Source organism: Pseudarthrobacter sp. GA104 (assembly GCF_009741265.1).
GTDB lineage: Bacteria > Actinomycetota > Actinomycetes > Actinomycetales > Micrococcaceae > Arthrobacter.
In genome coordinates, this window is sequence record NZ_WOWL01000001.1 from 1,492,584 (window position 1) to 1,942,525 (window position 449,942).

At 66.5% G+C, this 449,942-nt stretch carries 435 protein-coding genes, 5 tRNA genes, 1 other RNA gene and 5 pseudogenes (2 of these 446 cut by a window edge); 172 read left to right on the forward strand and 274 right to left on the reverse strand.

What is annotated here, in order from left to right; genetic code table 11:
• The 5 genes in view from GK109_RS06640 to GK109_RS06660 are tightly spaced (at most 6 nt apart) and all read right to left on the reverse strand, a layout consistent with a single transcriptional unit that may run on beyond the window.
• A protein-coding gene (locus GK109_RS06640; protein WP_157239205.1) for a Gfo/Idh/MocA family protein crosses the window boundary here: on the reverse strand, positions 1–394 show its 5' end (the start). 773 nt of this gene lie to the left of the window's left edge; the window shows 394 of its 1,167 coding nt (coding positions 1–394); it begins with the start codon at positions 392–394; its stop codon lies beyond the left edge, outside the window.
• Positions 391–1,239 carry a sugar phosphate isomerase/epimerase gene (locus tag GK109_RS06645; protein ID WP_157239207.1) on the reverse strand — a complete coding sequence of 283 codons (849 nt, stop codon included), beginning with the start codon at positions 1,237–1,239 and terminating at the stop codon, positions 391–393. Before GK109_RS06645 ends, GK109_RS06640 begins: the two co-directional genes overlap by 4 nt.
• A gap of 2 nt (positions 1,240–1,241) precedes the next feature.
• Positions 1,242–2,165, reverse strand: a complete 924-nt coding sequence (locus GK109_RS06650; RefSeq protein ID WP_157239209.1) for a carbohydrate ABC transporter permease — start codon at positions 2,163–2,165, stop codon at positions 1,242–1,244.
• The gene (locus tag GK109_RS06655; RefSeq protein ID WP_157239211.1) at positions 2,162–3,175 is read right to left on the reverse strand and encodes a carbohydrate ABC transporter permease; all 1,014 of its coding nucleotides are present in this window, start codon (positions 3,173–3,175) and stop codon (positions 2,162–2,164) included. The genes GK109_RS06650 and GK109_RS06655 overlap by 4 nt, the downstream gene beginning before the upstream one ends.
• Before the next feature lie 6 nt (positions 3,176–3,181).
• On the reverse strand, positions 3,182–4,540 hold the full coding sequence (locus tag GK109_RS06660) for an ABC transporter substrate-binding protein (RefSeq protein ID WP_197432423.1): 1,359 nt from the start codon (positions 4,538–4,540) through the stop codon (positions 3,182–3,184).
• Positions 4,541–4,742: 202 nt separating this feature from the next.
• On the opposite strand from GK109_RS06660, the gene GK109_RS06665 reads away from it, so the two are divergent.
• On the forward strand, positions 4,743–5,795 hold the full coding sequence (locus tag GK109_RS06665; RefSeq protein WP_157239213.1) for a LacI family DNA-binding transcriptional regulator: 1,053 nt from the start codon (positions 4,743–4,745) through the stop codon (positions 5,793–5,795).
• A 13-nt stretch (positions 5,796–5,808) separates the two neighbouring features.
• Here the strand turns inward: GK109_RS06665 and GK109_RS06670 are convergent, their stop codons facing one another.
• Positions 5,809–6,153, reverse strand: coding sequence for a hypothetical protein (locus tag GK109_RS06670; protein WP_157239215.1), 345 nt, complete (start codon positions 6,151–6,153; stop codon positions 5,809–5,811).
• 165 nt (positions 6,154–6,318) lie between these two features.
• Between GK109_RS06670 and GK109_RS06675 the strand changes: the two genes are divergently transcribed.
• Positions 6,319–6,939 (forward strand): hypothetical protein, encoded by a 621-nt coding sequence (locus tag GK109_RS06675; RefSeq protein ID WP_370460443.1) that lies wholly within the window; start codon positions 6,319–6,321, stop codon positions 6,937–6,939.
• Positions 6,940–7,017: 78 nt separating this feature from the next.
• Positions 7,018–7,737, forward strand: a complete 720-nt coding sequence (locus GK109_RS06680; protein WP_157239217.1) for a YcnI family protein — start codon at positions 7,018–7,020, stop codon at positions 7,735–7,737.
• 107 nt (positions 7,738–7,844) lie between these two features.
• On the opposite strand, the gene GK109_RS22340 is transcribed toward GK109_RS06680, so the two are convergent.
• Complete coding sequence (locus tag GK109_RS22340; protein WP_370460799.1) at positions 7,845–8,075, reverse strand: hypothetical protein; 231 nt, start codon at positions 8,073–8,075, stop codon at positions 7,845–7,847.
• A gap of 55 nt (positions 8,076–8,130) precedes the next feature.
• Here GK109_RS22340 and GK109_RS22345 point away from each other — a divergent pair.
• Positions 8,131–8,481: pseudogene (locus GK109_RS22345) on the forward strand (DUF4232 domain-containing protein); the annotation flags it as partial.
• A 130-nt stretch (positions 8,482–8,611) separates the two neighbouring features.
• On the opposite strand, the gene GK109_RS06690 reads toward GK109_RS22345, so the two are convergent.
• On the reverse strand, positions 8,612–9,085 hold the full coding sequence (locus tag GK109_RS06690) for a DUF4383 domain-containing protein (protein WP_197432425.1): 474 nt from the start codon (positions 9,083–9,085) through the stop codon (positions 8,612–8,614).
• Positions 9,086–9,245: 160 nt separating this feature from the next.
• On the opposite strand from GK109_RS06690, the gene GK109_RS06695 reads away from it, so the two are divergent.
• The 3 genes from GK109_RS06695 to GK109_RS06705 all read left to right on the forward strand — a co-directional run bounded on the left by GK109_RS06695 (position 9,246) and on the right by GK109_RS06705 (position 16,809).
• On the forward strand, positions 9,246–10,769 hold the full coding sequence (locus tag GK109_RS06695; protein ID WP_157239221.1) for an FAD-dependent oxidoreductase: 1,524 nt from the start codon (positions 9,246–9,248) through the stop codon (positions 10,767–10,769).
• Between the two features lie 156 nt (positions 10,770–10,925).
• Positions 10,926–15,986, forward strand: a complete 5,061-nt coding sequence (locus tag GK109_RS06700) for a DEAD/DEAH box helicase (RefSeq protein ID WP_157242716.1) — start codon at positions 10,926–10,928, stop codon at positions 15,984–15,986.
• Entirely contained in the window at positions 15,979–16,809 is an 831-nt protein-coding gene (locus tag GK109_RS06705) for a DNA-formamidopyrimidine glycosylase family protein (RefSeq protein WP_321215305.1), read from the forward strand. The genes GK109_RS06700 and GK109_RS06705 overlap by 8 nt, the downstream gene beginning before the upstream one ends.
• A gap of 24 nt (positions 16,810–16,833) precedes the next feature.
• Here the strand turns inward: GK109_RS06705 and GK109_RS06710 are convergent, their stop codons facing one another.
• On the reverse strand, positions 16,834–17,481 hold the full coding sequence (locus tag GK109_RS06710; RefSeq protein ID WP_157239223.1) for a YitT family protein: 648 nt from the start codon (positions 17,479–17,481) through the stop codon (positions 16,834–16,836).
• A gap of 61 nt (positions 17,482–17,542) precedes the next feature.
• On the opposite strand from GK109_RS06710, the gene GK109_RS06715 reads away from it, so the two are divergent.
• Positions 17,543–19,027: a PLP-dependent aminotransferase family protein gene (locus GK109_RS06715; RefSeq protein WP_157239225.1), complete on the forward strand. Its 1,485-nt coding sequence runs from the start codon at positions 17,543–17,545 to the stop codon at positions 19,025–19,027.
• Positions 19,028–19,067: 40 nt separating this feature from the next.
• Here GK109_RS06715 and GK109_RS06720 read toward each other — a convergent pair whose 3' ends face one another.
• Entirely contained in the window at positions 19,068–19,760 is a 693-nt protein-coding gene (locus GK109_RS06720) for an SRPBCC domain-containing protein (protein WP_157239227.1), read from the reverse strand.
• On the reverse strand, positions 19,753–20,382 hold the full coding sequence (locus GK109_RS06725; RefSeq protein WP_157239229.1) for a helix-turn-helix domain-containing protein: 630 nt from the start codon (positions 20,380–20,382) through the stop codon (positions 19,753–19,755). The genes GK109_RS06720 and GK109_RS06725 overlap by 8 nt, the downstream gene beginning before the upstream one ends.
• A gap of 104 nt (positions 20,383–20,486) precedes the next feature.
• On the opposite strand from GK109_RS06725, the gene GK109_RS06730 reads away from it, so the two are divergent.
• From GK109_RS06730 to GK109_RS06740, 3 genes are all read left to right on the forward strand, one after another.
• Entirely contained in the window at positions 20,487–21,470 is a 984-nt protein-coding gene (locus tag GK109_RS06730) for an RluA family pseudouridine synthase (protein ID WP_157242718.1), read from the forward strand.
• A gap of 88 nt (positions 21,471–21,558) precedes the next feature.
• On the forward strand, positions 21,559–22,188 hold the full coding sequence (locus GK109_RS06735; protein WP_157239231.1) for a hypothetical protein: 630 nt from the start codon (positions 21,559–21,561) through the stop codon (positions 22,186–22,188).
• A complete protein-coding gene (locus tag GK109_RS06740; RefSeq protein ID WP_157239233.1) occupies positions 22,169–22,786 on the forward strand; it encodes a DedA family protein in 618 nt (205 codons plus the stop codon). The genes GK109_RS06735 and GK109_RS06740 overlap by 20 nt, the downstream gene beginning before the upstream one ends.
• Positions 22,787–22,821: 35 nt before the next feature.
• Here GK109_RS06740 and GK109_RS06745 read toward each other — a convergent pair whose 3' ends face one another.
• Positions 22,822–23,127 (reverse strand): hypothetical protein, encoded by a 306-nt coding sequence (locus GK109_RS06745; RefSeq protein WP_157239235.1) that lies wholly within the window; start codon positions 23,125–23,127, stop codon positions 22,822–22,824.
• Between the two features lie 141 nt (positions 23,128–23,268).
• On the opposite strand from GK109_RS06745, the gene GK109_RS06750 reads away from it, so the two are divergent.
• Complete coding sequence (locus tag GK109_RS06750) at positions 23,269–23,772, forward strand: hypothetical protein (protein WP_157239237.1); 504 nt, start codon at positions 23,269–23,271, stop codon at positions 23,770–23,772.
• 91 nt (positions 23,773–23,863) lie between these two features.
• Here GK109_RS06750 and ppc read toward each other — a convergent pair whose 3' ends face one another.
• Both ppc and GK109_RS06760 read right to left on the reverse strand, forming a co-directional pair.
• Positions 23,864–26,686, reverse strand: coding sequence for a phosphoenolpyruvate carboxylase (gene ppc, locus GK109_RS06755; protein WP_157239239.1), 2,823 nt, complete (start codon positions 26,684–26,686; stop codon positions 23,864–23,866).
• A 112-nt stretch (positions 26,687–26,798) separates the two neighbouring features.
• A complete protein-coding gene (locus tag GK109_RS06760) occupies positions 26,799–27,344 on the reverse strand; it encodes a hypothetical protein (protein WP_321215298.1) in 546 nt (181 codons plus the stop codon).
• Between the two features lie 95 nt (positions 27,345–27,439).
• Here GK109_RS06760 and GK109_RS06765 point away from each other — a divergent pair, with 95 nt between their 5' ends.
• Positions 27,440–28,291, forward strand: coding sequence for a DUF1684 domain-containing protein (locus GK109_RS06765; RefSeq protein ID WP_157239241.1), 852 nt, complete (start codon positions 27,440–27,442; stop codon positions 28,289–28,291).
• Here GK109_RS06765 and GK109_RS06770 read toward each other — a convergent pair.
• Entirely contained in the window at positions 28,288–29,487 is a 1,200-nt protein-coding gene (locus GK109_RS06770; RefSeq protein ID WP_157239243.1) for an acyl-CoA dehydrogenase family protein, read from the reverse strand. The genes GK109_RS06765 and GK109_RS06770 overlap by 4 nt on opposite strands.
• A gap of 2 nt (positions 29,488–29,489) precedes the next feature.
• On the reverse strand, positions 29,490–30,284 hold the full coding sequence (locus GK109_RS06775) for an SDR family NAD(P)-dependent oxidoreductase (protein ID WP_157239245.1): 795 nt from the start codon (positions 30,282–30,284) through the stop codon (positions 29,490–29,492).
• 136 nt (positions 30,285–30,420) lie between these two features.
• Between GK109_RS06775 and GK109_RS06780 the strand changes: the two genes are divergently transcribed.
• From GK109_RS06780 to GK109_RS06795, 4 genes are all read left to right on the forward strand, one after another.
• Positions 30,421–31,644 carry a glycoside hydrolase family 76 protein gene (locus tag GK109_RS06780; RefSeq protein ID WP_157239247.1) on the forward strand — a complete coding sequence of 408 codons (1,224 nt, stop codon included), beginning with the start codon at positions 30,421–30,423 and terminating at the stop codon, positions 31,642–31,644.
• 164 nt (positions 31,645–31,808) lie between these two features.
• Complete coding sequence (locus GK109_RS06785) at positions 31,809–32,861, forward strand: iron ABC transporter substrate-binding protein (protein WP_157239249.1); 1,053 nt, start codon at positions 31,809–31,811, stop codon at positions 32,859–32,861.
• A gap of 4 nt (positions 32,862–32,865) precedes the next feature.
• A complete protein-coding gene (locus GK109_RS06790; protein WP_370460444.1) occupies positions 32,866–34,455 on the forward strand; it encodes an ABC transporter permease in 1,590 nt (529 codons plus the stop codon).
• Positions 34,452–35,609 (forward strand): ABC transporter ATP-binding protein, encoded by a 1,158-nt coding sequence (locus GK109_RS06795; protein ID WP_370460445.1) that lies wholly within the window; start codon positions 34,452–34,454, stop codon positions 35,607–35,609. Before GK109_RS06790 ends, GK109_RS06795 begins: the two co-directional genes overlap by 4 nt.
• 58 nt (positions 35,610–35,667) lie before the next feature.
• Here GK109_RS06795 and GK109_RS06800 read toward each other — a convergent pair whose 3' ends face one another.
• On the reverse strand, positions 35,668–36,285 hold the full coding sequence (locus GK109_RS06800) for a YdeI family protein (RefSeq protein WP_157239251.1): 618 nt from the start codon (positions 36,283–36,285) through the stop codon (positions 35,668–35,670).
• 107 nt (positions 36,286–36,392) lie between these two features.
• On the opposite strand from GK109_RS06800, the gene GK109_RS06805 reads away from it, so the two are divergent.
• From GK109_RS06805 to GK109_RS06830, 6 genes are all read left to right on the forward strand, one after another.
• Positions 36,393–37,124 (forward strand): VOC family protein, encoded by a 732-nt coding sequence (locus tag GK109_RS06805; protein WP_157239253.1) that lies wholly within the window; start codon positions 36,393–36,395, stop codon positions 37,122–37,124.
• Between the two features lie 93 nt (positions 37,125–37,217).
• The gene (locus GK109_RS06810) at positions 37,218–37,757 is read left to right on the forward strand and encodes an NUDIX hydrolase family protein (RefSeq protein WP_157239255.1); all 540 of its coding nucleotides are present in this window, start codon (positions 37,218–37,220) and stop codon (positions 37,755–37,757) included.
• An 88-nt stretch (positions 37,758–37,845) separates the two neighbouring features.
• Complete coding sequence (locus GK109_RS06815) at positions 37,846–38,820, forward strand: DUF6707 family protein (RefSeq protein ID WP_157239257.1); 975 nt, start codon at positions 37,846–37,848, stop codon at positions 38,818–38,820.
• A gap of 83 nt (positions 38,821–38,903) precedes the next feature.
• A complete protein-coding gene (locus GK109_RS06820; protein WP_157239259.1) occupies positions 38,904–39,632 on the forward strand; it encodes an SRPBCC domain-containing protein in 729 nt (242 codons plus the stop codon).
• A gap of 46 nt (positions 39,633–39,678) precedes the next feature.
• Positions 39,679–41,028 (forward strand): tRNA guanosine(34) transglycosylase Tgt, encoded by a 1,350-nt coding sequence (gene tgt / locus GK109_RS06825; RefSeq protein ID WP_370460446.1) that lies wholly within the window; start codon positions 39,679–39,681, stop codon positions 41,026–41,028.
• 42 nt (positions 41,029–41,070) lie between these two features.
• A complete protein-coding gene (locus GK109_RS06830) occupies positions 41,071–41,820 on the forward strand; it encodes a dienelactone hydrolase family protein (protein WP_157239260.1) in 750 nt (249 codons plus the stop codon).
• 175 nt (positions 41,821–41,995) lie between these two features.
• On the opposite strand, the gene GK109_RS06835 is transcribed toward GK109_RS06830, so the two are convergent.
• The 5 genes from GK109_RS06835 to GK109_RS06855 all read right to left on the reverse strand — a co-directional run bounded on the left by GK109_RS06835 (position 41,996) and on the right by GK109_RS06855 (position 47,999).
• Positions 41,996–43,303 carry a nitrate/nitrite transporter gene (locus GK109_RS06835; RefSeq protein ID WP_157239261.1) on the reverse strand — a complete coding sequence of 436 codons (1,308 nt, stop codon included), beginning with the start codon at positions 43,301–43,303 and terminating at the stop codon, positions 41,996–41,998.
• The gene (locus tag GK109_RS06840) at positions 43,296–44,753 is read right to left on the reverse strand and encodes an FGGY-family carbohydrate kinase (protein WP_157239263.1); all 1,458 of its coding nucleotides are present in this window, start codon (positions 44,751–44,753) and stop codon (positions 43,296–43,298) included. Before GK109_RS06840 ends, GK109_RS06835 begins: the two co-directional genes overlap by 8 nt.
• 27 nt (positions 44,754–44,780) lie before the next feature.
• Positions 44,781–45,569: an SDR family NAD(P)-dependent oxidoreductase gene (locus tag GK109_RS06845; protein ID WP_370460447.1), complete on the reverse strand. Its 789-nt coding sequence runs from the start codon at positions 45,567–45,569 to the stop codon at positions 44,781–44,783.
• Between the two features lie 99 nt (positions 45,570–45,668).
• Complete coding sequence (locus GK109_RS06850) at positions 45,669–47,111, reverse strand: FAD-binding oxidoreductase (RefSeq protein WP_231754812.1); 1,443 nt, start codon at positions 47,109–47,111, stop codon at positions 45,669–45,671.
• 282 nt (positions 47,112–47,393) lie between these two features.
• Positions 47,394–47,999 carry a glycerol-3-phosphate responsive antiterminator gene (locus GK109_RS06855; protein ID WP_197432426.1) on the reverse strand — a complete coding sequence of 202 codons (606 nt, stop codon included), beginning with the start codon at positions 47,997–47,999 and terminating at the stop codon, positions 47,394–47,396.
• 233 nt (positions 48,000–48,232) lie between these two features.
• On the opposite strand from GK109_RS06855, the gene GK109_RS06860 reads away from it, so the two are divergent.
• Positions 48,233–49,105 (forward strand): hydroxymethylpyrimidine/phosphomethylpyrimidine kinase, encoded by an 873-nt coding sequence (locus tag GK109_RS06860; RefSeq protein WP_157239269.1) that lies wholly within the window; start codon positions 48,233–48,235, stop codon positions 49,103–49,105.
• Positions 49,106–49,256: 151 nt separating this feature from the next.
• On the opposite strand, the gene GK109_RS06865 is transcribed toward GK109_RS06860, so the two are convergent.
• Positions 49,257–50,531, reverse strand: coding sequence for a serpin family protein (locus tag GK109_RS06865; RefSeq protein ID WP_157242724.1), 1,275 nt, complete (start codon positions 50,529–50,531; stop codon positions 49,257–49,259).
• Positions 50,532–50,888: 357 nt separating this feature from the next.
• Positions 50,889–52,283, reverse strand: coding sequence for an MFS transporter (locus tag GK109_RS06870; protein WP_157239271.1), 1,395 nt, complete (start codon positions 52,281–52,283; stop codon positions 50,889–50,891).
• Between the two features lie 345 nt (positions 52,284–52,628).
• Here GK109_RS06870 and GK109_RS06875 point away from each other — a divergent pair, with 345 nt between their 5' ends.
• From GK109_RS06875 to GK109_RS06885, 3 genes are read left to right on the forward strand one after another with little or no spacing between them, the layout of a single operon-like run.
• Positions 52,629–53,297 carry a response regulator transcription factor gene (locus tag GK109_RS06875; RefSeq protein ID WP_157239273.1) on the forward strand — a complete coding sequence of 223 codons (669 nt, stop codon included), beginning with the start codon at positions 52,629–52,631 and terminating at the stop codon, positions 53,295–53,297.
• Positions 53,294–54,745 carry a HAMP domain-containing sensor histidine kinase gene (locus tag GK109_RS06880; RefSeq protein ID WP_323057702.1) on the forward strand — a complete coding sequence of 484 codons (1,452 nt, stop codon included), beginning with the start codon at positions 53,294–53,296 and terminating at the stop codon, positions 54,743–54,745. The genes GK109_RS06875 and GK109_RS06880 overlap by 4 nt, the downstream gene beginning before the upstream one ends.
• Positions 54,738–55,748 (forward strand): TAXI family TRAP transporter solute-binding subunit, encoded by a 1,011-nt coding sequence (locus GK109_RS06885; RefSeq protein WP_157239275.1) that lies wholly within the window; start codon positions 54,738–54,740, stop codon positions 55,746–55,748. The genes GK109_RS06880 and GK109_RS06885 overlap by 8 nt, the downstream gene beginning before the upstream one ends.
• A gap of 110 nt (positions 55,749–55,858) precedes the next feature.
• Here the strand turns inward: GK109_RS06885 and GK109_RS06890 are convergent, their stop codons facing one another.
• A complete protein-coding gene (locus tag GK109_RS06890; RefSeq protein WP_157239277.1) occupies positions 55,859–57,373 on the reverse strand; it encodes an XRE family transcriptional regulator in 1,515 nt (504 codons plus the stop codon).
• Positions 57,374–57,522: 149 nt separating this feature from the next.
• Here GK109_RS06890 and aceA point away from each other — a divergent pair, with 149 nt between their 5' ends.
• Entirely contained in the window at positions 57,523–58,866 is a 1,344-nt protein-coding gene (gene aceA / locus GK109_RS06895) for an isocitrate lyase (protein ID WP_157239279.1), read from the forward strand.
• A gap of 92 nt (positions 58,867–58,958) precedes the next feature.
• Positions 58,959–60,611, forward strand: coding sequence for a malate synthase A (gene aceB, locus GK109_RS06900; protein WP_157239281.1), 1,653 nt, complete (start codon positions 58,959–58,961; stop codon positions 60,609–60,611).
• A 248-nt stretch (positions 60,612–60,859) separates the two neighbouring features.
• On the opposite strand, the gene GK109_RS06905 is transcribed toward aceB, so the two are convergent.
• Positions 60,860–62,053, reverse strand: coding sequence for an MFS transporter (locus GK109_RS06905; protein ID WP_323057705.1), 1,194 nt, complete (start codon positions 62,051–62,053; stop codon positions 60,860–60,862).
• Positions 62,054–62,194: 141 nt separating this feature from the next.
• On the opposite strand from GK109_RS06905, the gene GK109_RS06910 reads away from it, so the two are divergent.
• A complete protein-coding gene (locus GK109_RS06910; protein ID WP_157239283.1) occupies positions 62,195–63,154 on the forward strand; it encodes a D-2-hydroxyacid dehydrogenase family protein in 960 nt (319 codons plus the stop codon).
• A gap of 86 nt (positions 63,155–63,240) precedes the next feature.
• Here the strand turns inward: GK109_RS06910 and GK109_RS06915 are convergent, their stop codons facing one another.
• The 6 genes from GK109_RS06915 to GK109_RS06940 form a co-directional block, all read right to left on the reverse strand.
• A complete protein-coding gene (locus tag GK109_RS06915) occupies positions 63,241–63,990 on the reverse strand; it encodes a ThuA domain-containing protein (protein ID WP_157239285.1) in 750 nt (249 codons plus the stop codon).
• A gap of 1 nt (position 63,991) precedes the next feature.
• Positions 63,992–65,086 carry a Gfo/Idh/MocA family oxidoreductase gene (locus tag GK109_RS06920; protein WP_321215276.1) on the reverse strand — a complete coding sequence of 365 codons (1,095 nt, stop codon included), beginning with the start codon at positions 65,084–65,086 and terminating at the stop codon, positions 63,992–63,994.
• A 46-nt stretch (positions 65,087–65,132) separates the two neighbouring features.
• Positions 65,133–66,029 (reverse strand): carbohydrate ABC transporter permease, encoded by an 897-nt coding sequence (locus GK109_RS06925; protein ID WP_157239287.1) that lies wholly within the window; start codon positions 66,027–66,029, stop codon positions 65,133–65,135.
• On the reverse strand, positions 66,029–66,961 hold the full coding sequence (locus GK109_RS06930; protein ID WP_157239289.1) for a carbohydrate ABC transporter permease: 933 nt from the start codon (positions 66,959–66,961) through the stop codon (positions 66,029–66,031). The genes GK109_RS06925 and GK109_RS06930 overlap by 1 nt, the downstream gene beginning before the upstream one ends.
• A 2-nt stretch (positions 66,962–66,963) precedes the next feature.
• Positions 66,964–68,259 (reverse strand): ABC transporter substrate-binding protein, encoded by a 1,296-nt coding sequence (locus tag GK109_RS06935; protein ID WP_157239291.1) that lies wholly within the window; start codon positions 68,257–68,259, stop codon positions 66,964–66,966.
• Between the two features lie 347 nt (positions 68,260–68,606).
• Complete coding sequence (locus GK109_RS06940; protein ID WP_157239293.1) at positions 68,607–69,827, reverse strand: ROK family protein; 1,221 nt, start codon at positions 69,825–69,827, stop codon at positions 68,607–68,609.
• Positions 69,828–69,975: 148 nt separating this feature from the next.
• Between GK109_RS06940 and GK109_RS06945 the strand changes: the two genes are divergently transcribed.
• Genes GK109_RS06945 through GK109_RS06965 form a run of 5 tightly spaced genes read left to right on the forward strand, consistent with a single transcriptional unit; the run spans position 69,976 to position 74,603 of the window.
• Positions 69,976–70,716: a sugar phosphate isomerase/epimerase gene (locus tag GK109_RS06945; RefSeq protein ID WP_157239295.1), complete on the forward strand. Its 741-nt coding sequence runs from the start codon at positions 69,976–69,978 to the stop codon at positions 70,714–70,716.
• Positions 70,713–71,843 carry a Gfo/Idh/MocA family protein gene (locus tag GK109_RS06950; RefSeq protein ID WP_157239297.1) on the forward strand — a complete coding sequence of 377 codons (1,131 nt, stop codon included), beginning with the start codon at positions 70,713–70,715 and terminating at the stop codon, positions 71,841–71,843. The genes GK109_RS06945 and GK109_RS06950 overlap by 4 nt, the downstream gene beginning before the upstream one ends.
• Entirely contained in the window at positions 71,840–73,042 is a 1,203-nt protein-coding gene (locus GK109_RS06955) for a Gfo/Idh/MocA family protein (protein ID WP_157239299.1), read from the forward strand. The genes GK109_RS06950 and GK109_RS06955 overlap by 4 nt, the downstream gene beginning before the upstream one ends.
• Before the next feature lies 1 nt (position 73,043).
• Entirely contained in the window at positions 73,044–74,039 is a 996-nt protein-coding gene (locus tag GK109_RS06960; RefSeq protein WP_157239301.1) for a sugar phosphate isomerase/epimerase, read from the forward strand.
• A gap of 30 nt (positions 74,040–74,069) precedes the next feature.
• Positions 74,070–74,603 carry an N-acetyltransferase gene (locus GK109_RS06965; RefSeq protein WP_157239303.1) on the forward strand — a complete coding sequence of 178 codons (534 nt, stop codon included), beginning with the start codon at positions 74,070–74,072 and terminating at the stop codon, positions 74,601–74,603.
• Positions 74,604–74,621: 18 nt separating this feature from the next.
• Here GK109_RS06965 and GK109_RS06970 read toward each other — a convergent pair whose 3' ends face one another.
• A complete protein-coding gene (locus GK109_RS06970) occupies positions 74,622–76,760 on the reverse strand; it encodes a glycogen debranching N-terminal domain-containing protein (protein ID WP_157239305.1) in 2,139 nt (712 codons plus the stop codon).
• A gap of 55 nt (positions 76,761–76,815) precedes the next feature.
• Positions 76,816–77,877 carry a glycosyltransferase family 4 protein gene (locus GK109_RS06975; protein WP_157239307.1) on the reverse strand — a complete coding sequence of 354 codons (1,062 nt, stop codon included), beginning with the start codon at positions 77,875–77,877 and terminating at the stop codon, positions 76,816–76,818.
• 220 nt (positions 77,878–78,097) lie between these two features.
• Between GK109_RS06975 and GK109_RS06980 the strand changes: the two genes are divergently transcribed.
• Together GK109_RS06980 and GK109_RS06985 are read left to right on the forward strand one after the other, a co-directional pair.
• On the forward strand, positions 78,098–78,796 hold the full coding sequence (locus GK109_RS06980; protein WP_157239309.1) for a DsbA family oxidoreductase: 699 nt from the start codon (positions 78,098–78,100) through the stop codon (positions 78,794–78,796).
• Positions 78,797–78,853: 57 nt separating this feature from the next.
• Complete coding sequence (locus GK109_RS06985; RefSeq protein ID WP_157239310.1) at positions 78,854–79,504, forward strand: TetR/AcrR family transcriptional regulator; 651 nt, start codon at positions 78,854–78,856, stop codon at positions 79,502–79,504.
• A 34-nt stretch (positions 79,505–79,538) separates the two neighbouring features.
• Here the strand turns inward: GK109_RS06985 and GK109_RS06990 are convergent, their stop codons facing one another.
• Both GK109_RS06990 and GK109_RS06995 read right to left on the reverse strand, forming a co-directional pair.
• A complete protein-coding gene (locus GK109_RS06990) occupies positions 79,539–80,213 on the reverse strand; it encodes a LytR C-terminal domain-containing protein (protein WP_157239312.1) in 675 nt (224 codons plus the stop codon).
• Positions 80,206–80,505, reverse strand: coding sequence for a type II toxin-antitoxin system VapB family antitoxin (locus GK109_RS06995; RefSeq protein WP_199775313.1), 300 nt, complete (start codon positions 80,503–80,505; stop codon positions 80,206–80,208). The genes GK109_RS06990 and GK109_RS06995 overlap by 8 nt, the downstream gene beginning before the upstream one ends.
• Positions 80,506–80,653: 148 nt before the next feature.
• Between GK109_RS06995 and GK109_RS07000 the strand changes: the two genes are divergently transcribed.
• Positions 80,654–81,583, forward strand: coding sequence for a hypothetical protein (locus tag GK109_RS07000; protein WP_157239314.1), 930 nt, complete (start codon positions 80,654–80,656; stop codon positions 81,581–81,583).
• Between the two features lie 278 nt (positions 81,584–81,861).
• Positions 81,862–83,277 (forward strand): stealth family protein, encoded by a 1,416-nt coding sequence (locus GK109_RS07005; protein ID WP_157239316.1) that lies wholly within the window; start codon positions 81,862–81,864, stop codon positions 83,275–83,277.
• A gap of 9 nt (positions 83,278–83,286) precedes the next feature.
• Here GK109_RS07005 and GK109_RS07010 read toward each other — a convergent pair whose 3' ends face one another.
• From GK109_RS07010 to GK109_RS07020, 3 genes are all read right to left on the reverse strand, one after another.
• Positions 83,287–84,240: a phosphodiesterase gene (locus tag GK109_RS07010; RefSeq protein WP_157239318.1), complete on the reverse strand. Its 954-nt coding sequence runs from the start codon at positions 84,238–84,240 to the stop codon at positions 83,287–83,289.
• 164 nt (positions 84,241–84,404) lie between these two features.
• Positions 84,405–84,917 (reverse strand): glutathione peroxidase, encoded by a 513-nt coding sequence (locus GK109_RS07015; protein WP_157239319.1) that lies wholly within the window; start codon positions 84,915–84,917, stop codon positions 84,405–84,407.
• Positions 84,918–85,039: 122 nt separating this feature from the next.
• Positions 85,040–86,509: a peptidoglycan DD-metalloendopeptidase family protein gene (locus GK109_RS07020; RefSeq protein WP_370460448.1), complete on the reverse strand. Its 1,470-nt coding sequence runs from the start codon at positions 86,507–86,509 to the stop codon at positions 85,040–85,042.
• 258 nt (positions 86,510–86,767) lie between these two features.
• On the opposite strand from GK109_RS07020, the gene GK109_RS07025 reads away from it, so the two are divergent.
• Together GK109_RS07025 and GK109_RS07030 are read left to right on the forward strand one after the other, a co-directional pair.
• Positions 86,768–87,658 carry an oxygenase MpaB family protein gene (locus GK109_RS07025; protein ID WP_231754999.1) on the forward strand — a complete coding sequence of 297 codons (891 nt, stop codon included), beginning with the start codon at positions 86,768–86,770 and terminating at the stop codon, positions 87,656–87,658.
• 180 nt (positions 87,659–87,838) lie between these two features.
• Positions 87,839–89,020, forward strand: a complete 1,182-nt coding sequence (locus GK109_RS07030; protein WP_157239323.1) for an IS481 family transposase — start codon at positions 87,839–87,841, stop codon at positions 89,018–89,020.
• 61 nt (positions 89,021–89,081) lie between these two features.
• Here GK109_RS07030 and GK109_RS07035 read toward each other — a convergent pair.
• Positions 89,082–89,166, reverse strand: a tRNA-Ser gene (locus tag GK109_RS07035).
• 311 nt (positions 89,167–89,477) lie between these two features.
• On the opposite strand from GK109_RS07035, the gene GK109_RS07040 reads away from it, so the two are divergent.
• The 4 genes from GK109_RS07040 (at position 89,478) to recR (ending at position 94,004) form a co-directional block, all read left to right on the forward strand.
• Positions 89,478–89,801: a hypothetical protein gene (locus tag GK109_RS07040; protein WP_157239325.1), complete on the forward strand. Its 324-nt coding sequence runs from the start codon at positions 89,478–89,480 to the stop codon at positions 89,799–89,801.
• Positions 89,802–89,846: 45 nt separating this feature from the next.
• Positions 89,847–89,943: signal recognition particle sRNA small type (gene ffs, locus GK109_RS07045), an RNA gene on the forward strand.
• A 21-nt stretch (positions 89,944–89,964) separates the two neighbouring features.
• Positions 89,965–93,330 (forward strand): DNA polymerase III subunit gamma and tau, encoded by a 3,366-nt coding sequence (locus GK109_RS07050; protein WP_157239327.1) that lies wholly within the window; start codon positions 89,965–89,967, stop codon positions 93,328–93,330.
• 74 nt (positions 93,331–93,404) lie between these two features.
• Positions 93,405–94,004 carry a recombination mediator RecR gene (gene recR / locus GK109_RS07055; RefSeq protein WP_050056466.1) on the forward strand — a complete coding sequence of 200 codons (600 nt, stop codon included), beginning with the start codon at positions 93,405–93,407 and terminating at the stop codon, positions 94,002–94,004.
• A gap of 56 nt (positions 94,005–94,060) precedes the next feature.
• Here the strand turns inward: recR and GK109_RS07060 are convergent, their stop codons facing one another.
• The 3 genes from GK109_RS07060 to GK109_RS07070 form a co-directional block, all read right to left on the reverse strand.
• Positions 94,061–95,164 (reverse strand): hypothetical protein, encoded by a 1,104-nt coding sequence (locus GK109_RS07060; protein ID WP_231754813.1) that lies wholly within the window; start codon positions 95,162–95,164, stop codon positions 94,061–94,063.
• A gap of 108 nt (positions 95,165–95,272) precedes the next feature.
• Positions 95,273–96,406: an ABC transporter permease subunit gene (locus GK109_RS07065; protein WP_323057718.1), complete on the reverse strand. Its 1,134-nt coding sequence runs from the start codon at positions 96,404–96,406 to the stop codon at positions 95,273–95,275.
• Positions 96,403–97,368, reverse strand: a complete 966-nt coding sequence (locus GK109_RS07070; protein ID WP_231754814.1) for an ABC transporter ATP-binding protein — start codon at positions 97,366–97,368, stop codon at positions 96,403–96,405. Before GK109_RS07070 ends, GK109_RS07065 begins: the two co-directional genes overlap by 4 nt.
• 206 nt (positions 97,369–97,574) lie before the next feature.
• Between GK109_RS07070 and GK109_RS07075 the strand changes: the two genes are divergently transcribed.
• Entirely contained in the window at positions 97,575–98,933 is a 1,359-nt protein-coding gene (locus tag GK109_RS07075; RefSeq protein ID WP_157239329.1) for an aspartate kinase, read from the forward strand.
• 123 nt (positions 98,934–99,056) lie between these two features.
• On the opposite strand, the gene GK109_RS07080 is transcribed toward GK109_RS07075, so the two are convergent.
• The gene (locus tag GK109_RS07080) at positions 99,057–99,272 is read right to left on the reverse strand and encodes a hypothetical protein (protein WP_104999594.1); all 216 of its coding nucleotides are present in this window, start codon (positions 99,270–99,272) and stop codon (positions 99,057–99,059) included.
• A gap of 115 nt (positions 99,273–99,387) precedes the next feature.
• Positions 99,388–99,630 (reverse strand): hypothetical protein, encoded by a 243-nt coding sequence (locus GK109_RS07085; RefSeq protein WP_157239332.1) that lies wholly within the window; start codon positions 99,628–99,630, stop codon positions 99,388–99,390.
• A gap of 77 nt (positions 99,631–99,707) precedes the next feature.
• Here GK109_RS07085 and GK109_RS07090 point away from each other — a divergent pair, with 77 nt between their 5' ends.
• The 4 genes from GK109_RS07090 (at position 99,708) to GK109_RS07105 (ending at position 102,122) form a co-directional block, all read left to right on the forward strand.
• On the forward strand, positions 99,708–100,190 hold the full coding sequence (locus tag GK109_RS07090; RefSeq protein WP_157239334.1) for a MarR family winged helix-turn-helix transcriptional regulator: 483 nt from the start codon (positions 99,708–99,710) through the stop codon (positions 100,188–100,190).
• Between the two features lie 93 nt (positions 100,191–100,283).
• Positions 100,284–100,859 (forward strand): SSI family serine proteinase inhibitor, encoded by a 576-nt coding sequence (locus GK109_RS07095; protein ID WP_157242732.1) that lies wholly within the window; start codon positions 100,284–100,286, stop codon positions 100,857–100,859.
• A complete protein-coding gene (locus GK109_RS07100; RefSeq protein WP_157239336.1) occupies positions 100,831–101,778 on the forward strand; it encodes a 3-methyladenine DNA glycosylase in 948 nt (315 codons plus the stop codon). Before GK109_RS07095 ends, GK109_RS07100 begins: the two co-directional genes overlap by 29 nt.
• Positions 101,775–102,122 (forward strand): serine protease inhibitor, encoded by a 348-nt coding sequence (locus tag GK109_RS07105; RefSeq protein WP_157239338.1) that lies wholly within the window; start codon positions 101,775–101,777, stop codon positions 102,120–102,122. The genes GK109_RS07100 and GK109_RS07105 overlap by 4 nt, the downstream gene beginning before the upstream one ends.
• 95 nt (positions 102,123–102,217) lie before the next feature.
• Here the strand turns inward: GK109_RS07105 and GK109_RS07110 are convergent, their stop codons facing one another.
• Both GK109_RS07110 and GK109_RS07115 read right to left on the reverse strand, forming a co-directional pair.
• The gene (locus tag GK109_RS07110; RefSeq protein ID WP_370460771.1) at positions 102,218–105,322 is read right to left on the reverse strand and encodes a S8 family serine peptidase; all 3,105 of its coding nucleotides are present in this window, start codon (positions 105,320–105,322) and stop codon (positions 102,218–102,220) included.
• A gap of 279 nt (positions 105,323–105,601) precedes the next feature.
• Positions 105,602–105,787 (reverse strand): hypothetical protein, encoded by a 186-nt coding sequence (locus GK109_RS07115; RefSeq protein WP_157239342.1) that lies wholly within the window; start codon positions 105,785–105,787, stop codon positions 105,602–105,604.
• A 270-nt stretch (positions 105,788–106,057) separates the two neighbouring features.
• On the opposite strand from GK109_RS07115, the gene purS reads away from it, so the two are divergent.
• The 3 genes from purS to purL are packed head-to-tail and all read left to right on the forward strand — an operon-like array spanning position 106,058 to position 109,402.
• Positions 106,058–106,309, forward strand: coding sequence for a phosphoribosylformylglycinamidine synthase subunit PurS (gene purS, locus GK109_RS07120; RefSeq protein ID WP_157239345.1), 252 nt, complete (start codon positions 106,058–106,060; stop codon positions 106,307–106,309).
• Between the two features lies 1 nt (position 106,310).
• On the forward strand, positions 106,311–107,096 hold the full coding sequence (gene purQ, locus GK109_RS07125; protein WP_157239348.1) for a phosphoribosylformylglycinamidine synthase subunit PurQ: 786 nt from the start codon (positions 106,311–106,313) through the stop codon (positions 107,094–107,096).
• Positions 107,093–109,402, forward strand: a complete 2,310-nt coding sequence (gene purL / locus GK109_RS07130; RefSeq protein ID WP_370460449.1) for a phosphoribosylformylglycinamidine synthase subunit PurL — start codon at positions 107,093–107,095, stop codon at positions 109,400–109,402. Before purQ ends, purL begins: the two co-directional genes overlap by 4 nt.
• 73 nt (positions 109,403–109,475) lie before the next feature.
• Here the strand turns inward: purL and GK109_RS07135 are convergent, their stop codons facing one another.
• From GK109_RS07135 to GK109_RS07155, 5 genes are all read right to left on the reverse strand, one after another.
• The gene (locus tag GK109_RS07135) at positions 109,476–110,417 is read right to left on the reverse strand and encodes a hypothetical protein (protein ID WP_231754817.1); all 942 of its coding nucleotides are present in this window, start codon (positions 110,415–110,417) and stop codon (positions 109,476–109,478) included.
• Positions 110,418–110,534: 117 nt separating this feature from the next.
• Positions 110,535–110,828 carry a DUF503 domain-containing protein gene (locus GK109_RS07140; RefSeq protein WP_157239350.1) on the reverse strand — a complete coding sequence of 98 codons (294 nt, stop codon included), beginning with the start codon at positions 110,826–110,828 and terminating at the stop codon, positions 110,535–110,537.
• Between the two features lie 75 nt (positions 110,829–110,903).
• Positions 110,904–111,221, reverse strand: coding sequence for a putative quinol monooxygenase (locus GK109_RS07145; RefSeq protein ID WP_370460450.1), 318 nt, complete (start codon positions 111,219–111,221; stop codon positions 110,904–110,906).
• Positions 111,218–111,772 carry a DUF1990 family protein gene (locus GK109_RS07150; protein ID WP_157239352.1) on the reverse strand — a complete coding sequence of 185 codons (555 nt, stop codon included), beginning with the start codon at positions 111,770–111,772 and terminating at the stop codon, positions 111,218–111,220. The genes GK109_RS07145 and GK109_RS07150 overlap by 4 nt, the downstream gene beginning before the upstream one ends.
• A complete protein-coding gene (locus tag GK109_RS07155; protein WP_157239354.1) occupies positions 111,762–112,172 on the reverse strand; it encodes an MmcQ/YjbR family DNA-binding protein in 411 nt (136 codons plus the stop codon). Before GK109_RS07155 ends, GK109_RS07150 begins: the two co-directional genes overlap by 11 nt.
• A gap of 45 nt (positions 112,173–112,217) precedes the next feature.
• Between GK109_RS07155 and GK109_RS07160 the strand changes: the two genes are divergently transcribed.
• Positions 112,218–113,246 (forward strand): isopenicillin N synthase family oxygenase, encoded by a 1,029-nt coding sequence (locus GK109_RS07160; RefSeq protein WP_157239355.1) that lies wholly within the window; start codon positions 112,218–112,220, stop codon positions 113,244–113,246.
• Positions 113,247–113,258: 12 nt separating this feature from the next.
• On the opposite strand, the gene GK109_RS07165 is transcribed toward GK109_RS07160, so the two are convergent.
• The 6 genes from GK109_RS07165 to GK109_RS07190 form a co-directional block, all read right to left on the reverse strand.
• Positions 113,259–113,684, reverse strand: coding sequence for a CoA-binding protein (locus GK109_RS07165; RefSeq protein WP_157239357.1), 426 nt, complete (start codon positions 113,682–113,684; stop codon positions 113,259–113,261).
• A gap of 60 nt (positions 113,685–113,744) precedes the next feature.
• Complete coding sequence (locus GK109_RS07170; protein WP_157239359.1) at positions 113,745–114,647, reverse strand: hypothetical protein; 903 nt, start codon at positions 114,645–114,647, stop codon at positions 113,745–113,747.
• Positions 114,644–115,195: an RNA polymerase sigma factor gene (locus GK109_RS07175; protein WP_370460451.1), complete on the reverse strand. Its 552-nt coding sequence runs from the start codon at positions 115,193–115,195 to the stop codon at positions 114,644–114,646. The genes GK109_RS07170 and GK109_RS07175 overlap by 4 nt, the downstream gene beginning before the upstream one ends.
• A 305-nt stretch (positions 115,196–115,500) precedes the next feature.
• Positions 115,501–115,854: a YegP family protein gene (locus GK109_RS07180; RefSeq protein WP_157239376.1), complete on the reverse strand. Its 354-nt coding sequence runs from the start codon at positions 115,852–115,854 to the stop codon at positions 115,501–115,503.
• 261 nt (positions 115,855–116,115) lie between these two features.
• Positions 116,116–117,405 carry an adenylosuccinate synthase gene (locus GK109_RS07185; RefSeq protein WP_157239378.1) on the reverse strand — a complete coding sequence of 430 codons (1,290 nt, stop codon included), beginning with the start codon at positions 117,403–117,405 and terminating at the stop codon, positions 116,116–116,118.
• A 256-nt stretch (positions 117,406–117,661) separates the two neighbouring features.
• On the reverse strand, positions 117,662–118,723 hold the full coding sequence (locus GK109_RS07190) for a M14 family zinc carboxypeptidase (RefSeq protein ID WP_370460452.1): 1,062 nt from the start codon (positions 118,721–118,723) through the stop codon (positions 117,662–117,664).
• 360 nt (positions 118,724–119,083) lie between these two features.
• Here GK109_RS07190 and GK109_RS07195 point away from each other — a divergent pair, with 360 nt between their 5' ends.
• Positions 119,084–119,716, forward strand: coding sequence for a uracil-DNA glycosylase (locus GK109_RS07195; RefSeq protein ID WP_157239380.1), 633 nt, complete (start codon positions 119,084–119,086; stop codon positions 119,714–119,716).
• Positions 119,717–119,867: 151 nt separating this feature from the next.
• Here GK109_RS07195 and GK109_RS07200 read toward each other — a convergent pair whose 3' ends face one another.
• The 3 genes from GK109_RS07200 to GK109_RS07210 form a co-directional block, all read right to left on the reverse strand.
• Positions 119,868–120,290: a DUF3151 domain-containing protein gene (locus GK109_RS07200; protein ID WP_157239381.1), complete on the reverse strand. Its 423-nt coding sequence runs from the start codon at positions 120,288–120,290 to the stop codon at positions 119,868–119,870.
• Between the two features lie 2 nt (positions 120,291–120,292).
• On the reverse strand, positions 120,293–121,312 hold the full coding sequence (gene fbaA / locus GK109_RS07205) for a class II fructose-bisphosphate aldolase (protein WP_157239383.1): 1,020 nt from the start codon (positions 121,310–121,312) through the stop codon (positions 120,293–120,295).
• Positions 121,313–121,449: 137 nt separating this feature from the next.
• Entirely contained in the window at positions 121,450–122,109 is a 660-nt protein-coding gene (locus GK109_RS07210) for a TrmH family RNA methyltransferase (RefSeq protein WP_157242735.1), read from the reverse strand.
• A gap of 79 nt (positions 122,110–122,188) precedes the next feature.
• On the opposite strand from GK109_RS07210, the gene GK109_RS07215 reads away from it, so the two are divergent.
• Positions 122,189–123,019 (forward strand): HAD-IIA family hydrolase, encoded by an 831-nt coding sequence (locus GK109_RS07215; protein ID WP_157239385.1) that lies wholly within the window; start codon positions 122,189–122,191, stop codon positions 123,017–123,019.
• On the opposite strand, the gene GK109_RS07220 is transcribed toward GK109_RS07215, so the two are convergent.
• The 4 genes from GK109_RS07220 to pyrE all read right to left on the reverse strand — a co-directional run bounded on the left by GK109_RS07220 (position 123,016) and on the right by pyrE (position 126,334).
• Entirely contained in the window at positions 123,016–124,056 is a 1,041-nt protein-coding gene (locus tag GK109_RS07220; RefSeq protein WP_321215236.1) for an alpha/beta fold hydrolase, read from the reverse strand. The two genes, GK109_RS07215 and GK109_RS07220, sit on opposite strands and share 4 nt — an antisense overlap.
• 82 nt (positions 124,057–124,138) lie before the next feature.
• On the reverse strand, positions 124,139–124,762 hold the full coding sequence (locus GK109_RS07225; RefSeq protein ID WP_157239387.1) for a hypothetical protein: 624 nt from the start codon (positions 124,760–124,762) through the stop codon (positions 124,139–124,141).
• Positions 124,763–124,864: 102 nt separating this feature from the next.
• Positions 124,865–125,632, reverse strand: coding sequence for a GAF and ANTAR domain-containing protein (locus GK109_RS07230; RefSeq protein ID WP_157239389.1), 768 nt, complete (start codon positions 125,630–125,632; stop codon positions 124,865–124,867).
• 117 nt (positions 125,633–125,749) lie between these two features.
• Entirely contained in the window at positions 125,750–126,334 is a 585-nt protein-coding gene (gene pyrE, locus GK109_RS07235; RefSeq protein WP_157239391.1) for an orotate phosphoribosyltransferase, read from the reverse strand.
• 74 nt (positions 126,335–126,408) lie between these two features.
• Here pyrE and nadE point away from each other — a divergent pair, with 74 nt between their 5' ends.
• The gene (nadE, locus tag GK109_RS07240; protein WP_157239392.1) at positions 126,409–127,263 is read left to right on the forward strand and encodes an ammonia-dependent NAD(+) synthetase; all 855 of its coding nucleotides are present in this window, start codon (positions 126,409–126,411) and stop codon (positions 127,261–127,263) included.
• Between the two features lie 99 nt (positions 127,264–127,362).
• Here nadE and GK109_RS07245 read toward each other — a convergent pair whose 3' ends face one another.
• On the reverse strand, positions 127,363–128,154 hold the full coding sequence (locus GK109_RS07245; RefSeq protein WP_157239394.1) for an IclR family transcriptional regulator: 792 nt from the start codon (positions 128,152–128,154) through the stop codon (positions 127,363–127,365).
• 178 nt (positions 128,155–128,332) lie between these two features.
• On the opposite strand from GK109_RS07245, the gene GK109_RS07250 reads away from it, so the two are divergent.
• From GK109_RS07250 to GK109_RS07260, 3 genes are read left to right on the forward strand one after another with little or no spacing between them, the layout of a single operon-like run.
• Positions 128,333–129,064: a CoA transferase subunit A gene (locus GK109_RS07250; RefSeq protein ID WP_157239396.1), complete on the forward strand. Its 732-nt coding sequence runs from the start codon at positions 128,333–128,335 to the stop codon at positions 129,062–129,064.
• Positions 129,065–129,093: 29 nt separating this feature from the next.
• Complete coding sequence (locus tag GK109_RS07255) at positions 129,094–129,783, forward strand: CoA transferase subunit B (protein WP_157239398.1); 690 nt, start codon at positions 129,094–129,096, stop codon at positions 129,781–129,783.
• The gene (locus GK109_RS07260; protein WP_157239400.1) at positions 129,780–130,970 is read left to right on the forward strand and encodes an acetyl-CoA acetyltransferase; all 1,191 of its coding nucleotides are present in this window, start codon (positions 129,780–129,782) and stop codon (positions 130,968–130,970) included. The genes GK109_RS07255 and GK109_RS07260 overlap by 4 nt, the downstream gene beginning before the upstream one ends.
• 4 nt (positions 130,971–130,974) lie before the next feature.
• Here GK109_RS07260 and GK109_RS07265 read toward each other — a convergent pair whose 3' ends face one another.
• Positions 130,975–131,664, reverse strand: coding sequence for an ankyrin repeat domain-containing protein (locus GK109_RS07265; RefSeq protein ID WP_231754818.1), 690 nt, complete (start codon positions 131,662–131,664; stop codon positions 130,975–130,977).
• A 15-nt stretch (positions 131,665–131,679) separates the two neighbouring features.
• Positions 131,680–132,246, reverse strand: coding sequence for a heme-binding protein (locus GK109_RS07270; RefSeq protein ID WP_157239402.1), 567 nt, complete (start codon positions 132,244–132,246; stop codon positions 131,680–131,682).
• A gap of 201 nt (positions 132,247–132,447) precedes the next feature.
• Here GK109_RS07270 and GK109_RS07275 point away from each other — a divergent pair, with 201 nt between their 5' ends.
• From GK109_RS07275 to GK109_RS07295, 5 genes are all read left to right on the forward strand, one after another.
• Positions 132,448–133,734 (forward strand): sensor histidine kinase, encoded by a 1,287-nt coding sequence (locus GK109_RS07275; RefSeq protein ID WP_157239404.1) that lies wholly within the window; start codon positions 132,448–132,450, stop codon positions 133,732–133,734.
• The gene (locus GK109_RS07280; protein ID WP_157239406.1) at positions 133,731–134,357 is read left to right on the forward strand and encodes a response regulator transcription factor; all 627 of its coding nucleotides are present in this window, start codon (positions 133,731–133,733) and stop codon (positions 134,355–134,357) included. Before GK109_RS07275 ends, GK109_RS07280 begins: the two co-directional genes overlap by 4 nt.
• Before the next feature lie 133 nt (positions 134,358–134,490).
• On the forward strand, positions 134,491–134,694 hold the full coding sequence (locus GK109_RS07285) for a cold-shock protein (protein WP_013599688.1): 204 nt from the start codon (positions 134,491–134,493) through the stop codon (positions 134,692–134,694).
• Between the two features lie 149 nt (positions 134,695–134,843).
• A complete protein-coding gene (locus GK109_RS07290) occupies positions 134,844–135,203 on the forward strand; it encodes a hypothetical protein (RefSeq protein ID WP_323057744.1) in 360 nt (119 codons plus the stop codon).
• Positions 135,204–135,236: 33 nt separating this feature from the next.
• Positions 135,237–136,055: a TipAS antibiotic-recognition domain-containing protein gene (locus GK109_RS07295; protein ID WP_157239407.1), complete on the forward strand. Its 819-nt coding sequence runs from the start codon at positions 135,237–135,239 to the stop codon at positions 136,053–136,055.
• Here the strand turns inward: GK109_RS07295 and GK109_RS07300 are convergent.
• A complete protein-coding gene (locus GK109_RS07300; protein ID WP_157239409.1) occupies positions 136,052–137,242 on the reverse strand; it encodes an acyl-CoA dehydrogenase family protein in 1,191 nt (396 codons plus the stop codon). The genes GK109_RS07295 and GK109_RS07300 overlap by 4 nt on opposite strands.
• Before the next feature lie 91 nt (positions 137,243–137,333).
• Here GK109_RS07300 and GK109_RS07305 point away from each other — a divergent pair, with 91 nt between their 5' ends.
• The gene (locus tag GK109_RS07305; RefSeq protein ID WP_157239411.1) at positions 137,334–137,840 is read left to right on the forward strand and encodes a MarR family winged helix-turn-helix transcriptional regulator; all 507 of its coding nucleotides are present in this window, start codon (positions 137,334–137,336) and stop codon (positions 137,838–137,840) included.
• A 29-nt stretch (positions 137,841–137,869) separates the two neighbouring features.
• Here GK109_RS07305 and GK109_RS07310 read toward each other — a convergent pair whose 3' ends face one another.
• The 5 genes from GK109_RS07310 to GK109_RS07330 form a co-directional block, all read right to left on the reverse strand.
• Positions 137,870–138,523, reverse strand: a complete 654-nt coding sequence (locus GK109_RS07310) for a DedA family protein (protein ID WP_157239413.1) — start codon at positions 138,521–138,523, stop codon at positions 137,870–137,872.
• 75 nt (positions 138,524–138,598) lie between these two features.
• Entirely contained in the window at positions 138,599–139,375 is a 777-nt protein-coding gene (locus GK109_RS07315; protein ID WP_321215221.1) for an enoyl-CoA hydratase, read from the reverse strand.
• A complete protein-coding gene (gene mmsB, locus GK109_RS07320) occupies positions 139,372–140,397 on the reverse strand; it encodes a 3-hydroxyisobutyrate dehydrogenase (RefSeq protein ID WP_157239414.1) in 1,026 nt (341 codons plus the stop codon). Before mmsB ends, GK109_RS07315 begins: the two co-directional genes overlap by 4 nt.
• Positions 140,390–141,517, reverse strand: coding sequence for an enoyl-CoA hydratase/isomerase family protein (locus tag GK109_RS07325; RefSeq protein WP_157239416.1), 1,128 nt, complete (start codon positions 141,515–141,517; stop codon positions 140,390–140,392). The genes mmsB and GK109_RS07325 overlap by 8 nt, the downstream gene beginning before the upstream one ends.
• An 11-nt stretch (positions 141,518–141,528) precedes the next feature.
• Complete coding sequence (locus GK109_RS07330) at positions 141,529–143,028, reverse strand: CoA-acylating methylmalonate-semialdehyde dehydrogenase (RefSeq protein WP_157239418.1); 1,500 nt, start codon at positions 143,026–143,028, stop codon at positions 141,529–141,531.
• Between the two features lie 245 nt (positions 143,029–143,273).
• Between GK109_RS07330 and GK109_RS07335 the strand changes: the two genes are divergently transcribed.
• Both GK109_RS07335 and GK109_RS07340 read left to right on the forward strand, forming a co-directional pair.
• The gene (locus GK109_RS07335) at positions 143,274–144,080 is read left to right on the forward strand and encodes an exodeoxyribonuclease III (RefSeq protein WP_321215217.1); all 807 of its coding nucleotides are present in this window, start codon (positions 143,274–143,276) and stop codon (positions 144,078–144,080) included.
• A gap of 34 nt (positions 144,081–144,114) precedes the next feature.
• A pseudogene (locus GK109_RS07340) lies at positions 144,115–145,013 on the forward strand (hypothetical protein).
• A 23-nt stretch (positions 145,014–145,036) separates the two neighbouring features.
• Here the strand turns inward: GK109_RS07340 and GK109_RS07345 are convergent.
• The 5 genes from GK109_RS07345 to GK109_RS07365 all read right to left on the reverse strand — a co-directional run bounded on the left by GK109_RS07345 (position 145,037) and on the right by GK109_RS07365 (position 149,693).
• Positions 145,037–146,089: a LacI family DNA-binding transcriptional regulator gene (locus GK109_RS07345; protein ID WP_370460453.1), complete on the reverse strand. Its 1,053-nt coding sequence runs from the start codon at positions 146,087–146,089 to the stop codon at positions 145,037–145,039.
• Positions 146,090–146,223: 134 nt separating this feature from the next.
• Positions 146,224–146,472, reverse strand: a complete 249-nt coding sequence (locus GK109_RS07350; protein WP_321215214.1) for a hypothetical protein — start codon at positions 146,470–146,472, stop codon at positions 146,224–146,226.
• Positions 146,469–147,365, reverse strand: a complete 897-nt coding sequence (locus tag GK109_RS07355; protein ID WP_157239419.1) for a carbohydrate ABC transporter permease — start codon at positions 147,363–147,365, stop codon at positions 146,469–146,471. The genes GK109_RS07350 and GK109_RS07355 overlap by 4 nt, the downstream gene beginning before the upstream one ends.
• Positions 147,362–148,396: a carbohydrate ABC transporter permease gene (locus GK109_RS07360; RefSeq protein WP_157239420.1), complete on the reverse strand. Its 1,035-nt coding sequence runs from the start codon at positions 148,394–148,396 to the stop codon at positions 147,362–147,364. Before GK109_RS07360 ends, GK109_RS07355 begins: the two co-directional genes overlap by 4 nt.
• 7 nt (positions 148,397–148,403) lie before the next feature.
• Positions 148,404–149,693 carry an ABC transporter substrate-binding protein gene (locus GK109_RS07365; RefSeq protein WP_157239421.1) on the reverse strand — a complete coding sequence of 430 codons (1,290 nt, stop codon included), beginning with the start codon at positions 149,691–149,693 and terminating at the stop codon, positions 148,404–148,406.
• 140 nt (positions 149,694–149,833) lie between these two features.
• On the opposite strand from GK109_RS07365, the gene GK109_RS07370 reads away from it, so the two are divergent.
• Entirely contained in the window at positions 149,834–151,651 is a 1,818-nt protein-coding gene (locus GK109_RS07370; RefSeq protein ID WP_157239422.1) for a glycoside hydrolase family 13 protein, read from the forward strand.
• 4 nt (positions 151,652–151,655) lie between these two features.
• On the opposite strand, the gene GK109_RS07375 is transcribed toward GK109_RS07370, so the two are convergent.
• From GK109_RS07375 to GK109_RS07410, 8 genes are all read right to left on the reverse strand, one after another.
• A complete protein-coding gene (locus tag GK109_RS07375) occupies positions 151,656–152,267 on the reverse strand; it encodes a hypothetical protein (protein ID WP_157239423.1) in 612 nt (203 codons plus the stop codon).
• The gene (locus GK109_RS07380; protein WP_157242741.1) at positions 152,264–152,842 is read right to left on the reverse strand and encodes a hypothetical protein; all 579 of its coding nucleotides are present in this window, start codon (positions 152,840–152,842) and stop codon (positions 152,264–152,266) included. The genes GK109_RS07375 and GK109_RS07380 overlap by 4 nt, the downstream gene beginning before the upstream one ends.
• Before the next feature lie 74 nt (positions 152,843–152,916).
• On the reverse strand, positions 152,917–153,297 hold the full coding sequence (locus GK109_RS07385) for a hypothetical protein (RefSeq protein ID WP_157239424.1): 381 nt from the start codon (positions 153,295–153,297) through the stop codon (positions 152,917–152,919).
• Positions 153,294–153,485, reverse strand: a complete 192-nt coding sequence (locus GK109_RS07390; protein ID WP_104996645.1) for a hypothetical protein — start codon at positions 153,483–153,485, stop codon at positions 153,294–153,296. The genes GK109_RS07385 and GK109_RS07390 overlap by 4 nt, the downstream gene beginning before the upstream one ends.
• Entirely contained in the window at positions 153,482–153,937 is a 456-nt protein-coding gene (locus GK109_RS07395; protein ID WP_157239425.1) for an Asp23/Gls24 family envelope stress response protein, read from the reverse strand. The genes GK109_RS07390 and GK109_RS07395 overlap by 4 nt, the downstream gene beginning before the upstream one ends.
• Positions 153,938–154,123: 186 nt before the next feature.
• Positions 154,124–154,199: transfer RNA gene (locus tag GK109_RS07400), tRNA-Phe, on the reverse strand.
• Positions 154,200–154,247: 48 nt separating this feature from the next.
• A tRNA-Asp gene (locus GK109_RS07405) sits at positions 154,248–154,321 on the reverse strand.
• 91 nt (positions 154,322–154,412) lie between these two features.
• Positions 154,413–154,485: transfer RNA gene (locus GK109_RS07410), tRNA-Glu, on the reverse strand.
• A gap of 164 nt (positions 154,486–154,649) precedes the next feature.
• On the opposite strand from GK109_RS07410, the gene GK109_RS07415 reads away from it, so the two are divergent.
• Complete coding sequence (locus GK109_RS07415) at positions 154,650–155,696, forward strand: PHP domain-containing protein (protein WP_157239427.1); 1,047 nt, start codon at positions 154,650–154,652, stop codon at positions 155,694–155,696.
• Between the two features lie 17 nt (positions 155,697–155,713).
• Here the strand turns inward: GK109_RS07415 and GK109_RS07420 are convergent, their stop codons facing one another.
• The gene (locus GK109_RS07420) at positions 155,714–156,397 is read right to left on the reverse strand and encodes a thioredoxin domain-containing protein (RefSeq protein ID WP_157239429.1); all 684 of its coding nucleotides are present in this window, start codon (positions 156,395–156,397) and stop codon (positions 155,714–155,716) included.
• A gap of 127 nt (positions 156,398–156,524) precedes the next feature.
• On the opposite strand from GK109_RS07420, the gene GK109_RS07425 reads away from it, so the two are divergent.
• The 4 genes from GK109_RS07425 to GK109_RS07440 all read left to right on the forward strand — a co-directional run bounded on the left by GK109_RS07425 (position 156,525) and on the right by GK109_RS07440 (position 160,545).
• Positions 156,525–157,505, forward strand: coding sequence for a DMT family transporter (locus GK109_RS07425; protein WP_157239431.1), 981 nt, complete (start codon positions 156,525–156,527; stop codon positions 157,503–157,505).
• Positions 157,506–157,514: 9 nt separating this feature from the next.
• Positions 157,515–157,943 carry a metallopeptidase family protein gene (locus GK109_RS07430; RefSeq protein WP_157239432.1) on the forward strand — a complete coding sequence of 143 codons (429 nt, stop codon included), beginning with the start codon at positions 157,515–157,517 and terminating at the stop codon, positions 157,941–157,943.
• A 10-nt stretch (positions 157,944–157,953) separates the two neighbouring features.
• Positions 157,954–158,874, forward strand: a complete 921-nt coding sequence (locus GK109_RS07435; RefSeq protein WP_157239434.1) for a cation diffusion facilitator family transporter — start codon at positions 157,954–157,956, stop codon at positions 158,872–158,874.
• A 213-nt stretch (positions 158,875–159,087) separates the two neighbouring features.
• Positions 159,088–160,545, forward strand: a complete 1,458-nt coding sequence (locus tag GK109_RS07440) for a C40 family peptidase (RefSeq protein ID WP_231754819.1) — start codon at positions 159,088–159,090, stop codon at positions 160,543–160,545.
• Between the two features lie 26 nt (positions 160,546–160,571).
• Here the strand turns inward: GK109_RS07440 and GK109_RS07445 are convergent, their stop codons facing one another.
• From GK109_RS07445 to GK109_RS07465, 5 genes are all read right to left on the reverse strand, one after another.
• A complete protein-coding gene (locus GK109_RS07445; RefSeq protein ID WP_157242743.1) occupies positions 160,572–161,423 on the reverse strand; it encodes an ABC transporter permease in 852 nt (283 codons plus the stop codon).
• 31 nt (positions 161,424–161,454) lie between these two features.
• Positions 161,455–162,390 carry an ABC transporter ATP-binding protein gene (locus GK109_RS07450; protein ID WP_370460454.1) on the reverse strand — a complete coding sequence of 312 codons (936 nt, stop codon included), beginning with the start codon at positions 162,388–162,390 and terminating at the stop codon, positions 161,455–161,457.
• A 59-nt stretch (positions 162,391–162,449) separates the two neighbouring features.
• Positions 162,450–163,640, reverse strand: coding sequence for a hypothetical protein (locus tag GK109_RS07455; protein WP_157239436.1), 1,191 nt, complete (start codon positions 163,638–163,640; stop codon positions 162,450–162,452).
• Between the two features lie 138 nt (positions 163,641–163,778).
• Positions 163,779–166,565, reverse strand: a complete 2,787-nt coding sequence (locus GK109_RS07460) for a PEP/pyruvate-binding domain-containing protein (protein WP_157239438.1) — start codon at positions 166,563–166,565, stop codon at positions 163,779–163,781.
• Between the two features lie 27 nt (positions 166,566–166,592).
• Complete coding sequence (locus tag GK109_RS07465; RefSeq protein WP_157239440.1) at positions 166,593–167,624, reverse strand: universal stress protein; 1,032 nt, start codon at positions 167,622–167,624, stop codon at positions 166,593–166,595.
• 424 nt (positions 167,625–168,048) lie between these two features.
• Between GK109_RS07465 and GK109_RS07470 the strand changes: the two genes are divergently transcribed.
• Positions 168,049–168,675 carry an NAD(P)-binding protein gene (locus GK109_RS07470; protein ID WP_157242745.1) on the forward strand — a complete coding sequence of 209 codons (627 nt, stop codon included), beginning with the start codon at positions 168,049–168,051 and terminating at the stop codon, positions 168,673–168,675.
• A 28-nt stretch (positions 168,676–168,703) separates the two neighbouring features.
• Here GK109_RS07470 and GK109_RS07475 read toward each other — a convergent pair whose 3' ends face one another.
• The gene (locus GK109_RS07475) at positions 168,704–169,342 is read right to left on the reverse strand and encodes a copper resistance CopC family protein (protein ID WP_157239442.1); all 639 of its coding nucleotides are present in this window, start codon (positions 169,340–169,342) and stop codon (positions 168,704–168,706) included.
• A gap of 110 nt (positions 169,343–169,452) precedes the next feature.
• Here GK109_RS07475 and GK109_RS07480 point away from each other — a divergent pair, with 110 nt between their 5' ends.
• Entirely contained in the window at positions 169,453–170,892 is a 1,440-nt protein-coding gene (locus tag GK109_RS07480) for an NCS2 family permease (protein ID WP_157239444.1), read from the forward strand.
• 49 nt (positions 170,893–170,941) lie between these two features.
• Here GK109_RS07480 and GK109_RS07485 read toward each other — a convergent pair whose 3' ends face one another.
• Positions 170,942–172,246, reverse strand: coding sequence for a sodium:proton antiporter (locus GK109_RS07485; RefSeq protein ID WP_157239446.1), 1,305 nt, complete (start codon positions 172,244–172,246; stop codon positions 170,942–170,944).
• Between the two features lie 179 nt (positions 172,247–172,425).
• On the opposite strand from GK109_RS07485, the gene hutG reads away from it, so the two are divergent.
• Positions 172,426–173,400, forward strand: coding sequence for a formimidoylglutamase (gene hutG / locus GK109_RS07490; protein WP_157239448.1), 975 nt, complete (start codon positions 172,426–172,428; stop codon positions 173,398–173,400).
• Positions 173,401–173,424: 24 nt separating this feature from the next.
• Here the strand turns inward: hutG and GK109_RS07495 are convergent, their stop codons facing one another.
• Complete coding sequence (locus tag GK109_RS07495; protein WP_104996630.1) at positions 173,425–174,093, reverse strand: response regulator; 669 nt, start codon at positions 174,091–174,093, stop codon at positions 173,425–173,427.
• Positions 174,090–175,667: a sensor histidine kinase gene (locus tag GK109_RS07500; RefSeq protein WP_157242746.1), complete on the reverse strand. Its 1,578-nt coding sequence runs from the start codon at positions 175,665–175,667 to the stop codon at positions 174,090–174,092. The genes GK109_RS07495 and GK109_RS07500 overlap by 4 nt, the downstream gene beginning before the upstream one ends.
• Before the next feature lie 348 nt (positions 175,668–176,015).
• On the opposite strand from GK109_RS07500, the gene GK109_RS07505 reads away from it, so the two are divergent.
• The 5 genes from GK109_RS07505 (at position 176,016) to GK109_RS07525 (ending at position 179,903) form a co-directional block, all read left to right on the forward strand.
• Positions 176,016–177,026, forward strand: coding sequence for a tripartite tricarboxylate transporter substrate binding protein (locus tag GK109_RS07505; RefSeq protein WP_157239450.1), 1,011 nt, complete (start codon positions 176,016–176,018; stop codon positions 177,024–177,026).
• Entirely contained in the window at positions 177,023–177,526 is a 504-nt protein-coding gene (locus GK109_RS07510) for a tripartite tricarboxylate transporter TctB family protein (protein ID WP_321215197.1), read from the forward strand. Before GK109_RS07505 ends, GK109_RS07510 begins: the two co-directional genes overlap by 4 nt.
• Complete coding sequence (locus tag GK109_RS07515) at positions 177,526–179,064, forward strand: tripartite tricarboxylate transporter permease (RefSeq protein WP_157239452.1); 1,539 nt, start codon at positions 177,526–177,528, stop codon at positions 179,062–179,064. The genes GK109_RS07510 and GK109_RS07515 overlap by 1 nt, the downstream gene beginning before the upstream one ends.
• Positions 179,065–179,112: 48 nt before the next feature.
• Positions 179,113–179,505, forward strand: a complete 393-nt coding sequence (locus GK109_RS07520) for a universal stress protein (RefSeq protein WP_157239454.1) — start codon at positions 179,113–179,115, stop codon at positions 179,503–179,505.
• A gap of 137 nt (positions 179,506–179,642) precedes the next feature.
• The gene (locus GK109_RS07525) at positions 179,643–179,903 is read left to right on the forward strand and encodes a hypothetical protein (RefSeq protein WP_157239456.1); all 261 of its coding nucleotides are present in this window, start codon (positions 179,643–179,645) and stop codon (positions 179,901–179,903) included.
• Between the two features lie 96 nt (positions 179,904–179,999).
• Here the strand turns inward: GK109_RS07525 and GK109_RS07530 are convergent, their stop codons facing one another.
• From GK109_RS07530 to GK109_RS07545, 4 genes are all read right to left on the reverse strand, one after another.
• Positions 180,000–180,236, reverse strand: a complete 237-nt coding sequence (locus GK109_RS07530; RefSeq protein ID WP_157239457.1) for a hypothetical protein — start codon at positions 180,234–180,236, stop codon at positions 180,000–180,002.
• Positions 180,237–180,398: 162 nt separating this feature from the next.
• Positions 180,399–181,991 (reverse strand): histidine ammonia-lyase, encoded by a 1,593-nt coding sequence (gene hutH, locus GK109_RS07535; RefSeq protein WP_157239459.1) that lies wholly within the window; start codon positions 181,989–181,991, stop codon positions 180,399–180,401.
• An 87-nt stretch (positions 181,992–182,078) separates the two neighbouring features.
• Positions 182,079–183,776, reverse strand: coding sequence for a urocanate hydratase (locus GK109_RS07540; RefSeq protein WP_157239461.1), 1,698 nt, complete (start codon positions 183,774–183,776; stop codon positions 182,079–182,081).
• Positions 183,777–183,925: 149 nt separating this feature from the next.
• Positions 183,926–184,732, reverse strand: coding sequence for an IclR family transcriptional regulator (locus GK109_RS07545; RefSeq protein WP_157242748.1), 807 nt, complete (start codon positions 184,730–184,732; stop codon positions 183,926–183,928).
• Positions 184,733–184,996: 264 nt separating this feature from the next.
• Here GK109_RS07545 and GK109_RS07550 point away from each other — a divergent pair, with 264 nt between their 5' ends.
• From GK109_RS07550 to GK109_RS07560, 3 genes are all read left to right on the forward strand, one after another.
• On the forward strand, positions 184,997–185,569 hold the full coding sequence (locus GK109_RS07550) for a DinB family protein (RefSeq protein WP_157239463.1): 573 nt from the start codon (positions 184,997–184,999) through the stop codon (positions 185,567–185,569).
• Positions 185,566–185,778, forward strand: a complete 213-nt coding sequence (locus GK109_RS07555) for a hypothetical protein (protein WP_157239465.1) — start codon at positions 185,566–185,568, stop codon at positions 185,776–185,778. Before GK109_RS07550 ends, GK109_RS07555 begins: the two co-directional genes overlap by 4 nt.
• A 504-nt stretch (positions 185,779–186,282) precedes the next feature.
• Positions 186,283–187,764 carry an amino acid permease gene (locus GK109_RS07560; RefSeq protein WP_157239467.1) on the forward strand — a complete coding sequence of 494 codons (1,482 nt, stop codon included), beginning with the start codon at positions 186,283–186,285 and terminating at the stop codon, positions 187,762–187,764.
• Between the two features lie 187 nt (positions 187,765–187,951).
• On the opposite strand, the gene GK109_RS07565 is transcribed toward GK109_RS07560, so the two are convergent.
• Positions 187,952–188,815 (reverse strand): SDR family oxidoreductase, encoded by an 864-nt coding sequence (locus GK109_RS07565; RefSeq protein WP_157239468.1) that lies wholly within the window; start codon positions 188,813–188,815, stop codon positions 187,952–187,954.
• A 99-nt stretch (positions 188,816–188,914) separates the two neighbouring features.
• Here GK109_RS07565 and GK109_RS07570 point away from each other — a divergent pair, with 99 nt between their 5' ends.
• Both GK109_RS07570 and GK109_RS07575 read left to right on the forward strand, forming a co-directional pair.
• Positions 188,915–189,307, forward strand: coding sequence for a helix-turn-helix domain-containing protein (locus GK109_RS07570; protein WP_157239470.1), 393 nt, complete (start codon positions 188,915–188,917; stop codon positions 189,305–189,307).
• Between the two features lie 192 nt (positions 189,308–189,499).
• The gene (locus tag GK109_RS07575; RefSeq protein ID WP_157239472.1) at positions 189,500–189,763 is read left to right on the forward strand and encodes a hypothetical protein; all 264 of its coding nucleotides are present in this window, start codon (positions 189,500–189,502) and stop codon (positions 189,761–189,763) included.
• 44 nt (positions 189,764–189,807) lie between these two features.
• Here GK109_RS07575 and GK109_RS07580 read toward each other — a convergent pair whose 3' ends face one another.
• Together GK109_RS07580 and GK109_RS07585 are read right to left on the reverse strand one after the other, a co-directional pair.
• Entirely contained in the window at positions 189,808–190,557 is a 750-nt protein-coding gene (locus GK109_RS07580) for a 3-hydroxybutyrate dehydrogenase (protein WP_157239474.1), read from the reverse strand.
• 79 nt (positions 190,558–190,636) lie between these two features.
• A complete protein-coding gene (locus tag GK109_RS07585) occupies positions 190,637–192,019 on the reverse strand; it encodes an MFS transporter (RefSeq protein WP_157239476.1) in 1,383 nt (460 codons plus the stop codon).
• 132 nt (positions 192,020–192,151) lie between these two features.
• Between GK109_RS07585 and GK109_RS07590 the strand changes: the two genes are divergently transcribed.
• Positions 192,152–193,069 (forward strand): LysR family transcriptional regulator, encoded by a 918-nt coding sequence (locus GK109_RS07590; RefSeq protein ID WP_157239478.1) that lies wholly within the window; start codon positions 192,152–192,154, stop codon positions 193,067–193,069.
• Positions 193,070–193,097: 28 nt separating this feature from the next.
• Here the strand turns inward: GK109_RS07590 and GK109_RS07595 are convergent, their stop codons facing one another.
• The 11 genes from GK109_RS07595 to GK109_RS07645 all read right to left on the reverse strand — a co-directional run bounded on the left by GK109_RS07595 (position 193,098) and on the right by GK109_RS07645 (position 205,130).
• Entirely contained in the window at positions 193,098–194,033 is a 936-nt protein-coding gene (locus GK109_RS07595; RefSeq protein ID WP_157239480.1) for a spermidine synthase, read from the reverse strand.
• Positions 194,034–194,080: 47 nt separating this feature from the next.
• Positions 194,081–195,619: a D-glycero-beta-D-manno-heptose 1-phosphate adenylyltransferase gene (gene rfaE2, locus GK109_RS07600; RefSeq protein ID WP_370460455.1), complete on the reverse strand. Its 1,539-nt coding sequence runs from the start codon at positions 195,617–195,619 to the stop codon at positions 194,081–194,083.
• The gene (locus GK109_RS07605) at positions 195,616–197,043 is read right to left on the reverse strand and encodes an aldehyde dehydrogenase (protein WP_157239481.1); all 1,428 of its coding nucleotides are present in this window, start codon (positions 197,041–197,043) and stop codon (positions 195,616–195,618) included. The genes rfaE2 and GK109_RS07605 overlap by 4 nt, the downstream gene beginning before the upstream one ends.
• A 41-nt stretch (positions 197,044–197,084) precedes the next feature.
• On the reverse strand, positions 197,085–197,801 hold the full coding sequence (locus GK109_RS07610) for an SDR family oxidoreductase (protein ID WP_157239483.1): 717 nt from the start codon (positions 197,799–197,801) through the stop codon (positions 197,085–197,087).
• Between the two features lie 57 nt (positions 197,802–197,858).
• The gene (locus GK109_RS07615; RefSeq protein WP_157239485.1) at positions 197,859–199,373 is read right to left on the reverse strand and encodes a PfkB family carbohydrate kinase; all 1,515 of its coding nucleotides are present in this window, start codon (positions 199,371–199,373) and stop codon (positions 197,859–197,861) included.
• Positions 199,370–200,080, reverse strand: a complete 711-nt coding sequence (locus GK109_RS07620) for an SIS domain-containing protein (protein ID WP_370460456.1) — start codon at positions 200,078–200,080, stop codon at positions 199,370–199,372. The genes GK109_RS07615 and GK109_RS07620 overlap by 4 nt, the downstream gene beginning before the upstream one ends.
• The gene (locus GK109_RS07625; RefSeq protein WP_157239487.1) at positions 200,077–201,330 is read right to left on the reverse strand and encodes a glycosyltransferase; all 1,254 of its coding nucleotides are present in this window, start codon (positions 201,328–201,330) and stop codon (positions 200,077–200,079) included. The genes GK109_RS07620 and GK109_RS07625 overlap by 4 nt, the downstream gene beginning before the upstream one ends.
• Entirely contained in the window at positions 201,327–202,364 is a 1,038-nt protein-coding gene (locus tag GK109_RS07630) for a glycosyltransferase (RefSeq protein WP_157239488.1), read from the reverse strand. The genes GK109_RS07625 and GK109_RS07630 overlap by 4 nt, the downstream gene beginning before the upstream one ends.
• Positions 202,361–203,449 (reverse strand): glycosyltransferase family 9 protein, encoded by a 1,089-nt coding sequence (locus GK109_RS07635; RefSeq protein WP_157239490.1) that lies wholly within the window; start codon positions 203,447–203,449, stop codon positions 202,361–202,363. Before GK109_RS07635 ends, GK109_RS07630 begins: the two co-directional genes overlap by 4 nt.
• A complete protein-coding gene (locus GK109_RS07640) occupies positions 203,449–203,985 on the reverse strand; it encodes an HAD-IIIA family hydrolase (RefSeq protein WP_157239492.1) in 537 nt (178 codons plus the stop codon). Before GK109_RS07640 ends, GK109_RS07635 begins: the two co-directional genes overlap by 1 nt.
• A 179-nt stretch (positions 203,986–204,164) precedes the next feature.
• Positions 204,165–205,130 carry a sigma-70 family RNA polymerase sigma factor gene (locus GK109_RS07645; RefSeq protein WP_231754820.1) on the reverse strand — a complete coding sequence of 322 codons (966 nt, stop codon included), beginning with the start codon at positions 205,128–205,130 and terminating at the stop codon, positions 204,165–204,167.
• A gap of 149 nt (positions 205,131–205,279) precedes the next feature.
• Here GK109_RS07645 and GK109_RS07650 point away from each other — a divergent pair, with 149 nt between their 5' ends.
• Complete coding sequence (locus GK109_RS07650) at positions 205,280–206,335, forward strand: NAD-dependent epimerase/dehydratase family protein (RefSeq protein ID WP_157239494.1); 1,056 nt, start codon at positions 205,280–205,282, stop codon at positions 206,333–206,335.
• Here GK109_RS07650 and GK109_RS07655 read toward each other — a convergent pair.
• Positions 206,332–207,006, reverse strand: a complete 675-nt coding sequence (locus GK109_RS07655; protein ID WP_157239496.1) for a hypothetical protein — start codon at positions 207,004–207,006, stop codon at positions 206,332–206,334. The two genes, GK109_RS07650 and GK109_RS07655, sit on opposite strands and share 4 nt — an antisense overlap.
• A 214-nt stretch (positions 207,007–207,220) precedes the next feature.
• On the opposite strand from GK109_RS07655, the gene GK109_RS07660 reads away from it, so the two are divergent.
• The 6 genes and pseudogenes from GK109_RS07660 (at position 207,221) to GK109_RS07685 (ending at position 211,562) form a co-directional block, all read left to right on the forward strand.
• Positions 207,221–208,207, forward strand: coding sequence for a hypothetical protein (locus GK109_RS07660; RefSeq protein WP_157239498.1), 987 nt, complete (start codon positions 207,221–207,223; stop codon positions 208,205–208,207).
• Entirely contained in the window at positions 208,207–208,638 is a 432-nt protein-coding gene (locus GK109_RS07665) for a phage holin family protein (protein WP_197432427.1), read from the forward strand. Before GK109_RS07660 ends, GK109_RS07665 begins: the two co-directional genes overlap by 1 nt.
• A pseudogene (locus GK109_RS07670) lies at positions 208,635–209,296 on the forward strand (DUF3618 domain-containing protein). Before GK109_RS07665 ends, GK109_RS07670 begins: the two are co-directional and overlap by 4 nt.
• Positions 209,297–209,436: 140 nt before the next feature.
• Positions 209,437–210,636, forward strand: coding sequence for a YihY/virulence factor BrkB family protein (locus tag GK109_RS07675; RefSeq protein WP_157239500.1), 1,200 nt, complete (start codon positions 209,437–209,439; stop codon positions 210,634–210,636).
• A gap of 357 nt (positions 210,637–210,993) precedes the next feature.
• Complete coding sequence (locus tag GK109_RS07680) at positions 210,994–211,251, forward strand: hypothetical protein (protein WP_157239502.1); 258 nt, start codon at positions 210,994–210,996, stop codon at positions 211,249–211,251.
• 134 nt (positions 211,252–211,385) lie between these two features.
• The gene (locus tag GK109_RS07685) at positions 211,386–211,562 is read left to right on the forward strand and encodes a CsbD family protein (protein ID WP_157239504.1); all 177 of its coding nucleotides are present in this window, start codon (positions 211,386–211,388) and stop codon (positions 211,560–211,562) included.
• Positions 211,563–211,637: 75 nt separating this feature from the next.
• On the opposite strand, the gene GK109_RS07690 is transcribed toward GK109_RS07685, so the two are convergent.
• The 6 genes from GK109_RS07690 to GK109_RS07715 form a co-directional block, all read right to left on the reverse strand.
• On the reverse strand, positions 211,638–212,357 hold the full coding sequence (locus GK109_RS07690; protein ID WP_370460457.1) for a glycosyltransferase family 2 protein: 720 nt from the start codon (positions 212,355–212,357) through the stop codon (positions 211,638–211,640).
• A gap of 20 nt (positions 212,358–212,377) precedes the next feature.
• Entirely contained in the window at positions 212,378–213,784 is a 1,407-nt protein-coding gene (locus GK109_RS07695) for a PIG-L family deacetylase (protein ID WP_370460772.1), read from the reverse strand.
• On the reverse strand, positions 213,778–214,920 hold the full coding sequence (locus tag GK109_RS07700) for an acyl-CoA dehydrogenase family protein (protein ID WP_231754821.1): 1,143 nt from the start codon (positions 214,918–214,920) through the stop codon (positions 213,778–213,780). The genes GK109_RS07695 and GK109_RS07700 overlap by 7 nt, the downstream gene beginning before the upstream one ends.
• Before the next feature lie 14 nt (positions 214,921–214,934).
• Positions 214,935–215,414: a Dps family protein gene (locus tag GK109_RS07705; protein WP_157239507.1), complete on the reverse strand. Its 480-nt coding sequence runs from the start codon at positions 215,412–215,414 to the stop codon at positions 214,935–214,937.
• 105 nt (positions 215,415–215,519) lie between these two features.
• Positions 215,520–216,197, reverse strand: coding sequence for an O-methyltransferase (locus GK109_RS07710; RefSeq protein ID WP_157239509.1), 678 nt, complete (start codon positions 216,195–216,197; stop codon positions 215,520–215,522).
• A 71-nt stretch (positions 216,198–216,268) separates the two neighbouring features.
• Positions 216,269–216,592, reverse strand: a complete 324-nt coding sequence (locus GK109_RS07715) for a thiamine-binding protein (RefSeq protein WP_157239511.1) — start codon at positions 216,590–216,592, stop codon at positions 216,269–216,271.
• A 121-nt stretch (positions 216,593–216,713) separates the two neighbouring features.
• Here GK109_RS07715 and GK109_RS07720 point away from each other — a divergent pair, with 121 nt between their 5' ends.
• Both GK109_RS07720 and GK109_RS07725 read left to right on the forward strand, forming a co-directional pair.
• Positions 216,714–217,349 carry a TetR/AcrR family transcriptional regulator gene (locus GK109_RS07720; protein WP_157239512.1) on the forward strand — a complete coding sequence of 212 codons (636 nt, stop codon included), beginning with the start codon at positions 216,714–216,716 and terminating at the stop codon, positions 217,347–217,349.
• A gap of 148 nt (positions 217,350–217,497) precedes the next feature.
• The gene (locus GK109_RS07725; protein WP_104996592.1) at positions 217,498–217,722 is read left to right on the forward strand and encodes a hypothetical protein; all 225 of its coding nucleotides are present in this window, start codon (positions 217,498–217,500) and stop codon (positions 217,720–217,722) included.
• A gap of 9 nt (positions 217,723–217,731) precedes the next feature.
• On the opposite strand, the gene GK109_RS07730 is transcribed toward GK109_RS07725, so the two are convergent.
• The 5 genes from GK109_RS07730 to GK109_RS07750 all read right to left on the reverse strand — a co-directional run bounded on the left by GK109_RS07730 (position 217,732) and on the right by GK109_RS07750 (position 221,031).
• Positions 217,732–218,058, reverse strand: a complete 327-nt coding sequence (locus tag GK109_RS07730; protein WP_231754822.1) for a hypothetical protein — start codon at positions 218,056–218,058, stop codon at positions 217,732–217,734.
• A gap of 461 nt (positions 218,059–218,519) precedes the next feature.
• Entirely contained in the window at positions 218,520–218,831 is a 312-nt protein-coding gene (locus tag GK109_RS07735; protein WP_157239514.1) for an AzlD domain-containing protein, read from the reverse strand.
• Complete coding sequence (locus GK109_RS07740; protein ID WP_370460458.1) at positions 218,828–219,628, reverse strand: AzlC family ABC transporter permease; 801 nt, start codon at positions 219,626–219,628, stop codon at positions 218,828–218,830. Before GK109_RS07740 ends, GK109_RS07735 begins: the two co-directional genes overlap by 4 nt.
• Positions 219,625–220,074 carry a hypothetical protein gene (locus GK109_RS07745; RefSeq protein WP_157239516.1) on the reverse strand — a complete coding sequence of 150 codons (450 nt, stop codon included), beginning with the start codon at positions 220,072–220,074 and terminating at the stop codon, positions 219,625–219,627. The genes GK109_RS07740 and GK109_RS07745 overlap by 4 nt, the downstream gene beginning before the upstream one ends.
• A 57-nt stretch (positions 220,075–220,131) precedes the next feature.
• Positions 220,132–221,031: a glycerophosphodiester phosphodiesterase family protein gene (locus GK109_RS07750; protein ID WP_157239518.1), complete on the reverse strand. Its 900-nt coding sequence runs from the start codon at positions 221,029–221,031 to the stop codon at positions 220,132–220,134.
• Between the two features lie 49 nt (positions 221,032–221,080).
• Here GK109_RS07750 and GK109_RS07755 point away from each other — a divergent pair, with 49 nt between their 5' ends.
• Entirely contained in the window at positions 221,081–222,439 is a 1,359-nt protein-coding gene (locus tag GK109_RS07755) for a DUF445 domain-containing protein (RefSeq protein ID WP_157239520.1), read from the forward strand.
• Between the two features lie 97 nt (positions 222,440–222,536).
• Here the strand turns inward: GK109_RS07755 and GK109_RS07760 are convergent, their stop codons facing one another.
• A complete protein-coding gene (locus GK109_RS07760) occupies positions 222,537–223,286 on the reverse strand; it encodes a LamB/YcsF family protein (RefSeq protein WP_157239522.1) in 750 nt (249 codons plus the stop codon).
• Positions 223,270–224,082, reverse strand: coding sequence for a hypothetical protein (locus GK109_RS07765; RefSeq protein WP_157239524.1), 813 nt, complete (start codon positions 224,080–224,082; stop codon positions 223,270–223,272). Before GK109_RS07765 ends, GK109_RS07760 begins: the two co-directional genes overlap by 17 nt.
• A gap of 158 nt (positions 224,083–224,240) precedes the next feature.
• Between GK109_RS07765 and GK109_RS07770 the strand changes: the two genes are divergently transcribed.
• On the forward strand, positions 224,241–225,569 hold the full coding sequence (locus GK109_RS07770; RefSeq protein ID WP_157239526.1) for an MFS transporter: 1,329 nt from the start codon (positions 224,241–224,243) through the stop codon (positions 225,567–225,569).
• Positions 225,570–225,590: 21 nt separating this feature from the next.
• Here GK109_RS07770 and GK109_RS07775 read toward each other — a convergent pair whose 3' ends face one another.
• From GK109_RS07775 to GK109_RS07785, 3 genes are all read right to left on the reverse strand, one after another.
• Complete coding sequence (locus tag GK109_RS07775; RefSeq protein WP_157239527.1) at positions 225,591–227,933, reverse strand: glycoside hydrolase family 65 protein; 2,343 nt, start codon at positions 227,931–227,933, stop codon at positions 225,591–225,593.
• Between the two features lie 147 nt (positions 227,934–228,080).
• A complete protein-coding gene (locus tag GK109_RS07780; RefSeq protein WP_157239529.1) occupies positions 228,081–228,833 on the reverse strand; it encodes an HAD family phosphatase in 753 nt (250 codons plus the stop codon).
• Between the two features lie 394 nt (positions 228,834–229,227).
• Positions 229,228–229,872: an alpha/beta hydrolase gene (locus tag GK109_RS07785; protein ID WP_157239531.1), complete on the reverse strand. Its 645-nt coding sequence runs from the start codon at positions 229,870–229,872 to the stop codon at positions 229,228–229,230.
• A 241-nt stretch (positions 229,873–230,113) separates the two neighbouring features.
• Here GK109_RS07785 and GK109_RS07790 point away from each other — a divergent pair, with 241 nt between their 5' ends.
• From GK109_RS07790 to GK109_RS07810, 5 genes are all read left to right on the forward strand, one after another.
• Entirely contained in the window at positions 230,114–230,371 is a 258-nt protein-coding gene (locus GK109_RS07790) for a DUF6458 family protein (RefSeq protein WP_157239533.1), read from the forward strand.
• A gap of 251 nt (positions 230,372–230,622) precedes the next feature.
• Entirely contained in the window at positions 230,623–231,429 is an 807-nt protein-coding gene (locus tag GK109_RS07795; protein WP_321215166.1) for a DeoR/GlpR family DNA-binding transcription regulator, read from the forward strand.
• Positions 231,426–232,433 carry a 1-phosphofructokinase family hexose kinase gene (locus GK109_RS07800; protein WP_157239534.1) on the forward strand — a complete coding sequence of 336 codons (1,008 nt, stop codon included), beginning with the start codon at positions 231,426–231,428 and terminating at the stop codon, positions 232,431–232,433. Before GK109_RS07795 ends, GK109_RS07800 begins: the two co-directional genes overlap by 4 nt.
• Positions 232,434–232,435: 2 nt before the next feature.
• Positions 232,436–234,532 (forward strand): fructose-specific PTS transporter subunit EIIC, encoded by a 2,097-nt coding sequence (locus tag GK109_RS07805; protein WP_370460459.1) that lies wholly within the window; start codon positions 232,436–232,438, stop codon positions 234,530–234,532.
• 66 nt (positions 234,533–234,598) lie between these two features.
• Positions 234,599–234,874 carry an HPr family phosphocarrier protein gene (locus tag GK109_RS07810; RefSeq protein ID WP_157239538.1) on the forward strand — a complete coding sequence of 92 codons (276 nt, stop codon included), beginning with the start codon at positions 234,599–234,601 and terminating at the stop codon, positions 234,872–234,874.
• A gap of 129 nt (positions 234,875–235,003) precedes the next feature.
• Here GK109_RS07810 and GK109_RS07815 read toward each other — a convergent pair whose 3' ends face one another.
• The 3 genes from GK109_RS07815 to GK109_RS07825 all read right to left on the reverse strand — a co-directional run bounded on the left by GK109_RS07815 (position 235,004) and on the right by GK109_RS07825 (position 237,611).
• On the reverse strand, positions 235,004–235,432 hold the full coding sequence (locus tag GK109_RS07815) for an SRPBCC family protein (RefSeq protein WP_321215163.1): 429 nt from the start codon (positions 235,430–235,432) through the stop codon (positions 235,004–235,006).
• Positions 235,425–236,279 (reverse strand): class I SAM-dependent methyltransferase, encoded by an 855-nt coding sequence (locus GK109_RS07820; RefSeq protein ID WP_157239542.1) that lies wholly within the window; start codon positions 236,277–236,279, stop codon positions 235,425–235,427. Before GK109_RS07820 ends, GK109_RS07815 begins: the two co-directional genes overlap by 8 nt.
• Positions 236,280–236,480: 201 nt before the next feature.
• Positions 236,481–237,611, reverse strand: a complete 1,131-nt coding sequence (locus tag GK109_RS07825) for a Ku protein (protein WP_157239543.1) — start codon at positions 237,609–237,611, stop codon at positions 236,481–236,483.
• 40 nt (positions 237,612–237,651) lie between these two features.
• Between GK109_RS07825 and GK109_RS07830 the strand changes: the two genes are divergently transcribed.
• Positions 237,652–240,060: an ATP-dependent DNA ligase gene (locus tag GK109_RS07830; RefSeq protein ID WP_370460460.1), complete on the forward strand. Its 2,409-nt coding sequence runs from the start codon at positions 237,652–237,654 to the stop codon at positions 240,058–240,060.
• A gap of 130 nt (positions 240,061–240,190) precedes the next feature.
• Here GK109_RS07830 and GK109_RS07835 read toward each other — a convergent pair whose 3' ends face one another.
• Positions 240,191–240,451, reverse strand: coding sequence for a hypothetical protein (locus GK109_RS07835; RefSeq protein ID WP_157239545.1), 261 nt, complete (start codon positions 240,449–240,451; stop codon positions 240,191–240,193).
• A 519-nt stretch (positions 240,452–240,970) separates the two neighbouring features.
• On the opposite strand from GK109_RS07835, the gene GK109_RS07840 reads away from it, so the two are divergent.
• A complete protein-coding gene (locus tag GK109_RS07840) occupies positions 240,971–242,602 on the forward strand; it encodes an MFS transporter (protein WP_157239547.1) in 1,632 nt (543 codons plus the stop codon).
• 226 nt (positions 242,603–242,828) lie between these two features.
• Positions 242,829–243,938 carry an FUSC family protein gene (locus tag GK109_RS07845; RefSeq protein ID WP_157239549.1) on the forward strand — a complete coding sequence of 370 codons (1,110 nt, stop codon included), beginning with the start codon at positions 242,829–242,831 and terminating at the stop codon, positions 243,936–243,938.
• On the opposite strand, the gene GK109_RS07850 is transcribed toward GK109_RS07845, so the two are convergent.
• The 5 genes from GK109_RS07850 to GK109_RS07870 all read right to left on the reverse strand — a co-directional run bounded on the left by GK109_RS07850 (position 243,888) and on the right by GK109_RS07870 (position 250,237).
• Complete coding sequence (locus tag GK109_RS07850) at positions 243,888–244,694, reverse strand: SDR family oxidoreductase (RefSeq protein WP_157239551.1); 807 nt, start codon at positions 244,692–244,694, stop codon at positions 243,888–243,890. The two genes, GK109_RS07845 and GK109_RS07850, sit on opposite strands and share 51 nt — an antisense overlap.
• 68 nt (positions 244,695–244,762) lie before the next feature.
• Positions 244,763–246,652: an IucA/IucC family siderophore biosynthesis protein gene (locus GK109_RS07855; protein WP_157239552.1), complete on the reverse strand. Its 1,890-nt coding sequence runs from the start codon at positions 246,650–246,652 to the stop codon at positions 244,763–244,765.
• Positions 246,649–247,218, reverse strand: coding sequence for a GNAT family N-acetyltransferase (locus GK109_RS07860; RefSeq protein ID WP_157239554.1), 570 nt, complete (start codon positions 247,216–247,218; stop codon positions 246,649–246,651). The genes GK109_RS07855 and GK109_RS07860 overlap by 4 nt, the downstream gene beginning before the upstream one ends.
• Positions 247,215–248,585: a lysine N(6)-hydroxylase/L-ornithine N(5)-oxygenase family protein gene (locus GK109_RS07865; RefSeq protein ID WP_157239556.1), complete on the reverse strand. Its 1,371-nt coding sequence runs from the start codon at positions 248,583–248,585 to the stop codon at positions 247,215–247,217. Before GK109_RS07865 ends, GK109_RS07860 begins: the two co-directional genes overlap by 4 nt.
• On the reverse strand, positions 248,582–250,237 hold the full coding sequence (locus tag GK109_RS07870) for an aspartate aminotransferase family protein (protein ID WP_370460461.1): 1,656 nt from the start codon (positions 250,235–250,237) through the stop codon (positions 248,582–248,584). The genes GK109_RS07865 and GK109_RS07870 overlap by 4 nt, the downstream gene beginning before the upstream one ends.
• Positions 250,238–250,568: 331 nt before the next feature.
• Here GK109_RS07870 and GK109_RS07875 point away from each other — a divergent pair, with 331 nt between their 5' ends.
• The gene (locus GK109_RS07875) at positions 250,569–250,886 is read left to right on the forward strand and encodes a hypothetical protein (RefSeq protein ID WP_157239558.1); all 318 of its coding nucleotides are present in this window, start codon (positions 250,569–250,571) and stop codon (positions 250,884–250,886) included.
• Between the two features lie 89 nt (positions 250,887–250,975).
• Here the strand turns inward: GK109_RS07875 and GK109_RS07880 are convergent, their stop codons facing one another.
• From GK109_RS07880 to GK109_RS07905, 6 genes are all read right to left on the reverse strand, one after another.
• Entirely contained in the window at positions 250,976–251,305 is a 330-nt protein-coding gene (locus GK109_RS07880; RefSeq protein WP_157239560.1) for a GNAT family N-acetyltransferase, read from the reverse strand.
• 236 nt (positions 251,306–251,541) lie between these two features.
• Complete coding sequence (locus GK109_RS07885) at positions 251,542–252,855, reverse strand: acyltransferase (RefSeq protein WP_157239562.1); 1,314 nt, start codon at positions 252,853–252,855, stop codon at positions 251,542–251,544.
• Positions 252,856–253,008: 153 nt separating this feature from the next.
• Positions 253,009–253,860, reverse strand: a complete 852-nt coding sequence (locus GK109_RS07890; protein ID WP_157239563.1) for a class II fructose-bisphosphate aldolase — start codon at positions 253,858–253,860, stop codon at positions 253,009–253,011.
• Complete coding sequence (locus tag GK109_RS07895; protein ID WP_157239565.1) at positions 253,860–255,326, reverse strand: GntP family transporter; 1,467 nt, start codon at positions 255,324–255,326, stop codon at positions 253,860–253,862. Before GK109_RS07895 ends, GK109_RS07890 begins: the two co-directional genes overlap by 1 nt.
• A gap of 70 nt (positions 255,327–255,396) precedes the next feature.
• Entirely contained in the window at positions 255,397–256,296 is a 900-nt protein-coding gene (locus GK109_RS07900) for an NAD(P)-dependent oxidoreductase (RefSeq protein ID WP_157239567.1), read from the reverse strand.
• A gap of 44 nt (positions 256,297–256,340) precedes the next feature.
• Positions 256,341–257,819 (reverse strand): four-carbon acid sugar kinase family protein, encoded by a 1,479-nt coding sequence (locus tag GK109_RS07905; RefSeq protein WP_370460462.1) that lies wholly within the window; start codon positions 257,817–257,819, stop codon positions 256,341–256,343.
• A gap of 159 nt (positions 257,820–257,978) precedes the next feature.
• On the opposite strand from GK109_RS07905, the gene GK109_RS07910 reads away from it, so the two are divergent.
• Entirely contained in the window at positions 257,979–258,701 is a 723-nt protein-coding gene (locus GK109_RS07910) for a FadR/GntR family transcriptional regulator (RefSeq protein ID WP_157239569.1), read from the forward strand.
• A 105-nt stretch (positions 258,702–258,806) separates the two neighbouring features.
• Positions 258,807–259,019 carry a dodecin gene (locus tag GK109_RS07915; protein WP_157239570.1) on the forward strand — a complete coding sequence of 71 codons (213 nt, stop codon included), beginning with the start codon at positions 258,807–258,809 and terminating at the stop codon, positions 259,017–259,019.
• Positions 259,020–259,103: 84 nt separating this feature from the next.
• Here the strand turns inward: GK109_RS07915 and GK109_RS07920 are convergent, their stop codons facing one another.
• Together GK109_RS07920 and GK109_RS07925 are read right to left on the reverse strand one after the other, a co-directional pair.
• Positions 259,104–259,319 carry a hypothetical protein gene (locus GK109_RS07920; protein ID WP_157239572.1) on the reverse strand — a complete coding sequence of 72 codons (216 nt, stop codon included), beginning with the start codon at positions 259,317–259,319 and terminating at the stop codon, positions 259,104–259,106.
• Between the two features lie 128 nt (positions 259,320–259,447).
• Entirely contained in the window at positions 259,448–260,350 is a 903-nt protein-coding gene (locus GK109_RS07925; protein WP_157242758.1) for a helix-turn-helix transcriptional regulator, read from the reverse strand.
• 193 nt (positions 260,351–260,543) lie between these two features.
• Here GK109_RS07925 and GK109_RS07930 point away from each other — a divergent pair, with 193 nt between their 5' ends.
• The 6 genes from GK109_RS07930 to GK109_RS07955 all read left to right on the forward strand — a co-directional run bounded on the left by GK109_RS07930 (position 260,544) and on the right by GK109_RS07955 (position 265,276).
• Entirely contained in the window at positions 260,544–261,365 is an 822-nt protein-coding gene (locus GK109_RS07930) for an aldo/keto reductase (RefSeq protein WP_157239574.1), read from the forward strand.
• Positions 261,366–261,391: 26 nt separating this feature from the next.
• Entirely contained in the window at positions 261,392–262,363 is a 972-nt protein-coding gene (locus GK109_RS07935; RefSeq protein ID WP_157239576.1) for an aldo/keto reductase, read from the forward strand.
• Positions 262,357–263,385, forward strand: a complete 1,029-nt coding sequence (locus GK109_RS07940) for an NAD-dependent epimerase/dehydratase family protein (protein WP_370460463.1) — start codon at positions 262,357–262,359, stop codon at positions 263,383–263,385. Before GK109_RS07935 ends, GK109_RS07940 begins: the two co-directional genes overlap by 7 nt.
• A gap of 81 nt (positions 263,386–263,466) precedes the next feature.
• Positions 263,467–264,300 carry an aldo/keto reductase gene (locus GK109_RS07945; protein ID WP_157239577.1) on the forward strand — a complete coding sequence of 278 codons (834 nt, stop codon included), beginning with the start codon at positions 263,467–263,469 and terminating at the stop codon, positions 264,298–264,300.
• 133 nt (positions 264,301–264,433) lie between these two features.
• Positions 264,434–264,700 (forward strand): GlsB/YeaQ/YmgE family stress response membrane protein, encoded by a 267-nt coding sequence (locus tag GK109_RS07950; RefSeq protein ID WP_104996554.1) that lies wholly within the window; start codon positions 264,434–264,436, stop codon positions 264,698–264,700.
• 111 nt (positions 264,701–264,811) lie between these two features.
• Complete coding sequence (locus GK109_RS07955) at positions 264,812–265,276, forward strand: YtxH domain-containing protein (protein WP_157239580.1); 465 nt, start codon at positions 264,812–264,814, stop codon at positions 265,274–265,276.
• A 209-nt stretch (positions 265,277–265,485) separates the two neighbouring features.
• Here GK109_RS07955 and GK109_RS07960 read toward each other — a convergent pair whose 3' ends face one another.
• Complete coding sequence (locus tag GK109_RS07960) at positions 265,486–266,328, reverse strand: putative protein N(5)-glutamine methyltransferase (protein WP_231754823.1); 843 nt, start codon at positions 266,326–266,328, stop codon at positions 265,486–265,488.
• A gap of 117 nt (positions 266,329–266,445) precedes the next feature.
• On the opposite strand from GK109_RS07960, the pseudogene GK109_RS07965 reads away from it, so the two are divergent.
• Positions 266,446–267,363, forward strand: a pseudogene (locus GK109_RS07965) (lactonase family protein).
• A gap of 177 nt (positions 267,364–267,540) precedes the next feature.
• Positions 267,541–270,636, forward strand: coding sequence for an alpha-amylase family glycosyl hydrolase (locus GK109_RS07970; protein ID WP_157239582.1), 3,096 nt, complete (start codon positions 267,541–267,543; stop codon positions 270,634–270,636).
• 143 nt (positions 270,637–270,779) lie between these two features.
• Here the strand turns inward: GK109_RS07970 and malQ are convergent, their stop codons facing one another.
• On the reverse strand, positions 270,780–272,975 hold the full coding sequence (gene malQ, locus GK109_RS07975) for a 4-alpha-glucanotransferase (protein ID WP_231754824.1): 2,196 nt from the start codon (positions 272,973–272,975) through the stop codon (positions 270,780–270,782).
• A gap of 334 nt (positions 272,976–273,309) precedes the next feature.
• The gene (locus tag GK109_RS07980; RefSeq protein WP_157239586.1) at positions 273,310–274,044 is read right to left on the reverse strand and encodes a GAF and ANTAR domain-containing protein; all 735 of its coding nucleotides are present in this window, start codon (positions 274,042–274,044) and stop codon (positions 273,310–273,312) included.
• A 182-nt stretch (positions 274,045–274,226) separates the two neighbouring features.
• Between GK109_RS07980 and GK109_RS07985 the strand changes: the two genes are divergently transcribed.
• Entirely contained in the window at positions 274,227–275,273 is a 1,047-nt protein-coding gene (locus GK109_RS07985; RefSeq protein ID WP_157239588.1) for an aldo/keto reductase, read from the forward strand.
• Here GK109_RS07985 and GK109_RS07990 read toward each other — a convergent pair.
• Positions 275,259–276,212, reverse strand: coding sequence for a DMT family transporter (locus GK109_RS07990; RefSeq protein ID WP_370460464.1), 954 nt, complete (start codon positions 276,210–276,212; stop codon positions 275,259–275,261). The genes GK109_RS07985 and GK109_RS07990 overlap by 15 nt on opposite strands.
• Positions 276,209–276,757: a TetR/AcrR family transcriptional regulator gene (locus GK109_RS07995; RefSeq protein WP_370460773.1), complete on the reverse strand. Its 549-nt coding sequence runs from the start codon at positions 276,755–276,757 to the stop codon at positions 276,209–276,211. Before GK109_RS07995 ends, GK109_RS07990 begins: the two co-directional genes overlap by 4 nt.
• Positions 276,758–276,986: 229 nt before the next feature.
• Here GK109_RS07995 and GK109_RS08000 point away from each other — a divergent pair, with 229 nt between their 5' ends.
• On the forward strand, positions 276,987–277,286 hold the full coding sequence (locus GK109_RS08000) for a DUF4193 domain-containing protein (RefSeq protein ID WP_157239592.1): 300 nt from the start codon (positions 276,987–276,989) through the stop codon (positions 277,284–277,286).
• A 263-nt stretch (positions 277,287–277,549) separates the two neighbouring features.
• Here the strand turns inward: GK109_RS08000 and manD are convergent, their stop codons facing one another.
• The 7 genes from manD to GK109_RS08035 all read right to left on the reverse strand — a co-directional run bounded on the left by manD (position 277,550) and on the right by GK109_RS08035 (position 284,951).
• Positions 277,550–278,779 carry a D-mannonate dehydratase ManD gene (gene manD, locus GK109_RS08005; protein WP_370460465.1) on the reverse strand — a complete coding sequence of 410 codons (1,230 nt, stop codon included), beginning with the start codon at positions 278,777–278,779 and terminating at the stop codon, positions 277,550–277,552.
• Positions 278,780–278,846: 67 nt separating this feature from the next.
• Positions 278,847–279,836, reverse strand: a complete 990-nt coding sequence (locus tag GK109_RS08010; RefSeq protein ID WP_370460466.1) for a sugar kinase — start codon at positions 279,834–279,836, stop codon at positions 278,847–278,849.
• Positions 279,833–280,504 carry a bifunctional 4-hydroxy-2-oxoglutarate aldolase/2-dehydro-3-deoxy-phosphogluconate aldolase gene (locus tag GK109_RS08015; protein WP_157239593.1) on the reverse strand — a complete coding sequence of 224 codons (672 nt, stop codon included), beginning with the start codon at positions 280,502–280,504 and terminating at the stop codon, positions 279,833–279,835. The genes GK109_RS08010 and GK109_RS08015 overlap by 4 nt, the downstream gene beginning before the upstream one ends.
• A 53-nt stretch (positions 280,505–280,557) precedes the next feature.
• Positions 280,558–281,706 (reverse strand): galactonate dehydratase, encoded by a 1,149-nt coding sequence (gene dgoD, locus GK109_RS08020; protein WP_157239595.1) that lies wholly within the window; start codon positions 281,704–281,706, stop codon positions 280,558–280,560.
• 7 nt (positions 281,707–281,713) lie between these two features.
• The gene (locus tag GK109_RS08025; RefSeq protein ID WP_157239597.1) at positions 281,714–282,592 is read right to left on the reverse strand and encodes a carbohydrate ABC transporter permease; all 879 of its coding nucleotides are present in this window, start codon (positions 282,590–282,592) and stop codon (positions 281,714–281,716) included.
• A complete protein-coding gene (locus GK109_RS08030) occupies positions 282,589–283,542 on the reverse strand; it encodes a carbohydrate ABC transporter permease (RefSeq protein ID WP_157239599.1) in 954 nt (317 codons plus the stop codon). Before GK109_RS08030 ends, GK109_RS08025 begins: the two co-directional genes overlap by 4 nt.
• 113 nt (positions 283,543–283,655) lie before the next feature.
• On the reverse strand, positions 283,656–284,951 hold the full coding sequence (locus GK109_RS08035) for an ABC transporter substrate-binding protein (protein ID WP_157239601.1): 1,296 nt from the start codon (positions 284,949–284,951) through the stop codon (positions 283,656–283,658).
• Positions 284,952–285,092: 141 nt separating this feature from the next.
• Here GK109_RS08035 and GK109_RS08040 point away from each other — a divergent pair, with 141 nt between their 5' ends.
• Entirely contained in the window at positions 285,093–285,866 is a 774-nt protein-coding gene (locus GK109_RS08040; RefSeq protein WP_157239603.1) for a FadR/GntR family transcriptional regulator, read from the forward strand.
• 177 nt (positions 285,867–286,043) lie between these two features.
• On the opposite strand, the gene GK109_RS08045 is transcribed toward GK109_RS08040, so the two are convergent.
• Positions 286,044–286,262 (reverse strand): hypothetical protein, encoded by a 219-nt coding sequence (locus GK109_RS08045; RefSeq protein WP_157239605.1) that lies wholly within the window; start codon positions 286,260–286,262, stop codon positions 286,044–286,046.
• A gap of 62 nt (positions 286,263–286,324) precedes the next feature.
• Positions 286,325–286,789 (reverse strand): phage tail protein, encoded by a 465-nt coding sequence (locus tag GK109_RS08050; protein WP_157239607.1) that lies wholly within the window; start codon positions 286,787–286,789, stop codon positions 286,325–286,327.
• A 100-nt stretch (positions 286,790–286,889) separates the two neighbouring features.
• Between GK109_RS08050 and GK109_RS08055 the strand changes: the two genes are divergently transcribed.
• Positions 286,890–287,294 carry a hypothetical protein gene (locus GK109_RS08055; protein ID WP_157239609.1) on the forward strand — a complete coding sequence of 135 codons (405 nt, stop codon included), beginning with the start codon at positions 286,890–286,892 and terminating at the stop codon, positions 287,292–287,294.
• 25 nt (positions 287,295–287,319) lie between these two features.
• Here GK109_RS08055 and ilvD read toward each other — a convergent pair whose 3' ends face one another.
• On the reverse strand, positions 287,320–289,185 hold the full coding sequence (gene ilvD / locus GK109_RS08060) for a dihydroxy-acid dehydratase (protein WP_157239611.1): 1,866 nt from the start codon (positions 289,183–289,185) through the stop codon (positions 287,320–287,322).
• 75 nt (positions 289,186–289,260) lie between these two features.
• Here ilvD and GK109_RS08065 point away from each other — a divergent pair, with 75 nt between their 5' ends.
• Positions 289,261–290,112 (forward strand): helix-turn-helix transcriptional regulator, encoded by an 852-nt coding sequence (locus tag GK109_RS08065; RefSeq protein ID WP_370460467.1) that lies wholly within the window; start codon positions 289,261–289,263, stop codon positions 290,110–290,112.
• A 203-nt stretch (positions 290,113–290,315) separates the two neighbouring features.
• Complete coding sequence (locus tag GK109_RS08070; RefSeq protein WP_321215125.1) at positions 290,316–290,606, forward strand: hypothetical protein; 291 nt, start codon at positions 290,316–290,318, stop codon at positions 290,604–290,606.
• On the opposite strand, the gene GK109_RS08075 is transcribed toward GK109_RS08070, so the two are convergent.
• The 9 genes from GK109_RS08075 to GK109_RS08115 form a co-directional block, all read right to left on the reverse strand.
• Positions 290,591–291,343 carry a GAF and ANTAR domain-containing protein gene (locus GK109_RS08075; RefSeq protein WP_157239614.1) on the reverse strand — a complete coding sequence of 251 codons (753 nt, stop codon included), beginning with the start codon at positions 291,341–291,343 and terminating at the stop codon, positions 290,591–290,593. The two genes, GK109_RS08070 and GK109_RS08075, sit on opposite strands and share 16 nt — an antisense overlap.
• A gap of 178 nt (positions 291,344–291,521) precedes the next feature.
• Positions 291,522–291,962, reverse strand: a complete 441-nt coding sequence (locus tag GK109_RS08080) for an SRPBCC family protein (protein ID WP_157239616.1) — start codon at positions 291,960–291,962, stop codon at positions 291,522–291,524.
• 190 nt (positions 291,963–292,152) lie between these two features.
• Complete coding sequence (locus tag GK109_RS08085) at positions 292,153–292,926, reverse strand: SDR family NAD(P)-dependent oxidoreductase (protein ID WP_321215122.1); 774 nt, start codon at positions 292,924–292,926, stop codon at positions 292,153–292,155.
• Positions 292,927–292,953: 27 nt separating this feature from the next.
• Complete coding sequence (locus GK109_RS08090; RefSeq protein ID WP_157239620.1) at positions 292,954–294,324, reverse strand: MFS transporter; 1,371 nt, start codon at positions 294,322–294,324, stop codon at positions 292,954–292,956.
• A gap of 217 nt (positions 294,325–294,541) precedes the next feature.
• Positions 294,542–295,255 (reverse strand): FadR/GntR family transcriptional regulator, encoded by a 714-nt coding sequence (locus tag GK109_RS08095; RefSeq protein WP_157239622.1) that lies wholly within the window; start codon positions 295,253–295,255, stop codon positions 294,542–294,544.
• Positions 295,256–295,362: 107 nt separating this feature from the next.
• Positions 295,363–295,854, reverse strand: a complete 492-nt coding sequence (locus GK109_RS08100; protein WP_305071775.1) for an RpiB/LacA/LacB family sugar-phosphate isomerase — start codon at positions 295,852–295,854, stop codon at positions 295,363–295,365.
• Positions 295,851–297,599: a dihydroxyacetone kinase family protein gene (locus GK109_RS08105; RefSeq protein WP_157239625.1), complete on the reverse strand. Its 1,749-nt coding sequence runs from the start codon at positions 297,597–297,599 to the stop codon at positions 295,851–295,853. Before GK109_RS08105 ends, GK109_RS08100 begins: the two co-directional genes overlap by 4 nt.
• 61 nt (positions 297,600–297,660) lie before the next feature.
• Positions 297,661–298,434: an SDR family NAD(P)-dependent oxidoreductase gene (locus GK109_RS08110; protein WP_157239627.1), complete on the reverse strand. Its 774-nt coding sequence runs from the start codon at positions 298,432–298,434 to the stop codon at positions 297,661–297,663.
• Between the two features lie 45 nt (positions 298,435–298,479).
• The gene (locus GK109_RS08115) at positions 298,480–299,304 is read right to left on the reverse strand and encodes a sugar phosphate isomerase/epimerase (RefSeq protein ID WP_157239628.1); all 825 of its coding nucleotides are present in this window, start codon (positions 299,302–299,304) and stop codon (positions 298,480–298,482) included.
• A 184-nt stretch (positions 299,305–299,488) separates the two neighbouring features.
• Between GK109_RS08115 and GK109_RS08120 the strand changes: the two genes are divergently transcribed.
• The 6 genes from GK109_RS08120 to GK109_RS08145 all read left to right on the forward strand — a co-directional run bounded on the left by GK109_RS08120 (position 299,489) and on the right by GK109_RS08145 (position 306,514).
• Positions 299,489–300,826 (forward strand): MFS transporter, encoded by a 1,338-nt coding sequence (locus GK109_RS08120; protein WP_157239630.1) that lies wholly within the window; start codon positions 299,489–299,491, stop codon positions 300,824–300,826.
• Positions 300,827–300,861: 35 nt separating this feature from the next.
• A complete protein-coding gene (locus GK109_RS08125) occupies positions 300,862–301,728 on the forward strand; it encodes a transketolase (protein WP_370460468.1) in 867 nt (288 codons plus the stop codon).
• Positions 301,725–302,750 (forward strand): transketolase family protein, encoded by a 1,026-nt coding sequence (locus GK109_RS08130; RefSeq protein ID WP_157239634.1) that lies wholly within the window; start codon positions 301,725–301,727, stop codon positions 302,748–302,750. Before GK109_RS08125 ends, GK109_RS08130 begins: the two co-directional genes overlap by 4 nt.
• Before the next feature lie 120 nt (positions 302,751–302,870).
• Entirely contained in the window at positions 302,871–303,530 is a 660-nt protein-coding gene (locus GK109_RS08135) for a GntR family transcriptional regulator (RefSeq protein ID WP_157239636.1), read from the forward strand.
• Between the two features lie 124 nt (positions 303,531–303,654).
• Positions 303,655–305,964 (forward strand): maltose alpha-D-glucosyltransferase, encoded by a 2,310-nt coding sequence (gene treS, locus GK109_RS08140; protein WP_157239638.1) that lies wholly within the window; start codon positions 303,655–303,657, stop codon positions 305,962–305,964.
• 91 nt (positions 305,965–306,055) lie between these two features.
• A complete protein-coding gene (locus GK109_RS08145) occupies positions 306,056–306,514 on the forward strand; it encodes a DapH/DapD/GlmU-related protein (RefSeq protein ID WP_157239640.1) in 459 nt (152 codons plus the stop codon).
• Positions 306,515–306,551: 37 nt separating this feature from the next.
• Here GK109_RS08145 and GK109_RS08150 read toward each other — a convergent pair whose 3' ends face one another.
• The 12 genes from GK109_RS08150 to GK109_RS08205 all read right to left on the reverse strand — a co-directional run bounded on the left by GK109_RS08150 (position 306,552) and on the right by GK109_RS08205 (position 316,913).
• Positions 306,552–307,637 (reverse strand): HoxN/HupN/NixA family nickel/cobalt transporter, encoded by a 1,086-nt coding sequence (locus tag GK109_RS08150; protein WP_157239642.1) that lies wholly within the window; start codon positions 307,635–307,637, stop codon positions 306,552–306,554.
• A complete protein-coding gene (locus GK109_RS08155; RefSeq protein WP_157239644.1) occupies positions 307,637–308,494 on the reverse strand; it encodes an urease accessory protein UreD in 858 nt (285 codons plus the stop codon). Before GK109_RS08155 ends, GK109_RS08150 begins: the two co-directional genes overlap by 1 nt.
• A complete protein-coding gene (ureG, locus tag GK109_RS08160; protein ID WP_157239646.1) occupies positions 308,491–309,108 on the reverse strand; it encodes an urease accessory protein UreG in 618 nt (205 codons plus the stop codon). Before ureG ends, GK109_RS08155 begins: the two co-directional genes overlap by 4 nt.
• Before the next feature lie 41 nt (positions 309,109–309,149).
• Entirely contained in the window at positions 309,150–309,797 is a 648-nt protein-coding gene (locus tag GK109_RS08165; protein ID WP_231754825.1) for an urease accessory protein UreF, read from the reverse strand.
• Between the two features lie 175 nt (positions 309,798–309,972).
• Complete coding sequence (ureE, locus tag GK109_RS08170) at positions 309,973–310,452, reverse strand: urease accessory protein UreE (protein ID WP_370460469.1); 480 nt, start codon at positions 310,450–310,452, stop codon at positions 309,973–309,975.
• A gap of 25 nt (positions 310,453–310,477) precedes the next feature.
• Positions 310,478–312,220, reverse strand: coding sequence for an urease subunit alpha (gene ureC, locus GK109_RS08175; RefSeq protein ID WP_370460470.1), 1,743 nt, complete (start codon positions 312,218–312,220; stop codon positions 310,478–310,480).
• Positions 312,217–312,555: an urease subunit beta gene (locus tag GK109_RS08180; protein WP_157239650.1), complete on the reverse strand. Its 339-nt coding sequence runs from the start codon at positions 312,553–312,555 to the stop codon at positions 312,217–312,219. The genes ureC and GK109_RS08180 overlap by 4 nt, the downstream gene beginning before the upstream one ends.
• A gap of 11 nt (positions 312,556–312,566) precedes the next feature.
• On the reverse strand, positions 312,567–312,869 hold the full coding sequence (locus GK109_RS08185) for an urease subunit gamma (RefSeq protein WP_157239652.1): 303 nt from the start codon (positions 312,867–312,869) through the stop codon (positions 312,567–312,569).
• Positions 312,870–312,992: 123 nt separating this feature from the next.
• Positions 312,993–313,544 (reverse strand): cysteine hydrolase family protein, encoded by a 552-nt coding sequence (locus tag GK109_RS08190; RefSeq protein WP_157239654.1) that lies wholly within the window; start codon positions 313,542–313,544, stop codon positions 312,993–312,995.
• 53 nt (positions 313,545–313,597) lie between these two features.
• Entirely contained in the window at positions 313,598–314,602 is a 1,005-nt protein-coding gene (locus tag GK109_RS08195) for a LacI family DNA-binding transcriptional regulator (protein ID WP_157242766.1), read from the reverse strand.
• Between the two features lie 123 nt (positions 314,603–314,725).
• Positions 314,726–315,310, reverse strand: a complete 585-nt coding sequence (locus GK109_RS08200; RefSeq protein ID WP_157239656.1) for an HhH-GPD-type base excision DNA repair protein — start codon at positions 315,308–315,310, stop codon at positions 314,726–314,728.
• Between the two features lie 76 nt (positions 315,311–315,386).
• Positions 315,387–316,913 (reverse strand): alpha-N-arabinofuranosidase, encoded by a 1,527-nt coding sequence (locus tag GK109_RS08205; RefSeq protein WP_370460471.1) that lies wholly within the window; start codon positions 316,911–316,913, stop codon positions 315,387–315,389.
• Between the two features lie 232 nt (positions 316,914–317,145).
• On the opposite strand from GK109_RS08205, the gene GK109_RS08210 reads away from it, so the two are divergent.
• Positions 317,146–318,093 (forward strand): ANTAR domain-containing protein, encoded by a 948-nt coding sequence (locus tag GK109_RS08210; RefSeq protein ID WP_157239658.1) that lies wholly within the window; start codon positions 317,146–317,148, stop codon positions 318,091–318,093.
• Positions 318,094–318,111: 18 nt separating this feature from the next.
• On the opposite strand, the gene GK109_RS08215 is transcribed toward GK109_RS08210, so the two are convergent.
• The 5 genes and pseudogenes from GK109_RS08215 to GK109_RS08235 form a co-directional block, all read right to left on the reverse strand.
• Complete coding sequence (locus tag GK109_RS08215) at positions 318,112–318,855, reverse strand: anti-sigma factor (RefSeq protein WP_157239660.1); 744 nt, start codon at positions 318,853–318,855, stop codon at positions 318,112–318,114.
• Positions 318,842–319,420, reverse strand: a complete 579-nt coding sequence (locus GK109_RS08220; protein WP_157239661.1) for an RNA polymerase sigma factor — start codon at positions 319,418–319,420, stop codon at positions 318,842–318,844. Before GK109_RS08220 ends, GK109_RS08215 begins: the two co-directional genes overlap by 14 nt.
• Positions 319,421–319,470: 50 nt before the next feature.
• Complete coding sequence (locus tag GK109_RS08225) at positions 319,471–320,226, reverse strand: class F sortase (RefSeq protein WP_231754826.1); 756 nt, start codon at positions 320,224–320,226, stop codon at positions 319,471–319,473.
• A 98-nt stretch (positions 320,227–320,324) separates the two neighbouring features.
• Positions 320,325–321,158 (reverse strand): DUF4397 domain-containing protein, encoded by an 834-nt coding sequence (locus GK109_RS08230; RefSeq protein WP_157239663.1) that lies wholly within the window; start codon positions 321,156–321,158, stop codon positions 320,325–320,327.
• 97 nt (positions 321,159–321,255) lie between these two features.
• Positions 321,256–322,283 (reverse strand): annotated as a pseudogene (locus tag GK109_RS08235) (LacI family DNA-binding transcriptional regulator).
• A 152-nt stretch (positions 322,284–322,435) separates the two neighbouring features.
• Here GK109_RS08235 and GK109_RS08240 point away from each other — a divergent pair.
• The gene (locus GK109_RS08240; protein WP_157239665.1) at positions 322,436–322,864 is read left to right on the forward strand and encodes a DUF302 domain-containing protein; all 429 of its coding nucleotides are present in this window, start codon (positions 322,436–322,438) and stop codon (positions 322,862–322,864) included.
• 87 nt (positions 322,865–322,951) lie between these two features.
• Here GK109_RS08240 and GK109_RS08245 read toward each other — a convergent pair.
• Positions 322,952–323,024, reverse strand: a tRNA-Lys gene (locus GK109_RS08245).
• Between the two features lie 188 nt (positions 323,025–323,212).
• Here GK109_RS08245 and GK109_RS08250 point away from each other — a divergent pair.
• The 4 genes from GK109_RS08250 to GK109_RS08265 all read left to right on the forward strand — a co-directional run bounded on the left by GK109_RS08250 (position 323,213) and on the right by GK109_RS08265 (position 326,433).
• Positions 323,213–323,872 carry a hypothetical protein gene (locus GK109_RS08250; RefSeq protein ID WP_157239667.1) on the forward strand — a complete coding sequence of 220 codons (660 nt, stop codon included), beginning with the start codon at positions 323,213–323,215 and terminating at the stop codon, positions 323,870–323,872.
• A 318-nt stretch (positions 323,873–324,190) separates the two neighbouring features.
• A complete protein-coding gene (locus tag GK109_RS08255; protein ID WP_370460472.1) occupies positions 324,191–324,808 on the forward strand; it encodes a DUF47 domain-containing protein in 618 nt (205 codons plus the stop codon).
• Position 324,809: 1 nt separating this feature from the next.
• Positions 324,810–325,823 carry an inorganic phosphate transporter gene (locus GK109_RS08260; protein WP_321215096.1) on the forward strand — a complete coding sequence of 338 codons (1,014 nt, stop codon included), beginning with the start codon at positions 324,810–324,812 and terminating at the stop codon, positions 325,821–325,823.
• A 202-nt stretch (positions 325,824–326,025) separates the two neighbouring features.
• Positions 326,026–326,433, forward strand: a complete 408-nt coding sequence (locus GK109_RS08265) for a hypothetical protein (protein ID WP_157239668.1) — start codon at positions 326,026–326,028, stop codon at positions 326,431–326,433.
• A gap of 1 nt (position 326,434) precedes the next feature.
• Here the strand turns inward: GK109_RS08265 and GK109_RS08270 are convergent, their stop codons facing one another.
• The 5 genes from GK109_RS08270 to pstS form a co-directional block, all read right to left on the reverse strand.
• Positions 326,435–326,713: a hypothetical protein gene (locus tag GK109_RS08270; protein WP_157239670.1), complete on the reverse strand. Its 279-nt coding sequence runs from the start codon at positions 326,711–326,713 to the stop codon at positions 326,435–326,437.
• Positions 326,714–326,882: 169 nt separating this feature from the next.
• The gene (gene pstB / locus GK109_RS08275) at positions 326,883–327,662 is read right to left on the reverse strand and encodes a phosphate ABC transporter ATP-binding protein PstB (protein ID WP_009357830.1); all 780 of its coding nucleotides are present in this window, start codon (positions 327,660–327,662) and stop codon (positions 326,883–326,885) included.
• A 79-nt stretch (positions 327,663–327,741) separates the two neighbouring features.
• Positions 327,742–328,854 (reverse strand): phosphate ABC transporter permease PstA, encoded by a 1,113-nt coding sequence (pstA, locus tag GK109_RS08280; protein ID WP_157239672.1) that lies wholly within the window; start codon positions 328,852–328,854, stop codon positions 327,742–327,744.
• Complete coding sequence (gene pstC / locus GK109_RS08285; protein WP_157239674.1) at positions 328,855–329,787, reverse strand: phosphate ABC transporter permease subunit PstC; 933 nt, start codon at positions 329,785–329,787, stop codon at positions 328,855–328,857.
• A 106-nt stretch (positions 329,788–329,893) separates the two neighbouring features.
• A complete protein-coding gene (gene pstS / locus GK109_RS08290) occupies positions 329,894–331,015 on the reverse strand; it encodes a phosphate ABC transporter substrate-binding protein PstS (RefSeq protein WP_370460473.1) in 1,122 nt (373 codons plus the stop codon).
• 257 nt (positions 331,016–331,272) lie between these two features.
• Between pstS and GK109_RS08295 the strand changes: the two genes are divergently transcribed.
• Positions 331,273–332,400 carry an aromatic acid exporter family protein gene (locus tag GK109_RS08295; protein ID WP_157239678.1) on the forward strand — a complete coding sequence of 376 codons (1,128 nt, stop codon included), beginning with the start codon at positions 331,273–331,275 and terminating at the stop codon, positions 332,398–332,400.
• A gap of 12 nt (positions 332,401–332,412) precedes the next feature.
• On the opposite strand, the gene GK109_RS08300 is transcribed toward GK109_RS08295, so the two are convergent.
• From GK109_RS08300 to GK109_RS08310, 3 genes are read right to left on the reverse strand one after another with little or no spacing between them, the layout of a single operon-like run.
• Positions 332,413–333,291, reverse strand: coding sequence for a PRD domain-containing protein (locus GK109_RS08300; protein ID WP_370460474.1), 879 nt, complete (start codon positions 333,289–333,291; stop codon positions 332,413–332,415).
• A gap of 26 nt (positions 333,292–333,317) precedes the next feature.
• Complete coding sequence (locus GK109_RS08305) at positions 333,318–334,730, reverse strand: glycoside hydrolase family 1 protein (protein ID WP_370460475.1); 1,413 nt, start codon at positions 334,728–334,730, stop codon at positions 333,318–333,320.
• Positions 334,731–334,783: 53 nt separating this feature from the next.
• Positions 334,784–336,682: a beta-glucoside-specific PTS transporter subunit IIABC gene (locus tag GK109_RS08310; RefSeq protein WP_157239681.1), complete on the reverse strand. Its 1,899-nt coding sequence runs from the start codon at positions 336,680–336,682 to the stop codon at positions 334,784–334,786.
• A 195-nt stretch (positions 336,683–336,877) separates the two neighbouring features.
• Here GK109_RS08310 and radA point away from each other — a divergent pair, with 195 nt between their 5' ends.
• Positions 336,878–338,251: a DNA repair protein RadA gene (gene radA / locus GK109_RS08315; RefSeq protein WP_157239683.1), complete on the forward strand. Its 1,374-nt coding sequence runs from the start codon at positions 336,878–336,880 to the stop codon at positions 338,249–338,251.
• On the opposite strand, the gene GK109_RS08320 is transcribed toward radA, so the two are convergent.
• Entirely contained in the window at positions 338,252–338,521 is a 270-nt protein-coding gene (locus GK109_RS08320) for a hypothetical protein (protein WP_157239685.1), read from the reverse strand. It lies immediately after the preceding gene.
• 118 nt (positions 338,522–338,639) lie between these two features.
• Between GK109_RS08320 and GK109_RS08325 the strand changes: the two genes are divergently transcribed.
• Entirely contained in the window at positions 338,640–339,113 is a 474-nt protein-coding gene (locus GK109_RS08325; RefSeq protein WP_157239687.1) for an NUDIX domain-containing protein, read from the forward strand.
• A gap of 135 nt (positions 339,114–339,248) precedes the next feature.
• Here the strand turns inward: GK109_RS08325 and GK109_RS08330 are convergent, their stop codons facing one another.
• Both GK109_RS08330 and GK109_RS08335 read right to left on the reverse strand, forming a co-directional pair.
• Positions 339,249–340,493 (reverse strand): beta-ketoacyl synthase, encoded by a 1,245-nt coding sequence (locus GK109_RS08330; RefSeq protein ID WP_157239689.1) that lies wholly within the window; start codon positions 340,491–340,493, stop codon positions 339,249–339,251.
• Between the two features lie 6 nt (positions 340,494–340,499).
• Positions 340,500–342,113, reverse strand: coding sequence for a peptide chain release factor 3 (locus GK109_RS08335; RefSeq protein ID WP_370460476.1), 1,614 nt, complete (start codon positions 342,111–342,113; stop codon positions 340,500–340,502).
• A 262-nt stretch (positions 342,114–342,375) separates the two neighbouring features.
• Between GK109_RS08335 and GK109_RS08340 the strand changes: the two genes are divergently transcribed.
• The 3 genes from GK109_RS08340 (at position 342,376) to disA (ending at position 344,413) form a co-directional block, all read left to right on the forward strand.
• Positions 342,376–342,588: a hypothetical protein gene (locus tag GK109_RS08340; protein ID WP_231755145.1), complete on the forward strand. Its 213-nt coding sequence runs from the start codon at positions 342,376–342,378 to the stop codon at positions 342,586–342,588.
• A 305-nt stretch (positions 342,589–342,893) separates the two neighbouring features.
• The gene (locus GK109_RS08345) at positions 342,894–343,085 is read left to right on the forward strand and encodes a hypothetical protein (protein ID WP_157239691.1); all 192 of its coding nucleotides are present in this window, start codon (positions 342,894–342,896) and stop codon (positions 343,083–343,085) included.
• Between the two features lie 251 nt (positions 343,086–343,336).
• Positions 343,337–344,413 (forward strand): DNA integrity scanning diadenylate cyclase DisA, encoded by a 1,077-nt coding sequence (disA, locus tag GK109_RS08350; protein WP_157239692.1) that lies wholly within the window; start codon positions 343,337–343,339, stop codon positions 344,411–344,413.
• Between the two features lie 69 nt (positions 344,414–344,482).
• Here the strand turns inward: disA and GK109_RS08355 are convergent, their stop codons facing one another.
• Positions 344,483–345,163, reverse strand: a complete 681-nt coding sequence (locus GK109_RS08355) for a hypothetical protein (RefSeq protein ID WP_157239694.1) — start codon at positions 345,161–345,163, stop codon at positions 344,483–344,485.
• A 192-nt stretch (positions 345,164–345,355) separates the two neighbouring features.
• Here GK109_RS08355 and GK109_RS08360 point away from each other — a divergent pair, with 192 nt between their 5' ends.
• A complete protein-coding gene (locus GK109_RS08360) occupies positions 345,356–346,273 on the forward strand; it encodes an A/G-specific adenine glycosylase (protein WP_157242773.1) in 918 nt (305 codons plus the stop codon).
• Positions 346,274–346,431: 158 nt separating this feature from the next.
• Complete coding sequence (locus tag GK109_RS08365; RefSeq protein WP_157239696.1) at positions 346,432–346,920, forward strand: hypothetical protein; 489 nt, start codon at positions 346,432–346,434, stop codon at positions 346,918–346,920.
• 44 nt (positions 346,921–346,964) lie between these two features.
• Here the strand turns inward: GK109_RS08365 and GK109_RS21900 are convergent, their stop codons facing one another.
• From GK109_RS21900 to GK109_RS08395, 7 genes are all read right to left on the reverse strand, one after another.
• The gene (locus GK109_RS21900; RefSeq protein WP_197432428.1) at positions 346,965–347,141 is read right to left on the reverse strand and encodes a hypothetical protein; all 177 of its coding nucleotides are present in this window, start codon (positions 347,139–347,141) and stop codon (positions 346,965–346,967) included.
• A 94-nt stretch (positions 347,142–347,235) separates the two neighbouring features.
• Positions 347,236–347,928 (reverse strand): dihydroxyacetone kinase phosphoryl donor subunit DhaM, encoded by a 693-nt coding sequence (gene dhaM, locus GK109_RS08370; RefSeq protein ID WP_157239698.1) that lies wholly within the window; start codon positions 347,926–347,928, stop codon positions 347,236–347,238.
• Positions 347,925–348,557 (reverse strand): dihydroxyacetone kinase subunit DhaL, encoded by a 633-nt coding sequence (gene dhaL / locus GK109_RS08375; RefSeq protein ID WP_323057852.1) that lies wholly within the window; start codon positions 348,555–348,557, stop codon positions 347,925–347,927. The genes dhaM and dhaL overlap by 4 nt, the downstream gene beginning before the upstream one ends.
• Positions 348,558–348,559: 2 nt before the next feature.
• Entirely contained in the window at positions 348,560–349,561 is a 1,002-nt protein-coding gene (gene dhaK / locus GK109_RS08380; RefSeq protein ID WP_157239700.1) for a dihydroxyacetone kinase subunit DhaK, read from the reverse strand.
• Between the two features lie 221 nt (positions 349,562–349,782).
• A complete protein-coding gene (locus GK109_RS08385; protein WP_104996474.1) occupies positions 349,783–350,292 on the reverse strand; it encodes an amino-acid N-acetyltransferase in 510 nt (169 codons plus the stop codon).
• Positions 350,293–350,764: 472 nt separating this feature from the next.
• Entirely contained in the window at positions 350,765–352,888 is a 2,124-nt protein-coding gene (locus GK109_RS08390) for a prolyl oligopeptidase family serine peptidase (RefSeq protein ID WP_157239701.1), read from the reverse strand.
• 400 nt (positions 352,889–353,288) lie between these two features.
• Positions 353,289–355,781 carry an ATP-dependent Clp protease ATP-binding subunit gene (locus GK109_RS08395; RefSeq protein ID WP_157239703.1) on the reverse strand — a complete coding sequence of 831 codons (2,493 nt, stop codon included), beginning with the start codon at positions 355,779–355,781 and terminating at the stop codon, positions 353,289–353,291.
• Positions 355,782–355,911: 130 nt separating this feature from the next.
• Here GK109_RS08395 and GK109_RS08400 point away from each other — a divergent pair, with 130 nt between their 5' ends.
• Positions 355,912–356,529 (forward strand): hypothetical protein, encoded by a 618-nt coding sequence (locus GK109_RS08400; protein WP_157239704.1) that lies wholly within the window; start codon positions 355,912–355,914, stop codon positions 356,527–356,529.
• 100 nt (positions 356,530–356,629) lie between these two features.
• Here the strand turns inward: GK109_RS08400 and GK109_RS08405 are convergent, their stop codons facing one another.
• From GK109_RS08405 to lysS, 3 genes are all read right to left on the reverse strand, one after another.
• Complete coding sequence (locus GK109_RS08405; protein WP_157239706.1) at positions 356,630–356,959, reverse strand: Lsr2 family protein; 330 nt, start codon at positions 356,957–356,959, stop codon at positions 356,630–356,632.
• Between the two features lie 135 nt (positions 356,960–357,094).
• Positions 357,095–357,271, reverse strand: coding sequence for a hypothetical protein (locus GK109_RS08410; RefSeq protein WP_370460477.1), 177 nt, complete (start codon positions 357,269–357,271; stop codon positions 357,095–357,097).
• 2 nt (positions 357,272–357,273) lie between these two features.
• Positions 357,274–358,806, reverse strand: coding sequence for a lysine--tRNA ligase (gene lysS / locus GK109_RS08415; RefSeq protein ID WP_321215080.1), 1,533 nt, complete (start codon positions 358,804–358,806; stop codon positions 357,274–357,276).
• Between the two features lie 74 nt (positions 358,807–358,880).
• Between lysS and GK109_RS08420 the strand changes: the two genes are divergently transcribed.
• On the forward strand, positions 358,881–359,735 hold the full coding sequence (locus GK109_RS08420) for an alpha/beta fold hydrolase (RefSeq protein ID WP_370460478.1): 855 nt from the start codon (positions 358,881–358,883) through the stop codon (positions 359,733–359,735).
• Here the strand turns inward: GK109_RS08420 and atzF are convergent.
• The 5 genes from atzF to GK109_RS08445 form a co-directional block, all read right to left on the reverse strand.
• Positions 359,732–361,591: an allophanate hydrolase gene (gene atzF / locus GK109_RS08425; RefSeq protein ID WP_157239711.1), complete on the reverse strand. Its 1,860-nt coding sequence runs from the start codon at positions 361,589–361,591 to the stop codon at positions 359,732–359,734. The genes GK109_RS08420 and atzF overlap by 4 nt on opposite strands.
• A complete protein-coding gene (uca, locus tag GK109_RS08430) occupies positions 361,588–365,343 on the reverse strand; it encodes an urea carboxylase (RefSeq protein WP_370460479.1) in 3,756 nt (1,251 codons plus the stop codon). Before uca ends, atzF begins: the two co-directional genes overlap by 4 nt.
• Entirely contained in the window at positions 365,340–366,017 is a 678-nt protein-coding gene (locus tag GK109_RS08435; RefSeq protein ID WP_157239713.1) for an urea amidolyase associated protein UAAP2, read from the reverse strand. The genes uca and GK109_RS08435 overlap by 4 nt, the downstream gene beginning before the upstream one ends.
• Complete coding sequence (locus tag GK109_RS08440; RefSeq protein WP_157239715.1) at positions 366,014–366,898, reverse strand: urea amidolyase associated protein UAAP1; 885 nt, start codon at positions 366,896–366,898, stop codon at positions 366,014–366,016. The genes GK109_RS08435 and GK109_RS08440 overlap by 4 nt, the downstream gene beginning before the upstream one ends.
• Before the next feature lie 90 nt (positions 366,899–366,988).
• Positions 366,989–368,491 carry an amino acid permease gene (locus GK109_RS08445; protein ID WP_157239717.1) on the reverse strand — a complete coding sequence of 501 codons (1,503 nt, stop codon included), beginning with the start codon at positions 368,489–368,491 and terminating at the stop codon, positions 366,989–366,991.
• A 219-nt stretch (positions 368,492–368,710) separates the two neighbouring features.
• Between GK109_RS08445 and GK109_RS08450 the strand changes: the two genes are divergently transcribed.
• On the forward strand, positions 368,711–369,379 hold the full coding sequence (locus GK109_RS08450) for a TetR/AcrR family transcriptional regulator (RefSeq protein ID WP_370460480.1): 669 nt from the start codon (positions 368,711–368,713) through the stop codon (positions 369,377–369,379).
• Positions 369,380–369,467: 88 nt separating this feature from the next.
• Positions 369,468–370,304: an alpha/beta fold hydrolase gene (locus GK109_RS08455; RefSeq protein WP_157239720.1), complete on the forward strand. Its 837-nt coding sequence runs from the start codon at positions 369,468–369,470 to the stop codon at positions 370,302–370,304.
• Between the two features lie 81 nt (positions 370,305–370,385).
• Here the strand turns inward: GK109_RS08455 and GK109_RS08460 are convergent, their stop codons facing one another.
• The 6 genes from GK109_RS08460 to GK109_RS08485 form a co-directional block, all read right to left on the reverse strand.
• A complete protein-coding gene (locus tag GK109_RS08460) occupies positions 370,386–371,861 on the reverse strand; it encodes a DHA2 family efflux MFS transporter permease subunit (RefSeq protein ID WP_157239722.1) in 1,476 nt (491 codons plus the stop codon).
• 137 nt (positions 371,862–371,998) lie between these two features.
• Positions 371,999–372,565, reverse strand: a complete 567-nt coding sequence (locus GK109_RS08465; RefSeq protein WP_157239724.1) for a type 1 glutamine amidotransferase domain-containing protein — start codon at positions 372,563–372,565, stop codon at positions 371,999–372,001.
• Between the two features lie 141 nt (positions 372,566–372,706).
• Positions 372,707–374,536, reverse strand: a complete 1,830-nt coding sequence (locus GK109_RS08470) for a glycoside hydrolase family 13 protein (RefSeq protein ID WP_197432429.1) — start codon at positions 374,534–374,536, stop codon at positions 372,707–372,709.
• Entirely contained in the window at positions 374,533–375,342 is an 810-nt protein-coding gene (locus tag GK109_RS08475) for an ABC transporter permease subunit (protein WP_323057839.1), read from the reverse strand. The genes GK109_RS08470 and GK109_RS08475 overlap by 4 nt, the downstream gene beginning before the upstream one ends.
• Before the next feature lie 119 nt (positions 375,343–375,461).
• Positions 375,462–377,078 (reverse strand): ABC transporter permease subunit, encoded by a 1,617-nt coding sequence (locus tag GK109_RS08480; protein ID WP_157239728.1) that lies wholly within the window; start codon positions 377,076–377,078, stop codon positions 375,462–375,464.
• 82 nt (positions 377,079–377,160) lie between these two features.
• Entirely contained in the window at positions 377,161–378,441 is a 1,281-nt protein-coding gene (locus tag GK109_RS08485; protein ID WP_157239730.1) for an extracellular solute-binding protein, read from the reverse strand.
• Positions 378,442–378,675: 234 nt separating this feature from the next.
• On the opposite strand from GK109_RS08485, the gene GK109_RS08490 reads away from it, so the two are divergent.
• Together GK109_RS08490 and GK109_RS08495 are read left to right on the forward strand one after the other, a co-directional pair.
• Complete coding sequence (locus GK109_RS08490) at positions 378,676–380,436, forward strand: glycoside hydrolase family 13 protein (RefSeq protein WP_157239732.1); 1,761 nt, start codon at positions 378,676–378,678, stop codon at positions 380,434–380,436.
• A complete protein-coding gene (locus GK109_RS08495; RefSeq protein ID WP_321215065.1) occupies positions 380,415–381,443 on the forward strand; it encodes a LacI family DNA-binding transcriptional regulator in 1,029 nt (342 codons plus the stop codon). Before GK109_RS08490 ends, GK109_RS08495 begins: the two co-directional genes overlap by 22 nt.
• On the opposite strand, the gene GK109_RS08500 is transcribed toward GK109_RS08495, so the two are convergent.
• On the reverse strand, positions 381,440–382,060 hold the full coding sequence (locus tag GK109_RS08500; protein ID WP_157239734.1) for a TetR/AcrR family transcriptional regulator: 621 nt from the start codon (positions 382,058–382,060) through the stop codon (positions 381,440–381,442). The two genes, GK109_RS08495 and GK109_RS08500, sit on opposite strands and share 4 nt — an antisense overlap.
• A gap of 124 nt (positions 382,061–382,184) precedes the next feature.
• Between GK109_RS08500 and GK109_RS08505 the strand changes: the two genes are divergently transcribed.
• A complete protein-coding gene (locus tag GK109_RS08505; RefSeq protein ID WP_157239737.1) occupies positions 382,185–382,448 on the forward strand; it encodes a hypothetical protein in 264 nt (87 codons plus the stop codon).
• A 50-nt stretch (positions 382,449–382,498) separates the two neighbouring features.
• On the opposite strand, the gene GK109_RS08510 is transcribed toward GK109_RS08505, so the two are convergent.
• The 17 genes from GK109_RS08510 to dacB all read right to left on the reverse strand — a co-directional run bounded on the left by GK109_RS08510 (position 382,499) and on the right by dacB (position 398,326).
• Positions 382,499–383,209 (reverse strand): GAF and ANTAR domain-containing protein, encoded by a 711-nt coding sequence (locus tag GK109_RS08510; RefSeq protein WP_157239739.1) that lies wholly within the window; start codon positions 383,207–383,209, stop codon positions 382,499–382,501.
• 9 nt (positions 383,210–383,218) lie between these two features.
• A complete protein-coding gene (locus GK109_RS08515; protein ID WP_157239741.1) occupies positions 383,219–383,914 on the reverse strand; it encodes a GAF and ANTAR domain-containing protein in 696 nt (231 codons plus the stop codon).
• A gap of 117 nt (positions 383,915–384,031) precedes the next feature.
• On the reverse strand, positions 384,032–384,295 hold the full coding sequence (locus GK109_RS08520) for a hypothetical protein (RefSeq protein WP_157239743.1): 264 nt from the start codon (positions 384,293–384,295) through the stop codon (positions 384,032–384,034).
• Positions 384,296–384,466: 171 nt separating this feature from the next.
• Positions 384,467–385,384, reverse strand: a complete 918-nt coding sequence (gene panC / locus GK109_RS08525) for a pantoate--beta-alanine ligase (RefSeq protein WP_157239744.1) — start codon at positions 385,382–385,384, stop codon at positions 384,467–384,469.
• A gap of 2 nt (positions 385,385–385,386) precedes the next feature.
• Positions 385,387–386,280, reverse strand: coding sequence for a Rossmann-like and DUF2520 domain-containing protein (locus GK109_RS08530; protein WP_157239746.1), 894 nt, complete (start codon positions 386,278–386,280; stop codon positions 385,387–385,389).
• Entirely contained in the window at positions 386,273–387,853 is a 1,581-nt protein-coding gene (locus tag GK109_RS08535; protein WP_370460481.1) for a PH domain-containing protein, read from the reverse strand. Before GK109_RS08535 ends, GK109_RS08530 begins: the two co-directional genes overlap by 8 nt.
• Positions 387,850–388,362 (reverse strand): PH domain-containing protein, encoded by a 513-nt coding sequence (locus tag GK109_RS08540; RefSeq protein WP_157239748.1) that lies wholly within the window; start codon positions 388,360–388,362, stop codon positions 387,850–387,852. Before GK109_RS08540 ends, GK109_RS08535 begins: the two co-directional genes overlap by 4 nt.
• Complete coding sequence (locus GK109_RS08545) at positions 388,343–388,915, reverse strand: DUF3180 domain-containing protein (protein ID WP_157239750.1); 573 nt, start codon at positions 388,913–388,915, stop codon at positions 388,343–388,345. Before GK109_RS08545 ends, GK109_RS08540 begins: the two co-directional genes overlap by 20 nt.
• Positions 388,912–389,457, reverse strand: coding sequence for a 2-amino-4-hydroxy-6-hydroxymethyldihydropteridine diphosphokinase (folK, locus tag GK109_RS08550; RefSeq protein ID WP_157239752.1), 546 nt, complete (start codon positions 389,455–389,457; stop codon positions 388,912–388,914). Before folK ends, GK109_RS08545 begins: the two co-directional genes overlap by 4 nt.
• Positions 389,387–389,845, reverse strand: coding sequence for a dihydroneopterin aldolase (gene folB, locus GK109_RS08555; RefSeq protein WP_231754827.1), 459 nt, complete (start codon positions 389,843–389,845; stop codon positions 389,387–389,389). The genes folK and folB overlap by 71 nt, the downstream gene beginning before the upstream one ends.
• Positions 389,846–389,853: 8 nt before the next feature.
• Positions 389,854–390,774, reverse strand: coding sequence for a dihydropteroate synthase (gene folP, locus GK109_RS08560; RefSeq protein ID WP_157239753.1), 921 nt, complete (start codon positions 390,772–390,774; stop codon positions 389,854–389,856).
• A 10-nt stretch (positions 390,775–390,784) separates the two neighbouring features.
• Positions 390,785–391,429, reverse strand: coding sequence for a GTP cyclohydrolase I FolE (gene folE / locus GK109_RS08565; RefSeq protein ID WP_321215057.1), 645 nt, complete (start codon positions 391,427–391,429; stop codon positions 390,785–390,787).
• A gap of 10 nt (positions 391,430–391,439) precedes the next feature.
• The gene (gene ftsH, locus GK109_RS08570) at positions 391,440–393,503 is read right to left on the reverse strand and encodes an ATP-dependent zinc metalloprotease FtsH (RefSeq protein ID WP_157239757.1); all 2,064 of its coding nucleotides are present in this window, start codon (positions 393,501–393,503) and stop codon (positions 391,440–391,442) included.
• Between the two features lie 222 nt (positions 393,504–393,725).
• Complete coding sequence (gene hpt, locus GK109_RS08575) at positions 393,726–394,277, reverse strand: hypoxanthine phosphoribosyltransferase (protein ID WP_104996440.1); 552 nt, start codon at positions 394,275–394,277, stop codon at positions 393,726–393,728.
• A 30-nt stretch (positions 394,278–394,307) separates the two neighbouring features.
• Positions 394,308–395,396 carry a tRNA lysidine(34) synthetase TilS gene (gene tilS / locus GK109_RS08580; RefSeq protein WP_157242780.1) on the reverse strand — a complete coding sequence of 363 codons (1,089 nt, stop codon included), beginning with the start codon at positions 395,394–395,396 and terminating at the stop codon, positions 394,308–394,310.
• 102 nt (positions 395,397–395,498) lie between these two features.
• Complete coding sequence (locus tag GK109_RS08585) at positions 395,499–396,632, reverse strand: zinc-dependent metalloprotease (protein WP_157239761.1); 1,134 nt, start codon at positions 396,630–396,632, stop codon at positions 395,499–395,501.
• Between the two features lie 143 nt (positions 396,633–396,775).
• Positions 396,776–398,326: a D-alanyl-D-alanine carboxypeptidase/D-alanyl-D-alanine-endopeptidase gene (gene dacB, locus GK109_RS08590; RefSeq protein WP_157239763.1), complete on the reverse strand. Its 1,551-nt coding sequence runs from the start codon at positions 398,324–398,326 to the stop codon at positions 396,776–396,778.
• Positions 398,327–398,480: 154 nt separating this feature from the next.
• Here dacB and GK109_RS08595 point away from each other — a divergent pair, with 154 nt between their 5' ends.
• The 3 genes from GK109_RS08595 (at position 398,481) to GK109_RS08605 (ending at position 401,146) form a co-directional block, all read left to right on the forward strand.
• Entirely contained in the window at positions 398,481–398,969 is a 489-nt protein-coding gene (locus tag GK109_RS08595; protein WP_157239765.1) for an inorganic diphosphatase, read from the forward strand.
• An 87-nt stretch (positions 398,970–399,056) separates the two neighbouring features.
• The gene (locus GK109_RS08600) at positions 399,057–400,385 is read left to right on the forward strand and encodes a carboxylesterase family protein (protein WP_157239767.1); all 1,329 of its coding nucleotides are present in this window, start codon (positions 399,057–399,059) and stop codon (positions 400,383–400,385) included.
• 8 nt (positions 400,386–400,393) lie between these two features.
• Complete coding sequence (locus GK109_RS08605) at positions 400,394–401,146, forward strand: DUF429 domain-containing protein (RefSeq protein ID WP_157239769.1); 753 nt, start codon at positions 400,394–400,396, stop codon at positions 401,144–401,146.
• Here GK109_RS08605 and GK109_RS08610 read toward each other — a convergent pair.
• The gene (locus GK109_RS08610; protein WP_157239771.1) at positions 401,139–403,535 is read right to left on the reverse strand and encodes a phosphoketolase; all 2,397 of its coding nucleotides are present in this window, start codon (positions 403,533–403,535) and stop codon (positions 401,139–401,141) included. The two genes, GK109_RS08605 and GK109_RS08610, sit on opposite strands and share 8 nt — an antisense overlap.
• Before the next feature lie 134 nt (positions 403,536–403,669).
• On the opposite strand from GK109_RS08610, the gene GK109_RS08615 reads away from it, so the two are divergent.
• Positions 403,670–404,269, forward strand: a complete 600-nt coding sequence (locus GK109_RS08615; RefSeq protein WP_157239772.1) for a hypothetical protein — start codon at positions 403,670–403,672, stop codon at positions 404,267–404,269.
• Between the two features lie 15 nt (positions 404,270–404,284).
• Here the strand turns inward: GK109_RS08615 and GK109_RS08620 are convergent, their stop codons facing one another.
• Both GK109_RS08620 and GK109_RS08625 read right to left on the reverse strand, forming a co-directional pair.
• The gene (locus tag GK109_RS08620) at positions 404,285–404,869 is read right to left on the reverse strand and encodes a histidine phosphatase family protein (RefSeq protein ID WP_157239774.1); all 585 of its coding nucleotides are present in this window, start codon (positions 404,867–404,869) and stop codon (positions 404,285–404,287) included.
• A 147-nt stretch (positions 404,870–405,016) separates the two neighbouring features.
• Positions 405,017–405,871, reverse strand: a complete 855-nt coding sequence (locus GK109_RS08625) for an HAD family hydrolase (protein WP_157239776.1) — start codon at positions 405,869–405,871, stop codon at positions 405,017–405,019.
• Between the two features lie 258 nt (positions 405,872–406,129).
• Here GK109_RS08625 and GK109_RS08630 point away from each other — a divergent pair, with 258 nt between their 5' ends.
• Positions 406,130–407,125 (forward strand): hypothetical protein, encoded by a 996-nt coding sequence (locus GK109_RS08630; RefSeq protein ID WP_157239777.1) that lies wholly within the window; start codon positions 406,130–406,132, stop codon positions 407,123–407,125.
• Positions 407,126–407,197: 72 nt separating this feature from the next.
• On the opposite strand, the gene serS is transcribed toward GK109_RS08630, so the two are convergent.
• Complete coding sequence (gene serS / locus GK109_RS08635; RefSeq protein ID WP_323057824.1) at positions 407,198–408,478, reverse strand: serine--tRNA ligase; 1,281 nt, start codon at positions 408,476–408,478, stop codon at positions 407,198–407,200.
• Positions 408,479–408,567: 89 nt separating this feature from the next.
• On the opposite strand from serS, the gene GK109_RS08640 reads away from it, so the two are divergent.
• The gene (locus GK109_RS08640) at positions 408,568–409,623 is read left to right on the forward strand and encodes a diacylglycerol kinase family protein (RefSeq protein WP_157239779.1); all 1,056 of its coding nucleotides are present in this window, start codon (positions 408,568–408,570) and stop codon (positions 409,621–409,623) included.
• A gap of 3 nt (positions 409,624–409,626) precedes the next feature.
• Here the strand turns inward: GK109_RS08640 and GK109_RS08645 are convergent, their stop codons facing one another.
• From GK109_RS08645 to GK109_RS08655, 3 genes are all read right to left on the reverse strand, one after another.
• The gene (locus GK109_RS08645) at positions 409,627–409,830 is read right to left on the reverse strand and encodes a hypothetical protein (RefSeq protein ID WP_157239781.1); all 204 of its coding nucleotides are present in this window, start codon (positions 409,828–409,830) and stop codon (positions 409,627–409,629) included.
• Positions 409,831–409,967: 137 nt separating this feature from the next.
• Positions 409,968–410,906, reverse strand: coding sequence for a prephenate dehydratase (gene pheA, locus GK109_RS08650; protein ID WP_157239782.1), 939 nt, complete (start codon positions 410,904–410,906; stop codon positions 409,968–409,970).
• 13 nt (positions 410,907–410,919) lie between these two features.
• On the reverse strand, positions 410,920–411,246 hold the full coding sequence (locus tag GK109_RS08655) for a rhodanese-like domain-containing protein (RefSeq protein WP_157239784.1): 327 nt from the start codon (positions 411,244–411,246) through the stop codon (positions 410,920–410,922).
• Between the two features lie 195 nt (positions 411,247–411,441).
• Between GK109_RS08655 and GK109_RS08660 the strand changes: the two genes are divergently transcribed.
• The 4 genes from GK109_RS08660 (at position 411,442) to GK109_RS22350 (ending at position 414,406) form a co-directional block, all read left to right on the forward strand.
• Entirely contained in the window at positions 411,442–412,917 is a 1,476-nt protein-coding gene (locus GK109_RS08660; RefSeq protein WP_323057822.1) for an amidase, read from the forward strand.
• Between the two features lie 136 nt (positions 412,918–413,053).
• A complete protein-coding gene (locus GK109_RS08665) occupies positions 413,054–413,266 on the forward strand; it encodes a hypothetical protein (protein WP_231754828.1) in 213 nt (70 codons plus the stop codon).
• A gap of 127 nt (positions 413,267–413,393) precedes the next feature.
• Positions 413,394–413,606, forward strand: a complete 213-nt coding sequence (locus GK109_RS08670) for a hypothetical protein (RefSeq protein WP_157239786.1) — start codon at positions 413,394–413,396, stop codon at positions 413,604–413,606.
• Between the two features lie 545 nt (positions 413,607–414,151).
• Complete coding sequence (locus GK109_RS22350) at positions 414,152–414,406, forward strand: lipopolysaccharide assembly protein LapA domain-containing protein (protein WP_321215043.1); 255 nt, start codon at positions 414,152–414,154, stop codon at positions 414,404–414,406.
• Positions 414,407–414,423: 17 nt separating this feature from the next.
• On the opposite strand, the gene GK109_RS08680 is transcribed toward GK109_RS22350, so the two are convergent.
• From GK109_RS08680 to GK109_RS08690, 3 genes are read right to left on the reverse strand one after another with little or no spacing between them, the layout of a single operon-like run.
• Positions 414,424–415,932 carry a carboxyl transferase domain-containing protein gene (locus tag GK109_RS08680; RefSeq protein ID WP_157239790.1) on the reverse strand — a complete coding sequence of 503 codons (1,509 nt, stop codon included), beginning with the start codon at positions 415,930–415,932 and terminating at the stop codon, positions 414,424–414,426.
• 1 nt (position 415,933) lies between these two features.
• Positions 415,934–417,145: a CaiB/BaiF CoA-transferase family protein gene (locus GK109_RS08685; RefSeq protein ID WP_157239792.1), complete on the reverse strand. Its 1,212-nt coding sequence runs from the start codon at positions 417,143–417,145 to the stop codon at positions 415,934–415,936.
• Between the two features lie 53 nt (positions 417,146–417,198).
• Complete coding sequence (locus tag GK109_RS08690; RefSeq protein ID WP_157239794.1) at positions 417,199–418,563, reverse strand: SLC13 family permease; 1,365 nt, start codon at positions 418,561–418,563, stop codon at positions 417,199–417,201.
• A gap of 131 nt (positions 418,564–418,694) precedes the next feature.
• On the opposite strand from GK109_RS08690, the gene GK109_RS08695 reads away from it, so the two are divergent.
• Both GK109_RS08695 and GK109_RS08700 read left to right on the forward strand, forming a co-directional pair.
• Positions 418,695–419,393, forward strand: coding sequence for a FadR/GntR family transcriptional regulator (locus tag GK109_RS08695; protein WP_323057818.1), 699 nt, complete (start codon positions 418,695–418,697; stop codon positions 419,391–419,393).
• Between the two features lie 171 nt (positions 419,394–419,564).
• A complete protein-coding gene (locus GK109_RS08700) occupies positions 419,565–420,995 on the forward strand; it encodes an FAD-binding oxidoreductase (protein WP_157239798.1) in 1,431 nt (476 codons plus the stop codon).
• A 125-nt stretch (positions 420,996–421,120) separates the two neighbouring features.
• Here the strand turns inward: GK109_RS08700 and GK109_RS08705 are convergent, their stop codons facing one another.
• Entirely contained in the window at positions 421,121–421,690 is a 570-nt protein-coding gene (locus GK109_RS08705; protein ID WP_157239800.1) for a DUF4190 domain-containing protein, read from the reverse strand.
• Between the two features lie 51 nt (positions 421,691–421,741).
• Entirely contained in the window at positions 421,742–422,728 is a 987-nt protein-coding gene (locus GK109_RS08710) for an NERD domain-containing protein (RefSeq protein ID WP_231754829.1), read from the reverse strand.
• A gap of 181 nt (positions 422,729–422,909) precedes the next feature.
• Between GK109_RS08710 and pgm the strand changes: the two genes are divergently transcribed.
• Complete coding sequence (gene pgm / locus GK109_RS08715) at positions 422,910–424,562, forward strand: phosphoglucomutase (alpha-D-glucose-1,6-bisphosphate-dependent) (RefSeq protein WP_157239802.1); 1,653 nt, start codon at positions 422,910–422,912, stop codon at positions 424,560–424,562.
• Here the strand turns inward: pgm and GK109_RS08720 are convergent.
• Together GK109_RS08720 and GK109_RS08725 are read right to left on the reverse strand one after the other, a co-directional pair.
• Positions 424,552–425,064 carry a 2'-5' RNA ligase family protein gene (locus GK109_RS08720; RefSeq protein WP_197432558.1) on the reverse strand — a complete coding sequence of 171 codons (513 nt, stop codon included), beginning with the start codon at positions 425,062–425,064 and terminating at the stop codon, positions 424,552–424,554. The two genes, pgm and GK109_RS08720, sit on opposite strands and share 11 nt — an antisense overlap.
• A 40-nt stretch (positions 425,065–425,104) precedes the next feature.
• A complete protein-coding gene (locus tag GK109_RS08725) occupies positions 425,105–425,710 on the reverse strand; it encodes a malonic semialdehyde reductase (RefSeq protein ID WP_157239805.1) in 606 nt (201 codons plus the stop codon).
• A 204-nt stretch (positions 425,711–425,914) separates the two neighbouring features.
• Here GK109_RS08725 and GK109_RS08730 point away from each other — a divergent pair, with 204 nt between their 5' ends.
• Positions 425,915–427,267, forward strand: a complete 1,353-nt coding sequence (locus tag GK109_RS08730; protein ID WP_157239807.1) for a uracil-xanthine permease family protein — start codon at positions 425,915–425,917, stop codon at positions 427,265–427,267.
• Here GK109_RS08730 and GK109_RS08735 read toward each other — a convergent pair.
• From GK109_RS08735 to GK109_RS08755, 4 genes are all read right to left on the reverse strand, one after another.
• A complete protein-coding gene (locus tag GK109_RS08735; RefSeq protein WP_157239809.1) occupies positions 427,264–428,136 on the reverse strand; it encodes an SGNH/GDSL hydrolase family protein in 873 nt (290 codons plus the stop codon). The genes GK109_RS08730 and GK109_RS08735 overlap by 4 nt on opposite strands.
• Positions 428,133–429,035 (reverse strand): GAF domain-containing protein, encoded by a 903-nt coding sequence (locus tag GK109_RS08740; protein ID WP_157239810.1) that lies wholly within the window; start codon positions 429,033–429,035, stop codon positions 428,133–428,135. The genes GK109_RS08735 and GK109_RS08740 overlap by 4 nt, the downstream gene beginning before the upstream one ends.
• Before the next feature lie 410 nt (positions 429,036–429,445).
• Positions 429,446–429,784, reverse strand: coding sequence for a hypothetical protein (locus tag GK109_RS08750; protein WP_157239812.1), 339 nt, complete (start codon positions 429,782–429,784; stop codon positions 429,446–429,448).
• Positions 429,785–429,851: 67 nt separating this feature from the next.
• Positions 429,852–430,751, reverse strand: coding sequence for an SDR family oxidoreductase (locus GK109_RS08755; protein WP_157239814.1), 900 nt, complete (start codon positions 430,749–430,751; stop codon positions 429,852–429,854).
• A gap of 209 nt (positions 430,752–430,960) precedes the next feature.
• On the opposite strand from GK109_RS08755, the gene GK109_RS08760 reads away from it, so the two are divergent.
• Both GK109_RS08760 and GK109_RS08765 read left to right on the forward strand, forming a co-directional pair.
• On the forward strand, positions 430,961–431,482 hold the full coding sequence (locus GK109_RS08760; protein ID WP_321215032.1) for a DUF6328 family protein: 522 nt from the start codon (positions 430,961–430,963) through the stop codon (positions 431,480–431,482).
• Between the two features lie 2 nt (positions 431,483–431,484).
• Positions 431,485–432,150 carry a DUF6766 family protein gene (locus tag GK109_RS08765; RefSeq protein WP_157239816.1) on the forward strand — a complete coding sequence of 222 codons (666 nt, stop codon included), beginning with the start codon at positions 431,485–431,487 and terminating at the stop codon, positions 432,148–432,150.
• A gap of 91 nt (positions 432,151–432,241) precedes the next feature.
• On the opposite strand, the gene GK109_RS08770 is transcribed toward GK109_RS08765, so the two are convergent.
• The 5 genes from GK109_RS08770 to GK109_RS08790 form a co-directional block, all read right to left on the reverse strand.
• On the reverse strand, positions 432,242–433,366 hold the full coding sequence (locus GK109_RS08770) for a glycerate kinase (RefSeq protein WP_157239817.1): 1,125 nt from the start codon (positions 433,364–433,366) through the stop codon (positions 432,242–432,244).
• Positions 433,367–433,442: 76 nt separating this feature from the next.
• The gene (locus GK109_RS08775; protein ID WP_370460482.1) at positions 433,443–434,252 is read right to left on the reverse strand and encodes an SDR family oxidoreductase; all 810 of its coding nucleotides are present in this window, start codon (positions 434,250–434,252) and stop codon (positions 433,443–433,445) included.
• A 20-nt stretch (positions 434,253–434,272) separates the two neighbouring features.
• Positions 434,273–434,692, reverse strand: a complete 420-nt coding sequence (locus tag GK109_RS08780; protein ID WP_157239821.1) for a hypothetical protein — start codon at positions 434,690–434,692, stop codon at positions 434,273–434,275.
• A 91-nt stretch (positions 434,693–434,783) separates the two neighbouring features.
• Positions 434,784–435,083: a hypothetical protein gene (locus GK109_RS08785; RefSeq protein ID WP_197432430.1), complete on the reverse strand. Its 300-nt coding sequence runs from the start codon at positions 435,081–435,083 to the stop codon at positions 434,784–434,786.
• A 91-nt stretch (positions 435,084–435,174) separates the two neighbouring features.
• Entirely contained in the window at positions 435,175–435,945 is a 771-nt protein-coding gene (locus GK109_RS08790) for a class I SAM-dependent methyltransferase (RefSeq protein ID WP_197432559.1), read from the reverse strand.
• Positions 435,946–436,151: 206 nt separating this feature from the next.
• Here GK109_RS08790 and GK109_RS08795 point away from each other — a divergent pair, with 206 nt between their 5' ends.
• The 3 genes from GK109_RS08795 to GK109_RS08805 all read left to right on the forward strand — a co-directional run bounded on the left by GK109_RS08795 (position 436,152) and on the right by GK109_RS08805 (position 440,603).
• Complete coding sequence (locus tag GK109_RS08795; RefSeq protein WP_157239822.1) at positions 436,152–437,825, forward strand: ATP-binding protein; 1,674 nt, start codon at positions 436,152–436,154, stop codon at positions 437,823–437,825.
• A gap of 18 nt (positions 437,826–437,843) precedes the next feature.
• A complete protein-coding gene (locus tag GK109_RS08800) occupies positions 437,844–439,385 on the forward strand; it encodes a bifunctional diguanylate cyclase/phosphodiesterase (protein ID WP_157239824.1) in 1,542 nt (513 codons plus the stop codon).
• A 165-nt stretch (positions 439,386–439,550) separates the two neighbouring features.
• A complete protein-coding gene (locus GK109_RS08805; RefSeq protein WP_157239826.1) occupies positions 439,551–440,603 on the forward strand; it encodes an EAL domain-containing protein in 1,053 nt (350 codons plus the stop codon).
• Positions 440,604–440,690: 87 nt separating this feature from the next.
• On the opposite strand, the gene GK109_RS22210 is transcribed toward GK109_RS08805, so the two are convergent.
• A complete protein-coding gene (locus GK109_RS22210; RefSeq protein WP_321215024.1) occupies positions 440,691–440,891 on the reverse strand; it encodes a DUF6480 family protein in 201 nt (66 codons plus the stop codon).
• A 140-nt stretch (positions 440,892–441,031) separates the two neighbouring features.
• On the opposite strand from GK109_RS22210, the gene GK109_RS08815 reads away from it, so the two are divergent.
• Positions 441,032–441,337, forward strand: coding sequence for a hypothetical protein (locus tag GK109_RS08815; RefSeq protein ID WP_157239827.1), 306 nt, complete (start codon positions 441,032–441,034; stop codon positions 441,335–441,337).
• Positions 441,338–441,356: 19 nt separating this feature from the next.
• Here GK109_RS08815 and GK109_RS08820 read toward each other — a convergent pair whose 3' ends face one another.
• The 8 genes from GK109_RS08820 to GK109_RS08855 form a co-directional block, all read right to left on the reverse strand.
• The gene (locus GK109_RS08820; protein ID WP_370460483.1) at positions 441,357–442,160 is read right to left on the reverse strand and encodes a glycerophosphodiester phosphodiesterase; all 804 of its coding nucleotides are present in this window, start codon (positions 442,158–442,160) and stop codon (positions 441,357–441,359) included.
• A 57-nt stretch (positions 442,161–442,217) separates the two neighbouring features.
• Entirely contained in the window at positions 442,218–442,466 is a 249-nt protein-coding gene (locus tag GK109_RS08825) for a hypothetical protein (RefSeq protein ID WP_157239831.1), read from the reverse strand.
• Between the two features lie 112 nt (positions 442,467–442,578).
• Complete coding sequence (locus tag GK109_RS08830) at positions 442,579–443,397, reverse strand: HAD family hydrolase (RefSeq protein ID WP_197432431.1); 819 nt, start codon at positions 443,395–443,397, stop codon at positions 442,579–442,581.
• A gap of 51 nt (positions 443,398–443,448) precedes the next feature.
• Entirely contained in the window at positions 443,449–444,672 is a 1,224-nt protein-coding gene (locus GK109_RS08835) for an acyl-CoA dehydrogenase family protein (RefSeq protein ID WP_157239835.1), read from the reverse strand.
• Positions 444,673–444,688: 16 nt separating this feature from the next.
• On the reverse strand, positions 444,689–445,363 hold the full coding sequence (ribA, locus tag GK109_RS08840; RefSeq protein WP_157239837.1) for a GTP cyclohydrolase II: 675 nt from the start codon (positions 445,361–445,363) through the stop codon (positions 444,689–444,691).
• Between the two features lie 68 nt (positions 445,364–445,431).
• Complete coding sequence (locus GK109_RS08845; protein ID WP_157239838.1) at positions 445,432–446,271, reverse strand: IclR family transcriptional regulator; 840 nt, start codon at positions 446,269–446,271, stop codon at positions 445,432–445,434.
• A gap of 81 nt (positions 446,272–446,352) precedes the next feature.
• Positions 446,353–447,606 carry an aminopeptidase P family protein gene (locus GK109_RS08850; RefSeq protein WP_157239841.1) on the reverse strand — a complete coding sequence of 418 codons (1,254 nt, stop codon included), beginning with the start codon at positions 447,604–447,606 and terminating at the stop codon, positions 446,353–446,355.
• A gap of 60 nt (positions 447,607–447,666) precedes the next feature.
• On the reverse strand, positions 447,667–449,037 hold the full coding sequence (locus GK109_RS08855) for an MFS transporter (RefSeq protein WP_157239842.1): 1,371 nt from the start codon (positions 449,035–449,037) through the stop codon (positions 447,667–447,669).
• Positions 449,038–449,521: 484 nt separating this feature from the next.
• Between GK109_RS08855 and GK109_RS08860 the strand changes: the two genes are divergently transcribed.
• A protein-coding gene (locus GK109_RS08860; protein ID WP_157239844.1) for an S-(hydroxymethyl)mycothiol dehydrogenase crosses the window boundary here: on the forward strand, positions 449,522–449,942 show its 5' end (the start). Its footprint extends 680 nt past the window's final position; 421 of the gene's 1,101 nt are visible here — the first part of the coding sequence; the start codon lies at positions 449,522–449,524; its stop codon lies beyond the right edge, outside the window.

The following is a 449,942-nucleotide window of genomic DNA, read 5'->3' on the forward strand; positions in this document are numbered from 1 at the left end:
TGATGACGGAAGCGACTACCCCGCGGCGTGCGGCTTCATTCGCTGCCGCCTCGATCTCCTGGGCGCGGCTCAGGTCCACGTCGAGGGGCTTTTCGATGACAACGTGCTTCCCGGCAGCCAGGACTTCGAGGCCCTGCTGGATGTGCAGGCCGCTGGGGGTGGCCAGCGCCACCAGGTCGATGTCTGCGGCGGCAAAGGCGTCCGCAAGGGACGCGTGCACGGAGGGCCTGGGACGTCCGCTCTTTTCGATGAAGTCCGCAAGGGCAACAGCGGCGTCCGGGACCGCATCCACCAGCGCCACAATGCTGGCGCCGGGGAACTCCTGCAGGGCAACCGCGTGGGTCCTGCCAATGACGCCGCAACCCGTGATGGCAACCTTCAACGTCTCACTCATACTGTCTGCACTCCTGCTTCCGCTGTGACTTTTGCAAAGGCCCGGGCAGCAATACCGAAGGCCGTGGGACCGGAGAATCCGCCAAGGCCGTGGGCCCCGGCAAGATGCGGCTCCAGGGAGGCGAAGCCGGTGAAACCGTCAGCCTTCAGCGCTTCAACGGTGCGCAGCAGGTCGCCGTCGCCTTCGCCTGCGGGGACCACATGTCCGTTGGAGAACAGGGCGTCCTTGACCTGGAGGTATTCCAGGTGCGGGCGCAGCTTCGCGTAGGCCTCGTCAAAGGGCTTCACGCCCACCTGCACGAAGTTGGCTGCGTCCCACGCCACTTTCAGCGCCGGTGAGTTCACGCTTTCGATGATGTCCAGCACGCGGTCCGGAACGTCCCCGAAAATGTCTTTTTCATTTTCGTGCAGCAGGACCACGCCCTCTTCCTCGGCAACAGCGGCGAGCGCCCTCATCCGCTCGATGACCGCGTCACGGATGCTGTCCACCGGAACGGATTCGCCGTAGTAGAAGGAGAAGATCCGGATGTACTTGGCACCCAGGACTTTGGCGGCATTGGCTGCCCGCCGCAGCCGCTCCACTTCGTGTTCAACGGGGAGGCTGACGTCCACCTTGCCGATCGGCGAGGCAATCGCGGAAACCTGCATGCCCTTTTCCTTGAGCAGCCCCGCGAGTGCCGCGAGCTGGTCGTCGGACAGGTCCACGATGTTGGTGCCCCACGCGCTGCGCACTTCGATGTAACTGGCACCGAGTGCCTGCAGCACCGCGATCTGCACCGCGGGGTCGTCGTCGATTTCGTCGCCGAATCCGGACAGGGCCCACGAGACCTGGGTGGCTGGAACCATGGTTACTTAACTCCTCCGGCGGTAAGTCCGCCCACTAGATAACGCTGGAAAATCAGGTAAAGAATGACCACGGGAGCGGCACATACCAGGGCCGCAGCCATCATCTGGCCGTAGAACGGGATGGCGCCGCCTTCCTGGGACGCACCGAAGATCTGCAGTGCCACAGCCGCGGTCTGGCTTTCGGGCCGGGTCATGACGGAAGCGAACAGGACGTCGTTCCAGCCGAGCAGGAAGGCGAAGATGCCGGAAACCACGATGCCGGGCCAGCTCAGCGGCAGGATGATCCTGAACAGGACACCCACGTTGCTGGCGCCGTCGATCCTGGCTGCTTCCTCAAGTTCCCGGGGAAGCCCGCGCAGGTAGGTCACCATGACCCAGGTGGAGAACGGCATGGCGAACGTCAGGTAGGTGACAAAGAGTCCCCACTGGGTTCCGATGACCTGGATTCCCAAGTAGGTGGCGGCCGAAGAGAACAGGACGAACACGGGCAGCACCATCAGGGTTCCCGGCACCGACTGCAGTGCAAGGAGGCCGCGCAGGATGGTGAGGCGGCCCCGGAAGCTGTAGCGGACCAGGACGAACGCGGTTGAGACGGACAACGCTGCCGAAACAACGGCTGTTGCGCCTGCCACGAGGACGCTGTTGGCAAGTCCGGTGGCCAGTCCCACGCTGGTCCAGATCTTCGAGTAGTTCTCCAGGGTGAAGCTTGACGGCCAGAACTCTCCGTTGGCCACGCCGATGTCCGAGTTAACGGACGCAAGGAAGATGTAGAAAACGGGGATCAGGACGAGGGCACCGAGGAACACGAGAATGATGGTGAGCAAAGGCCCCGGGAGCAGCCGCAGGACTTCGTGCTGTTTCTTCGATCCCGGACGTGGAATGTCCGCGGTGGCCTGACTCCGCCGGGTGGCAGTGGAGATGCTCATTTCTTGGCTCCAGGTGACTCGGCGTCGTCGAGCTTGACGGCGCGCAGGTAGACAAACAGCGGAATGGCGATCAAAACCAGGGAAACGAAAGCCATGGCAGCGCTCAGCCCGAAACGGAAGCTTTGGAAGCTGGTGACGTACGTAAGGATCGGGAGCACTTCCACGTCGGCCGGGGCCGGAACTCCAAAGAGGACATAGGGAAGCGTGAAGTTGTTGATGTGGTGCAGCATGCCGATCAGGAAAGCGAGCGAGAGCGGCCCCTTGAGGTAGGGGAAAATGACGTAGCGCAGTTTGTTCCACCACAGTGCGCCGTCCAGGGCTGAGGCCTCATGGACCTCATGGTCCACGGACTGCAGCCCGGAGAGTGCGAGCAGGTAGATGAAGGGCCAGGAGGCCCAAATCTGGACCAGGACCAGCGTCCAGAAGGTCTGCGGCCCGTTCAGCCACAGGCCGGCCTCGATGCCGACAGTCCCCAAGGCCTTGTCCACGATGCCGTCCGGCTGGAACATGGTGCGCCAGACGGTCGCCACCACGAACGACGGAAGCACGTAGGGGATCAGGAAGATGGACCGGATCACGGCCCGCCCCTTGAACGCGTTCTGTGTGGCGACGGCGGCAGCTATGCCCAGCGGAAGGGTCACGACCATTGCCAGCAGCGAGTAGCTGACGCTCAACCAGGTGGCGTGGAGGAGGGGTGAAGACGTCAGTGCTTCGACGAAGTTTTCGACGCCGATGAAGGGCGAACTGATCCACTTGCGGAGTGTGTACTGGTCCAGGTTGAGGGTGGACATGAAGATGCCCAGCAACAGCGGCACGACGATGATGATGATCATCAGTACCCCGCCCGGGATCAGCATCCACAGTGGGCGGTTTCGTTCGCTGAGGCCTTTGCGGCGCGGGCTCTTCTGCCCGCCCGGCTCTGCGCCGGCGGTGTCAGCGGCTGAGCGGGCCGCCCGGCTTGCGGCGGACTCCGCCGCAAGCCGGACTTCGTTGGATGCGTCAGTTGACATCACAATTTATCCTTTGGAGGCCCGGTCCAGGGAGGCCTGGCCCTTGCTCTGGGAGTCCTTGATCCGTGCTTCAAGGGCAGAACTGTCCACCTTGCCGGCGGCAAGGTCAGGGACGGACTGGACCGTGACGTTCAGCAGGCCCAGCTGGATGTCGCCCCAGGCTCCGGTGAACGGCGTCGCCTTGGACTTCGCGGCTGCGTCGGTGATGGGCTTGAGCTTCGCATTTCCGCCCAGCTCCTCCAGGGCCTCGGCGTTGGCCGGCAGGTCGCCGAAGATCTTCTGGTAGTTCAGCTGTTCCTCTTTTGAGGTGATGAGTTTGATGTACGCGAAGGCCAGGTCCTTCTGCTTCGAGTAGTCCGCTACCACGAGGTTGTCGCCGGACAGGATGCTCGCTGCGTCCTCGTTCTTGGAGCTGGACTCGCCCGGAGGCGTTGTGGGCATCAGTGCGTACTCGTACTTGCCCGCAACGGCCGACTTCTCAAGGGTGGGAAGGGAGCTTGAGGTGGTCATCATCAGGTAACCGGCCTTGCCGCTGGCAAAGGCCGCGACTGCGTTGCTGTTGCTCCAACCCACGGAAGCCGGGTCAACGATCTTGTCCTCGGTCAGCCAGCCGAAGTAGGTTTCGTAGGCCTTCTTGACGGTGGGGTCGTCGAGCTTGAGTTTGTTGCCGTCCACGATCGGGTTGCCGGCCTGGACGGACATCGCCCAGATGAACTTCCAGGGGTCGTAATTGTCCTTGTAGCCGGTGGCCAGGCCGTAGGTGCCGTCCTTGGTCATCTTCTTCGCCTGCTCCGCAAGCTCATCCCACGAAGTGGCCGGCTTTTCGATTCCGGCGGCGGCCAGCAGTTCCTTGTTGTACGCCATCACGAAGGGGCGGCTGACGAACGGAATGCCGGCCTGGTGCTCCTCGTCCGGCCCGGAGATCCCCAGGGCAGCCTTGTTGAACCGTTCCTTGCCTCCCACCTTCTTCCAGTCGTCGTCGGACAGGGTGACAAATGCCTTGGTGGCGAAGGCAGTCGGCGTGAAGGTGGTGCCCAGTCCGTAGATGTCCGGGCCCTGCCCCGATACCACTGAGGTCTGGATGCGGGTCAGTTCATCGTTGGCCGAGGCAAAGGTCTCGAACTTCACGTCGGCGCCGGTTTCAGCCTTGAATTTTGCCGCGATGTCGCTCTGCCACTGCTTCTGCTGTTCCGGGTATTGGCTCAAGACACCGACGAGGACGTTGAGGGTCTTGCCCGTTCCGTCCACCTTTCCGTCCGCGCTGGTGGACGAATCAGTAGTGCCGGAGCCGCCGCCGCAGCCGGTCAATGCCAATGCCGCAGCCGTAACGATAGCCGCGAGCCCGGAAGACGATTTAAACCTCATTGTTTTCTCCTCTTGGACACCCACATGGCCACAACGTCAAGTGGCGCACATCACTGCAGGCGATTCGAAACCCAGTCTAGGGAGCGGCAACACATGCGGCAAGCGGTTGCCAAAAGTTGCCAAAAGATGTTTCCATTGAGGTACGGCCACTCCACCGCGGATGAAGGACCGGGCGCCTTCTCGGCACGAAAGGATTGGGCCAATGACTGCAACAACGCCGGGAGCTCGCACGGAGGGGGCACCGGAGGGCCGCGCGGGCGCGGAAAAACTCCCAACAATCCGGGACGTCGCCCAACTCGCGGGGGTGGCCACATCAACGGTTTCGCGGGCCCTCTCCAAGCCGGACCGGGTCAACCGCCACACCAGGGAACGCATCGAAGCAGCGGCCGCTCAGCTGAACTACGTGCCCAGCTCACAGGCACAGGGACTCAGTTCAGGGCGCACCAACGCCGTCGCCGTCCTGGTGCCGGACATTACCAACCCGTTCTACTTCGACATCATCCGGGGCACCCAGCACCAGCTCAAGGCTGCGGGGTATACGCAGTTGCTGGTAGATACCGAGGAGTCCAATGAAATGGAGCTTGAAGCGCTCCACAAAATGCGGCGGTCTGCTGACGGGTTCATCCTTGCAGCCTCCCGTTTGACTGATGCGCAACTGGCCGAGGTCTCCGAGACCCAGCCGCTGGTGACAATCAACCGGGCGTCCACCAGCGCTCCAACGGTTGTCATCGACACGCCCTCCGCGATCATCCAGGCCCTGGAGCACCTGGCGTCCCTGGGCCACCACCGCGTCTGCTACGTCAGCGGCCCGCCAACATCCTGGTCCAACCGGGCACGGTGGAAGGTCTTCGAGGAGGAATCATCCAAACGCGGCATGGAAACCCACCGCATTGGCCCCTACACGCCCAAAACAACCTCGGGCGCAGCCGCGGCAGACGCGGCCGTGCGCACCGGCGCCACGGCGTGCATCGTGTTCAATGACCTTCTTGCCATCGGAATGCTCCAACGGCTTCGCGAGCGCGGAATCCGCGTACCGGAGGACATCAGCATCGTCGGCTCGGATGACATCTTCGGCGCAGATTTCTGCAACCCCCCGCTGACCACCATTTCCAGCCCAATCGAGCAGGCCGGCCGGGTGGCTGTATCCATGCTGCTTTCCCAGCTGAATCCTGTTCCAGGCCGCTCGAGCCGGCAGCTTGCCGTGATGCCCACGCACCTTACGGTGCGGGCCTCCACGGGGCCTGCTCGGGCCTGATCCCGGCTGCCTGCTACAGCCGGTCCGTCTTGTCCTCGCCCTTGTGGCCCGCGCCGCGCAGGTTTTCCTGCACCTTGCCGAAAAGGTCCTTGATGGTGGACTCAGCGTTCGTGATGACGTCCACGGGCACATAAACGTCGTGGGTAAGCGGCAGGTCGTATTCATCCTTCAGGTGCGTGCCGTTTCCGACCCCCGTCAGGGACAGGTAGACCATCGCCTCCGTGCGGGCGATTCCCGCGAGCTTTCCAAAGACGATGGTGAACTCGTTGGGCTGGAAGCTGATCGTCTGGCCAATGTGGCTGCGGCCAAGTTCACCAGCGGGAACAACCTTTTCTGACTGGCTTCCGGTGTAGTCCATGAACTTCTCCTCAACATCGCCAACAGTTACGCAGGCAGTCTAACCCGGCCCTGAAGAGGCGGTACATGGCCGCCGCTCAGGGCTGCACCTCCCCTGCCGCCACAGGCGCGGGCAGGCCCCGGATACAATTTGTACGACTGACTTCAGGCCGGAAGGGGACCATCCGTGGATGCGCTTCGTACCCGCGTCCCCTTCCACTTCCTCCGGTCTTCAGCCATGGCGACCGCCATCCTGACCCTTGCCGCCGGAGCACACCTGGCGGGCGGCGGCGCGTTGCCGGCCCCCACCGTCATGCTGGCAGTGCTGGCATTGACTGCACTCGGCAGCACCACAGCCGCCCGCCTGCGGTTGGGTTTCCCCGCCGTCATGGCGCTCCTGGGTGCCGGGCAGCTGACGCTGCATGAGGTCTTTGGTGCCTTCAGCATCCCCGCAGCCGCCGCCGAATCCGGCGCCACGGCAGCTCACGGCAGCCACCTGGCCGGAACCGCTGCGCTGCCGCTGGACCACATCTCGGGGGCCGGGGCAGCGGCCGGCCCGCTGATGCTTGCGGCCCACATCCTGGCGACGCTGGGGTCCGCGCTCCTTCTCGCCAAGGGCGAGGACGCACTGTGGGCGCTTGCTGCCTGGCTTCGGCCCCTCGTGGCGCTCCCCCGGCCGGCAGCGTGCGACGGCGGCGCCGCGCCTTTGTTTCCTTTCGCACCTTTCGCCGTGCCGCTGCGTCCCTGGCGCAACCTTCGGCAGGACAGCCGGCGCGGCCCGCCTTCCGCCGTCGCGCTTTCCTCCTGACCCCGCCGGATCCTTCCGGCGCGGACCCCGAAAACCTACGCACCCCGGCCGTTCCGGCGTGCGCCAGAAAGGCAACCCATGAACACCCCATTCCTTCGCCGTGCCCTGAAAACTTCCGCCGCAACCGGAGGTGCTGCCATGCTCCTGCTGGCGGCCGCGGGCGGTGCCGCCGCACATGTCGGCGTAACGCCGGACAAGACCTCGGCCAACTCCTACGCCCTGCTCACCTTCGCGGTCCCCCACGGCTGCGACGGATCGGGTACCACCAAGGTGGCCATCACGCTCCCTGCGGAGCTGAACGATGCCCAGCCCACCGTCAACCCCAACTGGACGGCGGAGAAGGTGACCGAGCAGCTCGCCGAGCCCAGGAAGCTCGCCGACGGCTCCTCAATCACCAAGCGGACCAGCCAGGTGGTCTACACAGCCAAAGCACCCCTGGAACACCAGCTTCGGGACACTCTGGTCCTTTCCGTAAAACTCCCCGATGCGGCGGGAACAACGCTGTATTTCCCCACCCTCCAGACCTGCGAGGCGGGGCAGACCGACTGGTCCGAGATCCCGAAGGACGGCCAGGACCCGCACTCCCTGAAGGCTCCCGCGCCGTCGGTCACCATCACCGGGGCAGCCGGCGCCGGCGGCCCCGGAACAGAACATGCCGCAGCAGTCGCCGACGGCGGCGCAGCGGCACGTGCAGATGGCGGTGCCGACGCGCGCAGCTGGGCGGGCCTGGCGGCGGGGGTCGGCGGGCTGGTGCTGGGCGGCGCGGCGTTCGTCCGGAGCGCTGCACGGCGCAAGTAGTCCGCCTTGATGCCCGGATCATCACGATCCGGGCATCAAAATGCCGTGCGGCCTCGTGGCGTCGTTGACGCGGGCTCCTGCTGCGGCGAAGGTGGTGCCATGAGGTCTCAGCGAATTTTCCAGGGGTTGGTCATTTCCACGGCTGCCGCGTCGGCGGCATTGATGCTTAGTGCCTGCAGTCCGGGCCAGTCGCAGGCACAGACGACTCCGCCGGCAGGCACCAGCTCAGCCAGCCCGGACGCAACGTCCGCTGCTCCCACGACGTCGGCACCGCCGTCGTCGTCCGGCACGCCCACCGGCTCAGAGACCGCGGCGCCGGGTACACCTGCCCGCTGCAAGGCGGCAGGGCTTACGGCTGCTACCGATGCGTCGGGGGGCGGGGCCGCCGGCAGTGTCTACATGAAGCTCAACCTCACCAACACCGGCGCAGAACCGTGCATCCTCCAGGGCTTTGCCGGCGTCTCCCTGGCAGCGGATGGCGCCGGTGCCCCCATCGGCGCGCCCGCCACCCGCGATGAAACCACCGCACCGGCCGACGTCCTCCTGGCACCCGGCCAGACCGGCTCCGCCGTGCTGCGCTACACCCAGGCCGGAAACTACCCGGACTGCGCCATGGTGGACGCCGCCGGCTACCGGATCTACCCGCCCGAGGACACCGACTCCCTGTTCCTGGCCCAGCCCACGCGCGCCTGCAGCAATGCCGGAATCACGCTGCTGACCATCGGGCCGTTCCAGCCGGCCTGACCTTCCCCCCGGAAACAGTCCAAGGAAAGCTGCAGGCGGTCCGGCGAGTGCCGGGCCGCCTGCAGCTGTCTGTGCTGTGTTGCTGACGTGCGTGGTTACTGACGTGCGTGGTTGCTGACGTGCGTGGTGCTTACCTGGTGGCAGTGGTGGGGCGTCCCGCGCGGGCGGTACCCCGTGACAGGGCGACTCCCAGGCCAACCATTGCCACGCCAAGGACGAAGTGCAGCCAGTCGTCCGCGGTGTTCACCGGGACAAAGTTCGCAGCGGTGTCCTTGCCGATCAGCAGGCCGTAGATCCAGAGGACCAGGTAGATGGCACCGCCGCCCACCAGGTAATTCCTGGACTGCACGGCGCTGCGGGCCATCGCGATGCCGGCCGCGCCGAAGAGCACGTGGACGATGTTGTGCAGCACCGACACCTGGAAAATCCCCAGCAGCAGCGCTTCCGAACCATGTCCGGCGAAACCCAGGGCCTGGTAGTTGGTGGTGACGCCTGGAATGAACCCCAGGAGGCCCACTAAGAAGAAGACTGCACCCACCGCAAGGGCTGTCTTTTGAATGTTGGTCCGGTCCACCGCGCGACCGTCGGAACTCATGCTGGTCATGATCTCTCCTGTTTGCCGTTATGTTCACACCGTGGCTGCCGCCTGACCATAGACTTAAACCCCGACATCATAAGTATACTTAGTAAACAGATTGGGATTCATAACAGACCCATCACAAATGGCCCACCAGGACCTGGAGCAAAAGGCAGGCTGAGCAGGCATGACGTCGATTTGGTTGGATCGGGCGGACACTTTCACAACGGACCCGTTCGAACCCGGAAGCAGCTATGACACCGTGGTGGCAGGCGCCGGACTCACCGGCCTCGTCACGGCACTCCTCCTGGCCCGTTCGGGGCAGAAAGTGCTCGTCCTGGAGGCCAGGTACCCCGGCGCAGTCACCACAGGAAACACCACCGCCAAAGTGTCCCTGCTCCAGGGGACCTTCCTGTCACAGCTCGCCCGCCAGTACTCGCAGAAGCAGGTGCAGGCATATGTGGACGGCAACCGCGAAGGCCAGGCCTGGCTCCTGCGCTACCTCGACGAGAACGGAGTGCCGTACCAGCGGAGGGACGCCTATACCTACGCCGCGTCCCCCCAGGGCACGGAAAAGCTCCGCGAAGAGGTCAGTGCCGGCACCACCGCCGGGCTGGACATGGAATACGTGCGCGACGCCGGACTGCCGTTTGCCGTTCACGGCGCCGTGCGCCTGGCGGACCAGGCACAGATCAACCCGATGGAGGTGCTGGACGTCCTGGTGTCCGACCTCCGCAGCCGGGGCGGATCGGTCGTGGGCGGCGTGCGGCTCCGGGACGTCACGGGCGCCGGACCCGCCACGGTCCACACAGCCCAGGGCAACGTCACCGCCAACCAGGTGGTGCTGGCCACCGGCATCCCGGTGCTGGACCGCGGCCTGTACTTCGCCAAGCTCACACCCAGCCGCTCCTACGCGGCGGCGCTGCAGCTGCAGGAGGACCAGGCGCCTCCACCGGGAATGTACCTCTCAGTGGAACAACCCACCCATTCGCTGCGGGACTATGAGGCGGACGGCCGGCGGCTGCTGCTGGTGGGCGGGCACGGACACCATGTGGGCAGGGCCAGGTCCGAGAAACACCACCTGGGCAGCCTCCTCGACTGGGCCGTGCGGCATTACCCCGGCGCGGTTGCCACCCATACCTGGTCCGCGCAGGATTACCTGCCAACCAACCTCATGCCCTTCTTCGGCAAGTTCCCCCGCGGCAAAGGCCATATCTACTTCGGTACCGGCTACAACAAGTGGGGCATGACCAACGCGGTGGCCGCCGCCGTCGGAATTTCCGCTGACATCCTGGGCGGGAACGTGCCATGGGCGAACACCATCCACCACCGCGTTACCGCACCCTCCGGCGCCCTGTCCGCCGTCGCCCTAAATGCGGGAGTAGCAGCCAAGCTGGCCTCCGGCTGGGGACAGGTGGCTGCCCAGGGCCTGCGGAGGGACAAAAGCCAGCCTGCTGAGCCCGCGCCGGTGGTTCCGGCCGAAGGCGAGGGCAAGGTTTACCGCGAGGGACCCAAACCAGTGGCCGTGTCCACCGTTGCCGGCACCACGTGCAGGCTGTCCGCCGTCTGCACCCACCTCGGCGGGATCCTGCACTGGAATGACAGCGAGCTGACGTGGGACTGCCCACTGCACGGCTCCCGTTTCAGCAGCGACGGAAAGCTCCTGGAAGGGCCCGCCACCAAGGACCTTCCGGCCGCAGGAAAGGCTTGAGCCAGGCATCGGGGAGGCCTGCGGCAAGGCCGGAGCACGGCCGGCATCAGTGTCGGTGGCTTGGGGCATGATGGAGGCATGATCCAGGAACAGGGCCCCCAAACTGGAAACACCAATGGCGGGACTGCCGGCGGGAATGCCGGCGGCGCCGCCGCCATGGCACAGTTCAGCCGGCCCACCAGGGACTGGTTCCTCGGCGCCTTCTCAGGGCCGACGCCCGCACAGGAGGGCGCGTGGCGGGCGATTTCCTCAGGTTCGCACGCCCTGGTGGTGGCTCCTACCGGTTCGGGTAAGACCCTTGCCGCTTTCCTCTGGGCGCTGGACCGGCTGCTCATCGCCTCCACCGAAGAAACGGAGGCTGCCGAGCGCCATGCCGCCGCATCCGGCGCTGCCGCTGCCACGGGCGAAAAGGCCCCCGCCAAAGGCAAGCGGATACGGGCCCCCAAGCGCAAGACCCGAGTCCTCTACATCTCGCCGCTGAAAGCCCTTGGCGTGGACGTCGAACGGAACCTCCGCTCGCCGCTGATCGGCATCACCCAGACCGCCAAGCGGCTCGGCCTGCCGGCACCGCTGACCACCGTGGGCGTGCGCTCGGGGGATACTACTGCCGCGGACCGCCGGACGCTGCTGACCAGCCCGCCGGACATCCTCATCACCACCCCGGAATCGCTGTTCCTGATGCTGACCTCCAGGGCACGGGAAACGCTGGCCGAAGTGGACACCGTCATCATCGATGAAGTCCACGCGGTGGCCGGGACTAAACGCGGCGCCCACCTGGCCGTCTCACTCGAACGGCTGGATGCCTTGCTGCCCAAGCCGGCGCAGCGCATCGGCCTGTCCGCCACGGTGGAACCCAAGGAGCTCGTGGCGCAGTTCCTCGCAGGGTCGGCACCGGTGGAAATCGTGGCCCCGCCCGCCAAGAAGAACTGGGACCTCACAGTCTCCGTTCCCGTGGAGGACATGTCCGACCTCCAGGGCGCTGCCGGCGCCTTTGACTCGGGCCCGGCCTCCGGACTGCAGCCGCAGGCATCCATCTGGCCGCATGTGGAAGAAAAGATCGTGGACCTGGTACTCGCCAACCAGTCCACGATCGTCTTTGCCAACTCCCGCCGGCTGTCCGAGCGGCTCACGGCACGGCTCAACGAGATTTACGCTGAGCGGCAGCTGGTGGCCGTGGGCGGCGGCTGGGATGATCCGGGCTCCCAACCGGCGTCAGGGATTCCCGCCTCCACGGCCACGCCCGCGCACATGATGGCGCAGGCGGGAAGCTCGGCGGGCGCGGATCCGGTGCTGGCGCGCGCGCACCACGGCTCGGTTTCCAAGGACCAGCGTGCGCTCATTGAGGACGACCTGAAGTCCGGGCGGCTGCGGTGCGTGGTGGCCACCTCGTCCCTGGAACTGGGCATCGACATGGGTGCCGTGGACCTGGTGGTGCAGGTGGAATCGCCGCCGTCCGTTGCCAGCGGCCTGCAGCGGGTGGGCCGCGCCGGCCACCAGGTGGGCGAAGTCTCCCAGGGTGTCCTCTTCCCAAAGCACCGTGCCGACCTCGTCCACACAGCCATCACCGTGGAGCGGATGCTGGCAGGCAAGATCGAGCGCCTCAGCATCCCCGCCAATCCCCTGGACATCCTGGCCCAGCAGACCGTCGCTGCCGCCGCCCTCGGCAGCATCGACGTTGAGGAATGGTTCGCCACCGTGCGGCGCTCCGCCCCTTTCGCGTCCCTCCCCCGCTCCGCCTTCGAAGCCACCCTTGACCTGCTGGCCGGCCGCTACCCGTCGGACGAGTTCGCCGAGCTTCGTCCCAGGATCATCTGGGACCGCAACGAAGGCACCATCGAGGGCAGGCCGGGGGCTCAGCGCCTGGCCGTGACCTCCGGCGGAACCATCCCGGACCGTGGCCTCTTCGGCGTGTACATCATCGGCACCGAAGTGGAAGGTGCCGCATCCCCTTCCGCTGACGGCAAGCCGGCGCCCGCGCCAAAGGGAGGACGGCGCGTCGGCGAGCTGGACGAGGAAATGGTGTACGAGTCCCGGGTGGGGGACGTCTTTGCCCTGGGCGCGACGAGCTGGAAAATCGAGGACATCACGCACGACCGAGTGCTTGTCTCCCCGGCCTTTGGCCAGCCGGGCAAGCTTCCCTTCTGGAAGGGCGATTCCCTGGGCCGGCCCGTGGACCTGGGGCGCGCCCTCGGCGCGTTCGTCCGCGAACTGTCAGCCTCCGACGTCGGCCCTGCCACCGAGCGCTGCGAGGCAAGCGGCCTGGATGCCTTCGCGGCAAACAACCTGATCCAGTACCTCAAAGAGCAGAAACTGGCCACCGAGGTTGTACCGAACGACACCACGCTGGTGGTGGAGCGGTTCCATGACGAGCTGGGCGACTGGCGGGTGATCCTGCACAGCCCCTTCGGCATGCCCGTGCACGCGCCCTGGGCCCTCGCCGTCGGGCAGCGGCTCCACCAGCGCTATGGAATGGACGGCTCCGCCATGGCCGCCGACGACGGGATCGTGCTTCGGGTGCCCATGATGGAGGATGAGCCGCCGGGAGCGGAGCTGTTCCTGTTCGACCCCGAGGAGCTGGAACAGATCGTCACCGCAGAGGTGGGCGGCAGCGCGCTCTTCGCGTCGCGGTTCCGGGAGTGTGCCGCCCGTGCCCTGCTGCTGCCGCGGCAGACTCCCGGCAAGCGGCAGCCACTGTGGCAGCAGCGGCAGCGCTCCGCGCAGCTGCTCGATGTTGCACGGAAGTACCCGACCTTCCCCATCGTGCTGGAAACCGTCCGTGAATGCCTGCAGGACGTTTATGACCTTCCCGCTTTGAAGGACATCGCGGCGTCGGTGGAGCGGCGCGAGCTGAGGATTGTCCAGACCACCACCTCCCAGCCGTCGCCGTTCGCCAAGTCCCTCCTGTTCGGGTACGTGGCACAGTTCCTCTACGAGGGCGACTCCCCGCTGGCTGAGCGCCGGGCTGCCGCACTCGCCCTGGACTCCACGCTCCTCAACGAGCTGCTGGGGCGGGTGGAACTTCGCGAACTGCTGGATCCCAAGGTCATCGAGGCCACCGAGCGCGAGCTCCAGCGGCTGGCCCAGGACCGGCGGGTGCGGGGAATGGAGGGCGTCGCCGACCTGCTGCGGCTCCTTGGCCCCCTAGCACCGGAGGAAGTAGCCGCCCGGCTGGAACCTGCCGCGGCGGTTGAGCCTGCACCGGTGGTTGAGCCTGCCGAAACCGAGCCCACCAACACCGGGCCCACCGACACCGGGCCCACCAACACAGAGCCCATCCACACCGGGCACGCCCAACCCGCAGAAGCCGCCGCCCACCTCACCGCCCTGCAGCGGGCCAACCGCGCCATCAAGGTAAACATCGGCGGCGTGGAACGCTTTGCCGCCGTTGAAGACGCCGCGCGGCTCCGCGACGCCATTGGCGTTCCGCTGCCCATGGGCGTCCCGCTCGCCTTCATCGAGCCCGTGGCGGACCCCCTCGGCGACCTTGTTTCGCGCTACGCCCGCACGCATGGACCCTTCACCGCCGCCGAGGCCGCAGCGCGGCTGGGCCTGGGTGTGGCAGTCGTCAGCACGGCCCTGAAGCGCCTGGCCGCGGACGGGCGCGTGGTGGAGGGCGAGTTCCGGCCGCATGCCGCACAGCCGCAAGCCACCCGGGAGGGCAGGGTCGGCGGCGAAGCCGCTCCCGCCGATGGTGTGGAACCTGGTGTGGTGGAACCGGGCCCCCAGCCGGCAGGAGACGGCCCCTCGCCGCACGTGCCCCTCCATGCTGCCGTCAGCGAATGGTGCGACGCCGAGGTCCTGCGGAAGCTCCGCCGTCGTTCGCTGGCGGCCCTCCGCGCGGAAGTGGAACCAGTGGACGCGGCAGCCTACGGGCGCTTCCTCCCCGCCTGGCAGCATGTCCGCACGCCAGGCGGCGGCCGCGGCCAGCCCTCGCTGCGGGGCCTGGACGGCATCATCACGGCCGTTGACCAGCTCTCCGGAATTCCTGTTCCGGCATCCGCGTGGGAGCCGCTCATCCTCGCCAGCAGGGTGTCCAACTACCAGCCGGCCATGCTGGACGAGCTCATGGCCGCCGGGGAAATCCTTTGGTCCGGCGCAGGCGCCCTGCCCGGGAATGACGGCTGGATCAGCCTTCACCTCGCCGACTCCGCGGAACTGACCCTGAGCCCCGCAGTCGAGTACGAACCCGGTGATGCCCAGCAGCGGCTGCTGGACCACCTGCGGAACAACGGCGGCGGCTACTTCTTCCGGCAACTGACGGACGTCGCCGGCGGCATGGACTCCGTGCTCAGCGACCAGGAAGTGGTCGCGACGCTCTGGGACCTGGCCTGGGCAGGCCGGATCACCGGGGACACCTTCGCCCCGGTCCGCGCCCTGATTGCCGGTGGACATACAGCGCATCGGCAGGTGGCACGGGCACCGCGGGCCAGGGCTCCGCGGCTCAGCAGGCTGGGCCGTTCCCACGGAAGCGGGCTCGTGGGCTCGCCGGGACTGGCGGGCGGGCGTTATGGCGCCTTGGCCGGGGCGGCCGCAACTCCCCCGATGGCTGCCGGCCGCTGGTCCGCCCTTCCGCAGCCGGAGCTGGACGCCACCATCCACGCCCGCGCCACTGCCGAACTCCTGCTGGACCGCTACGGGGTGGTCACCAGGGGATCCGTGATGGCGGAACAGATCCTGGGCGGCTTCGGCCTGATGTACAAAGTCCTGGCCAGGCTGGAGGAGGCAGGGCGCTGCCGCCGCGGCTACTTCATTGAGCACCTGGGCGCGGCCCAATTCGCCGTTCCTGCCACTGTTGACCGGCTGCGCTCGTACTCAGAGGACAGCCAGCTCGCCAAGCCCGAGCCGGTTGCCCTTGCCCTGGCCGCCACGGACCCGGCCAACCCGTACGGTGCAGCCCTCCCCTGGCCCGCCCTCCAGGACGACGCCGGCACCGGGCACCGTCCGGGGCGGAAAGCCGGCGCCCTGGTGGTGCTGGTGGATGGGGCGCTGGTCCTGTACGTGGAGAGGGGCGGGAAGACCCTGCTGGCTTTCAGCGGCGATGATGCCGTGCTGGCGGCGGCAGGCGCAGCCCTGGTGGGCGTGGTGACCCGCGGGGCCGTGGACAAACTCATCATGGAGAAGGTCAACGGCCACGGCATCCTGGACACCCCGGTGGCTGCAGCCCTCAGCTCCGCCGGCGCCTACTCCACCCCGAAGGGGCTGAGGATCCGTGCCTGAGGGCGACTCCGTCTGGCGTGCAGCCAACCAGCTGCACCAGGCACTGGCAGGGCAGACACTGCTTGGCTCCGATTTCCGCGTTCCGCGCTTCGCCACGCTGAACCTTGCCGGCTGGACCGTGGCCGAGGTAGTCGCGCGCGGCAAGCACCTGCTGATGCGCGTGGTGGGACCGGACGACAAGAGGCTCACCATCCATTCCCACCTGAAGATGGAAGGGACCTGGCAGGTCTACCCGCCCGGGGGGAAGTGGCGGAAACCAGGCTACACGGCCCGTTGCGTGCTGCGGACCGCGGCTGCGGACGCCGTCGGATTCTCGCTGGGCATCGTGGAAGTGGTGGCCACCGCAAGCGAGGATTCCATCGTGGGATTCCTGGGCCCGGACCTGCTGGGCCCGGACTGGGACCCGGACGAAGCAGAACGGCGGATCCGCTCCGCCCCGGACGTCCCCGTGGGCGTGGCCCTCCTGGACCAGCGGAACCTTGCCGGGATCGGCAACATCTACCGGTGCGAGGCGTGCTTCCTCTCCGGGGTGCACCCCGCCTCGCCGGTGTCCTCGGTGGCGGACCTGCGGACCCTCATGACCGACGCCAAGCAGCTCCTGGAAGTCAACCTGGGCCCCGGCCGCCGGGTCACCATCCTCAACGCCAGGGGCCTGCCGGTGGGCAGGATGGCGGGGCGGCCCGGCTACTGGGTGTACCGCAGGGAACACCAGGCCTGCCTCAAGTGCGGAACACCCATCCGGCGCGGGGTGCTGGGCAAGCTGAACGGCGACGAGGAACGGGACATCTACTTCTGCCCCACATGCCAGCCCCTGTTGGCCTAGGATTCCCCGCCCCCGCCTGCCGCCTCAGTTGGTGCTGGCAAGCGGCTCCGGGGCTGCGCTTCGGGAGTCGCCGCCGCTTCCAGCGTCGGCGTGTGCAGCGGGCACCATGAAGACCGGCAGCAGGAGCTGGACCAGGGGGCCGATGGCAAGGGCGTACACAACAGTCCCCACTCCCACGGAGCCACCAAGGAACCAGCCGACGGCGAGGACAACAACTTCGATCAGCGTGCGGGACACCCGGACAGACCAGCCAGTACGCCTCGCCAGCCCGGTCATCAGTCCGTCCCGTGCGCCGGGACCGAAACGGGCGCCGATGTAGCAGGCCGAAGCGATGCCGTTCAGCAGCACCGCGCCGGCAAGCAGGCCCACCTGTCCGCCCAGGTGGGAGAACGCGGGAATCAGGGCGAGACCGATGTCCGCGAACAAGCCAACCAGGACGGCGTTGCAGAGGGTTCCGAACCCCGGCCACTGCCGCAACGGAATCCACAGCAGCAGCACCAGGAAACTGACGATGATGACCACCACACCGATGCTGAGCCCGGTCCTGCCGGCGACACCCTGGTGAAAGACATCCCACGGGTCCAGGCCCAGCCCGGCGCGGATGAACATAGCGAGGGAGATGCCGTACATGGCAACGCCCGTAAAGAGCTGAAGAAGTCTGCGGGTCAACATACACACGACCCTGTCAGAAAACTGGCCTTGATTTACATAGCCAGTCTGAAATACTGGCCTGATGTCCTCCCTCACCGCCGCCGGCCTTGCCCGTCTCTTGGGCGAGTGGAACGTTGGTGCCGCAGCCGCTTACCGCGAGCTGGCCGACGTCGTACGCCTGCTGGTGCTCGACGGGCGGGTGGCCCTGGACACGGCCCTGCCCAGCGAGCGGGCGCTGTCCGACGTCCTGGGCGTCAGCCGGACCACGGCGACTGCCGCCTACGGCCTGCTCCGTGACCAAGGTTTCCTTACCGGCGGCCAAGGCAGCAGGAGCCGGACACGGATCCCGCCGGCGACCCCGGCAGGCACCACGGTGTTCACAGGCCCGGCGCGCAAGGACCCGGCGCTCACCGCCCCCGGACTGGCTGCCCCGGAAGGACTGATCGACCTCGCCTATGCCTCGCTTCCCGCCAGCGGAGAGGTGGTGCACCGCGCGTTCGCGGCCGCCCTCACCGAGCTCCCGGCCCTGCTCCCCGGCTTCGGCTACGACGCCATCGGCCTGCTCCCCCTGCGGGAGGCAGTGGCGGCGCGCTACACCGCGGCCGGAGCGCCCACCAGCGCGGACCAGATCCTTGTGACCTCGGGCGCGCAGCATGCCCTCAACATCGTCCTTCGCGCCCTTGCAGGCCGGCAGGAACGGGTGCTGGTGGAGCACCCCAGCTACCCGAACGCCCTCGATGCCATCCGGGCGGCCGGGTGCCGCCCCGTTCCGGTGGCATTCTCCGGGGGCCGGCCGGGGTGGGACATGGACAGCATGCAGGCGGCACTGCAGCAGCAGCGGCCCAAGCTGGCGTACGTGGTTCCGGACTTCCACAATCCAACGGGTCAACTGATGCCGGACCTCCAGCGCCGCCGGCTGGTCCGCGCGGCCGCGGCCGCCGGCACCGTCCTGGTGGTGGATGAGACCCTCCGGGAGCTGAACCTTGACGGCGCCGGGTCCACTCCCGTCGCGGCTTTCAGCCCGGCAGTGGTAACCATCGGCTCGCTCAGCAAGTCCCATTGGGGCGGCCTCCGCACGGGCTGGATCCGGGCTACTCCGGACCTGGTCCAGCGGTTTGCAGCAGCGCGGACCTCGCTGGATCTCGGCGGACCCCTGATGGAGCAACTGGCCGCCGCCCACCTGGTCAGGGCCTTGGACGAGCCCCTGCCGGCCCGGCTTGCCGCGCTCCGGGACAGCCGGGCCGCGCTCCTGGAACTCCTCGCCGGCCACTTGCCCGAATGGGAGGTGGCGTACCCTGCCGGCGGCCTCTCGGCGTGGTGCAGGCTGCCGGCCCCCATCAGCACTGCGCTGACAGTCATAGCCCCCGACTTTGGAATCCGGCTGGCGGCAGGGCCGCGCTTCGGGGTTGGCGGCGCCTTCGAACGCTACCTCCGGGTGCCCTTTACCCTGCCGCCGGAGAAGCTGGAGACCGCAGTCCTGGCCCTGCGTTCAGCGCAGGACCGGCTGGATGCCGCCCCGCAGCTCCGGCGCACCCTCAGGAACGCCCCGGCCGTGGCCATTGCCTGACCCTCGGCTGTCGCCAGTGGTGCGCGTCCCGGCGGCAGCCCTACGCGTACACCTTCGCCAGGAAGTTGCCCCATGCCCTGGCGGTGGCTTCGGAATCCCCTGCACCGCTGAAATCATGGACGGTCATCCCGACGGGTGCGCCCCACGCGTTGCGGCCGAAGAAGCGGTACATGGCCTCGGATGTCCGCAGGCCAAGGAAGTGCTCATTGGAGAAGTCCACTTCCCCTGAAAGCCTCCCCACGCCGTCGAGCTCCACGTCCAGGCGGGAACCCTGCTCCGCGGACGCCACGCCCAGCGCGCCGCGCAGCCGGGCAAAGCCGTCTGGTGACTGGGACGCCGCCGGCGCCTGGATGTCCGTGAATACCACGGGCCGGCCGTCGAAGTACTGCAGGTACTGGCCCAGGGTGTGGAGGTAGAACTCGGTGTGGCGGGAGGCGCCGTCGTACTGTTCGTCCCAGTTGTCCGCAAAGATCCCGCTGTGGACGTAGTGGAGGCGGGCGCCACCGCCGTCAAGCGGTTCCAGGACGTGCTCCAGCTGGTTGAACCAGCCGTCCGGCCCCTCCATCCTGGACACGAGGTGCGTCGGGTACTCCTTGACGGTCTTGACGTCCGGCCACTGGTCCGTGGGGAACATCCACGCGGGCGTTCCAGTGGTCACAGCCTCCCACACGCGCTCCGGCGTGCCCGGAAGCTCGGTGTCGCAGACGATTTCGAAGTTGCGGTTGTCAGTCATTGTCCTGCTCCTTGCCTGAGGGGGTTTCCGTTGTTTCCTTGAGCGGCTTGAGGACGGGATGAAGGGCCACCACGAGGCGGTGCCGCCGCCCGCGGGGAGCGTCGCCGTCGTGGTATTTGTCCACCAGCCGGGTGACTGCCACGCCGAGCTCCTCGGCGAAAGCCGCGCGGTCGGCCGCGGTGCGGAAGGTGACTTCGCCGTCCACCGCGAACGTGGCCAGCTCCTGGCGGGCCGCGGCCGCGCCGGCAATCAGCTTGCCCAGCTCCTGCACCATCCGGCCTGCAAGCGCCAGCAGCCAGAACGCCGAGAAATGGCTGGAAAAGCGGCCCGGATCCGGTGAGATCGAGGCCAGCGCCTGGGGCGAGATCAGGTAGGACGAGGCCGTGGCCTGGACGACGCGCTCGGTCACGTTGCCCTTGCGCCGCTCCTCCACCAGCTCCACCAGCCCGTGCTTCTCCAGGGCCTTCAGATGGTAGTTGACCTTCTGCCTCGGCAGCGCCAGCCTGACCGCGAGCCGGGTGGCCGATGCCGGCTGGACCAGCTCCCGAAGGATCCGGGTACGGATCGGGTCGAGTGACGCCTCGGCCGCCGCCGGGTCCTCAATAACCGCTATCTCCAACATGCTTCCAGTATCGCTACCGACAATTTTTATTGTCAAGAACTTTTTTGTCGTCGGTTTTAGTTCGCCGAACGGGCAGGAACGCGCGCCGGTAGAATGGACCGGTGATGCAATCCCCCCTCCCCGTCCGCGACGGCGTGAACGCCACCCGCCTGCGCCTGCCGGAAGAGGGCCCGTGGGACACCGCAATGGACTACATGATGCACCGCTGGGGGCATATCGATCCGCAGGGCATCGAGGACAGGTTCGACGCCGGCGAGATCGTTGGCGAGGGCGGGGTGCCGCTGGACCGGGCTACTCCCCTCCAGGACCACACCTTCATCTGGTACTACCGCAGCCTGCCGCCGGAGACGCGGATCCCGGTGGACATCAGCATCCTCCACCAGGACGAGCACCTGCTGGTAGTGGACAAGCCGCATTTCCTGCCCACCACCCCGGGCGGCACCTACATCCAGGAGTCCGCGCTGGTGCGCCTGCGCAACCAGCTGGAACTGCCGGACCTGATTCCCATGCACCGGCTTGACCGCATGACCGCCGGGGTACTGCTGTTCTCCACCAATCCGCAGACCCGCGGCAAGTATCAGGTGCTCTTCGAGAAGCGCCAGGTGCAAAAGGAGTACGAGTGCGTGGCCGCCGCCCACCCTGCCCCCGGCCATGCCGCCGTCGAATTTCCCGTGGTGGTGCGCAACCGGATGACCAAGTCCCGCAGCTACCTGCTCGCCGAAGTGGTGGACGGTGAACCCAACGCGGAAACCCGGATCGAGCGGCTGGAAACGTTCGACGCCGGCGCTTCCCCGGGTGCCTCCGGCGCCACGGCCGCGGCATCAGCCGGTCCCCGGCGCCTCGCGCGGTACCGGCTGGAGCCGCATACCGGAAAGACCCACCAGCTGCGGGTGCACATGGCTTCACTCGGCCTGGGCATCATTAACGACGCGTTCTATCCGGAGCTGCTGGACAAGGCACCGGACGATTACAGCCGGCCGCTCCAGCTGCTGGCCCGCGGCATCCGGTTTGTTGACCCCATCGCGGGAGTGCCCGTGGAGTACCGCAGCCGGCTTGAACTCAGCACTGCCGGCCCCGCCCGCAGCTGACCGGCCGCGCCTGGCCGCTGCGTCCTCTGGATGGCGGGTGCCGACGGGACTATCCTGAGGGATACCTGGGCCAAGGCAAGGAAGCACAATGGACGCGCTCATCGAAATACCCGGCGATCGGACAGCCGCCCGTTTTGCATACGCAGCAGCCGGGCTGGGCGCGGTGGGAGTGGCCACCCTGGGCGCCATGTTTGCCGTGGAAGTCCCCCGCAACGGACCCTATGTCTTCGGCACCATCAATGACGCAACGGGCGCCGTATTCAACCTGGCGGCCATCCCCGTGATCCTCCAGGTCCACCGCCGGCTGCCCCGGACGGGCGCCTCCGAGGCCGGCAAGTGGGTGGTCATTGCTTCCTGCGCGGCCGGATCCGCAAGCTCGTTCCTGCTGGTTTCCAGGCAGCTCGATTTCAAGAGCTCCACCGCCATTTCGGTCGCGGCGATGACCGTCCAGGCGGGCTGGTTCCTGCTGGCACACCGGGAGCTCCTGGCCTCCGGCGGGTACCCGCGGAAGCTCGCCAGACTGGGGCAGGCCATTGGAGGTTCGCTGCTGGTGGCGCTGCCCGTGGCCGGCCTCACCGCCGTGGAGCAGCTTCCCCGCTGGATCCGCTACGGGGTTGGCGGTGCCGGCGTCGCGGCGGGAGCAGCCGCCTGGATCGCCTGGCCGTACTGGTACTTCCTGGCCGGCCGGCAGTTGGGCCATGGACTTCGGCAGCGCTGAGAGCTGGGGGACGGCGATCTACTTTTGGATCATCCCCGTGGTTCTCGGTGATGCCATCTTCCCGCCCGTTCCCTCCGAAATGGTGGTGATCACCGCCGGCGCCCTGTCCGCGGACGGACGCGCCAACGTCTTCCTGGTGGTAATACTCTCGGCGGTGGCCTCCTGGATCGGCGACATGGTGGTTTTCCAGCTCTTCCGGCGGCGGCTGAGCCACGTGCTGGACCGGTGGAAGTGGGGCCGGCGGGTCCACCAGGGCATCCACGAAGCCATCGCCAAAGCCGGCCGTTCGTCCACCTACGGGACCATCATCGGTGCCAGGTTTATCCCGGGCGGCCGGCTGGCCACCTCGGCCGCTGCCGGCATAGCCAACGTCTCCGCGCCGGGATTCAGCCTGTGCGCGGGCATCGGGGCAGTGCTGTGGGCATGCTGGCTGGTGGGCCTGGGCTACTTCACGGGCTCGGCAACCAAGCTGCCGTTTTGGGCCAGCTCGCTGATTGGAGTGGCGCTCGGCCTGGTGGTGGGCGCCGCCGTCGGCGTGATCGTGACCCGGCGGCGCGGCAGCCGGTCACCAGTGGAGGAACCGGGCCCTCTGGGCTGAGCGCTGGACGACACCGGGCCCAGTGGCAGCGGGTCCTACACGGGAGCCCAGCGGCCGCGGTTGCGGCGCAGCACCGTGAGCGAACCGGTGAGGGCAACGCGTTCGACGGCGTCCCGCATCATGGCTGCCGATTCCCGCGCCCGCTGGTTCTCACCGCTGTACTCGGTGGCCTCCACGAGGAACCGCAGGTTCAGCTGCGGCACCCCGCCGGCAATCTGCAGCTGGTTCGACTCCACATGGTGGCGGGTTCCCAGCGCTTCCACCGCAGCGTCCATCACGGCTTCAGGCGGGTTACCCGGCCGAAGTCCGGTGATCTTCAGGCGGGTCTGGAAGGAGGGCATGCCTTCAACCCTAATCAATAGCCTGCGAAAAGCCCGTCCGGCAGTGGATCCAAATCACCCATGGCGGTCTCCGGTACGGCGGGGCTACACTAGCCCCGCGGTCTCATCTTCAGTATCAACAACGAGAAAAGAAGACGGAACATGAGACGGAATATCCTTCGCGCTTTTGCCACCACATTTGCGGTCCTCCTGGCCTCGGTTTTGGGCATCAGTGCCGCTTCAGCAGGCTCGGGCCAGAGCGACCTGGCGGCGGTTCGCCAGGCCACGGTCCAGTACCGCAACGTTGACGCAGCCGTAATGGCCGGGTACGAGGCAGTGGGTGAATGTGTTCCAGGCATGGGCTTCCACTACGTCAACTTCAGCCAGTTCGGCCAGATGGACCCGCTGACCCCGGACGCACTGACGTACGCAGCCAACAGCGCGGGCCAACTCAGGCTGGTGGCCGCAGAATGGTTCAAGGTGGACGAGGACCAGGACCTGGGAACCGACAGCGACCGGCCCTCCATGTTTGGCAAGGACTTTGACGGCCCCATGCTGGGCCACGCCCCTGGCATGCCGATCCACTACGACCTCCACGCCTACCTCTGGCAGGGTAACCCGGACGGTGTGCTGGCAACCTACAACCCGAAGGTCCGCTGCCTGTAGGGGCAGCAGCGGCCACTTACGGATGCGCTATCACTTTTAGTTGCTTCCCGGCACGGGAGCAACTAAGAGTGATGGCGCAACGCCAGAACGCCTAGCCCGTGTTCCGGAGCCCGGCTGCCACGCCGTTGACGGTGATCAGCATGGCGCGCTGGAGGCGTTCGTCAATCTCGGCGCCGCTGATGCCATCAGCGGCTTCAGCCGCTTCAGCCCGGACGCGGCGCAGGAGCTCCACCTGCAGGTAGCTGATGGGATCCAGGTATTGGTCCCGGATTTCGAGTGAACGCTTGAGCGTGGGCTGGGCATCCAGGAGCAGGTTCTCGCCGGTCAGCTTCTGCACCTCGGATACTGTCAGCTCATACTCCTCCCGGATGGACCGGAAGATGTGATGCAGTTCCTCGGGGACGAGGGTGGAGACGTAGTAGCCGGCGATGTCCAGGTCCGTCTTGGCGAGGGTCATCTCCACGTTGGAGAGCACGGACCGGAAGAAATGCCAGTTCTCCCACATTTCCACGAGCTGCGCCGCGTTGCCGGCCTCGCGGGCCGCCTTGAGGCCGGAGCCCACGCCGAACCAGCCGGGGACGATCTGGCGGGACTGCGTCCAGCCGAACACCCAAGGGATGGCACGCAGGCCGCCGAGGCCCGCTCCGGAATCCGGCCGCTTGGACGGGCGGGAGCCGATGTTCAGCGAGCCCAGTTGCTCCACCGGGGTGGAGGCCATGAAGTAGGCCGGAAGGTCGGGGTTGTCGATCAGGTTCCGGTAGCGGTCGAAAGCGGCGTCGGAGATGGTCTCCATGACGTGCCCGTAGCGTTCCCGCTGGTCGGCGGAGGTGCGCGGGTCCTTGTGCAGGGCCGAGCCCTGCAGCACGGCGGCCAGGGACAGCTCAAGGTTTTCGCGGGCGAGCTCGGGCAGGGAGTATTTGTCCGAGATGACCTCGCCCTGCTCCGTGAACTTGATCTCGCCTTCCAGGACACCGTTGGGCTGCGCCAGGATGGCATCGTACGTGGGTCCGCCGCCGCGGCCCACAGACCCGCCGCGGCCATGGAACAGGCGCACGCGCACGCCGTGCTTGGCGGCGACGTCCCGCAGCTTCCGCTGGGTCTTGTGGATTTCCCACTGGCTGGTCATCACGCCGGATTCCTTGTTGGAGTCCGAGTAGCCAAGCATGACTTCCTGGACGTCCCCGCGCAGGCGCACCAGTTCGCGGTAGGAGGGATCGGACAGCAGCTGGTCAACGATCTCCGCGGAGGCCCGCAGCTCCTCAACGGTCTCCAGCAGGGGCGCGAACCCGAGCCTGGCGTAGGGCTTCTCGCCAAAGAGGTTCACCAGGCCGGCCTCACGGGCCAGGACGGCCGCGGCAAGGACGTCGTCGGCGCCGCGGGTCATGGAGATGATGTAGGTCTCGATGACGTCCGGGCCGTACATGCGCAGGGCGCGGCGGATCTCACGGAAGACGTCGTACGTGCCGTCAGCGGCGCCGTCGAGCTTGATCGGGTGCCCGGACAGCGGCCGGCGCGAGGCGAGCTCGGAACCGAGCACCTCAAAGCGTTCCTCGCGGCTGAGTTCCGCATAGCGCAGGCCGGGGCCGCCCAGGCGGTCCATCAGCTGGCCAACGGCGTCATGGTGGTGGTCGGCGTGCTCGCGGATGTCCAGGGTTGCCAGGTGGAGTCCGAACGAGGCGATGGCGCGGCGCACCCGGGCCAGTGCGCCGTCGGCAGCCAACGACGCCGAGTGGTTGCGGAGGGAGAGCTCCACCAGTTCCAGGTCCGCCAGGAGCTCGCCGGTGCCGCTGTAGTCGCGGCCGTGTTCGTGGTGCGAGCCCGCCGCCACCCGCTTGCCGGTGTTGATCAGCTTGGCCTTGATGCAGGTCAGCTTCAGCCGGTAGGGCTCCTGGGCGTTGAGCTCCAGCACCCGCTTATCCAGGCCGGGCAGTTTCTGCAGGTCGGCCTCGATGGATTCCAGCAACTCCGGGTCCGCCCCCGCGAGCGCGGTGGAGTTGGAAAGGATGGAGATCAGTTCGTCGATCATGCCGATGCTGATGCGGACCGCATGCTGGTTCTGGATCTGCAGGATCTCCCGGGTGACCGCGGCGGTGACGTTGGGGTTGCCGTCCCGGTCGCCGCCGATCCATGAGCCGAAGCGGATGGGGGCGTCCTGGGATGCAAGGGTTACGCCGTGCTCGCCCAGCAGGTCGGAGAATTCGCTCAGCATCTCCGGCATTGCGTCGGTGAGGATGCTGCCCAGGTAATAGATGGCGTTGCGGGCCTCGTCCACCGGCGTGGGCCGAACCTGGCGGAGTTCGTCCGTCTGCCACATCTGGTCGATGATTTCGGCCAGCTGGCGGTCCTGGCGCCGGCGTGCAGTGGTGCCCTCTGCGGTGGGCCGGGCCAGCACGTCGGAGAGCTTGCGGATCTTGTCCAGCACGGACCGGCGCGAGGCTTCGGTGGGGTGGGCGGTGAAGATGGGGCGGACGTCCAGCCCGTTGACCACTTCCTGCAGCACCGCCGGTCCGGCCTGGTCAGCGATGTCGGCAACCGTCTTGGCCAGCCAGCCGTCCTTTTCAGCGCGCGTGCGCAGCCCCCGCACCCGGTGGACCTGTTCGGCGGCGTTGGCGAGGTGGAAGTAGAAAGCGAAGGCCCGGACCAGGTCGGTGGCCTGCCCGATGGGCAGGGAGCCCAGGAGCTCGCGGACCTGGGCCACGACGTCGTGCGCGCTCCAGGGACCGGTGGCGTCCGCACCGCCGCGGGCCGCTTCCTTGGACTCCTTGGTGAGGAGGCGCACCTGCTCCACCAGGTCAAGGAGCTCAGGTCCGTGCTGGCGGACCAGCGATTCTCCCAGCAGGGTGGAGACGCGACGGACGTCTGCCCTCAGTTCGGAGGCAAGATCGGTTTCGGGATTCGTTGCAGTGTGAGCCATGGAAACTATCTTTCGAGGGTTCGGACTTGGCTCGTACACTGCGCTGGATACTGTGAGCCACGTAACTAGCTAAAGATGCTACCCGCACTTCGGCGGCATAGGGGAATCCGTCTCAGATAATGTCGTGCGCTTGGTAACCTACGTGCCGCTTGACGAGTTCGAGCTCCTTCCGGAGTTGCTCAACTTCAGACTTATAGCCTGTGAATTCTGCCTTGAGCCGCTTGGCGGCCCTGGCGGTGACTACCATGGCCACCAGCGCCAGGGGCACCGAAAGCGCGAGCGCCCAGCCCGCGGCAACAAAGAAATCCAGCGCCACCGGCAACGCGGACCGGAAGTCCACGAACTCGTTGATGCCGTCGGTAACGCCGCCCAGCATCCCTTCCAGCGGTTCCAGGAACTGCCCCACCATCGGTGCGTCAGTGAGCGGAGGCGGGCTCAGTTTTGACTGCTGGTCACCGCCCCAGCGGCCGTCGCCCAGGTGGTTCAGGACGTAGATCCCCGCACCGGCACTGGCTGCCATGAACACCACCAGGGCTGCCAGACCCGCCAGGTCGGGCCGCCGCGGCCGCCACAGGAGGATTGCCACGCCGACTGTTACTGCCGTGATCCAGGTCAGGGCCTTGAGCCATTCGGTGCTTACTCCAGCAAGTATGTCCACGCCACCTATTCAACAGGGCGGACCGTATCAAAGTGGAATGAACGCCGGCGCGGTGCGGTTGTAGGGTATGGCAATCCGACCGTGTGAAAGGAACCATGGGCACCCTCCCCGCAGCCAAGGTGGAGCGCTGGCAGCGCTTCCGCGACAACCGCAACAAAGCCCTCGCCGCCCGCCACGGCTGGCTGACCCTCACCTCGTTCCAGTGGCTTGAGGACTCCCCCGCCGCCGTCGAACTTGCTCCCGGGCTCTGGTCGACGGACGGAACGACGGCGGAACTCACCGCGGTGCCCGCCGACGGCCTGTCCCTGGTGGAGTCAGGGGAACCGGTGTCCGGGACGATTTCCGCGGCCCTCGCCGATGAGGAGTCGCTGATGTGGGTGCAGTTCGGCGGACCAGGCGGGGACCAGGTGGTGGTGGAACTGGCCATGCGGGCGGGGCACTATGCCATCCGCACCCGCGATTCGGCCTCCCCCGTGCTCACCGGATTCGCTGGCGTGCCAACGTTCGACTACAACCCGGAGTGGGAGGTGGCGGGCAGGTTCGAACCCTATCCCCGGCCCGTGGACGTGCCGATCGCCACGGCCAACCCCCTGGTGGACGGCATCCACCGCACAGTGGGTGAAGTGGTGTTCCGCGTCCCCGGCAGCGCCCACGAGTGCCGGCTGCAGGCGGAGGAGGAAAAACTCGGGGCACTGACCGTCACTTTCCATGACGAAACCAACGGCGCCGCCCCGCCGGGACAAACAGCTGACTGGCGCAAGCTGTCCTTGCCTCGGCCCCGAACGGATTCATCCGGAAATGCGACCGTGGTGCTGGATTTCAACCGCGCCATCAACTATCCCAGCGCCTTCACCCCGTACGGCACGTGCCCCATGCCGGTGCGGAACAATTCGCTGGACGTGCGCGTGGAGGCCGGCGAGAAGCTTCCGTACACCCGCGAGGATTAGGCGATGGCCGAAACCCCGGTGATGGCGCGGCCCGCAATCAGGGTGTTGACCTCGAAGGACCCCTCGTAGGTGTAAATGGCCTCGGCGTCGGAGAAGATCTTGGCCATGCGGTAATCGGTCACAATGCCGTTGCCGCCCAGGATGGACCTGCCCATTGCCACAGTTTCCCTCATCCGCGCGCTCAGGTATGACTTCGCGAGCGCCACCTGCGGCATGTCCGCGGCGCCGTCATCCTGCAGCCGCGCGAGGGCGGCCATCATGCCCATGCTCGCCACGGCGTTGCCCAGCATCGTCACGAGCTGCTGCTGGATCAGCTGGAACTGGGCCAGCGGGCGGCCGAACTGCCTGCGTTCCAGGGCGTACTGCCGGGCGACGTCGAAGGCGGCCAGCTGCTGGCCCACGGCCTGCCAGGCGACCATGATCCGCGAGCCCCGCAGCAGCTCCTTGGTGTCCTCGAAGCTGCTGACGGACGCGAACCGGTCCGCCTCGGCCACGCGGACGTCCGCCAGGAGGATGTCCGCGTTCTGCACCGTCCGCAGGGCAATCTTGTTCTCGATCCGGGTGCGCGTGACGCCCGGCAACGTGGCGTCCACTATGAACCCCCGGACCGACCCGTCCGCCTCATCCAGCGACCACACCAGCATGTAGTCGCAGAACGTCCCGTTGCCGATCCACCGCTTGGCGCCGTTCAGCACCCAGGCATCACCGTCGTCGTCCGCCTCGCCTGTCGCAGAGGAGATGCGCCTGGCCCGCGTCTCCATGCCGCCCGCCACGTCCGAGCCGTGGTTGGGCTCAGTCAGGGCGAAGGCACCCGTGATGCGCAATTCCGAGGCGTCCGCCAGCAGCCGCTGCTTCTGGTCCGCGGACCCGAAGTCGTACAGGGCCTGGACAAACAGATCGTGGTGGACCAGGAAGAAAGTGGCAATCGAGGTGTCCACGCGCGTCATCTCGGCGATGACCAGGCCGGCGAACAGGTTGCTGTAGCCGCGCTGGGCGGGCGTGCTGAGTTCAAGGGCAGCCAGTTTGGGCAGGATGTGCGCGGGGAACTCGGCCTTGTTCCACCAGTCCCCTGCGTACGGCGCAATCTCGGCGGCCAGGAAATCCCGCAGTTCGGCGAGCTTGTCCCGTTCCTTTTGGCCCAGGAGGGATTCAAAGGCGAAGAAGTCCGCTGAGGGCAGCTCGGGCTGTGTTTCCATGCTCACTTCGGGCCCATCCGGATGGCGCCGTCCAGGCGGATGGTTTCCCCGTTCAGCATGGCGTTGTCCACGATGTGCGCCACCAGGTTCGCGTACTCGCCGGGCCTGCCCAGCCGTGACGGATGCGGCACCTGCGCGCCCAGGGAGTCTTGCGCCTCCCGCGGCAGGCCGGCCATCATGGGCGTCTCAAAAATGCCTGGCGCGATGGTGACCACCCGGACCAGCGAGCGGGCCAGTTCCCGGGCGATTGGCAGCGTCATGGCCGCCACCGCGCCCTTGGAGGCCGCATACGCCGGCTGGCCGATCTGGCCCTCGAAGGCCGCGACCGAGGCGGTGTTGATGATCACGCCGCGCTCGGGCCCGCCCAGCACCGTGGTGGCCGGCTCGGTGGCTGCCATCGCTGCCGCTGCGAGGCGCAGCACGTTGAAGGTGCCGATGAGGTTCACCTGGATGACCCGGTTGAAGGCCTCGAGCGGAAGCACGCCGTCCCGGCCCAGGACCTTTCCGGGGGTGGCGATCCCGGCGCAGTTCACCACGATCCGCAGCGGGCCAAGGCTGCCCGCGGCGGCGACGGCGGCCTGGACCTCGGACTCGCTGGTCACGTCCGCGGGTGAAAAGACGGCCGACCTGCCTGGAGCGCCGGCCGCGTTCAGTTCTTCTGCGAGGGCAGCCCCTGCCGACGACGGGAGGTCAACCAGCACCACGGAAGCGCCGTCGTCGAACAGGCGCCGGGCTGTTGCCGCCCCCAGGCCGGAGGCACCCCCGGCCACCAGCGCCACAGTGCCGTTGACGTCCATACATCCTCCTTGATGCGCGTCCCCCACGGCAGGCCGGCCGCGGAGGTTAGTTAGTGAATGTTAACTGAAATACGCGAGGCCTGCATCACCGGGGCCCTTCCTGGCCGGCTGGAGGAAGCGGGCTAGGGTGGGATCCATGACGCGTCCGGAGCCCGCCCCTGACCGCCAGGATCTTTCCCACTGGCACGGCAGGGCAAATGAAGCTGCACGATCGGTGACCACGCTCTTCGGCAGGAGGCTGCTGTTCCTGCCGGGCACCCATCTCGGCGCCGTGCAGTGGCCCCCACCTTCCTGGCGCAGGGATCCGAAGGGCGCACTCCCGGGCCCCTGGCATTACTGGTGGCAGGCCCATTACGTTGACTGCCTGGTTGATGCAGGGCGGCGGGAACTCGGCTACGGCGCCACCCCGGCCGCGCGGTTCAACGGCCCGGAACACCCCAGCGCCGGGCGGCTCGCCTCCCGCCTGGTCACCGGCATCCGGCTGCGGAACGCTTTCACGTTCGTCAACAGCTATTACGACGACATGGCCTGGCTGGCGCTTGCCACCCACCGGCTCGACAAGCTGGCCGAGGAGACCCGCAGGCCGGGGCGCGGGCGCAACGCGCGCGTCCGGAAGTCCCTCACCCTCCAGTTCGACGCCGCGTGCACCGCCGACCTGGGCGGCGGCGCTTTCTGGAGCAAGGCGCGGGATTTCAAGAACACCCCGGCCACGGCGCCGGTCGCCCTCTACTTCGCCCGGACGGGCAGCCCCGGGAAGGCACAGGCGCTGCTGGACTGGCTGGGGGCCACCCTCTTCGACCCGGACCAGGGCCTGTACCTTGACGGGGCGCGGCTGAATGCGGCCGGCGAAGTGGTGCTTGAACGGGCGGTCTACACCTACAACCAGGGCCCCGTCCTGGGCGCCCTCCTGGAACAGGGCGGGGAGGCGAACCTTGCCCGGGCAGCAGTCGTGGTGGAGGCGGTGGACCAGCTGCTGACGGTGCCGGCCCCCACCGGCGCACAAACCCCCGGCGAGGGCCGCGTCCTGCGGTGCGAAGGCACGGGCGACGGCGGCCTGTTCACCGGGATCCTCTGCCGCTACCTCGCGCTGGCGGCCGCCGACGCCCGGCTGTCCCCGCAGACCCGCAGCACCGCCGCCACGCTGGTGGCCGATACTGCGGGCGCCTTCTGGGCCGGTCGGCGCCCCGCGGAAGCCGGCCCGGCCGCCGGAAGGAACGGCGCAAGCATCTTCTCCGTACATGCCGCCAAGCCGGCACGGGAAACCTGCCCCGCGGGCACCGCCGTCGAACTTTCCACCCAGCTGCAGGCATGGATGGCTTTGGAGGCCGCAGCAACCCTCCCGGACAGCGCGGGCAATTAGGGCACGCAACAGTTCCGTAATTGTTGTGATCCTGCTCACATAAGGTCATTGTGGTTTGGTGGCTTAGGTATGGCTAACCTACGCTTTTTCACGTAGGCCTCCCGAATCCCCCGGCCCATGAGGACTCCGGTCCCGTTGACTTTTTCCCAGAAAGCAGCCCCTCAATGAAGATCCGCAACAGCGCCTTGGCCGGCATGGCCCTCGCCGCCACCGCAGCCCTCGGACTGACCGCCTGCGGCGGCGGTTCCACTCCGGCAGCCACCGGCTCGTCCGCCGCCGGCGGGGACTCGGGCGGAATCACCGTCTACAACGCGCAGCACGAAAGCCTGACCAAGGAATGGATCGACGCTTTCACGGCGGAGACCGGCATCAAGGTCACCATGCGCCAGGGATCGGACACCGAGCTGTCCAACCAGATCATCCAGGAAGGCGACGCCTCCCCGGCCGACGTTTTCCTGACGGAGAACTCCCCCGCCATGACCCAGGTTGAGAACGCCGGCCTGTTCGCGGACGTGGACGCGGCAACCGCTGCGCAGGTGCCGGCAGAGTTCCGTCCTTCCACCGGCAAGTGGACCGGCATTGCTGCCCGCTCCACCGTCCTGGTGTACGACAAGAACAAGCTCACGGAAGACAAGCTGCCCAAGTCCATGCTGGACCTGGCGAAGCCGGAGTGGAAGGGTAAATGGGCTGCTTCCCCGTCCGGCGCCGACTTCCAGGCCATCGTTTCCGCGCTGCTGGAACTCAAGGGAGAGGCCGCCACCGAGGAGTGGCTCAAGGGCATGAAGGAAAACTTCAAGGCCTACAAGGGCAACAGCACCGCCATGAAGGCCGTCAACGCCGGTGAAGTGGATGCCGCCCTGATCTACCACTACTACTACTACGGGGACCAGGCCAAGACGGGCGAGAACTCCAAGAACGTCAGCCCGTACTACTTCAAGAACCAGGATCCGGGCGCCTTCCTCTCCGTATCCGGCGGCGGTGTCCTGAAGAGCTCCAAGAAGGCTGCTGACGCCCAGGCGTTCCTGAAGTTCATCACCGGCAAGAAGGGCCAGGAAATCCTGAAGGACGGCACGTCGTTCGAGTACGCCATCGCCTCGGATGTTCCGGCCAACGAGAAGCTGGTTCCGATCGCGGAGCTCCAGGCCCCCATCGTCGATCCCGCCAAGCTCAACTCCGAAAAGGTCACCGACCTGATGACCTCGGCAGGACTCCTCTAAATCCGTGACTCCTGATCTCTCGGCTCCCCCTCGGGGGAGCTCGACGACGGCGGGCCGGGGCAGCAGCCCCCGCCCGCCTTTCGGCGTTTCTGCACTGTCCGCGCTGGCGGTGCTGATTGCCCTGTTTTCGCTCGTTCCGCTGGCCTACGTGGTGTACATGACCGCGGCAACCGGCTGGGACACCGCCGTCGAACTCATCTTCCGGCCGCGGGTGGCCGAGCTGCTGCTCAACACCCTCCTGCTGACGGCGATCACCGTCCCGCTGTGCCTGGTCCTCGGTGTCGCCGGGGCCTGGCTCGTGGAACGCACCGCCCTGCGCGGCGCGCGGATCTGGGCTGTGCTCCTGGCCGCGCCGCTGGCCATCCCCGCGTTCGTCAACAGCTACGCCTGGGTCTCGGCGATCCCGTCGCTCGGCGGCCTGGGCTCGGGAGTCCTGATCGCCACGCTCTCCTACTTCCCGCTGGTCTACATTCCCGCCGCTGCCGCGCTCAGCCGGCTGGACCCGGCCATCGAGCAGTCGGCCGCCGCGCTGGGCCTCGGCGCCTGGCGTTCCTTCTTCCGGGTAGTCCTCCCCCAGCTCCGCATTGCCATGACCGGCGGTGCGCTCCTGGTGGCCCTGCACCTGCTCGCCGAGTACGGGGCGTTCGCCATGATCCGCTTCGACACCTTCACCACGGCGATCATGGTGCAGTACCAGTCAACCTTCAACGGTGCTGCCGGAAACATGCTGGCCAGCGTGCTGGTGTTCTTCTGCCTCCTCCTGCTGCTGGCCGAAGTCAGGAGCCGCGGCACCGCCCGCTACGCCCGCATCGGCCCCGGCGCGCAGGCGAAGGCGCTGCGCCTGCCGCTGCACGCGTACCAGGTTCCCGCCCAGCTGTTCCTGGTGGGACTGACCACACTGGCCTTCGGCCTCCCCCTGTTCTTTGTGCTGCGCTGGGTGGCTTCCGGCGGGACCGCCGCCTGGGCCGCGGACGAGTTCCTGCCGGCCCTCCTCGCCACGCTCGGCTATGGCCTGACCGGCGCCGCGGCCACCATCGTGGTGGCATTTCCGATGGCATACCTGGCGGTCCGCCACCCCGGCTGGTTCAGTAAGTCCCTGGAGCTCTCCAACTACATCACCAGCTCCCTGCCCGGCATCGTGGTGGGGCTGGCCTTCGTGACGGTGAGCATCCGGATCGTGCCGGGGATCTACCAGACCGCAGGGGTGCTGGTGGCTGCCTACGTCCTCCTGTTCCTGCCCCGCGCCCTGGTCAACCTCAGGGCAGGCCTGGCCCAGGCTCCGAAGGAGCTGGACGAGGCCGCCCAGGCCTTGGGCAAGCCTCCGCTCGTGTCCTTCGTCCGGGTCACCCTGCGGCTCACCGCACCCGCCGCCGCGGGAGGCGCGGCTCTCGTCTTCCTGGCCATCGCCAACGAGCTCACCGCCACCCTCCTGCTGTCCCCCAATGGGACGCGCACCCTAGCCACAGAGTTTTGGAGCAAGAGCAGCGAGATCGACTACGCCGGCGCCGCGCCGTACGCCCTGCTGATGATCCTGCTCTCCGCGCCGATGACTTACCTCCTTTTCCAGCAGTCCAAGAAAGTAGCCGGACAGTGACAGAACAAGCCCCCTCGAGGCTGCCGGAGCCGCGGGTCGCACCGTCCGTGGCAACCACCACCAACAGCCACCTGGAGATCACGGACGTCACCAAGAACTTCGGCAACCAGGCCGTCCTGAAGGGCGTCAACCTCTCCGTCGCCAAAGGCGGAACCACGGCCATTGTGGGCCCGTCCGGGTCAGGCAAGACCACCCTGCTGCGGCTGATCGCCGGGTTCGAGCACCCGGACACGGGCAGCATTTCGCTGAACGGCACCAAAGTGGCCGGCGACGGCGTCTGGGTGCCTGCGCACAAACGGCACATCGGGTACGTGGCCCAGGACGGCGCCCTGTTCCCGCACCTCAGCGTGGGGCAGAACGTCGCCTTCGGACTCGATCCGGACCGCCTGCCGGGGGGCCGGCGTGCTGTGGCCGGACGGATCAGCGAACTGCTGGAAATGGTGTCCCTGGACCCGGCCATGGCCAAGCGCCGCCCGCACCAGCTCTCCGGCGGGCAGCAGCAGCGCGTAGCGCTGGCCCGGGCCCTGGCACGCGAGCCCGAACTGATGCTCCTTGATGAGCCCTTCTCGGCACTCGACGCCGGGCTCAGGGTAGCCACCCGCAGGGCAGTGGCGAAGGTCCTGAACGAGGCCGGCGTCACCACCATCCTGGTGACCCATGACCAGGCCGAGGCGTTGTCCTTCGCGGACCAGGTGGCTGTAATGCGCGGCGGCAAGCTCGCCCAGATCGGCAACCCGTTCGTGGTGTACACCCGCCCCGCGGACCGGGCCACGGCGGAATTCCTGGGGGACGCGGTCATCCTGGACGCCTGGCTGGAGGGTTCGCTGGCAACCTGCTCCCTGGGGGCGATCCCCGTCCGCAGGCCGCCGGTCCAGGGTCGGGTGCAGCTGATGCTGAGGCCTGAGCAGATCAGGATTGCCGAGGACGGGCCCATCCGGGGAGTTGTGGTGGACACCGACTACTTCGGCCCGGAAACCACGGTGCGCCTGAAACTCTCCGTCCCGCCACAGCTGGCCTCCAGCCCGGACCACCGCTACCCCGGAGGCGGCGAGATCATCACCATCCGGCACTGGAACGCCTCCATCGCCCGGCCCGGCATGGAGCTGTGCCTGCGCGTGGTTGGCGAAGGCGTGGCCTTCCCCCTGGACGACTGACCCCAACTAAGTAGCGCCAAGTGTCGTTTTGGGGCCTCAAAACGACACTTGGCGCTACTTAGTTGGGGGCGGGCGGCGTGGTGGGGGCGGGACCCTTCTTCTGCGGGTACGGAGCCTCGCCCCGCGCCAGCATCTCCACGAACCCGGCAATCCGCCGTTCCCGGGTGGCGGCCTGCACAGCGGAGTTGACCCGGTAAATCAGCGCGAACCGGTTTGTCTTGGTCAGGACGTCGAACATCGCCTGGGCGGCGGGAACCGCGGCAATGGCGGCGGCCAGGTCCGCGGGAACTTCGGCCACGGCCTGCCCGCCGTATGCGTTTGCCCAGCGCCCGTCAGCCTTCGCTGCATTCACGGCCGCCCACCCGGCGTCGGTCATCTTCCCCGCTGCATCAAGCCGCGCCACGTGGCCGACGTTCCGTGCCGACCACGGGCTCCTCCGGGTCCGGGGCGTCATCCGCTGGAGCGACGTGTGCTCATCACGGCGGCGCGTCTGGCCATCGATCCAGCCAAAGCACAGTGCCTCGTCCAGTGCGGCGGCGTAGTCCAGTTCCGTCACGTTTCCGCCCTTTTTGTGCAGGACCAGCCACACGCCGGGGCTGGTGCTGTGGTTCGCCTCGAGCCAGTTGCGCCATGCCACCGCGTCCGGCAGCAGCAGTTCCTCAAGTTCAACGGCCATGCCCCCTATTGTGCTCCTGCAGTCCGCCGTGACAAGCGCCGAGACACCCGCCGGCCCACGTGGCAGTATGGGCCCTAAGCGTCCCGTTCCGACCCGAAGGACAAGCCATGCTCCGCGTCCGCCCCCTTCATTTCACCTCCCGGCCCGACTCCTGGGACACGCTCCTCACGGCGTTGGGCATGGTCATTACCGAGAACGACGCCGGGTGGCGGGTTTTTGACGCCGGCTCCGGCCGCCTCGCCCTCCACACCGTCCCCGCAGGCGCCGCGGAGGACGGCACCACAGCACTGGCGGTGGAGGTGGGCGACCTTGCGGAATTCGCCCGCCGGACCAATCTCGCGGCAGGGGAGGACGGCGCCGCCCCCGCGGAACTCGTCACCGCGGACCATGGCGAGGCCTGCAGGATCACGGCCCCCGACGGGTTCACGTTCCTGGCGGACAAGGCGTCCCACTTTGCGCAGTGCGCGGACGCCGACCCGGCGCTGGCCGTCGCCGGGGTCTGGTTCACCGAGGATCCCGCCGCCGCCGCCCGCACGCTGCAGCACATCGGGGCGCGCCCGCGCCCCGTTCCGGACCAGGACGACACTGCCGACTTTTCCACCAAGAACGGCGGTGTCCTGCTGGTGCGCCCGGCTTCAGGACCGGCACGTTCAGGCCTGGGCTTCGAGTACGACGGCGCGCTGGAACCCCTGCGGGAACGCCTCGCCTCGGCAGGTCAGCAGGTCAGCCTCACGGAGGAAGCGTTCGGACGCACCCTCCATGTAGCCAATCCCGACGCGGGCGGGCCCGGCGCCGGGCACGTACCGGCCACCCTCTGGATCGCCGGGCGCCACGGGTGACAGGCCGCGCCGGGACGACAGCCCGTGCCGACGCATTCCGCCGGCAGCTTAGCCTCGCCCTGCCAGCGGGGTCCCATGGGGTAGAACTTAACCATGAACGTGCGCACTCCTGACCCGAACCCCGGCTGGCTTTCCGAAGAAGACCTCTTTGAGGCGCGCGGGCGACTGCCCATGGTGTACGTGGAGGCAGTGCCGGTGAGGCTGGACCCCCTGGGCTTCGTGAATGAAGTGGGAACCCTGCTCCAGGCGGACGAGGACGGAACCATGGTCCGGTCCCTCGTGTCGGGCCGCGTCATCTATCGCGAAACCATCCGCGCCGCCCTGCTGCGGCACATGGAAAAGGACCTGGGACCGCTGGCGTTCCCGCAGCTGCCCATCAGCCCCGTGCCGTTCACGGTGGCCGAATACTTCCCGGCGCCGTCCCAGACCGGCTTCACCGATGAGCGGCAACACGCCGTGTCGCTGGCCTATGTCATCCCCGTGACCGGTGAGTGCGAGCCCCGCCAGGACGCCCTGGAACTGACCTGGATGACCCCCGCGGAAGTCCTCAGCCCGGGCGTCCAGATGGAGTTTTCCGGCGGCCGCGGTGCCCTCATCCGCCAGGCCCTGGCCTTCGCCGGCGTGGGCTTCTGACACCCCGGCAGCAAGCTGGGGGTCCCCGATTTTAAGGGCCCGCCTTTGTAGACTGTAGGGCGGACCGCAAGAGAACTTAAGGACTCCCATGACCGAAACACCAGCCGCCCGTCACCATCTTGAACAGCAGGCTGGATCCCTGACCACCGGCAGCCACATTGTCCTGCCCGACGGCGGGCGGACAGCGGAGATACACCAGGTTGAGCTTGAACGGGACGATTTCGGGGCGCCCGCGATGGTCCTCGCCAGCCTGTCCGGTGGCGGTACCCTCCGCATCGCGGTGGGCACCACGGTCACGGTGCTGGCGGAAGGGTCCCCGGCAGCAGACGTGCCGCAGGAGCAAGCCAAGCAGCCCGGCGAAGAGCCTGCCTCCACTGCCGCCGTTCCCGCCGTCGTCGTACCTCCCCTCCCGCCGGTCCCGCCCGCGGTGACCGGTCCCAGCGAAGAGGACCTGGCACTGATTCCCGCACCTCAGGGCACTCCGGAATCAGTGGTGGAAGCCGCGGCCGAAACGCACCCCGACGCCCAGGGCGTGTTGCTGCTGGCGGACCGGCTGGCCAAGGGCGTCAACTTCAAGTCCGGCAGCTGCCTGAAGGACCTGAGCGACCTCGCCCACGAACTGTTCATCACCCTCAAGGATGCCGACGGTGCACTTGCCGTTGCCGACCTCCTCAATGTCCTGCCCTTCGACGGGAACCCGGGGCGGTGGGCGTCCGTGGAGGCATCCCTCGCTCTGTCCAGCTACATCTGCCGGCAGGACGGACAGGCGGAGCGGGCCGAGGTTTACGAAAAGCTGATCCGGACCCCGGAAAACCAGGAAACGGATCCGTTCAAGGCCAGGATGGCGGCGAAGGTCCGGCAGCGCTCGCTCAACGAGCCTAACCTGTACGACAAGGAGATCTTCCGCTCCATCGACAACTCCAACCACGACGCCGAGCGCGAATGGCGCCTCCTGCGGCTCGAATCCCTGTTGTTCCTGCGCGCCCACGGGGGCTCGGAAACCATCGGGATGGGCGAACTCGAGCGGCGGATCAGCAACGAGCTGGAAGCCGTCCGCTCCTGACGCTGCCCAACGCCCCGGACAGGGTGCCCGGTTAGGTAATTTGCCCCTTCCCGGCATCCGGCCGGAGTTGTACATTCGGGGCTATGACCAACAATCTGAGCGTAGTGATCAACGCCGACGCGCCGCAGGTCTGGACCATGCTGCGGGAACCGTCCAAAGTAGCCCAATGGCATGGCTGGCAGGCTGAAGACCTGGACGCCGAGATCAAGGAGATCTACTTCTCCGGTGACGTTGAGGAGTCGCCGGACCACACCAGTCTCACCGTTCACGGCGGGGACACTTTTGAACTTCACCCCGAGCCCAATGGAACCCGGGTCAGCGTGACCCGGGGAGCGATTGACCACGATTCCGAGTGGGCCGCCTGGGACGAGGACATCACGCAGGGCTGGCTCACGTTCCTCCAGCAGCTCCGCTTCGCCCTGGAACGCCACCCCCACGGCAAGCGCCACACCCTGTTCCTGCACCTGACGGAAGGTCAGGGCTCAGCGATCGAGAAGCTCGGCCTGGCGGATTTGCCGGCACCGGGTGAAAGCTACCAGCTGGCATTGGGGACCGGCGAGAAGATCAGCGGAAAGGTCTGGTATCGGACCAGCCACCAGGTGGGTGTCACGGTGCACGACTACGCGGAACACGGCGAGGGACTCCTGGTGGTGGCCGACCATCCCGCCATCAAGGACGTGCGCGAAGAGGGCGAAGGGTCCCTGGTCATCGCCTCCACCTACGACCTTGGCGCCGCAAGGCTGGATGCCATCCGCTCATCCTGGGATGCCTGGCGGGCTGAGCACTACCCCGCATCGGAACCGGTCAGCTGACCGGCCCGGTTGCCGGGACGGGGCTGGTTGCTGGCAGACTTGTACGGTGCCAGCCAACCCTGCCCCAGCTCCACACCCTGCCGACGCCCCGTTTGAACCGGGCCCGCGCACTGCCGGCGATGAAGCACGGTCACGGCAGTCGGAGTTTTCCTTCCGGGTAGGCACGCGCCTGGCCGAGAGCTGCCCGCCGTCCGCCCCGCAGGAGGCGTCCAACGGGGGCCGGTTCCTGGGACGTACCGGCACCATCTCCACGCCCCACGGCACGATCCAGACCCCGGCGTTCATTGCCGTGGGAACCAAGGCCACGGTCAAATCCGTGCTGCCCGAGGCCATGGCGGACCTGGGGGCGCAGGCGCTGCTGGCCAACGCCTACCACCTGTACCTGCAGCCCGGTGCGGACATCCTGGACGAGGCCGGCGGCCTGGGCGCGTTCATGAACTGGCCGGGGCCCACGTTCACGGACTCGGGCGGATTCCAGGTGATGAGCCTCGGCTCGGGGTTCAAGAAGGTCATCGACATGAAGACTGTTGCCGCCGCGGGCGCGCCCGGACCGGACGACGCGGTGGCCCCCGGCAAGGAGCGCCTGGCCCATATTGACGACGACGGCGTGTGGTTCAAGAGCCACCTCAACGGCGACCGGCACAGGTTCTCCCCCGAAATCTCCATGCAGGTCCAGCACCGGATCGGAGCGGACATCATGTTCGCCTTCGATGAGCTCACCACCCTGCAGAACTCGCGCGGCTACCAGGAGGAGTCCCTGGAGCGCACCCGGCTGTGGGCGCTGCGTTGCCTTGAGGAGCACTTCCGGCTGACCTCCTCCCGGGCAGGCAAACCGTACCAGGCCCTGTTCGGCGTGATCCAGGGCGCGCAGTACGAGGACCTTCGTCGGAAGGCGTGCCGGGACCTGGGCGCCATGCCGTTCGACGGGTTCGGGATCGGCGGGGCGCTGGAGAAGGAAAACCTGGGCACGATTGTCCGGTGGTGCAACGAGGAGCTGCCCGAGGACAAGCCCCGGCACCTGCTGGGCATCTCCGAACCGGACGACATCTTCACGGCCATCGAGAACGGCGCGGACACCTTCGACTGCGTCTCCCCCACCCGGGTGGCCCGCAACTCCGCGTTCTATACGCCGACCGGCCGGTACAACCTCTCCGGCGCCAAGTACAAGCGGGACTTCGGCCCGCTCCAGGACGGCTGCGACTGCTACGCGTGCACCAACTACTCCCGGGCCTACATCCATCACCTGTACAAGGCCAAGGAGATGGTGTCCGCCACGCTGATCTCCATCCACAACGAGCGGTTCGTGGTGAAAATGGTGGACGACGCCCGCCTGGCCATCGAGGACGGCACCTTCTTCGACTTCAAAGCCGACACCCTGGCGCGGTACTACGGGTAGCCAGCACGCCGCCGTCGGAATTGCGTCCGATATCCTGACCCCATGCTCATTGAAATCCCAGCCGCGGAAGGCACCGCGGAAGCCTTGGTGGCCCGTCCGTCCGGCGGCGGCGGGCCGTTCCCCGGCGTGATCCTGTACATGGACGCCTTCGGCCTGCGCCCGCGCATCGAGGACATGGCGCAGCGCGTTGCCGGCTGGGGGTACGTTGTCCTGGCCCCGAACGTCTTCTACCGGGACGGGACTGTTGCCGAGCTTGCCCCGAAGGGGGAGATGACCACCCCGGAGGGCAGGCAGGCAGCCGGCCAGGCGGCGTTCCCGCGGATTGGCCGGCTCACCGCGGACAAGGCGCTGGCGGACATCGATGCCTGGGTTTCGGCGCTCAGGGCGCTCGACGGCGTTGCGCCGGGTCCCATCGGCACCTTCGGCTACTGCATGGGGGCCAGGCTGGCGGTGCGCACCGCAACGTCCCACCCGGAGGCGGTGGCGGCATGCGGCGGCTTCCACGGCGGCGGGCTGGCCACGGATGAGCCGGACAGCCCGCACCTGCGGCTCGGAACGGCCAGAGCCGAGTTCGTGTTCGGCCACGCGGACCACGACCGGAGCATGGACGCCCAGGCCGTGGCCCGGCTGGGGAAAGCCCTGAAGGCTGCAGGACTTAAGGCATCCAACGAGGTCTACCGCGGAGCATCCCACGGCTACTCCATGGCGGACACCTCGGCCTTCCACGAAGGAGCCACGGAACGGCACTTCCGGGAGCTGCGCGCCCTGCTCGACCGGACGCTGAAGGGCTGACGCCACCTCACTGCGCTCACAGCGGCCTCCAACCGGGCCATCAAAACCCGGCGGTCTCACCCGACCAGGAAGCGCTCGGCCGGGATATCCCGGCCGAGCGCTTCCTGACCCGGTGACGGCGGGCTAACCGCAGGTTCCCCAAAACCTTTGGTTTATCGCCACTGGCAGGACCAAGCTAGCTGGCCGCCTGCAGCTCTTCGTCCGCGTTCGAACTCTCAAGGTCGTTGCGCCTCTTCATCAGAACCGCAAAGTAGCCGGCTGCCAGCGCCCCCACCAGACCGATGCCTCCGGTGACGGCAAAGAAGAAGTTGTTGGCGCCAGCCACGTTGTCGCCAAAGGCAGTGTAAATGGCGCTGCTGATCTGCGGAATAACAATGTCTGGAAGATAGCCGACAAATGAGATGATTCCGATCGCGATGCCGGTAGCGGCCACGGGTACGCGGCAATCATCCAGGAGGGACCAATAGATTCCACGAATTACGTACATGAACAGTCCCACCAGTACGACCAGGACGTAGACGGCGCCGACGCCCCAATTGCCGGGGATGAGAGCGAGTCCGATCAACCCCACAGCTGCAACGACCATGGAGATCGAAAGAACACGCGCTTTGCCGAACTTATCGGCAAGGTACCCGCCCCCGAAACCGCCGATGGGACGCATCCACAAAACGATGACAGTCACCACACCCGCGCTGACCGGGGTGACAGCATGATTGACGTCGAGGTAGCCCGAGAAGTAATAGTGGCCCCAAAACAGGGTGTACCCGCAGAACAAGACCACAGTCATGACCCACACTTCACGGATTTTCAAGATTCGTCTTACTGCGGCGATCGTCGACTCAGCGGGCTCGCTGACCAGGTCCGGCGTCCTACGCTCACTTTCCGACAACGCAAAGAAGACGAGTATCGCAACCACAACCAGAACTGCACAGTACATATACACCACGCCTTGGAACCCGGCTTTGGTGTTTTCGATGTTCGATCCGTTACCCACAAAGAATGCGAACACGCCTACCGCAATGCTGGCCAGAATGGCTTCGACTAAACCTCGCCCGCCGTCCAGGGCTCCAAAGTACTTGCCTTCCTCGCTCTTATCCGCCAGCAGGCTGACGGTCTTGAGAATCGCACTCCAGAAGGTGAAGACCGTGGCAAAGCCCCAGATCAGATACACGTATACGAGCATGGACTTATCGGGGATCTGCGCATAGTACAACCCGGTCGCTGCCGTGAGGAGCAGTGAGAATGTGATCAGGTACCTGACAGGGATCTTATCCGCCAGCCATCCACTGGGAATATAACCCACGACAAATATAATGCCGAGCATTGAGTAAAGCCCCGACAGTTCCGAATTGGACAGGCCAAAGACCTCTAGAATGGTCGACTCAAAGTTCTGGCGAAGGTATACGAGTGGATAAATGGATCCAGCGGCGAGAATAAGCAAAGCTAGCTGAATAATCTTCTTTGATTTGCCTAGCTTAGGCATAAGAGGTGTCTCCTTGGTTGTCTAATAGGATGCGGTGGGTCTTTTCCAGGATGGCGTCTGTTTGGGCCGTGATCTCCGCCGAGACGGAGCGAAGTTGTTGATACAGCGCGACATTGGCGGGATTGGGTTCGAACCGATCCCTGCGCCGAACCATGTGCGAAGAAGCCTCATCAAAAGAGGGGTAGACACGGCAAGCCACCGCGACGCAGATCGCAGCGCCTAGTCCAGCCCCATCACGGACCACGTTTCTTTCAACCGGAATATTGAAAACGTCCGCGAAGATCTGCATGCATAGATCGCTTTTTGAACCGCCGCCCGAAAGAACCAGTGTTTCGATGCTGGCTTCCCGTTCGGACAGCATCGCATCCATGTTCGTTTTCATTGTGAACGCTATTGCTTCAAGGACGGCGCGGTACATATGCGCGTATCCATGACGTTCATCGAATCCGATGAACATCCCTTTCTTGTATGGCTTGTTGGGAGGTGCCAGCCAATCGAGGACACAGAGCAGGCCCTCACTGCCCGCGGGAACGGTTGATGCCAAGCCATTGAGGTATTCCTCGCTGCTCACGCCGGCCTTTCCGGCGGCGTGGGTTATTTCGGCCCCAAGCAAGTTTCGCAACCACGACACCGTCCACATTCCACGACGAATACCGGCACTTTCGTAGATATAGCGGTGTGGCTGGGACGCAAAATTCGAGAAGTAGCTCTTAGGTTCGGCCACAAAATCGTGTCCCAGGATCATGCCTGCAATGTAGGTCCCCAAGGACACCAGACCTGTCCCCTCGTCGCGGAGTCCGGAACCGAGAGCCTCGGCAGCTTTGTCGTTGGCTGTATGGACAACAGGGATACCCTGAGGGATTCCGGTGTCGGCGGCAAAACCGGCGTTGACGTACCCGCCAATTTCGCCAGGCATCTGCAGCCGATACAGCATGTTGTGCGGCACCTTGAACGAGTCAAATCGTCCCTGATCGCTGAACCAGTTCCAGGTTTGACCGTCCATTGGCCACGGGCCGATGTAGTTGGCCGCGGTGTCAGTGAACTCCCCTGTGAGCCGGGCCATCAGGTAGCCGGAGGCCGTGGTGACGTAAGCGACATCGTCGTTGCTGTGCTCATATGCCTCGGACAGTCGACGGTCCATCCAGCTTTGCACTGGTTCGGCAAGGGTGCCGTCGCTGCGAACCAGGGCGCGGCAGCACCGAATGGTGCATAAGCCGACGCCGATAATGTCGGCAGGGTTTCCGGTGAACGCCTTCATTACGCGGCTGGCTGCTGCGACGATCGAATCGTAAAGGTCATCGTTGGGATGTTCGGCGATGCCAGGCCCCGGCGTTGACATCGGTTCCAGGGACTGGCTTGCCTCACACACGATCCGTCCATGTGTATCAAAGATGACTACCTTCGAACTTTGCGATCCCCCGTCGAGTCCGATGATGTACTTGGTGGTCATGGTTCGTGTCCTAATCTGCTGAAGGTGTTAGCGCACCAGGTAGCCGCCGTCGACGCTCAGGATGTGACCATTGACGTAGTCAGATGCTCGGCTGGCAAGAAATACGGTCGCTCCCATGAGGTCTTGCGTCTGCCCCCAGCGGTTGGCGGGGATATGGTCCAGGACTCGCTGGTTGGTCTCCGGGTTTGCCCTGGTTGCCGTGGTCAGTTCGGTGGCGTAGTAGCCGGGCGCTATTCCATTGACCTGGATACCGAATTGCGCAAGTTCATCGCAGTAGGCTTTCGTGAAACCCGCGATGCCGTGCTTCGTTGCTGCGTAGGCTGGCGACCACTGGCCGCCAAGGAAAGTGAATACGGAGCAAATGTTGATGATCTTGCCCCTGCGCTGCGGGACCATGTGTTTGGCGCACTCATGTGACATCTCGAAGGCTGCGGTGAGGTTCAACGCCACCATTGGATCCCACTGTTCACGGGTGTATTCGAGGACGTCAGGCTCGTTGATGCTGCGGCCCGCGCAGTTGACCAGAATGTCGACGCTGCCGAATTCCGCTATACAGGCGTCAACCACTTTTTTAGGGTTTCCGGCGACTGTGATATCCGACATGACGTACGCATATTTAGCTCCGGCAGCCTCCACCATGGCTCCCGTTGCGCCGTCGTCAGGCATGATGCTTGCCGCCAGAACATTCGCTCCAGCTTTCGCCAGCGCAAGGCTGAACGCCTGACCGAGCCCTGTGTTTCCTCCGGTGACAATGGCATTCATGCCTTTGAGTGAAAAGAAATCCATCTGGAAATCTGTGATGCTTGCTTCGGACACGTGCACTCCTTTGTGTGTCTTGAACCAGGCCCGGCTCGGCAAGGGTGTGGGCATGACTGCACCCACCCTTGCCGCGCTGGCCGAGACTGTGCCTATACGTCAGAGCGGAAAAATGGTTCCGCGGTTCATGATGCCGTTCGGATCGAAGGCAGATTTAAGGGTCTCCAGCATGTAGAGCGACGACCCATATTCCTCGGCGAGGAAGTGCGTCCGATGCTTACCGACGCCGTGGTGGTGGCACATGGAACCACCGTGTTTGAGCGTTTCCTCAACAATGATGTTTTGGATGGGGTCGTGGTAGGTGGTGCGTTCCTCAGTGGGTTCCACGTCGATCTTGTAGTAGTAGACAAAGTACATGTTGGTGCCATTGAGGTAGCTGTGGCTCGAGTGGCCGCCCAGCAGGCTGAAATCAGCGGACACCTCTTTACGAATCCTGGCAATGGCGCTCTCGTAAATATCGTTAATTACGCTCCAGTTGCCGGAGACTTCTGTCGTGAAACCGTTGTTCAAGGTCTCGCGGATTTCAATTCTTTCCTCTTCGATCTTGGAAACGTCCCAATTTAGATTATTGAACCAATCTTCAATGAGAGAATCCTCGACACGTTCTGCTGAATCGAATGAGGAAACAATCTCTTCAATTGCGGCCCCGGTCGCATCCGCGATGCGCTTTGGCCCCTCGGCCATAAAGATCAATACGCAGCGGCCGTCGGAGAAATGCTTGAAGTGGTAGAGGCCGTCTTCTTTGTCATATAGCCGCGCGACCGAGGGGCGATACCCCTGGGTCACAACTTCCCGAAGGATTTCGAACCCGGTCTTCATATCGTTCAGGAGGTAGCCGTAGAACCTGTTGTTCTCGGGGTAGTAGCGGAAGATCTTGACGCTTACTTCAGTGATGAAGTTGAGTGCGCCTTCATTTCCGATGACCAGGTGTCGGATGTCCGGTCCGGCCGCGCGGCGCGGAACGTTTTTGATGCGGCAGATTTCGCCGTTGGGGAATACGGTCTCTACTCCGACCAACATGTCCTCGATGCCGCCGTAGAGAGTCGAGAACTGGCCGATGGAACGGGTGGCAACGAGTCCGCCGAACTGGGCGAGAGGCTTCGACTGCGGCGAATGCCCCGTGGTATAGCCGATTGCTCGGAGCTCATTTTCGAGGTCCTCCAGGCAGACACCGCACTGGACAGTCGCAATCATGTTGTCGGTATCAATGTTGATGATCTCGTTCATGGTCGACCCATCGAGCACGATGGAGTTTTCGACCACTGTTTCGAGACCGCCTTCTGTTGCCGACCCTCCGGTCTTTGGCACGACGTTCACGCCATATTCGTTGGCGAATTTCAGAACTGCGGAAACTTCCTCAGGGGTGCTGGGTCGTACCACCGCTGCCGGCAAAGGCAGCGAGTATATTCCGAACACGTTCTCGACTTTGTAGTACCTGTCCACACTGTTTTCTTTCAGTGTCTGCTCGTCGGTTATCACTCGCGCACGGCCAAGGATGTCGATGTAGGCATTCACGATTTCTTCGCGCGTTAGGGTTGTCAATTTAGCTGATTCCATTCGTTCTAGCGGTATCGGTTTGCTTTGGCTCTTGCACTGCCTGCCCTGCAGGCGGAAGGCACAAAAAAAGAGAACAGCAATCCCCTGATATTTGGGGTCGCTGTTCTCTAGTGTTTAGCAACTGTCATTGGCTTGCGCCGTGACCGTTATTTAGTTTTTGGTTGTGAGAGAGCGTAGCACAGGGACGCGGACCTGGCCAGAGGGAGGCTGGTGGGCCTGGACACCGCTGACGTGAGGAGTCCTGACTTGAACCAGAATACCGGCAGCCTACATCAGCCATACATCGCGGTTGGACGACGCAACTGCTGTGGCGCCAGCACCCAGGGCACCAATGACGTCTTCCTTGTCGCACACCAGTCCCCCCGCGATAAGGGGGAGATCAGTGTCTTCACGGATCCAGGAGATGACCCGGGGCATGCACCCTGGCAGGATCTCGATGGCGTCCGCTCCGGACAGGCTGACCTGCTTCGGCAGATTGTTGTAGCTGAAGGAATCGATGAGGAAGAGACGATGGATTGCCAGGAGTCCCGCGGTCTTTGCAGCCCGGACTATGACGGCCTTTGAGCTTAGGACTCCGTCCGCCCGCGTGTTCGCCTTGAGGAAATCGACAACAACCGGCTTGCTGGAAAAACCGTCAAGCAGATCAACATCGACGAATACAGTCTTTCCTGCAGCTTTCAGGGTCTCCACGATTCGGCGAATGCTCATAACAGACCCAAAGAGCACAAAAACTACTGGGCAGTGAACGCCCAGGACCGCTCGTAGCCCGTCCTCATCCTTGATGCTTGGGATCACGGGGTGATCTGTCAGCACTGCGGTAATCCGTGCTGAAGCTCCAGTCGCACGGCCGCGCTTCGTCGTTGATTCTGCCACTGCTTTTCTCCTGTGCTAAAAGAACCCATCCATGACGAGCCCCCCTACCGAATGGTACGCCTTTGGACAGGCCTGGCAATGCTCGCCTCTGGCCCGCCCACCGCGGGGTATGGATGGGCGGTTCCCTGGCCGCGGGGCAGCTGCGTTTGCAGTACGGCCTTCGTCGCTGTACAGCGGCACAAAGGTACAGCGGCACAAAGCGGGCGGCCGACGGCGGATGGCAGGATGGTGCCATGACTTCCGTTTCCGTTGCCGCACCCCGGCCCGTCACAGCTCCCGCAGTCGTCCTGACCATCGCAGGCTCCGAAGCAACCGGCGGCGCCGGCGCCCAGGCGGACCTGAAAACCTTCCAGGAACTCGGCGTCTTTGGCATCGCCAACCTCACGTGCATCGTTTCGTTCAACCCGAACGACAGCTGGAACCACCGGTTCGTACCGGTGGACCAGCAGGTGATCGCGGACCAACTGGAGGCGACGACGGCCGCGTACGGTCCGTCGTCGTCCGCTCCTTCGGAGCCCGGACGTCCGGTGCTGGACACGGTGAAGATCGGCATGCTGGGCAGTCCCGCCACCATCGCCACAGTCGCTGATGCCCTGGCCGCCGGCCGGTTTGAAAACGTGGTCCTGGATCCGGTGCTGATCTGCAAGGGCCAGGAGCCCGGGCACGCCCTGGACACGGACCAGGCGCTGAAGGCGCAGATCCTTCCGCTGGCCACCTTTGTCACGCCGAACCACTTCGAGGCCGAGTCGCTGTCCGGCCTGGATATCACGGACGTAGACTCCCTCAAGGCCGCCGCCATCCGCATCCAGGAGCTCAGCGGCGCCGCCGTGCTCGCCAAGGGCGGGGTGCGGCTGGAAGGCCCGGACGCCGTCGACGTCTTCTATGACGGCGAGACCCTTGAGGTCCTCAGCGCGCCCAAGGTGGGTGAGGTGGCGGTTTCCGGTGCCGGCTGCTCGCTGGCGGCGGCTGTGACGGCGGAACTCGCCAAGGGCGCCACGCCGCTGGAGGCTGCCCGGACGGCCAAGGAATTCGTCACGGCGGGCATCCGCAACCGCGTGGCGTCAGGCGCCCCGTTCGATGCCCTGTGGCAGGGCGGAGCCCGCTAACCGCCACCCCGCCCCGGACCCTCTCTCACTTAATGCGCGTTTTTCCGCAACCCTCTTGCACCTAGTGCGAGAGGGTTCAGGATTTTCCCGCATTAGCTGATAGAGCGTCTGAGGTCGGGGACGGTGGAGAGGGCAGGCCCGGGGCGCGCGCTCACCTGGGATCGGCCACGGTTCCCATAAACAACGGCAGTCCGGTTTCAACGTGGACGATCTGGTAGTGGAACGGCCGGTCAAACTCGATGGTCCGCTCAGGCTGCGGCGGGGCGCTGGTGGCCATTCCGTTGATCTGGGTTACCGCGGCGGCAACGGTGCCCTTTTCGGCCACGGTGATGTTGGCAGCCTGGGCGGCCTGGGTGATCATCATCTGCGGCTGGATCGTGTTGAAGTCCTCCGTGGTGCCGAGCATGTTCTCCAGGCCCAGCGCCCCGAAGACCTTGCGGAGGTCAAAACTGGACCTGTGGTCCCAGCGGGGCAGCTGGATCTGCACTGACGCGGGCTGGGCCACATCAAACGTGGCCGCGATTTCCGTTAGTTTTTCCGCGCCGAAGGCCGCAGGGGCGGGAGTGTCGGCGGTAGCGGCTGTGTCAGCGGGAGCGGCCGTCTCCGCGGGCAGGACCAGCCGCATGACGAAACCGTCGGCGTAGGGAAGGTCCACACCCTGCCAGCCGGCACCTTCCGCATATTTCATCGTGAGTTCGTTGTGCATGGCAGGCACCGCGATTTCCTCGCCCGCGGCTGTCGTGAACGGCAGGTCGGAGGTGGCGTTCGGATCGAACGGTGCGCTCCAGGCGGCGGCGAAGTACAGCGAGTTGAGCAGGCTGAAGGTGTTGTCGGGGTCGTATTCCGCCGGGGCCTCCTTGATCCGGCCGCCGGTGTTCCTGCTCACCCACGCATCTATGGCGGGCTTCGTTGCTTCTTCGTCGCGGAAATCCACGGGATACACCCCGGATCCATAGTGCCGGGCCAGTGTGTCCAGGAAGGACCGCCCGGTAGGCACGTCCTTGTCGACGAAGAGCCCGTTGGCGGAGTGCATGACCGGTTTCCGCGGCGGGTTGTCCTCATCCACTGCGCCGGGGTCGCCGTCGAACTTTTCCAGCGAGCGGAGGACCGAGTTCATGGCCTCGTCGCGCTTCTCAAGGGGGAATTGCAGGACGCTGTCCATCTCGGCCGCGGTCCCGCCGGTGGCACCCGCGCGCAGCATGGCGAGGGCAATCAGCAGGCTCCCGGGCGAGGACACGACGTTCCCGTTGGCGCCGTCGCCGCCGTCGGCCAGCAGCGCCTCGCCGAGGACGAACGCGGAAGCCCGGAAGGAGCGCAGCTCAGCGGCGTAGTCCGCGCGGTCCACCGAAACCCGCTCGACGCCGTCGGCCGTGAGGAGTTCCGGGGCCGGCGGCCGGGCCGGCGCCGCACACCCCGCCAGTCCCATCAAGGCACCCAGCGCAATTATCCGCTGAAAACGAAACACCTCTGTTGCCTCCCCTGGCATGCCAAAGGCGGGAATCCGCCTCCTCCCAGTGAAACAGCGACGGCGGCGCGTGACGATGCCGGCAGGGTCACGCTTTGCATTCGTTTTGGTCTCGCCCGGCTCGCGGGACGCCGCGCCGGACCCTCTCTCACTTAACGGTGGAAAACCCGGGACCCTCTCTCACTTTCCTGAAGAAAGTGAGAGAGGGTCGAAGGAAAATCCACATCAGGTGATAGAGCGTCGTGGCGTGGCGGGCGGACGACGGCGGGCGGGCACCCGCCGTCGTCATCAGTCCTGCCGCGGGTGCGCCTCCGGGAGCTAGACGCCCAGGAGGTCCTTGTCCTTGTCGCCGTCCTTGCGCTCCTGCACCCACGCGTGGCCCTGTTCCTGGTCCAGGTGGGTTGCCTTCTTGTTCTTCAGCGCAAAGATGTACACCAGCAGCGACAGGGCAATGGCCACGGTGACGTAGGTGAAGAACAGGTCAACCCGCTCGGCCTTCTGGAAGGCTGCGCCGATGAGTGGAACGGTCCCGCCGAACAGCGAGTTGGCGATCGCGTAACCCAGGCCGACGCCAAGGGCACGGATCGAGGCCGGGAACAGCTCGGCTTTCACCAGTGCGTTGATGGAGGTGTAGCCGCCCACGATCACCAGGCCACCCATCATCAGCAGGAAGGCGGTAAAGGGATCCTTGGTGTTGGACAGGGTGGAGAGCAGCGGCCAGGTGAACAGGACGCCGGTGATGCCGAACCACAGGAGCAGCGGCTTGCGGCCCACCTTGTCCGAAATCATGCCGTACACGGGCTGCAGGAGCATGAAGATGAACAGCGCCCAGAAGTTGATCACCGAGGTGTCGGTCTTGGCGATGCCGGAGGTATCGTTCATGAACTTCAGGATGAAGTTGGTGTAGGTGTAGAAGGCCACGGTGCCGCCGAGCGTGACACCGATGCAGATCAGCAGCGGCTTCCAATACTGCGTGAACAGCAGCTTCATGGTGCCGGGCTGGGCAACTCCCGCTTCGGCCGGGGTCTTTGCAGCCTGCACCTGCTCTTCCGAAACAGTCTCTTCCATAGAGCGCCGGAGCCAGAGGACCACGAGCGCCGCGACGCCGCCCAGCGCGAACGGGATCCGCCAGCCCCACTCCGTGAGGTCATCCTTGGGCATGGCATTTTGCAGGATCACCAGGACCAGAAGGGCCAGCATCTGCCCGCCGATCAGGGTGACGTACTGGAAGCTGGAGAAGAAGCCGCGCCGCCTGGACGTGGCAGCCTCGGACATGTAGGTGGCACTGGTGCCGTACTCGCCGCCCACGGAGAAGCCCTGGACCAGGCGGATCAGGATCAGCAGGATCAATGCCCAGACGCCCACCTGCTCGGTGGTGGGCAGGACGGCGATGGCGAATGACCCCGCGGACATCAGGGTCACGCTGAGGGTCAGCGCTGCCTTGCGGCCGTTGCGGTCCGCGTACCGGCCGAAGAACCAGGCGCCGATGGGCCGCATGAGGAACGACGTCGAGAAGACGGCCATCGCTTCCAGGCCCGCCTGGAGGTCGTCCTTCGAGTTGAAGAAGTGGGACTGGAAGTAGGCGGCGAAGACCGTGTAGACGTACAGGTCATACCACTCCACCAGGTTGCCGGCAGAGCCCTTGAGGATGTTGCTGACCGCCCGTCGGGTCTCGGCCGACTCACTCACTGCCGCGGTTTGCTGGGTGCTCATCGCTGAACCTTCCTTGGCTGCGCGGCCCCGGCTATGCGCCCTGGCCCGACTTTCGTGCTGTCCATGGCAGCATTGCTCATGGTTCCTCCTCGACGTTGAACGTCCCCTGGAAGCCCGGGGACCCCACCAAAGCTATTGGTGAGCCAGCGCACAGCCCAAGCGAAAACCGAATTCCTAACACTTCCTTAGGTTTTCCCCGCGGGCAGCGGGTCCAAGGCCGCGGTGCCGGGCAGGGCGACCGCCCCGGGCCGGGCGGAAAACAAGCGAACGGGGTAACCTCCAAAGGCGGGCAGGGGAAATCGCGCCCCTGAAAACGGAAGCCGCCCAACGGAACAGGAACTGGCAATGGATGTGCTGATCGTCGAGGACGACGACGCCATGGCATCCGCCCTCGGGGCGGCCGTGGTTTCCGCCGGGCATGCGTCGGCCAGGGTTTCCCGGGGCGCCGACGCACTCCTGGAGCACAGGCGCTTCGGCGTGATCCTGCTGGACCTGGGGCTTCCTGACATGGACGGCCTTGAGGTGCTCCGGAAGCTTCGGCAGGTCACGGACGTTCCCATCCTGATCCTCACTGCGCGCGACGACGAACGGAGCGTGGTCCTTGGCCTCCGTTCCGGGGCCGATGACTACCTCGTCAAGCCCGTAAAGCTCGTGGAGCTCCTGGCCCGGATCGAAGCCGTCACCCGGCGGGCGGGCCGCGCTCCCGGCAACACGCAGCGGCGGATCGTGCTGGGGGAACTCGAGGTGGACCTCGAACGCCGCCTGGCAGTACTCGGCGCACAGGTACTCCCCCTGACCGCCACGGAATTCGACCTGCTGGCCCTACTGGCCAGCCATGCAGGGTCAGTAGTGACCCGCGAACAGATCCTGGACGCACTGTGGGGCGATGCGTTCCTGGCCTCCTCGCGGTCACTTGACGTGCACCTGACCGGGCTGAGATCCAAACTGCAGCTGCCGGGGTTCATCATCAACGTGCGCGGGGTCGGCTATAGGGTCGAGGCGGACCCTGCGTGAAGCTCCGTGTCCTCGGGATCCTGAGCATCCTTTCCGTCCTCCTGGTGCTCATCGCGTCCAATGCCCTCCTGGCCTCCGCCAGCCGGGAACTCACGCAGGAACTCCAGATCAACCGGGCCACTGCCCTAAACAGGCTGGCGCAGGTTGCGTTCGACGCCGGCACTGAGGGAGGTGATTCCACCCAGTTGCAGGCCGAAATGGACAGGTACTCGGAGCTCTACGCCGAAGGAGTCCTGGTCCGGCTCCAGCAGGGCACCCTGCGCTCCGGCGGCCTGAGCGAGGACCGGGCAGACGTGCGGAATGCCTTGGCCAGGGCCAGCCTGAACCTCAGTGACACCACACTGGCGCCGCTTCAGCCGTTCGGCACGGGCTCCGAGGTGATTTCCCGCTCGTTTGGAAGCGCCAGCCAGGTACTCGGAGCAGCGGTCCTGGAAGTCAACCAGGACGCTGCCCGGCAGAAACTCCGCGAACGCTGGCTCGGCGTCGGACTGGCCGCGGCGGCACTCATGGCGATGCTCCTCATCGGCGCGTCCCGGGTGACCCGCTGGGTGCTGCGCCCTGTCCACCGGCTCAATGCCGCCGTCGCCGAACTGGAAACCACCGGCCGCAGCAGCCGGCTGCCGGAGGAAGGGCCGCCCGAGCTGAGGGCCCTGAGCCGTTCCTTCACTGCGATGGCACAAAGCGTCAGTGACAGCATCGAAGCGCAGCGCCAGCTCATTGCGGACACCTCCCATGAACTGCGCAACCCTGTTGGTGCGCTCCGGCTGCGCGTCGACTTGCTCCAGCTGGAATTGAAGACCGCCCGGGAAAAGGCAGCTGCATCCGCCGTCGAGACTGAGCTCGAGAGGGTCGAGGAGATCCTTGACGGCGTCCTCAAACTCGCCGCCGCCGAACACCGGGCCTTCGAGGATTCCGCCGGCCCACCCGGCGGCGCGCCTTCGCGGCGAGATCGGGGGCCCATTGATCCAGTCCCTGTCCTGCAGGAAGAGGCCGAACGTGCAGGACCTGCCGCGCGACGTGCCGGCGCCTCCATCCATTTCGACAGAACGTCCGGGCAGCCTGCGCTGATTGCCTGCGATGCGGGGGACCTTGCGCAGATGGCCGGGGAACTGCTGAACAACGCGGTCAAATATGCCGGCCGCGCCCGGATATCGGTTGCCGTCCGTAACCTCGGCGCCACCGTGGTGATCGAAGTGTCCGACGACGGGCCCGGGCTCTCGTCCGAGGAAAGGGCATCTGCCACCCAGCGGTTTTGGCGTTCACCGAAGCACCGGGACGTGCGCGGAAACGGCCTGGGCATGACCATCGTCGAAAAGCTGGCCGCGGCCAATGGTGGACGCCTGCTGCTCCGCGAGGCGCACCCGCACGGCCTGGCGGCGTTCCTGGAGTTTCCCCGGGTCCCCAAAAGCGGTCCGGACGCCACGGGGCAGGTGGCTCCGCATGCCTGACTTTCGCTTCAGACCGCCGTCGAGACGCGAAGTCCTCAGGGCCGGTGCTGCCGCAGGGCTCGCGGGACTGCTGCCACCGGCGCTGGCGGCCTGCACCCCGGCGGACAGCCCCGACGCCGTTACCGTTGCGGGCGGCGAACCGGGCGGCTTCTACCTGGAGTTCGCCACCCTGCTTGCCGCGTCCCTGCAGCGCCATGGGGTGGCCCGGCAGGCCACGGCCCTGACCACGGGGGGCAGCCTGGACAACCTCGGACAGCTCATTGCCGGGAAAGCCACGTTCGCCGTCGCCCTCGCTGATGCCGCCGCGCAGAGGGAAGCAGGGAAGAACACGTCCGACGCCGGCATTACGGCTCTCGGGCGGGTGTACGAAAACTACGTCCATTGCGTGGTCCGGAAGGCCAGCGGGATCCGGGGCATCGGGGAGCTGGCCGGCAGGACGGTGGCTGTGGGCGAGCCGGGTTCGGGGACGTCCCTCACCACTCCCCGCCTCCTTGAGGCCGCGGGGCTTGGTTCCGTCGCTGCCGGCGGGGCCGGAGCTGCAGGGCAAGCCGTCACCGTCCTGAACCTGGGCCTCAATGACGGCCTCGCGGCACTGCGTGCGGGGTCAGTGGACGCCCTGTTCTGGTCCGGGGGCGTTCCCACGGCCGCCATCTCTGCTGCCCATGACGACGTGGGTCTCAACTTCCTCGATCTTTCCCTGTTGTTGCCGGCGCTGCGGTCCAGGTACGGCGTCTTTTATGACCGGGTCCTGATCCCGGCGGGCGCCTACGGGGGTGTCCCTGCCGTCTGGACAGTGGGGGTGACCAACCTGCTGCTGTGCCGGAGCGACCTGGACGCCCGCACCGTGAAAAGAACCGTGGAACTGCTGGTGGGCCATGCGGAAGAGCTCATCCCCCGCTCGAGCCTGGGAGTTCAGTTCCTGAGCCCGGATTCCCTGATCAACACGGCCGGCATTCCGTTGCACCCGTCAGCGGCGGACGCTTACCGCGAGCTGCACGGGTGACCCGATCCTCTCTCACTTAACGCTGGAAAACCCGGGACGCTCGCTCACTTTCCTGAAGAGAGTGATAGAGCGTCCGAGGGAAATCCACATCAAGTGAGAGAGCGTCCGGGTCACGTTCCCGAGTGCGCCTGAAGGAAGCTGTACACCTCGGTTTCGTCGACGCCGGGGAAGGCGCCGGGCGGCATGGCCGCCAGCAGGTGCGAATGGGCCCGGGCGGAGGGCCAGGCGTTGCCGGCCCACTGCGAGGCGAGCTCGGCCGGCGGCCGTTTGCAGCAGTTCGGATCGGGGCAGGTGGACTTGGCCCGCGCGGTGGTTTCCCGTCCGCGGAACCATTTGACGTGCTGGTACGGCACGCCGATGCTGAGCGAAAACTCGCCGCTGGCTGAACGTTCGGTGCGGGCGGTGCACCAGTACGTCCCGGATGGCGTGTCGGTGTACTGGCTGTAGGCGCTGAACTTGTCCGGAACGTCGAACACTGCGCGGGAAGTCCAGGCCTTGCACGACGGCTGGCCCTCGATGGCGCCGGTGTGGTCCTGCGGGAACGCAACGCCGTCGTTCTCGTATGCCTTGTAGATGATTCCGCTCTGGTGCGTCTTCTGGAAATGGGTGGTGATGCCCAGGTGCTGCGTGGCAAGGTTCGTGAACCGGTGGGCTGCCGTTTCATAGGACACGGCAAAAGCGTCCCTGATGTCCTCGACGGCGATTTCCTTGGCGGCCTTCGCCTTCTGCAGGAATTCCAGGGTTGCCTTTTCCGGCAGCAGGAGCGCTGCGGCAAAATAGTTCGTTGCCACGCGCTGGGCCAGGAAGTCGCCGTAGTTCTTCGGGGTTTCGTGTCCCAGCACGTAGTGGCCCAGGGCCTGCAGCAGGACCGACCGGGGGTCGTGGTCCTGGCGCTGGTTCTGGGTCAGGTAAATTCTGCGGTTCTTCAAATCGGTCACGGAACGGGTGGAATGCGGCAGGTCACCCACGTGGTGCAGGGTGAATCCGAGGTTCTCGGCGATGTCCGCGATGACGTGCTGGCTGAGCGGACCGGTGGTGTAGCCAACGCCTTTGAGGACCTTCTGCGCCTCGGCCTCGTACTCCGGAAAATAGTTGCCGCGCTCGCGCATCATTGCCCGCAGTTCACCGTTCGCCCGGCGCGCTTCCTCGGGGGTGGCCACCTGCTCGTTCATCTTGCGCTCCAGCTCATGCAGCAGCCCCACCTGGGCCTCCAGCACGTCCATCGGAAGCCGCGAGCTGATGCGGATTTTGGGCAGGTCCAGCGTCTCGTAGAGCGGACTGCGCTGGTAGCGTTCGAGCTCGATCTCCAAGGCGGCCCGGCGGCTGGGAGGCTCGGCACCGAGCAGTTGGTCGATGCTGACATTGAGGGCGGACGCCAAGTGCTGCAGCAGCCCGAGCTTCGGTTCCCGCTTGCCGTTCTCGATCAGGCTCAACTGGCTGGGCGCAGTACCGACGGCGGCGCTGAGGTTATCGAGCGTCAGTCCAGCCTGCTTGCGCAGGTGGCGCACGCGGCGGCCAAGGCTAATGACGTCCAGTCCGGCAGACGCGGCGGACGGGGTGGGCGGCGCGGCTTCGCGGTTCCAGCTTCCAGGCGACATTTCTAAAGAATACGTGAAGAAGTGCATTTCTTTCCATCATTTATCTCTAGTAAGCCTCTTGGAAGTGCGGAAAAGTAAGTGTCACGGAAAGAAACACCGCACCGGAAAAGCCGGTGGGAACCTCAACGGCGAGGTTCCCACCTACCCCATCCGGAGCTCAATCAAGGAGATCAACGATGACTGCAGCATTTGAGCCCAACCAGCAGACGCCCGGCCAGGACGCAGAATCGCAGGCCGCCGCCCTGGAGCTCGAGTGGGCCGCCAACCCCCGCTGGGAAGGTGTGACCCGGGACTACTCAGCTTCCGACGTCGTCCGTCTCCGCGGCCGCGTCTCCGAGGAGCACACGCTGGCCCGCCGCGGTTCGGAGAAGCTGTGGAAGCAGCTCACCGAGGAGCACAAGACCGGCGGATACACCAACGCGCTCGGCGCGTTGACCGGCAACCAGGCCGTGCAGCAGGTCAAGGCCGGGTTGCGTGCCATCTACCTTTCCGGCTGGCAGGTCGCAGCCGACGCGAACAACTCCGGCCACACCTACCCGGACCAGTCCCTTTACCCGGCCAACTCGGTCCCGACGGTGGTGCGCCGGATCAACAACGCCCTGCTCCGGGCCGACCAGATCGAGTTCTCCGAGGGCATCCGGACGGTCGAGGACTGGCTGGTCCCGATCGTTGCCGATGCGGAGGCCGGTTTCGGCGGCCCGCTGAACGCCTACGAACTGATGAAGTCCATGATCCAGGCCGGCGCCGCGGGTGTTCACTGGGAGGACCAGCTCGCCTCGGAAAAGAAGTGCGGCCACCTCGGCGGCAAGGTCCTGATCCCGACCCAGCAGCACGTCCGCACCCTGAACGCGGCCCGCCTCGCCGCGGACGTCGCCGGCACCCCGTCGGTGGTCATCGCCCGCACCGACGCCGAGGCCGCCACCCTGATCACCTCCGACGTCGACGAACGCGACCAGGAATTCATCCTCCGCGAAGGCGGACAGCCGGTCCGCACCCCGGAAGGCTTCTACAAGGTCCGCAACGGCATCGAACCCTGCATCGCCCGCGCCAAGGCCTACGCCCCCTACTCGGACCTGATCTGGATGGAAACCGGCACCCCGGACCTGGAACTGGCCCGCACGTTCGCCGAAGCCGTCAAGGCCGAGTTCCCGGACCAGATGCTCTCCTACAACTGCTCGCCGTCGTTCAACTGGCGCAAGCACCTGGACGACGCCACCATCGCGAAGTTCCAGCGTGAACTCGGCGCCATGGGCTTCACATTCCAGTTCATCACCCTGGCCGGCTTCCACGCCCTGAACTACTCGATGTTCGACCTCGCCCACGGCTACGCCCGGGAAGGCATGAGCGCCTACGTCGAGCTCCAGGAGAAGGAATTCGCCTCCGAATCCCGCGGCTACACCGCAACCAAGCACCAGCGCGAAGTCGGCACCGGCTACTTCGACGACATCGCCACCGCGCTCAACCCGAACGCATCCACCCTCGCCCTGGTCGGATCGACCGAAGAGGGCCAGTTCCACTAAATCTTTCCCAAGTAAGTAGCAGTAGGTGTCGTTTTGAAGGCTCAAAACGACACCTACTGCTACCCAGATGGGCCTTGCACCAGGAGACTGAAATGAACAGCTTCACCGACTCTTTTACGATCAATGGCATTACGTTGACCGCCCAGCCGATCTGCCGGCAGAACGAGGTGCTCACCCCGGACGCCCTGGCGTTCGTGGCCAGGCTGCACCGGGCGACGGCGGCCCGGCGGCAGGAACTGCTGCAGGCACGCCGGACCCGGCGGGCGGAGATCGCCGCCGGGCAGGACCCTAGGTTCCTCCGCGAAACCGAGCACATCCGCAACGACCCGTCCTGGCGCGTCGCTCCCCCGGCCCCGGGGCTGGAGGACCGCCGCGTGGAAATCACCGGTCCGGTGGACAAGAAGATGACCATCAACGCCCTGAATTCCGGGGCCAAGGTGTGGCTCGCTGACATGGAGGACTCCTCCACCCCTACCTGGCGGAATGTCATCAAAGGCCAGCTGAACCTCACCGATGCCCTGGAGCGGCGCATCGACTTCACCTCCCCCGAAGGCAAGGAATACAAACTCCGCCCCGCCGGTGACCTGCCCACCATCGTGGTCCGCCCCCGCGGCTGGCACCTGCCCGAAAAGCACATGCTCATCGACGGCGAACCCGTCGCCGGCGGCATCGTGGACTTCGGCCTGTTCTTCTTCCACAACGCCCGCCGCCTCCTCGCCCAGGGCAAAGGCCCCTACTTCTACCTGCCGAAAATCGAGAACCACCTCGAAGCCCGGCTCTGGAACGACATCTTCATCCTCGCCCAGGACCTCCTCGGCATCCCCCAGGGCACCATCCGCGCCACCGTGCTCATCGAAACCATCACCGCAGCCTTCGAAATGGAGGAAATCCTCTACGAACTGCGCGACCACGCCGCAGGACTCAACGCCGGCCGCTGGGACTACATCTTCTCCCTCATCAAGAACTTCCGCACCCGCGGCCCCCGCTTCGTCCTCCCGGACCGGGCCCAGGTCACCATGACCCAGCCCTTCATGCGCGCCTACACCGAACAACTCGTCCGCGCCTGCCACAAACGCGGCGCCATGGCCATCGGCGGCATGGCCGCAGCCGTCCCCAACCGCAAAGACCCCAAAGCGAACACCAACGCCCTCGAAAAGGTCCGTGCGGACAAGACCCGCGAGGCCAACGACGGCTTCGACGGCTCCTGGGTGGCCCACCCGGACCTGGTGCCCGTCTGCCGCGAGGTATTCGACGGCATCCTGGGCAGCAAGCCCAACCAGCTGGACCGCACCCGCGAGGACGTCACCCCCGACGACCGGGCCCTCATCAACGTTGCCGCCACCACCGGCACCATCACCGAACAGGGCATCCGGAACAACATCGAAGTGGGCATCCGCTACATCGAATCCTGGCTCCGCGGCAACGGCGCAGTAGCCATCCACAACCTCATGGAAGACGCCGCCACCGCGGAAATCTCCCGCTCGCAGCTCTGGCAGTGGATGTTCGCCCGCGCCATCACGGACCAGGGGGAAATCGTCACCCACCACTGGATCGAGGAACTCCTGGACGAGGAATTCGCGCGGCTGGAACGCTTCGACGGCGACCGCTTCGAGGATGCCCGCGACATCTTCGAGGAGGTCACCATGGCCCGGGACTTCCCGTCCTTCCTCACCCTGCCCGCCTACGCGCGGTACCTGACCGAGGCCCGCGAGAAGGCCACGGTCGAGGAACTCGCCGCAGCGTAGGTTCGAACAAGACTTCCGTCCGCCGGGCCGGCACGCCCTCCGCAACAGGCACCTCCGAAAGCCGGAGGGCCGGCCCGGCGACGGAGCACCTCCCTTACGTTTCCCGACCGCTCTCTCACTTGATGCGGGAAACCCCGGATCGCTCTCTCACTTTTCTTAGGAAAGTGAGAGAGCGATTCACTATTTCCCGCGTTAAGTGAGAGAGCGTCGGAAGGCACGGAGAGCTTACGACGACGGCGCCGCCCGCCTCAGCGGTTCTTCGGCACCTTCCGCACGGAAAGGGTGGTGGTCAGGAAGAACGTCAGCACCGACGCCAGGATCAACAGCATGGGCACGGTCCAGGAACCGGTCAGCCCGTGCAGGTACCCCAGCAGCGGAGGAGCGGCCGCACCGATTGCATAACCGGCGCCTTGGACGACGGCGGACATCTTCCCTGCCGACGCCTGGTCCCGCGCGATCTTGATGATGGCGATGAAGATCAACGTGATGCCGCCACCCTGGGCTACGCCGCCCAGGGAGCACCAAAGCCACCACCATTCGGGGGCCAGCAGCAGGCCCAAGGGGACCGTCAGCCACATCAGGCCAAGGGCCACGGCCACCGTAGTCGTACGGGCAAACCGCGCCGCCAGGGGAACACCCAGGCTGCCGGCGATCGCGAGGATCTGGAACAGCGAGGATCCGGCACCGGCCGCGGCAGGGGCCATTCCCAGCTCGTCGGCCAGGATCTTCGGCAGCCAGGCGGTTACCCCGTAATAGGAGAAGGCCTGTCCAGCGAACCCGGCCGTCAGGCCGGCCGTGGTCCACCGCGCACCGTCGACCGGCGGCAACCGCGTGCCCTTGCCGTCGTCGGGGGCAATGAAGAAGGCGCGGCGCACGCCCACGGCGAGGGTCCAGAAAACTACCGCCACCACCGCCAGGACGGCAACCGATCCCAGCGCGAACCGCCAGCCGGCCAGGCTGGCCAGCGGTGCCGTGGCCACCGAGGTCAGGAACGAGCCGATGTTCAACGCCGCGGTGTAGATGCCCATCGCGGTCCCCTGCCGGCCCCGCCCGAAATCGCGGCGGATGATCAGCGGCACCGCGATGTTGCCCACCGTGATGGCCAGGCCAATCAGCACCGTCCCGGCCACAACCAGCACGGGCCCTCCCGCCGAACGCACCAGGACGCCGGCCAGCACGCCGAGGATGGTCAGCGTCACCGCGAACTCGGCACCGAATTTCCTCGCGGCCAGGGAGGCCAGCGGAGCGGCAAGGGAGAAGCACAGCACCGGGATGCTGGTCAGGAGCCCCAACACGACCGGCGAGAAGTTGAGTTCCGCCTGCATCAGGTCCACTACGGGGGCGACCGCCACAAAAGGGCCCCGCAGGTTCAGGGCCAGCAGGCCTATGCAGGCCAGCAGGATCCAGCTGTTGGGAATGCGGGCGAGGATCCGGCCGTTCACGGGGCCAGGAACCGGTTTGGGGGTGGTTTCATCACTCCCATTGCTATCACGCCGGAAGTGGCAGGGGTTCCAGGAAAGGCCAGGACCCGCTGCCTTACGATGAACATCACGCCAAGGTTACCCGGGACGAAGGACAACGCCATGAAGCACCGCCTCGCCATCCTCGACGACTACCAGGGCGTGGCCCATGGTTTTGCCGACTGGGCTGCCCTGGAAGCCGAGGGCGTCGCCACCATGACCTTCCGTGAACCCTTCGCCTCGCCGGAGGCCCTGGTGTCCGCGCTGGCGGATGTGACCATGGTGGTGGCCATGCGCGAGCGGACCGCCTTTCCGCGGGAGGTGCTGGAAAAACTTCCAACTCTCCAGCTCCTGGTGACCACCGGCATGGCGAATGCCGCCGTGGATGTGGCCGCCGCTGCCGAGCAGGGCATCACCGTTTGCGGCACACCGGGCTCGCCCGCCGCCGCCCCCGAACTGACGTGGGCCCTGCTGCTGGCCCTCGCCAGGAACCTGCCGGCCGAAGAGAACTCCCTGCGTGCAGGCTCCTGGCAGACCACCGTTGGCTTCGAGCTGGCCGGTAAGACCCTGGGCGTGGTGGGCCTTGGCAAGATTGGCCGACGGATCGCGGCGTACGGGCAGGCCTTTGGAATGGAGGTCCTGGCCTGGAGCCAGAACCTGACGGCCGCGGCAGCGGAGGAGGCCGGCGCCCGCCTGGTGTCCAAGGAGGAACTCTTCCGGCTCTCGGACGTTGCCACGCTCCACCTGCGGCTCTCCGAACGCTCGGAAAACATTGTGGCCGAGCCGGAACTCCGGCTGCTGGGACCTGAGGGCATCCTGGTGAATACCGCCCGGGGGCCCCTGGTCAACCAGGACGCCCTGCTGAAGGCCCTCGCCGAAGGCTGGATCCGCGGGGCGGCGCTGGATGTGTTCGACCAGGAACCGCTGCAGGCGGGGCACCCTCTGCTCGCGGCGCCCAACACCGTGTTGTCTCCGCACCTCGGCTACGTCACACGGGAAAGCTACCGGCAGTTCTACGGCGGGGCTTTCGAGGACGTCACGGCCTGGCTGGCGGGCGCGCCTGTCCGCACGCTCACGCCTTAGCCCCCGCGCCCCGGGGACGGAAACGACGACGGCGGCCCGGCCATCTAAAGGCAACCGGTCCGCCGTCGGACTTCTTTGGCAGTGCCTCAGGCGTCCCCGAGGTACCAGCCGCGCCGGGCGTTGGCCACCCCGGGTTGCTCGCGGAAGACGTCCGGCTGGGCGGCCCAGCGGACGCCGTTGGCCAGCACCTGCCGGATTTCAGCCTGGTGGTAAACCGGGTAGTCCTGGTCGCCGGGGCTGAAATAGAAAATCCGGCCCTTGCCGCGGGTGAAGGTCACGCCGGAGCGGAACACCTCGCCGCCTTCAAAGGAGCTGATGAAGATGAGGTCGTCCGGGTCCGGAATGTCAAAGAGTTCGCCGTACATCTCCTGTTTGGGAATGATCAGCGGATTGGGAACGCCCTGCGCGATGGGGTGGGACGGTTTGACCGTCCACACTGTCTCGCGTTCACCGTCGTTGCGCCACTTGAGCGAGCAGGTGGTGCCCAGGAGCCGGGTGAAGATCTTGGCGAAGTGGCCGGAGTGGAGGACCAGCAGGCCCATTCCGCCCAGGACGTGGCGCTGCACCCGCTCCACGACGTCGTCACTGACCTCGGCGTGGGCTTTGTGTCCCCACCACAGGAGGACGTCCGTTCCCGCCAGCGCCTCCTCGCTGAGTCCGTGCTCGGGGTCCGCAAGGGTTGCGGTGGCCACCTGCGAATCCGGCAGGTGTCCGCGCAGGCCCGCGGCAATGGCGCCGTGGATCCCGTCCGGGTACATCTCCGCCATGGAGGCTGGCGTATTCTGCGCCTCGTGGACGCCCTCGTTCCAGACCAGGATGTTGAGTTTGTCCGTCATGTCAGAGCGCAACTTCCCGGTGTTCGAGTGCGGACCGGTAGCAGGCGTCCAGGACCAGGGCCCGGCTGAGGGCCACCGAGCCGTCATGCGCGCCCCACGCCTCCGGGCCGCCGCGGACGGCGTTGACGAAGTCCTCGACGACGGCGTCGTGGGCGCGGCCGGGCTCAGCCACCACCTCGTAGTCGGCGTTTTCGCCGTCCTTCTCCTTGAAGATCCTCAGGTCCGCAACCGGTGCCATCGAAGCGCCTACAGCGCGCAGTTCGGCGCCGCCGTCGGTCCCGTACACGGTGAAGTCCAGGAGGTCCTTCTCTTCGCGGTAGGCCGCCCAGCCCGCCTCGAGGATGAGCGTGCCGCCGCCTTCGAGCCGGATGAACGCGGTGGCGAAATCCTCCACCTCGAATTTGTGGCTGGACTTCATCGCCGAGTAGCGGGCGTTGCCGCCCAGTCCGCGCGGGCCCAGTTCGGAGTGGGTGGCGGCGGAGACGGACAGGACCTTGGGTTCCCCCAGCAGGTGCAGGGAGTAGTCCAGCACGTGCACGCCGATGTCGGCCAGCGGACCGCCGCCGGCCAGCTCCGGATTGGTGAACCAGCTGCCCAGCATGGGGATGCCGGAGCGCCGGAGCCACGAGGCCTTCGCGTAGTACGGCCGGCCGAGCTCACCGTCGTCGATGATGCCCTTCAGCTTCTGGATGTCGCCGCGGCGGCGGTGGTTGAAGGCGACGTCCAGCACGCGGCCGGCCTTGCGTGCGGCGTCCACCATCGCCTGGCCTTCGACGCCGTTGCGCGCCAGCGGCTTTTCGCTCAGGACGTGCAGCCCCTTTTCCAAAGCCGCGATGGCGATGGGTGCGTGCAGGAAGGTGGGCACGGCCACGCTGACGGCGTCCAGCCCCTCCATGTCGATCAGGTCCTCCCAGCGGGCGAACGTGTGCGGGATGCCGTACTCGTCCTTCAGGTTGGCCAGGAGGTCCGCCTCCATGGCAGCGACCGCTACGAGTTCCACGCCATCCATGCCCTTGTAGGCCTTGATGTGCTGCTGGCCGGCCCATCCGATGCCAACCACCCCCACCTTCAGGGTTTCCGGCTGCTGATTGCTCACAGGTAGATCCTTCTCTTTTTCGTGCGATGGAAATGGGGTTGGGAAGTCAGCCCTTGACGGCCCCGGCGGTCATGCCCGAGACAATCCTCTTCTGGCAGACCAGGACCAGGATGACAAGGGGCAGTGTGATCAGGACGGACGCGGCGCTGATGGTGCCCATGGGCTGGTCGAACTCGCTGGCACCGTTGAAGAAGGCAATGGCAACCGGGACCGGGCGCGCGTCCGGCGACGTCGTCAGCGTGACGGCCAGGAGGAACTCGTTCCAGACGGAGATGAACACCAGGATGGCCGTGGTGGCCAGGCCCGGCACCGCAAGCGGCAGGATCACCTTTCGGAAAGCCTGGAAAGGGGAAGCTCCGTCCATGTACGCGGATTCCTCCAGCTCCCGCGGGATTTCCCGGAAGAAGGACGTCAGGGTGTAAATGGCCAGCGGCAGAGCGAAGGTCATCTTGGGGATGATGAGGCCGACGAGGGTGTCGTAGAGCCCGATCTCCCGCCAGATCGCGAACATGGGCGCTGCGATGGCGATCGCCGGAAAAGTGGTCACGGACAGGATCAGCGTCAGGATCAGCGCCTTCCGGCGCATCTTGAGCCGGGCCAGGGCGTAAGCGGCAAAGGATGCGAACACCAGCGCCAGCGTGGTGGTGACGACGGCGATAATCACCGAGTTCCGCAGCGCCAGCAGGAATTCGGCGTTCTGGAGGACCGTCAGGTAGTTATCCAGCGAGGGTTCGGCGGGGAACAGTTCCCCCTTGCCCAGGCTGGCGCCTTTCTTCAGGGACGTATTGACCAGCCAGTAGAACGGAACCAGCGAGAAGGCCATGACGGCCAGGACGAAGAGCCACGTCAGCGGGTGAAGTTTGGCTTCCCCCCGCAAACGTCGGCGAGGTGCCCTGGACCTGGCCGACGTATCGGCGGGACGTTCGGCAAGCAGCGTACCCATCAGTTCTCCTTGGCGACGGCGCGGATGTTGCTGCCTGCGAAGCGGATATAGACCATGGAGACCACCATGACCGTCAGGAACGTCAGGATGGACAGCGCTGAGCCCTCACCCACCAGTCGGTTTTCCCGCAGCTCCTTGTAGGCAAGCATCGACATTGATTCGGTACCGTTGGCGCCGCGGGTCAGGACGAACGGCAGGTCGAAGACGCGCAGGGAATCCATAGTGCGGAAGATCGCCGCCAGGACAATCGCGGGCTTCAGCAGGGGCAGGGTGACATCCCGGAAGGTCTGCCATTTGCTGGCGCCGTCCAGTTCAGCCGCCTCGTAGGTCTCATCCGGAATGACCTGCAGGCCGGCCAGGATGATGAGCGCCGCGAAGGGAGTGGTCTTCCAGACGTCAGCCAGAACAACCACGGCCATGGCGTAGCCAGGTTCACCCAGCCAGACGATGTCGCCGGCGGGCAGGCCCAGGGCGGAAAGAACCGTGGTCACCAGCCCCAGGTTTGGTTCGAACATGGTCTCCCAGGTGATGGCGCTGACCACTGTGACGATCGCGTACGGCAGCAGCACGATGGTGCGGAGCAGCGCACGGCCCCGGAAGGCAAGGTTCAGCAGCAGGGCCATGGCCGTTCCCAGCACCAGTTCCAGCGACACCGAGAGCCCGGCGAAGAGGAAGGTCTGGCCGAAGGCCGCCCACCATTCCTTGCTCGCCAATGCCGCGATGTAGTTATCGAGGCCGACGAAGCGGGACAGGCCGGCCTGGCGGACGCTGTACTGGTTCAGCGAGAGCCACAGTGCGTAGCCGATGGGCACAGCGGCCACCAGGGCCATCAGGATGAGGGACGGTGCCGTCATCCTGATGGCCAGGCGGCGTTCTGCCCGGTCGTGGCCGCTCACGCGGCCACGACCGGAAGTCAGGACAGGGGGTGCCATGGTCAGAAGGTCGCCTTGGCGGTCTTGATCTCTTCAGCCATCTGCTTGGTTGCGTCATCCGCTGTGGCCGTGCCGGACAGGACCGCGTAGACGTTCTTGTTGATGGCCTGGGAAATCTGCGGGTACACCGGGGAGACCGGCCTGGGCTTGGCACCCTTGACCGAGTCGAGCAGTTCCTTCGCGAACGGCATCTTGGCCAGGACTTCGGGGGCGGAGTAGGCGGCCTCGTTCACCGGCGCCTGGGAGTTGTCCATGGCCACGTGCTTCTGCCACTCCGGGGAGGTGGCGAACTTGATGTAGGCCACGGCTGCGCCCGGGTTGGTGGAGTGGGCGGAGATGGCGAAGTTCCAGCCGCCCAGGACGCCGCTTGGCTTGGCGGAGCCGTCAAAGGAGGGCAGCGGTGCCACGCCGAAGGTGCCTGCCAGGTTGGTGGCGTTCAGGAGGCGGTAGACGTGGGGCCAGTTGCGCTGGTATCCGAAGTTGCCGGACTCGTAGGCCAGGCGTGCGGGATCTTCGTTGTAGGTCAGCACGGCACGGTCCGCGGAACCGTTCTTGATGCCGTCGGCCATGAAGTTCAGGACCTTGCGGGTGGTGTCGTTGTCCACCGCCACTTCGCCGTTGGCATCCAGGACCTCGCCGCCGGCGCTGTAGAGGAGTTCGAGGAAGTTCACCGTCAGGCCTTCATACTGCTTGCCTTGGTAGACCAGCCCGTTGCCTGGGGCCTTGGCTGCCTCTTTGTAGAGCTGCTGCCAGGTTTCCGGCTTGGCCACCTTGTCCTTCTGGTAGTAGATCAGGCCGGCGTTCGTGTAGAAGGGTGCGGCCCAGTACTTGCCGTCGTACTTCACCGTCTCAGTCGTGGACGTGATGAGGTTGTCCTTGATTCCTTCGACCAGTTCGGTCTGGTCAAGCAGCCAGCCCTGGGAGGCGAACTCGGCCGTCCAGATCACGTCCGTCATGAAGATGTCGCACTCGGTGGACTTGCCTTCAAGGCGCTGGACGGCCTGCGTGCGGGATTCGTCCGTCGTGGCACCGATCTCCGTGTACTTCGCCGTCATGCCCGGGTTGGCGGCGTTGAAGGCCGCCGTGGTGTTCTTGTGGATGCCGCTCGCGTCTTTGCCGCCGCACAAATGGATGTTTCCCTTGGCGCCTTCTGCGCTCTTGGGATCGGCTACGGCCGCGGCCGGAGCCTGGGTCGATTCCGATTTCGACGCCGGCTGGTTTCCGCAGCCCGCGAGCATGACTCCCGCTACTACGGTTGCTGCAACACTCTGGGCAAGACGACGGCGTCTTGCTGGCATGGATGCCTTCACGAGTTTCCTTTCGGGGTGGCCTGGTCCGCCCATTCGGTCCACGGCCATAATCGGACGGCCGCAGGTACCGGACAGCGGGACGATGAAGCGGTCAGCCGCAACTTTCAACCGCTATAGGTCAAAAGTATGTAGGCGAGCCGCTGTAAGCAGATTTCCATGGAGTGTGACCCATGTCAACAAGAATCGGATGGGATTTTTCGGTATCCGATTGGATCCCGGGGTACATCTGCCGGTATTCGAGGGCATGCCGCGGCGAGGCCTGCGTGCTTGGGTGCTTGCGTGCCTACGCGCTTGGGTGCACGGACCGTACAGGCCTGGAATTTGGGGGGACGCGCCTAATCAGCCTGGGTGGACGTCCGGATGGCGGTTTCCACCGCTTCGGGCGAGAGGACGTGGTCAATCACCATCCGGCTGGCACCAAGTATTGCGGCGTCTGCCGGAGCTTTGGACTGCTCGATGCGGAGCCGGGACGTGGCAAGCGGCAGCGATCTGCGGTAAACCGCCTCGCGTACCCCCGCCAGCAGCTGGTCGCCGGCGCGCGCCAGGCTTCCGCCCACCACAATGACGGAAGGGTTGAGCAGGTTCACGCAAATTGCGAGTACCTCCCCCAGGTCCCGTCCGGCCTGCCGCAGCGCATGGATGGCCTGGACGTTTCCCTTGGCCGCGAGTTCCACCACGTCTGTACTGGTGGTGGCGTCGATTCCTTCCGCACGCAGCTTACCGGCCAAGGCAGGTCCGGATGCCAGGGCCTCGAGGCATCCGCTGTTGCCGCAGCGGCACAGCACGTCCTCGCCGTCGGGGACCCGGACGTGCCCAAGGTCGCCGGAAGTACCATCTGCGCCACGCTGGATTTGGCCGTTGCTGATGATGCCGGCACCGATGCCCGTGGCCACTTTGACCAGCAACACGTTCTGGAATTCCTGCCAGTGGGCGTACCGCTCACCGATCGCCATGATGTTCACGTCGTTATCCACCAGCACGACCGTGCCCAGCTGCCGGCCAACGAATCCGGCCACATCGAACCCGTCCCAGCCCGGCATGATGGGAGGTTTCACCGGCCGCCCCGTGCTGTGTTCCACAGGACCGGGGAGTCCTATCCCCACTCCGGCAAGATCGCCGACGCGGCGTCCGACGTCTTCCAACAGCTTGCGCCCTATTTCGATGACGCGGTTCAGGACGGGTTCGGGACCTTCCCCAATATCGATCGCTTCGGAGTGCCTGGCAAGGATGGTGGCATTCAGGTCGGTGGCCGCCACCGAGGCATGGGTTGCGCCTATGTCGGCGGCGAGCACCAGCCTGACCCCCGCGTTAAACGCAAATTTCGACGGCGGCCGCCCGCCGGAGGAGGCCGCTTCGCCGGCCGGACCCACCAGGCCCATGGCAAGGAGGGCATCAATCCGGGCGGCAACAGTGGTCCGGGCAAGGCCGGTCAGGTCCGCCAGTTCGGACCGCGTGCGGGGCTTGCCGTCACGGAGCAGCTGGAACAGGTCACCGGTGCGCGAAAGCAGCCCGGCTTCCTGCTGTAGACGCGGTTGTTGCCTCGGAACGATCGCCATACCTAAGGAATAGCACATTCGGAAATACTTTGGTTCGAGTAATCCTTGACTTTTGATTGACTTGCGCCAAAAGTCGCCGTAATTTGTAAAAAACCCAACTCATGTGCTGCGGCGCATGCAACATCGAGCAGCAAGGAATGGGCAGGCCATGGACTACTCGCTTCAGCTTTACACTCTTCGGCGGCCCTTGGAAGAGGACCTTCCCGGAACCATCCGCAGGGTCGCGGACATCGGTTTCACCCAGGTGGAGCCCTACAATTTCGTGGCCACCGCGAAGGAACTGGGCAGTGCCCTGAAAGAGAACGGACTGACGGCGCCGTCCGGCCATGCCCCGCTGCTCAGCCAGGACCAGGACGAAATCTTCGCAGCGGCCAGGGACCTGGGCATCACTACGGTGATCGACCCGTTCATCCCCGCCGACCGCTGGCAGACGGCCGAGGACATCCGTGCCACGGCGGAGAAGCTGAACGAAGCCGCCAAAAAGGGCGCCGAGTACGGCATCCGGGTTGGCTACCACAACCACCAGTGGGAGTTGGAGTCACTCGTCGAAGGCCGGATCGCCCTGGAATACTTCGCCGACCTGCTTGACCCGGAACTGGTCCTGGAAGTGGACACCTACTGGGTGGCCGTGGGCGGGCAGGATCCGGTGGACATCCTCGCCAGGCTCGGTGACCGGGTAAAGCTGATCCACATCAAGGACGGCCCCCTGACCACGGATACCAAGGCCCAGCAGCCGGCCGGCAAGGGCAAGGTGCAGGTCCTTGACGTCATCGCCGCAGCAAAGGCCCTGGAGGTGGGCGTGGTGGAATTCGACGACTACGAGGGAGACATCTTCCAGGGCATCGCCGAGAGCCTGGCATTCCTCAACAGCGCAGGAGCCAGCGCATGAGCACCCCCTCCCCCAGCAAAGGCCCGGTGGGCGTCGGCGTCATCGGCGCGGGCAACATCAGCAAGCAGTACCTGGACAACCTCACCACGTTCCCCGACCTCAAGGTCCACGTCATCGCGGACCTCTTCGAGGAAGCCGCCGAAGCCCGGGCCAACGAATACGGCATCCCCGAGTGGGGCGGGGTGGAAAAAGCACTGCACCACCCCGACGTCGAGATCATCGTGAACCTGACCATTCCCGCAGCCCACGTCGAAGTGGCCACAGCCGCCGTACACGCCGGCAAGCACGTCTGGACCGAGAAGCCTTTTTCCCTTGACCGCGAATCAGGCCTGGGGCTCCTCAAAACCGCAGACTCCGCGGGGATTCGCCTCGGCTGCGCCCCGGACACGTTCCTGGGTGCCGGGCTCCAGACTGCACTGCGCCTGATCCAGCGCGGCGACATCGGCACGCCCCTGACCGGCATGACCACCTTCCAGACGCCGGGTCCGGAGTCCTGGCACCCCAACCCCGCCTTCCTGTTCCAGTACGGCGCCGGCCCCCTGTTCGACATGGGCCCCTACTACCTCACCACCCTGGTCCAGGCCTTCGGCTCCATCCGCAAGGTGGCCGCCGTCGGCTCCAAGGCCAAGGACATCCGCGTCATCGGTTCCGGACCCAAGGCCGGCGAGGAGTTCACCGTGGAAGTCCCCACGCACGTCTCGGCCATGGCGCAATTCGAAAGCGGCGCGTCCTCCCACAGCGTCTTCTCCTTCGAATCTCCCCGCACGCGGATGGGATTCGTGGAGATTACAGGCACGGAGGCCACTATCTCCCTGCCGGATCCCAACAACTTCGACGGCGACGTCAGGCTTTGGCGCGCGGGCGACGAAGCCTGGACCATCATCCCGGCCACGGGCCCGGCGAACGGCCGCGGCATGGGCGTCCTGGACATGGCGCGTTCGCTGCGTGCCGGCGTCCCCCACCGCGCCCCCGGCAGCCTGGCCTACCATGTGCTGGACGCCATGGTCTCCATCTCGGAATCCATGGACTCGGGCACCTTTGTGGACGTGGAAAGCTCCGCCCCGACCTCTGCTCCGCTCCCCGAGGACTGGGCACCGGAGACGCTGACCCTGGGGGAGGGCGCATGAGCCGGGAACCGGGAACCACGGCGCCACTGGGTGTGGCGATGATCGGCTACGCCTTCATGGGCAAGGCACATTCCAACGCGTGGCGGAACGTGGCCAGCTTCTTCGACGTCCCGGCGTTTGAACAAAAGGTCCTGGTTGGCCGCGATGCCGCCGCCGTCTCGGAGGCTGCCGGCAGGTACGGGTGGGCGGAAACGGCCACCGACTGGCGCACTGTCCTGGAGCGGGACGACATCCACATCATCGACGTCTGCGCCCCGGGCTGGATGCACGCCGAAATCGCCATCGCCGCCTTTGAGGCGGGCAAGCATGTGCTGCTGGAGAAGCCCCTCGCCAACACCCTGGCGGAGGCCGAGGCAATGACCGCTGCGGCGCAGGCCGCACGGGCCAGGGGCGTCCAGTCGATGGTCGGGTTCAACTACCGCAGGGTGCCTGCCCTTGCCCTTGCCAAGGAGCTGATCGCCGAGGGCAGGATCGGCACGGTACGGCACGTCCGTGCCGCCTACCTGCAGGACTGGCTGGCTGACGACCAGGCGCCCATGACCTGGCGGCTGAAGAAGGAAACAGCCGGCTCCGGCGCCCTGGGTGACATCGCCTCCCACGCCATCGACCAGGTGCTGTTCCTCCTGGGGGACCGGGTCACCGAGGTCACCGGCCGCCTGCACACCTTCGTGAACCGGCGCCCCGGCACGAGCGGTCCCGCAGGCGGCCTTGAGGATGTAACGGTCGACGACGCCGCCTGGGCAACATTGTCCCTCGCCTCGGGAGCAGTCGCCTCAGTGGAGGCCTCCCGGGTGGCCACCGGACGGAAGAACTCCCTCCAGCTTGAGGTCTACGGCGACAAGGGCGCCCTCCGGTTCGACCTGGAAAACCTCAATGAGCTTGCGTTCCTGGATGCCACCGCACCCGCCCGGGAGCAGGGATTCCGCCGGATCCTGGTCAACGAGCCCGAGCACCCGTACCTTAAGGCGTGGTGGCCGCAGGGCCACATCATCGGCTGGGAGCACACCTTCACCCACGAAGTCCGCGACTTCCTGCTTGCCGTCAGCTCCGAAACCGCGCCGTCGCCGTCGTTCGAGGACGGGCTGGCCGTCCAGCGCATCCTGGACGCCGTGGAGGAATCCGCCGCCGCGAAGAGCGCCCTCATCCAACTGGCCCCCGCCAACCCGGCCGCCACCGCCACCCACCCGCAAGGAGCCTGACATGCCCCGCCCGTTTACCCTGTTCACCGGCCAGTGGGCCGACCTGCCCTTCGAAGAGGTGGCCAAACTGGCCTCCGGCTGGGGCTACGACGGCCTGGAAATCGCCGTCTCCGGGGACCATCTGGACGCCTGGCGCTGGGACGAACCCGGCTACGTGGAGTCCAAGCTCGCCGTACTGGAAAAGTACAACCTGAAGGTTTGGGCCATCTCCAACCACCTCAAGGGCCAGGCCGTGTGCGATGACCCCATCGACTTCCGCCACCAGGACATCGTGGGCGCCAAGGTCTGGGGCGACGGCGACCCCGAAGGCGTCCGCCAGAGGGCCGCCGAGGAAATGAAGCACACCGCCCGGCTCGCCAAGGCACTCGGGGTGGACACCGTCGTCGGCTTCACCGGCTCCTCCATCTGGCAGTACGTGGCCATGTTCCCGCCCGTCCCGGAAAAGGTCATCGACGCCGGCTACCAGGACTTCGCCGACCGCTGGAACCCCATCCTGGATGTCTTCGACGAATGCGGCGTCCGGTTCGCCCACGAAGTCCACCCGTCCGAGATCGCCTACGACTACTGGACCACCGTCCGCACCCTCGAGGCGATCGGACACCGCGAAGCGTTCGGCCTGAACTGGGACCCCTCCCACATGATGTGGCAGGGAATGGACCCCGTTTCCTTCATCTGGGACTTCAAGGACCGGATCTACCACGTGGACTGCAAAGACACCAGGATCCGCCAGACCGGCCGCAACACGGTCCTGGGCTCCCACCTGCCCTGGGGCGATCCGCGCCGCGGGTGGGACTTCGTCTCGGCCGGCCGCGGCGACGTCCCCTGGGAAGCCTCGTTCCGCGCCCTGTCCGCGATCGGCTATGACGGGCCTATCTCCGTCGAATGGGAAGACGCCGGCATGGACCGCCTGCACGGCGCCCCCGAAGCCCTCGCGGCCCTCAAGAAGTTCGACTTCCCGCCATCGAGCACGTCCTTCGACGCCGCCTTCAAGCAGTAGCTCCCAGGGGCACGCACGTAGAATCCCTGCATGACCCACACCATCCGCCCGGCAACAGCGGACGACGCCGGGGCGCTGGCAGCCCTGGCAACCGTCACCTTTCCGCTGGCGTGCCCGCCGTCGACGTCGCCTGAAGACATAGCAGCGCACCTTGCGAACACCCTCAGCGAACAGCACTTCCGGACGTACCTCGGTGACCCGGACGTCACCGTCCTGGTGATAGACGGGGAAGGCGCCCTCCGCGGGTACAGCCTCCTGGTGAACCGTCCCGCGGCGGACCCGGATGTGTCCGCGGTGCTGACATTGACGCCGTCGGTGGAGCTCAGCAAGTGCTATGTGCATCCCGGGCACCACGGCCTGGGCGCCGCTGCGGAGCTGATGCACGCCAGCCTCCAGGCGGCGGCCGGATCAGGCGCAGCCGGTGTGTGGCTCGGGGTCAACAGCCAAAACGCGCGGGCCATCCGCTTCTACGAGAAGTCAGGGTTCCGCAGGGTGGGAACCAAGTCTTTCCGGCTGGGAAATACCGTGGAGCACGATTTCGTGCTGGAGCGAGCCCTCCCGTGACCAGCCCCCACTACCCTCTTACACGTACTCAGCCGGGTAAGCCAATGGCGGGCGCGGTTCCGCCAGGAGCTTGAGGCCCGGCGGCAGCCCCTCCACGGTGCCGTGGGTCCCGGACGCCCTGATGTTGATGCGGGCGGTGTCCAGCAGCACGTTTTCGGCCCGGAACTCGCCCACCTCCTCCGGAAGGATCGGCGCCAGGTGCACTACCCCGTGCGTGAAGACGGGGTCGAAGCGGAGCAGGGCCCGGACCAGTTGTATGGGCGCCGCCGCCGCCCATGCCTGCGGCGAGCAGGCGGTGGGGTATGCCACCGGTCCGGAGAACTCGCCGCGGTCGAAACCGCAGAACAGTTCGGGCAGCCTGCCGTCAAAATGCTCAGCGGCCTCGAAGATGCCGGTGGCCACCCGGCGCGCCTCCTCCACGAATCCGTAGCGCATCAGCCCGGTTGCCACCAGGGCCGTGTCATGCGGCCACACCGAGCCGTTGTGGTAGCTCACCGGGTTGTAGGCGCCCATGTCCGAGCTGAGGGTGCGGATTCCCCAGCCGGTGAACATCTGCGGGGACATCAGGTGCTCCACCACGGAGGCCGCCTTGTCCTCATCCACGATGCCCATCCAGAGGCAGTGCCCCATGTTTGAAGTACACGCGTCCACCGGCCGCTTGTCCTTATCCAGCGCCACTGCGAAGTAACCCTTGTCCGGCAGCCAGAACTTCTCGTTGAAGGCGGCCTTCAAATCCGCGGCGCGTTCAGCCCAGTGCTGTTCCAGGGCGCGGTCGCCGCTCCAGCGGGCCAGCAGTGACCGGCCCACATAGGCGGAGTAAACGTAGGCCTGGACTTCGCAGAGGGCAATGGGCGCCTCCGCCATGGTCCCGTCCGCGAAGTTGATGCCGTCCCAGGAATCCTTCCACCCCTGGTTGACGAGTCCATGGTCGTTGGGCCGGATGTACTCCACGAACCCGTCGCCGTCGCGGTCCCCGTACTTCTCGATCCACTCCAAAGCCCTGTCCACGTGGGGCACCAACGGCTCCACAATGTCCTTTGACTGCCCCCACCTGCTCAGCTCGCCAACCAGGGCCGCAAACAGCGGCGTGGCGTCAGCGGTGCCGTAGTAGGCGCTGCCCCCCAGCGCCAGCCCCGCGGTGACGCCCAACCTCACCTCGTGCGGGATGCGCCCCGGTTCTTCCTCGGAGTCCGTGTCCACCTTCGTCCCCTGGAGGCCGGCCAAGGTCTGCAACGTCCCGGCCGCCAGTTTGGGGTCCACCATCAGGCTCATGTAGGAGGAGAGGATGGAGTCGCGGCCGAAGAGCGCCATGAACCAGGGGGCGCCGGCGGCGACGGCTACCCGTTCCGGATGGTGCGGGTCGAAGATCCGCAGGGATCCCAGGTCGCTTTGGCTGCGGTTCAGCAGATCCTGCAGGTTGGCGTCCGACACGGTGATCAGCGGGACGTTCTGCTCCCAGTGCCGGTGCCGGCGGGCGCCCTCCCGGTGGTGCGGCAGCCCGTCCTCGCTGAAGGCGTCGGCGGGGGCCTGCCCGTTGATCAGGGGGACCACAATGATGCTGGTAGCCCACTTGCCGCGGGGTGGAATGGTGGCGCGGAAGCGGAGCCCGTCTGTGCTGACGGCGGCGCCGCGGGCCCGGACGGCCGTTCCCCGCCGTTGGCCGTTGCGGGCGCTTTCAATCACGAGCTGGCCGTCGCGGACCGTGCGGACGGCCTCGGCATGCTTTGACGTGCGGCCCACCTTGACGTCGAAAAGATCGTCCTGGTCTGCACCAACGAGGAGTTCGATGTCGCATTCCACAGGCTCAGCCGAGTAGTTCTCCAGCGTGATGTCGTCCTGCAGGCCGGGGCCGATGTGGCGGGTTTGACGGACCACCAGCGGGCTGTCGAACCGGCCGTCCGGCCACTGGGCCCTCCCAACGAAGGTGGCTTCGAAGGGCTTGGGCCGTTGCGCCGCCAACGGTTCACGCAAGGAGCCATTTACTCGGAGGATCCAGTGGGAAATGATGCGCGTGTCTTGGTAGAAAGCACCGTTCGTGCCGGTGTCTGAACTGATGTCCCCGGTGCCGGAAGAGATGCAGAACGAGGATCCTTCCAGCACCGTCACCGAACCTGATTCGGATGCGGCGGCCTCGGTGTCGGCGTTCCATGCAGTCAAGGGAAAGGGCTCCTTCGCTAGGAGGCGGACTTACCGCGGTTCGGAAGACCGTCCCTTAAAGATTCTGGTGCAAACCGATCGCATCCGGAACCCCTGGGGGAGCCTCCCCTGCGAGCAGCTTCTCGAAGAGCCGGAGGTGCTCGTTCACCATGCGTTCCTCGCTGAACCGTTCCGCGGCGGCCTTTCGGCAAGCTGCACGGCTGAGGCTCTCCGCCTCATGCACAAAGCCCGCCAGCTGCTCCGTGCTTCCCAGGTACCCGGTCCGGCCATGGTCGATAATTTCGGGTGCGGAACCTATCCGGGTGCCTATTACAGGGGTGCCTGTGGCAAGCGCCTCGATCATGACCAGCCCGAAAGGTTCAGACCACTGAATCGGGTTGAGGAAGGCCAGCGCCTCGCCCATCAGCCGATACTTGATGGCGTCGTCCACTTCGCCGACGAAGTCCTCATTGGGCCCCAGCATGGGCTCGATGACCTCACGGAAATACCGGATTTCGTCGGGGTCGCGCATCTTGACCGCTATCCGCAGCGGCAGTCCCGCCTCCCTGGCGATCATAATGGCCTCCAGCAGCCCCTTATCGGCGCAGGCCCGCCCGACGAAGCACAGGTAGCCGCCGGTCCCCGACCCCATCGGAACGGAGGAAACGTCCATCCCGTGGTGGATGACCCGCGTCACCGGCACCTCCGGTGCGCGCGAGCACTGGTCCCGGGAGATAGCGATCACAGCCGCCCTCCGGCCGATGGCACGGTAGATATCCACTGCGTCCGCACTGAGCGGGCCGTGGATTGTCGTTGCCACCGGGACCTGGTCAGGCCGCTCCACGTACAGGGGGCCGGTGAGGGTGTGGTCATGGATGATATCCACGTCCCCCATGGCTGCGTACGCCCGGACTACGTGACTCAGCTCAGAGATGGCTAAACCGAGTCCGTCACTGTGTGCAGGCCGCATGCCCGGAGCCCGGGGGACAGCGCATGTGCTGTCCGAGGGAGCTGCCAACACGACGTCATGCCCGGCCGCCGCAAAGCCTCTGGCGAGGCTGTCCACTACTCTTTCAATGCCACCGTACGTTACCGGTGGAACAGGAATCCAAGGTCCTGCAACCAGTCCTATCCGCATTCCTGGCCTCGCCTAGAACGGGCCTGGCTCCCCAGCCGGGCCGGGCAATACTGTCCGCGGAACCTGATATGTCCCGCGGTCTAATTCAGAATCATCCGGTGGCATCTGCTTAGCCTTCAACTCAGACTATGGCGCAGGATTGGCGGCAGACAAGACCCACTGTGCGGCAACTAACACCGGGCTCCGGAATGGCGGCCCGAAATCCGCGGTTACGTCCAGCATGAAGATAGAGATCTGGTCCGATGTTGCCTGCCCGTGGTGCTTTATTGGCAAGCGGCGCTTCGAAGCTGCCCTGGCCGCCTTCCCGCACCGTGATTACGTGGACGTGACCTGGCGCAGCTACCAGCTGGACCCCACCCTTCCCGAGCACTATGACGGCACGGAACTCGAGTACCTGAGTTCCCGCAAGGGCATCCCCGCAGAGCAGGTCTCGGCGATGTTCGGCCACGTTGCCGGCCAGGCGAAGGCCGAGGGCCTGAATTACCGGTTCGACTCGGTGGTGGTGGCCAACAGCTTCACCGCGCACCGCCTGATCCACCTTGCCGCTGCCCACGGCAAGCAGGATGCTGCAAAGGAACGCCTGCTCAGCGACCACTTCGAGCATGGCAAGGACATCGGCAGCCGGCAGTACCTTGCGTCGCTCGGCGTCGAACTCGGCATCGACCCCGGCGCAGTGGATGAGCTCTTCACCACGGACAAGTACGCGGACGCAGTCCGCTTCGATTTCGAGGAGGGCCGGTCCCTGGGCATCAGCGGCGTCCCGTTCTTCGTGATCGACCGGAAGTACGGACTCTCCGGGGCACAACCCGTTGAGACCTTCACTGCCGCCTTGAACCAGGCATGGCAGGAAGCCAATCCCCTTGTCATGGTCAACTCCGGCGAGGGGGAGGCCTGCGGACCGGACGGCTGCCCGGCGTAGGAAAGTACGGCAGGAAAGGGCGGGGCGTTTACTGACACATGGCGGTAAAGTGTCTGTATGCCCAGGATTTCAGCGGCCAGCAATGCCGAGCAGCGAGCGGACACCCAGCGCCGCATCCTTACGGCCTTCGGCGAACTCCTTTTCTCCCATGGCCTGCCCGGGCTGACCATGACGGACGTGGCGCGGCACGCCGGGGTGGGCCGGACCGCCGTCTACAACTACTACGCCGACATCGAAGAGCTGCTGATTTCCTACGCCCTGGATGAGACTGAGAAGTTCCTCTCCGAACTGCGGGACTCCCTGGGACGACTGGACAACCCCGTGGACAGGCTCGCGCTGTACGTCCGCGCGCAGGTGGTGGACCTCAGCCGCCGCCACCTCCCGCCGGGGCCTGCCATGGGAGCGGTGCTCTCGCCGTCGTCCTTTGCCAAACTCGCCAACCACGTGGGCGAACTGAGCGTCCTGCTGCAGGGGATCCTGCGGGACGGAATGGAGCAGGGCTACCTTCCTGTGGCGGACGTCAACCAGCAGGCACAGCTGATCCTGGGCACGCTGTCCTCCAGCGCGGCCAGGGGCAGCGATGAGCCCGCCGAATTGGAAGCCCGGGTGGCCAGGACGGTCCGCTTCATCCAGCTCGGGGCCGGGGCAAGGTTCGACGACGACGGCCGCCCCGTCCGGCTGGCCCCGCTTCCCGCGGTGGCTGGCTGAGCAGCACCACAGTGGGTGGGCGGCCAACCCCGCGTCACGGAGTGGGCGCTGCAGAGGGGATGACTGGCCATTTGTCGTCGTCGGCAACCCGGCGGCTTTCCCGCGGACAACCCAGCTTTCCGGGCGTCTGGTCAACAAGCTCGGGCGGGGCCAGCGCCTTGTAGTCCTGGGAGAGGATCACGTCCACGCTTCCGTCTGTCCTGCTGTCCTGGAAGTAGTCCGAACCCGGCAGGTTGCGCTGGACACTGAAGGCAGCGGCCTGCCCGGCCGCCCCGGAAACCACGGCGGCAATGCCACGGTAGCCTGCGTCGATGTTGGACACCGCGCCCACTACGAACTTCCTGGCCAGGAACTCATCCGCCACAGAGCGGGCCAGCCCGGGCCTGCTGGTGGAGTTATAGACGTTGAGGTTGATCTGCTCGTGGGGGGTGTAGTCAAAGGTGGCGGCCGGGCAGGTGGAAACGGCCTCCTCGGCCGGCGCTGCGGCAGGAAACTTCAGCCGTTCGTCGATGATGGCCAGCGCGGTGATGATGGCCGCCACGATCAGGCCGATCAGGAGGACCAGGACAACCCCGTGCAGCGCCCGGCGGCGCACGCGCGCTGTATCGTCGGCGTCGCGGGCCGCTTCAAAGGTGGCCCGCAGTTCGGGGCCGGTGACAACGTGGTGGCCGTGGAGGATACTGACGTCCTGCTGCTTTTTCCTAGCCATCTATCACCAGGACGCGAGCGTGGATTGCGGTGCGCTGGTGCAGGGCGGTGCGGACGGCGCGGTGCAGCCCGTCCTCCAGGTACAGGGTTCCCTGGTACTGCACCACGTGCGGGAAAAGGTCACCGAAAAAGGTGGAGTCCTCGGCCAGCAGCGCTTCCAGGTCAAGGGTGCGTTTGGTGGTCACCAGCTCATCCAGCCGGACGGGCCGCGGCGGGAGCGAAGCCCAGTCCTTCGGCGTCATGTAACCATGGTCGGGGTAAGGGCGGCCCTCGCCCACAGCTTTGAATATCACCTTGCCACACTAGGCATCCTGCACGTCCAGCGAAAGTGCCCCGGCGTGCCTGTTGCAGGTTGTGGCCAAACAGTGACCATGTGTCACATGCGGTGCCCAAGGCCCGCCAGGAACAGCCCGCCCCCGGCACTGCTGAGAGAATAGATGTATGACAGTATCCGAGTCCCCCGCCGTGCCCGCACCAGGAGCCCATGCACGAGCCACACCGCCTCTGGCACTCCTGCTCGACGTGGACGGGCCGGTGGCAAGTCCGGTCACCCGCGATGTGAAGCGGGAGATCATCGATGACCTGGTGGCCCTCGCCGCCGCCGGCATCCCCGTTGTTTTCAACACCGGGCGCTCTGACGCGTTCATCAGGGAACAGGTCATGGAACCCATGATCGCCGCCGGGATTCCGTCAGGCACCATCATCCACGCCGTCTGCGAGAAGGGCGCCGTCTGGTTCAGCTACACCGCGGCCGGGCCCGGCCCCATCCACGTGGACCGCGAACTCGCCGTGCCGGCAGCCTACGGGGACGACATCCGGCGGATGGTGGCAGAGGACTATGCAGCGCACATGTTCTTTGACGAAACCAAGCGGGCCATGGTGTCCGTGGAGCAGCACATCGAGGTGCCCAGCGCCGAGTACCTGGAGGAGCAAAAACTATTCGACGCCGACGCCATGGACCTGATGGCCCGCCACGGGCTGGGAGTGGTGCGGCTGGACCACCACGCCCCCAATTCCGACGACGAGGTGGACTACCGGGTGGACCCCACCATCATTTCCACGGACATTGAATCGGTGCGGCTTGGGAAGGACCTGGGAGCCAGCCGGGCAGTGGAGCTGCTCGCGGCACAGGGCATCACCCCGGAGGCCTGGCGGACCGTTGGCGATTCGCGCACGGACTATGCCATGGCTGACTGGCTTCACCACAACGACCACCCGGTCAAGCACGTGGATGTCCGGCCCGCGGACGGCATCCCGGAAAAACCGTACCAAGTCCTGACCGCCGAGGACCTGGGGCTTCCGGCGTCCGTAATCCATGACGACGCCGGCGGTGCTTTCCTGCGCAGCTGGCGGGAGGCGCTGGGCGGCTGAGCCCCTTCCGGGCATCGGCTGCCCGAACCCCTGCCGTTTTACCGGCGGGGCTATCATGCACATAGGAACGCTAACTAATACGCAGCACGGAGACCACCATTACAGAAGCACCGGTTCAAGACGAGGTCTACTACGGCGGCCAGGCATCCGTAGAGGAACAATTTCACGCAGAGATCACCTCCGCAGAAGCTGAGCAGCGCCTCAACCCGCGCCCTGACGTCATTACGCACAAGGGCCGCATCGCCCTGATCAACTACAACAGGACTCCCTACCAGGCCATGGTGGAGGACCTGCTGTTCGTCAGGAATGTGCTGGCCAACGCCGGGCTGGCATACCTGCTGGTCAGGGGCAACAACGACCGCCCTGTCATTGCCTTGGACTGGAAAGACAGGAAGAAGCTCCGGGCCGCCCTGGTGGAAGCCTGCCAGGACGAACCCTTCTACTCCATGACCGTGGACGCCAAGAAGAAAACCTCCCTCCTGGTTGCGGACGGTGAACTCTCCTCCAACCGGCAGGCGCGCATCTTCCGCCTGTACCGGCCGCGGGTGGAGCCGGCCGGCGGCTTCGAGTTCGGTGCCTCCGCGGGTGTCCAGATTGAGCTTTGGTCCTTCAAGGGCGACGAGATCATCCTGCCGATCGAGAACTCCCTCACACGCAGGACCCTGCTCCGGCAGGACGCCGTCCGAGGCACCGTTGAACGCTACGGCCACACCTGGCCCACCATCGAGAACATGTTCGCGGACCACGCGAGCGACATCAGCTTCGACATCGACCTGGTGTTCTCCTGGGTGGACGGCAGCTCCCCTGAGTACATCGCCGCCCGCCGGGCCCAACAGAAGGACGTTGTCCTGGGCGAGGGCGATGACCACGAGGCCCGCTTCCGGCAGATCAACGAGCTCAAGTACGCGCTGCGGTCCGTCTACATGTTTGCGCCCTGGATCCGCCGCATTTTCATTGCCACGGATTCACCGGCACCCGCGTGGCTGGCGGAACACCCGTCCGTGACCATCGTCCGCAGTGAGGAGTTCTTCTCGGACCCTTCCGTGCTGCCCACGCACAACTCCCAGGCGGTGGAGTGCCAGCTCCACAACATCGAAGGCCTGTCCGAGCATTTCCTGTACTCCAATGACGACATGTTTTTCGGCCGGCCGGTCAGCCCGGACCTGTTCTTCACCCCGGGAGGCATCACCAAGTTCATCGAGGCCGAAACCCGGATCGGCCTGGGCGAGAACGCTGCAGAGCGCAGCGGGTTCGAGAACGCGGCCCGCGTCAACCGCAAGCTGTTGTGGAACAGGTTCGGCCGCATCACCACCCGGCACCTGGAGCACACCGCAGCGCCGCTGCGGCGCAGCGTGGTGGCGAAGATGGAGCACGAGTTCCCGGAGGAATTCCGGAAGACGGCGGCCAGCCGCTTCAGGGCGGCGGACAACATCTCCGTGACCAACTCCTTCTACCACTACTACGCCCTGCTCACGGGCCGGGCAGTAACCCAGACGGCGGCGAAGGTCCGTTACGTGGACACCACCATGCGGACGGGACTGAACTACCTGCCCAAGCTGCTGGCCAAGCGGAACATGGATTTCTTCTGCCTGAACGATGGCAGCTTCCCCGAGGTGGATGCCGACGAGCGCGCCGCACTGGTGACGGACTTCCTGGAGAAGTACTTCCCCATCAAGGCGCCCTGGGAAAAGTAGGCGGGCGGCCTACCGGCTTGTGGGGAGCCCGAGCTTCGCGCTGTTCGGCTGCTTGAGCTTCGCGCTGTTCCGCTGCTTGGCGGTTTCCGGAATCCGGATCCCGGCTGAGGCCAGCCGGAACTCGGTCTCTTCCGGCGAGACGTACTCCCCCACTGTCGTGGACCTTCCCAGCGGAACCACCGAGTGGACGATGGTGTGCTCGTACACATGCACCAGGTTGAAGGATTGCCCGCCGTCCTGGCCCCGGGTGCCGCCAACGGGAACATTGAGGTCCTGGGTGTAACAACTGGCCGACGCCACCGATACAGGGATGCCGGCGAAGCTCGCCGTCGTCGAATAATGCAGGTGGCCCGCGAGGATGGTGCGGACATCAGAGTTCCGGACTACTGCCTCCAGCGATGCCTGGTCACGCAGCTCCACCAGGACCGAGAGATCCAGAACGGAGGGTATGGGCGGGTGGTGCAGCGCCAGGATGGTGCCGTCAGGAGCGGGCGTGTCCAGCTCCCGCGTCAGCCAGTCCAGCTGCGCCGGGCTCAGCTCGCCGTGGTGATAACCGGGAACTGAGGTGTCCATGGTGATGACGCGCAGCCCGTTGACGAAGTAGCTCTTGTCCACCGGCGCGCCATTGGGGGCTTCGTCCAACAGTCCCGCCCGGAAGTTTTCGCGGTTGTCGTGGTTACCCATCGCCCAGATCACCTCGGCGCCGAGTTCCTCGCAGGCGGGCTCAACGATTGCCCGCAGTTTCACGTAGGCTCCCGGATCGCCCTTGTCGGCGAGGTCGCCGGTGAAGATCACGGCCTCCGGACGCGCCCCGGACGCCTTCACCTCTTCGAAGAGCTGGATAAGGCGTGCTTCGCTGTCAACGACGCCGTAAAGGGGATCCGGACCTCCCATCAAGTGGGGATCGCTCAGGTGGAGTAGGAAGTGGCGTGGCCGGGGATGTTCGGCCTCGATGTGCTCCATTGCTGCCTCTGTGGTCGGTGGGAAACGGCGCTTCCCTTGTACCCTTCAGTAATGTTTATCCAATCAGACATTTGGCAAACTTTGGGTGAATCGCCGTAGTTGATGTGAAAAAAAATGAAAGAACTGCGCTTTTCGGCCGTCCGGTTCGGCGAAGCGCCCCTTTTTCAACAGAGGGCATCCTCGACGGCGTCGATAACCTCCGCCGAATCGGGCTCCACGGTTGGCGCGAAGCGGTTCACCACCTGGCCGTCCCTGTTGACCAGGAACTTCTCAAAGTTCCATTTCACCAATCCGGGCAGCAGCCCGCTTTTGAACTTGGTGAGCTCCGCGTAAAGGGGGTGCTGGTTCCTGCCGCGGACGTCCGCCTTGAGGGTGAGGGGGAAGGTGACCCCGAAGTTGCGCTGGCAGAATTCGGCGATTTCGCTGTCGCTGCCCGGTTCCTGCCCTGCGAACTGGTTGCACGGGACGCCGAGTACTTCAAACCCCCGGTCCCGGAACTTTTGATACAGCGTCTCCAGCCCCGTGTACTGGGGCGTGAACCCGCAGTTGGAGGCAACGTTGACCACCATCACCACTTTGCCCTTGAACCTGCCAAAATCGGTCGGGGAACCGTCGTTCAGGGTCAGCGGAACCCGGTACAGGTCAGTTACAGGCGGCTTCCCCAAGAAGTTGTCCATGCATGGAATTCGTTGCCAATGGATCACGGTATTGGTCCGGGCTTGGCGTTTCCAGCACGGATTTCCGGCGCACTTCAGGGCGCCGATGAGGAGCTGGTTGCCGATGGCGCCGGTTAGGCCGGTTAGATGGGGGCCGGCTCGGTCGGGGCAGGCTCAACCGGGGCCGGCTCAACCGGGGCCGGCTCGGTCGGGGCCGGCTCAATCGGCGCAGGCTCGGTCGGGGCCGGCTCAACCGGCGCAGGCTCAACCGGGGCCGGCTCAACCGGCGCAGGCTCAACCGGCGCAGGCTCGACCGGGGCCGGCTCAACCGGCGCAGGCTCGACCGGGGCCGGCTCAACCGGCGCAGGCTCAACCGGGGCCGGCTCAACCGGGGCCGGCTCAACCGGGGCCGGCTCGGTCGGGGCGGGCTCGGTCGGGGCGGGCTCAACCGGGGCCGGCTCGGTCGGGGTAGGCGTCCCAGTCTCAGTCGGCGACGGCGTCCCAATCTCAGTGAGCGACGGCGTTCCAGTTTCCGTCGGCGACGGCGACGGCGACGGCGTGCCAGTTTCCGTCGGCGTGGGGGACGGCGTGCCGGTGTCGACCGTCGCCACCAACAGCGACGAGGATGCTGGCCACGCAGAGGAGCCAGCCGCCGTCGTCGGGACATTTGCCCAGGGGGCGGCCGAGGGAGCCTCGCTGCCCAGCCCCACCGGAATGGTCCAGCGTATGGGCCCCGTGGAGGCAACACTGGGGACTGGCAGGTAGGTCAGCAGCTCAGCGGGCCCGGCGCCAAGCGGGCGTACCGCCATGAGGCGCCATTTCAGCGGATTCGTGTGGCGTCCGTTGAGGATTGTTTCGAAATGCAGGTGGCATCCCGTCGACCACCCGGTAGTGCCTACCCGGGCAATGGCTTGCCCAACATTGACGAAGTCACCGCTGCGGACGGCAATGGACTCGAGATGGTTGTAGGTGGTGACGAGTCCGTTGCCGTGATCGATCTCAACCCGGTTGCCGCCGCCCCATGGATGCCATCCGGCTGCACGGACCACGCCTGAATCCGCCGCGTACACCGCGGTGCCGCAGGGGGCCGAATAGTCCTGGCCGAGATGGAAGTCCCCTGCCAGCCCGGACAACGGGCTTACGCGGAATCCGAAGGGCGACGAGGGAATCAGCAGTTTGAGGGGCGCCATGAGATAGCCTGCCGGCGGCCTTCCCACCCCTGAGAGCCCTACCGTGACCGGCGCCGGAGCATCCTCACCGAGACTTCCTACGAGCGGGCGTGGAAAGGCAATTTCGGCTTGGGGAGCGGCCAGGACCGCGGCTGTCCGGGGAGCCGCCACAAGGCTGTCCGACGGCGGTCCCGCGGCGGCAAATCCAGTGGCCTCAGTACCAGCGACGGTGCCGGCACTGAGACCAGTCGAATTCCCCGCAGCACCGGCGCCCGGACGGGCAACGGATGCCGCTGCGGTTCCCGTTTCAGGAGCGCTGCCGGAGAGGTTGAAGGCGCAGACGGAAATGGCGAGCGCCCCCGTGGCGGCCAGTGCCCGCGCTACAGGCAGGCAAAAGCCCTTGGCGTTCTTATCGTCCTTCCCGGATACCGCGTGATTGCCCACAAGACTGACTCCAGGACTTGGCCACCCGCACGCGTCTTGACGGTACCTACCATGAGAGCATATGGCCGCAGCCCTGTGAACCCCGGAGCGGGGACACTGCGGGGTTTTTTGTGGAGACTGCCGTTTCCAGCGCCGCCAGGTGGTACAGGACCAGTCGCTGCGGCTGCACTAAAAGGTGCTTACGATAAGCTCTACAGCCGAGTTCTCCACAGGAGGGCGTGCACCATCAGGAACATTCTCAGTCCCATCAAGAAGCGCCTGGTCCGAACCTTCAGCAACGGTTCCGAAGGCGTTCAGCAGTGGCAATTGGATCTTGCGGAGGGCGATGACCCGGGGTACCACCTGCCCGGTTCCGCGGTATGGGCAGTGCACGGTTCAATGTCGCCCATTGTCGCCGGAATCCGCACTCTGTTGATGCAGTCCCTGCACCCCGGCGCCCTTGCCGGCGTCCACGAACATTCAAACTTCCGCGAGGACCCGCTGGGCAGGCTGGCCAACACCATCCGCTGGATCTTCACAGTGACCTATGGCTCCAAGGAGGCCGCCGAGAACGCCTCACGGAGGGTGCGCCGGCTGCACGAGGCCGTCCAGGGCAGCTACCGCGACAGCCAGGGGGCGCAGCGCACCTACAGCGCCAACGATCCGGAACTGGCCAGCTGGATCCATCTGGCCTTCACTGACGCCTTCCTCACCGCCCACAAGCTGTGGGGAGGCACGATTCCCGGCGGACCGGACGCGTACGTCCGGGAGTGGGCCCAGGCCGGCCGGCTGATGGGAGTGGAAGACCCGCCGCTCACCGAGGCGGAATTGCACAGGCAACTGGACCGCTGGTACGAAAGCGGTGATCTCCGCGTTGACGCCCGCGTGGCAGAGACAGTGGAATTCGTCCGCAACCCGCCCTTGAACCGGGTGCTCCGGCCGGGTTACCGGATCCTGTTCGCGGGCGCCGTGTACAGCCTGGAGCCAAGGTACCGCCGGATGCTCGGGCTGAACGTTCCCCGGCTGGGTCCCCTGCCGCTGCCGGTGAGGCTCGCGACAAAGCTGGTTCTCGGCGTCGTACGCCTGGCCTTGGGACGCAGGGGTCCAAGCGAGCTGGCCGCCAGGGAACGGCTTCGCCGGCTTGGCGTGCCGTCCGCGGAGGCGGGATGATCGCTGCAACAAAAGAAAGGACCCTGCCCCCGATTGAACGGGGGCAAGGTCCTCACCGGCGGAGAATGGGGTGTCTAGTTTCACGACATACTTCACACCTGAGTCGGGACATCGTTCCCACTTGACGCTTCATCGGTGAGTCGGGACATCGTTCACACTGGGGTTGGCCGAGCATGATGCATGTCGAAGCAGAAAGTCATCGTCCTCGCCGTCCGTGACCAAGGCCTGAGCGTCACGGACGCAGCCCGCCGCTATGGAGTCAGCCGCCGCTGGGTCCACGAACTGCTCAGGCGTGCAGCAGAAGGCGGCCTCGACGCGGTCGAGCCCCGGTCCAAACGCCCGCTAAGCAACCCGCGCCGAACCACCGAGGCCGCCACCAGCCGGATCCTGGACCTGCGCGGTGAACTGGTCACCGCCGGACTGGACGCCGGGCCCGTGACCATCGCCTGGCACCTCGAACGCGAAGGACTCCGGCCGCCCTCGACCTCGACAATCCGCCGGATCCTGCACACCGCCGGGCTCATCACCCCCGAACCGAAGAAACGCCCCAAAACATCCCTGCACCGCTTCGAGGCCGACCAGCCCAACGAAACCTGGCAATCGGACTTCACCCACTGGGCCCTCGCCGACGGGACCGACACCGAGATCCTGAACTTCCTCGATGACCACTCCCGCTACCTGCTCGCCTGCACCGCCTTCGCACCCGTCACCGTCACCACAGTCGTGGCCACCTTCCTCACCACCGCCGCGGAACACGGCCTCCCGGCCTCCACCCTGACCGATAACGGCATGGTCTACACCACCCGCCTGGCCGGCGGCAGGGGCGGCCGGAACGCCTTCGAACACCAACTCCATGCCCTGGGCATCACCCAGAAAAACGGCTCCCCCAGCCACCCGCAGACCCAAGGCAAAATCGAACGCTTCCACCAAACCCTCAAACGCTGGCTGACCGGCCAACCCCGCGCCCACACCCTGGAAGACCTCAACGAACAACTGGAAAAGTTCCGGCACATCTACAACCACGAACGCCCACACCGGGCCCTGGACCGCCGCACACCCGCCGCCGCCTACGCCGCAACACCCAAAGCAGCCCCGTCCGGAGCCAAACAGGGAGACCACTGGCGCCGCCGCATCGACCGCGTCGACCAATTCGGCAAACTCACGCTCCGCCACGCAGGCCAGCTCCGCCACATCGGCATCGGCCGGACCCACGCCCGTAAACACGTCCTCATGCTCATCCACGACGCCGACGTCACCATCAGCGACGCCACCACAGGAGAGATCATCCGCGAACTCACCATCGACCCCGAGCGGGATTACCAACCCAGAGAATCCGGGCAAAGAAAAACACCCCGGTCCTAAGACCGGGGTGTTACCGATGACCCGACTCATCCGTGAAGGATGTCTCGACTCACCACACCGGCGGAGAATGGGGGATTTGAACCCCCGAGGGCGTTAACCCAACACGCGTTCCAGGCGTGCGCCATAGGCCGCTAGGCGAATTCTCCAGCTGCTTCTGAATCAAAAGCAGATACTAGGTTACCTGATGTTTTCCGCATCGCCCAATTGGCCGAAACCGGCTGGTCCTCCACCGGCCCTAAGGACAGCGGCCCTGCTCCTTAACCACGAAATGGACGCCCCCAACGCGCCCATTCCCCGGACACCGTTGAGCTGCCGGGTCCGGCCCGTTCAGCCAGGCCACGCACCTCACAATCTGGAGATTGCCCCAATCGGTGTATGTACCCATATTCAGGGGAGTTGCCGGGATAAGCAACGGGTGTTGTCCGTTTGCCGGCTGCATTCGGGCACGATGGAAACCATGAATAAGCTGCATGCGCTGGTGGTCTACGTCCCCCGTTCCCACACGGAACGGGTCCTTGCGGCGATCGGTGACGCCGGAGCCGGCAGGATCGGCAATTACTCGCACTGTTCGTTCGTCATGTCCGGGACGGGCCGCTTTACTCCCCTGGAAGGCTCCAAACCGTACCTTGGGCAGGTGGGGAAACCGGAGGAGGCGGCCGAGGACAAGATTGAATGCGTGGTTGACCAGGCATTGCTGGGCGCTGTCGTTGCAGCGCTGCGGGCTGCGCATCCCTATGAGGAACCAGCCTTTATGAGCTGGCCGGTGGGGGGCTGGCGCTGATCGAAGGCCGATTCGAGTCGGGCCGGAAGTTCAGGTAAAGTGTCTGACGGCCCCTCATGTGGCGTCATCCTGTTGAACTCCCCCAGGACCGGAAGGTAGCAAGGGTAAATGGGCTCTGGCGGGTGCATGGGGGGTCTTTACTATTCCCCCACAGGGCGGCAGGATGTCGGCCCGGATTGGTAGGGTTTTCTCTGTGACAGTTACTACCGCCCTCTACCGCAGATACCGTCCGGATTCGTTTGCTGACGTTATCGGGCAGGAGCATGTCACCGAGCCGCTGATGACGGCTTTGAGGAAAAACCGGGTCAACCACGCCTACCTCTTCTCCGGCCCCAGGGGCTGCGGCAAGACCACCTCGGCCCGGATCCTGGCGCGCTGCCTCAACTGCGCCCAGGGCCCCACTGACACCCCCTGCGGCACGTGCCCCAGCTGCGTTGAGCTGGCCCGCGGCGGCTCCGGTTCGCTGGATGTCATAGAGATTGACGCCGCCAGCCACGGCGGCGTCGACGATGCCCGGGACCTCCGTGAGCGGGCCACCTATGCACCTGTACGGGACCGCTACAAGATCTTCATCATTGACGAGGCCCACATGGTCACGTCCGCAGGCTTCAACGCCCTGCTGAAGATCGTGGAAGAACCACCCGAACACATCAAGTTCATCTTCGCCACCACGGAACCGGACAAGGTCATCGGCACCATCCGCTCCCGCACCCACCACTACCCGTTCCGGCTGGTGCCGCCGGAACCGCTGATGGCCTACTTGGAGCTCCTGTGCAGCCAGGAGAACGTCCCGGTGGCCCCCGGCGTCCTGTCCCTGGTGATCCGTGCCGGCGGCGGCTCCGTCCGTGATTCGCTCTCCGTCCTGGACCAGCTGATGGCGGGCGCCGGGCCGAACGGCCTGGACTACGAACTTGCCGTGGCGCTGCTCGGATACACCCACGCTTCACTGCTCGACGACGTGGTCGAGGCCGTTGCCGCTTCTGATTCCGCTACCGTTTTCCGTGCCGTGGACCGGGTGATCCAAACCGGCCATGATCCCCGCCGCTTCGTTGAGGACCTGTTGGAGCGGTTCCGCGACCTCATCATCGTCCAGGCGATGCCTGAAAGCGCCCAGACCATTCTCCGCGGCATGCCCGCGGACCAGATTGCCCGCCTGAAGAACCAGGCCCACAACCTGGGGGCGGCCGAGCTGTCTCGCGCCGCGGACGTCACCAACACCGCGTTGACCGAGATGACCGGCGCCACCTCCCCGCGGCTGCACCTTGAGCTGCTGTGCGCCCGGATCCTTTTGCCCAGCTCGGAGCAAAACGAGCGCGGCATGGCCGCCCGGATAGACCGCGTGGAGCGCAGGCTGAACTACGCCGGGAACGACGTCGGTGCTCCCGCCGGGTCAAGTGCGGACGGCTCCACACCGGCCGCCGCCCCTGCCGCTCCCCCGGCACCCCGTCTCCCGGCGTCCAATGCCCCTGCCCCTGAAACAAGGCCCTCTGCTCCTGAATCTTCAACTGGCGCCGCCGGTGCCAATGGTCCGGCTCGGGATGCCGCGAAAGCGGCGCCCGCAGCTCCGGCCGTTGCGGGCCCGGCGCCCAGCGCCCCGGCCACGCCGGCAGCTGCCGGAGCGGGCTCCGTCGGGGAGGCTTCCCCTGCGGTCGGCGGACCACGCTCTCCCTTGACCGCCCCGCGGGTCAGCACCAGCGACTGGCCGGTAGAAGATTCGGCCGGGAACCGCCCGTCGCCCGCCTCTTCGGATCGTCCAGCCGGACGCGACCCGGGCTTTGCCTCGCCGCAGGCCCCGGTGGGGCCGGACGCTGCGTCCGGTCCGGCGCAAGGTGCCATGCAGACCCCGGGAACCGGCCCGGCGCAGGCTTCGGGCCAGGAGCCCGCCTCCGAGCCCAAAGAATCCCCGTCTACCGGCCAGACGGAGACGTCGTCCGCGCCGCCGGCGCCCGCCGCTGCACCCGGACCCATGGGGGACGTGGAGGTCTTGCGCCGCGCCTGGCCCGACGTCCTGCAGACCCTGTCCAAAATCAAGCGCAGCACCTGGGCGCTCGTTGAACCCAATGCCCAGGTTGCTGCCTTCGACGGCCACAGCCTCACCCTTGCATTCACCACGTCCGGACTTGCCGGAGCCTTCGGCCGGGCGGACCATTCGGAGAATCTGCGCCAGGCCATCCACAAGACCGTAGGCATCGACTGCCAAATCACTGCGTCGGCCGGTGGCGGCACGCAGGCGAGCTCTGACCCAAACCCAAAAGTGCCCGCCAGCCGGGTGGCGTCGGCAACTTCGGCTGACGTCGCTTGGGGGCTGGCACCGGCTTCTGCCCCGACGGGCAGCGATGCCGCACGGCAGCCGGGCCCCGCAGGCGGGCCCGTTTCCGCGAGCCCGCAGCAGTCTGTGCCGGACGCAAAATACCAGCAAAAGGCACGTCCTGGGCAGGGGCCGGCTGATCCGGGCCAGGCCGACGGCGTTGCGCCGGAAGGCGTGGCGGCCCAGGCAGCAGCCGCGGCACTTTCGGCCCCGCTTCCCGGAAGCGGCGCCGTGCGGCCCGCATCCGGACAACCCGCTGCGCAGGTCGCGGCCGGCGAAGGCTCCGCCCCGGTTTCGGTGCCCCGCGCCGCCGTGGAGGAAGACTATTCATATTCCGACGACGACTGGGGTCCGGCCAGGGACGAGGACGCTCCGCCTCTGGACGAAGAACCTCCCCTGGACTGGGCCCCGTCCAACCGGTCCCGGCCCTCGGGAGTGCCGGCCGCTTCAGGCCCGTCGGGCACCCCCGGCACCGGTTCCGGTGTAAAGGGGCCGTCGCCGGCCACCTCCGGCCCCGTTGACGTCCCGGGCGTCCAGCCTCACGGGCCTGATGCTGCCGCCAGCACGGCTGCATCACCGCATGATCCTTGGACCCGCGCCGTGGAACAGGCCCCCGGGGTCTGGGTGGTCGGCGAAGAAAGCAACGTGGGCAGGGCAGCCTCCCCGGCGGCGCCGGACGAGGCACCAACCGGGCCGGTTGCCACACCGCGCTACGAGCCCGCCACCGCCCAGGTGCCACCCTCAATCCCTGTCACGAGGGCCGGCGCCAGCCCGGAGCCGGACTGGGGCCTGGCTCCGTCTTCACCATCTCCAGGCGCCGGACGGTTTGGAACGGAGGAACCGGGCGGGGGCAATTCCTCACCGGACACCGCGCGGGCGCCGGAGTACGCCATGGCGTCAGCTTCCCCGGCTCCCGCAGCCGCTCCAACCCAGGCTGTCCCGGCCAAGGCTCCTCAGCCGTCCTCGGCTGCCGCAGCCCAGGCACGGCAAAGCCTTTACCAGCGACTCTCCAACAGCCCTGAAGCGGAAGCCGGCCGCGCCAAGGCCCCGGCCCGTGCCGCGGCAGCTGCTGCCACCTATGTCCAGGACATCCCGAGCGCAGATGATGAGACGATCGAAGAGTCCGGCGTGTTCGGCCGTGCCGCGGTGGAGCGTATTCTGGGCGGGAAGCTGATTGAGGAGCGCTCCCCCGACGGAAGTCCCATCACACCGCGATATTGACGGTTCCCGGTAAAACGGGGCCCCGCTCCAAGTCTTTGCCCTGCCCGCAATCCATCCCAAACTAAGGGGAAAACGTGTACGAAGGTGCTGTCCAGGAGCTGATTGATGAGCTCGGACGCCTTCCGGGGGTGGGCCCCAAATCCGCCCAGCGGCTTGCGTTCCACATCCTCGAAGCTGACCCCCAGGACATGAAGCGCCTGGTTGAAGCGATCACGACTGTCAAGGAACGGGTCAAGTTCTGCACCGTCTGCGGCAACGTCACAGAGCAGGAACTGTGCAACATCTGCCGTGACCCGCGCCGGGATCCGGCGGTGATCTGCGTTGTAGAAGAATCAAAGGATGTCCTGGCCGTGGAACGCACGCGGTCGTTCCGGGGCCGCTACCACGTGCTGGGCGGCGCAATTAACCCCATTGCGGGCATCGGACCCGAGCAGCTCCGCATCCGCGAGCTCCTGACCCGGCTCAATGACGGCGCCATCCAGGAAGTCATTATCGCCACCGACCCCAACCTTGAGGGCGAGGCCACTGCCACCTACCTGGCCCGTATGCTCAAGACAATCGGCATCACCGTGACCCGGCTGGCCTCCGGGCTGCCGGTGGGCGGCGACCTGGAATACGCGGATGAGGTCACCCTTGGCAGGGCGTTCGAGGGCCGCCGGAACGCCCTCACCTGACCTGGCCCTGACCCTGGCCCGGGTAAGCGCGGCACGAGGCACACGCGCGGCCTGCGTCAGGGCCGCGGACGCCGGCGCGAAACAGCCGCCCTGTTTCCGGCGGCCAGCAGCGCTCCAGCCACTATGGCCTGGCCGGCAATTCCCACCACAGGCAAGGGCATCCGGGCCGAATCCCTGGTCAGCGGTTCCCCGTTCACACAGGGGACCTGGGTGCCGTCCCCTGCTTCTTGAATGGCTGCCGGCACCCATCCCAGGACAGCCCCGGCCGGATCGGCGTCAGCGCCCAGCGCCAGGAAAACTACCGACGGGCTGATGGCAGCCAGCCACATGATGCGCTCGGTATGGTAGACCTCGGCTGCGCCGGCCGGGACTCCCGAGCACTCGTAGGCCTGGCGTGTGCCGGCGGGCCCCCACTGCACATTCATAGCGACGGTTACTGGTTCCACCGCCCGGACCAACGGCACCAGGGCGGCAGCAGCACCGGCCGAGCCAGCCACCAGGATTCCCGCTAATACCCAGCCCGCCACACGGGCCGGTCCCGATTTCCGAACCGCAGCCGCCACCCCCACTCCAACGGCGCCGAAAACGGCGCCCTCAACAGCGGTGACCCCGGCAGCAGCTGCCGCCACAGCGCCTGATCCGCCGGCCGCCAGCGACTGCAGCATCAGTACGCAGAACGTTAGGGCAGCCAGGACGAGCCCACGGAATGTGGTGGCCAGCAACGCCGGGAGGATCCTGCCGCCCACGGCCGGCTCCCGGGCTGCGGCAGCTTGTCCATGGCACTGCATGCCCCAGGCCACCGCGAGAAAGGCCGCGACGGACGGCACGAGGGTTGCGGCGAGCGCGTACACCAGCATCGGGGCGTTGTACCCGCCACTCCCCTGTCCCAGCGACGCAAACATCACTACGGCGGCGGCGGCAGCAGCCCAGGTTCCTAAGACAGCGCCGCCCGCCTGCGCCCAGAACCTGGCGGTACGGATGCTGCGGACCACATCAGCCAACGCCGGCTGCATGCCCGGCCGGCCGCCGCGCACCTGTTCCCGGCCGCCGTCGTCGTCATCCTCCCAGCTGGGGCTGCCCGTACCGCCGGGGTTCGCGCCTATCGGTTCGTAAAAGGGTTCGGGGGCTGGATGCACAGCAGGCTGGTCGTCGTCGGCCATGGGGAAGCCCCGCCTTTCCACGGACAGGCCCCAGCCCCGGCTCAGACCGGCGAACGTGCCGGCTGGGTCCTATCGTTGCCCAACACGCCAGCGCTGTCCAGAGCCGGACTAGGCGATGCGCACGCCCCTGGCCAGCTTGTGCGCTGGCGTCCGGAGCGCCCGCCAGCCCAGCCACATCAGCAGGGTGGACAGCACCAGCTGAAGCCCCAGCCCAAGCGGCCACAGCGGTGTTTTCTGCCCCAGGTATGGCGGCTGGACCAGTCCGTTGGCGCACGGGACGGTGCCGTCCGGGCCGGCCATGGCCTGCCGGGCGCCCTGGCTGATTCCTTCGATGGTCCCGACGGAGGCGAAACCCGTCTGCGCTGTGCGGTCGCGGTAGGGGATGGCATCGGCCACCACCACAAAGGGGTTCATGCCCAGCAGCCAGGCAACCCGCTCGGTACGGAGGGCAGGCTGTTCCCGGAGCGGGCCCGAGCAGGTGTACTCCGGCCCAAACGGCCCGGACTCCAGAGGTGCGTACTGGCGGTACTGCGGGTTGTTGGCCATGACGGTGCCCTGGGCCAGGCCTGTGCCAAGCCCGAAGGAAATCAGCGTGCCGAAAACCAGCCCGGCCACCGCCAGGTAAGTCACCACGATGGAGAACAAGGGCCGCCCGGCCAGAGCTGAAATCCCTACGCCCAGGGCGCATACGATTCCCACTTCAACGGCCAGCATCAGCAGTGCCACCAGCACGTGACCCGGCGTCATTCCCCCAAGAGCCACACCGATGATCAGGAACGGCGCGCTGGCCACCAGGAAGGCAAGGGCTGCCAGCCAGGCGGCAAAAAACTTCCCCCACAGGATCTGGCCGGGTTCGAGCAGGGTGACCTGCAGGATCGCCAGGGTGCCGCCCGCCCGGTCCCCGGTGATGGCATTGGCGGACAAGGCGGGCGCCACCAGCAATGCGAACAACAAGACAAATGCCAGCACCACTTCAAAGATCATGGAACCCGGGCCGGCTTGCTCCGGCGGAACATAGCCTCCATACGCCCGCTGGGCAGCCTGGGAAGCGTTCCAACTGGCCCACGTCAGCAGCGTGACCACACCGGTCAGGACAAACCAGATGGCCAGCATGATGTACCAGCCGCGCGAACGCAGGCGCTGCTTCAGTTCCAGGACCACCACATTCCTGATTCCCGCAAGATAGGCGGCTGATGCGCCGCTTCCGGAGGTGTCCTGCCTGTTGTCGGTTGCCTGGCTCACTGCCGCTCCCCCTCGAGGTTCATGTAGGTCTCTTCAAGGGCCCCGCTGGCGGGGGCAAAGGAAATGATTCCGACGCCGGCCAGCACCAGGTCCCGCAGGAGGCGCTCCGCATCGCCGTCGTTATTCAGCACCAGGCTCACGCCCGGACGGCGGCCATCCTCGACGCGGAACGCCATTCCCAGCCCCGTTAGCCCTGCGGCCAGTGCTGCCGGATCCGATCCGGAAATCGCGTACCGCCGGCCCGCGGCGGCTGCTTCCGCCGTGGTCTGCTGGCGGACTGTGCGGCCCTTGTTGACGAACACTGCGCCGTCGGCGATCTCGTCAAGTTCAGCGAGGACGTGGGATGAGACCACCACGGCCTTGCCCTCCGCCGCCAGCTGCCGCAGCATAGTGCGAAGCTCCACCCGCGAGCCCGGGTCCAGGCCCGAGGCGGGCTCGTCAAGGAGCAGGACGGAAGGGTCGTGGATCAGTGCCCTGGCGAGGCTCAGCCGCTGCTGCTGCCCGCGGGACAACACCCGTGCCGGCTGGTCCGCGAGATCGTCCAGCCGCACCCTTTCCAGCATGGTGGCCACCCGTTGCCCGAGGCCTTCGGCCGGCAGCCGGTAGAAACGGGCCATCTGGGTCAGGATCTCCCGGGCGGTCAAAGACTCCCACACGCCCAACGTATCGGGCATCCAGCCCAGGCGCCTTCTGACCTGCGCGCGGTGGCGGAGTGGATCCAGGCCTGCCACGCTGATGGTCCCCTCATCCGGCGCCAGCAGCGATGCAAGCATCAGCAGGAGCGTCGTTTTGCCGGCGCCGTTGGGGCCGATCAGGGCGGTCACCTTCCCTGCCGGAGCATTGAAGTCCATGTGCTCGACGGCGCGCACCGCGCCGAAGCTTCGGCTGACACCCAGTGCCGATATTCCGTCGTCGGACACCGGCCCGCCCGAATCTCCCGGTACCTCAGAAATCATTGCCATCTATCTGCACCTGCCCCCACAGTCATTGCATTCTGACGCTCTGAGCCTACGCCGTCCCTGCCCTCCCGGGGCTGCTTAGCCGGCCGGAAATGGTCACAATTCAACCCCCGGCAGCGGGCGGCGATAAACTGTGGGGAGAAGTCGCGCCGACCAGGCGTCAGGCTGCCTGGCCTCCAAACTCCTACCGATCCAGTGAAGGTACGCGCATGAGTACGCCCACTACCGAAGTGCACAACGCAACGCAGCCGCAGGGGCTGCCCACCGGCCGTGCGGTGACAAAGCAGCTCATCGTGCAGAAGTTCGGCGGATCCTCCGTGGCGGACGCGGACGGAATCAAGCGGGTTGCCAAACGCGTGGTGGACGCCCAGGCCGCCGGCAACGAGGTGGTTGTCGTCGTCTCCGCCATGGGTGACACCACGGACGAACTCCTGGACCTTGCCGCCCAGGTGACAGACTCCGCCCCGGCCCGCGAAATGGACATGCTGCTGTCCGCCGGCGAGCGCATCTCCATGGCGCTGCTGGCCATGGCCATCAATAAACTGGGCGCCTCCGCCCAGTCCTTCACCGGTTCCCAGGCCGGCATGATCACTGACGGCATCCACGGCAAGGCCCGGATCATCGATGTGGATCCCCACCGGATCCGGACGGCGCTGGACAAGGGCAACATCGCCATTGTGGCCGGATTCCAGGGCATGAGCCGGGCCACCAACGAGATCACCACCCTCGGCCGGGGCGGGTCAGACACCACCGCCGTGGCGCTGGCGGCGGCCCTCGAGGCGGACGTGTGCGAGATCTACACGGACGTGGACGGCATCTACACCGCCGATCCCCGCGTAGTTCCCTCCGCCCAGAAAATCGAGCGGATCTCCAGTGAGGAAATGCTGGAGCTCGCAGCGTCCGGCGCCAAGATCCTCCACCTGCGCTGCGTGGAGTATGCCCGCAGGTTCGGCGTTCCCCTGCACGTCCGTTCCTCATTCAGCCAGCACGAAGGCACCTGGGTCATCCCCAGCGCCGAAGACAAGATCACCACACAAGAGGGAGTTGCCTTGGAGCAGCCAATCATCTCCGGCGTCGCGCACGACCGTTCCGAAGCCAAGGTCACGGTTGTTGGCGTTCCGGACATTCCGGGCAAGGCGGCAGCGATCTTCCAGGTCATCGCCGACGCCCACTCGAACATCGACATGATCGTGCAGAACGTCTCCACCCACGGCACGGGCCGGACGGATATCTCGTTCACGCTCCCCATCGTGGAAGGCGCCGACGCGCTGGCGGCCCTCCATGCGGCGCAGGACCAGATCGGCTTCGAGAGCATCGAGTACAACGAGCAGATCGGCAAGCTGTCGCTCATCGGTGCAGGCATGCGCTCGCACCCCGGCGTCTCGGCAACGTTCTTCAAAGCGCTCTCCGACGCCGGTATCAACATCAACATGATCTCCACTTCCGAGATCCGCATCTCCGTTGTGACCCACGCGGATCTCCTGGACGAGGCTGTGCGCGTCATCCACAAGGCCTTTGACCTGGACAGCGAGAACGAAGCGACGGTCTACGGCGGCACCGGCCGCTAGTACGGCCGGCAAGCCAGGGCCCCAAGCCGGGCCGCCGCAGGCGCGGGAAAGCCGGGCTCCTTCCGATATTCGGAGGAAGCCCGGCTTTCCTGCGTTTGGGATGCCCCGGCCTGAGCCGGCGGTTCAGCTTTCCTTCTCGAGGTCTTCCCGGCGCACAGCGTAGTGATGGCCGGTCGAATCGGTTTCCACGACGAAGTGCGAGAGGTCCTCCTCCGAGGCTTGTTCGAAAGCGTCATGCTTGTGGACCACAGGCGTATCCGGGTCCAGCCGCGTGGCCGGGCCAAAGACGAACCGCAGCCTCTCGGTGAGATTCATGAAACCACTGAGTACATGTGCCACTGTTTCCACCCCCTTCCCGGACATCGGGGAAAGCGCTCCTGCCGGCAGGAGCCAGTGCCCTTATTTTATGCCTGCGGGCCGGAAAAGGCTCCCGGCCAGGACAGCATTGCCGGGGTCAGCGAAGGGATTTGTCCTCTGGATTCCTGGGGACCACGTAGGTGCTGCCGTCCGGCCGCTTCACGGTCTCCCACTGCTGGGTCTCAGCTTCCCGCTGGGCCAGCAGCCTGCGGTTTTCATCCGTCATGGCGTGGCCCAGGGATGAGCGGTTCGCGGGGCCGAAGATGGCCCGGAGCCTGCCGGTGGCCCGCATGAAGCGCTGCGAAGCGTTTTCCTTGCCTGCTGAGTTGCCCTTACCCATGAAACTGGCTCCTTACCTGACATGCCTACCGCTGAAAGTGTACGCTAATGATTAGTGCACTAACAATCGGAGGATCCATGACAACGGCAACGGGCAGTGACCAGGGGCAGGACGAGGACCTGCTTTTGGAACACCAGTTGTGTTTCGCCCTGACGGTGGCGGCGCGAAGCGTTGTGGGCGCCTACCGGCCGGTGCTGGAGAAGCTGAACCTGACCCACCCCCAGTACCTGGTGATGCTGTGCCTGTGGGAAGCGAGCCCCCGGACTGTCCGGAATATCAGCGAGGCCCTCGCCCAGGAACCGGCCACCATCTCCCCGCTCCTCCGCAGGCTTGAGGCCGCGGGCCTGATTACGCGACGGCGGGCAGACGGAAATGAGCGCGCCCTTGCCGTCGAGTTGACCCCCGAAGGCGCCGCGCTCCGGCAGGAGGCGCTCAACGTTCCCGGGACCATGATGGAACGGCTGGGGTTGAGCAGGGACCAGGTCGGCGAACTGCATGCGGCCATGATGGGGCTCATTGCGGCCACCTCCAACACCGGCCAGATGCAGGACCGGCAGTAGAATAGCGGCATGAAGGGAAGGCCGCGATCCCCGGGCAGGACGCCCACGAGCATGATGTCCAGCACGATCTCCACAGGGGCGAGGCCCGCAGGAATGTTCTCCACCCGCAGAATTCAGGTCCAGTCGCTTGCCTTGCTCTTGGCAGCGGCGCTGCTCCCGGCCTGTTCCCCGGGCCAGGGCGGCAGCACCCCGACCGGCGGACCCTCCGCATCTCCCTCATCCTCCGCCACCAGTTCCCCGCAGCCGTCCGGCAGCCCGTCTGCCGACGCCGAAACCTCCGTCCCTGCCCCGGCTCCCGAACCTTCGCCGGCGCCGTCAGGACCGGGCAAGGGTAACGCCGAACTTGCCATCATCGTCGTTCCAGCCGAGGGGGAACCGGAGACCAGCTACACCCTGGTCTGCGCCGACGGTGTCCCTGCCGCTGAAAGCGTCCACCCGGCCGCTGATGCGGCCTGCGCTGCGCTGAAGGAAAACGCCGGGCTGTTAAGCCCCTCCGCTCCGGCAACGGACCGGGCCTGCACTGAACAGTACGGCGGCCCGCAGAAAGCCACCGTGACAGGTGTTGTGGACGGCGTGCCGGTAGACGCTGCCTTCTCCCGCACCAACGGATGCGAAATCAGCGCCTGGGACGCTGCGAAGGATGTCCTGGGTGCCGCCGGTGGAGCTTAAGCTTCTGGCGCCGGATGTTTGGCGGCCGATGGAGGAGGCCCACCACCAGCGCGTCAGCCGCTACGCCGACCCCTACCTTGCCCGCAGGTCTGCGGGCAAGAAGCACCCGGTGGAAGACTTCCTGTTCACCTACTACACCCAGAAACCGGGCCAGCTGCGGCGCTGGCACCCCGGCGCAGGGTACGTCCTGGCGGGCAGGGCAGCGGCCGCACGTACGGCCTGGAAGCACTACAGGACGCTCGACGACGGCGAGCTTGCCTTCCTGGGGCTGCCGGAAGGAAGCACCGCGGTCACCTTTGACCGGGACGCTTTTCTTGCCGAACGCAGCGAGGCTGTTGCCTTTGCCGGCATCATCGTGCGGGGGACCGCCGCACGCCCGGCCCAGTTCGGCTGCTTTGGCCTGCACGAATGGGCGATGGTCTACCGCCAGGACAAGTTCGACCTGCGCCATGAATACCTCCAGCTGCGGCTGGGTTCGGCCGGCACTGACAAGGTGGTGGAGGACAACAGGATCCGCTGCACGCACTTCGATGCCTTCCGCTTTTATACGCCGGACGCCGTTCCGCTGAATGAGTTTGCGCCGAGCCGGGACAGCCAGCGCCACCAGGAACAGCCGGGCTGCCTCCACGCCAACATGGACCTGTACAAGTGGGCCTACAAGCTGCTGCCGGCCCTGTCCAGCGAACTGGTGATGGAATGCTTCGAGCTGTCCTGGCGGATCCGCGCCATGGACATGCAGGCTTCTCCCTACGACCTGACGGAGTGGGGCTATCCGGCCATTCCCATCGAGACGCCCCAGGGGAAGGCAGCCTACGTGGAGCACCAGCGCTCCTTCGCCACCGAGGCAGCAGCCCTACGCGAGAGGCTGGCCGTTGCGCTGGACGCGCTGTCCCCGACCGTTCCCGGCGTGACCGCATGATCGATCTCACCGTCAGGCTCAAGGAGGATCCGGCCGCCGTCGAGCACGTATTTCGGCTCATAGCCGACGACGGACGTAACCAGCCCGGGAGCACGCTGCCGGACCCCGAAGCTGCCCTCGCAGCCGTGGAGAAGTACGGCGAGGACATCTTTTTTCCCAAGCCCGGACCACCACGCCTGTGCACGCAGCAGTATGGCGGGCCGCAGGTGGCCGTGGTGACTGGAATCTTCCATGGCCGCCCTGTCAATTCCATTTTCAGGCGGACGGACGGCTGCGAAATCGCGCGCTGGAACGCAATGGCACCGCTGCTGGGCAGTGCCGGCGGGGCATGGGGCAACACCTAGGACCCCGATGCGGCACGGCCCTTCACACAAAGCAGGATCCCCGGACGGTTCGACCGCCCGGGGATCCTGTTTTTCCTTACAAGAAGGGGAGGTTCCTATGACGCTGGTACTGCGTCCGCTAGCGCTACCTGCGGAGCCCCTGCCGGGGCAGTGGGCGCGGCGCCCACCTGGACGTTGACCCACGTCCTGATGCCGTTCCCGCCCAGGCTGAGCCGCGAAACGTAGGCACCTGCGGACAGGCCGGTCCAGGAAAGCGTGGCGGAGGTGGCGGTGCCGTTCGGGGCCACGATCGGATTCGGGTCCACCGCGAGGTTGCCGGCATCGCCCGCGAAGGTCACTGCCTGGACGGAAGCAGTGGCCGGTCCATTGTCCGGCGTGGAGTACAGGTTGGCCACCACGTAGTACGTGCCCGCACGGGGCGATTCAAGGTCCAAAAACTCGCTGGCCGAAGCTGTCGCCACCTGGGTGGCCGTCAGGCCGCCCGAAGCATTCGGTGCGTAGACCACCATGTCCCAGTCGACGTCGTCCGATTGCGCCTGGACGCCCAGGCGGGCGAAAGAGGCTCCCTCCGGGACTGCCACCTGAAGCAGCGCGTTGTGGGCGTCGTTCCGGGGGGCGTACGCGCCGGGAGTCTTGGAAATGGCCGTTTGGCTCAGCGGAGCAAGCCCTTCCACCCCGACGTTGATCGGGCTGTCCGAACCGGACACCAGTTCCATCGTGCCGGTCCCGCTGCCGGAAGCGGAGCTGAAAGAGAAGGACGGGGCGATCTGTGCATCAACAGGCCGGATTGCGATGGGAGAGCTCACGGTACGCGGGCCCTTCCAGGTCAGGGTGCCGCTGCTGAACTTGCCCACCGGAGCGCTGGCGTTCCGGATGGTCAGCGTGACATCGCGGGTCTGGCCGGCCTTGGCGAAGTTCAGTGCGTTCGGCTCAACCTGGACGTTGAATCCCGGCATGTTGACTTCCGGGCGGTAGATTCCTGGAACCAGGGCAGTGAGCTGTCGCTTGACCTGTACTTCCCCAACCAGGCTGCCGAGTGCGATCGACGGAACGTTCAGGTCGCGGGCCGCAGTGGAGCCGGCCTGCGGAGCACCGGTGTCCACGCCCTGGCCGTTAAGGAAGCCGAGCCAGTCCTTGATGCCCGAGTTGTAGACCAGGCCCGGATCCAGGACCCGGGTGGAGTCGATGTGGCCGGCGCCGCCCTGGAACGGATCCGTATTGGGCGTACCGTCGGCTTTCACCAGCGGGTAAGCGGTGGTCATCATGGCCGATTTGACCATCGCGGGCGTCCATTTGGGCTGCTTGCTGAGCACCAGGGCGCCGAATCCGGCGATGTGCGGGGCAGCCATGGAGGTTCCGGACATAAAGCCGAACTGGTCACCGTTGTTGCCGATAGTGGAGACGCCGGCAAGGACGTTCACGCCGGGAGCCGCAATGTCCGGCTTCAGCAGGTCACCGCCGGCGGCGAGGGTAGGTCCACGAGAGGAGAACCCGGCGATCTGGGGCGCAGGCGCCGCCGGCAGGCCCGTGAGGTCGCCCTTGACGAGGCTGACTGTCAAGGCGGGGTTGGACTCCAGCTTGGCTTTCAGTTCCAGGCTCTTGGGTGCGTTGACATGAACGGTGGGGAGCACATGGTTGTCCGCATCCTCGGAGCTGCTGGTGAGGTTCACCAGGATCATGCCGACGCCGCCCTTGTCCTGGACTTCCTGGCTCTTGGCCGTCCGGTCCACCACGCCGCGGTCGCAGACCACCACTTTGCCTGCAACCTTGGCCGCGTCGAGGGAGCCCGGGGCGCACAGGTTGGCGTTGGTGGCTCCGGCTGCTGCCGCGGCCGAGGCGACGATAACCGCTTTGTCCGCAACCTCGGATTTCATGATCGAAGCTCCGCGGTAGAGCGAGCCGTCCGAGACCTTGACGGTGCCCAGCAGGTCACTGGGGAATGTGGATGCGGCAACCGTGGTCAGCCAGGGTGAGGCGTGGTTGACCGTGGACACCGTGGGCCCGGAGTTGCCGGCTGATGCGGACACGAAGACGCCTGCAGCGGCAGCATTGAGGAACGCCAACGCGACGGGATCGGTAGTGTTGTTGTTGTTGCCGGAAATGGAGTAGTTCAGGACATCCACGCCGTCCTTGATTGCGGCCTCCACCGCCTCCACAGAAGCGGAGGAATAGCAGCCGCCGGTGTCCGGGTTGGTGTCCTCCCAGCAGACTTTGTATACCGAGACCTTCGCGGCGGGGGCAACGCCGGAGCTCTTGCCGAAGTTTGCGCCGTCAATCACCTGCTCCACATTCGCGTTACCCGCAGCGGTGGTAGCCGTGTGGGTTCCGTGGCTTCCGACGTCGACCGGGGAGATGAGTTCCTCCGGGGCCCGGTTCTGCGGGGCTACGTATTGCAGGAACGAATCGGCGAAGTACCTCGCGCCAACGACCTTGGAGTTGCACAGGGAGCCGTCGAACGACGCTCCGGTGCCCTGGCCCTTTTGGCATTCTCCCTCGAAGGTGGTGCCGTCAGCCTTGAGCATGGCGATCCGGCCTTCCGCGGTGCGGTACGGTACGCCCACCTGGGCCGGGCCGCTCAGGGGCTGGACCGGTTCGCCCTGGAGGAACGGGTTGTCCGGTGCATAGCCCGAGTCGATGACGCCAACCACCACGCCCTTGCCGGCGTTGGCTTCGCCGCCGAACTGCTTGGCCCAGACGCCGTCGGGGCCCGTCAGCTTGAGGAAGTCGGTGGTGGTGTAGTCAGGAGCGTTTTCCACGTCGGGCGCAACCACCATCACGCGCTCATCCTTGGAAAGTTCCATCGCCTGGGCGGCAGTAAGCTCGGCGGTGAAGCCGTTCAGGGCGGCCGTGTACTGCTTTCCCGGGGTCACCCCCTGGCTTGCCGCCACCTCCCGCTGCTGCTTGCGCAGGTGTGCGTCATAGGCCCTGTAGCTGGCGCTGCCGGAGTCCAGCTTCCGCCCGTTATCGGGCTTAGTTGCGCCCAGCCCGGGGGTGCCGCCCTCGTAGGCGGCGGCCGCTGCTTCCGCCAGGACCACAATGTAGCGGCCGTCCTTGAATTCGGCAGGTGCAGTTTCCTTGGCAGCGACTGCCTGATCCAGCCCGGCAGGCGCCGCGGTGGCGGGACTGATGGCCATCGAGGTGAGGAGAAGCGGCAAGCCCACGGCAAGCGCCGCTGCCTTCCGGAATCCCCCGCCCCGGATGGGGCTCTTTCCAGTAGATCTCACGTGCAAACCTTTCACGATGTACCGGCCCAGCCACGGTTGGGGGCCCGAAACGACTGACTTGGCACACGGAATTACAGATCTTGTCATTCCATGAGACCATTCGATTCAAAGAGTACATAGTGATAGCTGAATATGACATAGGACACAAAACCAATATTTTGGCCAGTCACACGGGAGACAGGAGACTGCGGCGGAGCATCAAAAAGGGCGCCCCGAAGACGCCCTTACAAGTTCTCAGATGGCAAACGCCTCCCGCTACTGGCGCGGGGTGCGGACCACCTCACTGATCCACTGCCTGGTCTTTTCATCCATGGGACCTGCCACCCGGTTCTCCCGGGCGAACCGGTCAGCCTTGACCTTCTGGAGCACCATCCGGCCCAGCCCGGCGAACACTGCTGCGGCAACCACTGGCAACAGCAGGGATTTCGAATTCTCAGCCATCCAGCAATCCTAGTGACGCAGGACGCACAACTCCAGAACTCCCGCCGATACCTGTAGTCACGCCGAAATCAACCCCGGAACCACCGTCAATCGCCCGAATACAGGGTGGGGCGCTGCGGCCGGTAGAATGGGCTAGCAAGCTCGCGGAGCGCCCGTCCACAAGGTCTAGGAAACAGTGCCTGGCACAGCATGTCCCAGACACCCCGGTACGGCGTGAGACGGCACCACTCCGCTGCGCCCTTACCCAAGCTCACGCACAGGAGTTACCGGATGCCCCGGATCGTTGTTGACGTCATGCCCAAGCCCGAGATTCTGGACCCGCAGGGGAAGGCGATCGTCGGCGCTCTCCCCCGTCTGGGCTTCACCAGCTTCAGCGCTGTCCGCCAGGGCAAGCGGTTCGAACTGACCGTCGACGGCGAGGTGACCGAGGAAATCCTGGCCCAGGCACGCAATGCCGCAGAGACCCTCCTGTCCAACCCCGTCATCGAGGACGTCGTCAACGTCGAGGTCGTCGAGGCCTGACATGACTGAACTTCCCCTGATCGGCGGCGCAACCGCCGTCGCCGCAGATGCGCGCCTCGCGGACGCGAAGATCGGCGTCGTCACCTTCCCGGGAACGCTCGATGACCGCGACGCTGCCCGCGCAATCCGCCTGGCCGGCGGCACCGCCGTCGAACTCTGGCATGGCGACTCCCAGCTTGGTGACGTGGACGCCGTGGTGATTCCCGGCGGTTTCTCCTACGGCGACTACCTCCGCGCCGGCGCCATTGCCCGCTTCGCGCCGCTGATGTCCAAAATCATCGACGCCGCCAACTCCGACGCCAAGCTGCCGGTCCTCGGCATCTGCAACGGCTTCCAGATCCTCACCGAGTCGCACCTGCTGCCCGGCTCGATGATCAAGAACGACCACCTGAAGTTCCTCTGCCGCGACCAGGTGCTGCGCGTCGAGAACAGCAACACCGCGTGGACCCTGGACTACGAAGCGGGCCAGGAGATCACCATTCCGCTCAAGAACCAGGATGGCCAGTACATCGCGGACGAAAAGACCCTGGACGCCCTTGAGGCTGAGGGCCGCGTGGTGTTCCGCTATGTGGGCTTCAACCCGAACGGCTCCCGCCGCGACATCGCCGGCATCTCCAACGCCGCCGGCAACGTGGTGGGCCTCATGCCGCACCCCGAGCACGCCGTGGAGGTCGGCTTCGGCCCCGAGACTGTTGTGTCCCGTGAGACGGGTATCGCCGGGTCCGACACCGACGGCCTCGGTTTCTTCACCTCCGTCCTGAACAAGATTGTGGGAGGCGACAAGTGACCACGGAAACCACCAAGAAGTTCAACATCGACACGGTCGAGCACGCCGCGAAGACGCCGGACACGGAACTGCCCTGGGCCGAGCTGGGCCTGAAGCAGAACGAGTTCGACGAGATCGTCAAGGTCCTGGGCCGCCGCCCCACCGGCGCGGAACTGGCCATGTACTCCGTCATGTGGAGCGAGCACTGCTCCTACAAGTCCTCCAAGAACCACCTGCGCCAGTTCGGCCAGAAGGTCACCGAGGAAATGAAGAAGGACATGCTGGTGGGCATCGGCGAAAACGCCGGCGTGACCAACCTTGGGGACGGCTGGGCCGTCACCTTCAAGATCGAATCGCACAACTCGCCGTCGTTCGTTGAGCCCTACCAGGGCGCAGCCACCGGCATTGGCGGCATTGTCCGCGACATCATCTCCATGGGTGCCCGCCCCGTGGCCGTCATGGACCCGCTGCGCTTCGGCGCCATCGACCACCCGGACACCGCCCGCGTCATGCATGGTGCAGTGGCCGGCATCGGCGGCTACGGCAACTCCCTGGGCCTGCCCAACATCGGCGGCGAAATGGTGTTCGACTCCGTCTACCAGGGCAACCCGCTGGTCAACGCCCTGGCCGTCGGCGTCATGCGGCACGAGGACATCCGCCTGGCCAACGCCTCCGGCAAGGGCAACAAGGTGGTCCTGTTCGGTGCGCGCACCGGCGGCGACGGCATCGGCGGCGCCTCGGTGCTGGCTTCCGAGTCCTTCGACGACACCAAGCCCTCCAAGCGCCCCGCAGTGCAGGTGGGCGACCCGTTCGCCGAGAAGGTCCTCATCGAATGCTGCCTGGAGCTCTTCAAGGGCTCGCTGGTGGAAGGCATCCAGGACCTTGGCGCCGCGGGTATCTCCTGCGCCACGTCCGAGCTGGCCTCCAACGGCGACGGCGGCATGCAGGTTGAGCTGACCTCCGTCCTGCTGCGCGACCCCACGCTGACCCCGGGCGAGATCCTGATGTCCGAGTCGCAGGAACGCATGATGGCCGTGGTCACGCCCGAGAACGTGAAGGCGTTCGAGGCCGTGATGGACAAGTGGGCCGTGGAGTACTCCTGGCTGGGCGAGGTGACCGATACCGGCCGCCTGATCATCACCTGGGAAGGCGAGGTGATCGTCGACGTCGATCCCCGCACCGTGGCGCACGACGGCCCGGTCTACGACCGCCCGTTCGCCCGCCCCGAGTGGCAGGACGCCGTGCAGGCGGACACCTTCACCGGTTCCGTTCAGGACGCAGGACGCCCGGCTGCCCCCGCTGAGCTGGCCGCGGCCGTCACCGAACTGGTGGCGTCCCCGAACATGTGCTCCAAGTCCTGGATCACCAACCAGTACGACCGCTACGTGGGCGGCAACACCGCCATGGCATTCCCCGACGACGCCGGCGTGGTGCGCGTGGACGAGGAGACCGGCCTGGGCGTTGCCCTGGCCACCGACGCCAACGGCCGCTACACCTACCTCGATCCGTACCACGGCGCGCAGCTGGCGCTGGCTGAGGCCTACCGCAACGTTGCCACCGCGGGTGCCGTCCCGATGGCTGTCAGTGACTGCCTGAACTTCGGTTCCCCCGAGGACCCGGATGTCATGTGGCAGCTCGCCGAGGCCATCCGCGGCCTGTCCGACGCCTGCATGGTGCTGGGCATCCCGGTGACCGGCGGCAACGTCTCCCTGTACAACCAGACGGGCACCACGCCCATCCATCCCTCCCCGGTGGTGGCAGTGCTGGGCAAGCTCGACGACGTCGCCCGCCGCACGCCGTCGGGCTGGCGTGAGGATGGCCAGGCGATCTACCTGCTGGGCACCACCGGCGCGGAACTTGACGGTTCCGAGTGGGCCAACATGCGCGGACACCTGGGCGGCCAGCCGCCCAAGGTGGACCTCGAGGCCGAACGCGCCCTGGGCGAGATCCTGATCAACGCGTCCCGCGACGGCATGATCGACTCCGCGCACGACCTCTCCGAGGGCGGCCTCGCAGCTGCCCTGGTGGAGTCCTCACTGCGCTACGGCGTGGGTGCCCGGATCGCGCTGCAGGATGTCCTGGACCGGGACGGCGTGGACCTGTTCACGGCGCTCTTCTCCGAGTCCCAGGGCCGCGCCGTTGTGGGCGTCCCGCGCTCCGAGGAAGTCCGCTTCACGGACATGTGCACCGCCCGCGGCTTCGCCCACACGCGTATCGGCGTTGTGGACGCGGCCAGCGGCAAGCTGGAGATCAACGGCGTGGAGTCCCTGTCCCTGGACGCCCTCCGTGAAGCCCACGAGGGGACCCTGCCGAAGTACTTCGGCTGACCCTCCCCTCCGATCGATTGCTCCGTATTTGTCGTTTTGAACCCTCAGAACGACAAATACGGAGCAGTCGTTTTTAATCGCCTCGACGCCAGCCGGCCTGGATCAACGCTGCCCGGATCTTGGCGACCGCAGGTTTCGCATCGTTGAACATGTGGCGCTTCGAGATCCTTACTTCGGTCCAGCCCAGGGCTGCGTATCGCTCGGACCGGTCGATGTCCCGCACAATCTGTCCCTCTTCGCCGTGGTGTTCGCCCTCGTATTCGATCCCGATCCGGTACTTCCGGTAGGAGAGATCCGGCTCGTGGTGCCTCATGCCGTCCTCCGAGATGACGGGAACGTTCAGCTCGGGTTCGGGCAGCCCGGCCCGTGCTACGGCCAGCCGAAGCAGTGTTTCCTGGGGCGAATCCGAGCCCACCCGGATGAGCTCTATGGCTTCTTTGGCCTTGCGGAGTCCCCGCTTGCCTTTGTGCCGGTTGATCATCCGCTGAAGATCGCCGATGGAACACAACGGCATGTCCCGGCCCTCGAGCTCCGGCCTGGGCACCCGCACACAGCTGTCCCCCATGACCACGAGTTCGTCCACCGTCAGCATCTCCGCCATGTCCAGCCAGGTGCGCTCCGGAGTGGTCACGGGAATTCCATCGACTACCGTCACCTCGTCGCTGTAAAGCTTCATTCTGTGCACGGTGACATGCGGCCTGTTGAGGTGGGCCGCACCCTCCGGCCTGATGACGTGAAACATTTCCGGATTTCCTTTCTGCCGGCGTCGCGGCAGGACCAGGAGCTCCGCCGCAGTGAGGTGCGAGGCGGCACATCGCACATTGACCTCAAGGAAGGGCCGCACCCTGGCACTCAAGGGGAGCGCCGCCGTCGTGCGTTCCATGCGGATGCCCCTGCCACGGCGCACCAACGACCCGTGACGCCAGCGCCGCGGGGATACTCCTGCGAGCGCCGCATCTGCAAGGGTGAAGGGGCCGGTCCGGAGTTCGTCCGGCAACGGGCGGGGCGTCTTCATCGGTCCATGAGACCAGAATCGGGGAAAGGCCGCAGAAGTTATCCACACCCCTCATCGACTGCTGAGTACTTGTCGTTTTCGCGCGTGAAAACGACAAGTACTCAGCAGCCGATGGGGTTAGTCCTCGCTGTAGTGGTCACGCTGCCGGGCACTGAGCAGTTCCAACTCGGGCCGGGCTGCCACGAAGCGTTCGACGGCGTCCAGCACCTCAATGAGGTGGGCGCGGTCTGCTGCCACCAGGCCGACGCCCACCTGGGAGCGCCGGTACTGGTCGTGATCACCCACCTCGGCAACCGAGACGTCGAAACGCCTCCTGATCTCGGCAAGCAGCGGCCTGATCACGGAGCGCTTTTCCTTAAGGCTTTGGACGTCGCCCAGGAGGATGTCGAATTCGATCCAGCCGATCCACATGCCTTCATGCTATCGAGTGCTCCGTAACTGCCGTTAGGAGGGCCAGAACGGCAGGTACGGAGCAATCGATGGAGGTTAGATGGCGAGCTCGCCCATCTGGTCCCAGCCCTCGCCGTCGAGCTGGCGGCTGATGATCCGGGGTGTTTCGGCAAGCGCCTGGGGCATGTCCGCCATGGCCTGCTTGAAGTGCGGGCTGTTGACGTGCTCTCCGGCGGCGTCGTCCTTGAAGGCCTCCACCAGGACGAACTCGTTGGGGTCGTCCACGCTGCGGGACCAGTCGAACCACAGGTTGCCCGGCTCCTCCCTGGTGGCTTGGGTAAAGTCGGCAACCAGGTCGAGCCACCGCCCGGACCATTCAGGCTTGACCTTGAACTTAACGACAATGAAGATCACGTTGATGTTCCTTCCGCGGCGAGAGTGCGTGCCCCTTCAATGTACCGGGACGTGACATAGCGCTGCGCCGCGCGCGTGACGATGCCGCCGGCCGCGTAGAACCAGTTGGCAGGTTTGCTGAACGCCCGGATCCGCAGAAACACCTCCCCGCGGGCGCTGATTTCCACCTCGAAGGATTCCTCGCCCCTTGCCGGATGCCCGGGCAGCGTTCCGTACCCGAATCCGGCGGACTGCGGCATGTCCTCCCCGGCCGGTTCCCGGACCCACACCACCTGGCATGGCGCGTCCAGCCGGAAGGGCCCGGCGCCGAAGCCGCTCACCACCCGCGCCCCGGGCACCGCCACGGGGGAATCGGCACGGACACGGAGCCCTGCCCTCCGCTGCAGCTCCCAGCCCAGGATGCCGTCCGCAATCCGCCGGTACACGGCAAGGCCCGTGCCCACCCTGACCTCCTTCAGCACGGTGGGGTAGCCCGCAGGCGCGGTGCCCTGCTCCGTGCTTCCGATGCCGGGATAGTTGAGCGCTCCGGCCGCCCCGCCCTTACTGCCCATCCGCGCCGTCCAGGCGGGCCCAGCCCAGCTGCTCCTGCTGCTTCCTGGTGAGGCCTGCCACCACCAGGTCATAGGAGTCCTCCACCATGTCCCTGATCATGCCGTCCGGCAATGCCCCGTCCAGCTGCACCCCGTTCCAGTGGGTCTTGTTCATGTGCCAGGCCCCGTTAATTTCAGGGTGCGCGGCGCGGAGCTGAACCGCCAGGCCCGGCTCGCACTTGAGGTTCACGTACCCGTCCTTCGTGTCCATTGAGGAGAGCGCGAAAACCTTGCCCCCGTTCCGGCCGTTGCCGGCAACGTCGGCGCGAACTTTGAAGACGGCGGTCTCAGGCCCGAACGGATAATCCTCGTACGCGCCGGGGAAGGAGAGGCAGATTTTCCTCAGGGCATCCGGGTCCATGGAGGAAGCCTATAAAGCCATCGCGTCCGGTGCTAGTCTGCGAAGATGTCACACGATCAGGGGACCATACCTGTTCTGGACCTGGCGACGGCGCGGCAGTCCGACGGGTCATTCCACCCGGACTTCATCGAGCAGCTGCGTTATGCCACCCATAACGTGGGCTTCTTCCAGATCACCGGCTACGGTGCGGCCGGCGGGCAGGCTGAACACCTCCTGGACGTCATCAGGCGGTTCTTCGACTTGCCGCTGGAAGAACGCATGAAGCTGGACAACCGGCTTTCGCCACATTTTCGCGGCTACACGCGGATGGGCACCGAAGTGACCCAGGGAAGGGCTGACGCCCGGGAGCAGATCGACTACTCGCCCGAACGGACGCCGGTAGCTGAGTATCCGGAGGACCAGCCGTACTGGCTGCTGCAGGGCCCCAACCTCTGGCCTGACGAATCCTTTCCCGAACTCCGGCCCGCCGCCATGGCGTGGGCGGAATTGATGTCCCGGGTGGGGATGGAACTGCTCAGGGCGATCGCCGTTTCCCTGCAGCTTCCGGAGGACTACTTCGACGAGCCGTTCCAGGGGTCGCCGGCCTGGATGGGCAAGCTGGTGCACTACGTGGGAGGAGTGGTGGAGGCCGCCGGCGACCAGGGCGTGGGCTCGCACGCGGACTACGGGTTCGTCACCCTGCTGCTCCAGGACGGCGTGGGCGGGTTGGAGGTCCTGCCTCCCGGAGCCACCGAATGGGTTCCTGTGGAGCCGGTACCCGGAGCGTTGGTGGTGAACCTTGGCGAGATGCTTGAGGTGGCCACGGAAGGGTATCTGGCGGCCACCATCCATCGCGTGCAGGCTCCCCCGCCAGGGGTGGACCGCTATTCCGTGCCCTTTTTCTGGTCGCCGCGGCTTGATGCCGTGATCGATCCTGTCCCGCTGCCACCAGAGCTGAAGGCGGCGGCGAGGGGAATCACCGATGATCCGGCCAATCCCCTGCTTTCGTCATTCGGCCTCAACATGCTCAAGGGCAGGATGCGCGCGCACCCGGACGTCACCGAGCGGCACTATCCGGAGTTCATGAAGGGCTGAAATTTTCCCCTGTCAGAGATTGAACTTCCAGGCCTGCTGGGCCGGGCAGCTGTCCATCACGACGTCCAGCCCCGCCGCCTTGGCCCGCTCCGCCGCAGCCTCATCAATGACTCCCAGCTGCATCCACACTGCTTTTGCTCCCACCGCGATCGCCTGGTCCACCACGGCCCCCACCTTTTGGGAGTTAACAAAGCAGTCGACGACGTCGATGGGCTGCTTTGACGCCGGAATGTCCAGGAGGCTGCGGTACCCGGTTTCGCCGTGGACGGCGTCTCCGGGGAGGTTGACCGGGATGATTTCCATGCCCAGGCGGTCCCTGATGAACAGCGCGGTATCGAAGGCGGCCCGCCACTCGTTGGTGCTGAGGCCAACGATGGCCCAGCGCCCTTTGGTGCGCATCAGGCGTTCAATGACTGCGGGATCGTTAGTGTGGCCCATGGGCCCAGCCTACGCGGAGAAGCAGGCGGCAAGGCCAACACCCCGCCAACCAGGGACCGCTTAGCGAATGAACTTTTCCAGCCACTTGGCCCCCGGCAGGACCTTTGCGACAGTGGAATCAGCGCCTCGCTGTGCTGCTGCCAGCTGCCCGGATTCGGCAAGAATTCCGGATGCAGGGCCAACCCCGCGCCCGGATTCTTCTTCGCCTGCATCCGGTGCGGTGCCAGGGCCGGTGCCCGGGTCCGCCCTGTCCGGCGAAGCAGCATCTGACCCGCCGTTTTGAGCGGCCTCGCCGCCGTTCTTCCCCGGTTCCTTCTTCGCCAGGCCCGGTCCGTTAACGCCGGAAGGTACCCCCGAACCCTTCCGGACCTGCCCGGGCGATTGAGGCGAGGAAACCTGCCCGGATCGCTGTGGCTGCAGGGTCAACGGAGAATCCTCGGCTAGCGGGGCTTCGTTGCCGGCCAGCCCGGCGTCACGCTGCGCAGGGACGTCGGTGCCGTCATCGCGATTGGCCTTCTGAAGGAACCCTGAGGTGGTGGCCTGGGGCGTGCGGATGGTCCAGGACGGCGCCCAGTCCTTGAGCATCTGCTGTATCGAGAGGCTGCCGGCAGGGGCGGAGCCGGCCGGGCTGGCCGCAACAGTACCCACACCCAGGCCCATTCCAGCCACGAGCGCCAACCCGACGATCGTCGGACGGTGTGAACGGAGCCGGCGGCGCCTGCCGAGCTCGTCACCCGGGCCGTCCGCTGTGTCATCGCGGCGCCGGCCGGGGGCATCATCCAGTGCCGCATGAACGGGGGCGCCCAGCAGCGCTGCCAGCCGTCCCGATGGAACCGGCACAGGCAGGTCCGCCAACTGGCCTATGGCGAGGAGCGCGCGGCGAAGTTCCGCGTCCTGTGCCAGCCCTGCGTCGAGGAGCATCTCCTCCGCAACGGCGGCGAGGTGACGCGCTTGTGGTTTCATGGCTTCAGGTACTCCTTCACTTCCGCAAGGTCCCGCAGTTTGAGGAGCGCCCGGCGCTGGAGCTGCTTCACGGACCCCTCGCTCTTGCCCATGGCGTCCGCTGCCTGCTCGACGGTAAGTCCGGCCACAAGGCGGAGGGACAGTACGTCGCGCTGGTCCTGCGGCAAGGAATCAAGCAGTCCGAGGACTTCCTGCGGCGAAATACGCTCAAGGGCTTCTGATTCAGCCGACGAATCTTCCCGCTGGTCCAGCTCCGGCTCAAACGGCAGTTTGGCGGGCATCCGGCTTTGGCGCCGGTGGTCGTCCACCATCCTGGCGTGGGCCACCGAAAAAATGAATGTGCGGAGTCCTGCGGCTCCCCCGTGCACAGAGTCGAGGCGCGGCAGGATGGAAAGGAACACTTCCTGCATGGCCGCCTCCGGATCTTCGACTCCCCGGGCTGTCAGGTAGCCCAGGACCTGGGATGCATACGTCCGGTAGACAAGGCTGAAGACGGCTGCCCCGGCGGGCCCGTCCCGCAGGTCCTCGTCTGTCAGGGCATCAGTCACGGACGTAGTGCTTTCAGTCAAAAAGGGGTTCGTGTGAGCGGAGAAGCTGTCCGGCCTGCGTAAGGCCCGGTTCCCCGCACAACTTTACCCCTCAGTAATCACCGTCCGGGACCGCCACGCGTACTCCGCCGGTCCCACAAGGCAACTGCCCCTGCCCTCGGAAAGTGAAAGAGCCGGCCTGGAACGTGATGGGGGACAAGTTCCAGACCGGCGCTACATAGAGGTAATCGCCCGGAAGGGCGGACGGGTTACGCGTTTCCGAAAAAACTTTTGGAACTTTTTTCGACGGCGGCCCGGCTGGAGGTTCAGCGGGCTGCTGCCGTGGTCCAGCGCGGCGGGTTTGCCTGCCGGCGGGACCCCTGAACGATGGCAAAAGGGTGCGTCCTGGCCGGGACACGCTGGTCTTCGCAGTCGGGCTGCGGCTTTGCGGGGACCGGTGCCGGCGCCGCGGCGGGGGCGGGCCTGGTGACCGCCCCGGCAGGGCAAAGATCGGTGACCAGTCCGGTGCCCGCGCATTCGCGGACGGCGGAGATTCCGGCCGCGAGGGCGGACTTGTCCTCAAAGGGCCCGGATACGGCCATCACCGTTCCATCCGGGGCCAGAAGCCTGAACCTGAAAAACAACTCTGAGTCAACAAAAGCTTCGAACTTTCCGGCCATGATAAATCCTCCCGGTTTGCGGGATCCTGTCCAGCGACGTCTTTGTCACGAACCGGTCCATGCACATCGCTGCGCCTGTGCCCGCGGGTTTGGTCGAACGAATTGGTGATCGCATCACGTGGTGCTGATAAGTCTGTCGTCCAGGTGCCCCGCCCCACAAGAGCTACCGCGTAAACCCTGTGTAAATTGCCGGACTTTTGGAAAAACGAAAGCGGCGGGCACCCGTGTGGGTGGCCCGCCGCCGTCGTAATTCCTGCCCCGTCAGTCGTTGATGAGGTCGTTCACCACGATGGTCTGGTCCCGGTCCGGTCCCACGCCGATTGCGGAGAAGCGCGTGCCGGACAGCTTCTCAAGGGCGAGCACGTAGTTGCGCGCGTTTTCCGGCAGGTCAGCCAACGTACGGGCGCCGGTGATGTCCTCGGTCCAGCCCTCGAAGTACTCGAAGATGGGCTTGGCGTGGTGGAATTCGGTCTGCGTCATGGGCATTTCATCGTGCCGGACGCCGTCCACGTCGTAGGCCACGCACACAGGGATCTGCTCGATGCCTGTGAGCACGTCCAGCTTGGTGACAAAGTAGTCCGTGAAGCCGTTGACGCGGGAGGCGTGGCGGGCCAGGACGGCGTCGTACCAGCCGCAGCGGCGGGGACGGCCGGTGTTGACGCCGAACTCGCCGCCTGTCTTCTGCAGGTACATGCCCATCTCGTCAAAGAGTTCCGTGGGGAACGGGCCGGCGCCAACGCGGGTGGTGTACGCCTTGATGATGCCGATGGAGCGGGAGATGCGGGTGGGCCCGATGCCCGAGCCAACGGAGGCGCCTCCTGCCGTGGGGTTGGAGGAGGTGACGAACGGGTACGTCCCGTGGTCCACGTCCAGGAACGTCGCCTGGCCGCCTTCCATCAGGACAACCTTGCCCTCGTCCAACGCCGAGTTCAGGACCAGCGTGCTGTCGATGACCAGCGGGCGGAGCCGTTCGGCGAAGGACAGGAAGTACTCCACGATCTCGTCCACCACCACGCCGCGGCGGTTGTAGACCTTGACCAGGAGTTCATTCTTTTGGCGCAGCGACCCTTCCACCTTCTGGCGGAGGATGGACTCGTCGAAGACGTCCTGCACGCGGATGCCCAGGCGGGCCACCTTGTCCATGTAGGCCGGGCCAATGCCGCGGCCGGTGGTGCCGATGGCACGGCTGCCGAGGAAGCGTTCGGTGACCTTGTCCAGCACCTGGTGGTACGGGGCCACCAGGTGGGCGTTGGCCGAGACGCGGAGCTTGGAGGTATCGGCGCCGCGGGCCTGCAGGCCGTCAATTTCCTGGAAGAGGGCCTCGAGGTTGACCACGCAGCCATTACCGATAATGGGGACTGCGTTGGGGCTGAGAATGCCTGCCGGCAGCAGCTTGAGTTCGTACTTTTCACCGCCTACGACGACGGTGTGCCCGGCGTTGTTGCCGCCGTTTGGCTTGACGACGTAGTCAACACGGCCGCCCAGGAGATCGGTGGCCTTGCCTTTTCCTTCGTCGCCCCACTGGGCTCCTACGATCACAATTGCTGGCATGGGATCCTCCCCCATTCGTTCGGGCTGCCCGGTTGGCCACAGAGTGGCGGTCCTGCGCAGCGCCGTTCATGAGAATGCCCCGAACGTACCGGCCTTCGCTGGTCCGCGGGGCGGTGCAGCGACGCAAGAGTTCCGGGGCTCTTACCACCCAAGTTTAGCCGATGAGGGACTTTGTCCACTCGTTGGCCGCCGCGGTCCTTCCTGCAGGGTAAAAGGCTCCTGCGTAAGGACCGCGGCGGACTGTCAGCGTGGGCTGCTACTCGTCGTCTGCTTCCTCTCCCGGGCGGGAGGCCTGGGTGGCGAGGCTGTCCCAGAAGGAGGTGTCGGCGTCGGCAATTGAACCGTCAGCAATGGCGGCGGCGGTGGCGGTCAGCGTGGTCACGGTCTGCTTGATCAGGTAGCCGTTGCTCCGGAGCCCCAGGGCGTAGCCGTCCAGGTAGTGGTCGGACATGCCGCGCATCTCGAACAGGAGCGTTGCGATCCCGTATTCCACTGCGATGCCGTTGCGGCTGATGGTTTCAGCGCTGCCGCCCACGTACTTGCCCAGGTGGCCCCAGCCGGTGGAATCAACGTTGTGGAACACCACAGCGCCCAACTGCTTGGACTTTTCCACCACGGCCGGATCAGCGTTGGGGGTGGTGGGGTACAGGATGGACCCCGACACCAGTTCACCGTCCCGCTGGCTGCGGGTGCCCTGGTGGTGCAGGTCGATCATGTAGTCCACGTTGTACTTGCGCATCACGTTGTTGTGCAGCGCCAGGGTCTCAGGCTGGACCTTGGCCACGTGGTCCCGGTTGAGGTCAACCTCCTCCGCGTTGTAGCGGGTCATGTTCCGGTCGCCCTTGGCCAGGTAGTCGTCCAGCGGGAAGTTCACATCGCCCATGGCGCCGTCCGCGTTCAGCATGGGCACGATGAGGATGTTCACTCCGTCCAGGACATCCTGCGATTTGCCGGTGCCAAGGTGCTTGACGAACTCCAGCGCACCTTCGGTGGTGAGCTGCTCGTTGCCGTGCTGCTGGGTCAGGTAGAGGATGGTGGGCTTGGCCGGGTCCGAAATGTACTTGACCAGGTGGATGTCCCGGCCTTTCACCGTTTGGCCGATGACTTCCAGCTCCATGGCGGACTGGCGGGCGTCCTGGTCTTTGAGGAACGAGACCATCTGGTCGTAGGTGGCAAGCTTCGATGTGGTGATCTGGCCGTTGCCGTCATAGTTGGGCCCCTCTCCGACGGCGAGCGCGGGTGCGGGCGCAGCTAGTGCAGCCAGGGCCAGGGCTCCCGATGCTGCCAGGGTCCTGAAAGTTGCCAGGGTATTTCTCACGGTGCGGTACCTCTTCCGGTGCAGGTGGAGTGCGACCAGCCCGCCATGTCCCCCATCACGGGCTGTGACAAAAGCCAACCAACCTGGATGAATCCTGTCAATGGATGTGACTGGATCCTGCAGGCAGTTATTACGTTCCGAAAAGAACGGCGTCCGGAGCCTTCCCGGGCGGCTTTGGCCAACTGCCAATGAGTATTGGCTCGAAGCGACCGGCGTTTCGTTTGCCTGGGCTTGCTAAACTGGTAAAGGCCGACCAGGAATCGGCCCACCCCAATTAACCGCCGTTGATGAGCTGTGCCACCGTGCGCCCATTTTCGCCGGCGGAAGCACCATCAATCCCCGCAGGAGATCAAGCACTTCATGACAGCCCTGGCACCCGAATCCTTCCATGAGCAACTCCTGAGCCGCCGCTACGAACCCAACGTTGCTGCCGTCAACGAACTGTGCGATTCCCTGCAGGATGCCAAGCCCGGCACCGTGGTGCCCTACGTCGATCCCATGCACGATGTGGACGAGTGCCGCATCATCAGCCTGTACTCGAACATCGGCGAGGCAGACAAGTCCGGTTTCATCACCCCCGGGGACGAGGACGCCGCCACCCGGATGCTGGGTATCCAGTGGAAGCTGGGCCTGCGTCCCGAGTTCGTGATGCCGTGGAACGTCCACCCGTGGCACATCCCGGGCGAGGCGAACGGCAAATTCACCCCGGACCAGATCTCGGCAGGCCTTAAGCCGCTGCTGAAGTTCCTGGCGGTGGTTCCCCGCGCGTCGGTCATCGTTGCCCACGGCACGGAAGCCAACCGCCTGGCCAACCTGCTCCTGAAAACCGAAGTCCCGCTGCTCTGGCGCCGCGGCCTGAAGACGTACAAGGTGCGCTCCCTCAGCGGCCGCGCCTTCGCCGGTTCACCTGCCCGCCAGGAGGAGTACCTCGAGGACATGCGGGTCGCCTACGCGGACGCGATGGCGCGGACAGGGCTGCAAAAGGCCAGCTAATCCGGCTCCGGACCCTTAAGCCGAACGACGGCGGGCTGCCACCTTTCTCGAAAAGGTGACCGCCCGCCGTCGTTCGTTAAACCAACGCGGGGTCGCTAAACGCCGTCTCCGAGTCCCGGAAAGGGCGGTAAGTGACCCCGCGTCGCTGTTGCTAGGAGGCTTCGATGGCCGCCTTGGCCGACGGGTCGGAATCGTTGAGGAACTTCTCGATCCGTTCCGGCTCCTCCGCTTCGCCAATCGCAGCCGAGGCGCGGCCGAGCGAGTACAGTGCCCGCAGGAAACCCCGGTTGGGTTCGTGCTCCCAGGGAATGGGACCGACGCCCCGCCAGCCGTTGCGGCGCAGCGAGTCCAGGCCGCGGTGGTAGCCCACGCGCGAGTAGGCGTAGGAATCGATGGTCCGTCCTTCTGCCCAGGCCTCTTCCGCCAGCACTGCCCACAACAGCGAGGATGTGGGGTGCTTGGCCACCAGGTCCAGGGCTTCCTGGCCCGCTTCGAGCTGCTGGTAGACCTCAGTCTCGGCAGGCAGGAGCGTGGGCTCGGGGCCCATCAAATTCCTACGGAACTCATCGGACATTCCTAGAAGGTCTTTCCGGCGGAACCGAGCTGCTTGGTGGCTTCCACAACGCGGGCCGCCAGTCCTGCCTCGGCGGCTGCGCCCCAGACGCGGGGATCGTAGGTCTTCTTGTTGCCCACTTCGCCGTCAACCTTCAGGACGCCGTCGTAGTTCTTGAACATGTGGTGTGCCACGGGACGCGTGTAGGCGTACTGGGTATCGGTGTCGATGTTCATCTTGATGGTGCCGTAGGAGACGGCGTCCGCGATTTCCTGGTCCGAGGAGCCGGAACCGCCGTGGAAGACGAGGTCGAACGGGTTGTCCTTGCCGATCTTGGCGCCCACCTGGGCCTGGATGTCCCTGAGGATCTCCGGGCGGAGCTTGACGCCGCCGGGCTTGTAGACGCCGTGGACGTTGCCGAAGGTCAGTGCGGTGATGTAGCGGCCGTTCTCGCCGGCGCCCAATGCCTCAACGGTGGCCAGGGCGTCCTCGACGGTGGTGTAGAGCTTTTCGTTGATCTCGTTCTCAACACCGTCCTCCTCGCCGCCCACGGTGCCGATCTCCACCTCGAGGATCATCTTGGCGGCAGCAGTGCGCTCCAGCAGTTCCCGTGCGATGCGCAGGTTCTCCTGCAGGGTCTCGGCGGAGCCGTCCCACATGTGCGAGTTGAACAGCGGGTTACGGCCGGCCTTGACCTCAGCCTCGGAAGCGGCCAGCAGGGGCAGGACAAAGCCGTCCAGCTTGTCCTTCGGGCAGTGGTCGGTGTGCAGCGCGATGTTCACGCCGTAGTTCTTCGCCACCTCGCGGGCGAACGCCGCGAAGCCCAGCGAACCGGCAACCATGTCCTTGGTGGACGCGCCGGACCAGTAAGCCGCACCGCCGGTGGAAACCTGGACAATGCCGTCGGACTCAGCTTCGGCGAAGCCGCGGAGGGCGGCGTTCAGCGTCTGCGAGGACGTCACGTTCACGGCCGGGAATGCGAAGCCGCCCGCCTTTGCGCGGTCGATCATCTCGGAGTAGATCTCTGGGGTTGCAATGGGCATGCTGACTCCTATGCTGAGGTTCGTCTTTGGGTTGGTAACCCTGGAGTACCGCTTACGGCTAGCACCATCCTAGTCATTTCCGTGCAGCCTGTGCTCCCGGTTACGCCCGCATCCCAAACCCGCAAGCCCGGCGCAAGCTACACGTGCTGGTTGAACACGTGCCGGCGCACCCAGGCGTGCATGGCGATGGCCGCGGCAGAGGCTGCGTTGATGGACCGGGTGGAGCCGAACTGCTCGATGGACAGGGTGGCCACGGCAGCCTCGTGGACCTCCGGCGTCAGCCCGGGTCCTTCCTGGCCGAACACCAGGACGCAGTCCCTGGGCAATTCATACGTCTCCAGCGGCACGGAGTCCGGGAAAATGTCGATCCCGATAATCGCCAGCCCCTCCCCCTGCGCCCAGGCCACGAAGTCCGCCACAGTGGGGTGGTGCCGGACGTGCTGGTAGCGGTCGGTGACCATGGCGCCCCGCCGGTTCCACCGGCGTCGTCCGATGATGTGCACTTCCTTGGCGAGGAACGCGTTGGCCGTCCGCACCACGGTGCCAATGTTGAGGTCGTGCTGCCAGTTCTCGATGGCGACGTGAAAGTTGTGGCGCCTGGAGTCCAGCTCCGCCACAATCGCCTCGTGCTTCCAGTAGCGGTACTTGTCCAGGACGTTGCGGCGGTCGCCGTCGGCGAGTAGATCGGGGTCCCAGTGGTCGCCTTCGGGCAGTTCGCCTTCCCAGGGCCCGACGCCGACCTCCGCCTTTTCAGGGGCAGCCTCCTCGGGTTCGGGCTGCTGGGGGTCGGACGTCATGCCGGGCGTTTGGTTCACCCCTCAACACTAGACTGGACCTTTCGGGCTTTCATCACAGGCATCACACGCGGAGGTAGGCATGGCAGACGAGGACAAGGTCAAGGGATCACCGGCGGTATACCGCAGCGGCCAGGAGATTGAATGCTGGCTGACGGACATGGACGGCGTGCTGGTCCACGAGAACCAGCCGATCCCCGGCGCCGCTGAGCTTATCCAGCGTTGGGTGGACACCTCCAAGCGCTTCCTGGTGCTGACCAATAACTCCATCTTCACCCCGCGCGACCTTGCTGCGCGCCTGCGCTCCTCCGGCCTCGAAATCCCCGAGGAGAACATCTGGACCTCCGCCCTGGCCACCGCGCAGTTCCTCAAGGACCAGGTGCGGGGCTCGGAATCCGGAAACCGCGCCTACACCATCGGCGAGGCAGGACTGACGACGGCGCTGCACGAGGCAGGCTTTATCCTCACGGACCAGAACCCGGACTTCGTGGTGCTCGGCGAGACGCGCACGTACTCTTTTGAAGCCATCACCATGGCCATCCGCCTGATCCTCGCGGGCGCCCGGTTCATCGCCACCAACCCGGACGCAACCGGCCCTTCCAAAGACGGACCCATGCCTGCCACCGGAGCCATCGCGGCCCTGATCACCAAGGCCACCGGACGTGAGCCGTACATCGTGGGCAAGCCGAACCCCATGATGTTCCGTTCGGCGATGAACCAGATCGACGCCCACTCCGAGACCACCGCCATGATCGGGGACCGGATGGACACGGACATCATCGCGGGCATGGAGGCGGGGCTCCACACCGTCCTGGTCCTCAGCGGCATCACCCACAAGGACGACATCGCTGCCTACCCCTTCCGGCCGAACCAGATCCTGAACTCCGTGGCGGACCTGAAGAACCAGATCTAGAACACCGTCACCCGGGAGCCGCCGCGCGGCAGCGGGAAGTGCTCATCCAGCAGTTCTTCCAGGATGGGCCGGTAGACGCCGGGGTTCCAGCCCGGGCTCGCATGGGCCGGCCTGGCGCCCTCTGTCTGCAGGGAGCTTGACACCATGTTCGCCTTGAAAGCTACGGCCCAGGCCTCCACGGCCGTCTGGTACCGGACGGTGCGGTCGCTGGGGTTGCCGATGTAGGCCATCTTGGCGCCGCCCAGTTTGTCCGCGAACCGGCTGCCCTCGAAGTGGTAGATGTACGCCGACTCGGACTGGATGAGCACGCTGGACGGGGCGATCGGCGACAGCTGCTCCAGGGTCTGGTCAAGGATCTGGCGCCAGCTCCGTTCGTCCTTATGGATGACCCGCTCCCCCAGCTCGTAGCCGCCGCGGAGGGTGGACGGGAACCGGAAACCGCGCTCATAAAGGAACACGACGCCGTCGAACCAGCTCTGGTCCAGGACGTCATGCTTGCTGTAGGGGCTGGAATCGAGAACGATGAACTGCACCTCCACGCCATGGATCTCCCGCAGGCGCGCGGCCACCTGGGTGGCCACCATCCCGCCGAAGCTGTGGCCGTAGAAGAACAACTTGGTGAGCTTCTGCGCCCGGACATGTTCGATGACCGCAATCACGATCTCGTCAATGTCCAGGCCCTGGTTGGAATACCCGACGGCGGCAAGCCGTGCGCGCTTGTTCAGCGCGCCGCGGAGGGAGTTGAGGATCCACTGGGCTTCTTCCCAACTCGTCTTATAGCCGGGAAAAAGGAACCAACTGGCATCGCGGTAGTAGAGATCGGCGAAGCCGTCATCAACGGGCAGGATCCTATTGGTCCGGCGCTGTGACTGCACCTGGCGGGTCAGCAGCATGTCCGCAGCGAGCAGTCCCGACGCACCGGCTCCCGACAGGAACCCGCGCCGGGAAAACTGTTTGAGGGCAGCACCTTCCGCCAGCAGCCGGGCCCCCGGAACCCCGGGCCGGTCCTGCGGACTTACCTCCCCCTCATACGGCACGCCTCTACCGTAGGCACACCTGAAGTTACCGCCGCAAGACGGCGCCCGTAACCATTGAGTGACGCCATGCAGCGAGCGGCGCTCAGCTGGCCGCCTGCCCCTCCGAGGCTGGAAGTGCTGCGCCGGAATCCTCCTGGCGTCGCCGCAGCTCTTCTCCGATGTCGTTGTAGCGGCCCAGCAGGTCCGAACCCGGGAACGCTTTCGGGCTGTCCAGCAGGGCAAAGATGGAGTCACTCGCGGTCAGCAGTTCCGCTTCCGAATACTCTTCCAAGGGCCGGCCGCACAACTCTTCCAGGCGGCCGACGGGCACCAGCGGAAACTCCTCGGCAAGGTCCTCGGCGTCCCCGCACCCGTCGGCCAGCCCTTCCATGAGTGCAAGCTCGGGTCCATCTGGATCGTTGCCCCCGGCCCGATCCCCGCTGCCACGGGAGACATCCAGGGAAACGCCGTCGCCATAGATTCCAGGCAGCGTACCGGTGTCAATGGCATTCAGATCGCTCCGCAGGCCGGCGAGGGCGGCGGACTCCACCAGCTCAGCCCCGGAAAGGTCAACGTGGATGTGGGAGCGGATGCCCATCCGCCTGATCCGTCGAATAATGTGGGCAAGTTCGGGCCGGGAGCCTTGATTCAGGCTTCCCCGGACACCGATCCGGACAATGTCGCCGGGGACATCGAGGTTAATAAAGGCATTTAGGGCGCGGTCCATAGGTACTCCAAAAGAGGTGTCTATGGCCGACGGCTCAACCTCGGTAAGCGTAACCTCCCCCGAAGCCCCGCACAACCCGTCAGTAACAAGGAAGGGAGCCTGCTATGCGCTCTGGTCCGCCTGGACTTTCCCCGGTTCCTGGAAGTGGGTCCGGGTGCCGGCACCGCCAACCGAATCAACCAAGGACTTGGCAATGTCCCTCAGCTTGGTGTTCGTGTTGCTGGACGCCTCTGTCAGGATGGCGACTGCAGCCTCCTGGCTGCACCTGTTCTGGGCCATCACAATGCCGATCGCGATGTCGATGATGGTGCGGGACTCCAGGGTGGCCCGGAGGTTTGCCGCGCTGTCGGTGTGAAGCGAGAAGCGTACGGCCAGCCGCAGCGCCTGGGAGATCTCCCGGGTGAATTCACGCGCCCTGGCAGTGGCACGCTCATCGAACTTGTGCGGGGCATCGGAGTACAGGTTCAGGGCCGCCTTCGCTTCCCCCTGCAGGTTGAAAGGCAGGGACAGCACGGACCGGAGGCCGTGGGAGGCCACGGCTGTTGCGTAGTCAGGGCCCCAGCGGTTCTCCTCGAACAGGTCCGGAACGTGGACTTCGCGCTCCTCCTGGGCGGCGGTGAGGCACGGTCCCTGCGAGAGCGAATACTGGATCTGGTCCACTTCCCGGGCCGAATCGCTGCTCCAGCCGATGGTGGCAGCCTTGCGGTCGCGGAGCAGCGTGATGCCGCAGAGCGCGTCGTCGCCGTCGCCGGCCATTTGGTGCGCGGAAAAGCGGGCGAGCTCGTTGAGGAAGTCCTCGAAGTCGGCACTCTCCAGGATCAGGTTCTGGACCTGGTCGGTGGTGCTCAAAGGCTGTTCAGGGGGGAGCATGGTGCACGTTCTCCGTACGGGATAGAGGGTTACCGCAAATGATAGAGCAGCCCCACGGCCCGGTCCACACCGCGGGCGGCCCAAGGCCGGCCCGCGAGGCGAACGTAACGGGAAAGGCTAGGAAAGCCCCAGCTCATCCTTGCCGAAGGCGAACAGGTAAGGCACACCGGTTTCCGCTTCGATCTTTTCCTTGGCGCCCGTATCACGGTCCACGATGACGGCCACAGCCACCACGTTGCCGCCAGCCTTCCGGACGCCCTCCACGGCCGTCAGGGCCGAGCCGCCGGTAGTGGATGTGTCCTCCAGGACCAGCACTTTCCGCCCTTCAACCGACGGGCCCTCCACCTGCCGGCCCATGCCATAGGACTTCTGCGCCTTGCGGACCACAAACGCGTCGACGGTCCGACCTGCGTCCGCTGCAGCGTGCATGACCGCGGTACCCACCGGGTCCGCGCCCATGGTGAGTCCGCCGGCGCACTCAAAGTCGATCCCGGCGTCGTCCGCCAGGGCCAGCATCACCTGGCCAACCAGCTTGGAGGCCTCGTGGTGCAGCGTGATGCGGCGCAGGTCGATGTAGTAGTCAGCCTCGGCTCCGCTGGAGAGGATCACCTTGCCGCGGACCACGGCGAGTTCCTTGATCAGTTCCAGCAGTCGGGCGCGGGCGGCTGCAGTATCCACTGCAGTGTCACTGGGGGAAGTCATGGACTCCAGTTTAGTGGGGGCGGCCCGGTGTGGATGCTTGAGCGTTGTTGACACTGCTGGCTAGGCTGGTCCCCATGCGCGAACTCCAGGCCAGCATCATCAAAGAAATGGGCGTACAGCCCCGGATCGATCCTGCCGGGGAGGTACGCAAGCGCGTCACGTTCCTGAAGCATTACCTGAAGGCCACCCATACCAAGGGCTTCGTTCTGGGCATTTCCGGGGGGCTGGACTCTTCCCTGGCGGGCAAGCTGGCCCAGCTGGCCGTCGAGGAGCTAGAGGCCGAGGGGGTGGAAGCCAACTTCGTGGCGGTTCGCCTGCCCTACGGCGTCCAGCATGACGAGGAAGACGCCCAGGCTGCCCTCGACTTCATCAAGCCCAAGACGGAGTGGACGTTCAACATCTCCGCGGCGGTTGACGGCTTCGAGGACGAGTTCGAAAAAACCGTTGGAACGGAAATTTCCGACTTCCACAAGGGCAACACCAAGGCGCGGACCCGCATGATCGCCCAGTACGCCCTGGCCGGAGAACACAATTACCTGGTCATTGGCACGGACCACGGCGCCGAGTCCGTAACGGGCTTCTTCACCAAGTACGGCGACGGCGGCGCGGACATCCTGCCGCTGTTCGGCCTGAACAAGCGGCAGAACCGTGCCCTGCTGGCCGAGCTCGGCGCCCCGGCCCGAGTATGGGAAAAGGTGCCCACCGCGGACCTGCTGGACGACAGGCCGGGCCGCACCGATGAGGACGAGCTGGGCCTGAGCTATGACCAGATCGACGACTACCTGGAAGGCCGGGATGTTCCCGAGTCCGTGGCCAAGTCGATTGAAGAAAAGTACCTGCGCACCCGGCACAAGCGCACGGTCCCCGTGACCATCTTTGACACCTGGTGGAAGAGCGAGGGTCCGGAGGAGCCGCGGGCCGGGCTGTAGCCCGCCGCAGCCTCCCCCACCATCAGGGGAGGCACGACGGCGCGCCGCACCGAGAGGGTCGGTGCGCCGTCGTGCCTTGCCCTGGAAGGCAGGAGGGACTCAGCGGGGCAGGCGGGCCTTCTCGCCGCCCAACTGCTGCGTGATCCGGTGGGCCTCCGCCATCAGCAGGCCGCCCAGTTCTTCCTGCCGGTCGGGCTTGAACCGCGGCTCGATTCCGGTGAGTGAGAGGGCCCAGGCGGGCCGGCCGGCCTGATCGAACACCGCCGCGCCCATGCCCCAGCTGCCTTCCAGGACCAGCCCGGGATTCACCGAGTAGCCCTCCAGCCGGGTCCGGGCAAGGTTGGCCCGGACCAGTTCCTCCGTGTGGGCGGCGGCGAAACTGCCGGCGTGTTCCACCCAGTGGCTGAACAGCTCCTCCTGCTCCGCCTCGGGCAGGAAGGCCATGATTGCTGTGCCCGCGGAGGCCACGCCGAGGGGGAACCGCACGCCCTCGTGCAGCACGAAGGACCGGACCGGAAAGCTGCCTTCCTCACGCAGCAGGCACACCGTTTCGGAACCACGCCGGATGGAGAAGAACGCACTCTCGCCGGTGGCTTCGGCAAGCCGGCGGAGGCTGGGCCTGGCGATGTCCTCCAGCGGAAACCTAGCCGACGCCACTGATCCCATCAGGAGGATCTCGGGCCCTAAAACCCAGTTGCCGCTTCCGGCATCGTGGTCGAGCAGCCCCTCGGAAGCCAGGGAGGAGAGGAGCCGGTGGACCGTGGGCCTCGTGAGGCCTGATTCCTGCACCAGCGCGGCCAGGGACATCCCCTCCGCGCTGCGACCGACCAGCCGCAGCAATCCGGCGATGCGGCTTACCACTTGGGCTCCCTGCACGGGAATTTGGCTCATTTCACTCCTTCGATGTCCATAATGTGGATAGTGATCAGCGTACCGTCCACACTATAGAACGGGCTAGTTTCGGCATCCTGCGACCGCCTTGACACCCCCAAAGACTCCCCGTACTGTCCCTTTCCAGACCTACTGTCCACAAAGTGGATGACTGCAGGACACTCAATGAGGAGACGCCATGACCAAACTCCAGCCAACTGCCGCCGCCGCACTGGAAGGGGGCCTGCGGGACGGCATAACCCTGGCTGTGGGCGGATTCGGCCTCAGCGGCATACCCGCAGACCTGATTGAAGCGGTGCGCGATTCCGGGGTGAAGGACCTGACGGTGGTCTCGAACAACATGGGTGTGGACGGCAAGGGCCTGGGCATCCTGATCGAGGCCGGCCAGGTCCGCAAGGTCATCGCAAGCTATGTGGGCGAAAACAAGCTCTTTGCGGAGCAGTACCTGGCCGGACGGCTTGAGGTTGAGTTCACGCCGCAGGGAACCCTGGCCGAGCGCCTGCGGGCAGGCGGCGCCGGCATCCCTGCTTTCTACACCAGGACCGGCGTGGGAACCCTGGTTGCCGAAGGCAAGCCGCACGAGGTGTTCGACGGCGAAACGTACGTCCAGGAGCGGGCCATCCGGGCCGACGTCGCGCTTGTCCACGCGCACACCGCGGACACGGACGGTAACCTCACGTACCGCTACACCGCCCGCAACTTCAACCCCGTCATTGCAACGGCAGGGCTGCTGACCATCGCGGAGGCGGAAGTCATCGTCGAACCAGGCGCACTGGACCCCAACCACATCGTCACGCCCGGCGTGTACGTCCAGCGGCTTGTCCAGGCCAGCAGCAGGATCAAGGACATCGAGCAGCGGACCGTCCGGCCGCGCGTCATGTCCGTTGATGCCGAACCACTGGCCGTCTGAAAACCGAACCCACCGAGGAGTACACCATCATGGCTTGGACCAGGGATGAAATGGCTGCCATCGCAGCCGAGGAACTGAACGACGGCGACTACGTCAACCTGGGCATCGGCATCCCCACGCTGGTGGCCAACAACCTGCCCGAGGGCGTGCGGGTGGTGCTGCAGAGCGAAAACGGGCTGCTGGGCATGGGACCGTTCCCGTACGAGGGCGAAGAGGACGCCGACCTCATCAATGCGGGCAAGCAGACTGTCACCGTATTGCCAGGCGGGAGCATTTTCGATTCCGCCACCTCCTTCGGCATGATCCGCGGCGGCCACGTGAAGGTCGCCATCCTCGGCGCCATGCAGGTTTCCGGCAGCGGCGACCTCGCCAACTGGACCATCCCCGGCAAGATGGTCAAGGGCATGGGCGGGGCCATGGACCTGGTGGCCGGTACGCCGCGGGTGGTGGTCCTCACCGAACACAACGCCAAAGACGGTTCGGCCAAGATCGTGCGGGAGTGCACTCTTCCACTGACCGGCCTCGGCGTGGTGGACCGGATCATCAGCGACCTCGCAGTGTTTGACCTTGTGAAGAACGGGCAGGCACCAGGAGGCGGCCGGCAGCTCACGCTGACCCGCCTCGCGCCGGGGGTCACCGTGGAGGAGATCCGCGAAAAGACGGAAGCGGAGTTCGCTGTCGCATTGGAAGAAGCAGCCCTGGAAGGAGCTTCAGCATGAGCCTCAAGGAACAGTTCGGCAAGGATGTCCTGCTCACGGGCTGGGGCCACAGCCGATTCGGCAAACTGACGGACGAGACCCTGGAATCCCTGATCGTCCAGGTGTCCGCCGAGGCCATCAGCAATGCCGGCATCGAGCCCGGCCAGATCGACGAGATTTACCTCGGGCAATTCAACTCCGGCATGATGCCGCTGGCGTTCCCGTCGTCGCTGGCGCTGCAGGTCTCCCCCGACTTGGCGAACGTCGCCGCCACGCGTGTGGAGAACGCCTGCGCCTCTGGTTCCGCTGCCTTCCAGCAGGGCACCAAGTCGCTGCTGGCGGGCACGGCCAAGACCGTGCTGGTGATCGGCGCGGAGAAGATGACCCACGCGGGCGCCGAAGTTGTGGGGGCGGGTCTGCTGGGCGCCGACTATGACATGGCCGGCAAGGCGTCCACCACTGGATTCACCGGGCTCTTCGCCGAGGTGGCCAAGCACTACGGGAAGCGGTACGGCGACGGGAAACTGGGCGACGTCCTGGGCAGTATCGCCGCCAAGAACCACCGCAACGGCGTGGACAATCCCTATGCCCAGCTCCGCAAGGACCTCGGCGAGGACTTCTGCCGCACCGTCTCGGACAAGAACCCCATGGTGGCCGATCCCCTGCGCCGCACGGACTGTTCCCCCGTCTCGGACGGTGCCGCCGCCGTCGTGCTGTCAACCTCCGCAACCGGCGGTGCCACTGCGCCCGTGCGGCTCGCAGGCTTTGGCCACGCGAACGATTTCTTCCCCGCGGCCCGCCGTGACCCCGTGGCCTTCGAGGCCACCCGCGCCTCGTGGCAGCGCGCGCTGGCGATGGCCGGCGTCGGGCTGGCGGACCTGGACTTCGCCGAAGTCCATGACTGCTTCACCATCGCCGAACTGCTGATGTACGAGGCCATGGGCCTGACGGAGCCCGGCCAGGGCGCCCGCGCCATCGAAGAAGGCTGGGTGTACAGGGACGGCAAGCTGCCCGTCAACGTCTCTGGCGGCCTCAAGGCGAAGGGCCACCCCGTGGGCGCAACCGGCGTCTCCCAGCACGTCATCGCCGCCATGCAGCTCACGGGGACCGCGGGCGACATGCAGCTCGCGGCCCCCCGCCGGGCTGCCGTCCAGAACATGGGCGGCGTGGGCATCGCCAACTACGTCAGCGTGCTCGAGGCCGCCTAAACTCCTAGCCGCGGTGACGGAGCAGGTTGGCGATCTCCGTAAAGCCCAGGCGTTCGGCATTCTGGAGGGCGGTCCTGCCCTCCGGATCGCGGATTTCCGGGTCGGCGCCGGCTGCAAGGAGAAGCCTGACCACCTCCTGCTGGCGGGGACCACCGCTGTTCAGCAGGATGGCCTCCTGCATGGCGGTCCAGCCCAGGTTGTTGACGTGGTTGACAGGCACGCCGGCGTCGATCAGGATCCGGACAGTGTCCACGTGGCCGTGCTCGCTGGCCGGGATCAGTGCGGTGCCGCCGTATCGGTTGGTGCTGGCGACATCGGCTCCGGCCGCCAGCGTCAATCCGAGCACCTCGTTGAATCCTTCGGCCCCCGCGTACAGGAAAGCCGAGTCCTGGAGGGCGTCCTTGGCATTGACGTTCCCGCCGCGGCGAATCAGCTCCCTGACCAACGGGACGTCGTTGGCCTTGGCAGCAGTGACGAGGTCCTGGTCGAGTTGCGCCTGTTCCCCGGCGGACAGGGCCGGCGGGGGAGGCGCGGCGGGCGCCGTTGCAGGAGGCCCCCCTTTCGTGCTTTCAGGGGACGACGCCGGAGCAGCCTGCGGCGGCCGGGCCTCCTTCGGCCCCGCCTGGCACGCCGTCATGGACAAGGCCAGGGAAAGGACCAGGCCAAGCGCCCCGGACCTCAAAACCGGCATCATTCCGCGCCGCCCAGCCTACTGGCCGGCAGCAGCAGCGATGGCATCAGCGCCGGCTGCAGCACAGGCTTCATCCAGGGCACCGTCCGGAGCGCCGCCGACGCCGATGCCGGCCACCGAAACACCGTTAACCTTCAGCGGGAGGCCGCCGGCCAGGAAGAGCGTGCCCGGAAGGTCCGCGATGCTGGGGCCCGTTCCGTTGATCCGCTTGGCGAGCTCGCTGGTGGGGGTCCCGAAAGCTGCCGCCGTGTAGGCCTTCTCCCGGGCGGCCTCAATCGTGTGTTCGGCCGCATTGTCGCCCCGCAGGAGTGCCTGTACGGTCCCGAAGCGGTCCACCACCGCTACAGTCACGAACGGCAGATTGTCCGCCTGGCACTTAGCCAGCGCGGCCTGGACAGCCTTGGCCGAGGCGCCCACCGAAATGCGGTTCTGCTGCACCACGTTGGCGGGCACAGGCTGGATGTCAACGGCCGGGACGGCCGAGGGGGCAGGCCCGGCGCCCGCATTCGCGGCAGCCGTCACCCCGGCGGTCAGGGCAAGGGCGCCGGCGGCTGCCGCGGCGACTACTTTTGTGGACTTTTTCATGGTGTTTCCTTTGGTCGGCCATCGCTTGAAGCGGGTACGTTTTCCATCCTTCCGCCCCGGATGCCTCCTGCCATCGGGCCTTCGGCTGCTTACCGCTGCTCCATAAAGCCAGCCGTATCAGCCAAAAGGCGGAGAGACGCCGCAGGGACCCGGGCAATAACATGGTGGATACCGTTCCTTCCATCCCGAACCGGAATCCCCATGCCCACCCGAGCGTCCGTTCCATCCCCGGCCGAGGCCTCCGCAGAGAGCCAACCACCCTCCCTGGTCCGGTCCAGCACCCCGTCCGCTGTACCGTCCGCAGGCGGCCTGCCGGGCCTGGCGTCCCTGGCCGGCATCGGCTTGGCCGTTCATCTTGGTTTCGCGGTGCTGCTGGTGGCGTCGCTGGTCCGCTACGTGATGCGGCACAGCCCGGCGGACAACCTGATGGTCCTCGGACTGGCCGCCGTCGCCTGCCTGTTGTACGCCGTCGTGGCCGTGCTGGCCCGGCGCGGGCACCCCGGGGCTCCATGGATGTTCGCCCTGGTGGCAGTCTGGGCAGTCCTGGTGGTTGCAGCTCCGAGCTTTGCCTGGTGCTCGTTTGCGCTCTTCTTCCTCAGCCGCTACGCCCTGTCCGGCGCCGCAGCGTACGCCGCGGCTGGAATCACGGCCGCTGCCACCGCTGCCGGCCTGTTCCGGATGAGCGGCGGCACGGACCTGGCCATGCTCCTCGGCCCGCTGGCCGTGGGCGCCATGCTGACGCTCATCTATGACCGGATCCAGCACGACGCCGAGGAGCAGCGCCGCCTTCACGCCGAGGTTTCACTGGCCCAGGAACAGCTGGCGGCGAGCGAGCGGCGCGCGGGCACCATCGCCGAGCGGGAACGGGTCTCCCGGGAAATCCACGACACCGTTACCCAGGGGTTGGCCAGCAGCCTGCTCCTGCTCGAGGCCGCAGGGCGGGCCTGGCCAAGTGACGCGGCGCGGCGGGATCTCCGCGAAGCCACTGTGCTGCTGCGGGGCAACCTGTCCGAGACCCGCAGCCTGGTGCACGAGCTCGCGTCCCCGGGCCTGGACGGGTCTCCGCTGCCCGAAGCCCTGCTCCTCGCGGCACGGCAATATGTTCCGGAGGCCAGGCTCCTGGTCACCGGGGAGCCACGTCCTGTTTCCCCGGAGGTCCGCCACGCGCTGCTGCGGGTAGTGCAGAGCGCCGCCTCCAACATCCGGCTGCACGCCTCCGCGGGCGCAGCCGCCGTGACCCTCGGCTTCCTTCCCGAGGCGGTTACCCTGGACATTTACGACGACGGCGCAGGCTTCGACCCGGCGGCGGCAGCACCGCCGTCGGACGCCGGCGGTTATGGGCTGCGGGCCATGCGGCAACGGGTGGAGCAGCTGGGCGGCGTTCTTTCGGTGCAAAGCGCGCCCGGGGAAGGGACCATCGTGGCCGCCCAGTTGCCTTTGCCCTCCGCCGGACAGGGCACTGCGGACACTGCAGGGGCCCCGGCATGAGCACGATCACCGTCCTGCTGGTGGACGACCACCTGGTGGTGAGGAGCGGGCTGCGGGCCCTCCTGGGGACGCAGCCCGACCTGCAGGTGATCGGAGAGGCAGCATCCGGGGAAGAAGCGGTGGAGCGGGTGCAGGAGCACTCCCCTGCCGTGGTGGTCATGGACCTCGCCATGGGCTCCGGCATGGACGGGATCGAGGCCATCAGGAAGATCCGCCAACGCAACAGGGGCCAGGCGATCCTCGTGTTCACCACGTACGACTCCGACGCGGATATTGTGCGGGCAGTCGATGCCGGCGCCATGGGATACCTGCTGAAGGATGCAGCTCCGGAGGAAATCTTCGCTGCCATCCGGGGAGCGGTCCAGGGCAAGAGCGTCATGAGCCCGCCAGTGGCGTCGCGGCTGTTCCAGCAACTGCGCAATCCGGAGGAAATCCTCACTCCCCGGGAGGCCGAACTGCTGAGCCTCCTCACGGAGGGACTGAGCAACCGCGAACTCGGCCGGCGCCTTTTTATCTCGGAAGCCACGGTGAAGACGCACCTGGCCCACATCTACGCCAAGCTCGGGGTGGACACCAGAGCGGCCGCAATTGCCACCGCCATCCGACGCGAAGGCATGCGTTGACCTCGCCAAATGTTGCCCAACCCTTGCAAGCGCGGCTTCCGCCCCGTACGTTGGGGACTGCGGGGGACGTTCTCCGCGCACTTCGGGCTTATTGCCCGGGGAGAGAATCAGAGTCACACGAAGGAATGCAGCCATGGCAACAGGCACAGTTAAATGGTTCAACGCCGAAAAGGGTTTTGGCTTCATTGCCCCCGATGACGGGTCCGCTGACGTTTTCGCCCACTACTCGGCAATCGCCAGCAGCGGATACCGTTCACTCGATGAGAACCAGAAGGTTGAATTCGATGTGACCCAGGGCCCCAAGGGCCCGCAGGCAGAGAACATCCGCCCGCTCTAAGGCTTAGGTGACCTCCGGCTCTGCCGGGGAAACCCTGTACCAGGCAGCGGCCCCTTCAGCATCATGCTGGAGGGGCCGCTGTTTTGCTCCCCCACGTCAGCCCCGTCGCTTCTCCCCCGATTCCGGCTGGGGTTTGGGACAATTGGAGGGTGACGGGACAGGACCAGGGCCAGGATCCCTGGGAGGAGTTCGACAGGCTGGGACCGGCCGTGCCTGACCGCGTTCCCGGGCACCCCGGCGGGGAACCCCTCGGCTTCGGTTTCCGCACCGGCGTGCGCAGCGCACGCGTCGCCATCGGATTTGCCGTCTACACCCTCGCGCTGGGGACCATCCTGGCCCTGACCGGATGCATCTTTTTCGCCGCCCGCGGGCAATGGCTGCTCGTGGGACTGATGCTCGCCATCGAGGCAGTCTTCATTTTCGCGTTCAGGAGGCTTGTGGCGCAGGCCCGGAACCGGTCAGCCCGGCACCGTCCGCGCGGCCATGGTTTTCCCGAACAACCTGCTTGACCTTGACGCAGCGTCAACCCCTACGCTCGAAGCATGGATGCAGCGGAAGGTAAGGCCGGCACGGACTGGGCCATCCAGGACATCGCCAGGATGGCCGGAACCACCAGCCGTACGCTGCGCCATTACGGCGACATCGGGCTGCTGAAGCCCAGCCGCGTGGGCAGCAACGGCTACCGGTACTACGACGCCGCCGCCCTCCTGCAACTGCAGCGGATCCTCCTCCTGCGGGAGCTTGGGCTGGGCCTGCCGGCCATTGCCGAAGTCTTCCGCCGGCAGACAGACGCGGTCGAAGCGCTCAGCCACCACCTGGAGTGGCTGGGCCAGGAACAGGATCGGCTTTCGCGGCAGATGGCGTCCGTCCGGCAAACAATCGAAACGATTAAAAGAGGAGGCGGGATGGTGGCGGAAAAGATGTTCGACGGCTTTGACCACACACAGTACAAGGACGAGGTGGAGGAGCGCTGGGGCAAGGATGCCTACGCAAAGAGCGATGCCTGGTGGCGGGGCATGGATGCAGCGGGGAAACAGGAGTGGAAGTCCGCTGCTGAAAAGCTCGGCAGCGACTGGATCGCCGCGGCAGGTTCAGGGGCCGCCCCGGATGGCGCTGAGGCCCAGGACTTGGCCCGGCGGCAGGTCGAATGGCTGTCAGCCATTCCCGGGACACCCGCAGCCGGGCAAGGCGGGGACCTCAAGGGGTACGTGACCGGACTGGCGGAAATGTACGTGGCCGATGCCAGGTTCGCCGCCAATTACGGGGGTGAAGAAGGGGCGGCGTTTGTTCGTGACGCACTGCTGGTGTACGCCGACAGGAACCTCCAGGACCCGGCCCCGCCAACAGGAGGGGCCCGCTAGACGAAGGCCGACTTCCCGGTGACGGCACGCCCCACAATGAGGGAATTGATCTCGTAGCTGCCCTCGTAGGTGTAGAGGATTTCAGCGTCACCGAAGAGCTTGCCCATCTCATAGTCGGCACTGATTCCGTTGCCGCCCAGCAAGGACCGTCCCATGGCCACCGATGCCCGGGCAAGCCTGGTGGTGGTGGCCTTCGCCATGGCGGCCTGCGCCATCTCCAGCTTCCCCTCCTCCTGGATGCGGGCCAACTGCACCATAAGCGCCAGCGAGGCGGTGGCATTGCCCAGGATGTCAGCGAGCTGTTGCTGGACCAGCTGGAACCGCGCCAGCTCCCGGCCGAACTGCCGGCGGCTCAGCGAGTAGGCCCGCGCAACGTCGAACGCGGCAAGCTGGATTCCGGCGGCCTGCCAGCCCACCCAGGCGCGGGAGTCCCGGAGCAGGTCGTTCGCCTTGGCGAAGTCGGTGGCCCCGGGCAGCAGGTTGGAAGCCGGGATGCGGACGTCGCGCAGGGTGATGTCTGCGTTCTGCATGATCCGCAGGCCTATCTTGTTGCAGATCTTGGTGGCTGCATAGCCGGGCCGGTCCGTCTCCACAATGAAGGCCTTGACCTGCCGGTCTGCCATGTCCCGGGCCCACACCAGGGCAAAGTCTGCGATGGTTCCTGCACCGATCCAGCGCTTGGCGCCGTTCAGGATCCATCCATCGCCGTCCAGCCTGGCGGACGTCTCCAGCCCTCCGGAGATGTCGGAACCATGGCCAGGTTCCGTCAGGGCAAAGGCCCCCAGGCTGGTAAAGGCTTCCAGTCCCGGCAGCCAGCGGTGCTTCTGCTCCTGGGAGCCCAACTCGTTGAGGGTGCCCACGATCAGTTCATTGTGGATCCCGGCCAGCGCCGAGAGGGACACATCCGCCCGGGCCATTTCCACGTACATGAGGCCCTTGAAAAGAACCGAACTGCCGTCCACCTGAAGCGCGCCGAGGCCATGCCTGCCCAGTTCCGCCAGCAGGCCGAAGGGGAACTCTTCGCGGTTCCAATACTGGATGGACTGTTGGCGCACCCGTGCCTGCAGGAATTCGCGGACGCTGAGGAACCTCTCGCGTTCGTGGTGCGGCAGGAGGTCCGCCACGTACATCAGGTCCGCGTCAGGAAAAGGCAGCGCGTCGGCGGGACCTTGCGGCTGCACTGGCATAAGTCCCCTCCGCTCACGTAACCGTTGGATGTCCTAGTATATTCACAAGGCCAGGAAAAGTGAGCCGCATCACCACGAGGAAAGGTGTTCCATGCCTGCCCCGCTCTCCCGCGATCCCATTGCCGAAGCCCAGCGGAACTGGGAAGAACACGGCTGGGGGGATGTGGCCGCTCCGATGGCGGCCATAACGGCCATCATGCGCACCCAGCAGATCCTGCTGGCCAGGATCGAGTCCATCCTCAAACCGTTCGGCCTCACGTTTGCCCGCTATGAACTCCTGGCGCTGCTGAGCTTCGCCAGGAAGGGTTCGCTTCCCATGAACAAGGCGAGCGCCCTGTTGCAGGTCCATCCCACGTCCATCACCAATGCAGTGGACAGGCTGGAACGCGCCGGCCTGGTGGCCCGCTTCCCGCACCCCACGGACGGCCGGACCACGCTGATCGAACTCACCACCGAGGGGCGCACCCTGGCCAAGCGTTCGACGGCGGCCCTCAACGCCGAGGTGTTCAGCGCCCCCGGCTTTGAACCCGGCGACGTGGAGCACTTGATCCGGATCCTCCGGGCCTTCCGCCGGAACGCCGGCGATTTTGAGGATTGAGGATCATGCGGGTCTAGGGGCAATCCTGGTCAGCGTCGATACTTTTCCCGCTTGAACCGCCGGACCACGAGGGCGGCCACGGCAATCGCCAGGGCAGCGTAGACCGCGTAGTTCAGGAACTTGGAGTACTGCTCGATGAGCTGGTACTGGGTGCCCAGAAGGTACCCCAGGCCAATCAGTGCCCCGTTCCACAGACCGCTGCCGGCCAGGGTGAACAGGCTGAAGGTGCCCATGGGCATGCGCGATGCCCCTGCCGGGAGCGAGATCAGGCTGCGGATGCCGGGGAGCAGCCTGCCGAAAAAGATCGATGACCTGCCGTGGCGGCGGAACCAGCCTGCCGCGTGTTCAAAATCCTCACGGTCCACCAACGGAAGCCTGGACAACCCCCGGATGGAGCGCTCCAGGCCCAGCCTGGCGCCAAGCCAATAGAGGAACAAGGCACCGAGGTAGGCCCCAAGCGTGCTTGCCAAGAACACCATTACCAGGTTCAGGGACCCCTGCTTGGCAAGGTAGCCGGCCAGAGGCAGGATCACCTCACTGGGGATGGGCGGCACCACAGTTTCGGCGAGGGTAAAAGCACCTACGCCCCACTCGCCAAGCTGCTCTATGGCGCGGGCGGCGACGCCTACCAGGCCGGTGAGGTTATCCGTCGAGCCGCCTGCATCCCCCGCCAATGCCCACATGCCACTCCCCCATCCGGGTCAAGGTTGCCCTGCCTTGTTTACCTTACGCACCTGTGAACAGGCTGGGACCTATCCTTACCGGTGCCTGAACTCCGGCTGGCGCTTCTCGCTGAATGCCGCCATGCCTTCCTTCTGGTCCTCTGTGGCGAAGAGGGAGTGGAACAGCCTGCGCTCGAACAGGACACCCTGGGCCAGCCCGGTTTCGAAGGCGGCGTTCACGGCTTCCTTCGCCACCATGGCCGCGGGCTTGGACTTTGACGCGATCACATCAGCGGCCTTGAGGGCCTCCTCCACGACATCCTCGGCAGGCACCACCCGGGACACCAGGCCGCAGCGGTCCGCCTCCTCCGCTCCAATGAACCGTCCCGTAAGGATCAGGTCCATTGCCTTGGCCTTGCCCACCGCACGGGTCAGCCGCTGCGAACCGCCCATGCCCGGCAGGACGCCCAGGTTGATCTCCGGCTGGCCGAACTTGGCGTTGTCCCCGGCGATGATGAGGTCGCACATCATGGCCAGCTCGCATCCGCCCCCCAGTGCGAATCCAGAGACCGCGGCAATGGTGGGAATGCGGAGCCTGGTGAAATCCTCCCAGCCGCGGAACCAGTCGGCTGCATACATATCGATGTAGCTTTGGTCCGCCATCTCCTTGATGTCCGCCCCGGCAGCAAAGGCCTTGCCGGAACCCGTGATGACCACGGCTCCCACGCCCGGATCTGCGTCCATGATCCTCACGGCGGACACGAGTTCCTCCATGGTGTCCTTGTTGAGGGCATTAAGCGCGTGCGGCCGGTTCAGCGTCACCAGCCCTACCCGGCCCCGCTGTTCCACGAGGATGTTCGTGTATTCCGTCACTCCGGGCTCCCGTCGTCCTGCGCGGCACTGCGTGCTGCGCTTGGTGGTGCACCGCCTGACGCGTCCTGCAGTGCACTGGTTCTTGAGTTGTCTGGTTCCGCGCCGTCCGGGCGCCCGGACATGTTGCGGATGTCCGTGATGATGCCCGAGAAGTCCCTGCCGGCGCCCTCCCCCGCGGCAAACGTATCGTAGATTTCTGCTGCGAGCGGGCCCATCCGCGCCGCCACCCCGGTGCTTTTGAGCGCGTTGAGGGCGAGGTTGAGGTCCTTTGCCATGAGGGCTCCGGCAAAACCGGGCTGGTAGTCGCGGTTGGCAGGGCTCGTGGGAACGGGGCCGGGGACCGGGCAGTTGGTGGTGAGCGCCCAGCACTGCCCGGACGCTGCAGACGCCACATCAAACAGCGCCTGGTGGCTCAGGCCCAGCTTCTCCCCCAGGACGAAAGCTTCGCTGACGGCGATCATGGAAACACCGAGGATCAGGTTGTTGCAGATCTTGGCAGCCTGGCCCGCGCCGTGCCCCCCGCAGTGCACCGCGCGCTTGCCCATGACGTCGAGCAGCGGACGGACGTGCTCGACGCCCTCGTCCTCCCCGCCGACCATGAAGGTCAGGGTGCCGGCCTCCGCGCCCACCACGCCGCCCGAGACCGGAGCGTCCACTGACCGGTGGCCGGCGCCCACAGCGAGGGCTGCCGCTTCGCGGGCCTCGTTGACATTGATTGTGGAGCAGTCCAGGAACATGGTTCCGGGCTTCGCCGCCGCCAGCAGCCCCCGTTCTCCGGCGTTGCCGCGGTAGGCATCCAATACATGCCGGCCGCTGGGGAACATCGTGAGGACCACATCCGCGCCGGATACTGCTTCCTCCGCGCTCGCCGCAGTGGGGACGCCGGCGGCCTGGGCGGCTTCAAGGGCTGCCGGCACAACGTCGAAGCCGGTCACGGGGTAGCCGGCCTTCACCAGGTTCACGGCCATGGGCCCGCCCATATGGCCGAGGCCCAGGAACGCCACAGTGTACTTTTCAGGCATGGTCAGGCTCCTTTAGCTGCAGGTCCACGCTATTAAGGTCCAATTCCCTGCTGCCCAGCGGCTCGAAAAAGCGGTCCACCAGGCCCGGTTCCACCTCGGCCAGGGTGGGCGGCTTCCAGCGGGGGTTCCGGTCCTTGTCCACCACCTGCGCCCGGATGCCCTCCCGGAAGTCCGGCGCAGACAGGAACCGGAGGCCCACGCGGTATTCCTGGGCCAGCGCCTCATCCAGTGTCCGGCCCCTAATCCTGCGCAGGGAGGCCAGCGTGACCTTGACCGACGTGGGCGACTTCGCCTCGATGGTATCGGCGGCCTGAAGGGCTTCGGCGCTCTTGCCCCCTTGGTAGCCGCGCAGGCGCCGCACAATGTCCTCGGCGTCGTCCGAGGCATAGCAGCTGTCGATCCAGTCCCGCTGCCCCTCCAGCACGGAGGGCGGGGCTTCCACCCGGTAACGCCCGACGGCGGCCTCCGCCGTCTCGTCCTCCAGCGCCGCCACCAGGGCAGGCAGCTTTTCGGACGGGACAAAGTGGCTGGCCAGGCCAAGGAACAGGGCGTCCGCTGCGGTCAGATGCGCGCCCGTCAGGGCGGCATGGGTCCCGGCTTCCCCGGGGGCGCGGGACAGGAGGAAGGTCCCGCCCACGTCGGGGGCAAAGCCGATGGTGGTTTCCGGCATCCCCGTCCGGGTGCGCTCGGTGACCACCCGGACGGACCCGTGCGCGGAAATTCCAACGCCCCCGCCCAACACCAGCCCGTCCATCAATGCCACATAGGGCTTGGGATACCGGGCAATGAGGGAATTGACCTGATACTCCGTCTCCCAGAAATGCGCCGTCCTGCCACCGCCCGCCAGCATGTCTTCGTAGATTGCCACGATGTCGCCGCCGGCACAGAGGCCACGGCTGCCGGCGCCCTGCACCAGGACCGTGGCAACCCCGTCGTCGTCCGCCCACAGGGTGAGCTGCTCCAAAAGCGCGCCAACCATCCCCGCCGTAAGCGCATTCACCGCCTTGGGCCGGTTGAGGGTCACCACCCCCAGCCGGCCGCGGCGCTCGAACAGCACCTCGGCGTTGCTGCCTGCAGCTCCGGAGGGGCTCCCGGCACCGTCTGCTGCGCTGTTTGCCATGCTGGCCGCCATCAGCTTCCTTCCGGCATCACGAAGCTGGCTCCGTTGCGTATTCCTGACGGCCACCGCGTGGTCACCGTCTTGGTCTTGGTGTAGAAGCGGAACGCGTCCGCGCCGTGTTGGTTGAGGTCGCCGAATCCTGACGCCTTCCAGCCACCGAACGTGTAATACGCGATGGGCACGGGGATGGGCACATTGACGCCCACCATGCCCACGTCCACCCGGGTGGCGAAATCCCTGGCGGCGTCACCGTCGCGGGTGAAAATCGCGACGCCGTTGCCGAACTCGTTGTCAGTGCACAGCCGCAGGGCTTCATCATAATCAGCCGCCCTGACAACGCTGAGGACGGGACCGAAGATCTCATTGCGGTAGATCGCCATGTCCTTGCTGACGTGGTCGAAAAGGGTGGGCCCTATCCAGAAGCCGTCTTCATGTCCCTGCACGCTGAAGCCCCGGCCGTCGGCCAGCAGCGTGGCGCCTTCATCCACCCCTGCCTGGATGTAGCCCTCGATGCGCTCCTTGGCGGCAGCCGTGACCACCGGGCCAAAGTCCGTGTCCTTGTCCAGGCTTGGGCCCACCCTGAGCGCCTTGATCCGTTCCTGGAGCCTGGCCACCAACCGGTTGGCTGTCTCCTCCCCTACCGGCACGGCCACCGAAACAGCCATGCAGCGCTCGCCGGCTGAGCCGTATCCCGCTCCGATGAGGGCGTCGGCCGCCTGGTCCAGGTCCGCATCAGGCATGACCACCATGTGGTTCTTGGCACCGCCAAAGCACTGCGCCCGCTTTCCGTGGGCCGCAGCCGTGGCGTAGATGTACTGGGCCACGGGGGTGGAGCCCACGAACCCCACGGCTTTTACCCGGGGATCCTCGAGCAGGGCGTCCACTGCTTCCTTGTCTCCGTTCACCACATTGAACACCCCGTCCGGAACGCCCGCCTCGGCGTACAGCTCGGCCAGGCGGAGGGGCACGGAGGGATCGCGTTCGGAGGGTTTCAGGATGAAGGCGTTGCCGGCCGCCAGGGCGGGGCCGGACTTCCACAGCGGAATCATCGCGGGAAAGTTGAACGGCGTGATGCCCGCCACCACGCCAAGGGGCTGGCGCAGTGAGTGGATGTCAATCCCCGGGCCCGCATCGGTGGAGAACTCGCCCTTGAGCAAGTGCGGCGCGCCGGCAGCGAACTCCACCACCTCCAGGCCGCGCTGGATGTCGCCTTTCGAATCGGCGAGGGTCTTCCCATGTTCGGAGGAGAGCAGCCGGGCGAGCCCATCGATGTCCTGGTTGACCAGGTCCACGAACCGCAGCATGATCCTGCCGCGCCGCTGCGGGTTCATGGCCGCCCACTCCAGCTGCGCCTTTTCCGCGACAGCTACTGCGTTCTGCACCTCGTCCCGGCCGGCGAGCGGCACCCGGGCCTGGACCTCGCCGGTGCATGGATCAAAGACGTCGCCAAATCGGCCTGACAGGCCGGCAGCATGGTGGCCGCCGACAAAATGGGACAGTTCGCGGACCATGACTGCAGGCTCCTTCGCATGTGATCCAGGTCATTCCTGTTTGCGAATATACTCGGACTTCCTACTAATTTCCATACGCGCTGCCCTGGCCCCGTGGCAGGGTGGCGGTCTGCGCCGTCGTGCGGCACAGTGGTGCCCGATTCCGGCGGATTGGACTCAACGCGCGAGCGTGTCCGCGCCGTTGTGCCCCGTTTCGGAGCCCTGCCCCGGTCCGCATCTCCGGCGCTCAAGGTAGGTTAGGAACTGTGAAGATTGCTACCTGGAACGTGAACTCCCTCCGTGCCCGCGCCGACCGCGTCGAAGCCTGGCTTCAGCGCAGCGACTGCGATGTCCTGGCCATCCAGGAGACCAAGTGCAAGGATGAAAACTTTCCGTGGGAACTCTTTGAGCGGATGGGCTACGAGGTTGCCCACTTCGGCGTCAACCAGTGGAACGGGGTGGCCATCGCTTCCCGCGTGGGGCTGGACGACGTGGAGCGCACCTTCCTGGACCAGCCCTCGTTCGGCAAGGCCGGCAAGGACCCCGTGCAGGAGGCCCGGGCCATGGCCGCCACCTGCGCCGGTATCCGCATCTGGAGCCTCTACGTCCCCAATGGCCGGTCCCTGGACGACGAACACATGCCGTACAAGCTCAAGTGGCTGGAGAGCCTGAAGACGCACGCCCAGGAACTGGTCACGCAGAACCCCGAAGCCCAGGTGGCCCTGATGGGCGATTGGAACATCGCCCCGTTCGACGAGGACGTCTGGGACATCGACCTCTTCGTCAACAACCGGTACACCCACGTCAGCCCGCCCGAGCGAGCCGCCTTCCACGCTTTCGAGTCGGCAGGCTTCACCGACGTAGTGCGCCCCTACACCCCGGGCCCGGGCGTATACACGTACTGGGATTACACCCAGCTGCGCTTTCCCAAAAAGGAGGGCATGCGGATCGACTTCGTGCTGGCCAGCCCGGCCCTGGCGGCGCGCGTGACCGGCGCTTCGATCGACCGCGAGGAGCGCAAGGGCAAGGGCGCCTCGGACCACGCCCCCGTGCTGGTGGAACTGGCGGACTGATGTCAGCATCCTGGACCCACGTTGGGAGGCCGAGATGACCGGAAACCTCTACCGGGGCCAGGCCGGCCTGCCATTCTCGTCCACCCTGCGTGTCTACGAGCCGCTGGAAGCCTTCCCCGAGGAGCAGCGCCAGGCAATCCAGGCTGAGGGCGCGCGCTCGGCCTCCCGCGCCGCCGTCGAAAATGCGGAACTCCTGGCCTCGCTGGGACGCATCACGCGCTCCGGCGGCGACCCCTTCCCCACGGGACGCACGGACCTGGTCCGTGTCACCACTGCCCCGGCATCATCCGCGGGAACCGCCGGCGAAACATCCGACGACGACAATGCTGACGCGGAGCCGGTGCTGCTGTACTGCCCCAGCCAGTTGGTGCTGAGGGCCGGCCTGGCGGCCAACGCCCTGATGCAGGGCATCCACGGTCCGCTGGCCGAACTGCTGATCCCCGAGGAGCAGCGGGACAAGCATCAGGAACGGATAGACCAGGTCAAAGCCCGCGACGGATCCGTCCGGGTGCACACCCGTGCGTCCACCTGGGGGATCCCCTTCAGCTGGTTCTCCCTGTTCATGGAATCGGACCACAAGGACGTGGTGGAGGCCGGCGGCCGGATCGTCACCGTCCGGGTGTGGGCGCCCATTACCGACGCCCTGGAGCGGGCACGCTACGCCGTGGCGAACCTTGCCCTGGCCGCACCGGACCTGGACATGCTGGACGACCTCGCCCAGCTCACCGAATGGCTGGAACTGTTCCACGTCAATTCGATGGTGGAGCTTGACTATGGGGCTGTTGCCGACAAGGTGTACCCGGACGATTCGCCCATGGATATCCGGCTGGGCATTGAGTGCCTCGCCGAGGGGACATGACCGGCGCCGCTGCAGCCTACCGGCGCCTGGCGTCCCGCTGGATCCCCATCCGCCAGCTGGCGCGCGCTTCCTGACGCCATCCGCGCGGGCCAGTCGTTCAGGACTGGGGCGGCGCCGTGGTCCTTCGGACAATCAGCTCATGGGGCGCGACGGCGGACCGCACGGAGCCGATCTGCCCGTCCAGTTCGTCCAGCAGCATCTTGGTGGCCAGCTCTGCCTGCTCATCGGGCCGCTGGCCAACGGTGGTCAGCCCCATGGCGTCGGCAAAATCGTGGTTATCGATGCCCACCACGGAGAGTTCCTCCGGGACCCGCACGCCAATGCGGGCCGCTTCAAAAATGACGCCCATGGCCATCTCGTCCGAGGCGCAGAAGATGGCAGTCGGCTTTTTCCCCGGTTTGGACCAGAGCCGGCGCAAGGCTTCCTGGCCGCTGCGGACCGTGAAGTCACCCCATTCATCCCACTCGGGGCGGGTGGGGAGGCCGGCGGCCGTCATGACGTCCTTGAACGCAAGGATACGGACCCGGGGAACATCAAAGTTCAGGTCTGTCTCGTCGTCCCCGTGCAGCAGGGCGATATCCCGGTGGCCCAGGTCGATCAGGTGGCGGACGGCAGCAGATGCGGCGGCATAGTCGTCAATGCCGATATAGGCGCACTCTTCGACATGGCCGCCCACCACCACCAGCGGAATGTCGATCTTCTGCAGATGGTCCAGCTCTTCGTGGGTCAGCGCCATACACAACACCAGCAGGGCATCGATCTGCTTATAGACCATGGTCTTGCTGAAAAGCCGCTCCCGGTTGCTCCCGTGTCCACCGAGGTTGAACAGCGAAAGGTTGTAGTTGCGGGCGTGCAGTTCGCGGTCCGCGCCCTCGATGGCCTTGGAAAAGAACCAGCGGCTCACGAACGGGGCAAGCACCCCGATCGTCCTGGTGCGTCCCGTGGCCAGGCCGGACGCGGAGGAGGAGGCAACGTAGCCCAGGTCTCCTGCGACGTCGAGGATCTTTTGCCGTGTTGCCGGGGACACCCGGGGCAGTCCCCGGACCGCCCGGGACACGGTGGCGGTGGACACTCCTGCGGCGGCCGCTACGTCTTCAATGCTGACCCCGCTGTGGCCTCCCCGTTGAGACCTTTCAGTTGTGCGTGCCACGGTGTCCCCTCATGTACTCCCTGCAGGTGTCCGCCCTGCTTAATGCGATACCGCCGTGCCAATCGTATTTTGGACACAGTCGTGCATCGCAGTGTTACCGCGCCGGGTGGACGCCGGCAGCGGATCCAGCTGTATCATCTCCGTTCCGGCAGGCGCCGCCGCAGCCGCACCATTCCGTACAGCGCCAAAAGCGTTGCCAGCAGGCCCAGTGCCCAGCCAAGGGCGGGCTGCGCAGTCACCTCCATCCAGACGGTGACCACAAGAAGGACCAGTGCCCAGAAGCCGAGGAACCCGATGATGATGTCAAAATCCTCGCCGGACCTCAGGAGCCGGCGGCCGCCCCCCGCCCCCGGGGTGCGGGGGCGGGAAGCGTCGCGTGTCACTTGACCGCACCAGCCGTCAGGCCGGCAACGATCTTGCGCTGGAAGACAAGCACCAGGATCACCAGAGGAATGGTGACAATGGTGCCCGCGGCCATGATGGCGGTGTAGGGGATCTGGTTGGGCTGCGCGCCGGCGAAGCTGGCGATGGCAACCGTGACGGGCTTCGTTGCCTCATTCGACAACTGGCTGGCGATGAGGAATTCATTCCAGGAGGAGATGAAGGCCAGGATCGCCGTGGTGAAGATGGCCGGGGCGGCCAGCGGCATGATCACTTTCCGGAACGCCTGGCCCTGCGTGCAGCCGTCAACGCGGGCTGATTCCTCAAGCTCCCACGGCATCTCGCGGAAGAAGGAGGTCAGGGTGTAGACGGTGAGCGGCAGGACGAAGGAGATGTTCGGGATGATCAGGGCCTGGTAGGTGCCCATCCAGCCGATGTTGGTGAAAAGCTGGAACAGCGGGGTGATCAGGGCAACACCGGGGAACATGGAGGCGCCCAGGATGAACCCCAGCACGAGGTACTTGAACCGGAAGTTCAGGCGTGCCAGTGCATAGGCTGCGAAGACGCCGATCACCAGCGAGATCACCGTGACCGTCACACCGATAATGATGCTGTTGCCAAGGGCCCGGCCGAACTGGTTGCCGAAGGACGTATCGAACGCAGTGGTGAAGTTGTCCATGGTCACGTGCGTCGGCCAAGGCGTTGTGTCGTAGGTGAAGCCGACCTCGCGGAACGCCGTCACCACCATCCAGTAAGCCGGTGCAAGGCACCAGATCAGGATCACGACGGCGCTGATGTACGTACGGGCGCTCGCCCACTTTTCCCGGGTCTGGGCGGCCTTGCGGCCCTTGTCCTGCTGCGCCCGCAATGCCGTGGAGGCAGTTGTGGTTGTCATTTCTTCCCCTTACCGGTGGCTCCGCTTTGTTCCACGACGTTCGCACCGAGGAAGCGGACGAAGATGAATGCGACCAGGAAAATGATGATGAACGTAATGGTGGACAAGGCAGCTGCCGAGTTGAACCCTTGCCTGATCTGGTTGATCACCAGGATGGACAGTGTGGTGGTGTTATTGGCACCGCCGGTCAGGATGTAGGGAAGGTCGAACATACGCAGGGCATCCAGGGTGCGGAACAGGATGGCCACCATCAGCGCGGGCTTCACCAGCGGAAGCGTGATGAGGCGGAAGCGCTGCCAGGCACTTGCGCCATCGACCTTTGCGGCCTCGTAGACCTCTGCCGGGATCATCTGCAGGCCGGCCAGGATCAGCAGCGCCATGAACGGCGTGGTTTTCCAGGTGTCTGCGATGATCACTGCCCACTTGGCCGGCCACTCGCTGCCTGTCCACAGGATGGAAACGTTGAACAGCTTGTTGATGATGCCGTTGAAGTCGAACATGAAGAGCCACAGCTGGGCCGTGACAGCGGTGGGGATGGCCCACGGAACGAGGACGGCTGCGCGGACCAGGCCGCGGCCCTTGAACGTCCGCGCCATGATCATGGCCATCCAGAAGCCAAGCACTGTCTCAAAGGCCACGGTGATGACCGTAAAGAGGAAGGTGGTTCCGGTGGCGGTCCAGAACTGGCCGCCAAGGGTGCCCGGCGGGCAAGCGACGGTACCACCGTTCGGGGCGGCACACTGCTGCCCCAGCCAGTTGACGTAGTTTTGGATACCCGCTGGGCCCCCGGCCGTGAACAGCCCGGTGACCGGGTCCAGCCCCGCATCCTTCTGGAAGGACATCACAATGGCGCTGATGATGGGGTAAACAATGACGATGCCCAGGGCAATGATCGTGGGAGCCAACAGCCAGGAGGCCCATTTGCCCTGGCTGAGGATCGCGTTGTCTTCGCCTACACCTTTGGGACCGTGGTGTACATCGGGGGCGCCCGACGCCGGCTTTACCGGCGTCGGGCCCAATTCGGTTGCCATGGCTAAACTACGATCCTGCGCCAGCGGACTCGATGGACTTCTGCATGTCAGACAGCGCGTCCTTGGCCGGCTTCTCACCCTTCAGTGCAGCGTAGGCGTTTTCCTGGATCGCCTGCGTAACAGCCGGGTAGAACGGGGTTACCGGACGGGGAACAGCGTTCTCGATGGAGGTCTTCAGCACCGGCAGGTACGGAAGCTTGGCAACCAGTTCCTTGTCTTCATACAGTGCACCGAAGACCGGAGCCAGCGAACCCTTCGTGGCGAAGAACTTCTGCTGCTCTTCCGCGATCAGGAACTTCACGAAGTCCAGGGAAGTTGCCTTGTGGTCCGAGTAGACGCTGATGGCTGCGCTGTGGCCGCCGAGGGAGGAGGCACCGGGGCCGTCCTTGCCCGGCAGGGCAGCCATACCCAGCACGTCCTTCACCTTGGAGGAACCTTCGGTGGTGGCCAGGTTGTAGACGTAGGGCCAGTTGCGGAGGAAGAGCAGCTTGCCTTCCTGGAAAGCGCGGCGGCTTTCCTCTTCCTGGTAGGTGATGGCCTCGGCCGGGATGTTCCCGTTCTTGAAGGCCTCAACCAGGTTGTTCAGGCCCTTTTCTGCCTCAGGGGTGTTCAGGTTCGGCTTGCCCTGGTCATTAAGGACGGATCCGCCGGCCGAGTTGATGGCCTCGGAAGCATTGACCGTGAGGCCTTCATACTGCTTGAACTGTCCCGAGTAGCAGCCCATGTTGTTCTGCTTTGCGATGGAGCACATCCCCATCATCTCGTCCCACGTCTTGGGTGCTTCCGGCACAAGGTCCTTGCGGTAGTACAGGATGCCGCCATCGGAAGACACCGGGGCTGCGTATAGAGTGCCCTTGTACGAACCGGCTTCGACCGTGGGTTCAAGCATTCCCTTGGTTTCTACGGCCATCTTGTCCTTGAGGGGCTGCAGCCACCCCTTGGCTGCGAACTCGGCGGTCCACACGACATCCACGCTTGCCACATCGTAGTCAGCGTTCTTGGCCTGGAAGTTCTGTACCAGGTCGTCATGCTGCTGGTCGGCCTGGTCTGTCTGCTCCTTGAACGTGACCTTCTCGTCCGGGTGGGCAGCATTCCACTTTTCGATCAGGGGACGCACCACATTGCTGTTGTCTTTGCCTTGGACGTACGTAATGGGACCCCGGCTGTCCAGGTTCTTTTCGGCGTCGGTACCGCCGCCGCCAGTGGTCCCGCCGCCGCCTCCGCCGCCGCATGCGGTCAGGGACAGGGCCAGGACACCGGCGGTTGCAGCCGGCAGTAGGAATCTAGGGGTTTTCATTGGCTTGAAGCTCCTCGCTGAGTGACAAGTAAGTCGGCAGTGCGCTTGCTAGGTGAGGTTGATGTGGTGACCATCACACTAGTAAGGTTGCTCGTGGTTATGCAAGCGTTTACATCAAAAAGTTATCTGAGAGGAACCAAATGTCCAACCCGGCCGTTCCTGCCTCCGACGCTTCCCATGAATGGTGGACCGACGCCGTCGTCTACCAGGTCTACCCCCGGTCTTTCGCGGACGGCAACGGCGACGGCATGGGCGATTTGCGCGGGGTGATGGACCGCTTGCCCTACCTGGAACGGCTGGGCGTGGATGCAATCTGGCTGTCCCCCTTCTACAAGTCGCCGCAGGCCGACGGCGGCTATGACGTGGCCGATTACCGCCAGGTTGACCCCCTGTTCGGGTCCCTGGCGGACTTCGATGCGATGTTGCATGAAACTCACCGGCGGGGCATGAAGGTCATCGTTGACCTGGTCCCTAACCACACCTCTGACGAACACGCGTGGTTCCGGGAGGCCCTCGCTGCGCCGCCGGGATCCCCTGAACGCGACCGTTACATCTTTCGCCCCGGGAAGGACGAAGTACCCGGATCCGGCGACGGCAACCGGGCACCGAACAACTGGAAATCGATTTTCGGAGGACCGGCCTGGACCCGGATCACCGAAGCGGACGGCTCCCCGGGCGAGTGGTACCTCCACCTGTTCGACACGAAGCAACCGGACCTGAACTGGGACAACCAGGAAGTGCAGGAGGAGATGCGCTCCGTACTCCGCTTCTGGCTGGACCGCGGAGCGGACGGTTTCCGGGTGGACGTTGCGCACGGCATGGTCAAGGAGGCCGGCCTGCCCGACTGGGACGGGGTGGCGGCAATGGTTGAAGGCACCTCGGCTGAGGGCAAAGTGGAGGTGCACAGGGAACCGTCGCTGCCAGGCGATGCGCCCGGCGCACATACCAATGCCGAAGAACCCCACCGCGCCGTATCTCCCGTTTATCCGCCGTCGCCCTTCTTCGACCAGGACGGCGTGCACGCGATTTACCGTGACTGGCACCGCGTCCTGTCGGAGTACGGCAGCGACCGGATGATGGTGGCCGAAGCCTGGGTGGAACCAGCAGAGCGGCTGGCGCTTTACGTCCGGCCGGACGAAATGCAGCAGGCCTTCAACTTCGACTCCCTGATGGCCGGGTGGGATGCAGAACGGATGTCAGAGGCGATCGACGCATCCCTGAAGGCCGCCGCAGCCGTGGGGGCACCGTGCACCTGGGTGCTGAGCAACCACGACACCGTCCGCCATTCCACCCGGTTCGGCCTCAAGGATCCCACCACCTTTCCCAAGGGCATCGCAGCGGACGATGAGCAGCCGGATGCCGCCCTTGGACTGGCCCGGGCCCGGGCGGCCACCCTGGTGGAGCTGGCGCTGCCGGGTTCCGCCTACCTGTACCAGGGCGAGGAACTGGGGCTCCCTGAGCACACCACGCTCCCCCCGGAGGCCCGCCAGGACCCTACCTTTTTCCGGACGCAGGGGGCAGAAACCGGCCGCGACGGCTGCCGGGTCCCGCTGCCCTGGGCGGCGGAACTACCTGGTTATGGCTTCTCACAGTCCTTCCAGGGCGAAGCGGCCCCGCCCTGGCTTCCGCAGCCCGAAAGCTTCGGTCCGCTCGCAGCGGACCAGCAGGAAATCGAGGAAGGCTCCACGCTTGAGCTGTACCGGGCTGCACTGGCGTTCCGGTCCGCCCGGAACCTGGGCAAGGGTTCCCTTGAATGGGCCGAGGTCCACGCTCCGGAAAGCGGCCTGCTGGGCTTCCACAACGGAGATGTGCTGGTCCTGGCCAACATGGGCTTTGCCTCCGCGCCCATCCCTGAGGGCTATTCCGTGGAGCTGTCCAGCGGCACGGAGCCGGCCTCGGAATGGGGCCAAATGGATGAGGTGCCCGTGGACTGCGCCGTCTACCTCACCCGGAACTAGTCTTTCAGCGGACGCGCTCGGCCCTGCCGAAGCGCGTCCGCGCCCCGGCGCCGATGTGGATGAGGACAGGAATCTTCCTGCCCACCACGGCTTCAAGGGAATCCAGCAGTTCCGCCACCTCTGCTGCGAGCAGGTGCGGTGCCACGCCCTGCCGGGGCAGGAGCCGCACTTTCAAGGCCGGGGACCCCTTGACGTCATAGGTGACCACAGTGGAACCGGCCAGGTCCGGCCGGCCGGCGAGGGCCTGCTTGAGGGCTTGCTCAGCCACTCCCCCGCTGATCCGGACGTCCCCGGGAACGTCGCCGGGATCGTACTCGGCAGCCAGCAGGTTGGAGCGGCCCTTGCCCTGCTGCGCGATCCAGGCAACCATGAGGCCGATCAGCAGGAGGAGGGCCAAGGCCACCACAATCCACAGCCAGCTCTCCGAACGGCCAGGGAAACGGGTGGCGTTGAAGGCGCTGTTCGCTGTGTCCCAAAGGCCCGCGGACCAGGAGTGCCACCACGGCCCGACCGCCGGCACCGCTGCCAGCAGCATCAACAGCACTCCTATGGCCAGCAACTTAAGGCCCAGGACAGCGAGCAGGATCCTGTTGAGGAGGCTCGGGGTGCTGTTCATGCCCCGATCACCCCGGACGGCGCCACGTTGATGCGGACTCCGGGTGCGGGATCGAGCCCCATTTCATCGAGCTCATCCTGGACCGCGGCGAGCACGCTTTCCTCCCGGACGGGCACGCCGGACGTCGGCCGGACGTTCACCACCACCTGCCGCCGGGAGACCACCACCATCACCTGCTCGGGTGTCACGTTGGCGGCCAGGCGGGCCCGCCGGGCCAGCGAGGAGGCGATGACTTCATCATCCACCACCACAGCCGGTCCGGCCCCGGCACGTCCGCCGGGCACCAGAAGGTGCCTGGCACGCCGTCCGGGCAGTACGCCGTTGAGGAAGAAGACCAGGCCAACCATCGCCAGCACGGCACCGATCGCGCCCAGCAGCAGCGGGGAAATCCCTGCGGGCAGGGCAACGATGCGCTGTGCCGCCGCTTGGGGATCGATGAGCCACGGAGGCTCGCCAATAACGTGCACGGCAGCTTCCAGGAGTCCGTACGCGGCCAGCACCATGACCACGACGGCGGCGACAGTTGCCATCGCTGCCCGTGATGAATGGGTTTCCCGCCGCAAAATCCGGTCCATGTCCGGCCCGTTTGCCCTGCGGACGCGTGACTGCGGGTTCGAAGCTTCAGCGGTGCTCCCCTGCCGGGTTCGGTTCACTGGACCCGCCCCCCTTGGCTGATCCTGACGCCGCTGATCCTGATATCCACCCGGCTCAGCTGTGCGCCGCTGAGCTCGGCCACGGTAGCAAGGATGTGGGCTTTGGCGCTGACGCCACGGTCCCAGATGGAGCCTCCGAAGGCCTCCACCCGGTTGGGGTCGAGGGCTGCCGCCCGCAGCGGCGGTGCGCTGATCGGCGCGACGAGGGACAGTGCCAGCAGGCCGTCGTCGTCAGCCCAGTCCGCCCTGACGTCCTGGGCGTCGACGCCCAGGGCCTGGGCGGCGGCCGCCTTCGCGAGGCTTGTCAGGGCTTGCGTACTGATCCGGTTGTGGCCGTTGAGCACCTGCGCCCGCACGGCCGGCGCGGGCGAACTCATGAGGACGAGCGCCGGCCGATGATGGCATCCAGCACGCCGCGCAGGTCCAGTTTGCCCTCCGCGGCACGGCCCAGCAGCGCCCCGACCGCCATGAAGAGCAGGGATATAAGGAAGCCCCACAGGCCGAACTGCAGGGACATGAAGGCGACGAACGCGCCCATCGCCATACCGGCTACGGTGAGGTTCACAGGAGTGCCTCCCTTTCGGTAGGGCCGGGGGTAGTTGGCTTTACGGGCGGCGGCACGTAGACGTCAGTGACCTCCACGTTGACCTCGATGACCTGGAGTCCCACCAGTTCCTCCACCGCGCGGTAGACGGCGGCCCGGACCTGGTCTGCGAGGGAGTGGAGGGGAGTCCCGTAGCTTGCCACCAGGCTGATGTCCACGGCCACCTGGGTTTCGCCGACTTCCGCATGCACCCCGGCAGCATGGTCCGAACTGCCGACGGCGTCCCGGATGGCGCCCAGTGCGCGTGACGGTCCGGACCCCAGGGAATAGACCCCGGGGACGGCACGGGCGGCGATCCCCGCCACCTTGGCCACTGCTGTTTCGGAGATCACGGTGCGGCCCAGCGCGGACGCCGGGGCCGGCACGGCGCGGCCCTGGACGGCCGCCTCGGGTTGTGGGTTCTGGTATTCCATCAGGCACTCCCCCTTCTGTTGCTCCCAACCCTATCCCTTGCCCGGGGCTTACGGCAGAAGGCAGGCCCCGCGGGGGCCCGCGGACGGGGCCGGGAACATCAGGTCAAGGGTGGAACATCGCGGCAAGCGTTAAGGGGCAGCCGTTAAGCAGAAAAGCACCAGTTCCGAAGAACTGATGCTTCCCAGTGGTGGCTCCGACCGGCGTCGATCCGGTGACCTTTCGATTTTCAGTCGAACGCTCTACCAACTGAGCTACAGAGCCTAGGTGACTAGTCACCATGAGAGCCGGAATTGCTTCCAACAATCAGAGCGACCCTGACGGGACTTGAACCCGCGACCTCCGCCGTGACAGGGCGGCGCGCTAACCAACTGCGCTACAGGGCCTTGCGTTTCTTGCTTCCGCAGTATCTCTACCGCTTTTTTCAAGGCTTCCAGCCTACCAGACATTTTCTGCCTGCCTGACCAGTTCCTTGCGTACCCCCAACGGGATTCGAACCCGTGCCGCCGCCGTGAAAGGGCGGTGTCCTAGGCCGCTAGACGATGGGGGCCAGAACCCGTTCGGAACAAAATAAAAGGCGTCAAGCGAGGCTTTCCGTCTTTGTCCTTTGCGTTTCTCCGAACTGGACTCTAAAACTATAGGGCCTAGGCAGGAATTATCCAAAATCGGCCAAAACACCGCCGCCGGGCGGGCTGGACGGGCCAAGATGGACGGATGGATCCCGTAGCAGCGCTCAACGAGATTGCCTTCTGGCTGGAGCGCGAACGCGCCGCCACCTTCAAGGTCCAGGCGTTCCGCAAGGCGGCAGCGGCCATCAGCCCGGTGCCGCCGGAGGAAGTGGCCGAGCGTGCGCGCAACGGCCGGCTGAAGTCGATGAAGGGCATCGGCGACCGGACGTACCAGGTGATCCGGCAGGCGGTAGAGGGAGAGGTCCCGGACTATCTCGCCGACCTCCGCGAGAAGGGCGCCCGGCCGCTGGCTTCCGCCGGGGCCTCCATCCGGGACGCCCTGCGGGGCGACCTGCACAGCCACAGTGAATGGTCCGACGGCGGCTCCCCGATCGAGCTGATGGTGGCGGCCGCCGGGGTGCTGGGCAGGGAATACCTTGCCCTGACGGACCACTCCCCCAACCTCACCATCGCGAACGGGCTCTCGGCGGAGCGCCTCCTGCAGCAACTGGACGTGGTGGACGCGATCAACGACGGCATCCGCACCGCGGTCGATGACGCCCGGGCGGCCAACCCTGTGCGGTTGCTGGCCGGCATCGAGGTGGACATCCTGGAGTCCGGGGACCTGGACCAGGAACCGGAGCTGCTGGACCGCCTGGACATTGTGGTGGCCAGCGTCCATTCAAAGCTCCGCGCGGACAGCCGGACCATGACCCGGCGGATGCTCGGCGGCATCCAGGATCCGCACACCAACATCCTTGGCCACTGCACGGGGCGCCTCGTCGAGGGGTCCCGGGGGACGCGGCCGCCGTCGGACTTCGATGCCAAGGATGTGTTCGCCGCCTGCGCTGAACACAACGTGGCAGTCGAGATCAACTCACGGCCGGAACGGCAGGATCCGCCGGACGCGCTGATCCAGCTGGCGCTCGAGGCCGGCTGCTTGTTCTCGATCGACAGCGATGCCCACGCGCCGGGCCAGCTGGATTTCCTGCAGTACGGAGCGGAGCGTGCCGAGCGGAACGGGGTCCCCGCTGACCGCATCATCACCACCTGGCCGGTGGAACGCCTGCTGGAATGGGCGGGCGCCCGGTAGGCCTGGCCGAACGGGTCCTACTTGACGGCGTCGGCGAGCTTCTGCCGGAAATCGGCCTTGGTGGTGAGCGTGAGCTTTTCGCCGTCCAGGAAAAAGGTGGGCGTTCCAGTCACGCCGAGCGCCTTGCCGTCCGCAACGTCGGCCAGGATGCGCTCCTCCGTCCCGGGGTCGGCGACGGCGGCATCGAAGCGGGAAAGGTCCAGCCCCAACTGCTCGGCGTAGGTGCGGAAGAGGGGGGCCTGGGATGCCTGGTTCCCGGCCCATTGGGACTGGGTTTCGAACAGCCTGTCCGCCATCTGCTGGTACTGCCCCTGCTGGCCGGCGGCCTCGGCGGCAAGGGCCGCCTGCCCCGAATTCGGGTGGGCCGACAGGGGGAAGTGCCGGTGGACGAACGTGATCCTGTCGCCGAACTCCGCCTTGAATTCCTCCACCACCGGATGGATGGAGCCACAGGACGGGCATTCGAAATCAAGGAATTCCACAAGCTGCGCCTTCTCCACCGCCGGGCTGGTCAACCGGTGGCTGTCCGTCCGGACCAGCTGTTCAGAGCCGCCTGGCTGGGAGGCGGATTCCGGTGACTTCCCCAGCGTCAGCACCGAGTACCAGGCAGCACAGCCCGCCACGATCAGCGCGAGGACGATCCAGGTCACCTTCCTGGCAAGGCGTGCAGAATCGCGGGGCGGAGCCGGGCTTGAGACCATAAACCGCATCCTAGCCGAGGCACCGTGTCGCGGGGCTGCACGGCTGCCCGCCTTTTTGGCAGGAAGTTGCCCAGACATGGCCGATTTCCGCCAGCCAGTGCTGCCTGCCCGCGGCTAGATTTGCTTCATGCCTTCAACCAGCCCCGCCAGCCCTACCGCCACTGCACCTCCCCAAGCCGCCGCCCGGGTGAAGGCTCTCGGAGTGGCCGCCATGGTGGTGACCGTAGTCCTTTGGGCATCGGCCTTTGTGGGTATCCGGGCGATAGGCCCACACTTTTCCCCCGGCTCCCTGACGCTCGGCCGGCTGGTGATTGCCGCCGTCGTACTGGCCCTGCTGGTCCTCCCCCAACTGCTGAAGAGCAGGCTGCTGCCCCGGGGAAGGGAGTGGTGGCCCATCCTCGCCTACGGAGTGATGTGGTTCGGTGGGTACAACGTGGCGCTGAACGCCGCAGAGCACATCCTTGATGCCGGCACCAGCGCCCTGCTGATCAATGTCAACCCCATCCTTGTGGCCATCATGGCCGGCATATTCCTCAAGGAGGGCTTCCCGCGGTGGCTGATCATCGGGAGCCTGGTTGCCTTCGCCGGGGTGGCGTTGATCGCCTTCGGCTCCGGCCAGGCTTCCGCGCCGGGGGAACGCACGACGGCGGACGTGGCAGGCGTGCTGCTATGCCTCCTTGCCGCCGTGCTCGCCGCAGTCAGCGTCATCATCCAGAAGCCGGTGCTGCGGAAGTTTCCTGCAGCACAAGCCACCTGGTTCGGGATCCTTGTGGGCGCGGTGTGCTGCCTGCCCTTTACCGGCCAGCTCATAGCCGAGGTCCAGGCCGCGCCGCCGCAGGCAACCTGGGGCCTCGCCTACCTTGGCGTCTTTCCAACAGCGATCGCCTTCACCACCTGGGCGTACGCGCTCTCACTGGTGGATGCGGGGAAGCTGGCCGCCACCACGTACCTGGTGCCCGGAACCACCATCCTGATTTCCTGGCTGCTGCTCGGTGAAATTCCCGGCGTCCTGGGCCTGGTTGGCGGACTGGTCTGCCTGGTTGGCGTGGGTCTGACCCGGCGCAGGAGCAAGGCTGCACGCGGGGCCGGGCCGTCCGCTTCCCGCTAGAATCCAGGTATGCCAGCCAGCCTGCCGCCGGGACTGCCGACCGTTCCTGAAGGCCCCAGCGAGCCCCTTCGCTTCACCATGCCCGAGGACGAGTTCGAGGCCGCCGTCCAGGACGCCCTGGACAGCATCCCGGAGAAGCTGGCGGCCGCCATGGACAACGTGGCGGTCTTCATCGAGGACGACTACGTGCCAAAACCTGGAGAGGACCCGGACACGGTCCTGCTGGGGCTCTACGAAGGCGTGCCGCTGACCGAACGTGATTCCTGGTGGGACGCCGGCTCGCTGCCGGACAGGATCACCATCTACCGCGAACCCATCCTGGAGATCTGCTCCTCACGGGAGGACGTCATCCACGAAGTTGCGGTGACAGTGGTGCACGAAATCGCCCACCACTTCGGGATAGACGACCACCGGCTGCACGAGCTCGGCTGGGGCTAGCCTTGTAGGCATGGGACACGACCACAGCCACACCCACGGAATCACCGCGACCGGCCGGCACCGGAAACGGCTGGTGGCTGTCCTGGTGATCACGCTCGCCGTGGTCCTGGTCCAGGTGGTGGGCGCCGTCCTTTCCGGATCGTTGTCCCTGCTGGCCGATGCGGGCCATATGCTCTCTGACGCGGCGGGCGTGACAATCGCCCTGCTGGCCGCCTGGATAGCGGGACGGCCTGCCAGCGACCAGAGAACCTATGGCTACCAGCGAGCAGAGGTGCTTGCCGCACTGGCCAACGCATTGATCCTGGTGGTGATCTCCGTTGTCATCTTCACCGAAGCGGTGCGCCGGATCGGCGCGGCGCCGGAAGTGCAGACCAACATCATGCTTTTCGCCGCCATCCTCGGCGCGGCAGCAAACGTGGCCTCCCTCCTGATCCTGCACGGCGCCCACCAGGAGAGCCTCAACGTGCGCGGCGCCTACCTGGAAGTGCTGGGTGACCTGCTGGGATCCTTCGCTGTCATTGCTGCCGCCGTGGTGATCATGGTGACCGGCTTCCAGGCCGCGGACACCATCGCTTCCGTGGTGATCGCCCTGCTGATCCTGCCTCGGGCCTGGTCCCTGCTCCGCGACGTGGTGGATGTGCTTCTGGAGGCCAGCCCCAAGGGGGTGGAAGTACAGATGATCCGTGAACACATCCTTTCCGTCGAAGGCGTCACGGACGTGCACGACATCCACATCTGGACCATCACATCCGGCGTTCCGGTCTTTTCCGCGCATGTGGTGGTGGAGGACGGGGTGCTCAACGCACGCGGCGCGGACCAGCTTCTGGACAAGCTGGTCACCTGCCTGGGCTCGCACTTCGACACGGACCACTGCACCTTCCAGCTGGAACCCGCCACGCATTCCGAGCACGAAGCCCATCAGCACGCCTAGCCAAGCCATGCCGCCGGGTTAACCGGAACGTCCGACGCGACACGCCGTTCCGCGGGTCCGGTCAAATGACACTGATGTGTTTTATGTTAGTGATGTGACTCTTGTTGCCAAAGTGCAAGGGGTCGCGTAACCTCGGACTGCTGGCGGGCATCAGAGGGGCACTGTTGTGCCTCCACCAGGACCTCCAGCCCTACCGCTTCGAGGTTCCTGCAGATGGTTTCAAACAATTCCTTTCGCAAGTCGCTGCGCACTACCCTGGGCAAGTCCGCCGTGGTGTGTGCCGCCGTCGTGATGGTGGGGACTGCGGCAGCGCCCGCAGGCGCGCTGCCCGCCCCGCAACGGCCCTCTTTTTCCATCCCGGCCTCGCCGGAAGTCCCCTCGGCGGAAGACATCGCCGCAGCGAAATCAAACGAGGCCGCCGCCGCGGACCAGGTGGCAGTGATCGAACGGATCCTTGGCTCCGCCGCTGAGTCCCGGCAGGCCGCTCTTGCCGTGGCAATGCAGGCCAACAACGCTTACAGCGAAGCCCTTGTGGAGCTGCAGCAGCGCAGCTCCGCAGCGGCAGCGGCGTCAGCCAGGGCTGCGACAGCGCAGGAGCAGCAGGACAAAACCCGCAGGCAGGTGGGGCAGCTGGCCGGCGACCTCTACCGCAACGGCGGCCTGAACCCCACGCTTGGCACGCTGGCCAGCGGCGGCGGAGAAACCCTTCAGCAGGCAGCCACCCTCCAGGCGCTCTCGGCCGGCCGGAGCCGGGCCTTTGAGGCTGCAGACGCCGCCGCCGAAGCAACACGTTCCCTGACCGCGGCAGCAGAAGAAGCCACGAAGGCCGCGGACGAGGCAGCCCGAACAGCCGAAACCCGGAAGTCCCAGGCTGACGAAGCCAACGCAGCCTCCGCCAAGGCAGTGGCGGACGCCAAGGCACAGCGCACTGTCCTGGTGGACCAGCTGGCCCAACTCCGGAACACCACTGTGGCACTGGAATCGGCCCGGGTGGACGCCCTGGACCGGCAACGGGAAGAGGCCCGGCTGACGGCACTGGCGGCTGCGGCCGAAAAAGCGGCGGCAGAGGCGGCAGCCCCTGAGCAGCGGACCACCGCGGGCGACCGGCCTGCCGCTGCAGCACCGGCGGCACCGGCACTTCCCGCTCCCGCGGCGGCTCCAGCCCCCGCGGTACCCGCCCCGCCCGCTGCGCCGGCTCCAGCGCCGGCGCCCGCCCCGCCTGCTGCACCGGCGCCCGCCCCGGCTCCAGCCCCCGCGGTACCCGCCCCCGCCCCGGCACCCGCCCCGTCCCTTGGCGGAGGAACCTATGAGGCGGCCATCTCGGCCGCCCTGGGGAAGGTAGGCGCGCCCTACTACTACCAATGGGGCGGAACCGGCCCCTACGGTTTTGACTGCTCAGGCCTGGTGCAGGCGGCGTTCGCCGCCGCCGGAAAGAACCTCCCGCGCACGGCCGCGCAGCAGTACGCATCCGCCTCCACGCACGTACCCCTCTCCCAGGCACGGCGCGGGGACCTGCTGGTGTGGGGCTCGCCGTCGAACTTCTACCATGTAGCCATTTACCTGGGGAACGGGCAGGTGGTCCACGCGCTGAACCCGCAGGAGGGCATCGGGGTGACCCAGCTCAGCGCCATGGCCGGGATGCAGCTCTACCCGTACGCCGCGCGCTACTAGGCCGGCCGCCACCAAAGGCGCGCAGTTCAGCTCAGGACGTCCTTGGTGACGAACCGGCCGTACGCGAGCGCGCCGAACACGGCCACGTATCCCGCCTGCAGCAGTGCGTTGCTGGCGAACGAGTCCCACAGTACGGGCTGGCGGAGCAGGTCCCCGAAGCCCAGCCAGTAGTGGCTGAAGAGCCACGGGTGCAGCCATTCGAGCTGTGGCAGTTGGTCGAGGACCTGGGACACCACGGAGATCACCACCGTGGCGGCCATGGCACCCACCGGAACCACGGTGAGGGTGGACAGGAACAACCCAATCGCGGACAGCCCGGCCAGGGAGACAGCCAGGTATGCGGCGATCAGGAGGAGGCGGAGCGCGGCCTCCGAAGGCTGGATGACGTCCCCTGACAGCAGGGTCACCGGCCCCACGGGGAAAAGCGCTGCCCCGATGCAGGCCCCGGCAAGGGCCACCGTGACCGGCGCAGTGAGGCAGAAGGCCAGCGCGCCGGCGTATTTCACCAGGAGCAGCCGGACACGGCCCGTCGGGGCAACCAGCAGGTACCTGAGCGTTCCCAGGTTTGCCTCGCCTGCGATGGTGTCGCCCGCCACCACCCCGACCGTGAGCGGCAGGAAAAGCGGGACGGACACCAGCATGGCGGTGAACGCCACGAACAGGCCGTTCTGCGTAATGCGGTCCAGGAAGGCCGGACCCCGCCCGGGGGGAACCGCCGAGGAGACCCGGACGGCCACCGCAATCAGGACCGGGATGGCGGCCAGTGCCAGCAGCAGGGCCCAGGTTCGCCGGCGCCGGAACAGCACCGCGATTTCCGAGCCGAGAAGAGACCAGCCGGCTCCGCGCGGGGGCGCCGGGGCCCCGGCGGACGTTTCCAGGTCCTGGTCCGGCACGTCCTGGTCCGGCACGCTACTGGGCAATATCGAACCCCTCCCCGGTCAAGGCGACAAACCGGTCCTCGAGGCTCTCCCGTTCCACCGCAAAGCCGCGGACCCGGACGCCCGCCTGCACCAGCGCGGCCACCAGCTCCTCCGGGGCAGGGTGTGCCGCTCCGATGCCGTTGCGGGCAAGGTCGGCCGTCAGCACCTGCCCGTCCGGCTGGGGCGGTCCTTCCTCCGGGGCCAGCCCCAGCCGGACCAGGACGGTGGATGCCTGGCCCGCGTCCGGGGTCACCAGGCGCATGCGCGAACTGCCTGACCGGCGCAGGTCCGAAAGGGGACCCTGGGCAACGAGCCTGCCCGCACTCATGACGGCGGCATGGGTACAGATCTGTTCCACCTCGGCCAGCAGGTGGCTGGAGACGAAAACGGTGGTTCCGTCAGCTGCCAGGGACCGTACCAGGTTCCGCACTTCCCGTGTGCCCTGTGGGTCCAGGCCGTTGGTGGGCTCATCCAGCACCAGCAGTTCGCGGGGCGACAGCAGGGCGTTGGCGATCCCCAGCCGTTGTTTCATGCCCAGCGAATAGGCATGGACACGCTTGCCGGCGGCATGGCTGAGCCCTACCCGTTCCAGCGCCGTGCCCACCCTTGCCTTTCGCGTTGCGGGGTCGGCGTGCCGGCCTGCGGCATCGAGCCGGTGCAGGTTCGCCGTTCCGGACAGGAACGGGTAGAAGGCCGGCCCCTCCACGAGCGCCCCAACGCGCGGCAGGACATCCTGGAAACTGCCCGGCATCTCCTTTCCGAGCAGTTTGACCGTGCCGGCGGAAGCGGCCGCGAGGCCCAGCAGCATCCGTATGGTGGTTGTCTTTCCGGAGCCATTGGGCCCCAGGAAGCCAAAGACGGCACCAGGCGGCACGGCAAGATCCAGGCTGTCCACGGCTACCTGCTGGCCGAAATGCTTTGTCAATCCCCGTGTTTCGATGGTCAGGCCGTACGCCCAGGGTCCACGAAGCCCTGATGCGCCCGTCACGGGGCCGAGGATGCGGCTTGCAGTGTGCCCGCCGGAACCATGCCCGCATAGATGCGGCCGTCGTCGGTGAGCAGGACGGTGAACAGTGCAGTGGAGAGCACCCGCCCGCCAGGAACAACGACGGCGGCCTGGGCCAGCACCGGATTCTGCGCCAGCACCTGGCTAAGGGTTGTTCCGGCTTCGGTTCCTGCCGGAAGTTTCACCACGGTCTCCCAGCCCGACCCCGTCAGGTAGGGCCGGGCCTTGCCCTGGACATCGGCGGCGAGCTGGTCCGGGGTGAGGCGCATTCCGGGGTTGCCGGGCAACCCGGAGCTGAGTGGCCAGCGCGTGGGATGCGGGGGCTGCAGTTCCTTCACCGTGCTGCCCGGCGGCGGGACGAAGCTGAAGAGGGCGTCATCAGGGGCTTCCAGGGAGAGGCTGGTGAATCCGGCGCTGAACGCCGGCGCCTCCGCGCCGCGCGCGGTGACCTTCACGGAGAGCGGCATGCCGTTCTCCCCGTCGACGGCGATGGCTACCTTGCCAACAAGTGTTCCCTCCGTGCGCGGCTCGAGGACGAGGTTGTATGCGCGCCGGCCTGCAACGTTGAGGTCAGGGCCGATTGTCACGGCAGTTGAGCTGTCCGCCGCGGCAAGGAATTTCTCTGCCAGTTCCTGGGGTGTTTTCGGAACGGGCATCCCGTCCGGGACATGATCAGTGGGGGAAGTGCCAGGAAGCTGATGGCCAGGGTCCATCATCGGCAGGTCGCTGGCATGGGCCGGCAGTGCCAGGTGCGCCGCAGTATTGTCCTTGGACGAGTAGAACCAGACGTCACTGCCGCGCCGGATGATGTCCCGTTCCGCGAGCCGGTCCACTACCTGGACGCGTGCTTTGTCCTTGCCGTCCACGAAGACCCGTGCAGTGTGGCGGCCGGTAAGGAACTCGATCGCGGACGCTGCCCCGCCGGCCGAGGCGGGCCCGGATGCGGGACCGGTTGCCGGCAACTCCGGCAGCCCCAGGTCCGAGGACTGTTCCACAGTGCCCGAAAAAGTGTGCGCGGTGTGGGAACCGAGCAGGGCGATCACTTCGGCCGGGGTCTTCTCAGGAAGGGGATCGCCGGCCCGTGCCGGGAAGGATCCCACCAGCACCCCAGCCGCGATCACTGCAGGAACGGCCGCGGCAGGAACCCATCGCAGAAAGGACCGGTTCATGCCGTGTCCCGCGACCTCGCCGCGTCCGGGTAGCGCATACCGGCCGCTCATTGTCCGGCCGTCTCCGTCCTTGGAGCCCATAGTCCAAGGGTACGCCTCAGGAACGCTCCCTACACGTGCCGGGCGGCCCGCAGGGGGCTAGGCGGGCACGACGGTTCCAGCGCCGCCGTCGACCGTTATTCTTTGTCCGGTGGCAAGCCGCGAGGTGGCCTCCGCAACCCCCACCACGGCGGGAATGCCGTACTCCCGGGCCACCACGGCACCGTGCGAGTTGGGCCCGCCCATTTCCATCACCAGGCCGCCGGCAGTCAGGAACAAGGGGGTCCATCCGGGGTCGGTGGACGGCGCCACCAGGATCTCCCCGGGTTCAAGGCGGGCACCCATGGGGTCCAAAATTACCCGGGCGGGACCGGTGGCCGAGCCCGCTGATGCGGGGCTGCCGGACAGCGCGCCGTTCCCGGCCCCGGCGGCCGCTCCGGCAGCCGCAGCATGGAGCACTTCGGGCTCGGTTCCGTCCGAAAGCAGGACCCTGGGGACGTGCCGCCGGCCAAGTTCGCTGGCGTAGGCGGCGCGCCGTTCCAGGACGAGTCCGGGCAGCTTTCGCGGCTGGCTGGCTGCATTCGCGTCCCCGCTGTCCAGGGCACGCCGGACTTCCTCGAAATCGAGGAAGAAGACGTCGTCCGGGTGCTCCAACTGGCCGGCGGATGCCAGCACAGCTCCCACGTGGGCCACCTGCCTGCGTACTTCGGCGAGGCCCAGGACCAGCTGGTACTTGGGCAGCTCCCGCAGCCCGGCGAAGAGCCTGGTGCGGCGCAGTGCGGCAGCAACCAGCAGCGCGCGCACCCTGCCGCGGCTCCGGGCCTCGGCAACCAGGCGCTCCACTTGGGCCTCTGCCTCGGCGCTGGCCCTGCTGAACTGCACGTCCGGCGCCATGCCGGGATCAGTGAGGCGCAGGTAGTTGGCAAGGACACCCAGGATGTGCGTGGGATCATCCGACCACCGGGGCATGCCCACATCGATTTCGGCCACGGCCCGCTGCCCGTAGCGGTCGAGGAACCGCACCAGGCCCGCATGCAGGACGACAGGGAGGTTGCCGGCCCTGAACTCCGCTGCCAGTTCGGATGGCTGCCCTTCCGCCAAGGCCGTGCGTGACTCGCGGTCGTCCCTGATTGCTGATGCAAGCCGCCACAGGTCCAGGTCCATCTCCGTGGTCACGTTCCGCGGCAGGCCCCGAAGCACCTTCTCCAGGTCTTTCCAGCGGTCCCGGCCGCCGAGGAGCTTTCCGGCCAGCCACAGCATGGCGAACCCCAGCCCGGCCAAGGGCAGGATGGCGGGAACCACTGCAAAGAGCCGGCCGCCCAGGAGCCGCTCCGCATGGTCGAGCCGCTGAAGGGGTCCCGCCCCGGCCTCCAATTCGAGATCCTCGGCGAATTGCCGGGTGAAGCGGTCCAGCCGGCGCAGCGCCGCCTTGGGCCGGAACAGTCCCCGGAGCACGGCCTCGGGGACGCGGGCCCGCACCGCTGCCGGCAGGACATGGCGCAGGAGTCCGAGCGGGGTCTTGCGGGTTACCGAAAACCGGGGGTCCGCAAAGACCTGTCGCAGCACCATGGCGGACCTGGCTTCCATGACGTCGAAGACCCGTGGAAGGAGCCGCCGCCCCACGCTGCTCCTGACCGGCGTTGTGAGATCGAAGTAGAGTCGCTGGGCTGCCTCCGCATACGGTGGTGGACCGCGCCGGGGGTCCGGGACTGCGAACCCTGCGGCTTTGGCCACGGAGGAGGCAACGAGCCGCAGTGAAGCCAGGCCCATGGGAGTGAGGGGGCGGGTGAGGCCCTGGGCGAGGCTGAAGCACAAGTACACCCTGGTTCCTCCACCTCCGGACTGGCGTTCCGGCACCGGGAACAGTGTGGTGATGGGCCTCGACTGCGTCAGCCAGAGCGCCCCGCCGGTGTCGATGGCCCATTCGGTGTCCTGCGGCGAACCGAAGTGCCTTTCAGCCTGCATGCCCAGGGCTGCAAGCCCAATGGCCTGTTCGTCGGTAAGGCTGGCTGCGTCCGCTTGGCCCGGCATGTCCCGTACCTCGGTTCCGCCGCCGGGAAGGGGCCGGGCGATGAGGCGTTTATCCCCCAGTTTCCGCTCGAGGACCCGGGACATTTCGGTGTCCACAACATAGTGGTCCGGATTGACCGCTCCGGAAACCACCGCTTCGCCGAGCCCCGGGGCAGCATCGATGACAGCTTCCCGGCGCCTGCCGGTCAGTGGATTGGCCGTGAACATCACCCCGGCGGCCCGGGCGTCAACCATCCGCTGGACCACGACGGCGAGGGCTACTTCGTGCGGCTTGATCCCCAGCGCGGCCCGGTAGGCCACTGCCCGGTCTGTCCAGAGGGATGCCCAACAGTCCCGCACGGCCTCAAGGACGGCGCCGATGCCTATGACATTCAGGTAGGTGTCCTGCTGGCCGGCGAAGCTCGCGAACGGAAGGTCCTCTGCCGTGGCGGAAGACCTTACCGCCACCGGAGCCGCTTTTCCCAGCGCCTCATATGCCTGCTCGACGGCGGCAACGATCCGCGGCGGAACCGGGGTGGCGCGGATGGACTCGCGTGCTTTGCCGGCCATCCCGGCAAGTTCCGTGGTCCCGCCGGGCGTTCCCGGGGGAAGGGCAGCCTGGAGCCTGCCCAGCTCTGCGAGCGCGCCGTCCTGCACGGTCCTGGTGGCCTCCCGGTAGGCCGCTGTGGTCAGGCAGAACCCGTCCGGCACGGGCAACCCGGCTGCCATCAGCTCACCGAGGTTGGCTGCCTTGCCTCCGACCTGTGGAAGCATGCTGCCGTCCACCTGGCTGAGGCGAAGGATCAAGGCAGGGGCGGTGTCCCCGGACTGTTGGCCGGGTCCCTGCCCGGCCGTTCCTGATGGGTGGGCAGCCATCGCGTAGCTCCTGGCAGCAGGATCTCGTCAGGATGAACCGAGAACCGGTCCAAACTTGGCACGGTCCGCCAGGCGGCGGTCCTCACGGTCCGGCACCACCATGACGGGGCCCTTGGCATGGTGGAGTATGCCGTCGGACGTTGAGCCCAGGAGCATTCCCGTGAAGCCGCCCCGGCCGCGGGTACCCACAACCACAAGTTCCACATGCCGGCTTTCCTCGACGAGGACGTCAACCGGCGAGCCGTCCTTCAGCTCTGATTCGGCATGGAGATTGGGGAAGTGGCTGCGCAGCCACGCCATGCCGGCGTCCAGGGTCACCTGGATGTCGGCAAAGAGGGCCTTGCGGTCCATGGGGGCCGGCACCCATGCCAGCGAGCCGCTGTACTGCGGGACGGCGCAGACGACGCGCAGCGTGGCGCCCATGCGTTCTGCCTCCTCTGCCGCCTCCAGGACGGCCACCCGTGCCTGCTCCGAGCCGTCAACACCCACCACCACCACGTTCTCCACACGCTGGTGCCCGGCTTTGGCCTGCTCGGCTTTGATGCGCCTGTCCTCGGTGGTCTCGCCCAGCCGGTCCGCGCAGATCAGCGGGACCGTCACGGTGGGGCATTTGGCGTGGGCGGGCAGGGCGCTGCTCACCGAGCCGAGGAGCCTGCCCACGAATCCGCCCCGTCCGCGGGTGCCAAACACCAGGAGCTCGGCAGTCCTGGACATCTCCAGCAGCACGCCGGAGGCATCGCCGTTCTCCACCGACGCGGTGACATCGATGTCGTAGGTGGAGATCTTGTCCAGGGCCTGCTTGGCCACCGCCTCGGCGCCCTCGCGGATCACGGAATCGTCCACGGTTGCATAGCCGCCGTCGAGGCCCGACGCGGCGAAGATCGGTACGGAGTACGCGGTGACGATATGCAGCGGACGGCGCCGGCGCCGGGCCTCGCGCGCGGCCCAAACAAGCGCGCACTGGCCGTGGTCCGACCCGTCCACGCCAACTACGATTCCCTCGGGAGCAGCAGTGCTGCCGCCGTCCTGAGGGTCCGGATGCAACTCTGGTGCGCCCATGGGGCCGCCTCCTCGCGATACTGCCTGATGTTGCGGCTATTCTGCCAGAAACCGGACCGTTCCCCGCGCACCCTTACCCCGGCCTGAGCTGGGAAGAAAGGCCTGCTTCCGCTTCCCACTATTCTCCGTCGCCCCTGCCATAGCAAGCCTGTCCATGGCCCGGGAGGTCCGGTTATCCACAGGAACTCCAGGGCGTCCGGGAAAGCGCCTTCAACCGGCAGGAAAGTGTTTTCGGCTTGGGCTATCCACCGCAGGAAATGTTCTGTAGTCTTCAGGACATTGTTGGTCCGGGACGCCTACTGCCTCTTTCCGTCAGGGTGCCCGCCAACGTACTGCGGCCGGACTTTGGGGGTAACGGGACGCGCGCGGGCGAGGACGCCTGCACCTGCCGAAACTTCGAAGGAGGGAACCTGTAGTGTCAAGCATGCCTGGGAATGCCGGGACCGAACAGACCACCACTGTGATCATTGGCACGGGCCTGTCCGGCCTTGCCGTGGCCGCCGAGCTGTGCCGCCGCGGGGTGGACTCGATAGTGGTGGACGGACTGGACATCCTTGGCGCCGCACAGCCGGCCAACACAGCTTCGCTTCAACGCTGCGACGCGGCGGACTCCGTCACCCTTCGTGAACGGAACGAGATCCTGCGGCACCTGCGCAATTACGCCGCCAGCCACGCCGTGGACGTGCGGCACACTACCCGCGCCGTCCAGTTGACCATGCTGGCCGGGACTGCGACGGGAACCGCCGCTCCGCAGTGGGAAGTCCATACCCCTTCGGGCATCCTGGTGGCGGACCATATTGTCCTGACCCGCTGCGCGCACAGCCAGTTGCGGCGCATGATCAACGATTTCGGGATCGCAGTTGGCCGCAACCTCACCGCTGCCATGCGGGCAATCGGCATTTATCTGGTGGGCGTGGGCGAGCTCATCACGCCGTCGCCCAAAGAGGTCCTGCGCCAGGCCAAGACCGTGGGCCAGGCGATTTCCGCCAAAGTGCATCCGGACCGCGTTGCCTTTCCGGGCACCGGGAGCTTCGCGGCCCTGCCCTGCTAGCGCCCGCCAAGGCCCCCGCCGGCCCCCGTCAGCCCTCCTCGTCCGTGCCCGCCGTGAGCCTGCGCCGGGCGAGGACGGCAAGGGTGGCCAGCAGCCCCGCCGCGACGGCAGCGAAAATGACGATGCTCCACTGGAACGGCTCCCCCGCGTCCGCCGGGTCCGCTGGTTCGGCGGTGGTTCCGGGCCGGGCGGTCCCCATGGCGGGGGCGTTGCCAACGGCCGGAGCGGTGGCAGGAACTGTACCGGCCGCCGTCGGACTTGCCGCCGGTGACGTGCCCGGCGCGGCGGAAGCGGCCGTAAAAACAAACGTCCCCTCGATGGGGTGCGAGTCCGAACTGACCACGCGCCAGGCAACGGTGTACTGCCCGGCCGCGGCTCCCGCCCTGACCTTCCGGGACGCCACGTTGTCCACGATCTCCACGGGACCTTCTGCCCACTCGGCGCCGGCGGCGTCCTTGACGGAGATGGACGCGCCAATCCCAAGCGGGTTCTTGTTGAACGTGACCGAAACCTGTTCCGGAGGCGCGGTGACCGAGGCGCCCTCGGCGGGGCTGGTGGACTCGGCTGCATCATGCGCGGCGGCGGGACCGGCAACGCCCAGCACGGCGGCGGCGGAAACGAGGAATCCGAGCCCAAAAGTCAGGATTCGGCGGCGGACGGGACGCATGCTGGGGGGCTCCTTGTGTTGGCTTCCTTACAGACTAGGCGAAATTGCCTGCCGCCCGGCTGCCGCCCCCATAGGATTCAGGTATCCCCACAGACTCCCCCGGAGGACTAATGCTTAAGCAAGGCTCTGCCCTGGACCGGTACTTCATGGTCACCGAACGCGGTTCCAACCTTTCCCGCGAGATCCGCGGCGGCTTCGCCACATTCTTCGCCATGAGCTACATCGTGGTGCTGAACCCCCTGATCCTCTCCGGCCCGGACTCCAGCGGCACCACGTTGGGGTTCACCGCAGTCGCCGCCGTGACGGCCTTCGTGGCGGGCCTTCTCACCATCCTGATGGGTGCCTGGGCAAAGCACCCCTTCGCGCTGGCCACGGGCCTGGGCGTCAACGCCTTCGTCGCCGTCACCGTTGCCACCAATCCGGGACTGACCTGGCCGGACATGATGGGCCTGGTGGTCCTGTCCGGCGTGACCATGCTCATCCTGGTCCTCACCGGGTTCCGCACCGCCGTCTTCAAGGCAGTGCCGGATGGACTCAAGACGGCCATCGTGGTGGGCATCGGGCTGTTCATCGCGCTCATCGGGCTGGTCAATGCGGGCTTCGTCCGCCGCATCCCCGACGTGGCCGGCACCACCGTGCCCGTTGGACTTGGCTTCGACGGCAAGCTCCTGGGCTGGCCCACGGCAGTGTTCGTGTTCGGCCTGGTCCTGACCATCGCCCTGGTGGTCCGCAAGGTCAAGGGCGCCATCCTGATCGGCATTATCACCTCCACCGTCATCTCCGTGCTCCTGGAGATGACCCTGCACATCGGACCAAGCTTCGACGGCAAGACCTTCAACCCGCAGGGCTGGTCCCTGGTGGCGCCCAAATTCACGGGATGGGCCGCCCCGGACCTGTCCCTGATTGGCAAGGCGAACCCCTTGGGAGCCTTTGAGCACCTCGGCTTCGTGGCAGCCACGCTGCTGGCGTTCGTGATCCTGCTCAGCATCTTCTTCGACGCCATGGGAACCATGGTGGGCCTGGCCAACGAGGCAGGCACCGTGGATGAACACGGCAACATCCCCGACGTGGACCGCGTCCTCCAGGTGGACGCCCTCGGCGCCATCGTGGGCGGCGGCGCCTCGGTGTCCTCCAACCAGATCTACGTGGAAGCCGGCGCCGGCATTGGCGAAGGCGCGCGGACGGGCATTGCCTCGATCGTTACCGGACTCCTGTTCCTGGTGGCGATGTTCTTCACCCCCCTGATCAACCTGGTGCCCTTCGAGGCCGTGGCGCCGGCTCTGGTGGTGGTGGGCTTCATGATGGTGTCCCAGGTGGGGAAGATCGACTGGCAGGACTGGGGCATTGCGATCCCGGCGTTCCTGACCTTCACGCTGATGCCGTTCACCTACTCCATCGCCAACGGCCTGGGCGCCGGGTTTATCGCCTTCGTGCTGATCCGCACCGTGCAGGGACGCGTCAAGGAGATCCACCCGCTGATGTGGGCCGTGGCGGCTGCCTTCCTGCTGTTCTTCGCCGTCGGGCCCATCGAGGCCGCCCTGGGGATGTAGCGCGGCTGCCCGGACAGGAACCCACACCCCCGCACGGCGCTGCGCCGACCTACACGGGGGTGTTGGGGGCCAGCCCCTCATCACCGGACACTGCGCGGGCCTTCTTCTCGCGGAGCCTGTCCAGCCGGTTCATCAGCGGTGAAGTGGTGGCGCCGTGGACCACGATCGACAGCGCCACCACCAGCCCCACGAACGCCCAGAGCCACTCCGCCTGGTCAGCGAACTTTCCTTTGCCCAGCGCATAGGACAGGTAGTACAGCGAGCCGATCCCCCGGATCCCGAAGAAGGAGAGCGCAATCCGCTCCCGCGGGCCGGTCTTGCCGCCCAGCAGCCCCACCCAGCCCGCCAGGGGGCGGATCACCAGCAGGAATGCCAGTGCCACCAGCACCTCGGCCCAGCCGATCCCTTCCAGCAGCCCGCGGGCGATCGCACCGCCCAGCAGGACCAGGATCACCACCGTCAGGAGCCGCTCCAGTTGCTCCACGTAGGAGTGCAGCACCCGGTGGTAGCCATGGGTGTGCTCGGCGGCCCGGATGGTCACAGCGCAGACAAAGACCGCGATGAAGCCATAGCCCTCCACCATCTCCGTGGCACCGTAGGTCAGGAACGTGGCGGCGAGGGCCACGAAGCCCTCGGAATGGTTGGACAGCCGCAGGCTGTCTGCGCGGGCAGAAAAGAAAATCCGTGCCAGCAACTTTCCGGTCAGGAAGCCCAGCAGCAGTCCGACAGCCAGCCGCCACAGGACGTCCACGCCGAACCACTCCGGGAACCACGCCAACGGGGATGACCCAACGATGCTGATGGCGATTGCCAGGTAGACAAAGGGAAAGGCCAGCCCGTCGTTGAGTCCTGCTTCCGAGGTGAGGCCAAAGCGCACCTCGTCCTCTTTGTCGGTTCCGTCGTCGTGGTCCGCGGGCTCACCCACTTGCACTTCGGAGGCGAGGACGGGGTCCGTGGGTGCAAGGCTTGAGGCCACCAGCAGTGCTGCACCGAGGCCCAGGCCCAGGAACCACAGCCCCAGCAGCGTGAGCCCAATGATGCAAAGAGGCATCGCGATTCCCAGCAACCGCCAGGTGGTGGCCCAGCGTTGGCGGCCCACCGGCCGGTCCAGCGCCAGTCCGGCGCCCATCAGAGAGATGATCACGCACACTTCCGAGAGATGAAGGGCAAAGTCGCTGTGCGCCAAGGGGTCCGGGTCGGGAAGGGTGGGGATCAGGGCGAAAGCAGCCATACCCGCTCCGAGGAAGACCATCGGCATGGAAAAGGGCATGTTGCGCAGCAGCTTGGGGAGCACTGCGGCCACGAACACTGCGACGCCGGCGGCGGCAAACAGGATGTTGGGGGCTTCAAACATAAAGCTGTTCTCCGGCCTGTTTTTTGCGCCTGTTCGGCGCAGGCAAGGTGGTTCGGTCCCCGGGGAGGGACTGATCCACAATAGCCCCTGCTGCCGGCAGGCGCTGATGATCTTCGATTCCAGACAGGTCGACGGCGGCGCTGCTGGTTTTCGCTGTCCAATTACGGTGAGCTTGGGATATGACCCCTCCGATACCTGCCGTTGATGTCCCGCCCCAGCCCTGGACGGGCAGGTTCGACGGCGACGACGCCAGCCACCGCCGCTGGTGGCAGGCGATGGTTCCCTACCACGGCGGGGCGGAGGCGGGTGCGGGCGGCGAAGGCGCGGTCCACACGCCAAAACCGGCCGTCCTGCTTGGCTTCGCCAGCGATGAGGGCGTGCGCCGGAACAAGGGCCGCACCGGCGCGGCGGCCGCGCCGGCAGCCATCCGGCAGGCCCTGGGCCCCCTGGCGTTCCACCTCGACCGGACCGTGGCCGACGCAGGGGATGTTGTGGTGTCCGGCGGCGCCCTTGAAGCCGGCCAGGAACGCGCCGGCAGGGCTGTCGCTGCTTTGCTCGACGCCGGGCAACTCCCCGCGGTGCTGGGCGGCGGCCATGAAACCGCGTATGCCAGTTACCTGGGGGTCAGTTCGTCCGCCGCGGTGCAGGGCGGCCAGCGGCTTGGCATCCTGAACCTGGACGCCCATTTCGACCTGCGGGACGAGCCCGCACCCAGCTCGGGAACGCCGTTCCTCCAAATGGCCCGCGCGGAAGCCGCCGCCGGGCGCGACTTCCGCTACGCCGTCGTCGGAATTTCCGAACCCAACAACACGCGCGCCCTCTTCGATACTGCCCGGGAGCTGGGCGTCCAGTACCTGCCGGACGAGGACTGCGGGGCAGAGCGCGTCCGGGACTTCGTGGCGGGGTTCCTGGCCGGCATCGACGTGCTGTACCTGACCATCGACCTTGACGTGCTGCCGGCCGCGGTGGCGCCGGGCGTGAGTGCACCCGCAGCGTTCGGCGTGCCGCTGCCCGTCATCAGCGCAGTGTGCCGGCAGGTGGCGGGGTCGGGGAAGCTGCTGCATCTCGACATCGCCGAGCTGAACCCGGAATTTGATATCGATGGCAGGACCGCCCGGGTTGCCGCGCGGCTGCTGGACACCCTGCTGCGCTGAACCGGGCGCATCCCCGGGGCCGGGCTACCTGCCTTTCAGGACGTAACGCCGCTCCGGACGGCCCACGCCATACTTGAGCCTGACCTCCAGCGTCCCCTCGTCGTGCAGGTATTCCAGGTAGCGGCGGGCGCTGACGCGGGAGGTTCCCAGCTGCTCCGCGACCTCGGCCGCGGAGAGGTCACCTTCGGCGGCGTTGAGGGTGGCCTCCACGAGCTTGAGCGTTTCGATGCTGCAGCCCTTGGGAAGCGGCCGCTCCGTGCGGTCCAGGCCGAAGACGCGGTTGACGTCCGACTGCTCGGCCACATCCTTGGCCGAGTCCAGGCCATGGTAGGCGCTCCGGTAGTGCTCCAGCCGCTCCTGGAGGTCCGACTGGGAAAACGGCTTGATGAGGTAGTGCACGATGCCCCCGCGGAGGGCCTTGCGGACGGTCTCCACTTCCCGGGCGGCGCTGATCACCAGCACGTCGAGCTCCGGGGCCACCTCGCGCAGCCGGTGCATGAGCTCCAGCCCGTTGATGTCCGGCAGGTGGATGTCCAGCAGCACCAGGTCCGGCTGCAGCCGTTCCGTTTCGAGCACTGCCCGTGCACCGGTGTGGGCCACGCCCACCACGGCGAAGCCCGGCGTCCGCTGGATGAAGCCGGCGTGGACCTTCGCCACCATGAAGTCGTCATCGACGATCAGCACGTTGATCATGGCTTCACTGCCCCTTTCCTCAGCCGTGCGGTGAAGACTGCTCCGTTGTCGTTGGCCACCGTGAGGTCCCCGCCGGAGCGCCGGCAGACCACCCTCGAGAGGGCCAGCCCGAATCCGCGGCCCTCGGCCGGGCCCGCCTCCTTGGTGGAAAACCCCTGGCGGAAGATGTCCTCCACGGCGTCGCCCGGAACGCCCGGTCCGGTGTCCCGCACCGTGACGGTGACGTGGTCCTTGCCGTCCTCCACCAGCACCCTGACGGCGGCCTCCGGAAGTCCCGTCACGGCGTCGAACGCGTTGTCCACCAGGTTCCCCACCACCGTCGTGAGGTCGCGGGACAGTTCGTCGCTGACCGGGCCCAGCGCGGACGCCGGGTCAAGCTGCAGCGCCACGCCGCGCTCCGTGGCGAGGCTGGACTTAGCAATCAACAGTGCGGCGAGCGCAGGGTCCTGGATCCGGCTGGTCACTTCGTCGTTCAGCCTGGTCCGGTCCACTGTGGCGCCGTTGACGAACTGCACCACGGAATCGTATTCGCCGATCTGGATCAGGCCGGAGATGACGTGCAGCTGGTTGGCAAACTCGTGGGCCTGGGCGCGCAGCGTGTCCGTGGCGGTCCGGGTGGCACCGAGCTCACGTTCGAGGGAGGACAGCTCCGTCCGGTCCCGGAGGGTAGTGACCGAGCCGATGTCCCGGCCGCGGGACCGGATGGGAACACGGTTGAGCACCACCAGCCGCTCCCCCACCAGGACCAGCTGATCCGGGTCCGGCTGCTCACGGGTCAGGACCACCTTGAGCGCCGGGTCCACGGGAAGGGATCCGAGCTTCCTGCCCACGCAGTCCGGCGGCAGCCCAAGGAGTTCCCGCGCACTGTCGTTCGCTACCGTGATGCGCTCATTGGGGTCCAGCGCCACCACGCCTTCCTTCAGTCCGTGCAGCATCGCCTCCCGGTTTTCCACCAGCCCGGTGATCTCGCTGGGCTCCATGCCGAGGGTCTGCCGCTTGACCCGGCGGGAGAGCAGCAGGGACCCCGCCACCCCCAGGACGCTGGCTACGCCGAGGTACGTCAGGAGGTTGGGGACGGCGTCGCCCAGCCGTTCAAGGGTGGACGGATAGTTGCGGCCGATGGCGGCAATCCCGATCATCTTTCCAGCATCGTCGAGGACCGGAACGTGCGCGGACAGGACGGCGTTGCCGCCTTGGTCCACCACACCGGTCCAGGCGCGCCCTTCCATGACCCTGCTGGCGCCCAGTTCCAGCGGCTCCCCCAGCAGGCTCGGATCCGACGCCGCAACCACCGTGCGGTCCAGCTTCGCGAGCGTGACATGGGACGAGCCCGAGACGGTGCGGACCGACTCGGCTACTGCGGGAAGCGCTGAACCGACACGCGGCTCGGCGTCCGGCAGCAGCGCCCGCACCGCAGGATTGTTGCCGAGCGCTTCCGCGGCCGAGAGGGCCCTGCGGCCTTCAGTCCGTTCAAAGGCGGCAGCGGACTGGGCAAGCGAGATGGCCACCACCGCCACCAGCACGGCCAGGACAATCAGCAACTGCAGCACAAGGTACTGCCCGGCGAGGGACATTCCTCTTCGTCGAGTCACTGCGGGGGTTCCTTTTGTTTCTTGATGCCTGTTCCTGGTGCCGTGCGTGTTCCCGGCGCCGTGCCTGTTCCTGGCGCGCGGGCCGGCCCTGCGGCAGTAACGGGAACTATATCCCACCGGCGCCCTGGCTTCGGCGGGAGGCGCCGGCGGGGGCCTTGTACGGCGCCGAGGTGGTTGTCCGGTGGGGCGCCGGAAACGTGAACGCAATGAACTTAACTTTCTCTGCGTACACAAGAGTGAGGTCCGTCACGGCGGGCCCTAGCATCGGAAGCACAGATCAGGTCCGCTGATCATCCTGTAGAGAATTGCATTACTGAGAAGAGGAACACCATGCGCCAGATCCGCGCATTGCGAGTCGCCGCCGTCGCTGCCGGCATCGCCCTGATGGCCACCGGCTGCGGTGCCACCGGCAAAAGCTCCACCGGTTCGGAAAGCTCCGGCGCTGCGGCCGGGCCCATCACCGGACTGCAGATCATGGTCCCCAACACCCCGGGCGGCGGCTACGACACTACTGCACGCGCCGCAGCCAAGGTCCTCGACGACGAGAAGATCTCCACCAACACAGAGGTCTTCAACCTCGCCGGTGCCGGCGGCACCGTGGGCCTTGCCCGCGTTGTCAACGAAAAGGGCAACGGCGACCTCGCCATGCTCATGGGCCTTGGCGTGGTGGGAGCAAGCTACACCAACAAGTCCGAGTCCAAGCTGACCGAAACCACCCCGCTTGCACGGCTCATCGAAGAGCCCGGCGCCATCATGGTCAGCAAGGATTCCCCGTACAAGACCATCGACGACCTGGTGAAGGCCTGGAAGGCTGACCCGGGCTCCATCTCTGTGGGCGGCGGCTCCTCCCCGGGCGGCCCGGACCACTTGCTGCCCATGCAGCTTGCAGGCGCCGTGGGCATTGACGCCACCAAGGTGAACTTCGTTTCCTACGACGGCGGCGGGGACCTCCTGCCCGCGATCCTGGGCAACAAGCTTGGCTTTGCAGCCTCGGGTGCCGGCGAATACCTGCAGCAGATCCAGTCCGGTGAAGTCCGGGTCCTGGCCACCAGCGGCGAAAAGCGGCTCGAGGGCGTCGACGCCCCGACGCTGAAGGAATCAGGCATCGACCTGGTGTTCACCAACTGGCGCGGCATCGTGGCCCCTCCGGGCATCAGCGACAAGGACAAGGCATCCCTGATCGCCGCCCTTGAGAAGATGCACGCGACCGAGGGCTGGAAGGAAGCGCTGAAGACCCACAGCTGGACGGACGCCTTCATCACCGGCGAGAAGTTCGAAACATTCCTTACCGAGCAGGACAAGCGGGTGGCGGACGTCCTCACCAAGCTTGGGTTGGCGTGACCTCGCTAACCACAGGCCTTAAGGGCCGCGCCGAGCTGGGAGTTTCCCTCCTGCTCGGCGCGGCCGGCGTCCTTGTCTTCCTGGACGCCAACGGCCTGGTGACCCCGTACTCCCAGTCGGACCCCGTGGGTCCCAAAACAGTTCCGTACATCGTGGCCGGCTTGCTGGTGGCATGCGCTGTCCTGCTGGCCATCAACGTGATGCGGGGCGGCCAGGGCGAGGCGGAAGGCGGCGAGGATGTTGACCTCACCCACCCCGCCGACTGGAAAACCATCCTGCCCCTGGCAGGAGCCTTCATCCTGAACATCCTGCTCATCGACTGGGCCGGCTGGGTCATCTCCGGCACCGTCCTGTTCTGGGGCAGCGTCCTGGCACTGGGCAGCCGGCACTACATCCGCGACGGGCTCATCTCCGTAGCCCTGTCCCTGCTGACCTTCTACGGCTTCTACCTCGGCCTCGGCATCGCCCTGCCCGCCGGACTCCTGGAAGGAATCCTCTGATGGACGTCTGGTCCTCACTGATGGACGGTTTCGCCACCGCCCTCACCCCCATGAATTTCCTCTACGCCGTGATCGGCGTGATCCTGGGCACCGCCGTCGGCGTCCTCCCCGGGCTCGGCCCGGCCATGACCGTGGCCCTGCTCCTGCCCGTCACCTACGCCCTTGAGCCCACCAGCGCCTTCATCATGTTCGCCGGCATCTACTACGGCGGCATGTACGGCGGTTCCACCACGTCGATCCTCCTCAACACCCCCGGCGAATCGTCCTCCGTGGTCACCGCTATCGAGGGCAACAAGATGGCCAAGGCGGGCCGGGCGGCGCAGGCGCTTGCGACGGCGGCAATCGGCTCGTTCGTCGCCGGCACCATCGGCACGGCGCTGCTGGCCGTCTGCGCACCGATCGTGGTGAAGTTCGCCGTGAGCCTGGGTGCGCCCAGCTACTTCGCCATCATGGTTTTGGCCCTGCTGGCCGTCACCGCGGTCCTGGGTTCGTCGCGGCTCCGCGGCTTCGCCTCGCTGGCACTTGGCCTGGCCATCGGCCTGGTGGGTATGGACTCGGTCACCGGCCAGCGCCGCCTGACCTTCGGCCAGCCGCTGCTCGCGGACGGCCTGGACATCGTGGTGGTGGCCGTGGCCATCTTTGCCGTGGGCGAAGCCCTGTGGGTTGCCGCCCACCTGCGCCGCACTCCGCTGCATGTGATCCCGGTGGGCCGGCCCTGGATGGGCAAGAAGGACTGGAGCCGTTCCTGGAAGCCGTGGCTGCGCGGGACCGCCTTCGGCTTCCCGTTCGGCGCCCTCCCCGCCGGCGGCGCCGAGATTCCCACGTTCCTTTCCTACGTCACCGAGAAGCGCCTCACCAAGCACCCGGAAGAGTTCGGCAAGGGCGCCATCGAGGGCGTCGCCGGGCCGGAAGCAGCCAACAACGCTGCCGCCGCCGGCACCCTGACGCCCATGCTGGCCCTGGGCCTGCCCACCAACGCCACGGCCGCCGTCATGCTCGCAGCCTTCACCTCGTACGGCATCCAGCCGGGCCCGCAGCTGTTTTCCAGCCAGGGACCGCTGGTGTGGGCGCTGATCGCAAGCCTCTTCATCGGCAACCTGCTGCTCCTGCTGATCAACCTGCCGCTGGCACCCCTGTGGGCCAAGCTCCTGCAGCTCCCCCGGCCGTACCTCTACGCGGGCATCCTCTTCTTTGCCACGCTCGGCGCCTACTCGGTGAACCTGCAGGCGTTCGACCTGGTGATCCTGCTGGTGCTCGGCGCCCTCGGGTTCATGATGCGCCGGTTCGGGCTGCCGGTGCTGCCGCTCATCCTCGGCGTGATCCTGGGGCCGCGCATCGAAGGCCAGCTCCGCAAGACCCTGCAGCTCAGCGCAGGCGACCCGGCAGGGCTCTTCAGCGAGCCGATCGCCGTCGTTATTTACGTCATTGTGGGGCTGATCCTGCTCTGGCCGCTGCTCTACAAACTGGTGCGGCGGAACCGCCCGGCGGGCCGTTCCCTGGTTCCCGCCAATTCCGGCGCAGCAGACACCAGCGACTAGTCCCCACCGGCACCCTAACCCCGCATCCTGCAAACACAAGGAGATACCATGACGATCGTGGTGGGATACGTCCCAACCCCCGAGGGTGAAGCTGCCCTGACCCAGGCCATTGCCGAAGCCCGGAAGGGCAACACCACGCTGCTGGTCATCAACTCGTCCAAAGGCGACGCACTGGTGGACAACCGGTATGCCCAGGAGCCGGAGATCCAAAGCATCGAGGACCGCCTGGCCATCCAGGGCATCCAGCACGTGATCAAGCAGCCGGTCCGCGGCCACGACGCCGCGGCCGAAGTCCTGGACGCCGCGGAGGAACACAATGCCGAACTGATCGTGATCGGACTGCGCCGGCGGACGCCGGTGGGCAAGCTCATCATGGGCAGCGTGTCGCAGCGGATCCTGCTGGAGGCCGACTGCCCGGTCCTGGCGGTGAAAGCCGGTTAACGCTGCCGCGGTGATGCGTTCCCGGCGGTGAAAACGGTGGCAAGCGGGGCAGCCAAAGAGCAGTCATCTGACATTTTGCGGAAGCAGCCGGTAGAATGGCAGGGCCCTTAGGCATGAAACACAGAAAGTTCTCCCAAATGACTACAGCCACCCTGGAACGCGTCCCCGCCGTTTCCTCCCCCGCCGACGCCTCGGCAGCCAGGTCCATCGACCTGGAGTTTTCCAATGCGCGCGAAGTCCACGCCGGCCTGGAAGAGGCCGTGTCCGAGCTGATCGAGGTCGCCGCGCAGGAAGCCTCCTGCGGCATCCTGGTCACCAGGCTGCATCCGGGCCGCTACACCGTAGCCCTGGACGAATCGGTACCGTTCGGCGAAACCTACGAGGCCATCGCCGCCTGACCGGCAATCCTGCCGGGGCATGCCCCGGACAAAAAGAAATCCCCGCCCTGCGCAAGCAGTAGGCGGGGATTTCTGTTGGTGTGCTTCCCGGGGCTGCTAGCCGCGGCGCACCTGCACGCCGTCGGATTTGAGGAAGAGCTGCTTCTCCGACGGACCGGCCGGCACCAGCCACAGAACGTTTCCGCTCTGGGACACCTCCTCCACCTCCCCGGCGGCAACCACGTGCGCATGCTTGATGATCTCCACGTGGTCCCCGGCCTTGAGGGTCCTCCAGTCGGAAACAGCGGCGGAATGGGCGTTGCGCCTTGATAAAACTGCCCCACGAGCTTTCATTTGAACTTCTACCCCTTTGTATACGTTCTGCGCCACAGCCTCTTTGATGTGACTTTCACTACATCTTCATTTCTACTACACTCGGCGCCCCGCGGTGGAACGTGTCGGATGAAATTCCACCAAGTGGACGCCGAGTGCGCACGCCCTGAAGATTCTTCGGATTCAGGAGAGGATTCCGACGGCGGATTCGGCCGCCCTGCGCACCTCGCCCGAGGCCACCAGCCTGTCGGCAGCCTCGAGCTCGGGTGACAGGAAGCGGTCCGTCCCCGGCCCGTCCACCACGCCGCGCAAAGCGGAGACGACGGCGGCGCCCGCCGGCCCCGGCGTCAGGACCCCACCGGAGAGCCGGCTGCGGATGTCCAGGGCGCGTGCCGACGTCACCAGCTCGATGGCGAGGACCCGGCGCAGGTTCTCCACCGCCTTCCGCAGCTTGCGTGCGGCGTGCCAGCCCATCGAGACGTGGTCTTCCTGCATGGCGGAACTGGGGATGGAGTCCACGGAGGCGGGAACAGCAAGCCGCTTGTTGTCCGAGACCAGGCCGGCCTGGGTGTACTGGGCAATCATCAGCCCTGAGTCCACGCCGGGGTCGGCCGCAAGGAAGGCCGGCAGGCCGTGGGAGCGGGCCGGATCCAGCATCCTGTCCGTCCGGCGTTCCGCGATGGAGCTCAGGTCCGCGACGGCGATGGCCAGGAAGTCCAACACGTAGGCCACCGGCGCACCATGGAAGTTGCCGTTGGAGCTGACCGTTCCGTCAGGCAGCACCACAGGGTTGTCGATGGCGGCCGCCAGTTCGCGGGACGCCACCAGGGCCGCGTGGTCCACTGTGTCCCTTACGGCGCCGGCAACCTGCGGGGCGCAGCGGAGCGAGTAGGCGTCCTGGACCCTGTTGTCGCCAACCTTGTGGGAAGCGACGATGGGGGAACCGGACAGGACACGCAGCATGTTGTCGGCGCTGGCGGCCTGCCCCGGATGCGGACGAAGCGCGGCGTGCAGCTCCGGCAGGAACACCTGGTCGGTGCCCAGCAGTGCCTCGACGCTCATCGCCGCGGTGATGTCCGCCGTCGTCAGCAGCTGGCGAAGGTCCGCGATGGCCATGAGGAGCATGCCCAGCATGCCTTCGGTGCCGTTGACCAGGGCCAGGCCTTCCTTTTCCGCGAGGGTGACCGGTTCGATGCCGTGTTCTGCAAGCAGTACCGCGACAGGCTGTTCGCCGCGGCCGCCGTACGTCACGCCGTCGGGCCCTTCCGCCTCGCCCTCGCCCATGAGCACCAGGGCGCAGTGGGACAGCGGTGCGAGGTCGCCCGAGCAGCCGAGCGAGCCGAACTCGCGGACCAGCGGCGTGATGCCGGCGTTGAGCACGTCCACCATGGTCTGCAGGACCACGGGCCGGACGCCGGTGCGGCCGGACGCCAGGGTCTTGGCTCGCAGGAACATGATGCCGCGCACCACTTCGCGCTCCACTGCCGGTCCCATGCCGGCTGCGTGGCTGCGGATCAGGCTCTTCTGCAGCTGGGTGCGCAGCTCATTCGGGATGTGCCGGTTGGCCAGGGCACCAAAGCCGGTGGAAATTCCGTAGGCCGGGACGTCGCTGGCTGCGAGCTCGTCGATGTGGGCGCGGACTTTTGCCACCGTGTCCAGTGCTTCCGGGGAGATGGTCACCTTCGCGTTGTGGCGCGCGACGGCGAGCACGTCCTCGGGCGTAACGCCGCTGGACCCGAGGGTAACGGTCAGCGGTTCGTGGGTTATTGCGGTCATGGTTCCTACTTCTGTGGATCGATTGCTCCGTACCTGTCGTATTGCGGGCTCTAAACGACAGGTACGGAGCAATCGATGTGGGGTTGGTTAGTGTGTCTCGTTCATGGGGATGCGGACGCCGCGTTCCCTGGCGACCTCGAGGGCGCGGTCGTACCCGGCGTCGGCGTGGCGGATGACTCCCATGCCGGGGTCGTTGGTAAGGAGGCGTTCGAGCTTCTGCGCGGCGAGGTCGGTGCCGTCGGCGACGGAGACCTGGCCGGCATGGATCGAGCGGCCGATGCCTACACCTCCGCCGTGGTGGATTGAGACCCAGGTGGCGCCGGAAGCGGTGTTGAGCAGGGCGTTGAGCAGAGGCCAGTCAGCGATCGCGTCGGAACCGTCGGCCATGGACTCGGTCTCGCGGTACGGCGAGGCGACGGAGCCGGAGTCGAGGTGGTCGCGGCCGATGACGATGGGGGCCTTGACCTTGCCGTCCTTCACGAGCTGGTTGAAGAGCAGGCCGGCCTTGGCGCGGTCGCCGTAGCCGAGCCAGCAGATCCGGGCCGGCAGGCCTTCGAACTCGACGCGCTCCGCGGCAGCATCGATCCAGCGGTGCAGGTGCTTGTTCTCCGGGAACAGTTCCTTGATGGCTTCGTCCGTGACGCGGATGTCTTCGGGGTCGCCGGACAGGGCAACCCAGCGGAACGGGCCGAGGCCCTCGCAGAACAGCGGGCGGATGTAGGCCGGGACGAAGCCGGGGAATTCGAAGGCGCGGGTGTACCCGCCCTTGCGGGCTTCGTCGCGGATGGAGTTGCCGTAGTCGAAGACCTCGGCGCCGGCGTCCTGGAACTCGACCATGGCCTGGACGTGCTTGGCCATCGAGGCCTGGGCTTTCTTGGTGAATCCCTCCGGGTCAGCCGCGGCTTCGCGGTGCCATTCCTCAACGGTGATGCCCTCTGGGAGGTAGCTCAGCGGGTCGTGCGCCGAGGTCTGGTCGGTGACGATGTCGACGGTGAGTTCGCCGGCCTTGTGGCGGCGCAGGATTTCGGGGAAGACGGTGGCGGCGTTGCCCACGTAGCCCACGGACCAGCCGCGGCGCTCTTCCTTGGCCTTGAGCACCTTGGTGATGGCGGCGTCGAGGTCTGTTTCGACCTCGTCGAGGTAGCGCTTGCCGGCGCGGCGGCGCAGGCGGGTCTCATCGACGTCGACAATCAGGCAGGCGCCCTCGTTCAGGGTGACGGCGAGCGGCTGGGCGCCGCCCATGCCGCCGCAGCCGCCGGTCAAGGTCAGGGTCCCGGCGAGGGTGCCGTTCTCATCCCCGGCGAGTTTCCGGGCAACGGCTGCGAAGGTCTCGAACGTGCCCTGCAGGATGCCCTGGGTGCCGATGTAGATCCAGGACCCGGCGGTCATCTGGCCGTACATCATCAGGCCCTCGGCCTCGAGCCGGCGGAATTCGGGCCAGTTGGCCCAGTCACCCACCAGGTTGGAGTTGGCCAGCAGGACGCGGGGGGCCCACTCGTTGGTGCGGAAGACACCCACCGGCTTGCCGGACTGGACCAGGAGGGTCTCGTCCTTTTCCATGGTTTCCAGGGTGCGGGTGATGGCGTCGAACGCTGCCCAGGACCGGACGGCCCGGCCCGTGCCGCCGTAGACCACCAGGTCATCGGGGCGTTCGGCCACCTCCGGGTCCAGGTTGTTCATCAGCATGCGCAGCGGGGCCTCCGTCTGCCAGGACTTGGCGGTGAGCACGGTGCCGCGGGCAGCTTTGACCGGGCGGGCACCGGTGGTGAAATCGGCGGGTGCCATGGTGGCTCCTTCGTGTGTAGGGCGAGTGTGGTGTTCGCGGTGATGCGAAGAGGTTCTGTATCAACTAAAGCCCGTCCGTGACGGCCCGGACAGGGCTTTCGAGGGGGTGCTGTCCGGGATTCCAGACCTGTTCCCCTCCCGGCGCCGGGCTACTTTGCGGGGCGGCCGTGGAGCCGGACCGAGAGTTCGTCGGCCACCTTCTGGACGCGCGCGGCCAGCACCGGCCACTGCTCCGCCGGCACTTTGTCCTCGAGGAACGTCACGGCGACTGCCGCCGTCGGCCATCCCAGGTGGTCCGTGACCGCGGCGGCGATGGAGCCGAAACCGGGCGTGACCTCGCCGTGTTCGGTGGCGTAGCCGCGCTGCCTGACCTGGTCCAGGTGGGAGGACAGTGCCGAGTACTTCATGATGGCGCCTTCCACCTCATGCCTTGCGGTAAAGGCCGCGGCATTGGGGTACAGCGCACGCACCTGGGACTTGGGCAGCGCCGCAAGGATGGCACGGCCGCTGGCGGTGAGGTGGCTGGGAAGCCGGACGCCGACGTCCGTCACCAGGGAGGGGCGGTTTTTGGCCCTCTCCTCCACGATGTACAGCACGTCCCGGCCATGAAGCACGGCCAGGTGGGAACTCTCGCCAACCGCATCCACGAGGGAGGCAAGCAGCGGACGGCCCAGCCTCGACAGTGGCTCCTGCCTGGAGTAAGCGGAACTGAGTTCAAAGGCGCTGATGCCCAGCCCGTAGCGCTGTTCCTCATGCAGGTGGAGCACAAAACCGTTCGCCTCCATTACGCCCAGCAGGTGGTAGACACTGGAGCGCGGCAGGCCCAGGGATGAAGCGATCTGCGACGCCGCCATCGGCCCCCGCCGCGAAGCCAGCAGTTTGAGGATGCGCAGCGTGTTTTCGGCGGCAGGGACCTTGGACGTCACCTTTGAGGCCGCCCTTGGCGCAGCTTTCATCCCGCTGCCGGCCTGCGGCCCTGGTTCGGTAATTAACACCGGTCCTCCTCATCGCCCCTCGGTAAAGCCCGGCGATATCCGGGATCCCGTACTTAAGCTTGCGCCACCGGGGGGCTCGTCACACGGAGGAACGCGCCCAATATGTCTGGTATACCGGACAGTTGCCGCCCGTCCATCAACCTTGCTGCCCTGCGCTGGGCCTTAGGCCGTCCACGACCCCGAACGAAGGCCGCTGGAGCCGTTGCAGTTGGGTAGAGTCCCGTCATGGATGAAAAAGAGACCCTTCACCACTACCTCCGGGGCAGGCGTGACAGCCTGCTCGGCAAGCTGGATGGCCTGAGTGAATACGACGTCCGCCGGCCACTGACGCCAACCGGCACCAACCTGCTCGGCCTGGTCAAACATGTGGCCAGCGTGGAGGTGGACTATTTCGGCGTGGTGTTCGGCCGCCCCAGCGGGAGGCACCTCCCATGGCTGGACGACGGCGCCGCGCCGGATTCGGACATGTGGGCGACCGCTGACGAATCCCGAGCGGACATCATCGAACTGCACCACTTCGCCGCGGCTCACAGCGACGCGACCATCGAAGCATTGCCCGCTGACGCCCCCGGAGCAGTTCCATGGTGGCCTGAGGAGCGGCGCAACGTCACCCTGCACCAGATCCTGGTCCATATGGTTGCCGAACGTGCCCATCACCTGGGCCATGCAGACATCCTGCGAGAACTCATCGACGGCAGGGCGGGGCAGCGTCCAGGGGATCCGAACCTCACCAGGCGCAGCCCGGAGGAATGGGCCGCCCACTGCGCAGCCATCGAAACCGCGGCGAGGCAGGCATGAGCACGCGGGATGTTCCTGCACAGATCGGGGACCTGCCCCCTGTTGGCCGGCCTGCCAACAGTGCCCTGATGCGGGCGGGCGTCACCTCACTGGCCGAGGCCGCCTCGTTGGGCCGCCTGGAGCTGCTGGCAATGCACGGCATCGGCCCGAAGGCCGTCCGGATCCTTGAGGCGGCCGCCGCCGAGCGCGGGCTCACCTTCGAGCCCTGAAGTGTGGCCATTCCCCGGCGATGAAGGCGCTGGAGGGACCGGATCCGGGGTACCCGGATATCCTGCGTAGAGCGTGACCTTCACAGCCTCGATCCTGGCTTGAATGCGTACATACTCTGCGAGCTGGGCCAAGTTAAAGCCCTTCCTGGCAACCGCATCCACGGTACGACCATAGGCCGATGGCGGACTATTTTCTGCTGCGGCATCCCGCACCAAGGCACCATAGAGTGCCCGGAGGATTGCCTCGAGAGCTTTTCTGTGTTCCGTTTCCCAGTCTGCTTTGCTTCCCATGTCTCCAGCGTCCCGGAGGGGCCTGCGAGGATCATCCAGTATCCGTGCGTATGTGGATAACCCGTCCGTGGCCCGCGCCATCCGAAACCGAAAGGCAGCGACCCGTCCAATCTGGAATGAAAGACACCGAGGCCCCGTGAGGCTCATCACGTCGCCCGGCAAAGTGGTCTGCTGGTTAGCGGTTCCCCTCCCAATGACGAGAAGGTTATTCGCATGCAACAAGCACCAAGCCCAACCCGGAACGAAAGTCCGGCCGCACAGCAAACCGCAAGATCCGCCGTCGGAAGCGTCCTCAATCGGGGCCTGAACGTGCGCCACATCCGGTTTATGGCGCTGGGCTCGGCGATCGGTACGGGCCTTTTCTACGGTTCGGCCTCGGCCATCCAAAAAGCCGGCCCTGCCGTCCTGCTGGCCTACATCATCGGCGGCGCGGCGGTGTTCATGGTGATGCGGGCCCTCGGCGAGATGGCCGTGCGGCATCCCGTCTCCGGCTCGTTCGGCCAGTACGCCAGCCGCTACCTCGGCCCGCTGGCCGGCTTTGTGACCGGCTGGACCTACGTCTTCGAAATGGCGATCGTGGCCATCGCCGACGTCACCGCATTCAGCATCTACATGGGCTTCTGGTTCCCCCAGGTTGAACGCTGGATCTGGATCCTGGCCATCATCCTTTTCCTCGCCGGGCTCAACCTGCTCAGCGTCAAGGTCTTCGGCGAGCTGGAGTTCTGGTTCTCGCTGGTCAAGGTGGCGGCCATCATCGCCATGATCGCCGGCGGTGCGGCCATCATCGTTTTCGGCTTCCAGGCCGGAGGCTCAACTGTTGCGCCGGGCCTCGGGAACCTTGTAGAGCACGGGGGATTCTTCCCGTTCGGCTTTGAGGGGCTGCTCGCATCCTTCGCCGTCGTGATGTTTGCGTTCGGTGGGATCGAGACGCTCGGCATCACAGCCGGAGAGGCCGCCAACCCCAAACAGGTCATCCCCAAGGCCGTCAATACTGTTCCGGTGCGCGTCCTGCTGTTCTACGTCCTGACGCTGGCGGTACTCATGAGCCTCTTCCCTTGGGACGGGATCGGCAGCAATGGCAGCCCCTTCGTCCAGATCTTCAGCGGGCTGGGCATCCCGGCGGCACCTCACATCCTCAACGCCGTGGTGATCACCGCGGCGCTGTCCGCCATCAACAGCGACATCTTCGGCGCCGGTCGCATCCTCTTCGGCCTGTCCCGCCAAGGCCACGCTCCCTCCGTCTTCGGCAAAGTGTCCAGGCACGGCGTCCCTTGGATGACGGTGGTGATCATGGCCGCGATCCTCCTGGTGGGCGTGGTCCTCAACGCCGTCATCCCGGAAAACGTTTTTGTCCTCATAGCCTCCATCGCCACCTTCGCCACCGTCTGGGTGTGGGTGATGATCCTCGCCTCGCACGTCGCCATGAAGCGGGAAATCGCGCGGGCTGGCCTGCCGCCGTCGGAATTCCCTTCGCCGTGGTGGCCCGCCGCCTCCCTTCTCACCATCGCCTTTATGGCGCTGGTGATCGCCGTCCTGGGTGCGTTCGAGGACTCGCGCATCGCGCTCTACGTGGGCGGGACCTGGCTGGCGCTGCTGGTCCTGGCGTACCGGCTGTGGGTAAGGGGTGACGGACGACGGCGGGCGGAGCTTGTGGACGAGACATCGCCGCTGCCGGTGGTCACCACAGGCCCCTAAAGCAAAGAACCTCCCGGCCCAACGCCCACCCGACGCTCTCTCACTTAATGCCGGTTATGACCCAACGCTCGCTCACTCGCTTGAGGAAAGTGAGAGGGCGTTGGCCCAACGTGCGCGTTAAGTGAGAGAGCGTTGGCCCAAAGTGCGCGTTAAGTGAGAGAGCGTCGGGGCTGCGCGGGGGATGGGGTCAGGCAGCCGCAGCGGCCGCGCGCACAGCCTCGGACAGCGACGTTGCCGGGCGGCCGATCAGCCTGCGCAGATCCCCGGTGCTGACAAGAAGGTCGCCCCGGGCAATGCCGAGATCGGAATCGGCCAGGATGTCCGCGAATGCTTCCGGCACTCCGAACCCGGCCAGCATTCCCGCGTAGTCCGGCGCGGGAAGGTCCTGGTAGATGATGGCCTTGCCGGTGGCAGCGGTGATTTCGGCTGCAAGGTCCGCCATGCTGAAAGCGTTGTCACCGCCCAGTTCGTAGATCCTGCCCGCCTGGTCTTCGGCGACGAGCACAGCAGCAGCGGCGTGGGCATAATCAACGCGGGACGCTGCGCTGACCCTGCCGTCTCCGGCGCTGCCGGCCAGGCCACCCTGTGCCAACGTGCCGGGCAGCTGGTCCGTGTAGTTCTCCAGGTACCAGCCGTTGCGCAGGAGGACGAAAGGAACGCCGGACTCCCGCAAAATAGCTTCCGTGGCCTGGTGCTCAGCCGCCAGCCTCATGCCGGTGGTGTCGGCATTGGCGATGCTGGTGTAGGCCAGCAGCTCAACGCCCTCTGCCTTAGCCGCCTCGATCACTGTGCGGTGCTGCTCCACCCTCTGGCCCACCTCGCTGCCGGAGATGAGGAGCACCTTTTGGGCGCCCTTCAGGGCTGCCGCCACTGAACGGGCATCTGCGTAGTCCATGGCCTTGACCCGAACGCCCCTCTCGGCGAAGCCGGCCAGCTTTTCCACGGAACGGCCCGCAGCCACGATGTCCTCCGCGGGAACGTTGCGCTCCAGCAGTGCTTCGACGACGTGGCGGCCCAGCTGGCCCGTTGCTCCGGTGATGACGATGCTCATGAAAATTCCTTCCGATGGGGTGTCTGTCATGGTTCACAACCACACCCATTCCGGAATACTTCCCGAAAGAGAGTACGCACTTTAAGGTAAGGTACTGACATGAAAGTTAGTGCCGCCAGGACCGCCGTGCAGGCGGCGCCCCTTCCCGTGGCCCTTGCCGACGGCGTCTTCCCGGCGGGGTGTCCCAGCAGGACAGTGCTGGACCACATCACCAGCAAGTGGGGCGTCCTGATCCTGCTCGCCCTGTCCGAGGGTGAGCAGCGGTGGAGCGACCTGCGGCGCCGGGCCGAGGGAATCAGCGAAAAGATGCTGGCCCAGACGCTTAAGACGCTGGAGCGGGACGGCCTGGTCCGCCGGGAGGCGCAGCCGGTGATTCCGCCGCGGGTGGACTACAGCCTCACCGAACGCGGCTACGAATTGAGTGCCCTGCTGGTTCCGCTGGTGGCGTGGGCCTTCGAGAACGCGGACGACATCGTCAACGGCCAACGTTGAACCAGGGGATCCGAAGGCAAGTGTCGGCGCCGCCAGGAAATGAGTACTTGTTACTGGTGTGACTGATGTGAATAGCGCCTAGCTTAGGCGTAAGGTGCTTAGCCGGAATGGGAGGGCCGCCCTCTGCTGGGAGCGTTCCGGCAACCTGCACCGCGGGTGAGCGGCCTCTGCCGCTTTCGAGGAGTGGTACGCATGGTCAAAACCGTTGTCCTGGACCCGTCCAGCCTGGGCCAGCCCGTCAGCCTGGGCCACGTGCTGGTGCAGGCATGGAACCGGATTACAAGGTCCTTCGCCCCCCGGTCTCCCTACAAAATCGGTGATGCCGTCGTGGCGGACGACCCCTTCAAGGGGCGCCGCGAGGGATTGGTGGTGTTCCTGCAGGGCACTTCCGTGGGTGTGGACACCGTCCACGGCGTGTTCTTCTACGACCACCGGCAGCTCAAAAAGCTGGACTAGCCCCGCGGGCCGGCCCAGCTTTTTGGGTGCCAAACAGAGCCCTGCTAGCGCGCCGACCAGCCGCCATCCATGGTGTAGCTGGCGCCGGTCACCATTCCGGCGTGGTCGGATGCCAGCCAAGCGACCAGGGAGGCCACTTCTTCCGGCTCCACGAGACGCTTGATGGCGGACTCGGTCAGCATGATTTTCGCCAGCACCTCGGCTTCGGGGATGCCGTGGACCTTGGCCTGGTCTGCTATCTGCGACTCCACCAGGGGCGTGCGCACGTAGCCCGGGTTGATGCAGTTGGAGGTGACGCCGTGTGCCCCGCCCTCGAGCGCCGTCACCTTGCTCAGCCCTTCCAGCCCGTGCTTGGCCGAAACGTATGCGCTCTTGAACGGGGACGCCCGTATTCCATGTACCGAAGAAAGATTGATGATCCGGCCGAAGTTGTTGGCATACATGTGCGGCAGCGCCGCACGGATCAGCAGGAACGGCGCCTCAAGCATGAGGGTGACGAGACGGCGGAAGTCGGCCGGCTCAAACTCCTCGATGGGGCTGATGCGCTGGATTCCTGCGTTGTTCACCAGGATGTCGCAGTCCAGGCTGAGGGCCGAGAGGGCATCCACGTCCAGCAGGTCCACGGCCCAGGAGGTGCCCCCCACCTCGTCCGCGAGTGCTGCCGCAGCCTCCTCATCTACGTCCGCGATCACCACTTTGGCCCCCCGCGCGGCGAGGGCGCGGACACTGGCAGCGCCGATGCCGCCTGCTCCACCGGTAACCAGTGCCTTGCGGCCGTTCAGCGTGTTTTCCATTAACCCAGCCTTCCAGTTCAAAAATTGTCAACGAACCGGCCTGCTCCGGTAGCACCGGAGCAGGCCGAACCCAAGCAGCTCAGCGCGTGGCGGCTGCTACCGCCAGGCCTTCGCGTTCGGCGTCGGCCCTGTCCACGTCCTCAAGGGCTATGCCCTTGGTTTCCTTGAGGCTCAACACCGCCACGATGGTGACGGCGCATGCCACCAGCAGGTAGATGGCGGTGGGAACCCAGGAGCCGGTGTCCTTAAGCCACTGGGTGGCCAGGAGCGGGGCCAGCGAGCCGGCGACGATCGAGGTGACCTGCGAGCCCAGCGACACCCCTGCGTAGCGCATCCGGGTTGGGAAGAGCTCGGCCATGATGGCAGGCTGCCCGGCATACATGAACGCGTGCAGGCACAGGCCGATGGTCACCGCGAGCACAATAATGACCGCATTCTTCGTGTCGAACATGGGGAAGGCGAAGAAGGGCCAGGTGGCGCCGGCGACGGCACCGATGAGGTAGACCGGCTTCCGGCCCCAACTGTCCACAAGCCGTCCCACCTGCGGGATCACCAGGAAGTGGATGACGTGGGCAATCAGCAGGGCGAACAGGAGCGAGGAAGTGTCGTATTTGTGGACGCTCTTGAGGTAGACGATCGCGAAGCTGACCACCAGGTAGTACATGATGTTCTCCGCGAAGCGCAGCCCCATGGCCTGCAGGATGCCCTTGGGGTACTTGCGGACCACCTCAAAGACGCCGTAGCTGACGGCCTGCTCCTGCTCCACCAGTTCCTTGGCCTTCAGGAAGATGGGCGCTTCAGTGACGTGGGTGCGGATGTAGTAGCCGACGAAGACGATCACGGCCGAGAGCCAGAAGGCCACCCGCCAGCCCCAGCCCAGGAATGCCTCCTGGCTGAGGGTGGAGGACATGATGTACAGCACCAGGGTGGCCAGCAGGTTGCCCACCGGAACGGCGGACTGGGGCCAGCTGGACCAGAAACCGCGGGACTTGTTGGGGCTGTGCTCGGCGACGAGAAGCACGGCGCCACCCCATTCGCCGCCCAGCGCAAAGCCCTGGATAAAACGGAGGAACACCAGCAGCGCCGGTGCGAGGTACCCGATCTCGGCGAAGCCCGGGAGGCAGCCCATCAGGAAGGTGGACACACCGATGATCACGATGGTGAGCTGCAGGGTGGGCTTGCGGCCCAGCTTGTCGCCGATCTGGCCAAAGACGATGCCGCCGAGCGGGCGGGCGACGAAGCCCACGGCGTAGGTGATGAAGGCCTGGATGATGCCGTCCAGCTCGTTGCCGGTTGCAGGGAAGAAGTACTTGCCGAACACGAGGGTTGCTGCGGTGGCGTAGAGGAAGAACTCGTACCATTCCACGACGGTGCCAACCATGGAGGCTGCGACGATCTTCTTGAGGCCGGCGCCCTTAGGGGCGGCCTCGGCCGATGATGCAGAGCGCTGTCCTACGCTCATATGTTTTCTCCTTAGTGTCCACGTCGACACGCGCTGTGATCCACAGCACTCAATGGGCTCAGATGAGTATTGCCGCAGAAACTTTCCGATTCAATGGCCAAACAGGCACCCTTCGTGTGCAGAATTGCAGATATGGAAACTAATCCGGACGACTTGCTGGTCCTGCTGGCCGTCTCACGGTCAGCGAAATTCACGACGGCGGCACAATCCTTGGGACTGAACCACACCACCGTGTCCCGCCGGATAGCCGCTTTGGAGAAGTCGCTGGGCGGCAGGGTGCTGGCACGGGCAGCGGGCGGCTGGGAACTGACCGACCTGGGCACCCGGGCGGTGCAGGTAGCTGAACAGGTGGAGGCGGCGATGGGTTCGCTGGGACCTGCCGGCAAGGAACCGGACCCTATTACCGGCGTCGTACGCATGACCGCGACGGACGGGTTCAGCGCCTACATCGCTGCTCCTGCCGTGGCGCGGCTGCGGCGGAACCACCCGGGGCTGTGTGTAGAGGTGGTGACCATGACCAGGCGGGCGCTGCAGCAGCGCTCGGGGCTGGACATTGAAGTAGTGGTCGGCGAACCGCAGGTGCACCGGGCCGAAGCGGTGCGGCTGGGCGAGTACATGCTGGGGATGTACGCCTCGCGGGCCTACCTCGCCGAGCACGGAACCCCGGCCAGCGTGGCCGAACTCAACGAGCACCCGCTGGTCTATTTCGTGGATTCGATGCTGCAGGTGGACGACCTCGACGCGCCGCGCCGGCTGGTGCCCGGAATGCGCGACGGCGTGACGTCCACCAACGTCTTTGTCCACGTGGAGGCAACCCGGGCCGGAGCCGGGATCGGATTCCTGCCCTGCTTCATGGGCGACCTCCACGACGACCTGATCCGCCTGCTGCCCACCGAAATCGCCGAACTGCTCCCCTACTGGATGGTGCTTCGGCCGGACTCGCTGCGCAGGCCTGCGGTGGCGGCAGTAGTCCAGGCGCTCCGGGAACAGGTGGCCGCGCACCGGGAAAAGCTGCTGGGCCGGGGCAAACCCTCCTCCATTGCTCCGTAGCTGCCGTTTTCAGGCCTCAAAACGGCGTTTACGGAGCAATGGACGGGGCGGGCGGGTCGTGGCGGACCGGGGCTCCGGCCGCGAAGGCCCTGACCTGCGCGTCGTCCCACAGGTGCGCCGGGACGGCACCGCCCAGGAGCCGCCGGGCCAGCTTCGGATCGTCGCCGAACGGTGTATCGCTGCCGGCCATCACCATGTTGCCGTAGCGCCGGCCCTTGAGCATGGCCGGGTCCGCGATGATGACGGTGTGCTTGAAGGAAGCCGCGATGGTGGCGGCATCCTCCCGGGCGTTTTTCAGGTCCGGGGCGTCACCGGAGTTCACCACATACAGCCCGCCGGGCGCCAGGACGCGCTTAATGTGCTGGTTGAACTCGGCAGTGGTCAGCGGGCGCGGGGTCACGGCCCCGGCGAAAACATCCCGGATGATGAAGTCGCGCGTATCCGCCGTCAAGGTTTCGGTGACTTCCCGGGCCTCCCCAACGCGGATCCGCAGCAGCGGCGCCTTGGGCAGGTCGAACCAGCCGCGCACGTACCCGGCCAGCTTGCCGTCCAGCTCCACCACCACCTGCCGGGCGTCCGGGTAGACGGCATGGAAATAGCGGGCCAGCGAGCAGGCGCCGCCGCCCAGGTGCAGGCCGCGCAGCTTTGGGGCCTCACGTTTCTGCACGCCGCCGGAGGAAGCGCCCGACGGCGGCCAGCGGGACTCGATGAGCGCGGCCATCCAGCGCATGTACTCGAAGTCCAGGAACAGCGGGTCCGCCAGGTCGATGTGCGAGCTCATGACGCCGTTGATCTTCAGGAGCCAGCCGGTGGAGTTGTCCTGGTCCGCGATCAGCTCGCAGTCCCCGGTGTCGATGTAGTAGACACCCTCCACCGGACCGTTCGGACGGGTCCCCTTCGGCACTTCCACCACGCCCGCCGCCGGACGGCTGCCGCGGCCCCCCGGTTTTCCGCGTTTCGCCATTACCCGTGCCCCGCTTCAGTCCGACCAACCAGTTCGAACCTCCAACCCTAGTTGGTCTGCACGGCCCCTTCACCTTCGCGGATCCGGTTCACCACGGCAGTGGTGGAGCGCTCCGCCACGTAATCCAGGATGGCAACCCGGCCCCCGTACTCCTCCACGGCCGGGGTTTCGGCCAGCATCTCCGGGGTGTAGTCCCCGCCCTTGGCGTACACCTCGGGCCGGAGCTGCCGGATCAGCGGGGCCGCGGTGGGGGTATCGAAGACGGTCACGTAGTCCACGCAGCTCAAGGCCGCCACCACCGCTGCCCGGTCCGCCACCCCGTTGATGGGCCGTCCCGCGCCCTTGAGCCGCCGGACGGAGCCGTCACTGTTGAGCGCCACCACCAGGATGTCGCCCAGCTGCTTGGCCTGGTTGAGGTACCGGGTGTGGCCGCTGTGCAGCACATCGAAGCAGCCGTTGGTCAGCACGATCCGCTGGCCCTCGGCCCGGTGCAGTTCCAACTGCCGTTCCAGTTCATCCGCACCCAGGGCAGTGTCCGCGAACGCCTTCAGGTAGCGGCTGAGCTGTGCCGTGCTGCAGACCGACGTGCCTGGCTGGTGCACCACCACGTCCGCAGCGGACTGGGCCAGGTCCAGGCCCGCCGTCAACGGCAGGCCCGCTGAACGGGCCAGGGTCAGGGCGGCCACAAAAGTGTCGCCGGCTCCCGACGCCTGCTTCTCCGCCGCCGGACGGGCCCACGTCCGGTGCGTGACGCCGTCGGGCCTTAGCAGGACGGTGCCGTCACGGTCCAGCGTGACCACCACCGCCCTTGCGCCCGTAGCCTGCAGCAGCGCATCCGCGTGCCTGCCCACCTCGGCCACCCTGTCCTGCCCCTCGGGCAGCCGCACGTCCAGCATCCGCGCCGTTTCCTGCGCGTTGGGCGTCACCAGGTCCGGACGGAGCGGCGCCCAGGGTCGGGGATCGTGCGAATCAACCACCAGCAGTGGGCGCCCTTCGCCATCCCCGCGCCCTTTGCCCGCCAGGGCCTCTTCCAGGCCACGGCGGACAGGGTCCGCCAGGACGCCGGTGCCGTAATCGCAGACCAACACCGAGTCCTGGTGTTCGACGGCGGCCCGCACCGACGCGGCCAGCTCCGCCAGCGCTTCGACGGGCACAGACTTGGCCGCGTCGTCGATGCGCAGCATCACCTGGCCGCCGCTGCTGATCCGGATCTTGGTGGTGGTGACCATGTCCGGGTGGTCCAGCAGGTAGGTGACGTCGATCCCCGCCGCCACCAGCTGGTTCCGGAGGTCCGCGCCGGCGTCGTCCGTTCCGATGATGCCGGCAACGGACACCCTCGCCCCGAGGGCGGCCAGGTTCATTGCAGTGTTGGCCGCCCCGCCGGGCACTGACTCGCGGGACTGGATGTCCACGACAGGTGCGGGTGCCTCACGGCACAGCCGCTCGATGCTGCCGCTCCACCAGCCGTCCAGCATCACGTCACCAATCACCAGGATGGCCGGCTTTTCCGCCGCCAGCCGCCCGGGAAGCCACTCGGCGAGTGCCCGCTGCTGCGAGAGGTCCCCGGCTTCCGGCAACGTGCTCACGACCGGTCCTTGCGGGGGTCCGCGGCCGGCGGCGCTGCTATGTGCACTACTTTCACCCGGCTGAATTCATCCAGCAGTTCCGGGCCGTAGCCGAAACCGGCGCCGCTGATGCCGCGGGGCTGGGCCGCGCCGCCGGGGGCACCGCCGAACACCTCGTTGATCTTGACGGTGCCCACGGGAAGGGCGGCCACCGCCTGCTGGATGTGGGCGATATTGCCGGACAGGACCGTGGCAGCGAGTCCATACCTGCCGCTGCACGCGAGCCGCAGGCCGTCGTCGAACGTTTCCACCACCTGCACCGGGGCAACCGGCCCGAACGTTTCTTCCCTCATGACCTCCATCGCCTCGGTGCATCCGGTCAGCACCGTGGCTGGGTAGAAGGAGCCCGGACCGTCCGGAAGGGCGCCGCCCTCCACAGCGTGGGCGCCCTGCTGCAGCGCGTCGGCCACGTGGGCGTGGACGGCGTCCCGCATCCGCCCGTCCACCAGCGGGGCCACCGTGCTGTTGCCGTTGCGGAGTGCTGCCTCCGCCTCCAGGGCGGCACAAAACTCGGTGGCGATGTCCTCGTGGACGTAGATCCGTTCAACCGCCACGCAGATCTGGCCGCTGTTGCTGAAGGCACCGATTGCCGCCTGCTCCGCCGCCCACACAGGATCGACGTCGCGGTCCACCAGCAGGGGATCGTTCCCCCCGTTTTCCCGGATGACATGCGCGCCGGTCAGGGCTCCGGCCGTGGCAATGCGGGCACCGGCGGCGCTGGAGCCCACGTGCGCGATGACGTCCACTTCCGCCTGTGCCAGAAGCGCGCCAACGCCTGCCCCGCCCGAAATTGTCTGGAAGGCACCCGGCGGGAACGCCGGCGCCAGGACCTCCCCCAGGGCTTCGCCGAGCCGCGGGCAGCGTTCGCTGGGTTTGTGGATCACCGTGTTGCCGGTGACCAGCGCCGCGCCGATCAGGCCGCACGCCACCGCCACGGGATCATTCCACGGGGTGAGGAGCGCTGCCACTCCCCGCGGCTCCGCCACCGTGTAATCCGAGGCCAGCGCATTGCCGCGAAGGCTGAGTCCGCGGTGGACCGGACCGAGTTCGGCATACTGCTCCAGGGTGGAAACTCCGGCAGCGATCCCCGCCAGCGACTCGTCCACCGGCCGGCCCGTTTCGCTGGCATTCAGTCCAGCCAGTTCCCGGGCGGCAGCCTCGAGCGCGCGTGCTGCCGCCTTGAGCGCGGCCCCCCGCTCAGCCGGGGCCGTGGAAGCCCAGTCCGGCGAAGCGCTGCGTGCTACCTCCACCGCCCGGGCCACGGCGTCCGGTTCGGCCTCGGGCACGGTCCAGAGGACCTCGCCGGTGCGCGGGTTGCGGATGGTGATTCCGGCCGGCGCGGCTGATTTTTGGTCCGTTGTTGTTTCGATGGCAGTGGTAGGCATGGTGTCCCTCCCGTCGTTTCCGGTCTTGTGGTCTGTTGCCTTTAGGGCCAGGAGCCCTCTTCCTCGTGGCAGACCAGCATTTCGCGGACCTCGCAGCCCGTGGGCTGGTTCAGCGCGAACAGAATGGCCTGCGCCGTATTGGCGGGGTCGTTGAGGCGGGAATCGTCCTGGGGCTTGTACTGCTCGGTGCGGTCATCAAAGAAGCGCGTCTTCATGCCGCCGGGGATCATGGTGGTCACGCCAATCTCTCCGCCGGTCTCGGCAGCGAGCGCGTGGCTGAAGCCCACCACGCCGAACTTCGAGGCGCAGTAGGCCGTCGCATCGGCCACCGCGCGCTTGCCCAGGGTGGAGGCAACGGTCACCACCCGGCCGTGGGTCGCCTTGAGGTAGGGCAGCGCAGCCCGGACGACGGACACCGTGCCCATCAGGTTGACGCCGATCACCTTCTCCCACTCGGTGGCTTCGACGTCGGCCAGCTTGCCGCAGCGGTCGATGCCGGCTGCGGTGACTACGGCTTCCAGTCCCCCCAGCGATTCGGCGGCTTCCTTGACGGCGGCTTCCACGGCCGCACGGTCCGCGACGTCCACTTCAAAGGCCTTCACGCCGGAGACGTTGCTGATGTCCCGGTCCAGCACCACGGGCGTGCCGCCCGCCTTGAGGACGGCGTCGACGACGGCGGCCCCCAGTCCGGAGGCACCTCCCGTTACGAGCACGCGGCCGGGGGTGTTCGGGGCAGTCACATTCACTTCTGCAGTCATGGTGTTCCTTTCACTGGGGAATACAAACTTTGGGGCGGGTGGGCGGCCGGCGGCCGGTCAGCTCACCTTGGCGAGGGCGTGGGCCAGTCCGGTGGTGGAACGGGCGGGGTGGTAGGGAACGGTTAGGCAGCGCCCGCCCCACTTCTCCACGAGGTCGGCCTCCGGGAGGCGGGCGCCCTTGTAGTCGCCGCCCTTGACCCAGATGTCGGGGCGAAGGCGCTCCAGGGCCGCTTCCGGGGTGTCTTCATCGAAGATCATCACGGCGTCCACGCATTCCATGGCCAGCAGCAGCTCGGCCCTGTCCTGTTGGCCGATGATGGGCCGGTCCGGGCCCTTGAGCCGGCGCACCGAATCATCGGAGTTGAGGCAGACGATCAGGCAGTCCCCCAGTTCGCGCGCGGCCGCAAGGGACCTGACATGGCCTGCGTGCAGGAGGTCGAAGCAGCCGCCGGTCGCCACTACCTTGCCGCCGTTGTCCCGCATCACCCGGGCCAGCAGGAGCGGTTCGCTGATCCGCCGCTTGCCGCCCACAGGGGTCCGGGGCCTCAGCGGTGCCGCAATCGGGGCGTCGGAGCCGGCCTCGGAAGCGGCGTCGGCGTCGGGGCGGGAGCCGGGGTCCGGCAAGGCGGACACTCCCCCGTTGGCCAGGAAGTCGGCGGCATCATGGACTGCGAGCCTGGCGGCCTCCCCGAGGTCCCTGCCCGCCAGGAGGTGCACGGCCAGGCTGGCCGCGAGCCGGTCGCCCGCACCGCAGGGATCGCCCGCTTCCACCCGGGGCGCCGGCACGGGATCCGGGGAATTACCGCCTGCCCGCAGCAGCACCGCGCCGTGTTCGCCCTTGGTCACCAGGACGGCGCGGCTTTGCCAGTGCTCCAATAGGATCCTTCCGGCCCGGACAGCCGGGTCCTCCGGCCGGCTGTCCGGCGAATGCCCTTCCAGCCCGTGGACATCCCGGCGAGGGCCGCCGGGCACCGGGGCCTGCCGGCGTTCCCCCGCCAATGCCTGGGCCGCTTTGCTCGCCTCTGCGAGGTTGGGGGTCACCACGGCGACGCCCGGCACGGGATCCGGGCCGGCGGGATGCGGATCCCAGATGATGGGGATGGTGCCGGCCAGCCGGGCCAGGAGGTCGCGGAGCTGCGGATTTGCCGCCAGGCCCCTGCCGTAGTCGGCCACGACAATCGCGCCGGCCATCTCGACGGCGCGGAGCATGGCCGGGCTGGCGTCCGGGATGGGGACCTCCCCGCAGCCCTGGTCGAAGCGGACCACCGGGTGCGATCCTGCCCTGACCCGGGTCTTGACCGGCGAGGCATAACCGCTGGGACCGGTAACCAGCCGCATTCCGGTGAGGTGCGATTCCAGCTGTCGGCCGGCGTCGTCATCGCCCAGGACCGTCACCAGCGTCACGGGCCAGCCGTCCTGGGCGAGCATCCGCGCCACCAGGCCCGCACCGCCGGCACGCCGCTTCACGCCGGAAACGTCCACTACGGGAACGGGCGCATCGGGGCTGAGCCGGGTGGCGTCGCCGGACAGGTCCACGTCCAGCATGACGTCGCCCACCACGACGATCCTCATGGCCGGCCTCCCCGCAGTGACAGGGCGGCATCGGCGCCGCTGCGCCGGCCCACTTCCAGGTCAAAGGCGCGGCACATCGCATGCAGGGCGATCAGGTGCCCTTCCTGGGCGTTGGCGTTGAGGGCGTCGACCATCACGGCTTCATCGCAGGCATCGGCCAAGGGATTGGGGCCGACGCCGGTCAGCGCCCAGGTGGTGATGTTCAGCCGGGCGGCAACTTCCGCCGCGCGCAGCAGGTTGGCGCTCTTGCCGCTGGTGGACAGCAGCATGAGCACGTCGCCGGACCGGCCGTGCGCGCGCACCTGCCGCGCGAAGACGTCGTCGAAGCCGTAGTCGTTGGCGATCGCGGTTACTGCCGAGGATTCGGCATGCAGCGAGATCGCGGAGAAAGGGACGCGTTCGCCGTCGAACCTGCCCACCAGCTCGGCAGTCAGGTGTTGCGCTTCAGCCGCTGAACCGCCGTTTCCGGCTGCGAGCAGCCGCTGCCCGCGCAGCAGGCGCTGGGCCAGCTCCACGCCCCAGGCGGCAAGGCGGCTGGACTGGCTCCGCAGCGAATCCAGCGCCGGCATCACGTTGTCCAGGTGCGTCAACACGATGTCCGAGCTGACCGGGTCCACAAAGCCGGATCCGGGCAGCGCCGCGGGCAGGGCCGGCGGGGCGTCCAACATCCGCAGGTCGGTTTCACGAAGGGACCATTCCGCCGTCACAGTGCCGCTCCTTCCATCGGGGCAAGGCTGGCGGGAGCCCCCGCCATGGCCAGCTGATAGGCCTTTTCGGTCTCGGCGGCCACCCTGTCCCATGAGTACCTGGTGCGGGCCCGGAGCTTGCCCGCATTTCCGAGCTCCGCCCGCAGCGTGGGGTTGTCCAGCAGCATGGCAAGGGCGGACGCGATGGCCTCGGGATCCCGCGGCGGCACGTGCAGCCCGGTCCCGTGGTCCACCACGGTGTCACGGAGGCCGCCCACGGCCGCGGCCACCACCGGGACGCCGCAGGCCATGGCCTCCAGCGGAACAATGCCGAAGGGCTCATACCAGGGGGCGCACACCACGGCATCGGCACTGCGGAAAATCCCCGGCATCGCCCCCCGCGGCACCTGGCCCTGCAGCCTCACCTGCTCCGAGACCCCCAATTCGGCCGCAAGATTCATCAGGCGGCGCACTTCGGGATCGGCATGGAGCGCCCCGGAGTCCCCGCCGCCGCCCACTATCAGGAGCTCGACGTCGTCGAACCCCGCCTCGCGCAGGTACGGCAGCGCCTTGATCACCAAATCCACGCCCTTGCGCGGCACCAGGCGGCCCACCGACAGGATGCGGTGCCGGCGCGCGCGGGCATCCACGGGTCCCTCAGCGGAGAAAAAGCCCAGGTCCACACCGCAGGGGGCGATCGAGATCTTGGCGGTGCTGATGCCCATGGCCTTGAGCTCAAACACCTCGTCCGAGCAGGTGGCAATGATCCGGTCCGCGGACCGGCCCACGCCTGGTTCAAGCCAGCGGCGTTCCTGCGGGCTGGTGTCCTCTGCGCCCTGGTGCCGCCGCTTGACGGTGCCGAGGGCATGGAAGGTCTGGATGACGGGAATGCGGTACCCGGCATCCGGGCGCCTTGCTGCGTCCAGGGCGGCCAGGCCGGACATCCAGAAGTGGCCGTGCACCACATCCGGCGGCCGCGGGCTCCAGTCCCCGGCCACGCCGTCGGCCAGGTCGCCCATGAAGGGCAGCAGTTCGTCCTTGGGGACATGGCGCGGCGGTCCCGCATCCACGTGGACCACCTCAAGGCGGCTGCCCACCCGGACCCTGGCGGGAAGCCCCGTTGCATCCCTGCGGGTGTAGACGGTGACGTGGTGGCCCCGCCTGGCAAGGGCTTCGGACAGCGCCGCGACGTGCACGTTCTGCCCGCCGGCGTCCACTCCGCCGAGTGCCGCCAGGGGACTGGCGTGCTCGGAAATCATCGAGATTCTCATGGGGTCTTCCTCTCCCGCGCCGGAACAAGGATCCGCTCGTCCGGGCGTTCGTTGTGGCGGTGGCTGGACTTGATGACAACGAGGTCCGCCAGGACCTCATCCCAGCGGTCCTGGAACCTGCCCAGGCCGTAGCGTTCCAGTGCAGCCTCGCGGGCGGCGACGCCCCGCCGTCGTGCTTCCTCCGGATTGGCCACCAGCCGCTGCGCGCAGCGGAGCAGTTCGTCGATGTCGGCAGAGACGGCGCCGGCTTCCGGCGGCACCGCGCGGGGCGCTTCGGTGGTGGCCAGGGCAACCACCGGCATGCCCAGGTGCATGGCCTCCAGGAGGGACAGCCCCAGGGAAGTCCAGCGCATCGGGTGGATGTACACCCGGCACCTGGCCAGTTCACGGTGCAGTTCCCGGGTCTTCAGGTCGCCCCTCGGGATCAGCCGGGACTCTGCTATCCCGGTGGCGGCGGCCAGGCCGTCGGTCTTCATGCCAAAGACCTGCAGCGGCGCCACCGACGCGAAGGCGGGCAGCAGGTCCGTTCCGGTAACGCGTCCGCGCCGGATGGGTTCATTCACCACCACCCCCAGTTCGGGCAGTTCCCCCGTGTAGAGCTGTCCGGGGTCCGGGATTCCGTGCTCGACCACCGTTGCAGCCGCAGAGCCGTTGTCCCAGGCCAGCCTGTTGAAGTGCGTCACGTGGACCAACGGGATGCTGCGCTGGTCCGCAAGCGGGTGGCGGGTATTGGGGAAATCGCCCTTGGGGGTGTTGTGCTCCACGTACACGGCAGGCAGGTCCGCGCCTGGCCGGCGGCCCAGCAGCCGGGCAACTTCGTCGATTTCTTCCGGGCGTTGAAGGACGACGGCGTCAACCTCCTCCGGGTCCAGCGCTGCGAGGTCCACCTCCCGCACAGATGCCGGCCAGTCCCTGCCGGCACGGCCAAGCCCCCAGGGTCCGCCGCCCGGCAGGACGGGAAGGAGGAACTCATGACGGCCGCGCACAAAGGCGTCCGTCCAGGAACCGTGGACATGCCAGAGCAGGATCTTCATCTGTTGCGGGCCTTTCTACGGGTGCTGACGTGGGTACTGAAAGAGCTCACTCCGCCCATCAGGCGCTCCACCGCCGCCACCACGTCCTCGGGGGAAACGGAGTCCAGGCAGGGGTGGCCCGGGACCGGGCAGACGCGGGCGCGGGTCATCCGGCAGGCTGCGTTCTGGTCCCCCAGGAGTTCCAGCGGAACCCCGTACGGCGCCCAGCGGATGGCCGGAACCACCGGCGAAAAGAGGCAGGCAACGGGTGTGCCCACGGCGGCCGCGAGATGCGCCGGACCGGTGTTGCCGGTGACCACCGCCTCCGCCCCTGCCATGACACCGGCCAGTGTGTGCAGGTCCGTTCGGCCGCCAAGGTCCAATGCTGAGGGCCCGGCCACCGTGGCGGTCAGCGACGTTTCCCCCGGACCGCCCGTCACCACCACGCGGTGCCCTGCGCCTTGGAGGAGTTCGACGGCGGCCGCGTGGTGCAGCGGCGGCCAGGCCCTCGCGGGAACGGCCGCGCCGGGGTGGACCACCACATAAGGCTCCCCGCCCACCAGGTCCCGGACATCCGGCACGGATGCCAGGTGCAGCTTGCCGTCGTCGCCGGCCGGGAGCCTGAAGCCGGCGGCCTCGGCGATGCCCAGGGCGCGTTCCGCCTCGGGCTGGTCCTCGGGGAAGTCCTCCCCCGGTTTGAGCCGGACGTCCAGGAGGGATCCCGCGTAGTCGGTGGAAGCCCCCGTGATGCGCTCAACGCCCGCCAGCCGCAGCAAAAGCGCCAGCGGAAGGGGCGACTGATGGAAGGAGGTGAGGATGACGGCTTCGGTAATCCTGGAGTTCCGGACATACTCAATCAGCCTGTCGGCGTGCGGTCCGGTCATCTTTGGGGCGGGATTCATGATCCACGGGCTGTCCCAGCTGTAGACCTCAGCGGCTCCCGGCAGCACGCCGGCCGCCGCCTCCCCCTGCCTGCCGCACAGCAAGACGACGTGGTTGGGCCTGCTGCCGTCCGGGATCCTGCCGTTGGCTACGGCCCTGACTGCAGGACCGGCCAGCAGGACGTCGCCCATGCTGTCCAGGCGCGCCACCAGGACGCGCCCCATTACCGCCCCTCCTGCAGCAGGAGCACGGCGCCCGCAAGGTCCTGCGCCACCAGGCGGGCTTCAGCCACTTCACCGGCAAGGGTCACGTGCGTCGGGACCAGCACTCCAGTGGCGCCGGCTGCCTCCGCGGCCCGCACGTCCGCGCCGATGTCACCGATCAGCGCGGCCTCAGCCTCCCGGATGCCGAGTTTCCGGCATGCGCTGTGGACCATGCCCGGCGCCGGCTTCCGGCAAGGGCAGCCATCCTGCTCGGCATGGGGACAGACTTCCCACACGTCGAAGGGGCCCAGCAGTTCGTCCACCCTTGCATTGACACTGGCCACTTCGGCGGCAGTGATCATGCCGCGGGCAATGCCTGACTGGTTGCTGACGACGCCGGTGGCAATGCCCTCGGACCGCAGGGCGTCAAGCACGGCTTTGGCGCCGGGCATTGGCCGGACAAGGTCGGGGTTCCCGTTGTAGGGGACGTCGACCACCAGCGTTCCGTCCCGGTCGAAAAGGACAGCCCTGAGCCTGGATGTTGCGGTGCTTCCCATGCCCTCCCTGTTCCCCTCTGCCGCTGCCCCTAAACGGGGCCGGACGGTTTTCTCACCTGCCGGCCGCTTTTGGCGCCAAGCCACTGAGCAGGCAAGATAGCGCTGCGATTGCCTGCTGCGGCTTCTCCCGTGCGGTCCCGGGGAGGGCCGGCTTCGGTGCTCCGGCGGGAGCGTGGCTGCTACTTCTTCCTGGCCTGGGCGGTGCCCCTGCGGGCCGGGTTCCGGCCCGGCCAGGCAGGATTGCCCGGCCCGTGGAGGGCCCGCAAGCACGCTTCGGAGGCCGTTGCCCTACCTGCGCCATGGCTTCCGGTTCCGTGGACTGTTTTCCCTCGGACTGCGTCCAGTTCCCGCGGGTGCAAGCTTCCCTCAAGCCTTCGCTGGAGCTCCACCAGGACTTTGGCAAGGCGCCGTGAGACCTGCATCTGGGACATGCCCAGCCGCTTCCCCAGCTGCACCTGGGTCTCCTCGCAGAAGTAACGGCGGTAGAGGAGCTCCCGGTCCGCTGTGTCCAGGTCCTGGATCGCGTCGCGCAGGCAGGCGAGCTCCTCCAGGCGTTCCAGCGGCGTTTCGGGGCATGCCAGCACTTCACCGATGGACGGCGCGTCCGAATGCGGGTTGACGGCGTCCAGGGAGTCCGGGTGCATGCTGCTGGACGCCGAGATGGCCTCCTGCACTGCGGCCGGATCCTCATCGAGCGCCCCTGCAAGTTCGGCCACACTGGGGTTCCGTCCCAGCGACTGGGTCAGCTCCGGCTCGGCCCGGAACATCCGGGAACGCAGGTCCTGGATGTGCCTGGGCGGCCGGACCACCCAGGTGCGGTCGCGGAGGTACCGCTTGAGTTCCCCGGTGATGGTGGGGGCAGCGTAGGCGGGGAAGCTCTCGCCCTTTGACTGGTCAAAGCCGCGGGCCGCCTTGACCAGCCCCAGATAGGCCACCTGGTTCAGGTCGGCGCGCTCGCGTCCGCGGGCCTCGAAGCGGGCGGCCAGGGCCTCGGCCAGGTCCAGGTAGCCAAGCACAAGATCGTTTTCGAAGGTCTGGCGCAGCCGTCCCATTTTGGCCCGGGACGGGCTATTTCCCATGAATTCGGGCTGATGTTGGTGGGCGGCCGTAGTATCCGCGGCAAGTGCGGGAAGGTATTCGGGCATTGTCGTTGGTTCCCTCGGGTCGGGGGTCCGAAAGCCTGCGGCAAGACTCAGAAGAAGGAAATCATAAGGTTGCTTATAAAACAATCCCTCCCGGTTGTAGGCTCGCCCTGTAAGCGGTACTAGCCGGCCACGCCAAGGAGTCCCTGCCAATGCACATCGCCATCACCGGAGCCAGCGGAAACGCGGGAACGGCCCTGCTGCGCAAGCTGCAGGCGGAGTTGTCCCAAAAACCGGGAAGCCTGCAGTTGACGGGGATCAGCAGGCGCCGTCCGGACACCAGCCGGGCACCCTATTCAGGGGTGGAGTGGCACACCCTTGACGTGGGCCTGGCGAGCGACCGGCCCCTGCTGGACGCTGCGCTGGCAGGAGTGGACGCCGTCGTTCACCTGGCATGGCAGATCCAGCCCAACCGGGACCTTGAGCAGCTGTACCGGACCAACGTCACCGGCACCAGGAACGTCCTTGCCGCAGCCGGGAAGGCCGGCGTGAAACAGGTGGTCTGCGCGTCGTCCGTGGGCGCCTACAGCAAGGCTCCCAAGGATCGCCGGACGGATGAGTCGTGGCCTGCCCGGGGCATGCCGGGTTCACACTACAGCCGGCACAAGGCGGAGCAGGAAGAAGCCCTGGACGCTTTCATGTCAGCGGAGCCGGGCATCTTCGTAGCCAGGCTGCGCCCGGCCCTGATCTTCCAGCGCGACGCCGGGAGCGAGATCGGGAGATATTTCCTGGGGCCGCTCATCCCAAGGCTCCTGCCGGGGAGGCTGCGGGTGCCTGTCCTGCCAGTCCCGGAGGACCTCATCTTCCAGGCGGTCCACGCCGACGATGTGGCTGATGCCTACTGGCGCGTCATTGACCAGCGCGCCTCCGGGGCATTCAACGTTGCAGCCGAACCCGTCCTGACACCCCAGGAACTTGCCCGCATCCTGCGGGCCCGAAGGATCCTGCCCATCCCCATGGGACTGCTCCACGCCGTCGTTGGTGCGGCATGGAGGCTGCGGCTCCAGCCCACAGACTCCGGGTGGATTGAGATGGCGGCCGGAGCCCCCGTCATGGACACTGGCCGGGCACGGCGGATACTTGGCTGGGAACCCCGGCTCTCATCCACCGAGGCAGTCACCGAGGTACTGGCGGGCATGGGAACGGGGGAAGGAGTTGCTCCCTCCCCCGTCCTGAAACCGAGGAACGTTCCTTCGCCCGCGGACTAGATGCCCGGGCGGGGATTCTGCCTGTCCCCGTGGGCACCCCCGGCAGGATTGGGGCCCTCGTTGCGCCGGCCGTCCCGGTCAACGTCGGCTCGGTCAACATTGGTGCGGTCAACGTCAGTGCGGTCCGCGTCGGTGCGCTCAGCGTCGGGGCGGGCTTCATCACGTAATGCCGGGCCCCCGGCAGTGTCAGCCCGGCCGCCTGCGGCGCCCTCACGGTTGGCACCCTCGCGGTTGGCGTGGCGGGTGTCTTCACGGTCGGCGTACTCACGGTCTGCATGGCCGGCACCGTCGCGGTGGGCACCGTCGCGGTGGGCACGGTCGCGCCGGTCGCCCCTGCCGTCGGGGTCCAAGGTGACGTCAGGGTCAAGCTCGTCGGCTTTGCGTGTCCGTTCGTTCACGTCGTCGCGGAGCGACTTGGCCTCCGTGGCCTGCTGGTCCGCCTGCTGGCGCAACCGCGCCGCATCCACCTGCGCCTGCTCCGCATCCGCCCTGGCCCGGATCGCCTTCGCTTCGCGCTCGCGGGCATCGAGCTCCTTGGCCTCGGCCTCGCGGCGGATTTCAGCCGCCTTCTCCCGATGTGCGTCATCCCGCTTCTGCTGCATCGCCTTGCGGCGCCGCCCGCTTGCCAGCAACAGCAGAACCACCAGCACCACCACAACGACGGCAACCAATACCCAAATCCATGGAGCTGTTTCCAACCTACCCACCACTTTCCACTTCGATGTACCCGGCAGGCGATCGCCTTACCGGTCGACTCTTTTGGAACCTAATGCAACTCGCTTAGCAAGGGTACTTACCTTTTATTAGTAATCATGCTTATTATTTTACGGCCAGTATTGCTGGTTCTTGATCAACAACCGGCCTTCTTGGAAAGAGAGAGCGAAGATGACAGAGAACCAATGGCCCGAGGACCCCGCCTACACGGCCCCGCCGGCCTCCACAGGAATTCCGGGTGAGCGGTCCGCCGCCACCTTCCCGTCCGCCGCCACTCCCCCTTATGGCCAAACCCAGACCGGCGACATCTCCGGGGCTTCCCGCAAGGATGCGGCAAGGGAAGAAGCAGCAGACGTTGCGCGCACGGCCAAGGATTCCGCCCAGGGCGTTGCCCAGACCGCCAAGGAGGAAGCCGCGCATGTGGCCTCCGAGGCGAAGACCAGTGCGCAGGATCTTTTGCACCAGGCGAAGTCGGGCCTGACAAGCCAGGCGGGAACGCAGCAGCAGAAGGCAGCGGAAGGCATCCGCTCCATTTCCAGCCAGCTGCAGAGCATGGCCGCTGCACCGGACCAGCAGGGCGTGGCCAGCGACCTGGTCCGTCAGGCTGCCAGCACCACCGAAACGGTAGCCTCCTGGCTTGAGACCAAGCAGCCGGGGGACCTTCTCGGCGAAGTCCAGAGGTTCGCCCGCAACCGCCCCGGCACGTTCCTGCTGGTCGCAGCCGGCGCAGGCGTCCTGGCCGGACGCCTCACCCGCGGACTGACTGCAGGGGCCCCCGAAAGCTCGTACGGCACGGGCACCACCACGGCCGGCCTTGCCGGCCAGTACCCGGGCGCCGGGTATTCCGGTACGCAGTACGGGGACCAGTACACCGAGTCGTATGCACCGGCAGGCGGGACAGTGCCGCCTCCTCCGGTCCAGCTTCCCGGGCCGGCCACCACCACCGCAGGGTACGACGGCGGCGCTCCCGGCAGCGGCTACGGGGAGCCAACGCGTCCGGCCAGCGCACTGGACAGCCCCCAGCTGGTTGAAGAACCGTGGTCCGGAAACCGGGTTGCCGACGATCCGCTTGGCAACCGAGACCTCGCCGACGATCCTATGGCAGGTGATCCCCTCACCCGGGACCGCTCCAGGGATGGCCAGTCTGGCGGGCTGTGATGAGTAGTTCTATTCCGGAGATGCCGCCGAGCGAGGCGCACCTGAAGGCTGATAACGCCTCGCTGGGTGAGCTGCTCGGGGACGTGACCCGCGACCTGTCCACGCTGATGCGCCAGGAAGTGGAACTCGCCAAGGCCGAACTCAAACAATCCGCGGACAAGGCCGGCAAGGGCTCGGGCATGCTCGCCGGCGCAGGCGTGGCCGGGCACTTCGTGCTCGTCTTCCTGTCCCTGGCCCTGATGTTCGCCCTCGGCGCCCTGATGCCCCTGGGCTGGGCCGCCCTGATCGTCGCCGTGGTCTGGGGCATCACCGCCGCGGTCCTGGCCTCGATCGGGCGCAAGGAACTCAAACAGATCAAGGGCCTGCCCCAGACCGGCGAGACCCTGTCCGAAATTCCCCCAACCCTAAAACCAGGTGAGGTAAACCGATGAGCGATAATCCGGACGCAATCCGTTCAGACATAGAAGCCACCCGCGCCCGCCTGGGCACCAACGTTGACGCGGTCGCCGACAAAGTCACCCCGTCCAACATCGTCCACCGCCAAACCGACAAAGTAAAAGACGCGGTCACCGGCGTGAAGGAGAAAATCATGGGCACAGCAGACTCAGCCACCAACACCGTTCAGGACCGGATGCACTCCGGCGCCGGGCACACCAGCAACGCGATGCACTCCACCGGGGACACCCTGCACGGGGCCAGGGACAACGTGGCCTCCACGCTGTCCGACGCCGGCACCGCGATCTCCCACGCCCCGGACCAGGTCAAAGCCAAAACCCAGGGCAACCCCTGGCCGCGGGCCTGATCGCGTTCGGCGCCGGGATGCTCATCTCCTCCCTGATCCCCGCCAGCGACAAGGAACGCGAGGCAGCCCAGCAGCTCAAGACCGCCGCCGAGCCCCTCGCCACCCAGGTCACCGACGCCGCCAAGGACATGGCCCAGGACCTCAAGGAACCCGCCCAGCAAGCCATGGAAAACGTCAAAGCCACCGCCACCGACGCCGCCCAAAACGTCAAAACCGAAGGCCAACACGCCGCCACCGACGTCAAAGACCGCGCCACCGACGCCACCTCCAACGTCAAAAACACCTAGGCCAAACACCCAACGGCCCGCCGTGGCACCCGCATGGCAATAGGCGCGCCGCAAAGGCACATAAGCACCACTGACAGGCCGGCCCCGCCAACCCGCGGAGCCGGCCTGTCAGGTTCAGGCCCCAATCGAGAGGACACCCCATGGCCACTCACGACTCTTCCGAAACCAGCACCGCCAAGGCGGGCCAGGCACCGGATCCGGACGACTCCAGGAAGCCGGATAGCCCCAAGGAATTAGACAAGCCAAACTGGAAATACATCGCCAAGAAGACGCTGCGCGAGTTCACCAAGGACCAGTGCCCTGACCTCGCCGCAGCCCTGACCTACTACGCGGTCTTGTCGCTGTTTCCGGCCATCCTGGCGCTTGTGTCCCTGATAGGGCTCTTTGGCGACCCGCAGAAGACCACCAATGCGCTCCTGCAAATCGTCAGCGGTTTTGTCCCGGCCGAGACTGTTGACACGGTAGGCGGGGTGGTGCAAGACCTGGCAAACGCCCCAGCGGCAGGATTCACCCTGGTCATCGGCCTTGCCACCGCACTGTGGTCGGCTTCCGGGTACGTGGGCGCTTTTGGCCGGGCAATGAACCGGGTCTACGAGGTGGATGAAGGCAGGCCCTTCATCAAGCTGCGCGGCACAATGCTGGTGGTCACGCTCCTGGCTGTGGTTATTGTTGCCGTCCTGGCCGGCATGCTGGTGCTCAGCGGCCCGGTGGCAGAGGCCGTGGGCGGCCTGATCGGCCTCAGTGGCGTTTTCCTGACCGTATGGAACATTGCCAAGTGGCCGGTGATGATCGCGCTTATCGTCGCCATCATCGCCGTACTGTACTACGCAACACCCAACGTCAAGCAGCCCAAGTTCAAGTGGATGAGCATGGGCTCCGGCATCGCACTGTTCGTCTTCCTGCTGGCCTCCCTTGGCTTCGGGTTCTACGTGGGCAACTTTGGAAACTACAACAAGACCTATGGCGCCCTTGGCGGCGTCATCGTCATGCTCCTGTGGCTGTGGATCCTGAACATGTCCCTGCTATTCGGCGCGGAGTTCGACGCCGAGATGGAGCGGGGAAGGCAGCTGCAGGCCGGCATTGAGGCGGAGGAAACCATTCAGCTGCCGCCGCGGGACACGAAGAAGAGCGAAAAGTTGCAGAAACAGGAAGAGGAAGACATCAGGCACGGCCGCGAGCTCCGCGAGAAATACAGCGCCGCCAACGGCCAGGATGAGGCTTCCGGTGGGAATGACGTCGGCGGCAAGAACGATGCCCAGCCTACAGAGCCGCACCGGGAAAGGGTCCGGGACAAAGTCCGGGACCGCGCCCACGGCGGAGAAAGCACCGAGAAGAACTAACGGCAACCGGGCCCCGGCAGGAGCGCTGCCGGGGCCCGCCGCCGGGGGCTAGGCAGGACTTCCAAGATAGGGGAAAATTGATAGCGGAGGTCCTGTTATCTTCCCGGGTTTGGCATGGTGGCCCGGGTGTAGGCGGGGCCGGCGGCGAGATGGCCTCTTCTGAGACCGAGGCCAGTCCCCCCAGTCGCCGTCGGCCCCCTCGATTCAGGACGGAATCCCTGGCCTGGGTGGACGGCCTAACTGGACAAAGTGTGCCGCCTGCCATACCTTCATGATTATTCTGCAAGGCCTTTCTGGGCCGGGCAGGGCCGCTGAAGCAGAAACGGCGGCATCACGGTCGAACCCGAATGAGCGAACATGCCTGCTACACATTTTGAAGAATTTCTTGCCGAAGCAGTTGTCGCGGACAGGGAACCGGGCCTTGGCCTCGGACGCGATGAGCTGTACGGTCTCTACACCAGTTGGTGCCTTCTCCACAAGGCTTCGCTCCAGCCGCCGGAAGCACTGTGGGCGGCGTTGCAGACACACGAAATCAACCCGGACAGCAACAACCTGTCGATGACCGGACCCGCGGCCGCGGACTACATCGTGGCCAGCGCCCCTGACCTGGTCTGAGCATCCCCCGGCTTTGCGGCCAACAACTGCCTGGCGGATCCAGCCAGCGACCTGTTGAACAACACCCCAGGCTGGCTAGCATGGGAGAACGGCATGCGCATTGCCGCAGGCCACAAACCGAAGGGAGAAATGCCATGGGTTTGGACGACAAGATTGACAATGCCGCCGAGAAGATGGGCGGCAAAGCCAAGGAAGCGGCCGGTAAGGCAACTGATGACGAAAGCCTCCGGACTGAGGGCCAGATGGACCAGACCAAAGCTGACCTGAAGCAGGCCGGCGAAAAGGTCAAGGACGCATTCCGAAAGGACTAGTCCTCCTCCTGGAAAGGGTCCGCTGCGGAAACGCAGCGGACCCTTTCCGTTTATGCCGTCCAGTCCCGCGCTGGCCTAATTCTCCGGCGCCAGTGCGATGTCCATGCCGAGCGTGCGCAGGTAGGCGCCGAACCCCTGCGGGGCCCGCGCCTGTGTCCGGCCCGAGGTCCGCACCCTGACGGTGTCAGTGGCCCTTACGTCAAACCCCTTCTCCCGCAGCCGCGCCGCCAGCACCCGGTCCTCATGCGCGAGGTGCCGCGGGAACCCGCCGGCCTGAAGGTATGCCGAGCCGCGGATGCCGAAATTTGCTCCGAACACATGCGGATGGTCTTCCGCGAACGGGTGCATGGACTCCCAACGGCTTAGCAAGTCCGGCGTGACACCCGCAGGATCCACTTCCACGGACCCGAGGACCGCATCGGCCCCCGCTGCAGCTATCTCCAGTTGACCCACGAGCCAGTTGTCCGGAACAACCGAATCGGCGTCAGTGTTGGCCAGCCACAGTCCTGCCGCGGCCTCAGGACCGTCGTCGCTTAAAGCGCCGAGCACCTGCCAGATCCCGGCACGCCTGCTCCGCCCGACGCTGCGGAAGGCGACCGGCACGGCAGAAAAACAGCTGTTCCTGGCAGTGAAGGTGGCTGCAATGGCAGCAGAACCATCGGTGCAGGAGTCAAGGACCACAAGTACCCGCACGCCAATTCCAGGCTGGGCCAGCTGCAGTCTCGAAGCGGCGGCCGTAACGCCGGTGAGGGCGGCGTCCAGGTGGTCTTCCTCATTGTGAACCGGGATTACCACGGCCACCCTCTCAACAGGCGTCAAGGGGCAGGCACCGAGGCGTTGGGCGCTATCAGGGTTTCAAGCAGGAAGTCGCGTTCCCGGTACAGGCCGGCAGTGGGCCACGCCAAACGGTCCCGTGCCCGCGTGTGGACCCTTTCGCCGTCGAGCGCCCAGCCCGAGATGGGATGCCGCCAGTGGCACAGCACCAGGGCGGCGCCCGGCACAACGGATTCCCTGATCCTTTCGAGCAACACATCGAGCTCATCGGCGGCGAGGTAATACCCCACCTCGGACATCACCACAAGGTCGTAGCTTCCGTCGGGCCACTCACCGGGAAGCGTCAGTTGCCTGGCTGCTACTCCCGGGAAAGGGGCCAGGCGTTCGGCTGCCTGTTCCAGGGCGGCCCCGCTGGCATCGACGGCCAGCAGGTTCGTGCACCGTGCAGCAAGATCGGCTGTCAGCATCCCGATGGAGCAGCCGAGCTCCAGCCCGGAGGCATAGTGTTCGGCGGGCAGCGCTGCCAACGTCAGCGCGCGCTTCCGCCGCTCGTACCAGCTGGTGGTGTAGTGCCAGGGGTCCGGTTCCCTGGAGTGGACACCGTCAAAGATGCGCCGGGCGTCCTTGCTGGTATGGGGCGCCTTGCCGGCGGCATCCTGCTTTCCGGCCGGAAACTCCTGCGGAGCAGTCCAGGCGAAAGTTTCAAAGGGCCGGGAGAAATGGCGCAGGAAGGACTCATCCAGGAGGACTTCGTCGCCGGGGTGCGGCGAAAGGGGCCGCGTCTGGCTGGTGTGCTCCTGCAAGGCCTGCGCCTTTAAGGACTCTTCGCCCGGTTCTAATGGCAGCCGTACCCAGGACTGCCAGTCGGAGTGCCCGGGCCCGGCCCAGTGCCAGTACCAGATGGGGTACTCCAGCAGGGCATAACCGCCGTCGGCAGCAACAGAAGCGGCGGCAGCGCCCAGGGCCTCATGGTCTCCGTGCCCGTCGGCCCGGTAGGGCGCAACAATGGCGAGCCGGCCCGCGGGTGCGGCCAGTCCCGCCGCGGCCTCACTGACACAGCGGGTGATGGCCTCGGCGTGCTCCGCCAGGCCGCTGTCCGGCAGGCCATGGTAGCGCCAGCGGTCTTTGAGCCCCAGGGATTCGAGGGCAGCTGCGAACTCTGCCAGGCGGATGGCGGTCAGCTCTTCCCGGGAGACGGTGGTGGAGGCGGGGTGTGAGGCCTCCCCTGCCGTGAACAACAGCACCTCCACCTCTGCGCCGAGTGTTTGAAGCCGTGCCAGCAGGCCGCCCGCTCCGAGCGTCTCGTCGTCCGGGTGGGCGACCAGGACCAGGAACTTCATGGCGGCCAGCTCCTGCGGACCCAGCGGAAGTTCCGGAAGGACTGCGAGTCCCCCTCCCGCCCAGGCGGACTCGTCAGTCCCCTCGTCCGTGTGCAGGAAGGTCACCACCACGCGTCCCCCTTCAGGGCCAGGGCGCCCAGCTGGGCGTCGTCGCGCATGCCATGGTGCTGGCGGACGTACAGTGCCAGGTCGGCCGTCCGTTTGGCATACTTCTCGTCGAAGGCCAGCGGGGCCGGGCCCCGGTTGCTGCCGACCACCGACAAGACGCGTTCGACGGCGGCGGCACAGGTTCCGCGCACCCGCAGCGCATCGCTCCACGCCGATGCCTGCCCGGCGGTCCCCTGCCCGGCAGTTCCCTGTTCCAGGGAGTCCCGTTCCCGGCGGTCAATGCGCTCCGCCGTTCCTGCCAAATACTGCAGTGTGGAGGTAAGGATGCGGTCCAGTTCGCCGAGTGAGGCAAGCGCAATCTGGTCAGGCTCCCGGCCTGAAAGAATTCCGGCATGCAGGGAATCCCGGTAATCCCGGGCAATGCCGACAGCCCCGCCAAGCCAGCACGCGGCCACACCCATGCCGCCCCAGGCAAACCCGGGCCTGCTGAAATACCAGTTGGTTCCCTGCAACGGCTCAGCGGGGACCCTGTCGAACCGCACCGGCCCGCTGGGAATTTCCCGCAAACCCCGTGCCACCCACGCCGGTTCCCCGCAGGTCACGCCGGCGTGGCGCAGGTCCACTGCAAAGGCCGCCCGGCCGCCGTCGTCCGTGTGGGCCGTGACCACCGCGTGGTCAAGCAACGGGGCCAGGGAGCACCAGGGTTTGGATCCAGTGAGCAAAACCGAGGAACCCTTGGCTTCCGCCTTGAGCCGGAAGCCTTGACCTTCCGCGGCGAATACACCCCACGTCCCCGTGGCATGGGCAGGATCATGGCCCGCCTGCGCAAGGATGGCCAGGGCATCCAGGTGCGGCTCGAAGACGCGGGCAGCAGCGACGTCAATGGCGGCCATCGTTGCCAGGAGCTCCCAGAGAAGCCCGGTATTGCCTTCGCCGGGCCGCGGCCACTCCTTCCCGGCGTCGCGGGCCAATGCAAGCAACGCGGGGACGTCGCTGACGGCCGAGGAGACGGCCTGGAACAAGGCATCCACACCGCCAGGCCGTACCCCGTCCGCGGACAGCCGGACCAGTGTGTGTGGGCTGGCCGGCGCGTTACCGGCCGGTGATGGGCTGTGTTCTTCGGAGAGTTCCGGCATCGGGGCGGCGGCGCCTACTTGCCTGCCGGCTCGGTGACGGATGCCGTGGCCGCCATGGTCTCGGCGTTGACCATCCAGGCAAGCTGCTCCAGCCGCTCGATGGCCGCGTGGAGCAGGTCCGCGCTGGTGGGATCCTCCTCATCCACTTCATCATGGACATCCCGCATGGTCTGGACCGTACGCTCCAGCCTGGCCGTAATGAGCTTGACCGTCTCTTTCGTGGAGGTCAGCCCTGCGGGAAATTCGTCCAGCCGGCTGCCGGCCGAGACAGTGCCGCTGCGGCCATCCGGAAGGGCGTGCAGGGCGCGCATGCGTTCAGCAGCCTGGTCGGCGAAGAGCCGGGCAGCGGCAATAATCTCGTCAAGCTGCAGGTGCAGGTCACGGAAATTCGTGCCCACAACGTTCCAGTGGGCTTGCTTTCCCTGCAGGTGCAGTTCGATGAGATCGGTAAGCACCGTCTGCAGATTGCCGGCCAGGGTGGGTGACGCTTTCATCAGTTTCCTCCGCTGCTGCTCTCTGTCCGGCCGAACTCCAGCCGAAAATTCATTCTAAGCATACTTAGCAGTTCCAGTATCGAGCGCGGCAAAATGAGCACAGCGCTACCGGATGCGGGCCAGCGCGAATCCGTCCCAGCCTTTCGAGCCCACCGTCTGGATAACAGTGGCATCGAGCCGGGGATGCTCGCCGAGGAGTTTCAGCGCGTCGATGATTCCCGGCGCGTTGACCGGGTCCATCCCGGGGTCAAGGATGGCTCCCTCCCACACGGTATTGTCCAGCACCACCGTGGACCCGGGCCGGCCCAGCCGGACGGCCCAGTCCAGGTAACCGCTGTTGTTCTCCTTGTCCGCATCGATGAAGATGAAATCGAATGGTTCCCGGGCTTCTTCCTCAAGTGCGGCCAGCGTTTCCAGCGCGGGTCCCAGCCGGATTTCGACCTTTTCCCCCAAGCCGGCGGCGTCGATGTTGGCCCAGGCAACCTCTGCATGCTTGGGCAGGAACTCGCAGGTGACCAGGCTGCCGCCGTCGGGAAGGCCCCGGCCCATCCAAATCGTGCTGTAGCCGGCGAGGGTGCCGATTTCGAGCACGCGGCGGGCGCCGGAGATCTGGACCAGGAGCTTGAGCAGCTTTCCGGCGTTGGGAGCCACTTCGATGGCGGGCATGCCGGCCTCTTCGGCGGAGCGAATGGCCTGCTGCAGGGCGGAATCCGGACGGACGACGACGTCGGACAGGTATTCTTCAGCCGCAATCCACTCTGGCCGGGGCTTGTGCTCGAACATTGCCACAGTCTGGCACGGGCCCGCGCCGGGGTCCAGAGCAAAAGGCCGACGGCGGATGCGGCCGCCGCGGGTCAGGAACCGTCAGCGAGCGCTTCTTCCAGTCGGTCCACTTTTGCCGTCAGCTCACCGGTGTAGCCGGGCCGGATATCGGCCTTGATGACCAGGGACACCCTGCTTCCGTACCGTCCCACTGCCTCGGTGGCCCGCTTCACTACGTCAAAAACTTCGTCCCATTCGCCTTCGATGGTGGTGAACATCGAATCCGTCTTGTTGGGAAGCCCCGATTCCCGGACGATCCTGACGGCGGCCGCAACGGCGTCGTGCACTGAAGCATCGGAGGGACGGGAACCTTCGCTGGGCGCGCCGGAGGGGGCAACAGAAAACGCAAGCAACATGGTGCCAGTGTGCCATGCATCCTGCAGGGCTGCAGGGGGAAACGGGTGGCCTGGCGCGTCACATAACCCACTACCCTCCAGTAACAGTGAACGCCGAAAGCTCCATTGCTAACCTTTTCGCATGAGCCTCGCAGTCGTCCGCAAGCCGCTCCGCGCCGACGCAGCGCGGAACGTGGACAAGATCATCACAGCGGCGCGCCAGTGCTTCCGCGAGTATGGCCCCGAAGTACCGCTGCAGACCATCGCGGCAACGGCGGGAGTGGGCCCGGCCACCCTCTTCCGGAACTTCGCTGACAAGGAAGAGCTGGTCCTCGCCGCGCTCAACCGGCAGCTGCGCCTGACAGTGGACCCCGTGATCGACGACGCCCTGGCCAATATCGACGCGACCGCCGGACTGCTGCGGGTCCTCGAGGCCCTGATGGCTGCTGCCAGCGCTGATGCCAACCTGCTGGGCGCCGTCGCGGGCCGTCGTGAGCTCCTGACCGGCATTACGGGCTCACTCATGGAATCAATCAGCGTGTTGCTGGTGCGCGGGCAGGGCCAGGGAAGCCTGCGTGCGGACATCTCCATGACCGACATGTTCCGGCTGCTCGCAATGCTCATTGGCGTAGTGGACACCATGGAGCCAGGGTCCGACGCCTGGCGCCGGCCGCTGGCCCTGATCGAGGATGCCATCCGCACGTCCCGGCCGTCCCGGCCGCTTCCGGCGCATGTGCCAGTCCCGCCGTCTCCCCTGGCGGAGACCCAGCCGGGCTAGCAATCCACTGAACGGCAACCCCATTGTGGGCGTCCTGAGGGTGCCACTAGACTTCAGAAAGGGTTACGCAGCCAGCCCTCTGTGTCTTGATTTTGGAGTGACGCATGCAGCAATCCAAGTACCTCCCCCGGGCAACGGCCGCACTAAGATGAACAGCTCAAAGCTGAACCTTTACCTCAATGATCCCCGCGGGCCGGAGGAAATCCTCCCCACGATGACCGCGGAAGAACTGGCACACCTGCTGGATGCCCTCTACCAGAACCTGGACACGCCCGAGCCCGAATTTGGTGTGGAGACCTGGTATGAGATGGCTGTCGAAGAATGCAGCCGCAGGGCCGGCTCGCCTGACGGCGAAGCCCACGGGGTGGCCTGACCCTATGCCTTAGTGGTGCCCGTGGTGTTCGTTGGGAACATGGTCCTTGGCTTCCATCAGGTGCTGCTGCAGCTTTTCCTCCGCGTCCCTGCGGCGCCGTGCAGTATCGCGCATCTCCCTGGAACCTTCGGAACCGCTTGGATCAAGGTAGCCCTGCCGCGGCTTCCCGTGCCGCTCCGGTGCGTGCACGTCGGGTCCTGGTTTTGCGGCCGTCTTCTTCGCGGCCTCCCGGGCATCGGCCTCCCGGGAATCAGTGTCCCGGGCTGCGCCGCCGTCAGCACCTTGGCCATGCTCCGGCTGCTCCGGACGTGACTGATCGTTCATGTCGTCATTCATGTCGGTTCCTCCTTCATGGCCGCCGCAGTGGAATGCGGCCTGGTTCCAGTCCACCATAGACAGGCCCCAGGGATCACGGCCTGCTATTCGCCGGGATCCCCCCTGCCCCGAAGCTCCTGGCGCACCAGTGCCTGCAGTGCCGGAATTTGGGATGCGGGATCAAGCTCAAATGACTTCCACAGGCTCCGGGAGAGGGACTCCAGGTCCTCGGCCGGAACATCCGCCAGGCCGGAAAAGCGCGTAAAGAAGCGTTTGGCAGGCAGTCCAGCCCGTCGTCGAACGTTTGTCTGGTGAGGACGCCCGGCTCTTTCCCCGGCCGCGTGCAGCTGATTTTCCATGGCCGCCATTCATCTGAAGATCCCATGGCCAACTGCATAGCCGCTTTTATAGTACAACCGGGAAAGCACAACGTGAGTGATCTTCACCACATCGCAACATGGGCTTCCGGAAGGGGCGCCCGCTCAATTCCAGCCGAGGATCCTCAAGAGCGCAGCCGTGCCCGCTCCGGCCAGCACCACCACCAGGAACGGCGCCCGGAGCGCCAGGGCTACGGCGGCAGCCGCGAGTGCTCCCAGCCTTGCGTCAGCAACCAGCGACTGGCCGGTTGCGAAAGTATTCACCACGGTCAGGGATGCCAGCAATCCGATGGTCATGGTGCCGGCCACACGGGACATCCTCGGATCTTCGAGCAGCCGGGCCGGGACAAAGTAGCCCACCAGCTTCCAGGCGTAGGCCAGGGCGCACGCAATCAGGAGCCAGATCCAGAGACTCATTCGGCTGTCCCCTGTCCTGTCTCCTTCGCGCGGGCCCGGCCTTCATGCGGGCCCGCGAGGGGGCTGCCGCCCCTGCCGCCATGCCGGTGGCGTTCCCGGTAGGGGTCGACATCCGGCTCCAGGCCTTCATCACTGCGGCCGTGGCTGAACCAGCCGATCACGGCAGCCACCACCGCCGCCACGAGGATTGGGACGCCCGCAGGGACAAAGGGAACGGCGATCACGGTGGCCACGGCGCACACAACGGCGATGGCAACGGGCTCGCGTCCCTTGAGCCGCGGCCACAGCAGGCCAAGGAATGCAGCCACCGCTGCGCCGTCCAGTCCCCACTGTTTTGGATCGCCCAGGCCGCTGCCGGCGAGCGCACCGACGGCGGTGAACAGGTTCCACAGCACGTAGATTCCGATGCCCGCAGCCCAGAACCCGCGGCGCTGTTCAGCGGGGTCCGCCTGGCCGGAGCTTGTGGCCGTGGATTCATCGATGGTCAACTGGGCGGCCACATACTTGCGCCAGCCCGTGGGGTGCAGGAGGGCGTTCAACTGCATGCCGTAGATCCCGTTGCGCATTCCCAGGAGCGTGGCAGCGCTCATGGCCGCGATGCCGGAGCCGCCGCCCGCCACCACACCGATGAAAGCGAACTGCGAGCCGCCGCTGAACAGGAGCAGGCTCAAGGCCATGGTTTGCCAGAAGTTGAGCCCTGACGTGACCGAGAGCGCGCCGAAGGAAACGCCGTACAGGCCGGTGGCGATACTGATGGAGATGCCCATCCGCACTGCCGGTGATGCCAGCAGCGTCACAGCCCCGCTCCCACGGCGGGCTTCCGCAGGCTCCAAGCCCACGCAATGAGCGGCGCCTGGAGCGGAAGCCGCACACTGTGCACCTTCCGCTGCGCCCGGGTTCCTTGCGGCCCGTATGCCCGGCGGAGGGCGTCGACATGCCCCGCGAGGAACGCAGCGAACATCATGGTGGTGGCTGTGGCGGTTGCCTTTCGTGTTCCAGGGACCATGATTCCGACGGCGGCTGCCAGCTCCAGCAGGCCGCTCACCGCGATCCATTCCTCCCTCGAAAGGAGGGCGAAGGGCCGCGAGGGCGCAGCGCCGTCGTCACGGCACAGGTAATCGGGCACCACCTGGCGGTAGAAGCCGGGGTCGCGGAAGTGCTTCATGGCGCTTGCCAGGAGCAGTGCGCTCATGGCTGCAGCAGAAAGGTGTTGGGCGGCCCGGCCGGAGCGGGGAAGAGGCATGGTTCAACTCAATCACAGCACCGCCGGAAGCGCCGAAACCATCCCGCGGCCGGGAACTTACCTGCCCTGGGGCGAGGCAAGCTCCAGTTGGCTGAGGACACGGGCGGGCACATTGGTGGTGATCTCCTGGATGCCCAGTCCTGTGCACAGCGCCACATCCTGTTCCGTGTCCACCGTCCATACCCGGAAGCGCCGGCCGGCGGCGAGCCAGCGTTGGACGGACGCCGGGTGCCGGCGCACGTACTCGATTCCGGGCCCGGCCATACCCACCTCGCCAAGGTCCAGGATCCGCTCACCTTCGAGCTGGGCGGCCTTCATCAGGTTGGCAATTGCACCGCCGGTTATCACGCCGAAGCCCAGGCCCGCGCGGATTACCCGGATGTCCACATCGTCCACCAGCTGGCAGACGAATTCAGGGGGAACCGAGTGGAGCAACTGCCGCACTGAGTCCGGGCTGAAACTCATGAACGTCACTGACACGTTGTCCAGCGAAGAGGTCAGTGGATCCCAGCCCTCGTCCCGCAGTACTTCCAGGACCCGGTCCTCGAGCTTGAGCTGGTACGGGCTGGGGTGCTTGAGTTCGATGGCCAGCTTCACCGGCCGGCCGGCGCCCCGGAGGATCTCGAGCAGTTCGGGCAGGGTCAGGAACTGCTCGGACAGCGCCCCGTACGTTTCGGGAATACGCACGCCCTTCCATGACGAGAAATCCAGGTGCCTCAGTTCCCGCAGCGTGCGTTCGGCGACGGGCCCGGTTCCGTCGGAGGTGCGGTCCAGGTTGGCGTCGTGCAGGAGGACAACGTGCTGGTCACGCGTGAGGTGGACATCGCACTCCACGCCGTCGGCGCCGTCTGCCAGCGCCTGCAGATAGGCGGCACGGGTGTGTTCGGCGAAGGCGGCGCTGGAACCGCGGTGGGCAAAGACCGTGGGCCGCTGCGGCCCGGACTCGTCACTGGTCATGGAGACACGGTAGCCGACCCGGCGCGAACCGCGGGGCTAGGCTTGGCACATGCAGGTGAACTCTGAGCCAACTACCCGGGAAGCACCCACCGGGCCAGCGCCTTCCGCCGCGCCCGACCCGAACGGCCGCCCGAAGGTGCGCGCCGCCGTCGTCCATCACGTCAGCCCTGGCGACGCCGAAAAGGCGGCAGCGCTGCGGAGGATGAAGCTGGTGGCGCTCGGGCTGCTGGTGGTGATGGCGGTGATTTTTGTCTTCGCTTTCGCGCTGCAGAAGGAGTATCCGTGGCTGCAGTACGTGCGGGCCGCAGCCGAGGGCGGCATGGTGGGCGCGCTGGCTGACTGGTTCGCCGTTACCGCACTGTTCAAGTACCCCATGGGCATCAAGATCCCGCACACCGCCATCATCCCGCGCCGGAAGGACCAGATCGGCGCCTCGCTGGGCGAATTCGTGGAGACTAACTTCCTCTCCGAGCAGGTGGTCCAGGAGAAGCTGGCCAGCGTCAACATTGCCCGCCGGGCCGGGGAATGGCTTGCCACGCCGGCCGGCGCAGACAGGGTAGCCAAGGAGGGCGCCGCCCTGATCCGGGGTATTTTCAAGGTTTTGAACGACGACGACGTCCAGGCGGTCATCGAGGGAATGGTGCGCAAGCACCTGCTGGCTCCGCCGTGGGGACCTCCCGTGGGAAAGATGGCGGAGCGGATTTTCCACGACGGGCACCACCACAAGCTGGTGGACCTGCTGGTGGACCGGGCCGCCGACTGGGTGGATGACAACCACGATACTGTCACCCACCTGGTGTCCGACCGCTCCCCCACATGGGTGCCGCAGTTCGTGGACGGACTGGTGGGCGACAAGGTCTACGTGGAGATCCTGAAGTTCGTGCGCGCGGTGCAGGCCGACCCGAACCACCAGGTAAGGCAGTCCATCGACAGGTACCTCAACGACCTCGCGCAAGACCTGCAGCACGATCCGGCAATGATTGCCCGCGCCGAGGACATCAAGGCCCAGGTCCTGGGCGATCCCGAGGTGCGCGAACTCGCCTCCCGCACGTGGGGCACCGTGAAGAGCGCCCTCCTGGGTGCGGTGGATGATCCCGACAGCGAACTGACCATCAAGTTCAAGGCTGCGGTCCGCGACTTCGGCTCCCGGCTGGTCAGCGACCCCGAGCTCGCCGGGAAGGTGAACACCTGGATCGGCGACGCCGCCGGCTACCTCGTGCGGACGTACCGCTCCGACATCGCCGGAGTGATTACCGATACCGTGGCCCGCTGGGATGCGGAGGAAACCTCGCAAAAGATCGAACTCCAGGTGGGCAAGGACCTGCAGTTCATCCGGATCAACGGCACCGTGGTGGGGTCGCTGGCCGGGCTGGCAATTTTCACGGTGGCGCACCTGATATTTGGGTAGGCCACAGACCGTTTCGAAGCAACGCGAGGTCACTTAGTACCCGATAAACGGCCCCGCACCGGCCAAAAGTGACCCCGCGTTGCTTTTAGGACGCAGGCTAGGCGAACGACTCCAGCTCCACGCCGGCCGCTTCAAGCCCGGCCCGGACTGCGGCAGCCATCCCAACGGCTCCCGGAGTATCACCGTGAATGCACAGGGAATCCGGCCGGACCTGCACAACGCTGCCATCCAGGGCCACTACTTCCCCCTTGGTCGCAAGGCGCACGGCCCGCTCGACGATCGCGTCGACGTCGTGCAGCACGGCACCTTCCTGTGAGCGCGGCACCAGCGTTCCGTCGGCAAGGTAGGCTCGGTCCGCAAAGGCCTCGACAAACACCGGGTGGCCGGCCTCCTTCGCCTGCTTCAGCAGCTCAGATCCCGGCAGCCCAAGGATGGGAAGGCCGGGATCGTAGGCGTTCACGGCGGCCACAACAGCGGAAGCCTGTTCCGCGTCGCGCACCAGCCGGTTGTACAGCGCTCCGTGCGGCTTCACATAGTCCACGGACGCACCCACGGCGTGGGCAACGCCGTCGAGCGCCCCCAACTGGTACAGGACGTCGCCGAACAGCTCGTCGAAGCTCATGTCCAGCGAGCGGCGGCCGAAGCCTGCCAGATCCCGGTACCCCACGTGCGCGCCGACCGTGACATCCAGTTCGTAGGCAGCCCTGCAGCTGTCCAGCATGGTGACGGGGTCTCCGGCGTGGAAACCGCAGGCCACATTGGCGCTGGTGACCAGCTGGAACATGGAGGCGTCGTCCCCCATCTTCCATGAACCGAACGATTCGCCAAGGTCAGCGTTGAGATCCAAAAGTGTTGCCTTCCAGCTTTTTGTTGTCCTGTGCCGCGGCCGCAGCGGTGAGCTCTCCGGGGATGGTGTCCGGCATGGGGCCAAACGCCTCCTTGGCGTTGGCCACCACAGCGCGCCCCATGATGAGGTTACCGGCTCCGCCCACCACAGCACCTATGCCAAACGGCAGGGCCCGGCCGAAGAGCGCGGACCCCTGGCGCTTGAGGAGGTTCTTGAGGAAAGCCTTTTGGATCCTGCTCCGGATGCTGCCGAAGCCCGGCACTGCCATCGACTTGGAAAGGACATTGCCCCAGGCCTTGTTGGCGTTCATTTCCCTTCCGGCCGCCTGGCCGCTGAGCGTCCCAAGCAGGGCAGTCCCCTCCTCGCCCAACATGATGGCCATGACCATGGTGCTGGCCTTCTCGGGGTTGGTCAGCCGGATCCCGTGCAGTTCCGCAAGGGAGGTGGAGTAGAGGGCCGTCGCCTCCAGGAACCCCACGGTGGCGGCGGCAGAGAGCCCAAGGGACGCCACCGTCCCGACACCGGGCACCACGGCGGTTGCGCCCACCAGCGCGCCGCCGCCGGTGACGGCGCGGAGGTAGTCGCGCTCCAGGATGTCAGCCAGCTGCGCGGCCGTGGCCCGGGGGTGCTTCCTCTGCAGCCGGCGGATGTACGCCACCACCAGGGGGCGCTGGATCTCCACCGCCCTGAGGAGCATGTTGTGGACACCGGGCTTGGGCTTGCCGTCGGCATCGAATACCGCGTTGTGGGCAGTTTCCTGCGCGATTCGTACTGCGGGGTTGCTGCGCGTAGCCATGGTCACCTCTGTTTGTCTCGCCGGCGGGCCGATGCCGGAATCGCTAATACTAAGGTTGCTTAACATTAGGCTACCGCCAGTGCCATCCCCACCTGCCGCGGCCGGGAGGGCGGTTTGGGCTGGCTCCCCGGCATACGCCCAAAGCCTAGACTTACCCTATGCCCACCCCAAAAGCCCTGCGGCCCTTTGCGCACCGCGAGTACCGGGTGCTCATCGCAGCGTTGGCCATCTCGATTTTCGGTTCCGGCATGTGGGCCGTGGCCATGGTGTACCAGGTGATCCAGTTGGGCGGCGGCCCGCTGGAACTCTCCCTGGTGGCGGCCGCGGGCAGCGCCGGCCTGGTGGCGTTCGTCCTGGCCGGCGGCATCGCAGCGGACCGGGTCCCCCAGCGCCGGCTGATCATTGCCGTGGAGGGCGCCAACCTTGCGGTGATAGCCACCGTCAGCGGACTCGCCATGACGGGCCTGCTCCAGCTGTGGCACGTCGCAGCGGGTTCCTTTGTCCTCGGCGTCGGCGCGGCGTTCTTCTTTCCCGCCTACTCCGCAATCCTGCCGCGCATCCTCCCCGCGCAGGACCTGCTGGCGGCGAACGGGATGGAAGGTTCCATGCGGCCCGTGCTCCAGCAGGCGGCGGGCCCTGCGGTGGCGGGCATGGTGGTGGCTGCCCTGTCGCCGTCGCACGCTGTCACGGCAGTGGCCGCCTGCCACCTGCTGGCCTTCATCGTCCTGAACTTCCTGGGCCAGCATGCACAGGCCGCGCCCACCAACGGGGCGGAGCGGGACGGACGCGGGGCGGCGGCCGGCGAAGGCGCCGGGGCCCCCGGGACATCCTTCCTCCACGACCTGCGCGAGGGAGTCCGCTACACCCGGCAAACACCTTGGCTGCTGTGGACCCTTATCTGGGCGTGCATCTCCGTGCTGTTCCTGATCGGGCCCATCGAGGTACTCCTGCCGTTCGTGGTGCGCGACCAGCTTGCCGGCGACTCCCGCATGTTCGGCTTCCTCCTGGCCGTCATGGGGGTGGGTGCCGCCCTTGGCTCGCTGTTCACGGCGTCCTTCCGGCTGCCGCGCCGCTACCTGACGGTGATGATGGTGTCCTGGGGTGCCGGCAGCCTGCCCCTGGCCGCAGTCGGCGTCATGGACAGCTTCTGGGCCATCGCCGCCGCGCTGTTCGTTTTCGGCGCCACCGGCAGCGTGGGCATGGTCATCTGGGGCACCCTGCTCCAGCGGCGCGTCCCGCCGCACCTGCTGGGCCGGGTGTCCAGCCTGGACTTCTTCGTTTCGCTCGCCCTGATGCCTGTCTCAATGGCGCTGGCCGGTCCGGCCGCCGAGGTCCTGCCTGTCTGGCTGATCTTCCTGGTGGCCGGCGGCGTATGCCCCGTCATGGCAGTGATTGCCATGGCCGCTGCGCGCATGCCCGACGACGAACTGGCCCACCCGCTGGACCGGTTACCCGAGGCGGAGCGCACGACGGCGGCAGGAGACTAGGCTCCCACCGCCGCACCTCACTCAGCTGTTGGCACGCACCACGGGGATACTCGCCGTCGGATGTCCGCTGGGGAAAACCGTGGGCTCCGGTTCCGGCACCGGTTCGAGCGCCACCTGGACGGGCTCGGCACCTACGGTGACCAGCTGGCCGCGGACGTCCACGGCCAGGGCTTCCCCTTCACGGACCGTGAGGGTGATGGCCCCTGCACGGAGTTCAACCAGCAACAGGCGCCCCTGGATCTTCAGGTGGAAAGTGAGCCCGTCCCACTCCGACGGCAGCCGCGGGTCGAAGTACGGAATGGGGCCCTGGTCACGCAACCCAGCAAAACCGCAGACCAGGGAGCTCCACACCCCGCCGGTGGAGGCGATGTGCACGCCGTCGATGGTGTTGCCGTGCGTGTCATCGAGGTCGATGAACAAGGCGTTGGTGAAGTGGTCCAGCGCTTGCCGTGAGTACCCCACCTCGGCGGCCATGATGCCCTGGACGCAGGCCGAAAGGGTTGAATCGCCCGTTGTCAGGGGGTCGTAGAAGTCGAAGGCGCGGTGTTTTTCCTCAGGCGTGAAATCCTGCCACTGCAGGAACATTGCCAGGACGGTGTCTGCCTGCTTCAGGACCTGGTGGCGGTAGATCACCAGCGGGTGGAAATGCAGGAGCAGGGGGTACTTGGACCGGGGCGTGGTCCAGTCCCACGGTTCCAGGTGCATGAAGTCGTTGTCCTGCGAATGCACCTGCATGCGCTCATCGAACGGCAGCTGCATCCGGTTGGCGGCCGCCTCCCACAGCTCCCGCTCTTCCTGCGTGATGCCCGCATGCTCCAGAGCCGCGGCAGCACGCAGGTTAAAGCGGGCCATCACGTTGGTGTAGAGGTTGTCGTTGACCACGGCGGTGTACTCGTCGGGACCTGTGACGCCGTGGATGTGGAAGAGCCCGTCCTTGCCGAAGAAGCCCAGCGAGATCCACATCCGCGCCGTTTCAATCAGCAGTTCGGCGCCCAACCCGTCGCGGAACGCGGTGTCCCCGGTGGCCCAGAAATACCGGTTGGTGGCAAAGGCGATGGCAGCGGCGATGTGGAACTGTGCCGTGCCGGCGGCGTAGTACGCGCTGGCTTCGAGCCCGTTGATGGTGCGCCACGGGAACAGGGCGCCGTCAACGCTCAGTTCCTTGGCCCGGATCTTGGCCACGGGGAGCATGCCATGGCGGAATTCGAGGACCTGCCGAGCACCGGCGGGGTTTGTGTACGTCAAGTACGGCAGGAGGTACACCTCCTGGTCCCAGAAGTAGTGGCCTTCGTAGCCGGATCCCGTCACGCCCTTGGCGGGGATGCCGGCGACGCCGGCACGCGCCGTCGCCTGGGCGAGCTGGAACAGGTTCCAGCGGATGGCCTGCTGCAGCACGGACTGGCTGTCAACCACAATGTCGGAGGTGGCCCAGTAGTCGCGGTAGTGCGCTTCGCTCTCGGCAAAGATGTCCTCCACCGGGCGGAGGCCTTCCTCCGCGGCCGCGGCGGGGTCGAGCGAAGGGTCCTGGATCGCCGGGCCTGCCGCGTAGCTGACGCTCTTTTCGAGGCGGAACGGCTCTCCCGGGCTGACGGCCAGGACGTAGCGCACGCTGCTGTCGTCCTGGTCCACCAGCGTGTCGAACGGCTGGTGCCCTGCGGAGGTCCAGTGGTCAACCGCAACGCCCACGCGCTGCTTGGATTCGGCAGCCTCCCACGCCAGCCGGAGTGATCCGTCGCCGCCTTCGAGGCGCAGGGGCAGCAGCACGCGTCCGGCGTGCCGGCCCGCCCGCCGGGGATCGTGGACAGAGTGGTCCTCAACGGGCTGGTCCTGGCGGTTAATCACCGAGGAGGTGACATCCACGGAAACCTCACGGTCCGTCACCACATCCAGGGAGATCCCCAAGGCTCCGCGGGAGGCGAAACCTACGGCGCGGCGTTCGGTTGTGGTGACGACGGCGCCGGAGCGGCACTGCCAGGTGACGCGGCATTCATACACTCCGGTGGAAAAGTCCACGGAGCGCCGGTAATCCAGCACCTCGGACTCGGCCAGGCTGAGGGACTCGCCGTCGATAACCACGGTGAAGTTGTTGGCATCTGGAATGTAGAGGATGCGCTGGCCGGTCCGGGCAAACCCGAAGGCGTTTTCCGCATGCTTGATGTCCCAGATTTCGTGCAGCCCGTTGATGAAACTGCCGGGCAGGTCGGAGTCGGCGGCGGCCCAGTGGGCGCCGCGGATCCCCAGATGTCCGTTGCCGAGGGCAAAGAGTGTTTCCAGCGTCCCTTCACTGCCCGCTTCGTGGCGTGTTTCCACGAGCTGCCAGGGTGTGTTGGGGAATCTTTCGCGGTCCGCTGAGATCAGGGCCATGGTGTTGGGTCCTTAGGCGTTTGGCCGGGCAACCGGTTTGCTGCCGGCCTGGGGATACTTTTCGGGGGGTGATGCGTTCAGGGGTAATGCGTACTGGCGGGAGCTGCCGGGGGTAGCAGCGGGCGGCCTCGGGGAAGGCTGCCGTCTCTAGGGCAGAAGTTCCTTGAGGTCATTGACCACCAGGGTGGCTCCGGCGTCGAGCAACGTTTGCCGCCCGGCGCCGCGGTCCACGCCGATGACCGAGTAGAAGGTTCCGGCCTCGCCGGCCTGGACGCCGGACACGGCATCCTCCACCACCACGCACTCCCCGCTGGGGAGGCCCAGCAGGCGGGCGGCGTACTCGTAGGTGGCGGGACTGGGCTTGCCGGGCAGGCCTTCGCTTGCCGCGACCATGCCATCCACCACCACCGGGAAACGGGCGCTGAGTCCGGCTGCCGCGAGGACGGCCGGAGCGTTTCGGGAGGAAGAGACGACGGCGACCTTCAGTCCGCGTTCCAGCGCGGCTTCGAGGAAGCGCACCGACCCGGGGAAGGGCTCCACCCCCGCGCTCACGATGTCGTTGAAAATCCTGTTCTTCCGGTTGCCCAGGCCCTGCACGGTGGTGTTGGCGGGATCGTCGTCAGTGGGGCCCTCGGGGAGCACAATCCCCCGCGAGGCCAGGAAATCGCGGACACCGTCGAAGCGCGGCTTGCCGTCGATGTGGTCGAAGTAGTCACTCTCGCTGTATCCGGGAACCTGGGGCTGCGCCGCCAGGTAGTCCTCGAACAGTTCCTGCCATGCCCGTTCATGGACGGTTGCCGTGGGGGTCAGCACCCCGTCCAGGTCGAAAAGGATGGCAGAGGCACCAGCCCAGGCGGACACCTCGGCTGCTGCGTTGTCTGCTGCGGTGTTTTCAGTCATCAGCGGTGCGTTGTCCTTTCAGGACGGCGGGCAGCCTTGAAGGCTGGATGCTTGGAGTTGGGGAGGCATCGGTGCCCGAACGATCTGCGGCCACGGGCGGCGGTCTGTATGGGGAGCGCCTCGGCTCTGGCATTGCTGATCGGTGTATCCCTACCATGATGGACGCGGCGCCCGTCGTCGGACAAACCGGCGGCACCTCCAGCATCGCTGGCCGGATAAAGGGCATGGGACAGTATCCGGCTGCAGTAAACCCTCGACACCGCGCTGATCTCCTTGTCCGCCCAGTTCAGGGCCGCGATAACGGCCGAAGATGAGTGTAAGCGCTTACAAATTTAGCTGGCAACTGTTTTTTCTAGCGGGCCTTGCGTGAGGCACGTCTCAGCACGGAAGAGCGTCACGCGCCGATTTTTCCGGACCCGTCCGGGCGGAGCACATAGTGTCGCAGGAAGACGCTCACGTCCACCATCTCCGTCTTCGACATCGCATGGCCCATGCCGGGGTAGGTCCTGGCGGTCAGGAGCGTGTTCTGCTGGAGCCATTCCTCGGTGTAGGCGATCGCGTCCTCGTTGATGACCAGGTCTGCCTTGTCCCGGCCCCAGAAGAAGGGCGGCCTGGTGTCGAAGGACTCCGTGAGGGACAGCAGTTCATTCCGGAGCACAAAACCGGAAAGTCCCACCACCGCCTCATAGTCCTTAGGGTGGAGGCGCAGCAGAGTGCTCGCCATTGCCATGCCCTGCGAGTAGCCGAGCAGGCTTACGCTGCTGTGCCGGGCCTTGACGCTGTTGATCCAGGCCTGGACGGCACTCGAGGCTTTAATGACATCCGCGAAGTCATTGGCCAGGAAGTAGTCCAGCATGAACCAGCCGTAATGGTCACCGATCGGCATCGGAGCTCGGAGCGCCGCACACGTGAACTCGGGCGGCAGGTACTCAAAAAGGCGGACCATGCGGGACTCGTCAGTGCCATAACCGTGCATCATCACAAGTAGTGGGGTGCCCGCCCGCTCGCCTTCAGGTTTGGACCACACAACTGTTTCCATCGGATCAGCCTAGCCAGCCTGCATGGCTTGATGCCCGAGCCGTGCCGGTCCGAGGGCAGCGTCCTCGAGTCGCATCAGCCTCTTTCTTCACAGGCGCCACAGCACAACGAATGGGTTACGCGCCGGCCCCCGCCATTGAATACAGCCACCCCGGGCTGTAGCGTGACGCTTAACGGACAGCATGCTTACCAAAAGTCCGCGGCCCAAGAAGGCTTCCATCCGTGACAACAAGGAGCAAAGCATGAGAATCGGATCCTCCATCTTCCTTATCGCCCTCGGCGCCATCCTTGCCTGGGCGGTCGCTCCGGGCCTCATCCCCTTCGTGGACCAGGTGCTCATCGGCTACATCCTGATGGCGGTTGGCGTCATCGGACTCATCGCCTCCCTCATCCTCGCTTCCCCGGGCCGCAGCCGGCGCATCAGCGAGACCCGCTCCGTGGTTGACCCGAATACCGGGGAACGCATTACGCGGAACGAAAGCCGCGACGGCGGGCTGTAGCACCACCGGGGTCCGCGCCGCAGCGCAGGACACGACGTTGACCCGAGGAGCCGGGCCGGACCATCCATGGTCCGGCCCGGCTTTTTGCCGTCCCGGGAAGCGGCACTTTGTTTCATGTGGGTTTCCATTGACAAACCAACACAAGCAAAGATAAAGTCAAGTAACTCAACATCATGTGATGCCAGTCACGCAGGGACGGCAGCCACAGTGAACAATCCACACCACCAGAAGACCTACGCAACGGAGGGTACGTGTTCGCCGAGGAGCGCCAGCAAAAGATTGCCGAGCTTGTTGCCGGCAGCGGCCGGGTCAGCGTGACCCTCCTGGCCGAGCGCTTCCGCATCACCACCGAAACCGTCCGCCGCGACCTTGCCGCCCTCGAGAATGCGGGCACCGTCCGCCGCGTCCACGGCGGAGCCGTTGCCGCAGACCGGTTCAGCACCACCGAGGAAAGCGTGAACGAGCGCGCCATCCAGCGGCCGGACCAGAAAATCCGGATCGCCGAAGCCGCGCTGGCCCTCATTCCACGCAACTCCGCCGGCAGCGTCCTGATCGACGGCGGCACCACTACGGAAGTCCTGGCGGACATGCTCTCGCGGCGCGCCGCCGTCGAACCTTCCGACCCAACCGGACCGCGGGCGGAACTGGTGGCCATCACCCACGCCGTTCCCATCGCAGGCAAACTCTCCAGCGTTCCCGGCATCGCCCTTGAGATACTCGGCGGCCGGGTCCGCGGAATCACCCAGGTTGCCGTGGGTCAGTCAACCGTGGAGGCCGCCGGCAAACTGCGGCCGGACATCGCTTTCATCGGCACCAACGGAATCCACGCAAGCTTTGGGCTGAGCACGCCCGACCCCGAGGAAGCCGCGGTTAAGGCAGCTTTCGTCCACTCGGCCCGCCGGATTGTTGTGCTGGCCGATTCCTCCAAGCTGGACACGGAAACCCTGGTCCAGTTCGCCTCCCTGAAAGATCTGGACACCTTGATTACAGACAGCGAGCCCGGCCCGGAACTGGCGGCCGCCCTTGAAGAAGCCGGCGTTGACGTGGTGATCGCATGATCGTCACTTTCACCGCCAACCCCAGCCTTGACCGGACCGTGGCACTGCCAGGCCCTTTGGTTCGGGGCGAAGTGCAGCGTGCCGTTTCCGTCAGCCAGGAGTCGGGCGGCAAGGGCGTCAACGTGTCCCGTGCACTGGTTGCCTCCGGCCTGGACTCCGTTGCCGTCCTCCCCGGCGCGGACAGCGATCCCGTCCTGGCCGGGCTGCGGGAAAGCGCGGTGCCGTTTGTTTCCCTGCCCATCAACGAACCGCTCCGCACCAATGTGGCCCTCACGGAACCCGGTGGCGTGACCACCAAGATCAATGAGCCCGGTCCGGTCATGGATGCGGACCAGCAGGAAGCCCTGATCAAACTGCTGCTGGAGAGCTCCCACGGAGCCAGCTGGGTGGTCCTTGCAGGTTCGCTGCCGCCGGGATTCCCTGCCGATTTCTACGCGACGGCGGCCCGCCGGATCCGCGCAGCCGGAAACGGCAGTGCACCGCTCATTGCCGTGGACTCCTCCGGTGCGCCGCTCGCGGCGGCAATGTCCGGAGGCGACGCCGGTGCTGAACCGGCCGGCAGAGGTTCCGGGAAACCGGACCTCCTCAAACCCAACGCCGAAGAACTGGCGGAACTGGCTGCTGCAGCCGGCTTCGCCGCGGCTACCGCTGACGAACTGGAAGCGGATTCGGTGGCGGCGGCGGCCGCCGCGACCGCCGTCGTACGTTCCGGCGTGGGTGCTGTGCTGGCAACTCTCGGATCCAAGGGAGCTGTCCTGGTAACGGCCGACGGCGCGTGGCTGGCCACGCATCCGCCGGTCGCCGCGGTCAGTACGGTGGGCGCGGGCGATTCCGCGCTGGCCGGCTACCTGCTCGCCCATGGCCGGGGCGCCGCCCCGGTCGACTGCCTTCGCCAGGCTGTGGCCCACGGTGCCGCAGCCGCCTCCCTGCCCGGTTCAACGGTTCCGGCAGTACACCAAACCACCCCGGATGCCGTAACCATCACGGCCCTTCGAAAGGATTGACAGTGACCCAGCTCATCACCACGGACCTGGTCGAGCTCGACCAGAACCTGGGCAACGCGCCCGAGGCGGTGATCCGGCACCTGGCAAGCAAAGTAGCTGCCGCCGGACGCGCAACAGAAGTTGAAGGCCTCTTCGCTGACGCCTTCGCCCGCGAGCAGAAGACCGCCACCGGCATTCCGGGCGGCATCGCCATCCCGCACTGCCGCTCGGCCGCCGTCACGGAACCCACCCTGGCCATGGCCCGCCTCAATCCCAAGGTGGACTTCGGAGCCAAGGACGGCCCGGCGGACCTGGTCTTCTTCATCGCAGCCCCGGACGGAGCCGACCAGGAGCACCTGAAGCTGCTCTCGAAGCTGGCCAGGTCCCTGATCAAAAAGGACTTCACCACGGCCCTGCGCAACGCTTCCTCGGAAACGGAGATTGTGGAACTGGTCGAAGGCGCACTGGCTGACAAGCCCGCCGCACACGCCGCACCCGCCCCCGCTGACGCAGTCCCGGTTGGCGCCAGCGTCGGTTCAACTGGTTCCTCGGCTGCCGCCGATGCGCCCGCAGGGGCATCGGCAGGTTCCGCCGCTAAGGGTCCCAAGCGTCTTGTCGCCGTCACCGCATGCCCCACCGGCATCGCGCACACCTACATGGCGGCCGATTCCCTCGTGGCAGCCGCCAGGGAAGTAGGCGTGGACCTGCAGGTGGAAACCCAGGGTTCCTCCGGCGCCAAGGCGCTGGACCCCGCCGTCATCGCCGCGGCCGACGCCGTGATCTTCGCCGTAGACGTTGACGTGCGCGGCAAGGAGCGCTTCGCCGGCAAGCCCGTCATCAACGCCCCCGTGAAGCGCGGCATCGACGAGCCGGACAAGATGGTCCAGGAAGCGCTCGCCGCAGCCGACAACCCCAATGCCCGGCGCGTTCCGCACTTCGGTGCTGAGGAGCAGGCCGAGCACGAGGCTGAGGAAAAGGGCGAGCACATCGGGCAGAAGCTCAAGAAGGCCCTGCTCACCGGCGTCAGCTACATGATTCCGTTCGTGGCAGGTGGCGGCCTCCTGATCGCCCTCGGCTTCCTCATGGGGGGCTACCTGATCACCAAGTACGCGGACACGATCGTTGTCCAGAACAGCCTCTTCAACCTGCCCACCGAGTTCCCTGACAACGCCTGGGGCCCGCTGGGCGCCTACCTGGGCGCGGTGCTGTTCAAGATCGGTGCGCTCTCACTGGGCTTCCTGGTCCCGGCGCTGGCCGGCTACATCGCCTACGCGATCGCTGACCGTCCCGGTATCGCCCCCGGCTTCGTTGCCGGTGCAGTGGCCGGGTTCATGGGAGCCGGCTTCCTCGGCGGTATCGTCGGCGGCCTGCTCGCCGGTTACATCGCCCACGTGGTGGGCCGCCTTCAGGTGGCCCGCTGGCTGCGCGGCCTGATGCCGGTGGTCATCATCCCGCTGCTGGCATCCCTGGTGGCTTCCGGCCTGATGTTCGTCATCCTTGGCGGACCGATCGTGGCCATCACCAAGGGCCTGAACGCCTGGCTGTCGGGCCTGAGCGGTGCCGGTGCCATCGCCCTCGGCGTGATCCTGGGCCTCATGATGTGCTTCGACCTCGGCGGTCCGGTCAACAAGGTTGCCTACTCCTTCGCCGTCGCCGGCCTGGGCGCTGCAACCATGGACAACCAGGCGCCGTGGCAGATCATGGCAGCCGTCATGGCGTCCGGCATGGTTCCCCCGCTGGCCATGGCACTGGCCTCCACCGTCCTGAACAAGAAGCTCTTCAGCCTGGCTGAGCAGGAAAACGGCAAGGCTGCCTGGCTGCTGGGGGCGTCCTTCATCTCCGAAGGTGCAATCCCCTTCGCCGCAGCCGACCCCCTGCGCGTCATCCCCGCCAGCATGTTGGGCGGGGCCGTGACAGGAGCCATTTCCATGGCGGCGGGCGTCGGATCCAAGGCACCCCACGGCGGACTCTTCGTGTTCTTCGCCATCGACAACTTCCTGATGTTCGTCGTCTCAATCGCCGTCGGCACGGTGATCACCGCGCTGTCGGTCATCGCCCTGAAGCGCTGGGCAGTCAAGAAGACCGTTGATACGGTTGAACCGGTTCCCGTAACCGTCTGAACCGGCTTAGCCGCATACCCCACCGGCCGCTGAACCCTCAGCACGCCGGAAGACTAAGGAGCAACAATGCCAGAACGCACAGCAACCGTCGCCAGCCGCGTGGGCCTGCACGCCCGCCCCGCCGCCATCTTTGCCGAGGCAGCAGGAGAGTACGACCTGGACATCACCATCGCCCGCGAGGGCGAGCCGGTGGACGAGGCGATGGACGCTGCCAGCATCCTGTCCCTCATGAGCCTGGGCGCCTCGCACGGCGACGTGGTGGTCCTTCGCGCCGAAGGTGACGGCGCGGACACCGCGCTGGACCGCCTCGTCCAGATCCTGGAAACGGACCACGACGCCTAGCAGCTGACTGGCAGCTGACAGGCTGCCCCGGCGGCCAAGCCGCACGGCCGTCGTCGGGCCTTCCCTCCCAGGGAAACGCCCGACGACGGCCGCTTGCGTTAATCCCCCGCCCCATCCCAACCAAGCGGGTTAACTGCCCTCGGAAATCCTCTTCACGTCCGCCACGAGCTTGTCCCACATGCCTTTTGAGTGGTCAGCCGCCTCCGCCGTGGTGTTGTTGTCCTGGGTCAGCGTCAAAAGCGTCCGGCCACCCTTGTCCTGAAGCGTCCAGGTGAGGGTGTGATAGTTCTCCGGTTTGTCTTCCTGCCCGGCGAGGGGGCTGAAATGCGTGTAGACCAGTTTCCTGGCGGGCACCACCTCGAGGATCGTGCCCCTGTCCTCGTAGTCCTTGCCGTCCCAGTTGCCGCTCCAGGTGATGGGTCCGCCCACGGTCCAGTCCGTGGAGAGCTCGGTGCCAAACATGAACTCCTTCGTGGCCGCCGGGTCCGTGATGACATCCCACACGCGGGTGGGAGGGGCATCAACCGTGACCGAGGACGTGGCCACGTAATCAGGCACTTTCCTTGGCCTTCTTCGCAGTGAACAGCAAGTACTCCCACTCCATCTGGAACGGGGTGTCGCCGTGGGCATCGCCGAAGGAGTCAGCCAGTTCCGTCAGGGCCTGGTCCAGGGCTTTGACCTTGTTCCCGTCCTCCCCGATGTATTTGTAGACGGAGATGGTGGGGCCGTAGTGGGACTTGAAGTAGCGGACGAAGTCGCCGGGTTGATGGAAGCTCCGCACGGCCAGGGTCTGCTTGCGCGCAGCGGTATCCGTGATCCTGTCCCCCAGCAGTTCACGCACGTGCTCCTCGCTTCCCCACAGCGGCGCCGGCTGTGCTCCCGGCGGTGGCGGCGGGGCGAAGGGCTTCATGGTGTCGAACATCCTGCCGATGAACCCCTCCGGGGTCCAGCTCAACAGTCCTATGTTTCCACCCGGTTTGCACACCCTCAGGAGTTCGTCCGCCGCCGCCTGGTGGTGGGGGGCAAACATGACGCCGAGGCAGGACATGACGACGTCGAACTCGGCGTCGGCGAAGGGCAGGGCCTCCGCGTCGGCTTCCTTCCAGTCCAGGCTGACTCCCCGGTTCGCGGCCTCACGGCGGCCGGCCTCGAAAAGCTCGGGGGTGAGGTCGCTGGCCACCACCTTGGCTCCCATCATGGCCGCGGGAATGGCCGCGTTGCCTGATCCGGCGGCGATATCCAGCACATTGTGGCGGGAGGTAATGCCGCAGGCTTCAACCAGGATGGCGCCGAGGTCCAGGAGCATCTCGTCAGCGAGGGCCGGATAATCACCGGATGCCCACATGGCCCGGTGTTTCTGTTTGAGTTCCCGGTCCGCCTCGGCTGCATCTGTCTGATCGTTCATGTTCAGCGCTCCTCACAGGGCCGTTGGAGTGTCAGCACGCTGTGGGCACAGCGGTGGCTGCGATGCGACTCATTGTGGACGCACCTGACCCGGCTGTAAAGAGCACCCCGCTACCGGAACGCAAGCAAGCTTAGTAGTTTCATGTACATGGCATCGGGCACCGGATCAGGATCCGCAGGCGGCAGGCCATCACAGGGGCCGTCACGCAGGCTTGCGCGCCCGGGTTCCCGTCGCCTTGCTGGTGGACGCCTTGGCGGCGGGTTTTTCGGCGGACTTGGCCGCTGTCGACTTGGCGGCGGCGGATTTTGCCGGGGTGGACTTGGCCGTGCCGGACTTGGCTGCGCCGGATTTGGCCGTGCCGGACTGCGTTCCCGTGGACTTTGCTGCCGCGGACCTCGCCGCGGTGCCGGTCTTTTCGGCACTGGTCTTAGCCGCGGTAGACCGCTTGCGCGCCGGTTTGGCGGCTGCTTCGTCTTCGCCGGCTTCGCTGCCGGAGTCCCCGCCGGCTTCGCCACCCGCCCGTCCTGCCGCGGCATCGGACCCGCCGCCCCGTTTCCGGTCCAGGCTTCGCTTCAGCGCCTCCATCAGGTCGATGACTTCACCCTTGCTGCCCTCGCCGGCCTCCACGCCGAAGGTTTCCTCGGTGTCCAGCGATTCACCCTGCTCCAGCTTGGCCTCAATAAGCTGGCGGAGCTGGACCTGGTAGTCGTCCGTGAAGGAAGCGGGATCGAAATCGGCCGCCATGGACTCCACCAGGGCCGCGGACATATCGCGCTCCTGCGGGGAGATCTTGACGGATGCATCAAGGGAAGGGAATTTCGCTTCCCGCACCTCGTCCGGCCACAGGAGGGACTGGAGCACCAGGACATCGTCCTTGATCCGCAAAGCGCCCAGCCGGGTCTTCTCCCGCAGCGCGAACTGCACAATGGCCACCCTGTCCGTGTCTTCCAGCGCACTGCGCAGCAGCACGTAGGCCTTGGGAGACTTGGAGTCCGGCTCAAGGTAGTAGCTCTTCTCGAACATCATGGGCTCAAGCTGCTCGGACGGGACGAACTGCACCACTTCGATCTCATGGTTGTTCTCCGCCGGAATGGCCTTGAGTTCGTCCTTGGACAGGACCACCGTCCGGCCGTCCTCCTCGTAGGCCTTCTCGATGTCCGAATAATCGATGACCTGGCTGCAGACCTCGCACCGCCGCTGGTAGCGGATCCGGCCGCCGTCGGCGTTGTGGACCTGGTGCAGACTGATGTCATGATCCTCAGTGGCGCTGTAGACCTTCACGGGCACGTTGACCAGGCCGAACGCGATGGCACCTTTCCAGATGGCTCTCATTCCTCAAGTGAACATCACGCAACGCCGGAGGTGAAGCCCCGTGCCCGCCGCTAAGGAGCGTGTCAGGGTGGCAGGGCGGGAACTGACCCTCACCAACCTGGACAAGATCATCTATCCGGAGACGGGCACCACCAAGGCGGACGTCCTGGCCTACTACGCCGCTGTGGCCCACGTCCTGATCCCGGCGGCGTACAACAGGCCGGCCACCAGGAAGCGCTGGGTGAACGGCGTCGGGACCGCCGATAAGCCCGGCGAGGTGTTCTTCCAGAAGAACCTTGAGGACTCGGCTCCGGGCTGGCTCCCCCGGGCAGCCATCACCCACAAGGACCGCACCATCTACTACCCGATGGTCAACGACCCCGCCACCCTTACCTGGTTCGGGCAGATCAATTCCCTGGAAATCCACGTTCCGCAGTGGCAGGTGGACTCCCACGGCAACCAACTGAACCCCGACCGGCTGGTCCTGGACCTGGACCCCGGCGAAGGCGCCGGCCTGGAGGCGTGCGTTGAAGTAGCCCTCCTGGCGCGCGCCATCCTCCAGGACGTGGGCCTGGACCCCGTGCCGGTGACCAGCGGCAGCAAGGGCATCCACCTGTACGCCGCCCTGGACCGGAGCCAGACCTCTGACCAGGTCTCCGGCTTCGCCCGCGAACTTGCCAGGGCCCTTGAGGCCGACCACCCGGACCTGGCCGTCAGCGACATGAAAAAGAGCCTGCGCAAGGGCAAGGTCCTGGTGGACTGGAGCCAGAACAATGCAGCCAAGACGACTATCGTGCCGTACTCGCTGCGTGGCCGCCCCACCCCCATGGTGGCTGCGCCCCGGACCTGGGAGGAGCTCGGCTCCCCCGGCCTCAGCCACCTGGACCATAAGGCGGTGATCCGGCGCGTGCAGGAAGGCAAGGACCCGTTCGCCGCCGTCGATAACGCCGGCAACGACCCCCGGCTGGAGAAGTACCGCTCCATGCGTGATCCCGGGAAGACTCCGGAACCCTTCACGGGCACGGCCGGCAGCGGGAATACCTTTGTGATCCAGGAGCACCACGCCAGCCGCCTGCACTATGACTTCCGCCTGGAGCATGAAGGAGTGCTGGTGTCCTGGGCACTGCCGAAGGGGGTGCCTGAGTCCGGCGGCAAGAACCACCTGGCAGTGCAGACCGAGGACCATCCCCTGGACTACGCGGGCTTCGAGGGGACTATTCCCAAAGGGGAATACGGCGCCGGCGAGGTAACCATCTGGGACCACGGGACGTATGAGCTGGACAAGTGGATCAACGGCAGGGAAGTCATTGCCACCCTCACCGGTTCGGAAGGAGGAGGGCTGGGCGGGACCAGGAAGTTCGCGCTTATCCACACAGGGCGGGGGCAGGGAAGGGATTCCGAGGGCCAGTGGCTTATCCACCTCATGGAGCCCGGGCGGCCTGGCGGACGACGGCGGCACGCACCGCCGCGGGAAGGACAGGAGGAGGCACGGGATAAAGACGTTGCGGTGCGGCCCGGGGACTACAGGCCCATGATGGCCACCTCCGGAGACGCCGCCGACCTGCAGGGCAGCAACTGGCAGTTCGAACTCAAGTGGGACGGGGTCCGCGCCATCCTCGTGGGAGACGAAAGGACGGTACGGATATTCAGCCGCAACGGCAACGATGTCACCAGCACCTACCCCGAACTCGTGGACCGGGCCTGCTGGCCGGCCCGGCCGTTCGTTGCCGATGGTGAGATCGTGGCCATCGGCGCGGCGGGAAGGCCCGACTTCGGGCTCCTGCAGGGAAGGATGAAGCTCACCCGGCCCGCCGACGTCGCACGGGCCCGGGTTGCCATTCCCGTGCAGCTGATGCTTTTCGACCTGCTGCACGACGACGGAACGGACCTCCGGAGGCTGCCGCTCGCCGAGCGCCGGCAACGGCTGGAGGACTTCTTCACCGCATCGGGCTGCCCCGCGGGGCTTTCTCCGGTCCTCGAGGACCGGGTGGACCACATCCTGGAGAGTGCCCGGGAGCTGGGCCTCGAAGGGGTGATGGCCAAGCGGACCGACAGCCGGTACGTGAGCGGGCAGCGGACCCGTACCTGGATCAAGCTGAAGGTGGAACAGACGCAGGAGGTTGTGGTGGGCGGCTGGCGCCCGGGCAAAGGCGGGCGGGAAGACACCGTGGGCTCACTGCTGGTGGGCATTCCGGACGGGACGAAGCTGCAGTACGCGGGGCGGGTGGGCAGCGGTTTCAGCGGGAGGGAACTTGCCGAACTGCGGCAAACCGTGGAACGGCTGGCCCGGAAGACTTCGCCGTTCCTGGACGTTCCGCGCCCGGATGCCGCCGACGCGCATTGGATTGCCCCCGAACTTGTCGGCGAAGTGACCTACAGCGAGTGGACGGGAACCGGGAGGCTGCGGCATCCCGTGTGGCGGGGCTGGCGGCTGGACAAGGACCCGGCGGAGGTTGTGCGCGAAGGCTGAGCCGGCCGGCCACTCGCAAAGAAGGCCAGATTGATCCGGGACACGCAAAAGGCCTGGCGCACCGGATTTCGGTGTCGCCAGGCCATGTACGCGTTGCCAGGCAGGATGCGCGTCCTAAAGTGTCCGGGGCCTAGGACGAGTGCGGCATCTGCGGCCGGCTGGTGCGGTGGATCGCCGTCACTGCGGCTCCCTGCCCTATCCGGCCGTGGCCCGCATCCCGCTCTTTCGGGTGCCGGCGCTTTCCGTATCCATCCGGCCAGGTGCGCTGCCCGGTTCCCCCCAGTGGGGCAAGGGGCGCTTCGGCACCCGGCATGTCCGGAGTGTCCATTGCCGCGGCGAGGTGGTCCGCAACCTCCGGATTGATGGGGAATTCACGCTTTTCGTCAGCCATTTGTTCTTCCCTTCCACAGATGAAGTGCTATCGAGAGTGGCCAAAACCGGGCCCCGGCAAAAACTTTCGAAGCGGCCCGCGGTGGCTTGGCCGCAGGCGTCCCCTACCTGAAAGAAAGTGTTTCCATGGAACAACCTTAGGGACGCACACGGCACCTGTGAACCCCCTCCGCCTGGGCCGGCAAAAGTGCCCCTGGACCGCGGCCCGGTGTGCGCCCGGCAGGTCCGGCCCGGCGTGGTCCCGGTCACTTTCAGCGCCATCTTGGGACAGATTCACGGGGGTGTGGCGCATAAAACGAAAAAGATTGGGTAACGATGGGCCTGGGCCCGCCGCATGCCAGTGCTGGCGCGGGAAAAGGCGGGAAAAGAATTCGGGTAAACGTGCCGGATACGGCTGCCAAACGGGTGATCCTACGGCATAAACCACGCAGGCGCTACGGCATTCGCGTAAAATTGAAGGCCTGCCCGGAGCGGCGCAGCTACAAGTCGCAAGCAAATGACCTCCACAGGAGTTGCCCAAATGCCCACAGACCGAAGCACGACAGACTCTTCCGCAGGCGTCAACAGCGCCTCTGGAACCAACCCAGCTACACCCCCTGGCGCCCCGTCGTCGGCTCTTACCAAAAGCCCGCGCAAGCCTAAGCTGCTCGCGCGGCGCCGGCTCAAGGAATCGGACGTCAACGTCGTCAACCAGCCCATGCTGAAGAAAGCCCTCGGCGGCACCATCGTGGGCAACACCATGGAATGGTACGACGTCGGCGTGTTCGGCTACCTCATCACCACCATGGGTCCGGTCTTCCTGCCGGAGTCGGACCCCACCACCCAGACGCTGTTCCTGCTTGGCACCTTCGCCGCCACGTTCATTGCCCGCCCCCTGGGCGGCGTGATCTTCGGCTGGATGGGCGACAAGATGGGCCGGCAGAAGATCCTCGCCGCCACGCTGATGCTGATGGCAGCGAGCACGTTCGCCATCGGCCTCCTGCCCGGCTACGCCCAGATCGGGCTGTGGGCCGCAGGCCTGCTGGTGCTGCTGAAGATCGTCCAAGGCTTCTCCACCGGCGGTGAATACGCCGGTGCCACCACCTTCGTCAGCGAATACGCCCCGGACAAGCGCCGCGGGTTCTTCGCCAGCTTCCTGGACCTGGGCAGCTACATGGGCTTCGCCATCGGGGCCGCCCTGGTCTCGGTCCTGCAGCTGACGCTCGGCCAGGCAGCCATGGAGGAGTGGGGCTGGCGTATTCCGTTCCTGGTGGCCGGGCCCCTGGGCCTGATCGCGGTCTACTTCCGGAGCAAGATCGAGGAGTCCCCCCAGTTCCAGGCCACCCTGGATGCCCAGGAGGATCTCGCGAAGCATGCGGCGTCATCCGACCAGGCAACGGCGAAGGGCCCGGTGGGCATCGTCAAGGCCTACTGGCGCTCCATCATTGTTGCCATGATCCTGGTGGCCGCAGCAAACACCGCCGGCTACGCGCTGACGTCCTACATGCCCACCTACCTCACGGAGTCCAAGGGTTACGATCCGGTGCACGGCACCCTCCTGACCATCCCCGTGCTGGTGGTCATGAGCCTCTGCATTCCGCTGACCGGAAAGTTGTCGGACCGAATCGGCCGCCGGCCCGTCCTGTGGATCGGCGCAGTCAGCACAGTGGTCCTGGCCACTCCGGCTTTCCTGCTGATCGGCATCGGCGAGATCTGGTCCACCCTGGCCGGCCTGGCGCTGATCGCATTCCCTGTGACGTTCTACGTCGCCAACCTGGCCTCCGCCCTCCCGGCGCAGTTCCCCACCTCCAGCCGGTACGGGGCGATGGGCATCGCGTACAACTTCTCGGTGGCCATTTTCGGCGGCACCACTCCGTTCATCGTGGCAGCCCTCATCAGCGCCACAGGCAACGACATGATGCCCGCGTACTACCTGATGGGAACCTCCCTGGTGGGTGCCGTGGCCATCTACTTCCTCAAGGAGTCGGCCCAGCGCCCGCTGCCCGGGTCCATGCCCAGCGTGGATACCCAGGCCGAGGCACGCGAACTGGTTGCCACGCAGGACGAGAACCCGCTGCTCAACCTGGACGAACTCCCGTTCGAGACCCAGGACATCACCGATGCGCGCGACGCCGATGCACGCGAGGCCGACAAGGTTCCTGCCGGCGCCTAGTCGCACTCCGGCGGAACCGGTCCTGCCGGTCCGGAGCCCCGTCTTGCGGCCCACGCCCAGAAGGCCCGCCCTCGTGTTTCCTTGGAGGAAGCACGAAGGGGCGGGCCTTTGGCGTACCGGCCGGAATGACGTTCCGAGTCCTGCGCCGGGCAGTGGAAATGACGGGCCCTACCCCACGGTGATAACTTCCAAAAGGCCGTACTGGAACAGCAAGAGGTGATGAGTCATGGAACGCGTCCTCGTGCAGGTGCGCGCGCTCCATCGGCTGGAACCGGCCAACAATGACCATTTGGCGGCGTTGCGCGTTGCCCTCAGCGTTGCGGTTCCGTCACTCCTGCTCCTGGCCACAGGTCGTTCAGACCTCATGATTTATGCCGTCTTTGGCGCCCTGACCGGCATGTACGGGCGCTCAGAGCCGCACCAGCTCCGGCTCCGGCACCAGTCCCAGGCCACCGTCGTCCTGCTGGGCGGTGTGGCGGTGGGCGTGTTCCTGTCCGTCAACCATCTCCACTCGTGGTGGCTCGTGGGAGTGGAAGCCGTCCTCGCCGGCGTCGGATCCCTCTTCGCGGACCGCGTGCGGCTGAAGCCCAACGGACCGTTCTTTGGGATCCTCGCGCTGGGAGCCTGCGCCTCAGTGCCCACTGTGGTTCCGTGGCAGGTGGCCATGCTGATCGCCGCAGGGTCTGCCGCGTTCTCCATGCTGGTGGGCTTCGGCGGCTGGATCCGCCGCAGGTCCTGGCAGCCCGGCGCCGTCCGGGCTGCTCCGGCCCTGAGCCCCGCCGGGCACCGGGAGATGCTGGTGCATGCCTCCCGGTACGTCCTGGCAGTGGGTGCGGCCGGCACTGTGGGCGTCCTGACGGGCAGCGGGCATCCGCACTGGGCCATGGCCGCGGCTGCGGTGCCGCTGGCCGGGGCCGACCTTCCGAGCAGCGTCCGGCGGGGCATCCACCGGATCGTGGGGACGTTCGTGGGACTGGGGGTCACCGCCGCCGCCATTCTTCCGGTGCCATGGTCCTTGGCGGGCCTGTTCCCGGGCCGGCAGGCCGTGGTGCTGGCGCTCCTGGTGATCCTCTTCCAGTTCACCACCGAGCTGTTCATGACCCGCCACTACGGCCTGGCCATGGTTTCCTTCACGCCGGTCATTTTGCTGATGACCCAGCTCGCAGCCCCCGCCGACCCGGCGGTCCTGATCCTGGAGCGCGCTGTGGAGACCATGGTGGGGGCGCTGGTGGGAATCGGCGTGGTGGTGGCTGTCCGGCGGGCGGGGTCGCGCCCGCCGTCAGCATTACTCGGGTTTCCGTCCCTGTTTCGGCTTCCGCGGCGGCCCCGCCATTAGCTTTGCCGGCGCCACCCGGGCAACGGCCGCCACCACCTTGTACCTCTTGGAGGGGATGGACACCGCCTTGCCCCGGGCATTGTCCGCCAGGCCTTCCCGCACCACCCGCTCGGCATGCAGCCAGGCCCAGGACGGCGCCACCGATTTGTCCATGCCCATCCGGTCGTGGAACTCCGTGTGGGTGAAGCCCGGGCACACCGCGGTGACCTTGATGCCCTGTTTGCCGTAGGCCAGGTTTGCCCAGCGGCTGAAACTCACCAGCCAGGCCTTCGCCGCGGAGTAGGTGCCCCGCGGCAGGAAAGCGGCGATGCTGGCCACGTTGATGATCCGGCCCTCGCCCCGCTCCAGCATGCCTTTGAGCGCGGCATGGGTAAGCTCCATGGCGGTTTCCCCGTGCAGCTTGAGGTGTTTCTTCTCCTCCGAGATGTGGTTGTCCTCGAAGTTGTGCAGCAGGCCGATTCCGGCGTTGTTGACAAGGATCCCCACCGGACGCCGCGCATCGGACAGGCGTTCGACGACGGCGGCCACGCCGGCGTCGTCCGTCAGGTCTGCGGGAAGCACCTCGGCAGTGGTTCCGTAGCGCCGTTCCAGGCCCGCCGCTGCTTCCTCGAGGCGGGCCCGGTTCCGCGCAACCAGCACCAGGTTGCAGCCCTGGGCGGCCAGCTGGCGCGCGAACTCGGACCCCAGCCCCGCGCTGGCCCCCGTGACGAGGGCTGTTGTCCCGGAAAGATCCTGCTGGGGGTGCGGCGTGGTCATGCTGCAAGCCTAGCGAGGCGCCGATCTCCCGTCCCGGTCCACTGTCCGTGTGGTACCAGGCGTGGTCCTCAGGCGAACCTCGCCAGCGGATTGGCCAGGCGTCCTGCCATCTGCAGCCCGCCGGACGGGTCTGCCAGGTCCAGCATCTGCTGGTTGTTGCGCAGCTGCAGCCGGTTCAGGCAGGACAGCTCGAAGTCGGCGGCAAAGAGGTCATGCCGGGCGAACTGGCCGGCAAGTTCCGGATGCTGCCCCTGGTAGTCCTTGACCGCAGCGGCGGCAATCCGCCAGAAGTCGTCCTGGCCCAGTCTTCCGTCCCCGTCCAGGAGCGCGGCCAGGAAACGGAAAATGCAGTCAAAGATGTCCGTGAAGACGGCCAGCACCTTCTGGCCGTCCGGGATCTCCGCCCGGATCCGGGATACATCCTCCGGCAGGTCCAGCCGGTCCCCCATCACCACGATTTCCTCGGCGATGTCCTTCATGACGGCCCTGACGGGTACGCCGTTTTCGAACACCAGGATCACGTTCTCGCCGTGCGGCATGAACGCCATCTCATACCGGAAGAGGCAATGAACCAGTGGAACCAGGTAGGCCTCGAAATACCGCCGCAGCCAGTCCCCTGCCGGCAGGCCGGAGCGCTCGATGAGCGCCGAAACCATGGGCCTGCCGCTCGCGTCAACGTGCAGGAGCGAGGCCATGGTGGCCAGCTGCTGCCCGTCCTGCAGCAGCGGCAGGGGGCTTTCGCGCCATAGGGCGGAGAGCATCTTCCGGTACGGCGAACCGCCCGCAGCGCCTGCCTCGTAGTAGCCGTTGTGGTAGCCGATGGCGGCGACCTCGCCGATCATGGTGAACCCGCGGCGCTGAAGTGCATCGTCCGCCTCGATCAGGTTCCGCAGCCAGTCGTTGATGGCCGGGGTGGCCTTCATGTACTCCGGCGACAGCCCGCGCATGAAGCCCATGTTCAGCACGGACATGGCCGTCTTGACGTAGTGGCGGACGGGGTCGCTGGTGTTGAAGAAGGTCCGGATCGACTGCTGCGCCTGGTAGCTGTCCGTCCCGGCGCCCAGGTGGACGATGCGCTGCCGGGCGATCTCCGCCGCGAACGTGACCGTGAGCTTGTTCTCCCACTGCCAGGGATGTACCGGCATGAGGAAGTACTGGTCCGGATCGAGATCCTGCAGCTGCAGTTCAGCGGTGAAGGTGCCGAGCAGGGATCCGAGCTCGGCCTGCAGGTGCGCCCGGTACTCCAGCCCTTCCGATGCAGTGAAGACGGCGCGGGTGCGGTGCACGGCGATCCACTCCAGCTGCACCGGGGCGCCCGTTTCCGGTGCGAAGGCGTGGTAGTCGCTGATGCCGAAGCCCAGGCGGCCGTTATTGGCAACAAAGCAGGGGTGGCCCTCGGTCATGCTGCGCTCAATGGCCTGGAAGTCGGCCGCCGGGTCCTCGCCGCCGGTGATCCCTGCCGCGAGTTCAGCCGCCGTCGGCTGGCCGGCCCACTGCTTGTAGGCGTGGCTCGCCAGGGTGCTGCCGACCTCCTCGAGGTAGACGGGGAGCATATGGAGGTTGATGCCCAGCATTCCGTGGAACCCGGTGATGAACTCCAGCACGTCCAGCGGCGCCTCGGTGCCGCCCCGGAAGTGCCGGATGGAGCCGGGATCGATGGCCCAGTGGTCCATGCTTAGGATCCGGGCGCTGAACTGGTACTCGGAGGTGCCGTCATCGCTGCGGACCCGGTAGCGGCCGCGCCCGTCCGCCCCGGCCCCGCCAGGCTTACCTCCCACCGGTTCCGGGGTGAGGATCCGTTCGTGGGAGAACTCGGCGAGTGCCTTGCGGAGCAGGTGCCGGTTGGCGTTGTCCCACCTTTCGCCGGTGAGATGCGGTACAGGGCCTGGATGCGGTGCAGGGCCGGCGGAGGGCTGCCCGGGGGTGGTTGTGGCGGCGGGATCGAGGTCGATAGTCATAGTGGCGCTCCCTGGGTTACGGGCGTAAGGGCGGGCAGAAGGGACGTTCGGGCGGCCAGGTAATCGTCGCGGCTGCAGAAACTCAGCAGCGCGTCCTTGTCCGGAAGGGTGACCGCCCCGGCGGGCTGGAAGCCCAGGCGTTGATTCAGGGCGTGGATCCTGGTGTTCCGGATATCCGGCTCCACCACGATGCGGTCCACTCCCGGCGTGCTGAAGAGTCGTGCCAGGACGGCGTCCATCACCGCGGCGGTGTAGCCGCGCACGGGTGCGGCCGACGGCGGGGCCACCAGCAGGTGCATCCCCACGTCCCCGGGAAGGACGGGGTACACGGCGGCCAGCGGCGAGGACGCGGGAAGGTACTCCTCCATCAGGAAGGCGGGGACTCCGCCGTCGAGCCCCAGCACCGCGTGGTGGTGGCCGCTCGCTTGGATGTTCCTGTATTCCTGCACCACGTCCTCCACGCTGGCGGACGGCATGCCCCAGAACGAGGCGTAGGGCTGGGTCACCCAGCTGTGAAGGAGCGGCGCGTCGGCTTCGGCGTCGAGGCAGCGGAAGGTGAATGTCATGCCGGCACCGGTCCGCAATCCAGCGGAGAGCCAACCGCAGCCGGCGGCCCGAACTGCTGGAACGCAATGCTGCGCTCCACGGGGTACACCTCGCGGCCGGTCATTTCGCGCAGGATGCAGGAGTTGCGGTAGGCGCCCATGCCCAGGTCCGGGGTGGCGAACCCGTGGGTGTGCAGCTCGGCATTCTGGACGAAGATCTCGCCGGGTTGGACGCCGGTGCTGTAGTTCCGGTCCACGGCGAACCTGCCCGCGCTGTCCCGGTCGATGCGGTCCCGGATGCCGGCGAGGAAACCTGGTTCCTGGTAGCCGTAGCCGGTGGCCAGCACCACCGCTTCGCTGTCCAGCGTGTAGGACGTGCCCTGCTCCGCGTGTTCCAGGTGCAGGGTGTGGGTCCCGGCCCCGGGGTTCCAGTAGGCAGCGGTCAGGCTCGAGTGGGTCAGCAGCCGGGTGTCCACCATTCCGGAGATGCTCGTGGTGTAAAGCAGGTCGTAGATGGCGTCGATCAGGTCCGAATTGATGCCTTTGTAGAGGTTTTTCTGGGCCTTGTTCAGGTAATCGCGCTGGTGCTGCGGGAGGGCGTGGAAGTAGTCCACGTACTCGGGCGAGGTCATCTCAAGCGTCAGCTTGGTGTATTCAAGCGGGAAGAACCTGCCGGAGCGGGTCACCCAGTTCAGCTGGTACCCGTGGGCGTCCGATTCCTGGAGCAGTTCGTAGTAGATCTCGGCGGCGCTCTGGCCGCTGCCCAGGATGGTGATGCTGCGCTGCTGCTGCAGTTCTGCCTTCCGCGCCAGGTAGTCGGCGGTGTGGAGGACCACTCCCCCGGCTCCCGCACGTGAATCGGCCACGATCCCTGCCGCAGCCCCGGGCACGTCCGGGGAGGTGCCCGTGCCCAGCACCAGCCGCCGCGCCAGCAGCACCTCAGGCCCTCCCGGACCTGAGACGGTAAGCCGGTACACGCCGTCGTCGTACGTTACATCCAGCACAGCTGTGCCAAATCGGACGCCGGGCAACTGCCCGGCCACCCACTGGCAGTACTGGTTGTACTCCGCCCGCAGCGGGTAGAAATTTTCCCGGATGTAGAACCGGTAGAGCCTGCCGGCCTGCTTGAGGAAGTTCAGGAATGAGTATGGCGAGGTGGGATCGGCCAGGGTGACGAGGTCGGCCATGAAGGGCACTTGCAGGTGGGCCGGCGCCAGCATCATCCCGGGGTGCCAGTCAAAGGATTCCCTGCGTTCCAGGAAGATGCCGTCCAGCCCTTCCACCGGTTCAGCCAGCGCCGCGAGGCCCAGGTTGAAGGGCCCGACGCCGATCGCGGCAAAGTCGTAGATCCTGCGCCTGCCTGCCTTTTGGGTGGCGGTGTTGCTCATGCGGTCGCCTCGCTGCGCAGCAGCCCGGCGCCCGTGCGGCGCAGGAAGTTGATGATGCCGGAAATGTCCTCCAGCGTGGCCTCGGCGTTGAGGAGCGTGAACTTCAGGTAGTGCCGGCCGCCCACCGTGGTTCCGGCAACCACCGCTTCCCCGGAGGCGAAGACCGCCGCCCGGATGGCCGGGTTGAGGGCATCCGCCGCGTCCTCGCTGATCCGGTCGCCGCTGTCCAGGCGGGGCCGGTACCTGAAAACCAGGGTGCTGAGCCGGGGCGGGGCGGCGAGTTCGAAGGCGTCGTCGGCGGCGAGGAGCTTGCCCACACGCGCGGCGAGGTCGATGGCTTCGTCGAACAGGGCGCCGATGGCGTCCGCGCCCATGATGCGCAGGGTGAGCCACAGCTTCAGGGCGTCAAACCGGCGGGTGGTCTGGATGCTCTTGTCCACCTGGTTGGGGATGGCTGCCAGCGCTGCGCTGTGCGGGTTCAGGTAGTCCGCATAGTAGGTGACGTGGCGCAGCATGGTCCGTTCGCGCACCAGCAGGGCGCTGGAGCTGACCGGCTGGAAGAAGGTTTTGTGGAAGTCGACGGTGACCGAGTCGGCAAGCCCTGTGCCGTCAAGGAGGTGCCGGTAGCGGCCGGAGACAATGAGGCCGCCGCCGTAGGCAGCGTCCACGTGGAACCATGCCCCGTAGGCCCGGGCCAGTGCGGCGAGCTCCGGGAGCGGATCGACAGCGCCGAAGTCCGTGGTGCCCGCGGTGGCCACCACCGCCATCGGGGTCAAACCGGCGTCCCGTGCGCCGGCCAGGGCCTCGGCGAGGGCGGCAGGATCCATCCGGTGGTCCGGCGTGCAGGGGACGGTGACGACGGCGTCGAACCCCAGGCCCAGCATTGATGACGACTTCTGGATACTGAAGTGGCTGTCCTCGGACGTGAAGATCCGCAGCGTGTCCAGCAGCGCCGGAAGCCGGAGCCCGGCGCGGGCAGGGTCCTGCCGCAGGCCGGCAACGGCATGGTTGCGGGCGATCAGCAGGGCCTGCAGGTTGGACTGGCTGCCGCCGGAGGTGAAGATGCCGTCCGCGGCGTCACCAAGGTCCAGCCTTTTTGCGGTCCAGTCAATAAGCCGGCGTTCGATCATGGTGGCGCCTGCACTCTGGTCCCACGTGTCCATGGAGGAGTTCACCGCGGACAGGACCGCTTCGCCCACCAGCGCCGGGATGACCACGGGGCAGTTAAGGTGGGCGGCGTACCTGGCGTCGTGGAAGTACACGGCATCGCGCAGGTACACATCCTCGAGTTCCTGGAGGGCGGCGGCCGTGTCCGGCAGGGGTCTTTCGAGGTCCACGGCGCCTACGCGGGCCTCCAGTTCGGAGGGTCCGACGCCGGTGAACGGCCGGGCGGTCCGCTCAAGTTTCGTGGCAACGGCCGTTACGCCCTGCAGCACCTGGGCCACATACCGCGGCGAGTTGCGTGCGTTGAGGAGGTGGTTGCTGGCCGCCAGCGCGAGTTCCACACGCGAGCCGAAGTCCCTGCCGCCAGGTTCCTGAACTGGGGTCTGATGGTTTGGCCGGTCATGGTTTGGCCGGTCATGGCTCGTTGCTCCATTGGTGTTGGGCGGATCATCCATTTCCAGCTCGTCAAGGCGGGGCAGCAGCGGCACTGGTTTTCCTTCGGTCGGCATTACATCGAACAAAGGCAAGCCTTACTTAGGTAACCCTTTTAATCAAACTTTTGTGATGTATTTAGCGAAGGAGTCGTGAAACTGCCCTGCGCGGGCCCTTTTCGGCGTCATTGACTGGCAGCCGGGGCAGTCCTGCTGCAAAATAACCGGCCGGCCGGAAGCGGGCAAGATGCACTGAGGGCGCAAGCGTCAATTTGGCGAACAATTAGTAAGCATGCTTTGCTTATGGGGTAAATGAACCTCCGCAAGCAGTTCGCGGCGGGGCTGCCAACGCCGGCAGCTTCGTGAAAGAAGCCCAAGGATGAACATCATGACCAGCGTTATTGAAGACCAGCTTACGGTGCCCGGGGAGCCTGACGCAGGAGCAGAATCTTCTTTGAGCGTCACCCGGCCCGCGGATATGGGCTTGCTGGTCACACTCAATTCACGGATGCACTGCCGCGCCCCGATGCAGCTGCTGGATCCGGAAGCACTCCCTGTTCGGATGCCCGTTTATGTGGACGGAACCTCGGTGGTCCCGGTGGGCATGGGCCTGGGAGCTGCTTCCGAGCACGTGGAGACGTACCGCTGTGCCTGCGGCTTCACCATCGACGTCCCGGTCCTCGCCGAACACGCACTCGCCAGCTGACTGCTGGGAAACGCCCCTCGGCGGGCTCCCCGACGGCGCTGGATCGGCTGGTCCCCCTCAGCCGTCCGGCTCAAGTGTTCAGGAGCGGATCAGCTGTCCGGCCAATCCACGTATTGCTCGTACCCCTCGTGCTTACGAAGGTAGCCGGCGATGAACGGGCAATGCGGAATGATCCGCTTTCCTGACGCCACCACGTCGTCGAGCGCAAAGTGGGCCAGGACACGTCCCAGTCCCTGCCCTTCGAATTCCTCGCCGGTCTCCGTGTGGGAGAAGTCTATGTGGCCCGGCAGGTCCCGGTAGAAGGACTGGACGGCGAGGACATCACCCACGTGAAGCTCATAACGGTGCTGCGCATCGTTGCGCCGCACAGAGACGTCGGGGGCGAACTTATCCTCGCTGGACATCGTGTTCTCGGTCATGGTTCGACACTGGCACTACTTCACTCCGCTGGCAATGCCTCCGCCCCGGTGTCCTGCCCGGCCGGAAGGAGTCCGGTGCGTTGGAGCCAGGACTGGATCTCAGCTCCCGCTTCGCGGACGGTGGTTCCGAGCCCGCTCTCAGTTGTTCCGCCGACGCCATGACGGGCATGCAGCCCGGCGAAGCCGCCCGGGCCGCGATTCCTCCGGCCAAGTAGTTGGGCTGGCGGGAAGTTTGGCTAGCGGGACATTTCCGTTGCCGTGGGAGCGGATCCGGTCCGCAGCGGGCGCCGCACCCCGTGAAGCAGCACCAGTGCCAGGAGGAAGCAGGCTGCCCCGGCCCCCAGCAATCCCAGCGTCAGCCCATTGATTGCGGCCCCTACCGCGGCGGGGGTGAAGACCACCACGACGGCGGCCGCCACCGCCATGGCGGGCGGACGGCGGCCCTGAAGTGCCGCCGTCGGCCGATCCTCCAGGCGGCCGAACGCCGCCACCGCCGGAAGCAGCAGCAGGAGCAGTGACAGCAGGACCACGGGGCGCGACCACCACCACTCCGCGGTTCCGGCGGCGGGCTTGGGGACGGAGGTGAGGAGGAGCAGGCCTGACATTGCCACCAGCAGGGGAAGGTGCCACAGGTACACGGTCAGCGAACGGCCGCCCGCCACCCGAAGCAGCGTCCGTACCCATCCGAGGGAGCAGAGCGGAACCAGCGCAGGCCGGGCAAGTTCGATCAGGGCGGCCTGCGAAATACCCAGGAGGAAGAGGGTCAGGTTCGGCGGGTTGAGGTTCACCAGCATGTTCCCGGAGTACAGGCCCAGGGCAGCGACGAGGCCGAGCAGGAGGTTCGCGGCGAGGATGAGCGCCAGCAGGCCGGACTTGGAGAGCCTGGCGAAGCGGCCGTCGGCGGCCAGGAACCCCAGCTGCTGCACCGCACACCAGAGGAATACCAGGTTGGCATATGCGAGCAAGGGCAGCGTTCCGCGAAGGCAGTCCACGGCCACCACGAGGGCAGCAAGGACCCCCATAGCCAGCCACGGGCTCCGCGCATGGAAGGCGGCCAGGAGCGGAATGGAAAGCTGCGCCGCCAGGTACGCCGCGAGGAACCAGAGCGGCATCCCGGCCCCGGCTGCCATCAGCTCCACCACCTGCGGATGCACGCCAAGCAGCCCGGCCATCCAGAGCCCAAGGAACATTACCGCCAGCAGGGCAGCGGCGGGGCGCACCATCCGCAGGAGCCGTGCCTGGAGGAACTCAGCGGCGGTGCCGCCCCCGGCCTTGAGCCGTTGCCAGGACTGCAGGCCCGTGGTGCCGCCGGCAACAAAAAACAGCGGCATGACCATGAACACCCAGATCACGGGTTCAAACCAGTCCTGCTCGGCCAGGGTGTTGTGGGTAGTGACCGTTCCGTCCGGATGCAGTACGGGGCTACCCATCATGGAGTGGCCGACCACCACCAGTGCCAGGCAAAAGAACCGGACGAGGTCAAGCACCTCGTCGCGGGTGCCCGCCGGACCGGGCTGCGAAGATGTCCCCTGCTCCTGTGCGCCGCCCATGTTCATTCCTTTGCGGTAACTGCTCGTTACAGCTCCATTGTGCGCCCGGAAGCAGGCTCAGGTTAAGGGTGAGCTTGAGGAGGGCACCAGGATCACAAAAAGGAGGGAGGCCAGGATCATGGTTGATCCCGGCCTCCCTCCCCTGCGGAAATCTCAGCGCGTGAGCGTCGCCAGCGTGGTGGTTGCGAAGTCGCGGGCGGAGCTGTTCCAGTGGCCCAGGAGCGCCTGCAGGTTCTCGCCGTCGGCGCGGTGGCCCGGTAGCTGCTCCTCCAGTGTGGCCAGGACGCCGGTGCGGAGCTCCGTGTTGAAATTGACCTTGCCAACGTTCATGGAGGCCGCCTTCACCAGCTCCTCCGCCGGGATTCCGGAAGCGCCGTGCAGGACCAGCGGAAGGTGCGTGCGCACCGCAATGTCCTGCAGCACGTCCCAGCGCAGCTGCGGCTCGCCCTTGTATTTACCGTGGACGTTTCCGACGGCGACAGCCAGCAGTTCCGCGCCGGTACGGGCCACAAAGTCCTCCACCAGGGCGGAGTCGGTGAGGCCGGCCACGGCGACGCCGGACTGGTCCGCGCTGAAGGCGCGGTCCTCGTCGCCGGCGAGCCCGCCAAGCTCGGCTTCAAGTACCACGTCCGGCCCCAGCAGCGCACGGGCCGCCCGGACCAGCGCAATGTTGTCCTCGTAAGGGAGGGAGGAACCGTCGGCGAGGACGGAATCCGCCCCTGCCGCAACGGCGTCGGCCATCACCCGAAGGTCCGTTGCGTGGTCAAGCTGCACCGCCACCGGGACGGACGCAGCGTCAGCGAGGCCACGGAGGGCACCGACGAGGCGCAGGCCGTTCGACGTGGCGGCAGTCTTCGGGGCCACCAGCAGGATGACGCCACGGCCGGATTCCTCCGCCGCTGCCACCACGGCCAGCGCCGTTGTGAAGTCGTAGCAGGTGAAGGCCGGGATGGCGGAACCCTGCTGGAGGGCGGCGGTCACCAGGCGGTCGAGTCGGGTACGCATCAGACGCCCAGGCCTCCCACCAGGATCCAGGCCATGAGGGTCAGGACGAAGCCGGCCAGGCCCAGGATGGTGGTCAGGACGGTCCACGTCTTCAGGCCGTCCGAAACAGTGAGTCCGTAGTAGCGCACCACGGTCCAGAACCCGGCGTCGGTGACATGGGACAGGCCGAGCGAACCGAAGCCGATGGCGATGACGATCACGGCGATCTGGGCCGGGGTGTAGCCGCCTTCCATCACGGCGGACGTCAGCAGGCCGGTGGTGGTCACGATGGCAACGGTGGCCGAACCCTGCGCGGCGCGAAGGGCCAGGGAGATGACGAAGCCAAGGGCGATGACGGGCAGGCCCAGGTGGTCCAGGGTCTGGGAGAGGGCGGCGCCGATCCCGGAGGTGCGGAGGACTTCACCGAACACGCCGCCGGCGGCAACCACCATCAGGATGGAGGCGATGGGGGGCAGGGCGCCCTCGAAGATTTCGCCGGTTTCCTTCAGCGACCAGTTGCGGCGGACGGCCAGCAGGAAGAAGGACAGCGCAACGGCCACCAGCAGCGCGAAGAACGGGTTGCCGATGAACGCGGCCAGGCCGTACCAGGAGTTGTCCTTGGGGATGGAGAGGGTGCCCAGGGTGCCAAGGAGGATCTGCACAATCGGGGCGGCGATGAGGAAAATGATCAGGCCGGGACGGGGCGGGGCAACAGCCATGGCGCCGGGGCCGTCGTGGCCTACCTTGACCAGCGAGTCGGAGCCGAATTCTTCAACCTGTGCCTTGACGGACGGGAGGAGCTCGTACTCCTTGCGGTTCATGATGCTGGCAACCCAGTAGGACAGGAAGCCCAGGGGAATGCAGATGGCCAGGGAGATCAGGGTGATGAGTCCGATGTCGGCACCGAAGACGCCGGCACCTGCCACGATGCCGGGGTGCGGCGGAACGGCCACGTGGATGGCGAGCATGATGCCGGCCATGGGCAGGCCGAACTTGACCGGGTGCACCTTGGCGATCTTGGCGAAGGCGTAGACGATGGGGACCAGCACAATGACGCCGACTTCGAAGAAGACCGGAATGGCTACCAGGAAGCCGACGGCGGTGAGGGCCACGGCAACCCGCTTGGCGCCGAGCTTTGCGGTGAAGTGGGCGGCGAGGGACTGGACGCCGCCGGACACCTCGATCATGCGGCCCAGGACGGCGCCGAGTGCGATCAGCAATGCCACCTTGCCCATGGTGCTGCCGACACCGTTGGCGACAACGGTGAAGACGTCCTTGAGCGGGATCTGGGCAGCGACGGCAACCAGGATGCTGACGGTGAGCAGGGCAACGAAGGCCTGGATCTTGAAGCGGATGATCATGACCAGCAGCACGGCAATGCCGAGGGCTGCGATGGTCAGGAGCAGCGGAGTGCCAAGCTCCACTGCGGGTTTGATGGCTGGAGTTTCAGCCGCCCGCGCGATCAGCGGGTGCATCAGGTGGTTCATTTCGGGGTGTCTCCTTTGACAGGCCGGTCTTCCGGAAGACCGGCCATCAGGCGCTGGTTGAGGAAAGTGGCTACGCGGTGCGCCTTGTGGGCGCAACGACCTTGATGACGGCGGAGTCGTCGGCGGCGGCGAGGCCCTGGGCCTGGCCCAGCAGGTAGAGCTGCTCGGCAGCAGCGGCAACCGGGGCTGCCAGGCCGGCGGCACGGGTGGCCTTGCCCACGATGCCCATGTCCTTGACGAAGATGTCCAGGCGGGAGAGGACCTCGGCGCCTTCCTCGTTGTAGGCCTCAAGGATGCGCGGCCCGCGGTTGGACAGCATGAACGAGCCCGCGGCGCCGGCCTCGAGGGCGGCGAGGGTCTTGGCCTGGTCCAGTCCGAGGGCGTCGGCGAGGGCCATGGCTTCGGCCGCTGCGGCGATGTGCACGCCGCAGAGGAGCTGGTTGACGGTTTTGAGGGCCTGTCCGTCGCCGGGCTTGTCGCCCACAACAGTCAGGGTGGAAGCCAGCAGGTCCAGCGCGGGGGCTGCCTTTTCGCGGGCTTCGGGGGAAGCGCCGACGACGATCAGCAGGTCGCCTTCGCCGGCGCGCTTGGGGCCTCCGGACAGCGGTGCGTCAACGAGGTCCACGCCGTATTCGGCGAGCTTGGCCACCGTGGCGGGGATGGCTTCGGTGCCCACGGTGCTGCCAAGGATGACGACGGCGCCGGGCTCAAGCACGGAGGCCACGCCGTTCTCGCCGAAGAGGACGTCGTTGAGCTGCTCGCCGTTGCGGACGGCCAGGAGCACGACGTCGGCACCCTTGGCGGCTTCGCGGGCAGAGGCGAAGGTGGCGATGCCGGCTTCTTCGGCGAGCTTCAGGCGCGGTTCGGCGATGTCGAAGCCGTGGACTGTCAGCTGGGACGCGAGGCGGGTGGCCATGGGCAGGCCCATGGCGCCGAGGCCCAGGACTGTGACGGTGTAGTTGCTGGTCATGGTGTTCTCCATTGAATGTGTGCGGGATCTGGAGCCGGTGGGGGTTAGAAGGTGTTGCTGAGCTTGCGGGTGACGTCGGCGAGGGACTGGTCGTCGCCCACGTTGCCGGCGAAGACGATGTACGGGATGCCCTTGGCGGGGCCGTCCACCGGTTCCCAGAGGGAGACGATGCCGGGAAGCATGGGGCCGCGGACAATGGCGTGCCGGATTTCCAGGCCGTGGGCGGCCACGTCGGAGGAGGTGATTCCGCCCTTGGCGATGACGAACCGCGGCGGGAAGGTCTTCAGTGTCCGGTTCACCACGGCGACGACGGCGGCGGACACGGTGCGTGCGATCCGCAGGCTTTCGGCCGGGTCGTCTGTCTTGATGAGCAGGCGGCTGGTGTGGACGATGACGTCCCCGCCGTGGAGGGCCTCGACGACGGTGTCCACCGTCTGGTCCAAGTGGCTGGCGGATTCCGGGCCGAGGAGCTTTTCGACGTCGATCTCCACGATGCGTGCGGCGCTGTGCTGCTCCGTCAGGGCCTTGAGCTGGCGGGTGGTGACGCCGACGTGGGAGCCGACGACGATCAGGCCGCCTGCTTCCGACGGTGTGTTTCCGGCGTAGGCTTCCGCGCCGCTGAGTTCGACGCGGATTTCCTGGCCGATCCGGGCACGGCCGAAGGGAGGGCCTACGCGGTAAAGGAGCTTCTTGCCGCGCCGTTCGGCTTCTTCCAGGCCGAGGGACAGGGCACGGAGGTCATTTTCGGTCACGATGTCCGCCACGATGGGGGTGGAATCCGTGGCCCGTTCGATTGCGTCGGCGATGGCGTTGGCAGAGATGGCAGGGTCCTGGGCTGCCGCGCCGGCGCGGATGATGTTCAGGTCCAGGACGATGACCGTGTCCGCGGCGAAGCGGCCCTTGGACTTCTCTTCGACGTAGTCAGCCATCACGGAGGTGGAAAAGCCGAAGGTGGCGTCCTTGGCGAACTCTGTTTCGGACACCGGGATGAGGGTGCCGGCCGCGTCTGCGGTGCCGCGCATGTAATGGACGCCGCCGATGGTGACCCGCCCGGCGTCGGGGAAGGCTGGAACCAGCACAACGCCGTCGGTCTTTTCCCCGCTGACGTCCAATACTGTGGCGGCGATGACGTCCGGCTCCAGGGGGTAGTGGCCGCGGAGGGTGGAATCGCTGCGGCTGACGAAGCCAAGGCGCAGTTCTTCCGGGGAACCCGCTGCTGCGAGGGCATTGCGGACCACTTCCTCATTGCGGGCGGCAGCCTCGGCAGGGTCCAGGCTGCGGGTGTTCGTGAGGACGTAGACGGCAGGCTTCGACTGGCTGAAAGCCCAAATGAAGTCTTCCACGTCCCAGCGGGTGAGCACGGGCAGGTCTGCCACGGACTGCGTTCCGGTGGGGTCGTCGTCGAGCACGACCAGGACACGCGGGGTCTCCGCGTTGGAGGCAGCCAGGGTGCTGGCTACCAGTTCGGCGGGAATCCGGACCTCGGCCGGATACGCGGCCAGGACGTCTGTTTCAAGCGTCACAGTGCACTCCGTTGTGTATGGATCCTCTGACGGATCCTGATGTAAAAGACAGGTGTAAGATGTCAGACATCTTGCATTTGGTTTTTAGTGTGGCACAGGACATAACGACGCGCAAGTAGACTTGTCTGACATATCCAATGAGGGAATAACGGGGGCAGCATGGCGAGGCAATCACTGGTGGGCCAGGTGGCCGACGAGCTCCTGGACCGCATCATCGCCGGTGAGTTCCCGCCCGGCGCCACCGTCCCCGGCGAGCATGAGCTCAGCGCGCGGCATGAGGTCAGCCGGATGACGGTCCGCGAGGCCATGAAAACGCTCCAGGCGCAGCGGATCCTGAGCGTCGAGCGGGGCCGGGGCACGTTCGTGAACCCCCTCAACCGCTGGGCATCGCTGGAAGCCGTGCTGCGCGCCGCTTCCGAGGGCAAGAACGAGGCTGACGCTTCCATCCAGCTCATCGAACTGCGGCGCATGCTGGAAGCCGGCGCCTGTGAACTGGCGGCTGGAAGGATCAGCGACGCTGAGATCCAGGCCCTGTACGGCTATGTGGCGGCCATGCGTGCCGCCCACGAAGTCAATGACGTGGCCGCGTTCGTGGCCGCGGACCTGGCTTTCCACGACCTGATCCTGCATGCCTCGGAGAACGTCTTCGTGGCCGTGCTGTTCGAGCCGCTGCACCGGGTGCTGGAAAAGCGGCGCACTGAAACCTCGGCTGTCCGTGAGATCCAGGAGCATGCGATCCGGCACCACCAGAACATTGCCGAAGCGCTGGAGTCCCGGGATGCCACCCGTTCGCGGCAGGCCATGGACGCGCACATGCAGCAGACCCTGGACGACCTGAAGAACCTGGTGCTCGAGGCGAAGCAGGCCGCGGGTTCGTCCTGACGGCGGTGCGGAACATCGGATAAGGGCTGGTCAACGTTCTGGAAGTGCCACTAGTCTTCAAGGACCGCCCGCAACCGGGAGCACCGTTGATCACGAGGAGCGAAGTTGTCCAACCACACGTACAGCATTTCTGAAATCGTCGGCACGTCGAACCAGGGAGTGGACGACGCCGTCCGCAACGGGATCGCCAAGGCTTCCCAGACCCTCCGCAACCTTGACTGGTTCGAGGTCAAGGAGATCCGGGGCCACCTCGAAGAAGGCAAGATCGCCGACTGGCAGGTCACCATCAAGATCGGCTTCCGGCTGGAAGAGCACTAACTCCCGCCCAACTGACTCGCAGCAGACGTCGCGAAACCGTGTTTTGACGACGTCTGCTGCGAGTCAGTTGGCGTTTAAGCGGGCCTAGTTCGCCGAGACGGTGCCGGCCGAGCGGCGCCGCCAAACGGTTGGAATGCCGTCGAACGCGGGAAAAACCTGTCCTTCGAAGAAGGACAGGACGGTGTGCGGATCGTGGTCCGGGCTCCACAGGCCCGACGCCGGGCAGTGCGAACCGGTGGCGGTGGAGGGGGCGTCGGCGGCGGCAGCCTGGCGTTCCTTGAGCAGTGCGATGCGTTTCATCGTTGAGACCATCCTTGGTGGAGAAACCTTGCTCCTCCAGCCTAGGAAAAGTGCAATCTTTCCCCAATGGGCTCGTGGCCAGAAACACCCGCCTCAACTGGCCAAAAGTACAACGGCTCCGGCCGCCGTCACTCCCCGCTTTCCGCCGTGGCCGGAGCGGTGTTGCGGTCGGATTCACGTTCGGCCGCCGGCTGGGGTGCTCCCAGGCTGCCGAGCAGTGCAAGGGCGTCGGCCGACGGCGAAGCGGCCCGGGCCGAATACACCCGAAGCGTCTGGTCGGGATCGTCCGGGAGGACAAGGTTTTCAAAGTTCAGTTCCAGGTCCCCGACGGCGGGGTGGTGCAGGCGCACGCTTCCTGCCGACCGGGTGGCCACCCGGTGCCCGGCCCACCATTGGCGGAAGTGCTCGCTATGGACAGCGAGTTCGCCCACCAGCTGGTTGGCCTGGGCATCGTTGGGGTGGCGGCCTACATCCAGCCTCAACGCTCCGGCCGCTTCCGCCGCCACGGTTTTCCAGTCACGGAAGAGCTCGCGGGCAGACGGGTCAAGAATGAGCCAGCGGGTCAGGTTGCGTTCGGCAGCCGGCAGCGCGGGGAAATCCGCAAACAGCAGGAAGGCCATCCTGTTGCCGGCGAGGACGTCACTGCGCCGGCCCAGCACCATGGCCGGAACGTCGCCCATCGCCTCCAGGAGCTGCCGCAGCGCAGGACGGACAGCCTGGGCGGCTGATGTGCTGGACCTCGCGGACCCGGCACAGTTTTCCAGCAGGTCCATCATGTGCGCATGCTCGCTGCCGTCCAGCCGCAAGGCCCTCGACACTGCCTCAAGGACGGTCCGCGACGGATGGATGTTCCGGCCCTGCTCCAGCCTGACGTAGTAGTCGGTACTCACCCCTGCCAGCCGGGCGACTTCTTCGCGGCGGAGGCCGGGAACCCGGCGGGCACCGGAGGTGGGTCCCGCACCGGCGTCCTCAGGACTCAGGCGGGACCGCATGGCTTTGAGGAATTTTCCGAACTCCGCGCTTTGACCCATGTAGACCATTGTGCCCGCCATGGTGGCTCTCTCCTACAACGAAGGTAGGACTGGGAGTCCTAGGAAAAACAGAATCAGGTTCCCCTGCTGACTTCCCGGCCAAAAGTGCATAGGCTCAAAAGCGAGCCAGCGGAAACCGCTTTCTCCCGTCGAGTCAACGGCACCCCACCCCCGCATGTTTCAAGGAGCCCCAATGTCAGAGCTGACACTGAACAACGGCGTCACCATCCCCCAGCTTGGTTTCGGCGTCTTCCAGGTACCGCCGGAGGACACGCAGCGGACCGTGGAGGACGCCTTCGAGGCCGGATACCGCCACATAGACACGGCCGCCGCCTACCGGAACGAGGCGGGCGTGGGTGCCGCGATCGCGGCTACCGGCATTCCGCGCGAGGACATCTTTGTAACCACCAAGCTTCGGAACGGCGAGCAGGACCGCGCGCAGGAAGCGTTCCAGAACAGCCGCAAAGCCTTGGGCCTCGACTACGTTGACCTCTACCTCATCCATTGGCCCGTCCCGTCGCAGGACTTGTACGTCCAGGCATGGAAGGAGATGGAACGGCTCTATGAGAACAACCAGATCCGCGCCATAGGCGTTTCCAACTTCCTCGCCGAGCACCTGGACACCCTGCTGGAGTCCTCGGAGATCGTCCCGGCCGTCAACCAGATCGAACTGCACCCCAGCTACCAGCAGGCAGACCTTGCGGCCAAGTGCCGGGGCCTTGGCATCGCCGTGGAGGCCTACAGCCCGCTGGGACAGGGCGGAGACCTGAACGGCAATGCGGTGACCGGCATCGCCAACGCCCACAATGCCACCCCGGCGCAGGTGGTGCTCGCCTGGCATCTGGCCGCGGGAAACATCGTGATTCCCAAGTCCAGCCAGGCCGCCCGGATCCGGGAGAACTTCGCTGCCTCCGCCCTCACCCTCTCCGACGAGGAGCTTGCCGCCATCAGCGCCCTTGAGTCGGGGGCCCGCATCGGCTCCGATCCCGCCGTCGCCGCCTTCACGCAGCTGTAGAACCACCAAACCCAAAGGATTCAGCCATGCAGTACACCCATCTGGGCCGCTCCGGCCTGAAAGTCTCCCGCCTTTGCCTCGGCACCATGAACTTCGGCCCGCAGACCGAGGAAGCGGACGCCCACTCCATCATGGACTCGGCCCGCGAGCAGGGCATCAACTTCTTCGACACTGCCAACGTCTATGGCGGCGCCGGCCACCGCGGCTGGACCGAAGAAATCATTGGCCGCTGGTTCGCCAAGGGCGGCGAGCGCCGCGAGCACACGGTCCTGGCCACCAAGCTTTACGGCACCATGACGGACCGCCCCAACGAGTCCAAGCTCTCCGCCCTGAACATCCGCCGCGCCCTCGACGCCAGCCTGAAGCGCCTGCAGACGGACTACATCGACGTCTACCAGTTCCACCACATCGACCGGGACACCCCGTGGGACGAAATCTGGCAGGCCATCGAGGTGGCGGTCCAGCAAGGGAAGATCCTCTACTCGGGCAGCAGCAACTTCGCCGGCTGGCATATTGCCCAGGCCCAGGAGGCGGCCAGGCGGCGCAACTACACCGGCCTGGTGAGCGAGCAGTCCATCTACAACCTGTTCATGCGCCAGGTGGAGCTGGAAGTGATCCCGGCGGCCCAGCAGTACGGGCTGGGGCTCATCCCCTGGTCGCCGCTGCAGGGCGGGCTCCTGGGCGGGGTGCTGAAGAAGGAGCGCGACGGCGTCCGGCGCACCGAGGGCCGTGCAGCCGAAACACTCAAGAAGCACGAAGACCAGATCCGGCAGTACGAGGATTTCGCCGATGAGCTGGGCCACGAACCGGGCGACATCGCCCTTTCCTGGCTCCTGCACCAGCCTGCCGTCACGGCACCCATCGTGGGACCGCGCACCCAGGAACAGCTCGACGCCGCCGTCAGGGCATTGGACGTAACCCTGGACGCCGACACCCTCAAACGATTGGACGACATCTTCCCGGGGCACCGTACGGCACCGGAAGACTACGCGTGGTGAACCCGTCCACCCCTGACGCCGGTACGGTGGCGCCGAGGAACATCCTGTTCCTCGGCGGCACCGGCGTCATCAGTGCGTCGGCCGCAGAACGCGCCGTCGCACTGGGGCACCGGCTGACCATCCTCAACCGCGGCCGGTCCACAAGGCCGGTCCCGGAAGGGGCTGAAACCCTCACCGCGGACGTGCGGGACGCCTCCGCGGTTCGTGACGCGCTGGGCGGGCGCGATTTCGATGCCGTCGCGGACTTCATCACGTACACCCCCGACCACGCCAAGGCCAGCCTGGACCTGTTCACAGGCCGCACCGGGCAGTACGTGTTCATCAGCTCCGCCTCTGCGTACCAAAAACCGCCTACCCGGCTTCCAATCCGCGAGTCCACGCCCCTGAAGAACCCGTTCTGGCAGTACTCGTGGGACAAGATCGCCTGCGAGGAACTGTTTTACCAGGCCTACAGAGAGCAGGATTTCCCGCTCACCGTGGTGCGCCCCTCCCACACGTACGACCGCACCAAAATCGCCATGGTGGGCGGCTGGACGGACCTCCACCGGATGCGGGCGGGGCTGCCGGTCATGGTGCACGGGGACGGGACCTCGCTGTGGACCCTGACGCACAGCATGGACTTTGCCAAGGCTTTTGTGGGGCTGCTCGGCCTGCCGCAAGCGGTAGGCGAGAGCTACACCATCACATCCGACGAGTACCTGCCCTGGAACCAGATCTACCGGCTGTTCGCCCGTGCAGCCGGTGTTGCGGACCCGGAACTGGTCCACGTTGCCTCCGAAACCATCGCCGCCCACAGCCCGGAGCTGGGACCCAACCTCCTGGGCGACCGCTCCCACTCGGTGGTCTTCGACAACACCAAGATCAAGTCCCTGGTCCCCGACTACTGCGCCACCATTCCCTTCGCCGACGGCGCACGCGAAATCGTGGACTGGCACGACGCGAACCCTGGCCTCCAGGTGGTGGACCGGGAATTCATGGACCTCAGTGACCGGTTGACCGGCTGGGCCAGGCGGGGTGCCTAACGCCGGGCGGGCAGCGCCGCCTTCCAATATTCCCCGGGCATTCAAGGGCCCGGGGAAACCGATCCGGGAGAGACTGGTGAAATGACACTTGCACCGCTGATCAAACTCAATGACGGCTACTCCATCCCCCAGGTGGGCCTTGGCACCTGGCCGCTGGACGACGACCAGGCGGCCACCGCCGTCGTGCAGGCCCTGGAAGCCGGCTACCGGCACATCGATACCGCCGTGAAGTACGGCAACGAGCAGGGCGTGGGCAACGGTATCCGGGCCAGCGGCGTGGACCGTGGCGAGCTGTTCATCACCACCAAACTGGACGGCCAATACCAGGGGAACGACAGGGCGGTGGAAGGGCTGGAAGGGTCACTGAAGCGGCTGGGGCTGGATTACGTGGACTTGCTGCTTATTCACTGGCCCCTGCCCGCGCGGGACGAGTACATCTCCACGTGGAAGACCTTCGAGCGGCTCCAGGCGGAAGGAAAAGTGCGCTCCATCGGCGTCTCCAACTTCAAACCCTCCCACCTGGAACGGCTGATGGCCGTTACTGACGTGGTCCCCGCCGTCAACCAGATCCAGCTGACGCCGGCGGTCACGCGCGCGGCCGAGCGGGAATTCCATGCAAAGCACGGAATCGTCACCGAGTCCTACAGCCCGCTGGGAGGCGCCGGGGCCAGCCTGCTCGGTGCTCCCATCCTCTTCCAACTAGCCGAAAAGCACGGAAAAACGCCCGGCCAACTGGTCCTTCGATGGCATGTTCAAAACGGAATTGTAACGATTCCGAAAACGTCGAATCCGGACCGGATGAGGGAAAACCTGGACATCTTCGATTTCGCCTTGGATCCGCAGGATCTAGCGGAATTAGCGGTCCTGGACGAAGGTCCCGGTGCGGGCAATGATTCCGACGTGACAGGGCATTGAAACGGGCCTGAAGTGGGCTTTTCCGGGAACCCGGGGTTGGCAAATAGATAGTAAGCATGATTACTATTGAGGCAGAAGGATGAAGTGCTTCCGGGATCCGGAGGCCTCCTTTATTTAGGAAGAGGAACGAAAAATGGGATTTCTTGCATTTCTGATTCTCGGACTTATTGCTGGTGCGATCGCTAAGGCGATCCTCCCGGGCCGGCAGGGTGGCGGCTGGATCATCACCCTCGTCCTGGGCGTCGTCGGAGCACTCCTCGGCGGCTGGATCGGCGGAATGATCTTTGGCAGCGGACTGCAGGAGTTCTTCTCCCTGCAGACGTGGCTGCTGGCCATCGGCGGCGCGCTTATCGTGCTGCTGGTTTACGGCATGGTCACCAAGCGCGGCGCTCGCGGCTAACTGTCGCGTAAGCCAGGAAACCGGCCTGGGGACAACATCCCCGGGCCGGTTTTCCTATCTCCCGGCCTCTCTGGCCGGAAGTGAAACCTTCTCAGTGAGCAGGAGTTCATCATGAAAAACAAACTTCTTTTGGGCGTTGGCATTGCCGCCGGGTACGTGCTTGGGTCGCGGTCCGGCAGGGCCGCCTATGACAAGCTCAAGGCACGCGCTGCGGGCATCTGGGACAGCAAGCCCGTGCAGGACAAGGTGGCGGTTGCAACGGAGGCCATCAAGGAAAAGGCTCCCGAGGTCGCGGACCAGTTGAGTGAGGCCGCACGCCGGGCAGGTACGGTGATCGGCTCAGCGGTGCATCGTGAAGGCTCCTCCGGCTCCGGCGGCACCAAATCGTCAACGTCCGACGCCGGCACGACAGCCAGTGCCACTGGCACCACAGTTCCGGGTGTCTCTACCGCTGGCGCTCCAGGCAGGAGCACCCCAAGTGGCGACGACCTTGGCGAGGACCACATCCCCGCGCACTCCACCCACCCGGAAACCTTGAACCTCGGCACCTCCGACGAGACCAATTCAAAGGCCTAGCCCCGGCACACCGTCCGGCCTGTGACGGCCCGTCCCGCTTGACAGCGGAAAAACAGCGGGTCTGTGCTACAACTGAATGGCTTTGCTGGCCGTCGCGATCCTTGGGGGACGCGGCGGCCAGCAGCGTCTTAGCTAAACTGCTGGCCCGCATGCCTCCCTTCCCGCCCTAACGGTTCGGTGGGGTCCAGCCGAGCCGCTCTGGACCGGGCTCAGGCTAAAGAAGTGCCAGGCCCGGCAGCGCCAACGCCGGCACTGCCAATAACTACAGTGCCGTCGAGTTCGTCTGAATGGACTGTCCGGACGGCAAGGCCCGCCGCGGCCACAACGGATGCGGTTCCCTCAGCCTGCTGCTCACTGGTCTCAATGAGCAGATGCCCGTCGGAGGACAGCCACTCCAGCGCCCCTGCGGCCACACGCCGGTGGAAGTGGAGCCCGTCCGGGCCGCCGTCGAGTGCTGTCCGCGACTCATAGAGGCGGGCTTCCGGCGGCATCGTTCTTATCGCATCTGTGGGGACATAGGGGGCATTCACGGCCAGGACGCGCACCCTGCCTTGGAGCCCGGGCGGTAGCGCGGCAAACAGGTCCCCTTCGTACACGCGTCCGCCCACCGGCCCCACGTTGCGCCGCGCGCACTTCACGGCGCCCGGGTCGACGTCTGCAGCATGCAGTTCGATGCCCGGGTCCCGTCGGGCAATGGCCGCCCCGACTGCCCCGGACCCGCAGCACAAGTCAACAACAATGCGGGGTGCAGAAAACCGGCCGCCCTGCAGCAGTCCCACGGCCTCGTCCGCCAGCAGTCGGGTCCGGCGCCGGGGCACAAAGACCCCCGGCTCGACAGCGATCCGGTGTCCGTCGAAGCCGGCCCAGCCAAGAATGTACTCCAGGGGCTCGCCCGATCTGCGCCGGCCAACCCAGTCAGCGAGCGCTGCAGGGCCGGGCGCCTCACTGATGAGCAGCCCCGCCTCATCTTCGGCAAATACACATCCGGCGGCCCGCAACGCGGAAACTGTGGCGGCAAACGCGTGGGGCGCGGAGATCCCGGAAACTGGCAAGGGCACACCTTTCTGCGAGCCGGGCGTTTCAACAAGCCGAGCCGGCCTGGGCCGGATGGAGTCCAATGCTAGTCCGCAACTGCACCGCACGGCAGCGCCTGTTGGCAGGATGGACCTATGACCCCGCCTGCACAGGACGATCTTATTTGGACCGGTAGCTACACCGCCGGTGGAGGCGGCCGTGCCGATGGCATCGGTGCCCTCGCCGCGCACGGGGACGGAAGCCTCGAATGGCTGGGAACGGCGGTGAACGCGGATTCGCCGTCGTTCCTTGCCGTTCATCCCGCCTTGCCGGTGGTGTACGCGGTGGCCGAGCAGCGCGGGATGGTCCGGGCTTTCCGCCGCACGGGTGACTTTGGACTGGAACCACTGGGTCACGGCAGCCTGCTGGGGCGACGGGCAGGTCCTGCTCTACGAACTTAATGACGACGGCGGGATGACAGGCTGCTTCCCGGCGGCACCATCGGTGGATCCACACGCCGGCCTCAACCCGGCTGAACCTCGGCAAAGCCGGGCCCATGCCAGCCTGATGCTGGCGGACGGACGCGTCATGACGACGGACCTGGGCCATGACACCCTCCGGGTCTGGAACTATGTGCCGGGCACCGGCCTGGTGGCCGACCATGAGGTTGCCCTCCCGTTCGGCAGCAATCCCCGCCACGTGGTGCAGCACCAGGGCGGCAATGTGTTCGTGGTGTCCGAGTACTCCGTTGAAGTGTTCGTCGTGAGGCCGGAAGCGGGGACATTCGAGGTGATCTTCCGTGGTCCGGCCACCTCCGGCGGCCGGGCTCCGGGCGACTCCGCCGCGGAGATCCCAGCGGCGGAAACTGGCCGCGCCACCACCTGGTCAGGGGAACGTGGCTGCACGTAGCCCACGAGCGGTCGGACAACGTGGCAACATTCGCCCTGGATGACGTGACCGGCATCCCTACCGGGATGGTCAACGACGTGCAGGTCCCGTCGCCGACTGCCCTGGTCCCCGCCCCGGCGCCGGCCGGGTGGAGGTTCCAAGGGGCGGCCGGCAGGAAGCGCTGACGCCAAGCGGAACCGCGGACGCCATTCGCTAAACACTGGAGTTATTCAATGCAAGCGCTTACAGTTGTGCCGTGGCTCACAAGGAAGCTTGCTTACCTGTGAGCCCTCACAGCAATTGCCGGCTGTTGTCCGCCGGCAAGCCTGAACAGCAGCGCCGCTCCCAGGAAGGTCTCAGCCTTGATATTCCGCACCCGTCCCAGCGCGCCCCCACGCGCCCGAAAGTCTCCAGGATCCACCACACCCCCGGCCGCGCCGGCCCGGGCCGTTGCCGCCGGACTGCTGGCAGCCGCCGTCGCCGCCTCCGCGGCAGTCCTTCCCGCCCAGGCTGCACCTGGCCCCAAAGACCCTGGGTCGGCGTCGGCCCTTCACTCACTCCGCGCCCCCGTAACGGATGAGAACTTCTACTTTGTGATGGCGGACCGCTTCAGCAACGGAAGCACCGCGAATGACCAGGGCGGCCTGGGCAGCGATCCCATGGTGTCCGGCTTCGACCCCACGAACAAGGGGTTCTACAACGGCGGAGACCTTGCGGGCCTCCTGGACAAGATCGACTACATCCAGGGCCTGGGCACCACTTCCATCTGGCTCACCCCCAGCTTCAAGAACAAAGCGGTGCAGACAGAGGACGGATCGGCTGGATACCACGGCTACTGGATCACCGACTTTACCCAGATCGATCCGCACCTGGGCACCAATGCCGAGCTCAAGGCCCTCATTGATGAGGCCCACAGCCGCGGCATGAAGGTCTATTTCGACATCATCACCAACCACACGGCTGATGTCATCAGCTACAAGGACGGCGCACGCCAGGGATACGTTTCCAAGGATGAAGTGCCCTACAAGACCGCGGACGGCGTGGCGTTCGATGACCGCGATTATGCCGGCGCGGACAACTTCCCGAAACTCGACCCACTGAAATCCTTCCCCTACATTCCCGAACTGACAGCCGAAGAGCAGAACCTGAAGGTCCCCGCCTGGCTGAACGATCCAACGCTGTACCACAACCGCGGTGACACAACCTTCGCGGGTGAGGACGCCTACTACGGCGACTTCTTCGGCCTGGATGACCTGTTCACCGAGCACCCCAAAGTGGTCAGCGGCATGAAGGACATCTACAAGACCTGGATCCGCGACTTCGGCGTGGACGGCTTCCGGATCGACACGATGAAGCACGTCAACAACGAGTTCTGGCAGGAGTTCGGCCCGGACGTCCTCAACTACGCCAAAGCGCAGGGCAAGGACGAGTTCTTTATGTTCGGCGAGGTCTTCGACACCACCAAGAGCTTCACCTCCCAGTTCACCACCCGCAACCAGATGCAGGCTGTCCTGGACTTCCCCTTCCAGGAGGCAGCCCGGAGCTTCGCCTCCAAGGGACAGGACACCCGCACCCTGGAGACGTTCTTCGCCGGCGATGACTGGTACACGGATGCAGATTCGAACGTGTACCAGCTGCCCACCTTCCTGGGAAACCACGACATGGGCCGCATCGGCAGCTTCATCGCCGCGGACAACCCCGGAGCGACGGACGACGAAAAGGTGGCCCGCGACCGGCTGGCCCACGAACTGATGTACTTCTCCCGCGGCAACCCCGTGATCTATTACGGCGACGAGCAGGGCTTCACCGGCCCCGGCGGGGACCAGGACGCACGCCAGACCCTCTTCCCCAGCAAAGTGGAGGCATACCTCGACGACGACCTGCTGGGCACCGAGGCCACGCATGCCCAGGACAACTTCAACCCCGGGCACCCGCTGTACGGCAAGATCAGCGAGCTCGCCGCGCTCACCAAGGAGCACCCGGCCCTGCGCGACGGCGCCCACCAGCACCGCTATGCCTCCGACGGGCCCGGCATCTACGCCTTCTCCCGCACGGATGCGGCGGACCAGCGCGAGTATGTCGTGGCGCTGAACAACAGCGAACAGGCACAGACCGCAGAGGTACCCGCCTACATTGGCAAGCGCACCTACACGCGGATCTACGGCGAAGGCGCGGACGAGGCGAAGACTTCGGCGGACGGCAAGCTGGCCGTCACCGTCCCGCCGCTTTCCGCCGTGGTGTACCAGTCCTCCGGCAGGATCCCGCACTCCAAGGAAGCGCCCGCCGTCGTCCTCCAGGAGCCGGCACCCGCGCAGGGTGACAACGGGCGCCTCAAGGTGACGGCCGACGTCGGCGGTTCCTCGTTCTATGAGGTCACCTTCGAAGCCAAGGCAGCAGGCGGGGACTGGACGCCCATCGGCACTGATGACACTGCCCCGTACCAGGTCTTCCACGACGTGGCGGCCTTCGACGCCGGCACGGCGATGGAGTACCGCGCCACCGTACTGGACAACGGCGGACACACCGCCACGTCACAGTCCCGCACGGCAAACGTTCCCGCACCCGTCATCACGCTGCAGAAGCCGGTGGAAGGCAGCAACGTGAAAGGCTCGGTGGAGCTCAGCGCCACCGTCGATCCCGAGAAGGCAAGCCACGAGGTTACCTTCGAACGCAGCGTGGCCGGCGGCGAGTGGACCACGGTTGCCACCGACGGGTCCTCACCCGTTTACTCGGCAACGGACGACATCTCGAACCTTGAGGACGGCACCAAGGTGGCCTACCGGGCCACAATGACCGGTCCCGGTTTCAGCGTGGCCAGCGCGGCCCGGACCGTCACGGTGGGCGATGCCCCGCAGCCCGGCTCAGTGACCGTGGTTGGGTCCCTGAACCAGGCCATGGGCTGCGCGGCGCCCTGGGAGCCGACGTGTTCACAGGCCAGGATGGCACTGGACCCGGCCGACAAGATCTGGCGTCTCACGGTGGACCTGCCTGCCGGCCAGTACGAGTACAAGGCTGCACTGAACGGCGGCTGGGCGGAGAACTACGGCGCCGGCGGCAAGCTCAACGGGCCGAACATCGCCCTGGACCATCCGGGCGGCCCCGTGACGTTCCGCTATGACAACAGCACGCACGTGATCACGGCCGTGTACGCCTCCCAGCAGCCCGGCGCCGTTGCGGCTGCGGGGAGCATGAACAGCGAACTGGGCTGCATCAAGGACTGGGATCCGGCCTGCGACCAGGCGCAGCTGGTGCTGGACCCGGCCGGCCTCGTCTGGAAGCTGGCCGTGCCGAATCTCGCCGCGGGAACGTACGAGTTCAAGGCCGCCCTTGACCGGTCCTGGGGTGTCAGCTACGGCGCGGGCGGAAGTTCCCCGGGCGGCAACATCGTGTTCAAGCACGACGGCGGCCCGGTCACTTTCCGCTATGACCACTTCAGCCACCTGATCACGGCCGGCTAGCGGAGCCCCGCGAAAACCGAAATCGCGGGGTCACTTCGCGCCCCATCCGGAGCATTGGATGGGCGCGAAGTGGCCCTCCCCACCCGCACCCTAGCCTGGCGAGCTCGGCCAGGGAACCCTGCGGGTGTGGGCCCACGTGGCGTTTAGTTGCGCAGGGCACCGTCCACCGCTGCCAGCAGCGAGTTGAACCGCGCGTTGGCGGGAAGGTCGTCAAGGAACACCGGCCTGCCGTCCGGCCCGGCCAGCGGGACCTGCCAGTTCGGGTACAGGGCCTCGGTGGTGCCGGGCTGGTTCTGGACGCGGCGCTCCCCCACCGCGTCCACGAGGGCAACGCCCAACAGGACCGACGGCGTCTGGGTGAGCAGGAGGTGGAGCGCCTCGATGGTCTGTTCCTCGGTCCCCGCCAGCGAAGCGGGGTCCCCCTGCAGGTAGCCGCGCTCGCGCAGCAGGGCCAGCATTTTCTCCAGCGAGGCGTTGTGCTCGGCCCGTTCCTCTTCCTCGGACCGTTCCAGGAGTTCGAGCCGGCTGCGGAGCGCCACGTGGTCGCCGGCAAGGTAGCCGGCGGTGGGCGGAAGGTCGTGGGTGTTGACGCTGGAAAGTGCCTGCGTCCGGTACTTCTCCGGCGCAAGGGGGGAATCGCCGTCGTACTCAAACCAAAGGATGGACGTTCCCAGGATGCCGCGGGCGGCAAGGTAGTCACGCACCCACGGTTCGAAGGTGCCCAGGTCCTCGCCGATTACGACGGCCCCGGCGCGCTGGGCCTCCAGTGCCAGGATGCCGATCAGCGCTTCATGGTCGTAGCGGACGTAGGCGCCGTCGCCCGGGGCGTTCCCGACCGGGATCCACCAGAGCCGGAAAAGGCCAAGGATGTGGTCCACCCGGATGCCGCCGGCGTGCCGCAGAACGGTGGCCAGCATGTTCCGGAACGGGATGTAACCGGCCTCGGCCAGGCGGGCGGGATGCCACGGCGGCTGCCCCCAGTCCTGGCCCTGCTGGTTGTACATGTCCGGCGGTGCGCCCACGCTGGTGCCGGGAGCAAGCACGTGGCGGAGCGTCCAGGCATCGGCGCTGCTGTGGTCCACTCCGACGGCGAGGTCGTGCACCACGCCCAGGCGCATTCCGGAGCGCAGGGCAGCCTTCTGGGCCTCCTCGAGCTGCTCATCGCAGATCCACTGCAGCCAGCGGTGGAATCCGATCCTGTCCGCAAGCTTTTCGCGCAGTGCTTCAGCCTGCGGTGTGCCCAGGGAAGTGGCCGGGTCCGTCCACAGGGGATCGTCCGGCGCGACGTCTTCGCGGATGGCGGACCAGAGCGCGAAATCGTCCAGCCCGGTCCCGGAGATCCGGCAGAACTCGTCAAACGCGGCCTGCCGGGCCGGGGAGCGGCGGGCGTGATAGAGCATTTCCAGGGCCTGGAGTTTGGCGGCATAGACGGCGTTCCGGTCCAGCCGGCCGGCCTCCTTGTTGAGCCCGGCGACTTCCTCCCGAAGCTTCTCAACCGCCGCCCGCCTGCGCGGCTTCAGATAGGCAAGCTCGGGAATCGCTTCGATGCGGATGTAGAGCGGATTGAAGAACCGGCGCGTGGACGGCGAATACGGGGATGGCTGCACAGGCGGCACAGGCTCGGCCGCATGGAGCGGGTTGACCAGCACGTAGTCGGCCCCGCGCTCACCGCTGATGGCAGCAAGGTCAGCCAGGTCGGCGAAGTCGCCAATGCCCCAGGACCGCTTGGAGCGCACGGAATAGAGCTGCGTGGCAAGCCCCCAGCCGCGGCGCTGTTCGAGGGGCTCGGCAGTGGTGAGCTGGCGCGGCGTCACCACCAGGGCTGCCGTGGCAGTGGCGCCGCCGGACTCGGCGGTCAGGGTGTGCCAGCCAAGCGGCAGGTCCTGCGGGAGGGCGAACGTGGCACGGCCGGTGGACACGCCGTCGATATCCTTGGGCTGTTCCCAAACGTCCTGCTGGACGGCGTCCACGGTGCCTGCCCCGTCCTCAAGGGCAATGCCCAGCCGGACGGCGGCACCGTCGGGCACATGGACCGGGACCAGCGCCGGCTCGCCCTGCTGGATGACGACGGCGGGAGGCAGCATCCGCCGCCACGGCGCCAGTTCCGCTTCCGCCAGCGCGGCCTCCATCGCCGGGTTGGTGTCCGCCTTCACGCCAAGGGCAGCCAGGACCTTGATCAGGGTACTTTCTGCCACAGTGTGCGGCAGCCCGTCCCAGCCCTGGAAGGAAGTGCCCACTCCATGGGCGTCCGCGAGCTTCTGGAGCAGGTGGGGGTCTATGGCTCCGCCGGCAGCAGCTTCCCCCGCAGCAGGGAGGGTGCCCGGAGGATCAGTTGGCATCCCTGGACGATATGAGTGCTGCTGGTCTGAAGCCGTCATGCGTGTCCGCCTCGTCTGGTGTGATGTGGCCCGAACTTACAGTGCTGCCTGTTGCTGCCTGTTGTACCGGGGCGCCTGCACCCCCGCGCACAACCGTTGGTTCAGATTATTGCAGGGCGGCGCCGAGACGAAACCGGCGGGACACGCAGTGGGAATTCGAAGTCCCTACCGGAACCACCGCCAGGGTGGAGCTGCCCGGGCGGGCGCCTGCCGACGTCGGGCCCGGCCGGTTCGAATACACGCTGGCGGCCGTTTCATAGCGCAGCGTCCCGGCCACAGGCCAGCCTGCAACGGGCTAGGGATCAAAGTGCGTGCTGACGGAGCCGGAGCTCACCCGGCTCAGGACTTCCGCGGCGAGGTCCCTCAGTTTCTGGTTCCGGTGGCTGGACGCCTTGGTGAGCAGCGCCATGGCTTCTTCCTGCGAGCAACGGTTCTGGGCCATGATCACCCCGCACGCCAGATCGATGGTGGTGCGGTTCTGCAGGGCGGCCGAGAGGTCGTCTGCCATGTTCCGGGCGTCCGCGATCTGCAGGGCCAGCCGCACGGCCCGTCCCGCCTGGTCGGCAAAACCCTGGGCCCTGCTGATGACAGCGTCGGAGAAGACGCCGGATTCCGAGGCGAAGAAATTCAGGGCCGCTGCCTGGTCCTCATCCAGGGCGAGGGGCACGCCCAGCACACTCCGGCAGCCGTTGGCGGCCAAGATCTTTTGGTACTCCGGCCAGCGGGTATCGGTGTCCACGTCAGCCAGGACAACAGGCTGCATGGTCTCCAGCGAGGCCAGGCACGGGCCTTCACCGAGAGCCTGCTCGAGCCTGTCCAGTTCCCTGGCCCGGTCGCTGCTGCCCGCCACGGTGGCGCTGCGCTTGCGTCGCCGCAATGTCACGCCGCACTCAACCCGCGAACCCGCCGACTCGCTCAGGGCGGATGCAGCCACTTCGGAGAGCTCCGTGAGGAAGTCGTTCACGTTGCTGCTGCTAATAATCAGGTCATGCAACTTGATGAACTGTTCATCATTGCTCGGGGTGCCCATGCACCAATATAAGCGGATCCGCGGGGGAAACGCCCGCCATAATTCGTCACGCCCGGGCCCCTGCGTTACTCCGTGCGAAGAAAAGCGAAGGACTAAGGCGTATGCCTGCCAGCCCCGCGTGAAGCTGTGTAGCCTCATGACGATCGAAGGCATTAGTGGCTATGCAACGGGAGGAACCGGGGATGAGCCTCAGCGAACTGCGGGTATTCGGACGGTCGGGTACCCCGGTCAGCCCGCTCACTTTGGGCACCATGAATTTCGGCGAAGGCAACGGCGGACCGCACGGCGCCCCCACCGGCGCCGATGAGGGCATCCGGATCATCCAGGCTGCGCTGGACGCCGGGATCACCGCCGTCGACACCGCCGACGTCTACTCGCAGGGCGAGTCGGAACAGGTGGTGGGCCGGGCGCTGCGCGGACGGCGCGACGACGTCTTCCTTGCCACCAAGTTCCATGGCCAGATGAGCGCCAACCCGGCCCATTCCGGAAACTCGCGCCGCTGGATCACCCAGGCGGTGGAGGGCAGCCTCCGCCGCCTCCAGACAGACCGGATCGACCTCTACCAGGCGCACCGGCCGGACTACAACACCGATGTCCTGGAGACCATCACCACCCTCAACGACCTGATCCGCCAGGGCAAGATCCTCTATTACGGCACGTCCGTCTTCACCCCGGCGCAGCTTGTGGAGGCACAGTGGCTGGCCACCACCAACCACCTCATCCCGCCGCTGGGAAACCAGGTGCCCTACTCCATGCTGGTGCGCGGCAACGAACGCGACGTCCTGCCCATTGCCCAGCAATACGGGCTGGGCGTCCTGGCCTACGGGCCGCTGGCCGGCGGCTGGCTGTCCGGCAGCTTCGTCCTGGAATCCGGCAAGGCACCCACCCGCGTGCATTCACTGCCCGGCCGGTACGACATCTCCGGGCCCTCCAGCGAACGCAAGCTCCTGGCGGCCGATGCACTTGCCAGGCTGGCGGACAAGCTGGAGCTTTCGCTGGTGGACCTTTCCATCGGGTTCGCCCTCAGCCACCCCGCCATCAGCAGTGTCATCATCGGGCCCCGCAGCGAGGAACACCTGCAGGCGTACCTGCGGGCAGCGGACGTCCAGCTCAGCGAATCCGTTCTGGACGCCATCGATGACGTGGTGCCGCCGGGAACCAACTTCGTGGAGCGGGACGCCGGCGCGATCGTCCCGTCGATTGAGTTCGCGGAACTACGACGGCGGTAGCGGCCCTGGCTCCGGGCCGGCGGCCGGCTTGCGCGGCGTCAGGATGAACAGGCTGAAAATCACGACGGCGGCGCCAAGCCAACCATGCAGCGGCAGCCGTTCACCCACCACCAACACCGCCAGGACTGCAGCCACCACCGTTTCAAGCAGGGAAATGCCGGTGGCAGTGCTGGCCCGGATCCTGGCCAGGCCCCAGCCGAACAGGACGTAGCCGGCAAACATCGGAACCAGTGCCATGTAGGCACCCACCGAGAAATTGGTCCAGGATTCCAGCAGGGGCGCGCCGGTTGCCGCAAGCACGGGCATCAGCAGGAGCCCACCGAGGCCGAAGACAGTTCCCATGGCAGCCCGCGAGGACAGCCCGCCGCCGATAAGGCGGTGGGCTGCCCAGGAATACAGTGCATACGTGGCACCGGCCACCAGGCCCAGGGCTATTCCCGCCAATGGCGTCCATGACTCGCCGGGGGAACCGGCTGCCGGCCCGTGCCCCTGCCCGGCGAAGGACAACACTGCTGCGCCCGTGACACCCAGGAAAGCTCCGGCCATCCACCTGCGGGTGAGCGGCTTTCCGTCCGCGAAGCGCTCAATGAGGGCGGCCGCCACCGGCGCCGAGCCAATGGAAACCACAGTTCCCACTGCTACTCCCGAAAGACGCATCGAGCTGTAGAAGGCGAGGGGATAGACGGCCACCGCTGCTGCACCCAGGGACACCAGTCGCCAGCGGTCCAGCAGGCCCGGCCACTGCCCGGCGATGGCACCGACGGCGTAAAGGGCCTGGAGCAGCCCGCCGATTCCCATAGCCACCGCGCCCACGGCCAACGGACTCACCGACGGGGCGAAGGTGGCAGCCGTGCCCGTGGTTCCCCACAGCACGGATGCGGCGGCAACGCATAAGGCGCCCCAGAGCGGCACTTTGAAATTTCCGGCTCCCGGGTTCACAGCCCCTCCAACAGCCGGGCAGCGATGCTCCGGCCGTCCTTCAGGCGCTGGTCGTCCCCCTCCAGCCCTGCCCTGGCCATGGCACCCTCAAGCAGGAAAGCCAGGTGCCGGGCCAGCCCCGCGGCACGCTCATCCCCTGGCAGGAGTTCGGCGACGTGCCCGGCCAGCAGCTCCTCAACCTCTTCCTTGTGCTTCCGGACCGCCGCCCGCCCGGCCGCCCCCGCGGGCAGTTCCGCTGCTGCATTGAGCAGCCCGCATCCCCTGAACCCGTCCCGGTAGGCGAAATTCGCGTGGTCCATGTATGCGTCAAAGACGGCAAGCACCCGTTCCTGCGGAGTCTTCGCGGTTTCCAGCCGCTGGCGGTACAGGCCGAGCCACTCCGAATGCCGGGCTTCCAGGTAGGCCGCCACCAGCTCCGCCTTGGAGGAGAAATTGTTGTAGAGGCTCTTCTTGGCCACGCCTGCTTCAGCGGTGATGGCGTCGATCCCGGTGGCCCCCACACCTTGGGCGTAGAAGAGCCGGGCTGCAGCGTCAAGCAGCAGTATTCGGGCCTTACGCCTGGTCGAGCCGGCACGGGCTGGCGCGGCGGCGGCTGCACCGGCGGAAGCAGTGGGAGCGGCGGATCGGGCAATCTCCGGGAGGGACAAAGCGGCTCCTTGGGTCAATAGTAGTTAGATCAGTCTACCTACTTAGCCGTCGGGAATAACGCGGCCCGCCTTCATGTTGTTGCTCTGTTCAGAACGAACTGCTTCCAGCCGACAGGAGAACGCATCAATGTCAGTTGACTATGACGCTCCACGGGTGACGCCCGAGGAAGAGCCGAACGCCGGCTTCGAGGAGCTGAAGACCCAGAAGTCTGGCCGACGGGAGGCTATAGCCGACGTGGACGAGGCCGAGCTCGCGGACAGCTTCGAGTTGCCCGGGGCGGACCTCTCGAACGAGGAACTCCTGATCCAGGTGGTGCCGGTCCAGGCCGACGAATTCACCTGCATGTCCTGCTTCCTGGTCCACCACCGCAGCCAGCTCGCCAGGGAGAAGGACGGCAAGAAGTACTGCCGGGAGTGCGAGTCGTAGGGGGCGGCTTGTCCGGCGGAGGCCGGCGCTGGACCGCCTCCGCCCCGGCCCACGCCAAGTTGGCTTTCATCCATTGGAATCCCAGCTCGTGGGGGTGCCGGCCGCCAATGCGCTGCCCGGTGAAGCATTCCCGGCAGGGCCGCCAGGGGCTGAAGGGAGTGGTGGCCAGCGCGGCTGCCCCGCCAATCATGCCGGCAATGCCGCGCCCGGGCACGCCACCTCGTGACCGGGCGCGGTAATAACCGGCCTTCAGCAGCGCGTGGTCACCAGTCGTGGACCGTTCCGTCGATGAGGCGGTTGTAGGGCAGGTAGGCCTGCTGGTAGGGGTAGGCGGCTGCGGCTTCTTCGTTGAACTCGACGCCGATGCCGGGCTTGTCCCCGGGGTGGAGGTAGCCGTCCACGAACGTCATGGACTGCTCGAACACCTCGTTGGTCTTGTCCGAATGCTGCATGTACTCCTGGATCCCGTAGTTATGGATCGCCAGGCCCACGTGCAGCTGCGCCGCGAAGCCCACCGGGGAAATGTCCGTGGGCCCGTGGAAACCGGACTTGATCTGGTACTGCGCCGCGAAATCCATCACCTTCTTCAACGGGGAGATCCCCCCGAAGTGCGTGGACGCAGCCCGGACGTAATCAATCAGCTGTTCCTTGATCAGGGTCTGGAAGTCATACACGGTATTGAAGATCTCCCCGATCGCCAACGGCGTGGTGGTGTGCTCCCGGACCAGGCGCAGGCCCTCCTGGTTCTCCGCCGGGGTGCAGTCCTCCAACCAGAACAGGTCATACGGCTCCAGCGCCTTGCCCAGCTTCGCCGCCTGGATCGGCGTCATCCGGTGATGCCCGTCATGCAGCAACGGGATCTCCGGACCGAACTCATTCCGCACCGCCTCAAACACCGTGGGCAGGTGCCGCAGATACGCACGGGTGTCCCAGTCCTCCTCCACCGGAAACGCACCCCGCCCGGCCGGCTCGTAGTCATACCGCTCCCCCGAAGCCTGCGCCTGCGCCGCCACCCCGTACACGGCCTTAATCCCGGGAACCGCCGTCTGGATCCGGATCGACTTGTACCCCAGCTCCAGATGCTCCCGCACCGAATCAAACAACGACGGCAAATCCGCGCCCGACGCGTGCCCGTACGCCCGCAACCCGTTCCGCGACGCCCCGCCCAGCAACTGGTACACCGGCATCCCGGCCACCTTGCCCTTAATGTCCCACAACGCCATATCCACCGCCGCGATCGCCGCCATCGTCACCGGACCCCGGCGCCAGTACGCGGACCGGTACAGGAACTGCCACGTATCCTCGATCCGGTGCGGATCCTTCCCGATCAGCAACTGCGCCACATGCTCCTTCAAATACGCGGCGACCGCCAGCTCCCGCCCGTTCAACGTCGCATCCCCAATACCCGTCACACCATCCTCCGTGGTGACCCGCAGCGTCACGAAGTTACGGGAGGGACTGGTCACAAACACATCGGCAGCAATGATTTTCACAACAGATCCAGGCTTTCTTAATCGATGGGGCGGCGGGTTGTGCGGGCAGGGGTGGACCGCGAACGGGTCAACGCTGCGTGGTTCCACTGGGAGTGGTTCCCAGCAGGGCAAGTTCCGCACGGTTGGGAAGGCCTTCCCAGTCCCCCGCGGTGCTGACGGCGAAGGCTCCGGTGAGCACGCCGCGCTGCAGGCGGCCGGCCACGTCGGCGCCGTCGAGCAGGGCGGACAGGTATCCGGCGGTGAAGGCGTCGCCGGCTCCCACCGTGTCGATGCTGGTGACCGGGACGGCCGGGGCGTCCCACCGGCCCTCCGAGGTGTGGACTGTGGCGCCGGCCGCGCCGCGCTTGACCACAACTTCGCGCACTCCGAGCCCAAGGATTTCGGCAACCATCGCCGATTCATTGGTGTCCGCCCCCGGTGCACCGTCCGGCGCGGCGGCAACCAGGCCAAGTTCGTCGTCGGAAGCGATCAGGATGCCGGCATGCCGCACCAGCGGTGCCAGCACTTCCCGCGCCTCGTCCCGGGACCAGAGCTTGCTGCGGTAGTTGACGTCGATCGACACCATGATGCCGTCAGCGGCAGCGCGTTGGGCAGCGTACTCCACGGCCTTCCGGGACTCGGGGCTGAGGGCGGCCGTGATGCCGGTCAGGTGGAGGATGCGGGCGCCCGCCCGGAGGGCGTGTTCCACGTCCTCCGGGCACAGCGTTGACCCTGCCGAGCCGGAGCGGTAGTAGAAGGCGCGGGTCACGTCGGCCGTGCGTTGTTCGAGGAACATCACCCCGGTCCGTCGGGCAGCGTCCTCGCGGTGCTCCAGCCGCACTCCCTCGGCACGGAGCTGGCGGAGGATGAACTCGCCGTGCGGATCGGCACCCACAACGCCGGCCCAGCTGACGCTGTGCCCGAGCCGTGCGACGCCCACGGCCACGTTCGACTCGGCGCCGGCAACGTGCATGGTGAGGGCGCCGCCGGTGGAAAGCGGCCCGGCGGAGCGCAGCGACACCATGGACTCGCCAAAGGTCAGGAGGTCCGGAGAAGGGCGTCCGACGGCGGCAGTCACCGCAGGTCCTCCGCGGCCCTGCCGTTGTACTCTGCGGCAAGGGCAACAAAGCGGCGCGCGCGCCCGCGCATCGGAGCAAGGTCGCCCCCGGATCCGGCATCTCCAAACAGCGGGCTTCCCAGCCCAACCGCGATGGCCCCGGCTCCCCAGTATCCGGCGGCTTCATCGAGCCCGACGCCGCCCACCGCGATGAACGGGATGTCCGGGAACGGGTCGCGCAGCGCCTTGAGGTAACCGGGCCCGCCGATGGAGGCGGGAAAAAGCTTGACTGCCGTGGCGCCGCGGTTCATCGCCTCGAATGCTTCGCTCGGGGTGAGGGCCCCGGCCAGGACGGCGATCCCCCGCCCGGCCGCTGCCTCAATGGAGGGGGCGAGTGACGGGGTGACCACGAACTGGCCGCCGGCCGACTCGACGTTTTCCGCGTCCTGCTGTGTCAGCACAGTCCCGGCGCCCACGAAACACCCGGCAGGTGCAGCGGCGCGAACCTGGCTGATCGCGGTGAGCGCTCCCGGCGTCGTCAGGGCGATTTCAACGTACTTGAAGCCCTCCTCCATCGCGGCGAGGGCCGCCCTCCCCGCGGCCTGGCCGTCTGTGCCGCGAACGATCGCCACCAGCCTGGCCCGGCGCACCCCGGCCAGCAGAGCCTCGGGGGTCAGGGTGTTTTCCATTCTGGGCTTCTCCTTTTGAGGGGTGTCTGTGTCCGTGCCCGCAGTCCGGGCCGTCACCATTCTGCGAACGCGCCGTCCGGCTGCCGCCAGACCGGGCCCCGCCAGGCGTGTCCGCGCTTGTCCGCGGCCCGGACCACGGCTTCGTCGATCTCGATGCCCAGGCCGGGTCCGGTGAGCCGCTCGATGTGGCCGTCCACGAACTTCAGCGGCGTTTTGTCCACCACGTAGTCCAGGACCTCGGCGCCTTTGTTGTAGTGGATGCCGATGCTCTGTTCCTGGATCAGGAAGTTAGGTGTCGCGAAGCCCACCTGGAGGCATGCGGCGAGTGCCAGCGGACCCAACGGGCAGTGCGGTGCCAGCTGGACTTCATAGACCTCGGCCAGCGAGGCGATCTTGCGGACCTCCGTGATGCCGCCCGCATGGGAGAGGTCCGGCTGGGCCACGGCGATGCCGGCCTGCAGCGCCGGCAGGAATTCCTGCCGGCTGTAGAGCCGCTCGCCGGTGGAGACCGGCGTGGTGGTGGACGACGTGAACTCGCGCAGCAGGTGCGTGTTCTCGGGGACCACGGGCTCTTCGAGGAAGAAAGGCCGGTAAGGTTCCAGCAGCGGCGCCACGCGGCGGGCGTTGGCGAGGCTGAAGCGGCCGTGGAAGTCCACTGCAACATCCCGGTGCTCACCCAGGACTTCGCGGGCGGCGGCCACCCGGCGGACAACGCCGTCGAGCTCGGCCACCGAGGCGATCGGACTCATCCGCCCGCTGGCATTCATCTTCACCGCGGTGAGGCCCACCTCCAGCTGGGCGCTGATCTGGTCGGCCACCTCGTTGGGTTCGTCGCCGCCCACCCAGCCGTACATCCGGATGCGGTCCCGGACGTGGCCGCCCAGCAACTGGTGCACGGGGGTGTTGAAGTGCTTGCCGGCGATATCCCAGAGCGCCTGGTCCAGGCCCGAGACGGCGCTGGCCAGGATGGGGCCGCCGCGGTAGAAGGACCCTTTGGTCATCACCTGCCAGTGGTCCTCGATCCGCAGTGCGTCGTTGCCGATCAGGAGTTCGGCGAGCTGCTCGACGGCGGTGCGCACCGTCTCGCTGCGGCCTTCGCACGTGGCTTCTCCCCAGCCGACAATTCCGCTGTCCGTCTCGATCCGGACGAAGAGCCAGCGCGGCGCAACGAGGAAGGTTTCAATCCTGCTGATGAGCGTCATCTGTGGCCTAGCCCTTGGTCGCGCCGGCGGTGAGGCCGGAAACGATGTACTTCTGCGTGAAAAGCGCAATGATCATGATCGGGATGGTGACCACGGTGGCAGCAGCCATCAGCCCGCCCCAGTCGATGCTGGCGTAGGACACAAAGTCGAAGATGGCCACGGGCAGCGTCTTGGTGCTGGAGCCGGAGAGCACCAGGGCAAACATGAAGTTGTTCCAGGAAAAGATGAACGAGAGGATCCCGGCCGTGGCGATCCCCGCGACGGAAAGGGGCAGCGTGATGAGGCGGAACGCGCCGATCGGGGTAAGCCCGTCCACCTGGGCGGACTCCTCCAGCTCGAGCGGCAGGGAATCGAAGTAGCTCATCATGATGTAGACGATCAGCGGCAGGGCAACGAACATGTGGCTGAGGATCAGCACCTCGAACCGGCCCACCATCCGCAGGTTGGAGAACACGTAGTACCACGGCACCAGCAGTGACACGCCGGGGATCACGCGGGCCATCAGGACCACGAGGGCGGAGCGGTGCATGGTGAACCGGCTCATCGCGTAGGCGGCGGGAACCCCAAGCACAATGGACAGTGCGGTGGAAACGAAGGCCACCCAGAAGCTGTTGAAGATGAAGACGAAGTAGTTGTTCCGCTGCAGGACGTTGGCGTAGTTCTCGCCGGTGGGCGTGAAGAACAGGGCCTTGCCTGTGTCATAGATGTCCACGTTGGTCTTGAGGGAGGCAAGGAACATCCAGAACAGCGGGGCGAGGAGGAACAGCACCACGGCAATGAGGGCTGCAACCCGGAAGACCTTGTAGAGCCTGACGGACAGGGGCTTCCGGCGGCGGTGAAGCACCTGGGGCTTCCCGGATGTTTGGGTTGGGGTCAGGACGGTCATTTGCTTACCGCTTTCTTGCGCATGGTCAGCAGCCACATCGAGCCGATGATGATCATGAAGAACAGGATCAGGACGGCGGAGGACAGCCCGTACTGGTTGTAGTCGAAGCTCAGGCCGTAGGCGTAGACGTTCAGGGTTTCCACTTCGTTGAAGGAACCACCGCCTTTGCCCTTGGTGGCGTACAGGATGTCGAAGGTCTTCAGGGCGTCGATGCCGCGAAGCAGGATGGCAACGATCACGGTGGGCATCATGAGGGGCAGCGTGATGTAGAAGAAGCGCTGGAAGGCGTTGGCGCCGTCCACCCGGGCAGCCTCGTCAGGTTCATCGGAGAGGGACGTCAGCCCGGCAAGGAGGATCAGCACCACCATCGGGGTCCACTGCCAGACGTCCATGAAAATGGTGGTGCCAAGGGCCGTGCCCTGGCCGGAAAGCCAGGGCTGCGGCGGAATGCCGATCATTCCGAGCAGCTGGTTGGCGAAGCCGATGTTGGGATCGAAGATCAGGCGCCACATCATTCCGACGGCAACCGGGGTGGCCACCAGGGGAAGCAGGATGGCCACGCGGACCCACTTTTCACCGCGGAAGGGACGCCACAGGAGCAGTGCGATGCCCATGCCGAGCACAACCTCGCAGACCAGTGCGACACCCGTGAAGGTCAACGTGCGGCCCACCGCCGGCCAGAAGCGCTCGGTGTCAGTGAGGACTGTCAGGTAGTTCTGCAGACCGATGAACTCCGTGGCGGCGCGTACGGAGCCCTGCGAATCGGTGAGGCTCAGGTACAGGGTCCACACCAGAGGGAAGACAATCAGGACGCCGACGAAGATCATCGCTGGGGCCGCAAAAAGCCATTTGCGGTGCCGGTTGGACCAGGCGGAAATGTTCCCCCCAACGCTGGGAGGGCGGCCGGCGCTGCGGGCGGGAGCGCTGCGGGGAGCGTTCGTAACGGACATGGTTCACCTAAGGAGTTGGGGGGAGCGGTCCGCGGCGGGACGGCGACCGGGGTCTGCCGTCCCGCCGGGCTGTGGTGCTGGCTGCGCTGGACGCAGCGCGGGCGCCTGTGGCGTTACTTCTTTTCGCCGTCCAGGAACTTCTGGAAGGCTTCGTTGGCCGAGTCGGCCGCAGCGGAAGGGTCGGCGCCGGTGATGCTGGCTACGATGGGCTCGCCCACGATTTCCCTGGCCTTGCCCACGGTCACAACCTGCGGACGGTCATGGCCCACACCGTTCTTCGCACTGACGGCGATGGCTTCGGCGAGGTCCTTGGGGTAGGTGGACGTACCCTCTGGGTTCGACCACACGGAAGTCCGGGGTCCGGGGACACCGGCCTTCTGCGCGGCCAGGGTGCGTTCCTTGCCCGTGGCCCACTGGATGAACTTCCACGCGTTGTCCTGGTTGCTGGACGCCTCGTTGACCGCCAGGCCCCATGAGGGGATGTTGTACGGCTTGGAACCTGCGGGACCTGCCGGCAGGGGTGCGAAACCTACAGAGTCCGCCACCTTGGACTTGGCCGGATCAGTGGCGTTCTTGTAGAGCGAGTCCGCCTCGGTGTAGAAGGCGGCCTTGCCCTGGGTGAAGATTGCCATGGCCTCGGGCCAGCTCATGTCGGTGCTGACGTTGGCGGGGCCGTAGTTCCTGATGAGGCCGCCGTAGTATCCGTAGGCCTTCTTTGCCGCGTCCGAGTTGACGGCAGACTTTCCGCTGGAGTCGGTGAAGTCGCCACCGAAGCTGTAAAGGAAACTGGAGAACTGGGTGACGGCCGCGGACTTGCCGGTGCGGGCCACGAAGCCGGCGATGTCGGGGTTGGACGCCTTGATGGCCTTGGCCGCCGCTTCAAGCTCCTCCATGGTCTTGGGAACCTGGAGGCCGGCGGCCTGCAGCAGGTCCTTGCGGTAGTAGAGGACCTCGCGCTCGGTGATGATAGGGACGCCGACGACCTTGCCGTCGGCGGTGGTGGCCTTGACCGGGCCTTCCTGGTAGTCCTTCCAGTCCCAGCCGGAATCGGAGGACACCTTTTCGGTCAGGTCAGCAAGGTAGCCGTTCTTGGCGAATGCCTTGCCTTCCTGGAGCGGGCGGTACATCATCACGTCGATCTCATCGCTGCCCGCGTTGAGCTTGACGTTGTACTGGTCCGAGAGCTGGTCCTCGCCGAGCTGGGTCAGCTCCACCTTGAGCCCGCTGGACTTCTCGAAGTCGGGAATGGCTGCCTTGATGCCTTCAGTCCAGACATGGTTGGCCAGCGTCACCCGCACCGTGCCTGATTCCTTGGCGTCCGTGCTGCCGCCTCCACCGCTGCACGCGGTCAGCCCCAGCGAAAGTGCTGCGGCGACTGCCGCGTACTGCACGATTGAACGTCGCTTCATTACGACTCCCTTTGCTTTCCGAGGGCTGACGTCACTGTCCAGCCGCCCTACAAATGCATCTTTACATCTGTCTTGGAAGCGATCATAGGGAAATAAGGCAGACTTAGACAACCCCTTGCCAGTGAGCCGTATGATTTATTTATGAAAATCCCAAAGGCGGAGTCCCCTACCGACCTGCATGCGGCGCTGGTCGAAAGCCTGGGGCTCGGCATCGCCGATGGGCGCTGGGCCCCGCACTCCGTACTGCGGCTGGATGAGCTGGAGGGGCAGCACAATGTATCCCGGTCCGTGGTCCGTGAGGCCGCCCGGGTGCTGTCATCAAAAGGCATGCTGGAATCCCGGCGGCGCTTTGGGACAGTTGTGCAGCCTGAAGAGTGCTGGAATCTCTACGATCCCCAAGTGATCCGCTGGCGCCTGGCTTCCGCCCGCCGGCTGGAGCAGCTGCAGTCCCTCAATGAACTTCGCGGAGCCATCGAGCCGCAGGCCGCGCGCCTCGCCGCCGAACGGGCCTCCTGGGACGCCGGCAGCGAGCTCGTTTCCCTTGCGGCCAAGCTGTGGGCCGCCGGCCAACGCGGAGACCAGGAGGAATTCCTCCGGCTGGACGTGGAGTTCCATGCCGCAATACTCAAAGCTTCCGGTAATGCAATGTTCTCCCAGCTGCAGAACCTTGTGGCGGAGGTCCTCACCGGCCGGACGGAACATGGCCTGATGCCCCATCTGCCGCACCACGAAGCCCTGCAGCTGCATGTGGATGTTGCCAGCGCCATCCAGCGCGGCGAGGCGGGCGCAGCGCACGCAGCGATGAGCAGGATTGTGGAGCAGTCCACCGAAGAAATGGGCCAGATCTGGTCAAGCAGCCAGGGCGGGGCGGGCAACGCTCCGCTGGCCCCTCCGGCGGACATCGCCCACACCTAGGATCCACTTAGGCCACCGTGCTTCAGGCGCCTTTCGCCGAGCCCAGCACCTTCGCGAGGAATTCCAGGGCGGTCAATGCTTCGGGCGTGCCCGCGGCGAGGTTCAAGATGCCCGTGAATCAGCCGATGTAACCTCCGGACCCGGCGGCGGCGAGATGTTGGTGATGACACCGTTCTCCTACTGATCGGCGCGGACATCCAGCAGCCGCTTGCGGGAGAATCCGACGACGTCGACTAGGTACGCGGCGGTGGGGACAAACAGCTGCCAGTCCAGCCGGCCTTTCCCGCTGCGGGCAACCGGTGGGGCCTCGCAGGCGCTGTCCCGGAAGCTCCACTGCGCGACCTCGTGGAGCTTGTCCAGCCGCTCATCCGGAGGAACTGCAGCAAGAGACGGCACGACCTACTTGCATGCTGGCGTGTTGGCGGGCGGTTGGCCTCCGTGGCACAGCCGTCCCCGCTTCAGTACTGGCCCTTGACCACGAAGTAGGACCCCCTGATGGTGCCGGCAAGCTTCGACTTCTGGCGCGCGAACTTGAAGCTGGACGCCAGCTCCTCGGGAACTTCCATGCCGTCGGAGAGCTTGAAACCAACCGCCCGCTTCCCGCCCTCCTCGATGCTGTACATGACGTTGATGGACAGGCCGGATTCGTAGAACACGTACGCCATCCGCAGCCCGTCCACCTCGAAGGAAGAAACCTCAAGCGGGCGCGATGAAATGACGAGGTTGCGCTCGGCGGCGAGGATGTTGTTCACGTATTCCAGCGTCTCCGGTGCCTCCTCCGCGGGCGTGACCGTGAAGTCGTGGCCGTACTTGTTCTTGTAGTAGCGGGCCTCGTTGGCACGCAGCCCGGCCAGCGCCTCCGCGACGGGTGAGGACTCCAGCCCCACGGTGGACACGTTCTTGAAATCAACGGTGTACGGCAATGATCCTCCTGGGAATTCTCCTTCGCACATCCTCGCAGACAGGGAGGACAATTGTTGGTGCAGTGCCAACAATCAGCCTTGCCTGCACCGGGAGGACGGGATGGGCAATTTCATCGCATACCTGGACACCTCGGAGGTCCGCCCCGGCAAACTTGGGCAGCTCAAGGAAGCCATGGCGGAACTGGCGGCCTTCGTTGAGCAGAACGAGCCCCGGATCCTCTCCTACAGCGTCTACTTCTCCGACGACGGATCCACCATGAAGGTCCTCCATCTGCACTCGGATTTAGCCTCGCTGGAGTTGCACCTGAAGGTGGCCGGCGCCAGGTTCCCGCCGGTTGCGCCGCTGATCACCATGAAATCCATCGAGATATTCGGCCGCCCCACCGAGGAGCTGCTGGCCCGGCTTCGGGCGAAAGCACAGCTCCTCGGCACCGGTTCCGTCACGGTCCACGATCTCCACGCCGGCTTCGCGCGCTTCCACACCGGCCAACCTTTCCAGCCGTAAAGACGCGCCCCGGGCCCGGGAAGACCTAGACGAGGTTCTCCACCAGCGAGACATCCCGCACCGCACCCTTGTCCGCGGACAGAGCCATGGCGGCGTAGGCGCGCAGGGCCGGGGAGACCAGGCGGTCCCGGTTCTTGGCCTTGTAACCGCCGTTGGCTTCCAGTTTCTCGCGACGCTCGGCAAGGACCTCGTCGGAGACCTCCAGCTGCATTGAGCGCTGAGAGATGTTGATGCTGATGATGTCGCCGTTCTCCACCAGGGCGATAGTGCCGCCGGAGGCGGCCTCCGGCGAGATGTGTCCGATCGACAGGCCGGAGGTGCCGCCGGAGAAGCGGCCGTCCGTAATCAGGGCGCACTTCTTGCCCAGGCCGCGGCCCTTGAGGAACGACGTCGGGTAGAGCATTTCCTGCATGCCCGGACCGCCGCGGGGGCCTTCGTAGCGGATGACCACCACGTCGCCTTCCTTGACGGTCTTGTTCAGGATCTTTTCCACGGCCTCGTCCTGGGACTCGCACACCACGGCCGGGCCGGAGAAGGTCCAGATGGACTCGTCCACGCCGGCGGTCTTCACCACGGCGCCGTCGACGGCCACGTTGCCGCGGAGCACGGCCAGGCCGCCGTCCTTGGAGTAGGCGTGTTCCACGGAGCGGATGCAGCCTTCCGCGGCGTCGGTGTCCAGGGAGGTCCACTGGTTCGACTGGGAGAACGCGGTGGAGGAGCGGACGCCGCCGGGGGCCGCGTGCCACAGGGCCTCCGCTTCTTCGGTGGCTTTGCCGCCGCGGATATCCCAGTCGTCCAGCCAGCCGTCCAGGTCGGCGGAGTGCACGGAGTGGACGTCCTTGTGCAGCAGGCCGCCGCGGTTCAGCTCGCCCAGCAGCGCGGGGATGCCGCCGGCGCGGTGCACATCCTCCATGTAGTAGGTCTTGTCCTTGGCCACGTTCGGGGCCACCTTCGCCAGGCAGGGCACCTGGCGGGACTTGGCATCCATCTCGGCCAGGCCGTAGTCCACGCCCGCCTCCTGGGCCGCGGCGAGCAGGTGCAGGATGGTGTTGGTGGAGCCGCCCATGGAAATGTCCAGCGCCATGGCGTTGTCGAATGCCTTGGCGGTGGCGATGGAGCGCGGCAGCACGGAGTCGTCGTCGCCGTCGTAATAGCGCTTCACCAGCTCGACGACGGTGCTTCCGGCCTTCTCATACAGCGCCTTGCGCGCGGTGTGGGTGGCCAGCACGGAGCCGTTGCCCGGCAGGGACAGGCCGATGGCCTCGGTAAGGCAGTTCATGGAGTTGGCGGTGAACATGCCGGAGCAGGAACCGCAGGTGGGGCAGGCATTCTCTTCGATGAGGTTGATGTCTTCATCGGAGATGGACTCGTCCACGGCGTCGGCGATCGCGTTCACCAGGTCCAGGGAGCGCACGGAGCCGTCGGTCAGGGTCACGCGGCCGGCCTCCATGGGTCCGCCGGAAATGAAGACCACGGGGATGTTCAGGCGCAGCGCCGCCATGAGCATGCCCGGGGTGATCTTGTCGCAGTTGGAGATGCAGACCAGGGCGTCGGCGCAGTGGGCGTTGACCATGTACTCCACGGAGTCGGCGATCAGGTCGCGGGACGGCAGCGAATAGAGCATGCCTGAGTGGCCCATGGCGATGCCGTCGTCCACGGCAATGGTGTTGAACTCGCGCGGCACGGCGCCGGCGGCGAGGATCGCGTCGGAGACGATCCGGCCCACGGGGGCGAGGTGGGTGTGGCCGGGGACGAACTCGGTGAAGGAGTTGGCGACGGCGATGATCGGCTTGCCGATGTCCGTGTTGGCGACGCCGGAGGCGCGCAGCAGTGCGCGGGCTCCGGCCATGTTGCGGCCGTGGGTGACAGTGCGTGAACGAAGAGGAGGCATACTACCGATCCTGCCGTCCCGGGCGCGCGGGCGGAAGACAGTGCTGATACTAGTAGCAGGAGTACCAGAGTACTAGTGTTGGATGTCGTGAAAGAGGCAGGCGAAAAGCGCAAGGAACTCGGTCTTTTCCTGCGTGCACGCCGCGACCAGGCGCTGCGGTCGGAGTACGGCCTGCCGCCCGTGGCCCGCCGGCGGGAACGCGGACTGCGGCGGGAGGAGGTGGCCTTCCTTTCCGGCGTGAGCGTCACCTGGTATACGTGGCTCGAGCAGGGCCGGGAGATCAGGCCCTCGCGGGAAGTCCTGGAAGCCGTGGCCCGGACCCTGCACCTCTCGGAGACCGGCCGCTCCTACGTCCTGTCCCTCGCAGGCTATTCCGCGCCGGTGTCCGCAGGCCCGGCAGCTGCAGACGCTCCAGCCCACATCAAGCGGCTCCTCGATGCCTTGGGCCCCAACCCGGCCTTCGCGCTTGCCCCGGACTGGAGCGTCACGGGCTGGAACCGGGCCTATGCCGCGCTCTACCCCAACATCGCCAACGTGGCCGCCCCGGAACGGAACCTGCTGTGGCTGGTTTTCACCGACCCGTATGTCCGTGAACTGCTCCCCGACTGGGACGTCACCAGCAGGCGGTTCCTGGCAGAGTTCCGGGCGGAAGCCGGGCAGCGGCTGGGCGATCCGGACGTGGCCTACCAGGTGGAGCGGCTCAAGGAGACGAGTCCGGAATTCAAGGAAAGCTGGGACCGGTACGACATCCTGGGCTTCGAATCCCGCGAACGGCTGTTCCACCACCCGTCGGTGGGCGTCCTCCGGCTGGAGCACCACCAGGTCTCGCCGTCGGACCGGCCGGACCTCCATCTTGTGGTCTACACGCCGGCACCGGACAGCGATGCTGCGCAGCAGATCCAGCGGCTCCTGGCCGTGGGCAGCTAGTACGACGTCGGACTCCACTCCCCCAGGTACCGTCGCCTCAAGATGGAACGCGCCGTCGTCGTGCTTCCATTCCACACGGATGGTTCCGGGACTCCCACCGCATTACCGGGCTTGGAAAAAGAGTCACCACCCCGCCCATCCAGCGGCGCCTCGGCTCCGAACCTTCACCGGGGAAAGATGTACTTCCAGGAAAGGACGGAGCGGTGGACGCAGCGGACCAGCAGGCCTTGACCGGCGCAGTGATACGGGAGCACGGCCTGGACATGGGTCAGTTGTGGCTGGAACACCTGGCCCTCGGCGGCGACGCCTCCGAGGAGGAAATCCGGGACTACAGCGCGGGGCTGGCAATCCTTCCTCCAAAGGACCGGGACGCTTTGGCCCAGGCCGTCAACGAACATTGTGCTGCAGCAGGGCTGCTGTCCCGCGCGCCGTTCAGTGGCTCCCTGCTGGCCCGGGCACGCAGCGACTCACAGGAACCCTACTCGTCGAAGTAGGTGGAGATGCCGGAACTGCCGGGGATTGATGCAACCACGGTTGCGGCAACGTCCTTGAGCTTCATGTTCCGTGTGTTGGATGCCTGCAGCAGCACGCTGAACGCCTGGTGCTGGCTGCAATGGCTTTGGGCCATGATGGCACCTGTGGCCAGGTCGATCACAGTCCGTGATTTCATGGCCGCGCTCATGCTGTCCCTGGTGTCCTGCAACCTGCCGATCCGCAGGGCCAGCCGCAGGCTTTTTGAAACCTGTCCGGAGAAGGCCCGGGCCGTGGCAATGTCTTCGCTGCTGAACGCCTGAAGCCGCCGGCAGTACAGGCTGAGCGCGCCACGGATGTCTTCGCCCAGCACGAGCGGCACACTCACAGCGGAGAACAATCCCTGCCGGGAGAGGGCACTCGCATACGCGGGCCACCGCTTTTCCTGGCTCACATCGGAGACCAGAACGGTGTCCGTGGTGCGCATAGCGGTGATGCCCGGGCCATAGCCGTACTTGTCCTGGAGCTGGTCGAGGGTGCGGATGCAGGGATCGCTGCCGGCTATTGCGGTGGCCTTCTTGTGCCTTTCGACGGCAACGCCGCAGAAAACTTCCCGGTCCGGGCTGCTGAGCCGTGCCGCGGCATAGCCGGCCAGGTCCCGAAGGAACTCGTCAACATCCGCACTGTCCAGCACCAGGTCCTGAAGATGCAGCGCGACGTCTGCGAAAACCTCGTCATTCGCGGCTTCGGCGTGAGCCAATGCTTCCCCCTCCCGAACAGCACAAAGGCCATGTAGTCCATTAAAGAACGCCTTGGCCGCTCACTGCCGAACGGTACATGCCAGCCTACCTGCGGGAAAGTCATAATGTGTCCACCATGACGACCGCATGCCCGCGCACCCGGGAATGCCCGGGGCAGCACGGCGGAACGGCGTAAGCCTAGGCGGCGGCCAGGGCGTTGAGCGTGTCCCGGATCCCGTTCAGCGCCGGGTCCCGCAGGGACATAAAGGCAGGTTTCAGGAGCGGCTGGACGATTTTTGCCGGCCCCTTGATGCTGAACTCCGCGGTGTATTTCACTACCGACCCCTGGGCGGCGGGACTCACGTCGATGGAGTCGAAGGCCGTGACGGATTTGTTCTCGCCACGGAGCTTGATGTGGTTTTCAGTCAGCTCGATGACCTCGTACTCCAGTGACTGGCGCTTGCCACGGAACTCGGACTCGGCGTGGTACCGGTGCCCCACCGCGACCGGGCCGGGCGTCAGCTTTTCCATCACCGGAGTGCTGGGGTCCCACTCGCTGGTGTTCTCGAACGCGCTCAGGAAGGCAAAGGCCTTGTCTGCGGACAGTTTGGTTTCCACACTTCCGGTGACTGTGATCATCACCCCAGTGTAGGAACCGGCACCCGGGAAGCCCAGCCCCCGGACGCCAGGGCGGGGATGTCCCGGATGCGGATGCGGACCTGCAGGATGCAGATGCCCGGGCACGGGCACGGGCACGGGCACGGGCACAGCAGAAGCGCCCCGGACGGAACCCGCCGGGGCGCTTCTGCTGTGAATCACGGCTGTGAGGTCAGCTGACCTGCAGGCCGCCGTTGATGTCGTAGGTCGCGGCGGTGATGTAGCCGGCGTCCTTCCCGAGCAGGAAGGAAATCAGGGCGGCCACTTCCTCGCGGGTACCCACCCTCCCCATCATGATGCCCTCCGACATCTGGGCCTTGCGTTCCTCGGTGAGGGTGCCGCCCATGATGTCGGTGTCGATGGGACCGGGTGCGATCGCGTTGACGGTAACGCCGAACTCACCCACTTCACGGGCAAGGGCCCTGGTGAAGCCGATGATTCCAGCCTTGGAGGCGCTGTAGGCCACCTTGGAGTAGGTGCCGCCGCCGCGCTGGGCGGAAATCGAGGAGATGCTCACGATGCGTCCGAGCTTGCGCTCAATCATTCCCTTGAGGACGCGCTGGGACACGATGAAGGTTCCGCGCATGTTGATGGCGAACACCTTGTCCCACTCCTCCACGGTGGTCTCCATGAAGGTTGTGGGCGAGCTGATGCCGGCAAGGTTGGCGAGGGCAACGATGGGCGGCAGCGAGTCTTCGATTTCGCTGATGGCCCGGTCCACGGAGGCGGCGTCGGAAACATCCGCGCCGACTCCGATTGCCTTCACTGCACGGTTGGAACCGATTTCCGCAGCCGCGGCTTTGGCGTCTTCGGCGTTGATGTCGAGGATCGCGATGGACCAGCCCTCGCTGGCCATCAGGTCCGCCGTGGCGCGGCCGATGCCGCGGGCAGAGGCAGCCCCGGTCAGTACGACGGTTCGGTCGGCGGGAAATGGTGTGGTTGTCACAGGTGTATCTTTCGTCAGGGTTCGGGGTCAGGAGACTTTGGCTGCGTTGACTTCTGCCGCAGCGGCAACTGCCGGGTCCAGGGCGGCGTCGCCCTCAGGCCGCTTCCGGGCGTAGAAGTACGTGGCCACTGCCGTGACGCACAGGCAGAAGGACAGGAAGAGCAGTCCGCTCTGGTTGTTGCCGGTGGCGTCCTTGAGCAGGCCCACGGCGTACGGGGCCACAAAGCCGCCGAGGTTGCCGAGGGAGTTCACCAGCGCCAGCCCGGATGCGGCAGCAGCTCCGGTGAGCGCGGCGGACGGCATGGACAGGAACGGTGCAATGGCGCCGTAGATGCCCATCGCCGCAGCGGTCAGGGCGATGAGGGCAAGGATGGGGTTGACCGGCAGCAGGTAGCCCGCGGCCAGCAGGCCCATGCCGGCCAGCACCATGCTGACGGAGGAGTGCCAGGCGCGCTTGCCCGTGCGGTCCGCCCGCCTGCTCCAGAAGTACACAAAGACTGCGGCAATGGAGTACGGAATGAGGACAATGAAGCCCACCTCGGCGGTGGAGAACTTGCCAAGGGCGGCCACAATGGTGGGCATCCAGAGGCCCAGGCCGTAGATGCCGCAGACCAGGCCGAAGTACAGGGCCGAGTAGGTCAGGGTGCGCTTGTCCTTGAGGCCGGCCAGGAAGTTGTGGCTGCCGCCCTTGGATTTGGCGGCAAGTTCGGCGTCCATGGTGGTGGCGAGCCATTCGCGTTCTTCAGTGCTGAGCCACTTGGCGTCACGGGGACGGTCGGTCATCAGCATCGGGGTCAGCAGGCCGAGCAGGATGGCGGGGATGCCCTCGATGATGTAGAGCCACTGCCAGCCGTGCAGTCTCATGATGCCGTCCATCTGCAGCAGCAGGCCGGAAACCGGGGCGCCGAGGGCGTTGGAAATGGGCTGGGCGAGGATGAAGATGCCCAGGACCGTGACGCGCTGGGCGGCGGGGAACCACAGGGTCAGGTAGAAGAGGATCGCGGGGAAGAAGCCGGCTTCGGCCGCACCCAGCAGGAACCGGATGATGTAATAGGTGCTTTCCCCGTTGACCAGCGCCATGGCGCTGGCAAAGATGCCCCACGTGATAAGGATTCTGGCCAGCCACTTGCGGGCGCCGAAGCGGTACATCCCGGCGTTGCTGGGAACCTCCAGCAGGGCGTAGCCCAGGAAGAAGATGCCGGCACCAAGGCCGTAGGCGGCGGCGGTGAGGCCGATGTCCTCGCTCATGGTGAGTTTGGCGAAGCCCACGTTATTGCGGTCAAGGTAGGCAATGAAGTAAAGCAGGACAATCAGCGGCATGACGCGGCGGCGAACCTTGCGGAGCGTGCGCTCGCCGAGTTCGCCCAGTCCTGCGGACGGCATGGAGAGTGAAGTCATCGTCGACCTTCTATCTGGCGGAAGCGGCGCATTGGGGGCGGCGCGTCCGAGGGAAATGGGGATATTCCGTCTGCTGCCTATTTGGGTCTGATGTCTGACATCTGACGAAGCAACATGAGAAAGATCATAGAAGGGTGATCCGGATTACGTCAAGCCGCCCGAAAATGGGCGCCGTCCACCGGCGATGGTGTGTCGCTGGAACCGGGGCGCCTGGAAACTAGCCGTGCGATTCAGGGTGCTGGACGTAGCGCTCGTAGTCGCGGTACGTCTGCTCCATATGGTCATCCATGACCCGGCGGGAAAGTTCGGCATCACCGCTGAGGATGCTGTCCATGACCTTCTGGTGGTATTCGATCGCATGGAGCTGGATCTCGGGCACGGCCGAGGTCTCGCGCCGGGTCATGTAGAGCAACTGTCCCAACTGCGCGAAGAGGGCCCGCACGAAGGGGTTCCCCGAGGCCCTGAGCACAGCATCGTGGAACGCGATATCAGCGTCGACGAAGCGGTCCAGGTCCCCGGCCTCGTGGAAGCGCCTCATATCCGCGATGCACTGCTCCATTTGCCGGGCATGCTCGGGAGTATGGCGCTTGGCGGCCAGGGACGCCGCGCCCGTTTCCACCATGCGCCGCATTTCGATCAGTCCCACGGACACCTGGTCCGCGCCGTTTCCATGCGAGGCGGCCTTGAAGATCGCGTCCAGGCCGGTCCAGTTGTCCGACGGGTTCACGAAGGTTCCGCGCCCCGCCTTGACGTAGAGGATGTTCTGCGCCCTCAGCGCTTTGAGCGCCTCGCGGACCGTGAGCCGGCTGACGTCGTACGCCTTTGCTATGTCCGCTTCGGGCGGGATGGCATCGTGTGGTTTTAGCTTGCCTGCCAGTATGTCGTCAAGCAGGCCGTCGACAAGATCGTCGACGAGTGTCCTGCGGCCCATCCTGGCTCCTGCCCTTGGCGTTGCCCGCTGGTGCGGGCCCTCTAAACTTTACTGTCGAATGCCGCCCTGATCAGCATCGTGGCCTGCTTCCTGCAGCGGGACCGCGCTCAGCAGGCCTCGAAGTCCGTGAGGACCTTGACCTTTCCCGCGGACGCGGAGGCCGGATCGAAGGTGTAACCGATCCACTCTTTGGCTAGCCGGCGGGCGAGTTCGATGCCGACCACGCGCTGGCCCATGGTGAGGACCTGGCAGTCGTTGGACAGGATGGAGCGTTCCACGGAAAAGGAATCGTGGGCGGCGGTGGCCCTGATTCCTTCCACCTTGTTCGCCGCGATGGCCACGCCGATTCCGGTGCCGCAGAAGAGGATGGCCCGGTCCGCGGCGCCGTCCCTGATCATTTCGCCGGCCGCGATTCCCACATATGGGTACGGCCTGGTGAAGTCATCCGGAGCATCGGACCGGTTGACGCCAATGTCGATCACTTCCCTGACCCTGGGATCCTGCCGGAGGTCCTCAAGGACCTTGTCCTTGTAATCGACTCCCGCCTCGTCCGCGCCTACAACAAGTCTCAGTCCCATGGTTCGTCCTTCAGTGTTCATTGCCGTGCTCCCACGGATTCGCGGGATACGGCGGCGGTGAGGTGCGGGCCCATGACGGTGAAGATCATGGCCAGCGAGGTCGCCCCGGGATCCGGTGTGCCCAGGCTCTTTTCCGCCAAAGGGCGGGCGCGGCCCTTGAGCGGCAGCAGGCCGGCTGTCGCCTCGGCGGCTGCCGTCGCGTCGCGGGCCGCGTCCTCCCACGCCCGGCCCGGCTCCACGCCTTCTGCCACCAGCCCGGCAAAGGAAGAGGCGAATGGCAGCAACGCGTCCACCATGGTCTTGTCGCCTGTCTCCGCCTTCCCCAGCTGCACGATCCGGTCCGCGAATGCCCTGACCGCCGCTGCCAGCTGCGCGGGTTCCGGCGCCGAACTGTTTCCAAGGGATTCACCAAGAGCCCGCAATCCCGCTCCCCACAGGACGCCGGACGTTCCGCCCGCCTTGTCGGCCCAGGCATCACCGGCGGCTGCCAGCACATCGCCCGCTCCGGCGCCCTGGGCGAGGGCAGCGGATGCAGCCGCGGCAGCGGCGTCGATCCCGCGCACCATGCCGCGCCCGTGGTCACCGTCTCCGGCGATGGCGTCCATCCTGCCGAGCCGCTCCTCGGCGTCGTGCAGGAGGGACTGCGTGGCTTCCAGCGCGGCAAAGCCCGCGGCGGCGTACTGCCGGGAGGCGTCGGTGGCAACGAACGCGGCAGAGGCCACGTCGTCGTCGGACGCTCCTCCGGCCGCCACGGTGCCGGCCTCCCGGACCGCGTTGCCGCGGCGGTAGGCGGGTGTTTCCGCCGGGGCAAGCCACAGCGGTTCCAGTTCCTCGTCCAGCCAGGTGACGGTGAGCGACACCCCGGCCATGTCGAGGCTGGTGACGAGTTCCCCGACCTCAGGCATCACCAGGCTGTACCCGGCGGCACGGAGCAGCGGCGCCACGGTGCCCCAGAGAACGAAGAGCTCCTCGTGCTTGGTGGAGCCGAGCCCGTTGAGGATGACCGCTATCCGTTCGCCGGCGTCGGGCGGAGTTTCAGCGAGCAGGCGTGCCACCAGTTCCCGGCCCAGCTCCTTTGCGGGCGGCAGCGCGGTGTCGAACAGTCCGGGCTCCCCGTGAATGCCCAGGCCCAGTCCCATCTGTCCGTCGGGCAGGGAGAACAGCGGCGATTCCGCGCCGGGGAAGGTGCAGCCGGAGAACGCGCTGCCGATGGTGCGGGTCCGGTCATTGGCCTTCCGGCCCAGGCGGACCACTTCGGCGAGGTCCGCGCCGGCCTCGGCTGCGGCCCCCATCACCTTGAAGACGGTGAAGTCACCGGCGATGCCGCGGCGCTTGGCGGATTCCGACGGCGGTGCGCTGGCGATGTCGTCAGTCACCAGGACGTTCTCCACGGCAATGCCCTCTGCAGCCAGGCGCTCGCTGGCCATGCCGAAGTTCATGACGTCGCCGGCGTAGTTCCCGTAGGTATAAACGACGCCGGCGCCGGACTCTGCGGCCTTGGCCACCAAGTAGGCCTGCTGCGCGGAGGGCGAGGTGAAGATGTTTCCCACCACCGCGCCGTCGGCGATGCCGGCGCCGATCAGCCCGGCAAAGGCCGGGTAGTGCCCGGAGCCGCCGCCCGCCAGGACGGCAACCTTGGGCCGCGGGGGGCGGAGGCGCCGCACGGCGCCGCCTGGAACCTGGCGCACCAGGTCCGCGTGGACGTCGCAGAACCCCGCCAGGGCCTCCTCGGCAAATTCCGAGGGATCGTTGAAGATTTTTGTCATGATGTGCTCTCTGCCGTGGGTTCCGGGGCGGGCTTAGGGACTGTTGAGGGGAGGCGGCTGCCTAGTGGATGTGGCTGCCGCCGTTGATGTCGATGGTGGTTCCGGTGAGGTAGGCCGAGTCCTCGGAGGAAAGGAACGTGATCACCGCGGCTACTTCCTCGGTGGTGGCGTTCCGGCCCAGCGGGATGCCGGCGTTGATGGCGGCCTCCTGCTCCTCGGTGCTGCCCACGCGGATGTTGGTGTCCACGGCGCCGGGGGTGATGGCGTTGACGGTCACGCCGGTGGCGCCCAGTTCGCGGGCCAGGGCCTTGGTGAAGCCCAGGATGGCGGCCTTGGCGGCGGAGTAGGGAACCTTGCCGAACACGCCGCCGCCGCGCTGGGCGGAGACCGAGGACATGTTCACGATGCGTCCCCAGCCGTTGTCGATCATGTCCGGCAGGAATGCCTTGGTGACCAGGTACGTGCCGGTGGCGTTGACATCCATGACCTTGTGCCAGAGCTCAAGGGTGGTTTCCAGGAACGGGACCGGCGAGGTGATGCCGGCGATGTTGGCCAGTGCGCCTACCGGCGGCAGGTTGCCGGAGGCGACCTCGGCGGCGACGGCGGCCTGGGCTGCGGTGACGGACGCTTCGTTGGCGACGTCGATCTCGTGGCCGAAGGCGGGGACGTTGAATTCATTGCCGATTTCAGCGGCGACCTTGGCGGACTTCTCGCCGTCGAGGTCCAGGATCACCACCGCCCAGCCCTGGCGTGCGTAGCGGCGGGCGGTGGTGATGCCGATGCCCCGGTCCGAGGTTGCCCCGGTGAGGACGGCGGTGCGCTGGATGGTGGTCATGATGCTCCCTTGAATCGTTTGGATTGTTGAAGTGGGTGTCGATGGTCAGATGAGGTCGGTGATGAAGCTCGCGGCTTTGGCTGCCGCTGCGGGGCGTTCGTCATGGGTGACGTCCCTGGTTTCGAGCTCCAGCGAGAAGTGCCCCCGGTAGCCGTCCGCCGCAAGCCGGCGCAGCCCTGCGGCAAAGTCGGCGTTGCCGTTGCCGATGCTGAGGTTGATGTTTCCCGGCACGGCATCCCGGAGATGGACGTGGGAAATACTGCCCTTCCGGGATTCGAGGTACTCCAGCGGGTCTTCGCCGGCGGCGACGATATGGCTGAAGTCCATGACAATCCCGACGCCGGTGCCCGCCAGCCGCTGGGCCAGCAGTTCCGCGCGTTCGAGGTTCCAGCAGAACCGCAGGAAATGCAGGGACTCTGTCCAGAGTTCGACGCCGGACTCCGCCGCGCGCTGCCCCGCGTGGGTGAGCTGGGCGGCAATAAGGTCCAGGTCCTCGCCAAGGCTCCGAACAGGTTCGTGGCTGATGGCACCGCACGGGAGGACGAGCGCCTTCGCGCCGGTATTCCGCGTGAGGGTCAGGAGCGCCTCAAGGTGCCGTTCGCGGGCTGCCTGCTGTCCGGCGTCGAGTACGGCATTGAGGTCGCCGATATCGCCGTTGACGGAACGGACGCGCAGCCCGGACGCAGCAACCTCGGCCGTTACCGCGTCAACGGCCGCTGCATCCAGGTTGTACGGGACGTGATCGCACACGCCGGGGAGGGCGCCGAGATCGATCTCTTCGAAGCCCAGGCCGCTGATGGTCCGCAGGGCGGCCGGCAGGTCCTGGTGCCTGAAGCTGATGGACGAGCAGCCGAGTCGGGAGTTGAACATCGTCGTTGATCCTCTGGATGAGCGGGTGGTGATGTGAATCACTGTAGGCCTATTCATTGTCAACAGTCAACTTCCAACATTGACTGTTGACAGTCAGCATGAGGCACGTCACACTGGGGATATCATTTGTTAACAGTCGACAGCGGCCGAATCCCCTTGGACCGCTTTTCGAAAGGGAAACACCATGAGCAACGAAGCTCTAAAAATGCGTGGACACGTTCACGGCACCAAGGATGCAAAGCGCGTCGCCATCGGCTCCGGAGTGGGCGCCGTCATTGAAACCTACGACTTCATCGGCTTCGGCACCGCTGCGGCCCTCTACTTCGGAACAGCCTTCTTCCCCACGGGCGATCCCGTAACAGGGACGCTCGCAGCATTCGCCACCCTCGGCGTCGGCTTCGCCGCCCGCCCCATCGGCGGCATCATCGGCGGCCACCTGGGTGACAAGGTGGGCCGCAAGCCCGTCCTGGTTGCCTCCCTGATCCTGATGGGTGTGGCCACGTTCCTGATCGGCCTGCTGCCCACCTACGAACAGGTTGGCCTGCTGGCTCCCGCGCTGCTGGTGTTTGTCCGCATCGTGCAGGGCCTCGCCTTCGGTGCGGAATGGGGCGGCGCCATCCTCATGAGCTACGAGCATGCGCCCTGGAAGTCCAAGGGCAAGTACACGGGCATTGTGCAGGCCGGCTTCCCCGTGGGCCTCCTCCTGGCCAACCTCGTCTTCCTGGTCAGTGTGAACCTCGGCGGTGAACTGGCCTGGCGTGTTCCGTTCCTCGCAAGCATCGTGCTGGTCGCCGTCGGCTTGATCATCCGCTCCAAGGTGCCGGAGTCCCCCGTCTTCGACGAGGTCAAGGAAAGCGGCTCCATTGTTAAGTCGCCCATCACCGAGGTTATCCGGACCGACTGGCGAAGCATTGTCCGCGGCATCGGCCTGCGCATCGCCGAGACTGCAGGCTACGCGGTGTCCGTCACGTACATGATCTCCTACCTGCACACCCAGCAGCTCGCCAACAAGACCGAAACCCTCGTGGCCCTCTGCATCGCCTCGTTCATCGGCATTTTCGCCACCATGGCCTGGGCCCGCCTCACGGACCGCGTCGGCCGCCGGCCCCTGTACATCTGGTCCACAGCGTTCGCTGCCCTGTTCGGCATCCCCATGTTCCTGATGGTGAACACCGGGCTGTTCATCTTCGTCATTGCCACGATCGTTATCTCCTACGCCGTCTGCCAGAACTCGCTTGCCGGCGCCCAGGGCCCGTGGTTCCCGGAACTGTTCCAGGCCAAGACCCGCTCCTCCGGAGCGTCCCTGGCGTACCAGATCTCAGCCATGGTCTCCGGCTTCACGCCCTTCGTCACCACCCTGCTGTTCGTAGCCCTCGGCTGGATGGGCCCGGCGCTCCTCTTCAGCTTCTACGCAGCGATCGGCCTCTGGGCCGCCCTCGTCACCCGGGAGACCTGGGGCAAGCGCGAACGCCAGCTGGCTGATGAGGCCACCAAAAGCACCCCGCATTCGGTAACTGTCTGATGACCATCACCCACGAATCGAACACGGAGACAGCAATGTCCACAGGAATCGTCCAGGACCGGTTGGCGCAGGTCAGCGCCGCGGCCTACCGCATCCGGCACCACGCCCTGAACATGGGCGAGGTCCAGGGCCAGGGCTATGTCGGCCAGGCCCTGGGGGCCGCTGACATGCTGGCCGCGGTCTATGGAGACCAGCTCCGCTTCCGGGCGGAGGATCCGCACTGGGAGGCCAGGGACAGGTTCCTGCTTTCCACCGGGCACTACGCAATTGGCCACTACGCCGCCCTCGCCGAGGCCGGCATCGTCCCGGTCGAAGAGCTGGAAACCTACGGTTCGGACGATTCCCGGCTGCCGATGTCCGGGATGTCCACCTACACGCCCGGCATGGAAATCTCGGGCGGCTCCCTGGGCCACGGCCTCACCATTGCCGTGGGCATGGCCCTGGGCCTGCGCTACCAGGGCTCCAGCGCCCGCGTCTTCAACTTCCTCTCCGACGGCGAACTGGACGAAGGCTCCACCTGGGAGGCTGCCATGGGTGCGCACCACCACCAGCTGGGCAACCTCACCGCGATGGTGGACATCAACGCCCTGCAGGCGGACGGCAAGACGGACACAGTGCTCCGCACCGAGCCGGTGACCGAGAAATGGGAGTCCTTCGGCTGGTACACCCAGCGGGTGGACGGGAACGACGTCGGCGCGCTGCTGGCAGCGTTCGACAATGCAGCCGCCCAGGCCGCCGCCGTCGGACGCCCCTCGGTGATCCTGTGCGACACGAAGGTGGGCCGCGGAGTGCCGCTGCTGGAGGAGCGCGAGAAGGCCCACTTCATGCGCATCGACGAACACGAATGGCAGATCTGCCGCGAGCAGCTCACTGCCGGCTACGAAGGAAAGGCTTCAGCATGAGCGCCACCACCGAGGCCCCCGACACCGCAACAGCGGCGAAACCGAAGCCGAAACTGAAGACCTCGGCGATGATCGCCTCCTTCGCCGACCCCGGCCAGAAGACCGCGTCCGCACCGTTCGGGCACGCCCTGGTCAAGGCCGCGCAGGAGAACGACAAGATCGTCGGCCTCACCGCGGACCTGGGCAAGTACACGGACATGCACATCTTCGCCAAGGCCTTCCCCGAACGGTTCTTCCAGATGGGCATGGCCGAGCAGCTGCTCTTCGGCGCCGCCGCCGGCCTGGCCGAAACCGGGCTCGTCCCGTTCGCGTCCACGTACTCGGTGTTCGCCGCCCGCCGCGCCTACGACTTCCTCTGCCTGGACGCGGCCGAGCCGAACCTGAACGTCAACATCGTGGGCGGCCTGCCCGGCCTGACCACCGGGTACGGCCCCAGCCACCAGGCCACGGAGGACATGGCGATCTTCCGCGGCATGCCCAACCTGACCATCGTGGACCCGTGCGACTCGATCGACATCGAACAGGCAGTCCCGCAGCTCGCCGCTTCCGACGGCCCCACGTACCTGCGCCTGCTGCGCGGCAACGTGCCCACCGTGCTGGACGAGTACGGCTACACGTTCGAACTCGGCAAGGCCAAGGTCCTGCGCGGCGGCAACGACGTCGTGTTCATCTCCTCCGGGCTGATGACCATGCGGGCCCTGCAGGCAGCCAAGGCCCTGGCGGCACACAACGTGGACGTCGCCGTCGTGCACACCCCCACCATCAAGCCGTTCGACGCCGAAACCGTCCTCAAGGAGATCAACACCGACCGGCTCGCCGTCACCCTGGAAAACCACTCCGTGGTGGGCGGACTGTTCGAAACCGTCGCCTCCGCCGTCGTCACCGCGGGCCTGGGCAAGCGGGTGGTGCCCGTGGCGCTCCCCGACCAGTTCCTGGACGCCGGCGCCCTGCCCACCCTGCACGAGCGCTACGGGCTGGCCACAGACCGCATCGTGGCAAAGGTCCTCGCCGAACTCGGCTAGCATCCGTGCCGCAACGCAGAAAGCACGGCACCGGTCCCGGCCGGTGCCGTGCTTTCTGCCGTACTATCGAAACTACTACCGACTGTAAACAGTCGACTTACAACATTGAGGACAGAGGCCATGGCCGGACTGACCGCCCCGCTGCTGGGACTGCAAAAGAAAAGCCTGCGCGAACAGGCGCTCTCGGCTCTGCGCACCGCGATCACCAGCGGTGAACTTGAACCGGGCCGCCACCTGGTGGAAACCGAACTCTCCGAGATGCTGCAGATCAGCCGGGGAACCCTGCGCGAAGCCCTGCGCCAGCTTGAACAGGAAGGCCTGGTCTCCGCCGGGCCGCGCGGCAGGCTCTCCGTCCGGCACCTGGACGAAAAAGAGATCCGCGACATCTACACCGTTCGCGCCGCCCTCGAGTCACTGGCCGCCCGAGAGCTCTGTGAACTGCCGGACCGCCAAAACGTCATCTCATCCCTCCGCTCGGCCATCGATGCGATGAAGGCAGCCGAGAAGGAAGGCCTGCAGCAGCGCGTCGAATCCGACCTGGAATTCCACCGCACGCTGTGCCGGCTCACGGGCAACGAGACACTCCTGCACACCTGGGAAGCGCTGGAAGGGTCCATCAGGATGTCCATCATGTTCGCCGGGCTCGAAAAAGGCGTCAAGAACATGAGCGTGGACCGGCACCACGATATTGTGGCGGCCATCGAAACCGGCGACGCCTCGCTGGCCCGGAAAACCATCCGGGAACATATGGACACTGCCGCGGCCAACCTTGTGGCCTAGCCATTTCTTGGTAGTTTCGTAGTTCGCCCCGAATAGTCTCGGCACCCCCGGGTACTGGGACTATGGGAAGGGTGTCAGGCAGCGCGCCTTGGGACCGCGGAATCAACGTTAGAAAGAGGACTGTATGCGGGAACCGATGGCCAGCGACGGTGTTTATGAAGCGGAGACCGTTGCGGGTGATGACCAGGAAGCTACTCCGGTAACTGTTGAACCCTCGGTGGAACCGGACGTCAATTTCGACGAGCAGTTCTATCCTGCCCGGCCCAAGGCGCTGCGCCCCACTGCCCGCCGCCGCCAGTACTTCGCCACCAGGCCGTCCTTCGAATTCGATGGACGCAATGCGGCCTACGTCGAATGGCTGCGGAACCAGGCAATGCTGGGCGACGCCAATACGCTGGCCCGGCAACTCTCGGGACAGGCCAGCATGTGGCAGAACTCCTACGCCCATCCGAATCCCCGGGCCGCCGTTGAACGTGCGCCGGTATGGTTCACCGCATATCCACTGTCCTTCATCACCAGGTCCAGCCAGTCCTTCCTCTCGGCCCTCGGTGATCCGGCCATGTGGGAAGCCTTCAGCCAGATAGGCATCCGCGCCATCCACACGGGCCCGGTCAAACTGGCGGGCGGCATCAGCGGCTGGTCCCAGACACCCAGCGTGGACGGCCACTTCGACAGGATCAGCATGGCGATCGACCCTGTGTTCGGCACGGAGGATGAATTCCGCCGGATGTGCGAGGTCGCTGCCGACCACGGCGGCACCATCATTGACGACATCGTCCCGGGGCACACGGGCAAGGGAGCGGACTTCCGCCTCGCCGAAATGAATTTCCGGGACTACCCGGGGATCTACCACATGGTGGACATCCCGGAGGAGGACTGGCACCTGCTGCCGGAGGTCCCCGAAGGGCAGGACTCGGTAAACCTGAGCCCGGACGCCGAACAGGCCTTGCAGAAGGCCGGGTACATCATTGGCCGGCTGCAGCGGGTCATCTTCTATGAGCCCGGCGTCAAGGAAACGAACTGGAGCGCAACCCGGCCGATCGTTGACACCACCGGTAAAACGCGCCGCTGGGTCTACCTGCACTACTTCAAGGCAGGACAGCCGTCCATCAACTGGCTGGACCCCACGTTCGCGGGGATGCGCCTGGTGGTGGGCGATGCGCTGCATTCCCTGGTCGACCTGGGCACCGGTGCCCTCAGGCTGGACGCCAACGGATTCCTCGGCGTGGAAAAGAGTGCCGAGGAGCAGCCGGGCTGGTCCGAGGGGCATCCGCTGTCCGAGGCGGCCAACCAGCTCATTGGCTCCATGATCCGGAAGGTGGGCGGGTTCTCCTTCCAGGAGCTTAACCTGACCATCGACGACATCAAGGCGACCTCCGAAGCAGGCCCTGACCTTTCCTACGACTTCATCACCAGGCCGGCCTACCACTACGCGCTTGTCACTGCGGACACCGAACTCCTGCGGCTGACCCTGCGCCTCTCAATGGAGATCGGCGTGGACCAGGCTTCACTGGTGCATGCGCTGCAAAACCATGATGAGCTGACCTACGAGCTGATGCACTTCGCTGCCGGGCACCGGGACGAGATGTTCGAGCTCAACGGGCAGGAGCTCACCGGGGCGCAGCTCGCGGAGCAGGTGCAGCAGACCATGCGCGAGCGGCTGACCGGCGAGAACGCCCCCTACAACGCGGTGTTCACCACCAACGGCATCGCCTGCACAACAGTTAGCTTCATCATGGCCGCGCTGGGAATCCGGGACCCTGACGCGATCACTTCCGAAGAGGAAGCGCGGGTCCTGGACGTGCACATCCTCCTCTCGATGTTCAACGCCCTCCAGCCGGGCGTTTTCGCCCTTTCCGGCTGGGACCTGGCCGGCATCACCGCGCTGGACCGGAAGAGCGTCGAGGAACTCACCGCCCAGGGCGACACCCGCTGGATCAACCGCGGGGCCCACGACATCATGGGCACCAGCCCGGACGCGGAAGTGTCCTCCTCGGGCATGCCCCGGGCGCGCAGCCTTTACGGCCCCCTTCCCGAGCAGCTGAAGAACCCGGACTCCTACGCCAGCAGGCTCCAGCGGATCCTCGCTGTGCGCGAAGAAAACGGCATAGCCACAGGGGCCCTGCTCGATGTTCCGGACGTTTCCAACCGCGGCCTGCTGGTGATGGTCATCCGGCTGGAAAGCGGCGCCCTGGGGGTCACCGTGCTGAACTTCTCGGACCAGGATATTGCCGGCAGCATCCAGTCCAGCCACCTGGTGCCGGGGGCCGCTGTCCACGACCTCTTCAGCGGCGACGCTGTTGGCCAGGTGGATGACCTGTGCAGTTTCTTCCTCGAACTGCCCGCCTTCCAGGGAACCGTCCTGCAGCTGACAGAGCAGGAGGCAGCCCCTGAGCAGGCTGAAGGTGCACAGCCCGGAAAGGACCTGCCGTAGCAGACTGATCGTCGCCGTTCGGGAATCGTCTTGAGTTCCGCGCCGTTAACTGAATGTGCGGAAAGTTCCGCTCATTCGAACGAGGGATTGAATGACCGCGAAGTTTGTATCAGTGGAAGACGACGCCGGGAAGGTCACCCGGTACGTCCGGCATGCCAACGGCGGCGGGCTTGTTGGGCCCGGCGCCGTTGTGGCCGAGAGCGCCCGGATTGGCGCCATGACGTACGTGGAGGGCGGCGCCCGGGTCGGGCCGGGGTGCCGGATCGGACACGGCAGCTGGATTGACCGCGACGCGACAGTGGGCGAGCGGACGGTGATCGGCGACGGTGTGCGCATTGGCCGCGGCGCCGTCGTGGGTAACCGGGTGCACATCGGGAGCCATTCCCGGATCGGCTCCGGCGTGACGATTGAGCACGGCGCCCGTCTGGAAGCGGACGCAACGGTGCCCGACGGCGGACAGGTCCTGTCCGGGCCCCATGGAAAACGACACCGCCCAGTTCCCGGGAAGAGCCGGACGCACGCCAAGGGCAGGGGCCGGGTGGCCGCCTGAGCCGCCCTGCCGCACGGGCCGTCGCGCCGGCACCCGCCTAGGGTCCGGGGGCGGGCCGGCCCTGCGTCCGCTTTGCCTGCGTCGGTGCTTTCAGGGCCGCTGCTGCCCAGACGGCCAGCAGCAGGGCCACCAGCAGCAGGCCGGCGTCGCCCAGGTCAACGGATCCCAGCCACACAGTCAAGGGGTCCTCCAGCGCGAAGGCTGTGTTGGCGAAGCCGCCCAGGGTGATGACCGCGACAAACAGGGCGGAGACCGCCGAGATTCCGGTGACGAGCGCGTTGAAGCCGAGCTTCCGCTGTGGGTGGTCCAGCGCGGAGCGGTACATCCGCATCATGGCCATCCCGTTGAGGGAGTCGCACAGGGTCATGGCGGCGGTGAACGCGAGGGGCAGCGCCAGCAAGGCGAACGCGGGCACCCCGGCCAGCGACGCCGCCGTCGTGATCATCAGCAGTCCGACGGTGGTGGCGGTGTCAAAGCCCAACCCGAACAGGAAGCCGATGACATAGATGTTCCGCGGCCGCCGCACCCTGGCCAGCGGCCGCGCCAGGAGGCGGGCAACCAGTCCCAGCGGCGCGAGGTCCTGCGGATTGATCGCGGCCCCGGTCCGTGCCCGGCGATAGGCGCGGGCCGAGCGGGCAAACGCCGAACCGTTGAACAGGCCCATGGCCAGCAGGAACAGTCCTGACACGCCGCTGCCCACCAGCCCGAGCACCAGGTTGCCGGCGGACCCTTCCTGCATGAACTCCCCCACCACCGCGGCGCCCGCGATCACCAGCACGCCGGCCAGCGTCACCACGGAGCTGTGGCCGAGGCTGAACGCGAACCCGACACTCACCGGGTCCTGCCGCTGCGCCACGAATTTGCGGGTGGAGTTGTCGATGGCCGCGAGGTGGTCCCAGTCGTAGCTGTGCTTCACGCCGGAGAGGTAGGCGGTCAGGACCAGCCCCCACGTGAGTGCCTGCGCCCCGGTTCCGCCCGCCTTGCCTGCGTTCCCGGCGAGCAGGAGCACGACGGCGGCTGCATGCAGCGCGGCCACGGCACCGAACATCCACAGCAGGCGGGTCCGCAGCGGCAGCGCTTCCCGCTCCCGGTACAGCGTGGTGATGTTGCCAAGGGCCGTCATCAGTGTTTCCTCAGCTCCAGTGGTCCCTGCCCGTGCCACCGCTCCCGGAGGAGCGCGATGCAGGCCCCAAGGAGGCGGTTCAGTTCCCCGGTACTGTTCGACAACGAGCGCAGGACCAGGCCCGTGGTTCCGGCGATTGTGCGGGTGAGGGAGATGCCGGTCAGGGCATCAGTGTTGGATGTGGTGCCGTGCAGCTCATCTGCGAGCGCCTGGTCCACGCGGGGGTCCACCACGATGAGCGACCCGAGGTGGCTGAAGCCTTCCATGAAGCCAAGCCCTGTGACATCCCCCGACGGTGGCCGGATGAGCAGGTTGTCCAGCGCCAGCAACTGGGTGGCGCCTTCAGTTTCAACGTGGATTTCGTTCCGCAGCCGCACTTCCTCGTACCGGAAGGCTGCACCGTCCGGAGACCAGCCCGGCGTCACCACCTCGGCCATGACAAGGCACGACGACGGCCGAACAGTAATGTGCGTCCGTTGCCGGTAGCTGGCCTCCCGGTAGGCAATGAGCTGGTCCGGGACCAGTTCCAGCCGGGCCCCCTCCCCCAGCCGGACAGCCATCCGCTGCTCGGCAAAGGACCCGGGAGTCCGGTAGACCTTGGTGGCGGACTGCGTGGTCAGCAACAGGTCAGCACCCTCACAGACCTCGACATCAAGCACAAAGAGATCCGCCCCAAGATACGCCCCGCCAGGGTTGACGACGACATAACAAACCTGCCCGGAGTCATCGAGGTAGTGCGGCCGAAGTACCCGTAAGGCGCCCTCGTGGAACTGGCGCGCGGCAACCGACCGGCCGCCCCGCAGACTGACGCCCAACTCAAGTCGGCCCATCGGTGACCCGACCGCCGTCGTGCTCATTGCGCCAGGTCAAGCATCAGGACGTCGTGCCGGATCCAATCTATGACCTTGTCGAGCCCTTCGTCGGTCTTGAGGTTGGTGAAGCAGAACGGCTTGGCCCCGCGGAACTCTTTGGAATCCCGCTCCATGACGGCGAGGTCCGCCCCAACGTGCGGCGCGAGGTCGGTTTTGTTGATGATGAAGAGATCCGATTTGATCATCCCCTGGCCTGCCTTGCGGGGGATCTTCTCGCCCTGGGCCACGTCGATGATGTAAATGGAGAAGTCGACGAGTTCCGGGCTGAAGGTGGCCGAGAGGTTGTCGCCGCCGGATTCGACGAAGATGACCTGCAGGTCGGGGTGCCGGGCTTTGAGTTCCTCGATGGCGGCGGTGTTCATGGAGGTGTCTTCGCGGATGGCGGTGTGCGGGCAGCCGCCGGTTTCGACGCCGATGATGCGGTCCACGGGGAGGATGCCGTTGGCGGCGAGGATCTTGGCGTCCTCGATGGTGTAGATGTCGTTGGTGATGGCGGCCATGGAGACTTCCCCGCTCATGTGCCGGGTGAGCCGCTCCACGAGCTGCGTCTTGCCCGCCCCGACGGGTCCGCCGATGCCGATCTTGATGGGTTCAGCCATGGTTCCTCCTGAATTTGAAAGCGCAGTACCTAAAGGCACGGTTAGCTCATGAACATCCGGGCACGTTGGCGTTCGTGCCGCATTTGCGAAATTTCCAGTCCGGGACTCACTGCCCCGAAGTCGTCGGGCGTGAGGTGCGGGATGCGTTCGACGGCGGCAGCAACGTCGTCGGCCGCCTTCCGAAGCAGCCGCTGGCCTGCGTTCTGGCCCAGCGGGATGGCGCGGACGGCGTTTTGCGTCAGGGACGTGACCGTGGCGAAAAGGTGGGCGGCGAGCGCCTCGTGCAGGGGCACGCCGAGTGATCGGGCCACGACGGCGAACGCCAGCGGCTGGTGCCCGGCGGCCCGCCCGGTGGTCACCAGGTCCCGGTACAGTTCCAGCTCCGCCGAGGGAAAGACCTCCGCCCCGATCTCCAGCAACCGGGTCCCCATCTTGACGGAAGCCTCCCGAACCTGCCGCGGCAAAAGACAGGCGGAAAGCAGGGCATCAAGCTCAAGAACATCAACCCCCTCATAGAGGAACCGGACAGCCAACCCATCCGAGTACGTCAACTGCTGCCCGATAAAGGCACCGAGCCACACCGCAAAAGACCCCTCATCAAGCACGAGCTCCCGCTCGATGTACCCCTCGAAACCAAGAGAGTGAGCAAACGCCCCGGTAGGCAAAGCGGAGTCAACAAGCTGCTGCAAGGCAAGCTGGTAACTGCCGACTCTGGCGGTGGCGGGTGAAGGGGGCTGCGGCGTGGTGGGCCGCGCGGGGGGCCCACTGGCGCGAGGGACCCGGCCCGAGCTTGCGAGGGTTGGGAGCGCCAGGGGACGGGCACAGCCCCCTTCACCCGCCGCCGTACCCAAGGTGACGCTGGAACTAGTGCGAGTGTTCAGCATGGCGGAAAGGCACAGGCATGACGCGTTCCTGGCGGGTAAAGGGCGCACCCACGTGGCGGAGGTAGTCCTCGACGGTGTGGTCGTAGGCGCACACCATGACGTCGGCCCCGTACTCCGAGGCAGCATCAAAGAACTGTGCCTGCAGGTGCCGGTTGCCCAGGGAGTGGGCTACGACGCCCATTTCGGAGATGGTCCGCGGGGCGATGACCAGGACGTCGGTGGGCAGGACGGACACCACGATCATGTTGGACCCTTCGACGTGCAGGATGTCGCCGTCGCGCAGGTCGCCGGAGCCGGACGGCAGCCGGATGCCGATCTCCTTGCCGTGGTCCGTCGTCGCGCGCTGGATCCGTTTGACCAGCTGGGCGCTGGGGAGGACCACTTTTTCCTGGTGCACGCCCGCGTAGGTGTGCGGGTCCGGCAGTTCGTGCAGGTTGCCGAGGACTTTGTCGATGATCACTGGGTCTCCGTGGGCTTGGATGAAATCAGAAGAGGAAGTAGCGCTGGGCCATGGGCAGCACGTCGGACGGCTCGCAGGTGACGTCTTCGCCGTCGACCGTCACCTGGTAGGTTTCCGGGTCCACCTGGATGTCCGGGGTGGCGTCGTTGTATTTCAGGTCGGCTTTGGTGAGCGACCGGATGCCGGAGACAGGCCGGATGACCTTCTCCAGCCCGAGTTCCCCGGGGACACCGGCGTCGATGGCTGCCTTGGACAGGAAGGTGATGGAGCACTGCTGCACCGCCTTCCCGAACGCCCCGAACATGGGCCGCATGGTGCGCGGCTGCGGCGTGGGGATGGAGGCGTTGGCGTCCCCCATCAGCGCGTAGGCGATCTGCCCGCCCTTGAGGACAAGCTCGGGCTTGACGCCGAAGAAGGCCGGGTCCCACAGCACCAGGTCGGCGAACTTGCCCACCTCCACCGAGCCCACGGAGTCAGCAATCCCTTGGGCGATGGCGGGATTGATCGTGTACTTGGCAACGTAGCGCTTGAGCCGGAAGTTGTCGCTGCCCGCGCTGCCGTGGGTGCCGGCGGCGCCGTCCCCGCGGGGGTCTTCCAGGACACCGCGCTGCCTCTTCATCTTGTCCGCCACCTGCCACGTGCGGGTGATCACCTCGCCAACGCGCCCCATCGCCTGGGAGTCCGACGACGTGATGGAGAAGATGCCCAGGTCCTGCAGGACGTCCTCGGCCGCGATGGTCTCGGCACGGATCCGGGAATCGGCGAAGGCCACATCCTCGGGGATGTCCGGGTTGAGGTGGTGGCAGACCATCAGCATGTCCAGGTGCTCTTCGATGGTGTTGCGCGTGTAGGGAAGAGTGGGGTTCGTGGAGGCCGGCAGGACGTTGGGCATCCCGGCGATCTTGATGATGTCCGGGGCGTGGCCGCCGCCGGCACCCTCCGTGTGGAAGGTGTGGATAACGCGGCCGTCGATGGCGCGGATGGTGTCCTCCACGAATCCGCACTCGTTGAGGGTGTCCGTGTGGATGGCCACCTGGACGTCGTACTCGTCGGCCACTGCCAGGGACGTGTCGATCGAGGCGGTGGTGGACCCCCAGTCCTCATGGACTTTCAGCCCGATGGCACCGGCGCGGATCTGCTCGGCCAGGGGTTCGACGGCGGACGCGTGGCCCTTGCCGAACAGGCCGATGTTCATGGGGAACCCCTCGGACGCCTGCAGCATCCGCTGGATGTGCCACTTCCCGGGCGTCACGGTGGTGGCCTTGGTGCCTTCGGCGGGACCGGTGCCGCCGCCGATCATGGTGGTCACGCCGCTGGCCAGCGCCGTCGGGACCTGGTCCGGGGAGATGAAGTGGATGTGGGTGTCAACGCCGCCGGCGGTGAGGATCTTGCGTTCGCCGGCGATGATTTCGGTGCTGGCGCCGATGGTGATGGTGACGCCGTCGGTAATCTGCGGGTTGCCGGCCTTGCCGATCTTGAAGATGTGGCCGTCCTTGAGGGCGACGTCCGCTTTGTAGATGCCGGTGTAGTCCAGGATCACGGCGTTGGTGATCACGGTGTCCGGGATGTCCTCATCGCGGACCGCCTGGCCGTTCTGGCCCATGCCGTCGCGGATCACCTTGCCGCCGCCGAACGCCACCTCTTCGCCGTAGACGGTGAGGTCTTGTTCGATCTCGAGGAACAGCTCGGTGTCCGCCAGGCGGATCTTGTCCCCGGCGGTGGGCCCGTACAGGTCCGCGTACTGCCGGCGTGGGATTTCGAAGCTCACTGGACGTCCCCTTCCGGGCGGGTGCCGCCGTCGAGCTTTCCGTTGACAGCGTTGCTGAGCCCGAACACCTCGCGGCGCCCGGCCAGTTCGATCAGCCGCACGCTCCGGGAGTCCCCCGGTTCAAAGCGCGCTGCGGTGCCTGCGGGAATGTCCAGGCGCCGGCCGTAGGCGGCCTCCCGGTCGAAGGACAAGGCAGCATTGGCCTCGGCAAAGTGGAAGTGCGAGCCCACCTGGACGGGCCTGTCGCCGGTGTTGGTCACGGCGACCTCGATCGCCGTCCGCCCGGCGTTTGCCGTCACGGGCTCCGGGCGGAGGACGTATTCTCCTGGGATCATGGCCTGCCCCTTCAGCGGATGGGATCGTGGACGGTGACGAGCTTGGTGCCGTCGGGGAAGGTGGCCTCGACCTGCACGTCGTGGATCATTTCGGGCACGCCCTCCATGACGTCCTCGCGGCGGAGGAGGGTGGTCCCGTAGCTCATGAGGTCCGCGACGGTACGGCCGTCCCGGGCGCCCTCGATCAGTTCGTAGCTGATGATGGCCACGGCTTCCGGGTAATTGAGCTTGAGTCCGCGGGCCTGGCGGCGGCGCGCAAGGTCGGCGGCCACCACGATCAGAAGCTTTTCCTGCTCACGTGGCATCAAATGCATGAGGGTCCCTTCGGCAGCCAGCGGACGGCGTGGGACCTACAGTAGGCGGCGGACGTTTCGGCTACGTTTCGGCTTTGTTATGGGCGGCTCTCCAGTCCAGGCAAGACACCGGCGGCAGGTGGCTCACGTGGTGAGCCGGGCCAGGATCTCCTCGGTGGACTGGACGGGCTGGCGGTAGCTGGCGGAGAGGATGCGCAGCATGTCCGCGGCGTCCTGGCTGTCCTCGGAGGCCATCGCGTCCTTGGCATAGGTGACCCGGATGTTGTGGGCGAAGGCGTCGGCGCCGGTCTGGGCTATGCAGTTGTGGGTGGAGACTCCGGCGAGGACCACCTCGTCCGCGCCCCAGTTGCGCAGCCGGGACAGGAGGTTGGTGCCCACGAAGGCGCTGTCCCGGGTTTTGTTCAGCTGGGGCAGGCCGTCGAGGGCGAGCCCCGGCACTGCCTGGGCCTGCCCGGTGCCGCGGAAAACGAAGCCCTGGTCGTCGTCGAGCATGTTCAGCGTCCAGGTTGACTTGTCCAGCTCGTGCTCCGTCCCCACCATCAGGGCCTTGTGGCCGCTCGCCTTGAAGGCCTCCAGCAGCCGGTTGCAGGAGGCCACCAACTGTTCCTGGTGCGCGGCAAGTTCGGGCGCCTCGAAGTAGGCGTTCTGCATGTCGATGACAAGAAGTGCGATCATGTCCTGAAACGTACCCCGTGGCTTGCCGGCGAAACCTCGGCAAGGTACAACTCCTACGGTGCCGAGTCGCGGACTTTCAACTGGAAGCCGGCCTCGACGTGCACACCCTGTTCCTCCGTGGCCAGCCCCTCGATCCTGTCGATGAGCAGGCCGGTGGAGCGTTCCGCAATTTCCTCCATGCCGGGCGAGACGGTGGTCAGCGAGGGTGCGGCGAACCGGGCCTCGTCGATGTCGTCGAAGCCCGCCACGGCCACCTCCTGCGGAACCCGCACGCCGCGGATCAGCAGCTCGTGCATGGCTCCCAAGGCGAGGACATCGTTCAGGCCGAAGACGGCGTCGAACTTCACGCCGCTGTCCAGGAGCCCGGCCACGGCCCCCGCTCCGCCGTCCCGCCGCCACTCGCAGGGCGCGATCAGTGCCGGATCAAACGGGATCCCTGCATGGTCCAGCGCCTTGCGGTAGCCGTTGAGCCGCAGCCCGGCGCTGCCCGCGGACTCCCCGGGGCGGGCACCAACCACGGCAATCCGACGGCGTCCGCCGGCCAGCAGGTGGGCGGTCAGGGCTGCAGCCGCTTCCCCGTTCTTCATGGTGACCAGGTCGAACCGGGGATCCAGGATGTGTTCGCCCAGCAGGACCAGGGGCTTCTTGCCGAGGCGGGCGGCGATGCTGTCCGCGTCAACAACCAAGGGAGTGAACAGCAGCCCGTCGGTGAGCTGGCGGAACGGGCCCTGCAGGGCGTTAAGTTCCACCTCGCCCGCGGCGTCGGACTGTTCCACCAGGACCCGGTACCCGCGCCGGGACGCCGCTTTCATCAACCTTGACGCCAGTTCGGCATAGTAGGGAGCGGAAAGGTCGGAGAGGACCAGCCCCAGCATCCTGGTCTTCCCGGACCGGAGGCTGCGGGCGGTCAGGTTGGCCTCATAGCCCAGCTCCCCGATGGCGTCCAGGACCCGCTGCCTGGTGGCAGGCCGGATGAACTCGTAGTCATTGAGCACGTTGGAAACGGTCTTGAGCGACACTCCGGCCGCCCTCGCAACGTCGTTCATGGTGACCGCCATCATGGCTCCTTCGTGTGGTTCCGCCAGTTCCTGCCATACATCGTTGCAGAAGATGGCGTGGGTGCCGCAACCAGCGCTGCAGCGGGCCAACGCTGCGGCCGAAAGCCGCGAGGGAGCGGCCCGTCAGCCCTTTGCTGCCTTGGCAGCGGCCTTCGCGGCCTGCTTGCTGGCCCGCACCTTGGTGAGGGACTCCGAATCCACGATGTCGGCCACAGAGAGGTACGAGCCCTCCTCGCCGTAGTGCCCGGCAGCTTCCCGCCAGCCCTGCGCCTGCAGCCCGCACTGCTTGCCGAGCAGTGCCAGGAAGATTTTGGCTTTCTGCTCCCCGAAGCCGGGCAGCGCCCTCAGCCGGCGAAGCACCTCCGCGCCGTCCGGATTGCCCCTGGTCCAAATGGCGGCGGCGTCCCCGTCCCACTCATCCTGCACCGTTTCGGCGAGCGCCTGCACGCGTGCGGCCATTGAGCCGGGGAAGCGGTGCACGGCGGGCCGTTCCTTGAACATCTCCACGAAGGCGTCCGGGTCCTGGGAGGCGATGGCTCCGGGCTCCACGGATCCGATCCTGGCCCTGATTTTCTCCGGACCGGCGAAGGCCGATTCCATGGTCACCTGCTGGTCCAGCAGCATGCCGGTCAGCAGGGCGAAGGCGTCCTCGCTCAGCAACTTGTCCGCGGCGGGATCCCCTGTGATGTGCAATTCCATGCGGTCCATCCTCCCACCCGCGGGCCGCCGCCGTCATGCCGCCCTGCCCCGCCCCGGCCGGGCCGGGCCGGAGTCTGGCGGGAGGCTAGTGCCCCACCGCCAGCCGGATCATGGACCAGGACACGGCCGGGAGCTCGGCGGTGAGGCGGCCGCCGTCGGCCTTCACCGTGACGTTTTCGGCCGGCAGGACCGACGTCGAGTCGTCGGCGGTTGCCTGCCAGTACGGATCCTTGTTCGCGTAGGTAAGCGCCTCCACCACCTGCACGCTGCCGAGGCCGGAGACCGCGGCATCCAAAGCAATCACGTCAGTGGCCGAGCGGTTGACGGCAAAGACAACCGCTTCGCCTTTTTCGGCGTCATAGGTTGCGACGGCGGACACCGCGGCAAAGTCGGCCGTCTTTCCCCCGCTGATCCGCGGGGATTCGACGGCGAGCTGCAGCACGGTTCCGGAAGCGTGACGGGAGGTGAGTGCGAACGGGTGGAAGGTGGTCTGCTTCCAGGCGCGGCCGCCCGCTTCGGTCATGATCGGGGCGATCACGTTGACCAGCTGGGCCAGGCTGGCCGAGTGGACGCGGTCCGTGTTCCTGAGCAGGGTGACCAGGAGATCGCCAACGACGACGGCGTCCGCCACCGTGTAGGTGTCCTCGAGCAGGACGGGGGCAACAGGCCAGTCCTTGCCCGTGGGGACGCGGGACTCGTCGCGGCTCATGTGCCAGACGTTCCACTCATCGAAGGAGATGTTGACCTGCCTGGCGGACTTCTTCACGGACTTCACGTGGTCGATGTGGCTGACGATGTCATGGATAAACGCCTCCATCCGATGCCCGGCGGAGAGGTGTTCCTGCAGGTCCCCGAAGTCTTCAAAGTATTGGTGGGCCGAGATGAGGTCCACCAGCTCGTAGGTTTCGGACAGGACCACGCGTTCCCACTCCCCGAAGGTGGGCATGGTGGGTCCGGAGCTGCCGCATGCCACAAGTTCCAGGTCCGGTTCGATCATGCGCATGCCGCGGGCGGTGTCCGCTGCCAGCCGCCCGTACTCCAGCGCGTTCTTGTGCCCGATCTGCCAGGGGCCGTCCATTTCATTGCCGAGGCACCACATCCTGATGCCGTAGCCGTTCTCCGCGCCGTTGGCCCTTCGCTGGTCCGAGAAGGTGGTGCCGCCGTCGATGTTGCAGTACTCGAGCAGGTCAAGCGCCTCCTGCGTGCCGCGGGTGCCCAGGTTCACGGCCATCATGGGCTCGACGCCGGCCTTGGCGGACCACTTGGCGAACTCGTCCACCCCTACGAGGTTGGGGTCGGTGGAGTGCCAGGCCAGGTCCAGCCGGACAGGCCGCTGGTCCGCCGGACCCACGCCGTCCTCCCAGCGGTACCCGGAGACGAAGTTGCCGCCCGGATAGCGGACCGTGGACACCCCCAGTTCCCGGGTCAGCTCCAGCACGTCCCGGCGGAACCCGTCGCCGTCGGCGTTGGGGTGGTCCGGCTCGAAAATGCCTGTATACACACAACGGCCAAGGTGCTCAACAAAGGCACCGAAAGTACGCCGGCGGACCGGACCCACCACGAAGGAGGGATCCATGGCGATTTTGGCTGCGGCTGATTCTGTGGCGGTCACTAAAACGTCCTCGTCTTCGTCTTTTACAACGTTATAGAAAGCATTGTTCGTGCTGCGGCGGCAGGAGTCAAGCACAAGCTGGTGGTGGAGGCGGAAATCCAAGTAGTACCTAATCTCAAAGTCGGGTACCTCTTACGCGTTCGCCGGGACCTGCGGCGGAACTACTTTCTTCTCAGAGACAAGACGTGTTCCGGCCTGTAGTACTTGGCTCACTAGGGGGTGTGAGACTGCAATGCACGCACAGCAGGCAAGCGCAGGCTTCCCGGTCCATCGGACGCGGGTATTAAGCGGGGCCGGCGACGAGGAGGCCTTTGAGACCAAGGCCTCTCCCCCAGCCGTCGCCGGCCCTCTTCGTTCCCGGCAGGGCCTGGACCAGCGGCAGGCGCCGGCGCGGCCCGCCCCTGGAAGGCCGGCGGAGTCCGGCACCCCGGATGGGCTGGTGCTTGACCTGGTGACCGGCACCGACAGCCTGATTGAGTCCCTCGACCTGCTGGCGGCCGCGGCCGTCCGGTCAGTGGTGCGGGCCACGGGGATCCGGATCGAGTGCGGGGTGGTGGTGCGCCAGCCCAAGAGGAATCCAGCCGCCACCGGCACGTCGGACGACGTGGTCCATGTTTTGGAGTGGGAGCAGGAAGCCAAGGAAGGCCCGCTCAACGACATCCTGTCAGGCGGCCATCCGGTGGCGGTGCTCCAGCGGAACGGGGACTTCCGGTGGCCGCGGTATTCCACCCAACTGCAGCTGGCAGGGTTCGGCAGCGCGATGGGGGTACGGCTCCGGATGGCAACCGGTTATGCGGACAGTGGGGCTGCGGACGGAACCGCTTATGGGGACATAGGTGCGGCCCTGGCATTCTTCACCCAGGACGCCAAGGCTTTCCCGTTGCAGGTCATCGCCGAAGCCCGCACCTTCGCCGGACTTGCCGCGCCAAGCCTGGGAGTGGCCATCAGCCTCCACTCCGCCAGGTCCATGGCCACCGACCTGCGCTCGGCGCTGGACAGCCGGACGTCAATCAATGTCGCCTGCGGAGTGATCATGGCGCAGAACCGGTGCTCCTACCACGAGGCGTTTGCCATCCTCGCCAAGGCGTCCAGCCACCGGAACATCAAGCTGCGCCGGGTGGCGGAGGACATCCTCGAGCGGTTGCCCGAGGGTCCGCCCCGCGCCCACTTCGGCCACTAGCCAGCGCGCAGCGGCCGCTCAGGTTTTGAGCGTCCCCCTGGCGATGCTGACGCTTGAATGGGCCGGGTTGCCGTCCACGGGCTCGTCAGAGACGTCAACAATGGGGTACTCCGAGAGCTCCAGGCCGGCGGGCAGTTGGAAGGTCCCCGATTCGGAATTCATCACGCCCAGGCTCACCAGCCGTGAAAGGTCGGGGGCGATCAGCCAGACTTCCTGATAGCCCTTCGCCTCGTCCTTGCTGAGCTGTATCTCCAAGGCACGGGAGCCGTCCGCCGCCTCCACCACCTTTGCCGAACCGGCGGCGGAGAACTGGGCAAGTGGTGCCAGGTCCGCCTCCGCAAGCGGCCGGGGCGCCTGGTTGAGCGACCACACAGCACCTGCGGTGACAAGCACGGCCGCCGCGGCAGCAGCCATCCAGGTTCCCGGGCGCTGCCACCAGGCTGCGCGCCGGGCCGGGCGGGTTCCGGCCCTGTCCTGCAGGGAAACAGGCTCCGCCGCGGCCTTGTGCCCGGCGCTGGCCAACGGATCTTCCTGCACAGACCCGGACAGGCCCAGTTCCCGATGGATGCCGGCCCACACGTGGGGGCCGGGGCGCTCGAGGCTGCCGGCATCCGGCGTGGTCTTTACCGCCTCCACCGCCCGGCGAAGCGCAGCAAAGTCTGCCGCGCACTCCGGGCAGACCCGCAGGTGCTCCCTGCCGCCGTCGTCCCAGTCGTCGTACAGGGCAAGGAGGCTCAACTCTTCCGGATCAAGATGCGGCATGGTTTACCTCCAATCTGTTTCTCAGGTGCGACAGGCTGCGGCGGATGTGGCTTTTGACGGTACCAAGGGGCAGGCCAAGTTTCCGCGAGATCTGCTCATGGGTCAGGTCATCGTAGAAGGCAAGCTTCATGATGGACCCCTGGGGTTCGCCAAGCCTGTCCAGTTCCCCGTCCAGGAGGATCCTGTCCGCCAGGATTTCCGCGTCTTCAAGGCCGTTCCCGGCTTCGTCGGCCAGGCCGGCTCCCGCCACCGCGAGGGCTTTCCGCGTTTCCCGGGCCGATGCGGACAGGGTGTCCGAGATGACATTCCGGGTGATGCCCACAATCCACGCCGGAAGCCTCGCAACCTGCGGATTGAAGGTGCTCCGGGAGCGCCACACGCGGATGAAGACCTCCTGGGTAACATCGTCCGCCGCCGAGCGGTCGGGCAGCGAACGCAATGCAAGGGTGTGCACCAGCGGCGCGAATTCACGGTAGGCGGCCGCCAGGGCGCGTTCGTCTCCGGCCAGGAAGGAGGGTGTGAGCTCATCTTCCCAACCCCGCGAAGCCTGGTCGGGAGGTACCAAACGTGGCTCCTTCGCGGCATCGGTGGCGAGGTTCAAGGCAGCATCACCGCTCACTCAAGGACCGCGGTGACAATCACATTGTCGCTGTAGTCCATTCGTTCGTCCAGCCATTCGCCGCCGCAGGTGACAACCTTGAGTTCATGGGGGCCCGAGCGCCGGAACACGGAGCTTCCGTCGAACCTGTCCTTGGCCATCAGTTCCACCCCGACCACCCGGTAGTTCAGGGCAGGGGCACCCTGCCGCCCTACCTGCACCAGGGTTCCTGCCGCCACCGTTTTCAGCTGCGAGAAGGGTGCGGTGTCCGATTTCGTGTCGATGTGCCCGGCAATGACGGCAGTACCGGCCGCGGCTCCCGGGGCCGGGCCGAACCGGTACCAGCCCGCCCGGTCGAAGGCGTCCGGGATTTCCATGGCCCCGCCCTCCGCAACTCCCACCGGAACTACGGGCATGTCGATGGAAGTCCCGGCCACCGTGAGCGAAACCGGGGAAGGCTCCGCGGCCGTTGATTCCGGAGTGGCGGGCCGCACAGGAATCTCCGGAACCGGCGCAGTCCCGGCGGCGGAGCTTTCCGGCAGGGCTGGACTCGCCGCGCCAGCCTGGCTGGCTGCCGGCGGGGAGGATGGAGCCTGCTGGGCCGGGTCCGCCGCGCAGCCGGGAAGCAGCAGTGCGGCCGCGACCAGGACCCCGGCGACAGAAAAAGCGGAAGGACGACGGCGGCACTCCCCTGCCGTCGTCGTGATTGCCTTAACTTGTCCGGCATCGGCCGGGCCGGCGCCTGCCTTGCCGGCTTGTTGTATCGGGTCCATCTGTCCGGCCTTTCTTGCGTCCGCGCCTGGGCGGGAACCTGCATCTGATGGGACAAGGGGACGGCCGCCCGGCTTTCACCGGGCGGCCGTCAGGGGGTTTACTCTGCCCGGCGGGCGGCGACGGTCCGGGCTACGCCCAGGCCGCCGAGGAGCAGGGCCAGCGCTGCCGCGCCGAAACCGACCGCGAGTGCTGCCGGGCCAGTCGAGGCAACATCGCCGGAGCCGTCACGGGCTCCAGGCACCGAGGCGGGAGCTGAGTGCAGGCCCTCGATCGTCTGCACGGCGAGCTGGAGGTTCTTGTCCGCCAGGCTGCCCCAGGCGTACACGATGGTGTGCGTACCCTCGGTAATCGTGACGTCGGCCGGACCGATCACCGGTGCCGTGGTTCCCGTGGCAGCGACTGCGGCCGAAACGGTGCCGGGGTCAAGCGTGAGGGTCTGTTCGTTCGGGTTGGCGAGGTTGGTAACAACGGCGGCGCCACCGGCTAGGACGTCCACGGCGGGAGCAGCCGCCGTGTGCCGGACGGTCAGCTTGCCCTTGCCGGCCTCGATCCGGGAAACGTTGTTGGTGAAGAGGTTGGCGGTGGGTTTGCCCGCCGCGTCGAGGTTGGCGACGGCGGTGTAGTTGCCGTTGGCGGCCAGGGTGACACTGACCGGTCCGATGACGGCCGCGGACGCGTCCGCGGCATCCGAGGCGGTGATGGCGAGTTCGTAGGCCCCTGGCGGCAGTGCCAGCGGGCCGGCAAGGCTGCCGGGAGTGAAGTCGTCCAGGGTCCGGTCTCCGTTGACCCAGACATCCACGGTCAAGCCCGGTACACCGTGGAGGACGGACAGCTGTGCGTCCCCCTCCGCAGCGTGGGCAGGGCCGGCGAGAGCGATGGCTGCCGCGACTGCCGCCGCACCGGCGCCTGCTGTAAAAATCCTGTTGCGCATGTCCTTCTCCTTGATCGGCCCGCTGTACGGGCGTTTTTGCTTACACCCCTACTACCGGCGCAGCATCAAGGTTGGATGCACTTGCATGGAAATTTGTTCAGGATTTTTCTGGTTGCGCGGGCGGGGCCGTGCTCGCCCGGAGGACCAGTTCCGGCGTGACCACAGTGGAGCTGACGTCGGCGCCGGCTTCGATCTCCTTGAGCATGGTGTCCATGCAGCGCCGGCCCAGCTCCTCGAAGTCCTGCCGCACCGTGGTGAGCGGGGGGTGAAGTACCCCGATTCCGGCTGGTCGTCGAACCCCACCACGGAGACGTCGTCGGGCACCCGGACCCCCGCTTCCGCGAAGGCGCACAGCACGCCCAGGGCCATCTGGTCGTTGCCCACGAAGAGCGCCGTCGCGGTCCGGTCGGCCGCGAGCTTCCGGCCTGCCTCATACCCGCTGCCGGCGCTCCAATCGCCCTGCACCAGGAGGTCGTCGGCCAGATCGGCAGCCCTGAGTGCCTCGCGCCAGCCATCGGCGCGCTCTGAACCGTCCGTCCAGTCCTGCGGTCCGGCGATATGGCCGATCCGGCGGTGGCCCTGGCTGATCAGGTGCTCTACGGCGAGCTCGGCGCCCCGGCGCTGGTCCACCATGGCCCCGCTGACACTGCTGCTGCCTAGGGACCCCACCGCCACCACAGGCACGGGCAGGCGCATTTCTTCCAGGGCCAGCAGGGTGTCGGCGTGCGGCACCAGCACCGCGATTCCGTCAACGGCCTGGTCCATGAAGTGGTTGACGGCGTCGGAAATGGCATCCCTGCCTACCTCGCGGAGGGCTGCGATGCTGACAAAATAGCCGGCGTTCCGGGCGGCCTGTTCAACCCCCAGGAGCGTGTTGGCCGGACCGTATTGGGACAGCTCGCTGGCCAGGACGCCGATGGTCTGCGAGCGCCGGGTGACCAGGCTGCGGGCGGCGGTATTCCGGCGGTACCCCAGCTCGGCGATGGCGGCCTCCACCTTCGCGCGCGTCGATTCGCTGACGTTGGGGTGGTTGTTGATCACCCGGGAGACTGTCTGGTGGGAAACCCCTGCCCTGTCCGCCACATCTTCAAGGCGCGGCATCCGCCCCTTGCTACTTTTTGCCATGTGCCTATTCTGCCTGCGTGCAGAGGATTGCGGCTTCCGCTCGGAGAAAAACACCCCAGGGGGTATAAGCTGGACGGAGGAGCCGATCTATGGAGAAGTCCTTCTTTTCCTCGCCTGATCAATTTCACTGTCAAGCCCACCCAAGGAGAATCATGACGTACACGCTCAGCACCACCATCGCTCTTCCATGGGCCGAAGCCCTGGACCGCACCCGGGATGCCCTGTCAGCGCAGGGCTTCGGAGTACTCACGGAAATCGACGTCCGGTCCACCTTCGAAGCCAAGCTTGGCACCGAAGCCGCTGAGGCCGTCGGCGACTACGTCATCCTTGGCGCCTGCAACCCTGCGCTGGCCAGCCGGGCGCTTGCTGCAGAGCCGGAAATGGGCGCGCTCCTGCCCTGTAATGTCGTCGTACGCCGCAGCAAAGACGCGGGAGCCACCACCATCGAGGCCATCGACCCCCAGACCATGGCCCGGCTTAGCGCTGCGCCGGCCGTCAAAGAGGTTGCCGACGACGCCGGCGCCCGCCTGCGCAAAGTCCTTGACGCCTTGAGCGACGAATCCGCCAGTCCCGGGCGCTGATGCTCGGATCCGGCATGAACTCAAAGAAAAACCCCCGGTTCCCTGCAGGTGCAAGGAACCGGGGGTTTCCACTCTTCGCTAAAAGAGTGGGCCCTGTGGGGCTCGAACCCACGACCCACGGATTAAAAGTCCGATGCTCTACCAACTGAGCTAAAGGCCCCCGCCGAATGGTTCAGCGCCGTCGGCGCTGGCCAATACGGCCAAGTCCATTTCTGGACGTTAATACTCTAACCCATGGTTCCGGCGCGTTCGCACGACGCTGCCAAACCGCTGTCGGCCCGGAATCACGCTACGGCCGGGGAGCACGGATGCTCGATTTCCGCCTTGGCACAGGAGTAGCGTGGGGGCATGAGTGAGCAAGCAGGATCCAGTCCTTACGGCGGCGCGAACCGGCACCATAAGCCCAAGCCCTTCGCTCCCATCGACTTCGAGCCCTTTGCCGGGGGCGCGGATCCCGCGCGGGTCTCGGAGGCGGCCCACCTCGCGGCCCAGGCCTTGGTCCGCCACGGCCGCGACAGTGACGATCCCGTGGTCACTGAGCGCCTGGTGAAGCTCGCCGACGAGCAGGGGCTGGAAGCCATCGCGGAAATGTGGGCCGAAAGTCCCGCGCGTTCGCTTCCCGGCGCGTTGTGGCGCCTCTACGCCCTGCGTGCTGCGACGGTCCAGGACCCGGAGCGCATCTCGGTGTATTTCCGGGCCGGAAAAGACACTGCCCAGGTGTCCAACGTGGTGGCCGGAGCGGCCGAGCCTCCGGGCGCCGATGAGATGCGGGCCATGGCGGATGCCATCCTCTCCGGCGCGTTCGACGGCGAGTTCGACGTCGCGCTGGAACGTTCCGCAGCCTTTTGCCGGGTTGTGGCACTCGGCCAGGCAACCATCGCCGACGGCGCCGAGCACGGCAACGAAGCGCACGCCAGCAAGCTCACCCGAAACTCGCACCAGCTGGTGAAGACCGCTGAGGACCTGGAACATGCCGCGAACGCGTGGCGGCTGGGCGAACTCGACTGAGGCCGCCCTGCCTGCCCCGCCCTTGCCCAATCTGTCAAGATTGACTTGCGCCAGCCAAAGTAGAAAACTGAAATCGGTGCCGAGCCGCGAAACCCCCGGGCTTCAACAATTAGCCGCCTAGAGCGGCCTACCGCCGAGAGGCGTATCCGGTTCGGCACCATTTTTCTGCCACTTTTCCTGCCCGTCTTCCCAGACATTCCGGGCCTGTTTCCAGGCACCAAGTTACGGGCCGGTAGAGTTGGCTCAGTTGCGCGCCGGAGTCAAGTCACACGGCAGCAACACCCCGCCCCGTACTTTTCCCCGGAGACCGGTAAACACGTGAAGCTGCGCCTTTTCCCCCAGGAGCCCGCCGGGCTGGACCTCCTTTCGCAGTTGGCCCAGCAGATTGTGCAGGCTGCCGCCACCCTGGCCGAAATTCTTGGCGTCCCTGCTGCTGAACACGGCAAGCTGGTAGAGGACATGCACAACCACGAGGCGAAGTCCGCGGAGCTGCACTTCGCCCTCCTGACGCATATGCGCTCCAGTTTCGTGAACCCGCTGCCCCGCGAGGACATGTACGCGCTCTCCCGCTACCTCAACGAGGCGATGGAGAAGATGGACGCGGCGGCAGAGCTGGTGGCCCTGTACAAGCTGGAGCGGCTGCCCAAGCGGGCCGCCGACCAGCTGGAGATCATCAGCCGGCAGGCCGAACTGACCGTGGATGCAATGCGCCGGCTCAATAACCTCGATGACCTCGAGGACTACTGGATCGAAATCCTCCGCCTCACCAAGCGCGCCGAACGCACCCACCGCGTATGGGTGGCGGACATGATCGCGGACATGAAATGGGCGCAGTATTCCCGCAACCGGGACATCGCCAACCAGCTGGTGGAAGTCACCAAGGACATGCGGCGGATCGCCACTCAGGTGGGCAGCCTCATCGTCAAGGAATCCTGAGGTGACGCCGGTCATTTTCGGCTTGGTGGTCCTGCTGTCCGCGGCGTTCGCCTTCCTCAACGGCTTCCGCGATGCCTCCACCTCCGTGGCGCTTGCCGTCCGCACCAGGGCCCTCACCCCCAGCGTCGCGGTCCTGCTGGCGGCCTTCTTCAACTTCATTGGCGCCCTGCTGAGCGCCGGGCTGGCTGTGGCCATCAGCCGGGCCTGGATCAGCCTTCCTCCGGGTCCGCAGGGCCTCAGCATCCTGGTGGCCGGCCTGGCAAGCGCGTGCGCATGGGGGATTTTGCTGTGGTGGCGGGGCATTCCCGCCTCATCCACCCACGCCTTGGTGGGCGGCCTTGCCGGCGCCGGCCTGGCCAGCCTGGCGGTGGGCGGCACCGGCGTCGGAGGGGTGGACCAGTCCCTGCTCTTCCAGGTTGTGCTTCCACTGGTGCTGTCCCCGCTCGTCGCCTACAGCGGCGCATTCATGCTGGTGTATCCGGCCACCTGGGCGGCCCGCTACACCCAGCCCAATGTGGTCAACCACCGCTTCCGCCGAAGCCAGGCAGTGGCGGCCGGGGCCGTGGCTTTTGGGCACGGCATACAGGACGGGCAGCGCGTCAGCGCCGTGCTGCTGCTGGCGCTGTTGGCCGCAGGGTATTCCGACGGCGGCTCGTTGCCCCTGTGGGTGATGTTGCTGACAGCGGTGATGATTGCCGCCGGGACCATGTTCGGCGGCTGGCGGATCTCGCACACGATCGGGTACAAGATCACCCGGGTGGATCCGCTGCGCGGGTCTGTTGCCCAGACTCTCAGCGCCGTGATGCTTTTTGTGGGTTCCATTGCGCTCCATTGGCCGTTGTCCACCACGCACACGGTGACTTCGGCAGTCCTCGGGGCGGGAGAGAACCAGCACTTTTCCGTGACCAACCGGAAGCTGGTGATCCGGATCGTGGGTCTCTGGGTCCTCACCCCCGCCGCCACGGCTGCACTGGCATTCGTGCTGGCTTTGGCGCTCACCCCGGTGGCTGGTTGAACCTGGTAGTGCCATGTCTTCATGCGGCGGCTTCATTGCCCTATACAGGCTGATCACGGTGACGTAGATTCGAAAGTAGGTTCTGGAATCCCGTACTTTCGCTTTCCCGGGCCGGACATCCGCCGCCGGGTGCAGGGCCGCGGACTGGGCTGCTGCAGCATATCGGCGGCATGGATGCACCTCGCGGAAAAGAGCAGGCATCATGTCTACTTCGAGGCCCCGGCATTCCCTGCCCCAGCCGCGGCAGCTTCGCTGCGAAACCTGCGGGACCGAACATCAATTGACCATCCACGCCATCAGTGCGATGGGGGCAGCCAACGGGGACCTGGTCACCGTTGGCTACACCTGCAACGACTGCGGGCTGTTCCAGGAGCACCTCGCCTATGCACGGGATGTGGCGGCGGCGTTGCACCAGGTGCGCCGGATGGCCCAGGTCATCCTGTTCGGCGACGAGTACATCCACTGCGGGTTTCCCATGGAGGAAGCCGAGTTCGAGATCGAACGGCTTTGCTACCGCAGCAGCGACAGCGGAGGGGGACTCAACGCGGTTTCGCTGCCCACGAGGGTCCTGCGCTGCCGGTGCGGCTTCCAGCTTGAAGTGCCGGAGTAGGCTAAAACCCCGTGGGCCAGGCTGGCGGGGCGTCCAGCAGGGCCGCTTCCAGTTCCTGGGACGTCATGTTGGCCGCCTGGAGGAGCGCGCCGTGGTCCACCCCGGAACTGGCTGCCTGCTGGACGGCTTCCCTGAGGGACTCGTGGGCGGCGTCGAGTTCCCACTGGATGCTCTCCAGGTAGGAACTGCTGCGCCAGACCGCAGAGAGGTGCTCCCCATCGGCAAAGGTTCCAGGCCCGTTGGGATGATGGCCCCTGAGGCCGTTTGCCGTCTGCGTCAAGGAAAGCTCCTATTTCTTCTAGTTACTAGCTCCCGAAGTATCTAGTCCAGCGTACTAAATTCCCCAAGTCCCCGCCAGCAGTTCCTTGGCGTCCTCCCTGGCAGCCGACAGCCCGAGCAGGAAGGGTTCCTCCTCGGGCTGTGGAGCGCCTGGACAAAAAGACGGCGGGTTATCCGAAGCGGCCGGAGACGTAGTCCTCGGTGGCCTTCTGGGTGGGGTTGCTGAAGATGGTGTGCGTGTCTCCCACCTCGATCAGCTTGCCTGGCTTGCCGGTGCCTGCGATGTTGAAGAAAGCGGTGCGGTCCGAGACGCGGGCTGCCTGCTGCATGTTGTGCGTCACGATCACCACCGTGTACTGGTCCTTGAGCTCATTGATGAGGTCCTCGATGGCCAGGGTGGAGATGGGGTCCAGCGCGGAACACGGCTCGTCCATGAGGATCACTTGCGGCTCCACGGCAATGGCACGGGCAATGCAGAGGCGCTGCTGCTGTCCGCCGGAAAGGCCTGAGCCTGGCTTCTCCAGGCGGTCCTTGACCTCGTTCCACAGGTTGGCGCCCTTCAGCGAGCGTTCCACCAGGACGTCGGCCTCACCCTTGGAGATCTTCTTGTTGTTAAGCTTCACTCCTGCCAGCACGTTGTCCCGGATGGACATGGTGGGGAACGGGTTGGGCCGCTGGAACACCATGCCGATCTGCGAGCGGACGGTCACGGGGTCCACGCCCGGGCCGTACAGGTTGTCGCCGTCGAGCAGGACCTCGCCCTCGACGCGCGCCCCCGGGAGGACCTCGTGCATGCGGTTCAGGGTGCGCAGGAAGGTGGACTTTCCGCAGCCCGAGGGTCCGATGAACGCGGTAACGGACTTGGCCTCGATGTTGATGGTGACGTCCTCTACGGCGAGGAAATCGCCGTAGTACACGTTCAGGTCCTTGACGTCGATGCGCTTAGACATGGTGTTCCTTCACTAACTGGTATGAATTGAAGTCTAGGTTCCGGCGGATAGGACCGGAAGGGACGCGGGCTGGAAACTGTCAGCGGCCCGTCTTGGGGGCGAAAACCCGGGCGATCAGGCGGGCGCCAAGGTTGAGGACCATGACCAGGATGATCAGCACGAGGGCCGCGCCCCAGGCACGCTGGGATGACGGATCCGGGTTGGCCGGCGACGTGGGGTTCAGGATCTGGGTGTAGATGAACGTGGGCAGCGAAGCCATCCAGCCGCTGAACACGTTGGAGTTGATGCTGGTGGCGAAGCCCGCGGTGACCAGGATGGGCGCCGTCTCACCGATGACGCGGGCGATCGCCAGGGTGACGCCTGAGGCAATGCCGGAAATCGCCGTCGGGATGACAACCTTGACGATGGTCCGCCACTTGCGCACGCCCAGGGCGTACGCGGCTTCGCGCAGTTCGTTGGGAACGATCTTCAGCATTTCCTCGCTGGAACGCACCACCACGGGGATCATGAGAACGGAAAGCGCGACCGCGGCAACGGCGCCGGTTTTGGTGCCGGGGCCGACAATGGCGAAGAAGAAGGCCGCCGCAAAGAGGCCTGCCACGATGGAAGGAATGCCGGTCATGACGTCAACGAAGAACGTGATGGCGCGGGCCAGCCGGCCGTCATTGCCGTACTCCACCAGGTAGATGGCCGTCAGCAGGCCCACCGGCACCGAGATGACCGTGGCCAGGAGGGTGATCTGGATGGTGCCGATAAGGGCGTGGTAAATACCGCCCAGGACCGGGGCGCCTTCCTCCGCGGCCCGGTTGTCGTAGACACCGGTGACCCCGTTCATGGACGTCGTGAGGAATCCCGGGTTGAGGAGTCCGGGAACGCCGTTGACCAGGACCGTCCAGATCACCGAAATGAGCGGCAGCAGGGCGATGAGGAAGGACCCCACCACCAGGCAGGTGGCCAGCTTGTCCTTTGCCTTGCGGGAGCCCTCCACGGCTGCGCTCCAGGACACCAGCCCGATGGCAAACAGCAACGCCGAGACGATGCCCCAGCCGACGGGGTTGAAGCCCACCAGGGCCATGATGGCGGCACCCAGGATCAGGGCTGCGGCAAGGACGACGTACGGCGCATACTTGGGCAGCTGGCCTTTGGTAAGTGCCGAGCGCTTGCTGCGCACAGGGGTAAGCGTGGAGGTCATTTAGTTGGCTCCCGAGAATTCTTTGTGCCGGGTGATGATCCAGCGCGCGATCATGTTCACGGCCAGGGTGATGACGAAGAGGACCAGGCCGGCAGCGATGAGGGTGCTGACCTTGAGCCCGCTGGCCTCCGGGAAGTTCAGGGCGATTTCGGCGGCGATGGTCTGGTTGCCGGACTGGATCAGGCTGGCGGTGAGGGCGCCGGAGGACAGCACCAGGGCGACTGCCATGGTCTCGCCGAGTGCACGGCCCAGGCCGAGCATGACGGCGCTGATGATGCCGGGCCGGGCGAACGGCAGGACGGACATCTTAATCATTTCCCAGCGCGTCGCGCCCAGGGCGAGCGCGGCTTCCTCGTGCAGCTTGGGGGTCTGCAGGAAGATTTCGCGGGACAGGGAGGTGATGATGGGCAGGACCATCACGGACAGGACGATGCCGGCGGTCAGGATGGTCTTGCCGGTTGCGGAAGCCGGACCCTGGAAGATCGGCAGCCAGCCCATGTTGGCGGCCAGCCAGTTGTAGGCGGGCGAGATTTCCCTCGCCAGGAAGGCCGCACCCCAGGCGCCGTAGATGACGGACGGGATGGCGGCCAGCAGGTCCACCACGTAGCCGAGGCCGGAAGCGAGTCCGCGGGGGGCGAAGTGCGAGATGAACAGGGCGACGCCGATGGCGATGGGCGTGGCAATGACCAGGGCGATGACCGCAGCGATAAGCGTGCCGATCACGATGGGCCAGATGTAGGCGAAGAAGCCGGCGCCTCCCTGGATTTTGTCGGCCGGCGCGGTCAGCGCGGGGATTGCCTGCACTACCAGGAAGAGTGCGACGCCGAAGAGGACGGCAAGAATGAGGCAGCCGGCGGCCAGCGCGGCGCCCGAGAAGATTTTGTCCCCGGCGCGCCCGGCGCCTTGGGTACTTGTCAGGGGGGTGGCGGTCATTCGACGGCCCTTCGGTTGGTAGCTGATTCAGGAAAGATGTGTTGTCCAATGCCAAGTTCCCCGCACTGCCTTTCGGCAGGCGGGGAACCCGGGTTCAGAGCGGTTATTAGGACTTGACCTTGATGGAGTCGATAGCCGCAGTTGCCTTCTCTGCAAGGGTAGAGGAAAGCGGGGCCGACTTGGCGGAGTCCGCGGCGGCCTGCTGGCCTTCCTCGGAAACTACGTAGTTTTCGAAGGCCTTGACCAGGTCAACGGTTTCCTGCTTGTCGTAGGCGCTGCAGACCACGTGGTAGGAAACCAGCACCACCGGGTAGGCACCCGATGCGGTGGTCTTGCGGTCCAGCTTGATGGCGACGTCGTTGGCTGAACGGCCTTCAACGGCCTTGCCTGCCTCGACGGCCTTGGCTGCGGCGTCGGCGGAGATCTTGACGAACTCGCTGCCCACCTTGATGGAGGCGGTGCCGAGCTTGCCGCCCACAGCTGAGTCATCAGCGTAGGTCACGGCGCCGGGGGTGTCGGTGACGGTCTTGACCACACCGGAGGTGCCCTTGGCGTTTTCGCCCTGCAGGGTGGCAGGCCATACGCCGGAGGACTTGTCCGTCCAGACCTCGGGTGCTGCAGAGGCCAGGTAGTCGGTGAAGTTGGTGGTGGTGCCGGAGTCATCCGAGCGGTTCACCGGGGTGACCTTGAGGTCCGGCAGGCTGACGCCCTCGTTCAGGGCGGCGATGGCGGGATCGTTCCACTTGGCGATTTCGCCGCGGAAGATCTTGGCAACCGTGGTTGCATCCAGCTTCAGGTCCGTGATGCCGGGCAGGTTGAAGGCCACGGCGATCGGGGAGATGTAGACCGGGATGTTAATGGCGCCATCGGGACCGCACACAGCCTTGGAGGCCTCGCGCTCTTCATCCTTGAGGTAGGCGTCCGAACCAGCGAACTGGGCCGAGCCGTCAATGATGGCCTTGCGGCCCGCGCCGGAGCCGTCCGGGGAGTACTGCACGGTGGCGCCCTGGTTTGCGGAGGCGAAGCCTGCCTTCCACGCGTCCATGGCTGCACCGGTGGAGGATGCGCCGATGCCGGTCAGGGTGCCGGTGACCTTGGGGCCTGCGGAAGTCTGGTTGCCGGTGGGCGAGGTGTTCGTGGCGTTGTCTGAACCGCAGGAGGTAAGCGCGAGAGCGCCGGCTGCGATGACAGCGATAGCCGCGTGGCGGCCGAAGCGGAGTGCCTTCACTAGATGTACCCCTTCCAGGGTTTTTCAGTTGCGGTCAGGGACGGAGAACCCTGCTGCGCGATGCGTACGTTTTGTACCTTCATCGAAGTTAGGGTCCGCAGGTAACGGGATGGGCTGCCCAAGGTTAACGGAGGATTAACGGCGGCGGGATATTGGTTGACATATGCCCGGTCACCATTGCGCAGATCACATGTTCGGCCGTAAGGCGCCGCGCACCGGAAAATAAAACGGGGCCGGCAGCAAATACACTGGACGGCATGGCTCCCGCAGCAGGACTCTCAGCAGGCAGGCGGTTCCTGCGCGGCCGCTTCCGCACAGGCCTGATCCGCAGCCGGAACTCCCTGCTCCCTGCGGTCCAGATGACCGTCTGCGCCGTGGGAGCTTACGCTTTCGCGGAGTACGTGCTGGGGCATTCCGGCCCCCTGTTCGCGGCCACGTCATCCCTGATTGCCCTTGGTTTCTCCCGGGAGCCCAGGCTGCGGCGGGTGGTGGAGGTTGGCCTGGGCTGCACCATCGGCATTGCGGTGGGCGACCTGCTCCTGCACTGGCTGGGCCCCGGGATCTGGCAGGCCGCCGTCGTCCTTCTTTTCTCCATCCTGCTGGCCCGCTTCCTGGACAGCGGCAATATCTTCACCACCCAGCTGGGCCTGCAGTCGCTGCTGGTTGTCCTGCTCCCCGCGCCGGCCGGCGGGCCTTTCACGCGGAGCATCGACGCCGTGGTGGGCGGACTGTTTGCCCTGCTGGTAACCATCCTCGTCCCCAAGGATCCGCGCCGCGAACCCCGCAAGGACGTGAAGAATCTCCTCCACGAGCTTGCCGAGGTGCTGCGCGAATGCGCCAACGCCCTGGACAACAGCGATTCCACCCAGGCCTGGCACGCCCTGATCCGGGGAAGGAACTGCCAGCCGCTGGTGGACGCCATGCGCCAGTCGCTGCGCACCTCCGGCGAGGTGGCCAGGCTGGCCCCCGCCTACCGGAGGCACCGGGAGGAACTGGACCAGTTGAAACAGTCGCTGGACTTCATCGACCTGGCGCTGCGGAACAGCCGCGTCTTCGCGCGCCGGCTTACCAGCGCCATCAACCATGCGGCGCTTTCGGATGAAGCCACGGAAAACATCGCGGAGGTGCTGCAGGAGACCGCTGCCGCCATCGACGAGCTTTCGCTCGGCTTGGCGGAAACGCACGACGGCGTCCGCCGCGCCCACATGCGCACGGCCCGCCGGGACCTCAGCGAGATCGCCCTGCGCCTGCACCCCAAGCTCCTGGAAGTGCAGCGGCTGGAGGGCGAAACGGTGGTGATGCTGTACCGGCCGCTGATGGTGGACCTGCTGGAGGCCACGGGCATGGACGCGAGCGAGGCCCGGGACGTGCTGCCGGCGCTGTAGTGGCCGGTGGCCCTAATTAACCGGTGGGTGGGCCTGGAGGGCAGCTTCCTGCAGCCTGAGGTCGTCGGCCATCCGGGCGACGTGCAGGGTCAGGTACGTCACCTCGTCATCGGTCAGCGGCTCCCCGAGCCGCAGTTCCAGGACGGCCTGCAGCTTGAGGGCGGTGCCAAAGGCGTCGGGGTAAGCCTGCCGGATGGCTGAGCCCAGCCCCGTTGCCCCTTCGGCCAGCTGCCTGCCGGTGTGCGCGCGGACAAAGAAGTAGCGCAGATGGGTGATGAAGCGGGCGGCGTTGACTGTTTCCCGGTCGAAGGCCCGCCCATAGGCCTGCTCCAGGACCTCAAAGAGCTGCGCGAAGACACCCGTCATTTGGTACGTGTAGGACAGGTCCCCGCTGGCAAAGCCCGCGTTCACTAAATGCAGTGCCACTGCCACGGCCTCGTCCCCGGGCAACGGGTCCTCCAGCCGGGAGTTCACGAAATCCACGATCTGCTGCGCCATCCGCAGCTCATCCGGATAAAGGTGGGCCACTTCGGCCCGCAGCGGGTACTCGATGTTCAGGCCCTGCCGCAGCCGCTTGATGGCGAAGCTCAGGTGGTCCGCGAGCGCCACCACGGTGGTGGAGTTCAGCGGCCCGCTCATCCCGCCGCGGGCGAGTTCCAGTGCCTGGTCGGCAAGGGCCAGATGTTCGGGCGGGATGGCCGCCACCAGAGCACCGAAGTTGTCCGCGTTGCGGCCGTCCTCCGGGACGAACACCCGCACCACCTTGGTTTCGTCCACCTTCCGGCCAGGTTTGGCCTGGAAACCGAGGCCCCGGCCGGTGAGGATGACCTCTCCCCCATCGGTGGCGCGGGCGAGGACGACGTTGTTATTGAAAACGCGCAACACCTCCACGTCGTCCTCCTTTCGTCGTTGAGCGGTTACTTCTTCAGGCTGGCGCCGTTGGTGGCAATGACTTCCTTGTACCAACCGTAGGACTTCTTGGGGTAGCGCTCCATGGACCCGGTACCGTCGTCGTTCCTGTCCACGTAGATGAAACCGTAGCGCTTGCTCATCTGCGCGGTGGAGGCACTGACCAGGTCGATGCATCCCCAGGAGGTGTAGCCCATCAGCTGGACCCCGTCTTCAACCGCCTCGCGGGCCTGGACCAGATGGTCGTTGAGGTAGCCGATGCGGTAGTCGTCAAGGACGGTCTTACCGCCGTTCACCTCGACCAACTGGTCCTTGGCGCCCACGCCGTTCTCCACGATGAAGAGGGGCTTCTGCCAGCGGTCCCAGTAGTCGTTGAGGGCAACCCGCAGGCCCTGCGGATCGATCTGCCATCCCCACTCGGAAGCCTTGAGCGTCGGGTTGGGAACGCCGCCCATGATGTTGCCGGGGCCCTTGGCCTGCTTGGCGGGGTCGGCCGTCTCGCAGATGCTCATGTAGTAGCTGAACGAGACAAAGTCCACGGTGTTCTTCAGGTCCTCGCGGTCCTGCGGGGTGATGTCCAGCTCGATGCCGTTGTCGCGGAAGTACCGCAGCAGGTAGCCGGGGTACTCGCCGCGGCAGTGGATGTCGCCGAACGCGTAGCTGTCCTGCGCGGTGTGCATCGCGGCAACGACGTCGGAGGGGTCCGGGGTCAGCGGGTAGGTGGGCAGCGCAATGATCATGCAGCCCACCTGCGCGCCCGGCATCAGCTCGTGCGCCAGCCTGGTTGCCCGGGCGGAAGCCACCAGTTCGTGGTGGATCGCCTGGTAGAGGTCCTGCCTGGTGAGCTGTTCCTTGGGCGTGGGGATGCCGCCGGAGAGGAACGGCTCGTGGATCACGGAGTTGATCTCGTTGAACGTGAGCCAGTACTTCACCCGGCCGCCGAAGTGCTCGAAGAGGGTGCGGCAGTAGCGCTCGTAGAAGCCGATCAGTTCGCGGTTGGTCCAGCCGTTGTATTTCCGGGCCAGGTGGAGCGGCGTCTCGTAGTGGCTGATGGTCACCAGCGGCTCGATGCCGTGCTTTTCGAGTTCGTCCAGGATCCGGGAGTAGTAGGCCAGGCCCTCGGCGTTGGGGGTCTCTTCGTCGCCCAGCGGGAAGATCCGGCTCCACGCGATCGAGAAGCGGAACACCTTGAACCCCATGTCCGCGAAGAGGGCGATGTCCTCCTCGTAACGGTGGTAGAAGTCGATTGCCACCTGCTTGAGGTTCTCCGGGGTCGGACCCTCCGTGGGGGTCTCCGTGATGCCCTTGGGCATCACATCCTGGATGGACAGGCCTTTGCCGCCCTCGTTGTACGCGCCTTCGATCTGGTTGGCGGCAGTTGCTCCGCCCCAGAGGAACCCGTCGGGGAAAGTGGTGGTCACAGAAAATCATTCCTTCATCGGTAGGACTGGAAAGTGGAGCCAGGATTCGGGGGTCAGGCCGTGACGGTGATGGCAGTGTCGCCCTGGGCGAACGTCCCGCCGGTCACCGGGTCAACGCTGCCGAGCTGGGCAGTGTTGGTGACCATCACCAGCGTGGTGGTGTCGTAGCCGGCCTCCCTGACGACGTCGAGGTCGACGACGGCGAGCAGGTCACCGGCGCGGACCTGCTGGCCGCGGCTGACGGCGGACTCAAAACCGCGGCCCTGCAGCTGGACGGTATCGATGCCGATATGTACCAGGACCTCAACGCCGTCCTCGGACTTGATGCCGAAGGCGTGGCCGGTCTTCATGGCCGCTTTGATGGAGCCCGAAATGGGTGCGTAGATGCGGCCATCGGCGGGGATGATGCCCAGGCCCTTGCCCATGGCACCGGACGCAAACACCTTGTCCTGGACGTCGGCCAGGGCCACTGCCGGTCCGGCGACTGGCGCCAGGACCACCAGGGTGCCGGTGGAGACGGCCACGGGGCCCGCGGGCGCAGCTGCCCCCTGCGTGTCCGCAGCTGTATCCGGAACGGAGGTGCCGGCGTCGGACGCTGCTTCCTCACGCGGTCCGAAGAAGAAGGTCAGGCCGAAGGCGATGGCGACGGCGATGCCGGTGCCCAGCAGCTGGAGTGCGAAGTTGCCCACCTGGCTGAACGCCGGCAGGCCGAGGAGTGAGGGGAACACGAATGCGGAGGCGCCACTGCCGCCGGCGGCTGCTATGGCGCCGCCCACCACGCCGCCGGCAATGCCGAAGTAGAAGGGCTTCTTCAGGGGCAGGTTGACGCCGTAGATGGCGGGTTCGGTGATCCCGGCGAGGAAGCCGGACAGTGCTGCGGGTCCGGCAACGGTGCGCCGGGCCTTGTTGCGGGTCCGGAACATCACGGCGAGCGTCGCGGCAGCCTGGCCCAGCACTGCGGCGAGCAGCGGACCGAGAAGCAGTGAGTAGCCCTGGGTGGCGATTTCATTCAGCATGCCCGGAACCAGGCCCCAGTGCAGGCCGAAGAGGACGAAGACCTGCCAGAAGCCGCCCATGACGGCGCCCGCGAGCCACGGCGCGAAGGTGAAGGCCGCGTTGATCCCGGCGGACAGGCCCTGCGCGGCGAACGTGGTGACGGGACCGACAGTGAGGAGGACCAGCGGCACCATGACCAGGAGCGTCAGCAGCGGCGTGGTGAAGTTCCGGATGGCGGACGGCAGCACGCGCGTCAGGAAACGCTCCGCGTAGCCCTGGAGCCAGACCGCCACGATGATCGGCAGGACCGAGCTGGTGTAGTTCATCATCACCATTGGGATGCCGGCGAAGTTGACCGGTTCCGGCTGGGCCGCAAGCGCCACGATGCTCGGGTAGACCAGCGCCCCGGCGATGGCCATGGAGGTGAACTGGTTGGTCTTGAACCGCTTCGCGGCGGTGACCGCCAGGAAGATCGGCAGGAAGTAGAAGAGCGCATCCGCGGTTGCTGCCAGGATTACGTTGGTCTGGGAGGCGGGATCCAGCCATCCGAACTGGGTGGCCATGCTCAGGAACGCCTTGAGCAGGCCGGCTGCAGCCAGCGGCCAGATGACCGGCGAGAAGATGGAGGAAATCAGGTCGATGAAGCGGTTGAAGAGGTTGCCGTGCTGGACGGGTTCATCGTTGCCCGCGTCGTCACCGGTGAGCTTGGTGATCTTGCCCAGTTCGGCATAGACCGTGGGGACGTTGTCGCCGATGACCACCTGGAACTGGCCGCCGGCCTTCATCACGGTAATGACGCCGGGCAGCTTTTCGATGGCTGCCTGGTCCGCCTGGGAATCGTCCCGCAGCTTGAGCCGGAGCCTGGTTGCGCAGTGGGCGGCGCTGGCGATGTTCTTTTCGCCGCCCACCCCCTGCAGGATATCTCCGGCCAGCGACCGGTAGTCCACAGTTGCCATGTCAGACCTCTCTGTCTATTTTTGGGCACAAAAAAAGACCCGAGACGCACGTAGTGTGCTTCTCAGGTCTTGCCTCGTTGCCGAGTAACAATCCTGTAGGCGAAATTGCCTTCAGGGGTCGACTATACAGATGGCATGGATCACAGGCAAGTGCTGCGCCGGAGATTGTCAGTGGCCACCGCTAGGGTTGGACGCATGGCTACGAAGACTTCCCGGGCATCCAAGGCGCCCGCCTACAAGTGCGCCGAGTGCGGCTGGACCACAGTCAAATGGGTGGGCCGCTGCGGCGAGTGCCAGGCGTGGGGCACCGTCGAGGAAACCGGCACCGCCGTGGCGCGTACGACGGCGGCCACAACGGTCCTTGAGCCCGCCCGCCGCATTGCCGAGGTGGACGCCACCACCGCCGCATTCCTGCCCACGGGCGTTGATGAACTGGACCGGGTGCTGGGCGGCGGACTGGTCCCGGGCGCCGTCATCCTGCTGGCCGGCGAACCCGGCGTCGGCAAGTCCACGCTGCTGCTGGACGTGGCCGCCAAGTTTGCCCGGACGGCCCAGGACGTGCTGTACGTGACCGGGGAGGAGTCCGCGGCGCAGGTGAAGCTCCGCGCAGAGCGGATCGACGCCGTGGCTGAATCGCTCTATCTCTCCGCGGAAACGGACCTCGGCCAGGCGCTGGGGCAGGTGGAGAAGATCGAGCCGCGGCTCCTGATCGTGGACTCGGTGCAGACCCTCAGCAGCGCCGATGTTGACGGCAGCGCCGGGGGCGTGTCCCAGGTCCGGGAGGTTGCCGCGTCCATCATTGCCGCGGCCAAGCGCCGGAACATGACAACTCTGCTGGTGGGCCACGTGACCAAGGACGGTTCCATCGCCGGGCCGCGGCTGCTGGAGCACCTGGTGGACGTGGTGTGCCAGTTCGAGGGCGAGCGCCATTCGCGGCTGCGGATGCTGCGCGCGGTCAAGAACCGTTACGGGCCTACCGACGACGTCGGCTGCTTCGACCTGAACGAGAACGGCATTGAAGGCCTCGCCGATCCCAGCGGGCTTTTTGTCAGCCGCACCAAGGACCCGGTTTCCGGAACCTGCATCACCGTGACCATGGAGGGCCGGCGGCCGCTGCTGGCCGAGGTTCAGTCGCTGCTCGCGGAAAGCCCCAACTCGCAGCCGCGGCGGGCCACCAGCGGGCTGGACAGTTCACGGGTCTCCATGCTGCTCGCCGTGCTGCAGCAGCGCGCGGGAACACTCCTGCACAAGGACGACTCGTACGTGGCCACAGTGGGCGGGGTGAAGCTCAGCGAACCCGCCACGGACCTTGCCATTGCCCTGGCTGTGGCCTCGGCCAAGGCCCGCAAACCGCTGCCCATCCGGCTCATTGCCTTTGGAGAAGTGGGCCTGGCCGGCGAGGTACGTCCGGTGCCGGGCATCAACCAGCGCATCCAGGAGGCCCACCGCCTCGGGTTTACGCATGCCGTGGTTCCCGCGAGCCATGCAGGGCCTGGCCCGATACCGGCCGGCTTCTCAGTGCGGGAGGTGGAACACCTGACCGAGGCCCTGAGCCTGCTGATCGGGTAGCTAGCCGTGCTGCGGCAAGGAATCGGGGTCGTCCCGGTGAACGTTGAAAAGCCAGCCGGACACGTCACTGCGCAGCACCAGCAGCGGCCCGCCCGTGGCGGTGACGTTTCCGGTGGGTACGTAGTAGCCGCGGCCGGAGCCCGGCCCGCCGGCTGCCCGGTCCAGGGCATCCACCAGGTGCCGCGGCAGGTGGCCCTGCGGACCAAGGCCGCGAAGCTCTTCAAGTTCTTCCGGCGTAAGCCGACCCAAAACCTCAGCGATACTGGCCATGACGGGTCCCTTCGAGCAGAGTGCCTGAAGGAATAACCTAAACCAGGGCCGTGAACTGCAGGTTAACGTTGGACGGCATCTTCTGTTCGTTGTTGAATATCCATCTCCCGGAGGACAAATGCCCGTTACGAGTGCAGGAATCCTGCTGTACAGGCAGGCGGCCCCGGGCCTGCTGGAGGTGTGGATTGCCCACATGGGCGGCCCGTTCTGGTCCCGCAAGGACACGCACGCCTGGTCCGTCCCCAAGGGTGAATACTCCGTGGGCGAGGACCCGCTGGCCGCGGCCCTGCGCGAGTTTGCCGAGGAGATGGGAACCCCCGCACCCGACGCCGACTACCGGCTTCTCGGGGAGTTCAAACAGCCCTCGGGCAAACTCATCACAGTATTTGCAGCCGAGCATGACTTCCAGCCGGAACGGATCGTCAGCAACACCTTTCCGCTGGAGTGGCCCAAAGGTTCAGGCCGCATCCAGCAGTACCCGGAAGTCGACGATGCCCGCTGGTTCCCGGAACCGGAAGCCCGGTCCAAGCTGGTGAAGGGCCAGCTGCCGGTCCTTGATGCCCTGGTGCAACTCGTCCGCGCGGAATCCTAGGGCTTGCCCTGCCTCTCCCGCTAGCCGCGCTGCGGGCACCCGTCAATGGTCCCTGCACCCCCGCGCGCCGGGGTGCGTTGTCCACATGCGGGTGCGATGTACTTCGCGACGGGTGATGGGCCGAGTTGCAGTGGCCTAAGCGCCCGTAATCACCAGGGCCACGCTGTGCCCGCCGAAACCGAAGGCGTTCACCAGGCCGGCCGGCGGAGTACCCGGCTGGAGCCGGCGGACTTCTTCGGTGACCACGTTTAGGTCAACCTCGGGGTCCTGCGCCTCAACGTTCAGCGTCCCGGGAAGCATCCCGGTGCGCAGGGCTTCCACCACCACGACGGCGGCCAGCGCCCCCGCGCCGCCGAGCAGGTGCCCGGTGTGCCCCTTGGTGGACGTCACCGGAATCCTGGCGCCGAAGATGGCGTTGATGGCCTGGCCCTCGAGCCTGTCCCCAACAGGGGTGGACGTGGCATGCGCGTGCACGAAGCCGATGTCCCCGGCGGTCATGCCGGCGGACTCAAGCGCCTTCTGCATCACCCGCCGCTGCATGGCAGGATCGGCTGCCACAATGTCGTTCGCGTCGGACGTCACCGCGCCCCCGGCCACTGCCCCCAGAACAGCTGCTCCGCGGGCGCGCGCGTGCTCTTCGCTCTCCAGCACCACCACGCCGGCGCCCTCCGCGAGCACAAAACCGTCCCGGCCGCCGTCGAACGGCCGCGATGCCCGCTGCGGATCGTCATTGCGGGTAGACAGGGCGCGGATCTGGGAGAAGCCCGTGACCACCAGGTCGTTGACCGAGGCGTCAACGCCGCCGGCAATAACGACGTCGGCAGCGCCGGAGCGGATCATCTCGGCTGCCTGGACAATCGCCTCAGCCCCGGAGGCACATGCGCTGACAGGCGTCCGGGCGCCGCCGCGGGCGCCGAGGTCGATGGACACCCAGGCGGCCGGGCCGTTGACCATAAGCCGGGTGAGGGTGTGCGGCGAAACCTTGCGCGGGCCCGACGCCGCGAGGGTCCGGTCCTGCTCCAGGGTGGAGCCAAGCCCGCCGTACGCCGAGCCGATCACCACGGCGAAACGCTCGGGATCGACCTCCGGGGCGCCTGCCTGTTTCCAGGCCTCGCGGGCTGCGATCAGCGCCAGCTGCCCGCAGCGGTCCATGCGCTTCATTTCGCGGGTGCTGAGGTGTCCGGAAAGATCAGCAGTGACCTGTCCGGCCATCTTCACCGGCAGCTGCTCGGCCCACGCCTCCTCAAGCGGCGCGATCCCGGATTTTCCGGCCACAAGGCCCGCCCACGTTTCGGGCACGGAGGAGCCGACCGGGTTGATGGTGCCGACGCCGGTGACCAGCGCACGGGGTTGTGTTGCACCGGCTTTGACTGCGTTCATGGTTCGCTACTTTGCTGGGTTGTGGGTGCCGATGGGCACGAGGGTGAGGTCGGGGTGGTTCTTCTCGATCCGCCGCAGCGCCCAGACGTCGTTGAACAGGGCGAGGTATTCGCCGTCGGACCGCAAAAGCACCTCGGCGCCCGGTACGGTGGCGAGCGCAGGCATGGCGTCCGCCGTCGAAATCCGAGCCAGTGAGTAGGGCAGGCGTTCCAGGCGCATGGGCGCGTTGAAGTCGTGCGCCATGCGGTCCTCCACCACTTCGAACTGCATGGGGCCGACGGCGGCAAGCACCGGAGCCTGGTCGCCGCGGACGTCGGAGCGGAGCACCTGGATGACGCCCTCGTGTTCGAGCTGCTCGATGCCGCGGCGGAACTGCTTGAACTTGCTGGGGTCCTTGGAGCGCGCCACCTGGAAATGCTCCGGGGCGAACAGCGGGATGGCGGGGTACTCCACCGGGCCCTCGAGGAACAGGCTGTCCCCCACGCGAAGGGAGGAAGCGTTGACCAGGCCGACGACGTCCCCGGGGTATGCCTCGTCGATCACTTCGCGTTCGCGGCCGAACACCTGCTGGGCGTACTTGGTGGCGAAGGACTTGCCGGTGCGGGTCTGGGTGACCACCATGCCGCGCTCGAACACGCCGGAGCAGACGCGGATGAAGGCCACGTGGTCCCGGTGGGCCTTGTTCATGCCGGCCTGGACCTTGAAGACGAAGCCGGAGAACGGGGACTCGACCGGCCTGGGGTTGCCCTCGATGTCCGGGCGGGGAGCTGCCGGCGGGGCGAAGTCCACCAGCGCGTCCAGCAGTTCCTTGACGCCGAAGTTCAGCGCGGCGGAGCTGAACAGGATGGGGGTTGCCTTGCCGGCGTGGAAGCTTTCGACGTCGAACTCCAGGTTCGATTCGATGACCAGGCCGGCCTCGTCCACGGCGTCGGACCAGTTGCTGCCCTGGCTCTCCGCAGCTTCCTCAGGAGTGAAGTACTCGGTGATGGCGATCTGGGCGCCGGCGTTGTTGCGCTGGAACCGGGCGAACCGGTCATTGCGGAGGTCCCAGACGCCACGGAAGTCGCCGGAGATGCCGACTGCCCACGTGAGCGGCATTGGCTGCAAGCCCGTGCGCTCGGTGATTTCATCCATCAGGGCAAGGGCGTCCAGGCCGGGCCGGTCCCACTTGTTGATGACGGTGATGATGGGCAGGTTCCGCTGCTTGCAGACTTCGAACAGCTTCATGGTCTGGGTTTCCAGGCCCTTGGCGGCGTCCACGAGCATGACGGCGCAGTCGACGGCGGCCAGCACGCGGTAGGTGTCCTCGGAGAAGTCCGCGTGGCCCGGGGTGTCCAGGAGGTTGATGACGGTGTCCCGGTAGGAGAACTGCAGCGCCGCGGAGCTGATGGAAATGCCGCGGTCCTTCTCCATCTGCATCCAGTCAGAGACGGTTTCCTTGCGGTTGGCCTTGCCGCTGGAGGCACCGGCGGTGCCGATCACCTTCGCGTGCAGGGCCAGCGCTTCGGTGAGCGTGGACTTGCCGGCGTCGGGGTGCGAAATGACAGCAAAGGTCCGGCGACGGCCCGCCTCTTTGTGGATACCGGAGATCCGGGCGGGGGTCAGGACATCTTGGGACACGGTGCTACTTTCGCTGCGGTTGGGACTGCCCGGGCGCTGCCTCGCAGGGCACTGAGGCGGTGGGGCCGGGGAAACGGGGCTGGCAAACAGCCAAGTTCCAGTTTATCGCAGGGCGGCAAACCGGCGGCGGCGGCGCTTAACGCCCGCGAAACGGCACGTTCAAAGCCGCGAAATGACGCCGGGCTAGCGTGACCGCATGAACACCAACGACACCCCGGCGCACGGATGCCCCCGGCGCCGCATGGTAAGGATCTGAGCGGCTGTGCAGGGTCTCTCCTATTCCGGCAACCTGTTCTTCGATCCCCTGGCCACCGGCCTGGCACCCGCCTTGATGCGGGATCCCGATTCGCTCGGAAATGCGGAGCGGCCGCGCCGGGGAACCCAGACCCCGGCCGAACAGAAAGCCCTCCGGGCGGCGTCCCTTTCGAAGGTCAGCAAGGACCTGGAGCGGATGCTGCGGGAACGGATGCGCTGACCGCGCCACCAGCTGGATATCCGGAACACAGGACGTGCCTGACTGTAATGCGGCATTGCAGACGATGTAATGCCGCATTACACTTTTAGTGTCATGCGAGAAAGGAGGAGCACCAAGAGCATGAGCAAGAGCGAGAAGCTCGTGTTGAAGTTTTGCGACTATTACTCGTTTATGTCGTACACGGATTTCAGGGCATGGGTTGAGGCAGACGATGATTCTTCGCCCGCCTTGTCCTACGCCAGGTCCGCAGACATTCGTTAGGGACTTCAGGCTCCCGGCGCCCAAGGGCGGGATGGAAATGACTTATGCAGGCAGAAGAACCAGCAATCCCGCTCCTTGGCTACGTGGAGATAGCTGAAGCAACCGGCCAGGACGTCGGCCTGATCAGGGTCTGGAAGAACCGCGGAAAACTTCCCAACCCCGATTTCCAGTTGGGACAGTCACCGGGGTGGCTGGCGGAAACAATCAATCCGTGGATCCAGGAGCACCGGAAGTAAGCCCGGACCCGTTCGCTCGGGCGCTGGCCAGCCGCCAAAGTACCCACTCAAGCACCCGCCGTCGAACGCTTTCCTGAGCCGTTGCGCGGCACCCCCTAATGGGGCACTTTGGGGCTTGGCTGTGCGGAAGAGGGTGTTCCTTACCCCTATCATTGAGCTTGCGGGAAACAGAGCACTTTCTGGTCCTGCCGGCAACCTGCTGAAGCCGGCATTCTTGCGGGCGGCGGCCTGCACCTTTGAAGGGAACACCTATGGCGCGGAGCCCCGAAGAATCACTCAGGGCAACCCTGGGCAGGGTGGCACCCGGCACTCCCCTTCGTGACGGCCTTGAGCGGATCCTGCGGGGACGGACAGGCGCGCTGATCGTCCTGGGCTCGGACCGGACCATCGAGTCCATCTGCTCCGGCGGCTTCGATATCGGCATTGATTTTTCCCCCACGCGGCTCCGCGAACTCGCCAAAATGGACGGCGCCATCATTTGCGACAAGGACGCCGGCAACATCCTGCGCGCCGCCGTCCAGCTGGTCCCGGATTCCAGCATCGAGACCCAGGAGTCCGGCACCCGGCACCGCACAGCCGAACGCGTTGCCATCCAGACCGGCGTGCCCGTCATCTCCGTCAGCCAGTCCATGCAGATCATCGCCCTCTACGTCAACGGCCTGCGCCACGTCCTGGAGGGCTCGGAGAAAGTCCTGGCACGCGCCAACCAGGCGCTGGCCACCCTGGAGCGCTACCGCTCGCGCCTGGACCAGGTCACCAGCTCGCTCTCCGCCCTGGAAATCGAAGCCATGGTCACCGTGCGGGACGTGGCCGTCACCCTCCAGCGGCAGGAAATGGTCCGCCGGATCTCCGAGGAAATCGCCCAGTACGTCCTGGAGCTCGGCGAGGACGGCAGGCTCCTGTCCCTGCAGCTCGATGAACTCACGGTGGGCCGCGGCCCCGGCAGCGACGTGATTATCCGCGACTACGGTTCCCCGGACGCCACTCCCGAAGACATCGAAAAAGCCGTGAGCGCCCTGGTCAACCTCGGTCCAACGGAACTGATCGACCTCGGAAAGATTTCCGGAATCGTGGGGTTTGCGGGCGGCGAAGCCAACCTCGATGCCGTTGTGCAGCCCCGCGGCTACCGGCTGCTGTCAGGGCTGAAGGCAGTTCCCAAGGCTGTTGCGGACCGTCTTGTTGACCACTTCGGCGGGCTGCAGTTCCTGATGGCGGCCACGATTGATGACCTGATGACGGTGGACGGCATCGGCGACCAGCGCGCCCGCACCGTCCGTGAAGGCCTCAGCCGGATGGCGGAAGCTAGCCTGCTGGACCGCTTCCTCTGACAACCGCCATCGAGTGCTCCGCAGTTGTCGTTTTGGAGGCTCAAAAGGACAACTGCGGAGCACTCGATGCTAAAGCAGTTGGAAAACGGCCTTGGGGCTGGCCTTGGAGCCGAGCCTCGCCGTGAAGATATAGTACGCCCCGCCGCCGCCCGGCTTTGCTTCGACAGGCTGGCAGCCCTCCACGCTCCGGTTGCGGGACCACGGGAAGTTGGCCGTCTCGCTGGCACCGGGCGCGATCACCTTCAGCAGGTCCTCGCTCTTTGCCTGGCAGTCACGGGAGGAAAAAATCCGGTCCGCGCCGCTGGTCACCAGGAACTCCATCTGCGACGTGCCGATGTTGACCTCACAAGGCATGGTGCCGCCGTTGGTCACCTTGAGCGTGAGCATCGGGTTCTCTTCCGGCCCGTAGGCTGCCTTGTCCGTCGAGGCTGACACCGTCACCAGGTTCTGGTTGCATGTTGGAGTGGCCGACGGCGTGGGCGTCGCGGCAGGTTCGGTGGCGGACGCGGAAGGTGACGCCGCGGGACCGGCGGACGCTGCGGCTGCGGGGTCGGTGGAGGAAACCTGCTCCGACTTGCCGCTGAACGCCCCGGCAACCGCGAATCCAGTCACCAGTGCGATGACCAACAGGAGCGCCCCGCCCACAAACAGCCGACGGCGGCGGTAAACCGCCGCGCTTGGCTTGCGGACGGCAGTGGAACCGGATGCCGGCGCCCCGCCACGTGTTGATGAATTGCCTTGCCTGCCCATACTTCTAGGCTAGGGAACTGCCCCGCTTCTGCTACCCACCACGCCGCCGCGCCGCCAACGTTCTGGTCACATCCCGTTTTCGGCCTGCCCGGACGCATCCATTACAGTGTTGGCATCGACACTGCATCCCCCACTGCCGCCTTTTCCGCCGGCTCTGGCCACCCCGCCGGCGGCACGGCAGGACTCAACACGCTGCACGAACGCATCAACGGCTGGTTCGCCGAAACCGCCCGCGACCTGCCTTGGCGTGAGCCCGGCTGCTCCCCCTGGGGCATCCTGGTCAGCGAGATCATGCTGCAGCAGACGCCGGTGGTGCGGGTGCTCCCTGTCTGGCAGGAGTGGTTGAGGCGCTGGCCCACCCCGTCAGGCCTCGCCGGAGAACCTGCCGGTGAAGCCGTGCGCTCCTGGGGCCGGCTCGGGTATCCGCGCCGCGCGCTTCGGCTGCATGCGGCGGCGGCGGCCATAACCCGGGACCATAACGGCAAGGTCCCGGACAGCTACACGGAACTCCTGGCCCTTCCGGGGGTGGGCAGCTACACCGCTGCCGCTGTGGCTGCCTTCGCGTACGGGCGGAGGGAAACCGTGGTGGACACCAACATCCGGCGGGTGCATGCCCGGCTGGTCTCCGGCACAGCCCTCCCGGCCCCGGCCCTCACGGCGGCGGAGATGCGCCTTGCCGCTTCGCTCCTGCCGGCCGCGGACCATTCTTCAGTCCGGTGGAACGCGGCCGTCATGGAACTGGGGGCGCTCGTGTGTACGGCGCGGACACCCAAGTGCGCCGCGTGCCCGGTCAACGACCTCTGCGCCTGGCGGGCGGCAGGTGAGCCGCCGCCGTCGTACGTCCCCAAGGGCCAGGCCTGGCACGGGACGGACCGCCAGGTCCGAGGCGCCGTGGTGGCTGTGCTGAGGCTGGCGGAGGCTCCGGTGCCGGCCGAGATGTTCTATCGGGAACCCGCCGACCTGGGTTTCGCGCCGGCGGGTATGGGCGTCCCGCTCGCGGCCTTGCACAGGCTTAATTCCGCTCCGGAGCAGCTGGAGCGGGCGCTGGCAGGGTTGCTCGCGGACGGTCTGGCGGAGATGCACGACGGCGGCTACCGGCTGCCTGCCTGAGCACACCGCATTCCGGGGCTGGCAGAACGACGGCGGCAGGTACAGAACTCGCCGCGCCTGGTCTCCTTTTGGCAGCCAGCCCCGCCCGGGAATAACAATGCGGGCATCAGTTAGCCCCGGCGCGGGGCGCCGCGGCCCCCCGCGCCTACGCTGGAAGTATGCGCAAGCATGGGCTGCTTTTGGCACTGATGACGACGGCGGGACTCGCCACGGCTTGCGGCCCGGGACCCGGCGCCGCCCCGTGCCCTGCCATCGCCCAGGCCACTGCCGTTTCGGTAACCGTGCCGGCAAGCTACGCCCCGCAGGTTGCAGCCCTCCACTTGAAGGCCTGCCAGGACGGCACCTGCAAGGAGGATAACGTGGAGCTCCGGCCCGGAAGCGCGTCGATCGACCAGGGCTGCACCGACGGGGTCTGCTCGGCCACGGCTTCCCCCGACGGGACGAAACTTGCCACGCTGTTCCTGGACACCCTGACCGAATCACCGATGACGGTGACCGCTGCAGGAACGGGCCCGGACGGGGCTGCCCTGCCGGTGCATACGCTGGAATTCCGCCCGCGGGGCGAGTATCCGTTCGGGGAGCATTGCGGCCGGTTCATTACGGCGTCGCTGGTGCTGGATGCCGAAGGGCTGCACCAGAGCGGCTGACTCCCGGACGGCCGATCCTTCGAAAAGCCCCGGGAGAACGGCCGTTAGAACAGTGCCGGCTGGCCGAAGACGTTGCCGACAGCGGTGGCCGGTGCCGGCTCCTGGGCGGGGCTGCCGTGCCGCCACTCAAACCCCAGGTCGGCCAGCAGCTCCTCGACGGACGTCTGCCCGTCCAGTACTTCGATATCCGCGGAGCTGTCTTCGGGCTGGGGCATTTCCATGGCATCGAGCATATTGCCAGGAGCGGCCATGGTCCTCAAGAACACACCGCCATGCGCTGATTTGGGCCGGCCCGGATTCCGGGTGCGGCCAGCTTCAGGGTTCCCCGAACCCGGCCTGCACCAGCCCGCCAACATAGTTCACGGCCCGCTCCGCGTCGGCACCCCAGGCTTCCACATGCAGCACGGACCCCTTCCCCGCGGCGAGCGTCATCAGTCCCGTCATGGATGCCCCGTCCACCCCGTTCACGGTCACCTCGGCATCCATTGCGGACAGGCCGCCGGCGATCTTCGCGGCCGGGCGCGCGTGCATCCCCGCCAGGTTGACCAGCTCAAAGTCCCCGGTGAAGTCCGGGCCCCCTCCGGTGACGCGTCCTTCCTCAACGCTGCTGAGGGGCGGTTGTTCCTGGTCGCGGACCGGACCACCAGCAGCTTCCGCCGCCCGCTTGACTGCCTGCATATCCGCACCGCCCTGGGCCGCAACGGCTGCCGCCACGAGTCCCTCCACGAGCGGCGCGTCGGCCAGCACCATGTCTTCGGCGTTTTCCGCGAACTCCAGCGCGGACTCGGCAGTCATCACCGCGGACCCCAGGTCGGTGAGGATCACAGTGCCCCCGCTGCCAGCTTTGTCCAGCGCGGCCAGGACCTTTTCGAGGCTGGTGCCGATCCTGCCGTCCGAGGTGCCTCCGGCGGTCAGGACCACGACGTCGGGTGCCATCTGGGCGGCAAGCTCGGCAGCGCCGTCGGCAATCTTCCCGCTGTGGGAGACCACCACAAGGCTCACGGTCATGCAGCTGCCCCCACCGCGGCGCGGAGAATCAGCGCTGAGGAGGCGGCGCCGGGGTCCCGGTGACCGGCGCTGCGCTCCCCGAGGTAACTCGCGCGGCCTTTGCGCGCCACCATGGGATCGGTGGCGACGGCACCGGCTTCGGCGGCCTCGGCTGCTGCAACCAGGACCGCCAGGACATCCGAACCGCCGTTCAGCGCAGCCTTTTGCGCTGCCTCCGCCGCCGGAGTCCAGGCATCCACCATTGTCTTGTCCCCGGATTCGGCCTTCCCGCGGGCCACAATGCCGTCCCGGGCTGCGGCCAGGGCGTTTGCCCACGCGGCCGGATCGATTTCCGCGGAGTTTCCCAGGGACGTGGCCGCCCGGAGGAAGGCCGTGCCGTACAGAGGGCCGGCAGCCCCGCCGACCTTGGACATCAGGGTCATCGCGGTAAGTTTCAAGGCAGCCCCGGGCGTCTCCGGGGGTGCCTCCGCCAGCTTCGACAGGACGGCCTGGAAACCCCGGTCCATGTTTTCCCCGTGGTCCGAATCGCCGATGGCGCGGTCGAGTTCAATCAGGTAGACCCGGTTTTCTGCCATTGCCTGCGCGGACAGCGTCAGCCACTTCACTGCCCAGGTGACGTCCAGGGGCACTGTTACACGCCCCAGCGCAGTGCTGCCGTGTGCACCGGTGCGTCCCACAAGTCCGTTAGCTCGTCATCCAGCCTCAGTACTGAGATGGAGCAGCCCTGCATCTCCAGGGAAGTGATGTAGTTGCCCACCAGTGAACGCTCCACGGCGGCGCCCCGCTCGGCCAGGACCTGCGCAGCCCGCCGGTAGACGATGTACAGCTCACTCAGCGGCGTGCCGCCCATGCCGTTGACGAACAGCAGGACTTTATCCCCCGACGTGATACCCAGATCGGCCAGCACGGGTTCCAGCAGCCGGTCCGTAATGCCGTCGGCATTCTCCATGGGGATGCGGTGGCGCCCGGGCTCTCCGTGGATGCCGATGCCGATTTCAATCTCGTCCTCGGCCAGGTCAAAGCTGGGCGAGCCTGCATGCGGGACGGTGCAAGCGGACAGGGCCACGCCCATGGTGCGGACATTGGCGTTGACCCGTTCGCCGATGGCGGCCACAGCCTCCAGGTCATCGCCCCTTTCGGCGGCGGCACCGGCAATCTTCTCCACCAGCACCGTCCCGCCTACGCCGCGGCGGCCTGCGGTGTACAGGGAGTCCTCGACCGCGACGTCGTCGTTCACCAGGACCGTGCGGATGCTGACGCCCTCGGCTTCCGCCAGTTCGGCTGCCGTCTCAAAGTTCAGGACGTCGCCGGTGTAGTTCTTCACGATATGGACGACGCCGGCCCCCGAGTTGACCGCGAGGGTCGCCGGAAGGATCTGGTCCGGCGTCGGCGAGGTAAACACCGCCCCCGGCACGGCGGCGTCGAGCATTCCCCGCCCCACAAAGCCGGCGTGCAACGGCTCGTGCCCGCTGCCGCCTCCGGAGACCAGGCCCACCTTGCCGTTCACAGGCGCGTCTTTGCGCGTGATGAACGTTGGATCTGAGCTGACGGTAACCAAGTCGGCGTGGGCCAGGCCAAAGCCCTGCACTGATTCATCTACTACGGCCCGGGGATCATTAATGAGTTTTTTCATGGCGGCGCTCCTGGTTCTACTGCCTGGAGAATGTCACTTTGACCCTACTACCGGCAGGCCGGATGGCGGTAGGGATCCCCGCCCGGCAATCCGGCCCGGCGGCAGACGCAGGAAAGGGACAGCCCCCAAATGACTGTCCCTTTCTGTGGGCCCCCCATCCCGGCCTCAGCCAGTTTATCCATCAAATCGAATAAAACAAGTCCTCACAGATCAGGCGGCTGCTACAGCACTTTGATCATGCGTGTGTTGCCCAGGGTGTTGGGCTTGACCCGCGCGAGGTCCAGGAACTCGGCAACACCCTCATCATGCGAGCGGAGGAGTTCCGAATAAACCACGGGATCAACTGCTGACTGGTCAGCCATGACGTCGAACCCGTGGCGCTTGAAGAAGTCCACCTCGAATGTCAGGCAGAAAACACGGGAGACGCCAAGCGCCCGGGCTTCATCCAGGAGGCTTTCCACCAGCACGTGCCCTACTCCCTTGCCGCGCCAGTCCTGGGAAGCAGCGAGCGTGCGGACTTCGGCTAGGTCTTCCCACATGACGTGCAGCGCGCCGCAGCCAATGACCTCGCCGTCGCTGGATTCAGCGATCCGAAACTCCTGCAGGCTTTCGTAGTAGGCCACCGTCTCCTTGGCCATGAGGATCCGCTGCTCCGCCAGCGGCGCCACCAGCTTCTTGATGGCGGGGACGTCACCGGTACGGGCAGGGCGAATATGAAAGGAGTCAGTCACAGGGCAATCCTAGTTCGCGGTCACGAAGGCAGCCCCACCGCGCCCTTCTTTCCGGGTATTTCGGCCCTGTCCGTTTGACAGTGCCGCCGGGTGTTTTCGGGGCCCGCACAAATGCCGCGCAGCCGGGCGCCTGGTGGGTTAGTCACACGGCCGGGAATGCCACCTGGACTGCTTCCCGATGGAATTGCGGGACTCCGCATCTGTCAGCTTGCCGCCCTTTTGTACTTCCTTTCCCTGTGCGGGGCCGGTAATTTTTTGGCTGTACGGCTTTCCATCCGGCCGGAAACTGCCGCCGGCTTTCCTTATCCGGGCCGCCATTTCTTTTCGACGATGAGGGCACAGCCAGCAAAAGGCCTTTGCAAAGCCCCGCCCGCTCCCTTTTTGGGAGCGGGCGGTGCTTTGCCTGAATAGGGGCATTGGCTGAATAGTGGCTTTGCGCGAAAAGGGCGTTCCCTAAACCCTGCCGGAAAGGCTACAGCCCGAGTTCGGCGGGCAGTGGCACGTCCTGGTCTAGGACATTCCTGGCCAGGAATGACTCCACAACCTGATACCAGACCTTTGAATGCTGCGGCTGGAGCACCCAGTGGTTCTCGTCCGGAAAATACAGGAACCGATGCGGCGTCTGCCCGTCCTGGTCCGCGGCGAGCTTTGACTTGGACAGCAGCTCGTACCAAAGCCGCAGCCCCTCGCCGATGGGCACCCGGTAGTCCTTGTCCCCATGGATCACCAGCATGGGCGTGCCGATGTTTTCGACGTGAAGGTGCGGTGAATTGTCCAGCGCCATCTCTTCTGTCATTTCCTTCAGCCAGTACTGCGAGGCGTCCGTGGTGGGGCCGAACTGGTCCAGCGCCCACAGGCTCGCGTGCGTCACGATTGCCCTGAACCGGTCGGTCTGCCCTGCCACCCAGTTGGCCATGTAGCCGCCGAAGGACCCTCCCATGGCGGCGGTGCGGCCGGCGTCGATGTCGGGCCGCTGGACCGCGGCGTCCGTGACCGCCATCAGGTCCGCGTACGGTGCTTTGCCCCAGGCTCCCCATCCGCGCTGGATGTGGGCCTGGCCGTACCCGGTGGAGAGCGCAGGGTCGGGCAGGAGGACCGCATAGCCCTTGGCAGTCATCAGCCACGGGTTCCACCGCCAGGTCCAGGCGTTCCAGGACCCGAGCGGTCCACCATGGATCCACAGGAGCATGGGCGCCGGAGACTCCGCTGACGCGCCCTCCGGCAGCGCCAGGTAGGCCGGGACACGGGACCCGTCCGCCGCCGTCGCAGCGATGCGTTCCAGCCTGCCGGGGCGCACCGGCCGCTCCGCGGGGGCGGGCAGCCGCGTGGCCTCGCCCGTCCGCAGGTCCAGCCGTACCGCTTCAGGCGGGAACTCGTAGGAGCTCCGCAGGGCGTAGGCGCTGCGTCCGTCCGGCGAAACCACGACGTCGGAGTAGGCCGCAGCGTCCTGCGTCACCCGGGCGACACTTACTTCAGCCGCGCCGGCGGGGACGCTGATCCGGAAGACCGGCGACGCGCCGTCGTCGTCCGCGGTGACCAGGAGGGCGGACCCGTCCGGAAGCCAGGCAGCGGGCTTGGGCCACCGGTCCCAGTCGTGAGCCAGCGGCACCAGGCCGCCCGGGGCGTCTCCGCCTTCCCCCGCTACGTCCAGCAGGTGGAGCTTGACCTGCGGGGCCTCCTGCGGCGTGGTGTCGCTTTCGCTGACAACTGCCAGGGTGCTGCCGTCGGGGCTGACGGGACCCGGGAAAAAGCTCATGCCCTCCTCGTCCAGAAGCACCTTGGTGCTGCCGGAGGGCACGTCCACGGCCACGAGGATGGACCTGCTGTCGGCCTTGGCCAGCGGCTTGGTGTAGCTCGTGTAGATGGTTTTGCCATCGGGGCTGACCACGGTTTCCGCCTCCCGCAGCCTGGGGCCGGCATCCGGCGTGAGGTTCCGCAGGACCAGCGGCGCGGTGGCATCGACGGTTGCCGGTTTGCCGCCGTCCTGTGCTTCGCCGGGCTCAACCGCGAAGATCCGGGGCTGGCCCGGTCCCAGGTCCGCGTCCCAGTACCGGACCGGATATTCACTGTGCAGGATGGCGGAGACCTTGCGGTCCTTCCGCGATTTTCGGCGTTCGGCGTCCTCCTCTTCGTCGGCGGAACCGGCCAGGACCTCCGCGGTCACGAAGGCGGCGTCGGCGTTCCGGGCCGTCAGCACGGCGCCCACTCCGCCGGCCCGGTTCAACACCACGCGGGCTTCGCCGCCGTCCGCGGGAAGCAGCCAGAGCGCCTTGACGGGCTCCTCCTCGGGGCTGTCCGGGTCCGGCCGCGCGGAGGTGAAATAGACGTCCCCGTTGGCGGCGAACGCCGCCCCCGCCTCACCCTTGGCGCTGCGGGTGATCCGCCGGGCGTGCTTTTGCCCCGCGGGATCCAGCTCCCACAGGGCGGTACCGAATTCGGTGCCTTTCCCGTTCAGGGTGGCCACGGTAGTGACCAGCCGGGTGCCGTCCGGGCTCAGCGCAAGGCCACTTACCCGCGGGATTGACAAATAATGGTCCAAATCATGAAAAGGGGTCAAAGGTCGCTCATCCGGGATCGCCGGTTCCAAGTTAGCCATGCCCCGATTCAACCCGACCGTGTCCCACATCACAAACCGCTACCTACCCACTGAACGACGCCGGCGCTCAAGTTCAAAGGGGGGCAGGGCGCCCGGGTCCGCTCCGGCGACGACCATCAGACATTTCCCGGCGCCTGCTCGTTCCTCGCTTTGACGGCGCCTACATAAATGCCTGATGTCCGTCGCCTCGTGCATAGGCGCGCCTCACGCGAAGCGGAGGGGCCGGGGTCATTTGTGTAGCTTGCGTCAAAGCGACGGAGGAGCAGCAAGCGGCAAATGACTCCGGTGCCGCAGCGACTTAGCCACGGGTGACCGCCGGATGCCAACACTTTGACGGGACCGGGGGCAAAGCGAAGGCCCCGCCTGCTCGGGAGCTGGCGGGGCCTTCGGTTTTTGGTGCTTAGACGCTCGGGGCGATTTCCGGGATGCGCGGCTTGGCGTTGCCGGCGAAGGTGAACTTCGCGTCGTCGCCTTCGCCTTCCACGTCCACAACGACGATGTCGCCGGGGTGGATCTCGCCGAACAGGATCTTCTCGGAGAGCTGGTCCTCGATCTCGCGCTGGATGGTCCGGCGCAGCGGCCGGGCACCCATGGCGGGATCGTAGCCGCGGGTTGCGAGGAGCACCTTGGCGGCCTTGGTGAGCTCGATGCCCATGTCCTTGTCCTTGAGGCGCTTCTCCAGCCGGGTTACGAACAGGTCCACGATCTCGATGATCTCGTCCTGGGTGAGCTGCGGGAACACCACGACGTCGTCCACACGGTTCAGGAACTCGGGGCGGAAGTGCTGCTTGAGCTCCTCGGTCACACGGGCACGCATGCGGTTGTAGCCGGTCTGCGTGTCGGTGCCGGACTGGAAACCGGTGGCCACACTCTTGGAGATGTCCCGGGTACCCAGGTTGGTAGTCATGATGATCACGGTGTTCTTGAAGTCCACCACGCGGCCCTGGGAGTCGGTCAGGCGGCCGTCTTCCAGGATCTGCAGCAGCGAGTTGAAGAGGTCCGCGTGGGCCTTTTCAACTTCGTCGAACAGCACCACGGAGAACGGACGGCGGCGGACCTTCTCGGTCAGCTGGCCGCCTTCCTCGTAGCCCACGTAGCCCGGAGGGGCACCAAAGAGCCGCGAGACGGTGTGCTTCTCGGAGTACTCGGACATGTCCAGGGTGATGAGGGCGTCCTCTTCACCGAACAGGAACTCAGCGAGTGCCTTGGCCAGCTCGGTCTTGCCGACGCCGGTGGGGCCGGCGAAGATGAACGAGCCGCCGGGACGCTTGGGGTCCTTGAGCCCTGCGCGAGTACGGCGGATGGCCTGGGAGAGGGCCTTGATGGCCTCGTTCTGGCCCACCACGCGCTTGTGCAGTTCGTCTTCCATCTTCAGCAGGCGCGAGGACTCCTCCTCGGTCAGCTTGAACACCGGGATGCCGGTGGAGTTCGCCAGCACCTCGGCGATGAGATCCTCATCCACCTCGGAGATGTCGTCCATGCCGCCGGACTTCCAGTGGCGCTCCTTCTCCGCGCGCTCGGAAATCATCTTCTGCTCCTTATCGCGGAGCGCGGCGGCACCTTCGAAGTCCTGCGCGTCAATCGCGGACTCCTTTTCCATCTTCAGCTTGGCGATGCGCTCGTCCATGGCCTTGAGCTCCGGCGGAGCGGTCATGCGGCGGATGCGCAGCCGGGCACCGGCTTCGTCGATCAGGTCGATCGCCTTGTCCGGCAGGAAGCGGTCCGAGATATAGCGCTCGGCGAGGCTCGCAGCAGAGGCCAGGGCGCCGTCGGTGATGGTGACGCGGTGGTGCGCCTCGTAGCGGTCACGCAGCCCCTTGAGGATCTCGATGGCGTGCGCCACGGAGGGTTCCTTGACCTGGATCGGCTGGAAGCGGCGCTCCAGCGCGGCATCCTTTTCGATGTGCTTGCGGTACTCATCCAGCGTGGTGGCACCGATGGTCTGCAGCTCGCCGCGGGCCAGCATGGGCTTCAGGATGGAAGCGGCGTCGATGGCTCCTTCAGCCGCACCCGCGCCCACAAGGGTGTGGATTTCGTCGATGAAGAGGATGATGTCGCCGCGCGTGCGGATCTCCTTGAGGACCTTCTTCAGGCGCTCTTCGAAGTCACCGCGGTAACGCGAGCCTGCCACCAGGGACCCCAGGTCCAGGGTGTAGAGCTGCTTGTCCTTGATGGTTTCGGGGACGTCGCCGCGGACAATCGCCTGGGCCAGGCCCTCGACGACGGCCGTCTTGCCGACGCCCGGCTCACCAATCAGGACCGGGTTGTTCTTGGTGCGGCGGGAGAGGACCTGCATGACGCGTTCCATCTCCTGCTCGCGCCCGATGACGGGGTCCAGCTTGTTCTCGCGCGCAGCCTGGGTGAGGTTGCGGCCGAACTGGTCCAGGACCACAGACCCTGCGGGCGTGCCCTCGGGCTGCCCGGAGCCGACGCCTGCGCCGGTGGTCTCTTTGCCCTGGTAGCCCGACAGGAGCTGGATGACCTGCTGGCGGACCCGGTTCAGGTCGGCGCCGAGCTTGACCAGCACCTGGGCAGCAACACCCTCACCTTCGCGGATGAGGCCCAGCAGGATGTGCTCCGTGCCGATGTAGTTGTGGCCCAGCTGGAGGGCTTCGCGCAGCGAGAGCTCCAGCACCTTCTTGGCACGGGGCGTGAAGGGGATGTGGCCGGACGGCGCCTGCTGGCCCTGTCCGATGATCTCCTGCACCTGCTCGCGAACGCCGTCGAGCGAAATGCTCAAGGACTCAAGAGCTTTGGCGGCAACACCCTCACCCTCATGGATAAGACCCAAGAGGATGTGTTCGGTACCGATGTAATTGTGGTTCAGCATGCGTGCCTCTTCTTGGGCAAGCACAACTACGCGACGGGCACGGTCCGTAAATCGCTCAAACATTTCGCCACACTCCTAGCTACGACGTACTTTGATGCTACGTGGCTGGCCCCTGCTTGTGGAGCGTGTTCGCCACAGGGGAAACCGTGGTGGTTCGGGAATATCCTGAGAAGGGGTCCAGGGAGGTAATGAGATGTCGCAGGTGGATCTGAAACGCGTCCGTCGTCCGGCGGAAGTTGCCGTGGCGGCCGGCATTGTCTGGCTTGCGGGCATCAGTCCGGTGCCCGGCGTCTACCTCGAACCCGATCCCGCCCGGCGGCTCACGATGCTCCGCAAAGGGCAGCGCTCATGGATCGTGGGACAGCACGTCGCCGCGGCCGGAACCGCGGCGATGCCCGCCGCCTTCGCACGCCTGGCCCTTGCCCTCCCTGCCGGCCGGGCCAGGACGCTGGTGGCCGCAGCCACCGCCGCCCTTGCCGCGGGGGCGCCCCTGTTTGTTTCCCAGCTCGCCCTGCGCGCCTCCGACCTGGAGCGCTTCGCTGCACGCCGGCTTCCGGGCTGGCCGTTCCTCAGCTACGCGTGGCTGCACGTGCTTGCCCTCGGGTCCCTGTCCGGAGCGCTGGCAAGCCTTCCGGACAGGGAAAAGGAAGCGGCCGCCGTCGCTCTCGCCACACTGGGATCCGGGGCGGTCCTGGCGAAGACCGGTGACATCCCGCCGTTCGTGTTCTATGTCGCCGAACAAATTGCCGCCGCAGGTTTCCTGCGCGGCAATCCTCCGCGGCACCCGCATGAACCGTCGCTGCCCGAGTAATGGGCAGCCGCCCATTCCCGGCCCGGAACGCAAAGGCCCGGAACAGGAAAAGGCCCTGCTTCCCGTTCGGGAAGCAGGGCCTTTTTATCCGAGGCACGAACTAGGAATGGGCCTTTTGGTAGGCTTCCTGGATTTCAGCCTGAATTCGGCCGCGGCTGTTAACCGTGTAGCCGTTTTCGCGGGCCCATTGCCTAATCTGTGCAGAGTCGTGGCTGCGTCCCCCCGATGCCGCCTTGGCCCGGGCCGGGCGGCCGCCGGAAGTTTTCCGTGCGGCTGCAACAAAACGTTCCAGCGAAGAACGAAGTTCAGCGGCGTTTGCCGCCGAAAGATCGATCTCGTAGTTCGTCCCGTCAAGGCCAAACTTCACATTCTCGTCTGCGGATCCCCCATCCAGATCATCAACGAGGATGATGTTTACTTTCTGTGCCATTTAAGACTTCCTTTTGGAAAGGGTTCGGTGTGCAGAAAAGCAGGATGTTTCCTTAAAAGTATGACTCCCTTTATGGCAACGCGTCAAAGCGGCAAATGGTTCCGGGGGATATTGGAGGGAAAAGCCAGGGGTTTATCAATTCGATTCCGGGTCCGGCCGGTCCGCGGGGGATGCCGCCTTAGCTTCGGCTTCGGTCTGGGCCTGGGCTTCCGCCTGGCGTTCCGCTTTGTCCGCATTGAAAATCGATTTCATGGCGAACCAGAAAAGCAGGCCGACCACCACGGAGGGAAGGAGGACAGCTACATATTCCACGGTCAGTGGCCTTCCGGCTTGAGCAACGGGAACAGAATCGTTTCGCGGATTCCGGCGCCCGTGAACAGCATGACGAGCCGGTCGATCCCCAGTCCGATTCCGCCCATCGGCGGAGCACCGTACTCAAGGGCACGCAGGAAGTCCTCGTCCAGCTGCATTGCCTCGTCGTCCCCGGCGGCCGCATGGCGTGACTGCTCGGTCAGGCGTTCGCGCTGGATAACGGGGTCGATCAGCTCGGAGAAGGCGGTGCCGCGTTCCATTCCGCCGATGATGAGGTCCCAGGCTTCGATCAGGCGGCCGTCCTCGCGGTGCGGACGGGCCAGCGGCTGGGCGGACGGCGGGTAATCGTAGACGAAGGTGGGGTTCAGCAGCGTGGGCTCCACGATCTCGCCGAACAACTCGACAGCGAGCTTCTCGGCATCCCACTTCGGGTCCACCTTGACCTCGTGCTTTGCGGCGATGTCGCGGAGCACCTCCAGCGGAGTATCCGGCGTGACTTCCTGGCCAACGGCGTCGGAAAGCCCCGGGTACACGGCAAGCCAGGCCCACTCGCCGTCGAGGTTGATCTCCCCGGCGTCCGTCTGGAGGACACGTCCGGCACCCACGGCGTCGGCGGCGTCGAGGATGATCTCCTTGATGCGTTCGGCCATCACGAACTGGTCAGCCCACGCCTCGTAGCACTCAAGGGTGGTGAACTCCGGGCTGTGGGTGGAGTCCACGCCCTCGTTGCGGAACACGCGGCCCATGTCGTAGACGCGGTCGATCCCGCCCACCACAGCGCGCTTGAGGTAGAGCTCGGTGGCGATGCGCAGCGTCATCTTCTGGTCGAAGGCGTTCATGTGGGTCTCGAACGGACGCGCCAGCGCGCCGCCGTGGACCAGGTTGAGGATGGGGGTCTCCACCTCCACGTAGCTGTGGCGGAAGAGTGTTTCGCGGATGGAGCGGGTGATGGCGGCGCGGGTGTAGACCATTTCGCGGGCTTCGTCGCGGACCATCAGGTCCACGTAGCGCTGGCGGACACGGGTCTCTTCGTTCAGTTCCGCGTGCAGCACCGGCAGCGGGCGGAGCGCCTTGGAGGCCATGGACCAGGACTCTGCCATGACGGACAGTTCGCCGCGGCGGGAGGAGATGACCTCGCCCTTGATGAACACGTGGTCGCCGAGGTCAACCAGGGCCTTCCAGTCCGCGAGCGCCTCTTCGCCCACGTTGGCGAGGCTCAGCATGGCCTGGAGCCGGGTTCCCTTGCCGTCGGTGCCGCCCTCCTGGAGGGTGGCGAAGCACAGCTTGCCGGTGTTGCGGATAAACACCACGCGGCCGGTGACTCCCACGGTGTCCCCCGTGGTGTCGTCCGCCTCAAGGTGGGCGTACTTCTCGCGGATTTCGGCGAGGGAGTGCGTCCGCTCCACGCCCACCGGGTACGCCTCGGTGCCGCGCTCGATCAGTTTGGCGCGCTTCTCCATGCGGATCCGCATCTGCTCGCTGGCGTCGAGGGGCTCTGGGGCGTTCTTGGGCGCGGGGGTGTTTTGGGAAGTCACAATCCCCAAGTTTACCGGGAGTTGGACAGCCCGGCTTCGCGGCTGCCCCGCAGGCGCCTGCCTAGGATGGGGTGGTGAAAGAACAGGTACTTCCAACGCACGACGGCGGCCGGCTGGCTTTGTACAGCTACGGCACCGAAGATGCGCCAGGAGACCGCCGGGTGCTGCTGATCGGCGGGGCCTTCCTCACCGCCCTGATCTATCGGCCCTTTTCCGTGGCCCTGGCGAAGGGCCTCGGCGACGGGTGGGCCGTTGACGTGTATGACCGCCGCGGGCGGGGAAGCTCGTCGGAGCAGCCAGCGGACTACTCCATGGCCACCGAGATCGCGGATGTGCGCACGGTCCTGGACGCCACGGGCGCTAGGAACATCCTGGGCCACAGCCTGGGCGGATCCGTGGCCCTCAACGCGGTCCAGGAGTTCACCGGCACCGCGTACGTGCCGGACAAGCTTGCGGTGTACGACGCCGCCGTGAACATCGACGGCAGCATTGACACCGGCTGGCTGGACGGGTTCGAGGACGCCGTGAACAACGGCAGGGTGGGCCATGCCCTGGCCCACATGAAGAAGGCCACCAAACCGGGTTCGGCTTTGGCGAGGATCCCCGAGCCCGTCCTTGCCGGGCTGATGGCCGTGCTGTCGCGGACCAAGGTGAACCGGATGTTCCAGGAAGTCATGCCCAGCGGGGTGGGCGAGCTCCGGGCCGCCTACAAGGAGGCGGACCATGCCAGGGACTTCAGCGTGCTTCCTGCCAACACCCACTTCATGGCGGGCGGCAAGAGTCCCGGCTATTACAAGGCAACGGCCGAGCGGCTGCACGCTGCGGTCCCCGGCAGCACCTACGAGCTCTCCCCCAAGTGCTTCCACGGTTCCATCCCGGCTGCCGTGGGCGAACTGGTCACCGACATTTCCACGTACTTCAAGGGCTAGGCTCCGCGGCTGGACCCTGCCAGCGCGGCGTCCCCGAGGTCCTGCCACACGCCCTTGGGACGGGACAGATGGTCCTTGGCGGCCAGCCAGTCGCCGTAGACCGTGATGTCCTCCCCCTGTGCGGCCGCCACCGCATCGCAGGCGAACCCCACAGCCCGGGAACCGTCGGCCAGTTGGATTGATCCGAGCAGCATGGGTTCGGGCAGGGCAGCCAGGAACGCCCCCAGCCCGGCCTGGGACACGAGCCACCGTTCCCCCACAAGCTCGGCTCCGCCGTCCTCCGCACGGTACACCCCGGGCTTCGGCGGTTCGGTGTCCAGGGAAACCATCCGGTAGCGGGCCGCGGTGCGGACGGGGCCGTCCCAGGCGGCGCCGAGCTCCTCCAGCTGGCGGGCCAGGGGCTGCCCCTTCCGGTGAGCGCCGACCACCACCAGCGGCACGGCGGTTGCGCCTGCGGCCACCGGCCAGGGAACGGACGACGGCGGGTGGGCAGCTTCGCCGGCAGCCGCCGGCGCCGCGCCAGGCTCGTGAAGGGCACGAGCGAAGAGGGCAGGCGCTTCGGGGGTCACCTCAAGGAGCCGGGCGATGTCCGCGGCAACGGCGTCCTCGAACGTCCGTGCCACCACGGTGAGCCCGAACTGCGCGCCGTCCACCGTGCCGGCCGGCACCGCAACAGCGCTGAGGTCAAACAGGTTGCAGAAGTTCGTGTACGTCCCCATCAGCGAGTTCACTCCCACCGGGTCCGCGGCCACGTCGGCAAGGGTGGGGTGGAACGGGGCGGTGGGGATCAGCAGGGCGTCAAACCCTTCCAGCCGCGCCACCGCCTGCTGTTTCAACGCTTCCAGCTTGGCGGTGTCAGCCACGTAGCGGTGGGCGGGCACGCTGCCGGCCGCCCGGATGATGCGCTCCACCGTGGGGTCGATGCCCGCCTGGTTGCCTCCGCCGCCGTCGTACTTTTCCAGGAAACTGCCGACAGCGGCGTGGCGCTCCGCCACCAGCCCGCCGTCGTACAGCAGCCGGGCGGCCTCGAGGAAGGCATCGAATTCGATCGCCTCCGCCTCCACGCCCAGTCCCTTGAGCCGGTCCACATTGCGGTGGAATTCGGCTGCCCAGGCGTCCGGCAGCGCCGGCAGGGTTGCGGGATAGGCGACCCGCGGCTTTTCCGGTGCCGCCAGCCGGATGTCCGCCGGCCAGGACCGGGCTCCTCCCGCCATCACGCCCATGGCGAGCTCCGCCGTCGAGAGGTGGCGGGCGAAGATGGTGACGGCGTCCCAGGACCGGCATGCGGGCACGACGCCGGCGGTGGACACAACATCCAGCGTCGGCTTGATGCCCACGATCCCCTGCAGCCCGGCGGGCACGCGGCCCGAGCCGGCGGTGTCCGTTCCGATGGCGATATCCACCAGGCCAAGGGCCACAGCGGCTGCCGAGCCGGAGCTGGAGCCGCCGGAAATGTAGTCCGGTCGGCGGGAATCCCGGACCGCCCCGTGCGGGCTGCGGGTGCCCACCAGGCCGGTGGCGAACTGGTCCAGGTTGGTGGCGCCCAGCACCAGGGCGCCCCCGGCACGGAGGCGGGCAACCGCTTCGGCGTCCTCCTCCGGCAGGTAGGCGAAGCCGGGGCATGCGGCCGTCGTGGGGATTCCCGCGACGTCAACGTTGTTCTTGACGGCGAGCAGGAGCCCGGCCAGCGGCAGTCGGGCTCCACCCGACACCGCCGTGTCGATGGCGGCGGCCTCCGCCAGGAGGTCATCCGCACTGCGCAGGGTGATCCAGATTTCCGGACGGTCCACTGCATCCAGCGCGGCCAGCGCCGCCTTGACCCGCGTGCCGGCCGGGCCGGTGGTTACGGTGCTCATACTGTTGCCTCTTCCAGTTCCTGCGCTTCGGCAACGGACACGGACTCCCCATCCGCGCTGCCGAGGACCACCACTGCCTCTCCCGCCACCACCTGCGAACCGGCGGCCGGCAGGACGCGGAGCACAACGCCGTCACAGGGAGCTTCCAGGACGGTTTCCATCTTCATCGCCTCCAGCGAGACCAGCGCCTGGCCCTGCACCACCCGGTCGCCTTCCGCCACGTCAACCTTCCAGACGCTCGCGGCGAACGGCGCGGCCACGAGGGACCCGCCGTCGGGAACAGTCACCTCATCTGCCACCGGTGAGATGACAGCGGCCAGGGCGTCGGCACGGTCGAACTCGCCGGCGTCGGCCCATGCCTGCCGTTCCACGGCGAATGCCTCGCCCTGCTTTTCCCGGAACGCCGCGATGGACTCTCGGTTTTCCTCGAGGAACACCTCGTGCTCGGCCAGCGAAAAGGTTCCGTCCTCGATCTCCACTCCGCGGCCGCGGCCGGCGGCCATGTCCGCACGGAGATCCAGGAGTTCCTCGGGGCTGACCGGGTACCAGGAGATCCGGTCGAAGAAGCGCAGCAGCCACGGCGAACCGGGCTCGAACGGGGCGGACTCCGCGTAGCGCGACCAGACCTGGGTGGTGCGGCCTACGAACTGGTAGCCGCCAGGTCCTTCCATGCCGTAGATGCACATGTACGCGCCCCCGATGCCCACCGCGTTTTCCGGGGTCCAGGTGCGGGCGGGGTTGTACTTGGTGGTGACCAGGCGGTGCCGGGGATCCAGCGGCGTGGCCACCGGGGCGCCAAGGTAGACGTCGCCCAGCCCGAGGACCAGGTACTCGGCGTTGAACACGGTGTCGAAGACGTCACTGACCGAGTCCAGGCCGTTGATCCGCCGGATGAATTCGATGTTCCAGGGGCACCAGGGGGCGTCGTCGCGGACGCCCGCCATGTAGCGTTCGATTGCCTCGCGGGTGGCCGGGTCGTCCCAGGACAGCGGCAGCCGGACGGTGCGGCTGGGAACCACCAGCTCGGAACTCGCCGGCAGTGCCGCCTCGATCTCCCGGACCAGTCCCAGCAGGCGCTTCGTGGACAGGACCGCGGGATCCACCTTGACCTGCAGGGAGCGGATGCCCGGGGTGAGGTCCACGATGCCCGGAACGCGGAGCTGTTCGAGGTGCTGGTGCAGGGCGTGCACCCGGGCGCGGAGGCCGAGGTCCAGGACCATTTCGCCGTACTCCACAAGCAGGTTGTCGTCGCCGGAGCGGCGGTAGGTGACCGCGGGACGGCCGGGACCTTCCGGCACCCGGCCCAGCACGCCGTCGTCGCCATCCCCGCGCGGGGCAGGCAGGCTGGCGGCAGCGGCAGTGGCCTTCGACAGGTCCCCGGACCAGCCGGCGTCGCCGGGCAGCACCAGCTGCCGGCCGGGGCCGAGGTCCCTGGCCGACGGCGCCTGGCTGACGCGGACGGGAACGAACCGGACCTTGTCCCCCGGCCGGAGCTGGCCGAGCTTCCAGCGATCGGCGGTCACCACGGTGACCGGGCAGACGAACCCGCCCAGGCTGGGGCCGTCCGGGCCGAGCAGGATGGGGGTGTCGCCGGTGAAGTCCAGGGCACCCACCGAGTACGCGGTGTCATGGATGTTGGACGGGTGCAGTCCGGCCTCGCCGCCGTCGGTCCTGGCCCAGCGCGGCTTGGGGCCGGTCAGCCGGACGCCGGTGCGGGCGGAGTTGAAGTGGACCTCGTACTCGGATGCATACAGCTCTTCGATGTCTTCGCGCTGGAAGAACTCCGGGGCACCGTGCGGGCCTTCCGTCACGGCGAGTTCCCAAGTGGAGCTAAGGGCGGGACGGCTGTCGAGGGGCACTGCTGCTGCGGGGGCTTCTTCAAGTGCGCCGGCGGACGGGGCAACGGCGCGAAGCACGTCGCCGGCGCGCAGGACCCGTCCGGCGTGCCCGCCGAACTGGCCGAGCGTGAAGGTGGAGGCGCTGCCCAGGTACGGCGGAATGTCCAGGCCGCCCTGGAACAGGATGTAGCCGCGCAGGCCTTTGCCGCCGGCCGTGCCGACGTCGAGCGTTCCTCCCGCGGGGACCGTCACCGGCGTCCAGGCGGGCACCTCCTGCCCGTCAACCGTCACTGCCACCTCCGCGCCGGTGACGCAGACAGTGGTGGCGTGCGTGAAGGCCAGGCTGGGGCCGGTCATGGTGAATTCGAGGCCGGGCGCACCTTCCGGGTTGCCCAGGGCGGTGTTGCCGAGCCGGAAGGACAGATCGTCCATGGGCCCGCTCGGCGGGACGCCGATCTGCCACAGTCCGGTCCGGCCGGGCCAGTCCTGCACGCTGGTCTGCAGCCCGGGGCGGCCAACGGTGATGCGCGGTTCGGGGTCGCCCACGTTGTCCAGGGTGCTCGTGGAGTGCTCGACGCTGCGGACCACGTCCAGGGCGGTGGCGGCGCGGAGCAGCCCTAAGTTGGTCTCGATGCCGTCGATCATGGTGCCGGCGAGCGCGGCGGCCAGCCGGTCGAAAGCTTCGGTGCGGTCAGTGCCGGAAGTGATGATCTTGCCCAGGAGCGGATCGTAGTTGGTGGACACTTCGGTGCCCGTTTCGGCCCAGGCGTCCACCCGGACGTCCGCCGTTGCGGGGTAGGCGGCGTTGGTGACGGTTCCGGCGCTGGGCTGGAAGCCGCGGGCCGGATCCTCGGCATACACGCGGGCCTCCACGGCGTGGCCGGTCACGGGCAGGCTGTCCGGCACTCCTTCAAGGACGGTGGTGGCTTCGCCGCCGCCCTGGGCAAGGCGGAGCATCCATTCCACCAGGTCCACCCCGGTGACGGCTTCGGTGACGGGGTGCTCCACTTGGAGCCGGGCGTTCACTTCCAGGAAGGACGCTTCCTTGCGGGCGGAGTCGTAGACGAACTCGACCGTGCCGGCCGAGCGGTAGTTTAGGGAGGCGCAGAGGGCCCGGGAGCTGCGGTGCAGTTCTTCGCGCAGTTCGTCCGGGAGGTCGGGTGCGGGTGCCTCCTCGAGGACTTTCTGGTGGCGGCGCTGCAGGGAGCAGTCGCGGTCGCCCAGGCTGACCACACGGCCCTCGCCGTCGCCAAAGATCTGCACCTCGACGTGCCGGGCGTTCTCCACGTACCGCTCGGCGAAAACCCCTGCGGTGCCAAAGCTGGCCCCGGCCAGGCGGGCCACGCGGGGGAAGCTGTCCACGAGCTCGGCCTCGTTGCGGCAGACCGTCATGCCGATCCCGCCGCCACCTCCGGTGGCCTTGAGCATCAGCGGGAAGCCAATCGCGGTGCTGGCCGCAACGGCGTCGTCCACGTCCCCAAGCAGCCCTGAACCGGCGATCATCGGCACCCCGGCTGCCCGCGCGGCGTCGCGCGCTGTGTGCTTGGTGCCGAAGATGCGCAGCTGCTCGGCGGTAGGGCCCACGAAGACAAGTCCCGCCGCTTCCACGGCCTCGGCGAAGGCGGCGTCCTCGGAGAGGAAGCCGTAGCCGGGATGGATGGCGCCGGCGCCGGTTTCCTTTGCCGCCGCCAGGATTGCGTCCACCCGGAGGTAGGACTCCTTGGCCGGCGCGGGCCCCAGCAGTACAGCCTCGTCGGCGAGCCGGACGTGCTTGGCGCCGCGGTCCGCCTCGGAGAAGACGGCAACGGTGCGCAGTCCCAGCTTCTTCGCGGATTCGATGATGCGGCAGGCGATTTCGCCGCGGTTGGCGATCAGGAGGGTGTCGAACGTGTTCGACGTGTCAATGGAGTTCACAGCGCAGCCTCCGGCCGGGTGACGATCATGCGGACGGGGGTGGGGTTGAAGCCGTTGCAGGGGTTGTTGACCTGCGGGCAGTTGGACACCAGGACCAGGGTGTCCACCTCGGCCCGCAGCGCCACGCGCTTCCCGGGCGCGGACAGCCCGTCCACGATGCCCAGGGCGCCGTCCGGGTCCACCGGGACGTTCATGAACCAGTTGATGTTGGACACCAGGTCCCGTTTGCACAGGCCCCAGCGCGAGCCCTCGATCAGGAAGTTCTCCACGCAGGCGTGCTGTTCGCGGGTGTGCTGGCCGTAGCGGAGGGTGTTGGATTCCTGTGAGCAGGCGCCGCCGATGGTGTCGTGCACGCCCACCTCGTCCGCAACGACGGTCATCAGGGGCGCGCCGGTTTCCGCCCGCAGGACGGAACCCGTGGTCAGGACAATCGACTGCTGTTGCGCAATGGTGACGGCGGCGGAGTACCGCACGGAGGTGTCGTCTGCCGCGTACAGCAGGCAGTCCACGGCCTGGTTGCCTTCCAGGTCCACAATGGTCAGCACGTCGCCGGCGGAGACGACGGCGGACCAGGGGCCGCGGGCCTCGACGAGCTCGTCGAGGACCACGTCGCCGGGAGCCAGGGCAATGTCGCGGGCGCCTGCTGCGGGAGCGGCGGAGGTGGCGGTATTCATCGGGCGTTCCTCGCGGTCAGATCGTGTTCGGTGTTGTGCAGTGCCTGCAGGTGTTCGGGAGCCAGGGGCCCGGTGAGCGCTCCGGATTCCAGTGCCGCCAGGTCCAGCGGCGCATGCCAGGCCACGATGTCGACGGCAGTCCCGGTGAAGTCAGGTCGCGGGTCCAGGGGGTGGGCGGTGTTGGCCAGTACCAGCACGGTGTCCAGCTGGAGCAGGAGTTCGACGGCGGCGCCCGGCCCGGCGCTCCCGGTGAAGGTGATGCTGCCGGCGGGGTCCACGGTGATGCCCTTGAAGAGGGTCAGCGACGGCGCCACGTCACGCGGGCCAAGGCCGTTCTTGAGCGCTCCAAGGGTAAGCAGCTCGCGGGCGGCAGGGGATCCACTGTGGGCGGTGCCCGCACCGTACCGTGCCGTGTTGCCCGCCAGTGTGGTGGCGCCCGTCAGGGCGTCGTGGCGGGAGGAGGCATCGGCGACGATCGTGGCCATCAGGCGGCCGGCGTCGGAAAGCAGCGGGTGGCCTGTTGAGGGGTAGGCCTGCCAGGGCACCTTGACGGTGTCCGCGATGTTGAGCCGCTCGTGCAGGGCTCCGGCGCGGTAGAGGAGGGCGTGCACGCAGGCGTCGCCGGAGGTGTCCGTGAGCCTGATCCTGGTGCCCCGGGCCAGGGTCATGGTGGTGTAGCGCCCGAAGGCGAGGGATTCGGCCCACGTGGGCTGGGCGGCGGCGTCCCCGGTGAGGCCGGCGGTCAGGCGGTCGGGCGCGGAGGCGGCGGGCACAAACCGCATCGTGTCAACGGTCCTGCCGTGCTGCTCCCGGGCGTGGGCGCGGGCGCCTGCCGTGGTGGCGGTGCCGGCCGATGCCGGGCTTTCGGTTACTTGTGTCATGTCTATCCCGTGTTGTTCTGGAGCGCGGTTCGTTGCGTGTGGTTGTTCCCGGAGCTGTTGTTCCGCAAGCCGGGGTGGAGCTCCGGCGCGTCAGGCCTTCGAAGCCAGGTTCCGGCGTCGGACCCACATCCCCAGGAGCAGGACGACGGCGACCATCAGCGGCGCTGAGTAAAGGAGGAGTCCGTTTTCGCCGGAGGGGTCGTAGACCTCCGGACGCGGCCAGGCAAGGTTGACCACCATGACGGCCCCATAGAGGACGGCGAGGATGTTCACCGGGAGCCCCCAGCGGCCCAGCGAGAAGAGTCCTTCAGGCAGCGCCTGCCCCACCCGGTTCCAGTCGCCGCGGAGCCTGTTGAGGAGCTGCGGCACGGTGACCAGGAGGTAGGCGATGTAGACCATGACGATGCAAACGCTGCAGAGGGTGGTGAACAGGGCGGCGTTGCCAACGTTGATGGCAAGGACGCCGACGGCCAGGGCGCCGATGGCGATCGACGGCCACATGGGCGTACCCCGGGTGGGGTGGACTGTCGACAGCAGGGCGGACGCGGGCAGCTTGCCGTCGCGGGCCATGGAGAACACCAGCCGGGAACCGGCGGTCTGGATGGCCAGGGTGCAGACGAAGATGGCGATGGCCACGTCCACCAGCAGGACCTTGCCCCAGAACGTGCCCAGGACGGCGGTGAGGACGTAGGGCAGGCCCTCGGTGGCAAGGCGGCCGTCGTCGAGGCTTGGGGCGGCCATCAGGGCCGTGATGATCATCAGGGCGCCGCCGATGCCCGAGATGAGCAGGGCGGAAAGAATGGTGCGCGGCGCTGTCCGGCGCGGGTCCTTGGTTTCTTCCGAGAGTTCGCCGGCGGAGTTGAAGCCCACCATCACGTAGGCGGCCATCAGGCCGGACACCAGGAAGGCTCCCACGGCGCCGAGCTCGGATGTCTGGAGCACGGTGGTGTCCGCAACAACCTCAGGTCCGCGCTGGGCTGCGCTGATGAGGGCGAGGATGACGGCCACGACGCCGACGATCTCGCAGGTGACGCCCACCGAGTTGACGTGGGCCATCAGCTTGACGCCGAGCGAGTTGATGATGGTGGTGGCCACCAGGAGGACTGCACCGAGGATGACGGCGTTGGCCGCTCCGCTGACGGTGTTGAGCGCGGGGTCACCGCCAACTATCTGGAAGCCGTCCCAGAGCTGGGGCAGCACCACCTGCAGGGCGATCGCGGCGGCGGCGGCTGTCACCACCTGGGCAATGGCCATGAACCAGCCGGCGAACCAGCCCACTCCCTCTCCCCCGACGCGGCGGGCCCACTGGTACACGGCTCCGGACAGCGGGTAGCGGGCGGCGAGTTCCGCGAAGTTGAGGGCAACGAGGAGCTGGCCCACCAGTACCACCGGCCAGGTCCAGAAGAAGGCCGGCCCCGCGAAGGAGTAGCCGAAGGCGAACAGCTGGAAGATGGTGGTCAGGATCGAGACGAAGGAAAAGCCGGCGGCAAAGGAAGCGTAGCGGCCGAGTTTCCGGTGGAGGGTGGGTTGGTAGCCAAGGGACGTCAGATCCGCGTCGTCCGCGTGGACGGCGGGAGCAATGGTTGAGGTCATCGGATTCTCCGTGGGCTGGAATGGCGGGGGCCGCCGGTTCTGCAGCACTCGGCCGAAAGCTGCGGAATACCGGTCAATTGATAGTTTTCCAGCGCGATGTCCCCAACGAGTTTCGCCTCTGTAAAAGGCGCATGGACATCTTGTTTCCACGGTATTTCCGCCTCCTCACCTCCGCCCGGGGTGGCGAAGGCGTACCCGCCCGGGTGCAAGAATGATGCCGTGACTTCAGCCGGACCGGGACGCCCCCGCAGCCAACAGCCCTCCAGGCCAGGGGCGACTGCACGGGACGAAATCCTGGATGCGGCGGCCGAGCTTTTCACGACGCACGGCTTCGCCAACACCTCCACCCGGTCCATTGCCGACGCTGTGGGGATCAGGCAGTCCTCGCTGTACCACCACTTCAAAACCAAGGACGACATCCTCGAGGACCTGCTGGAGGGGACCGTGCTGGGCGGGCTGAAGTTTGCCCGCGCGGTAGCCGACCTGCCCCCCGGTGAGGGGACGCCGGGAAGCCGGCTTCACGCCGTCGCCCTTTATGACGGCACGCAACTGTGCAGCTCCCGCTGGAACCTCGGAATCCTGTACCACCTGCCCGAAACCCGCGGCGGCCGGTTCGCGCGGTTCCTGGCGGACCGGCAGGAACTGCGGAACCTGTACGGGGAACTGGGCGCCGCCGTGTCCCCGGCGGGTCCTGCCGCAGCTTCGGGGAACCCCGGCGACCTGGCGTTCCGCCTCGTCGAATCCCTGGTCAACCTGCGTGCAGACGGACTGGCAACCTCGGAATCGCCGCTCCAGGCGGCCGACGCGGGGCTCATCCTCTGCGGGCTGGCCGAAGAACTCCCTGCCATCCGGGAGCAGAGCACAGTGCTCATAGGACAACTGGGCTGACCATCCCGGCGCAGCCTGAGGCGAAAATGTCTCCAGGGGTGCAGCGCGCGTGATGCTTGCCTTCAGGTTGCTCAGCTAGGCTCGGAACATGACGCGTGAGAACATCAGGACCCCCGACGGCGGCACGCTGGAGCTCTTCTCCACGGGCACGGAACTCGCTTCCGCCGGTTCGGGCGTTGTTATTGTCCCGCCTTCCATGGTGACCGCAGCGGACTACACGAAGTTTGCGCAGAAGCTCAGCGCGGCGCTGGGCCGTCCGGTGCACACGTTCAACCGGCGCGGCCGCGGTTCGTCATCGCCCCAGCCGGAGGACTACACGCTGGACGTGGACATCCGCGACCTGGACACGGTCATGAAACACACCGCGAGCACGGACGTCTTCGGCCACAGCTTCGGCGGGGCCGTTGCCCTGCACGCGGCGCGGACCCTGCCGGTGGAGCGGCTGGCCGTGTACGACCCCGCGGTCTCCGTGAACCACAGCGTCAAGGCTGACTGGACGGCCGAGTACGAGCGGGCAGCTGCCGCCGGCGACGATGACCGCGCCCTCGCCGTCCTGCAGCGCGGGCTTGAAGCCGGGGGCTCGTTTTCGTCCCGCATGCCGCTCTCGATGCTGACGCTCGCCAACAAGCTCACGGCCGGCACCACCGAGGGCAGGCAGCAGCGCGAGCTGATGCGCACCGGCGTCCGGGAAATCAAGGCCATCATCGCGGCGGACATGCCGGCCGAGCCGTTCCTGGCACTGCCGCTGGAAACCCTGATCGTGGTGGGCGAAAAGAGCCCGGCGTACTTCGGCGTGGCCTGCGGCCAGATCCACGACGTCCTCTCCGGCTCCAGCTACACGATCCTCCCGGGCCTGGGCCACGACGGCGTCATCAAGGCCCCGGACAAGCTCATCAAGGTGCTCGCGGACTTCTTCGCCGGCTAGCCCAAGTAGGTAGCGCCAAGTGTCGTTTTGAGCGGTCAAAACGACACTTGGCGCTACTCAGTTGGGCAGGCCGGGGGCGGGTTAGTGGGCGGCGTGACCCGGCCCGGCACCTTCGGTCTTGCGCATCATCGCGGAAAGTACGACGGCGGCAAAGGCTATGACGGTTGCCGTCAGGAACGCGGCGCTCATCCCCGCCACGAGGCCGGACGCTGCCGAGACCACCGCGAAGATCGACACCAGCAGGGCTGTGCCGGCTGCGCCCGCCACCTGCTGCGTGGTGCTCATGATCGCGGACCCGTGCGAGTAGAGGTGCGGCGGCAGCGGGTTCAGGCCGGTGGTGAACGCCGGCGTGAACAGCAGTGCCAGGCCAAAACTCAGCCCCACGTGCAAGGTGACGATCCACGCAACGGACGTGCCGGCGTCGAGCATGGAAAACTGCCACAGGGACAAAACCATCAGGATGGAACCCGTGACGGTCAGCGGCAGCGGCCCCACTTTGTCGAACAGCCGGCCGATGACCGGGCCGAGCAGGCCCATGGCAAGGCCACCGGGCAGCAGGGCCAGTCCTGTCTCAAGGGAGCCGAGGCCGCGGATTTCCTGCAGGTAGAGCGGCAGCAGGATCACGCCGCCGAACAGCGCCATCATGGCCACCACCATCAGCAGGACCGAGACAGTGAACATGCGGAAGTTGAAGGCGCGCAGGTCCAGCAACGGGGCTTCGGCCTTCTGCAGCCGCACCTGGCGAAGCACGAACACGGCGAGGCTGGCGACGCCGATCACCAGCGCGGCGATGGCGGGCGCTCCCGGACCGGCCTGGCCGCCGTGGCCGCCGCCGATCTGGCTGAGCCCGTAGACCAGCCCGCCGAACGCGGGGACGGTCAGGAGGACCGAGAGGAAGTCGAGCCTGGTCTTCTCCGTCTCCCCCACGTTGGTCAGGTACTTCGCGCCGATGGCGAGCGCCACGAGGGCCACCGGGAGGACGAACACGAACATAAAACGCCAGGTGAAATGCTCAAGGATCAGCCCGGACACCGTGGGGCCCATGGCCGGAGCCACGGAAATGGCGATGCTGACGTTGCCCATTACGGCCCCGCGCCTGGCCAGCGGGACCAGGGTGAGGATGGTGGTCATCAGCAGCGGCAGCATGATGGCCGTGCCGCCCGCCTGGACGATGCGCGCCAGCAGCAGGACCTCAAATCCGGGAGCTGCCGCAGCGAGCGCGGTACCGCCGGCAAAGAGCCCCATGGCGAGCAGGAAGACGGCGCGCGTGGAGAGGCTCTGCAGGATGAACCCCGTGGTGGGGATGACAACGGCCATGGTGAGCATGAAGCCGGTGGAGAGCCACTGGACTGTGGGCGCATCCACCCGGAGGTCCACCATGAGCCGCTGCAGGGCCACGTTCATGATGGTCTCGTTGAGGATCACCACGAAGGTGGCCACCAGCAGCGTGCTGATGATGGTCACCGATTCACGGGACATCTTCTCCGGCGCGGCAGGCCTGGTTCCATCGGTCTGGACTGACTGCCCCTTGGCGTTTGGAGAAACTTCGGTAGACATGGGTGTTCCCTCAGGGAGTGTATGGATGATGCGCGGACATGGCCGCTGCAGGTGCCAACACTCTACCGGGTGGAGTAATTCCTCCGCACCGGAACTTTTTCTGAAGCCTGAGGGAACTGCCGGGGTCGGATCCGGAACTAGGCGGTCTGGCCCGCGTGCCGGCCTTCCGCGATTTCCTCAACCAGTTTGGCGTTGAAGGCTGGCAGGTCGTCCGGCTTGCGGCTGGTCACCAGGCCCTGGTCCACCACCACTTCCTCGTCGGTCCAGTTGGCGCCCGCGTTCTTCAGGTCGGTCTGGAGCGTGTGGTAGGAGGTGACGTTCCGTCCGCGCAGCACGCCGGCCTCAATGAGGAGCCAGGGCCCGTGGCAGATGGAGGCCACCGGCTTGTGCTGTTCAAAGAAGCTGCGGGTGAAGCTCTGGGCATCCTTGTCCACGCGGAGGTGGTCGGCGTTGACGACGCCGCCGGGAAGCACCAGGGCGTCAAAGTCACCGGCGTTGGCCTCGGCAACGGTCAGGTCGACGTCGAACGTGTCGCCCTTCTCCGTGCCCTTGAAACCCTGCAGCTTGCCGCTCTTCGGGGCCACCAGGGTGGGCTGGCCGCCGGCGTCCTTGACTGCCTGCCACGGGCTGGTGAGTTCAACCTGCTCGACGCCGTCGGTCAACAGGAATGCGACCTTCTTGCCTGCGATGCTCTGTTCTGACATTGTTCCTCCTCGACTGAGGCCGGTCCGGCGCCTTGTGGGCACCGGACCACGCCCCGGAAGCTATTGCCTGACAGTTTCCAGCCTAGGAACACCGAAAGTGATAAGCAAGCTGAGCATTTTCTCTGCCGCAGAGCAGTGCCCTTAAGCGGACGGGTCACAGCTCCACATGGCAAAACCCGGCCCTGCGCCGGGCAGGGTGACCATTCCATCTGCCGCAGCGTGAAGGTCCGGGGTTCCTGCCAGGCCGCGCAGGCTGGTTCCGACGACCTGGGCGGGAACCCTGATGGCGGCATGGTCGGCCCGGGAGGCGTGGATCAGCACCGTTTCGTTGGCTGATTCACGAAGGAAGGCAAAAGCATCATCTCCGATTGCCAGCCACCGCAGTCCGCCCTGTCGAAGGGCTTCCGACTGTTTCCGCGTTTGGAAAAGAGCACGGGTGGTGGCCAGCCTGCCATGATCCCATTCATCCGGTTTGTCCCAGGGGAAGGGGCGGCGGCCATCTTCACCGTTCACGCCCTCCTGTCCGATCTCATCTCCCGCCCACAGCATGGGGATCCCTGGCATCGTGGCCAACAGTCCAAAGGCCACCGTGACCAGCCGCGGGTCCCCGAGCAGGGTGCTCACCCGGAACGTGTCGTGGGACCCAACAAGGTTGAGGGCGTGCGCGGCCGCGCGCCAGGGTACGGCCGCGGCGAAGTCCCGCATTGAGCCGACCACGTCTTTCCCGGAGAGCCGGGGGATGGACACGAACGGCCCTGGCTCCAGCGGTACGGCGGTTGGCGGCTTCAGCCATTGCCATACCGGGCGCGTGAAACCGGCGTAATTCATCACGCCATGCCAGCCATCCACCTGCAGGTCCTGTGATGCGTCGTGACTGTGTTCGGCCAGCAGCAGCGCCTCCGGATCGGCTTCAGCCATGGTCCGGCGCAGCGTGGTGGACACCATGTGGTTGAGGTCGGTCGTGCCGTGCCGCCCCGTCATGTTGGCGACGTCGATGCGCCAGCCGTCGAATCCGTGCGGTCCCAGCCAGCGGGCCACGACGGAATCCTCGCCCTCGTACAGGCGCCGACGCAATTCCGGATCGCTGTGGTTGAACTTCGGCAGCGATTTATGCCCGAACCAGCACACGTACTCATCAGGGTGGTTGGTGAAGAGGAAGAATCCCGCTTCGACGCTTTGCGGATCTTCAACCGCTGTCCTGAACCATTCGTGGGCGTCCCCGCAGTGGTTGGTCGTCAGGTCACCAAGCAGGCGCATGCCGCGGTCATGCAGGGCCCCGGAGAGGCGGCGCAGAGCTGCATCCCCGCCAAGCAAGGGATCCACCTGGTCGAAACTGGATGCGTCGTACCGGTGGTTTGAACGGGCGGGAAATATCGGTGTCAGATACACGGTGTCGGCCCCCAAGGAGGCAATGTGTTCCAGGCGGGTGGTGATTCCGTCGAGGTCTCCGCCGAAGTATTGGTACGGAGTTTCGGGTCCCCGCCCGATCACTTTGTTTCCCCAGTCCTCGGGGATGGCCCAGTCCGGTGCCGGCCGGTCCACTGATTTTGCAAACCGGTCCGGGAAAATCTGGTAGAGGACGGCACTGTTTCCCCAGGCGGGGGGCGGGGAGTAGGCGGTGATGCGGAAGTCGCAGGCGTCCGTTACGTCGCGGGTGTGCAGGCCAGTCCCGTTGAACCACTGGTACCCGCTCGGGGATCCGTCGAGCAGCCAGCGGTAGTTCACCACCGGGTTCTCCAGCGGGAAATCAGCCTTCAGCCAGAACTCGTCCGCGTTTTGACGATCGATGCTCGTCTCAAGCAGCGCCTGTTCGCCGTCTATGCATACGCGCAGCAGGGCCTTCGTTACGCCGCTGGCGCGGGGAACCCGAAGGAACACCGTGACTGCGTCCCCCAGTTCAGGAGTGGGGTTGGAAACGTACATTGCGGAACCGTCATGGTGTGGATGGTCCCACAGCTGCGTGGCGCTCATCCCTTGACCGCCCCGGCGGTGAGTCCTCCGGTGATGAACTTTTGCAGGAACTGGAAGAGCAGGACCACGGGCAGGCTGGTGAGGAGGGCTCCTGCGGCGAACACGCCGAGGTTCCCGGACCGGTCAGCGTCGATGGTGGCGTACAGTCCGACAGCCAGGGTCTTGACGTCGTTATCGGTGAGGAAGATTGATGCCAGGACAAATTCGCCCAGCACGCCGATGAAGGACAGCAGGCCGGTGACTGCCAGGATCGGGGTTATCAGGGGGAAGATGACGCGGAAGAACACGGTGGCGTGGCCCGCTCCGTCCATGATTGCTGCCTCGTCCAGCTCCTTCGGCACCGAGTCGAAGAATCCCTTGATGAGCCACACCTGCGAGAGTGCGCCACCCATGAGCAGGAGCCCGTAGCCCAGGAGCGTGTTGAGGCCCAGCTGGGGAATGACGTCACCGATGGAAGTGAACATGAGGTACAGCGCCACTACGGCGAGGAACTGGGGGAACATCTGGATGAGGAGAAGGCTGAGCAAGCCAATTCGCCGGCCGCTGAAGCGGAAGCGCGAAAAGGCGTATGCTGCCAGGGCGCTGCACAGAATCTGGCCAAGTGTGACGACAGTACTGATGATCAGCGTGTTGGCAAACCAGCGGAGGTAAGGACGGTTGGGGTCCGTGAAGAGGGCTTCGAAATGCACGAAGCTCACTTCACGGGGAATCAGGCTGGTGGACGCCACCGTGCCCAGCGGGTTCAGCGCGGCCGAGACAATGAACAGCACGGGGAACAGGGCTACGGACACCGCCGCGATTGCCACAAGGTGACGCCATCCAACTTCTTTGAACCATCGGTTTCTCGGGTGCCTGCGGCGGGACTCCGGAGTCTTTTGCGGTTCCTGCTGGGGTACCGGAGCGAGACGTGTCTGGGCAGACGACATCAGTTCACCTCTTCCAGGGTGCGCGTGAAACGGAACTGAATTGCGGCGATGATGCCGGTGATGACGAACAGCAGCACTGACACGGTTGCCGCAAAGCCAAGCTGTGCGCCCTGCCCTCCGAAGGCCAGGCGGTAGGTGTAGCTGATCAGGATGTCAGTTGCTCCCGCCGTCGGGTTGGCGGGATCGAAGGGCCCGCCTTCGGTCAACAGGTAGATGGCGTTGAAGTTGTTGAAATTGAAGGCGAAGGTCGATACCAGCAAGGGGGCGACAGTGACCAGGAGCAGTGGGAACGTGATTTTCCGGAAGCCCAGGAATCCGCTGGCGCCGTCAATACGTGATGCTTCCTTCAGGTCTGCGGGGATCGCCTGGAGGGCTCCGGTGCACACCAGGAACATGTAGGGGAATCCCATCCAGAAATTGGTCAGGAGGATGGCTGCCTTGGCCAGGAAGGGGTCGCCGAGCCAGTTCAGGTCCAGGCCCAAGGCGTTGTTGATCAGGCCGAAGTCTTTGTTCCAGAAGCTGGACCAGACCAGCAGGGCGATAAACCCCGGGATGGCGTAGGGCAGGATGAGGATGGCCCGGTAGAAGCGCTGGCCTTTGATCCGCGGATCGTTGAGCGCGGCAGCGAGGCCGAGCCCAAGCAGGAAAGTTCCCGCGACCGAGACCGTTGCGAAGATGAAGGTCCATGCGAAGATCTGCAGGAAATCGGAGCTGATTCTTGTGTCTGTGAAGATGCGCTGATAGTTGGCGAACCCCACATCTGCCAGCCAGGACTGGTCGGACAGCCGCTTTCCTTCTCCGTCGACGAAGTACTCCTTGTCGCCCTGCAGGACGGGTGCGTAGTCCACGCCGGTCACCGTGTTTGAGATGACATCGCGGGCTTCGTCGTATGTGAGCGGCGAGGCGCCCTCGAAGGCCTGGCGGATGCCCAGCTGCCGGATGGCGCCACGGTCCGTGGGCACCGCAAGATTTTTCAGCGCGTCGCTGGCGCTGTTGACCTCTTGGGGCGTCAGGAGCTGGTAGCCCTCGGCCGCAGTGACGAACCCGCCGCTGACGGTGACGTCGGCCGGTTCAAGCTCCCGCAGCCCGTCTCCGGGGGTGCCAAGGAACACTGATCCGCTTTTGGGCTCCACAAGCAGAAAAGCGTACGGTCCGGTCGCGGGATTTCCTTCAGTCGCCACGGAGAGGTTGTAGCGCGGCGAATCAGGGCTTTGAACGACTGAAGCGCCGATGATTTGCGAGATGGTTTCTTCCTTTGACGTCCTGGTTCCGTCACCAAAGTTGGTTGTGGACATCTGGAACGTCATCACGATGGGGTACACCAGGAAGACCACCAGGAGGAGCGCGCCGGGCACAAGGTACTTGGCAGGCACACCGCGGCCGGTGATATATGTCAGCAGCAGGATGCCGGCGATGCCCCAGACCGCCGCGAGGAAGCCCCACTTTCCTGTAGCGATAAGGGCCGGGGTAAGTGCTGCGGCTGAGCCGGCAACGGTACCCAGTGCAAGGATTTTGGCAAAGAGGGACACCGGTTTGGTCGTGATGTCACGACGGGTGCCGGGATCGTTTGCTGCAGCCGACGAGGGACGCTGCAGGCGCGTGAGTGTTTTGATCATGGGGGGGTTCTCCTGGAGGTCAATCTGGGCAGCAGGGCCCAGGGGGCCGAAGACTTGTGCAACGGCCACCTGGGCCTGTTTGCTACTTGCCGATTGCAGCAGCGATGGTTTCCCGCACGGAGCGCATCGTGCTTTCCGGGTCAGCGCCGCCCACGAGGGCCGCAAAAGCCTGGCCGAGGGGGGCGAAGACGGCAGCCATTTCAGGAATGGCCGGCATGGGCTGGGCGGACTCCGCTGCGGAGGCAAACGTCTCAATGGCGGGGTTTTGGCCCGCGATTTTTTCCCGGACCGTGGTCATGGTCGGCGGCAGCTTTGCGCCTTCGAACATCTGCGTCATGCCCGCTTCGGTGTTCATCGCGTTCTCCACGAACTCGTGGGCGAAGGCTTCGTTCTTTCCTTTCGAAGCGACGTAGAAGCCCTGAACGCCGGCGAAGGGCTGGGCAGCGGCCTGTCCCTCGAAACCGGGAATGGGTGTCACCTCGAAGGGGATTCCCGCTTTTTCAACCTGGTTCAGGGCCCAAGGACCGGCAACAAGGTACGGCGCCTTGCCGTCAGCGAACAAAGAGATCGAATTGTCAACGCTGATGGAGCGCTTCAGGATGCCGCTGCCCGCTTCCCCAAGGGCGTGAATCTTCTTGGCAGCAGCGACAGAGCCTTCAGCACCCACACCCAGGTCAGACGGATCAGGGTCACCCTGTGGTGTCGAACCGAAGAGGTAACCGCCCATTGACGTGTACAACGGCTGCATGTGGTAGGCGTCGCCGCTGTTCCCTTGCGGCAAGCTGAAAGGAACTTCCGCCTTCTTGGCGGCCACAGCCTCCTGTCCCTTGGCGAAGGCATCCTCCAAGGTCAGGGGCGCCTCAGGGACGATGTCTGTGTTGCGGAACAGGCCGAGGGTTTCGATTCCATACGGCAGTGCGTACACCGACTGGTTATAGGTCACAGCCTTCACTGCCGTCTCGGCGTAGCCCTTGAGCTGGTCCGGGGCAATCTGCAGCGGATCAATGGAGCCGTTCTGGACGAGATTGCCGATCATGTCGTGCGCTCCGGTGAAAACATCGGGGCCATTGCCTGCAGCATTTGCCGTCACAAGGGCGGTCTGGAACTCGCCCGAGATGACCTGGACGGCCACGCTGATGCCGTTGTCAGCCGCAAAATCCTCGGCGAATGCGCGGATCGAATCGGCCTTCAGGTTGTCCGTCCAGATCACCAGGTCGGCATCCGCCCGCTCGGGGGCGGCGGTGGACCCCGCCGCGGCCGGTGCTGATGAGGCTGCCTGCTTTGGTTCGGCGCCGTTTCCGCACCCCGTAAGCAGCAGCACCGCGGTTGCGGTGACCGCGAGAGCACCCTGAATCCTACTCATGTTTCTCCTTTGAAAGCGTGCCGTTTCTCCGCGGAAGGGAGCCGGCTGGTGATTTGCGTCACCCAACTGTAAGCGCTTCCATTTTTTATTGTCCAGCCCTTCACGAAAATGGCGTCACATGCACCATTGCTTACACGTTAGGTGGCTCAAGACGCGCCCCTGTCACGGGAAGCATCGGTCTCAACTTCTTGGAAGCCTTTCCATTCTTGGTGCAATTACGGCTACGATGGCCCGATGACGAACACACTTTCCCCCGTAGAGCCTGACCTCTCCGCCGCCCGCCTGGTACCCGTCCACACGGCAGACGAAGGCTCTGAGTGGTGGCGGTCCTCGGTGATTTACCAGATCTACCCGCGCTCGTTCCGGGACCTGAACGGCGATGGACAAGGTGATCTTCCGGGCATCACAGCCGAGCTTCACCAGTTGGCTGAGCTCGACATCGACGCCGTCTGGCTGTCGCCCTTCTATGTCTCGCCGCAGCGGGACGGCGGCTACGACGTTGCCGATTACTGCGACGTCGACCCCGTGTTCGGCACCCTTGGCGACTTCGACGCCCTGGTTGCCCGGGCGGATTCCCTGGGCATCCGGGTCATCATCGACCTGGTGCCAAACCATTGCTCCTCGGACCACGCGCTGTTCCAGGCCGCATTGGCGGCAGGTCCGGGAAGCCCCGAACGGGACATGTTCGTCTTCCGGGACGGCCGCGGTGACACCGGGGAACTGCCGCCCAACAACTGGCAGTCCCACTTCGGCGGACCGGCCTGGACCCGCATTACGGAGCCGTCCGGCGAGCCGGGCCAGTGGTACGTGCACCTCTTCGATTCCTCCCAGCCCGACTTCAACTGGGACAACCCCGCCGTGCATGCCGAATTTGAGCGCATCCTGCGTTTCTGGCTCAGCCGCGGCGTTGCCGGCTTCCGGGTGGACGTAGCCCACGCCCTGGTCAAGGCGGACGGACTGCCGGACTGGCATGGACGGCCAGACGGCGTCAGCACCGAAGACTTCCCGGGCCACCTGGCGCCGATGTTCGGCCAGCCGGAAATCCACGACATCTACCGGCGGTGGCGCGAGGTCCTTGCCGAGTTCGACGGCGAGCGCATCCTCTGTGCCGAAGCAAGCATCGACCCCCTGTCCCGGCTGACCAACTGGGTCCTGCCGGACCAGATGCACCAGGCCTTCAACTTCGCGTACCTTGGCACACCTTGGGATCCCGCCAGGCTGCGTGCGGTCATTGAAAGCTCACTGCGGATGTTCGACTCCGTGGGCGCGCCCACCACGTGGGTGCTTTCGAACCACGACGTCGTCCGGCACGCCACGCGCTTCGGCATCGTCGAGCCCCCTGCCCGGCCCGGTGACGGCCTGGGCGCGGAAGACGTCCAGCCGGACGCTGAGCTTGGCCTGCGCCGTGCGGTTGCCGCGTCGATGCTTATGCTCGCGCTGCCCGGCGGCGTCTACCTGTACCAGGGTGAGGAGCTGGGCCTGCCGGACCACACCACCATGGACCACACGTTCCGCCAGGACCCCTCCTTCCGGCGGACCGCCGGAGAACGCATCGGCCGCGACGGCTGCCGGGTACCCCTGCCGTGGCAGGCGGCCGCACCGGCATTCGGCTTCAACAGCACAGGTGAGTCCTGGCTGCCGCAGCCTGAGGGCTGGGCAGCATTGTCCCGGGACGCGCAGCGGCAGGACGGGTCCTCCGCCCTGTCCCTGTACACCCGTGCACTGGGGCTTCGCCGTGGCCTGAAGCTCGGCGCCGGCTCCCTGGCCTGGGTTGACGGTTTCACGTCGCCAGACTGCATCATGTTTGCCAACAACGGCGTGCTGGTGATGATGAATATGGGCGCAGAGCCGGTTGACCTGCCTCGCTTGGACATCCTGCTTAGCACGGATGGGGACGCTGCTGACCAGCGTAAGCTGGGTCCTGCGCAGTGCATTTGGCTGCGCATGGCGCCAAGCGGAACAGCAGAGGGTCAGTGGCAGGAATTAGGGACGTAGCGCGTCTGGCGGGGGTTTCACAGGCGACGGCGTCGCGTGCGTTGAGCGGCAAGGGCAGTGTTTCAAGCCGGGCCAGGCAGGCCGTGACCGAGGCAGCCAGCGAGCTTGGCTTCGTCATGTCCTACCACGCCTCAAGCCTGGCGAGCGGCCGCAGCCACAACATTGGCGTGGTGCTGCCCTTCGTCAACCGGTGGTACTTCGCCACGCTGTTGGAGGGCGCCAATTCCGCCCTGATGGATGCCGGTTACGATCTCACCCTTTACGACTTCCAGGGCGACCGGTACCGGGAATCGGTGCTGGGGGATTTCCTGCTGCGCAAACGGCTCGACGGCGTCCTGGCAGTCTCGCTGCAGCTCAACGCCCACGAGACCGAACAGATCCTCGCTGCCGGAATCCCGGTGGTGGGCGTGGGCGGCCCGCTTCCGGGGATTCCCACCCTCCGGATCGACGATGTGGAGGTGGGCCGCCGCGCAACAAACCACCTGATCAGCCTTGGACACTCCCGGGTGGCCCACCTCGGCGGCGAGCAGGAGTATGGAAGGAATTTCGAGATCTCCAGCGGCCGCCGCGCCGGATACGAGGAAGCCATGGCCGCGGCAGGACTGCCGGTCCACGAGGCGTGGTCCCTGATCTCCGACTACTCGGCGAACGGCGCGTACAAGGAGACAAAGCACCTGCTGGCGGACGCCGAGGAACGGCCGACCGCGATCTTCTGCGCCTCCGATGAAATGGCCTTCGGCGCAATGCTGGCGGCCCGCGACCTCGGGCTGCGGATCCCCGACGAGCTGTCCGTCATTGGCGTGGACGGCCATGAGATGGGCGAAATCCTCGGCCTGACCACCATCGACCAGTTTCCCCGTGACCAGGGAATGCGGGCGGTGGAGCGCCTGCTGGCGCTGGTGCAGGATGATGCGGAGACTGCCGGGCCGGCCGATGAGCTGATGGAGACCCGGTTAGTGGTGCGGTCCAGCACTTCCGCTCCCCGGACGCCGGAGCTCAGCTTCTAGCCCCTGTGGTGCTGGATCAGCCAGCCGGCCATCTGCTGCGCGCGCTTGGCGGCCTGCATGTCCCCTTCGGTGGCCGAGATGATCGAGCCCTTCATGAGGATGTGCCAGGACCGGGCAAACTCCTCCGGCCGCTGCAGCCCCGCTTCTTCGGCCAAGGCCTGCACGTGCCCGCGGATCTTTGCCAGGTAGTCGATGCTTGCCTGCCCCAGTGGATGGGCCGGGCCCATCTCGAGCAGGATGTTGATGAAGGAGCAGGCTTCAAAGTCCTCCCGGAGGAACCAGTCGCCAAACACGTCGAAGATGGCCAGCAGCTGATCGGCGGGCGTGCTTCCCCGGCGGCGGGCCTCCGAGACGATGGCGCCCACTGTCCATTGCCTGTCCCGCTGCTCCAGGAAGGCCAGGACCAGCGAATCCTTGGAGGGGAAGTGCCGGTAGAAGGTCGCCTTGGCTACCCCGGACCGTTCAATAAGCTCATTGACGCCAACATCCCGCACGCCCCGCTGGGAAAAAAGCTCATAGGCCACCGCCATGATCCGGTCCACGGAATTTGCATTGCCCTCAGTTGACGCCACCGGTGCCGGCACGGGGGTCGGAGGGACTTCTGCCTCTGGACTCATAGGATCTTCAGTCTACTGCGGAGGGAGACAGACCGGTCTTTCCCGTTGTAGTGTTTTTCCAACATGCTTTTTGACGCCGTGGAGGCCCTGACCGGCCCCCTCGGGTTGGTGCAAGGAGGCCCCAATGTCAGCAGAGCGGATGTTCCCAGCCGTGCCCTCGGATCCGGACTCCTGGATGGCCGTTGACACGCCGGATGAGATCCGGCAGTTTGCCATCGAGTCCCTCCGGTGGCAGGCCCAGGAAGTCATCGACGAAGTGCTCTGCGGCAAGTCACCCGGCGAAGAGCTGGCACGGGCCCGGCTCCGCCGCTGCGTCGCACGGCATCCAGGCGAGCCGGAGCAGGCACTGCTGGAGCAGCTCATGTACCGCGGGCACCTGCCACTCTGACTGCCAGGCACCGTTCCGGGCGCAGGCACGATTCGGATTAGCAGGCCCGGCTAAAGCGTGAGGCTGCGGTCCACGATCCGGCTGGCGGTCTCGTGGAGTCCTTCATTATGTGCACGGGCGTGGTTCCGGAGCAGCGAGAAGGCCTCGTTCATGTCCACACCGGCCGTGTGGGCGATGACTCCCTTGGCCTGCTCAATCAAGATTCGGCTGTTGAGCGCACGCTGCAGCTGCTCGTTCACCAGGACGGCTTCCCTGATGGTGCGTTCGTGCATGAGGCTGATGGTGGCGACGTCGGCCAGCGCCTGGCCAATGGCGGAATCCTCCGCAGTCAGGGAACCGGGCGCAGAACCGAAGAGGCCCATGGCACCGATAGTCCGGCCGTGTATCCGCATGGGAACGGCGTGTACGGAACGAAACCCCTGGGACAGCGCCGCCGCCTTGAATTGGGGCCACCGGTCAAGGACCTGAATGTCCTCAACGGTCACCGGGTTACCGGTTGCGTAGCACTCTACGCACGGTCCTTCCCCGGCCCGCAACTGGAGCACTTCCACCAACTGGCTCTCCTCGCTGGTTGAAGCCAAAACCTGGAGTTCCCCGCTGGGGTCGGCCAGGACCAGGCCCGCCGCCGCGATGTCGAGGAGCCCCACGGATTCCTCGACCAGGGTGTGGAGCAGGTCAAGGACGTCATAGTCCGCAACCAGTGTGTCCGCGATCTTCACGAACGCCCCACTGACGCGCTCAGCGCGGGTTGTCGTTGCCATGTCGCTATTTTACTGCAGGGGCCGGGCACCAGGACCGCCGCCATGGCCGGGCTCGAACTTCAGGCGGCCTTCGAGCACTGCCTGGGCCGTCTCCCTCAGCGTGAGGTCATGGGCGAACGCGTAGGCGCGCAGCAACAGCAATGAGTCCGCCGCGGTCGCGCCGGACTGGGCAAGGACCATGCCCGTTGCCTGGTGGATTTCACGGCGCGACATCAGGGGTGGATCGAGGGCAGGGTCCGTGTCCGGCGAGCCGATCGTCAGGATCTTCCGCAAAAGGTACCAGGACGTCTGGCCGGCAAGTGTGGCCGCCGTTGCCTGGTGGGACCTGTTCAGCGTTCCCGCGGCGGAGTGATAAAGCTCAACAACGCCCAGGTCCGCAGCGCCGATAGTCAGCGGGAAGACAAACAGGGCAGCCGCGTCCGTCCCGTTAATCGCCCTGTGGAACATCGGCCATTCCGGGTGCGGAACACCTTGTGCGTCAGGAACCAGCACAGGCAGCCGGGTCCGGACCGCGCGCCAGCGGGGCCCCTCGCCCAGGCTGAACTGCAGTTCATCAAGCCTTGCAGCCAAAGCGTCACTGGCACAGATCAGGGATTCAGCTGTCGCGCCGCCGAAAAGGGATACGGCGGCGCCGGTAACGGGCAGTTTCTCCAGATAGGGGCCACACAGGTCCTCTTCACCCGCCAGCCCGGGTGCAATGTCCATGGTGAGCCCCTGTTTCCTGATTCATTCCGCTGTCGCCGGGTTGGCTGCTGGCTGAACCGGAACGGTGGTGTGGTCACCTAAGGATACCCACCGTCGCCGGTCAGTTCAGCCGCAAGATCACGGCAGCGTTTCGCCGCCCATCGGGTTCACCAGGCTGGATGTCTCCATCAGGTGGGCGAGCAACGCCAGCTCCGGGCGCCGCGGATAAGCGGCCAGGCAGCGACGGAGCCGGAGCTTTATTTCCGCCAGCCCGGGCGAAGGGTCTTCGAGGATGGACGAGATGATGTCCAGCGCCTGCGCTGCAAGGGGGCTTGCGTCAGGCGCCGGGTACCGGGCCCGGTCCACGAGCCCGCGGATGGGGGTAGCGAGACTTTTGCCCATTTTTACTTGGTCCTCCTGGATAGCCGTGATGGGCCGATGCCAGGGTCCGGGGCAATAATTTGAGCATATCGGATCAGTTGCCGGCCCAACAGCCCTCCACCCCCCATCAACACCCCCTATCAACGCCGGCCTGGCACCGGCGACGGCAGGGGTACCGGCCAGGGCGCCGGGTCAGGAATGTAGCGGCGCGTTGTCGAGCAGCCGGACCGGCCCGACCTTGGCCGCAATGAGCGCCAGGGCCTCCCCCCTGAACGGGGTCTCCCGGCAGTTCTCGGCCAGCGGCTCCAGGGTGCCCGGGTCCACAACGTCGAAGTAGTCCAAGGCCACCAGGGGCTGCGACTCCACCATCGCCTGCGCGGACTCCAGGTCCAGCGGTTGCCGGGCATGCGCCCGTTCCTCAAGCAGGCGAAGGGCCCTGGAAAGCACCAGCGCCGCCTCCCGCTCCTCGTCCGACAGGAAGCGGTTGCGGCTGGACAGCGCCAGCCCGTCAACGGCGCGCACCGTGGGCACCCCCACAATCTCCACCGGAAAATTGAGGTCAGCCACCATGCGCCTGACCAGCGCCAGCTGTTGGGCGTCCTTCTGGCCGAAGTAGGCACGGTAGGCGGGCAGGCCGGCACGTGCCGCGCCGCCGTCCGGCAGCCCTGCGGCCGGCATCCCGTAGTGGAGCAGTTTGGCCACCACGGTCAGGGCACCGTCGAAATGCCCCGGCCGGGACGCCCCCTCCCACTTTTCCCCGAGCCGGCCGGACGTCACGCGCACCAGCGGTTCGCCGCCGGGGTAGACCTCATCGACTGATGGCGCAAACACCAGGTCCACGCCTTCGGCTTCCAGCAGCGCAAGGTCGGCGTCTAGGGTGCGGGGGTAGCGATCCAGGTCCACGGCGTCACCGAACTGCAGCGGGTTGACGAAGACCGTGGCCACCACCACGTCATTCTGTTCGACGGCGGTACGCGCCAGGGCGGCATGGCCCTGGTGCAGCGCACCCATCGTGGGCACCAGACCCTGCGAGGTGCCGTGCTTGGAGGCAAGGAGCCGGGCCCCCTCAGCGTGGAGGCCTGCCACCGTGGTGACGAGCTTGATGGGCATCTTCAGTCCTCCTTCGGTTCGAGGGCTTGGCGGAGTCCCTCCAGCTGTTCGGCTTTCAGCAGCCCGCGCCCTTCGGCGCGCAGGGCTGTGGCCCGGGCCATCGCAAGGTAGGCCTCGAGCACGTCGCCGTGGCCGCCGCCGTCGAACTCCCGCAGCGCGGCCGCGTGCGCGGAGACGGTTCCCACGTCGCCGCGGGCTACCGGCCCGGTCAGGGCGGACTCCCCTGACGCCAGTGCATTCTCCAGCGTGGCCCGCAGGAGCGGGCCGAGCATGCGTTCCGGCAGCTCCACTCCCACCGAGCGCAGCAGCTCGGATGCCTGGGCCACGAGGGTCACCAGGTGGTTCGAACTGTGGGCCAGGGCCGCGTGGTACAGCGTCCGGTCCGCCTCGGCGATGGCCACCGGTTCCGCACCCATCTCCACCACCAGCGCCTGGGCGATGGGGAGCATGGCGGCATCTGCGGTCACTCCGAACGTGCAGTCCAGCAGCCGGGTCAGGTCCAGGCTCATCCCCGTGAACGTCATGGCCGGATGCAGGGCGAGCGGGACAGCCCCGGCAGCGCGCACCGGGTGCAGGACCCCCACTCCGAACCGGCCGGAGGTGTGGGCAACCAGCTGGCCCGGCTGCCAGGCGCCGAGCTTTGCCAGCCCTTCCACCAGGCCCGGCAGGGCGTCGTCGGGCACGGCCAGGAGGACCAGTTCCGCGCGCTCCACAATGTCCTGGACCTCCAGGACAGGCACGCCGGGAAGCAGCGTCTCCGCCCGTTCACGGCTCGCCTCGGAGACAGCTGAGACCCCGACGACGGCATGTTCGGCAGCGCGCAGGGCGGCACCGAGCACCGCCCCCACTTTGCCGGCACCAATGATTCCGACGCCGAGGCGTCCGGGCTTAGCCATGCTGCCCGCCTTCCTGTTGTTGGGGCGTCCGGGTTTCGGCCGGTTCCACTGTCGGGCCGGGCTCCCCCGCCGGAGCATCCGGGACTACCTGCCGGAGCCACTGTTCCGTAGTCTGCCGCTTCCTGGCCAGCCGGGCGCGTGCGGACTGTGCATCGAACAGTGCCAGCGCCTGGGCAGTGCCGGCCTGCGTGAGCCGGGGCGCAACGGGACCGGGCGTGGTGTGCAGCACCAGGTCTGCCACGCCGAACCGGCGCGCCAGCGGGCCCTGGTGCAGGGCCATGGACTGGGTGCGCTGGTGCGGAACCACCACCAGCTGGCGCCACCAGCGGCCGGAGCGAAGAAGCAGGGCCGTGTCCGTGGCCGTGAACCCGTTCCGCCGCCAGCCCAAGGGGGCAAGCCAGCGTGCGCTGCGCGGAGTGGTGACGAAGCCGCCGTCGGAATCCAGGCCGGTGAGGCCGGCGCCGAAGACTGCAGCGGGGTGCGCAGTGCCGGGGTCCGGCAGCACCAGCGCCAGCATGGCCATCACGTCGCCAAGCCTGCCCACGGGCAGCAGCGTGGTCCGGGCCGAGCCCTCGCCGGCGTTCTCCACGATGCCGTAACCGGCCACGTTGACCTGCATCCGGTACCAGCCGAGCGGCCGCCATAACGGCGGCTGGGTGATTTTCAACGCCTGGATGCGTCCCGGCGGCAGCGTCTGCGCCTGGGTGTCCAGCAGGCCGTAGCGCAGGCGGATGCCGTCCGGTGAGATCGCGGCGCTGAAGTTGTAGCCCTTGTTGAACAGTCCCCAGTAGCTCGCGGCGAGCCCCACTGCGGCCGGAATGAGGTAAAAGTAGAACCCCTGGTGTTCGGTGATGGCCGAGAGCACCACGGAAACAATGCCACCAAGCACCACGAAGAAGCTCTGCTCGCTGAGCAGCAGGGAACCTACAAGGCGCGACGGCGGCACGGAAAGCACCGGATATTCCGGCGCCTCGGGGGCGGGCTCGCCGGGGCGGTCCGGGCCCGTGATGACACCGGCCGCCCGGGCGAGGATGGTGGCACGCAGCTGCCGGGCGTCGTCGATCTTCAGGTAGGCGAGCCGCACCGCCGACTCTCCAGCGTCCGCCACCTCGAACTTGAGTTCTGCCAGGCCGAAGATCCGGGCCAGCAGCGGCTGCACGATGTCGATGGCCTGGACCCGGTCCAGCCGTGCCTGGCGCTGCTGCCGGAACAGGAACCCGGTATTGACGCGGACGTAGCCGCCGGACACCTGGTACTTGGTGAAGTACCAGGTGAGGATGAACCCCAGCACCGAGGCCAGCAGCACTGCGCCGCCGCCCACCAGCAGCAAGGGGGCACGGCCGGCGAAGTCTTCCTCAACAACTGGCCGGCCCTGCAGCGCGCGTTCAAACACGTCACGGCCAAGGAAGAAGCCAATGGCCGCCAGGGCAACCCAGCCGCGGACAAACGGCGACGCCGGGTGCACGCGCAGCCATTCGCCGTCGGGCGCGGTGCCCGAAAGCGGTTCAGGGGCGTTGTTGCCGGCCGCAGTGGCCGGGGCACCGGGCCACTGCGGAGGTCCCTCTGCCGTCACAGTCCTGCCAGCCTGGCTTCCCCGCGCGCCGCCAGCTGCTCGCGGAGCCGTGCGCCTTCGGCGGCGGGCAGGCCGGGGATCTGGGCGTTGGTACCCGGCGCTGCGGTGTGGAGCTTGAGCGTGCACAGTCCAAGAGAGCGCTCCACCGGGCCCACTCCGATGTCCACGTACTGCATCCGGCCGTAGGGGACGGCCATGGTGCGCTGGAAGAAGATGCCGGTCCGGATCAGGAGGTCATCGTCCCGTTCCGCGTAACCGATGGCGCGGACCTGCCGCGGGATGAGCGCGAGCCGCCAGAGGGCCACCACCAGCATGGCGGCCGGCACGGTGGCGGCAAGCCACAGCGGCGGCCAGGCCCACGCCTCCGCGAGGACGAGGACCAGCGGCAGGGAGAGGACCAGCACGGCGGCCAGGTTTCCAAGGGCCCACTGCACCACCCTCACGGTGACATATTTGGGGGACACCCGCTGCCAGGTGATGCCGGGAGGATCAATCGCCCCGGTATGCATATTCGCCTTCCCCGGACGCCTCGCCAACGGCACGGCCGGGCTTCCCGTCGAGGCCTTTGGTTTCGCCGTCCTCCGGCGGGATCCTGCAGAACCGTTCCACCAGCAGGCCCACCACGATCATCACCAGTCCCCCGCCGGCCATGGCAAGCGCGAGCCAGGTGATGGCCTGGTCGCTGCGCAGGCTCCAGATGCGCAGCTGGTCCAGGAAGATGCCCACGTGCCAGCCCAGCAGCACCGTCCCGGCGTAGGCGCAGGCCTGCGCGAGTACCAGGGTGCGGGCGGCGAGGAGCGGATCCAGCACCGGCCGCTTACGGGCGGCGCCGCCCTTGGCGCCGTTCTTGGCGCCGTTGGCGCTGATGCTGTTGCGCCACCTGAGGACCCTGATCCCGAGGATCAGCGTGATGGCCACGATCACGCCCATGGTTGCCAGTGCCGTGGGCGGCAGGACGGGGGTGGACATGCCGTACCGGCTGGTCACCACGGTCGCGGACCAGCCCGCCACGGCCAGGATGAAGCCGATGAGCAGCAGGCGCAGCGGGTTGATGGGCTTCATAGTTCCTCCACCGCCCCGGCCGTGGGCATTCCGTCGAAGTCGCCGAAGCCGTCAAAGGGGACGAGGTCGTTGAAGTCGCCCGCCTTGGCGGCAAGGGTGCTGATCCGTTCACCGTCCAGGACGGCTGCGGGCTCAATAAGGGACCACGGATAGAGGACGAACGCCCGGCTGGCCGCGAGGGGATGCGGCAGGGTCAGGGCAGGGTCCTCGCTGCGGACGTCGCCGTAGGTGATGATGTCGACGTCGAGCGTCCGCGGCCCCCAGCGCACCTCCCGGACGCGGTGGTGCTTGTTTTCCACCGCCTGGCAGTGCTCCAGCAACTGCCGCGGGGTGAGGCTGGTTTCAACCGTGATGACCATGTTCAGGAAGTCGGGCTGCCCGGCCGGCCCGCCTACGGCCTTCGTCTGCACCACCGGCGAGACCGCCAGCAGCCGCACCTCCGGCGGGTCTACGAGGTCCGCGACGGCCGCGCTAAGGGTATCGTTGCGCTCGCCCAGGTTGCTGCCGAGCGCAAGGACCGCCTTGGTATAACCGCTGTTCATGGCCCTCCCCCTGGGCTTGCCTTTCCGCGGCATTCCGGGTGCGGTGGACGCTGACTGACACATCGCCGAAGGGAACCTCGATGGGAGCCTGCGGTTTGTGCACGGTGATGTCCACGGCCTGGAGCCGGAATTCGGCCAGCAGGCCCTCCGCGATCCGCACCGCCAGCGCCTCGATCAGGTTCAGCGGCTCGCCCGCGATCCACTCGGTGATACGCTGCGCCACCTCGCCGTAGTGCGCGGTGTCCCGGACGTCGTCCGACTCGGCCGCCTTGGCGAAGTCCAGGTACAAGACGGCGTCCACAACAAAAGGCTGGCCCTCGCGGCGCTCAAAATCAAACACGCCGTGATGGCCGACGGCGGTCACGCCGCTCAGCGTAATCCTGTCCATGGGTGCGCTTAGCTGCCGGCGCGGGGTGCGGCCATGCGCGCGGCCACCTTGACGGCGTCAAGGCTGGGGCCGACGTCGTGTACGCGGACGGCCCAGGCGCCGCGGTAGGCGCTGATGGCTGTGATGGCGGCGGTGGCCCCGTCACGTTCCTCGGGGGCGGCGGACTTGCCGGCCACGGTGAGCAGGGTGCCGAGGAACCGCTTGCGGGACGCACCAACGAGGATCCGGTGGCCCAGGCCTTCCAGCTGGTCCAGGTGCTGCAGGAGCTCCCAGTTCTGGGCGTCGTTCTTGGCAAACCCCAGGCCCGGATCGATGATGATCTGTTCCTGGCTGACGCCTGCGGCGTAGAGCTTGTCCCGCACCCCGGCGAGCTCGGCTGCCACTTCCGCCGCCACGTCCTTGTATTCGGCCAGCGAGTTCATGGTGCGGGCGTCGCCGCGGCGGTGCGTAAGGATGTAAGGCGCTTTGGAGGAGGCCGCGAGCTCGGCCATTTCCGGTTCGACGGTGAGCCCGGAGACGTCGTTGATGATGGCGGCGCCGGCCTTCAGGGCGGCGGCGGCCGTGGAGGCATGGGTGGTGTCGATGCTGACCAGGGCGCCGGCCTTCACCAGCGCCTCGATGACGGGAACCACGCGCCGCTGTTCTTCCTCCGGGCTGACGTCCTCGGCGCCGGGCCGGGTGGATTCGCCTCCGACATCGATGATGTCCGCGCCCGCGTAGAACATGCGGAGCCCTGCCGCGATGGCGGTGTCCGCCGTGGGGTGGCTGCCGCCGTCGCTGAAGGAATCCGGAGTGACGTTCAGGATGCCCATCACCAGGGTGCGGCCGGTGGGCAGGTCTTCGAACCGGGCTGCCGGGCGCGGTTTGCGCAGGACGGGCAGTGGCGAGGTTGCGGGGCCGGTTCCCGGCGCTGCAGCTAGTGAATCCATGGTCTGTTGATTACCTTCCGAGGATGAGGCTCATGGCTTCGGCGCGGGTGGCCGGGTCATGAAGCTGCCCGCGGACCGCACTGGTGACGGTCTTCGCTCCGGGCTTGCGGATACCGCGCATGGACATGCACATGTGTTCGCATTCAACAACGACGATGGCGCCGCGCGGCTTGAGGTGGCGGACCATCGCTTCGACGATTTCAGTGGTGAGGCGCTCCTGCACCTGCGGGCGGCGGGCGTAGATGTCCACGAGCCGGGCCAGCTTGCTGAGGCCCGTCACCTTGCCCTCATGCGACGGGATGTAGCCCACATGGGCCACGCCGTGGAACGGCACCAGGTGGTGCTCACACGTGGAATAGAAGGGGATGTCCTTGACGAGGACCAGTTCCTCATGGTCCAGGTCAAAGGTGGTGGACAGGACGTCCGCGGGGTCGTGGTGCAGCCCGGCAAACACCTCGGCGTAGGCCTTGGCCACACGCCTGGGGGTGTCTACGAGGCCGCCGCGGTCCGGGTCCTCTCCAATGGCCAGGAGAATTTCACGGACAGCTGCCTCGATCCGGGGCCGGTCCACTTTGTTGTGCTTTGAGTGGTGGGCGCCGCCCTCCGCCGGGTAGCCGGCGGAGGCGGAAACGTCGTCGTCGTCGAAGTGGGTCACGTAAGAAAGCTTAGCCGCGAAGGGCGTCAGGCCCCGCGTCCGTTACCCCGCCCCGGAACGGTGCATCCTCGGGAACACCCTGCGGGTGCGGCGGCTGCGCGTCCAAAGGCTCGTCCAGGCGCGCCTTCTTGGCCTCTTCCTGGGCCTCGCGCTCCGCCCTTTCCTGGCGGGACTCCACGGGGCCCGCCATCTGGACCGGGCGGCTCTCCTTGGACAGCCACACCTCGCGGAAGTCGCGCTTGCGGATGTCCCTGAAGATATCGGCGATCTCGGCCTGGTTCAGCGTTTCGCGTTCCAGCAGTTCCAGGGCCAGCCGGTCCAGGACGTCCCGGTTCTCGGTGAGGATGGCGTAGGCCTCGTCATGGGCCTGGTCGATGAGGCGGCGCACTTCCTCATCCACCACGTAGGCGATCTGGTCCGAGTAGTTGCGCTCGTGGCCGGCATCGCGGCCCAGGAACGGTTCGCCGCCGCCCTGGCCCAGCCGGACAGCGCCAACCCGCTCGCTCATGCCGTATTCGGTGACCATCTTCCGTGCGGTGCCGGTGGCCTTTTCGATGTCATTGGACGCGCCGGTGGAGGGGTCGTGGAACACGATCTCCTCGGCTACACGGCCGCCCATGGCGTAGGCCATCTGGTCAAGCAGTTCGTTGCGGGTCACGGAGTACTTGTCGTTGTCCGGGACCACCATGGTGTAGCCCAGGGCGCGGCCACGGGGAAGGATGGTGATCTTGGTGACCGGGGCGGAGTTCCGCAGCGCGGCTGCCACGAGGGCGTGCCCGCCTTCGTGGTATGCGGTGATCTTCCGCTCGTGTTCCTTCATGACGCGGCTGCGCTTCTGCGGGCCGGCCATGACGCGGTCAATGGCTTCATCCAGCGCGCGGTCGTCGATGAGGTTCGCGTTGGAGCGGGCGGTGAGCAGCGCGGCTTCGTTCAGGACGTTGGCCAGGTCCGCGCCGGTGTAGCCGGGGGTCTTTTTGGCCACGGCCTTGAGGTCCACGCCCGGTGCCATCGGCTTGCCTTTGGCATGTACCTGCAGGATCTGGTCGCGGCCGATCATGTCCGGTGCGTCCACGCCGATCTGGCGGTCGAAGCGTCCCGGACGCAGCAGTGCGGGGTCCAGCACGTCGGGCCGGTTGGTGGCGGCGATGAGGATGACGTTGGTCTTGACGTCGAAGCCGTCCATCTCCACCAGCAGCTGGTTGAGGGTCTGCTCGCGTTCGTCGTTGCCCCCGCCGATGCCCGCGCCGCGGTGACGGCCCACGGCGTCGATCTCGTCGACGAAGATGATGGCCGGGGAGTTGGTTTTGGCCTGCTCGAAGAGGTCGCGGACGCGGGAGGCGCCCACGCCGACGAACATTTCCACGAAGTCGGAGCCGGAGATGGAGAAGAAGGGGACGCCGGCCTCACCCGCGACGGCGCGGGCCAGGAGGGTCTTGCCGGTACCGGGAGGGCCGTAGAGCAGCACGCCCTTGGGGATCTTGGCGCCAACGGCCTGGAACTTGGCGGGCTCCTGCAGGAATTCCTTGATTTCCTGGAGTTCCTCCACTGCCTCGTCGGATCCTGCGACGTCGGCGAACGTCACCTGCGGCATGTCCTTGCTGACCATCTTGGCCTTGGACTTGCCGAACTGCATGATCTTGGAGCCGCCGCCCTGCATGCGGGTCATGAGGAACCAGAACAGGGCGCCCAGGAGGATGACGGGAATCAGGAGGGAGAGCAGGCCGGAGAACCAGTTGCTCTCGATGGGCTGGTCCGTGTAGCCCTGGGCAGGCTTGGCGTCGGTTACCGCCTTGACCACGTCCTGCGCACGGGCGTCCACGAAGAAGAACTGGACGCTCTTGCCCTTGTCCTGCCCGTCAAGCTGCAGGTTGTCCTTCAAAGTCAGGTCCACGCGGTTTTCGCCGTCGAAGATCTTGGCCTGCTCCACCTGGTTTCCGGAGAGCAGTTCCAGGCCCTTGTCAGTGTCGATCCGTGCCGCACCGCCTGGGGCCAGCGTTGCAAAGGCCACCAGGAGCAGACCGACCACGACGACGATCCAGATGCCCGGGCCTTTGAAGAAGTTCTTAGCTTTCATCTGTTCGGGGGCTGGCCCCGTCCCTTCCGGTAGTGCTGCACGGCGAGTAGTCTGCGCGCGTGATGGTGCTGCGTCAGCTTCTAGCTATACACCGTCCGGAGTAGATCACGCATGATGGACGGCAAAAGTTCCCTGTGGGCGTAGTGGCGCCAGGGCGGCGGAGGACCTGCTCCAGGGGGCGTGGTGTCACCGGACTATTTCCGACGGCGGCGTGCCGGGGGCCTACTCGTAGACGTGCGGGGCCAGGGTGCCCACGAAGTCCAGGTTGCGGTACTTCTCCGCGTAGTCCAGGCCGTAGCCCACCACGAACTCGTTGGGGATGTCGTAGCCGACGTACTTGACGTCGATCTCCACCTTCGCGGCAGTGGGCTTGCGGAAAGCGGTGCAGATCTCCACGGAGGCGGTGCCGCGGGATTCCAGGTTGGTCTTGAGCCAGGACAGGGTGAGGCCGGAATCGATGATGTCCTCGACGATCAGCACGTCCTTGCCCATCAGGTCCGTGTCCAGGTCCTTCAGGATCCGGACCACTCCGGAGGACTGGGTGCCTGAGCCGTAGGAGGACACCGCCATCCAGTCCATGGAGATGTGGCTGTGCAGCGCCCGGGCCAGGTCCGCCATGACCATCACCGCACCCTTGAGCACGCCCACGATGAGGATTTCGCGGCCCTCATAGTCCTTGTCGATCTGCTCAGCCAGCTCCGTGATGCGCTGCTGGATCTGTTCCTTGGTGTAGAGAACGTGCTTGAGGTCTGCCTGGACGTCGTTTGAATCCACCAATGGCTCCTGTGTAGATGCGGGGTGCGACTATTTTGCGGGCGGTTTTTGAGGCCGGAATACTAGCTTCCCACAGCGGGCCGCTTCGCGGGGAACGGGGTTGGCGTTATCGGTTGCGGCCTGGCCGCTTACGGTTCCCGCCGCCTCCAGCTCCGCGAGGGACAGGCGGTAGGCGCTCACCCCGCCGGGCAGCTCCACCGGCCCGGCCGAGCCCTGCCGCCGCAACAGCGCCTCCGCCGCCAAAAGGCGCTGGTATCCGGGCTGCTGCCCGCCGACGTCGGCCGCCGCCTTGGCGATGACGCGGTACCTGATGGCCGGGGCGAGGGCGCGCAAGGCCTCCTCCGGGAGGCTCACTTCGGCGCCGTCCCGTTCAACGAGCGCCGAGAACGTGGTTTCCGCCACGTCCTCAAGGTAGTCGGCGTCCAGCTGGAGGATTGAAGCGGTCCGGGCGAGGGATTCGGCGACGCCGGGGCCCAGTTTTTCCTCAAGGTGAGGGAGCACTTCCACCCGGGTACGGGAACGCGCGAAGGCCGGGTCCGAGTTGGTGGGATCATGCCAGGGCTGCAGCTGCTCCACCTCGCAGATCTCCTCCGTATCCGCCCGGCGGAGCCCCAGGAACGGCCGCAGCAGGAGTCCCCGCTCCGGCCTCATGCCGGCAAGGGAGCGCGTGCCGGAGCCGCGGGCCAGGCCAAGGAGCACCTGTTCCGCCTGGTCGTCCAGCGTGTGGCCCAGCAGGATGGCTCCGGCGCCCTGGCCGGCGGCGGCGGCTTCAAGCGCTTCATGCCGGGCCTCCCGGGCCGCTGCCTCCGGACCCATGCCGGCCGTTGCCACCGTCACGGCACGGATCTCCACGGGCGCCAGCCCCAGGTCCCGCAGTGTCCGCGCGGTTTCCGCAGCCACGCCTGCGGACCCTTCCTGCAGCTGGTGGTCCACCACCACCGCTCCCACCGTGACCGGGTGGCCGTCCACGTGCCCGCGCCGGGCAAAGTAGGCGGCGACGGCGGCCAGCGCCAGGGAGTCCGGCCCGCCGCTGCAGGCCACCAGGACATGCCGCGGGTAACCCGCCTGCGCCAAGGCGTCCTGGAGCGCCTTACGCGCCTTGCCGACGACGGGCGCCAGCCTCCCGGGCCGTCGTCGTCCGCTCTGGAAGCCGCTCCTCCCGCCGGTGCTGTCGCCGCCCGGGCCGCCGGATGCTGCGTCAGGTGACTCGCTGCGAGGCAATCAGAGTCCCATCCGGTCAAGCCACAACTTGGCGTCGTGGATCTCCGGCTCGGTGGGCAGGTGGTCTGCGGACTCCCACACCTTGTTAAAGCCTTCCATGCCGGCCACATCCACCACGGCCCGCACAAACCTGGCGCCGTCCGAGTATTGGCGCATTTTGGCGTCCAGGCCAAGGAGGCTGCGGATGAACTTTTCGATCACGCCGCGGTCCTTGCCGCGGTCGTTGAACCGCTGCCGGATGGTCTTTACGGACGGGATGATGCTGGCGTCCACGGCATCCATCACCACGTTCGCGTGGCCTTCGAGGAGGCTCATCACGGCGGTGAGGTGGGAGATGGCCGCCTTTTCCTCCGGGTCCTGGAGGAGGTCCAGGATGGCACCGCGGCCGGGGGTGTTTCCGGAGGCGGTGCGGTCCTTGAGGGAGCGTGCGGCGGCGGTGGCCCGCTCCATCAGGGAGTCGACGTTGCCCAGCAGGTGAACGCTGAGTTCGTCGATCTGCTCAAGCATGTGGTGCCGCAGCCAGGGGGCGGCTGCGAACTGCACGCGGTGGGTCTGCTCGTGCAGGCACACCCAGAGGCGGAAATCCTCAGGGGCGACGTTGAGTTCGCGCTCCACGGCCACGATGTTCGGGGCAACAAGGAGGAGCCTGCCGCCGGCAGGGGCGGTGGAGCCTTCCGCGAGTGCGGCGAAGGGATCGTACTGCCCCAGGACCTTGCTGGCCAGGAATGCCAGGACGGCGCCGAGCTGGCTCCCGGTGATGGCCCCGCTGACGCTGGCGGCGCCGGGGCTCAGCGTGCCGCGCCGGCTTTCCAGCATCTTTTCCACGGCAGGCTTGAGCATCACCGCGAAGCTCTGCGTGTTTGCCTTGGCCCATGACGCCCGGTCCACCACCAGCACGGAGGAGTCCCGGAGGTCGCGTGCCGCCTCCAGCCCGGTGATCTGGTGGACGTGCTCAACGGACACATCCGCCAGGCGGCGCAGGCTGTCCACGGCCTCACCCATGGCGGCCTCGCTGAGCACGGGCCCGGCCGGGGCCAGGCGTGCGGCGGTGGAGGCGGCGAGGTCCCAGTTGATCAAGGACTGTGCCGTGGCGGACAACGTCTGGGTTGACGACTCGCGTGCAGTGGGCTCCATGGTTCCCATCAGAACACAGCATGCTGTGGATAGTCCTTAAGTTCGCTGACCGGCGAACCCTTCGGGGCACCCGGCCGGCCACGGACGCACTTGCACAGGCGATTCACAGGATGCGGAAAGCGCGCCGCGAATCCTACTTGCTGCTACCGGCAGCCGCAGCCTGCGAGCGCGGTGGCGGCGCGGTCCAGGGCTTCCTTGTTGCCCGCAGCCCCGGGGGTGAGCCCGTTGCCGATGAAGGAAAAGACCAGCAGCCTGCCGTCCGCGTCAACCACATAGCCGCTCAATGCGAGCACTGTGTTCAGCGTGCCGGTCTTGGCCCGCACCAGCCCGGCGCCGCCGGCAGTGGCGTCGCCGCCGTAGCGGGTGTCCAGGGTTCCGGTCAGGCCGGCCACCGGGAATCCGTCCAGAGCGGCCCGCAGCCTGGGGTCCGTGCCCGAGGTGATGGCCCGCACCGCCTCGGTAAACTGCCGGGCCGAGACCTGGTTGCCCATGGCCAGTCCACAGACGTCCACCAGCTTCAGGGCATCCGTGGCGAGGCCGGCTGCGGAGAGCTGCGCACGGACTGCCGCCGTGGCGCCGTCGTTGCTGCCGGGCAGCCCGTCCGCCAGTGCCGTGAGCCGGCCCAATGCTTCCGCCAGGTAGTTGTCAGAGTCCTGCAGCATCACGTCCACCTGTTCGGCCACGGTGGCGGACTGCACCTCCGCCAGCAGCCTCGGTTCACTGGAATCCTCCCCGGGAGCGGCCGTTGCCGCCGCGCGGGCTGCCGCGGCGCCTGCTCCCGCCGGCTGGGGTGAACGTTCGACGGCGGCTGCCACAGTGAGTCCCGCGGCGGCGCCTGCCGTCCGCAGCCGGGCCGCAAACTCCTCGGCGGCAGCCATGGCGGAGTCCTGCGGGCGTGCACCGGTGGTGACAGCGGGATCGTACCGGGCTGAGTTCAGGGCCAGGGGGAACAAGGGTGCCACTTCGCCGGCGGCCACATCCCCGCTGTCCCAGGCCGGGTTCAGCGCGGGTCCGGAGAAAAGGGAGTCGTCCACGAGGACCTTGAGCTCCCCCGCCGCGCCGTCAGCCTTCAGCGCCTCCACCGTGCCGGCAGCCAGGGATGCCAGGCCGGCGCGTCCCATTGCCCGTTCGGGGTTCGACTCGCCAGGCCCCAGGAGCACGTCCCCGCCGCCCACCAGCACCACCTGCCCGGGCACCGGCCCGGCAACAACAGTTGTGCTGAAACGGCGCCCGGGCCCCAGGGACCGCAGGGCGGCGACGGCAGTGAGCAGTTTCATGTTGGACGCCGGAACGCGGCCTTCCGATCCGCCGCGGTCAAACAGGACCTCGCCGGTCAGCGCATCCTGGACCAGCGCGGTGAACGTTCCGCCGCCGTCGGCCTTTAACAGCGGATCCAGCTGCGCCGTGACGGCGGCCCGGGCCGGGACGTCCGCCGAAGGGTCGAGTGTGGCCAGGCCCGGCCGGGCAGAGAGCGTGGCGGGAGCCTGCTGCCATGCGGGCGCGGGCGGAGCGGGGGCAGGGGCCTCGGGACCCAGGAAGCCGGGGGCCACCAGCAGGGCCGCCGGGACGGAAAGGGCAACCAGGAGGGCCGCCAGCAGGACCAGCAGCCAGGACCTCCGCAGCCCGGTGATGCCCCTCAGCGCTGCCTGCCGGACACGGCCGTACTGCCGGTCCGTGCCGATTGTCTTGGTCATGCTGGTGCCGGTCCTCAAGTCCTGAAATTTCCCCACAAGTTCCTGATTCCAGGGCCTCTCGCTATATCCTCAATAATAGTCGGCGGCACCGACAGTGCTTTTTGTTGCCCGTCAGAAGTGCCGCGAACCCCCTGCAATTGCCGAGGAGCATTCCATGAAGCATGACGTGACCATCGAGATCCCCAAGGGATCACGCGTCAAGTATGAAGTTGACCACGAGACCGGCCGCGTCCGCCTGGACCGCGTCCTCTTCACCTCCATGCAGTACCCCACGCACTACGGATACTTCGAGAACACCCTCGGCGAGGATGGCGACCCGTTGGATGCGCTGGTGCTGCTGCAGGACTTCGACCTGCACCCGGGCGTCATCGTTGAGTCCCGCCCCATCGGCGTCTTCAACATGACGGACGACGGCGGCGGAGACGCCAAGATCCTCTGCGTGCCGGTGGACGCCCGCTTCGACCACATCCAGGAGGTCAGCGACGTCAACGACTTCCTGATCAAGGAGATCGAGCACTTCTTCACCCGCTACAAGGACCTGGAGCCGGGCAAGTGGGTCAAGGCCGAGGGCTGGGGCGACCGCGCTGCCGCCGAGGCCGAGCTGGAAGCTTCCATCAAGCGTTACGTGCCCACCAAGCACTGATTTCCTGAAGCAACGCGGGGTCACTCCGCGCCGAATTCTTCGCCAGAATTGGGCCGGAAGTGACCCCGCGTTGTGGTTTAAGGTGAATTGGTGAGCTCAGCGCCAGTCTTCAACCCGCCCTGCGGTCCTGTCACCGGCTGGCGGGACGGGGACGTCGTCCGCGCAACCGGGATCCCTTACGCCACCGCCGGACGTTTCCAGCCTCCCGCCCCGGCGCCTGGCTGGACGGTTCCGTTTGCCGCCACCTCCCCCGCGCCCGCCTGCCCGCAGGGGCCGGTGCCGTTCCTCGATGACGTCCTGGGCACCCGCTACGGGGAGCTGCCGGGGAGCGAGGACTGCCAGAACCTCTCTATCACCATGCCCGCCGGCGTTGCCTCCGGCGAACAGCTCCCCGTGATGGTCTGGATCCACGGCGGCTCCTACACCACCGGTTCGGGCGACCTCGCCATCTTCGACCCCGCGGCGCTGGTGTCCGAGAACCGGGTGGTGGTGGTCTCTGTGACGTACCGCCTGGGGCTGTTCGGCTTCCTGGCGACCCGCACCGGCCGGCCGGGGAACCTGGGCCTCCTGGACCAGCTCGAGGCATTCCGGTGGGTGCAGCGGAACATTGCCGCGTTCGGCGGCGACCCGGGCCGGGTGACGGCCTTCGGCCAGTCGGCCGGAGGTGACGCGATCGCGCACCTCATGGCCACAGCCGAAGCACCGTCCCTCTTCCAGCGGGCCATCATCCAAAGCGCCCCGCTGGGAATCTCCCGCGGCAGGGCGAAAATGAACCATGCCATGGGCATCGTTGCCGAGGCCGTGGACGAGGACACCCCCGCCATGGACATCGTTGAGCGGGAGGACCACGTTGCCCAGGTAGCCCGGAAATTCGGCATGCTGGCCGCCATGCCTTTCGGAACCCAGTATGGCCACGCGCCGCTGCCGGCGGAGCCGGATATTGAAGCCGCCTGGAACCGCGCCGCGCCCGGCGTTGAGGTGCTGATCGGGCATACGTCCGAGGAAGCACGGCTGTTCCTGCCCCGCAGCCCCTACCTCAGCCGGCTGGCGCGCGTCCCGCTGGTGGGGTCTGCCGCCGTCCGCGCCATTGACTGGGTGGTCACCGAGACCGTCTATGCGAAGGCGGCGCGGAGGTTCGCCCGGCGCCATGCCCGGGCTGGCGGGAAGGCCCACCGCTACGTCCTGAGCTGGCATGCCCCGGGAAACATCTTCGGCGCTGCCCACACTGTTGACCTCCCGCTGCTTTTCGGCAACCGGAACACGTGGGACGGCGTGGGCCTGATTGCCGGCGCCAGCTGGGATGAGGTCAACGCGGCAGGACGCGAGCTGCGGGCGCTCTGGGCACGGTTCGCCCGCGGCGATGACCTCGGCAACCACGGCACCATCCCGGGAACGCTGCGCTACCGGGCAGCGTGAGGGTTCCGATGCGGACTTTAGGCGTCGACCTGGCCGCCGCCACCAGGAAAACCGCCGTGGCGGTCCTCGAATGGGGCAAGGATTCCGCCGGCCTGGTGCACCTGGCGCTGGATGTGGGCGACCAGGAGATCGTGGAACTGTTTGGCGGCGCCGCCATGACGGGGATCGACTGCCCGGTGGGGTGGCCTCGGGCCCTGATCCCGTTCCTCACGGGGCACCTTGCCTTCGACGCCGACCCCGTGCTTGCGCATGACGGCATCGAAGGCCGGCGGCTGCTTGCCTACCGTGACACGGACAGGTTCGTCACCCGCCGCACCGGACTGATCCCCCTCAGCGTCTCCGCGGACCGGCTGGCGCACCCGGCCATGCGGTGCGCGGTGATCCAGGCAAAGATCGCGGCGCTCCACGGCCCCCAGCCCAGGGACGGATCGGGACGCCTCGCGGAGGTCTATCCGGCTGCTTCCCTGAAACTGTGGGGACTGGTCGCCCGCGGCTACAAAGGACGGGGGACCCCGGAAACCGAGCGGCTTTCCATGCTCCTCGCGAACCTGCGGCAGCAGGCCCCCTGGCTGGACCTGGCCGGGCAGGAGGACAGGCTTGCAGCCTCGGACGACCTGTTCGACGCCGTCGTCGCATCCCTCACCGCCCGCGCGGCCGCCGTCGGGCTTACCGCGCCCCCTGACGGCGCGCACGCCGCAGCCGCCCTCGACGAGGGGTGGATCCACCTGCCCTCCTGCGGGCTGGCGGAACTCGTCAGCTAGCGGGACCCACGCCGCCAAGGGTCCAGTTGCGGATCTCCTCCGGGTCCTCCCCGTGCAGCCGGGTGTGTTCCCGGGCCCTCATCCGCCGGTCCTGGAGGTGCTGCCGGAGGAGGGAATGCCTCTCGGCCAGCCCGGGCACGCGGTCGATCGCGTCGATGGCCAGCTGGAACCGGTCGATCCCGTTCAGCATGGCCATGTCGAACGGCGTGGTGGTGGTCCCCTCTTCCTTGTAGCCGCGCACGTGCAGGCCGTCCTGGTTGGAGCGGCGGTAGGCAAGCCGGTGGATCAGCGCGGGGTAGCCGTGGTAGGCGAAGATGATGGGCTTGTCCGCCGTGAAGATCCCGTCGAAATCCCGGGCCGGAAGCCCGTGCGGGTGCTCGCTCACGTCCTGCAGCCGCATCAGGTCCACCACGTTGACCACCCGGACCTTCAGTCCGGGCGCGCCTTCCCGGAGCAGTTCGGCTGCCGCAACGGTCTCCACGGTGGGCACGTCACCCGCGCAGGCCATCACGACGTCGGGCTCCTCGCCGGGCACCTCGGACCCCGCGAACGCCCAGATCCCCAGCCCCCGGCGGCAGTGGTTGGCGGCGTCGGCGGGGCCCAGCCAGGTGGGCGAGGGCTGCTTTCCGCTGACCACAATGTTCACGTAGTCGGTGGAGGCCAGGCATTGGTCCATGACGTACAGCAGGGTGTTGGCGTCCGGCGGCAGGTATACCCGGATGACCTCCGCCTTCTTGTTCACGGCATGGTCAATAAAGCCCGGGTCCTGGTGCGAGAAGCCGTTGTGGTCCTGCTGCCACACGTGGGAGGACAGCAGGTAGTTCAGCGATGCCACCGGCTGGCGCCACGGCAGCTGCCGGTGCACCTTCAGCCACTTGGCATGCTGGTTGAACATGGAGTCGACGATGTGGATGAAGGCCTCGTAACAGTTGAAGACCCCGTGGCGTCCGGTCAGGAGGTACCCTTCCAGCCAACCCTGGCACAGGTGTTCGCTGAGCACCTCCATCACGCGGCCGGACCGCGCAAGGTGCTCGTCGGCGTCGTCAATCCTGTACTGCCATACTTTGTCCGTGACCTCGTAGACGTCCTGCAGCCGGTTGGAGGCGGTCTCGTCCGGGCCAAAGAGCCGGAACGTTTCCATGTTCCGCGAGATAACGTCCCGCATCCACGAGCCCAGCGTGACCATCGGGCTGACGCGCCCGGTCCCCGGCTCCGGGACCTCGACGGCGTAGTCCCGGTAGGCAGGCAGCCTTAGCGCCTTCCGCAGCAGTCCGCCGTTGGCGTGCGGTGTTGCGCTCATCCGGAAAGCGCCCGCGGGCGCGGCCTCGGCGACCTCGGGCCGGAGCCTGCCGTCGCCGTCGAACAGCTCCTCGGGGCGGTAGGACTGCAGCCACCCTTCCAGCTGCTTCAGGTGCTCCCCGTTGGTGCGGACTTCGGAGAGCGGGACCTGGTGGCTGCGCCACGTCCCCTCAACCTGCAGCCCGTCCACTACGCGCGGTCCGGTCCAGCCTTTCGGCGAGCGCAGCACGATCATGGGCCAGCGGGCAGCGGCATCCGCCCCGTCCTGTCCGGCCCGGGGAGACCGCCGTGAGTCCTGGATGGCGCGGATGCCGGCCATGCAGCGTTCCAGCGCATCCGCGAAGTCGCGGTGCGCCTGCTCCGTGTTGTCCGGGTCTTCCACTGTCACGAAGTAGGGCTCATGCCCGTAACCGCGCAGCAACTGCTGCAGCTGCTCTTCGGGCATCCGGGCCAGGATGGTGGGGTTGGCGATTTTGTACCCGTTCAGGTGCAGGATGGGCAGCACCGCGCCGTCAGTGGCCGGGTCCAGGAAGTTGTGGGAGTGCCAGCTGGCGGCCAGCGGGCCGGTTTCCGCTTCGCCGTCACCAATCACGACGGCGGTGACCAGCTGGGGGTTGTCAAGGACCGAGCCGTACGCGTGGGCGAGGGAATACCCGAGTTCGCCGCCCTCGCTGATGGAGCCGGGGCTTTCCGGTGCCGCGTGGCTGGGGATGCCGCCCGGGTAGGAAAACTGGCGGAAGAGTTCGGCCATGCCGTCGCCATCGTTGCCCACGTGGCCGTAGATCTCGGAGTAGGTGCCTTCCAGCCAGGCATTGGCGACGACGGCGGGGCCGCCGTGGCCGGGACCCGCCACAAAAAGCATCTCGGCGGAGTCGCGGCGGATGATGCGGTTGAGGTGGGCATAGACGAAGTTCAGCCCGGGGGTGGTGCCCCAGTGGCCCAGCAGCCGGGATTTGGTGTGTTCGGCCTGCAGCGGTTCGCGCAGGAGCGGGTTGGAGCGGAGATAGATCTGTCCGACGGAAAGGTAGTTGGCGGCGCGCCACCAGCGGTCCACAAGTTCAAGTTCGCCCTGCCCCATGCTGCCGGCCATAACCATCCTCACGTCGCGTTCGCCCACCCTTTGATCCGCCAGGTGCAGCCGTTCCCCCATCGCACCAGATGGGCCAGTCCGAGGCAACCCCGCTTGCCTTGGCGCTGCTACCTGCAGGTAGTCTTTGGATTCAGATGTTCACGCTGACAATCAACCAGACCGATAGCCGGCGCGATGGCGACCGGGTGCCGCAGCTGCTCAGGGACCTGCGGCACATTCCTGCGCGCCTTGATTTTGACCGGTCCGTGGAGGACGAGGTCCAGGGCATTGTGGACTGCCCGCACCAGGCGGTGGAGGCGGCCCTGATCGCGCTCCGGGACGGCTCCTGGTACGTGGGCATCGGCGTAGGGCCCGTCAATGAACCGTTGCCCAACCAGATCAAGGACGCTTCGGGCCACGGGCTGGTGTATGCCCGGCGCGCCGTGGACCGCCTGCGGAGCAGCAAGGACCGGGTTCCGGTTGCAGTGGAGGGGCCGCTGGCTGACGTGGCCCACGACGCCGAGGCCGTGCTGCGGCTGCTGGGGCATATCGTGCGCGACCGCTCCGGTGCCGAGTGGCGGGTGCTTGACCTGCTGACGCCCGGCGTGCGGGGCCAGCAGAAGGCTGTGGCCCAGGAACTCGGAATCACCACGCAGGCGGTCAGCAAGGCGGTGGCACGGGCCCAGTGGAACGAGGAGCACGCGGCCCGGCCTGCGGCGGCCCGGCTGCTGGGGTTGATCCTCGCGGTCCGGTAGGGGCTGCGGCCCTCCTCAGGCCTGGGTTGCCGCCATCACCGGCTCGCCGTTGAAGTATTCGAGCTGCCAGCCGTCGATCGCGTGGTGGTGCGCCAGGTTCAGCACAGCGTTGTCGATGCTGGCCAAAGCGGTCCCTACGGCCCGGCTGAGGCTCACCCGGAGCAGTGTTCCGTGCGCGACGACGAGAACACGGCTGCCGCTGTACTCCTTGGCCAGTGCCTCCAGGGCGGCGAGACCGCGGTCAGCTGCCTCGTCCTCGCTTTCGGCGCCGCGGAAGCCCCCGGGGATGCGGAGTGCCTCCAGTTCCGGGCCCGCCTGCATTCCCTCCGCCGGTCCGAAGCTCCGCTCCGTGAGCTCCGGCAGGCGGCGGACCTCGCCCAGCCCGAGTCCGCCGGCTATCACATCTGCGGTTTCGGCAGCGCGGCTCAGCGGCGAGGACACAATGGCGTCCCATTCGTACGCCGACAAAACGTCAACGGCATCACGCGCCTGGGCCCGGCCGACGTCGTTCAGTGGAATGTCCGTGGATCCCTGCAGGCGGCGCTGCGCATTCCAGTCTGTCTGGCCGTGGCGGATGAGGGCGAAGGTGGTGAGGGTCATGCTTTCCATTCTGCCCGACGGCGGGCTTCCGCCGGACGCGGGGACAGTCGGTTGCGCGGTCCAGCCAGCTGCGCAGCCCGGCCGCCGCATAGGCGAAGCCCGCGTAAGGCTGCCAGCTGAACCGGAATCTCGGGAGGTTTGCCGCAGCTACAGCAGGCTGCGCAGCACGTGGGCCGCGCCGTCGTCGAACACTGAGTGGGTGACCTCGTTGGCGACGGCGATGACTTCCTCCGGCGCCTGGCCCATGGCCACTCCGCGTCCTGCCCAGGTGAGCATCTCGATGTCGTTGCGGCCGTCGCCGATGGCCACCGTGAGATGCCGTTCGATGCCGAGCCTGCCGCGGAGGTTTTCCAGCGCGCTGGCTTTGGTCACGCCGGCGGCGGCGATGTCCAGCCACGCGGTCCAGCCCACGGAGTAGGTGACGCCGGCGAGGCCCACGTGTTCAATGGCCTCATTGAACTCTTCCGGGGTGTTTTCGGTGCTGAAGACCACCACGCGCACCGCCGTGGCTTCAAGCATGGTGTGGAAATCGACGCCGATGGCCTCGACGCCGAAACTCGGGTCCTGGAAGCGCTCGGTGGACAGGAAGTTTCCGTCCGCATCCTCCAGCGCATACTTGGCAGAAGGAAGCCGCTCGCGCAGTGCCCGGAGTGCGGGTGCGGGGTCGAACGTGGCCTTGTGGATGACCTCGTAGCCGCCGTCCAGTGCTGGATGGAGCCGCAGCGTCACGCCGCCGTTGCAGCAGACGGCGTAGCCGCGCTCAATCCCGATTTTCTCGATGATGGGCAAGGTGGCGTTGAGCGAACGGCCCGTGGCGATCATCACCTCGTGCCCGGCTGCCACTACGGCCTGCGCCGATTCCCGGACACCCTGGGACATGTGGCCGTCGTGGTCCACCAGCGTGCCGTCCACGTCCAGTGCGACCATCAGCTTGCGGCCGTTGTTGTTGTTATCTCGCCGGTCATCGTTGCCGGCGACTGAGGTTTCAGTCAGCGTTGTCATTCCAATAGTGAACCAGACGCCCCGAAACGCCGCTAGGACGCGCGCCACAGAGTTATTGAACAGTTGGTTAATACCCACAGGTTGTCCCCGGTGTGAGTGTTAACCTCCGTGTTCTGAGGCGTGCACCCTCCCACGGACAAAGCACCCGCGCACGCCCCGGTGCAGGGACCGTTTCCCGGTGCGGCTCGGGTGCCGCCGTTGTCCACATGGGGCAGAACCGTCCTGCCCTTCCCTCGGTGGTGCGGCGACCATGGAGGCATGCAACTGATTGATGCCGCCGCATTGCACCGCAGTACCGGAGACTCGCGCTCGCTCCGCAGGCGGTATGCCCGCGGCGAACTGGTCCGTGTCCGCAAGGGAGTGTACGCGGCCAAAGATGAGTGGATCTCACTGCCACCATGGGAAAGGTACCGGCAGACAATCCTTGCCGTGAACCTTGAACTGCCTTCGTCAAAGTTCTGCCTCAACACAGCCGCTGTCCTGTGGAACCTGGAGATGCTCGCTGTCCCCGACCATGTCCACCTTGCAGGTGCATCACGGGGCCATAGGGGCCGGAGCCTTCCCACTACGTCCGCTGCTCGAATGCCATCCGGATTGTGCGGACTCGAGGGACTCACCTCCTATGGTGTCGCCCGGCATGCTTCCCGGGGACCAACCATCGCGTTCGGAGGGCTACAGATAACGCCATTGCCCGAGACGGTGGTGGCGGTCATCGCAAGAGAGAACTTTGCGGCCGGAACAGTGCTGGCCGATCATGCTATCGGCATGCGTCGTACTTCAGGCCCCCGGGTGAGCAAGGACGAGTTGCTGGGGCACGCCGCGCGCCTGGAGTCTGGCGCACGCCGGCGATGGGTCACCCAGGTGCTCAATTTCGCCGTTGCCAACTCCGGATCAGCCGGCGAATCACTCAGCCGGGCACAGATGCACCTCCTGGGTTTTCCCGCGCCCCTGTTGCAGGCAAACTTCCGCGCGGGAGGCCATTTCATTGCCCGGACCGACTTCTTCTGGCCGCAGTTCAAACTTATTGGCGAGTTCGACGGCGACGCGAAGTACCTGCGCGATGAGTACTTGGGCGACCAGACGTCCCGCCAAGCCGTCCTGGCCGAAAAGAAGCGCGAAGACAAACTTCGTGCGGCCGGGTTCAGAGTGGTGCGCTGGGACTGGGCGACTGCTTCGGACGCAGCCAGGCTGGGCGCTGTGCTGCGGAATGCGGGGCTGCCTAACAGCGGCACCAGGGCAAAAAGAACCCTCTGACGGACTTTGCACCCGGGAATGCCCTGGTGCAAAGTCCGTCAGAGGGTGCGATGCCCCGGGAAGCAGGCGAAGCTAGAGGACCGGGAGGACCTCGAGGCCGCCCAGGTACTTCTGCAGGGCCTTGGGCACGTTGACCGAGCCGTCCGCGTTCTGGTGGTGCTCCAGCAGCGCCACGATCCAGCGGGTGGTGGCCAGGGTTCCATTCAAGGTGGCTACGGCCCGGGTGCCCTTCGCGACGCCCTCGGCGTTCACCGCGCGTTCGCGGATGTTCAGCCGGCGGGCCTGGAAGGTGGTGCAGTTGGAGGTGGAGGTCAGCTCGCGGTAGGCGCCCTGGGTGGGAACCCACGCTTCGCAGTCGTACTTCCGGGCGGCGGACATGCCGAGGTCGCCGGCCGCGGTGTCAATCACCCGGTACGGCAGCTCGCACTTGGCCAGCATCTCCTCTTCCCACGCCAGCAGCCGCTGGTGCTCGGCGGCGGCCTCTTCAACGGTGGTGTAGATGAACATCTCCACCTTGTTGAACTGGTGGACGCGGATGATGCCGCGGGTGTCCTTGCCGTGCGACCCGGCTTCGCGGCGGTAGCAGGAGCTCTGGCCGGCGTAGCGGATGGGGCCGGCGGCAAAGTCCAGGATTTCGTCCGCGTGGTACCCGGCCAGGGCAACCTCGGAGGTGCCCACCAGGTAGAGGTCGTCTTCGGCGAGACGGTAGATCTCGGCGTCGTGCTTTACGTCAAAGCCGGTGCCCTGCATGGTCTCCGGGCGCACCAGGGTGGGCGTGATCATGGGGACGAAGCCGGCCTCGATGGCCTGGTCCATGGCCATCTGCAGCAGCGCCATCTCCAGCCGGGCACCCACCCCGCGCAGGAAGTAGAAGCGGGCGCCGGAAACCTTGGCGCCGCGCTCCATGTCGATCGCGCCGATAAGCTCGCCGATTTCCAGGTGGTCCTTCGGCTCGAAGTCCGGGAATTCGCGGGGCGTGCCGACGGTCTTGACCACCACGTAGTCATCCTCGCCGCCCTCGGGAACGCCGTCCTCAACCAGGTTGGGGATGGTGCGCAGCAGTTCTTCCTGCTTCGTCTGGGCGGCATCGGCCTCGGCGGAGGCGGCCTTGACCGAGTTGGCCAGCTCCTTGACCTCGGCCAGCAGCGCCTTCTTTTCGTCGCCCTTGGCCTGTGCCACCTTCTTGCCGAAAGCGTTCTGCTCGGCACGGAGGTTCTCGAAGCGGATCAGCGCCGCGCGGCGGGCGGAATCCGCGGAGATGATCGCGTCCACCACTGATTCATCCGCACGGCGGGCACGCTGGCTTGCACGGTATTTATCCGGGTTTTCGCTGAGGTCTTTTACGTCGATCACCACACAAGGGTATCCAATACCGCGGAAGACGGCGGGCGGCAGCGGGCGTGCCGGACCGGAAGGCTTCGCCGGGCTACTGTTGAACCACCATGAGCGACTGGATCCTGTACCTGCTGATTGGGGTGGCCCTCGCGTTTGCCATCTCAAGCTGGTGGGGCGTGCGCAAGCTCAAGGCCCTGCACATCCGCAGCACCGTAGGCGCCGACGCGCACGAACCTGGCCTGGCCCGGCAGCGCGTGGCCGTAGTCCTCAACCCCATCAAAACCCGCGCGGGCGAAGCGAAAGGCATCATCCAGCGGGGATGTCTGGCGGCGGGCTGGGAGAACCCCGTCTTCTTCGAGACGACGGCGGAGGACCCCGGCTATTCGCAGGTCAAGGCGGCCCTGGCGTACAAGCCCGACGTCGTCCTCGTCGGCGGCGGCGACGGCACAGTCCGTGTGGTGGCCGAGTCCCTCGCGCACACGGACGTGGCCATGGGACTCATCCCGCTGGGCACCGGCAACCTGCTGGCACGGAACGTCGACCTGGACGTCAACGACCTTCATGCCAGCGTCAATACTGCGCTTTTCGGCCGGCAACGGTACATCGACACCGCCCGGATGAGCATTGAAAACTCCTGGACCGGGGAATCAACCGAACACTCGTTCCTGGTGATCGCGGGCATCGGCATGGATGCCGAAATCCTGGCCGACACCAATGCCGGACTGAAGAAGGCCGTGGGATGGCTCGCATATACCGAGGCCGGCATGCGGCATCTCCCGGGACCCAGGAAGAAGGTAACGATTTCCCTGGACGGCAGTCCGGGGCAGGTCCGCAACATCCGCAGCGTTCTGTTCGCCAACTGCGGCCTGATCCCCGGCGGCATCGATTTCATACCCCAGGCCATGATCGACGACGGCATGCTGGACGTAGTGGTGATGAGCCCCCGCAGTGCCGTCGGATGGCTGCTGATGTACGTCAAAATCATGTTCAAGCACACCGGGAAGCTGCCCGACATGACCGTTTACCGCTCCGGGAAAGTGGTCATAAAGTGTCCGGAACCGATGCCCATCCAGCTGGACGGCGACACCTCCGGCGAGGCCACCAAGCTCACGGTCGAGGTGGAGCCGCGGTCTCTCTTGATCCGGGTCAAAGGGGAGGATTAGTGGTCAGTTGCGGCTGCGTTTGTGCTCCTCGGCAGCTTTGGCGGCGGCATGGGCCTCGGACTGCTCGCGGATCATGGCTTGTTCTTCTTCAAAGCGCAGGCGATCGGCACGGTCGGCGTCGTCGCCGTCCCAGTCCTGGTTGTCGGCAGTGGGCCGGGGGTTGACGATCATCCCCTGGCCGTCGTTTTCGGTGCCGCTGGTGGTCATGACGCGCTCCCTTCGCTAGGGGCCATCCCCCATGTGGATCAGGCAAGCATACGCATTGTCAACAGCCCGCGAAAGTACTTCAGGGGGCATTTGCGTACGCTTTGGGCGAAGCGGGCAGGGCCGTTTTCGCCGCCCTGTCATGCAGGCCGGAGAATGCCTTCCACCCACTCCCGCGCTGCGCGAAACGCCTGGTCAGCCGTGTGCGGCTCCACCACTGCGCGTTGCATGTCCGCGCGGGGATATGACCCGAGGAAGCGCGTGGCCGGGCTGAGGCGGTGGAGCCCGGCCAGGGCATCGGCCATCCGCTCGTCGCCCACGTGCCCGTCGGCGTCGATGCTGAAGAAGTAGTCCCCCAGGAACTGTCCGGTGGGCCGCGACTCAATGCGGCTGAGGTTTACGCCGCGGCTGGCAAACTGGTCCAAGATCTCCATCAGGGCTCCCGGACGGTCCTCCGGAAGCGGCACCACAACGGTGGTTTTGTCCGCTCCGGTGCGCGAGGGCAGCGCGCCCGGGCGGCTGACCAGGATGAAGCGCGTCACGGCCTCCGGGTTGTCACCGATGTCCTCCGCCAGAACGGTCAGCCCGGGCTGTTCCCGGGCTACCAGGGGAGCGCAGATGGCCGCGTCATAATGGCAGGCCTCGTCCAGGAGCCCCATTGCCGAAGCGGCAGTGGATGAACCGGGTACATATTCCGCTGATGGGATATTCCTGTCCATCCACAGCCGGCACTGCGCCCAGGCATGGCCGTGGGTTGACACCCGGCGCACGTCCGCCAGCCCGACCCCCGGCCTGGCCACAAGCACGAAGCTGATGGGCACCAGGACCTCGCGGATAATCCGCAGTTCCTTGCCGCCGGCGATTGCGTCCAAGGTAGCGGTAACGCCGCCCTCCACCGAGTTCTCTATTGGGACCATGGCAGCAAACGCCGAACCGTCACGCACTTTATCCAGGGCAGCATTGACGTTCGACGACGGCACGCGGGTAGCCTGCGCGGCATCCGGCACCTGCATGAGGGCAGCCTCGGTGAAGGTACCCGCGGGCCCGAGGAAGGCATAGGTCACGGAGGACTCGGACATGAATATTCCTCGCCTACAGCACCATCGGTTTCAGCCCGTTGTCCGAGACGAGGGGCTTGCCGGCTTCCAGCCACATGTCCATGCCACCGGAAACGTTAATGGCGGTGTAGCCCTGGCCCGTGAGCCATTGCGCCACGCGGAAGGACCTGCCGCCGGTGCGGCAAATGACGTAGACGTCCTCGTCAGGGTCGAGTTCCTCCAGGCGGCCCGGAAGCTGGTCCATGGGAATGTGGAGGGCGCCCTCTGCATGCCCTGCCACCCATTCGTAATCCTCACGGACGTCCAGGATGACCGCATCATCGGGGATGTCGTTGACGGGAACGTTGTCGAAATCGCTCATGGTGATTCCTGCCTTCGCGGATCGGGGGTCGCTTTAAGCCTAGTGCTTTACCTCCCGGAGGGGCTTGCGCGCAGCCAAGTTAAGCTTCTGTGTGAACCCAAGGAGGAAAGTTGCTTCCTGAACACCGCGTCCTGGCCGCAGCCGGAGGCCGAGGCCGAACGGGCCGCGGCCATCCTGCCCTGGCCGCGGGCTCCCGTGGCTGAACTCCACGAACTGCCCGCAGTGGCCCTCCGGGACCAGCTGCGGCAGGGGAAGGTCTCAGCAGCGGAGGCGGCAGCCCATTTCCTGCAGCGGATAGACCGGCAGAACGTCCCCCTGGGCGCCTTTGTCACCGTGACGGCGGACCAGGCGATGGAGCAGGCCCGCTCCGCCGACTCACTGCGGTCCCGGATTCCGGCCGGGGAGTTGCCCCTCCTGCACGGCATGCCCTTGGCTTACAAGGACCTGACCGACGTGGAAGGCGTGCCAACCACGCACGGCAGCGCCGCGGTGGACCACAAGCCGGCCCTCAGCGACGCACCACTGGTGGCCCTGCTCCGTAAAGCGGGGGCTATTTCGCTGGGCAAGACCCAAGTGCCCGAGTTCGGGTTGACCGCCTACAGCGAAAACCGGATCGCGCCGCCGTCGCGCAATCCCCATGCCCTGAGCAGGAGCTCGGGGGGATCCTCCGGCGGCAGCGCGGCTGCTGTGGCCGCCGGGCTGATTCCTTTCGCGCCGGGGACCGACGGCGGTGGATCTGTCCGGATTCCCGCTGCAGCCTGCGGACTGGTGGGGCTCAAGCCCGGCCGGGGCCTGGTCCCGGCCGGGGAAAGCCTCGGGGATCCCGCCCGGCTGGTGGTGGCCGGCCCCATCGCAAGGACCTCCGCCGATGCCGCACTTATGATGGACGCCCTGGTGCCCGCCGGGCCCTCCTCCGCAATGTCCACGCCCGCTGCACGCACGCGCGGCATGCCCGGGGATGTTCCCGAAAAGGACGGCGGCTACCTCGCGGCGTTGAAGCAGGAACCAGCGAAGCTCCGAATCGGGATTACGCTGGACAGCCCGTGGTTCGGGACGTTTCCTTTCAGCCCCGAGCAGGAAGCGCTGGATGCCCTCAATGCGGGCATCCGCCTGCTTGAACATGCCGGGCATTCCCTCGGCGAGGCTTCCATCCGCTATGACAACCGCTACCCGGACGCCTTCACGACGGCCTGGACTGCGGCAGTGGGGACGGCCAGGATCAGCCCGCACCGTGAGGCGCTGCTGGCTCCCCTGACCCGCACCTTCCGGCGTCGGGCACAGCAGCGCAGCCCGGCGAAACTCGCTGAATCCCTGGCCTTCCTGCGGCAGTTCCAGCACGATACTGTGGCGCAGTACGCCCGGTGGGACCTGATGCTGATGCCGGCGCTCGCGCAGACGCCGCGTCCGGTGGGTTGGTTCACCGGCATGCACGGCGGCGACCGGTGGCCCGCGGCCCAGTGGCCGGGGGACGCCGACGGGGACTATCGCAAGCAGTGCGAGTACGCGCCATGGTCCTCCGTGGTCAATGTCTGTGGCCTGCCGGCCGTCACCCTTCCTGTCCACTGGACCGGAGGAGCACCCGGCCAGGGATTGCCGATGGGCATCCAACTGGTGGGGCCGGCCGGTTCCGAGGCCCTCCTGCTCCAGGTGGCCAATCAGTTGGGGTACTAAAAGCCGCGTGGAGGGCTTGTTGACCTGGATCTAACACCCGCTTAATGCTCCCGTAACCGTGCGGGACCAGACTGGCAGAGTCCGCCCGGCTTTCGCTTCCCTTATCCGGCTATCACTCAACGAGGAGTTGCCGACCATGAATGCTGAACACTCCCGCGCCGCTGCCAGCGAAACACCCCACGGAGCGAACCCGGCCAGGCCGGACCTGAACAACGCCACCATCCGGGAGGACCTGGCCGAGAGGGCCGCTGCGGCATGGTCCACCTGCCCACTGGACGGACCTGCCTCCTGCTCCTCCGGCATCATGGCCCGTGCGAGTTCCACCGCCCGCAGGAGGCCGAGGACGTGATCACGGCGGACAACCACCCTTCGGGCATGACTGAACAGTGACGCTGCAGAGGCTTTGCGCGAAAGGTGTCGACTCCCGACGGAAACTGGAGGACGATTAAAGGGCAGTCACTGTAAGGAGGTCTGTGATGTGCTATTCATCCAGCAAGGACTTCGGGTGGGGCGATAGGAAGGAAACCCGCCGCCGGCCTGAAGCCAAGCAGGACACCCCGGAAACCCCGGTAGAGACGCCGGAGAAGACAGTCAAGGCGCAGGACTTCACGTTCTGGGCTTTCCCGGCCTGGTGGAAGACACCGAAGCCCGGCACCACCTCTGCTGAACGGCGCAGGGAGAGGGTATGACGCTGGCGCAAAGTCCGTGGAAAAGTCAACGGAGGGGTCTTCGCTGAGGGCCCTTCCGCTGTCTTCCGGACGCGGTCCCGGCGAAACCCCTGACATTGCGGACGACCTTTGCCGCCGAACCGCGGCGGGAAAGTGGGGTCCGCCGCCGTATTGACAACGCACTGGCCCCGCGGATCGCAGCCCGCCCCGGACGGCACTGTTACCCGGTGGACTCTTGTGGCGGACGAAGCGGGTGAGCTGACGGCCGTCGAAGAGCGAATATGAGGTGCCGGAGCGCCGGGGCTCAGCGGAACTGGCGTTGTGCCTGCCGAACCCCGCCCGCTAAGGTGGCATTGTAAGCATGCTTAGCATTTTGGAAGGGGACACGAATGAGTGCTGGACAGTACACGCCTGGGCCTGAGGGGCAGCCGGAGCCGAGTGGCGAAGGAATGCCGCCGGCGGACCGAACCGGCACTGCGGCTGCGCCGAATGCGCGGCCGGCAAGCGGCTCGCCCGTTACCCCCAGTCCTACAACACGTACCCCGGCGGCTGCGGATCAGCCCCGGGTGACGCGCGCAGGGGTGGTGTGGGCTGCCGTGGTGGCGGCCCTGGTGATCCTGATCCTGCTGATCATCTTCATCCTGCAGAACCAGGACCAGGTGGTGGTCCGCTACTTCGGGCTGGAAGGAATGGTCCCGCTGGGCATGGCCCTGTTCATCGCCAGCGTGACCGGCGGCGTCCTCGTTGCGATGGCGGGCGGCGCCCGCATCCTCCAGCTGCGCAGGAACGCCCACCGCGCGAGGGTCCAGCAGCGGAGGTAGCGCGCGGAGGGGCCAGGTCACCCCGCGCCCAAACTCCGATACTTCGCGGACCGCGCGGCAACGAGGTCTGGAACCGGAAGGCCAGCGAGCGAGCCCAGCTCATACTCGATGGCCTTTGCCATGCGCCGGCAGAATTCGCGCGGCTCCAGGGAGGCGTCGTCCCGCTCATCCACGATGTGGTCCACGAGGCCGTTGGCGTACAGCGATGCGACGTTTACGCCCTGCGCCTGGGCCATCGCGGGGGCATGTGCCGTTGTGCGGTGCACGATGGCGCTGGCACCCTCGGGAGGCAGCGGTGAGAGCCAACTGTGCTGCGCCGCAATGGTCCGGTCCGCCGGCAGCAGCGCCAGCGCCCCTCCCCCGGCGCCCTGGCCGAGCAGCACGGAGACCGACGGGGCGGCCAGGCCAATGAGTTCGTGGAGCGAGCGCGCGATCTCCCCTGCCAGCCCGCCTTCCTCCGCATCCTGCGAGAGCGCCGCACCCGCCGTATCGATGACTGTGAGCAGCGGCAGCCGCAGCTCCTCGGCCAGCTTCATGCCGCGGCGCGCTTCCCGCAGGGATCCGGGCCCCATGCCGGCAGCGTCCCTGCGGAGCGGCCGGGCGTGGCCCAGGACGATGCAGGACTGGCCGCCGAAGCGGGCCAGGGCCAGCAGCAGCCCCGGATCCTTCTCCCCCTGGCCCGTTCCGTTGAGGGGCAGAGCATCCACCGCCCCGTATTTCAGCAGCTGCCGCAGGTCAGGACGCCGGGGACGCCGGGAGATGCCGATCGATGTCCACGCATCCACGGAAGCAGGCCGGACGCCAAGCGTTGCGGGCTTCGCCGGAACGCCGGCCCGCTTCGCGCACAGGATCTCCAGGGCCCTGGCCACCAGGTCGGCGAGGTCGGCAGGCTCCACCACGCCGTCGATCAGTCCCTTGTTGAACAGGTTCTCCGCTGTCTGTACGTTCTCCGGGAAGGCTTCGCCGTGCAGGGCCTCGTAGACCCGGGGGCCGAGGAATCCCAGGAGGGCGCCGGGCTCTGCCACGTTGATGTGGCCTAGGGATCCCCACGAGGCCATGACGCCGCCGGTGGTGGGGTGCCGCAGGTAGACCAGGTAGGGAAGGCCGGCCTGGCGGTGCGCCCGCACGGCCCCGGTAATTTTCACCATGGACAGGAAGGCCAGTGTCCCTTCCTGCATCCGGGTGCCCCCGGACGCAGGGCCGGCCAGCAGCGGCAGCCCCTCAGCCGTGGCCCGTTCGACGGCGGCCACGATCCGCTGGGCCGCCGCGTGGCCGATCGATCCCGCCAGGAAGGAAAACTCACTGACGATCACCGCCACCCGGCGCCCCCGGATGAGCCCGGCGCCCGTGATCACGGACTCGTCCGTACCGCTCCGGTCCCTTGCCTTGGCGAGGTCGCGGAAGTACTCCCCGGACAGCGGCGGCTCCTGAACCGGCGTGTCCCAGGAGACGAAGGAACCCTGGTCCACCACGTTGTCCAGCAGTTCGGCGGCGCCCAGGTGCCGCACCTTTTCCGTCGTCGCCATGCTATTTCGCCCCCGCGGCTACGGCGCCGAGGCCCAGCCACTCGCGGATGGCCTGCCCGTCCTCGTCCAGCAAGGGCGGCGCGTCGTGTTCGGTGACGGTGGTTTCCGCAGCGTCACCGGCGGCAAAGAACCGCAGCGGCGGCCCGGGCAGGCTGACCTTGCCGAGCAGCGGGTGGTCGACGTCAACTACCAGGCCCTGGGACGCAACCTGTTCCCACGCATACACCTCGTCAAGCGAGCGCACCTTCCCTGCGGGGATCCCGGCGTCGTTCAGCTTCTGCAGCAGCTCTGCTGCCCCGTAGCCGGCAAAGGCGCGTTCGACGGCGGCAATCACGCCGGAGCGGTTCCCCACCCTTTCGGCGTTGCTGGCAAAGCCGGGCGCCGCCGCGTCCAGGCCGAAGGCCGCGGCGAACGAGGCCCACAGTTTTTCGCTGCCGACGCTGATCTGCACGCTCCCGTCCCGGCAGGCAAAAAGGCCATAGGGAGCAATGGACGGATGGTGGTTGCCCTGCGCCTGCGGAACTTCCCCTGCCACCGTGGTGCGGGTGCCCTGGAACGCGTGCACCCCGATCAGTGATGCCAGCAGTGAAGTCCGCACTACCTGCCCGCGGCCGGTCCTGTCCCGTTCAACCAGCGCCGCCACCACTCCGAACGCCCCGTTCATGCCGGAAAGCAGGTCGGCAATGGGAACCCCGACGCGCTGGGGGTCGTCCGGCCCTGACCCCGTGAGGGACATGAGCCCGGCCTCGCCCTGCAGGATCTGGTCGTAGCCGCTGCGCCGGGATTCCGGCCCGTCGTGGCCAAACCCGGTGATGGAGAGGATTACCAGGCGCGGGTTGAGTTCGTGCATGGCGGCCGTGGAGAAGCCCAGCCTGTCCATCACCCCGGGACGGAAGTTCTCGATCACCACGTCGGCGCGCTCCAGCAGCCCCCGCAGCACCGCCTGGCCATCTCCGCTCTTCAGGTCCAGGCTGATGGATTCCTTGTTGCGGTTGCAGGACATGAAGTAGGTGGACTGGGGGTCCTCAGGGGGGCCCACGAAGGGCGGGCCCCAGCCGCGGGTGTCGTCCCCGGTGCCGGGGTTCTCCACTTTGATGACGCGGGCGCCCAGGTCCGCCATCATCATGCCGGCATGCGGTCCGGCCAGGGCCCGGCTCAGGTCCACCACGAGGTGGCCGGACAAGGGTCCTTGCGTACTGTCGGTTCTGCTCATGCGCTGGTTCCTTTTCTGGTGGAACGGGAAAGGCGGGTGCGGAGGTTACGTGGCTAGAGCCATCCGGGGACCACCAGGGCGAGCCAGGCAAGGACGGGCCCTGCGACGATGACGATGCCGCTGTAGCCCAGGATCTGCTTGTAGAACCGGTCCTTGTCCACGCCCTCGGGCGCGTTGGCCAGGACCAGCGCACCGTTGGTGGAGAAGGGCGAAACGTCCACGATGGTGGAGGCAACTGCCAGGGCGCAGATCACGCCGACCGCTCCGATTTCGCCGGTGGACAGGAACGGCACCGCAAGCGGGATGAGTGCGGCGAGGATGGCAGTGGACGATGCGAAGGCGGAGACCACGGCACCGATGAAGCAAATGAGCAGGGCCGCCAGCAGCGGCATGCCCAGGCCGGCCACGCCGTTGGAGACGAACTCGATGGTTCCGGCTTCCTCCAGCACTCCGACGAACGTCAGCATGCCGCAGATCAGCAGCACGGTGGACCAGCTGATCTTGTTGATGGCGCCCTTCTGGGCAGCGGGCGAGACGAGCGCCACCACGATGGCAATGGTGATGGAGACAAATCCAACGTCCACCTTGAAGCCGAGGGCGATGACGGCCAGGGCGATGAGGCCGGCGATGGTCACCAGCTGCGGGACGCGCTCGGAGCGCTCCTTGGTGGCTGCCACGCCGTCGCCTGCCGGATCCCGGGGTCCGTACATGCCGGAGCCGAAGCCCTTGAAGGGGACGTCGCCGGACTTGGCCCCGACACTGACCGCCATCCGCGCTTCGGCTGCCTGCTCCACGAAGTGGCTCACCTTGGAGGACAGCAGTGCACGGCCGCCCAGGACCACAAAGAGCACCAGGGCGATCACGAGGTTGAAGACGAGGCTGGACAGGAACAAGGCGGTGGGGCTGAAGTCCAGGTCGGTTTTGGCGAGGATGCCGTTCACCGTGACGCCGTACACCGCGATCGGCGAGAACCCGCCTGCCTGCGCTCCGTGGATCACCATCATGCCCATGAGCAGGGGCTTGATCCTGTACTTCCCGGCGAAGCTGAGGGCGATCGGGGCAATGATGGCGACGGCGGCCGGAGACAGGGCGCCGACGGCCGTGATGACGGCGGTGATGGCGAACATGACCCAGGGAATCAGGGCTACGCGGTTGCCCACCAGCCGCACGGCGCCCCTCACCAGGAGGTCGATGGTGCCGTTGTTCTGGGCGATGGCGAAGAGGTATGTGACGCCGACGATGGTCAGGAACAGGCCGCCGGGGAAGTTGGCCAGGATGTCGCTGGTGGACATTCCCAGCACAACGGTACCCAGCAGGAAGGCGCCCACGAACGCAAGGGCGCCCATGTTCAGGGGCAGGACGGTGGCGAGCAGGAACATCGCCGCAAGAATGATGATGGACAAAACAGGAGCGGACATCGTTGGTCCTCCGTTGGACGAAAGTGTGACGTGAGTTACTGGCTCACTGGACTAGCCTCCTAGAGACCGAGTCTATCTGTCAATAGGAGAAGGCTGTATTGTGGAGGGACCGACGACGTAGCGAGGGCTTTGTGGAGAAGGCATCACGGCTGGGACTGGAACGAATCACGCGGCCCCGGCTGTACGAACAGCTCGTGGAGCAGATCCTGTCCTACATCGAGTCTGCCCAGCTGCGGCCCGGCGACCTGCTGCCGGCGGAGCGCGACCTTGCCGAGCGCCTCGGCGTTTCCCGCGCCACGCTAGCCCAGGCCCTCGTTGCCCTTGAGGTGCTCGGGGTTATCGACGTGCAGCACGGTACCGGCGCCGTCCTGGCCCGGCGGCCCAGCGTGGCCTCTGTCATCAAGGGCCTGCGGGAGCACCAGAGCCGGCTGCCGGAAATCGTGGAGGCGCGCAGCACCCTTGAAGTGAAGCTTGCCGCCCTCGCCGCTGTCCGGCGTACCGATGAAGACCTGGCTGCCATCGACGAGGCGCTCGAGGTCATGGCGAAGGAGATCAGCGACGGCGACCGCGGAGCCCGCGGCGACGAGCTGTTCCACCAGGCGATTACGGCGGCAGCGCACTCCTCGGTGCTGGCGCAGCTCATGGCCTTCATCGCAGAAATGATTTTGGAGACCAGGATGGAATCCCTCGGCCAGCCGGGCCGGCCCGAGCAGTCCCTCGCCTCCCACCGCAAGATCGCCGATGCCGTCAGGGGGCAGGATGCCGACGGCGCCGCCGAAGCCATGCTTGCCCACATCGAGCTGGTCTCGGACGTGGAGCTGCTCCGCTGACGCGCGGGTAGCGCGCGCTTATTGACCCCGCGGTGCGGCGGTTTTACACTCTGGACATCGCATCCTGCTTCCGGCCAAATTCGCCGGCAGTTCCTCATCACAGGCGCCTGACGCCTTCCATATCTTCCTTATCCCCGGGGGCTTAGCCCCTTAAGCGGAAGAGCACCGACGATGTCCACAGTCCATGAGAACACCAGGGAACTGGCGGTACAGCAGGCACTTCACGAGCTGCGCGGGAAGCTGTCCGGATCCCTGATCGAGCCCCATGACCCCCTGTACGAGGAAGCCCGGCGGGTGTGGAACGGCATGGTCGATCTCCGGCCGCGAGCCGTCGTCCGGGCCGGGGCCATGCCGGATATTGACGCCGTTCTGGACGCAGTGCGGCGCACGGGGTTGGCGTTGGCCGTCCGCGGCGGCGGCCACAATGTTGCAGGACACGGCACTGTTGACGGCGGACTGGTCCTGGATCTGGGCCAGCTCAAGCGCGTCCAGGTCTACGCCGGCAGCAAACTGGTGACCGTTGAACCCGGAGCCACCCTTGCCGACGTCGACCGCGAAACTGCCGCCCACAACCTTGCCGTCCCCCTGGGAGTGATTAGCGGAACAGGCGTGGCAGGACTGACGCTCGGCGGGGGCGTGGGCTGGCTGACGCGGTCAAGCGGCCTGAGCCTGGACAACCTGGAATGCGTGGACATCGTCACCGCCACCGGAGAACACCTGCACGCCGCCGCCCACGAGAACCCGGAGCTGTTCTGGGGCCTGCGCGGCGGCGGCGGAAACTTCGGCGTGGTGACGTCCTTTACCTTCCATGCCCGCGCGCTGCCGCCGGCCCCGCTGGGCGGGAACCTGTTCTACCGGCGGGAACACTGGCGGAACGCCCTCCTTGCCTTCGCCGACTGGACCCGGAACCTGCCCGATGAAATGAACCCGATCGTCTCGTTCCTGGTCTTCCCTGCGGAATTCGGAATGGGCAGCGACCCGTGGATGATCATCGGGTTTGCGTGGGTCGCGGAGGACCACGGGGCCGGGCTCGCCCTTGTCGACCGGCTCCGGGCCGGCGCTCCGCCCGACGAAGAGGAAGTCGGCCCCACCTCCTGGCTGGACTGGCAGAGCGCCATGGACAGCGTCTTTCCCAAAGGCTCGCGCGGTTACTGGAAGAACGTCTCCTTTTCCCGCCTCGATGAGGAGTCGGTGGACGTCCTGCTGGGCTTCGCCTCCGAGCTTGCGTGGGAAGGCACCGGCATCGATATCCACCATATGGAAGGGGCGTTCGGACGGGTACCTGACGATGCCACGGCGTTCCCGAACCGGTCTGCCCGGTATTGGCTGAATGTCTACGGGTTCTGGCGCGATCCCTCCGAGGACGAGCGGCTGACCGCGTTCGCCCGCAAAGCACACGGGCTCATGCAGCCCTTCGCAGAGCACGGGGAGTACGTCAATTTCCTGGGTGCGGAAGTCGGGCTCAAGGGGCCGGATGCCGCCCGCGCGGCGTACGGACCGGAGAAGTTCCAGCGGCTGTCAGCCCTGAAGGACCGGTACGACCCCCACAACATCTTCCGCCTTAACCACAACATCCCGCCGACGCAGGCTCCGCGAGGCTGAACGCACGGCGGCGTGAACGCAGGGCGTAAAGGCACGCTTTAGACGCACGACGGCGGCCCGGGCGCGGGAGCGCCGGACCGCCCCAGCGGCTGGTTCAGGCGGTTGGCCTGGCCCATGACTGGCGTTCAGTACATGTTGCCTGAACCGCTGGTGGTGCCGGCTATGGTGATCCCGATGATGGCCAGCAGCCAGAGCGCACCGTAGCCCAGCAAGCACAGGTAGCCCAGGACCAGGCCGGCGATGGACATGCCCCTGCCCGCCGGTTCCCGCTTGAGCGCCATGTGTCCGGTGATGATCGCGGCGACCTGCGGCAGCAGGAGCCAGCCCATGATGACGGAGGCGATCCCGCACACCATGCTGGCAATGCTCAGCGTTTTCGGCTCCGCCTGCATGCCGTAGTACGCCGGCTGGCCATAGGGGCTGGCAGGCTGGCCGTACGGGCCCGGCTGCTGGGCATAAGGGCTCGGCTGCTGGCCGTACGGCGTCGGGTACCGCCCCGGTCCGCCGTAGGCGTCCTGACCGGAAGCGCCCTGCCCATAGCCGGCCTGCCCGTAACCGCCCTGCCCGTACTGCGGCTGCGGCTGCGGCGGTGTCCCGCCGGCGGAGGGCGCGGCGAAACGGGGCGGCTCAAAGCCCGACGGCGCGGCGGACTCGGGCTGTCCGGATTCGGGACGCTGGCTGGGCTGGTCGGACATGGTTTTCCCCCTTGGATTTTGTTCCAGCCTACTCCCGGCCGGCTGGGGGATCTATTGTCCCCAGTAGGGCAGGACGTACACCGCAAAGATCACAAAAGCGGCAAGGAGGGCAAGCCTTCCTGCGCCGGCGGCTCCGTGCTGGCGCGCCGCCGAGCCGGCACCGTGCCGAACCGAATTATGCCGAGCCGAATTGTGCCGCCGGACCGGGCCAAGTCCGGCCGGCATGGTCCCGGAGGGGTTGTCCCGGACCACCGGACGGGACGGCGAGGCCGCCCTCGGGGCAACACCTGCTGGCCCTGCTTCATCACTTGCGGACGTTCCGGCGGGCGGAACCGCAGTTCCGGGCCGTATGCTCCGCAGCGCCGTGATGCCGGCTTCCTGTTCGTGGGTCAGCTCCTGGCCGAGGTGTTTGTACAGACCCTCCACGGCCTGCTGGTCCAGGACCGCAGGCAGGGCTTCTATTGCCCCCACGACGCGGCCGGTTCCGGCCACTGCAACATCCGAGTTCGTCACGCCGAAGAGGTCCGGCTGGGCAGCCATGCAGATCAAGGGACGCACCAGCCTCCGGTGCGTCGGGGGAACCACGGACGTCACGGCGGCGCACTGGGCCAGCGCCCCCTCCACGGCCTGGGTCCGGGCGTATCGTCCCTGCCACAGCACGCCGGAGGCAACACGGACCTCCCCGGTCCAGTCCTTGCAATCCACCACAACCACGCCGCCCGGCCCCACCAGGACGTGGTCCAGGCTTGCCTTGGGCCGGCCGGGCCAGTGGACATCATGCAGCACGTGCCAGCCCAACGGCACCAGCTCGCCCAGCTTCTCGGCTACTGCCGTCGTGCCCTCGGCGCCTGCGTCCTCGGCGCCTGCGTCCCACGGCTTCGTGGAACGCTCCGCTTCGTCGAGCCGGCGCTTGAGCCTGGCCACCCTCTCCGCGGCCAGCCTGGACTGCTCGGCTGCCCCGTCTCCTGCCCCCATGGCGTCCCTGCTTCCCTGCCGGAAGGACGACGGCGGCCGCCCGCCGTCGTGCCTTGCTTCCATACGTTTTGCCGGATTTTTTCGAAGGTAACAGGGCACGCAGGCGGCGGTATATAAGTACTTTCCGGGGCAGTACTCAGGTTGACTACTCGCTTGATGACGTTATTCCGTCACAGGCCGGACACACCGGCCGCATTCCGGACGGATCGTTTTGACTCCGGCCCCCGTCTGGCATGCTGGTGGCATGGCTAGCCGCGCGGGCACAGTTGCCCAACCCCAGGACCTTGTTGACATCACTGCGCTCCTCGATGCGTACTACGACATCACGCCGGATCTGGGTGATCCAGGCCAGCGCGTGGTGTTCGGAACCTCCGGGCACCGCGGCTCCAGCCTCAAGGCGTCCTTCAACGAGAAACACATTGTTGCCATCACCCAGGCGATCGTGGAATACCGTGCAGGGCAGGGCATCACCGGTCCGCTGTTCCTGGCCAAGGACACGCACGCCCTGAGTGAACCTGCGCAAAACTCCGCACTTGAGGTGCTGGCAGCCAACGGCGTCCAGGTCCTCGTGGATGCCCGGCACGGCTACACCCCGACGCCCGCCCTGAGCCACGCCATCCTCACCTACAACCGGAAGGCCCCGGCCGGCGCCCCCCAGGCGGACGGCATCGTGGTCACCCCCAGCCACAACCCGCCGGCCGACGGCGGCTTCAAGTACAACCCTCCGCACGGCGGCCCGGCCGATTCCGATGCCACCGGGTGGATCGCCAACCGCGCCAACGAACTGCTCGGGAACGACCTGCGCGGGGTGAAGCGAATTCCCGTCGCCGACGCACTTGCCGCGGATACCACCGGCAAGTTCGACTTCCTCAGCAGCTATGTTGACGACCTCCCGTCCGTGCTCAACCTGGACGCCATCCGCGAGGCCGGGGTCAGGATCGGTGCCGACCCCATGGGCGGGGCGTCCGTTGACTACTGGGGTGAGATCGGCGAGCGCCACCAGCTGGACCTGACCGTCGTGAACCCCACGGTGGACCCCCAGTGGGCGTTCATGACCCTGGACTGGGACGAAAAGATCCGGATGGACTGCTCCTCGCCGTCCGCGATGGCGTCGCTTATCAAGCGGATGTCCGACGGCGGGTCCGCCTTTGACATCGCCACGGGAAATGACGCCGACGCCGACCGCCACGGCATCGTGACACCGGACGGCGGGCTGATGAACCCGAACCATTACCTCGCCGTCGCCATCGACTACCTGTACCGCAACCGCAGCGGCTGGAACCCGGCCTCGGTAGTGGGCAAGACCCTCGTCTCGTCGTCCATCATCGACCGCGTGGCGGAAAGCCTGGGCCGCAAGCTCGTTGAGGTTCCGGTCGGCTTCAAGTGGTTCGTGCCCGGCCTGCTGTCCGGCGAAGGCGCGTTCGGCGGCGAGGAATCGGCCGGCGCCTCCTTCAACAAGAAGGACGGCACCGTCTGGACCACGGACAAGGACGGCATCCTGCTGGCCCTGCTCGCCTCGGAGATCACCGCCGTTACGGGCAAGTCGCCCTCGCAGCTGTACAAGGGCCTGACGGACCAGTTCGGCGCGCCCGTCTACGCCCGCATTGACGCAGCAGCCACGCGGGAGCAGAAGTCGGCACTCGGCAAGCTGTCGTCGTCGGACGTCACGGCGACGTCCCTGGCCGGGGAACCCATCCTGGCCAAGCTGACCGAGGCCCCCGGCAATGGCGCGCCCATTGGCGGGCTGAAGGTGGTCACGGAGAACGCCTGGTTTGCCGCCCGCCCCTCGGGCACCGAGGACGTCTACAAGATCTACGCCGAGTCCTTCAAGGGCGAGGAACACCTCAAGCAGGTCCAGGCGGAAGCCAAGGCCTTGGTGGACAGCGTTATCTCCTAGGCGGCTCTTCGGTTTCCGGCAGGGTCCACAGGCGCAGGATGCGCCGGACGGTGCGGTCACCGTCCGGCGCCATGTCCACCAGTGCAATACGGTCAAGCACGACGGCGTCGCCCGGGTTCAGCCGTTTGCCGCCTTGGTGCGAGACATGGGGCCGGTAGCCTGCCATCGTGTGGGCCGGCGTCAGGATTGTGCCGCCCAGGCTGCCCGCCGCAGCGACCAGCTGCTCGTGCAGGGCCTGCAGGTCCGGCTGGGGCTGGATGAGGTTCACGGGCACGGAGCCGTTCCGGCCGAAGCCTGCGTCCCCACCCACGGTCAGCCGGGCGCCCAGGGCGGCCATCGCCGGGCCCTCAGCAAGGCCGGCGATGCGCTCGGCCGCGTCGGCACTGTCCGGGCCGCCGGCGTCGAACCTCACCAGGGTGATGTGCAGCGGCCATTCGCTGCGGGGGAAGACCAGCCCGTCCGCCACCGGCTCGACGAAGGCCACCAGGACGAGGTTCCGCATCGGCATAGCCCCAGTCTGCCACCGCCCCTGCCGACGGGGGTCAGACGGTGCGGACGACGTCCTCGTAGGCGAACTTGGGCTTGGCTTCGCCCCAGGCGTCTTCGGCGGGCTGGCCGATGTTGACCACCAGGAAGCTCTTCTGGTCCCCGGCGGGGAAGAACGCTGCGTCGATCGCGCCAAAGTCGGCGCCCGTCATGGGGCCGGCGGCGAACCCGAGGGAACGGACGGCCAGGATGAAGTAGCCGGCCTGCAGGTGGGCGTTGTTGTTGCCGGTGGCGGCGGCGAGTTCCGGGTTGGCGTCGTACATGGCCTTGGGGGCGTTGTAGCCGGGGAGGAAGGCGTCCCACTGCCCTGCCCAGTCGGTGTCGTAGCTGAGGATCGCCACCAGCGGGGCGGAAGCCGTCTTGGCGCGGTTGCCCGGCATGAGGGCCTCCACCAGCTTGGCGCGGGCCTCATCGGAACGGACGTAGGTCACGCGCAGCGGCTGGGAGTTGAAAGCGGTGGGGCCGAACTTGGTCAGCTCGTAGATTGCCTGCGCCTGATCCTCGGTCACCTCTCCGGTGAAGGAGTTGGCGGTGCGGGCCTGGGCGAAAATGGCGTCGACGGCGGCCGAATCGATAACCGCTTCTTCGTGGGCAATTGTCATGGGCTTACCTTTCGCTGCGCCTCCCCGCTTACCGGGGCGGCCTTGTTGCTTTCCATACTTGCAACTTCAACCAGTCCGTCCATCTTCCCGTGACGGCGGGTGACGTCCGCCACAGCAGCCCGCAACGCGGCGCTGGCGGTATCCTTGTCCCAGTTAATCTTCGCCCTCCGCGGCACCCCCGAAAGCCCCCGAAAGGCCTCCGCCATGAGCATGCTCGGAATCAAATGGAAGCTGCACGGCACCGGAAAATCGATTAAGCCGGGCCACGTGGTGGCCCCGGATGAGCGGCTGGCCTGGCCGCTCACCATCGGCGTGGGCATGCAGCACGTGGTGGCCATGTTCGGCGCCACGTTCCTGGTGCCCATCATCACAGGCATGCCGCCTGCCACCACCTTGTTCTTCTCCGGCATCGGCACACTGCTTTTCCTGGTGATCACCAAGGGCCGGATTCCCAGCTACCTGGGCTCAAGCTTCGCCTTCATTGCCCCCATCATGGCGTCCCAGCAGCAGTTCGGCATTCCCGGGGCACTGGGCGGCGTGGTGCTGGCCGGCGCGGCCCTGGCCCTGGTGGGCGCCATTGTGCAGAAGTTCGGCGCAGGCTGGATCAACCGGCTGATGCCGCCCATCGTCACGGGCGCCATCGTGGCGCTGATCGGCCTCAACCTTGCCCCCGCCGCAAAAAACAACTTCGACGCCGCGCCCGTCACCGCCGTCGTCACGCTGGCCACCATCATCCTGGTCAGCGTCCTGTTCCGCGGGATCCTTGGCCGCCTGAGCATCCTGGTGGGCGTAATAGCGGGCTACCTCGTGGCCATGCTGCGCGGCGAAGTGAGCTACGCCAAGATGGATGCCGCCGCGTGGATCGGCCTCCCGCAGTTCCAGACCCCTGAATTCCACCTGGGCGTCCTGGGCCTCTTCGTGCCGGTGGTGCTGGTACTCGTGGCGGAGAACATCGGCCATGTGAAGTCCGTGGCCGCCATGACAGGGCAGAACCTCGACGACGTTTCCGGCCGCGCGCTGATGGCCGACGGCGCCGCCACCGTCCTGGCAGGCTTCGGCGGCGGCTCCGGCACCACCACCTACGCCGAAAACATCGGCGTCATGGCAGCCACCAAGGTGTATTCGACGGCGGCCTACTGGGTTGCCGGCATCTTCGCCATCCTGCTGAGCTTCTCCCCGAAATTCGGCGAGCTGATTGCCACTGTCCCGCCGGGCGTCCTGGGCGGAGCGGCCACCATGCTCTATGGAATGATCGGCATCCTGGGCGTGAAGATCTGGGTCCAGAACAAGGTCAATTTCTCGAATCCGGTCAACCTGACCACCGCCGCCGTGGCCCTGATCATCGGCATCGCGGACTACACCTGGACCATCGGTGACCTCAAGTTCACGGGCATCGCCCTGGGCTCGGCAGCGGCCCTGGTGATCTACCACGGCATGAAGGCCATAGCGAAGGCCAGGGGCACCGCGGCCGAGCCCGAGACGGAACAGGCCGGCCTTCCACCCGCCGTGAAGGCAGCCGTCAACGCCGCCGCCAAGCGGACACCCAAGAGGCGCTAGGCCTTCTTAAGGGACGGCGGCTCGGCGGGCAGGCCGGCCGGATGGCCGGCCTGGAAATGCCTATGCCCGAACACCGGTCCTGGCTGGGGCCGTTTGGGAGCCAGCGGAGCCGCCGCCGGGTGCCTGACCTGGCGGATGGCCCAGGGAACAAGGTATTCACGGGCCCATGCCAGGTCCTCGGCCCGGGCTGCCTTCCAGCTGCGCGGCGGGAGCGCCTTGGGCCGCATCGGTTCAAGGCTGTGGGGAACGGCCAGGGCCTCCAGCACCCCTATGGCTATGGTGTGGTGGCCCAGCGGCGAGAAATGCAGGCGGTCAGGATCCCACATGCCTGGTCCAGTGAGGTCGCGCAGGCACCACAGGTCAACCATGACGGCGTTGTGCCGGGCGGCCACTATGTACAGGTTCTCGTTGAAGATGGCCACCTTGCCGCGTATCTTGCCGAAGACCGGGGTGGCGCCCCAATCGGGACCGGCAAAAAGGACCACGGTGGCCCCGGAGCGGGCGAGCTGCTCCACGCCGGCGTCGATCTTCTCGGCAAGCTTGTCCGGGTCGCTGCGGCGGAACACAATGTCGTTTCCACCAGCGGAGAGCGTCACCAGGTCAGGTTTTGCGGCCAGTGCCGGGCCCACCTGCTGATCCAGGATCTCCCGCAGCCGCCGGCCCCGGATGGCGAGGTTGGCATAGGCAAAATCCGGCCGTCCAACGCTGAGTTCCTCGGCCACGCGGTCGGCCCAGCCCCGCAGCCCGCCCTGGTTCTCCGGCTCGGGATCGCCCACCCCCTCGGTGAACGAGTCACCGAGGGCCACAAAGCGGTGCCAGGGATGCTGTATGGCTCCCGACGCCGGCTCCTCGTGCTTCTGCGCGGTCATGCCGTCCTCCCTTCCGCAGGATGAGGTGTGTCCTTGCCCCGTCCGGCCTTCCGGCCGCCCGGTTTTTCCGCCTGCTGGTCCAGCTCGGCAGGAGGCAGCAGGCGGAAGTCCGCCACGCCGTCGGGCGTTCCCTGCCTCAGCCCCGTGGGCTCCCTGGCGGAATCCCCGGCCCTGGGGCTCTCCCGGGCGGAGCCGGGCACAACCACGTTCAGGGCTGCGTCGCGCAGGTCGAGTTCGTGGTGCAGCGCCTGGTTCTGCAGGAATCGAAGGGCCCCCTCGCGGCTTAGCCCGTACTCATCCATGAGGCTGCGCACCGCCAGGTCCACCAGGACCAGGGAGCTTTGCACGACGGCGATCCCCGCCGTTGCCTCGGCGCGCTCCGCCACCCGCACCACTACCCGCAACGCGCGCGCCAACTGCTGGGCGTAGCTCCTGCTGCGGAGGAGGTCGTCACTTGTGAACGTGTGGGGAAAGGCTGCGTACAGGTTGATGGCGGCGCTCGTTCCGCCCTCGGATGCGATGGGTATGGAGAGGAGCGACTGCACCCCGTGGCTGGCGGCCGCACTTGCGTACCCGGGCCAACGCCGGTCGCGGCTGACATCGGACAACAGCACAAACTCGCCGCTGCGGATGGCCTCCATGACCGGACCGTCGGCGAACGAGCACTGTTCGCGGTCAGCCTCGCGCGCCTTTTCCGTTCCCGCGGCGACGGTGCGGGCCTGGCCCAGGCGGAAAAGGGTGGCTGCCCAGCTGATGCCGCGCTGTTCGCCCTTGATGTCCGCCATGAAGTCACGGGTGACTTCCCAGAGGTAGGTTTCGACATCCTTGCTGTCGAATACCTGTTCCGGGGGTACTGGAAGGGGTCCCCAGCCGAGCTGCCCTGTTGGTTCAGCGGCCATGATCCACGCCTTGGTTGAAGCGCTCCGGCCTACTGCAAAACCTGTTTTCTAAGACTACTCCCCCGATCGGTCGAAAGGAGGGGGAGTCGTCCCGGAACGCTAACCCGCCGGCAGCGTGGAGCATATCGCGGCGGCAGAGCGAACGCTGCGGGGCAGCCACACTTCGCAGCCGCGGCTGCCGGTTGACTGGTCACTGATGACGACGGCGAACGCGGGCTCGGCCTGTGCGGCAAGGCCCGCGAGGGTTACGGCAAGTTCCGCCGGACGGTTGCATGTGGGCGTCAGGACGTCCCGGCATGCCGGAGGCCTCCGCCCTGCGGTTCGCCGGGGAACCACAGGGCGGAGGCCTCCATGCGAACTAACTTTCCCAACGCTCGTGGGAGGCCGCCGCGGACGGCCCCGGAGCGTGCTTAGCCGGCGCTGAACTCCTCGCCGTCGTCGTCTTTCGGCGACTTCTCCTGGGGCAGGTCATTGCCGCTGCCGTCCGGAATTCCGGCAGCTTCCTGCCCTGGCTCGGACGAGACCGGGGCGGATCCCCGGGAGTCGTCGTTGGACTCGTCGATCTCGGCGGCGCTGGAAGGAAGGTCCATGTCGTGGGGTACCGGATCCCCGCCGGCCTCCGACTGGGGCTCGTTCGTTTCCACGCTGCCCGGGGCGCCCTGGGCTCCTCCCATTTCCTGCTCAGCGGTGGGGGTGCCGTAGCCGCCCGGGTCCGTTTCGGGCTGCGCGTGCTGGTTTTCCTGCGTCATGGTTTCCTCCTGTTGTCTGTTCGGATGAAGCTGGTCTGCTGGGTCCCGTACGGTTTGGGGCCCGGGCTTAGAGCCCCTTGCCCCCGGTTACCGGCAGGACTGCCCCCGAAATGTAGGATCCGTCCTCGGAGGCCAGCAGCACATACGCCGCGGCAAGTTCGGCCGGCTGGCCTGCCCGCCCCAAAGGGGTATCCTGGCCGAATTTCGGGAGCTTATCCGGCCACTCCGTTGCCGGGATCAGCGGGGTCCAGATGGGGCCGGGCGCCACAGCGTTGACGCGGATGCCCTTGGGACCAAGTTCCTGCGCGAGCGCTTTGGTGAACGCCACCTGCGCGGCCTTGGTCATGGCGTAATCAATGAGGCCCGGCGACGGGTTGAAGGCCTGGATGGATGCCGTGGTGATGATGGACGCGCCCGGTTTGAGGTGCGGTACCGCGGCCCGCGCGGTCCAGAGCAGCGAGTAGAGGTTGGTCTTGAAGACGCGGTCGAATTCCTCGGTGGCCAGGGACTCCAGGCTCTCGCGGTTCTTCTGGTAGGCCGCGTTGAGCACCACCACGTCCAGCCGCCCAAACCCGGACACGGTTTCCCCGGCAATGCGCGTGCTGAATTCCTCCTCGCGGCCGTCTCCGGCAAACAGGAGGACGCGCTGGCCCGCCTTGCGGATCCAGTCCGCGGTGTCCTGCGCATCTTCCTCCTCTTCCGGGAGGTAGGAAATGGCCACATCGGCACCCTCACGGGCAAAGGCAATGGCGGCGGCCTTGCCGATTCCGGAATCACCGCCCGTGATGAGGGCCGCCTTGCCCTGAAGCTTCCCGTGCCCCTCGTAGCTCAGTTCGCCATGGTCGGGCTTGGGTTCCATCGGCGCCGTGAGGCCGGGCTGCTTCTGTTCCTGCTCCGGGAACGGACCCGAGTGGTAGCCGCCCCGCGGATCCTTTGGCTGGTCTGTCTGCTTGCCTGTGTCGCTCATAGTCCGCCTGCTCACTGTGTCGGTTTTCGAAGAGCTCCGCTGTGCACCGGTCCTTCGAAGCTATCCCGGCCGGAGGAGCAAAGTCCACCGTTCGGTGCGAATATAATCAGTAAACTTACCAAATGTTGGGACGGGTGCAACGCCAGCCTTGCTTCTGGATCGGGGAAGAGTAGAAAGGGAACTAAGAGGCTGGCAGTGAAGGAGAAGCAGTGTCCGAGGTGGAGGATTACACAGGCCGATCGGGCCGGAACGAAACCCGCGAGGAACAACTGGACCGCAACTGGGCAGAACTGCTGCAGGAGTTGCGGGTGCTGCAGATGGGCGTTCAGATCCTTGCCGGCTTCCTGCTGACCCTCCCCTTCCAGCAGCGGTTTGAGGATCTCGACGATTTCCAGGTCAACCTCTACCTGGCCAACGTGGTGATTGCGGCCCTCACCACCGCACTCATCCTCCTGCCGGTGAGCGTGCACCGGCGGCTGTTCCGGAAGCGGCTCAAGGAAACCCTGGTGTCCAGCGGCGATTCGATCGCCAAGATGACCCTTGCCGGAATCGCGCTCCTGAGCGCGGGTACGGCTGCGCTTGTTTTCGATGTGGCCGCCGGCCGCTCGGCCGGCCTTACTGCAGGCGGGGCGCTGATGGCGGTGATGGTGGTCCTGCTGGTCTACATCCCTATGCATTTGAACAGGCGCGCCACTGAAGACACGGCGCCTCATGGCTTGAAGGGAGGCTAACAATGAGCAGCAAATGGGTGAGGGAACACGGGCTGCTCCTGGTGAACGCGGGCCTGTTCCTCGTGTTCTTTGCGGGCATGATCCTGACCGGCGCGGCGAACTACAGCCAGGAGCAGCAGGCGCACGGGGAAGCCGCTGTATCAGTTCTGGCATTCCTGGCCACGGGCGACTTCGTGGAGGCCACCTTTGAGAACTGGGAATCGGAGTTCCTGCAAATGGCCATGTATGTGGTCCTGACTGCCTTTCTGTTCCAGAGGGGCTCTTCCGAGTCCAAGCCTGTAGGCAAGGACGCGCCACAGGACGAGGACCCGCGCCAGGCGGCCATCAAAAAGGCCACCCCCTGGCCGGTGAAGCGCGGCGGCGCAGTCCTCAAGCTCTACGAGCACTCGCTGTCCATCCTCCTGTTCCTACTGTTCGTTGGCTCGTTCACCGCGCACGCCTTCGGCGGCGCCGCGGCGTACAACGAGGAACAGGAAAGCCACGGGGAGGCGGGCGTCTCGGTCATTCAGTACGTGGGCACCAGCCGCTTTTGGTTTGAATCCTTCCAGAACTGGCAGAGCGAGTTCCTGGCCGTCGCCGTCCTGGTGGGCGCGTCCGTCTATCTGCGGGAAAAGGGATCGCCGGAGTCCAAACCCGTTGCAGAGCCGCATTATGAAACCGGCACCTGAGCCGGGCACAGCCGAAAGGAATCTGCCGGCGAACCATCATGGGAACCGCCCCTGCTGGTGGCGGCAGCGCAGCACCACTATCGTTTAGCCCTTAGGCGCCCTCGAGTACCTGGCTGGTTGCGCGGGCCAGGTATTTGGCGGCGTTTCCCATGGCATCCTGCGGGCTGGGCGCCATGTCCAGCAGCTGTGCGGCAGCCACCACACCATGGTGGGCAAGTTCTTCAGGCGTGACCAGGATCCTGCCGGCCACCACGATCACCGGGATGCCGCGCTCCCGGGCTGCGTCCGCGAGCGCGATGGGCGCTTTTCCGGTCAGTGACTGCGAGTCCATGGATCCTTCGCCGGTGATGACGAGGTCTGCCTCACCCAGCTGTCCGGCCAGCCCGGTCAGCCCGGCAACAAGCGAGAAGCCGCCTTCCAGCGCGGCGTCGGTGAAGGCAAGGAACGACGCCGGGAAGCCACCGGCGGCGCCCGCCCCGGCGACGTTAACGTCCCGGCCCGTGGCTTCGCGCAGGACGGACGCCCAGTTGCGGAGGCCGGCGTCGAGCAGTTCCACTGTGTCCGGGTCCGCGCCTTTCTGCGGTGCGAAGACGTGCGCGGCGCCTTCGGGTCCGTAGAGGGGGTTGCGTACGTCGACGGCGATGCGGAAGGTTGTGGCGGCAAGCCGCGGGTCCAGCCCGCTCGTGTCCAGCGCGGCGACATCGGCGAGTGAACCGCCGCCCAGGGGCACCACGTTCCCCGCGGAGTCCAGCGGCTTCAGGCCCAGGGCACGCAGTGCCCCGCTGCCGCCGTCGGTCATGGCCGAGCCGCCGAGGCCCAGCACGATCTCGTTGGCGCCGGCATCCAGGGCTGCCGCAATGAGCTGCCCGCACCCGTAGCTGTGGGCCCGGAGGGCGTTGGCCGGGGTGGGGTCCATCTCCGCAAGGCCGGAGGCCTGGGCCGTTTCAATGACGGCGGTGACCCTGCCGTCGTCGGCCTTGCTGATGGCCCAGGCGGCGCCGATTGGCGCAAGAATGGGGCCCACGACGGCGTTGAGGCGCTCCTCGTAGCCCGCCGAAACCGCCGCCTCCAGGGTCCCCTCGCCGCCGTCGGCAATGGGGAACTGCGTGGCGACGGCGTCAGGATAGACCCGCAAAGCACCTTCGGCGATGGCAGCCGCCGCCTCGGCCGCGGTCAGGGAACCCTTGAACTTATCCGGAGCAATAAGAATGCGCATGCGCTCCATCATGCCAGCAGCTGATAGGAAAGCGCTTGCCCGATCCGCAGTCCGGACGGACCCCCAGGCGTCGAGGCTAGCCCTCGCGCCACTCGTGGCTGGTGATGTGCGAGCCGGCCTGCGGCCCCATCTGCAGCATTCCGCCGTCGACCGCCCAGGATGCGCCGTTGACGTAGCTGGAACCTGCCGAGGCAAGGAAGGCGATGACCGCGGCAATTTCCCGGGCGTCACCGGGCCTGCCCAGGGGCACACCCGGCCGGTCCTTGGTGGTGGGGTCCTCGTCTTCCTGCCCTGTCATGGGAGTGGCGATCTCGCCCGGCGCCACGCTGTTGGCCGTGATGCCGTGTTCGGCGAGCTCGAGCGCCAGCGTCTTCATCAGGCCGCCCAGGCCGTGCTTGGACGCGTCATAGGCGGACGAACCCACCCGCGGCTGGAATTCGTGCACGCTGGTGACGGCAATCAGGCGTCCGCCCTTGCCGGCCTGCACCATTCGGCGGGCGGCGGCCTGCAGGCAAACAAAAGCCCCGTTGAGGTTGGTGTCCAGTGTTCGCATCCAGGTGTCGACGTCCAGGTCCAGGAACTTGGTGCCGTCGCCGGTCCCGGCATTGTTGACGAAGACGTCCACTCCGCCCAGTTCGTCCGCCAATTCGTGAATGACGGCCCCGGCGGCGCGGAGTTCAGTGGTGTCAAGCCGGCGCACCACCGCCTTGCGCCCCAGCCGCCGCACCTCCTCGGCCGTGCCTTCAGCGCCGGCTTTGTCTGAGTGCCAGGTGACACCCACGTCCATGCCGGCCCTGGCAAGGGCGACAGCCGTTGCCTTCCCAATGCCGGAGTCCGAGCCGGTAACGATGGCGGCGCTTGGGGCAAATCCTGCGGTGTCCTGCACGGTGGCAGCCTTTCGTTCGGTCAAGCCGGGCGGCGGAGTTCCGGCGCCGAGGGATATTCGCCGTCCTGCGAAGAATCAGGCTCTTCCGGCACGGCCATCAGCGGCACCGCGAAGGTCACTACAGGGCGCCCCTCAGGATCGTCCGCGGACCTGATGGTCAGGCTCCTGGTTCCGGCAGGCACCGTTGGGGTGAACACCTGGAGGTTCCTCGACCCCACGGTGGCGGAATCCCGGAACGAGTACGCCGTTCCGAAGTGGTCCTGGAGGCTGATGCGCGGCTCGGGCGCACCGTCGGAGGCCAAGTGGATGTTGACCACCAATCCCGCGGACCAGATCTCGACGGACAGGACGGTGAACTCCGTGGAGCGGGTGACATGGTTCCCATAGGTGGGCGGGAGCAGCATCCCGCGGAGGGAACCGGAGGGAATGAGTTTGCGCATGGTAGTTCCTGTAAGGTCTGCGTCCACCGTCGGCAAACCGGCGCCGGCTTCATGGGCCGGTGCTGGTGCTGGCGGCAGAACGGTGCGCGGTTTAGGCGTCTTCGCGACCGGGATTCTCCAGCCGGAAGATGTTTGACTGCTGGCCGTCGCTGCGCTGTTGCTGGTAAATGAAGTTCAGTCCCCGGGAGTCGGATTTTTCAAACCATTCCCCCGGCTGATGTGCCGGATCCTGCCCTTTTCGCTCTTCGTCGTGCGTGGCGGCCAGGCTCCGGCCCTCGCGCTCCGGTTCGTCCTCCGTTGAGGTGACCTCCTGTGAATACTTAGGGGATTTGGATGACTCCGCCTGCCCTTCCCCTGCCGGTCGGCAGTAAGTGTACTTGCCATTCAGCATCCCGATCCGCCTGCGTGTCAAGGGTTTGAGTGGCGGCGCGATGCGCCTTCGGAAAGGAGCCAGCCTCCGGGCGGAAGGGGCTGAGCCCCGGCTAATGCCTCGGACGGAGCACAGCAAAATACCCCGGCACCCGGCTCTTCCCGCCGATCCCGGTCATTGGATGTGTTTCGATGGCCACTTCCCCGTCTTCCAGGAGTTCCCAACTCTCCGGCGGAAGTACCCGCGAGCGCTCTTCGGGACCGAAATGGCCGGGCATCGGCAGCCCGCGGATCGCGCGCTCAAGGGGGGCCGGGATGCTTTGGCGGGTTGCACCGAGGTGGGAAACGTACTCAACGGGATTGCCCTGGAAATTCGTTTCGGCGAGGAATACGGTGCCCCGGCTTCCGACCAGCAGCCGCAGGTTTTCCACCAGCGCCGCCTGGTCGGCCTGATCCAGCACGTGGAGCACGCCCCGGATGAAGACGTTTGCGTCAGTGCTGCCGGCCAATCCCCTGCCCGCCCCCGGCGCGGTCATGTCCCGCGTAACGTAGCGCACAGGGCCTGGGCTGCCGGCCGTGGGTGCCTGGGCGCCCGCGTAGGCTATGGCCTGCCCGGAAACATCCACGCCGATGACCTCGGGGAAGACTGCGGCCAATGCGCGGGTAAAACTGCCGTGGCCGCAGCCCACGTCCACCACGGGCAGGTCCGGGTCCAGGTGGCGAAGCAGCACGTCCCTGTAGCCGAGGAATTCATGGTCGGTTCCGGAATCCCAGAGAACCTCGCCCCCGGCTCCGGCCCCCCTGATGCCGGCCCAGTACGCGTCCCATGCCAGCGGCCGGTCCTTGGGGGCAGAGCGGGACAGCCGGATGAGCTTAGGGACCATCAGGTACCTCTGCAGGGTGGACCACAGTGACTTTGCCGGGAGGGACTTCGAGGGGGAGGGCACGGATCAAATATAGGGGCCCGGACAACCCGGCTGCGGGATCTGCCGCCTGCATGACCCCTTCGCAGCTCCTGTCGGCGCCCGCCAGGGCGGTAAAAGTCCTCCATTTCTTTCCCGGGGAGCCGCCCGCCCGGCGTGACCATACAATGTACTCAACTGGGAGGGAAGGGGACACCGTGGCGGCTGACACGCCGAGTGACTTGCGCGCGCCGCGCACCGCCGTCGTGGCAGACCCTGACGATGCGCGCCTCGCATCATATGCCAAGGCGCTGCGGGATGCGGGCTATTCGGTCCTGTGCGCAAGGGACGCCGCCGGACTTGCTGCTTCCCTGGAAGAAAGCCGCCCTTCAGTCGTCGTGGTTGACACGTCGCTCTCCGCCGTCAAAGCAGACGCGCCGGTACTTGTGGTGGTGGACCTCGACGATCCTGCAGAGCTCGCTGCCATGAAGCCGTCCGGCATCCACGACTGCATCGCCAAGCCGCCCGCCCCCCGGGAACTGGCCTACCGCGCCACTGCCCTGATCGACATGGTGGCCCGCCGCAATGCCGCCCGGCAGGAAACCGAGGCACTGCGCGAACAGCTCCGGCAGGTCTCTGCCGCTGTCCGGGCCACGAACGACCCGGAGGAGATCGCCCGCCATGTGGTGGCCGGCTTTGGCCGGACCTTCAAGGCCGACCACGTCTGGCTGACCACTTTCGAGGACAGCCGGGTTCCCCGCATCAACGCCGCCTGGAGCAGGCCCGGGTTGGCGCCGCTCAACGAACAGGCACTGCCGGACGAGGATGATGCCCGCCGGACAGCGGACCTGCTGTGGGCCGGCGCCGAGACCTCGTCTTCACCCGGCACGGAGGAGCCGACGGCGGGTGAGGCCGCTTCACCGGGCATCGGCGACGCCGTTTCCTCCTTGGCCGTGCCCATGGGCGAGGGCAGCTCTTCGCTGGGCATTATTTGGATTGCGATGATCGACCAGCCGCGGACCTGGTCCGGGACTGAACTGGGGCTCATCCAACATGTGGCGGGCAACGCGGCCCACGGACTGATCCAGAGCCACCTGATCAGCAGCCAGCAGCAGGTGGTGAAGCAGCTGCAGCAGCTGGACAAGGCCAAAACGGACTTCCTTGCCACGGTCAACCATGAGCTGCGGACGCCCCTGACGTCCATCATGGCGTATCTGGACATGATCCAGGAAAGCACCGAGCAGCCCGTCTCTCCCGAAGTCCACCAGATGCTGGACATCGTGGTCCGGAACACGGAGCGGCTCAGGATCCTGATCGAGGACATGCTGAGCGTTTCCCGCAACGGCCTTGATGACAGCCTGATGCACCTCACCCCGGTGCGGCTGGGACAGACCCTGGACCTCGTGGCCGCGGCGCTTCGGCCCCTGGCTACACTGCAAAACGTCACCATCGCCGTGGAGCAGGTTCCGGAGGACCCGGAGATCCTTGCCGACGAGGTGCAGCTGCAGCAGGTGTTCACCAACCTGGTCTCCAATGCCATCAAGTTCACCCCCAGCGGAGGGCGCATCCAGGTGGGGAGCGAGTCGCACGCCGCGGCTGATGGCACCCGGTGGGCCACGGTCAGTGTGGCGGACACCGGCATCGGCATTTCGAGTGACGAGATCGACCACGTCTTCACCCGCTTCTACCGGGCATCAAACGCCATGTCGGGGGCGATTCCCGGGACAGGGCTGGGGCTGGCCATCACCAAGGACATCGTGTCCCGGCACGGTGGCAGGATCGACGTTTCCTCGATCCTGGGCGCAGGGACCACGGTCACGGTCAGCCTCCCCCTTGACGCTGAACGCAGCCAGGAAAACTGAGCGGGATGCAGGACTCCGATGTTTGCGGATAACGACCCGCGGCTCTCCCGGCTCCTGGAAGGCATTGTGCGGCTGGCGTCCGGCGACCTCACCTCACGGATCGAGGTTTCTCCGGCGCGTGACGAGCTCGATGCCATCATCATGGGCACCAACCTGCTCGCCGAGGACCTGCAGATCATCTACGAGGAGCTTGAACAGCGGGTGCAGGTCCGGACCCGGCTCCTGCACGAGGCCCATCTGGAGATGCAGAAGATGGCCATGCAGGACCCGCTCACGGGCCTGGCAAACCGCTCCGCCCTGATCGACGCACTGAACGCCGCCCTTGAGGCCGACACCGAATCGGACGAAAGCCCGGTCCTCCTCATGATGGACCTGAACGCGTTCAAATCCATCAACGACAGCCTGGGCCATTCCGCCGGGGACCACGTCCTGATCACCGTGGGGGAACGAATCCGCGGTGCCGTGCGCGAATCCGACGTCGTTGCCCGCCTCGGCGGCGACGAGTTCGCCATCGTCCTGCCCTCGGCCACCCATGACCAGGCCGGCTTTGTGGGCCACCGCATCCTGGCAGCCGTACGTGAGCCCATTGAGCTGCCGGGACGGAGCCTCCGCTGCGGTGCCAGCATCGGGCTCAGCGCCGGCGAGCCGGGCAAGACGCCGGAGGACATGCTGATGGAGGCCGACGTCGCCATGTACGCGTCCAAGGCGGAAGGCCAGAACAAGCTGCACCGCTTCGAGCCGGGACTCCTGCTTGTCCGCAGGCTCCGCAGCCAGCTGGTGGAGGATTTGCGTACCGCCATCAGCACGGACGGCCTGACGCTCAACTACCAGCCGGTCGTGGAACTGGGCTCAGGCCGGATCGAGGGCGTTGAGGCCCTGGTCCGCTGGAACCATCCGACCCGCGGCCTGATCATGCCGGACGAGTTCATTCCGCTGGCGGAAGAAGCCGGGCTGATCTCCGAGCTGGGGCTGTGGGTGCTCCGGGCGGCAGTTCACCAGCTCCGCGACTGGGTCAACGCCTCCGTCGTGGACAGCCGGTTCTCAGTCCGGATCAATATCTCCGCCACAGACCTGCAGAGCCTGCAGTTCATCGAGGATGTCAGGAATGTCCTGAAGGAAACCGGCGTTCGGCCGGACCAGGTGGTGCTGGAGCTGACGGAACTTGCCATCGTCAAAGGCAACGATCTTGACCGGTACTCGCTGGGCGGACTGCGGGGCCTGGGCGTGGGGATCGAGATCGACGATTTCGGCACCGGCTACTCGTCCATCAGCTACCTGCGCCGGCTTCCGGTGGACCGGGTCAAGGTGGACCGGTCACTGATCACCGGGCTGGGAACCGATCCCACGCAGCCCGCCCTGGTGGCGGCGGTCCTGCAGCTGGTCCGGGCGTGCGGGCTGGAAGCGGTGTGGGAAGGCGTTGAAACAGCAGAGCAGGCTGAGATCCTTCGCGGCCTGGGCTGCCTCAGCGCCCAGGGCTATTTCTTCAGCAGGCCGGTCCCTCCGGAACAAATTCCGGAATTAGTGGCAAAACAGCCGGAACGCGCAAAGCAGCAAGGCTGAAACTACTGCGCATTTGTTTCCTGCGATATACGATCATGATGCGGTGTGTGGGTTTTCGTCGCCGCGAAAATCAGTGTTGAACTGGGCACCGGACTTTAAAGGCGTTTACAAATTGAACATCAAAGGGCCATTGGGTCATTACTTCGTCAACTGGGGGCGTAGCTAATGTCGGTTCGAATACAGGCATGGGGAATTATCGCCGCTGTGCTGGCGGACACGGATCCGGCCGGAGCGGCTGTCCGGCAGCGCCTTAGCAACCGCTTGGACGAAAATCCCGGAGTGCCCGAGCGTGCGCTCCTCGAGTACCTTCTTGAGACCCGGCGGAGTGACGCCAACACGGCGGAAACGCTGGAGACTGCCAGGCAGATGCGCCTCACACCCGCCGTCCCGCCCAAAGTGGCGGAACAGATCGATGCAATCCGCAGCATGTCACGCATCAGCGCCCTGCTTGAGAGCCAGATGCTGATGACAGCCTTCCAGCCCATTTACGGGCTGGAAGAAAAAATCGTGGTGGGAGTCGAGGCGTTGTCCCGGTTCGTCAGCGACGACGGTGCTGCGGCAGAACTGTGGTTCGCTGAGGCAGCCGCTGTGGGGCTGGGAGCGAACCTCGAATTTTCGGCACTGGGATCTGCTGCCGCCGCAGCTAAGACGCTTCCCGAGAACCTGTTCGTGTCACTCAACATCTCGCCCGATTCATGCCTTGACCCCAGGCTTCCGGAACTGTTCGAGCACATCGAGCTTCCCGTCAGCCGCGTAGTGCTCGAACTGACGGAAACCATCACGGACGAGGAATACCCGCAGTTCATCGCCGCCATCAATCCGTTGCGCGACCAGGGCCTGCGGATCGCCGTGGATGACACCCATTCAGGGGCAGGGGCACTGAGCCGGATGGTGCACCTCCGCCCGGACTTCCTGAAGGTGGGCCGGAACGTCATCGGCGATGTCGACAAAGACGGCTTCCAGCGCGCCCTTGCCGCCTGCCTGGTGGACTTTGCGGACCAGATCGGCACGTCACTCGTGGCAGAGGGCATCGAGACTGTCGGGGAGCTCAAGGTCCTCACCGAACTGGGAATCACAGCCGGGCAGGGCTATCTCCTCGGCCGGCCTTCGGTGCGGCCCAAGGACTGGGCCAGCTGGAACAGCCGGCTGGACCTGGACGGGATCAGCCGCCACGTGGCGGGACCCGATCAGGCCGCCGGCAAGCCACACACAAGCTAACCGCACTGGCAGCAAGGCCTCACCGAAACGGAAGCCCGCCGGGCCGGTTCAGGCGTGGGCAATCCGGCAGGCCCTCAGCCGGCGGGGCTATTCGCTGTGGCCCTGGTCGCGGCTCATTTGGTCCTCAGCCGGCGGCGTCTCGCCGGGAGGCACTCCCCCACCCGGCTCCAGCCCGGTGACGTTGCCTTCGGCAGGGTCCGGATTCGGTGATGCGGCGGAGTCCCCGCTTCCCTGCTTGCCCGGCTGGTCAGGGTTCGCGGGATCATTTTCCGGATGGTAGCTGCTCACGGTGCATGCGTCCTTCCTGCACGGCCGGGGTTCCTTACCCCGGCTCTGGACTAATTGTAAGCATGCTGATAATTCTGGAAGGGTAATGCTTCGGGCATCCGCTGGATTGCCCGGCAGGCAAGGTCGGAAGGAGCAGCCACATGGGTATCGGCGACAGCATCGGCAAGGCAGCAGAAAACGCCATGGAGGATCTGGCAGGGACATCAAAGCCCACGGAGAAAGCACATGTTCCTGATCCCGCGGATCCCAACGATGACGTGGAAGTGCACTCCTCCCTGAGCGAGGGCTCCAACGCGATGGAAGCGGAGAAGGAAGAGGCTCCGGGACTCAAGACCGGCGCAGCCCCCGGGCCCGTATCGGAGAATCCCTTCGGCGGGGATGCGGAGCCTGACGAGCCGGCCGGCAGCACTGGCGGTAGCGGGGGCACCAGCACGGGTCGGGGGTAGTGGCCGGGCGTAGGTGACCTCAGCCGCGCGGCCACTTTCCGCGTTCCAGCAGGACCTCGCGGAGCAGGTCCGCGCGGTCGGTCACCAGACCGTCCACGCCCATGTCAAGGAGCCGGCGCATTTCACCGGGATCGTTGATCGTCCAGGCATGGACCACCAGGCCCAAGATGTGGGCGCGGCGGACAAACCCGGGCGTCACCACTTCCACCCTGCCGTAACGCACTGGAACCTGCAGGGCGTGGACTCCTCGCAGGTTCAGGCGCATGCTCCACCTGAACACCGGTCCGGGGAGTATCGGGCCCAGCACCGTGAACAAGCCCACCGAAACCACTCCGGCTGACGCTGCCACCGGCTGGCTCAGCAGCTTCAGCACCGCCCGCCGCCTCCGGTCCGAGAAGCTGGTCAGCAGCACCCGGTGGTGCACTTGGTGGTATTCAATTCCAGCGGCGATGCTGCGTACGGAATTCCAGTCCTTGACGTCCACATTCAACCGGACGCCAGGCAGCTCGACGAGCAGTTCATCGAACCGCGGGATGGGCTCGCGTCCGCCGATCCGCGCCTCGGCCACCTTATGGGCGGGAAGCTCGGACACCTTCCCGCTGCCGTCGGTCACCCGGTCCAGCGTCTCATCGTGGAAGAGGAACACCACGCCGTCGGCCGTGGTGTGGACATCGGTTTCGAGGTACCGGTAGCCGAGGTCGACGGCGGCGCGGAACGCGGCCATCGAGTTCTCCAAACCCTCACGCGAAAATCCACGGTGGGCCATCGGCATGGGCAGCGGCGACCCGTCTGCATCAGCATGCTCGAAGAAGGGGAGGGCCACAATGCGAGCGTACCCCAGGCGGCACCGGCCCGGGGGCGGGCGGCAGGGCCGCGGCGGTCAGCCCTCCTGAAGGACTATGTCCACGCCGTCGCTGCAGTGCAGCAGCGTACGGCCGCGCCCGCCGTCGAAATCGATCCATACCGCCGCATGGTCGGCGGTGACCGCATCCACCAGGCCGCTGGCTTCGAAACCCGGGGCCAGGAGGACGCGGACGCGGTCGCCCTGCCGCAGCTTCTTCCAGTGCGGAGCAGGCGCGGCCTCGCGGAGCGGCGCCTCAGCATTTCCAAGCTTCGCTTTTCTTCCCATTGCTTCCCCCTGTGACGGAACGGAGAGGTTGGGCTCTCCGTTTCCCACGTTAGGGAGCAAAGGTAAACGCGAGGTGAGCGCCAGCTGTGTAAACGGCGCCGGCACCTAAGAGTCAGGACAGTTGGACACCCAGCGAGGCCAGCCGTGCCTCCAGGACCTGGGCCACGCCGTCGTCGTCAAAATGCGGGGCCTGCTGCCCTGCCGCGCGGATTGCTTCAGGGTGGCCGCTGGCCATGGCGTAGCCCTGGCCTGCCCAGCGGAGCATTTCGATGTCGTTGGGCATGTCTCCGAAGGCCACCACGTCCGCAGCCCGGATTCCCAGGCTGGCCGCGTATTCGGCCAGGGTGACGGCCTTGTTGACCCCGGGAACCGCGAGCTCGAGCATCGGCACGCCCGGCGATGAGTGCGTGGCGGACGCGAGGTGTTCGACGGCGGGAGCCACCTCCGCGAGGAAGTCATCTGCGGTGCCCTCGCGGACAATGGCCAGGAACTTCACCACCGCGTCGTCCGCCGCCAGCGATTGGGCGAGCGGCGCCGGGGTGAATTCGGAGAGCAGCTCGCTGGAGCCGTTTTCGATGAAACCGGGCTCCAGATGGAACCCGCCCAGCGTTTCGGCGGCGAACAGGGCGGCGGGGCGCAGCCGCTTGATGATGCGGCGCACCTCCAGCACGGCATCGATGGTCAAGGTGCGGGCCGAGACCAGCTTGTCCGCCTCAAGGTCCCAGACCACGGCGCCATTGGAGCAGATGACGGTTCCCGCATGGCCGAGCCGGTCCTGCAGCGGGTGCAGCCAGCGCGGCGGCCGGCCGGTGACAAAAACGAGTTCGACGCCGGCCTCCCGGCATGCGTGGAAGGCGCGGACGGTGCGGTCGCTGATTTTTCCGTCGTGGCCGAGGATCGTTCCGTCAATGTCGCTTGCTACCAACCGCATCATGCCAGTCTACGTGGCGGTCCCCGGGGCCAGCGCCGCCGTCGGTGCCTGCTAGAAACTGGAGACCGACAGGCCCAGGCCAAGGAGCCCCCGGCCCGCCTGCTCAAGGATGGGATCGGTGGCCAGGGTTGGATGGTTAAGCAGGACGCCCGCATCCCGCTGGATCCGCTGGAGCGGATGCGAAAGCCGGTGGGCGCTTCCGCCGGAGCGGGCCATGACCAGGTTGACGGCCTGGGCAGCGGCCTCGCCGCTGAGGGCAAAGGACAGGCGATACTGCGCCCTCGTCCCCTCCGCCATGGTCCTCGGCTGCCGTCGATGGGACGCGTCCACCAGCCGCACCGCCTCCGCCCAGTGCAGCCGTGCGGTGGCAACCAGCCCGTAAGCCTGGGCGAAACGCGCCTGCGCAACGGCAGAGTCCGCCTGTCGGCTCTCCGCAGTGTTCTTGACCTTGCGCCTGAGCATCTGTTCCCGGAACAGCTCCAGGGCGAGTTCCGCGGCTCCCAGTGCGGCCGAAGGGGCAACAATGTTCAACAGCGTGCCCATGGGCGTGCTGATGATGGGGTCCGGATGAATGCGGCTGCCGGGATTGTCCTCAGCCGTCAGCAGGGTCCAGGCCGCTGCCCGGCGGGCAGGCACAAACAATTGCTGTGCGTGGATGTCGTTGCTTCCGGTTCCCCTCAGGCCGGCGGTGTGCCAGGTGTCCACTATCTCCACATCGTTGATGGGGACAAGGCACTGCAGGCGCACGCCGTTGTGGTCCACCGCCAGGAGCGCCCACTGGGAGTGCAGCACGCCGGAGGCGAAGCTCCAGCGGCCGGTGATGAGGTAACCGCCGGGCGCCTCCTCGGCAATGCCGACCGGCGCGCCGGTGGCGGCTGCCAGGGGCGCCGGGCCGCCTGCGAACACTTCATCCTGCACCGCTTGCGGCCAGCGTGCGAGCATCCAGACGTGCTCCATCAGGTGCCCGGCGTTCCAGGCCGTGGAGGGGCAGCCCCGGGCCAGCCTCCGCACCACCTCACCATAGGTTTCCACGCCCATTCCATAACCGCCGACACCGATGGGGGCGAGGATCCTGAAGACGCCGGCGTCCTGCAGTTCCAGCAGTGTGATGTCCGGGATGCGCCGCAGGTTCTCCGTTTCCTCCGCCCGCTCCCTCAGCCGGGGAACCAGGGCATCAACCCTGGCCAGCAGTTCCTCATGTGTTGGGATCCCCGTAGACGCGGATCCAGGAACGGTGGACACGCCGGCGGAAACATCGTCGATATAGATTGTCATGCCTGTCCCGCCCGCCTCAGGCCGCAAAGTCCAGGGTATGGGCGGTGCGGTCCCGCTTGGCGGCGAGGTAGCGGTGGTTTGCCGGAGACAGGTGCACTCCCGTGGGGACCTGTTCGGTGACCTCTATGCCCAGCGCCTTCAGTTGGGCCGTCTTGTCCGGGTTGTTGCTGAGGAGGCGGACTGACGTGGCGCCAAGCGCGGCGAGCATCTGGGCAGCGGCCGTGTAGTCCCGCTCGTCCTCGCCGTGGCCCAGGGCCACGTTCGCTTCGTAGGTGTCCAGGCCTGCGTCCTGCAACGCGTACGCATCGAGCTTTGAGTACAGGCCGATGCCCCTGCCTTCCTGGCGCAGGTACAGCAGGAACCCGCCGGTGGCCGCGATCTCCTCCACCCCTTCGCGCAGTTGGGGGCCGCAGTCGCACCGCTCGCTGCCAAACACATCGCCCGTGAGGCATTCACTGTGGAGCCGGACAAGGGGCGCGGACTGCGCCGATTCCCCGTGGAGCAGCAGGGCCTGTTCCCAGCCGCCGAGTCCAAGCAGGAGGTGCTCCTTGCCGTCGGCAAGCCCGTGGAAGGTGAGGACGTCGGCGGTTGCGGCATAGCCGTCCGGAAAGCGCAGGGGAACGCTGACCCGGCTGCGAACGGTGGCGCTACCGAGCCCGCGGCTGACGTACTGGTTACTGGTCAGGGGCATTTCGGGTCCTCAGGCGTTAGTTGAACTTTCAACCTAACGATACCCGAGCTTACTTGAAGCTACAAGCTTTATTTTCCGCGCTGCCGCTGGCCGGAGACGCGCCCGGCAGCTTCGCGCGGCCTGCCGCCCAGGCGCGCAGTGACCTTGGCAGCAGCTGCCGCGCATGACTCCCCCAAGGCCTGGAGGCGCTCCGTGGAGACCCGGAACCGCGGCGCGGGGATAAGGACGGCAGCCACCACCTCACCCCGATGGTCGTAAACGGGGGCCGCCAGTCCCACCTCATCGATGGAGGTTTCCCCGTAGTTGACGGCCCAGCCGCGGCGGAGGTCGTCCTTCAGCCGGACCAGGTAGGCATCCAGGCTGGATTCGTCCAGGCCGGGATAGCTGATCGTCCCGCTGCTGAGCAGGGAGCGGACCCTTTCCTCCGGCTCCTGGGCGAGGAAGACCTGGACTGAGGAGCTGAGGGCGTCGCTGTACCGGGCACCCAGCGGGGTGGTGTGCTTGATCTGGTGGTGGCTGGCGATCTGCTCCACGCAGATGGATTCGTCACCGCTCCACACCATGAGTGCACTGGTTTCACCGGTCTGCTCGGACAGCTCCCGCAGAACCGGGTAGGCGACGCGGCGCTCCTCGAGTTCGGCGAGGAGCGGCCCGGCGACGGCGATCAGGCCCAGGCCGAGCCGGAAGCGGCGCGTCTCGGGGTCCCGCTCCACCAGGTGCTCCTGTTCAAAAGTGGCCAGGATCCTGGAGACGGTGCTTTTGTGCAGCCCCACGCGGTTGGCAATCTCGGTGACGCCGAGCAGTGGCTCGTCCGCCGAGAAAGTCCGGAGGACGGCGATGGCGTTGACGATGACGGAAGCGCCCTTGCTGTCGCCGTTGCCTGTGGTCTCGGATTCTGCTGCACTCATGGTGGTACCCATCATTCCCTAAGGGAGGCCGGAAGCGGCGCCACGGGGGTGGCGCCGCTTCCGGGTTTCGTTCCTGGAAGGCTAGGCGCCGATGATGTTGTACTCGGGGCCGAACGGGAACTTGGTGATGTTCTCCGCGCCGTCCTCGCCCACCACCAGGATGTCGTGCTCGCGGTAGCCGCCGGCGCCCGGCTGGCCGTCAAGGACGGTGATCATCGGCTCCATGGAGACCACCATGCCCGGCTCCAGGACGGTGTCGATATCCTCGCGGAGCTCCAGCCCGGCTTCCCGGCCGTAGTAGTGGCTGAGGACGCCGAAGGAGTGTCCGTAGCCGAAGGTGCGGTTGGCCAGGAGTCCATACCCGACGTAGATCTCGTTGAGTTCCGCTGCGATGTCCTTGCAGACCGCGCCGGGCTTGATCAGTTCGAGGCCTCGCTTGTGGACTTCCACGTTGATGTTCCACAGCTCCAGGGACCGGGCGTCCGGCTCGCCGTAGAACAGGGTGCGCTCCAGGGCGGTGTAGTAGCCGGAGGTCATGGGGAAGCAGTTCAGGGACAGGATGTCGTGTTCCTGGATCTTGCGGGTGGTGGCCCAGTTGTGGGCGCCGTCGGTGTTGATGCCGGACTGGAACCAGACCCAGGTATCACGGATTTCCGAGTCGGGGAAGGTCCGGGCGATCTCGTGGACCATGGCCTCCGTACCGATCAGCGCGACCTCGTACTCGGTGATCCCGGCGGTGATGGCGTTGCGGATGGCTTCGCCGCCCAGGTCGCCGATCCGGGCACCGTGCTTGATGACTTCGATTTCCTCGGCGGACTTGATCATGCGCTGGCGCATGGCGGCCTGGGCCACGTCCACCAGGGTTGCGGACGGGAAGGCTGCCTGGATCTTGTTGCGGTTGTCCAGCGGGAGCGAGTCATCCTCGACGCCGAGGCGGCGGGGGTTGATGCCGCGGGTCCGCAGGACTTCCTGGATGGCGAAGATGTAGTTGTCCCGGCGCCAGTCCGTGTAGACGATGTTGTCGCCGTAGCTGCGGCGCCAAGGCATGCCGGCGTCGATATTGGCGGTAACGGTGACGGTGTCATCCTTGGTGACCACCATGCCGTAGGAACGGCCGAAGGTGGTGAACAGGAAGTCCGAGTAGTACTTGATGGAGTGGTAGCTGGTGAGGACGACGGCGTCCAGTTCCTTCTCTGCCATGATCCGCCGGAGGCCCGCGAGCCGGCGTTCGAACTCGGCGTCGGAGAACGTGAGGCTGACCTTCTCGCCGTTCTTGAGGATCTTGGTGCGCTCGAGTTCGGCGACGGTGGTGGCGTTCTCGGTGGTGATGGTCATCGTGGCGATGCCTTTCTCTGGTGCATTTTCGATGTGCAGGTGGTTCGGTAGGGACGGAAGTTATTCGTGCCGCAGCGGCTCTTTGCAGGTTTCCCTGGAGAGTGCCACGGCGATGAGCGAAACGACGGCGGCAGCGACGAGGTACCAGGCCGGCGCCAGGTCGTTTGCGGTTGCGGCGATGAGGAGCGTCGCCATGAACGGGGCGGTGCCGCCGAAGAGGGCGTTGGAGAGGTTGAAGCTGACGGCAAAGCCGCTGTAGCGGACCCGGGTGGGGAACATTTCAGCCAGGAAGCTGGGGAGCGTGCCGTCGTTGAGGGTGAGCATGGCGCCCAGCAGGATCTGGACCAGGACGATCACCAGGAAGTTGCCGGTCCCGAGCAGTGCGAACGCAGGAACTGTCAGGACGATGAAGGCGACTGATGCGGTGATCAGTACCTTCTTGCGCCCGTACCGGTCCGAGAGCATGCCGGTGAGGAAGATGAAGCCGATGTAGGTGACCAGCGCGATGGTCGTGGCAAGGAATGATTCGGTCTCGCCCAGGCCCAGTTCCGAGGACAGGTAGGTGGGCATGTAGCTGAGGATCACGTAGAAGCCGACGGCGTTGAGCAGGACGGCCCCGACGGCCTGGAGCAGTTGCCGCCAGTGGTTGCGGAAGAGGCTGGAGACGGGCGCCTTGGCAGCGTGGTCCTGGGCCTCCAGATCGCGGAACACCGGGGTGTCTTCGAGCTTTGTCCGGATGTATCGGCCGATCAGGCCCATCGGGGCGGCCAGGAGGAACGGCAGCCGCCAGCCCCAGCTCTGCATCGCGTCGGCAGCGAGCAGCGTGGTCAGCAGCCCGGCGATCAGTGAACCGAGCAGGAGGCCGGCTGCGGTGCTGGCGGGAACAACCGCGGCATACAGGCCCCGCTTGTTGGCGGGGGCGTACTCCACCAGGAACGCCGATGCTCCCGCGTACTCGCCCGAGGCAGAGAAGCCCTGGATCACCCTTATGACCAGGAGCAGGATGGGAGCCCAGATTCCGATCGTGCCGTATCCGGGAATCAGCGCGATGCAGAAAGTTGCTCCGGACATTATCAGGATCGACAGCGAGAGGGCTGTCCGCCGGCCAACCTTGTCGCCAATGTGGCCCCAGACGAAGCCGCCGAGCGGCCGCACCAGGAATGAAATGGCAAACAGGGCGAAGGTCAGCAGGAGCCCGGTCTGCGGGTCGGATTCCGGGAAGAAGACTGATGCGATAGTGACGGCCAGGTAGCCGTAGACCGCGTAGTCGAACCATTCGACGAAGTTGCCGATGAAGCTGGCCGCAATGACGCGGCGGCGCGTTTCCTTGCTGACGGCATTGTCAGCAGGCGTGGGGTTGCTGGACGGGGTTCCATTCGACTCCGGGCCAGCTTCCCGCTCACGGGCGGGGGAAGAAGTTTCGTTACTCATGTATCCACCAAAGTGTTTGTGGTTGCATTCAGCGCAACGCTGTTGCACCAGAATAGGCGTGACGGCGGCCACAGTCAATGGTTTTTGGAAAGGGCAATTTCTTTGCACGCTCGGTTGGTACGGAAGGCTGCTAAGGCCCTGGTCTTGAGGCTGACTTCCAGGAGCACGTTGCTGCACATGCAATAAGGTTGCAGTGAAGGGTGCGTGCTTGCGTATGCTGGCGTGAAGCGCGCGGCGCGTGGCAGCCAGGCCGTGCTGTTGACACCCCACAAGGCGACTGACATATTTCGTGTAAGCGCTATACGCATCGCGTTGTGTAATACGCAATTGATTCGGGAGATGCCGGGAGGATCGAGCGGCGCGAACCACCCCTTTGGGGGCTCCCGCCCACCCCTTTGGGTAGCCGTCCGGAGGTGCCGCAGCTCCTAGAATTGATAGTCGGGCCGGGAACTTTCGTCCGGCCAACGAAAGGAACACAGGAAACATGGTTCACAAAGTCAAGGCCGTCATTGCCAAGGAAAAGAACGCTCCGGTGTCAGTGGAGACCATCCTGGTTCCGGATCCGGGACCGGGTGAGGCGCTCGTTGACATCCTGACCTGCGGCGTCTGCCATACGGACCTGCACTACAAGCAGGGCGCCATCAACGATGACTTCCCCTTCCTCCTGGGCCATGAAGCCACGGGTGTTGTGTCCGCCGTGGGTGACGGTGTCACATCCATCGCCCCCGGTGACCGGGTGATCCTGAACTGGCGCGCCGTTTGCGGCGAATGCCGTGCCTGTGCCAAGGGCCAGCCGCAGTACTGCTTCAACACCGCCAACGCCACCCAGAAAATGACGCTCGAGGACGGCACCGAGCTCTCCCCTGCCCTGGGCATCGGCGCCTTCGCCGAGAAGACCCTCGTTG

Bases quoted from the DNA above. Each gene is read 5' to 3' on its own strand.
- GK109_RS06645 (WP_157239207.1), bottom strand. From the start codon at position 1,239: ATGGTTCCAGCCACCCAGGTCTCGTGGGCCCTGTCCGGATTCGGCGAC.
- GK109_RS06650 (WP_157239209.1), bottom strand. From the start codon at position 2,165: ATGAGCATCTCCACTGCCACCCGGCGGAGTCAGGCCACCGCGGACATT.
- GK109_RS06655 (WP_157239211.1), bottom strand. From the start codon at position 3,175: ATGTCAACTGACGCATCCAACGAAGTCCGGCTTGCGGCGGAGTCCGCC.
- GK109_RS06660 (WP_197432423.1), bottom strand. From the start codon at position 4,540: ATGAGGTTTAAATCGTCTTCCGGGCTCGCGGCTATCGTTACGGCTGCG.
- GK109_RS06665 (WP_157239213.1), top strand. From the start codon at position 4,743: ATGACTGCAACAACGCCGGGAGCTCGCACGGAGGGGGCACCGGAGGGC.
- GK109_RS06670 (WP_157239215.1), bottom strand. From the start codon at position 6,153: ATGGACTACACCGGAAGCCAGTCAGAAAAGGTTGTTCCCGCTGGTGAA.
- GK109_RS06680 (WP_157239217.1), top strand. From the start codon at position 7,018: ATGAACACCCCATTCCTTCGCCGTGCCCTGAAAACTTCCGCCGCAACC.
- GK109_RS06690 (WP_197432425.1), bottom strand. From the start codon at position 9,085: ATGACCAGCATGAGTTCCGACGGTCGCGCGGTGGACCGGACCAACATT.
- GK109_RS06695 (WP_157239221.1), top strand. From the start codon at position 9,246: ATGACGTCGATTTGGTTGGATCGGGCGGACACTTTCACAACGGACCCG.
- GK109_RS06700 (WP_157242716.1), top strand. From the start codon at position 10,926: ATGGCACAGTTCAGCCGGCCCACCAGGGACTGGTTCCTCGGCGCCTTC.
- GK109_RS06710 (WP_157239223.1), bottom strand. From the start codon at position 17,481: ATGTTGACCCGCAGACTTCTTCAGCTCTTTACGGGCGTTGCCATGTAC.
- GK109_RS06715 (WP_157239225.1), top strand. From the start codon at position 17,543: ATGTCCTCCCTCACCGCCGCCGGCCTTGCCCGTCTCTTGGGCGAGTGG.
- GK109_RS06720 (WP_157239227.1), bottom strand. From the start codon at position 19,760: ATGACTGACAACCGCAACTTCGAAATCGTCTGCGACACCGAGCTTCCG.
- GK109_RS06725 (WP_157239229.1), bottom strand. From the start codon at position 20,382: ATGTTGGAGATAGCGGTTATTGAGGACCCGGCGGCGGCCGAGGCGTCA.
- GK109_RS06730 (WP_157242718.1), top strand. From the start codon at position 20,487: ATGCAATCCCCCCTCCCCGTCCGCGACGGCGTGAACGCCACCCGCCTG.
- GK109_RS06735 (WP_157239231.1), top strand. From the start codon at position 21,559: ATGGACGCGCTCATCGAAATACCCGGCGATCGGACAGCCGCCCGTTTT.
- GK109_RS06740 (WP_157239233.1), top strand. From the start codon at position 22,169: ATGGACTTCGGCAGCGCTGAGAGCTGGGGGACGGCGATCTACTTTTGG.
- GK109_RS06745 (WP_157239235.1), bottom strand. From the start codon at position 23,127: ATGCCCTCCTTCCAGACCCGCCTGAAGATCACCGGACTTCGGCCGGGT.
- GK109_RS06750 (WP_157239237.1), top strand. From the start codon at position 23,269: ATGAGACGGAATATCCTTCGCGCTTTTGCCACCACATTTGCGGTCCTC.
- ppc (WP_157239239.1), bottom strand. From the start codon at position 26,686: ATGGCTCACACTGCAACGAATCCCGAAACCGATCTTGCCTCCGAACTG.
- GK109_RS06765 (WP_157239241.1), top strand. From the start codon at position 27,440: ATGGGCACCCTCCCCGCAGCCAAGGTGGAGCGCTGGCAGCGCTTCCGC.
- GK109_RS06770 (WP_157239243.1), bottom strand. From the start codon at position 29,487: ATGGAAACACAGCCCGAGCTGCCCTCAGCGGACTTCTTCGCCTTTGAA.
- GK109_RS06775 (WP_157239245.1), bottom strand. From the start codon at position 30,284: ATGGACGTCAACGGCACTGTGGCGCTGGTGGCCGGGGGTGCCTCCGGC.
- GK109_RS06780 (WP_157239247.1), top strand. From the start codon at position 30,421: ATGACGCGTCCGGAGCCCGCCCCTGACCGCCAGGATCTTTCCCACTGG.
- GK109_RS06785 (WP_157239249.1), top strand. From the start codon at position 31,809: ATGAAGATCCGCAACAGCGCCTTGGCCGGCATGGCCCTCGCCGCCACC.
- GK109_RS06800 (WP_157239251.1), bottom strand. From the start codon at position 36,285: ATGGCCGTTGAACTTGAGGAACTGCTGCTGCCGGACGCGGTGGCATGG.
- GK109_RS06805 (WP_157239253.1), top strand. From the start codon at position 36,393: ATGCTCCGCGTCCGCCCCCTTCATTTCACCTCCCGGCCCGACTCCTGG.
- GK109_RS06810 (WP_157239255.1), top strand. From the start codon at position 37,218: ATGAACGTGCGCACTCCTGACCCGAACCCCGGCTGGCTTTCCGAAGAA.
- GK109_RS06815 (WP_157239257.1), top strand. From the start codon at position 37,846: ATGACCGAAACACCAGCCGCCCGTCACCATCTTGAACAGCAGGCTGGA.
- GK109_RS06820 (WP_157239259.1), top strand. From the start codon at position 38,904: ATGACCAACAATCTGAGCGTAGTGATCAACGCCGACGCGCCGCAGGTC.
- GK109_RS06830 (WP_157239260.1), top strand. From the start codon at position 41,071: ATGCTCATTGAAATCCCAGCCGCGGAAGGCACCGCGGAAGCCTTGGTG.
- GK109_RS06835 (WP_157239261.1), bottom strand. From the start codon at position 43,303: ATGCCTAAGCTAGGCAAATCAAAGAAGATTATTCAGCTAGCTTTGCTT.
- GK109_RS06840 (WP_157239263.1), bottom strand. From the start codon at position 44,753: ATGACCACCAAGTACATCATCGGACTCGACGGGGGATCGCAAAGTTCG.
- GK109_RS06860 (WP_157239269.1), top strand. From the start codon at position 48,233: ATGACTTCCGTTTCCGTTGCCGCACCCCGGCCCGTCACAGCTCCCGCA.
- GK109_RS06865 (WP_157242724.1), bottom strand. From the start codon at position 50,531: ATGGGACTGGCGGGGTGTGCGGCGCCGGCCCGGCCGCCGGCCCCGGAA.
- GK109_RS06870 (WP_157239271.1), bottom strand. From the start codon at position 52,283: ATGAGCACCCAGCAAACCGCGGCAGTGAGTGAGTCGGCCGAGACCCGA.
- GK109_RS06875 (WP_157239273.1), top strand. From the start codon at position 52,629: ATGGATGTGCTGATCGTCGAGGACGACGACGCCATGGCATCCGCCCTC.
- GK109_RS06885 (WP_157239275.1), top strand. From the start codon at position 54,738: ATGCCTGACTTTCGCTTCAGACCGCCGTCGAGACGCGAAGTCCTCAGG.
- GK109_RS06890 (WP_157239277.1), bottom strand. From the start codon at position 57,373: ATGCACTTCTTCACGTATTCTTTAGAAATGTCGCCTGGAAGCTGGAAC.
- aceA (WP_157239279.1), top strand. From the start codon at position 57,523: ATGACTGCAGCATTTGAGCCCAACCAGCAGACGCCCGGCCAGGACGCA.
- aceB (WP_157239281.1), top strand. From the start codon at position 58,959: ATGAACAGCTTCACCGACTCTTTTACGATCAATGGCATTACGTTGACC.
- GK109_RS06910 (WP_157239283.1), top strand. From the start codon at position 62,195: ATGAAGCACCGCCTCGCCATCCTCGACGACTACCAGGGCGTGGCCCAT.
- GK109_RS06915 (WP_157239285.1), bottom strand. From the start codon at position 63,990: ATGACGGACAAACTCAACATCCTGGTCTGGAACGAGGGCGTCCACGAG.
- GK109_RS06925 (WP_157239287.1), bottom strand. From the start codon at position 66,029: ATGGGTACGCTGCTTGCCGAACGTCCCGCCGATACGTCGGCCAGGTCC.
- GK109_RS06930 (WP_157239289.1), bottom strand. From the start codon at position 66,961: ATGGCACCCCCTGTCCTGACTTCCGGTCGTGGCCGCGTGAGCGGCCAC.
- GK109_RS06935 (WP_157239291.1), bottom strand. From the start codon at position 68,259: ATGCCAGCAAGACGCCGTCGTCTTGCCCAGAGTGTTGCAGCAACCGTA.
- GK109_RS06940 (WP_157239293.1), bottom strand. From the start codon at position 69,827: ATGGCGATCGTTCCGAGGCAACAACCGCGTCTACAGCAGGAAGCCGGG.
- GK109_RS06945 (WP_157239295.1), top strand. From the start codon at position 69,976: ATGGACTACTCGCTTCAGCTTTACACTCTTCGGCGGCCCTTGGAAGAG.
- GK109_RS06950 (WP_157239297.1), top strand. From the start codon at position 70,713: ATGAGCACCCCCTCCCCCAGCAAAGGCCCGGTGGGCGTCGGCGTCATC.
- GK109_RS06955 (WP_157239299.1), top strand. From the start codon at position 71,840: ATGAGCCGGGAACCGGGAACCACGGCGCCACTGGGTGTGGCGATGATC.
- GK109_RS06960 (WP_157239301.1), top strand. From the start codon at position 73,044: ATGCCCCGCCCGTTTACCCTGTTCACCGGCCAGTGGGCCGACCTGCCC.
- GK109_RS06965 (WP_157239303.1), top strand. From the start codon at position 74,070: ATGACCCACACCATCCGCCCGGCAACAGCGGACGACGCCGGGGCGCTG.
- GK109_RS06975 (WP_157239307.1), bottom strand. From the start codon at position 77,877: ATGCGGATAGGACTGGTTGCAGGACCTTGGATTCCTGTTCCACCGGTA.
- GK109_RS06980 (WP_157239309.1), top strand. From the start codon at position 78,098: ATGAAGATAGAGATCTGGTCCGATGTTGCCTGCCCGTGGTGCTTTATT.
- GK109_RS06985 (WP_157239310.1), top strand. From the start codon at position 78,854: ATGCCCAGGATTTCAGCGGCCAGCAATGCCGAGCAGCGAGCGGACACC.
- GK109_RS06990 (WP_157239312.1), bottom strand. From the start codon at position 80,213: ATGGCTAGGAAAAAGCAGCAGGACGTCAGTATCCTCCACGGCCACCAC.
- GK109_RS07000 (WP_157239314.1), top strand. From the start codon at position 80,654: ATGACAGTATCCGAGTCCCCCGCCGTGCCCGCACCAGGAGCCCATGCA.
- GK109_RS07005 (WP_157239316.1), top strand. From the start codon at position 81,862: ATGGTGGAGGACCTGCTGTTCGTCAGGAATGTGCTGGCCAACGCCGGG.
- GK109_RS07010 (WP_157239318.1), bottom strand. From the start codon at position 84,240: ATGGAGCACATCGAGGCCGAACATCCCCGGCCACGCCACTTCCTACTC.
- GK109_RS07015 (WP_157239319.1), bottom strand. From the start codon at position 84,917: ATGGACAACTTCTTGGGGAAGCCGCCTGTAACTGACCTGTACCGGGTT.
- GK109_RS07030 (WP_157239323.1), top strand. From the start codon at position 87,839: ATGTCGAAGCAGAAAGTCATCGTCCTCGCCGTCCGTGACCAAGGCCTG.
- GK109_RS07040 (WP_157239325.1), top strand. From the start codon at position 89,478: ATGAATAAGCTGCATGCGCTGGTGGTCTACGTCCCCCGTTCCCACACG.
- GK109_RS07050 (WP_157239327.1), top strand. From the start codon at position 89,965: ATGTCGGCCCGGATTGGTAGGGTTTTCTCTGTGACAGTTACTACCGCC.
- GK109_RS07060 (WP_231754813.1), bottom strand. From the start codon at position 95,164: ATGGCCGACGACGACCAGCCTGCTGTGCATCCAGCCCCCGAACCCTTT.
- GK109_RS07070 (WP_231754814.1), bottom strand. From the start codon at position 97,368: ATGGCAATGATTTCTGAGGTACCGGGAGATTCGGGCGGGCCGGTGTCC.
- GK109_RS07075 (WP_157239329.1), top strand. From the start codon at position 97,575: ATGAGTACGCCCACTACCGAAGTGCACAACGCAACGCAGCCGCAGGGG.
- GK109_RS07085 (WP_157239332.1), bottom strand. From the start codon at position 99,630: ATGGGTAAGGGCAACTCAGCAGGCAAGGAAAACGCTTCGCAGCGCTTC.
- GK109_RS07090 (WP_157239334.1), top strand. From the start codon at position 99,708: ATGACAACGGCAACGGGCAGTGACCAGGGGCAGGACGAGGACCTGCTT.
- GK109_RS07095 (WP_157242732.1), top strand. From the start codon at position 100,284: ATGTTCTCCACCCGCAGAATTCAGGTCCAGTCGCTTGCCTTGCTCTTG.
- GK109_RS07100 (WP_157239336.1), top strand. From the start codon at position 100,831: ATGTCCTGGGTGCCGCCGGTGGAGCTTAAGCTTCTGGCGCCGGATGTT.
- GK109_RS07105 (WP_157239338.1), top strand. From the start codon at position 101,775: ATGATCGATCTCACCGTCAGGCTCAAGGAGGATCCGGCCGCCGTCGAG.
- GK109_RS07115 (WP_157239342.1), bottom strand. From the start codon at position 105,787: ATGGCTGAGAATTCGAAATCCCTGCTGTTGCCAGTGGTTGCCGCAGCA.
- purS (WP_157239345.1), top strand. From the start codon at position 106,058: ATGCCCCGGATCGTTGTTGACGTCATGCCCAAGCCCGAGATTCTGGAC.
- purQ (WP_157239348.1), top strand. From the start codon at position 106,311: ATGACTGAACTTCCCCTGATCGGCGGCGCAACCGCCGTCGCCGCAGAT.
- GK109_RS07135 (WP_231754817.1), bottom strand. From the start codon at position 110,417: ATGAAGACGCCCCGCCCGTTGCCGGACGAACTCCGGACCGGCCCCTTC.
- GK109_RS07140 (WP_157239350.1), bottom strand. From the start codon at position 110,828: ATGTGGATCGGCTGGATCGAATTCGACATCCTCCTGGGCGACGTCCAA.
- GK109_RS07150 (WP_157239352.1), bottom strand. From the start codon at position 111,772: ATGGGCAGTAAGGGCGGGGCGGCCGGAGCGCTCAACTATCCCGGCATC.
- GK109_RS07155 (WP_157239354.1), bottom strand. From the start codon at position 112,172: ATGGACCCGGATGCCCTGAGGAAAATCTGCCTCTCCTTCCCCGGCGCG.
- GK109_RS07160 (WP_157239355.1), top strand. From the start codon at position 112,218: ATGTCACACGATCAGGGGACCATACCTGTTCTGGACCTGGCGACGGCG.
- GK109_RS07165 (WP_157239357.1), bottom strand. From the start codon at position 113,684: ATGGGCCACACTAACGATCCCGCAGTCATTGAACGCCTGATGCGCACC.
- GK109_RS07170 (WP_157239359.1), bottom strand. From the start codon at position 114,647: ATGAAACCACAAGCGCGTCACCTCGCCGCCGTTGCGGAGGAGATGCTC.
- GK109_RS07180 (WP_157239376.1), bottom strand. From the start codon at position 115,854: ATGGCCGGAAAGTTCGAAGCTTTTGTTGACTCAGAGTTGTTTTTCAGG.
- GK109_RS07185 (WP_157239378.1), bottom strand. From the start codon at position 117,405: ATGCCAGCAATTGTGATCGTAGGAGCCCAGTGGGGCGACGAAGGAAAA.
- GK109_RS07195 (WP_157239380.1), top strand. From the start codon at position 119,084: ATGACAGCCCTGGCACCCGAATCCTTCCATGAGCAACTCCTGAGCCGC.
- GK109_RS07200 (WP_157239381.1), bottom strand. From the start codon at position 120,290: ATGTCCGATGAGTTCCGTAGGAATTTGATGGGCCCCGAGCCCACGCTC.
- fbaA (WP_157239383.1), bottom strand. From the start codon at position 121,312: ATGCCCATTGCAACCCCAGAGATCTACTCCGAGATGATCGACCGCGCA.
- GK109_RS07210 (WP_157242735.1), bottom strand. From the start codon at position 122,109: ATGACGTCCGACCCCCAGCAGCCCGAACCCGAGGAGGCTGCCCCTGAA.
- GK109_RS07215 (WP_157239385.1), top strand. From the start codon at position 122,189: ATGGCAGACGAGGACAAGGTCAAGGGATCACCGGCGGTATACCGCAGC.
- GK109_RS07225 (WP_157239387.1), bottom strand. From the start codon at position 124,762: ATGGACCGCGCCCTAAATGCCTTTATTAACCTCGATGTCCCCGGCGAC.
- GK109_RS07230 (WP_157239389.1), bottom strand. From the start codon at position 125,632: ATGCTCCCCCCTGAACAGCCTTTGAGCACCACCGACCAGGTCCAGAAC.
- pyrE (WP_157239391.1), bottom strand. From the start codon at position 126,334: ATGACTTCCCCCAGTGACACTGCAGTGGATACTGCAGCCGCCCGCGCC.
- nadE (WP_157239392.1), top strand. From the start codon at position 126,409: ATGCGCGAACTCCAGGCCAGCATCATCAAAGAAATGGGCGTACAGCCC.
- GK109_RS07245 (WP_157239394.1), bottom strand. From the start codon at position 128,154: ATGAGCCAAATTCCCGTGCAGGGAGCCCAAGTGGTAAGCCGCATCGCC.
- GK109_RS07250 (WP_157239396.1), top strand. From the start codon at position 128,333: ATGACCAAACTCCAGCCAACTGCCGCCGCCGCACTGGAAGGGGGCCTG.
- GK109_RS07255 (WP_157239398.1), top strand. From the start codon at position 129,094: ATGGCTTGGACCAGGGATGAAATGGCTGCCATCGCAGCCGAGGAACTG.
- GK109_RS07260 (WP_157239400.1), top strand. From the start codon at position 129,780: ATGAGCCTCAAGGAACAGTTCGGCAAGGATGTCCTGCTCACGGGCTGG.
- GK109_RS07265 (WP_231754818.1), bottom strand. From the start codon at position 131,664: ATGATGCCGGTTTTGAGGTCCGGGGCGCTTGGCCTGGTCCTTTCCCTG.
- GK109_RS07270 (WP_157239402.1), bottom strand. From the start codon at position 132,246: ATGAAAAAGTCCACAAAAGTAGTCGCCGCGGCAGCCGCCGGCGCCCTT.
- GK109_RS07275 (WP_157239404.1), top strand. From the start codon at position 132,448: ATGCCCACCCGAGCGTCCGTTCCATCCCCGGCCGAGGCCTCCGCAGAG.
- GK109_RS07280 (WP_157239406.1), top strand. From the start codon at position 133,731: ATGAGCACGATCACCGTCCTGCTGGTGGACGACCACCTGGTGGTGAGG.
- GK109_RS07285 (WP_013599688.1), top strand. From the start codon at position 134,491: ATGGCAACAGGCACAGTTAAATGGTTCAACGCCGAAAAGGGTTTTGGC.
- GK109_RS07295 (WP_157239407.1), top strand. From the start codon at position 135,237: ATGGATGCAGCGGAAGGTAAGGCCGGCACGGACTGGGCCATCCAGGAC.
- GK109_RS07300 (WP_157239409.1), bottom strand. From the start codon at position 137,242: ATGCCAGTGCAGCCGCAAGGTCCCGCCGACGCGCTGCCTTTTCCTGAC.
- GK109_RS07305 (WP_157239411.1), top strand. From the start codon at position 137,334: ATGCCTGCCCCGCTCTCCCGCGATCCCATTGCCGAAGCCCAGCGGAAC.
- GK109_RS07310 (WP_157239413.1), bottom strand. From the start codon at position 138,523: ATGTGGGCATTGGCGGGGGATGCAGGCGGCTCGACGGATAACCTCACC.
- mmsB (WP_157239414.1), bottom strand. From the start codon at position 140,397: ATGCCTGAAAAGTACACTGTGGCGTTCCTGGGCCTCGGCCATATGGGC.
- GK109_RS07325 (WP_157239416.1), bottom strand. From the start codon at position 141,517: ATGGCAAACAGCGCAGCAGACGGTGCCGGGAGCCCCTCCGGAGCTGCA.
- GK109_RS07330 (WP_157239418.1), bottom strand. From the start codon at position 143,028: ATGGTCCGCGAACTGTCCCATTTTGTCGGCGGCCACCATGCTGCCGGC.
- GK109_RS07355 (WP_157239419.1), bottom strand. From the start codon at position 147,365: ATGACAACCACAACTGCCTCCACGGCATTGCGGGCGCAGCAGGACAAG.
- GK109_RS07360 (WP_157239420.1), bottom strand. From the start codon at position 148,396: ATGGCAACCGAATTGGGCCCGACGCCGGTAAAGCCGGCGTCGGGCGCC.
- GK109_RS07365 (WP_157239421.1), bottom strand. From the start codon at position 149,693: ATGAAAACCCCTAGATTCCTACTGCCGGCTGCAACCGCCGGTGTCCTG.
- GK109_RS07370 (WP_157239422.1), top strand. From the start codon at position 149,834: ATGTCCAACCCGGCCGTTCCTGCCTCCGACGCTTCCCATGAATGGTGG.
- GK109_RS07375 (WP_157239423.1), bottom strand. From the start codon at position 152,267: ATGAACAGCACCCCGAGCCTCCTCAACAGGATCCTGCTCGCTGTCCTG.
- GK109_RS07380 (WP_157242741.1), bottom strand. From the start codon at position 152,842: ATGGACCGGATTTTGCGGCGGGAAACCCATTCATCACGGGCAGCGATG.
- GK109_RS07385 (WP_157239424.1), bottom strand. From the start codon at position 153,297: ATGAGTTCGCCCGCGCCGGCCGTGCGGGCGCAGGTGCTCAACGGCCAC.
- GK109_RS07395 (WP_157239425.1), bottom strand. From the start codon at position 153,937: ATGGAATACCAGAACCCACAACCCGAGGCGGCCGTCCAGGGCCGCGCC.
- GK109_RS07415 (WP_157239427.1), top strand. From the start codon at position 154,650: ATGGATCCCGTAGCAGCGCTCAACGAGATTGCCTTCTGGCTGGAGCGC.
- GK109_RS07420 (WP_157239429.1), bottom strand. From the start codon at position 156,397: ATGGTCTCAAGCCCGGCTCCGCCCCGCGATTCTGCACGCCTTGCCAGG.
- GK109_RS07425 (WP_157239431.1), top strand. From the start codon at position 156,525: ATGCCTTCAACCAGCCCCGCCAGCCCTACCGCCACTGCACCTCCCCAA.
- GK109_RS07430 (WP_157239432.1), top strand. From the start codon at position 157,515: ATGCCAGCCAGCCTGCCGCCGGGACTGCCGACCGTTCCTGAAGGCCCC.
- GK109_RS07435 (WP_157239434.1), top strand. From the start codon at position 157,954: ATGGGACACGACCACAGCCACACCCACGGAATCACCGCGACCGGCCGG.
- GK109_RS07440 (WP_231754819.1), top strand. From the start codon at position 159,088: ATGGTTTCAAACAATTCCTTTCGCAAGTCGCTGCGCACTACCCTGGGC.
- GK109_RS07455 (WP_157239436.1), bottom strand. From the start codon at position 163,640: ATGAACCGGTCCTTTCTGCGATGGGTTCCTGCCGCGGCCGTTCCTGCA.
- GK109_RS07460 (WP_157239438.1), bottom strand. From the start codon at position 166,565: ATGGCTGCCCACCCATCAGGAACGGCCGGGCAGGGACCCGGCCAACAG.
- GK109_RS07465 (WP_157239440.1), bottom strand. From the start codon at position 167,624: ATGGGCGCACCAGAGTTGCATCCGGACCCTCAGGACGGCGGCAGCACT.
- GK109_RS07470 (WP_157242745.1), top strand. From the start codon at position 168,049: ATGCCTGGGAATGCCGGGACCGAACAGACCACCACTGTGATCATTGGC.
- GK109_RS07475 (WP_157239442.1), bottom strand. From the start codon at position 169,342: ATGCGTCCCGTCCGCCGCCGAATCCTGACTTTTGGGCTCGGATTCCTC.
- GK109_RS07480 (WP_157239444.1), top strand. From the start codon at position 169,453: ATGCTTAAGCAAGGCTCTGCCCTGGACCGGTACTTCATGGTCACCGAA.
- GK109_RS07485 (WP_157239446.1), bottom strand. From the start codon at position 172,246: ATGTTTGAAGCCCCCAACATCCTGTTTGCCGCCGCCGGCGTCGCAGTG.
- hutG (WP_157239448.1), top strand. From the start codon at position 172,426: ATGACCCCTCCGATACCTGCCGTTGATGTCCCGCCCCAGCCCTGGACG.
- GK109_RS07495 (WP_104996630.1), bottom strand. From the start codon at position 174,093: ATGATCAACGTGCTGATCGTCGATGACGACTTCATGGTGGCGAAGGTC.
- GK109_RS07500 (WP_157242746.1), bottom strand. From the start codon at position 175,667: ATGTCCCTCGCCGGGCAGTACCTTGTGCTGCAGTTGCTGATTGTCCTG.
- GK109_RS07505 (WP_157239450.1), top strand. From the start codon at position 176,016: ATGCGCCAGATCCGCGCATTGCGAGTCGCCGCCGTCGCTGCCGGCATC.
- GK109_RS07515 (WP_157239452.1), top strand. From the start codon at position 177,526: ATGGACGTCTGGTCCTCACTGATGGACGGTTTCGCCACCGCCCTCACC.
- GK109_RS07520 (WP_157239454.1), top strand. From the start codon at position 179,113: ATGACGATCGTGGTGGGATACGTCCCAACCCCCGAGGGTGAAGCTGCC.
- GK109_RS07525 (WP_157239456.1), top strand. From the start codon at position 179,643: ATGACTACAGCCACCCTGGAACGCGTCCCCGCCGTTTCCTCCCCCGCC.
- GK109_RS07530 (WP_157239457.1), bottom strand. From the start codon at position 180,236: ATGAAAGCTCGTGGGGCAGTTTTATCAAGGCGCAACGCCCATTCCGCC.
- hutH (WP_157239459.1), bottom strand. From the start codon at position 181,991: ATGACCGCAATAACCCACGAACCGCTGACCGTTACCCTCGGGTCCAGC.
- GK109_RS07540 (WP_157239461.1), bottom strand. From the start codon at position 183,776: ATGGCACCCGCCGATTTCACCACCGGTGCCCGCCCGGTCAAAGCTGCC.
- GK109_RS07545 (WP_157242748.1), bottom strand. From the start codon at position 184,732: ATGAAAGCTGCGCCAAGGGCGGCCTCAAAGGTGACGTCCAAGGTCCCT.
- GK109_RS07550 (WP_157239463.1), top strand. From the start codon at position 184,997: ATGGATGAAAAAGAGACCCTTCACCACTACCTCCGGGGCAGGCGTGAC.
- GK109_RS07555 (WP_157239465.1), top strand. From the start codon at position 185,566: ATGAGCACGCGGGATGTTCCTGCACAGATCGGGGACCTGCCCCCTGTT.
- GK109_RS07560 (WP_157239467.1), top strand. From the start codon at position 186,283: ATGCAACAAGCACCAAGCCCAACCCGGAACGAAAGTCCGGCCGCACAG.
- GK109_RS07565 (WP_157239468.1), bottom strand. From the start codon at position 188,815: ATGAGCATCGTCATCACCGGAGCAACGGGCCAGCTGGGCCGCCACGTC.
- GK109_RS07570 (WP_157239470.1), top strand. From the start codon at position 188,915: ATGAAAGTTAGTGCCGCCAGGACCGCCGTGCAGGCGGCGCCCCTTCCC.
- GK109_RS07575 (WP_157239472.1), top strand. From the start codon at position 189,500: ATGGTCAAAACCGTTGTCCTGGACCCGTCCAGCCTGGGCCAGCCCGTC.
- GK109_RS07580 (WP_157239474.1), bottom strand. From the start codon at position 190,557: ATGGAAAACACGCTGAACGGCCGCAAGGCACTGGTTACCGGTGGAGCA.
- GK109_RS07585 (WP_157239476.1), bottom strand. From the start codon at position 192,019: ATGAGCGTAGGACAGCGCTCTGCATCATCGGCCGAGGCCGCCCCTAAG.
- GK109_RS07590 (WP_157239478.1), top strand. From the start codon at position 192,152: ATGGAAACTAATCCGGACGACTTGCTGGTCCTGCTGGCCGTCTCACGG.
- GK109_RS07595 (WP_157239480.1), bottom strand. From the start codon at position 194,033: ATGGCGAAACGCGGAAAACCGGGGGGCCGCGGCAGCCGTCCGGCGGCG.
- GK109_RS07605 (WP_157239481.1), bottom strand. From the start codon at position 197,043: ATGCCTACCACTGCCATCGAAACAACAACGGACCAAAAATCAGCCGCG.
- GK109_RS07610 (WP_157239483.1), bottom strand. From the start codon at position 197,801: ATGACTGCAGAAGTGAATGTGACTGCCCCGAACACCCCCGGCCGCGTG.
- GK109_RS07615 (WP_157239485.1), bottom strand. From the start codon at position 199,373: ATGAGGATCGTCGTGGTGGGCGACGTCATGCTGGACGTGGACCTGTCC.
- GK109_RS07625 (WP_157239487.1), bottom strand. From the start codon at position 201,330: ATGAGAATCTCGATGATTTCCGAGCACGCCAGTCCCCTGGCGGCACTC.
- GK109_RS07630 (WP_157239488.1), bottom strand. From the start codon at position 202,364: ATGAAGATCCTGCTCTGGCATGTCCACGGTTCCTGGACGGACGCCTTT.
- GK109_RS07635 (WP_157239490.1), bottom strand. From the start codon at position 203,449: ATGGGGCGCGTCCTGGTGGCGCGCCTGGACAGCATGGGCGACGTCCTG.
- GK109_RS07640 (WP_157239492.1), bottom strand. From the start codon at position 203,985: ATGGGAAGCACCGCAACATCCAGGCTCAGGGCTGTCCTTTTCGACCGG.
- GK109_RS07645 (WP_231754820.1), bottom strand. From the start codon at position 205,130: ATGCCCGAATACCTTCCCGCACTTGCCGCGGATACTACGGCCGCCCAC.
- GK109_RS07650 (WP_157239494.1), top strand. From the start codon at position 205,280: ATGCACATCGCCATCACCGGAGCCAGCGGAAACGCGGGAACGGCCCTG.
- GK109_RS07660 (WP_157239498.1), top strand. From the start codon at position 207,221: ATGACAGAGAACCAATGGCCCGAGGACCCCGCCTACACGGCCCCGCCG.
- GK109_RS07665 (WP_197432427.1), top strand. From the start codon at position 208,207: ATGAGTAGTTCTATTCCGGAGATGCCGCCGAGCGAGGCGCACCTGAAG.
- GK109_RS07675 (WP_157239500.1), top strand. From the start codon at position 209,437: ATGGCCACTCACGACTCTTCCGAAACCAGCACCGCCAAGGCGGGCCAG.
- GK109_RS07680 (WP_157239502.1), top strand. From the start codon at position 210,994: ATGCCTGCTACACATTTTGAAGAATTTCTTGCCGAAGCAGTTGTCGCG.
- GK109_RS07685 (WP_157239504.1), top strand. From the start codon at position 211,386: ATGGGTTTGGACGACAAGATTGACAATGCCGCCGAGAAGATGGGCGGC.
- GK109_RS07700 (WP_231754821.1), bottom strand. From the start codon at position 214,920: ATGCCGGAACTCTCCGAAGAACACAGCCCATCACCGGCCGGTAACGCG.
- GK109_RS07705 (WP_157239507.1), bottom strand. From the start codon at position 215,414: ATGAAAGCGTCACCCACCCTGGCCGGCAATCTGCAGACGGTGCTTACC.
- GK109_RS07710 (WP_157239509.1), bottom strand. From the start codon at position 216,197: ATGTTCGAGCACAAGCCCCGGCCAGAGTGGATTGCGGCTGAAGAATAC.
- GK109_RS07715 (WP_157239511.1), bottom strand. From the start codon at position 216,592: ATGTTGCTTGCGTTTTCTGTTGCCCCCTCCGGCGCGCCCAGCGAAGGT.
- GK109_RS07720 (WP_157239512.1), top strand. From the start codon at position 216,714: ATGAGCCTCGCAGTCGTCCGCAAGCCGCTCCGCGCCGACGCAGCGCGG.
- GK109_RS07725 (WP_104996592.1), top strand. From the start codon at position 217,498: ATGAACAGCTCAAAGCTGAACCTTTACCTCAATGATCCCCGCGGGCCG.
- GK109_RS07730 (WP_231754822.1), bottom strand. From the start codon at position 218,058: ATGAATGACGACATGAACGATCAGTCACGTCCGGAGCAGCCGGAGCAT.
- GK109_RS07735 (WP_157239514.1), bottom strand. From the start codon at position 218,831: ATGAGTCTCTGGATCTGGCTCCTGATTGCGTGCGCCCTGGCCTACGCC.
- GK109_RS07745 (WP_157239516.1), bottom strand. From the start codon at position 220,074: ATGCCTCTTCCCCGCTCCGGCCGGGCCGCCCAACACCTTTCTGCTGCA.
- GK109_RS07750 (WP_157239518.1), bottom strand. From the start codon at position 221,031: ATGACCAGTGACGAGTCCGGGCCGCAGCGGCCCACGGTCTTTGCCCAC.
- GK109_RS07755 (WP_157239520.1), top strand. From the start codon at position 221,081: ATGCAGGTGAACTCTGAGCCAACTACCCGGGAAGCACCCACCGGGCCA.
- GK109_RS07765 (WP_157239524.1), bottom strand. From the start codon at position 224,082: ATGGCTACGCGCAGCAACCCCGCAGTACGAATCGCGCAGGAAACTGCC.
- GK109_RS07770 (WP_157239526.1), top strand. From the start codon at position 224,241: ATGCCCACCCCAAAAGCCCTGCGGCCCTTTGCGCACCGCGAGTACCGG.
- GK109_RS07775 (WP_157239527.1), bottom strand. From the start codon at position 227,933: ATGGCCCTGATCTCAGCGGACCGCGAAAGATTCCCCAACACACCCTGG.
- GK109_RS07780 (WP_157239529.1), bottom strand. From the start codon at position 228,833: ATGACTGAAAACACCGCAGCAGACAACGCAGCAGCCGAGGTGTCCGCC.
- GK109_RS07785 (WP_157239531.1), bottom strand. From the start codon at position 229,872: ATGGAAACAGTTGTGTGGTCCAAACCTGAAGGCGAGCGGGCGGGCACC.
- GK109_RS07790 (WP_157239533.1), top strand. From the start codon at position 230,114: ATGAGAATCGGATCCTCCATCTTCCTTATCGCCCTCGGCGCCATCCTT.
- GK109_RS07800 (WP_157239534.1), top strand. From the start codon at position 231,426: ATGATCGTCACTTTCACCGCCAACCCCAGCCTTGACCGGACCGTGGCA.
- GK109_RS07810 (WP_157239538.1), top strand. From the start codon at position 234,599: ATGCCAGAACGCACAGCAACCGTCGCCAGCCGCGTGGGCCTGCACGCC.
- GK109_RS07820 (WP_157239542.1), bottom strand. From the start codon at position 236,279: ATGAACGATCAGACAGATGCAGCCGAGGCGGACCGGGAACTCAAACAG.
- GK109_RS07825 (WP_157239543.1), bottom strand. From the start codon at position 237,611: ATGAGAGCCATCTGGAAAGGTGCCATCGCGTTCGGCCTGGTCAACGTG.
- GK109_RS07835 (WP_157239545.1), bottom strand. From the start codon at position 240,451: ATGGCTGACGAAAAGCGTGAATTCCCCATCAATCCGGAGGTTGCGGAC.
- GK109_RS07840 (WP_157239547.1), top strand. From the start codon at position 240,971: ATGCCCACAGACCGAAGCACGACAGACTCTTCCGCAGGCGTCAACAGC.
- GK109_RS07845 (WP_157239549.1), top strand. From the start codon at position 242,829: ATGGAACGCGTCCTCGTGCAGGTGCGCGCGCTCCATCGGCTGGAACCG.
- GK109_RS07850 (WP_157239551.1), bottom strand. From the start codon at position 244,694: ATGACCACGCCGCACCCCCAGCAGGATCTTTCCGGGACAACAGCCCTC.
- GK109_RS07855 (WP_157239552.1), bottom strand. From the start codon at position 246,652: ATGACTATCGACCTCGATCCCGCCGCCACAACCACCCCCGGGCAGCCC.
- GK109_RS07860 (WP_157239554.1), bottom strand. From the start codon at position 247,218: ATGACATTCACCTTCCGCTGCCTCGACGCCGAAGCCGACGCGCCGCTC.
- GK109_RS07865 (WP_157239556.1), bottom strand. From the start codon at position 248,585: ATGAGCAACACCGCCACCCAAAAGGCAGGCAGGCGCAGGATCTACGAC.
- GK109_RS07875 (WP_157239558.1), top strand. From the start codon at position 250,569: ATGACCAGCGTTATTGAAGACCAGCTTACGGTGCCCGGGGAGCCTGAC.
- GK109_RS07880 (WP_157239560.1), bottom strand. From the start codon at position 251,305: ATGACCGAGAACACGATGTCCAGCGAGGATAAGTTCGCCCCCGACGTC.
- GK109_RS07885 (WP_157239562.1), bottom strand. From the start codon at position 252,855: ATGGGCGGCGCACAGGAGCAGGGGACATCTTCGCAGCCCGGTCCGGCG.
- GK109_RS07890 (WP_157239563.1), bottom strand. From the start codon at position 253,860: ATGCGTACCCGACTCGACCGCCTGGTGACCGCCGCCCTCCAGCAGGGT.
- GK109_RS07895 (WP_157239565.1), bottom strand. From the start codon at position 255,326: ATGAACCACCTGATGCACCCGCTGATCGCGCGGGCGGCTGAAACTCCA.
- GK109_RS07900 (WP_157239567.1), bottom strand. From the start codon at position 256,296: ATGACCAGCAACTACACCGTCACAGTCCTGGGCCTCGGCGCCATGGGC.
- GK109_RS07910 (WP_157239569.1), top strand. From the start codon at position 257,979: ATGGCGAGGCAATCACTGGTGGGCCAGGTGGCCGACGAGCTCCTGGAC.
- GK109_RS07920 (WP_157239572.1), bottom strand. From the start codon at position 259,319: ATGAAACGCATCGCACTGCTCAAGGAACGCCAGGCTGCCGCCGCCGAC.
- GK109_RS07925 (WP_157242758.1), bottom strand. From the start codon at position 260,350: ATGGGTCAAAGCGCGGAGTTCGGAAAATTCCTCAAAGCCATGCGGTCC.
- GK109_RS07930 (WP_157239574.1), top strand. From the start codon at position 260,544: ATGTCAGAGCTGACACTGAACAACGGCGTCACCATCCCCCAGCTTGGT.
- GK109_RS07935 (WP_157239576.1), top strand. From the start codon at position 261,392: ATGCAGTACACCCATCTGGGCCGCTCCGGCCTGAAAGTCTCCCGCCTT.
- GK109_RS07945 (WP_157239577.1), top strand. From the start codon at position 263,467: ATGACACTTGCACCGCTGATCAAACTCAATGACGGCTACTCCATCCCC.
- GK109_RS07950 (WP_104996554.1), top strand. From the start codon at position 264,434: ATGGGATTTCTTGCATTTCTGATTCTCGGACTTATTGCTGGTGCGATC.
- GK109_RS07955 (WP_157239580.1), top strand. From the start codon at position 264,812: ATGAAAAACAAACTTCTTTTGGGCGTTGGCATTGCCGCCGGGTACGTG.
- malQ (WP_231754824.1), bottom strand. From the start codon at position 272,975: ATGCCAACTGATCCTCCGGGCACCCTCCCTGCTGCGGGGGAAGCTGCT.
- GK109_RS07980 (WP_157239586.1), bottom strand. From the start codon at position 274,044: ATGGGCACCCCGAGCAATGATGAACAGTTCATCAAGTTGCATGACCTG.
- GK109_RS07985 (WP_157239588.1), top strand. From the start codon at position 274,227: ATGAGCCTCAGCGAACTGCGGGTATTCGGACGGTCGGGTACCCCGGTC.
- GK109_RS08000 (WP_157239592.1), top strand. From the start codon at position 276,987: ATGTCAGTTGACTATGACGCTCCACGGGTGACGCCCGAGGAAGAGCCG.
- GK109_RS08015 (WP_157239593.1), bottom strand. From the start codon at position 280,504: ATGGAAAACACCCTGACCCCCGAGGCTCTGCTGGCCGGGGTGCGCCGG.
- dgoD (WP_157239595.1), bottom strand. From the start codon at position 281,706: ATGACGCTCATCAGCAGGATTGAAACCTTCCTCGTTGCGCCGCGCTGG.
- GK109_RS08025 (WP_157239597.1), bottom strand. From the start codon at position 282,592: ATGACCGTCCTGACCCCAACCCAAACATCCGGGAAGCCCCAGGTGCTT.
- GK109_RS08030 (WP_157239599.1), bottom strand. From the start codon at position 283,542: ATGTCCGTTACGAACGCTCCCCGCAGCGCTCCCGCCCGCAGCGCCGGC.
- GK109_RS08035 (WP_157239601.1), bottom strand. From the start codon at position 284,951: ATGAAGCGACGTTCAATCGTGCAGTACGCGGCAGTCGCCGCAGCACTT.
- GK109_RS08040 (WP_157239603.1), top strand. From the start codon at position 285,093: ATGAAAATCCCAAAGGCGGAGTCCCCTACCGACCTGCATGCGGCGCTG.
- GK109_RS08055 (WP_157239609.1), top strand. From the start codon at position 286,890: ATGGGCAATTTCATCGCATACCTGGACACCTCGGAGGTCCGCCCCGGC.
- ilvD (WP_157239611.1), bottom strand. From the start codon at position 289,185: ATGCCTCCTCTTCGTTCACGCACTGTCACCCACGGCCGCAACATGGCC.
- GK109_RS08080 (WP_157239616.1), bottom strand. From the start codon at position 291,962: ATGATCACAGTCACCGGAAGTGTGGAAACCAAACTGTCCGCAGACAAG.
- GK109_RS08090 (WP_157239620.1), bottom strand. From the start codon at position 294,324: ATGACTTCACTCTCCATGCCGTCCGCAGGACTGGGCGAACTCGGCGAG.
- GK109_RS08095 (WP_157239622.1), bottom strand. From the start codon at position 295,255: ATGGGCCGCAGGACACTCGTCGACGATCTTGTCGACGGCCTGCTTGAC.
- GK109_RS08100 (WP_305071775.1), bottom strand. From the start codon at position 295,854: ATGAACACTGAAGGACGAACCATGGGACTGAGACTTGTTGTAGGCGCG.
- GK109_RS08105 (WP_157239625.1), bottom strand. From the start codon at position 297,599: ATGACAAAAATCTTCAACGATCCCTCGGAATTTGCCGAGGAGGCCCTG.
- GK109_RS08110 (WP_157239627.1), bottom strand. From the start codon at position 298,434: ATGACCACCATCCAGCGCACCGCCGTCCTCACCGGGGCAACCTCGGAC.
- GK109_RS08115 (WP_157239628.1), bottom strand. From the start codon at position 299,304: ATGTTCAACTCCCGACTCGGCTGCTCGTCCATCAGCTTCAGGCACCAG.
- GK109_RS08120 (WP_157239630.1), top strand. From the start codon at position 299,489: ATGAGCAACGAAGCTCTAAAAATGCGTGGACACGTTCACGGCACCAAG.
- GK109_RS08125 (WP_370460468.1), top strand. From the start codon at position 300,862: ATGTCCACAGGAATCGTCCAGGACCGGTTGGCGCAGGTCAGCGCCGCG.
- GK109_RS08130 (WP_157239634.1), top strand. From the start codon at position 301,725: ATGAGCGCCACCACCGAGGCCCCCGACACCGCAACAGCGGCGAAACCG.
- GK109_RS08135 (WP_157239636.1), top strand. From the start codon at position 302,871: ATGGCCGGACTGACCGCCCCGCTGCTGGGACTGCAAAAGAAAAGCCTG.
- treS (WP_157239638.1), top strand. From the start codon at position 303,655: ATGCGGGAACCGATGGCCAGCGACGGTGTTTATGAAGCGGAGACCGTT.
- GK109_RS08145 (WP_157239640.1), top strand. From the start codon at position 306,056: ATGACCGCGAAGTTTGTATCAGTGGAAGACGACGCCGGGAAGGTCACC.
- GK109_RS08150 (WP_157239642.1), bottom strand. From the start codon at position 307,637: ATGACGGCCCTTGGCAACATCACCACGCTGTACCGGGAGCGGGAAGCG.
- GK109_RS08155 (WP_157239644.1), bottom strand. From the start codon at position 308,494: ATGAGCACGACGGCGGTCGGGTCACCGATGGGCCGACTTGAGTTGGGC.
- ureG (WP_157239646.1), bottom strand. From the start codon at position 309,108: ATGGCTGAACCCATCAAGATCGGCATCGGCGGACCCGTCGGGGCGGGC.
- GK109_RS08180 (WP_157239650.1), bottom strand. From the start codon at position 312,555: ATGATCCCAGGAGAATACGTCCTCCGCCCGGAGCCCGTGACGGCAAAC.
- GK109_RS08185 (WP_157239652.1), bottom strand. From the start codon at position 312,869: ATGCATTTGATGCCACGTGAGCAGGAAAAGCTTCTGATCGTGGTGGCC.
- GK109_RS08190 (WP_157239654.1), bottom strand. From the start codon at position 313,544: ATGATCGCACTTCTTGTCATCGACATGCAGAACGCCTACTTCGAGGCG.
- GK109_RS08195 (WP_157242766.1), bottom strand. From the start codon at position 314,602: ATGGCGGTCACCATGAACGACGTTGCGAGGGCGGCCGGAGTGTCGCTC.
- GK109_RS08200 (WP_157239656.1), bottom strand. From the start codon at position 315,310: ATGGACCGCATGGAATTGCACATCACAGGGGATCCCGCCGCGGACAAG.
- GK109_RS08210 (WP_157239658.1), top strand. From the start codon at position 317,146: ATGCACGCACAGCAGGCAAGCGCAGGCTTCCCGGTCCATCGGACGCGG.
- GK109_RS08215 (WP_157239660.1), bottom strand. From the start codon at position 318,855: ATGCCGCATCTTGATCCGGAAGAGTTGAGCCTCCTTGCCCTGTACGAC.
- GK109_RS08225 (WP_231754826.1), bottom strand. From the start codon at position 320,226: ATGGACCCGATACAACAAGCCGGCAAGGCAGGCGCCGGCCCGGCCGAT.
- GK109_RS08230 (WP_157239663.1), bottom strand. From the start codon at position 321,158: ATGCGCAACAGGATTTTTACAGCAGGCGCCGGTGCGGCGGCAGTCGCG.
- GK109_RS08240 (WP_157239665.1), top strand. From the start codon at position 322,436: ATGACGTACACGCTCAGCACCACCATCGCTCTTCCATGGGCCGAAGCC.
- GK109_RS08250 (WP_157239667.1), top strand. From the start codon at position 323,213: ATGAGTGAGCAAGCAGGATCCAGTCCTTACGGCGGCGCGAACCGGCAC.
- GK109_RS08265 (WP_157239668.1), top strand. From the start codon at position 326,026: ATGTCTACTTCGAGGCCCCGGCATTCCCTGCCCCAGCCGCGGCAGCTT.
- pstB (WP_009357830.1), bottom strand. From the start codon at position 327,662: ATGTCTAAGCGCATCGACGTCAAGGACCTGAACGTGTACTACGGCGAT.
- pstA (WP_157239672.1), bottom strand. From the start codon at position 328,854: ATGACCTCCACGCTTACCCCTGTGCGCAGCAAGCGCTCGGCACTTACC.
- pstC (WP_157239674.1), bottom strand. From the start codon at position 329,787: ATGACCGCCACCCCCCTGACAAGTACCCAAGGCGCCGGGCGCGCCGGG.
- GK109_RS08295 (WP_157239678.1), top strand. From the start codon at position 331,273: ATGGCTCCCGCAGCAGGACTCTCAGCAGGCAGGCGGTTCCTGCGCGGC.
- GK109_RS08310 (WP_157239681.1), bottom strand. From the start codon at position 336,682: ATGGCAACTGTGGACTACCGGTCGCTGGCCGGAGATATCCTGCAGGGG.
- radA (WP_157239683.1), top strand. From the start codon at position 336,878: ATGGCTACGAAGACTTCCCGGGCATCCAAGGCGCCCGCCTACAAGTGC.
- GK109_RS08320 (WP_157239685.1), bottom strand. From the start codon at position 338,521: ATGGCCAGTATCGCTGAGGTTTTGGGTCGGCTTACGCCGGAAGAACTT.
- GK109_RS08325 (WP_157239687.1), top strand. From the start codon at position 338,640: ATGCCCGTTACGAGTGCAGGAATCCTGCTGTACAGGCAGGCGGCCCCG.
- GK109_RS08330 (WP_157239689.1), bottom strand. From the start codon at position 340,493: ATGAACGCAGTCAAAGCCGGTGCAACACAACCCCGTGCGCTGGTCACC.
- GK109_RS08345 (WP_157239691.1), top strand. From the start codon at position 342,894: ATGCAGGCAGAAGAACCAGCAATCCCGCTCCTTGGCTACGTGGAGATA.
- disA (WP_157239692.1), top strand. From the start codon at position 343,337: ATGGCGCGGAGCCCCGAAGAATCACTCAGGGCAACCCTGGGCAGGGTG.
- GK109_RS08355 (WP_157239694.1), bottom strand. From the start codon at position 345,163: ATGGGCAGGCAAGGCAATTCATCAACACGTGGCGGGGCGCCGGCATCC.
- GK109_RS08365 (WP_157239696.1), top strand. From the start codon at position 346,432: ATGCGCAAGCATGGGCTGCTTTTGGCACTGATGACGACGGCGGGACTC.
- GK109_RS21900 (WP_197432428.1), bottom strand. From the start codon at position 347,141: ATGGAAATGCCCCAGCCCGAAGACAGCTCCGCGGATATCGAAGTACTG.
- dhaM (WP_157239698.1), bottom strand. From the start codon at position 347,928: ATGACCGTGAGCCTTGTGGTGGTCTCCCACAGCGGGAAGATTGCCGAC.
- dhaK (WP_157239700.1), bottom strand. From the start codon at position 349,561: ATGAAAAAACTCATTAATGATCCCCGGGCCGTAGTAGATGAATCAGTG.
- GK109_RS08390 (WP_157239701.1), bottom strand. From the start codon at position 352,888: ATGGCTAACTTGGAACCGGCGATCCCGGATGAGCGACCTTTGACCCCT.
- GK109_RS08395 (WP_157239703.1), bottom strand. From the start codon at position 355,781: ATGTTTGAGCGATTTACGGACCGTGCCCGTCGCGTAGTTGTGCTTGCC.
- GK109_RS08400 (WP_157239704.1), top strand. From the start codon at position 355,912: ATGTCGCAGGTGGATCTGAAACGCGTCCGTCGTCCGGCGGAAGTTGCC.
- GK109_RS08405 (WP_157239706.1), bottom strand. From the start codon at position 356,959: ATGGCACAGAAAGTAAACATCATCCTCGTTGATGATCTGGATGGGGGA.
- atzF (WP_157239711.1), bottom strand. From the start codon at position 361,591: ATGAGCACCGTAACCACCGGCCCGGCCGGCACGCGGGTCAAGGCGGCG.
- GK109_RS08435 (WP_157239713.1), bottom strand. From the start codon at position 366,017: ATGAATACCGCCACCTCCGCCGCTCCCGCAGCAGGCGCCCGCGACATT.
- GK109_RS08440 (WP_157239715.1), bottom strand. From the start codon at position 366,898: ATGACACAAGTAACCGAAAGCCCGGCATCGGCCGGCACCGCCACCACG.
- GK109_RS08445 (WP_157239717.1), bottom strand. From the start codon at position 368,491: ATGACCTCAACCATTGCTCCCGCCGTCCACGCGGACGACGCGGATCTG.
- GK109_RS08455 (WP_157239720.1), top strand. From the start codon at position 369,468: ATGACGCGTGAGAACATCAGGACCCCCGACGGCGGCACGCTGGAGCTC.
- GK109_RS08460 (WP_157239722.1), bottom strand. From the start codon at position 371,861: ATGTCTACCGAAGTTTCTCCAAACGCCAAGGGGCAGTCAGTCCAGACC.
- GK109_RS08465 (WP_157239724.1), bottom strand. From the start codon at position 372,565: ATGTCAGAACAGAGCATCGCAGGCAAGAAGGTCGCATTCCTGTTGACC.
- GK109_RS08470 (WP_197432429.1), bottom strand. From the start codon at position 374,536: ATGAGCGCCACGCAGCTGTGGGACCATCCACACCATGACGGTTCCGCA.
- GK109_RS08480 (WP_157239728.1), bottom strand. From the start codon at position 377,078: ATGATCAAAACACTCACGCGCCTGCAGCGTCCCTCGTCGGCTGCAGCA.
- GK109_RS08485 (WP_157239730.1), bottom strand. From the start codon at position 378,441: ATGAGTAGGATTCAGGGTGCTCTCGCGGTCACCGCAACCGCGGTGCTG.
- GK109_RS08490 (WP_157239732.1), top strand. From the start codon at position 378,676: ATGACGAACACACTTTCCCCCGTAGAGCCTGACCTCTCCGCCGCCCGC.
- GK109_RS08500 (WP_157239734.1), bottom strand. From the start codon at position 382,060: ATGAGTCCAGAGGCAGAAGTCCCTCCGACCCCCGTGCCGGCACCGGTG.
- GK109_RS08505 (WP_157239737.1), top strand. From the start codon at position 382,185: ATGTCAGCAGAGCGGATGTTCCCAGCCGTGCCCTCGGATCCGGACTCC.
- GK109_RS08510 (WP_157239739.1), bottom strand. From the start codon at position 383,209: ATGGCAACGACAACCCGCGCTGAGCGCGTCAGTGGGGCGTTCGTGAAG.
- GK109_RS08515 (WP_157239741.1), bottom strand. From the start codon at position 383,914: ATGGACATTGCACCCGGGCTGGCGGGTGAAGAGGACCTGTGTGGCCCC.
- GK109_RS08520 (WP_157239743.1), bottom strand. From the start codon at position 384,295: ATGGGCAAAAGTCTCGCTACCCCCATCCGCGGGCTCGTGGACCGGGCC.
- panC (WP_157239744.1), bottom strand. From the start codon at position 385,384: ATGCCCATCAAGCTCGTCACCACGGTGGCAGGCCTCCACGCTGAGGGG.
- GK109_RS08530 (WP_157239746.1), bottom strand. From the start codon at position 386,280: ATGGCTAAGCCCGGACGCCTCGGCGTCGGAATCATTGGTGCCGGCAAA.
- GK109_RS08540 (WP_157239748.1), bottom strand. From the start codon at position 388,362: ATGCATACCGGGGCGATTGATCCTCCCGGCATCACCTGGCAGCGGGTG.
- GK109_RS08545 (WP_157239750.1), bottom strand. From the start codon at position 388,915: ATGAAGCCCATCAACCCGCTGCGCCTGCTGCTCATCGGCTTCATCCTG.
- folK (WP_157239752.1), bottom strand. From the start codon at position 389,457: ATGAACAGCGGTTATACCAAGGCGGTCCTTGCGCTCGGCAGCAACCTG.
- folB (WP_231754827.1), bottom strand. From the start codon at position 389,845: ATGGACAGGATTACGCTGAGCGGCGTGACCGCCGTCGGCCATCACGGC.
- folP (WP_157239753.1), bottom strand. From the start codon at position 390,774: ATGGATTCACTAGCTGCAGCGCCGGGAACCGGCCCCGCAACCTCGCCA.
- ftsH (WP_157239757.1), bottom strand. From the start codon at position 393,503: ATGAAAGCTAAGAACTTCTTCAAAGGCCCGGGCATCTGGATCGTCGTC.
- GK109_RS08585 (WP_157239761.1), bottom strand. From the start codon at position 396,632: ATGGAGCCCACTGCACGCGAGTCGTCAACCCAGACGTTGTCCGCCACG.
- dacB (WP_157239763.1), bottom strand. From the start codon at position 398,326: ATGACCAAGACAATCGGCACGGACCGGCAGTACGGCCGTGTCCGGCAG.
- GK109_RS08595 (WP_157239765.1), top strand. From the start codon at position 398,481: ATGAAGCATGACGTGACCATCGAGATCCCCAAGGGATCACGCGTCAAG.
- GK109_RS08605 (WP_157239769.1), top strand. From the start codon at position 400,394: ATGCGGACTTTAGGCGTCGACCTGGCCGCCGCCACCAGGAAAACCGCC.
- GK109_RS08610 (WP_157239771.1), bottom strand. From the start codon at position 403,535: ATGGCCGGCAGCATGGGGCAGGGCGAACTTGAACTTGTGGACCGCTGG.
- GK109_RS08615 (WP_157239772.1), top strand. From the start codon at position 403,670: ATGTTCACGCTGACAATCAACCAGACCGATAGCCGGCGCGATGGCGAC.
- GK109_RS08620 (WP_157239774.1), bottom strand. From the start codon at position 404,869: ATGACCCTCACCACCTTCGCCCTCATCCGCCACGGCCAGACAGACTGG.
- GK109_RS08625 (WP_157239776.1), bottom strand. From the start codon at position 405,871: ATGACAACGCTGACTGAAACCTCAGTCGCCGGCAACGATGACCGGCGA.
- GK109_RS08630 (WP_157239777.1), top strand. From the start codon at position 406,130: ATGCAACTGATTGATGCCGCCGCATTGCACCGCAGTACCGGAGACTCG.
- GK109_RS08640 (WP_157239779.1), top strand. From the start codon at position 408,568: ATGAGCGACTGGATCCTGTACCTGCTGATTGGGGTGGCCCTCGCGTTT.
- GK109_RS08645 (WP_157239781.1), bottom strand. From the start codon at position 409,830: ATGACCACCAGCGGCACCGAAAACGACGGCCAGGGGATGATCGTCAAC.
- pheA (WP_157239782.1), bottom strand. From the start codon at position 410,906: ATGTCCGAGTCCTCCGTGACCTATGCCTTCCTCGGGCCCGCGGGTACC.
- GK109_RS08655 (WP_157239784.1), bottom strand. From the start codon at position 411,246: ATGAGCGATTTCGACAACGTTCCCGTCAACGACATCCCCGATGATGCG.
- GK109_RS08665 (WP_231754828.1), top strand. From the start codon at position 413,054: ATGAATGCTGAACACTCCCGCGCCGCTGCCAGCGAAACACCCCACGGA.
- GK109_RS08670 (WP_157239786.1), top strand. From the start codon at position 413,394: ATGTGCTATTCATCCAGCAAGGACTTCGGGTGGGGCGATAGGAAGGAA.
- GK109_RS08680 (WP_157239790.1), bottom strand. From the start codon at position 415,932: ATGGCGACGACGGAAAAGGTGCGGCACCTGGGCGCCGCCGAACTGCTG.
- GK109_RS08685 (WP_157239792.1), bottom strand. From the start codon at position 417,145: ATGAGCAGAACCGACAGTACGCAAGGACCCTTGTCCGGCCACCTCGTG.
- GK109_RS08690 (WP_157239794.1), bottom strand. From the start codon at position 418,563: ATGTCCGCTCCTGTTTTGTCCATCATCATTCTTGCGGCGATGTTCCTG.
- GK109_RS08700 (WP_157239798.1), top strand. From the start codon at position 419,565: ATGTCCACAGTCCATGAGAACACCAGGGAACTGGCGGTACAGCAGGCA.
- GK109_RS08705 (WP_157239800.1), bottom strand. From the start codon at position 421,690: ATGTCCGACCAGCCCAGCCAGCGTCCCGAATCCGGACAGCCCGAGTCC.
- GK109_RS08710 (WP_231754829.1), bottom strand. From the start codon at position 422,728: ATGGAAGCAAGGCACGACGGCGGGCGGCCGCCGTCGTCCTTCCGGCAG.
- pgm (WP_157239802.1), top strand. From the start codon at position 422,910: ATGGCTAGCCGCGCGGGCACAGTTGCCCAACCCCAGGACCTTGTTGAC.
- GK109_RS08720 (WP_197432558.1), bottom strand. From the start codon at position 425,064: ATGCGGAACCTCGTCCTGGTGGCCTTCGTCGAGCCGGTGGCGGACGGG.
- GK109_RS08725 (WP_157239805.1), bottom strand. From the start codon at position 425,710: ATGACAATTGCCCACGAAGAAGCGGTTATCGATTCGGCCGCCGTCGAC.
- GK109_RS08730 (WP_157239807.1), top strand. From the start codon at position 425,915: ATGAGCATGCTCGGAATCAAATGGAAGCTGCACGGCACCGGAAAATCG.
- GK109_RS08735 (WP_157239809.1), bottom strand. From the start codon at position 428,136: ATGACCGCGCAGAAGCACGAGGAGCCGGCGTCGGGAGCCATACAGCAT.
- GK109_RS08740 (WP_157239810.1), bottom strand. From the start codon at position 429,035: ATGGCCGCTGAACCAACAGGGCAGCTCGGCTGGGGACCCCTTCCAGTA.
- GK109_RS08750 (WP_157239812.1), bottom strand. From the start codon at position 429,784: ATGACGCAGGAAAACCAGCACGCGCAGCCCGAAACGGACCCGGGCGGC.
- GK109_RS08755 (WP_157239814.1), bottom strand. From the start codon at position 430,751: ATGAGCGACACAGGCAAGCAGACAGACCAGCCAAAGGATCCGCGGGGC.
- GK109_RS08765 (WP_157239816.1), top strand. From the start codon at position 431,485: ATGAGCAGCAAATGGGTGAGGGAACACGGGCTGCTCCTGGTGAACGCG.
- GK109_RS08770 (WP_157239817.1), bottom strand. From the start codon at position 433,366: ATGCGCATTCTTATTGCTCCGGATAAGTTCAAGGGTTCCCTGACCGCG.
- GK109_RS08780 (WP_157239821.1), bottom strand. From the start codon at position 434,692: ATGCGCAAACTCATTCCCTCCGGTTCCCTCCGCGGGATGCTGCTCCCG.
- GK109_RS08785 (WP_197432430.1), bottom strand. From the start codon at position 435,083: ATGCTGAATGGCAAGTACACTTACTGCCGACCGGCAGGGGAAGGGCAG.
- GK109_RS08790 (WP_197432559.1), bottom strand. From the start codon at position 435,945: ATGGTCCCTAAGCTCATCCGGCTGTCCCGCTCTGCCCCCAAGGACCGG.
- GK109_RS08795 (WP_157239822.1), top strand. From the start codon at position 436,152: ATGTACTCAACTGGGAGGGAAGGGGACACCGTGGCGGCTGACACGCCG.
- GK109_RS08800 (WP_157239824.1), top strand. From the start codon at position 437,844: ATGTTTGCGGATAACGACCCGCGGCTCTCCCGGCTCCTGGAAGGCATT.
- GK109_RS08805 (WP_157239826.1), top strand. From the start codon at position 439,551: ATGTCGGTTCGAATACAGGCATGGGGAATTATCGCCGCTGTGCTGGCG.
- GK109_RS08815 (WP_157239827.1), top strand. From the start codon at position 441,032: ATGGGTATCGGCGACAGCATCGGCAAGGCAGCAGAAAACGCCATGGAG.
- GK109_RS08825 (WP_157239831.1), bottom strand. From the start codon at position 442,466: ATGGGAAGAAAAGCGAAGCTTGGAAATGCTGAGGCGCCGCTCCGCGAG.
- GK109_RS08830 (WP_197432431.1), bottom strand. From the start codon at position 443,397: ATGCGGTTGGTAGCAAGCGACATTGACGGAACGATCCTCGGCCACGAC.
- GK109_RS08835 (WP_157239835.1), bottom strand. From the start codon at position 444,672: ATGACAATCTATATCGACGATGTTTCCGCCGGCGTGTCCACCGTTCCT.
- ribA (WP_157239837.1), bottom strand. From the start codon at position 445,363: ATGCCCCTGACCAGTAACCAGTACGTCAGCCGCGGGCTCGGTAGCGCC.
- GK109_RS08845 (WP_157239838.1), bottom strand. From the start codon at position 446,271: ATGAGTGCAGCAGAATCCGAGACCACAGGCAACGGCGACAGCAAGGGC.
- GK109_RS08850 (WP_157239841.1), bottom strand. From the start codon at position 447,606: ATGACCATCACCACCGAGAACGCCACCACCGTCGCCGAACTCGAGCGC.
- GK109_RS08855 (WP_157239842.1), bottom strand. From the start codon at position 449,037: ATGAGTAACGAAACTTCTTCCCCCGCCCGTGAGCGGGAAGCTGGCCCG.